Here is a 366,703-nt window from a genome sequence, read left to right on the forward strand (position 1 = left end):
TCATCGTGGTGCCCGCCGAACTGCGCGCCAGTGCCGCAGCAGAAGCTGTGGTGGCGCGCGTCGCGGCACACAGTCGACACTCCGGCCTCGTCGTGCGCGGACCGGCTCCAGGCGGGCTGCGTGGCTCCGATATCGCTGCCGCCCTTGGGGTACCGATCCTCGCGGCGGTCCGGCCCGAACCGCGGCTGGCCGATCTGCTCGAACGGGGCGGTCTGCGGTTGCGCCGCCGGAGCCCGCTGCGCGTCGCCGCTGCGGCCGTGCTCGCAGCGGTGGAAGACCGGACCATTGCGCGAGGTCGGGCCGCATGAGCGCGATCGTTACCGCGGACCTGCTGGATCGCGTTCGCGATCGGCTCGCCGAGACCACGAGTGAGCCTTCGCCTGCCATGGTCGCCGCAGCACTACGTGCCGAAGCTGGCGGCGTGCTCGGCGACACCGATCTGCTCCGTGCTCTGCGGCTGCTGGAGACCGAGTTCACCGGCGTCGGTCCGCTTGATCCGCTGCTCGCCGATCCGGCGGTCGCGGACGTATTGGTGACAGCACCTGACGAGGTATGGGTCGATCGAGGCCGTGGATTACAACGCACCACAACGCGATTCGCAGACGAAGCCGCGGTCCGTCGGCTGGCACAACGGCTCGCGCTCGCCGCAGGCAGACGGTTGGACGATGCGCAGCCCTGGGTGGACGGTCGGTTACCAGGCGTCGGTCACTCTGGGTTCGGCGTCCGGCTTCATGCGGTGCTCGCGCCGATCTCGCAAGGTGGGACGTGTCTGTCGCTACGCGTCCTGCGCCCGGCGACGCAAGGTCTCGACGCGTTGGTCGCCGGGGGAGCAATCGCGCCGGACGCACACGCACTCCTGCTTCGGGTTGTCGCTGCGCGCCTGGCGTTCCTGGTCGTCGGCGGCACCGGCGCAGGCAAGACAACACTCCTTTCCGCGCTGCTCGCACAGGTCGACACCACCGAGCGGATCGTGTGTGTCGAGGATGCGGCCGAGTTGGCACCACCGCATCCACACGTCGTTCGGTTGGTCGCTCGAGCGCCGAATGTCGAGGGAGTCGGCGAGGTGACGGTCCGAGATCTTGTTCGGCAGGCGTTACGAATGCGGCCTGACCGCATCGTGGTGGGCGAGGTCCGTGGGGCCGAGGTCATCGACCTGCTCACTGCTTTGAACACCGGTCACGACGGCGGCGCGGGAACGGTCCATGCCAACTCGCCGGAGGAAGTCCCTGCCCGACTCGAAGCGCTTGCAGCACTGGGCGGAATGGATCGCGCAGCACTGCACAGTCAGCTGGCAGCTGCGGTGCAGGTCGTGCTGCACGTGCATCGCCGCGCCGACGGGACTCGCAGACTCGTCGAAATCGGTCTTGTGCGTAGGGAGGCGAATGGGCTGGTTGGCATTGTTCCCGCCTGGTCTGCCATCGGTGTCGAGCCTGCGGCAGGAGCATTGAATGCACTGCTGGACAGGAGGTCCGGGCTGTGATTGTCGGGTTGGTCCTCACTTCGCTCGCGGTGCTCGTGCTACCGGGGCGAGCGTCCGGTCGCCGGTTCGACGTGTGCTATCCGCAGCCGCGCCCTGCTCGGCGGCGGGTACCCGATTCGTCGGTTTTGGTCGGATTGGTGTGTATCGCTGCACTGTTGGTGAGCGGTCCGCATGCGGTGATTGCGTGCGGGATTGCGTCGATGACAGTGCGGCATCGATACCTCCGCGCTCGGCGTGACCGGATGTACCAACTCGAGCGGCGAAAGTTGTTGGACGGGTTGGAGATACTGATCGGCGAACTCCGAGTCGGTGCCCATCCGTCCGCGGCCTGTGAGGCAGCGGCAGCCGAATGCAGCGGGGCCGCGGCGCAAACCTTCGCGGTCGCCGCTGCGCGAAGTCGGCTGGGTGGCAGCGCTGCTTCCGGTGTCCGCGGCGAATCATCCGTCGTTGCAGCAGAATTTGCTCGCATTGCAGTCGCATGGCGGGTCGCCGAGAAACATGGTCTCGCCCTTGCTGAGCTGCTCGAAGCCGCGCGGTCGGATCTGCTCGGACGCATACGCTTTCGCAGTCGGACCGAGTCGGCTCTGGCCGGCGCTCGAGCGACAGGCGCGGTGCTGGCTGGATTGCCCTTGCTCGGTCTGGTGCTCGGCCACTTGATGGGTGCGTCGCCCCTGCGGGTGCTCCTGGGCGGCGGGTTCGGCGGCGCGTTGTTGATTGCAGGCACCGTGTTCGCCTGCGCCGGTTTGCTGTGGACTGACGCCATCACCGGCCGGGTCGTGGCATGACGACTTTCGCGATCGCCATGGTTTCGGCGGCAATCCTCGCACTGCCGCCACCCACGAGTGCCGCTCGTCGGCTCGGTGGCCTGCAACTGACGGTTGTCGACGATCGCCAGGCTGCACCGAAAGACGATCCGCATGCTGTCGCTTCGACTTTCGACCTGCTCGCCGCATGTCTGCGCGCAGGGCTACCGATGGCCACGGCGGCGGCAACGGTCGCAGAGAGTTCGCCTGCGCCACTGTCGATGTCACTCCGCCGAGCCGCAGATCTGCTTGCGCTCGGAGCCGACGCGGCAACAGCGTGGCAGGACGCTTCGTCGGATCCCGCGACCGAGTCGCTCGCCCGAATGGCCCGCAGATCGGCTCGCTCGGGCTCGTCGCTTGCCGGCGCGATGACGGAGTTGGCACTCCAGAGACGCACAGAGGCAGAGGATGCTGCGGGAGCACAGGCGGAGCGAGCGGGTGTCTTGATCAGTGGTCCGCTCGGGTTGTGCTTTCTACCCGCGTTCATCTGTCTCGGCATCGTCCCGGTAGTGGTCGGTCTCGCGGGCCATGTGCTCGGCGGCGGTGGATTGCTGTGATCACGAAACTTCGGCGCGGACTTGCCGCGCCGGGAAACAAAGGAGGGGAATCCGATGGTGAAGTCGGCTTATCGGGAGTTGCAGACGCGGCTGTTGCTGGCGGTGACAGAGGAAGACGGAATGAGCACCGCCGAATACGCAATCGGCACGATCGCAGCAGCCGCTTTTGGTGCGGTCCTGTACACAGTCGTCACGGGAGACTCCATCGTCAACGCACTGACGAGGATCATCGACAAGGCACTGAGCACGTCGGTCTAGTCCGAGGCGACCGCGGTGCCGTGACCGTGGAGGCGGCGATCGCAATTGCGTCGATCATGGTGGTCGTCGTCATGTGCATCGGGGCGGTGCTTGCCACATCGATGCACATCAGGTGCGTCGACGCTGCTCGGGAAGCGGCGCGGCTGGCAGCGCGGGGTGATGAGACGAATGCGGAGGCATCGGCCCATCGGGTCGCGCCGGACGGAGCTCACGTCTCGGTCCGGACCGAAGGCGACCACGTCGTCGCCACGGTCAGCGTCGAAATGGCTCTCCTGCCGCTGATCGAGATATCCGCCGAGGCGGTGGCGGCCGTGGAACCGGAGGCCGAATGAAGCGACTCGCCGACGACCACGGGGTGGCAACGGTGTTCGCGAGCTTCGTGATGCTGGCGCTGCTCGTGGTCGCCGTCTCGATCGTGCAGGTCGGGTCGTCTGTCGCGGCTCGGCATCGGGCGCAGTCCGCTGCCGACCTCGCGGCACTGGCTGCGGCCGGAGCGCTCGACGATGGTGACGAGTCTGCCTGTAGTGCAGCCGAAACCATCGCGCACCGGATGTCGGTCAGTGTCGCGACCTGCATGGTCGAGGACTGGGATGTGGTGGTGACCGTGACGGCCACGAAGGAACTTGCCGCGTTCGGATCCAAGGAGGTCAGGGCTGTCGCGCGCGCCGGGCCGGTCGAGTAGGTCTCGAAGACGGGACATCGGTGGCAATATGCGAGCGGTGACAACCCCGGTTGAGTCGCGGCTGCGGCATTGGCTGCTCGCGGATATCCACGAGCACGACATTCCCATGAAACGTACGGAGGCCGAGCAGACCGAGAAGAAACATCCGTGGTGGAAGGTCATGTGCCTTACCGGCGTCGACTATTTCTCCACGCTCGGGTACCAACCCGGCATCGCGGCGCTGGCTGCCGGGGTGTTGTCGCCGTTGGCGACTCTGGTGTTGGTTGCGCTGACGCTGTTCGGAGCACTGCCGGTGTATCGGCGCGTGGCGCGGGAGAGTCCACGCGGGGAGGGCTCGATTGCCATGCTCGCGAACCTGTTGCCCAAATGGAGCGGAAAGCTCTTCATCCTGGTCTTACTAGGCTTCGCAGCGACCGACTTCATCATCACGATCACGCTGTCTGCCGCAGACGGTGCCGCGCACCTCATCGAGAATCCGTTCGCGCCGAGCGCGTTTCAGGACCAAAACCTGTGGATCACGTTGGTCCTGCTTGCGTTGCTTGCTGCCGTCTTCTTGCGTGGCTTCAGTGAAGCTATCGGCATCGCAGTAGCGCTCGTCGGTGTATTTCTCGCGCTCAACTTCGTCGTGGTCGTCGTCGGCATGGCCAAAATTCTGTCGGCCGAGTCGCTGGTGACCGACTGGACGCACGCGATGACCGCAGAGCACGGCAGTCCGTGGGCGATGCTCGGTGTCTCGTTGCTCGTGTTCCCGAAACTGGCGCTAGGCCTCTCGGGTTTCGAGACTGGCGTCGCCGTGATGCCGCAGATCAAAGGCGACCCGGGCGATACCGACGAAGTGCCCACCGGGCGGATCCGCGGTGCCCGCCACCTGCTCCTCACGTCAGCGTTGATCATGAGCGGATTCCTCGTCGTCACGAGCTTCATGACGACCGTCTTGATTCCCGAGGACGAATTCAAAGCTGGTGGCGAGGCGAACGGTCGAGCGCTCGCGTACTTGGCGCACAAGCATCTCGGCGAAATATTCGGCACCGCCTACGACGTGAGCACGATCGCGATCCTCTGGTTCGCCGGTGCCTCGGCGATGGCCGGTTTGCTGAATCTGGTTCCGCGTTACCTGCCGCGATTCGGGATGGCGCCCGAGTGGGGCCAGGCGGTGCGGCCGCTGGTGCTGGTGTTCGCCGTCGCGTCGTTCGGGATCACGTGGTATTTCGACGCCGATGTCGACGCGCAGGGTTCGGCGTACGCGACCGGCGTGTTGGTTCTCATCACGTCGGCGTCGGTCGCGGTCGCATTGTCAGCCGCTCGAAAAGGCGAGCACGCCAAGACAGTCGGCTTCGCGCTGGTTGCAGTGGTCTTCGTCTACACGACGATCGCGAACATTTTCGAGCGCCCCGAAGGTTTGCAGATCGCGATCCTGTTCGTCCTCGCAATCGTGACCGTGTCGTTCGTGTCGAGAATCCTTCGGTCGTTCGAGCTGCGCGCGATCGAGGTCACTTTCGACGATGCCGCGCTGGAGTTGCTGGAGGACGCCGCGGAGTACGGCGCCATTCGGATCGTCACGCACGACAACGAGGACGTCAGCGAGGCCGAATACCGCGACAAGGAAGCAACTCAGCGGCGGGAGAGTCGGCTCCCCGGCGCCGAGCCCATCGTGTTTCTCGAGGTGACCATCGTCGACGCATCGGAGTTCAGCACCGACATCCACGTGCGCGGCAGGCATCAGGGCGAGTACCGGATTCTCTGCGTCGACAGTGCTGTCATCCCGAATACGATCGCCGCGATCCTGCTAGCGATCCGCGACCGCTTCGGCACGATTCCGCACGTCTACTTCGAATGGACCGAGGGAAACCCCGTCGTCAACTTGCTGAAATTCCTGTTCGTTGGCGAAGGCGAGGTCGCGCCGGTAACCCGCGAAGTGCTGCGCCGCGCCGAACCTGACATCGAGCGCCGTCCGCACGTTCACGTCGACAGTTAGCCGAGTTCCGCGACGACCGCGCTCAACAGGCGAACAGCGCCATCCTTGTCGAGCGGGTGATTTCCGTTGCCGCACTTGGGGGATTGGATACAGGACGGGCACCCCGCGCCGCATTCGCAGTCTGCGATGGCGTCGCGCGTTGCGGTCAGCCAGGTCAGGATTTCTTCGTGTCCGCGATCGGCAAATCCTGCGCCGCCCTGATGCCCGTCGTAGACGAAGACGCTGGGTAGTCCGGTGTCGGGGTGCAGCGCGGTAGACACACCGCCGATATCGCCGCGGTCGCAGGTCGCGACCAGCGGCAGCAGTCCGATCGCCGCGTGTTCGGCGGCGTGCAATGCGCCAGGAACGCGATCGTCGGGGATTCCCGCAGCTGCCAACAGCTTTGCCGTCACCGTGTACAGGACCGCGCGAGTGTGCAACGTCTGTACCGGCATATCGAGATCGACCGAGTCCAATACTTGACCGGACAACATCTTTCGCAAGTAGCCCACTACTTGGCTGTTCACCTCGACCCGCACCAACGAGACCCGGACCTCGCCGTAGCCGTCTTCGGAAAGGACCTCGTCGATAGCGATGTCGGTGACCTCTCGCGACATCGTCGTCCACGCTGGTTCCTCTGGATGTACCAGGGCGACAGCATGTTCCAGATCGAGATCGTCGACGACGAACGTTTCACCCTGATGGATGTAGACCGCGCCGGTATGCAGCGTGCCAGGAGCGCGCCCGGCCTCGGCGGTACCCAGCATCCGGCCGGATTCGCCGTCGACGATCGCAACCGCCGTGCCGATCCCGCCGCGGATGCTGACAGAACCGTGCGGGCTCACCTCGGATGCCACGAACCAACCATGGTTGCGTCGCCGGATCATGCCTTGCTCGGCGAGTTCGGTCAACACATCCCAGGCGCCGAATTCGTGGACCTCATCGTCGGTCAGCGGCAATTCCAATGCAGCGCACAACATCTGCGGACCGAGTACGTAGGGATTGGTCGGGTCGGTGACGGTCGCCTCGACTGGTTTGCTCAGAAGCGCCTCGGGGTGGTTGACGAGGTAGGTGTCGAGCGGGTCGTCGCGCGCAATCAAGACGACGAGCGAGCCTTGTCCGCGCCGGCCGGACCGCCCGGCCTGCTGCCAGAACGACGCGCGTGTTCCGGGAAACCCCGCTACGACGACAGCGTCGAGTCCGGCGATGTCGACGCCCAATTCCAATGCGTTGGTGGTGGCAACACCGAGCAGCGATCCGTCTGCGAGGGCGGCCTCCAACTTCCGCCGATCCTCCGGCAGGTAGCCCGCGCGATAGGCCGCAATTCGTTGGGCCAGTTCGGGATCCACTTCCGTCAGCAACCGCGCGGTGGTCATCGCAGTCAACTCGGCGCCACGGCGGGAGCGGACGAAGGTCAGCGTTCGCGCACCTTCGACCAGCAGGTCCGCCATGATTCGCGATGCCTCGGACACCACCGACCGGCGCACTGGCGCGCCGTTCTCACCTTTCACATGCTCGAGCAGCGGGGGCTCCCAGAGCGCAACGGTCCGGGGTCCGTGTGGCGAGCCATCATCGGTCACGCCGATGCAGGGCGCGCCGATGAGCCGGGCGGCTGCGGCGGCGGGATTCGCTGTCGTCGCGCTGGCGAGGATGAAGACCGGCTCCGCACCGTAGCGGGCAGCGATGCGGCGGAGTCGTCGCAGCACCAACGCGACGTTCGAGCCGAATACGCCGCGGTAGTAATGGCATTCGTCGACGACCACATAGCGCAACCTGCGAAAGAAATGTGCCCAGCGCGTGTGCGACTGCAGGATCCCGATGTGCAGCATGTCGGGATTTGTGAAGATCCAGCGCGCATTGGTACGTACCCATTGCCTGACCTCGGACGGGGTATCGCCGTCGTAGGCGACCGGGCTGACCCCGCGCAGTTCCGGTTCGGCGGCCGTAAGTTCCTCGACCGCGCGGAGTTGGTCTGCGCCCAATGCCTTGGTCGGCGCGAGATAGAGCGCCGTGGTGAGCGGATCCTGTTGCAGTGTCGTAAGAATCGGCAATTGGTAAGCAAGCGATTTACCCGACGCGGTCCCGGTCGACACGACGACGTTGTGTCCCGCTGCGGCGAGCGACGCGGCCCGGATCTGGTGTGCCCACGGCTCTCGGACGCCGGATTCCGTCATCGCTCGGACCACGGTGGGTGAGGCCCACGTCGGCCATTCGGCTACTTGCGCAATGCGTGCGGGCAGGTCGGCGAAGTGCTTGAGCGGATCCTCGTCAGCGGGCGTGCCTACGAGGACACGATTGAGCAACGATCGGCCGTAGCTGAGGTCGCTCGCATCGCCATGGTCCGACGACCCGAACTGCGTGGTCAATTGTTACTCCGCAAGATGGGCAACGGAAGCGAGGAAATGGTCTCGCGTCCACTCGAGACCAGCACATTCGATGCTATACGCGCGGTCGCTCGACGACGCGTTGCCCGACCTAGCGGCCGTTATCGAATAACAAACAGACCGCTTGTCCAGATTCGCGCGCACTAGCCCTCACCTGCGCTTTCACAAGATCAACTAATTTTCGAAATGTTTGTTGCTCGACTGTCGCGTCCGTCGAACTCATGGTTGACTGACTTCTGGTCGCAGCTTCTGTGTTCGTAGGCTCTCAATGTGCAAGCGCTCGCAGGATCGTTGTTGCGAGCGGTGTGCTTGATGCTTTTTCTCTTCGGGGGAAGTCGGAAGTACAACGGTCGGAACGGGCCCGGTGGGCAGTGAGCGCCGTCCGCCGATTCCGGTTAGAAAGAGAAGGAAAAGCATGGCACAGGGCACTGTGAAGTGGTTCAACGCGGAGAAGGGCTTCGGCTTCATCGCTCCAGAAGACGGTTCGGCTGACGTCTTCGTTCACTACTCCGAGATTCAGGGCAGCGGTTTCCGCACCCTCGAGGAGAACCAGCGCGTCGAGTTCGAGGTCGGTCAGGGCACCAAGGGCCCGCAGGCCACCGGCGTGCGCGCAGTCTAGATCGAGTCGTTCGTATTCGATCTGCATCCAGATGGGTCGGGGATAAGACCTATTAATAGCCCGCCCAGCTCGTCCCTCATCACCTTTCGGTGGTGGGGGACGAGTCGGTTGTAGGCCATGCGTGGGTGCGCTGCCGTGTCGACGGCGGCGGCGGAGCGGCCGTAACCTACTGTCTCGGTGTGGGCCAGCTCTCATTCTTCTCTGCGGAGTCGGTCCCGCCTGCGATAACGGATCTGAGCGGACTGCTGGCGGGGCCCGGGCAAGTCGTCACATCCGGACCGGGTGCGCGCGTGTCGGTGGTTGTCGACGCGGACTGGCGGACGAGGCCGATCGCTGTGCTGATCGAAGAGACCGGTTGCAGCGCGGAGATCACGACGTCGGACGAAGGTCATCCGCTGGTGCGGACCGCCGTCGACGAAGCCTTGGCTCCACTGGCATCGCAGTGGACGCGCGGAGCGATCAAGTCGGTTCCATTGGGCTGGGTACCCGGACCGCGCGAGCTGCGAATCTGGGCTCTGGCCGCGGGTTATGGCGAAAACGGAGGCGAGCGATTCGTGCTCGGACTCGACCCTCGAGCACCCGATACGCACGCGCCGCTCGCGCAAGCGCTCATTCGCGCAGGAATTGCGCCGACTATGATCGGTACCAGAGGCGCCAATCCGGGCTTGCGAATAACCGGCCGAAGACGGCTGACGCGGCTGGCTGAGAACATCGGCGAACCGCCCCCGGATGTGGATCCAGCCATCGGCTGGCCCCTGTGGTAACGGGGCGTAGACGGCTGAACTGCGAGTATGCGCGTACTGTGTGTAACTCTGTAGGTCGCCGGGCTCAGGTGTAACGAGTCTGCGAAGGCGTCCAGCGCATATTTATGCGAAGCGCGGAACGATTGAAAGGTACGGCAGCAGGTGGCTACACGGGAGAAAGGGGCGACGAGCGGAACGTCCGGCACTGGCCGAAATCCGCGTCGCCTCGTGATCGTCGAGTCACCGACGAAGGCTCGAAAAATTGCCCCCTACCTGGGGCGGGATTACGTTGTCGAGGCGTCGGTCGGCCATATTCGTGACCTTCCACGCGGTGCGGCCGACGTGCCTGCCAAATATAAGGGCGAGTCCTGGGCCCGTCTCGGCGTCGACGTCGACCACGATTTCGAGGCGCTCTATGTCGTCAGTCCTGACAAGCGTGCGAAGGTCACCGAACTCAAGTCCTTGCTGAAGGACGCCGACGAACTCTTCCTCGCCACCGACCCTGACCGCGAGGGCGAAGCAATCGCCTGGCACCTGCTCGAAACGCTCAAGCCGAAGGTGCCTGTGCGCCGGATGGTCTTCCACGAGATAACCGAGTCAGCGATTCGCGCCGCAGCGAACGACACCCGCGAACTGGACAACGACCTCGTCGACGCCCAGGAAACCCGCCGCATCCTCGACCGCCTGTACGGCTACGAGGTCAGCCCGGTGTTGTGGAAGAAAGTCATGCCGAAGCTCTCGGCAGGGCGCGTGCAGTCGGTGGCGACGCGTGTCGTCGTCTCTCGTGAGCGCGACCGCATGGCCTTCCGCTCGGCCGAGTACTGGGACATCCTCGCCAAGCTCGATGCAGGAGAAAAGGCCAGCCCGCGGACGTTCGGTGCCCGCCTTGTCAGCGTCGACGGCTCTCGCGTTGCGCAAGGTCGCGATTTCGGCGCGGACGGCCAACTGAAGTCCAGCTCGGTCACTGTTATCGACGAGCCGTATGCGCGCCGCCTCGCCGAAGCGCTCGGCGGCGTCGACCTGGTCGTCTCGTCGGCCGAGTCCAAGCCCTACACGCGCAAGCCGTACCCGCCGTTCATGACGTCGACGCTGCAGCAGGAGGCGGGCCGCAAATTGCGGTTCACGTCCGAGCGGACCATGCGCATCGCGCAGCGTCTGTACGAAAACGGCTACATCACTTACATGCGTACCGACTCGACCACGTTGTCGGAGTCGGCGATCAACGCCGCGCGCGCTCAAGCCACCGATTTGTACGGTGCCGAGTACGTCCACCCGACGCCGCGGCAGTTCACCCGCAAGGTGAAGAACGCGCAGGAGGCGCACGAGGCGATCCGGCCCGCCGGCGACGTATTTGCGACTCCTGGTCAGCTGCACTCGTCGCTCGACACGGACGAGTTCCGGTTGTACGAGCTGATCTGGCAGCGCACGGTCGCGTCGCAGATGGCAGACGCCAGGGGTACGACGCTGACCCTTCGCATCGAAGGCACCGCAGGTACCGGCGAAGTCTGTACGTTCTCGGCGTCCGGCCGCACGATCACGTTTGCCGGCTTCCTCAAGGCATACGTCGAGAGCGTCGACGAACTGGCGGGCGGGCAATCCGACGACGCCGAATCGCGACTGCCCGCACTCGAAGAAGGCCAAGCGGTCACGGCGACGGAGTTGGAACCTGACGGCCACACCACCAACCCGCCGGCGCGATACACCGAAGCCTCGCTGATCAAGGCCCTGGAAGAGATGGGGATCGGTCGACCGTCGACGTATGCGTCGATCATCAAGACCATCCTCGACCGCGGCTACGTCTACAAGCGCGGTAGTGCTCTCGTTCCGGCGTGGGTCGCCTTCGCCGTAGTGGGTTTGTTGGAAGCGCATTTCGGCCGCCTCGTCGACTACGACTTCACGGCAGCCATGGAAGACGATCTCGACAAGATCGCCGAAGGGCAAGCGCAGCGCGGAAACTGGTTGTCCAACTTCTACTTCGGCGGTGACGTCGGTGCCGAGGGCTCGGTCGCACGGTCCGGCGGATTGAAGAAGATGGTCGGTACACGGCTCGAGGACATCGATGCGCGTGAAGTCAACTCGATCAAGTTGTTCAAGGACGACGAAGGCCGTGACGTCTACGTCCGAGTCGGCCGCTTCGGTCCGTATCTGGAACGGGCAGTAAAGGATTCGTCCGACGGTGCCGCTCCTGACGCGGTCGTGTCGCAGCGTGCGAACCTGCCAGACGAGTTACCGCCGGACGAACTGACCGTCGAGTACGCCGAAAAGCTCTTTGCCACACCGCAAGAGGGTCGTGTCCTCGGTGTCGACCCTGCCTCCGGCAACGAAATCGTGGCCAAGGAAGGAAGATTCGGTCCGTACGTGACCGAGATTTTGCCCGAACCTGAAGCCCCGCAAGAGGATCCGGCCAAGCCGCCGGCGAAGAAGGCCGCGAAGAAGGTGGCGGGTCCGAAGCCGCGCACTGGCTCGCTGCTCAAATCGATGAGCCTGGAAACGATTACGCTCGAAGACGCGCTGCGTTTGCTCACACTGCCGCGTGTGGTCGGCAACGACCCGGCGACGGGCGAGGAGATCACCGCGCAGAACGGCCGCTACGGTCCGTACCTGAAGCGCGGCACCGATTCTCGTTCACTCGCGAACGAAGAGCAGATGTTCACCGTCACATTGGACGAAGCGGTGCAGATCTACTCCCAGCCCAAACAGCGCGGTCGCCAGGCGTCCACCGCGCCGCCGTTGCGTGAGCTCGGCAAGGATTCCGCGACGGACAAGCCGATGGTGATCAAGGACGGCCGGTTCGGTCCGTACGTGACCGACGGTGAGACCAACGCCAGCCTGCGCAAGGGCGACGAAGTCGAGTCGATCACCGACGCGCGGGCCTCGGAATTGCTTGCCGATCGTCGGGCGCGGGGTCCGGTCGCCAAGAAGACGACCAAGAAAGCGGCGGCCAAGAAGGCGCCCGCGAAGAAGGCTGCGGCCAAGAAGGCGCCAGCCAAGAAAGTGGCTGCAAAGAAGGCTTGATTGCGGACAGAAGGTGTCCGCAATTGCTCATAACGTAGTGCTCATGACAAACACGAATGAGCGCACAGAGTTGTTGGCCATGCTTGCTGATCAGCGGAATCTGTTCCGGATCACGCTGCGCAAGATCGACGAGAACCAGGCCCGGCAGCGGTCCACGGTGAGCGACCTGACTCTCGGCGGACTGCTCAATCATGTGTCGCATTGCGAAGAACACTGGCTGAATGTGATCGTCGAGCGCGACGAGAATTCGGCGTTCGACCCGGCGGCTGCGGCCGACGAGTATGCGATCACCGATAGCCAGACCGTCGAGGGCTTGCTGCGGAGATGGGACGACATCGCCGCGCGCACCGAGGAATTGGTGCTTGCGCTGCCGAGTCTCGAAGACCTCGTCCCACTGCCGACCGCGCCGTGGGCCCCCGAGCGTGAATGGTGGTCTGTGCGGAAGATTCTCCTGCATGTATTCCGCGAGATCGCCCATCATTCGGGCCATGCCGACATCATCAGGGAATCGCTGGACGGTCAGAACTCGACGTATGCACGCGTCGACGTCGACGAGGAAACCGTGCAGGCGTGGATGAGTGGCGCCGCGTAGGCAGTGCGTCGGTACTCGGCACTAGGGTCTGACGTGTGGCAGGTGTCTTCGATCGACTGGTCGGCCAGGAAGCGGTCGAGTCCGAGCTGACGGCCGCGGCCGTCGCGGCACGCCGCGGCGTCGAGGCGGGCTCGGGCATGACGCATTCGTGGCTCTTCACCGGACCGCCGGGGTCGGGACGGTCCATCGCAGCGCTGTGCTTCGCCGCGGCGCTGCAATGCACCAACGAGGGCACACCAGGGTGCGGGCGGTGCCACGCGTGCACGACAACGATGGCTGGGACGCACGGCGACGTGCGGCGGGTGATCCCCGAGGGTCTCAGCATCAGCGTCAAGGAGATGCGCGGGTATGTGTCGATCGCGGCGCGCAAGCCGAGCACCGGTCGTTGGCAGGTCGTCGTGATCGAGGACGCCGACCGGCTCACCGAAGGTGCCGCCAACGCGCTGCTGAAGGTCGTCGAAGAACCGCCAGTCCGGACGGTGTTTCTGTTGTGCGCGCCGTCCGTCGATCCCGAGGACATTTCGGTCACGCTGCGGTCGCGATGTCGGCACGTCCACCTCGTCACGCCTGGCGTGGAGGCGATCGCGTCGGTGCTGCGCGAACACGATGGACTCGACGAAACGCTGGCTCGGTGGGCAGCGTCTGTGAGTGGTGGGCATGTCGGCCGCGCGCGGCGCCTCGCGACCGACGACGAAGCGCGTAGCCGCCGGATGCGAGCACTCGGAATCGCAGGTGCCGCAGCAGGGTCGGATCGAGGATTCGAGGCTGCTGAAGACCTTGTCAAATCTGCCGAGGCCGAAGCCAACGCAATGAGCGCGGCTCGCGACGAACGTGAGACCGACGAACTCAAGACAGCATTGGGCGCGGGCGGCACAGGCAAAGGAACCGCGGGTGCGTTGCGTGGGTCGGTCGGCGTGATTCGCGATCTCGAGAAGCGGCAGAAGTCGCGCGCGACCAGGACCAGTCGCGACTCCCTCGACCGCGCCCTGATGGACCTCGCTGGGCTCTACCGTGACGCTTTGGCGGCGTCGTTCGGCGCACTGACGACGCCGACTCATCCAGATTTGGCTGACGAAGCAAGGGCGATGGCAAAGCGCGCATCCTCGGAGAAGCTACTTCGCTGCATCGAGGCGATCCTAGAATGCCGCGAGGCCATCGATCTGAACGTGAAGCCCAAATATGCCGTCGCCGCAATGGTCGCGGTCTTGGGTCAGGCGGTGCGGTAGTGGCCGCCGATTTCGACCCGTTTGCGGTCAAACGGCCCGCACCGGAGTTGTTGCGCTATTACCTGATCGTTTCGGTCATGACGGTCGTCGGCTTTCCATTCGTCTTCCTGCCCTTGTACTTCCGGTACCGAACGCTTCGGTACGAGTTCGACGGCGAAGGAATGTCGGTCAAGTGGGGCATCCTCTTCCGGCGGGAGATCAACCTCTCGTACCGCCGCATTCAGGACATTCACCTGACTCGAAACGTCCTGCAGCGCTGGATGGGGCTGGCGACGATCGAGATTCAGAACGCGTCCGGCGGCACGCAGGCAGCGACGAAGATCGACGGGGTCATCCAAGCGGAAGCATTGCGCGACTTTCTCTACAGCAGGATGCGCGGAGCCCACGCCGACGAGGAATCACATCGCGGCGCTGACGGCGACGAGGTGTTGGTGCTGCTGCGCGAAATTCGCGACGAGATGCGGCGCCGCCCATGACCCGCGCGTCCCACGAGGCGGCAGCCTGGGTGTATCAAGGCACGTGGCAAGTGCTGACGCGGCTGTTCCTCGTCCCTGCGCATCCGCCCGACCTGCCCGTTCGGCCGGGCGACGTGGTCGAGCGGTTCGGTCCGGCGCCAGGATTTCTGCGCTACTTGAAATTTCGGTTCTGGGCGCTGAACCTCCTGGACCTGTGGATCGTGTTGCCGTGGATTGCGAGCTTCTTCGTAAACCGTTGGCTCGGTCTCGCTTTGCTCCCCGTGGTGGTCCTGCTCCTGGTCGTACCCGACGTCCTCGCGTACATCGCAATCCATTTGCGTTACGACACAACGTGGTACGTGTTGAGCGAACGCAGTATGCGTATTCGGCGCGGAATCTGGGTGCTTCGGGAAGCGACCATCACGTTCGAAAACGTCCAGGACGTGCGCATTCAGCAAGGACCGCTGCAGCGCTATTGCGGCATCGCCAGCGTGATCGTCGAAACTGCAGGCGGCGGCGCGAAGAAGGACGAAAACCCATTTGCCGGGCATACGGGCCTGATCGAGGGCATCGAGGATGCCGAGCGTATCCGCGACCTGATCATGGCGCGGGTTCGGCAATCGCGCGCCGCGGGGCTCGGCGACGACCATCACGACTCACCGACCGCCGGGTGGAAGCCCGCGCACATCGCCGTGCTGCGTGAAATCCGCGACGAACTCCGCTCCACGTCGTCCACCCCGCCTTCCCAGTGATCACGGCGAAAGTATCGAGATTGCCTCGATTTGGATACTTTTCGTCGTGATCAGCGCAGGTGTTGAACGGGCGTCGTTGCCGTCGCGTTGACCTCCCCAACCAGGAGGCCACCATGTCCGAGCTGCAACCTTTCTACAAGCAAATTCAGCACCACTACGACGTCTCCGACGACTTCTACAAGGTCTTCCTGGACTCGACGTTGACGTACAGCTGCGCCTACTTCGAGCGCGACGAGATGACGCTCGAACAGGCGCAAATCGCGAAAATCGATCTGGCCCTTGGCAAGTTGGACCTGCAACCGGGGATGACGCTGCTCGACGTCGGCTGCGGTTGGGGCGCGACGATGCGGCGGGCCGCGCAGGTATACGGCGCCAAGGTCATCGGACTTACGTTGAGCCGCAATCAATTCGAGCACGTCAAGGCTTCGATCGACGAGCACGAGCTCGCAGGTGTCGAGGTCCGTCTGCAAGGCTGGGAGGAGTTCGACGGCAGCGCCGACCGAATCGTCAGCATCGGTGCGTTCGAGCACTTTCGACGTGAGCGTTACGAGGCCTTCTTCGACCGGACGTATCGGATGCTCCCGCCGGACGGCCGCATGCTGTTGCACACCATCGTCGGTCACACGCTCGCCGACCTGCGACGCATGGGCATCCCCGTGACACGCGAGAACGCTCTGTTCCACATCTTCATCAAGCGGCAGATTTTCCCTGGCGGCCAGTTGCCGCAGCCGGCATTGGTCACGCGGCTGGCCGGTCAGGCGGGCTTCGGGACCGAGCGGATTCAGGCACTGCAGCTCCACTACGCCCGCACGCTGGACTACTGGGCCCAAGCGCTGGAGGAACACCGCGAAGAGGCGATTGCGCTGACCTCCGACGAGGTCTACGAGCGGTATCTGCGCTATCTCACCGGCTGCGCTGCCCACTTCCGTAGCGGCCACATCGACGTCATGCAGTTCACGCTGGTCAAGTGACCTTTTGGGCTCTGCCGACCCAGCCCGTTTTCGTATCTGCGCCAAGAGACGATAGACTCGCCTGCGCCGCAAGGCACGCCGCCTTAGCTCAGTCGGTAGAGCATTTCACTCGTAATGAAAAGGTCAAGAGTTCGATTCTCTTAGGCGGCTCAGACAAAGGCCCCTGTCACGCGCAAGCGTGGCGGGGGCCTTTCGCTGTGATAGTTTCCTGAGTCCACCGCACGTCGCGGCGATTTCGGAGGAGTGTTCTTCAATGTCTCGTCTTTGGTTGGTCGTCGCGGGATTGTCTGCAGCGCTGGTGGTTTCGGGTTGCTCGAGTGACGACACAGCGCCGGCGTCGTCCTCTTCGGCGCCGGGTGCGCCGGCAGAGGAATCGTCGTCCGCCGTCGAGCCGATAGGCACTAGCGACTGCGTTGACCTGACGAGCGCGAACCTGGGGTTGTTGGTCGCGACGACCAAGGAAGACGCGCAAAAAGCTGCCGACACGCTACTGAAGTACAACCCTCCGGCCAAGGCGAAGGCCGGAATCGAACACTTTGTCGGCACCGGCGGCACCCAGCTCACCGACCCGGATTACGACAAGAACAACGAAGCCGTCACCAGCTGGGTCCGCCAGCTCTGCCCGCCGAGCTAACCAGCTGTGGGGGGCTGGTCGACGCACTGAGCCAGGTAGAGCGGCTCGCCCAGCTTCTCCATCAGCTCGAGCTGTGTTTCGAGGTAATCGATGTGGTGTTCCTCGTCGCTCAGAATCTTCTCGAACAAGTTGGCGGTGGTGATGTCCTGCTTCTCGCGGCACAGGGTGATGCCGGGCCGTAGCCGCGCGACCACTTCCAACTCGATCTCGAGGTCTGCTTCGAATTGTTCTTTCAGCGTCTGGCCGATCCGAAGGGGCAGCAGCCGCTGATAGTTGGGCAAGCCTTCGAGGAACAGAATTCGGTCGGTGAGCAGCTCGGCGTGCTGCATCTCTTCGATGGATTCGGCGCGAGTGTGCTGGGCCAATTTGGTGAGACCCCAATTGGCCTGCATCTTGTAGTGCAGAAAGTACTGGTTGATGGCAGTAAGTTCGCTGGTTAGCTGCTCGTTGAGAAGGGCAATAACCTCATCGTCGCCGCGCATCGCAAGACCTCCGGTGAAAGGGGTGGTGTCCGCCAACCCTAGCTTGCGAAGATCAAAATTCAGCGACTCATCGCCGAAGTCGCGTGCGCCCCAGTAGGTGAGTGCTTCGACAGCAGATCGGCGAGCCTGTCGTGGCAGCTGCCGCAACCGCCGCCTGCGCCACATCGATTCACGATGTCTTCGATCGATCGCGCCTCGCCGTGGACGATGCACTCACGCGCTTCCGCCTGACTCACTGCGGCGCAGATGCATACGTACATGACCGAGCTTCCTAACGTCATTGTTCGCGTTAGGTAAGGATACACTACGGAAGGGTAGGCTGGGCTTGGCCAATAAGTGCTGGTCAGGCCTGTTCGAGCCGCTCGACTCGTGCGTTGAGCCCCTGCACCAGCATTTCCACCAGCTTGAGGCCACTGATCAAAGCGCCGACCCCAGTGAGCCCGGCGATCGCGTAGATGCCCTGGTCGTCGCCGCGATGTGAGACGTTTTCCATCGTCGAGACGACCGCCTTGGTGGCGGGAAAGTCGTCGAGCGGACCGGCGTCGATCATCGGCGACATGTTCGGTGGCTCCCGGATCAGTGTTTCCAACGCTGCGATCGCATCGTTGATCGCCGCGAATGATTCGTTCTCGCCGATCTGAGAAAGACGTTCGCGCAGCGTGTTCGCGATCGTGAGGTACTCGGGGTAGGTCACGTGTTCTCCTCAGGGCGCGTCGTCCACGGCGTGATCGGTGGCTTTATCCACATGATCTTCTCGTCGCGGTGGCTGGGTGCGGCGGCGGGATGGTCCGGGTGATCAGCGGCCCACGCGTTCTTTTCGTCGAGCAATTCGGCGACGGTCACCCACGTTTCGTTGGTGCTCGGCGGGTTGGCTCCCGCCGCCCGCGCAAGCTTCCTCAACTGCTCGTCGGGCAACCCGCGAAGCTCAACCGAATCGATGCCGCGATCCCAGATGAAGCGAGCCAGGCTGACTGCCTTCTCGCGACGCATCTTCTGTGCTTGGTCGCTATGCGCGAAGTCGGCATCCGGTGTGTCCACACGTAAACCTTGGCAGAATCACGACAAACGTGTTCCTGTGCGCGCGTCTCACCCCCCGCGGGGTAAAAATCGCGCACGGTTACCGAATCAGGACTGTGTGTGAAATTCACCCGTGGGCGGGTGAGGCGCGCGCACGGCCAACGGATATAGGTACGCCGTCAGTTGCGCGCTGTGACGCCGTCGAACATCAGGCTGACGGCTGCGGCGGTGTAGCGCTCGCGCGCTGCCTTGTCGTCCCCGCGATGACCGACCATCGTGCCGACGACGATGGCGATCACTGTCTCGGCCGTCGCATGCGGGTCTAGGTCTGCGCGGACGAACCCTCGCTGTTGCCCGTTTTCGAGGTAGCCCGCCACGACGAGTGCCGCGGAGCGAATGAAGCCGTTGGTCCGCTCGGCCAGCTCGGGGTCGACGCTGTCGGCTTGGTGCAGCAGCATCCTGATCGCCGGTTCGGTGTCGGACAAGCCCCAGAATGCGGCCGCAAATCGCTCCACTTGTGCGCGATATTCGGAAATGGTGGTCGCAGCGTCGGGCGCATTTCCCAGCATGGCTGTGGCGAGAAAACGACTCGCGAGGTCGTCGATGATGTGGTCGAGAATGTCGCGCTTGTTCTCGAAATACCGATAGACGGTCCCGTGCCCGATCTGGAGCGCTTTGGCGATGTCGGCAATAGCTGTCTGGTGGTAGCCCTTCGATGCGAACAGGCGGCTCGCGGTGTCCAGAATCTCCCGTTTGCGCAGTTCAGCGAGGGCATCTGCTTGCCGGGTGCGCAGGTCCGCGACGGCTGCTGCGTGCGCTTTGGCGAATCTGTTCCCCCCGTCGGTCATGTGAGCTAGGTTACACTGATAGCGGCCTCAGTGGCGCTGACATCCCGTTCCGCGAGAGGTCCAGCCTCCGGATCTCGCAAAGAGATTGGCTCGTAATGCAGTGGTATGAATTCCCGTCGGTAGTGCTGCAATTGGCGAATTTGTCGAAGTTGCGCGACGAACTGCGTGAGAAGAACCTCTTCGAGGCCGAGGGCATTCGCCCTAAAGTCGAAGCCGCAGAGCCGCCTCCGGAAGCATTGCGGGCCCGCACACCCGACGGCACCTGGAACGATCTGTCCGACCCGCAGATGGGTGCCAAAGGAACAGGCTTCGGTCGCAATGTGCCGCTGAGCATGACGAAGCCCGACACCAAGCGTCTTCTGGACCCGCACCCGCGCGACATCAGCGTCAAGCTGATGGCGCGCGATTCGTTCAAGCCTGCGGGCATCATCAACTCGCTCGCTGCTGCCTGGTTGCAGTTCGAGAACCACAACTGGTTCTTCCACGGCACCGGCATCGCGCAGGAACCGATCGAGATTCCACTGCGCGACGACGACGACTTCCCCGAGCACCCGATGGTGATTCGGCGAACCCCGCTGCTGCCGGTGCAGCCGCCGTCGAACGGTCATGCGCCGATCTATCAGAACCAGGAAACCCACTGGTGGGACGCGTCCCAGATTTACGGCTCGGGTCCGGAGAAGCAGGCGGCGGTCCGCACGTTCGTCGACGGCAAGGTGAAGCTCGGTGACGACCTACGCCTGCCGAAGAGCGACGAGCCCGGCATCGACCTGACCGGCATGATGGAGAACTGGTGGGTGGGTGTCGGCCTGCTGCACACTCTCTTCGCTCGGGAGCACAACGCGGTCTGCGATGCGCTGAAGAAGGCGTACCCCGAGTTGACGGACCAGCGACTTTTCGAGATCGCCTGGCTTGTTACCGCGGCTCTCATCGCGAAGATTCACACGGTGGAATGGACAACCTGCGTCCTGCGCCACCCGGCGCTGCAGATCGGCATGAACGCGAACTGGTACGGCGCACTGGGGGAGACGTTCAAAGACAGAATCGGCCGCGTCGGCTCGAACGAGGCGCTGAGCGGAATCATCGGCTCGCCCACCGATCATCACAGCGCGCCGTTCTCGTTGACCGAGGAATTCACGTCGGTTTATCGCATGCACCCGCTGATTCCCGACGATTGGGAATTCCGTTCGCTCGCAAGCGGTGAGCTGATCGAGAAGAAGTACTTCACCGACATTCAGGGCAAGTACACGCGCGACTTCATGGACAAGTACGAGATGGGCGACATGTGGTATACGTTCGGTGTTGCCAGCGCCGGCGCGGTCTGTTTGCACAACTACCCCAACGCATTACGGAATCTGACTCGCGTCGACGGTCAGATCACCGACCTCGCGACCCTCGACATCGTCCGAGATCGTGAGCGTGGTGTCCCGCGCTACAACGATTTCCGCGAAGCGATCCACATGCCGCGGCGCAAATCGTTCGACGACCTCACGCCGAACAAGCAATGGGCCAAAGAGATCGCGGAGCTCTACAAGGGCGACATCGACAGTGTCGATCTGCAGGTCGGAATGTATGCCGAGAAGCCACCGAAGGGATTCGGCTTCTCCGACACGGCATTCCGGATCTTCATCCTGATGGCGTCCCGTCGATTCAAGAGCGACCGATTCTTCACCAAGGATTTCCGTCCGGAGATCTATACGAAGGTCGGCTTCGATTGGGTGAACAACACCTCGATGAAAGATGTTCTCCTGCGGCACTACCCGGAGCTGAGCCCGCAGATCAAGGACGTGGAACGCATTTTCGCACCGTGGGGCGATCCACCTTCGTCGAAGAATCCGGTCACGCGCCTGGCCGACACGGTCAAGGCCTACATGCCATTCGGAGACTGACTCGTGGCGAACAGCTTTCCCGAAGCATCGACGCTGGACGGCATTCGATTCACGGCCCAGGTCGCGGTACCGAATGTCGTTCAGGGTCTGTTTCGACGTCGGCGCAGAGTGACCGGAGCGGCGAAGCTCGTCGATGCGGACAAGCAAGCCGTTCGCTTCTACGAGGGACTCGTCCGTGATCGCGACGAACCGTTCTACATCCGAGTGGGCAAGGACAAGTCCTTGCTCGTGCACCAACCGGAAGACATCAAAGCGGTGCTGGAGGGGTCGCCCGACCCGTTCGCGTCCGATCCCGATGCCAAGAAGAAAGGCATGTCGCATTTTCAACCGGACGCGCTGACGATCTCTCGCGGCGCGCTCTGGGAGAACCGGCGCAAATTCGCCGAGGCGATCCTCGACACCGGAAAACCGTTGCATCACTTGGCGCAAACCTTCCTCGCCGTGGCGAACGAGGAAGCTGACGCGCTGGGCGCCGAGGACATCACGTGGGAACGCATCAACGATGCGTTCCTGCGGATCACTCGGCGGGTGATCTTCGGTGAACCTGCGGCGGACGACACCGAGGTCTCGCAGCTGTTGGCGGACCTGATGGACGAGGCGAACAGTTCGCCCAGTGGCGAGTCGAAGCACTTCAAACCGTTCATGGACAAGGTGCAGCACTACGTCGATGTCGGCGCGCAAGGGAGTCTTTGCAGCCTCGTCGCCGGTGCTCCACAGAACGAGGAGACGAAACCAGCTGGGCAACTTGTGCATTGGCTGTTCGCGATGGGAGACACGCTGCCGGCGAATGTGTTCCGCACGCTTGCTGTGCTGGCCACTCATCGTCCCCAGCTTGCCGTTGTACGCAAGGAACTGACCGGCGCCGATCTCGAGTCCGCGGAAGGTGTTGCACAACTGGACTACCTGGCCGCGTGCCTGCAGGACACAATGCGCCTGTGGCCGACAACGCCGATGTTCGCAAGAGTCACGGCGCGCAAGGCGACACTGCGCGATTCCATCGTTCCGGCCGGCACTCAGGTCTTCATCTACAACTTGGGCAACCACCGCAACCGGGACCGCGTGTCCTTCGCAGACCGGTTCGCTCCGGAAGAATGGGTCTCCGGCAACGCGGCGGAGAATTGGTTGTTCAATTTCTTCAGCAACGGGGCGCAAGGTTGCCCTGGTGCAGGCTTGGCGGTCTTCCTCGGCACGGCTGTGCTCGCTCGTCTGTTGGAAGCCGCCGATCCCCGAATGAGTGGTGCGGACCTGCACGCGGACCGCGCATTACCCCACACGCTCGATATTTTCAGCCTCACTGTCGGCTTCGACAAGCCACCGCTGGTCTGATTTTGCTTTGGGCTCAATCATTTTCGAAAGGTTTGTCATGGCTACCGAGACGTCTGCCGCACCGAATTCCGTCGAGTCGCGAGTCGCCGACCTCCGTGCCCGCGGCGCCAAAGACGAGGCGTGGGAATGGATAACCGGGCTGAAGGAAAAGGCCGGATCCGATCAAGCCGCTGCCGAAGCGGAACTGAACGAGCTGTTTCGGCTCGGCGTGCCGCCGACCGACCTGGACGGTCCGACCGACGGGATCCTCGTCACCACGACGACGAACAGGCTGCTCGACCCGGCGGTCCGTGCGATAACCAGCCTGTGGATGCCCTGGCAGGGCAAGCGCTTCGACTCCGAAGCGGCGACCGGCGATAACAGGATGGCGGGCGGTATCGCAGCCGTCCCGTCGAAGCTGCTCTGGCCGTTGTACAAGATGAAGGATGCAATCGACGGCAAGCTGGCGTTCGATTTCAAGACCTATGTCGAGGCCGGCAAGGCCGACCCCGATGTACAGGTCATGGTGATCGACTACGCCGACGTCGAAGACAATCCCGGACTTGTGATCAGGAGTATTCGCGACGAACTCGTCGAGGTGGTCCCTGGCGCATACCTCGGCAAGATTCTGTACCGGCTGCCCGGTGACAAGTACGAGATGGTCGGCTTCTTCGCGCTGCACACGTAGGACTGAAAATGCCATCCGTCGCACCGGCTTTGGCGAATTCGCCGGAGGCGTTGCAAGCGGACTACGACATCGTGATTGTCGGATCGGGCTACGGCGGTGCCATCACCGCGGCCCGACTCGGCATTGCGAGCGCAGACGCCGGCGGGAAGCTGAAGATCGCGGTTCTCGAGCGGGGCGCCGAGCATCCGACCGGCACGTTTCCTGAAACCCAGGAAGCTGCTGTCAGTTCGGTCCGTTCGGCGGTGAGCCCACTCGGGTTGATCGAGATCGACCGCAATCCGACCGTCGACGTCATACATGCCAACGGACTCGGTGGCACTTCGCTGGTGAACTTCAATGTTGCGATCGTCCCCGATCGCGACGTGTTTCTCGCCTCATGGCCCCGTCCGTTTCGAGAATTGGCCGAACGCGATCGCGGCGGTGCCGGTGGCCTGGACGAGTACTTCGATCGAGCGCGAAAGATGCTCGGCGCGAATCGTTTCCTCGATGGCGAGACGCTCCGGCGAGCGGACGTGTTCGGTCGAATCGCGAAAAATGCCGGGGCCGAGATGGTTCCGCTCGAGATCACCGTCAACAAGGAAGATCGCGTCACCCGATACGGTGTCGAACGCCGCGCGTGCCCGATGCATGGCGGCGATGGCACCGGCGACAACACGGCGTCGAAGAACACGCTGATGACGAACTACCTGCCGATGGCAAAGCATTTCGGCGTCGAACTGTTCACGTGTATCGAGGTGGATCGCGTCGAACAGGCACCCGACGGAAACTGGCGGGTGATCGGGAAACGGCGAAGTGGGACAAGAGGATTGCTCGACGAGCCGGTCGTCGTGTCAGCTCGCCGAGTTGTGGTCGCTGCCGGGACACTTGGCACGAGTGGCATCCTTCTGCGTTCCAGGGCTGCGGGTTTGGAGTTCTCGACCAGATTGGGCAAGAACTTCAGCGGCAACGGCGACAATTTCGGGATTGCCTACAACACTGACCTGAGAACCGACACGCAAGCATGGGCGAGCAGCGATGGTCCGCCGCGGTCCGGGCTGATGTGCGGACCGAGTATCACGATGGCAATGCGATTCGGCGCAGACCAGGCCGATTTGAGGAAGCGATTCACGGTCGAGGATCTGTCGGTTCCGCGTGCCGTACAGGACGTGTTCCGGCTCGGCCTGATGGCGCTAGCCGCGGCGAAGTATCCGGATGTCCGACCGTCGAGGGTCAATCGGTGGCGCAAGGACGCGACCTTCAATGTCGATGGCGCAATGAACCATTCGCTCGGATTCTTGATCATGGTGCACGACAACTCGGACGGCGAACTCGTCCTGCAGAACGATGGCTCGGTCAAGATCGACTGGCCAGGCGCACCGACCGAGCGTATGTACAAGGATGTCGACGACATTCTGAAACCTGCCGTCGAAGCGATCGGCGGCACGTATATCAAGAACCCATGGTGGACGAACGCATTTTTCGGCAATCATCTGATTACTGCGCACCCGATGGGCGGTTGCGCCACGGCCGACAACGTCGATGGTGGTGTTGTCGATCATGCGGGACGAGTCTTTCGTCCGGACGGCGGGACGTACGACGGGTTGTACGTCACGGACGGTTCGATCATTCCGCGCGCCATCGGTGTGAATCCATTTCTCACAATATCGATGTTCACCGAACGAGTGGCTGAACATCTTCGCGCGGAACTCGGGTTGTCCCAGTACGACCCGGCCCGGGAGGCTGACGACAGCTGATCACTGTCACGAGACGCAATTGTTTCCAAACTGATTCCCTGTTTCGAGCTGCCCGAGCGGCGAATTGGTCGGTTTCATGTAAAGATTCCTCCATGGCGGATGGAGAGTGGGTCGAGCTGACCGAAGCGCTCGCAGTGCTCAAGCGACAACTCGTCGACGCGGAGACGACTAGGCCCGACGAACATGGGACCTTCGAGCTCGGCAGGGTCGAGGTCGAGTTTTGCGTCGAGTTGCGAAACCACAGGCCAGGTGACGAGAAACTGGAGTTCGGCGTCGTCGCTGGTGCAGAGGCAGAACACGACTCCGGCGTCGAGCATCGAATCAAGTTGGTGCTGAATCCCAAAGACTTCGAGCGCCCGCTCAAGGGCGCGCGGCACCGGCGGTCATAGGTTCGCCCGACCCACGCCGCAAGGCAATTTGTAACCCACATGCGCAATTGCCTCTGCGGCGAACAAATTGGCTTGCGGGGCAAGGCTCCGCCGGAATTCGACGCCGGTTCTATGGTCCGCCTACCCTGAAAGTGTGACTGCACCTGCCGAGACGCGCGGCCGCCTGCTTGCGCCTTTGGGTGCGGCGGTTGCAGGGGTCGGTGCGCTGACGCTGCTGCATTTCCGCGATCCGCATGTCTCGCATTCGTACGGCGTGTGTCCATTTCATGAGTTGACGGGCTTGTGGTGCCCAGGCTGCGGTGGGCTTCGTGCGATGAACAATCTGACCAACGGTGATGTCGTCGGGTCGCTGTCGAGCAACGTACTCATCGTGCCGGTTCTGCTCCTGGCAGCGCTCGCATGGCTGATGTGGGTCGACCGGCTCTGGCATGATCGCCCGCGCGGCAAGATCGTGTTCACGAAGGTTCATGGGGCGGTGTTGGCCGTGGCTCTTGTCGGATTCACGGTCCTGCGAAACACTCCATGGGGAACTTGGCTAAGCCCCTAGGAGATCTGGGTGACCGATTCGCTCAAGGCCCGCGTGCGCGAGAAATTGTTGCGCCAAATTGCCGAAGACGGTGGTACGGCTGCCGACCTTGCCGAGGCTGACGACCCCCGGCTGATCACGCTCGAATCCGATCTTGCGACGCTCGACGAGGTCGATGACGACGACCCGATCGTCGACGAACTCGCCACTCGCTACTGGGTGCCGTAGTTCACGACCGAGGGGAGAGCTCCGGCAGCGTCTTCTCGTTCAGCCAGGCATCCCACAGCGGGCGTAGCGGAAAACGCGCATAATGCGACGCGAGGTCGGTGAACTCCTCGGTGGTGACCGACGAGTGCCGATGCTTCGCGGTCCAGGTGCGGAGCAAATCGAAGAATTTGGTGTCGCGCAACTCGTTTCGCAGTGCGTGCAGTGTGAGCGCACCACGTTTGTAGACCCGGTCGTCGAACATCAGCTCCGGACCGGGGTCGCCGATCGTGATGTCCTGCGGCAGCCGGGACAGGTTGTGGCGGGCAGCCTTCGCCAACTGCTCTGCAGTCGGACCGCCCGAGTTCTCCGACCACAACCATTCGGCGTAGGTCGCGAAACCCTCGTGCAACCAGATGTCGCGCCACACACGAATCGTCAAGCTGTTGCCGAACCACTGATGGGCGAGCTCATGCGCCACAAGGCGTTCCGCGCCCCGCCTACCATCGCAGTGATTCGCGCCGAAGATCGAGATGCCCTGCGCTTCGATCGGGATCTCGAGCTTGTCGTCGGTCACGACGACCGTGTAATCGGCAAAAGGATACGGCCCGAACAACTTTACGAAGGTCCGAAGCATCTGGGGCTGCCGGGCGAAGTCGTGGTCGAACTCGGCACGGAGTCGGGGCGGCACGACGGCGTTCATCGGAACGTCCTCACGGCCGATCCGCCGCCGCTCGTACTGACCGATCTGAATCGTCGCGAGGTAGCTCGCCATCGGTTCGGACTGCTCGTACACCCACGTCGTTTGGCTCGACTTGACCTGCTTACGCATCAGTGTGCCGTTTGCCAGAGCGTAGAACGGCGAGTCGGTCGTGATCGAAATGCGGTAGCTGGCTTTGGAACTCGGGTGATCGTCGCACGGGAACCACGACGCGGCACCGTTGGGTTGGCTGGCGACGATGACGCCTTCGCTGAGTTCCTCCCAGCCGACCTCACCCCACGGGCCCCTGATCGGCTTCGGCGTTCCGGCGTATTGGACGACGATGGACAGCACTCCGCCCGACGGAATCTTCTCCTGCGGCGTGATGACCAACTTTCCGCGCTGGTGGGCGTACTTCTCGGCGCGCGACCCGTTGACCGTCACCTTCGAGACCGTGAGGCTCTGCGACAAGTCCAGAGCGAACTTGGTGCGGATCGCAGTGGTAACCGCGGTGATAGTCGCTTTGCCTGCGAGCCGGTTGCTGGCGACCTTGTACTGCAGTTCGAGCTCGTATCGCGAAACCCGGTACCCACGATTGCCGTTCTGCGGCAGGTACGGATCGATGGGCTCCTCGTAGAACTTGGCTGTCGGCATCAACAATCACCGGTCCACGGAGCGACGGGATTGCCTTGCCAGCGCGTCGACGGTGGGACCGAATCGCCCCGCATGACCAACGACGCCGGCCCGACGGTTGCGCCGTCGCCGACGCTCGCTGCGGGGAGGGCGACACAATGCGGTCCGAGAGTTGCTCCCGCTCCTAGCGTCACGGTGTCCATAGCCATGATCCGATCATGGAACAGATGAGTCTGCACGACGCACCCCCGCTCCACTGTTGCCCCGTCGCCCAGAGTCACGAGATCTGCCTCTGGGAGCCAATAGGATTCGCACCATACGCCACGGCCGATCTTTGCGCCGAGTGCGCGAAGCCACATGTTGAGAACTGCTGTTCCCGTCGCGGCACGAGCGAACCACGGAGCCGCGACCGTCTCGACGAACGCGTCCGACACCTCGTTGCGCCAGACGAACGAGCTCCACAGTGGGTGCTCGATCTTCTCGATGCGGCCGACCATCAGCCATTTCGCGGCGACCGAAATACCGCCGGCCACAGCGCCTGCGACCAGCATGACCACGCCGCTCAGCGCTGACGCCAGCCACCAGTCGACAGTCGACGCCAGCCACGCGAGGGTGAACAGCACGGCGAGGCCGATGCCGAAGGTGACCATCACGGGTAGCAGGCGGCAGGTTTCGACCAGGGCGCGTGCGACTTTCAATTTCGCGGGCGGGTGGAACGTGCGCTCGACGTCCGCTTCGTTCGCGGAACGCCGCAGCCGGACCGGTGGACTACCCAGCCACGACGACCCTGCTTTCGACTTCGACGGTGCGGCCGAGAGCACCGCCACTAGGCCGTTCTTGGGGACCCGCCGGCCTGGCGCGGTCATGCCCGAGTTGCCGAGGAATGCGCGCTTGCCGACCTTCGCTTCGGCAATGTGCATCCAGCCGCCGCCGAGTTCGTAGCTTGCGACCATCGTGTCGTCGGCCAGGAATGCGCCGTCGGCGACGGTCGTGAACTTCGGCAGAACCAGGGCAGTCGAAATCTCGGTGTCCTTACCGACGTTCGCGCCGAGCAGGCGCAGCCAACCGGGCGTCAACAGGCTCGCGTACAGGGGGAACAGGAAGGTCCGGGCGGCGTCCATCAGTCGCTCGGTGGACCACACCTGCCAACCGACCCGACTGCGGACCGGATAGTGCCCTTCCTTCAGCCCGATGCCGAGCAGTCGCACGGCGATTACCGTCGCGACGGCGAACACGCTGAGGCTGAGTAGCGTCGCAAATGGGAGGACGATCAGCGTCTGCAACGCCGCCGACAACAGCGTTTTCTCGTCCTTGATCCACCACCCGATCAGCGCGATGCCGGCTGCGAGTCCGGCAATCGGCATCGCGCCCAGCGCAATCGATGTGAGACCGAATACGACGACCCAATGGGGTGCGCGGGGCGGCGTTTGCTCCGGCCAGGGATAGGAGGCCTTGCCGACCTTCACGGCAGGCGAGCCCGCCCATTCCTGCCCTGCCTTGACCTTGCCGATGACGCCGGACCCGGCAGCGACGACGGCATTGCGGCCGACCTGGGCGCCCGGCAACAACGTGGACCGCGCGCCGACAACCGCGCCCGGACCGATGGTCACCTTGCCGATGTGCACCACATCGCCGTCGATCCAGTGGCCCGACAGGTCGACCTCGGGCTCGATCGAGCAACCGTCGCCGAGTTCCAGCATGCCGGTGACCGGCGGCAGTGTGTGCAGGTCTACGCCGCGGCCGATCTTCGCGCCGAGTGCGCGAGCGAACGGGACCATCCATGGTGCACCGGAAAGGTTTTCGGCGCCGCTGGCCTCGGACAGACGCAACGCGACCCACAGCCGGATATGGACCGATCCGCCTCGCGGATAGGAACCCGGTGTCAGATCGCGCAGGAGTATTCGCGCACCGACCACGCAGATCGCCATCCTGCCGATCGGTGTGATGAACAGGAAGAAGAAGAGTGCGGTCCACCACCACGACAAGGTTGGAATCAACGGATTGACGTGCGAGAAGATGTTCGCGGCCAGCGCCAGCCACGTGACCCATTGCAGACCGGTGAGGGTCATCAGTGGCACGGTCAGCGCGATCTGCAGCAGTTGGCTCGATCGGGGAGTGGGCTTGACCAGCCGCGGTTCGACATCCTCCTTCGGCGCGAACTCGTCGAGCATGTCGGCAAGCGATCCGAGCCGGGGATGGTCGTACAACTGCGCGACCGTGACTTCGGGGAAGCGCTCCCGCAACGCCGTCACCAACTGTGCCGCTGCGAGCGAGCCACCGCCGACTTCGAAGAAATCCAGGTCAGGGCCGGTGATTTCGGCGCCGAGGACCGATGTCCACAGTCCCGCGACCCACCCCGCCGTTCCCGTCAATCCGTGGTCGACGGCGTCGTCTGCCCCGGGAAGTGGCCAGGGCAATGCTGCGCGGTCGACCTTTCCGGACGTTCGCGTCGGCAGTTCGTCGACGAGCGCCAGCCGCGGGACGAGGGCGGCAGGCAAGTGCTCGGCCAGTTCCTCGCGCGCGGCCTTGACGTCGAAATCCGGATCAGCGCTCGCCACATAGCCGACGAGAATTTGATGGCCGGCAGTCGTGGTCCGAACGGCAGCAGCGCCGCCCGCGACACCGTTCAGATTTTGCAGGGCGACGTCGACCTCGCCGAGTTCGATCCGGCGACCGCCGAGCTTGACCTGGTCGTCTGCGCGTCCGATGAAGATCAGCCCGGACGGCTCCAGCCGGACCAGGTCGCCGCTGCGATAGGCGCGGTCCCAGCCCAAGGTGGCCATCGGTGCGTACTTCTCCGCGTCCTTCGCCGCGTCGAGGTAGCGCGCAAGGCCGACGCCGCCGATCACGAGTTCGCCGGTTTCGCCCACAGGGACCGGTCTGTCGTCGCTGTCGACCACGGCGAGGTCCCAGCCGTCGAGAGGCAGCCCGATGCTGACCGGCACCCCCGGCGTCATCTGCGCCGCGCACGCGACGACTGTCGCCTCGGTCGGTCCGTAGGTGTTCCAGACTTCGCGTCCGACCGCGAGGCGGTCGACGAGGTCGGGCGGGCACGCCTCGCCACCGAAGATCAACAGCCGCACGGCTTCCAGCGCTTCCGCGGGCCACATCGACGCCAGGGTCGGGACTGTCGAGACAACGCTGACTTCGTGGGCGATCAACCATGGTCCGAGGTCCATGCCGCTGCGAACGAGCGCGCGGGGAGCGGGGACCAGGCAAGCGCCGTAGCGCCACGCAAGCCACATCTCCTCGCACGACGCGTCGAAGGCGACCGATAGTCCGGCGAGGACGCGGTCGCCTGGCCCGATCGGTTCTTCCTGGAGGAACAAGCGCGATTCGGCATCGACGAACGCAGCGGCGTTGCGGTGGCTGACGGCAACACCTTTCGGCGTGCCTGTCGAACCGGAGGTGAAGATGACCCACGCGTCGTCCTCGACGGTCGGCGGCCGCGTCGAACCTTCGCGCATCGGAACGGTCGAGTCGACGCCGTCACCGGTGATGATCGCCGTGACCTGAGCTTCGCCGAACACCAACTCGGCTCGCTCCTCGGGGTCGTCGGCGTCGACCGGCACATACGCAGCCCCGGCCTGCAGGATCGACAGGATTGCGACGTAGAGCGAGTACGAGCCGGACGGCATCCGCACGCCGACCCGGTCACCTGCACGCACGCCCGTGCGCTCGAGCCATGCGGCGCCTTCGGCGACCTCGGCAAGCAACTCTTCGTACGACAGTTGAACGTGACCGTCGTCGATTGCGGGCGCATCGGGGAACGCGGCTGCGGTTGCGGCGAGGATGTCGATAAGCGTCCGCGGCGGTGCTGCCAATCCGGAGCGCAGGTACTCCGACGGGACCTGCGCAATCGGATCGACATCGTTCGACTGGACTGCCAAGCTTGCCCACCTTCGCATTTGCGGTCGGATTGAAGCCCCGTTATCTCACGGCTTTCTTACCGTCAGATGAACGACGCTAATTCTGCCTGCTGTGAGTCTTTTTGGAGTCCAGGGACTCCGAAAAGACTCACAGGTGGTCTAGCGTCGGTTGGATGGCGGCATCCGATGTTTACGTCCTCGGTGGTTACCAAACCGACTTCGCCCGAAATTGGCATCGCGACGGGCTGGGCTTCGATGCGCTGTTCGGCGAGGCGGTCCCCAAGACCCTCGACGCATCCGGCGTCGGTCCCGAACACATCGAAGTCATCCACGTCGGCAACGCGTTCGGTCAATTGTTCACTGGGCAAGGACATCTGGGTGGCATGGCGGCCACGGTCGTGCCGGAACTGTGGGGTGTGCCCGCCACCTCGCACGAAGGCGCGTGCGCGTCGGGGAGCCTCGCGGTCCTCGCTGCGATGGCCGACCTTGGGTCCGGCCGCTACGACTGCGCGCTGGTCATCGGCGCGGAACTGGAAAAGACTGTCCCCGGTGAGGTGGGCGCCAAAAACATGGGTGCCGCCGCCTGGGTCGGTCACGAAGCGCAGGACACGAACTTCGTCTGGCCGCGCACCTTCAGCCTGCTCGCCGACGAGTACGACCGCCGCTACGGCATCGACGACGCTCATCTACGCGCGGTCAGCGAACTCAATATCGCCAACGCACGCGCGAATCCGCTGGCACAGACCAGGAAGTGGGCATACGCACCGGGCAGCTTCACCGCCGATGACGAGCTGAACCCTGTGGTCGACGGACGGTTGCGCAGGCAGGATTGCAGTCAGCTCACCGACGGTGCGGCTGGCGTCGTACTCGTGTCGGAGCGATTCCTACAGCAGCATGCACGGAAGCCTGGCGTTCGCATCAGCGGCTGGGGGCACCGGACCGTCGGGTTGCCGCTCGACCGCAAGCTCGAAGCCAGCGCCGACGACCCGTACGTTCTGCCGCACGTACGCCGGACCGTTCTCGACGCACTCGGTAGAGCCGGCGTCGACAGCATCGACCGTATCGACGGCGTCGAGGTGCACGATTGCTTTTCGATGTCGGAGTACCTCGCTATCGACCATCTCGGCGTCACGCCGCCAGGCGAGAGTTGGAAGGCGATCGAATCGGGCGAGATCGCCCGCGATGGGCGGCTGCCGATCAATCCGACCGGCGGCTTGATCGGTGGTGGTCACCCCGTGGGCGCCACCGGTGTTCGGATGCTCGTCGATTCGGCGAAACAGGTCACCGGCACCGCAGGCGATTGCCAGGTCGACGGCGCCGAGAAATTCGCTACTTTGAATATCGGTGGCAGTACCACCACCGTGGTGAGTTTCGTTGTCGAGGGCGGGGATTTGGGAGTGGCGCCGTGAACACGGAATTGGTCGGCAGAATTCTCAGCACGCTGCCCGAAGACGACGATCACCCGTATCGAACCGGAGCATGGCGCCCGCAAACGACCGAGTGGGACGCGCCCGATCTCGAGCTGATCGCCGGCGACATCCCGGCCGACCTGGACGGCGTCTACCTCCGCAACACCGAGAATCCGGTGGCACCGTCGATCGGTCGTTACCACCCGTTCGATGGTGATGCGATGGTGCACGTGGTCGGCTTTCGCGACGGAAAGGCTTTCTACCGCAACAGATTCGTGCGGACGGACGGCCTGACAGCAGAGCAAGAGGCGGGCCACGCACTGTGGCCGGGTATCTCGGAACGTCCGTCGAAGGCGTTGCGCGAGGGCGGGTGGGGCGCACGCGGGCGGATGAAGGATGCATCGAGCACCGATGTCGTCGTCCATGCGGGTGTGGCGATCACCAGCTTCTATCAATGTGGCGACCTGTATCGCTTGGATCCGCTGACGCTCGACGATCTCGGTAAGTCGACCTGGCACGGCCAATTCCCCAGTGCGGTAGGCGTTTCGGCGCATCCTAAGGTAGACGAGCGCACCGGGGAGATGCTCTTCTTCAACTACGGCACCGACGCGCCGTACATGCACTACGGCGTGATCGACGCCGACGACCGACTGGTCCACTTCGTCGACATCGAATTGCCGGGTCCGCGGCTGCCGCACGACATGGCGTACACCGAGAACTACGCGATCCTCAACGACCTGCCGTTGTTCTGGGACGAGGAGATCCTGAAGAAAGGTGGCTACGCTGCACGCTTCCGGCCGGACCTGCCGACCCGGCTCGGAGTAATTCCGCGGCGCGGGCAGTCGCACGAGATCCGCTGGTTCGAGGCAGGCCCGACCTACGTGTTGCATTGGTCCAATGCGTACGAAGACGGGGACGACATCGTCGTCGAGGGCTACTTCCAGGACAATCCAGAACCGCAGGTGCCTGCGGATGCCACGTACTACCAACGGCTTTCGCGGTTCTTGTCGCTCGACGGAATGCAGACGAGGCTGCATCGCTGGCGGCTGAACATGCGGACAGGTCAGGCGACCGAAGAGCGGGTGAGCGAGACGCTCAGCGAGTTCCCGATGATCAACGGCGACTATGTCGGTCGGCGCCATCGCTACACCTACGCGACGACGGGTGTGCCGGGCTTCTTCTTGTTCGACGGCTTGCTCAAGCACGATGGAGAGTCCGGCAAAGAGGAGCACTACTCGTTCGGCGACGGTGTGTTCGGCAGCGAGACGGCGATGGCGCCGCGGGTCGGCTCGACCGCGGAGGACGACGGCTACCTGATCACGTTGACCACTGATGTGAACAAGGATCGCTCGGAATGCCTGGTTTTCGACGCCGCGAACCTGACGATCGGACCCGTCTGTCGACTCCGTTTGCCCGAGCGAATCTCGAGTGGCACGCACAGCACGTGGGCGTCCGGAGACGTCTTGCCGAACTGGCGAACGGCCGACTCGATGGTGGCTGCACTCGGTCTTTGAAACCGCTGATTATGTTTCGAAATTAGAACGCGTTCTCGGCGCGGACTCGCTATATTACGCACGTCGGTCAGCTGACCAGTTCCGCGAGATACAGCGAGGTTTCCGTGGTCGAAATACGCACGCGTGCACAGGATCCGAGCGGGATCGCCAGGCTCTGGAAGCGAGAGCTTTCGAGCTATCCGGATCCGGTCAGACGTTATATGTACCTCGGAATCACAGTGTTCGTGACCATCGTGTCCTACTACGGTCTCTACATCCAGGGTGCCGTCGCGACGAAGATCATCACCGACTATCAGATCACCTTCGCCCAGTTCGTCTCCGTCACCGCGATCGGTAACCTGCTCGGCGCGTTCGCCTCGGTCGCCGCGGGTCTTGCGGACCGGTGGGGTCGCGCGAATCTCGTTGTGGTCGGGCTCTTTCTGAGCGCGTTCCTGGTCGCCTTCGCGTTGCCCCACGCGCCGAACGGAACGTCGTACCTGTACATCTTCGCGTTGCTGAACGTCGTCGAAGGTGTGTTGCTCGTCGCGACCCCGGCATTGATTCGTGATTTCTCGCCCCAGTTGGGCCGCGCGTCGGCGATGGGATTCTGGACGGTCGGTCCGGTGCTGGGCAGTCTCGTCGTGACTGCTGTGTCGAGCAATACCCTCGACCAGCACCCGGACTGGCGGTTCCAGTTCTACATCGCCGGTTCGGTCGGCATCTTCTCGGCGATCGTTGCGCTGTTCGGGCTTCGTGAGCTGTCGCCGCAGCTTCGCGACCAGATGATGGTCAGTGTCAGAGACCGGCAACTCGTCGAAATCCGCGCTGCGGGAATCGATCCCGAGGAGGCTCTACAGGGCAGCTGGAAACAGATGATGCGGGTGTCGATCCTGGGATCGGCACTGGGCATCAGCTTGTTCCTGATGTTCTACTACATCTTCGTCGGGTTCTTCATCGTCTATTTCGGCACCACGTTCGGCTACTCGGAGGCGCGGGCGAACGCGCTCGGCAACTGGTACTGGCTCGCCAACGCCATCACGCTCGTGATCGCAGGCGTGCTCTCGGACAAGTTGCGAGTTCGAAAGCCCTTCATGGCAGTGGGGGCTGTGATCGCACTTATCGGGTCGGGCATCTTCGCCAGCTTGGCGACCAAGGCGGAAACCTCGTATTACACCTTCGCGATCGTGCTGACCGTCATCGCCATCGGCGCTGGTCTGACCTATTGCGCGTGGATGGCGAACTTCACCGAAACGGTCGAGCGAATCAACCCGGCGGCGACCGCGACCGGCCTCGCCGTGTGGGGCGGAACGATCCGAACTGTAGTGACGGTGGCCCTGTTCGGGTTCCTGCTCGCGTTGCCCGCGGCATCGACCCTCGTCGACCACGGACCGCGCCTGCAGACGATCCTCGCGAAATATCCGGACCAGATCGCCACCGCGCAGGCGATCACGCCCGAACATCTCGCGGGCGTCCAGAAGACGCCGCCCGACCTCGCCGCGGCTCAAGGCGCGTTGGACGATCTGAAGAAGGCCGGCCTGGCGAAAACCGACGAGGACGCGATCAAGCGCCTTCAGCAACTAGGCAACGAACCTATCTCGGCGAACGACACCTGGTATTTGAAGAAGTACGCGGAGGACGTCCAACAGGCGCAGCTCGACAACCCTGCTCAGTGGCGGAACTGGTGGTGGGCGTGTTTCGTCGGCCAGGCGTTGTTCGTGCCGTTCATCTTCATCATGGCAGGGCATTGGAACCCGAAGAAGGCACGTGAAGAAGCCGACGAGCACGAGCGGCTGGTCCAGGAAGAACTGGATCGGCTCGCCGCCCAGCGGGGGTAGGTCAGGCGGACGAACCGACCGAGGCGATGGTGCCGAGGCCGAGTGCCGCAAGGATGCCTGCGCTGATCCGGCCAAGCCACGCAGTAACTTTCGGGCGTTGCAGCATCACGACCGCACGCGAAGCTGCGAAAGCCAGTGCCACCATGACCATTCCAGCAATCAGGCATTCGATTGCGCCCAGGCTCAACGTGTTTACGAACGTCACTTCGGTGAGGAACTGCGGCAGCACGGCCAAGTAAAACAGGCCCACTTTCGGGTTGAACATGCACGAGAGGACGCCCGCGATGAAAGCGGAGCGCGTCGACGCCACGACAGGCTCGACGGCTTCGGTCGCCTTGGTCTGTTTGCGGTGCTCGAGCAACGCGCGGACGCCGAGATAGACGAGGTAGATGCCGCCGACCAGCTTCAAGGCGCGGTACGCGGTCGCCGACTGTTCGAGTAGTGCTGCGAGGCCAGCAGCGACGACGACAGCCCAGATGATCCCACCGAGCGCGGACCCGACTGCGGCCGCGACACCCGGGCGGATCCCGACCACGCTGTAGCGCAGCACGAGGAACGAATCGGGTCCGGGAGTGACTGCGAGCAGCAGACACAACCCGACGAAGCTGAGCAGCAGGGTGAGGTTCACCCTGTCGATGAGACCGCAGGTCAGACTCGATTGCAAACAATTTCGAGTTGACAACAAGGCCGAACGCCTGCGAACCTAGGTCTCGGTCACGAGTACCAGCGTTCAGCCCCGGCTTGCTGGTCGGCAACCCTCCACCTACGGCGGGGTGCTCCGGGTGACGACCTGGCTGATGCCCAACCGGGCACGGCAAGCGTGGACTTCGATGGGACGAAACTGATGACTGCCGTATTGGCTCTTTTGGCCGACCAAGAAACAATTGCTCCGCTCGCCCGCGTTTCGGGCTGTGACCTGCAGGTTCCGCTCGTGGGCGGCGGTGCATGCACGTACGCGAACCTCGACTATGCGGCAAGTGCGCCCGCCCTGGCGCAGGTCATCGACCGCGTCCAGTACCAACTGCCGCTGTACGCGAGCGTCCATCGCGGTGCGGGCTACCCCTCCCGCGTGTCGACGGATTGCTATGAGGGAGCACGAGATTCGGTTGCGCGGTTTGTGAACGCGACCGCCGACCAGGTGATCGTATTCACCAGAAACACCACCGATTCGCTCAATCTCCTCGCGTCGTGTGTGCCGGGCGAAACGGTCGTGCTCGATTTGGAGCATCACGCAAATCTGTTGCCCTGGAACAAGAATGGCCGCCGCGTCGTCGTGGCAGCGGACACGATCGACGAAACGATCCGGTGCCTCGTCGCTGAACTCTGCGCTCATCCTGCCGCGCTGCTCGCGGTCACCGGGGCGTCGAACGTCACCGGTGAAGTCCTCCCGATTCGCCGTCTCGCCGATATTGCGCACCAGTGCGGCGCGCGCATCCTCGTCGACGCCGCCCAGCTCGCACCACATCGCCGCATCGACCTCGCCGCCGACGGCATCGACTTCCTGGCCTTTTCCGGACACAAGCTGTATGCACCTTTCGGCGCGGGAGTGCTTGTCGGACGACGTGACTGGCTCGACGCTGCCGAGCCGTACCTCGCCGGTGGCGGCGCGGTCCGCGAGGTCACGACCGACGGCGTGGAATGGGCGTGCGCGCCCGAGCGGCACGAGGCAGGTAGCCCCAATGTCCTCGGTGTCGCGGCACTCGCGCAGGCGTGCGACACGTTGGGCGGACTCGATTGGGCGCGCGTGCAGGAGCATGAGCGCGGTCTTGCCGAGCGGCTACGTGCAGGCCTTGCGGAACTGGAAGGCGTTCGTCCGCTTCGGATTTGGCGCGACAGCACCGAGGTGGTCGGCATTGTGACGTTCACTGTCGACGGTTTCGAGGCAAGGGAGGTCGCTGCGTATCTGTCGGCCGAGCATGGCATCGGCGTGCGGGACGGACGGTTCTGCGCGCATCCCCTGCTCGCACGGCTCGGTGTCGGCAGTGCGGTCCGGGCGTCGATCGGCCTCGGCACCTCGAGCAGCGATATCGACCGTCTCGTCGAGGCGCTGCGCACCCTCCTGAACACCCCACAGTGAGTTTTGCTCGTGAGTCTTTTTGGAGTCCATAGACTCCAAAAAGACTCACGAGGGTGGGTAGTTCGGATCACGGCGAAGTGATGGCTCGGCGGCCTGCCGCGAGCACGGGTAGCCTCGTTTTCATGGCATGGGTTTCGGGCGCGACGCAGCTGGTACTGGTCCAGCGCCGTCATATCGACCTGTGCCGAACCGCGTCCGGGTGGTGTCAGGGCTGACCGATCGAACCAGATCGACCTTTCGATTCGTTATCCCTGTCATGCCCGCCGCGCGTCAAGAGGAATCCTGATGTCACCAGTACTTGCTCCCGTCCGCACTCGCCGCGTTTCACAGAAAACACTTCGTGTTGCCTTGGAGCTCACCGCCAACGGCCATCATCCAGCGGCCAAAAGCCGGCTGAACGTGAAGAACCCACTGGCTCATTCCGATTATTGGATCGAGTTGACCAGCACCACCGAAATCGACGGTCCGTTGGACCTCGTTGCCGACCCGCCGACCGTCGTGCGCGTGCGCGCGGCGGATCTGCGCGATGCGCAGCGGCTTCGAGCCGGAATTCGTGCCGACGCCATTGCTGCCGGTCGTGATCCGGACACCATCTCGGTTTTGCTCGATATCGAAACACTCATCGCGCCAACCGCGTTCGAGGCACGGATCGAGCTCGCGCAACTCGATGCTGTGCAGCCGCACCCGAGCGCAACCGTCACCTACATCGGCACGCCGAACGGTCTGGCTGGTCTCATCGCCGATATCGCAGCCACCGAGGTCGCGGACGGAGTCACGTTGCGTCCGCTCGAGCTGCCTGCGTCACTTGAACACATCGTGCTCGATGTCGTTCCTGCGTTGGCGGAACGCGGCTTGACGATCGAGTCGGCCCGGCTGTCCGATGTCGTCGATCAGTTCGGCGCTCGTCGTTAGTCGCCTAGCGGCGTCGGCTTGTAGTAGCGCCCGTTGTGATAGAGCAACGGGGCTGCCGATAGTTCGGTCCCGGTCTCGTCGTGCACGCGCGCGACGAGACCGATGACCAGCGTGTGATCACCGACGGGGATCAACTGCGAGATCACTACACGCAGCCATAGGGGAGTCCCGTAAAGCACCGGCTCGCCTGTGTCGAGTCGGGTCCACAGAGAACGATCGGTGAATCGTTCGTCTGCCGAGCGGGCAAAGCGCTGCGCAATGTGCTGCTGGTGCTCGCCGAGAAAATGAATGACGACCGATTCGGCGATGTGCAATGCATCGATGCTCGACGACGTGTGCGCAATATTGAACGACACCAGCGGTGGGTCGGCCGAGACCGACGCAAACGACGTGGCCGTGAAGCCGACCGGCTTTTCTTGGGGATGCAATGTGACAACTGTGACGCCCGCCGGATAGTGGCGCATTGCCGCCCGATACTGATCCGCGGTGATGCCACTCGAGTCGTCGACCACCGAATCAATATATGCGACTTCGATTGTGGCTTCAGTACTCCGGGTAGCCGTCTTCCGGTCCAAGCATCTGTTCGATACGGGTCCGTGTGACGCGTGCAAGTTCTTCGACGGAGTTATGAGTGGTCTCACAATGAATGCACGATGCAAATACCCGGTCGAGATCGGTTTGCGAGAAGGCGAGCAATTCGATGTCGGATTTCGCATGGAGATCTTCGTACGTCTCGAACGGCCTGGCGTCGGCGACCTTCTGCGCCCACGTGACGCAACAGCAGCATTCGTACAGTGCGTGTACTGCGCGACCCCTTGGCATTGCATTGAAGCGTTCGAGTCCGATTCCCTTGTGCATCAACATCTTGCGTCTCCTCGAATGCCGCGAGTACATGCCGACTCGTTCATCCTCCGCGTCACCGGTGCGCCATTGCTAGTGCTGGTCGCGGATTTAGCACAGGCTTTACATGACGTAACGACGGTGCGTCCCGCTTTCGCTCGCACGTTCGCGAACAAACGTTGGCGGGAGTTGATCTGAGTCACATTTCTCATCAGTCAGCTGTTCTTTGGGTAGGGGCCCAATGGGGGAACAGTGTGGTAGCGGGCATTCCAACTCGTATTCCTCGAGTTGTCGATTTCTAAACACATCGAACGTGTAGGCAACTCCGATCAGCGTGAGCAAAATTCGAGCGGGGACTGCTCAGGCGGACGTTTTCGTGTTCGGCTCGCTAGATACGCTGACTGCATGACTGACTGGAAAGCGTTCACCGTCGAGACCAAAGATCACGTTGCGCAGGTGACGCTGACCGGACCCGGCAAGGGCAACTCGATGGGTCCGGACTTCTGGGCCGAACTGCCGGAGATCTTCACTGCACTCGACGCAGATCCCGAGGTCCGTGCGGTGGTTCTCGCCGGGTCGGGCAAGCACTTCTCGTTCGGTCTCGACCTGCAGGCGATGGCGCCGCTGTTCGGACCGCTCATGGCAGACAAGGCCCTCGCAGCCCCGCGAACCACGTTTCACGACGAGGTCAAGCGGTTGCAGGCGTCGGTCACCGCAGTCGCCGACTGCCGTAAGCCTGTGATCGCCGCAATCCAGGGCTGGTGCATCGGCGGCGGCGTCGACCTGATCGCCGCCGTCGACGTTCGATACGCCAGCGCTGACGCGAAGTTCAGCATTCGGGAGGCGAAGGTTGCGATTGTGGCCGATATCGGGTCGCTGCATCGGCTGCCCCCGATCATCGGCGAAGGCCACCTCCGCGAGTTGGCATTCACCGGCAAGGACATCGATGCCGCGCGTGCGGAGAAGATCGGCCTGGTCAACGACGTATTCCCCGATGCGGAGGCAACCCTGGCCGCAGCGCACGCCACCGCCGCGGAGATCGCTGCGAATCCGCCGTTGGTCGTGCAAGGCGTCAAAGATGTTCTCGGGCGCGAACGGTCTGCGACGGTGACGGACGGACTGCGCTACGTCGCAGCCTGGAACGCCGCCTTCCTGCCGTCGGAAGACCTCACCGAAGCCATTCAGTCGGTCTTCGAGAAGCGCGCCCCGGAGTTCAAGGGCAGGTAAAGCCTGGTCAATGGGTTGCCCTGCCGAAAGCTGTCGTTACATACTTGCTTTGCGCAACTAGTTGAGCGATACAAGTAAAGGCGGCGATGGATTCCGACACCGAACCGTTTGCGGACCAAATCGGCAGTGTGCTGATTCGGCTGCAACGGATCAGAGACCGCACGGTCAGCCAGATTGCCGCGATGTCGCGACATGAGGTCGATCCGGCGGTCTACACGTGCCTGTTCCGTCTCGTCGCCGACGGACCTATGCGTTCCGGCGCGCTGGCCGAGGCGGTGTACTCCGACCCGTCGACCGTCAGCAGGCAGGTTGCGCACCTGGTGGAGCGTGGCTTCGTCGAGCGCCTCGCAGACCCAGGCGACGGCCGGGCCTCTGTGCTGGCTGTCACGGACGCCGGTCGCGAACATGCCGAACAGTCCCGACGGCGACGCAACGAGAACCTCGGACGCGTCATCGCGGACTGGTCGACAGCCGACCGGAACGACTTCGTCCGATTGCTCGAACGATTCGTCGACGACTACGAACGTCGCCGGCCCGAGATGCTTGCCGCGATGCGGTGTGCGATCACAACCGAAGGGGACAGACGTTGACGACATCGGAAGGTCTACCGGCGACCGAGGAGTCGCCCGCCGGTTTCACCCACCGCGAGATCTTGGTGATCCTCAGCGGCCTCATGCTCGGCATGTTGCTGGCAGCGCTGGACCAGACGATCGTCGCGACCGCTATTCGCACCATCGCCGACGACCTCGACGGTTACTCGTTGCAAGCGTGGGTCACGACGGCGTACCTGATCACCGCCACGTTGGCGACTCCGTTGTACGGCAAGTTGTCCGACATGTACGGCCGCAAGCCGTTCTTCATGTTGGCGATCACGATCTTCGTCATCGGATCGCTGCTGTGCACGATCGCGCAGTCGATGTACATGCTTGCGGCGTTCCGGGCCTTCCAAGGCCTCGGTGCCGGTGGCTTGATGTCGTTGGCGCTGACAATTCTCGGTGACATCGTCGGTCCGCGGGAGCGCGCCAAATACCAGGGCTACTTCCTCGCGGTATTCGGAACGTCGAGCGTCATCGGTCCCGTCATCGGCGGCCTGTTCGCCGGTCAAGAAAGCCTGCTCGGCGTGAGTGGCTGGCGTTGGGTGTTTCTGGTCAACGTGCCGATCGGCCTGTTCGCGCTCGCCGTCGTCTTCCGCGTTCTGCACTTGCCCAAGGTCCACAAGTCCAAGCAGCGCGTCGACTGGTGGGGTGCCGGGGTATTGGCAATCGGCATTGCGCCGCTGCTCGTCGTCGCCGAACAAGGACGCGAATGGGGTTGGGGCAGTGGACGATCCCTGGCCTGCTACGTGGTCGGCGTCGTCGGAGTCCTGGGCTTCGTCCTGGTCGAAGCGAAGCTGAAAGACACCGCACTCATCCCGCTGCGGATGTTCAAGAACACGACCTTCGCACTCGGCGTCATCATTTCGGTCGTCGTCGGTGCAGCAATGTTCGGCGGGATCACCTTGGTGCCGCAGTACCTGCAGGTGGTCCGCGGCGCGAGCCCGACCATGGCAGGTCTGCAGATGTTGCCGTTGGTGCTCGGGCTCATGTCCGGATCGATCGTGTCCGGTCAGTTGATTTCGCGGTCCGGACGGTACCGGGCGTTCCCGATCATCGGCGCCACGATGTTGACCCTCGGGCTGTTTCTTCTCCACTACATCGACGCCGATTCGCCACTGTGGCTCGCAATGGTCTACATGTTCGTGACCGGATTCGGTCTCGGCAATCTCATGCAGCCGATGACGCTCGCGCTACAGAATGCGTTGCCGCCCAAGGATATGGGCGTCTCGACCGCGGCTGCGACGTTCTTCCGGCAGATCGGTGGCACCTTGGGCGTGGCGGTGTTCCTGTCGATTCTGTTCGCGCAAGTCACGCCGAACATCTCCGACGAGCTGCAAGCGGCGGCGAAGCAGCCGGCGTTCCAGCAGGCGATCGCCGAGGGACTTCATTCGACCAACCAGGCCGACGTGACCCTGTCGAATGCCCTTGTCAAGCATGATCTTTCAGCGGCGCAGGGCGTACTCAACGACAGTTCGATCATTCAGCAATTGAGCCCGGCACTCGCACGACCGTTCAAGGTCGGCTTCTCCGAATCGATGTCGGCGGTGTTCCTGTCGGCAACCGGCGTCGCCCTGATCGCCTTGATACTCGTCTTGTTCTGGAAGGAAGTACCGCTGCGCATGGTCAGCGGTATCGAGGCGGCCGCCCAGGCTCGCCGAGATGCTGCGGCCGCCGAACCACCCATGTGAGTCTTTTAGGAGTCCCTGGACTCCTAAAAGACTCACGAGTGGTTAGTGGCCTTGGTCCTTCAGGCGTTGCACCGACGCCTCGACCTCGGCTTCGGCTTCCTTGCGGCCAACCCACTCGGAGCCCTTGACGAACTTGCCGGGCTCGAGGTCCTTGTAGCGCTCGAAGAAGTGCTTGATCGCGGCGAGCTCGAACGGCGGGACATCCTCGAGTTCCTGGATGTGATCCCACCGCTGGTCGCCTGCGGGTACTGCGAGGACCTTGTCGTCGCCACCCTTCTCGTCGACCATCCGGTACATGGCGACGGGGCGGACGTTGATGAGGACGCCGGGGAACACGGGTTCGGGAAGCAGGACGAGGACGTCCAACGGGTCGCCGTCTTCGCCGAGAGTGTTCTCGATGTAGCCGTAGTCGGCGGGGTAGACCATCGACGTGTACAGGAAGCGGTCGAGACGTACGCGGCCGGTTTCGTGATCGATCTCGTACTTGTTGCGCTGGCCTTTAGGGATCTCGATGGTCGCGTCGAACTCCACGGCGTGCCTTTCTCTTCGTCAACTCGGCAATTCGCTCAAAGAAGGTTAGCTGGTTGCAGATAGTGTGAGCGGTCAGGTTAGTCATCTTTGAGTAATGCGACATCAGCGGAGGGACGTTGCCAGGCCAAGGCAAGAAGAACATCGGTGGCCTGGCCGAACGGCGTCGCCGCCACTCCCGGACTCTGCTGGTGATATTCGCGGCGCTCGCTATTGCAGCGGTCGCTATTTTCGCGATCGCCCAGCAGCCGTGGGCCGGTGACCTTTCGAAACAGAAGCTGACGACCAACGCGGCGCCACCACCGATCCTGCCGACACCGAGTGTGGTGCCCGTTCCGGACACGGCTCCCATCCCGACTCCCGCCGCGCTCGCGGCCGCGCTCGGTCCGGTCATCGGTAACCCTGACCTCGGTTCGTTCACCGGGTCGGTGACCGATGCAGATTCTGCGTCCGTGCTCTGGAGCGCTGGCCCCGAGAAGCCGATGACGCCCGCGTCGACCACCAAGGTCCTGACGACGGCGGCTGCGATGCTGGCGCTGCCGCTCGATCATCGCGTGACGACGAAGGTGGTCGCGGGTCAGAATCCGAACGAGTTGGTGCTCGTCGGCGGGGGAGACCCGACGCTGACCGCCCAGCCCATCGGCCAACCAAGCATGTACGAGGGATCGGCGCGTCTCGACGACCTCGTCGAACAGATCAAACGCAGCGGTGTGCAGGCCGACACGATTCTGGTCGACCTCGACGCCTACGCCGGACCGCCGCTGGCTCAGGGCTGGTTCCCCGCAGACATCGGCGGTGGCTTCATTGCGCCGATCGAACCGGTGATGATCGACGGTGGCCGATTGAAGCCGCTGGAGGACGAGTCCCCGCGCACCGCCACTCCTGCGCTGGACGCAGGCCGACTGCTCGCCGCCGAACTCGGCATCGACACCAATCGAGTCCGCCTCGGCAACGCGCAATCCGGTGCGGAACCGATCGCCAGCGTGCAATCGGCACCGTTGCGTGACCGGCTCGGTCAGATGATGGCCCACTCCGACAACGTGTTGGCCGAAGCAATCGGGCGTGAGATCGCGATAAAAGAAGGCAAGGAAGCGTCGTTCAGCGGCGCAGTGACAGCTGTCACCGACACTCTGAAAGACGCCGGATTCGACCTCGCGGGAACCGACCTCCACGACCTGAGCGGGCTCTCGGTCGACGACCGGATACCCGCGCGCTTGCTCGACGGCGTGATGTCGGCCGCCGCGGGCACCAAACACGAAGAACTCCGCCCGATGCTCGACTACCTGCCGGTTGCCGGTGCGACGGGCACGCTGCAGGACCGCTATTCGACAGGCGACAAGGCAGGCGCCGGCTGGATCCGGGCGAAGACGGGCACCTTGTCGCAAGCAAGTGCATTGGTCGGATTCGTCCTCGACGAGAGCGGACGCGTTCTTACGTTTGCGTTGATGTCGGGCGGTCGACCACCCGAGGCGAGCAGGCCAGCCCTCGACGCGATCGCATCGACGTTACGATCGTGTGGGTGTCAGTGACTTCGGAAGATAGCCCAGCGAACGAAACCGTGAAACGCAACGGCTTTGCCGGGGCTGTCGACTGGGACCTTGCTGCCAGGACGGGAGCGCGGCTGTCCCCGGCCGGCCCGAAGACCTCCCGTTACACGGCAGACCAGGTCATCGAAGAGTTGGCGGCCGCGTCGAAACGAGCAGAAGGTCCGGTCCGTGAGGTGACCAGGCTTGCCGACGGACTGCCGATTCCCGAGGCGCAGGTCGTCGACCGCGCGGGTTGGGTCCGCGCCGCGGCGAACTCGATGGCGCACATGACCGGGACCGGTGCGGAAGAGGGCGAGAAGCGGCTGCTGGCGGGAAAGCCTGCAGGCGTTCAAGCAGGCGCGATGCTGGCGTACCTCTCCTCGGCGATCCTCGGCCAGTACGACCCGTTCACCGGCGACAACGGCACGCTGCTGCTGGTCGCGCCGAACGTGGTCCAGGTCGAGCGGGCGCTCAAGGTCTCGCCCAGCGACTTTCGGTTATGGGTCTGCTTGCACGAGGTGACGCACCGCGTGCAGTTCTCGTCGTCGCCGTGGCTCACCGGATACATGCAGGACAACGTCGCTGTGCTCGGTGAGGTGGGCGACGAATCGGTGTCGGATATGGTCGCGCGCCTCGGTGAGGTGTTGCGTGAGCGGCGTCGGACGAACGGGGAAGGCGCGCCGGAAAACCGCGGAATCGTCGGGCTGCTTCGCGCGACCCAGGCGCCGCCGCAGCGCGAGGCGCTCGACCGGTTGCTGATGCTCGGCACGTTGCTGGAAGGTCACGCCGACCACGTCATGGATGCCGTCGGACCAGCCGTCGTGCCGTCTGTGGACCAGATTCGCAAGGCATTCGACAACCGCCGCAAGAGGCCGACGAACCCGCTGCATCGAGTGCTGCGTGCGCTTCTCGGCGTCGACGCGAAGGTCCAGCAATATGTGCGCGGCAAGAAGTTCGTCGACGCCGTCGTGGATCAGGTCGGGATGGAACGGTTCAACACCATCTGGACTGGTCCGGACACTCTTCCGCTGACCGCGGAGATCGAAGCGCCCGACCTATGGATCTCGCGAGTACTGGGTTAGGCATTGCTACCCGAAACGCCCGCGATTCTGCAGGTGCGGCTTGCAGTTCGGGCGTGGTTGGAGCTGCATCGCGGTGACGACGTCGTCGTCGCATTGTCGGGCGGTGCAGATTCGCTCGCACTGACGGCTGCCGCGGCGGCCGAGGCAGATCGGGTGCGCGCCCTCGTCGTCGACCATGGCTTGCAGGACGGATCGGCTGCGGTCGCGCAGCAGGCGGCCGACCGCGCTGTCCAGCTAGGTTGCGCATCGGCCGAGGTGCTGACCGTCCAGGTCGGGACCGAGGGGGGACTCGAGGCAGCCGCGCGGAGAGCGCGCTACGACGCTCTCGACACCGCACGTGCCGGTGCGACCGTGTTGCTCGGTCATACGTTGGACGACCAAGCCGAGACGGTCCTGCTGGGTTTGGCGCGCGGGTCAGGTGCGCGGTCGATCTGGGGGATGCGCGATTACGACCCGCCGTGGGGCCGTCCGCTGCTCGGAACTCATGCTGCGACCACTCGCGCGGCCTGCGTCGAGCTGGGAATCGAGCCGCACGAGGACCCGCACAACGACAGTCCGGACTTCACCAGAGTGCGGCTTCGACGCGAAGTGCTGCCGCTGCTCGAGGACGTGCTCGGCGGAGGTGTCGCTGCTGCGCTGGCTCGCACTGCCGATCAACTTCGCGAGGACGGTGCTGTGCTGGACGCAATCGCTGCCGACCTTTTCGACAGGATCGGCCACGGGTCGGACCTCGACATCGACGCGATCATTGCCGAGCCCGCGGCTGTTCGGCGGCGCGTGGTTCGCCTCTGGCTGCTGAAAGGTGGAGCAAAAGCATTGACAGACAAGCATTTACGAGCTGTGGACGACCTAATGGTGCGTTGGCGCGGACAAGGTGGAGTGGCGGTGGGCGGCGGAATGCCTGGATCGAGGTTGGTAACCTCGCGCCGGCATGGAAAGCTGACCCTGACTCTCGAGAAGGGTCGGGCCGCGAACTGATGAACAGGAGCGCTGTGTACGAAGGCGACATTGCGTCGGTTCTGCTCACTGAAGACGAGATCCAGGCTCGGGTAAAGGAGTTGGCGGTCGAAATCGCCAGCCGCTACCCCGTGGGATCTCCGCAAGGCGACCTTCTGCTGGTCGGTGTGCTCAAGGGCGCAATCTTCTTCATGACCGACTTGTCCCGCGCGCTGCCGATACCGACGCAGATGGAATTCATGGCGGTCAGTTCGTACGGGTCGTCGACCTCGTCGTCCGGCGTGGTCCGCATCCTCAAGGACCTGGACAAAGACATCGCCGGTCGAAACGTCTTGATCGTCGAAGACATTATCGACTCCGGTCTGACGTTGTCGTGGTTGATGCGCAACCTGTCCAGCCGCGACCCCGCATCGCTGCAGGTGGTGACGTTGCTCCGCAAGCCCGACGCCGTACGGACCGACGTCGAGGTCTCGATGATCGGGTTCGACATTCCGAACGAGTTCGTCGTCGGCTACGGCCTCGACTACGCGGAGCGCTACCGCGACCTGCCGTACATCGGCACGCTGGATCCGAAGGTGTACGAGGGCGACGGCGGGATGTAGCCGCGGCGCTCAGTCGCTGGCGGCAACGACTCTGGCCAACGCCTCCAGATCGCCCTCGAGCTGCCGGAAGAGCCAATAGCTACCGACGAACGCGGCAATCGCGCCGATGCAGAGAACTCTGACTGCGACGATGACTGCCGAGATCTCGTCCTGCTGAAGAAGCGTGACGCTGGCGACGCCGAGTAGCGGGACCGATGCCGCAAGCGCAAGGTAGAAGTTCGATCGTCTTGCGAGTCGTCGCAACTGGCGTGCGTCGTTGCGGCTGACCCTGCCGTACGGCAGAAAGATGGGGTAGGCGCAGCGGATCCCATAGAACGACACCAGGAAGAATGGATACGCGACCGCGATTGCGCCGCACACGATCTGCGCCAGCGCGAAGTGGACGAACGCGCGTGCCGGCACCCCGCCTGTGGTGAGCTGCAGACTGATCGGCCACCCGATGCCGGCGATCACCCAGAGGCCGAAAACGACGGCGACGATGCGGTCGCTCAGCAAGATGGCATCGGTCCGAGCGAGCGCCAAGGTCCGGGTGTCGTAGGTGCGGCCTTTCAACAAACCCGCTGACACGGCGAGGAGCCGTCTGCCGAGGTAGATCATCAACACACCGCCGATCGAGAAGAATGCGACGTTGTTGACCAGGACGATACTTTCGAATCGTGCCAGGACCTGCGGGTCCAATTTGCTGACGACGAGCATCTGATTCTGCTGGATGTTGTAAAAGCTCGCCAGGCCGTTCGGTATTGCGATGGCGAGCGCGACCATCGCGACAGCCCACCGCGGCCGCTGCAGGCGCCGCCGCCAGCTGTGTTCCGGGGGATCGACGAGGTCGCGTGCGTGCGGGTCGAGGCAGAGGTCGAACTGTTGGGCCAGTTCCGCGCCGTTCGCCCAGCGGTCGTCGGGGGCGGACGCCATGCAGGTCAGGAGGATTCGACGCAGCGCCGCGGGTGTATCCGGTGGCAGATCGTGCAGTGCATCTTCGGTGACTCCCGCGTGCCGTCGTTCCAGCATTGCGTCGATCACCGTGTCGTCGCCTGAGGCGCTACCGAGCGAGGGCGGGAGATGTTCGCCGAATCGCTTGTCCGGGAAGGGCTTGCGCCCGGTGAGCAGTTCCCAGAGAACGACACCGAGGGAGTAGATATCGCTGCGGGTATCGAGGTCTGCAGCAGTCGCGGACTTGGTCGGCTGGCAGGCTTCGAGTTGCTCGGGGGACATGTAGGACAAGGAACCGCCGAAATAGGCGATCGGACTGGTCCCTCTGATGCGGCCGGAGAAGCTGATGTTGAAATCGGCGAGCTTGGGGATACCTTCGGCGGTGAGCAGGATGTTGGCGGGCTTGATGTCGCGATGCAACACGTCGTGTCTGCCGGCGTAGTCGAGGGCTTCGGCAAGGCGGCGGCCCAGCCAGGCGACGGTTTCCGGCCAGGACAATCGCGCGATTTCGTCACGGATCGACGAGTCGGCCGGACGGATTTCGCCCTTGGCTTCCATGGCATCGTCGATGGAGTCGAGCAGGAGTTGACCGGTGCGGTCGGGCGTCCAGGTGTTCTTGCGGAGCTTGTGCAGGACGCCGAGCAGCGTGCCGCCGGGCAGGTACTGCATGTAGAGCAGGCGCAGGCCCTCGCCTGGCAACAGGCGTTGGTCGAAGACCCGGACGATGTAATCGTGATCGAGCTGAGCCAGCGTCTGCGGCTCCGTGCCACGGTCTTCACTGATTTTGACTGCGACGAGCCGTTGCATGGACCGTTGGCGGGCGAGGAAGACCCGTGCGAACGCACCGCTGCCCAGGGCAGTCAGCAAGTCGAACTCGTCGACGGTTTGCCCGACCTCGATCTGTTCGATCGGTTCGAACCGTTGCGGCCGAGCGACCGTGTTGCTCGTCACTCGCGTCGAGTCGGTGTCTTCCCAAAATGCAGTGTCTTCGGAGACGGCGGTGTCGTCGGCTAATTCCGTCGTGTCCGTATCGAGGAGTCGGGCCAACTCCGCTGCCTGGTCGGGGTAGTTGCGCAAGTAGTCGTTCGGGTCGACAGTGTCGCCGCGCTCGCGGCGAAGCTCGAACTCGGCACAGATCACGTCGGCGGGCAGGTCGCTGCGCTGCAGGTCGGCAAGCTCCGCGAGGTATTCGGCAAGGTGCTTCACCGGCTGTCCACGCAACGAACGCTGTGCCAGATCGATGCGAATCAGGTCGACCAAACCGCTGCGGCGAATAGCGGCTGCGTCGGGTAGAAACTCCGACAGGTTTGGTGGCGCCGGTGCGGTGGTCCAGGCTTTCGTGAACCGCTGGACCGAGTCGGCATCGACGGTCATTCGGTAACGGTCACCCCGGCGCCGCCTGAAACGACCCGCTCCAGGGCGCGCAAGTCCTCTTCGATCTGCCGGAACAGCCAGTAAGCCAACACGAACGCGAAGATGCCGCCTACGCACAGGACGCGCACCGCGAAGATGACCTTCGGAATGTCGGCGGGGTCGAGGAACGTCACGCCTGCCACGCCAAGCAGTGGGATCGACGCGGCGACTGCAAGGTAGAGATTGCTGCGCCGATCGAGACTACGGAGGAGCTTGGCGTCTTCCGCGCTCGTACCGCCATAGGTCAGGAAGATCGGGTAGAGGCAGCGGATGACGAAAAAGTTCATCAGGAAGAACGGGTAGGCGACGGCGATCGCACCACAGACCGCCAGCGACGCGATGAAGTGCACATACGCATCGGCGGGGATGTTCCCCGACACAGCCTGCAAGGTAATCGGGAACGCAATGCCTGCAATCACCCACAGGCCGAACGCCACGATGCAGAGGTAGTCGCCAGCGCGGGTGGAGTCTCGACGAGCGCGAGCCAAGGTTGCCGCGTCGAACGTCTTACCTACGCGAAGACCGTGCGGGACGATCAGCAAATACCGGCACAGATAGGTGATCAGCAGCGCCCCGAGGGGAAAGAACGTCAGGTTGATCACCTGCGTGATCACGGTGAACTGGTGTTGAGCGTCTGCATCGAGCTTGCTGATGATCAAGGTCTGGTTGTGATGGATGTTGTACAGACTGGCCAGCAGGTTCGGGATGCCCATCGCCATCGCAGCGATCAGGAAGCTCACGCGCCGCAGCCGTAACCGCCAGCTATGCGGTGGTGGATCAACGAGATCACGGGCGCGCTGGTCCATGCAGAGGTCGAGCTGCTTGGCCAGTTCGTTTCCGGACGCCCAGCGGTCCTCGCGGTCGGGCGCGAGGCAGGTGGTCAGGACCCGGCGCAACGCTGCCGGGCAATCCGGCGGCAGGAAGTCGTAGGCATTGGCCGCCAGCCCATTGGTGCGACGGTCGATCATCGCGTCCAAGGTGGTCGCGTCGCCGCCTATCGCTCCTTGGTCGTCGAAAGGTTTGCGGCCGGTGAGCAGCTCCCACAGCACGATGCCCAGCGAGTAGATGTCGCTCCGCGTGTCCAGCTCGGCAGCAGTGGTGTCGCGACTGGGATGGCACGCTTCCAATTGCTCGGGCGACATGTACGAAAGCGATCCGCCGAAGTACGCGACCGGGCTTGCGCCGCCGACGTTCCGGCTGAAACTGATGTTGAAATCGGCGAGCTTCGGTACGCCCTCCGAGGTGAGCAGAACATTGGCAGGCTTCACGTCACGATGCAGAACGCCGCGGCCGTCTGCGTATGCGAGCGCCTCGGCAAGTCGACGACCGAGCCAGGCGACAGTCTCCGGCCAGGACAGGCGCGCGATCTCGGCACGCACGCTGGAATCGGTCGGCCGGATCTCGCCCTTCTCCTCCATCGCGGCGTCGACCGCGTCGAGCAGCAGTCGTCCGCTCCGCTTCGCTTGTGGGGTCTCCCTGACCCACTTGAGCACACTCAGCAGAGTCCCGCCGGGCAGGAACTGCATGTAGAGCAACTTCAAGCTCTGCTCGTCGATCAGTCGCTGATCGAAGACCCGGACGATGTAGTCGTGGTCGAGCTGGGCCAACGTCTGCGGCTCGGAACCGTGGTCGGCCGAGATCTTGACGGCAACGAGCCGCTGCATCGACCGTTGTCGCGCGAGAAAAACGCGCGCAAACGCGCCGGCGCCGAGCGTGGTCAGTAGGTCGAAATCGTCGATCGAATCACCGACGGCGATGTCATCGATATCCTTCGGCTTGTCCGGTGTCGCCAGCGACGTCTCCCTGAACGCGCCCGTACCGTGCGGTGTGGCGGTGGCTCGCGTCCCGTCCCTGTCGTAATCGGCATCATCGGCGTATCCGGTCGCTTCATCGCTGAAGGCAGTGGGTTCGTCGCCGAACGCAGTCGGTTCGTCGAGGTAGCCGGTCGGTTCGTCGGCGAAGGCGGTGGGTTCATCGAGGTAGCCGGTTGGTTCGTCGATGTCGGCTGCTGCGACGGTAGATGGGTCGTCGTCGGTGTTCAGCAGCTCGCGAAGCCGATCTGCTTGCGCCGGGTACTCGACGAGGTAGTCACGCGCATCGACTCGCTCGCCACTATGCCGCCGGACCACGAACTCCTCGTAGATGAGGCTTGCAGGCAGTGTTTCGGGGCTGAGTTCGGGAAACTCGTCGCAGTATGCAGCCAACCGTTTGCGTGAACCGGCTCGTAACCAGCGATTACGCAGGTCCACGCTGATCAGATCGACGAGTGCCGCGCGCCGAATTTCCGCTGTCTGAGGCACGAATTTGGACAGGTCGGGGGGCGCGGTCGCGGTTTGCCACGCCGCGAGGAAGTCGTTGACGACGGTCGACTGAACCTCTCGACCGTCGATTGGGTCCGCGCTCATGTGTTGCCTATCGGGTCCTGCTGTCGAGACGTGACGCGCTCCAGGGCGATCAAGTCACCTTCCACTTTACGAAACAGCCAATACGCGCCGATGAACGCCACAACACCGACGATCGACAGCGTGCGAATCGGTCCGATCACCGCACCGATTTCATCGAGTGGAATGAACGTAGCGCCTGCGACGCCCACAAGTGGCACCGCGGCGGCGACAGCTAGGTAACGGACGCTTCGCCGATGCAGCCCCTCCATCAATTCCGAGTCGTGGCCGGACACCTCACCGTGCGGCAGAAATGTCGGATACAGGCAGCGCACGGCGTAGAAGGACACGAGAAAGAACGGGTAGACAACCGCGACAGCTGCACATATGACCGCCGACGCGAACGCGTACACATAGCCCCGGATCGGGACGTCACCCATTCCGATCCACATCGCACCGGCCCAACACACACAGCAGACAATCCAGATCGCGAACAACACGGCGACCACGCGGTCGCCAAGCAACAATGCGTCGGTTCTGGCGCGTGCCAATGTTCTTGGGCTGTATATCTTTCCGCGGCGGAGCCCCTGTGGCACCAGTACCAGGTAGCGCCGCATGTAGAAAATCACGAACGCACCGAGTGGAAACGCAACTCCCATCACGATCAGCCAGACGACGTCGAACCGATGTGGTGGTGCACCCATCAGTTCGTCGACGATGAGAGCCCTGTCGGTGTGATATTTCAGGTAGGCGGCGAGCGCGTTCGGTACGACAACGCCGAGTTCCATGATGAGGATCGACCACGGACGCAGTAACAAGCGCCAGCTGCCGGGAGGTGGGTCGACGAGGTCACGCGCATGTGCGTCGAGGCAGAGGTCGAATTGCGACGCGAGCTCGGCACCGCTGGACCAGCGATCGTTCGGATTCGGCTCCAGGCAGGTCAGCAGAATTCGTCGAAGAGTCTGCGGGGTATCCGGCGGCAACGATGCGAGCGCGTCGGAGCCTATGCCGTGCAGGCGACAACCGAGCATCGAGTCGATCGTCGTGGCGTCGCCCGGCTCGGTTCCGCTCTGCGGCTCCAGATCACCGAACGGACGCCGACCGGTGAGGAGTTCCCACAGGACGACGCCGAGGGAGTAGATGTCGCTTCGAGTGTCGAGATCTGCCGCGCCAGTGCGCTTTCCGGGATGGCAGGCCTCCAACTGTTCGGGGGACATGTAGGAAAGTGAGCCGCCGAAGTACGCGGTTGCGCCCGCGCCTTTGCTGCTGCCGGAGAAGCTGATGTTGAAGTCGGCGAGCTTGGGGACACCTTCGGCGGTGAGCAGAACGTTGGCCGGTTTGATGTCGCGGTGCAGCACGTTATGGCGACCAGCGTAATCGAGCGCTTCGGCGAGGCGCCGCCCGAGCCAAGCGATGGTCTCGGGCCAAGACAGGTTGGCGAGTTCGGTGCGAATCGAGGAGTCGGTCGGGCGCAGCTCACCTTTGGCTTCCATCGCTTCGTCGATCGCGTCGAGGAGGAGTTGGCCGGTGCGTCCGGCAGTCCAGGTGGTCTTGCGGAGTTTGTGCAGGACGCCGAGCAAGGTTCCGCCGGGGAGGTACTGCATGTAGAGCAGACGCAGGCCTTCCTCGGGTAACACTCGCTGGTCGAAGACGCGAACGATGTAATCGTGATCGAGTTGAGCCAGCGTTTGGGGCTCGGTGCCGTGGTCCTCGCTGATCTTCACGGCTACGAGGCGTTGCATGGACCGTTGCCGGGCGAGAAACACCCGGGCGAAGGCCCCGCTGCCGAGGCCGGTGAGCAGATCGAACTCGTCCACCCGCTGACCGACTCCCACGTCGTCGAGCGCATCGGTCCGGCGTGGCTGCACCAGCGGTTCGGTCACTCGAGCCGTCGACGCGTCGTCGTGAATGTCGAGTAGGCGTTTCAGTCGGCCTGCCTGGACTGGGAATTCCTGTAGATACGCTTTCGAGTCCACGTGGTCACCGCTGCGCTTGCGGCACACGAATTCGTGTCTGATCAGATCGGGCGGTAGGCGATCGAGACGTAATTCAGGGAATTCAGCGCAGTATTCCGTGAGCCGTTTCGGTAGGCGCGCGTGCAGCCAGCGGTGTTCGAGATCGACGCGAATCATGTCGATAAGCGCGGACCTGCGGATCGCGTCGGCGTCGGGGAGGAACGTATCGAAATCCGGTGGCAGCCCTGACGATTCCCATTCTGCAGAGAATTGGTCAACGACCTGTTGCGGAACGGCAGCGCTCGTTTCGCTCGCCTGCGCATCGAATTCGACGACAGATTTCGGCATCGCTTCACCGGCGCGCGCCATGGTCAATCAGGCTGACCGGGTGGGGATCGTCGGCGGTTTCCGTAACGCATATCAAATGATAACTTGCGGCAGTCCACAGGCTGTGAGTCTTTTAGGAGTCCAGGGACTCCTAAAAGACTCACGACCCCTAGTGAAGGCATAGTGGAGTTATGGAGATCGATCTCGCTTTCACGGCTGCCCAGATCGCAGCCGATGTGCGATCAGGCCGGCGCAACCCCAGCGATGCGGTGCGAGAAGCGTTGGCGCGCATCGAGAAGCTGGACGGTCAGGTCGGCGCGTTCGTCCACGTCCGTGCTGCGGAGGCCCTCGCCGAAGCCGAAAAGCTTGCTGGCAGAGCAGATCTCGCCACCCTGCCACTTGCGGGTGTGCCGGTGGCGATCAAGGAGAACTTGGCGGTCACCGGTGTGCCGACTCGCTCGGGATCACGTGCGACGTCGGCCGAACCGCCGACCAGCGACCACGAGGTGGTCGCCAGGGTCCGCGCTGCAGGCGCCATCGTGGTCGGCACGACCGCAATGCCTGAGCTGGGGATCTTCGGCACCACGGACTCCAGTACTCAGATCACCCGCAACCCCTGGAACCCGGACCGGTCGGCAGGCGGCTCCTCCGGAGGATCGGCCGCGGCGGTCGCTGCCGGGATGGTGCCGATTGCAGTGGGCAACGACGGTATGGGATCGGTACGGCTCCCTGCCGCGTGCTGCGGAGTGGTCGGATTGAAGCCGGGCGCGGGATTGGTGCCTGCCGGAGTCGGCGTCAACGACTGGTTGGGAATGGCCGAGAACGGACCGCTCGCCACCACGGTCGACGACGTCGCGCTGCTGGCGTCGGTGCTCGCCGACCGTCGGGAGCTCAGCGGAGTGCCGGACATCGGCAAGGTCCGCATCGGGCTTGCCGTCGGTTCACCGATCGCGTTCCTTCGCGTCGATCGGCACTGGCTCGCCGCGGCACGGACGGCGGCCTCGGTCCTCGTATCGGCTGGTCACCTGGTCGAAACGACCCAGTTGCCGTATCCCGCCAACCCACTCGGAATGATCGCCCGCTGGACCGAGTCGGTCGCTGCCGACGCCGAGGGGCTCGACGCAAAGCTGCTGCAGAAGCGCAGCCGGTGGCACGCCGCGCTGGGAAGAATCAGCCGCAAAATTGGCTTGTTCAAGCTCGATCAAGTCGTCGCGCTCAATGCCAAGCTCGAAGAGTTCTTCGCCGACTACGACGTCGTGCTGACGCCTACGCTGCTGCAGTCACCGCCCGCGGCGGAGCGGTGGAGTGAAAAGTCGTGGCTGGCGAACATCTGGAGCAATGCCAAGTACGGCGCATTCGCGCCGTTGTGGAACTTCGTCGGCTTACCCGCAGCCAGTGTCCCGGTGGGAATTCATCCGGTCAGCAAGACGCCGCTCGCGGTGCAGATTGCTGGGCCGCGCGGCGCCGAGGCGAGAATTCTGGCGCTCGCCGCTCAACTCGAACAGCGCAATCCGTGGGTCCGCACCGCACCCTTGTGAGTCTTTTTGGAGTCTATGGACTCCTAAAAGACTCACAAGGGTTGGTCGTCAGGACTTGCCGGAGAACTCCATCACGTCGTCCTGGATAGAGGCGTTCCGCAGATTCTTTCGGTCCGTGAAGAAGTTCATCTTCAACTTCCACGGCGCCTCGGAGCCCTGCTTCGGGAAGTTGTCGACCGAACGCAGCACGTAGTTTGCGGCGAAGTCGAGGAACGGTTCCTCGCCGACGTTCGGGTCACGTCGCGGGACCATGACCGTCTTGCCGTGCTTCTTCATGTGGGTGAGAAGGCGAACGGTGTACTCGCACACCAGGTCTGCCTTCAAGGTCCACGACGCGTTCGTATATCCGACGACGAAAACGAAGTTCGGAATGCCACTGAGCATCATGCCTTTGTAGGCCATCGTTTCCGGCAGCTTGATGTCTTTGCCGTCGACCACCAACTGCAGACCACCGAAGGCGAGCAGGTTGAGGCCGGTGGCGGTGACGATGATGTCGGCTTCGAGTTCCTTGCCTGATTTCAATCGAAGGCCGGTCTTGGTGAAGGTGTCGATGTGGTCGGTCACGATGTCGACGGTGTGCTTGCGCAGCGCCTTGAAGAGGTCGCCGCTCGGGACCAAGCACAACCGCTGATCCCACGGGTCGTACTTGGGTTTGAAATGCGTGTCGAAGTCGACATCTTCGGGCAACTGACGCTCGAGCAGCTTGCGCAGGAAAAGTCGCGCTTCGTTCGGCCGACGGCGGCAGAACTCGTAGAAGCCGATGCTCACCGTCAGGTAGCGCGCGCGCACGGCCTTCGACGCCAGCCGCGACGGGAGCCGCTTGATCATCTGCTCGGCGATCGGATCCGTCGTCGGCTGGCTGATGATGTAGGTCGGCGAGCGCTGCAGCATGGTGACGTGCGCGGCAACTTCGGCGAGGTTCGGAATCAGGGTCACTGCGGTCGCGCCCGAACCGATCACGATGACCCGCTTACCAGTGAAGTCGAGATCCTCCGGCCAGTGCTGCGGATGGACGATCGTGCCTTCGTAGTCGTCGATGCCGGCGAAGTCGGGGGTGAAGCCACCGTCGTAGTTGTAGTAGCCGGAGGTCGACATCAGGAAATTGCAGGTGAGCTGCGACGTCTCGCCGGTGTCGGTGTGCTCGGTGGTGACGGTCCATTGTTCGTCGGTGCTGGACCACTCGGCGCGGATCGCCTTCCGGTGATAGCGGATGTGGTCGGTGACGCCGTTCTCCTCGGCCGCCTCCTCCAAGTAGGCGCGGATGTCGGCACCGTCGGCGATCGCCTTCTTGCCCTTCCAGGGCTTGAAGCGGTAGCCGAGGGTGTACATGTCCGAGTCCGACCGAATTCCGGGGTAGCGGAAGAGGTCCCACGTGCCGCCAAGGGTGTGGCGTGCTTCCAGCACGAGATACGAGCGCTCGGGCAATCCCTTGCTGAGATGGACAGCAGCGCCGATGCCGGAGAGACCGGCGCCGACAATGATGTGATCGAAATGCTCAGTCAACGGGTCTCCTGAAGGTCGGCTACATTGCCCTCGCGAACGTCGCTCAGCATACGGTGTCTGCTTCGAGCACTCGCTTGAGATTCTGCAGAGTGATGTGCAAATTTCTGCGTTGAATCTCCCGACCGTTCAAGCCGTTTGCGGCGAAACGGTCGAGAGCTGGAATGACCGCGTCGGGCCACGGGCCGATCGACCAGGTCTCGGTGACCAGCGTGGCGCCATCGGCAGTGGGTGCCAGCCGATAGGCCCAAGTGGCGATGGGAAATCGCAGGATCGGCTTTCCGGGCGGACCGATGGCGCGGACTTTGAACGCGAAACCCACGCCGGGTTCGGCCGATATCACCTTGCACCGGGTTGTCCAGGTGAGGCGCCCGCGTTTGTTGTGCCCGTCGAATTCCATTCCGACATAGGGGCTGTCGTCGCCGAGGCGCAGTGTCGCACCGGTGTTTTCCGGGCTGACCGAGCCCATATTCTTGACGTCGCTGATTCGCGCGTAGACCGCTTCCGGTGGGGCTGCGATCACTATCTCGTCCGATACCGAAATCGTCTGCGGTCGCGACTTGTCTTTCGACAGGATCGCCCGCAAACCAGCCGGGACCGCGCGGCCGAGAGTGGTCAACGCGAGGTATGGCCGCAGCACCATTTTCTCGGCGGCCAATTCGGCTTCGCGCCAGCTGACGCCGTCCCATTCGTCATTGCCCATGATGTTCTCCTTATAACTGGTAGTCCCACGCGTCGGCGGCGAATCCCCACTCCTGCGCAACACTGTCGCGATCGCGCTGCTCGAGGGGAATAGGTGTTCGCACGGGCATTGTGAACTTCGGCGACTGGGCGACCACGGTAGTCAGCGTCAGTGCTGCATTCATATCCACACTCGTGACGGGGTCGAGCACTGGGCAGTGGCCCAGCTAGAGCAGAGCGTTACGTCCGGTACGAGTGGACGCACAGCCTCGCGTCTGATAGCCATAAGCTATGGAACCTCATCTCCGCGACCTTCGATATTTCGTCGCCGTAGCGGAGGAACTTCATTTCACGCACGCTGCCGAACACCTGCGCATCGCGCAGCCGACACTGTCTCGGCAGATCCGACAACTCGAAGACCAGCTCGGCGTAACCCTGCTCGACCGCGACCAGCGGACCGTTGCGTTGACCGTGGCGGGCAAGGAGTTGCTCGAGTCGGCACGCAAATTGCTGGCGATGTGGGACGAGACGGTCGCGCGGCTGACAGCGGCAGGCGAAACCCTGCGAGTCGGTCTGCAGACGGCGATCGGCCGCGGAATTCTTGCCGAACTCGAGGGCGTCGGCGGCCACAAGCTGGAGTTTCATTCCACGCAATGGAGCGATCCGACGTGCGGACTGGCGTCGCGGGAGTCCGACCTGGCCCTGGTGTGGCTGCCGATGCTGGATGCCGAGAGGTACGAATGGCGGGTGCTGCGTGCTGAGCCGCGCTGGGTCGTTATGCCCGAAGCGCATCCGCTTGCCAAAGCCGAGACTGTCGCGTTCGCGGACCTGCTGGACCAGCCGTTCATCGCGTTGCCGTCCGAAGCAGGTCCGCAGCGAGACTTCTGGCTGGCCGCGGACTCACGTGGCGGCCGTAGGCCGGTGGTCGGTGCCGAGGCTTCGACTGCCGAAGAGAACGTCGAAGAGATCGGCCTCGGTCGCGGGCTGTGCCTGATCGCAGAAGAGAACGTTCCGATGTATCAGTGGCCAGGGATCACCGCACGTAAGACCGATCTGGAGCCGTGCGAACTAGCGATCGCCTGGCGTGCCGACGACGACCGCGCGACGGTTCGTGATTTCGTCGCGCTTGCCGCCGCCGGCTAGCCGCCTAATTCGCTTCGACTCCGCGCGCGCGTTCTTCGTAGGCCTTGCGGGCTTCGACGTCGACGTCGTCGAGGAACACGTGCTCGGCGCCCATCAACCGGCCGAGCATGTCGTAGGCCTGTGGTGGCATGAACCGCGTCATCACCAACGTCATGAACCCCGCCAACTTGGTGACCCGCACTCGACCTTGCGGCTTCGCGATGAGATCGGCGATGGCGTTCGCGATGTCCTCTGGCTCGGCGTTCTTGAGCCCCTTCGCGCCATGCGTCCCTGCCACCAGTTCGGTATTGGTGAAAGTTGGCTCGACAGAAGAGAATTCGACTCCTGTCTTGTGGTATTCGGCGCGCAGGGAATCGGTGAAGCCGAGCACAGCCCACTTGCTTCCGCAGTAGGTGGCCAATCCCGGAACGTGAATTTCGCCGGCCAGCGACGCGATGTTGATGACGTGACCGGAACCGCGTGGCGCCATTCGCCGGGCTGCCAGCTTGCTGCCGAGGATGACGCCGTAGACGTTGATGTCCAAGATGCGCTTGGTCACGGCTTCCGGCTCGTCGACGATCCGGCCGACCGGCATGATGCCTGCGTTGTTGATCAAGACATCGATCGGGCCGAGCTGGCGCTCGACTTGATCGAGGAAGGCCTCGAACGAATCCGGATCGGTGACGTCGAGCTTGCCGTAGACCTCCAGGCCCAGCGCGGCTCCCGCCTCCTTGACCTTGGTCTCGTCGACGTCACCGATCGCGACCTTGCCGCCGAGCCCGGCGAGCTTCGTCGCGGTCGCAAAGCCGATACCGCGTGCTCCACCGGTGATCACGACGACCTTGTCGCGCACTGCGTTGTCAGACATTCTTCTCCTTATTTTCCAAAACCTGTGGGTCAGAGACCGAATCGGCGCTTGCCCTGAGCAGATGCGGCACGCATCACGCCAAGGGCGAACTTCAACTTGAATGGGTTGTATGGGAACCAGATGAGTTCCTTCTTCTGGGTTGGCAGCCGCGGCGAGGTAATGGCCTGCTGCCTGCAGTACTTGCGGATTCCGCTCGGGCCACCCCAGCGCGCGCCGATGCCGGAGTCTTTCCAGCCGCCCATCGGCAACGCGTAGCTGGACATATTGGCGAACGCGTCGTTGATGTTGACTGCGCCTGCCTCCAGCTTGCGTGCGACTCGTTCACCCCGGGCCTTGTCGCCGGTCCACACCGTGGCCGAGAGGCCGTAGGTGGAATCGTTTGCGAGACGGATCGCTTCGGCCTCGTCGGCGACCTTGATCACCGGGATCGTCGGACCGAACGTTTCCTCACGAATGCACGACATCGACTGGTCGACGTCGACCAGCACGGTCGGCTCGAAGAAAGTCCCGACACCGGTGGCCCTGCCGCCGGTCGTCGCGCGGGCACCGCCGGCGATGGCCTCGTCGACGTGCCGCTTGACGATGTCGAGCTGGGCATGGGTCGCGATCGCGCCCTGATCGAACTTGTAACCGCGATCGTCCTGGCCCTGCCGCAACTCGCTGACGTTCTTGGTCAGCCGCTCGACGAACTCGTCGTACACGGGAGCTTCGACATAGACCCGCTCGACCGAGATGCAGACCTGCCCGGAGTTGAACAGCCCACCGAAAGCGATACCGGCAGCCGCACGCTCCACATCGGCGTCGGCAAGGACGAGTGCCGGGTCTTTGCCGCCGAGTTCCAGGCTGTACGGAACGAGTCGCTCTGCGCAGGCCACGGCGATTTTGCGCCCTGTCGCCGTCGACCCGGTGAACTGTACGTAGTCGGAATTCTGGACCACCGCAGCGCCGGTTTCACCGCGCCCGGTGACGACCGCGAAGACCGGCGGAGCGCCGATCGCGGCCCAACCGCGAGCGAGCTCGACCGCAGATAACGGCGTCACTTCGGACGGCTTCAGCAGCACGGCCGCACCGGCGAGCAGCGCGGGTACAACGTCGAGGCCAGGTCCGATGAGCGGGTAGTTCCAAGGCGTGATGACACCGACGACGGCGTACGGACGATACGCCGTGGTGAGGCTCTTGACCTTCGCGAGAGGGCTGTGCGGCGAGGGGTGATCGTCGGCAAGGAACTTCTCGGCGTTGTTGCCGTAGTAGTTGATCAAGTCGGCCCACATCGGGACTTCGAGGCTCGCGTCGGCGCGCGGCTTCGCAGTCTCCGACTGGATGACGTCCGTAACCTCGGCGCTGTTGTCGAGCAGCCACTCCTGCAGCTTGCGCATCCACTTCGCGCGGCCTTTCGCTCCGAGGGCTTCCCACTCGGGCTGCGCATCGCGGAGCCGCTTGACTTCATCCTCGACGGCCGCGGCAGACAGGTTCGGTACCGAACCGACCACCTTGCCGCTTGCGGGATTGCGGACCTCGACAGCATCGAGTTTTGCCTGCGTGGCTGGTTCGGTCAGGGTCACCGTCGACCTCTTTCTTCGTTCTTCGTCGTTCGAACGCGGGCAGGTGTGATCTGCTCCACTCGACTATCATGGTTGCACAACATCTGCCGCATATCTTGGCTAATTTGCTCAACCGAACCCGTCCGATTTGTATCCTCAGTCCAAGAAATGGGGGCGGAATGCTCGAGGACGAGGTCAACAACTGGATTCGCGACTGGGCAACCTCGAACCTGCAGCCGGGTGAGGTGGCCGCGCTCGTCGAGCGACTGGATTCGACGATCGTCGGTCTGGTGCCCGACCTCGCGGATCGTGAACTGCAGCGCGATCTCCACGCCAGCACAGCGGCGCAGATTCGCTCGTTCCTGGTGTCGATGGCAAACGATGCAGAACTGCCGCAACCACCACCGGAGGCTCGGGCATTGGCCCGCTCGCTGGCTCGCCGGGGACTTGAAATGCGCGTTTTGATGAACATCTATCACGCCGGTCAGCGCGCGGCGAATCAATACCTGAGCGAGGTCGTCGCGGAGCAGAACGTCGACCGGGAACTGGAGCGTGCCTTGCTGTTTCGCACGTTCGAACGCTCCACGGACTGGCTCGGTATGTCGCTCGAAATGCTGACGGTCACTTTTGCCGAAGAACGCGAGAGCAGCCTGCGCGACGAGTTCACTCGCCGAGCCGAGACGGTCCGATCGATGTTGAGTGGAGACGATATCGACTCCGACGTCGCGGCCCGTCGGCTCGGCTACCCGCTGTCGGGCAATCACCTCGCGTTCGTGCTCTGGTCCGACGACGGCATCGACGGCGATGTCATCGCCACCCTCGGTCGCCTCGCCAACAAGATCGCGTCCGCGTTCGGCACTGCACGGGCATTGACCGTTCCGTCCGGCGCAACAGGGCTTTGGGCTTGGTTACCTACCGACCGAGCGCCCGGACCTGTGCTTCGCGACGGCTGGATCGGTGCGGTTCCGTCGGTCCGTGCCGCGTTCGGCGCAGCCGGGCGTGGGGTGGCCGGGTTCCGCCGCAGCCATCGCGAGGCGGTTGCCGCCCGGCATCTCGCCGAGCAGAGCGGGAGCACCGATTGGCTCACCGAATACCTCGATGTGGAAATCGTGGCTTGGCGTCGGCGGACGACGAAGGCATGCGTGCGCTGGTCGCCCGTGAGTTGGCTGGGATCGACGGTCTCGACGCGAATTCGCAACGGCTCCGCGAGACGCTGCACGCCTATATCCGAAACCTCAACAGCCCGGATGCCGCCGCGCGGTCACTGGGCGTGCACAAGAACACCGTGCGCTACCGCATCCAACGCATCGAAGAACTATTGGGCCACGACATCGCAAGCCGCAGAGTGCAACTGGAAGTCGCACTGGAGTGCGTGGCTGTCTACGGTCCAGCCGTGTTGTGACGTCAGTGCGTGTGGGTGTGTTCGTGCTCGTGGTCATGGCTGTGACCATGTCCATGACCGTGCAGCCGACGCAGCGGCGGCAGGTTCTTCGGCGGAACCTTGCGTTCGGGCAGGTCCTCCAGCAGGCGCGTCGTGATTGCCGCGATCTCGGCGACCGCCGCCTCGACAGCAGGTCTCGTCGCCGCGGAGATGGAAGACAACCCGCCGACCTTGCGGACGTATTGCAAGGCTGCTGCCTGAATCTCTTCTTGCGTCGCGGCCGGTTCGAGGCCGCGTAGAGCTGTGATGTTTCGGCACATGCCTTCGAGCCTAGCGACCGTTCGGGATCGCTACCGGTGTGCGCGTGCCACGCGGTCGAGAGCGCGGATGTCGTCTTCGAGGAGTCGGAAGATCCAGTACGCGCCGACGAACGCGATTGCGCTGCCGACACAGAGCACCCGAATGGGAACGATTACCTGCGCGATGTCCTCGGGCGCGATGAACGTCGCGCCTGCGACGCCGATCAAGGGGACCGCCGCAGCCATCGCGAGGAAAAAGGTGCAGCGACGGTCGAGGCGGCGAAGTTCGATCGCGTCACCCGCGTCGATCCCGCCGTGCGGAATGAAGATGGGGTAGAGGCAGCGCACCGCGTAGAAATTGACCAAGAACGCGGGATACGCCATTGCGATTGCACCGCATACGATCTGGGTCGCAAGGAAATGGACGTAGGTGCCTGCCCCGACCTCACGTCCGGAGAGCGTCAGCGTGATGGGCACACCGATTCCGGCAATGACCCACAAGCAGAAACACGCGAGCGCGTTGCGATAGCCGAGCCTGAGCGTGTGCCGTCTCGCCTTGGCGAGCTCGGTTGCGTTGTAGGTCTTCCCTTTGCGAAGACCCCACAGCACGCGCCACAGGTACCAGACGAAGACGTTCGTTGTCACGAAGCCGATGAGGAACGCGACCCCGTAGGTCCATGCGGTCAGCGTCTGGAACAGATGCTGATCCTTGGCGTCCAGCTTGTTCACGATCAGCGTCTTGTTGTGGTTGTAGCTGTAGAGAATTGCGAGCAGGTTGGGTATTGCGATCGCGAGCAGCAGCATCGGGTGTGTGAACAGCCGCAGCGTCCGCCGCCAACTGTTCGGTGGTGGATCGACCAGTTCGCGTGCGCGTGGATCGAGGCAGACTTGCAGTTGCTGCGCCATCTCCGCTCCCCGGGCCCAGCGGTCCGCCGGGTCGGGCCGCAGCGATTTCAGCAGCACTCGCCGCAGTGCGCTCGGGCAGTCCGCGGGCAGCTCGCCGGGTGTCGGTTGGTCGGAGCTGCGACGACGGTCCAGCATCGTGTCCAGTGCAGTTCTGTCGCCTGACCGCGCCGACCCGCCGGACGACCCACGCGGTGGAGCGTCGTCGTCGTGGAAAGGCTTTGTGCCGGTCAGCAGTTCCCACAACACGACCGCGAGCGAGTAGAGGTCACTGCGAGTATCGAGGTCGTCGGCGGTCGTCGGACTGTCCGGATGAATCACCGAAAGTTGTTCCGGTGACATGTACGCGAGCGATCCGCCAAAGTAGGCGACCGGGCTTGTTCCGGATACGTTGCCGCTGAAGCTGATGTTGAAGTCGGCCAGCTTGGGGATTCCTTCGGCGGTCAACAGCACGTTCGCGGGCTTGACGTCGCGATGCAGAACCCCTTGTCTACCCGCGTAATCGAGAGCATCGGCGAGGCGGCGCCCGAGCCAGGCGACGGTTTCCGGCCACGAGAGCTCGGCAAGCTCTTCGCGGACACCGGATTCGCTCGGCATGATCTCGCCCTTCTCCGCGAGGGCCTCGTCGACGACATCGATGAGCAGTTGGCCGGACCGCTCTGCGGGCGGGGTGCTTCGAACTCGTTGCAGGACACCGAGAAGGGTTCCGCCCGGCACGTACTGCATATACAGCAGTCGCAGTTTGCGTCCCCGGAGCACTCGTTGGTCGAAGACCCGAACGATGTAGTTGTGGTCGAGCTGCGCGAGCGTTTGTGGCTCGGTACCGTGGTCCTGCGAGATCTTGACCGCGACGAGCCGTTGCATGGACCGTTGTCGAGCGAGAAAGACCTTCGCGAACGCGCCGCGACCGAGCCCCATCATCAAATCGAAGTCGTTGATCCGTTGGCCGACGTCGACGTCGTCGAGCGCGACCGGCTTGCCCGAATGCGAGACGAGCGTCCCTTCGAACTCGCCTGTTTCGAGGATCGACGCCAATTCCTCGGCCTGCTCGGGAAACTCCTCCGTGTATTCGGCCGAATCGACCGACTGGCCACTACGCCGCCGGACCTGAAATTCTTCGTAGATCAGGTCTGGCGGCAGCGCTCGACCGCGAAGTTCGGGAAGCTCTTCGCAATATTGCGCGAGCCGCTTCGGCTCGATGCCTCGTGACCAGCGGTGTTCCAGATCGATCTTGATCAGTTCGATCACGCACGCCCGGCGCACCGCAGGCGAATCGGGAAGGAAATCTGCCAACCGCGGCGCATCGCCGTTGCTCCAAGCCGCGGCGAACCGTTCGACGGTCGCTGCCAGCACCGTCAGGGACGCCTTCGGTGGCGCAGGTGTTCCTGCGGCTGCGGTCGCCTCCAGCTGCGAATCGGCGCTCGGAGGTGGAGCCGCAGCCGTCGCATCGGAACTCACTTCGACTTTGGGCGTCATCAGCTTCGATCATGCTAACGCCGGGCTTCCCCGGAGAAGTGTGGCTTTCCGCCCGGATAGCGAGTGGAATCCCACGGGATTCGGCGTGCGTGATGCCGTTCGAGGTCCGGCCAGGCGTTCGACCAGCCGGATGTCGGTTCGCTGCCGAGGAACTGACTCGCCCGGTGGCGCGTTGACCCTTTGAGTGCAACACTCTGGCGCCCTACATGGACGTCAGCCCCACGCGGTAACCTGGGACATCGGTGAGCACAGCTGGACCGGCGCAGGTGCGACATCCGGAATACGCGAAAGGACGCAGGCCGTCAGGGCCGACGCTGTATGAACCGCAAGACTGTGTTTCGAAACCTGGCCATCGTTGCCGGCATTCTGCTGGTCATCTATGCGTTCAGTTACTTCAGCAACGACACACGCGGATGGAAGAGCGTCGACACATCTGTCGCGTTGTCGCAGATCACCGACAAGAACGTCAAGAGCGTTCAGATGGACGATCGCGAGCAGCAGCTCCGCCTGAAGCTGAAGAACGGTAACGACAAGACCGACGGCGAGACGCAAATCATCGCCAAATACCCGTCCGACGCGTCGGACGACATCTTCAAGCAGATCCAAGCCTCAGGTGCCGAGGACTACAACACGACAGTCACGAAGGAAAGCTGGTTCACCTCGATCCTGCTGTTCGTGCTGCCTATGGTTGTGCTGCTCGGCCTTTTCATCTTCGTCATGGGCCGCATGCAAGGCGGTGGCCGCGGCGGCGTGATGGGCTTCGGCAAGTCGAAGGCGAAGCAGCTGTCGAAGGACATGCCGAAGACGACGTTCGCCGACGTCGCAGGTGCAGACGAGGCCGTCGAAGAGCTGTACGAAATCAAGGATTTCTTGCAGAATCCGGCTCGCTACCAGGCGCTCGGCGCGAAGATCCCGCGCGGCGTCCTGCTGTACGGTCCACCTGGCACAGGTAAGACGTTGCTGGCCCGCGCGGTCGCAGGTGAAGCAGGCGTCCCCTTCTTCACCATCTCTGGCTCTGACTTCGTCGAAATGTTCGTCGGTGTCGGTGCATCCCGAGTTCGCGACCTGTTCGACCAGGCCAAGCAGAATTCCCCGTGCATCATTTTCGTCGACGAGATCGACGCGGTCGGGCGTCAGCGCGGCGCCGGCCTCGGTGGCGGGCACGACGAACGCGAGCAGACGCTCAACCAGTTGCTCGTCGAAATGGACGGCTTCGGTGAGCGCACCGGCGTCATCCTGATCGCCGCGACCAACCGGCCCGACATTCTCGACCCCGCGCTCCTGCGTCCCGGTCGCTTCGACCGGCAGATTCCGGTCGGCAACCCCGACCTCGCCGGTCGCCGCGCGATCTTGAAGGTGCATTCGAAGGGCAAGCCGATCGCTGCGGGTGCAGACCTCGAAGGTCTCGCCAAGCGCACCGTCGGTATGTCCGGAGCCGATCTGGCGAACGTGATCAACGAAGCGGCCCTGCTCACTGCACGTGAAGGCGGAGCCGTGATCACAGGTGAACAGCTCGAGGAGGCGGTCGATCGCGTCATCGGTGGTCCGCGCCGCAAGAGCAGGATCATCAGCGAGCACGAGAAGAAGATCACCGCCTACCACGAAGGCGGGCACACGCTCGCTGCCTGGGCGATGCCCGATATCGAGCCGGTGTACAAGGTCACGATCCTCGCGCGGGGCCGGACCGGTGGTCACGCGATGACGGTGCCCGAGGACGACAAGGGCCTGATGACCAGGTCGGAAATGATCGCGCGCCTCGTGATGGCGATGGGTGGACGGGCCGCTGAGGAACTCGTGTTCCACGAGCCGACCACTGGTGCGTCGTCGGATATCGATCAAGCGACCAAGATCGCGCGCGCAATGGTCACCGAGTACGGCATGAGCGCAAAGCTCGGCGCGGTGCGCTACGGGCAAGAACAGGGTGATCCGTTCCTCGGTCGCTCGATGGGTATGGCGCCCGATTACTCGCACGAGGTTGCCCGCGAGATCGATGAAGAGGTCCGCAATCTGATCGAGGCGGCGCACACGGAAGCGTGGGCAATCCTCAACGACTACCGCGATGTCCTCGACTTGCTGGCGACCGAGCTGCTGGAGCGGGAGACGCTGCACCGCAAGGATCTCGAAGAGATCTTCACCGAAGTCGAGAAGCGTCCTCGGATCACCGCGTTCAACGATTTCGGTGGGCGCACCCCGTCCGACAAACCGCCGGTCAAGACGCCGCGCGAGCTCGCGACGGAACGGGGTGAGCCATGGCCGCCGCACGACGCAGCCGAACTGGCGAAGCCGCAACCGTCGCTGCACGCGCCGGCCAACGGCTACCACGCGCCTGCCGTTCCCGCGACGGGTCCGTTCGGTGCTCCGCAACGGCCGCCGGTGCCGCAAGGCTCACGGCCTGATTACGGCGCACCCGCGGGCTGGTCGGCTCCAGGGTGGCCACCACGTGACGGCGAAGGCGGCGACGCAGGTAACCAGGGTGGTCGTGGGCCTCGAGGGCCGGAGTACGGCTACCCGTCGGGCCAGCACGCACGGCCGGACGACGACGAACTTGATCAACCGTGGGACGGCCAGAACGGTCGGCGCTGAGCCTCCGCTCGTCGGGGTTCGATTGAACTGGAGGGTAGTCGCTTGACGCTGGGTATCGAGGGTGACGGCGAGCTCGCCGAACCCGACCGCACGCCAATCGCTTTGGCGACTGGTGCGAAGTTCGATCAGGCTCGTGCCGAAGCTGCCGTTCGAGAATTGCTGATCGCGGTAGGCGAAGACCCGGACCGTCCAGGTCTGCTCGATACGCCTGCCCGCGTTGCGCGCTCGTATCGCGAGGTCTTCGCCGGTCTCTACGTGGAGCCGGACGCGGTGTTGAACACGACGTTCGACGAGGGCCACTCGGAACTGGTGCTTGTGCGCGACATACCGATGTTCTCGACCTGTGAGCACCACTTGGTCGCGTTTCATGGCGTTGCGCACGTCGGCTACATCCCCGGTGTCGCAGGCCGGGTTACCGGTCTGTCGAAGATTGCCCGGCTGGTGGACTTGTACGCAAAACGTCCGCAGGTCCAGGAGCGGCTCACCAGCCAGATCGCCGACGCGGTGATGAACAAGCTCGATCCCCGTGGCGCGATCGTGGTCATCGAGGCAGAGCACCTGTGCATGGCGATGCGCGGAATTCGCAAGCCGGGGGCGAGTACGACGACCTCCGCGGTCCGAGGGCAACTGCAAACGAGCGCGGCATCGCGGGCCGAGGCACTCGACCTGATTCTGCGCAAGTGAGCGGTCTGCCTCGTGGTGGTCCGCGACACCGCCTGATCGTGATGGGCGTGCTCAACGTCACGAGTGATTCGTTTTCCGATGGTGGGCGGTACCTCGATCACGACGCGGCGATCGCCCATGGCGTCGAGATGCGGCGTCTGGGCGCGAATATTGTCGATGTCGGCGGCGAGTCCACGCGTCCCGGCGCACTGCGTGTCGATCCGAAGATCGAAGCAGCCCGAGTCGCTCCCGTGATCGCAGATCTCGTCGCCGACGGAATTCAGGTCAGTGTCGACACCATGCGCGCAGTAGTTGCCAGCGCCGCGATCGAAGCGGGCGCAACGATCGTGAACGACGTGTCCGGCGGACGTGCCGATCCCGACATGGCGCGAGTGGTTGCGGACGCCAAAGTGCCTTGGATACTGATGCATTGGCGTTCGGCGACCGCCGGTGGCGGTGCTCCGCAATATCTGCACACCGGGGCGGTCGACCATTACGACGATGTGGTGGAAGAGGTTCGAGCAGAGCTGATGGCTCAAGTGGAAGTCGCGGTCGGCGCAGGCGTCGACCCCACGAATCTGGTGTTGGACCCTGGACTCGGGTTCGCGAAGAACGCCGAACACAACTGGGCATTGCTCGCCGCGTTGCCAGAACTCGCCGACCTGGGCTTCCCGGTTCTGATCGGAGCATCACGGAAGCGCTTTCTCGGTTCGTTGCTCGCCGAGAACGGGCAGGTGCGCGCGCCGGACGGCAGAGAGACAGCAACCGCTGTCATTTCGGCGCTGGCCGCTGTCAACGGTGCCTGGGGTGTGCGGGTGCACGACGTTCGCGGCTCGGTCGACGCCCTTGCCGTGACGAATGCGTGGGGATCTGCCCAGCGGCTGCGGGGGAGTAGCAATGTCTGATCGCATCGAAATACTTGGAATCGAAGTCGAAGGCAACCATGGGGTTTTCGACCACGAGCGACGCGACGGCCAGCTCTTCGTCGTCGATATCGCAGTGTGGCTCGATCTGACGACCGCAGCCGTGTCCGACGACCTCGCCGATACACTGGACTACGGCGCCTTGGCACAACGTGCCGCGGCAATCGTCGGCGGGCCGCCGAGAAATCTGATCGAGTCGGTCGCCGCCGAAATCGCCGAGGACGTGATGACGGACCAGCGCGTGCACGCGGTCGAGGTCACCGTCCACAAGCCGAAGGCGCCGATTCCGCTCACCTTTCGCGACGTCAGAGTCGTCGCGCGTCGCTCGCGCAAGGGCGGCCGCCGTAAGTCCGACGATCCGGGGCTGCGGGAATGAGCCGCGCGGTGTTGTCGATCGGATCCAACATCGGTGATCGTCTCGCCAACCTGCAACTCGTGCTCGACACACTCGACGACCGGGTGCGCGCCGTGTCTCCGGTCTACTCGACCGCGCCGTGGGGCGGAGTGGAGCAAGAAGACTTCTTGAATGCGGTTGTGGTGGTGGAAGATTCGAGTGTGGATTGTGTTGGGTGGTTGCGTCGAGGCCAAGAGCTGGAAGCCGCCGCCGACCGCGAACGGACCCAACGCTGGGGCCCCAGGACCCTCGACGTCGATATCATCACCTGTGACGCCGTGCGCAGCGACGATCCCGAGCTGACGTTGCCGCACCCGCGTGCGTACGCTCGCGCGTTCGTTCTCGTGCCGTGGCGAGACGTCGAACCCGACGCAGCCCTCCCCGTCGACGGTGTTGCGGTACCGATCGGCGAACTGCTCGATCGGCTACCTGTCGACGAACGGTCCGGCGTGCACCGCACGACCCTCGAACTGGTCCGAAAGCCGGTGGGATGAAGCCGACTCGAGTGTTGGATCTGCTCGTCTTGTTCGTGTTCGCAGCTGTTGCGGTGTGGTTGTTGGTTCGCGGGTTCTACGGTCAATTGCCTGCCATCCCGATCTATGCCGGTGCGTCGTTGTATCCGATTGCGGCGATCGAGACCATCGCGGCCTTCATGATTCGGGCCCGGATCAACGAACACGAAATTGGCGACGGACCCCGCCAACTGCACCCGCTCACCGCCGCTAAGGCAGTGGCACTCGCGAAGGCGTCTGCGCTGGTCGGCACAGCGAGCGCGGGAGTCTGGCTGGGATTTCTGCTGTACGTGCTTCCGCAGCGATCGACTTTGCGCGCGGCGGTGTCCGATAGCCCAGGGGCCATCGTCGGACTTATCGCGGGCATCGTCCTTGTCGCGTCGGCCTTATGGCTGGAGCATTGCTGCAAGACCCCCGACGACCCACCGGACGAACCGGCTCACTGAGATCATGTGCTCCAAATCGCGGCTCTCTTGCCTGGCACGGGGCATTTCAACGGCTACCCTGACTGCATGACGTCCGCTGCCCGCACGAAGTCGCCGCGCCGCGGCCGACGGAGTGGGCCGCAGTTGATCATCGGAGCAATGGTGACGCTCGGCCTGGTTGCCAGCGTCGCACTAGTCTTCACCGAGAGCGTCCCATTGCTTCGGATCGGCGTGATGGCTGCTGCCTGGGCCGCGATTGCCGGCGCATTCGCGATGACGAAGTATCGACGTGAAGCCGCAATGGACAAGGCCAAGGCCAGAGATCTGCAGACCGTCTACGAGCTGCAGCTCGAGCGCGAAATCGCCGCGCGACGCGAATACGAGATGGGCGTCGAGGCGAAGGTTCGTCGCGAGGTGCGCGCCGATGCCGAGGAATTGGCTGGATTGCGCGCCGAGTTGGTCGCTCTGCGCGCCAACCTCCAGGTGCTGTTCGACGGGCAGTTGCCGGTGGAGCGCGTCGCGTTGCGCGCAGATTCGGTCCGTGTGGGCGAGTTGGCGAGCGGCGCAAACGGTCGGCCGATACCCGATCGACGCACTCCACCGCCTGCCTACGAGTCCGACAATCACCAGCGTCCACAGTTCGCGACACCGTACGACGAGCCGGTCACTGCGGAACTGATCGTGCCGGAGCCTTACCGCCAGCCTTCGCGCCCCGATCCGGAACCAGTGCCATCGCCGGTTCCCGCGCCGCCACCTGTTCCCGAGCCCACGCCGGAACCGGACCCGATCCCCGCACCCGAGCCGCCCAGCGAACCCGAGCCACTGCCGGAGACCGAGCCACCGCCCACCATCGCGGACTTGCCGTCGATTCCCACGTCGCGCCGCCGCCGACGGACCGAATCCGCATCGAACGAGACCGATGGGTCCCATTCGAAGGGTCTTTCGGTCGCGCAGATCATGGCGAACCTGCAGTCCGAGCGCTCGCAATAGTCCGTAACTGAGCGCTAGATCACCCTCCCGAGCCATAGCTTGGCCGTTCCGGCAGCCGTATTCTTTCGTCAGGACGTCTGGTACCCGCATGGAGCGGGACTGGAACGAACGAGAGGACAGCGTTGACCTCATCAGAGTTTTCTGGTGGACCTGCGCCTGCACGATTGACGGTTGGAATCGTCTCGGCGGGACGTGTGGGAACCGCCATCGGTGCTGCACTAGAGCGTGCAGGCCACATCGTCTTCGGAGTTTCCGCAGTATCCGATGCATCTATCCGTCGTGCGCGGACGCGGCTGCCCGAGTCCGAAATTCTTCCCGTCGACCAGGTCGCGGCTCGTAGCGAACTGCTGATTCTCGCTGTTCCCGACTCCGAGCTGGCTTCGATCGTCGCAGGTCTCGCCGCGACGGGCGCGGTCAAGCCCGGCACGCTGGTCGCCCACACCTCCGGAGCCAACGGAATCGGCATTCTCGCCCCACTGATCGAGCGTGGCGTCGTCCCGTTGGCAATTCATCCCGCGATGACGTTCACCGGCCACGACGAAGACACTGCCCGACTGGCGAACGCGTGTTTTGGCATTACCGCCGGCGACGAGATTGGCTATGCCATCGCCCAGGCGTTGGTCATCGAGATCGGTGGCGAGCCGGTCCGCGTGCGCGAAGATCACCGGACCCTCTACCACGCGGCACTCGCGCATGGCAGCAATCACTTGGTCACGCTCGTAGTCGACGCCGTCGCAGCACTTCGTGTCGCGCTCGAAGGTGACGAACTCATGGGCCAGCAGCTTGTCGACGACCAGCCGGGCGGACTCGCCGAGCGCTTGCTCGCACCGCTGCTGTCGGCCGCGCTGGACAATGCGTTGCGACGCGGTCCGTCGGCGCTGACCGGTCCGGTGGCACGCGGCGACGTCGACGCGGTGGCGGCGCATTTGAAGGTCCTCGACGAAGTAGATCCGCAGCTTGCTGCGGGATATCGCGCGATGTCGCTGCGCTCCGCGCAGCGGGCGGGTTCCAAACGCGAACTGATCGAATTGTTGGAGCGACGATGAACAGAGCACTGATCGGCGCCTACAAACCGGGCGAACTCACCGTGCACCACGACCCCGCCGTCATGACGTCGGTGTCGAAAGCGCTGCGCGGCGTTGGCCGTTCGGTCGCGCTGGTACCGACGATGGGCGCGCTGCACGAGGGACACCTCGAGCTGGTCAAGCAGGCGAAGAAGAAGCACGCGATCGTGGTCGTGTCGATCTTCGTGAACCCACTGCAGTTCGGTGCGGGCGAAGATCTCGACGCCTACCCACGCACGTTGGACGAAGATATCGAACTGCTCCGTGGCGAAGGCGTGGAACTTGTTTTCGCACCGTCGGTTTCGGAGATGTATCCCGACGGCCGTCGCACGATGATCCACGCCGGACCGACTGGGGCCGAACTGGAAGGCGCGAGCCGGCCGACGCACTTTGCCGGAATGCTCACTGTCGTCGCGAAATTGCTGCAGATCGTGAGCCCGACGACCGCGTTCTTCGGCGAGAAGGACTACCAGCAGTTGGTGCTCATTCGGCAGATGGTGCGTGACCTCAATTTCGATGTCGGCATCGTCGGTGTGCAGACTGTCCGCGAACGCGATGGGCTCGCGAAGTCGTCGCGTAACCGCTACCTCGATTCCGAGCAACGGGAAACGGCAACAGCGCTTTTCAAGACGCTCCTCGCCGGCGCCCACTCCGGACCGCTCGGCGCCGAGGCCGTACTCGCCGCGGCCAACTCGGTCCTCTCCCATGTCGAGGGAGTCGATGTCGACTATCTCGAACTGCGTGGCGCTGATCTCGGACCTGTTCCACAGGACGGCGGGCAAGCACGCTTGCTGATCGCCGCTCGCGTCGGCAGCACGAGGCTGATCGACAACGTCGGCGTCGCACTCGGTGTGACCGCCGACGAGTACATGAAGAACCATCCACAAGGCGTTTCATCCAACTGAGAGGAATGGGCCAACGATGTTCCGGACCATGATGAAGTCGAAGATTCACCGCGCGACGGTTACCCATGCCGACCTGCACTATGTGGGTTCGGTGACCGTCGACCGCGACCTGATGGAAGCCGCCGACCTGGTCGAAGGCGAGCAGGTCTGCATCGTCGACATCACGAACGGCGCGCGTCTCGAGACGTACGTGATCACGGGCGAGCCCGGTTCGGGTGTCATTGGGATCAACGGTGCCGCAGCGCATCTCGTCGATCCCGGTGATCTCGTGATTCTCATTGCATACGGCGTGATGAACGAGGACGAGGTTCGCGACTACAAGCCGCGCGTCGTGTTCGTCGACGAGGCCAACCGGCCGGTCGAGTTGGGCTCGGACCCGGCGTTCGCGCCCGAGGGCTCCGGCCTGATCACGCCTCGCAAGCTCTCCGTCGTCTAAGCCGGTGCTGCTCACGATCGACGTCCGTAACACGAACATCGTGCTCGGACTGTTCTCCGGTACCGGTACGCATTCGAAGTTGGTGCGGGACTGGCGGATGCACACCGACCCACGCGTCACCGCCGACGAGTTGGCGCTGCACCTGCGCGGTCTGATCGGTGCGCACGCCGACGAGGTCACCGGAGTGGCAGCGCTGTCGACTGTTCCGTCCGTGCTGCGCGAGATACGGTCGATGCTCGCCAAGTACTGGGGCCATGTCCCGCACGTTGTCGTCGAACCCGGTGTGCGGACCGGTGTTCCGCTGCTCGTCGACAATCCCAAAGAGGTCGGCGCGGACCGTATCGTCAACAGCCTTGCCGCACATCACTTCTACGACTGCCCGGTGATCATCGTGGATCTCGGCACCGCGACCTGTGTCGATGTCGTCTCGGCCAAAGGCGAATTTCTCGGTGGCGTCATCGCGCCAGGCCTCGAAATTTCGGTGGAGGCCTTGGTCCATGGTGCGTCGCTGCGCAAGCCCGAACTGCTGCGGCCACGGTCCGTATTGGGCAAGAACACTGTCGAATGCATGCAGTCCGGCGCTGTCTTCGGCTTCGCTGGAATGGTCGACGGCTTGGTCCGTCGGGTGCGGGCCGAAGTTCCCGGTTTCGGCGGGTCCGGCGTGGCTGTCATCGCGACGGGGGACAGCGCTCCGCTGATCGTTCCCGAATCTGCGACCATCGAGCATCACGAGCCCGACCTCGCCCAAGAAGGGTTGCGACTGGTGTACGAGCGCAACCTCGCAAAGGGTCGGCTGCGGCACGCCTGAGCCCCGTGCGCGCGTCTAGCCCCCACAGGGGTGAAAATCACTCACAGTTGTAGAAGCGCGTTGAGCTGCTATAGTCGATCGCGTGTCCATCCGCATGAGCGCCCAGGAGTGTTGTCGAGGCTGAATCCTGCCTTGACCATCGACACTTCCTGGAGATTTTCTCATGCTCTCCGTCATTTCTGCTGACACAGGTCTATCCGAAACTCACGACCTCCCCGAGCGGGCGATCGCGTCGGCGCTGCCGACCAGATTTCGCCCTGCCGATCTGCTGCGCATCACCGATCAAGGTGCAGTCGATGTGCTCAACGGCGTATACGACCACTTGCTCCCCGGAAACGGCGTGTGGCCCAAGGATTCTCGCTGGGCAGTGCGGCTGAGTTCCGACGACGACGTGGATGTCTGGTTGATCAGCTGGGTGCCGGACCAATCGACCGAACTCCACGATCACGCCGGCTCGATCGGTGCGCTGACCGTTCTGAGCGGTGCGCTGTCGGAGTTCCGTTGGGCTGGTGAGGATTTGCGTCATCGCACCCTCGAAGCCGGCGATCAGGCATCGTTCCCGATCGGCTGGGTGCACGACGTGATGCGGGCGCCCTCGACCGAGGCCCTCGACGAAGAGTCGCTGGAGCCGACGCTGAGCGTGCATGCCTACTCGCCGCCGTTGACCGCGATGTCGTACTACGAAGTCACCCCCCATAAGACCCTGCGCCGCACGCGCACAGTTCTCACCGACCTGCCCGAGGGAGATCCGAAATGAACATCGATCAACTGCTGGAGCAGGCGCGGACGCGGCTTTCCAGGATCTACGCCTTCCAGCTCCCGGAAGCCCTTGCGCGAGGAGCGATCCTGGTCGACATCCGACCGCAAGCGCAGCGCGAGCGGGAGGGAACGTTGCAGGGTGCGCTCGCTATCGAGCGCAATGTTCTCGAATGGCGTTGCGATCCCACCAGTTCCGCTCACCTCGCGCTTGCGGTCGACCACGACGTCGAGTGGATCATCGTGTGCTCGGAGGGTTACACCTCGAGCCTTGCAGCAGCGGCCCTGCAAGACCTTGGTCTGCACAGGGCCACTGACCTCGTCGGCGGCTACAAGGCGCTCGAAGCGGCCGGACTGCTCGGCGTCGCTGCGCGTGCGCGCCACGTCGGCCGGTTGTCGGAGACCGTCAACGTTGCGTGAGTGAGGCGAAGAACGCTCGGACGTCTGCTACGAGCAGCTCAGGGACCTCCAGAGCAGCGAAGTGGCCGCCCTCTTCGAAATCGCTCCAGTACACAATGTTGTTGAGCTGCTCCGCATATCGGCGGATTGCGACGTCTTGTTCGAACGCCGCGACGCCGGTCGGAACGGGCGATGGAGTGGGCCACGAACCCCCGTGCCCGGATTCGTAGTAGAAGTTGGCCGTCGATCCGGCCGAACCCGTGAACCAATAGAGCGAGATGTTGGTGAGGATCTCGTCACGTGACACCGCGTCTTCCGGCAGCTTCTTGTCGGAGTTGGTCCATTCCTTGAATTTCTCGACGATCCACGCCAATTGACCTGCGGGAGAATCGTTGAGGCCGTAGGCGAGGGTCTGGGGGCGGGTCGCCTGGATCTTGAAGTAGCCGTCCATTTCGACGACCCAGTGCTCCAGCATGCCAACGCGTTTGCGCTCGAGGTCCGTCATCGTTGCCTGGTCCTCCTCGGACACTGGGCCAAGCGGGATGAACCCGAACGACGCCGCATTCACGTGTACGCCGATGACCTTGTCGGGCGCGACTCTGCCCATGTCGGGCGCGATGAAGGCGCCGTAATCGCCACCTTGGACGCCGTAACGCTCGTAGCCGAGCGCCGCCATCAACTCGGTCATCGCCTTCGCGTTCCGCATGCTGCTCCACCCGGTATCCGACAACGGAGTGGAGAACCCGAAGCCCGCGAGGGATGGAATGACGACGTCGAACGCTGCAGCGGGGTCGCCGCCATGGCTTCGCGGATCGGTGAGGGGACCGATCACGTCCAGGAACTCGACGATGGATCCCGGCCAGCCGTGCAGCAGCATCAGCGGAGTCGCGTTTGCCTCAGGCGATTTGATGTGCAGGAAATGGAAAGTCTGACCGTCGATCTCGGCCAGAAACTGCGGATGCTGGTTGATCCGGTCTTCCTTTGCACGCCAGTCGAATTCGTTCGCCCAATAGTCGGCCAGGCCCTTCAGGTAGTCGACAGGGACGCCGCGCTCCCAATCGGTGCCGGGTAGCTGCGCTGCCCAACGGGTGTTGGCCAACCGACTCTTCAGGTCGTCGATTGCGGCCTCGGGAATCTCGATGCGAAACGGGCGGATGTTGCTGACGGTCATCGGGATGCCTCTCGTTTGATCAGAACGGATCGTTCTGTTCAAGAATAACTGAACGGAACGATCCGTTCAAGAGTAGGATCGAAGAATGTCGGATGAACAACCTGCCGTTTCGCGCCGCGGACGGTTCGCGGAAGCACAGCGCAACGATGGCGCGATCCTCGACGCCGCTCGGGAAGTGTTCGTCGCCGACCCCTCGGCGCCGATGTCGGCGGTCGCAAAACGCGCAGGTGTGGGAATCGGCGCGCTGTACAACCGCTATGCCAGCAAGGAGGACCTGCTCGGCACGTTGTGCGGACGCGGTCAGGACATCTATCTCGAGGTCGTGGAGCGCGCGCTCGCCAGCGATGCCGAGCCCTGGGCGACGTACGTCGAGTGTCTCCAGCAATTGGTGGACGCGGATACGCATTCGCTGACCGTGCATCTTGCCGGCACGTTCACGCCCACCCCGGTGCACTTGGCGAAGGCCGAACGAATGCGTGAGCTGGGCATCGAACTCTTCGAGCGAGCAAAAGCAACAGGAAAGATGCGGGACGACGTCACGTTCCTCGACGTCTCCTATTTACTCGAGCTCATCGCAAAATCGACGCTCGGTAGCCCTGCCAGGACCGCCGAGTTGAAGCGTCGGCAACTCGCGATCGTGACCGATGGGCTCGAACGCACCGACGGCGGACCGCTGCCGGGCTCGCCGCCGACCTGGGCGGAGCAAACCGCTCGCTGGGCCATGGAGTAACAGAAGATAAGCTTTGCGGTCGTGAGTGAACCTGACGCGACCGAGGATACCCCCGAGCAGATTCGAATCCGCCTCGCCAAACGCGATCGATTGCTCGAGCAGGGGCGCGATCCTTATCCCGTTTCGGTCGCTCGCACGCACTCGCTGTCCGAAATTCGCGAAATGTTTCCAGATCTCGAACCCGATTCGAAAACTGGGCGCTCGGTCGGTGTCGCGGGCCGTGTGCTTTTTCGCCGCGATGGTGGCAAGTTGTGTTTTGCCACACTCCAAGAGGGCGACGGCACGACGCTGCAAGTGATGATCAGCCTCGCGGGCGTGGGCGAAGAGGCACTCGCGGCGTGGAAGTCGGACGTCGACCTCGGCGATTTCGTCTTTGTTCATGGCGAGGTCATCAGTTCTCGGCGCGGTGAATTGAGCGTTCTAGCTGATGCCTGGGAGATAGCCGCGAAATCGCTGCGACCGCTGCCGGTTGCGCATAAGGAGATGAGCGAGGAATCGCGCGTTCGGCAACGCTACGTCGATCTCATCCTCCGACCGGAGGCGCGCGAAATGGCACGCAAGCGTATTGCGGTCGTGCGCGCTCTTCGGAACGCTCTCGAGCGTCGCGGCTTTCTCGAAGTAGAGACACCTATGCTGCAAACTTTGCACGGCGGCGCGGCGGCCCGACCGTTCGTTACCCATTCGAACGCACTCGACATCGACTTGTACCTCCGGATCGCGCCGGAGCTCTTTCTGAAACGATGCGTGGTCGGCGGAATCGAGAAGGTCTTCGAGATCAATAGGAACTTCAGAAACGAAGGGTCCGACGCGACCCATTCGCCCGAATTTGCAATGCTCGAAACCTACGAGGCGTATGGCACGTATGACGATTCCGCGAAGATGATCCGGGAATTAGTGCAGGAAGTCGCCCAAGAAGCGCTCGGCACGCAGGTCGTCACTCTTGCGGATGGCACAGAATACGATCTGTCCGGTGAGTGGGCAACGGTCGAGATGTACCCGTCGTTGTCCGATTCGATCGGCGTTGCGGTCACGCCCGATACGACCGTTGCGGAATTGCTCGAACTCGCCGAGCGAGTCGGTCTCGAAGTGCCGGAGGGCAAGGGCTACGGTCACGGCAAACTTGTCGAAGAGCTGTGGGAACACCAGTACGGGGACAAACTCCACGCGCCGACGTTCGTCCGCGATTTCCCTGTAGAGACCTCCCCGCTGACGCGGCAACACAGGTCGAAGCCGGGTGTCACGGAGAAATGGGACCTGTACGTTCGCGGGTTCGAATTGGCAACGGGTTATTCGGAATTGGTAGATCCGGTCGTCCAGCGTGAGCGTTTTGTCGATCAAGCGCGATTGGCGTCTGCCGGAGACGACGAGGCCATGGCGCTCGACGAAGAGTTCCTTACCGCAATGGAACACGGCATGCCGCCGACGACGGGTACTGGCATGGGAATCGATCGTTTGCTAATGGCACTTACTGGACTTGGAATCAGGGAAACCATCTTGTTCCCAATTGTGCGGCCACTCGCTCGCTGATCTTCGCGCGATTCCGTGTATATTACTTTCGATTTGTGTTCCGTGGAATTGGGGTACGCTGACCCCGAGCAGTAGGCCTACGATGTAGGTCACTCCATTCGAGAGGAAAGTCATCCCATGGCAAAGAAGGTCACTGTCACCCTCATCGACGATGTGGATGGGGAGGCTCCTGCCGACGAGACGGTCGAGTTCGGTATCGACGGTGTGTCTTACGAGATCGACCTGTCCTCGGCAAATGCAGCCAAGTTGCGGTCGTTGCTCGACGTTTGGGTTTCCAGCGCTCGCAAGGTGAGTGGCCGTCGTAGGGCAGCGAAGCCCACAATTGTTGCCGCCGGTACAAAGAGCCGGGTCTCGGTTGATCGTGAACAAAGCGCAGCTATTCGTGAATGGGCGCGCCGAAACGGACACAAGGTGTCGGCAAGAGGACGAATCTCCGCAGAAATCACGGAAGCCTACAACAAGGCGAAGAAGTGACCTTGTTCGGCAAAGTTCTGTGCAAGTAGTTAACTAATTTTCACAATTTTGCTCGGGGCGCAGGCGGATTTCTCCCGATGATGATCTTTCCTACCTGACGTTGAGCGTCGCACCTGCCGCAGTCGACTAATCAGCAATCCTTCCCGCCGCACCGGCGGCTGTGTCTACAGTCGCCGCGTAGCGCGACGTCACGCACATTCAGCAGTGCGATTTCACGCCTGCCGCAATCGAATCGGTAGCCCACGCCGGCTCTTCGCCGCAGTCAACCAGCCCATGGGCCCGCCGCGCATAGGTGTTCGGCGCCTATTCGTTAACTCCGCTCCGCTCGTAAGCGCACAGGGGGGTGGATATCTCCCCCCTGGGGTGCCTATTGCGTTCGCTTCGTAACGAAGAGGATCAGTGTTAACAAGCGAACGAAATGACCCGAGGAGCACACGAAATGCCGATCACCGCAGAAGCCCCCACCGCAGCCACCCACGCCGCGGGCGCCGATCTGTCCCAGCGCGAAATCGAAATGCTGCGTGAAGAACTGGACGAGCTCGACGCAGAAATCCTGGCCGCAGTCCGCCGGCGCGTCGAGATCACCCGACGCGCCGGCCTGGCCCGAATCGGTGCGGGACTGCCGCAGGTGACTCAGCACTCCGAGATGCAGGTTCTGCGTCGCTTCGAGAAGGAACTTGGTCGCGACGGTGTCAGCTTGGGCATGTTGCTGCTCCGCCTGGGCCGGACTGGCGCTCCCCGTCAGCACTGAACTGAAAGGCCACTGCCTGCACAAATGGGGCCGTCTTGCTGTAATTCCGGCCACGCGGCACGATTGACCTGTGATAAGAGGTCAATGTGTCAGTTCTTGATGGGCCATGCTTGCGATTTGCAGACGAACTCGGACGACAGCAGGAGTTGATGCTGTCGCCCGAACTCCCTCGTGTGACGGTCGGTCGGTCACCCCAAGCCGACGTGCCGTTGACGTGGGACGACGAGGTATCGCGACTGCACGCGGCTATCGAATGGATGGGAACACACTGGACGATCCTCGACGACGGACTGTCCCGCAACGGAACCTTCGTCAACGGCGAACGGCTCGCCGGACGCCGACGCCTGCGTGCAGGCGATCGCATCCGGATCGGCGCAGCGCTGTTGACGTTCCATGAGTTCGGTTCCGGCATCGACGACGTCACCAGGGTCTCGTCGAACCTCGTTCCGACCTTGCGGTCGCTGACCGAAACTCAGCGGTCCGTGCTTGTGGCGCTGTGCCGTCCGTACAAGCACAGCGCGGCGTTCGCGAGCCCTGCTTCGAATCAGCAGATTGCGGCCGAGTTGTTCTTGAGCGTCGATGCGATCAAAACGCACTTGCGGGCGCTGTTCGCGAAGTTCGGTGTCGAGGACCTCCCGCAGAATCAGAAGCGGGTTCGCCTGGCGGAGTTGGCACTACAGAGCGGCGTCATCTCCGAACGCGACCTCTAACCCCTCGTGAGTCTTTTAGGAGTCCAGGGACTCCTGAAAGACTCACGACCGTTTACGCACCGAGTCGGAATTCGCGCGGGCTGACGCCACGTTCGCGTTTGAAAGCTGTGCTGAGGGCGAATGCGCTGCCATACCCAACCTGTCTGGCCACGGCGTCGACGGTCGCATCGGACTCGACCAGCAAATCGGCTGCCAATGCGAGGCGCCACTCGGTGAGGAATGCCATCGGAGATTCGCCGACCAGGTCGGTGAATCTCCGAGCAAGACCGGCTCTGGACAGTCCGCACTCTGTCGCCAAGCTCGCGACCGTCCATGCATGTGCGGGATTGTTCTGCAGAAGCCGCAGCGCCTTTCCGACGACCGGGTCGCCGTAGGCCTGATACCAGGAGGGCGCTTCGTCGCGGGCGAACCAGGCGCGTAGCGCGGCGATCAGCACCAGATCGAGCAAGCGGTCCAGCACGACGCCTTGGCCGGGCTCGTCCCGCTCGACTTCTCGCCCCAGCAGTGCGACGAGCGGGGTGTCGAGTTCTGTCTCGGGCATGACGACGAATGCTGGCAACGCACGCAACAGCCGCTGACTGACCGCGCCGCATGACTCGTAGGTGCCGGTCACCATCATGTTCGGTCCGGCAGGATTGTTGCCCCACTTGCGCACTCCGAGGCTCATCGTCTCGCAGAGCACTTCACCGTCGGGGGTCATCGTGACTTGGCCCGGCGCGATGATGATGTCCGGAGGCGTGTCTGGACGGTCGGCGACCGTGTACGGCTTCGGACCGCGCACGATGACGATGTCACCCGAGCGGATCTCGATCGGCGCACCAGAGTCGGGAACCACCCACGCAGCGCCTCGCATGTTGGCGATGAGCGTCAGCGGTGCCTCGTCTTGAATGCGGAGCGACCAGGGTGGCTTCAGAATCGACTTCATGAAGAACGCGCCGCGGGCGCGTGGTCCCTCGAGCAGGCTGGCTAGCGCGTCCATGACTGAATCGTAGACGCTCGAACATGGAAATGAGCCTTTCAGCGATGGTTCGTCTCGCCATGACGGACTGTAATTGCTGACATGAACACGTTCCGAGCCATCGTCCTCATCGCATCGACGATCAGCACCGGCTTGCTGGCCGGCGTCTACTACTCCTACGCAGTCTCGGTGATGCCTGCGCTGAACCAAGTCGACGACCGCGCGGCCGTGGATGTGATGCAGCGGATAAACGTCGTGATCGTCAATCCGGTTTTCATGCTCAGCTTTCTGGGCGCACCGGTCGTCACGGCAGTCATCGCAGGAATGCTGTTCGGCAAGGACATGCCGTCCGTGCTGGCGTGGGTCGGAGCGGCCGCGGTACTGAACATCGTCGGCACACTAGTCAGCTTCGCCTTCAACATTCCGCTCAACAACCAGCTGGACGCGGCGGGCAAAGCGGTGTCGATCGCGGACCCCGCGAATGTCTGGTCCGAATTCATCACCTCGTGGGTCCGCTGGAACATCGTCCGCGGTCTCGCGCATACAACCGCATTCGGCTGCTTGATCTGGGCGTTGGTGCAGTACGGCCGGGTACGGACCTAGGCGGCGAGCGCGAGTTGGGCGGCCTCGGCATTGCCGGGGCCGCTCACGCGTGCGAGAAGGCGGGCAAGCGCGTCGGCAACTTCGGCGGGCTGCTCGAGGATGACCGAGTGGCCTGCGCCGTCGACGACAACCAGGTCGGAGAAGGCGACACCGCTCGCCATCGCAACCGAGTGCGACGGAGGAGTCATCAGGTCGGCCGAGCCGCAGAGGACGAGCGTCGGGATCTCCGAGAGGGATTCGAGCGTTGCCGACTCGTCGTAGGTCATGAACGAACGCAGGAACGTCGCCATCGTGACGATCGGCGTCTTGTTGTGCATCGCGTTCGCGAGCGCGAGAACGCGCGGGCTGACTTTGCGGTCACCGAACTCCGCGGACCGAATGACGGGCGCGAAGATCTTGCACGCCATCAGCTTCGCGCGCTGCATGGCGCGGGGTGCGACGCGGACGCTGGCCTGGAACAACGAGACGACGGGGTTGCGGAGCAGGCGGCCGAAGCCGGCTTCGGCGACACCAGACGCGGCGGTCGCGATCAGTGCGATACCGACGATGCGGTTGCCGATCTCCTGCGGGAACTGCCGGGCGTAGGTCAATGCGGTCATGCCGCCCATCGAGTGGCCGACGAGAACGACAGGTCCGGTCGGGGCGACGACACCGAGGACCGTGTGCAGGTCGCGGCCGAGCTGTTCGATCGTGTACGTGGCTGCCGCGGCATCGGAGGAGCTGCCGTGACCGCGGTGGTCGAAGTTGACGATGCGTGCATCGGCGTACTGCTTGGTCAAAGCGCTGCGAACGTAGGTCCAGGACTGCGAGCCCAAGCAGTGACCGTGCAGGAGGACGACGGTCATGGGCGCGTTCATCGGACCGATTTCGCGAACTGCGAGCTTCGCGCCGTCTTGCGTCACGACCGTGGCACGACGTTCCACCTGGGCGGCGATTGTGCTGGTGATCGACATTTCGGGCTCCGGGTCTGCGCGGTGGGTGGGCAACTTCCACTCTGCGCCGAAGAGTTCCGCGTCATAAGCACCCCGAGAGGTTGGTCCGAGCACCCCGGGGGTGCGGGTATGTCCACCTTTGGGGGGCCGGGAGGTCGTTGTTCGCTGCGGGCGTACAAATGCGGAAACGAATGTCGTACCTGCGGCGTTAACTACATAAGCTGGCACGATCGGTCCACCTAAATGGGTGGACGCTCGGCGGGTCGAAACCTCGGCAACTACAGTAGGGACGGGGTACTGGATCCGGAGGCAGTGCCGGGCTGAAGTGAGGGAGAGCGATGTTCGAGAGGTTTACAGACCGCGCGCGACGCGTCGTCGTCCTGGCCCAAGAAGAGGCCCGGATGCTCAACCACAACTACATCGGCACCGAGCACATCCTCCTGGGTCTCATTCATGAGGGCGAGGGCGTTGCTGCGAAGTCGCTGGAGTCGTTGGGGATTTCCCTCGAAGGTGTTCGTAGCCAGGTCGAGGAGATCATCGGTCAGGGCCAGCAGGCTCCGTCCGGCCACATTCCATTCACGCCGCGTGCCAAAAAGGTGCTCGAGCTCAGCCTCCGCGAGGCGCTGCAGCTCGGTCACAACTACATCGGCACCGAGCACATCCTGCTTGGCCTGATCCGTGAGGGTGAGGGCGTTGCAGCGCAGGTCTTGGTCAAGCTCGGTGCAGATCTGAATCGCGTGCGTCAGCAGGTCATTCAGCTGCTCTCGGGTTACCAGGGCAAGGAGCCGTCGGAGTCCGGCAGCAGCCGTGGCGAGACGGGTACACCGTCCACCTCGCTGGTGCTCGACCAGTTCGGTCGCAACCTGACGCAGGCAGCGCTGGAAGGCAAGCTCGACCCTGTCATCGGCCGCTCGAAGGAAATCGAGCGTGTCATGCAGGTGCTGAGCCGCCGTACCAAGAACAACCCGGTTTTGATCGGTGAGCCCGGCGTCGGTAAGACGGCGGTCGTCGAGGGCTTGGCTCAGGCCATCGTCAACGGCGAGGTTCCCGAGACGCTGAAGGACAAGCAGCTCTACACCCTGGACCTCGGTTCCTTGGTTGCAGGCTCGCGCTACCGCGGTGACTTCGAAGAGCGCCTGAAGAAGGTCCTCAAGGAGATCAACACCCGTGGCGACATCATCCTGTTCATCGACGAGCTGCACACGCTGGTCGGTGCAGGCGCGGCCGAGGGCGCGATCGACGCGGCCTCGATCCTGAAGCCGAAGCTGGCCCGTGGCGAACTGCAGACCATCGGCGCAACCACCCTCGACGAGTACCGCAAGTACATCGAGAAGGACGCTGCGCTCGAGCGCCGGTTCCAGCCGGTCCAGGTCGGCGAGCCGACGGTCGAGCACACGATCAGCATCCTCAAGGGGCTGCGCGATCGCTACGAGGCACACCACCGCGTGTCCTTCACCGACAGCGCACTCGTTGCAGCGGCGACCTTGGCCGACCGCTACATCAACGATAGGTTCTTGCCCGACAAGGCGATCGACCTGATCGACGAGGCCGGTGCGCGCATGCGCATCCGTCGCATGACCGCTCCGCCGGACCTGCGCGAATTCGACGACAAGATCGCCGACGCGCGCCGGGAGAAGGAATCCGCGATCGACGCGCAGGACTTCGAGAAGGCCGCGCGGCTACGCGACAAGGAGAAGTCGCTCGTCGCTCAGCGTGCAGAGCGCGAAAAGCAGTGGCGTTCGGGTGATCTCGACGTCATCGCCGAGGTCGACGACAACGAGATCGCCGAAGTGCTCGGTAACTGGACCGGCATTCCGGTGTACAAGCTGACGGAAGAAGAGACAACCCGTCTGCTGCGCATGGAGGACGAGATCCACAAGCGGATCATCGGCCAGGAGGATGCCGTCAGGGCCGTCTCCAAGGCGATTCGCCGGACCCGTGCAGGGCTCAAGGATCCGAAGCGTCCGTCGGGCTCGTTCATCTTCGCCGGTCCGTCCGGTGTCGGTAAGACCGAGCTGTCGAAGGCTTTGGCGAACTTCCTGTTCGGCGACGACGATGCCCTCATCCAGATCGACATGGGCGAGTTCCACGACCGCTTCACCGCGTCGCGGCTCTTCGGTGCTCCTCCCGGATACGTCGGCTACGAAGAGGGTGGCCAGCTCACCGAGAAGGTCCGCCGCAAGCCGTTCAGCGTCGTGCTGTTCGACGAGATCGAGAAGGCGCACCAGGAGATCTACAACACGCTCCTACAGGTGTTGGAGGACGGTCGGCTCACCGACGGTCAGGGTCGAACGGTCGACTTCAAGAACACCGTCCTGATCTTCACCAGCAACCTCGGTACGTCCGACATCTCGAAGGCAGTCGGCCTCGGCTTCACGCAGTCCGCCGAAGGCAGCAACTACGACCGCATGAAGCAGAAGGTCAACGACGAGCTGAAGAAGCACTTCAGGCCGGAGTTCCTCAACCGTATCGACGACGTCATCGTGTTCCACCAGCTCACGACCGACCAGATCGTTCAGATGGTCGACCTGATGATCGCGCGAGTCGGCAGGCAGTTGGCTGGCAAGGACATGACGATGGAGCTGACCGACAAGGCGAAGTCCTTGCTCGCGAAGCGCGGCTTCGACCCGGTACTCGGTGCTCGGCCGCTGCGCAGGACCATCCAGCGCGAGATCGAGGATCAGCTCTCCGAGAAGATCCTGTTCGGCGAGATCAGCCCAGGGCAGGTCGTTCTGGTCGATGTCGAGAACTGGGACGGCGAAGGTGCAGGCGAAGACGCCAAGTTCACCTTCAAGGGCCAGCCGAAGGCATCTCTGGTCAAGGTCGAGGAAAAGCCGGTCGTTGCGCTTGCGGGCGCAGCAGAAGGCATCGCCGAAGGCGAGTAACAACTAGAACAACCGAAAGGGCCCCCAATGTGGGGGCCCTTTCGTCATGCGTTGGCGTGTAGCTGCGCGAGCACAGGAACGAACGCGTCGGCCAGCTCACCTGGCACCAGGAATTCGTCGATGCCGAATCGGTCCCGCAGCTCGGTCAATTCGGCGACGGCTTCCGCTGGATCGCCACTGATGACACCTGCCGCGCCTGCCGCTCGCAATTCGGCGGCAGAGAGACCGAACTTGGACGCGGTGAACTGCGGCAGGCGATCGCCGACTCCCACGATCTGAAAGCCGATCGGCAGGTCGGCGTTCGCTGCGGACCTGATGTTGTCGACCAGCGGAGCGAGATCGGCCACTGTGGCCTGCGGCTGAGCCGCCAGGGAGATCCGGTCTGCGTAACCGACAGCGTCGGCCAACAGGCGCGGACCGGACGCGGCGACGATCACCGGCGGCATCGGGTCCACAGCTTCGCGTACCGCTGCGACGGTTTCCGCAACCTGTCTGCGTCGCTCACCGGGCGTGCCCCACGCCATCCCTAGCTTCGCCGCGTCCAGCTCACCACCTGGACGACCGGCACCGATACCGAGCTCGAACCGCCCGTCCGACAGCAACTGCAACGCGGCAACTTCTCGCGTCGTTGCCCCAGGATGGCGCAGCGGCGCAGCCAACACCCACGGCCTGAGCTTGATCGTCGACGTCACCGCGGCGGCAGCGGCGAGCGCGGGCATCGGTGAGGTGGTGAACGTCGTATCGGGCAGCAGCACGCTCGAGAAGCCCTGCCGCTCAGCTCGCTGGACCGCAGCGGTCCAGTCCGCCGCAGTCCGCGGCACGACGATGATTCCGAAGGAGAACGCGTTAATGTTCATGATTCGAGCTTGCCCGGATCGGGACTGCGAAGCATCGGCCGCGCGTCGTTGTTTGCGCTACGTCCACACACGTACTTGTGAGCGGGCTATTCCTGCCAACCCGGCCGAACCAGGCCGAATTCGTATGCCATGACGACCAATTGGGTGCGGTCTCGAGCACCGAGCTTGAGCAGAATTCGGCTGACGTGCGTGCGAGCGGTGGCGGGGCTCATGAAGAGCCGGGTGCCGATTTCGGCATTCGTGAGACCCTCGGCGACGAGCACCATGACCTCGCGTTCGCGCTCGGTCAGTTCGTCGAGTTGCGTCGTCGGGGGAGCCGCCTTCGCATGCGCAGCGAACTCGGCGACGAGGCGACGGGTGACGCCGGGGGAGAGCAGCGCATCGCCGGCAGCCACAACACGGACCGCACGGACCAAATCCGCCGGCTCGGTGTGTTTGACCAGGAAACCCGTTGCGCCTGAGCGCATTGCTTCGAAGACGTACTCGTCCATTTCGAAGGTCGTCAGAACGACCACCTTCACGTCTGCGAGGTCAGGGTCGTCGGCGATCATACGCGTCGCGCCGAGACCGTCGAGTATCGGCATCCTGATATCCATCAGGACGACGTCGGGGATCAATTTGCGCGCGAGGCGGACCGCTTGTTCGCCATTGTCGGCCTCACCGACGACGTCGATGCCGTCCTGTGCGTCGAGTAGCGCGACGAAGCCAGCGCGTACCAGAGCCTGATCGTCGGCCACGACCACACGAATCGTCATCGATCCTCCTCGCTTCCGATAGGTAGCCGAGCCTCGACCCGAAATCCGCCGCCTCGTCGCGGGCCTGCGGACAGCTCTCCGCCGAGCGCGCGTGCGCGTTCGATCATGCCGCGAATGCCGTTGCCGCCGCTTACTTTCGGGCGTCCGTCACCGGCCGATCCTCCGTTGTCGACCTGGACGACAAGCAATGTTGGCGAATACTGCACTGTCACAACAGCTGCGGCCTCGGTGGAATGGCGGGCAACATTGGTCAACGATTCCTGGATGATTCTGGCTGCGGCGACATCGACAACGCTGGGTAGTCGAAATGCTTTGCCTTCGATCGATGTTCGGACGGCGATCCCTGCGGACCGCGCGCGCTCGACGACGGCATCGAGATCCGCGATGCTCGGCGCGGGTGCGGTCGGCGCGCGGTCTGCACCCGTGCGAATCGCGTTCAGCAAAGAATGGACCTCACCGAGCGCGTCCCGGCTCGCCGTCTTGATCGCGGCCAATGCCGTCGCGGCTTGCTCGGGCTTGCGTTCGAGTAGTTCGAGCGCGACCGACGATTGCACATTGATCAGCGAAAGGCTGTGCGCAAGAACGTCATGCAACTCGCGGGCAATCGCGAGACGTTCTTCACTCGCCCGTCGTAACCGCTCTTCCTCGGCGCTACGCAGCGATGCTTGTTTGCGTTGGCGGCGCGCGAGTAGGACCGCTCGACGTTGGCGAATCCCTTCCGCCGCAGCCACCAAGACCGTCAACCACGCCGCAATGCCAAGGGCGGCCCACCAATTCGGGGTGCGGTCGCTGATCAGCGCCGGCACCGGCCACACGAAGAACAAGTATCCCGCTGGTATCAAAGCGTATGTGGGCCAACGTGATCCTTGGACCGCGGCGGTAAGGAATGCCACGACGAGCGACAGGAAGATCGGTCCGTAGCCGTAACGGGTGACGTATGCCGCCGCTGCCGCGATCGCGATGAAGAGAACCAGCAGCGGTAGCCGTCGACGCAGCAGGAGGGCGGCAGGTCCGATCGCCAACAGGACGTAGCCCCACCAGTCCAGGGGGCTGGCGAGCGTCTGGCTGGCGTTGGCGCCGCGACTGCCGACCAATTGGAGTACCGCCACCACGAGCGCCACGCCCCAGTCGGCTGGGCCGAGTTCGCGAAGTCGCATATCCGCAAGGTAGTCCGCGGGTGCGTCACATGTCGTCGGTCTGCGTACGTAGTCGCAGTGTCGCCTTCAGACGGATGTAGGAAACCTGCCCACGGTCGAGGCTTTGCCTATGAGAAATCGAATCGTGTCGACCGACAAGTTGACCAAACGCTATGGCGAGCACACCGCCGTCGATGCCGTGAGTATGACCGTCGACCGCGGCGAGATCTACGGCTTCCTCGGACCCAACGGCGCGGGCAAGACCACCACGCTGCGCATGCTCGTCGGGCTGATCACGCCGACCAGCGGCGCCGCGACTGTGCTCGGCCACCGGCCGGGCGATCCGGAGGCGACAACGCGGACCGGTGTGCTCATCGAAGGACCGGGGTTCTTTCCCTACCTGTCCGGTCGCGACAATCTGCGCGTCATGGCTCGCTATCGAGGCTTGACCGACCGGCATGTCGACGAAGCGCTGGGCCGAGTCCGGCTGACCGATCGCGGCGGTGACAAATTCCGGACCTATTCGCTCGGTATGAAGCAGCGACTCGGGGTCGGTGCTGCGCTGCTCGGTGAGCCGGACCTGCTGATTCTCGACGAGCCGACGAACGGCCTCGACCCCGCGGGTATGGCGGAGATGCGGGAGCTGATCGTCGAACTCGCCGATTCCGGGCACACCGTGGTGCTGTCGAGTCACATGTTGAGCGAGGTGCAGGAGATCTGCCACCGCGTCGGCGTGATCTCGGGCGGGAAGTTGCTCGTCGAGTCGACCGTCACCGAGTTGCGCGGTGCGACAACCCTTTTCCTTCGAGCGAATCCGCTCGAGGTGGCCTTTCCCGCGGTACAGCGGGTGTCGCGTCGAGCCCTGCTCACCGGCAACGGAATTCGGGTCGATATCGGCGCCGACCACGCGCCTGCAGTGGCGCGGGCGGTCGTCGAATCGGGTGCGGACCTCCTCGAACTGCGTGCAGACGAGAGGTCCCTGGAAGAAGTGTTTTTCGAAATGACAGCTACCGAAAAGGAGATGGTGAAATGAACAGCCTGCTCGCAACCACCAGAGCCGAGGCGTTGCGACTACGCAAATGGCCCGCATTCTGGATCCTGCTCGGCACCTGGATCGTCCTGAACCTGACCTTCGTCTACGTGTTCAACTACATCGCCTACAAGACCGGTGACGCGGGCAAGATGTCGAACGGACTGCCGCGCGATGCCCTCCTCCAGCAGATGCTGCCCACCGCGGTCCCTGAATCGTTCACGCAGGGCATGGCCATGTTCGGCGGCGCCCTCATGCTCATCCTCGGCGCGCTGGCCGTCGGCAGCGGCTACGGCTGGGGAACCTGGAAGACCGTCTTCACACAAGGACCCAAGCGCACCGAGGTGGTCGGTGGAACCCTGGTAGCGCTGGCTGTCACGGTCGCAGCGCTGGTGCTCGCGGCCTTCGTGATCGACGTGTCCGTGGCGAGTGTGATCGCACTGTCGGAGTCGCAATCAGTCGACCTGCCGTCGATCAGCCAGTCGCTGAACGGAATCGGCTCGGGGATCATGATTCTCGGCATGTGGACGCTCGGCGGGGTGCTGATCGGCGCAATCGCGCGGGGACCCGCTTTAGCAGTCGGCCTCGGCCTGGTGTGGGTGCTCGTCGTGGAGAATCTGCTGCGCGGTGTCGCCGCAATCCTCGGACCGCTGCAGACGGTCACCGACTACCTTCCGGGCACGGCGGCCGGATCGCTCGCGGGCGCGATGCGGACCGTTCAAGGCGAGCCGGTGCCGGGAGTGCTCGACATTCTGAGTCGGTCCGAATCGCTTGTGGTGCTTGGTATTTATCTGGTGGCCTTCGCCGCCGGAACGATCCTGTTGATTCGTCGGCGCGACCTTATCTGAGCGACGAGCGGGGAGTAGGTTCGATCGCGAAAGCCAACCCCTCGAAAGGACGCGACATGCCAACTCGCACCGCCAAGACAGCCTGGACCGGAGGATTGCAGGACGGATCAGGGCAGGTCGAACTAGCCAGCTCCGGGCTTGGCTCGTTCGACGTGTCCTTCCCGAAACGAATCGCGGATGCAGCCGACGGGACGACGAGTCCCGAAGAACTGATCGCGGCGGCACATTCGTCCTGCTTCGCGATGGCGTTGTCGGGCGGAATCGCCGCGGCAGGCGGTACGCCACAAAGCCTCTCGGTGACGGCAGACGTGTCTATCGGTCCGGACCCGGCGGGCGGCCTCCGCCTCACCGGGATCAAGCTGACCGTTCGCGGCAAGGTCGATGGCCTCGACGCGGCAGGCTTTGCCAAGGCGGCCGAGGAAACGAAGGTCGGCTGCCCGGTCAGTAAGGCACTGACCGGCGTCGAGATCACGCTGGACGCAGCGCTGGAGTCCTGAAATACCGTCGTGCGTCGCGCTGGTACATCGACACCAGCGCGACGATCACGGCGACCACATGCACGAACCGCGCAACGCCGATAGCTACGGACTGAGCGGTCAGGTCGTCGACAAGTTCGCCGAACCCGTTCGCGGACAACGTCGCCGCCATCGGTTCTGCGAGCAACGATGCGAGGCCGACCGTGCCGAGCCCAATGGCGAGTGCGGTGCGCGCCCAACGGTCGCCGGCTCGCATTCGAATGGCGACAGCGAAGACCGCCGCGTAGACAGCGACCCGGATCCCCAGACCCAGTGACGGCGTAAGCCCCTCTCGCACGGTCGCTTCAGCGACGCCTGCGAGAAGGGCTACGACGATCATGCGGAATGCCCGAACGACGGTCCGGGGCGGCTGGGCTACGAGTGCGGCATCGGGCATGCCCCGATGGTGCGCGGCTCGTAACCCGAGCGGCATCACCCTCCGGTAGCGGCCCTTGCTGGTACTGCGGTATTACGGCGACCAGCGCGCTCGGTGAGGAACGCAAACGCCAACCCGAGGCTGATCCACAACGTCGCCTGCGTTGCCAGCGAGGAGACCCTGAACTGCCAGAGCAGCGACGCGGGGAAGTCTGCGCCGACCTCGTTGATTCCGGGGAGCAACACGTACCCGAGTCCGACGACGACGAGGAACGCCGCAAACGGCGCGATCAGTCGGACCGTGAACTGTTGCGCCGCGACAACCTTCGATACGTAAGCGGCGATAGCCACGGCTGCCAGCCCGAGCACAACAGCGGCAAGCCACAGCAGCGTGCGTTTGTTGATCGTGTCCGGATCGCCGACCGCTGGCGGATTGGCCGGGTATTTGAAGAACGGCACTGCCTCGATCGCCAACCAGCCAGCCGTCGCAAGAGTTATCGCGAGAACCGGTCCGGAGACGTTGATCTGTCTCCGGGCGTAGTGCGCCACAGACGCGAAGATCGCGCCCAGGGCAAGGCCTGCCAAGGCAGTGGCAAGGAACAGGCCACCTCGCTGGCCGTCGCGGCTGACGAGGGGCGCGTCTTCGTCGCCGTGCGAGTGCCCAGCCGGTGCGTCAGCCTCGTGATGTTCGGCAGCAGCGTTCGCTTCTTCGATTGCGATGGCCGCATCGACGCGCGGTTCACCGAGCCCGAAAGCAACACCGCCTGCGAGCAGGCCTGCAATGAGCCCAGCGAGCAACCCGCGGATGAGTAGCTCTTTGAGCGTTCCGGTCAGTGGCACGGTAGCCCCAGCAAATGGCGTCCGTCGTGCATCAACTCGTGCAGGTACAGACCGCTGCGTGAGATGGCGCCCTGGTCGAAGCCGACCAGATACAGCGTCAACAGTGCAAGCAGCACCACGCCGACCGAGATAAGCAACGCCGTCAACGGCTCAGTGGTCCGTGCGGGCGAATGGGCGATTGCCATCGAGTTCCTCCTGGGATTGCGCGTCCCGTTCGTGAGATGTGTTGGCGCGAGGGTCTGGCTCTCCAGCGACTAGCGCCGGTCTCACAGTGGCGCGACCGCTCCGGATTCACACCGGTAATTCCCACATCGCCAACACGGTTTGTCTCGCGAACTTTTGCACCGAAGTTGTCGCCGTGTCAATTGGCAACAACTGCAGGAGTATCGAGCGCGATCCGCTATTTCGCTGCGACGTCGAGCACGACTTCGAATTCGAGCAGCGAGGCACCGGTGGATACCGGCTTTGCTCGCTCGCCCGAATGCGCCTCGCGAGCCGGACCGTTCACCCATGCTTGGAACGACTCTTCCGAATCCCATTGGGTCACAACGAAGTACCGGTTGTCGCCCTTGACCGGCCGAAGCAGCTGAAAGCCGAGGAAGCCGGGCGAGTTTTCCACCGCATGCGCGCGGTGCGCGAAGCGCTTCTCCAGTTCGGGGCCAGCACCCTCGGGAACTTCGATTGCATTGATCTTCACAACGGCCATGGGTTGCAGGTTACTCGCGGGCGCGTCGTCGCTAGCGTGGAGGAGATGACGCTTCACGACGAGGGTGGCTCAGGCCCGCCGATACTGCTGCTGCACGGGCTCATGGGCAGCGCGCGGACCTGGTCGCGGCACGTGCCGTGGCTGCGCGAATTCGGGCATGTCTACACGTTCGACGCCGCTGGGCATGGCAGGCCTGCGCCCGCACAGTTGACCACCGAGGCGTTCGTCGACGACCTCGCTTCGGCAGTCGAGTCGCTCACCGAGCCGATGGTCGTCATCGGGCATTCGATGGGCGCTTTGCACGGGTGGTGCTACGCCGCACGGTATCCGGACAGAATTCGCGGAATCGTCGTCGAAGACATGGCACCCGATTTTCGCGGCGGAACTGCAACCCATTGGGCTGCGATGATTGCCGCATGGCCGCAGCCATTCCCGACCCCCGACTCCGTTCTGGAGTTCTTCGGTCCGGTCGCCGGCCAGTATTTTCTCGATTCGTTCACTCGCCGTGACGACGGCTTTCACCTGCATGGTTCGGTAGCGACATTTCGCGATATTTCCGAAGAATGGGGTACGCGCGAATTCTGGAGTCAATGGCTGACGATTAGTGCGCCTGCTTTGGTGATCGAAGCCGAATACACCATCACTTTGCCGAACCAGATGCGACGAATGGCGAACGAGCATCCCGCCGCCACGTACGTCCGCATCGCCGATGCCGGCCATCTGGTGCACGACGACCAACCCGAGCGATATCGCGACGCCGTCTCGGCCTTCTTGCAAACCCTCTGAGTCAGCCTTCGCCTGCGAGGGCGAACAAACCGTCGTCGGTCTGCTCGATCAGTCCGTCGACGAGCAACGAGTCGAGGGCGCGGTCCCGTTGGGCGGGGTCGGTCAGCCACGCCAGATCGAGCCTCGCGCGTTCGACGGGTGCGTGGCTGTCGCGCAACACGTCCAGCAGCCTGCCCCGCGCCTGCCGGTCCGTTCCTTCGAACTTCTGCGCGCGACGAATCTCGGTGCCCGCCGGCTTACCGGCGGCGACCCATGCGCAGCGTGGCAGGGGACAGTCGTCGCAGCGCGGTGATCGGGCAGTGCACACGGTGGCGCCCAATTCCATCAGCGCGGCTGAGAAGGTCGCGGCCCGACGACGGTCGGTAGGCAGCAGTGCCGAGACGTCGGCGAGATCGGCTGTCGTAGAGGGATTTCCGGCGTTCGCACGGCCGTGGACGGCGCGTGCGACGACTCGTCGCACATTCGTGTCGACGACGGGAACGCGCGCGCCATAAGCGAAACACGCGACCGCTCTAGCCGTATAGGCGCCGACGCCCGGCAACGTCAGCAGCGTGTCGACATCGGCCGGCGCCACATCGCCGAAGTCGTTCGCCAGTACCCCGGCGCACTGATGCAGCCGCAGCGCACGTCGGGGATAGCCGAGCTTGCCCCACGCTCGAAGTACCTCGGCTTGCGACGACGCCGCCATCGCCGACGGCACCGGCCACCGCCGTACCCATTGCTCCCAAATGGGCGCCACGCGGACAACGGGGGTCTGCTGCAGCATGATCTCGCTCATCAAGACCTGCCAGGCCGTCACGCCGGACCGTCGCCACGGCAGGTCGCGCGCATGCGAGTCGAACCACCGAATCAGCGTTCCGGCTTCGATCGTCACGACCTCACAACCTCTTTTCGCGCGTTGTGCAGCAGAGTTGCCGGAGGTTTAACGCGCCATACTCGCTGGTAACGTGCCATCTGTGCAGAATGGCCTTATGCCGAATACGAATCCCATAACCGCGTGGAAAGCCCTCAGAGAAGGCAACGAGCGCTTTGTCAACGGTCGTCAGCTGCATCCTAGCCAGGGGATTCTGCATCGCGCCAAGCTCGTGGAAGGCCAGCACCCGACAGCAGTCATCTTCGGCTGCGGCGATTCTCGGGTCGCGGCCGAGATCATCTTCGACCAAGGTCTCGGCGACATGTTTGTCGTCCGCACCGCAGGTCACGTCGTCGACAGCTCGGTTCTCGGCTCGATCGAATACGCCGTCGAGTACCTGAATGTTCCGCTGATCATCGTGTTCGGACACGACGGTTGCGGCGCGGTGAAGGCCACCATCGACGCGATCGACAACGGCAACATCCCGGTCGGCTTCGTGCGCAGCATCATCGAGCGCGTGACGCCGTCGATCCTTCTGGGGCGTGCCGAAGGCCTGACCACGGTCGACGAGCTCGAAACTCGCCACGTCATCGAGACCGGCAAGTTGCTCATGGAACGCTCCCAGGTCATATCCCGCAAGGTGGCCGCAGGTACCGCCGCAATTGCAGGCGTGACGTACAAACTCGCGGACGGCAGGGTGCAATTGCAGGCGTCCGTCGGCGATATCGGCGAGATTTCCTGATCGAAGTGTGACGCGGAACGATACCGACACGCCGCGTCAGGTCAGACATACCAAGCGTCGCAGCACCTACCGTGTAAACGTGTTGGAACCTATCGGACCGCTGCCACCTGAAATCTATTGGCGACGACGAGCACTCGCGATCGGCGTCGCCGTCGTCGTGGTGGTCTTGTTCGTTTGGTTGATCAGCTCCCTCGGCGGCGGCGATTCGCCGGAAACGGCAAACACCGCGGTCAGCGCCGATGTGACCGTGCCTTCGGCCGCGCCGACATCTGCTGCCATCGACACCGGTGTTCCAGGTCAGAACAACACCGATTCCACCCCGAGCGCCCAGCAGTCGTCGTCTCCGGCGACGACAAACGGGCAGCAGCCGGTGGCGGTGACGCCTGGCCAATGCGCCGACCAATCGTTGGCGGTCAAGGCGACAGTCGAACACCCCACCTATCGCGTCGGTGAGAAGCCGAAATTCGGGCTGGTCATCACCAATATCGGCACCACACAATGCGAGCGCGACCTCGGAGCCGGGCAGCAGCTGTTCGTGTACACGATCGACGGAGCAACACGACTGTGGTCCAACACCGACTGCTACCCGCCCACAGATCCGCTGATCAAGTCCCTCAAGCCGGGCGAGCAAGCGCTGTACTCGGTCGACTGGTCCGGCACGACGTCACAGCCCGAATGCCAGGGTGAACGGGTCGCGGTGGGGCCTGGGGCTTACACCGTCGTCGCGCAGCTCGGGGCGATCAAGAGCACGCCGGAACCGTTCAACATCGGCTAGCTACGAACCTGCCAGGCTCGATTCGATGATTCGCGACAATCCTTCGCGCAGATGGCGCGCGGATTGCTGACCGATACCGTCGACCGCTTCGAGATCCGGCGCAGTCGCGGCAAGAACGCCCTGCAGCGTCCCGAACGAGCCGACGAGCCGGTGCACCTGATGGAAAGCCAGCCGTGGGACGTGAGTCAGCACGCGGTAGCCCCGGGGATTCATCGGCATGTCGAGTGCTTCGATATTCGCCGGGTAGCCGAAAACCTGCGCCAAGGTGGTCAGGTCCAGCAGGTCGACGTCGGTAAGCGCATCGATGGCTTCCAGCGTCTCGTCGATCGTCTGGCCGCTCGGCGGCTCCGGGGCAGCGAGGTAGTCGCGGACCAGCAGTTGCCGAGCGAACTCGTGATCGCCGACCAGTTCCTCCAACTGAAGCGCGAGCTGGCGGCCGTCGGTGCCCAGTTCCAGCACGTCCTGCTCGATTTCGACCGAGATTCGGCGCACCATTTCGAGCCGCTGGACCACGGTGAGTGCGTCGCGCAAGGTGGCGAAATCTTCGATCTCGACGATCGACAGCTGCCGGGTCACGGCGTCCAGGCGCGCCTTGTAGCGCTCCAGCGTCGCAACCGCCTGGTTCGCCCTGGAAAGAATCGTTGCCGACCCGGAGATGACGTGGCGGACACCTGCGACGTACACGCTGACGATGCTCATCGACTGGCTGACGGAGACGACCGGGAAATCGGTTTGGACAGAAGTGCGCTCAGCGGCGCGGTGCCGGGTACCCGATTCGACGGTCGGGATCTTCGGGTCCGGAACCAGCTGCACGTTCGCGCGGACAATCCGCTTTCCGTCGGTGGACAGGACGACAGCACCGTCCATTTTCGACAGTTCACGCAATCGAGTCGGTGCGAATTCGACGTCGAGTTCGAAGCCGCCGTCGCAGATTGCTTCGACCCGTTCGTCGAAACCGAGAACGATGAGTCCACCCGTGCGACCACGCAGAATTCGCTCGAGGCCTTCGCGTAGAACCGTTCCTGGCGCGAGGCGAGAAATGGCATCACGAAGTGCGGCCGACCCGGCTTCCTCCATGTGCCCTCTTTCTCCAACGCCAGGTCTCCGTGACCGTGCTCACTCCCAAGATTACCTATGCCGGGAATGCGCGCGCGCCGGCGGCGGAGAGACTAGCGTGCGAGCGCGCAGAATTCGGCCATTGTTTATGCGGGGCTATTTGTTTTGCAATCCTGATATTGCCAGGGCATCAAGCAGATTCGCGATCGGTATTGCCTTGATCCCGGCTGGTAGCGGCCCAGGATCGGGCGGCACCAAAGCGTGGGTGAACCCGAGTCGAGAAGCCTCGGCGAGACGTCTGCCGATGCCTGAAACCCGCCGGACCTCACCAGCCAGCCCGACCTCGCCGATCACGATGTACCCCTCGCGCAGCGGCCGCTCACACAACGCCGACGCGAGCGCGACGGCAAGCGCCAAGTCTGCTGAAGGCTCGGTCATGCGCATGCCGCCGACCGTCGCCGTGTAGACCTCGTGCTTGGCAAACTTTACGCCGCAACGGCTTTCGAGCACTGCAAGGAGCATTGCGACGCGATTGCTGTCGAGCCCGCTGACCGCGCGGCGTGGCGTTGCCATCGTCGACTCGACGACCAGCGCCTGCACTTCGCCGAGCAATGGCCGTTTGCCGTCCATGGTGACCGTGACCGCCGTGCCGGGGACCGATTCGGTGCGGTGGTGCAGGAACAACCCTGACGGGTCGGTGACGCAGACGATGCCGTCTTCCCGGAGTTCGAAGCATCCGACCTCGTCGGCAGTGCCGAAGCGGTTCTTCACCCCGCGGACCATGCGCAATGTCGAATGCCGGTCGCCTTCGAAGTTGAGCACGACGTCGACCAGATGCTCCAGCGAGCGTGGTCCGGCGATGGCGCCGTCCTTGGTTACGTGGCCGACCAGCAGCACGGCGATGCCGGTCGCTTTCGCGAGTGAGGTGAGTGCCGTGGTGATTGCCCGGACCTGCGTGACGCCGCCGACGACTCCCTCGACGTCGGCCGCTGTCATCGTCTGCACCGAATCGATGACGAGCAGGGTCGGTTGCACCTGCTCGACGTGCCCGAGAATCATCGACAGGTCGGATTCCGCAGCGAGGTACACCCGCTCGTGGACTGCACCTGTGCGGTCCGCCCGCATCCTGACCTGCCCGGCAGATTCCTCTGCGGTGACGTAGAGCGAGCGGTCTTCGGTGGAGCGGCGTGCCCAGTTGTGTACTACCTCCAGCAGCAGAGTCGACTTGCCGACGCCGGGCTCCCCGGCCAGCAGAACGACGGAACCAGCGACGAGACCACCGCCGAGAACACGATCGAATTCGCTGACGCCTGTGCTCTTGGCCTGGGTCGACTTCGCGTCGACCTGGTGAATCGGCGTCGCAGGTGTGGACGGCAGCATCGCCGCACGCTGCTGGCCTCCTACGCCCGCGCGGAACGGGATGGCAGCAAGGATCGGTACTTCGTCCACCGAGCCCCACGCGCCGCAATCAGGGCATCGACCGACCCATTTCGCAACCGTGTGCTGACACGACGAGCAACGGAAGCTCGACTTGGGTTTGGCCACGGTCGGCAGCGTATGCGTACCTACCGACAGATCACCGCAAGTGACGCGGCGAGCCGAAGCTCTCGGGCCTAGTGGCTGCCTTCTGCAGCCTCTTGCGCGGCGCCGGACTTTGCGGACTCTTCACGTGGGGTGACCGGGCCGGCATCGACCGGGACGTTGACGAGGACGTCGCCCGCCTTCTCGAAGTGGAAGGTCATCGCGACCGTGAGGCCTGGGCCGACGTCGTGCGACAAGCTGGTCAGCTCGACCAGAGCATCGACCTGGCGCGACGCTGCCTCGTCTTGCACGGCTTCCTTGAGGGTCTCGCCCTTCGGCGCGGTCGCCACGAGCAACGCCTGCGGCTTGATCTCGGTGCTGTCCGCCGTGATCTCTGCCGGACCCGCGTCGGTGGTGATCTCTTTGAGCTTGTCGGCATAGCGCTCGCTGGTATTGATCGCGACGAACGCGACGGCGGCCTTGCCGCCCTTGAGGTTCGTGTACTCCTTGCCGTCCGGGTAGACGACGTGGACATTGCGCAGCGACATGGCGCCGACGTTGGCCTCGGTACCGTTGATCGCGGCGACCTGCACGGCCATCTGTGAGACCTGCCCCGCGCTGCAGCCGGTCAGAGCCAGCGCCGCGCCTGCGGCAACGGCGAATGCGGCGGTGACTCGACGCTTAGTCCCTACGGTTGTCACGGGTTTCCTCCATCGAATCTTGCGCGTCCAACAGCTGGCTCGAACTCATGCTCCACGATGGAGCGTAGTAGTTAGTGCAAAGCGTAGGCCCATGGGCTCGTCCGGCACGTGAGAACGCGGCCAAATTCCGTTCCGGCGATCCCGTTCTCCCGCAACGCAATGCACGAAACCGGACTCCTGTCAACCCCTTGAATCAGGCCGCAATGCCCCTGACCTGCACCTTCGATCCCATGGGTGCCTCGCGGCATGTTAAACTGGCTACATCGAAAGGGGCACGGGACACATGATTTTCAAGGTCGGAGACACCGTCGTTTACCCCCATCACGGAGCGGCGTTGATCGAGGCAATCGAAACTCGCACCATCAAAGGTGAACAAAAGGAGTATCTCGTTCTCAAGGTCGCCCAAGGCGATCTCACCGTTCGCGTTCCCGCAGACAACGCCGAGTATGTCGGTGTCCGCGATGTAGTGGGTCAAGAGGGTCTCGACAAGGTCTTCCAGGTTCTTCGCGCACCGCACACCGAAGAGCCGACCAACTGGTCCCGCAGATACAAGGCAAATCTCGAGAAGCTTGCATCGGGCGATGTCAACAAGGTCGCCGAAGTTGTTCGTGATCTGTGGCGTCGTGAGCAGGATCGTGGTCTCTCCGCCGGTGAGAAGCGGATGCTCGCGAAGGCTCGCCAGATTCTCGTCGGTGAGCTCGCGCTTGCCGAAGGAACCGACGATGCCAAGGCCGAGATCATTCTCGACGAGGTTCTCGCAGCGGCGTCCTGATCTCTTAATCGATCGCAGATTGTCTTGACAAGCGAAGCGGGCGGCCGAGTGGTCGCTCTGGTTCCAGCGGCTGGACGCGGTGTGCGTCTCGGCGAGTCGGAACCGAAAGCTTTCGTGACGCTGGCGGGCACACCGATGGTGCGCCTGGCTGTCGACGGCCTCCTCTCTTCGGGGGTCGTCGATCACGTCGTTGTTGTGGTTCCACCAGATCTGATCGACAGCGCTTCCGCATGCCTGCCTGACGGTGTCGACATCGTCGAGGGCGGGGCCGAGCGCATCGATTCCGTCCGGGCGGGCATTGCTGCCGCGCCCGATGCAGACATCTACCTTGTGCACGACGCAGCGCGTGCCCTCACTCCGCCGTCGCTGATCAGCCGGGTCGTCGCAGAACTCCGCTGCGGTCGCGCCGCCGTCGTGCCCGCGCTGGATGTCACCGACACGATCAAGTCGGTCGACATCCTCGGCAACGTCACCGGCACGCTGAAACGGTCCGAGTTGCGGGCAATTCAAACTCCGCAAGGCTTCGACGCCGAACTGCTTCGCCGTGCGTATTCGGCGGCGACACCCGCAGACGGTGCCACCGACGATGCCAGTCTGGTCGAGCACCTCGGCGAACGAGTTCGAACAATTCCCGGCGACGCACTCGCCTTCAAGATCACGACCCCGCTCGATCTGGTCCTGGCGCGCGCCGTAATTGCTGCGGCCGAAGCGAAAGTCCAATGACCTTCCGCGTAGGTATCGGCACCGATGTTCACCCGATCGAGCAGGGCAGGCCGTGTTGGATCGCTGGGCTGCTCTTCGAGGGCGAAGACGGATGCGCTGGTCATTCCGATGGCGACGTCGCTGCTCACGCGCTGTGTGACGCGGTCCTTTCGGCCGCGGGTCTCGGTGATCTCGGCTCTGTCTTCGGCACGGGACGTCCCGAATGGGACGGAGTCAGTGGCGTCGTCATGCTCGCGGAAGTAGCCAGGCTCGTCACAGAGGCCGGTTTCGTCGTCGGAAATGGCGCCGTGCAGGTGATCGGCAATCGGCCCAAAATAGGTCCGCGACGCCAGCAGGCGCAGTCTGTTTTGTCCGAAGCTCTCGGTGCTCCGGTGTCGGTTTCTGCAACGACGACCGACGGTTTAGGTCTCACTGGACGCGGCGAAGGTATCGCCGCTGTTGCTACCGCATTGGTTGTAGATTCAACTTCTGCAATCGCGTAATACGCGCCCGACCTGCGTTAACCGTACAAAGGCTTGACTCATCGCCCGAATTGGCGAAGTCGATTTCATGACGTAGCACACTCCGCTCGAGGTGGATCGTTACAAGAAAGATGCGAAGTCGTGATGTTTCCTCTAGAGTTCGCATTGGCCTTCTTTGCCCTACGCGAGTGGGCGGCTAGACCGAAGTACTTACCTTCGCAGGATAGGTTCCTGCACTTTTGACTAGGTGGTATCCATATGGTTGCCAATGGGCCGAACGTCGTCGAACCGTCGCAAACGAGTGCGTCCAAATGGGCGCCAACGGGGTGGCCGCTGCGCTGGAAAGTCGCGGCGATCATGGTCCTGCCAGTTGTTCTCGCCATGACCTTCGGCGCAGTTCGAATCAACGGTGAACTGAGCGACGCTTCCAAGCTGAGCATCGCCGCCAACAACGTCGGCATCGTCGCGCCGGCCGTCGCATTCGTCGACGCCGCGAACGAACTCGCCTATGCAGGCGCAACCGGCAACAGCATCGGGGACGCGTCGTCGAAGTACGACGCGGCAGCCGCCAACTTCGCAGCATTGGTCAAGTCCGGGGACTTCGACGCGACCGTCGCCGGCCGCCTTTCCGCGGCCGAAGCCACCGCGGCAACCCTGCGGAGCGCAATCGGCTCGGGTGACAAAGCCCCGACCAAACTCGCTGAGCAGGCTGAATCGATCAGCTCGAGTGTTTCCGAAGCCATCACGGCGACTATGCGCACCGTCAACGACGACAAGGTTCGCGCTATCGCCGATTCGTTGGTCACCGCCCTGGCGGCGCAGCGTGCACTCGAAACCCAGCGCGTGCTGATCACCTCGCCCGATTTCAGCGACGACGTGGCGCTTCGCGTGCGGGTCGCGTCTGCTGCCGGCCGCGAGGCCGCGGCCGTCGATTTGCTCTCGCAGCAGGTCACATCGACGACGATCGACGCGACATCGCTGCGCTCGGCGGTCGACTTGCGGCGCGATGCATACGGGCGCCCCGGTGCCGAGGGCATCACGACCTCCGCTTTCACCTCGGCGGCGAAGGCAAGCGACGAGGAGTACAGCCAGCTCACCGGCGAGCTTTCGACGTCACTCAGCGATACCGTCACGGCGCGCTCGAACGATCTGCGCTCGGCGGCACTTCGCGACACGGCGATCGTCCTCGGCGCCGTTCTTCTCGCACTTGCCCTTGCGTTGTCGGTCGGTCGTTCTCTTGTCCGGTCGATCAGCCGCCTTCGCCACGGCGCATTGCAGGTTGCTCGTCTCCGCCTGCCGGAGGAGATCGAACGGCTGCGGTCGGGCGAGGGTGTTCCTGAGATCGAGCCGATTCCGGTTCACACGACCGAGGAAATCGGTCAGCTGGCCCGCGCGGTCGACGACATTCACTTCCAGGCCCTCCGGCTCGCAGGCGAGCACGGCCAGCGTCTGCGTATCGGTGACATGTTCGAAACGCTGTCGCGTCGTAGCCGCTCCCTCGTCGAGGAACAGCTCGCCCTCATCGAAACTCTCGAGCGCGACGAAGACGACCCGGAACGCTTGGACCGGCTCTTCCGCCTCGACCACCTCACCACCCGCATGCGCCGTAACGGTGACAACCTGCTGGTGCTTGCCGACACGACGGAGCGTCGTGGCCGACTCGATCCGGTCCCCGTCGCCGATGTGCTCCGTGCGGGCATGTCCGAGGTCGAGGATTACCGCCGAGTCGACATCGGACCGGCTGTCGATGGGTCACTCACCGGCGCTGCAGCGGCCGATATCGGTCACCTCATCGCCGAATTGATCGACAACGCACTGCGCTTCTCGCCGCCGGACACGGCTGTTGCGGTGACCACCGCACGCGCCGTTGATGCGGGCATCCTGATCGAGGTCGCCGACCGCGGTCTCGGCATGTCGAACGACGAGCTTCGCGCAGCCAACGAGCGTCTCGCTCTCGGTGGTGAGGTCACCCCGGAGACCGCTCGTCGAATGGGCTTGTTCGTCGTGGGCAGGTTGGCTCGGCGGCACAACATCACTGTCCGGCTGCGCACTACGGCGGCACTTGCGGGCCAGCCGGGCGTGACGGCGAGCGTGCACATTCCAGGCGTGCTCATCGCACCCGCCGCTGGATTCGGCGGCAACGATCGCGTGCAAGAGCGGCCGTCGCGGCTGAGTGCGTTTGCCGATCAGAACGATTCGACGGCTCCGGCACAGTCGCTCGCTCCGACAGCCAGTGCCGCCCCAGCGGCACCGGCGCCGCTCGGCACACCGAAGCGCAACGACGACTTCGCAACAATCAACGGCAACACCAACGGCCGCAGCCTCCCTGGGTTGCCCCGACGATCGCCAGGCGCCAGCGGTGTTCGCGACGAGACGAAGCTCGGTACGAACGGAAATGCGTTCGAGCCCACTCCGATTCGGGAAAACGGCAACCGGACGGCACCGTCGAACACGTCCGCGTTCTTCAGCGCTCGAAATGGTGCGGACGCAACGGAATCCGCCGAACCTACGAACGGCTGGCCGAAGGCGAACTTCCCGCAGCCGCGTTCGCCAGGTCAACCTGAGCCGGCTGCTCCACCGCAAAAGGCGGCGGCACCGCCTCCACCGGAACCGCCTGTGCGGCCAGAGCCGGTGCGGCCGGCACCGCCCGCCCGGCAGGCGCCGCAACCGCCCCGCCAGCCATCGGTTCTGGCGCCGGTGCAAAACGACGAATCCGATGCGCTGCCGATCTTTGCCCGGCTCACCTCGGAATGGCTGATGGATCCGTCGACCAGCGGACCGTCGAACAAGCCCTGGGTTTCAGCTGCTGACGTGGGCTGGAATGCGGCGCAGCAGGCCAGTGAGAGCAAGGTCGAGCGGCACACGGAATCGGGTCTGCCGGTCCGTGAGCGTGGGGCTCGGCTCGTACCTGGCGTCGCGCTGCCAACAACGGCAACCAACGGCAACGGCAGCAAGCATCGTGACCCGGCGGCAGTTCGCGCCAATCTCAGCAGGCAGTTAGCAGGTGTCCGAAATGGTCGGGCGCGAACCGAAGAAGGCCGTCACAGCAGCCACGAAGGAGACCGATGAACGCGCGTACCCAGTCGTCGACCGATCGCACGCTTGACTGGTTGGTGTCGAATTTCGTTCGAGACGTCGCAGGTGTCTCCCACGCGGTCCTCGTTTCCGCTGACGGATTGCTGCAGGCCTCCAGCGCGCAGCTGCCCCTGGATCGCGCCGAGCAACTCGCGGCGGTGACCTCCGGACTGGCTAGCTTGTCGGCAGGTGCTGCACGGCTGTTCGACGGTGGGCCGGTGCTGCAGTCGGTCGTCGAGATGCAGAACGGCTACCTGCTGTTGATGGGGGTCGGCGACGGATCTCAGCTTGCGGCGCTGGCGTCGACTTCGTGCGATATCGGACAGGTCGGCTACGAGATGGCCGTTCTCGTCGACCGCGTCGGTAAAACTGTCCAGGCGTCCGCACGCGTGCCGCAGGGTGCGCGATGACACTTTCCATCGACCGCCCGGTCGAGGCGGCACAGCCAAGAATTGCACGGCCGTACACGTTGACGGGAGGGCGTACGCGTCCGACGGTCACGCTTCCATTGGAGGCAGCAGTCGAAACGCTCCCGAATGCGTCCGGAACCGAATGGGCGCCGGGCGACGTCCGAGCAGACATTGTCGGTCTGTGCCGCCGTAGCCCCTCGGTGGCGGAGATCGCCGCCATCATCAACTTGCCTCTCGGCGTGGCGAGGGTGCTCGTCAGCGACCTCGTGGCGTCATCCCACGTACGCGTACACGGCACCCTCGGTGCTCGGTCGTCGGTATCCGAGCGGCGCGAACTGATCGAAAGGACGCTCAGTGGTTTACGAGCACTCTGACGGACCTCGCGAGATCGCGTCGACGAAGATCGTCATCGCCGGTGGATTCGGCGTGGGCAAGACGACCTTCGTCGGTACGGTTTCGGAGATCGTGCCGCTGCGAACCGAGGCTTTGGTCACCAACGTCTCGGAGGGAATCGACGACATCGGTTCCATCCCGCAGAAGGAAACCACCACGGTGGCAATGGACTTCGGCCGCATCACCATCGCCGACGATCTCGTGCTCTACCTCTTCGGCACACCGGGTCAGCGCAGGTTCTGGTTCATGTGGGACGACTTGGTCTTGGGCGCGATCGGAGCGATCGTGCTCGTCGATACCCGCCGCCTCGACGACAGCTTCGCTGCGGTCGACTTCTTCGAAGCTCGCCAGCTCCCATTCCTGGTGGCGGTCAACGAGTTCGACGATGCACCGACCTATCCGCTCGAAGACCTTCGTGAGGCTCTCGCCATCTCGCCCGACGTACCGATGATCACCGTCGACGCTCGTCGACGTGAGTCGGCCAAGCACGCACTCATCGCCGTCACCGAATATGCACTGAACCATCTGCCATCGATGGTCCGCTGAATCCGCAAGTCACGTCTCACTTTTGGGAAACCTCATGAATCTGCTCAGCTCCGGCGTATCGGTCCTCGCCGACGCCCACGAACACGTCGCCGGCCATGTGCACCATTTCGGTATGGGCCTGTGGCTGCTGTTACTCTCTTACATCGTCTCGGTGATCGGCTCGGTTGTAGGCCTCGCCTGCACGCGCCGTTCGGCTGACGCGCTGGTCGAGCGTGATCGGCTTCGCTGGCTCGCAATGGCAGCGCTCGCCATCGGTGGCGTCGCCATCTGGCTGATGCACTTCATTGCGATGCTCGGCTTCTCGGTCCCGGGCAGCGTCGTCCGCTACGACCTCGGCTGGACCTTCTTCTCCGCGATCCTCTCCATCGTCGCGACGTTCATCGGCTTGGTTGTCGCCGGCCGAACGGTCGACGTGAAGCGACTTGTCGCAGGCGGCATCATCATGGGACTCGCCGTCAACTTGATGCACTACACGGGCATGTGGGCGGTCAAGATGCAGGGCGAGATCCACTACGACAAGCTGCTCGTTGGGGCATCCATCGCTATCGCTGTCGTCGCCGCGACGGTCGCACTGTGGTTCACGCTCGTCCTGGAGAAGCTGATCCTCCGCATCGCAGCCGGTTTCGTGATGGGTGTCGCCGTCGTCGGCATGCACTTCACCGGTATGGCGGCGGTGAGCGTCAGCCTCGATCAGACCGCACCGGTCCCCGCAGGCCTCGAAGTATTCTCGTTCCTCTTCCCCGTCTTCGTCATCGGCTTGCTTGCTCTCGCCATCCCGATCACGGCCGTGATGATGGCGCCCGACCGCGGCACCGTCGCCTTGGAGGCCGAGGCAGACCAGCTGGCAGCCGAATCCGCTCGGGCGCGTCAGGGCGGCGTCCTGGTGGCGCCGGTCGGTGTGCAGCAGGGCGGCTGAGCGCGCTGGCCCGGCCATCTGATCCGTGCAGGTAGGATGGCCGGTCGTGACCCTGCGGCTTTTCGACACCGGAACGCGGACCCTACGTGACTTCATACCGTTGGTCCCCGGCCATGCGTCGATCTATCTGTGTGGTGCCACGGTCCAAGGCGAGCCGCACATCGGTCACGTCCGCAGCAGCGTCGCATTCGACGTACTACGGCGCTGGTTGCTTGCCCACGATTACGACGTCGCATTCATCCGCAACGTCACCGATATCGACGACAAAATCCTGAACAAGGCCGCCGAAGCTGGTCGGCCATGGTGGGAGTGGGCGGCGACCTACGAGCGCGCGTTCGAATGGGCCTACGACAAACTCGGCGTGCTGCCGCCGTCGTACCTACCGCGGGCAACCGGCGTGGTCACGCAGATGATCGAGATGATGCAGCGACTGATCGACAACGGTCATGCGTACGCGTCCGAAGGCAACGTCTACTTCGACGTGCTCAGCTACCCCGAATACGGTCAGCTGTCCGGGCACAAGCTCGAAGACGTCCACCAGGGCGAAAGCGCTGGTGAAGGCAAGCGCGACGCGCGCGACTTCACGCTGTGGAAGGCCGCAAAGCCCGGCGAACCCTCTTGGCCGACGCCGTGGGGCGCGGGCAGGCCGGGCTGGCACCTGGAGTGCTCGGCGATGGCCGAGACCTACCTCGGTCCGGAGTTCGACATCCATTGCGGCGGTCTGGACCTGGTCTTCCCGCATCACGAGAACGAGATTGCGCAGGCCAAGTGCGCGGGCGATCCCTTCGCCCGGCTCTGGCTGCACAACGGCTGGGTCACCATGGGCGGCGAGAAGATGTCGAAGTCGCTCGGCAACGTGCTCTCCATTCCGAATGTGCTCGAACGGGTCCGGCCGCAAGAGCTTCGCTACTACCTCGGCAGCGCCCATTACCGGTCGATGCTCGAATACTCCGATCATTCGCTGGAGGTCGCGGCGAAGTCGTACCAAGGCATCGAGGCGTTCGTGCTCAAGACCCGCGACCGCGCGGGTGACGTACCGCTCGGCAAGTGGACCGACGCCTTCGCCGAGGCACTCGATGAAGATCTCGGCGTTCCGAAGGCACTCGCTGAGGTCCACGGTTGCGTGCACGAGGGCAACAAGGCGCTCGACGCAGGCGACCTCGCTGCGGCTGTCGAAGTTGCCAGTCGCGTGCGCGGGATGCTGGCGATCCTCGGCATCGACCCCCTCGACCCGCAGTGGGCGCAGGGTTCGGACACTGAAGCGGCGAACGAGGCACTCGATGTCCTCGTTCATGCCGAGCTCGATCGACGCCAGCAGGCGCGCGCGGATAAGAACTGGGCGGTTGCGGACGGGGTTCGCGACCGATTGGCCGCCGCTGGCATCGAAATCACGGATACACCGAACGGACCCGAGTGGTCCCTGAAGGGTCGTTAGATCATGGCCGGCAATTCGAGCAGGCGCGGAGCGATCCGCAAGACAGGAACGAAGAAAGGCCAGGTCGTCGGGTCGGGTGGCAATCGACGCCGCGGACTCGAGGGGCGAGGCGCGACGCCGCCAGCAGTAGAACGCACGAAGCATCCGGCCGCCAAACGTGCCCGTTCAGCAGCCAAGGCGACGGCGCCCGCGCGCGGCGGGCAGCGCCCAGCGGGCCGTAAGGCCGAAGACGGCCCGGAGACAGTGCTCGGTCGTAACCCGGTTCTCGAATGCCTGCGTGCCGGAGTGCCCGCGACGGCGCTCTACGTCGCAGTGGGCACCGAGAGCGACGACCGGCTGAAAGAGAGCGTTCAGCTCGCTGCCGATGCCGGCATCTCGATTCTCGAGGTCCCGCGTACGGACCTGGACCGGTTGAGCGCCAACGGATTACACCAAGGCATCGCGTTGCAGGTGCCGCCGTATCGGTATGCCCATCCCGATGATCTGCTCGGCCGAGCAGCCGCAGCAGGGGAGGGTGCGTTGCTCGTCGCGCTCGACAACATCACCGATCCACGCAACCTCGGCGCGGTCGTGCGCTCGGTTGCCGCGTTCGGTGGCCATGGCGTCGTCATTCCGCAGCGCCGTAGTGCGAGCATCACCGCCGTCGCCTGGCGGACGAGTGCAGGCGCGGCGGCACGGTTGCCTGTCGCACGGGCGACGAATCTGACTCGCACGCTGAAGGATTGGCAGAGCAAGGGTGTACAGATCGTAGGGCTCGACGCCGATGGCGACACGACGCTGGACAACTTCGTCGGCTCCGGTCCGATCTGCGTCGTCGTCGGGTCCGAGGGCAAAGGACTGTCCCGGCTGGTCCGCGAATCGTGCGATGCCGTGTTGAGCATCCCGATGGCCGGACCGGTCGAGTCGCTCAACGCCTCGGTCGCAGCTGGCGTGGTGCTGGCCGAGATCGCGCGGCAACGCCGCTCGCACTGACACCTATTTGCATGATCGCGCCTGCCCCAGGATCATTTCCGCTATGACGTATCCACCGGGGGACCCCAACCAGCCGATCGACCTGAACAAGCAGCACGACCAGCCGTCGTACGGACCGCCGCCCGGACAACCGAATTACGGCCCGCCGCAGGACCCGTACCAGCAGCAGTACCCGAATCCGTACCAGCAGCAGCCTTCTTACGGTGGCTACTTCGTCGCGCCGGACCATCCGCAAACCGGCACCATCCTGGTGCTCGGCATCCTCGGATTGGTCTTCTGCCAGTTCTGTGCACCATTCGCCTGGGTGATGGGCAAGAAGGCACTCAACGAGATCGACTCGTCCGGTGGCACCATCGGCGGACGCAGTCAGATCAACGCAGGCTACATCTGCGGGATCATCGGGTCGATCATCCTGATCGCATATGTGCTGTTCTTCGCTGTGTTCTTGACGATCGGCATTGCCGGCGGGTTCGACAACTAGTCGGGCATCCGGAGGCATCGCCTGACCCCTCGTGAGTCTTTTAGGAGTCCAGGGACTCCTAAAAGACTCACGAGGGTGGGTGGTTGGCACCCACGGTCGCGCGCCTCTCGGTCAATGGGGTGGGGCGTACGTCAGCGCAGGACTTTGCGTCCGATCGCGTACTTGTGGACCTCGGTGGGACCGTCGTAAAGGCGGAATGCGCGCATGTCGCGGAAGATCATCTCTACGACGGTCTCGTCGCTGATGCCGATCCCGCCGAGGATCTGCACGCAGCGGTCGGCGACCTTGAACAGCTCCTCGGAGACGAAGGCTTTGGCCATCGAACTCTCGTGCCGCGCCTTTTCACCCTGATCCATCAACCAACAGGCGTGCAAGATAGACAGACGGCTTTGGTGCAGCGCAATTTCGTTGTCCGCCAACATGAACGACACGCCCTCGTGCTCACCCAGGGTCTTGCCGAATGCTGTACGCGTCTTGGCGTGTTCGATCGCGATGCTCTGCGCGCGCTCGGCAGCGCCCAACCAGCGCATGCAATGCGTCAGGCGGGCAGGCGCGAGACGTTGCTGGGCGTAGCGGAAGGCTTGACCTGCCTCGCCGAGCAGCGCCTCCTTCGGCAGCTGAAGGTTGTCGAAGCGGACGACGCCGTGCCCCTCGACGTAGTTGCGGTCCATCGTGTTCATGATTCGCTCGAGCACGATGCGGGGTGAATCGCCGTCGGCGAGAAACAGTGTCGGCCCGCCCTGCAGGTGATCATTTGTCTCGAGATTCGCCATGATGATCCACGTTTTCGCGCCACGCGCACCCGTGATGAGCCATTTGAGACCGTTGATCGTGAAGGTCTCGCCGTCGAAGGTCGCAGCCGTTGCGAGCTGGCCGGGGTCCGAGCCTGCGCCGCCCGGTTCGGTCATGGCGAACACCGAGCGCTGGTGGCCTTCGATCACGGGACGCAGAAACTGGTCCGCCTGCTCGGGATTGCAGACCTTGCTGAGGATGAACATGTTGCCTTCGTCGGGTGCAGCGCAGTTCATCGCGACCGGTCCCAATGTCGACCAACCGGCAGCCTCGAACAAGACGGCCTGCTCCAGATGCGAAAGCCCCCAGCCGCCGTACTCGGTCGGCGCCTGGATGGTCAGCAGGCCCGCGGCGCGGGCCTTCCCGATCATCTCTTGGCGCAGCTCGTCGGTCGGTCCGTGCTGGGTTAACCGCGGATCTCGTTCGTACGGGACGATCGTGTCTGTGACGAAGGCGCGAATTCGATCACGCTTCGCAATGAGCTCGTCAGGGATGGAAAAGTCGATCATGGGTGCACCCTCTCAACTGCGCTGTCGTCGGGCTAAGTTAACCACGGTTCGCCATATCCGCCGCCGCCCGGTGTCAGAATCTCCAGTACGTCGCCGGCCTCGACGTCGACGGAATCGGACCCTTTCATCGCCACGACGGACCCATCGGATCGTTCGATTCGGTTGACTCCAAGCTCGCCTGGTTGGCCGCCGGCCATGCCGTACGGCGCCACGCGCCGGTGGTTCGACAAGGTGCTCACCGTCATCGCCTCGGTGAATTCCAGCCGCCGGACCGCGCCGTCACCGCCCTTCCACCGCCCGTCGCCGCCGCTGCCGGACCGGATGCTGAATTCCCGGAGCAGCACAGGCAGGCGCCATTCGAGTATTTCCGGATCCGTCAGCCGCGAATTGGTCATGTGCGTCTGCACCACCGGTGTGCCGTCGTACCCGTCGCCCGCACCGGACCCCGAGCTGATCGTCTCGTAGTACTGGTGATTCGCGTTGCCGAACGTGAGGTTGTTCATCGTCCCCGAGCCCTCGGCGGCAATCCCGAGGGCGCCGTAGAGCGCACCGGTAATCGCTTGTGACGTTTCGACATTCCCCGCGACGACGGCCGCTGGGTAGACCGGCGCCAACATCGAGCCGTCCGGTATGACGATCTGCAGTGGCACCAGGCAGCCGTCGTTCAGCGGAATCTCGTCGGCGACGAGAGTCCGAAAGACGTACAGGACAGCGGCATTTGCCACCGAAGACGGAGCGTTGTAGTTGGTCTCCAGTTGATCCGACGTGCCGGCGAAGTCGATGGTTGCGGAGCGGTCGTTCCGGTCGACGGTGATCGACACCGAAATAACTGCGCCGGAATCCATCTCGTATCGGTAGGTCCCGTCCTCGAGGGTCTCGACCACACGGCGCACCGATTCCTCGGCGTTGTCCTGGACATGCTTCATATAGGCGTGCACGACATCGAGACCGAAGCTGTCGATCATCGCGCCGACCTCGTCCACGCCCTTCTGATTCGCGGCGATCTGCGCGCGCAGGTCCGCGATGTTGGTCTGCGGATTGCGGGAGGGGTAGCGAGCCTCGGTCAGCAATTCGACGGTCTCGTTCTCGCGGAGTGTGCCCTCGCTGACGAGCAGCCAGTTGTCGAACAGCACACCTTCCTCATCGATGTGCGTACTACCGGCTGGCATCGATCCTGGCGTGAGACCGCCTATTTCGGCGTGGTGACCACGTGACGCGACGTAGAAGAGGATCTCGTCGGCATTGGCGTCGAAGACGGGGGTGATGACGGTGACGTCAGGTAGGTGCGTGCCGCCGTGGAAGGGGTCGTTGACGGCGTAGACGTCGCCGCGCTTCATCGTTCCTTCGCGTCGCGTGATGACTTCTTTGACGCTGGGTCCCATCGAACCCAGATGCACCGGGATGTGCGGCGCGTTGGCGATCAGATTGCCGTCCGGATCGAAAAGGGCGCACGAAAAGTCCAGGCGTTCTTTGATGTTCACCGACTGCGCGGTCGATTCGAGCCGCGTACCCATCTGCTCGGCGATCGACATGAACAGATTGTTGAAGATCTCCAACAGCACTGGATCTGCCTCGGTTCCGACATCGGCGTGAGACCGGCGCTGAACTCGCTCGACGACGAGGTGGCCCGAATCATTGCGCTCCGCACGCCAGCCCGGTTCGATGACTGTCGTCGAATTGGGCTCAGCGATGATCGCCGGACCGGTCACTGCCTCACCCGGCTGCAGTTCGTCACGTTGCCGGATCGGTGCGTCGTGCCATTCGTCGCCGGCGTACAGCCGGACCGACCCGGATTCGCTCTGGGTTGAATTCGATTGCGGGATCGCCAGATCAGGCTGCTCGGTGATTCCGGTCGCTTCGACGGAGAGCGCTTCGACGACCATCGGCCGGTCCATCAAGAACGAATATGTTGCACGGTGCGAGCTTTCGAAATCCTGGACCATCTGGTCGTAGTCGCCGAGTGTGACGGTCACTGCGGTGTCGGTGCCGTCATAGCGGACCTGTGCGCGCCGAATGATCCGAATCCGTTCTGCGGGAACGCCTTCATCGAGCAATTCGGATCGCGCGGCTTCTTCGAGCCGGTCTGCCTTGTCTTCGATGTCGGTCATCGAATCCGCTGCCAGCGGCACTTCCACAGACTGTTCCCTCATTGCTGTGGTGTCGGCGAGACCGATTCCGAGTGCCGACAGCACGCCTGCCATCGGTGGTACGAGAACTGTGTCGATGCCGAGCGAGTCGGCAACTGCACAGGCGTGCTGGCCGCCCGCGCCGCCGAAAGTGGTGAGCGCGTAGCGGGTTACGTCGTGACCCTTCTGGACCGAGATCTTCTTGACGGCATTCGCCATGTTGGCGACCGCGATCTGCAGAAATCCCGCAGCGACCTGTTCGGCAGTGCGGTCGTCGCCGGTTTTCTGCGTGATCTCGGCCGCGAGGTCAGCGAACTTCTCTGCCACGACGTCGGCGTCGAGCGGCTCGTCGCCGTTCGGTCCGAAGACGTGCGGAAAGTGCTCGGGCTGAATCCGTCCGAGCATCACGTTCGCGTCGGTCACCGTCAACGGACCGCCGTTGCGGTAGCACGCCGGACCCGGATTGGCACCCGCGGAATCCGGACCGACCCGGTACCTGCTGCCATCGAAATGCAGGATCGAGCCACCGCCCGCCGCGACGGTGTGAATGTCGAGCATCGGTGCCCGCAGTCGAACTCCCGCGACCTGGGTGTTGAACACTCGCTCGAGGTGGCCCGCGTAATGCGAGACATCGGTTGATGTTCCGCCCATGTCGAAGCCGATGACCTTGTCGTAACCCGCGATTTCGCTCATGCGAACCATGCCGACGATCCCACCCGCGGGGCCAGACAGGATCGCATCCTTGCCCCGAAAATGTTGTGCCTCAGCCAGTCCGCCATTGGACTGCATGAACATCAACCGCACTGCGTCTTCGCCCTGCCCACCCAATTGATCCGCCACCTCGCTGACATACCGCCGCAGCACAGGGGACAGGTAAGCATCGACCACCGCGGTGTCGCCGCGCGGGACGAGTTTCATGAGCGGGCTGGCTTCTGCGGATCGAGAGATCTGCTCGAACCCGACTTCTTCGGCGAGCCGTGCGATCTCGGCTTCGTGGTCCGGGCACAGGTGGCTGTGCATGCACACGATGGCGACCGCACGGATACCGTCGGCGAAACAGCGCTCCAGATCGGCCTTGATGCGCTCCGGGTCGGGTGCCTGCAGGACCGTACCGTCCGCTGTCACGCGCTCGTCGACCTCGATGACGGTGCTGTACAACGGTTCCGGGAGCACGATGTGGCGATCGAAGATTCGTGGCCGGTTCTGGTATCCGATTCGCAGGGCATCGCGGAAGCCGCGGGTGATGATCAGTGCGGTCGGCTCGCCTTTGCGCTCGAGGAGCGCGTTGGTGGCGACCGTTGTTCCCATGCGGACTGCTTCGACCTGGTCCGCAGGGATGGGTTGCGCATCGTCGATGCCCAAGATTTCGCGGATGCCCGCGGTCGCGGCGTCACGGTAGCGAGCCGGATTCTCGGAGAGCAGCTTGTGACTGAGCAGCTCGCCGTCAGGGCGGCGGGCGACTATGTCGGTGAACGTGCCGCCGCGATCGATCCAGAACTGCCAGCGTCCGTCGGTCACCGGTCGATCATATTCAGTCGACGGTGACGACGACCTTGCGTCTCGCGTCGCGGTTGCGTCGAGGTCCGATCACGCGGCAGACCAGGTAGATGACAAACGAAATCGTGGTCACGAACGTGGAGACCGGTGCACCGGGGGCCAGCGAGAGCAGGATTCCGCCGACAGCAGAGATTTCGGCGAATGCGATCGCGAGCAATGTCGCCGCGAGCGGGTTGGCGGTGACTCGTGCGGCCGCTGCGGCAGGCGTGATGAGCAACGACAGGACGAGCAGCGCGCCGACGATCTGTACACCGAGAGCTGCAGCAACGCCGACCAGCACCGCGAAGACGATCGACAGCGCACGGACCGGAACGCCACGCGCCACCGCGACTTCGGGATCGGCGCTGGCGAACAGCAACGGCCGATAGACGACTGCGAGGACTGCGAGGACAGCGATGGCGCACACCATGAGCAAGGTCAATCCGCTGTTTCCGACGCTCACGATCTGTCCGACGAGCAGCGAGAAGCTGGAACCGGAGCGGCCCGGATAGAGCCACAGAAACAGCACCGACAGCCCGAGGCCGAAGGAGACGATCACGCCGATCACCGAGTCGCGTTCCCGCGCTTTCGTTCCCAGCAACCCGAACAGGACGGCGGCAACGACTGCGCCGAGGATGGCCCCGATCCCGACGCTGACTCCGGCAAGCAACGCCGCTGCCGCGCCGGTCAGCGACAGTTCGCTGGTGCCGTGCACCGAGAACGACATCTGCCTGCTGATGATGAGCGGTCCGATCGCGCCTGCCAGCAGACCGAGGATTGCGGCGGCGAGCAGCGCTTGTTGTACGAAGTCGTAGGACAGTAGGTGCGCTGTCGTGGAGAAGTCGAACAGCTTCGAGAACAGCTCGCTCAGCTTGTCGTTCACCGCCACTCCTCGTGAACGTGATGTCCGCCCGCGGTGCCGAGGGCATCCATGGCGTCACCGGTGCCGACGACGACGAGCCTGCCGCGGACCTCCAGTACATCGACCTCGGTCTTGTACAGGTCGGACAGCACCTTCGACGTCATCACTTCGCGGGGCCGACCGATTCGGAACTGACCGTCGACCAGGTAGAGAACGCGGTCGACGAGGGGGAGGATCGGGTTGATCTCGTGCGTGACGAACAGAACCGCGGTGTTGTGTGTGCGGCGGCGCCGATCGATGAGTTTGGAGACGAGGCGCTGGTTGGCTAGGTCGAGACTCAGGAGCGGTTCGTCGCACAGAAGCACGCTCGGATCGCCTGCCAATGCCTGCGCTACACGGAGCCGTTGTTGCTCGCCGCCCGATAGCGAGCCGAGGGGTGCATTGGCGAACGCCGATGCGCCGACCTGCTCGATGACGTCGGCCACGATGCGGCGACGGCGGGCCAGACCACGGATGCCGAGGCCCCAACGGTGTCCGTCCACGCCGAGACCGACGAGTTCGACGCCACGCAATGGCAGGCCTTCATCGATCGACTTCTGTTGCGGAATGTAGCCGACATCGGAATTGCCTGCGCGCGCAGCTGTTCCGGCGATGTGAGCGGTGCCGGACGTCAGCCCGAGTTGGCCGAGCAAGACTTTGAGCAGTGATGTCTTGCCGGACCCGTTCGGTCCGAGTACGGCGACGAACTCGCCAGGCGCAACGTCGAGATCGAGGTTCTCCCACAGGGTGCGATCGCCGAACGACAGCCGCGCGCCCGCGAGTGACACTGCGGGCGTGCGGCTTTCATCGTTCGGTGAATCAGGCTGTGGCACTGGCGAATCCTGGTCTACCGCGGTCGAGCTCGCGGCATAACTCAATTGAGCGCCTTGGCGAGTGCTTCGGCGTTGCGGGTCTGCCACTGAATGTAGTCGAGGCCCTCGGGAAGTGTCTCCGTAACTTCGACGATCTGAACCCCCGCGGATTCGGCGACCTTGCGAAGATCCTCGGTCACCTTGTCCTCGGTCTGGATGTTGTAGACCAGCGCCCGGACCTTCTTCGAGGTGAGCAGGTCACGCGTGGTGGCGACAGCATTCGCCGACGGATCGTTGCCTTCTTCGATCGCCTCCTCGAATTCCTTCGGGGTCAAATCCTCGACTCCCGCGGAAACGAGAAGGTAGTGCGCGATCGGCTCGGTCTGCGCAACAGGGCTGTTCGGGTGATCGGCTGCGATCTTGCCGCTGATCTGGGCAATGCCGTAGAGCTGGGTTTCGAACGTGGCGGCACGGTCGCCGTAGGTCCGTGCGTTCGGGGGATCGAGCTTGGCGAGTTCGTCTGCGATCTTGTGCGCGACGGCGTCGACGGTGGTGATGTCGTACCAGACATGTTCGTTGCGCTGGCCGGTCACGGACGGATCGGGAGGCAGCAACTCGTACGCGTCGACAGTCGGCTTGTCCTTTTTGCCGTTGAGGATCTTCTCGATGAACTCGTCGTAGCCGCCGCCGTTGAAGACGACCAGGTCCGCATCGGTCACCGTCGCTGCGTCGCTCGGCGTCGATTCGTAGGAGTGCGGGTCCGCGCTGGGATCGCTGATCAGCGACTTCACCGACGCGTTGTCGCCTGCGATCGCCGAGGCGACCGAGCCCCACACGTTGGTCGACGTGACGATCGTCGGCTTGCTCGATGACGAACTGTCGTCCGACGAACCGCATGCGGTGAGAGCGAAGGCGGCCGATAGACCGATCACGGCAATGGCGGTGCGAAGTGGGCGGCGCACAGGAAACTCCCGACTGTTGCTAATGGAAATCATTTCCGTTGTACTTTAGCGCACGCACAGCTCGTGAGTCTTTTTGGAGTCTCTGGACTCCAAAAAGACTCACGAGGGGTGAGGTTAGGCAGAGAGCAGCTGCGCGCAGCGAATCAGACCGAGGTGGCTGTACGCCTGCGGGTGGTTGCCCAGTGATTTCTCGGCGACGGGGTCGTATTCCTCGCTCAGCAGTCCTGTCGGCCCGGCCACCTTCACTAGCTGGTCGAACAGCGCTTCCGCGTCGGACCGCTTGCCTATCAGCAGATACGCCTCGACCAGCCACGCCGCGCACAGGTGGAAGCCGCCTTCGCCGCCGGGCAGTCCGTCGTCGTGGTGATAGCGGTAGACCGTCGATCCGCTGCGCAGTTCAGCCTCGGTCGCGACGACCGTGGCCGCGAAGCGGGAATCTGCCGGATCGATCAGACCGCTCAGGCCGATGTGCAGGGTCGCGGCGTCGAGGTCGGTGCCGTCGTATGCCGCCGTGAACGACTGAACCTCGTCGTTCCAGCCCTTGTTGACGACCTCGTCGGCAATCGTGTTGCGCAACTCGGACCACGCCGGGTCGAGCGGCCGGCCGAACTGCTGGGCCAGCGTCAGGGCCCGGTCGATCGTCACCCAGCCCATGACCTTCGAGTACACGTGGTGGCGCGGTGCGCCGCGAATCTCCCAGATTCCATGGTCGGGTTCACGCCACCGCCGCTGGACCGCGGAAACCATGGCGCACACCAATTCCCAGTCGACGTCGGGAAGCGCTACCGCTGGATCGCTGATCCCGGTCGCTTCGCGGGCGTGGGCGAGCGTCGAGATCAGGTCGACGATCGGACCGAACACGTCCAGTTGCACCTGCATGTTTGCCGCGTTGCCGACCCGGACCGGTCGCGAACCGGCGTAACCGGGCAGCGCGTCGATCACGGCTTCGGGTGGCAAGCCGCTGCCGTAGATCGTGTACAGGGGGTGCAGTCGCTCGGGTCCGGGGAGTGTTTCGAGCACCTCGTGCACCCAGGCCAAGTATTCCTCGGCCTCCTGCAACGATCCGACCGACACCAGCGCGGAAGCGGTGAGGGCCGCATCGCGCAGCCAGCAGTACCGGTAATCCCAGTTGCGCACGCCGCCGACGTCTTCCGGCAGCGACGTGGTGGCGGCGGCAAGGATCGAGCCGGACGGCGCATGGACCAGCCCGCGCAAGGTCAGCGCGGACCGACGCATCAGGTCCGGCTTGATCGGAGGCAGGTTCAGCGACGCGGCCCATTCGCTCCAGTACGCCTCGGCGAGCTTGCGACGGTCCGCCTCGTCGTTCGTCGACGGCGCAAGATCCCAAGTGCCGCAGCGCAGTTCGAGCACAATTGGACCTTCGGACGGATCGACGACCGCTGTCGCGCTCTGGTGCACACCGTCGCTCTTGATCTCCCATTCGACGCCGGGGGAGCGCAGCACTAGTGGATCGTTCGGACCGAACACCCGCAGGCCGAAGGTCTCCTGCTCGAGTTGCACAGGCACCTGCCCGAATTCGGGGCGGGGTGCAAAGCTGACGATCGCCTTGGCGTCGCCGGTGATGATTCGAGTGAGGTCCGTACGGTCGAGGCTGACGTCGTGCGGCAGGTAGTCGGTGACTTGCAAGCTCGCCCAACGAGTCTCGACCGTCATCGTGCCGTCGACGTAACGCTGCGACAGCGGCAACGCGCTTCGCTGCGGTCCGACGGAGAAGTGGCCCGCTTCCGGACCGCCGAGAAGGTGCGCGAAAACCGCACCCGAATCGGGTTCGGGGTGACACATCCAAGTGATGGTGCCGTCCGGGGTGACGAGGGCAACCGAGCGGGGGCTCGCCAGCATGGTCAGTCGTTCGATGGGTGGCGCGCTCGCGCCGGAAAGCCAATTACGTCGCTGATCGAGCAGGAATGCCAGCGCAGTGGAGACGTCCTCGGTGCTGTCGACACGGAATTGTGCGCCGCTGTCGCCCTCGCCGACCTTGATGCCGATATCTGGGCCGTGCAGGCGTGCGAACGCCTTCTCATCGGTGACGTCGTCGCCGAAGAAGATTGCCGCAGAGGCAGATTCCTGATGCCGCAGAATGTCGAGCGCTTCGCCCTTGTCGGTGACGATGACGGCCAGTTCGATGACCGATTTTCCTTCGGTGACCTGAACGCCGACCCAACTCGCCGGACCCTGACGTGCCTTTTTGAGGGCCTGTCGGGCAACTTCCGGCGTGGCATTGCGAACGTGCAGCGCGGCGCTCGCGGGCTTGTGTTCGACGGTGACGCCTTCGTGCGTGGCGGCAATGGCGTGGAACTCGGTCACCAACTCGTCGAGCAGCTGCTTTGCGTCGTTGTCGATCGCGTGCACGAAGCCGACGTCGAACTCGGACCCGTGGCTGCCGACCAACTGCACTTCGACCGGCAGGCGTGACAGCGCAGCCAGATCGCGCAGGGCGCGACCTGAGATGACGGCAGCGGTCGTGCCGGACAGGCCTGCCAATGCGCGCAGCGCAAAGACCGATTCCGCGTGCGGGAACGCTTTGCTCGGGTCGGACACGATCGGCGCGATGGTGCCGTCGTAGTCGGATGCGACCAGCAATCGCGGCGTGCGCGCGATGGTCGACAGGGCACGACGCAACTCGGGAGAAAGGTCGTCAGCGCTCACGTAACAAACCTAGGGGATAGGCCCCGTCAGCACGGCATTGTGGGCCTGGAATTTACTTCAGATCACAACGATTCGTTGCCGAGCAGCAGGTCGACCGTGAGCTCCAAGCGGGCTGTGACGTCCGTCGCTGACGACCGGCGGGTCAACCAGGCGACGAGATTCGACAACCACACGTCGCTGATGACCCGGGCGATCGCGAGTTCGCGCTCGGTCGGCTCGCCGTCGCTCATGGCGCGACCGAACAACTTGTCCATGACCTTGCCGACCCGATCGACCTCGGCGGCAGCCGACGCATCGGCGAACATGAACGCTCGCGTCATCGCCTCGGTGAGCAGGGGATCGCGCTGCATTGCCTTCGTGATCTGACCGAGGATCAGGTGCATCCGCTCTTGGGGCGTGTCGCCCGGTGGAACCTTGCGCTTGCCTTCGATCCGCTCGAATTCGCGAGCGAGCGCAGACACCAGAAGGTGCACCTTCGACGGGAAATAGCGGTACAGGGTGCCGACGGCGACCTCGGCTTTATCGGCCACGGCACGCATCTGAACTGCGTCGTAACCGCCTTTCGACGCCAACGCGAGCGTGGCGTCGAGGATGCGCTTACGGCGCTCGCGCTGGGCGTTCGAGCTCAGATCGTCGTCGCTCAGTGTTGTGACGGTGCCGTTGCCCGCACTACGCGGTCGTGAGGGCGATGCCATCGACACTCCTCGTTCTCGTGGATTGTGCTTGCAAGTTAATCGCTTTGACCAGGTAGTTATCTCGTCGCTTGACTCTAGACTGGTAAACACATTAGAACACGTTCTACGCGTTTGTGTCATTCTGAGAAGGGCGGAACCGGCTGTGACTATCGCCACGACCGATGAACAGAAGGCGGCGCAACACGCCATTCGAGCATGGGCGCGCAGGGCTGAGCCCATTGCAGCGGTCCGTTCGGGTGCCCCCGATTTCTGGCGCGCGAACTGGGAGGGCGTCGCTGAACTCGGTATGTTCTCGGTCGCGTTGCCCGAGGATGTGGGCGGTGTCGGCGGGACCGTCGCAGACCTCGCAGCGATGCTCGAGCAGGCCGCAGGCGGGCTCGTCGGTGGACCGATGCTCTCGACCGCTCTCGCCGGACTGGTCATCGCCAGGCCCGGGTCGACGCTGGCGGCCAAGCGATGGGGTCCGGAGATCGCCGACGGCAGCCTTCCAGTCGCCGTCGCGATCGACGGACCGATTCTCACCGGTACGCGTGACGACGACGGCGGGCTGATCGTCGACGGCGCTGCCGGTTACGCGATCGGCGCAGGCGGTGGCGTCGCCGTGCTCGTGCCGGCGTCGGTCGACGGCAGCCCGGTGTGGTGCCTCATAGACGGCGACGCGGACGGATTGAGCGTCGAATCGGTGCCCGCCCTCGACCACAGCACCCCGCTTGGGCGGGTGACGTGCGCTCACGTCCACGTGAGCGCCGACCGGCTGGTCAGCGACGTTCGTCCCGGCCTTGTGCTGGACCTTGCGGTGACGCTCGCGGCCGCGGAAGCTGCGGGTATTGCCGGGTGGTGTCTGGATACCGCGGTCGAGTACGCCAAAATTCGCGAGCAGTTCGGCAAGAAGATCGGCTCGTTCCAGGCGATCAAACACATCTGCGCCGAAATGCTGTGCCGCGTCGAGCGAACTAGAGCGGTCGCCTGGGATGCCGCCGTCGCTGCAGAAGACGGCGTCGACCTCCCGATCGCTGCCGCCGTTGCGGGCGCAGTCGCGCTCGATGCGGCTGTCGATACGGCCAAGGACTGCATCCAGGTACTCGGCGGCATCGGCTTCACCTGGGAACACGATGCGCACTTCTACCTGCGGCGAGCGACGGCGCTGCGGCACCTGCTCGGTGGGTCTGCCCGCTGGCGCAGCCGCGTGACGGAACTGTCGAGGGCAGGAGCACGGCGCGGCACTGCACTCGATCTGAGCGGTCTCGACGACGAACGCGCAGGGCTGCGCGCCGAGGTAGCCGATATTGCGGCCTTGGCGCCGGAGAGTCGACGTGTGGCATTGGCCGAGAGCGGTTTGCTCGCACCCCATTGGCCCGCGCCGTACGGCCGGGCCGCGAATGCGGCGACGCAATTGTTGATTGCCGAAGAACTCGACAGCGCCGGCGTCGAGGTGCCGGACCTGGTCATCGGGTGGTGGGCCGTCCCCACGATCCTCGAACACGGCACGCCCGAACAGATCGAACGGCACGTCATGGCAACTCTTCGCGGTGAGCTGGCGTGGTGCCAGCTGTTCAGCGAGCCGGGCGCCGGGTCGGACCTGGCAGCGCTTCGCACCGCCGCGACGAAGGTCGAGGGCGGCTGGTCGTTGCAAGGTCAGAAGGTGTGGACGTCGGCGGCGCAGAAGGCCGACTGGGGCATCTGCCTCGCGCGGACGAACAAGGACGCGCCGAAGCATCGGGGCATAGCCTATTTTCTGATAGATATGCGCAGCAAGGGAATTCGGATCTCGCCGTTGCGCGAGATCACCGGCGAAGAGCGCTTCAACGAGGTGTTCTTCGACGACGTCTTCGTCCCGGACGACTGCGTGGTCGGCAAAGTCGACGGTGGCTGGCGGCTCGCGCACACCACGCTCGCCAACGAGCGGGTTGCAATCGGCAAGGGGTCCTCGCTCGACGCCGCGCTGGAGACTTTGCTCGACGCGACCCAGCCGGACGACCCCCTGATTGCGGACCGCTTGGGAGCACTGATCTGCGATTCGACGGTCGGAACGTTGCTGGAACTGCGAACGACGATTCGGCAGTTGGAGGGTCAGGACCCAGGCCCCGAGTCGAGCGTGCGCAAGCTCGTCGGCGTGCGCTACCGCCAGGACGTCGCGGAGTTCGCGCTGGATATCGCGGGGCAGGATGGTGCGCTCGATAATGAGCCGTCGCGCGCGTTCCTTCTCACTCGCTGCCTGTCCATCGCGGGTGGGTCGACGCAGATTCTGCTGACCGTCGCCGCCGAGCGAATCCTTGGGCTTCCTCGGGATTAAGTGATACAACTGAAACACGTTCTACTTCGAGTTGCAGGAGCGCGGGTTGGATTTCAACAGAGATCAGACACAAGACGCGGTCGCGGAAGCGGCCGTCGGCTTGCTCGACCGTGCAGCAAGCCAGTCCGCCGACGCGTTGTGGTCCACCCTGCACTCGGCCGGGCTGGTGTCGCTCGCGCTGCCGGAGCGCTTCGGTGGTGACGGTCTCGGGATCGGTGCGGTCACGACGTTGCTCACTGAGATCGGCCGGCGTGCCGCGGATGCGCCTGCGCTCGCAACCCTGGGCTTCGGCGTGCTCCCACTGTTGGCGATGGCAGACGACGAGGTGCTCGATGCGATGCTCGGGCAGGTCGAGGAAGGTGCGGTCCTGACTGCCGCGCTCAACGAGCCTGGTGCGCCCTTCACGACGTCACCGGCCACAACAGCTGCGGCGGAAGGTGATTCGCTCGTCATCTCCGGTTCCAAAGTCGGCGTGCCCTACGCCGACCAGGCATTTCGAATTCTCGTCCCGACCGATGCGGGTGTCGTGCTCGTCGCGCCCGAAGCGCCAGGCGTGACGTTGACGCGGACGCCGACGTCGTCGGGTGCGCCGGAGTTCGCCGTCCGGTTCGACGGTGTCAGCGTGCCGAAATCGCAACTGTTGCAAGCGGAGTTGCGCGTACTGCACCGACACGCGCTGGCGTGCATGGCTGCTCAGGCAGATGGACTGTTGAGCGGCGCAATGGCCCTCACCGCTGCGCACATCGGCACCCGGCAGCAGTTCGGCAAGCCGCTCGCCACGTTCCAGGCTGTTGCGCAGGAGATCGCCGACGTTTACGTCACGTCCAGAACACTGCACGTTGCGGCGCTCTCGGCAGCATGGCGGCTCGGCGAGGGACTGCCTGCCGACGACGATCTCGACGTGGTCGCCTACTGGCTCGCGACGGAGGTGCCGGCAGCGATGCAGGTGTGCCACCACCTCCACGGCGGATTGGGTGTCGACGTCACCTATCCCATGCACCGCTACTCGTCCCAGGCAAAGGACCTAGCGCGGCTCGTCGGCGGATCCTCTTTGCGACTCGACCTTTTGGGGGCGCGGTGTACATCGAACTGACCGACGAGCAGCGTGCGCTGCAAGCCGAACTGCGCGAATACTTCTCCAGTCTGATTTCCGCGGACGAAGCCGAAATCATGATGACCGAGCGGCACGGTCCGACCTATCGCGAAGTCATTCGACGGATGGGTAAGGACGGCTGGCTCGGGGTCGGCTGGCCGAAGCAGTACGGCGGCCGCGGGTTCGGAGACGTCGAGCAGCAGATCTTCGCCAACGAAGCGGTCCGCGCGGATGTGCCGCTGCCTGCGGTAACCCTGCAAACCGTCGGACCGACGTTGCAGACTTACGGATCCGAAGAGCAGAAGCAGAAGTTCCTGCCCGCGATCCTGGCCGGCGAAGTCCACTTCGCGATCGGCTACTCCGAGCCGGAGGCCGGCACGGACCTTGCAGCCCTGCGATGCTCAGCGGTCCGAGATGCCAACGGCGACTTCGTCGTCAACGGTCAAAAGATCTTCACCACCGGCGGTCACGATGCCGATTACATCTGGCTTGCGGTCCGCACGGGCCCGCCCGATTCCAGGCATCGTGGGATCTCGATTCTGATCGTCGATACCAAGGATCCAGGCTATTCGTGGACGCCGATCATCACTTGCGACGGCGCCCATCACGTCAACGCGACCTATTACTCCGATGTGCATGTTTCCGCCGAAATGCTTGTCGGGCAGGAGAATGCGGGCTGGAAACTGATCACGACCCAGCTCAACCACGAGCGGGTGATGCTCGGTCCTGCGGGGCGGATCGGTGGTTTGTACGACAAGCTGAGGTCTTGGGCGTCGGCTCGTAATCTGCTCGATCGCAGCGATGTTCAGCGCATTCTCGGCGAGATCCATGCGACTTATCGGCTCAACGAACTGCTCAACTGGCAAGTCGCGAGTGTCGAGGGAGCGGTCGACATCGCAGACGCGTCGGCGACCAAAGTCTTTGCTACCGAGCGCATTCAACGCGTCGGGCGCTTGGCGGAGGAGCTGGTCGGTCGACACGGCGATCCGTCGGATCCCGAAACGGCGCAGCTGCAGGACTGGCTCGACAAGCAGGTCAAACGGAATTTGGTGATCACCTTCGGCGGCGGCGTCAACGAGGTGATGCGCGAGCTGATCGCGACAGCCGGGTTGAAACTACCGCGCGTGCCACGTTAGGAGACGGGTGTCCGAGACGATAACCGAAGCGGCCCAACTGATCAGGGCTGCGGGCGCCAGCAAACCGCGGGCCGGGCGCGACCCGGTGAACCAGCCGATGATCAACAACTGGGTCGAGGCGATCGGCGATACGAATCCGATCTACGTCGACGCGGACGCAGCGCGTGCGGCCGGTCACGACGGGATCGTCGCACCGCCCGCGATGGCGCAAGTGTGGACGATGGGTGGGCTGCACTACTCCCGCACGAGCGACGACCCGCTCGGCAAGATCATCGAGATCCTCGATGATGCCGGGTTCACGTCTATCGTCGCGACGAATTGTGAGCAGACCTATCACCGCTATCTGAAACTCGGGGAAGAGGTTTCGCTTTCGGCCACGCTGGAAGAGGTTGTCGGGCCGAAGAAGACGGGCCTCGGCGAGGGTTGGTTCGTCACCGTGAAGAACGTCTGGACCGTCGACGACGAACCGGTCGCGGAAATGTTGTTCCGGGTCCTGAAGTTCGCGCCGCCTGCCCCGGCGGAAAAGCCGGTCGGCATCGATCCCGCGACCGCTATCCGACCGATGATTTCCCAGGACTCCGCATTCTTCTGGGACGGAACGAAAGTCGGTGAACTGCGGATCCAGCAGGTCGCCGATGGCACCTTCCGGCACCCGCCGATTCCTGCGATCTGGAAAGACAAAACCGAGCAGACGGATTATGTCGTTGCCAGCGGGAAGGGCTCGGTGTTCAGCTTCGTCGTTCACCACGCACCCAAGGTTCCGGGGCGCGCACTGCCATTCGTCGTCGCACTGATCGAATTGGAAGAAGGAGTGCGAATGCTCGGTGAGTTACGCGGAATCGAGCCGGCCATGGTCGAAATAGGGCTCGAGGTCGAGGTGGAGTTCGTGCGCATCGACGACGACCTGACCATCCCAGCGTGGCGGCCCAAGTCATGATCACCCCAGCAGTCGGAGATAAACTGCCCGCATTCGCGGTCACCGCCGACCCGACCTTCGTTGTCAGTACTGCCCTGGCCACCAGGGACTTTCAGGATGTGCACCACGATCGCGACAAGGCGCACGCGCGAGGGTCCAAGGACATCTTCGTCAACATCCTCACCGACACCGGACTGGTGCAGCGGTTCATCACCGACTGGGCAGGTCCGCGGGCGGTCGTTCACTCGATCAAGTTGCGTTTGGGCGTCCCGTGGTACGCCTATGACACCGTGACGTTCAGCGGCGAGGTGATTGCCGTCGACGGCGAGAGAGTGACCGTCGACGTGCTTGGCGCCGACAGCCTGGGCGACCACATCACCGCCAAAGTTGTTGTGGGGGTGCCACAGTGACCGGGTTGTCGCGCAAGGCTGCAATCGTCGGAATCGGCGCCACAGAGTACTCGAAGGACTCCGGACGGAGTGAATTGCGTTTGGCGGCAGAGGCAGTCTCTGCAGCAATCGCCGACGCAGGGCTGACACCGGAGGACGTCGACGGACTGACGTCGTTCACGATGGACTCGAATTCGGAATCGGCGGTCGCTCGGTCCGTCGGGATTCCGAGCCTGAAGTTCTTCAGCCGCATCAACTTCGGTGGTGGCGCTGCCTGCGCGACCGTGCAGCAAGCCGCCATGGCGGTGGCGACCGGGGTCGCCGACGTCGTCGTCGCATACCGCGCATTCAACGAGCGGTCTGCGACCCGATTCGGTCAGGTTTCGACCGCGTTGGCCGGTGCTCCGACGTCGTCCGGCGTCGACGCTAGCTGGTCCTACCCGCACGGACTGGGAACGCCCGCCTCGCAGGTAGCGATGGTTGCCCGCCGCTACATGCACGTATATGGCGCTACGAGTGCCGATTTCGGCCGCGTCGCCGTCGCGGATCGCAAACACGCTGCCGTCAACCCGGCCGCGTTCTTCTACGGCAAACCGATCACGCTCGAGGACCATCAGCAGTCGCGCTGGATCGCGGAGCCACTGCACCTGTTGGACTGTTGCCAGGAATCCGACGGCGGCATCGCGATCGTCGTCACCTCGGCCGAACGAGCGAAAGACCTGCCGAACAAGCCTGTGGTCATCGCCGCTGCGGCACAAGGTGCTGGGTCGGACCAATTCATCATGACCAGCTACTACCGCGACGCCATGACGGGACTGCCGGAAATGGGTCTGGTCGGAAAGCAGCTGTGGGAGCAGTCGGGCCTTGGGCCACAAGACATGCAGACAGCAGTGCTCTACGACCACTTCACCCCGTTCGTGTTGATGCAGCTCGAAGAGCTCGGGTTCTGCGGTCGCGGCGAGGCGAAGGATTTCATTTCCGACGGGGCGATCGAGATCGGTGGTCGGCTGCCGATCAATACGCACGGCGGCCAGCTCGGCGAGGCCTATATCCACGGGATGAACGGAATTGCCGAGGGTGTCAGGCAAATTCGAGGCACCTCGGTCAACCAAGTCAAGTCGGTCGAGAATGTCCTCGTCACTGCTGGAACGGGCGTCCCGACGTCAGGCTTGGTCCTCACCCACTAGGTCGTGAGTCTTTTTGGAGTCTATAGACTCCAAAAAGACTCACGAGGGAGATGTGTGCATGACGATTATCGGTCGTGTGAATCACTTGGCCTCGACCCATCTCGCTGGCCGCGCACGCGCGTTTTCGCGATTCCACCAACGTCGGAAGGCGCAGGGCAAAGGCAAACTGCTCGACCGCTTTTTCGGTGCGCCCACCTTCTTGCTCACTGTTCGAGGTCGAAAGAGTGGCGAACTGCGCAGCGTCCCATTGATGCTCACACGACGCGGCGACGACATCGTCGTGTGCGGCTCGAACGGCGGAAGCGCAAAGCCTCCGCCGTGGTACCTGAATCTCCGAGATGCGGGCAAGGCAGCTGTGAATGTCGACGGCGCACAGTGGGAGGTCACCGCGCGTAATGCCGAGGGCGCGGAGCGAGACGAGTGTTGGAAGCTCCTCAATCAGACCTACCCACATTTTGCGACCTATCAGAAGCTCACCGAACGTGTTCTCCCCGTTGTGGTGCTAGAGCGTGTGCCTGTGCAGCACTAGGGCGTAGTGTCTGCCGAATGAGCAACGCGCAGCTCATCACTGCAGCAATTGTTGGTGTTGGCGTCATTATCGCGCTCATCACCTGGTTGAAACTCCATCCCTTTCTGGCGCTTGCCATCGGTGCAATCGGAGTAGGAATTGGCGCCGGCCTCGGCCCCGCCAATTCGGTGAAGTCATTCACCACAGGCTTCGGATCCACCATGGGAAGCGTCGGCCTTCTGATCGGCTTCGGCGCCATGTTCGGCAAGTTGCTTGCCGATTCAGGTGGCGCGGACCGCGTCGTCGACACCCTCGTCAACCGATCCAGTGACGCGGCGTTGCCGTGGACGATGGGTCTGGTCGGCGCAGTGATCGGCCTACCGATGTTCTTCGAAATCGGTGTGGTGCTGCTGATTCCGGTCATCATTCTGGTCGCACGCCGATCCGGCTTGCCCCTGATGAAGATAGCGATCCCGACGCTTGCCGGGCTGTCGGCGATGCACGGGCTCGTTCCGCCACACCCTGGCCCGTTGATTGCGATCGACGCGTTGAAAGCGAATCTCGGTCTGACGCTGGGGCTCGGCGTGCTGATAGCGATCCCGACTGTCGTCATCGCGGGACCGTTGTTCGGCAAGCTCGCCGCCAAGTGGGTTGACGTCCCCGTTCCGGATCTTTTTCAGACCGCCGAAGACGAGACGGACGCCGACGGCAAGGTCATCGTGCAGCAGCGTCCTTCGTTCGCGGTCACGATGGTCGCGATCGCGTTGCCTGTGGTGTTGATGCTCGGCAAGGCACTCGGGGATGTCGTTGCCGAAGACTCGAAGTGGTGGCTCAAGACGGGTCTCGACTTCTTCGGTACACCGGTCATCGCGCTTGGTCTGGCGGTCCTGGTTGGACTGGTCCTGCTCGGTCGCGGCGGCGGCATGGACCGCGCTGCGTTGTCGAAGACCCTCGAGAGTTCGCTGCCACCCATCGCCGGAATTCTGCTGATCGTCGGCGCAGGCGGCGGCTTCAAACAGGTACTCATCGACACCGGGATAGCCAACGTCATCGCCGATGCGATCAAGGACAGCTCGCTCCCTGTGCTGCTCCTCGCCTGGATCGTTGCGGTTCTCATTCGGGTCGCCACAGGGTCGGCCACTGTCGCAACCGTGACCGCATCCGGCATCCTCGCGCCTGTTGCCGTCGACCTCTCGACGACGCACGTCTCGTTGATGGTGCTCGCGATCGGTTCGGGTTCGCTGTTCCTCAGCCACGTCAACGACGCCGGGTTCTGGCTGGTCAAGGAATATCTCGGTGTCACGGTCGTCCAGAACCTGAAGACCTGGACCGCCATGGAATGCATAATCTCCGTCTGTGGATTGGCGGGCGTACTCGCTTTGAGCGTGGTCGTATGACGATTCTCGTGGTGATGGGCGTCGCTGGTTCCGGCAAATCCACCGTCGCAGGGATTCTCGCGAAACGGCTCGGTTGGGATCTGCAAGAAGGCGACGAGCTGCACCCCAAGGCGAACGTCGAGAAGATGGCGTCGGGCCATCCGCTGACCGACGAAGACCGTTGGCCCTGGCTCGAACTCATCGCGAAATGGATAGCGGGACAGATTGATTCGGGTAAGTCGGGCATAGTCACGTGCTCGGCGCTCAAGCACAGTTATCGCGACGTCCTTCGTTGCGACGGTGTGGTGTTCGTGCAGCTGTCGGGGTCGCGCGAGCAGATCAGCGAGCGCCTCGAGCATCGGCAAGGCCATTACATGCCGCCGTCGTTGCTGACATCTCAGCTCGACACGCTCGAGCCTCCCGGCCAGGACGAACATGCGATCGTCGTCGACATCGCCCAAACGCCTGAGCAGATCGCATCGGAGGTCATCGCAGCCCTTCCTCCTACCTGAACACTTAGTAGGATGGGAGAAATGCCCGGTCACGAGTGCCGGGGGTTTGGGGTTACCCGATGCGTGTTGCGGAGAATGGTTTCCGCCGAGCCGCGGCGGTGCTGGCGCTTGTAATCGTCGCGGCGATTGCGCTGCGGGGCTACGTCCCGGGCGCCGACCCCATTCCGAAGCAGCGGTCGACGTCGAGTCCGGCAACAATCATCGCGATCGTGTCGATCATGAGTATCGCGATCGTCGTGACGTTCATCGGTTTGCTCCAATTGCTGCGCCGACGCAAGAGCGCTGCCGTTCTCATCGTTCGAGACAGCGGCGCTGACGGTCCCCGCGGTCTGCGTAAGCGGCTGCTGTACCTGGCTGCTGCCGCAGTACTCGTCTTCGCCATCGCGACTGCGTTATCGACGATGAGCCTCGGCCGATCCCACGAAGACACAGCACCGCCGACACAGGCGAACGAGCAGCAAAGCGACGCCGAGACCCAAGACAAAACACCTCCGCCCGAGGAAGCACCCGCGCCGGAAGAGAATCCGCTTCTCATCCCGCTGCTCGGCGCCCAGGCTCTCCTTTTGGTCGGCTTGATGATCGTGGGCGGAATCATCGTGGTTCGACGATCGGCAGTTTCGGACAACGAACAGTTCCGGATCGCACCGTTCGACGAGTCGACAGAGTCGGTGTCGGACACGCTCGCGCGCGCGGCGGCGTTGGGATTGGCCGAGATTGCCGACCCAGACCGCGAACCTAGAGCAGCGATCATCGCCTGTTACGCAGCAATGGAACGTGCGCTCGCCGAGGCGCCCGATGCTGCGCCTCACGAGTCCGACACCCCGACCGAGGTGCTTGCGCGTGCGGTCGACCATGGTGTGCTGCATTCTGACGCCGCTGCGACACTGGTCGCTTTGTTCACCGAAGCGCGGTTCAGTCCACATCGGATGACCGAGGAACAACGCACAATCGCAATCGACATGCTGCAGTTGGTATCCGCGGACCTGCGCGGTGCGTCGTGAAGATCCTGCTCGGCGGGATCGCGCTCGTCCTTGTCGTCGAAGCGATGGTGCTCGGCGTCGGCGGGCGATCCATCGTGCTCGTCGTGACCGGAGTCGCGGTTGCCTTCGCACTCCTGTCTTTGCGTTGGTGGTTCATCGGGTCTTCCGACGAGCCAGTCAGCGCCACCGACTCGCAAGCGGCCGAATCCCTGGAACGCTGGCGCGCCCGGACCGAGATCATGGTCGCGTGGGCCGACGGCAACCGCGGCGCGTGGGATCGCCACTTGCGCCCGATACTTGCCCGCGAGTTTTCGATGTCGACCGGGCACCGGCCGGCAAAGAATCCAGCCGCGCACGACGCGGCTGGGCGAATGCTCTTCGGTTCCGAATTGTGGGAGTGGGTAGACCCAAGTGCGGCGTCGCATGCCCGCCGCGATGAGCCAGCCCCTGGTCGAGCAGCTCTCGACGAGATACTCGAGCGATTGGAGAGCATATGACGACGACTGCGCAGGTCACGACCGAGCGTGCCGAGGCTGTGCTGAACGAGCTGGAACGAGTGATCGTCGGCAAGCGCAGTGCGCTGACACTGATTCTCATCACGGTCCTCTCCGGTGGACACGTGCTCATCGAGGACCTGCCCGGGCTTGGCAAGACGTTGATCGCCCGCTCGTTCGCCGCCGCACTCGGACTGGACTTCGCGCGCGTCCAGTTCACCCCGGACCTTCTACCCGCCGACCTGCTCGGCTCGACCATCTACGACATGCAGTCCGGGCGGTTCGACTTCCGAGCCGGTCCCGTATTCACCAATCTGTTGATGGCCGACGAGATCAACCGCACGCCACCCAAAACTCAGGCAGCGCTGCTCGAAGCGATGGGGGAGGGCCAGGTCAGCATCGACGGTGAAACCCGCAAACTGCCCTCGCCGTTCGTAGTCCTCGCCACCGACAACCCGATCGAGTACGAAGGCACCTACCCGCTGCCCGAGGCTCAGCTGGACCGTTTCGCCATCCGCCTTCGCATCGGTTACCTGTCCGAGTCCGACGAGAAGGACATGCTGCGCAGGCGGCTCGATCGCGGATCGGCACCACATGTCGTCAACCGAATCGTCGACGCGTCCGATCTCACGGCCATGCGGGAATCGGTCGAAAGCGTGACAGTGCACCCAGACGTTCTGCACTACGTCGTCGCGATCGCCTCCGCGACCCGCAACCATCCGCAGGTCGAGGTGGGTGCGAGCCCCCGCGCCGAACTCGACCTCGTGCAGCTCTCCCGCGCTCGTGCCTTGTTGCTGGGACGCGATTACGTCATCCCCGAAGACGTGAAAGCGCTTGCGGTACCAGCGATTGCGCACCGTATCAGCCTTCGTCCGGAAATGTGGGTCCGGCGCATTCACGGCGAAGACGTGGTCGAGGAGCTGCTGCGCCGGCTGCCCGCACCCCGGGCCTCGGCATGAACCCAGTCGATGACGGAGTCGAACTCCGTTGGGGCCCTTCGCCGATGGCAGCAGCGATCGCGACCTGCGGCGCGGCCGCCCTGGCAGCAGCAGTAATCGCCGGAAGTTGGCAGCTGGTCGTCTTTGCCGCGCCGTTCCTCGGCGTGCTCGTGTCGATCGCGTGGCAGTTGCCCGCCGGAACGGTCAAAGGCGAAGCCAGCCAACCGTTGTCGCGCTGTTTCGAGACCGAAGACGTCGAAGTGACCGTGTCCGTTTCGGTCGACAGCGCCGCGACCGTGACCAAACTTCACGTGCCGCCGATCGCTGGGCTGCAATGCGATGTCACAGCGGACGTGGACCAGGTCGAGCTGCGCTGCTCGGCGAAACGCTGGGGCAGGTACCCGATTCCGGTGCACGTGCATGTGGTGTCGAGCAGCGGGCTATTCAGCGGCACAGCGGTTCTCGACGCGGCCGAGGTGCACGTCTATCCGTTGTCGGCTCCGCAGAACGCCGGCATCCCGCGCACCGAACTCCCGGACCGGCTCGGTACGCATCTGACGCGGCACCACGGTCCTGGAGTCGAATACGCCGACATTCGCGCCTACGTTCCTGGCGATCAACTGCGAACCGTCAACTGGGCGGTCAGCGCCCGGCGCGGCAGGCTGCATGTCACCGAACGACTCACCGACCGCGCGGCTGATGTCGTCGTCCTGATCGACACCTATCCGCAGGCGCCGGGGCCGGCGACCGAGGCGACCGAGCGGTCCGTGCGTGGCGCGACGCAGGTCGTGCAGAGCGCATTGCGGCGAGGCGATCGAGCAGGAATTGCCGGGCTCGGAATGCATCCGCGGTGGCTCGGCGCCGACATCGGCAGGCGACAGTTCTACCGCGTGCTAGACACGGTCCTCGACGTCGGCAGTGACTCGATACCGAGTACCGGAACCTTGGTGCCGCGGGCGGCAATCCCTAACGGAGCCATCGTGATCGCGTTTTCGACGATGCTCGATACCCAATTCGCGCTTGCCCTGATCGACCTCCGTAAGCGTGGTCATACGGTCGTGGCGATCGATGTGCTGGAGGGTGCACCGTTCGAAGGCGAGATCGCGCCGATGATCGCGCGGATGTGGCGGATCGAGCGGTCCGCGATGTATCGCGACATGACGACCGTCGGAGTCGACGTGGTCGCCTGGCCATCGGGAATCACCCTCGACCAGGCGATGCGCCTGGTTCCCGAGCGGCGCAGGCAAGTTCGGAAGCGCGCATGAACGTCTTGGTCGGGCTCATGATGGTCGCCGCGACGGTGCCCGATGCGCCGATGATCGCGTGGATTGTCTCGGGTATTTCCGCCGTCTTGGTCCTCGCGAGTGCCTTCAGCCGAACTGCAGCGACGGGCGCGATCGTTGTCGCGATCGTCGCTCTGGCGCTGAGTAATCCGCCCTTGTTGCTCGCTGCGATCGCCGGCCTGTCGGCAGTCCTGTTCCTGCTGTTGTCGTTTGGGCGAGCCGGGCTGGTATCGCTCACGGGTGCACTGTTGTTCACCGGTGTGGCGATGCTTGTTTCGCTCGCGCCCGTCGAGCTTCCGTGGGTGCCGGTGGTGGCGCCGGTCGTTGTGGTCGCGTTGTTCGCCGTGGCGGTCTGGCCCTATGCGAGCGTCACGACGACGTCGGCGAGGGCAGGTGCGTCGTCACGTTCTGGGACGGTCACGGCGACCAGCAACTGGCTGCCGTCACGCCAGATTCGGCAGCGCAACGACTCACCGGGATAGACGACGCCGGCGAATTTGGCCCGGAAACCTTTGACGCGTGCGGCATCTGCGTCGAGCGCAGCACCCACGACCGTCTTGCACACGATCCCGTAGGTGCACAGTCCGTGCAGGATCGGTGCAGGAAAGCCTGCGGCCTTCGCGAATGCGGGGTCGGAGTGCAGTGGATTGCGGTCGCCACACATTCGGTAGAGCAGCGCCTGTTGCGGCAAAGTCTTTGTGGTGACGTCGAAGTCAGGTTCTCGGTCGGGGAGTGCGACCGACTCCGACGGACCGCGTTCGCCACCGAACCCACCCTCGCCGCGAGCGAATATCGATGATCGAGCACTCCACAACGGGTTCCCGTCGGTGTCGACCGTCGTCGATTCCTGGACGATCACCGCGGCCTTGCCCTTGTCCCACACCTCGGCGATTCGGGTCGACGTCGTTGCCTTGCCGGATGGCGGAATCGGCTGGTGAACAACGATTTCCTGGCTGCCATGGACGATCCGTGCAAGATCGATCTCGACGCCCGGGAACGACACCCGGGGTGCCTCGGTCGCATGGAAGGTCGCCGCGACGGTGGCGAAAGTTGGCAGTACTTGTGGCGCAACGTCGTCGAGGTAGCTCAGGTCGTCCAGTCCTGCACCCAACGCGAGGTGGTACAGCTGCACATCGGAGGTCTCCCAGGCGAATTCGTTCGATCCAAGGTCGGCGCCGATGGCGATTGCGGGATCAATTGGCATTCTTGCGCTCCGCCATATCGAGCACAGCGAGGTAGCCGAAGGTCATGGCTGGTCCGATCGTCGCGCCGGGGCCCGCATACGTGTGCCCCATGACGGGCGCACTCGAGTTTCCGACTGCGTAGAGGCCATCGATCACGGTCCCGTCCTCGCGCAGTACCCTTGCCGCGGTGTCGGTCCGGAGGCCGCCTTTCGTGCCGAGGTCGCCTGGGACCATCTTGATCGCGTAGTACGGCGCCTTCTCCAAAGCCCCGAGGCTCGGGTTCGGCTTGTTGCGCGGATCGCCGTAGTAATGGTCGTAACCGCTCACGCCTCGGCCGAAATCCTCGTCATGACCTTTGTGGGCGAATTCGTTGAACCGCTGGACCGTTCGGGTCAGCTCATCGGCAGGCAAACCGACCTTCTCGGCAAGTTCGGCGATCGATGCGGCCTGGGTGACCACCCCTGCGTCGATCCATCGCTTCGGGAAACGCTGCTTCGGCTGCAACCCGGCGAACATGTAGCGGTCGCGATAGCGCTGGTCGAGGATCATCCATGTGGGGATGTTCTCGCCCGGTCCTTCGCCGATGCCGTACTCGCCGCCGTACATCCGATGCACAGCTTCGACGTATGGTGCGGCTTCGTTGAGGAATCGCTTGCCCCTGCTGTTGACCATGATGCTGCCGGGCAGGTTGCGCTCCGCCAGGCAGAACCACGGTCCGCCGGTCAGTGGAATCGAGGGTCCCCACCATGCATCGTCCATCAAATCGGTTGCGGCACCGAGCTTCAGGCCCGCGAGAATGCCGTCGCCAGTGTTCGCCTTCGCGCCGACCGTCCATTCTGTGCCGATCGGTTCGCGCTGGTATTTGCGTCGCATTTCTTCGTTGTGGTCGAAGCCGCCCGCTGCGATGATCACGCCGCGCCGTGCTCGAATCAGTTCCGGAGACCCGTTTCGCAGGACGTGCACGCCGACAACGCGACCGCCGTCGGTCTCGAGGTCGGTGAGTGGCGTTTCGAGCCAGATCGGCACATTCGCGTCGAGCAAGCCCTTCCGCAACGCGGCCGAGAACGCCTGTCCGCGCCCGAGTAGGTGCTTGCCGGTGAGCTTGGCACCGATCAGCCGAGCGCCGACCCGCATGACCCGCAGCGGTCCGCGTGGGTGGCGTTTCCGGAGGTTGAGCCACTTGTAATCGGCTTGTGTGACAACGACATTGAGCGGTGCCTTGCCGTAATCCGGCTCCAGGTTTTTGAGCTCGGCGCCAAGTTTCTTGCCGTCGAAGGGCTTCGGCTCCATCGTCCGGCCGCCGACCCGGCCGCCCGGTGCCTCGGGGTAGTAGTCCGAGTAGCCCGGCACCCACGCGAACCGCAACGGCGAGTTGCGCAGCACGAAGGAGATCATCTCCGGACCGCGATCGATGTAGGTATCGATGCGGTCGGCGGGCACGACGTCGCCGATGATGTTGTGGAGGTATTTGCGCGCCTCTTCGATGTCGTCGTCCACACCGTCGGCGACCAGCGCCTCGTTGGTCGGTATCCAGACGCCACCTCCCGACCGTGCGGTCGAGCCGCCGTAATGCGGCGCCTTCTCGACGATGACGACGCTCAGGCCCTTGCGCGCGGCAGTGAGCGCGGCGGTCATCCCGCCGGCCCCACTGCCGACCACGACGATGTCGTACTCATGCTTGCTCATGTAGAACACGTTATAGAATGATGGGGCAGCGGGTCCAGAGCGGACATCGAAACGTGTTGCAGTCCCATGGGAGGTTTGTACCGATGACGTGGGATCTTTCCGCTGATGTCGTTGTCGTCGGCTACGGCGCGGCTGGCACGTCGACCGCGCTCGAAGCTGTAGCAGTCGGCGCCGATGTTCTCGCGATCGACCGTTTCAACGGCGGCGGCGCGACCGAATTGTCCGGCGGAATCGTCTACGCGGGTGGCGGAACCTCGGTGCAGCGCGCGGCCGGCGTCGAGGACTCGCCGGAAGAGATGCTCGCGTACCTGAGCCGCGAAGTCGGCGACGCTGTGAGCGCCGAAAGTCTGCGACGGTTCGTGGACGGCAGCCCAGCAATGATCGATTGGTTGATCGGTCACGGTGTGCCGTTCGACTCGACCCTCTGCCCGTACAAGACGTCGTTTCCGAACAACAAGTACTACCTCTACTACTCGGGAAGCGAGTTGGCCGGCGCTTTTCGCTCTGTCGCCAAGCCTGCTCCGCGCGGGCATCGGGCCCATGGGAAAGGCACGTCGGGCAACAAGATCTATGCCGCGCTGTCGAAGTCAGCGCAGGCCGCGGGTGTTCGATTCCAGCCCCACACCCGAGCGGTCAGGCTCTTGACCGACGATGGTCGCGTCGTGGGCGTCGAGGCCACGACCTTGGTCAAAGCGCCGGTCAAGGTCCGAAACCTGTTCGCGCGCTTGGCTCGTACGTCCGCGAAACCGGGGATCTACTATCCACCGTTGCGAACCTTGCTCGACAAGCAGATGCGCAAGATCGAGCGGCGCTACGGCAAAACGGTCCGCATCAGGGCCAATTCCGGAGTGGTCGTGTGCGCTGGTGGCTTCATTGCCAACCGAGAAATGGTCCTCGAGCACGCACCAGCCTTCAGCGGTGGGTTGGCGCTGGGCACGTCCGGCGACGATGGCAGCGGAATCGAAATGGCACGGGCTGTCGGCGCCGCCACGGACCGCCTGGGCAACGTCTCGGTGTGGCGGTTCCTCGTTCCGCCCAGTGCGTTCATGGGAGCAATCCTCGTGGACCAATTCGGGAGCCGCGTCATCGACGAGTCCCGCTACGGCGCGGCGGTCGGCCACGCCCTCGTCGCTGACCACGGCGGCAAAGGCTGGTTGCTCATCGATGCCGATGTAGCTCGGGAGGCGCGGTCGCAGTTGCCGGGCCAATCGCAATGGTTTCAGCGGATGCAGACCGAAGGGCTGTTCCGTTTCGAGGCTAGCAAAGGTGCGACAGTCGAGGACGCAGCCGTGAAGGCCGGTATCGATCCTGTCGGGCTGCGCGCCACCGTCGACGCTCACAACCGCGCGATCGAACTCGGCGCTCCAGACCCGGTGGGCAAGCCCGACGACTTCAGGCGTCCGCTCACAGCAGGGCCGTTCTCGCTGTTGGACGTCTCGATCAAACAGAGCGTGTCGAATCCGTGCCCGATGCTCACGCTCGGTGGAGTCGTTGTGAACGAAGTCACCGGTGCCGTGAAGACGGCGAGCGGCGACGAAATACCTGGTCTGTATGCCGCAGGTCGCACGGCAGTCGGGATCTGCTCGGACTCTTATGTCAGCGGGTTGTCGCTCGCTGACTGCGTTTTCTCGGGCCGACGCGCCGGCCGTGCCGTAGCGAAGGGACTGATTCATGCTGTCGAGTGAGTTACGCATCGAGCTCGCGGATCGGCTGCTCGCAGCCGAGCGCGACCGTGTTCCGATCGACCCATTGACCAACCACTACGCCGACATCGACGTCGTCGACGCGTACGAAATTCAGCTCATCAACATCCGTCGTCGGCTCGATGCGGGCGCTCGGGTCGTCGGTCACAAGGTGGGCCTGTCGTCGAAAGCCATGCAGAACATGATGGGTGTCGACGAGCCCGACTACGGCCATCTCCTCGCGGATATGGCTGTGACAGAAGAAGAGCCGGTGCCTGCAGCGCGCTATTGCTTCCCGCGGGTCGAGGTCGAAGTCGGCTTCGTTCTCGGCGCCGACCTGCCCGGCGAGGATTGCACCGAGGAAGACGTTCTTGCGGCTACGACGGCATTCGCGCCCTCGATCGAACTGATCGACAGCCGCATCTCCGACTGGAAAATCAAGCTCGCAGACACCATCTCGGACAACGCGTCGTCGGCGGGATTCGTTCTCGGCAAGGAGCGAGTGAAGCCGGGCGAAATCGACATCAAAGGCATCGATGCCGTCCTCACTCGCAATGGCGAGCAAATCGCGGAGGGACGCAGTGACGCGGTCCTCGGCGACCCTGTCATCGCGGTCGCGTGGTTGGCCCGCAAAGTCGCGGGGTTCGGCGTAAGGCTGAAGGCAGGCGACATCGTGCTGCCCGGCTCGTGCACACGAGCTATCGATGCCCGACCGGGTGATTCTTTCCATGCAGAGTTCAGCGGGCTGGGTTCTGTTTCGCTGCAGTTCGTTTAGGAGAAGCGCATGACCAAGGCAAGTGTCGCGATCGTCGGATCGGGCAACATCAGCACGGACCTCCTGTACAAACTGCAGCGGTCCGGGGTGCTCGAGCCGCGCTGGATGATCGGCATCGATCCGGAGAGCGAGGGCCTGAAACGTGCCCGTTCGATGGGGCTGGAGACATCGGCAGAAGGTGTCGACTGGCTGCTCGCGCAGGCAGACAAGCCCGACCTGGTCTTCGAAGCCACCTCGGCGTACGTCCACCGCGACGCGGCGCCGAAGTACGCGGAAGCAGGTATTCGCGCGATCGACCTGACCCCCGCTGCGGTTGGCCCCGCCGTTGTGCCGCCGGTCAATCTCGGTGAGCACCTCGACGCACCCAACGTCAACATGATCACCTGTGGCGGCCAGGCCACGATCCCGATGGTCGCCGCGGTGTCGCGTGTGGTCGAGGTGTCTTATGCCGAGATCGTCGCCTCCGTCGCATCGGTCTCCGCGGGTCCGGGCACACGGGCCAACATCGACGAGTTCACGAAGACGACGAGCCGTGGTGTCGAGACGATCGGCGGTGCCGGACGTGGCAAGGCGATCATCGTGCTCAACCCCGCCGACCCGCCGATGATCATGCGCGACACCATCTTCTGTGCGATTCCCGAGGATGCAGATACTGCGGCGATCGCCGAGTCGGTCCATCGGATGGTCGCGAGCATTCAGGAGTACGTGCCGGGCTATCGGCTCTTGAACGAGCCCCAATTCGACAAGCCGTCGGTGATCTCCGGCGGGCTGGCGCGGGTGTCGATCTTCGTCGAAGTCGAAGGCGCGGGCGACTACTTGCCGCCGTATGCCGGCAATCTCGACATCATGACCGCCGCGGCCGCAAAGGTCGGCGAAGAGGTCGCCAAACAAATTCTGAACGTGCGCGTCTGAGGAGTGACAATGCCATTCTCCGATCAACTCGACATCCGCATCACCGATACGTCCTTGCGCGACGGCAGCCACCACAAACGCCATCAGTTCACCGCCGAAGACGTCGAGAACATCGTCGCCGCGCTGGACGGCGCAGGCGTTCCGGTGATCGAGGTGACGCACGGCGACGGTCTCGGCGGGTCGTCGTTCAACTACGGCTTCTCGAAGACTCCCGAACAGGAATTGATCTCGATCGCGGCCAAGACCGCGAAAAATGCGAAGATCGCATTCCTCATGCTGCCGGGGGTCGGGGTGAAGGAAGACATCATCATCGCTCAAGACAACGGCGCGTCGATCTGTCGCATAGCTACGCACTGCACCGAGGCGGATGTCTCGATCCAGCACTTCGGCCTCGCACGCGAGCGCGGACTGGAGACCGTCGGCTTCCTGATGATGTCCCACACTCAGTCGCCCGAGAACCTCGCCAAGCAGGCCCGCATCATGGCCGATGCAGGGTGCCAGTGCGTCTACGTTGTCGATTCAGCCGGTGCGCTGGTGCTGGAGCAGGTCGCCGATCGCGTCGCGGCCATCGTCGACGAGTTGCACGGCGATGCGCAGGTCGGGTTCCACGGTCACGAGAATCTCGACCTCGCCGTGGCCAACTCCGTCTATGCGGTCCGGGCGGGTGCGCTGCAGATCGACGGCAGTACGCGGCGCTTCGGTGCCGGCGCCGGCAACACGCCTGTCGAGGCGTTCGTGGGTGTCTGCGACAAGCTCGGCATCAAGACCGGCATCGACTTCTTCAAGATTGCCGACGCCGCCGAGGACGTCGTACGTCCGGTCATGCCGCACGAATGCCTCCTCGATCGACAAGCCCTGATGATGGGCTACGCAGGCGTCTACTCGAGCTTCCTCAAGCACGCCGAACTGCAAGCAGAGCGCTACGGCGTCTCCGCTGCGGAAATGCTGGTCCGTGCAGGTGCGCGCAAATTGGTCGGCGGGCAAGAAGATCAGCTCATCGATATCGCCTTGGAATTGCAGCGCGAAAACGCCTGATCACCCCTCGTGAGTCTTTTAGGAGTCCATAGACTCCTAAAAGACTCACAACAAATTGTGGGCGCCGCCACATGCGCGGCGTGAGCCAGGCCGCAAAACGGCCATGAGCTGAGTTACATTCTCGATCGTACGGACCGCTAAGTACCGACCTGACCTGGGTAAATAATGCGCCCAGAGTTGGTATGGGAATGCAATAGGGTTACGGAACGATAACGCGGTCATTAAACTTGTGGGCAGTTCGAAATCATCAGCCTGCGGGACTTTATACCGATAGATATTCCCGAGGGTAAAGCGAGAGCGCTTTGTAGCGCCGATCTCGCCGACAATCTCGAAAGGGTTTTACTCGATCATGACTGCATTCACCACGACCATCAAGCGCACCGCCACCTTTGCCATTGCTGCGGGCTCCCTCGCAATCGCCCCGTCGCTGCTGGGCGTCGGGACCGCGCAGGCCGCGACGATGGACGAATGGGACGCCGTCGCCGCATGCGAGTCGGGTGGCAACTGGTCCATCAACACCGGAAACGGCTACTACGGCGGCCTGCAGTTCTCGCAGAGCACGTGGGAAGCCAACGGTGGCTCGGGTTCGGCCAGCAGTGCTTCCAAGGCCGAGCAGATCCGCGTCGGTGAGAACGTCCTGCACTCGCAGGGCAAGGGTGCGTGGCCGGTGTGTGGCAAGGGCTTGAGCACCGGTTCGTCGCCCATCGAAGAGCCGGCTCCGGCGCCGGCCGCCCCGGAATTCCCGAAGCCGTCGGACCCGAACCTCGCTGCGTTGCTGAACGCCGGTGAGCAGGTCGACCAGGCCGCTGCCGACCGTGGCGTCCAGTTGAACCTGTCGGACCTGGTTTCCCCGGTTGCCGTTCGCGGATAACTGATTCCTCGACAAGCCCCGCCCACTCGAATGAGTGCGGCGGGGTTTGTCGTTTCAGGCCTTGGTCCACCCCGGCGCAGGCGTGACGTCGCCTTGCCAGAAGTACCACTTGTAGCCCCACGGATCGGTGACGTCGAACGACCGCGGACCGTATGGCTGCTGCTCGATGTCACTCACTGCGACGTCGGCGTTGGCGACGGTGCGTTCCCGACGAGCGTCGAGGTCGTCGACCGTGACGATCAGCAACGCGCCCGGACCGTCGGACGGGCCAGGGGCCCGCGCCGTCATCGATACTTTCGTGCCGCCGACCATGATGTCGGCTTCCTGTAGCACACCGTCGGGGTCGAGCCAGCGGGTCGACGGACCGAAGCCGAAGACCTTCTCCAGCCAGTCGAGGGCGGCGTCGGCATCGGCGTAGTAGAGGTATGGGGTCAATCCGGTGATGCTCATGGACCCAAGTTTCACGCCACCGGGGTGTTCGTGGCTTGGATAGATGGGAACTCTGTCAGACGCCTTCGCGATCGACGACCTCGAGCAGTCCCTCGGCGACCGCGTGGTCGATGCTGTCGCGCAGCCGCGGGCACGAATCGTGTTGTGCCGTCGAGCCGCCCGCGCTGATGGCCTCCTTGAATACGGGGCAGGTGTCAGCCGGGTCGCTCGTCCATTGAATGCTGGTCTGCTTGAAGCTGTTCTTGCGCGCGAGGACTCGGGTTCCGCACGTTCGGCATTCGACGGACTGCATGCCGAGATCGAGGTACGTCTGTTTGTCCACGACGGTCTGCGCCCGGACCGCCTCGATACGTTCGGGTTGATCGCGGAAGTCGGGAGCCTTAGCCCAAGCCATGGCTACACCCCCGCCTCGGCTTCTTTCTTACGGCGCAGATTCTCGGCCACCTCGGCCTCCCACGCGATGTTCGCCTTCGTTGTGTCGACCTCGAATTCAAATCGCCTGGTCATGGCATCGGTGACATCGGCGACGTCGACGTAGAACTGCTCGTACCAGCGGCGGAGTTGATAGACCGGACCGTCTTCGTCGCACAGCAGCGGATTTTCGATCTTGCTCTTGTTCTTCCAGATCTCGACGTCCTGGAGGAAGCCGAGACTGATGCCTTCGGTGAACTTCGCGGCGATCTTGTCGGCCATCTCGTCGCTGACGCCTTGCGGCTTGTGCACCGACACACCCCATTGCAGGACGAACGAATCCTGCGTGACCGGGTAGTGGCAGTTGATCAGCACGCTTTCCATCTCGTAGCCGCCGTACACGTTGGTGAGCGGGTTGATCATGTAGCTCGGACCGAAATATGACGCCTCGGAGCGCAGCAGCGTATCGCCGCCGTACTGCGAGCCCATTCCGATATCCGGCCGACCCTTGGTGTTCAGATACTGGGTGGCGACCTGGCCTTCGATGACGTTCTTGAAGTACGTCGGGAAGGCGAAATGGATGTAGAAGAAGTGCGCCATGTCGACGACGTTGTCGATGATCTCGCGGCAGTTCGCGCCTTCGATCAACATCGAGTTCCAGGTCCAGTCGGTCCATTCGTCGCTGTAGGCGCCCTCGATCCGAGGGATGGTGACGTCGTCCGGCGGCGGATTGCCCTCATGGTCGTGCCAGACGAACAGTTGGCCGTTGCGCTCCAGCGTTGTCCAGGAGCGAGTGCGGGCCAAAGGCGGCACGCGGCGTGCGTAGGGAATACCGGTGCATTTACCGTTTCCGCCCCAACGCCAATCGTGGAACGGGCAGGCGACGTCGTCGCCCTTGACCTCGCCTTGGGTGAGGTCGCCGCCCATATGCCTGCAGTAGCCGTCGAGTACCCGCAACTCACCCTTGCTGTCTGCCCAAACGACGAGCTTGGTGCCGAACGCGGTGACGGCATGCGGCTTCCCGTCGGTGTACGTCTTGGTCAAACCGAGGCAGTGCCAACCACGGGCATACCTCGTCGGTGTCGTGCCGACATCGATTTCGCGTACCTTCGCCATGTAGAACACGTTATAGAACTTGGGCGAAATCCGCTAGATTTCGGTGCGTCTATCACGGTGTGGCGCACCATCTGACCTGCTAGCCGGGCCGAACCTCGACATCAATGGGAACGTGTTCTAGTCTCAGGTGCAGTGAACCAATCAGCCCAGTTAGAGGAGCGACGCAGTGAGTGACCACAGCAGTCACGAGGTGATGCAGCGAGTCGAGGCACTTCTGCCGATGCTCCGCGAGCGTGCTCAGGATACTGAGGACCTCCGCCGCATCCCGGACGAATCGATCAAAGCAATCCAGGAAACCGGCTTCTTCCGCCTCCTGCAGCCGGCCCAGTGGGGTGGCTACGAATGCGACCCGACGCTGTTCTACGACGTGGTCCGCAAGATCGCGAGCGCCTGCGGTTCGACCGGTTGGGTGTCGTCGATCATCGGCGTCCACAACTGGCATCTCGCCCTCTTCCCGCAGGAGACGCAGGAAGACGTCTGGGGCAAAGACAGCGACGTGCGCATCAGTTCGTCCTACGCCCCGATGGGTGCGGGTGAGGTGGTCGAGGGTGGCTACAAGGTCAACGGCGCGTGGGCATGGTCGTCGGGCTGTGACCACGCGACCTGGGCGGTGCTCGGCGGTCCGGTCATCAAGGACGGTCGGCCGGTCGACTTCGTCAGCTTCCTCATCCCTCGCGAGGACTACCGGATCGACGACGTCTGGAACGTCGTCGGGCTGCGCGGCACCGGCAGCAACACCGTCGTCGTCAAAGACGTCTTCGTACCGCGGCACCACACGCTGAGCTTCAAGGCGATGAGCACGCTCACCGCGCCCGGCCTGGAGCGCAACACCGCGCCGGTCTACAAAATGCCTTGGGGGACAATCCATCCCACCACCATCTCCGCGCCGATCGTCGGAATGGCGTACGGGGCATACGAAGCGCACGTCGAGCATCAGGGCAAGCGCGTCCGCGCTGCGTTCGCGGGGGAGAAGGCCAAGGACGATCCGTTCGCCAAGGTCCGCATCGCGGAAGCATCGAGCGACATCGACGCTGCGTGGCGCCAGTTGTCGGGCAACGTCGCCGACGAGTACGCGTTGTTGAGTGCAGGCAAGGACGTGCCGTTCGAGATGCGCCTTCGTGCTCGACGCGACCAGGTCCGTGCGACGGGCCGCGCTATCTCGTCGATCGACAAGCTCTTCGAGAGCTCGGGCGCGACCGCACTCGCGAACGGGACTCCACTGCAACGGTTCTGGCGCGACGCGCACGCGGGTCGCGTGCATGCCGCCAACGACCCCGAGCGGGCATATGTGATGTTCGGGTCCGGTGAATTCGGCTTGCCGATCTCGGACACGATGGTTTAGGAGATTTGCTGTGACGGCAGTCGACGAGCTCACGTACGAATCCACTTCGCGCTACGCCCAGGTCCGCCCAGACCTGAAGCTGCACTATCACGAGGCCGGCGTTGGCAACGGTCCCACGATCGTGTTGTTGCACGGTGGCGGTCCGGGTGCTTCGTCGTGGTCGAATTTCGCCCGCAACATTCCGGTGCTGGCGCAGAACTTCCATGTTCTGGCAGTCGATCAGCCAGGCTTCGGCAGGTCCGACAAACCCACGGATCATCCGCAATATTTCGTGCACAGTTCGTCCGCGCTGAACGACCTCTTGACCGCGCTGGACATCTCGGGACGCGTTCACCTGCTTGGCAATTCGCTGGGCGGCGGGACAGCTGTGCGGTTTGCGCTCGACTATCCCGACCGCGCTGGACGTCTCGTGCTGATGGGTCCGGGTGGGCTGAGCGTCAATTTATTTGCTCCCGACCCGACCGAAGGGGTGAAGAACCTTGGGAAGTTCGGCGCCTCGCCGACGCGGGAGAAGTTGGAGGCATTCCTGCGGATCATGGTCTTCGACCAATCGTTGATCACACCCGAGTTGATCGACGAACGGTTCGCCGCCGCAAGCACGCCCGAATCGCTCGCCGCGATGCGGGCGATGGGCAAGTCGTTCTCCAGCGCGGACTTCGAAAAGGGGATGCTGTGGCGCGACGCATACAAGTTGCGGCAACGCGTCCTGCTCATCTGGGGGCGTGAAGACAGGGTGAATCCACTCGATGGCGCGTTGGTCGCCTTGAAAATGATTCCGAAGGCACAGCTGCACGTGTTCGGCGGCTGCGGCCACTGGGCGCAGTTGGAGAAGTTCGACGAATTCAACAAGCTCGCATCCGATTTCTTGACCGAAGGTGGACGCTGACATGGGAATCCGGTCGCTCGCGTATATGCGAATCGAAGCAACCGACATGGCGGCGTGGCGGGAGTACGGTCTGAAGATCCTCGGCATGATCGAGGGCAAAGGCACCGACCCCAACTCGCTCTACCTGCGGATGGACGACTTTCCCGCGCGCTTGATCATCTCTCCAGGTGAGAAGGACAGACTCGTTGTCTCCGGCTGGGAGACCGCCAATGCCGCTGAATTGCAAGACATTCGGGACCGGCTGGACGCCGCTGGTGTCCCACACAAGGAAGGCACCGCCGAGCAGATCAAGGACCGTCGGGTCCACGAGTTGATCTCGTTCCAGGACCCGTCCGGCAACACCCTCGAGGCATTTCACGGTGCGGCACTGGAACATCGGCGGATCGTCAGCCCGTACGGCCACAAGTTCGTGACCGGCGAGCAGGGCCTCGGCCATGTCGTCCTTTCCACCGACGACGACGCTGTGGCCTTGCAGTTCTACCGCGATGTGTTGGGCTTCAAGCTGCGCGACTCGATGCGGTTTCCCCCGGAGGCGTTGGGCAGGCCGGCCGACGGGCAGCCTGCCTGGCTGCGTTTCTTCGGCTGCAACCCTCGGCATCACTCTCTGGCCTTCCTCCCCTTCCCGACCTCGAGTGGGATCGTTCACCTGATGATCGAGGTCGAGAACTCCGACGATGTCGGTCTTTGCCTGGACCGCGCGTTGCGACGCAAAGTGAAGATGTCTGCGACCCTCGGCAGGCACGTCAACGACCTGATGTTGTCGTTCTACATGAAGACGCCCGGCGGGTTCGATATCGAATTCGGCTGCGAAGGAAGACAAGTCGACGACGACGATTGGGTCGCGCGCGAGAGCACGGCAGTTAGTCTCTGGGGCCACGACTTCGGCGTCGGGATGCGCGGTGACTGAGTCGGCCGGGATCGACGTCCGGACGTTCCGTCAGGTGCTCGGTCAGTTCTGCACCGGCGTCACGATCATCACGACGATGGACGACGGCGCACCGATCGGCTTTGCCTGCCAGTCGTTCGCGGCGCTGTCCCTCGATCCACCGCTGGTCCTGTTCTGCCCGACCAAGGTTTCGCGGTCGTGGGCGGCGATCGAACGGTCCGGGGTGTTCTGCGTGAATGTCCTTGCCGAGGAGCAGCAATCGACATGCGCTCGCTTCGGCTCACGCGAGCCCGACAAGTTCGCCGGAATACCCTGGACCCCATCGGCATTGGGCTCCCCGATCATCACAGGCGCGCTCGCCCACATCGACTGCACCGTCGAGACAGTGCACGACGGCGGAGACCATTTCGTGGTGTTCGGTCGTGTGTCGTCGCTGTCCGAAGTCAAAGACGAACGGCCGCTGCTGTTCTACCGCGGTCAGTACACGGCGATCGAGCCGGACAAGACCGTCCCAGCGCCGTGGCGCGACGACCTGGAGTCCTTCCTCACGACGACCTCCCTGGACACTTGGCTCTAACCCCGTGCGCGCGTCTCACCCTCCCAGGGGTGAAAATCACTCACAGTTGTTGGGGCTCGTGGAACGTCATCGGGAGCTGCGGAATCACCGAAGTCATCAGCGCGCGCTTCGGCAGGCCGAGGGCTGCTAGTTCCTGTGCCCACGGGTGGCCGCCGAGCTGCAATGTCGCGCCACCCAGCCGGGTCCGGACGCCGGCAGGCTTCATTCGCCAGGACGTCCGCCGGGTGACGCCGTCCAGGTGCGAGAACGCGTCGAGCGCGGCGTTCGGGCTCGGCAGCTTGATGCCGGGCTTGACCTGGAGGTCGACGATCAGTTGACCGTCCTGCCGAATGACACCATGTGTTCCGTCGATGTCGAAGTCGGCGAGTTCCTTGGGGAATCCCCAAATTCCGCGGCCGGCGGCCATCGTGAATTCGCCATCCACCGGCAGCCGATGAATGAGTACGCCACGTCCGCGCACAAGGAACGAAACCCCGAACTCGTTGTACGGACCGAGATCGCCGTCGACATAGGTCACGAAGACGAGCGTGCACATTGCCCGACCTGGTCCGATGCGTTGGACCCGCAGGCCTGAGTAGTCGATCAGCTGCTGCGCCGCCCGAGCGGGGACCGCATACGACGCCGTGAACGCGCTCGCCGATCGAATCTCGATCGGCATCGCGACCTCACGCCCGAGCACATTGTGGCTGGTCATACCCCTCAAGATATAGGAACAAGTTCTAGTATGAGCACCATGTCCGATCTCGATACGCGGCCTCGATTCGACCTGCTCGACGGCCGGTTCTACGCGGGAGAATTCGGTGACCCGCGTGCGGCCTATGCGTGGATGCGCGCACACGAGCCGGTCAGTCGCGACATGCATGGTTACGCCGCTGCCGCGTCCTACGACGCACTCATGGCGGCCGAGCGAGACCCTGGGCTCTTCTCCAACTCCGGTGGCATTCGACCGGAATCAGGTCCACTGCCCCAGATGATCGACATGGACGAGCCGGAGCATGTTGCGCATCGCAAGCTCGTCAACAAGGGCTTCACGCGCAAACGCGTGGAGGGCCAGATCGAGCACATTGCCGGAATCTGCGATCAGTTGATCGACGCGGTCTGTGAGCGTGGGGAATGCGATTTCGTCGCCGACCTCGCCGCGCCCCTGCCGATGGCAGTGATCGGCGACATGCTCGGTGTGCGACCGCGCGACCGCGACATGTTTCTCAAATGGTCCGACGACCTCGTCAAATCATTGGGCACCAATGTCACCGACGACATGGTCATGGCCAGTTTCCAGGCGTACCAAGCATTCGGCGAGTTCACCATGCGCACGATCGCAGCGCGACGGCGCGAGCCGACCGACGACTTGACCAGCATCTTGGTCCACGCCGAGATCGACGGCAAGCGGCTGACCGACGACGAAATCCTCGGCGAGACCTTGCTGATTCTGGTCGGCGGTGACGAAACGACTCGGCATGTGCTGAGCGGCGGGATGGAGCAGTTGATGCGCCATCCCGACCAGCGCGACCGACTGGTAGCCAAACCGGCGGGAATTCGCACAGCGGTCGAGGAGATGCTGCGGTGGGTCACGCCGATCAAGAACATGTGCCGGCTCGTCATGCGCGACACGACCTTCTTCGGCACCGACCTTGTCGCAGGCGAGAAGATGCTCCTGCTTTTCGAGTCCGCCAATTTCGACGAGGCGCATTTCGAGGATGCTGCACGATTCGACTCGACGCGAGACCCCAACCCACACTTGGCCTTCGGCTTCGGCAATCACTTCTGCCTCGGAAATCAGCTGGCGCGCATCGAAGGTCGGCTGATGTTCGAGCGGCTGCTCGCGCGGTTGCCCGATATGGAACTCGCCACGGACGGAACGTTGGAGCGCCGGCCCGCCAACTTCATCTCCGGACTCGAGTCGATGCCGGTTCGGTTCACACCGAGTGCGCGAATCGCCTGACGTACTCTTCCGGTCGACCGAACAATTCGGCGCTCCCGTGTGCGCGTTTGAAGTACAAGTGCGCGTCGTGCTCCCAGGTGATCGCGATCCCGCCGTGTAGCTGAATGGCTTCCGCCGCAACCTGACTGAAGGCGTCCGAACACCAGACTTTCGCGGTCGCGCAGTCTGCCGGGTCGAGCGTCGCGGTCGCGAGGTCGGACGCGGCGCGCGCCGATTCGACGAGCACGTGCAGGTCGGCCATCCGGTGCTTGAGTGCCTGGAAGCTTCCGATCGCGCGTCCGAATTGTTTTCTATCCTTGGCGTACTCGACGGTCATCGCCAGCGCGCGGTCCGCACCGCCGACCTGTTCGGCAGCAAGCGCGGCACACGCGATATTTCGGATTCGATCGAGCGCGGTGGCGGGGTCTGAGGTGTGGAGCAAGCGCCCTTCGACGTTGGTGAACTCGATCTCACTGAGGCGCCTGGTTGGGTCCATTGCTCGGCGTTGCCGTCGGACCACACCGTCTTGGCTTGGGTCCACCTCGAAGAAGGCGATGCCTTCGTCTGTCGACGCGATGACGATCAGCACGTCCGCGATGTGGCCGCCGAGGACGTACGATGCTGTGCCGGAGAGTAATCCGTCTCGGTCGGCTGTGACGGCGGGAACGGTCCAGCCTGATTTACCGGCCCAGCACACGGCGGCGGTAGTGGTGCCTTCAGCGATTCCTGGCAGGAGACGTTCACACGCATCGTGGTCGCCCACTGCGAGGATCGTCTGGCCTCCGAGTACCACCGAGTCGAGCATCGGCGTCGGCACCAGTGTGCGGCCGAGTTCTTCGACGACGATGTGAGATTCGACTAGCCCTGCCCCGATTCCGCCGAACTCTTCCGGAATCGCGAGGCCGGCGACGCCGACTTGGTCGCAGAGCATTCGCCACAAGTTGTCGTCGTAGCCGGTGTCGGATTCGATGGCCTTTCGCAGTGACGCGTGCTTGGCGACCAACGCGCGGACCGTCGAGGCAAGCTCCCGCTGCTCGTCGTTCATGATCCGCTCCGCAGGGCGTCGGCGACACGGCCACGATGTTCGGCAGGGGTACCCCACGCCGTGACCAGCGCACGGATCTTCGTCAGCCACAGCGAAAGGTCGTATTCGGCCGTGTAGCCGATTGCACCGTGTACTTGCAACGCTTTTCGTGCTGCTCGGTAGGCGGCGTCGCCGCAGGCAACCTTCGCCGCCGAGACGTCGCGAGACGCGCTGGAATCGCCGGCGCCGACCGCAATCGCCGCACCATAGAGCAGCGGCGTCGCCATCTCGAGGCCGACGAGGGCGTCGGCAAGATGGTGTTTGATCGCCTGGAACTGACCGATCGGTCGACCGAATTGGACGCGACTCTTCGCGTACTCGGTCGCCATGCTGAGTGCCGCGTGTCCGGCTCCGAGTAGCTGCGCCGAACAAGCAAGGACGCCGAGGTCGTAAGCCTTTGCTGCGGCGACACTTACATCGGACGCCAGGACGCTCGTCGGTTCGACGTCGAAAAGCCTTCGCGCCGCATCCACCGACCGGAGTTGCGTTGTGGGCGTGACTTGTTGGAGGTCAGCGTCGTCGACTTGCAGCACAAGGTCAGCGAGGTCGGCGTCCAATGCTCTTGGTACCGATGGCGGTAGCGCGATCGAGGCCAACGTCGTCCCGTCGGCGATACCTGGGAGCCACCGTTGCGCGAGGGCGTCGTCTGCAAGGGACTCCAGCAACGCGGGAAGGACTGCAGCGGACTCGAGGATCGGGCCGGGAACCCCTGCGCGCCCGATCTCGATGAAGGCGATGGCAAGGTCGACGGGGTGGGCGCCGAGGCCGCCGAACTCTTCTGCGATGCCCAGGCCGGTAACACCGGCGTCGGCGAGTTGCCGATACAGCGCGAGGCCCGGACCGGAATCGCCGTCGGCCCATGCTCGAATGAGTTGCGGGGTTTTCGCGCTCGCCATGAGGTCGCGCAAGCTTGCCGCGAAGTCGGTCTGCTCGGTGGACAGTGCGAATCTCATCGGTCCGCCTTCGGTAGACCCAACAGTCGCTCGGCGACGATGTTGCGTTGAATCTCGTTAGTACCGGCGTAGATCGGGCCGGACAGCGAGAACAGGTAACCGTCTTGCCAACCGCCGGCAAGCTCGGCATCCGGGCCGAGGAGATCCAGCGCCGTCTCGTGCAAAGCCACATCCAGCTCCGACCAGAAAATCTTGTTTATCGACGATTCCGCACCCAGCGAACCGCCGTCGCTCAGCCGGGTCACAGTGCCGAAGGTGTGCAAACGGTAGGCCTCCGCTCCGATCCATGCGTCGACGACGCGGTCGCGCAACGCGGTGTCTGCGGGGTCGGCGTTCGTTCGCCATAGCTCGACCAGTCGCTGAGCTGCGGAGTTGAACCGTCCCGGGCTTCGGAGCGACAGCCCACGTTCGTTGCTCGACGTACTCATCGCGACGCGCCAGCCATTGTGGACCGCACCGATCACGTCTTCGTCGGGGACAAAGACATTCTCGAAGAACAGTTCCGCGAACCCCGGCTCGCCATCCAACTGAGGGATCGGCCGGACCGTGACACCATCGGCAGTCAACGGAAACATGAAGTAGGTCAAGCCTTTATGGCGTTCGGCCGTCGGGTCGCTGCGGAACAACCCGAAGCCCCAATCGGCGAAACTCGCCCGCGAGCACCACGTCTTCTGCCCGCTCAGCAGCCAGCCGCCGTCGGTCCGGCGAGCGATCGACCGGATCCCGGCGAGGTCGCTGCCGGCTTCGGGCTCGGACCACGCCTGTGCCCAGATGTCGTCTGCCCGCGCCATGCGTGGGAGTAGCCGTTGCAGCTGCTCGGGCGAACCGTGCTCGAAAAGTGTGGGCGCCAATAGGAATATGCCGTTCTGGCTGACGCGCCCCGGCGTCGGCGCAGCGTAGTACTCCTGCTCGAAGAGCACCCATTCCAGCAGTGACGCGTCACGACCGCCGAGATCTTCGGGCCACGAGACGACGGACAGCCGTGCCTCGGCAAGCGTGTGCTCCCACTCCCGATGCGCCTCGAATCCGGCCTTGGTGTCCATCGACGGCAGCGGCGTCGACGGGGCATTGGCTGCTAGGAAGTCGCGTACCTCCTCCTGGAAGGCGACAGTCTTGTCGTCGAGATCCAGATCCATTACTTGGCCTTATCTTTCATGGACTTTGCGTTCATCCCGCCGAGCGAATCAGCCCCGACCTCGGCATTGTGAGCATGTGCAAAATGGTGCAGTCCAAATACCGAGTCCATGCCATTGCGCATGCCCATCTGGTCTTCGCACTGGTTCACCGCCTTCTTGGTGAGGGCCAACCCGAATTGCGGCATCGCGGCGATCCGTTCGGCGATCGCGAACGTTTCGGCCTCCAGATCATCGCGTGGGACAACGCGATTCACCATGCCCCACTCGTACGCGCGTTGGGCGCTGAAGCGATCACCGGTGAACAGGATCTCCTTGGCCGCCCGCGGTCCGAGGACCCATGGATGCGCGAAATACTCGACACCGGGGATACCCATGCGGACAACAGGATCGGAGAAGAATGCGTCGTCGGACGCGACAATCATGTCGCACACCCACGCGAGCATCAGACCGCCCGCGATACACGCGCCTTGCACCATCGCGATGGTCGGCTTCGGCAGTTCGCGCCAGCGCCGGCACATCCCGAGGTAGACCTCCATCTCGCGGGCATAGCGCTGGTCGCCGCCTGGCCGGTCGACGTGGTCCCACCACATGACCGCTTTGTTCTCGTAGTGCACATGGTGGTCCCGGCCCGGGGTGCCGATGTCGTGGCCGGCGCTGAAATGCTTTCCGTTGCCTGCCAATACGATGACCGACACGTCCGCATCCTGGACCGCTCGATCGAACGCGGCATCCAGTGCGTAGGTCATCACAGAGTTCTGAGCATTGCGATAGTCAGGCCTGTTCAACGTAATCAGCGCGACCTTGCCGCGCGTTTCATACGTGACGACCTCACCTTCGTCCGGCACGGTCATGAAATTTCCTCCCGCAATTGACGTTTGAGCACCTTGCCACCGGCGTTGCGCGGCAGCACATCCAAAAACTGCACGGACCGTGGCACTTTGAAGTTCGCAAGCTTCTGTTTGGCGAAATCGATGACCTGATCAGCGGTGACGGATTTACCCGGCGCCGCCACCACGAACGCCATACCCACCTCACCCATTCGCTCGTCCGGCACACCGATAACCGCGGATTCGGCGACGCCGTCGAGCCGAGCCAGAGCCTGCTCGACTTCGGCTGGGTAGACGTTGAAACCGCCGGTGATGTACATGTCCTTGAGTCGGTCCGTGATCTTCAGATTGCCGCGTTCGTCGAGGGTTCCGATGTCTCCGGTATGCAACCAGCCGTCGGAATCGATCGTCTTGGCCGTATTTTCGGGATCGTCCAGGTACTCGAGCATGACGTTCGGTCCGCGCAGTAGCACCTCACCTGTGGTGTCGATGCGAAGTTCGAAGTCCGCAATCGGCCGCCCGCAGGTCGTCGCAACGGTGACGGCGTCGTCGTCCGTCGTGCACATCGTGCCGAAGCCGGATGCTTCGGAGAGCCCATATGCGGTGAGCACGATGTCGATATCCAGTTCGTTCTGCATTCGCTCGATGAGCACGACGGGAATCACCGCTGCGCCCGTCACTGCGAAGCGGAGTGAACTGAGATCGAACTCGGCGCGCCGTGGGTGGTCGAGGATCGTTTGATAGATCGTCGGCGGTCCGGGCAGCACGGTGATCCGTTGTGCGTCGACCGTGCGCATCGCCTGCTCGACGTCGTAGACGAGTTGCGGATACATCGATGCCCCGGTCTGCAGGCACGCGAGAATGCCTGCCTTGTACCCGAAGTTGTGGAAGAAGGGGTTGATGACGAGGTACCGGTCCGTGCTGGTGATTCGGCCGCATTCGGCCCAGGCGCGGGAGGTGGCAAGGGATTGGCGATGGGCACAGACCGCGCCCTTGCTGCGACCGGTAGTGCCCGAGGTGAACATGATGTCCGCGACGTCGTCGGGCTGGACAGCGGCCGCGCGTTCGTCGGCGTCCGACGGTGACGCGGCACGGGCGAACTGTTCGAGGTCGTGCCAGCCGAGGTCGGTCGGGGCGTCGTCTGTGCGCTCGTCGTCGATCGGAATGCGTACGTAGGTGTCGATCTCCAGCTCGCCGGGGACCTCGCGGAGGTCGGCGAGACGGTCCTTGCCGAGGAACTGACCGGCAACGAAAAGTGCTCGCGCCCTGGACCGTAGGAGGATGTCGTGTGCTTCCGCGCCGGTGTAGCGGGTGTTGATCGGAACGAGGACTGCGCCGACGTACTGCGAGGCCAGCGCCGCGACGATCCAATGATGCGTATTCGGCGCCCAGATTCCGACGTGGTCGCCATGCTGAATGCCACGGGCGATCAGCGCGCGAGCGACCGTGCGGACTTCCTCCAACAACTGGCCGTAACTGAGGGTGACCGGTCCGTCGACGATCGCCGTTGCGTCGCCGAAAGTCGCGGCAGCGTGCTGCAAGGCAGCGGGCGTCGTGCGTGCGGTCACGTGGCGTCCTTCGAAGGGAGTCGACAAAGCAAGTGCTTGGTAGGTTATCCTACGCCTGTGGGTGAGAGCCAGGACAGGTCCAGCGCGGAGGACGAGCAGTTTGCCGTCGCCATTCGAGAATGGCTAGCGGAGAACCTCGTAGGTGAGTTTGCGCAACTGCGCGGGCTGGGCGGTCCGGGGCGTGAGCACGAGGCCCACGACGAGCGCCTTGCGTGGACCAGGCATCTCGCCGCGGCGGGCTGGACGTGCATCGGCTGGCCGAAGGAATACGGCGGTCGCGACGCATCGTTGCGCCAGCAGGTGATATTCCACGAGGAGTACGCACGCGCCAACGCTCCGCACACCGTGTCGCATTTCGGCGACAACCTACTCGGTCCTACGCTGCTGGCGTTCGGCACCGATGCGCAGAAACAACGCTTCCTACCCGGAATCAAGAACGTGACCGAACTCTGGTGTCAGGGCTACTCGGAACCCGGCGCAGGCAGCGACCTGGCTGCAGTGTCGACCTCGGCGCGGCTGGATGGCGACGGATGGGTCGTGAACGGTCAGAAGGTGTGGACGTCGCAGGCCCATGAAGCCGACTGGTGTTTCGTCGTCGCCCGGACCGAACCGGGATCTGCTCGCCACAAAGGTCTTTCGTACTTGCTCGTCCCGATGAACCAACCTGGCGTTACCATCCGGCCCATCGTTCAACTGACCGGGACCGCGGAGTTCAACGAGGTCTTCTTCGACGACGCGCGGACCGACGCGGACCTCGTGGTCGGCGAGGTCGGTGACGGCTGGCGGATTGCAATGGGCACGCTGACCTTCGAGCGTGGCGTGTCGACGCTGGGTCAACAGGTCGGCTTTGCGCGCGAGTTGGAGCACATCGCGGATCTCGCTCGACGTAACGGCGCCGCCGACGATCCGCTGATTGCCGACAAGCTGACGAGAGCGGCGATCGGCCTGCGAGTGATGCGGGCATACGCGATGCGCACTATGGAAAAGGTCGAAACCGGTGGGAATGGCGGGGAACCGTCGGTGTCGAAACTGTTGTGGGCCAACTGGCATCGCGGTCTAGGTGAGCTCGCCATGGAAGTGGTCGGTGCCTCCGGATTGCTCGCTGATCCGGACCTCACCGACGAGCAACGCCTCTACCTGTTCACTAGAGCTGACACGATTTACGGTGGGTCGAACGAGGTCCAGCGCAACATCATTGCCGAGCGCGTGCTCGGGCTGCCGAGAGAGGTTCGTCCGTGAGTAGTAGCCCATTGTCGGTTGCACCACAAGAGATTCCGGGGCACGGTCTGTTGACGGGTCGCGGGGCCGTCGTCACGGCTGCTGCGGGCACCGGTATCGGGTCCGCGACGGCACGCAGGATGCTCGCCGAGGGTGCCGACGTCGTCGTATCTGATTGGCACGAAAAGCGTTTGGCGGCAACGCAGGCCGAGTTGGCTGCTGCATTTCCGGATCGACGGGTCGCCGCGGTCCCTTGTGACGTCAGCAATTCCGAGCAAGTCGCCGCTCTGTTCGTCGGCGCAGCAGAGGCTTTGGGGAAAGTCGACATCGTCGTCAACAACGCTGGTTTGGGTGGTGAGACGCCGGTCGTCGACATGACCGACGACCAGTGGGACCGCGTCATCGACATCACCCTCAACGGCACCTTCCGCTGTACTCGGGAGGCGCTCAAATACTTTCGTGGCGCCGGCCATGGTGGGGTGATCGTCAACAACGCCAGCGTGCTCGGGTGGCGGGCGCAACACGGTCAAGCGCATTACGCCGCCGCCAAGGCTGGGGTGATGGCGTTGACCCGTTGCAGTGCAATCGAAGCCGCCGAATTCGGGGTTCGGATCAACGCGGTCGCGCCGAGTATCGCCAAGCACGCGTTCCTGGCCAAGGTGACGTCCGAGGAGTTGCTGGACCGACTCTCCGCGGGCGAGGCATTCGGCCGCGCCGCCGAACCGTGGGAAGTCGCTGCGACGATCGCCATGCTCGCCAGCGATTATTCGACCTACCTCACCGGCGAGGTCGTGTCGGTCAGTAGCCAACGCGCCTAACCAACCGTGCGCGCGTCTCACCCCCAGAGGGGTAAAAATCACGCACAGTTGTGCTCCGCCCAACCGTGCGCGAATTTCACCCCTGGGAGGGTGAGACGCGCGCACGGGTGACCTAGCAAGCGCTTGGTTGCTATGATGGCAGCGTGACTCAGCCTTCCGGACGACGCGACGAACTGTTGGCCCTTGCGGCGCGGCTTTTCGCCGAGCGAGGTCTGCGTGCCACGACGGTGCGGGATATCGCCGATGCAGCGGGAATTCTGTCCGGCAGTTTGTACCACCATTTCGATTCGAAGGAATCGATGGTGGACGAAATTCTGCGCGGCTTTCTCGACGAACTGTTCGGGCGTTATCAGGAGATCCGCGAGACCGGGCTGTCGTCGCGCGACACTCTCGAAGCGCTGGTCATCGCGTCGTTCGAGGCGATCGACGCCAGCCATTCCGCAGTCGCTATCTATCAGGCCGAAGCGAAACATCTGCGCGGCAGCGAACGGTTCGCCTACATCGACGCCAGAAATACCGAATTCCGCGAACTCTGGATCGGTGTCCTCGAAGCGGGTGCCGCGGACGGGAGTTTCACGCCCGATATCGACGTGGAACTCGTCTACAGATTCATGCGGGATACTGTGTGGGTAGCAGTCCGGTGGTACCGGCCCGGCGGTTCGATGACAGCGGCGACCGTCGCGAAGCAATATCTCGCGATCGTTTTGGACGGACTGTCCAATCCCGCACTGCGTCACGCTAACTCGAAGTAGGAGAAAACATGCCAGAGGCATTCATTGTCGATGCCGTACGGACCGCGGTCGGCAAACGTGGGGGAGCGCTGTCGGAGACACATCCCGCAGACCTCGGAGCGTCGGTGATTCGGCAGGTCCTCGAGCGCAACGGCGTCGATCCGAACAAAGTCGACGACGTCGTCTTCGGGTGCGTCGACAACGTGGGTCCGCAGGCGGGCAACATCGCCCGGACCGCTTGGCTCGCGGCGGGACTGCCGGAGGCGGTTCCAGGCGTCACCGTCGACCGGCAATGCGGCTCCAGCCAGCAGGCAATTCACTTTGCCGCACAGGCGATCATGAGCGGAACTGCCGAACTCATGGTCGCAGGCGGCGTGCAGAACATGAGCAAGATCCCGATCTCCGCCGCAATGCTCGCAGGTCAGCAGTACGGATTCGAGACCCCGACAAGCGGCTCCAAGGGCTGGTTCGAACGCTACGGCGACCAAGAAGTTTCGCAGTTCCGCGGCGCCGAGCTGATCGCTGACAAGTGGGATATCAGCCGCGAAGACATGGAGCGCTGGGCTCTACGCAGCCACGAGCGTGCGCGCGCAGCCATCGATGCAGGCAAGTTTGCGAAAGAGATCGTCCCGATCGACGGCTTCACCGTCGACGAGGGTCCGCGCGATACCAGCCTCGAGAAGATGGCGTCGCTGAAGACGCTCGTCGAGGGAGGGCGGTTGACGGCCGCCGTCGCGAGCCAGATCTCCGACGGCGCGAGCGCGACTCTGCTCGCGTCTGGCCAAGCGGTCAAGGACTACGGACTCACCCCGCGTGCCCGCATCCATCACCTGAGCGCGCGCGGCGCCGACCCGATCTTCATGTTGAGCGCACCCATTCCGGCGACGCAGTACGCGTTGGCGAAGTCGGGGTTGTCGATCGACGACATGGACGTCATCGAGATCAACGAGGCATTCGCGCCCGTCGTGCTCGCGTGGATCAAGGAGACCGGCGCGGACCCTGATCGCGTGAATGTCAACGGCGGCGCAATCGCACTGGGTCATCCGCTCGGCGCAACCGGCGCCAAGCTGTTCGCCAGCCTGCTGAACGAGCTCGAGCGGGTCGGCGGCCGATACGGCCTGCTGACGATCTGCGAAGGCGGTGGCACGGCGAACGCGACGATCATCGAACGCGTCGGCGGTGCGAAGGCTCCCGTCGTCTACGGACCTAGCTTCTCCGCAGCAGGCATGTAACCAGCTCGTGAGTCTTTTCGGAGTCTATGGACTCCGAAAAGACTCACGAGGTGCTTGTGTTTGCGAGGTCAGCCCCGCAGCTTCCCCATCGCTTCGATCCGTTCGACGGCGTCGGCGATGATGCCGTCGATCAGTTCTTTGCAACTCGGCAGATCGTCGAGCATGCCGACGACCTGGCCCGAGGCCAAAACCCCTGCATGGGTGTTGCCTTCGACCAACCCGGCGCGCAACAACATCGGCGTGTTCGCTGCCATGATTACCTGAGACCAGGTGAGCTCCTTACCTTTTCGCATCGTGAGGCCGTCGCGAACCAACGTCGACCACTTCATGCCTGTCATCTTCTTGAATTTCGCGGCATTGCCGACGGCAGCGGCAAGACCGCGTGCGTTACCCGAATGTTCGAGTCGTTCGACGAGTTCGGTGTTGAGCACACGGTGCGGCATGCCGTCGACCTTGAACGACACGGTCGTGTCGTTGAGTCCGCGGCTCAGGTACTCCTGCTTGACCGAGTCTGGGACCGTCGACTCCTTGGTGAGCAGAAAACGGGTGCCCATTGCGACGCCGGCAGCGCCGTACGCCAACGCCGCCGCCAAACCACGCCCGTCGAAGAAGCCACCCGCCGCGACCACCGGGATTTCGACTGCATCGAGTACCGACGGCAGCAGCAGCGTGGTCGCGACCGGACCGGTATGGCCGCCGCCTTCACCGCCTTGCACGATGACCGCGTCGGCGCCCCACGCTGCGACCTTCTTTGCGTGCTTTGCCGCGCCGATGGATGGAATTACCACCACGCCAGCGGCTTTGAGCTTCTCGATCAAATCTTGCTTCGGCGCGAGCGCAAACGACGCCACCCGGACCTGCTCGCGAATCAGAAGGTCGATGCGCTGCGGTGCGTCCGTTGCGTCGGCCCTGATGTTGACGCCGAATGGGTTGGCGGTCAACGTTTTCGTCTTTGCAATAGCGGTTTCGAGTTCGGCGTAGGTCATCGTGGCCGAAGCCAAGATTCCGAGGCCGCCCGCTTCGGCGGTCGCGGCGACGAGGCGAGGCCCGGCGACCCAGCCCATTCCGGTCTGTACGACGGGATGTCGCACGCCGACCAACTCGGTCAGCGGGGTGACAAGCGCACTCATGCCGCCACCTCGCGGTTGCGAAGTCCACGCGGATCGATGACCTCGCGGATCAGACGCAGTTCTTCCGACGACGGGAGTCGCGTCTCGCCTGCGTCCGCCAATCCGGCGATCTCGAAGGAGGTTTCGCGAGCGACATCGTCCGCGCCGACGCCTGGATGCAGGGTCAGCGCGCGCATCGTATGGTCCGGTCCACCGAAGTCGAAGACTCCGAGGTTACTGACGACACGATGCAGATGCAGGAACTTGAAAGCGGGATTGGCGGGATCGACTTTGTCGTAACCGACACCCGAGACCACATCGACCTTCGTGCAGAAGACGCGGGCGGAGTGTTTCGGAATCCAGTAACTCGTCGCGTGATTGATCGTATTGCCGGGTGCACCCCGCGAACCGAACATCTGCCGCGTCGGGTGTTGCAGCGGGCCGAACGACGCGAGATTCTGATTGCCGAATCGGTCGATCTGGTTGGCGCCCATCACGACATGCCTGCGACCCGACGCGACCACGTCGAAGACCTTGCGGAATGGGATCCAGCCTTCGATCGACGACTTTGCCCCGAGGGCAGGGGTTTCCGCCATCAGTAGCGCTTCACCATCGGACAAGAGCAGGTCTGGCTCGGTGGTCAGACGCGCGAGACGCGCGCCGATGCTCGGCAGCGTCGCCATCGGACTCACCATGGTTTCGCCTGCACCGGTGAAGATGTCGGCGCAAGCGACCGCGCAGATCTCGGCTCGTGTGACGTCGTCGGTCATTGCTGCTCCTCGCCGAATCGCCGGACAGCGGCTTGGTAATCGTCCTCGGAGCCTGACAGATAGGTGTCGGTGAATTGTTGCCATGCCGCAGCGTCTTTCGCCGATTCGGCATAGTGGCGTTGGAACTTCTCGTCACGTCCGTAGCTATCGCCCGCCAGCGTGAAATGCGCACCGTTGGGAGCTTCGACGACCCCGTCGACCATCATTCTGTTCAGCAGAAGCGCCTGTAGTGGAACGGCTTTCACCAATTCCTCGGTCTCGGTAATGCGCTCGACCGAAACGAAACGCCGCTGCGCCGCCATGCAGTACAAGTCGTCGAAATACGGGTCGACGCCGGTATATGCGGCATTGCCGTGTTTGTCACCGATATTCAAATGCACCAGCGCCGCATCGAGTTTCAGTGCCGGCATTGCGATCAGCGTTTCGGCAGAACCTGATTCATCGACGTATGGCGAGGTGACTGTCTTCAACTCGTCGCCCCAGAAATTCGGAACATCGGACCCCAAGCCTGCGCGAATCGGCAGGAAAGGAAGCCGAGCCGCCGCTGCTTCGAGCCCGCATTTCAACATGCCCTCGTCCATTTCGCGCACCTCTATCGACCCCGACGTCCGGGCCTTCGCAAACCACGGGTCGTAGAACGGCGCCGAATCGAGTGAGACGAAGCCGTAATACGCCTTTCGGACTTTGCCCGCCGAGCAGAGTAGGCCGAGATCTGGTCCGCCATAGGTGACGATCGTCAAATCGGTGATGTCCGAACGCAATATGGCGCGGACCATGGCCATCGGCTTGCGGCGAGAACCCCAGCCGCCGATGCCGATGGTCATGCCGCTGCGCAATTGCGCGACCACGTCGTCGAGCGACATTCGCTTGTCACGCATTGGAGCCGGCCTCCTGACTGGCAGCAGCACGCTTACGAGCAAGGTCGTCCTCGAACCGGTCACGGATCTCGTCGGCTACGCCGGCAAGATTGAGTTCAAAGGTGAATCCCTGCTCATAGCGGTAGCTGCGGTGGACGTTCTGCACGTCGATGCCATTGAGCGCCTCCTTGGCGGCGCGGATGACCCGGCCGTCCTTTGCGGCGATCTCCTCGGCAACTTTCAGTGCGGCGGCATCGAGTTCGGACCGTGGGACCACCTGAAAGACCGACCCGTAGTGGTGCAACTCGCTCGCGGTGATCGTCCTGGCGGTGAAGAACAGGGCTCGCATGAGGTGCTGCGGAACCAGCCGGGACAAGTGCGTTGCCGCACCGAGCGCGCCGCGATCGACTTCGGGAAGCCCGAAAGTCGCGTCGTCCGAAGCTATGACGATGTCGGAGTTGCCGACAATCCCGATGCCGCCGCCGAGGCAGAAGCCCTGCACCGCGGTCACTACAGGGACCTGGCAGTCGTAGACCGCCGAAAAGACATCGGCACAGCCACGGTTGGCGTCGATGAGACTCTGGTGGCCGGGATTCGCCTGGATCTCTTTGATATCGACGCCGGCGCAGAATCCGCGATTTTCGGCGCGGATGACGACAGCGCGATTGCTCTGCAACCGTCCGGCTGTCCGCACTGCATCGGCAAGTTCGAACCAGCCTGCGGTGGGAAATGCATTCACAGGTGGGTAGTCGATCGTGAGGATCGCTACGCCTGATCCGTTCGATGTGGAGGTAATTCCCATGTGTTTCCTCGGGGGTTTGTGGAGCCGGTCGCCAAACCAAGCGATTGCTTGGTAGGTTAGCACGGTGAGCATTGCCCTCGCCCTCGAAGATTCGGTCGTCCTGGTTACCGGGGGAGTCCGCGGAGTCGGCGCGGGGATTTCCCGGGCCTTTCTCGAGGCGGGTGCGACGGTCGTCGCGTGCGCGCGTCGGCCCCCTGAGCAAGAGATTGCCGCCGGTGGTCGCACACTCGAGTTCGCGAGCTGCGATGTGCGGGATCCCGACGCGGTCGCTCAGCTCATCGGATCGATCGTCGAGCGGCACGGACGGCTGGACACGGTGGTGAACAACGCCGGTGGCGCGCCTTTCGCCTTGGCCGCCACGGCGAGTCCGAAGTTCCACGCCAAGGTCGTCGAGCTCAATCTGCTTGCGCCCCTGCTGGTATCCCAGGCAGCAAATGCCGTGATGCAGGAGCAGCAGGATGGCGGCTCGATCATCATGATCTCGAGCGTCAGCGGTTCGCGTCCATCACCCGGTACCGCGGCGTACGGCGCGGCAAAGGCGGGAGTCGACAGTCTGTCGTCGAGCCTCGCGGTCGAGTGGGCGCCGAAGGTTCGGGTCAATTCGATAGTCGTCGGTCTGGTGGAGACCGAGCAGAGTCATCTGCACTACGGGGGATCGGACGGTCTCGCCGCTGTCGCAGACACCGTGCCGATCGGTCGCATGGCTGGCCCGATCGACGTCGGCAACTGTGCGGTGTTTCTGGCGTCACCACTCGCGTCCTACATCAGCGGCACAGCAATCACGGTGCACGGCGGCGGCGAACGGCCGGCATTTCTCGCCGCAGCAGCATCCCCACACAACGCAGCACAACAGAGCAAGGAGTAATTCATTTGAGCGGGTTATGCGAAAACCGGGTAGTCATCGTGACCGGCGCAGGTCGCGGAATCGGGCGCGCGCACGCGCTTGCGTTCGCGGCGGAGGGTGCGAGGGTCGTCGTCAACGATCTCGGTGCCGGACTCGACGGATCGGCCTCGGCCGAGGATCCAGCGCAACAAGTCGTCGCAGAGATCCGCGACTCGGGCGGTACTGCCGTCGTCAACGGTGACGATGTCGCGGATTGGCAGGGCGCACAACGACTGATCGGCACTGCGCTCGATACCTTCGGCGGGCTCGATGTGCTCGTCAACAACGCTGGATTTCTGCGCGACCGGATGCTGGCGAATCTCGGCGAGGATGAGTGGGATGCCGTTATTCGCGTCCACCTCAAGGGTCATTTCGCGCCCATGCGCCATGCGATCGAATTCTGGCGCTCGGAATCGAAGGCGGGTCGTCCTGTCGATGCGCGAATTATCAACACCAGTTCTGGCGCAGGATTACAGGGCAGCGTCGGCCAGGGAAATTACGCCGCGGCGAAAGCCGGGATCGCGGCGCTAACCTTGAATGCGGCGGCCGAATTCGGTCGCTATGGCGTCACAGTCAATGCGATTGCGCCTGCGGCGCGAACCCGAATGACCGAGGCAGCGTTCGCGGCCACGATGGCCAAACCTGATTCGGGCTTCGACGTCATGGCCCCCGAAAATGTCTCACCACTCGTCGTGTGGCTCGGTAGTCCAGAATCTCGCGACGTGACGGGCAGGGTGTTCGAAGTCGAGGGTGGAAAGGTCGCGCTTGCCGACGGATGGCGGCACGGCGATCCGATCGACAAAGGCGATCGTTGGGATCCGGCGGAATTGGGTGTCGTAGTGCAGAAACTCATCGCCGCAGCGGATCCGCCGGTTCCGGTTTACGGCGCGAAGTAACGAGATCGGCGCAAACCCTGAAATACGGTGGGATATGTACCGGTTCTGTGTGACGGTTAATATCGCCTTAATATGTGTTGGCGCCTGTTTCTCGACGGCGTAGCGCTTTCGTCCGCTGATAGGGGTTGTCGTGATGGTCGGTGATCGTGCCGCGCGGGTGGCGGCAACGATCGGTGTTGCCATCGGTCTCGCGTTGTTCGCACCCGTCACAGCCGCCGCAACTCCGGGTGGCCACGGCGGTCCGTCGCCGCACGGACCCGGAAACAACAACAACAACCATGGCAACAACAACAACCATGGGAACAACAACAATCACGGCAACAACAACCCCGGCAGCAATAACCACGGAAACAACAACGGACCGGGCAACAATCACGGCAACAACAATCACGGCAACGACGACTGTGACGACGACGATCCGCCACCCACGGTTTCCCCGCCGCCGCCGCCCGCGCCGGCATCGTCGAATAGGGTCGGCGGGGCGTCGGATTCAGCGCAGAGCGGGTCGACTCCGCCACCGAGTCCTGCGGTCGTCGGCAAAACGATCACCGTGGCGCCACCGCCGCCGCCGGCCGTTGTCTCGGTTCCTGAACCCGTCTTCGTCGTACCGCGTGCAGCGGATGTCGTCCCCCCCGTCGTCGTCCTTCCCTCCATCGTCCTTCCGGTCATCGAGGCCCTGCCTGCGCCGATAGAGGCAGAGCCACCTCCGCCACCGCCGCCCCCGCCGCCGGCGGCACCCGTGAACACGCCCGTGGCAGTGGACACCACGCAACCCGACGTGACCAACACCAACGCACTCGGCCCGCTGCCGCCTCCGCACAACCCGCTCGGTGTGCTCGGCGGACTCATCGCACTCTTGTTCGCCGGCGGAGCAGCCGCAGTGATCAGCTACAACGGTGCACGCTTGTCGCAAGCGAGGGTGGAGTCGGCGCACGCCGAGTTCTTCGGCCCTGGTGCGGGGTGACGTGCCATGACAACTGACTCTGATAAGAGCAAGGCCCGGTCGCATCGACGAGTTGCGGGCGCCGTCGACGCCGTTTGTGCGCTCGCTGCCGACTCGGACTCGGTGACGCTGGATCAGGTCGTTGCGGCCGTAGCGCACGAGCGAGGCCGCGAGATAGAGATTGCGACCGCTGACCTCGGTCCCGGGGTGTGCGGTCAACGACGCGCCTACCCCGACCGCGATGTCATCGTGCTTGCGTCGGCGCTGCCGAGCAGAGAACGCACTCTCGCACACGAATTGGGACACATCGTATTTCGCCACCCAGGCGCGCCCGCGAGCGATGTCACCCTGGAGGCGAGCGCCGAGCTGATCGCCTACATGCTCAGCCAGCGCGCGTACCAGCAAGTTGTGGAAGACGGTGACGACGAGCTCGCCGAATGGGAGGCCGAGACCTTCGCCGGCATGCTGCTCACCCGATTGCGCGTCTTCACCAACCGTGGCACGGGTGTTTCTGTGCTGAGATTCGACGAGGCTCTGGGGTGAGCTTCTGGTTGGTCGCGCTGGCAGTGTGGATTGCAGCCGGCGGCAGGGTCGGTCGCGTTCTGGTGCGTCCAGCCACGACAGTCCGAGTGGCGATCGTCGCGGCAGTCGCCAGCGTCGCCGCGGCGGTCACGATCGGGATCCCCGAAGTGGCAGACAGCGTGGATCGGTTGCTGCCCAACGGAGTCCGTGCAGGTGAACGGCTCGTTCCGCTGCTCATCATCGCGCTGTGGGTTGCTTTCACTGCGGCAACTGCGGTGGTCGCTGCCGCGGCCTGGCCGATAACATCCCGCGAGAACTTGCGTCGGGTCGCGGCAGCAATCTATGCAATCGGTGCCGTGTTCGTCGCGATCACGATCTTCTGGTCGGCGAAGATCGGCTGGGCTGCCATCGTCGTCGGCTGTCTGGTCATCGTTGTGACTGCGGTACGGAACTTCGACTGGACTCCGCTCGGCAGAGGCGTCGGAATATTCGCGATCGGCACCGCCATGGTGGGGGTCCTGGCCGGCGTGCACTTCCGTGAACTGATGACCAAATCGGTGCCAGCCACGCGTCCAACTCCGACGTGGGCGTGGTTGACGGCGAGCCTGTTGATCTCGATCGGCGCTGTCTGGATCCTCGTCGAGATGTGGGTCCGCGCACGGCTGTTGATGCGGCAGGTGAAGGTGCTCCACAACGCACTGATCACGCGTTTTCCCGAAGTGACGCAGGACGACTCCAGCAACACGACGACCGTGCTGCGCGCATCAGATCAGGTCGCGCATGTCATGGATGCGCTGTACCTGCTCGCAGGCGGCGGTGGAGCGGCGTCCAAATCGTCGGAGACACCGCCCGCGGGGCGCGCCGAACGAGCGCACGCCGTCGCGGTATGGGTGCGGGATCCACTGAACTCGACGCCCCTGGATACGCGGTGGATTGCGCCACCAGACGGCACGTCGACGCGCCGATGGGTGAGCACGATCGCGCAGGCTTACACCAACGGCGCGGCGAGCTGACCGAGTTCTATTCGGTGCCGTCCGGCGGAATCTCGGGCAGGCCCTCGCTCGCCCGGAGCTTCTCCGCCATCGATGTCAACAGATTCTGCGATTCTTCCGACAGGTCGAATGCACGGCTGGAAAGCCGACGGAGCCCGTAGCCCTGTAGTTGCGACAGGAGTTCGAGGTCGTGATCGATCTTGGCAGCGTAAATGTCGTTGAAGAAGTAGTCCGGCTTCACCTTGAAGAACTTGGCGAGGGCGGCGACAGTCTCGTCGGACGGGTTGGTGCGCTGGCCGGACCTTAGCTGTGACAGGTAGGGCTTCGAAATCGGATGGCCGCTCTCGGTCAGAGCGGCCGCAACTTCGGCATTGGTGTGAGGCTTACGCCCTGGTGGGTGCACGGTCTCGAACAGCTTGTTCAGCCGCGCAGCGAAATCAGCCATAGTCAGCCGTCCATATCCCTTCGCCGGAGCAGATTCAATTCGCTCATATTCATTCGCCTCGATATTAGCGGCTCAGTAACTGAAATCCTACGGTTGGGGTCGTATTCGTGCTACAAGTCGCAATAGCCGTGTCGCGTCGTCGCAGATAACGGCAGTGTTTGCCGGACACCGCGACGGTCGACTGGTCGTGTGTCCACTCCCTCAAACGGGCCAGTCGAGGCGCTCCGACCTCGAATTTTGAGGGTTGCTTAGAAGTAGCTCGGCGTGTCGTGGGCGAATAACCAGGCGGCACCAAGTCGAGTAAGACGTGTCGGTGGCGCCGTTGCGTACCTGGTTGTCGTTCGTGCGCGCGCCAAGAGTCGTGTGATCCGCCCGCAAACCTCACGCTCGCTCGCTGTGCGGGGCTAATCAAATCCACCGGTTTTTTTAGTTTCGCAATCTCCAAAACGCGCTTCGATTTTGTGTCCGGGGGTATGCGAACTTGGCGAAAGATTGTGCTCGACCACTGCAAGCGAGCCGGTGACGCCCAGCCTTGGGCCTGTGACCTTATGCCCTGGCTGGCATCACGGTGAGGCGGTCTGCTTGCGGTGGGGTCCGGTGACGACCGTCACGAGATCCTGCGATACTGCCGTATCGCCCGACCGAATTGGGAGTTCGCGAATTGCAGGGACAGTAAGGAATATTGGTAGTACTCAACGAAAATTCGAAGAGCTTTCGCAGGCCGCCATCCGCGCGCGCAGAGTGGACCGACGCACTCGCCGCGGGGCGAGCGCTGCCGGACTTGCAGATCGGGGCGGTCGGTATTCGTGCATCAGGAGTCTTCGCTCATCGTGACGAAACCCGTTGCGGCAACCCTTTCGAGCGCTTCGGCTCACGCCAATGATCGCTGACATTCCGGGTTTGGTCGCGGCTGTCGCCGAGCGTGAGCCGGAGCGGGCGGTGGTGGTTTTCGACGGTGTGACGGTGACGTATCGCGCTTTGGCCGAGCAGCTGCAGGCGATGGATGCGGCGATGGGTGGGGCGTTGCCGGCCGAGGCGTTGGTGCCGGTGGTGTTGGGTGATGTGGTTCCGGGGTTTGTGGAGTCGGTGTCGGGTGGGCTCGACGGGGTGGTCGAGGCGATCGTGTCGGATGCGGTGTCGGTCACCGATATCGGCGGCGGTGCGTCGGCGGCCGTCGATGTGGTGGAGACGTTGGTCGCGGCGTTCGACCGGCAGGTGATCGCGTCGCCGGATGCGGTGGCGTTGGTGTTCGGTGACACGTCGTTGTCGTATGCGGAGTTCGATGCGCGGGCGAACCGGTTGGCGCGGCATTTGATCGGTCTGGGGGTGGGTCCGGAGACGCGGGTGGGGTTGGCGGTCCGGCGGTCGGTGGAGTTGTTGGTCGGGATGTACGCGATCCTCAAAGCCGGCGGTGCGTATGTGCCGATCGATCCGGATCATCCGGCGGAGCGGATCGAGTATGTGCTCGACACCAGCCACCCGGTGGTGGTGCTGAGCACCGCCCGTGACGAATTCGCATCGTCCTCGACGGTGCCGGTGGTACGGCTCGACCAGGTTGACGTGTCTGCATTGTCGGCGGATCCGGTGACCGATGCGGACCGTGTTGCTCCGTTGCGGCCGGAGTCTGCGGCGTATGTGATTTTCACGTCCGGGTCGACGGGTCGCCCGAAGGGTGTGGTGGTCTCGCACCGGTCGGTGCTGAACTATCTGACCTGGCGTCAAACCGAGTATGGGTTGACGTCGGCGGATGTGGTGTTGCAGAAGACGCCGTTCACCTTCGATGTGTCGGTGTGGGAGTTGTTCTGGCCGTTGCAGGTCGGCGCCACGTTGGTGATTGCGGAGCCGGACGGTCATCGGGATCCGGCGTATTTGGCGGCGACGATGATCGAACACGGTGTGACGGCGGTGCATTTCGTGCCGTCGATGTTGTCGGTGTATGTCGGAGAACCCCTTGCGGCGCGGGTGTCGTCGTTGCGGTACGTGTTCGCGTCGGGGGAGGCGTTGCCGGCGCAGGTGGCGGCCCGGTTGCGCGAGATCAGTGCCGCGGAGTTGCACAACTTGTACGGGCCGACCGAGGCGGCGGTGGAGGTCAGCTACTACCAGGTCACCGACAAGGATGTGGCGTCGATCCCGATCGGGTTGCCGGTGGCGAACACGGAGTTGCTGGTTCTCGATGACGGGTTGCGCCCGTCGCCGACCGGGGTGGCGGGGGAGTTGTATCTGGCCGGAGTCCAGTTGGCGCGGGGTTATATCGCGCGCCCGGATTTGACGGCGGATCGGTTCGTGGCGAACCCGTTCACCGCGGGGCAGCGGATGTATCGGACCGGGGATCTGGTCCGTCGCCGCGGCGACGGGATCATCGAGTATTTGGGGCGGACCGATTTTCAGGTCAAGATCCGCGGTTTGCGCATCGAACTCGGCGAGATCGAGGGGGTGTTGCGCGGCGCAGACGGGGTCGTCGACGTCGTCGCCGCCGTGCACGTGGATCCGGTCGCGGGGGATCAGCTCATCGCGTACGTGGTGCCCGACGCGGGTATCGAACTCGACAACGACGCGCTCGCTTCCGCTGCCCGGCAACAGCTTCCGGACTATATGATTCCGGCGTTGTTCGTTTCGTTGGATGCGCTGCCGTTGAATGCGAGCGGCAAACTTGATCGAAAGGCGCTTCCCGCAGCGGACTTCGCGGTTCTGGCAAAGCAGTATCGCGCACCAGAAACTCCGAGCGAAGAGATCCTCGTCAAGCTGTTCGCGGATCTGCTTGGCCTCGAGCGGATCGGCGTAGACGACGACTTCTTCGCCCTGGGCGGCAACTCGTTGATCGCGACCCGGGCGATCGCGCGGATCAACACCGACTTCGGTGTCCGCATCGACGTCCGTGATTTCTTCGACGCTCCCACAGTCGGGGAACTGGGTGCGTTGATCGAACAGACGCTGGCAACCGCCGGTGCGGGCCAGCCGTCGCTCGTCGCCTTGGAACGGCCGGAGCGGCTGCCGCTATCGCTTGCGCAGCAACGGATGTGGTTCCTCAACCGGTTCGACACCACCTCGGCGGTGAACAACATTCCGGTTGCCGTTCGTTTGTCGGGCGAGTTGGATGTGGCTGCGCTGCAAGAGGCCGTGACCGATGTCGTCGGTCGGCATGAGGTTCTCCGGACCGTCTATCCGGCGATCGAGGGCATCGGCTATCAGCTTGTACTCACGGCCGATGATGCCGCTATCGACCTTGCGCCGATATCGGTATCGGACGACGACTTGGTCGGACGGATCATTGCGGATGCATCCGCGGGTTTCGATGTGACAGTGGAGGTTCCGGTCCGGGCCCGGCTCTACCAAATCTCCAGTGCCGTGGACGAGTACGTCCTTGTCTTCGTGGTGCATCACATCAGTGCCGACGGTTTCTCGATGGGCCCGCTGACCCGGGATGTGATGGTGGCTTACGCCGCGCGGGTGCAGGGGGATGCGCCGGGGTGGGCGCCGTTGGAGGTGCAGTACGCCGATTACGCGTTGTGGCAACGCCAAGTCCTCGGTAGTGAGGACGATCCGACTTCGATCATTGCTCGCCAGGAGGCGTACTGGTCGACGGTGTTGGCTGATCTGCCCGATCAGTTGGACTTGCCGCGGGATCGGCCGCGGCCGGCGGTGGCGTCCAATCGTGGTGCCGACTACGAGTTCGACCTCGACCCCGCTTTGCGGGCCGGTCTCAATAGCTTGGCGCAGGCGCATGGTGCGACGTTGTTCATGGTCGTGCACTCAGCGTTGTCGGTGCTTCTGTCGAGGTTGTCGGGGTCCGACGACATCGCGATCGGCACTCCGGTCGCCGGGCGTGGCGACGCGGCGCTCGACGACTTGATCGGGATGTTCGTCAACACGTTGGTGTTGCGGACGCGCGTTGATGGCGCGGCGACTTTCGCGGAAACGCTTGCCGGAGTGCGGGAGCGGGACCTGGGGGCATTCGGCCACGCGGATGTGCCGTTCGAGCGACTGGTGGAGGTGCTCGACCCGGCCCGCTCGCAAGCGCGGCATCCGCTGTTTCAGGTGATGCTGACGTTGCAGAACCTGGGTGAGACCTCGTTCGAGTTGCCGGGGCTGACGGTGTCCGCGGTCGATGTCGCGGTGGATACGGCGAAGTTCGATCTGGCGTTGACGTTGGTCGAGGTCGGTGACGGGCTGCACGCGCATCTGGCGTATGCGACGGACCTGTTCGACCGGTCGACCGTAGCCGGGTTGGCAGATCGTTTCATCGGCCTGCTGCGGACGGTGGTCGCCGACCCCGCCGTCGTCGTCGGTGACGTCGATCTGCTCGACAGCGTGGAACGCAGTCTCGTTGTCGACGAATGGAATTCGACCGACCATCCGGTGGACGCGGCAACTCTGCCCGAGTTGTTCGAGGCGGCGGTCGCACGCACTCCTGATGCGACTGCGGTCGTGTTCGAAGATGAGCATCTCTCCTACGCCGAGTTCTCGGCGCGCGTGCATCGGCTTGCCCGGTACCTGATCTCGGTCGGGGTCGGTCCGGAGTCGTTGGTGGGGGTGTCGATTCGCCGGTCCACCGATCTCCTCATCGCAATGTATGCGGTCCTGGAAGCGGGCGGTGCCTATGTGCCGCTCGACCCCGATCACCCGGCGGAGCGGACCGCGCACGTGCTCGCGACTGCGGCGCCGGTCTGTGTGTTGACCATGGTGAGTGACGATTTCGCTGCTGCCGATGTTGCGGTGCATCGGATCGATGAGCTCGACCTCTCCGGTGTGGATGCGGTACCGATCACGCCGGACGAGCGACGGGCGCCGTTGCGGCCGGAGAACACGGCGTACGTGATTTTCACCTCGGGGTCGACGGGACGGCCGAAGGGGGTGGCGGTCAGCCACCGCGCGATCGTGAACCAGCTGCTGTGGATGCAGGCGGAGTATCGGCTCGATTCCACCGACACGGTGTTGTTCAAGACCCCGGCGACGTTCGACGCGTCGGTGTGGGAAGTGTTGTGGCCGTTGCAGGTTGGTGCCCGGCTGGTCGTGGCACGTCACGACGGTCATCGGGATCCGGGATACCTGCTCGACGTCATTGCTGCCGAGCAGGTCACCACCGTCCAGTTCGTCCCCTCGCTGCTCGCGGTGTTGCAGGACAGCATCGGCGACACCGGCATCCCCGGACTACGTCGCGTCTTCGCTGGTGGTGAAGTGTTGCCGGCAGGGTTGGCGACCCGGTTCGCCGAGTCGACCGGCACCGCCGTCCACAACCTCTACGGGCCGACCGAGACCACGGTGCAGGTCACCCGCCGACAAAGCCGGGCCGATGATGTGGTGGCGGTGCCGATCGGCGCTCCGGTCTTCAACACCCACGTGTTCGTGCTCGACGCCCGGCTGCGCCCGGTGCCCGTCGGTGTGGCAGGCGAGCTGTATGTCGCCGGAACCCAATTGGCGCGCGGGTATGTCGGCAGCGGCAGTTTGACCGCCGACCGGTTCGTCGCCAACCCCTTCACCGAGGGTGCCCGGTTGTATCGCACCGGTGACCTGGTCCGCTGGACCAGTGCCGGGGAACTGGTTTATGTGGGGCGCACCGATTTCCAGGTGAAACTGCGTGGGTTGCGGATCGAGCTGGGTGAGGTCGAGACCGCGCTGCTCGCGCACGAGTCGGTCGCCCAAGCGGTCGCGGTGGTCCGGACCGACGAACGCCTCGGGGACCGTCTCGTCGGCTACGTCGTCCCACCCGTCGGCGTCGACGTCGACGTGCCCGCCCTGCTGGAGTTCGTGGGCCGGGCGGTGCCGTCCTACATGGTGCCCGACGCCATCGTCGTCCTCCCCGAACTCCCCTTGAACGCCAACGGCAAACTGGATCGTAAAGCGTTGCCGGAACCGGTGTTCGAGGCGCGCGAGTTCCGGGCACCGGTGACTCCGACCGAGCAGGTGGTGGCGGCGGTCTACGCCGAGGTCCTCGGTATCGACCGGGTCGGGCTCGACGACGACTTCTTCGATCTGGGTGGCAACTCGTTGATCGCGACCCAGGTGGTGGTGCGGATCGGATCCGCGCTGGACGTGCAGCTCGGGGTCCGTGAGTTGTTCGAAGCGTCCACCGTGGCCGCCCTCGCCGCTCGTGCGGAGCACGCGGCCGGGGCACCGGCGCGTCCCCCGCTGGTCGCCAAGGAGCGTCCGGCGCGGGTGCCGTTGTCGTTGGCACAGCAACGGATGTGGTTCCTCAATCAGTTCGACACCACCTCGGCGGTGGACAACATCCCCCTCGCCGTGCGGTTGACCGGGGACCTCGACGTCGCCGCCATGGGTGCGGCAGTGACCGATTTGATCGCCCGGCACGAGGTGCTACGCACGGTCTACCCGAACACTCCGCAGGGTCCGCATCAGGTGATTCTGCCGGTGTCGCAGGCGGTTCCAGACCTCACGCCAATCGATATCAGTGAGAATTACCTTGTCGCAAGGGTTCTCGAGCTCGCCACGGCCGAGTTCGACGTGACCGTCGAGGTGCCGTTGCGGGCAACGCTGTTCGCGCTGGGTGACCACGATTTCGTGATCGTGTTCGTCGCGCACCATGTGGCGGCGGATGGGTCGTCGATGGCGCCGTTGGCCAGGGATCTGATGACGGCCTATGCGGCGCGTGCCCATGGGGAGGCGCCGGGGTGGGCGCCGTTGCCGGTGCAGTACGCCGATTACGCGATCTGGCAACGGGAACTACTCGGTAGCGAGGACGATCCGGATTCGGTTGCTGCCCAGCAGGTGTCGTACTGGAAGTCGAAGCTGGCGGGGTTGCCGGACCAGTTGGATCTGCCGAGTGATCGGCCACGGCCGGCGGTGCAGTCGTTTGTCGGGAAGTCGGTGCCGTTCAGCATCGACGCCGAGACCCATCGGGCGTTGTCGGCGTTGGCGCGCAGCCGGAATGCGTCGATGTTCATGCTCATGCACACCGCGTTGGCGGTGCTGCTCGCCAGGCTCAGTGGCACCGAGGACATTGCGGTCGGGTCGCCGATCGCGCGGCGTGCGGAGCGGGCCCTCGACGACCTGATCGGGATGTTCGTCAACACGTTGATCCTGCGCACCGAGGTGGCCGGGGCCACCAGTTTCGACGAGTTGTTGTCGACGTCGCGGGAGTCGGATTTCGAGGCGTTCGCCCATGCGGATGTGCCGTTCGAGCGGCTTGTGGAGGTGCTGAATCCGGCGCGGTCGACGGCACGGAATCCGTTGTTCCAGGTCGGGTTGTCGTTCCAGAACGTGGCGCAGGCCTCCCTCGAACTGCCCGGGCTCCACATCAGTGGGGTGGAGTTCGACACCCAGTTGGCCAAGACCGACCTGCAGTTGACGTTGGTGGAGCAGTACGACGACACCGGCGCCGCCGCTGGCATTCACGCTGAGTTCAGTTACGCCACAGACCTGTTCGATCCCTCCACTGTCGAGGAGTTCGCCGACCGGTTCGCACGGGTCCTGGCCGCGGTGCTGGCCGATCCCTCGATCCCGGTCGGGGATATCGAACTGCTCGACGACACCGAACGCACCACCGTGCTGCAGGTGTGGAACAACACTGCGGCGGTGATCGAGTCGTCCCCGACGTTGCTGGGTGCGTTCGACGCCCAAGTGTCGCGCACACCGGACGCGCTCGCGTTGGTGTTCGGTGAACAGCAGTTCACCTACGCAGAGTTCGATGCACGAGTCAATCGACTTGCCCGGCACCTGATATCGCTGGGAGTTGGCCCGGAATCGCTGGTGGGCATCGCGATTCGCCGTTCCGCAGATCTGCTTGTCGCGTTGTACGCGGTGGTCAAGGCAGGCGGTGCATATGTGCCGCTGGATCCGGATCATCCGGTGGAACGCAACGTATTTGTGTTGCAGACGGCCGCACCTGTATGCGTATTGACCACTGTCGCTGACGGATTCGGCGAGGCAGGGACGATCCCAGTTCTGACGATCGATACCCTCGAGCTCTCCGGTCTGGACGACGATTCACCTGTCTCGGATCAGGAACGCCGGACGCCCCTCCATTCGGAGAACACGGCGTACGTGATCTTCACGTCGGGGTCGACCGGACGCCCGAAAGGTGTTGCGGTCACTCATGAGGCGATCGTCAACCAACTCGAGTGGATGCAGGCCGAGTACGGTCTCACCGCCGACGATGTGTATCTGCAGAAGACGGCGACGACGTTCGACGTCTCGCTGTGGGGTTACTTCCTGCCCCTACGCGTCGGGGCAACGCTGGTTCTGGCGACCCCGGACGGGCACCGCGACCCGGGCTATCTTGCAGAGACGATCGCCGAACACGCGGTGACGGTGACCGACTTCGTGCCGTCGATGCTGGCGGTGTTCGCCGCGTACGTCGACGCCGACCGCGTCGGGTCGTTGCGGCAGGTGTTCGTCATCGGTGAAGCGCTGCCGCCGGAGACTGTGGCCGCGTTCCAGCGACTGAGCCCGGCGACCGTGCACAACCTGTACGGACCGACCGAGGCGGCGGTGTCGATCACCTATTGGCCCGCGACCGGTAGTGGTACGACCGTTCCGATCGGTCGTCCGGAGTGGAACAGTCAGGTCTACGTCCTCGACACCCGACTGCGCCCGGTCCCGGCCGGGGTGGCGGGTGAGCTGTATCTGGCCGGAACCCAGTTGGCGCGTGGGTATGTGGCCCGCCCGGACTTGTCGGCGGACCGGTTCGTCGCCAACCCGTTCAGCGCCACCGGTGAGCGGATGTATCGCACCGGTGACCTGGTGTCCTGGCGCGGTGACGGGGTGTTGCACTACATCGGGCGCACCGACTTCCAGGTGAAGTTCCGTGGCCAGCGCATCGAACTCGGCGAGATCGAATCGGCGTTACTCAGTGCCGAGACCGTTGCGCAGGTCGTTGTCGTTGTGCGAACCGATGAGCGCTTGGGTGATCGCCTAGTCGGGTATGTCGTGCCCGCCGCCGGCGTCGAGGTAGCTGTCGATGCGTTGAAGGCTGTTGTGGCGCAGTCATTGCCCGCGTATATGGTGCCGGACGTAGTGCTGGTGCTCGACGAGTTCCCGCTCAACACCAGCGGCAAGTTGGACCGTAAAGCGTTGCCCGAGCCGGTGTTCGAGGTGCGGGAGTTCCGGGCACCGACCACGCCGATCGAGGAGATCGTGGCCGGGGTGTTCGCCGATGTGCTCGGCGTCGCCCGCGTCGGTGTCGACGACGACTTCTTCGCCTTGGGTGGCAACTCGCTGATCGCGACGCAAGTCGCCTCGCGACTCGGCGCGGCGCTCGACACCCGAGTCCCCGTGCGGGTGATTTTCGAGGCCCCGACCATGGGTGCGTTGGCCGTGCGGGTCGAGGAACACGCCGGTGCGGGTGGACGCCCCGCCCTGGTGGCGAAGCCACGTCCGGATCGGGTGCCGTTGTCGCTGGCGCAGCAGCGGATGTGGTTCTTGAACCGGTTCGATCCGGAGTCTTCGGCCTACAACCTTCCGGTCGCGATCCGGTTGGTCGGCAACCTCGATGTCGACGCATTGCAGTCCGCCGTGACCGACCTGATCGCACGCCATGAAGTCCTACGAACGAAGTACTCCGAGTTCGATGGTGTTCCGTCGCAGGTGATCCTGCCGCCAGGCGAGGTGGCGGTCGACCTGACTCCTATCCCCGTGGGCGAAAACGAGCTTGGGGCAGCGGTTTACGCGTTCGCAGCGGCTGGGTTCGATGTCAGTAGTCACGTTCCCGTGCGGGCCAAGCTGTTTGCCGTCGGTGGTGATGAGTTCGTTTTAGCGATCGTGGTGCACCACATCAGTGCGGATGGTTCGTCGGTGGCTCCGATGGCCAGAGATGTGATGGTCGCGTATTCGGCGCGGGTGCAGGGCGAGGCGCCGACTTGGGCACCGCTGGCAGTGCAGTACGCGGACTACGCACTGTGGCAACGGGAGCTGTTGGGCTCCGACGACGATCCGACATCGTTGGCGTCCCGTCAGGTGGCGTACTGGCGGTCGACGCTCGACGGCTTGCCGGACCAGCTGGATCTGCCGAGTGATCGCCCGCGATCGATCGCGCAGTCATTGGCTGGCCGGTCAGTGCGATTCTCGGTCGACGCGGACACGCACGCAGCCTTGTCCGTGTTGGCGCGGAACCATGGTGCGTCGTTGTTCATGGTGCTGCACACAGCATTCGCCGTGTTGTTGGCGCGTTTGTCCGGAACTGAAGATATCGCGATCGGTTCACCGATCGCAGGCCGTGGCGAGCGGGCACTCGACGACCTCATCGGAATGTTCGTCAATACGTTGGTCTTCCGCACACAGGTCGATGGTTCGATGCCCTTCGTCGAGCTGCTGCGCGCGACGCGGGAAGCGGACCTGGAGGCGTTTGCGAACGCGGATGTGCCGTTCGAACGTCTCGTGGAGGTTCTGAATCCGGCGCGGTCGACGGCGCGGCATCCGTTGTTCCAGGTGGGTTTGTCGTTCCAGAACTTGGCGCAGACCATCTTGGAATTGCCGGGGCTGCAGGTCAGCAGTGTCGATATTGATCAGGCCATCTCCCAGTTCGATCTGCATTTGATCGTGAACGATCTACGGGATGCGGCCGGTGGACCGGCGGGGATATCTGGAATCATCACGTACGCAACGGATTTGTTCGACGAGTCGACGGTGGTCAAGTTTGCCGATCGATTGAATCGGGTGTTGGCCGCGGTTGTGGCAGATCCCGTTGTGACGGTTGGCGATATCGAATTGCTCGATGTTGCGGAGCGAAGTGCGGTCCTCGAGAAGTGGAACGACACCGTTCATGAGTTGGCATCGGGTGCGACGTTGGTGTCGTTGTTCGATGCGCAGGTTGCTCGTGATCCGGATGCGTTGGCGGTGGTGTTCGAGGGTGAGTCGCTGACGTATGGGCAGTTCGATGCTCGGGTGAACCGGCTGGCGCGGCATCTGATTTCGGTGGGGGTGGGTCCGGAGTCGTTGGTGGGGTTGGCGATTCGCCGGTCCACCGACTTGCTGGTCGGGATGTATGCGATCGTCAAGGCTGGTGGGGCTTATGTGCCGATCGATCTCGATCATCCGGCCGACCGGGTCGCCCACATCCTCGACACTGCGGCACCGGTCTGTGTGGTGAGCACTGCGCGTGACGGATTCGACGTCGACGGGGACCGGGCTGTCGTCCGGATCGACACCCTCGATCTCGGTGCTGTCGATGCGTCTGTGGTGACGGATGCGGAGCGGCGTGGTCCGGTGCGGCCGGACACGACGGCGTATGTGATTTTCACGTCCGGGTCGACCGGTGTGCCCAAGGGTGTCGCAGTCAGCCACGGTGCGGTGGCGAATCAGTTGCAGTGGAAGCAGTCGGCCTATGGGTTGGGTGCTGGGGATGCGGTGTTGCTGAAAACCGCGGCGACGTTCGACTTGTCGGTGTGGGAGTTCTGGTCCGCGCTGGTCTCCGGTGCGACCGTGGTGGTGGCGCGGGCGGACGGGCATCAGGACCCGCAGTATTTGAACGAGCTGATCCGCGCGCATGCGGTGTCGGTGTTGCAAGTGGTGCCGTCGATGTTGCAGGCGTTGCTGATCGAGTCGGGCGGGGTGCTGGGGTCCTCGCTTCGGGCTGTGTTGGCGATCGGGGAGGCGTTGCCCCCGGCGACCGCGCAGCGGTTCCGCAACCACAACCAGGGGCGGTTGGACAACTTGTACGGCCCGACGGAGGCGGCGGTGTCGGTCACCGCCCACGTCGTCACCGAGGCGGATGTGGTGTCGGTGCCGATCGGGTCACCGGAGTGGAACACCCAGGTCTATGTGTTGGATGGTCGGTTGGGGCCGGTGCCGGTCGGGGTGGCCGGTGAGTTGTATCTGGCCGGGGCGCAGTTGGCGCGCGGGTATCACGGAAGACCCGACCTGACCGCGGACCGGTTCGTGGCGAACCCGTTCGGAGCACCGGGTGCCCGGTTGTATCGCACCGGTGACCTGGTCTCCTGGGACGCCTCGGGAAGTTTGCAGTATGTGGGGCGCACCGATTTCCAGGTGAAGGTCCGGGGTTTCCGGATCGAGTTGGGTGAGATCGAGTCGGTCCTGGCGGCTCAGCCGGGGGTGGCGCAGGTCGCTGTGGTGTCGCGCCGGGATTCCCGGACCGGGGATCAGCTGGTCGCCTATCTGGTCGGCGACACCGCGAACAGTGTGGACGTCGATGTGGTGCGGGCGGCGGCGGTGCGGGAGTTGCCGTCCTACATGGTCCCGGCGGCAGTGGTGGTGTTGGAGGCGTTGCCGCTGACGGTGAACGGCAAACTGGATCGTAAGGCGTTGCCGGCGCCGGTGTTCGAGGCCGGCGAGTTCCGGGCCCCGGTGACCCCGGTGGAGCAGATCGTGGCGCAGACGTTTGCCGAGGTGTTGGGGGTGGATCGGGTCGGGCTCGACGACGATTTCTTCGCGTTGGGTGGGAATTCGTTGATCGCGACGCAGGTGGCGGCGCGGTTGGGTGCGGCGTTGGAGACCCGGATTGCGGTGCGGGTGTTGTTCGAGGCGCCGACGGTGGGGGCGTTGGCAGTGCGGGTGGAACAACACGCCGGTGTGGATGGTCGGGCACCGTTGGTGGCCGGGCCACGTCCATCGGTGGTGCCGTTGTCGATTGCGCAGAAGCGGATGTGGTTCCTCAACCGGTTCGATCCGGAGTCGGCGGCCTACAACATCCCGATCGCAATCCGACTGACCGGATCCCTCGACGTACACGCGATGCGTGCAGCGGTTACGGACGTCATTGCCCGGCACGAAGTTCTGCGCACCGTCTACACCGAAACCGACGGACTTCCGTCGCAAGTGATGCTGCCTGCAGCGGACGTGGACTTGCCTGTCGAGTCTGTCAGGGAAGACGACGTGATCGCCCGCGTGTCGGAGCTGACGTCTCACGGCTTCGACGTGACTACCGAAGTGCCGGTCCGGCTGAACCTTCTCCAAATCGCCGATAACGAGCATGTCTTGGTGGTTGTGGTGCACCATGTTTCGGCCGACGGCTGGTCGATGGGCCCGCTCGCGCGGGACTTGATGATCGCCTACGCCGCACGCGCACAAGGCGAAGCCCCCGGTTGGACACCCCTCGAGGTGCAGTACGCGGATTATGCGTTGTGGCAGCATGACGTACTCGGCGACGAATACGATCCGAATTCGCTTATCTCGCAGCAGGAAACGTACTGGAAGACGGCGTTGGCAGGGCTGCCCGACCAGCTGAACTTGCCTAGCGATCGCCCGCGTCCGGCAACTGCATCGAACCGCGGCGCCTCGTTCGACTTCGCAATCGACGCCGAAACGCATCAGGCATTGTCCGCCATCGCCCGCGCGAACAATGCGACGCTCTTCATCGCCGTCCATGCCGCACTCGCGGTGCTGCTGGCCCGACTCTCCGGAACCGACGACATCGTCATCGGTACACCGATAGCGGGCCGCGGCGAGCAGGCACTCGACGACCTTGTCGGCATGTTCGTCAACACCCTCGTCCTTCGAGCAGACGTGCGCCCGGACGAGTCCTTCGACGAACTGGTATCGCAACTGCAGCGCACCGACTTGCAGGCATTCGGACACGCGGATGTGCCGTTCGAGCGCTTGGTGGAAGTTCTTGCCCCGCAACGTTCGACCGCACGACATCCGCTGTTCCAGGTCATGCTGACGTTCCATAATCTCGCGGCGACAGAATTCTCCCTACCCGAGTTGACTGTCGCCGCAGTCGATTTCGACGCCGCCGTCGCAAAGTTCGACTTGCAATTGACAATGGCCGCGAACGTCGACGGTGCTGGCATATCGGCGTCGTTTACCTACGCCACCGACTTGTTCGACGAATCGACGATTTCGTCGTTCGCGCAGCGCTTCGTGCGCCTGCTGGAGGCGTTCGCCGCCGATCCTGCGACTGCGGTCGGCGATGTCGAGTTGCTCGCCGCCGGCGAGCGGGAGTTGTTGGTGTCGTCGTGGGCGCTGACTCCCGGCGCGGTGGTGGACCCGAGCGTGACGTTGGTGTCGTTGTTCGACGCGCAGGTCGCGGCCGCCCCGGATGCGGTGGCGGTGACGGTCGAGGATGTGTCGCTGACGTATGCCGCGCTCGACGGTCGTGCGAATGCGCTTGCGCGGTATTTGATTTCGGTGGGGGTGGGTCCGGAGTCGTTGGTCGGTGTGGTGTTGGGACGATCGCTGGATGTGGTGGTCGCGATCCTGGCGGTGCTCAAGGCTGGCGGTGGGTATGTGCCGGTGGATCCGTCCTACCCGGCCGAACGCGTCGCCTACACGCTGACCGATAGCGCACCGGTCTGTGTGCTCACCGATTCCGAATCGGCGTCGGCGGTGCCGGAGTCGGTGACGGCCCTGCGAGTGTTGATCGATGAGGTGTCGGAATTCTCCGCCGCACCGGTCACGGACGCAGATCGACTGTCCCCGTTGCGATCACAAGACGTGGCGTACGTGATCTACACCTCCGGGTCGACAGGTCGGCCGAAGGGTGTCGCCGTCGCGCACTGCAATGTGGTCGAGTTGATGGCGAACGCTGGGCCGAAGTTCGGGTTCGATTCCAGCGATGTGTGGACGATGTTCCATTCGCCGGCGTTCGACTTCTCGGTCTGGGAGTTGTGGGGTCCGTTGCTGTTCGGTGGGCGGTTGGTGGTGGTGGATTACTTCACCTCCCGCTCGCCACAGGACTTTGTGGAACTGGTGCGCCGTGAAGGCGTGACGGTGCTCAACCAGACCCCGTCGGCGTTCTATCAATTCGCCGAGGCCGAACGGGTTGCGGGTGCGGGTCGGTTGTCGTTGCGCCACGTGATCTTCGGTGGTGAAGCGCTCGATCTGACCCGGTTGTCGGGTTGGTATGCCCGCCATGGTGATTCCGAACCGCGTTTGGTGAACATGTACGGGATTACCGAGACCACCGTGCATGTGTCGTTTGCGGAACTGACGAGCGAGTCGGCGCGCTCGGGTGCAGCGAGTGTGATCGGGCGTGGCTTGCCGGGGTTGAGTGTGTATGTGCTGGATGCGCGGTTGCGTCCGGTGCCGGTGGGTGTGCCTGGTGAGTTGTATGTGGCGGGTCGGCAGTTGGCGCGCAGTTATTTCCGGCGGCCCGGGTTGAGTGCGGGTCGGTTCGTTGCCGATCCGTTCGGGAACCCGGGTTCTCGGTTGTACCGGACCGGAGACGTGGCTGCATGGAATGCCAAGGGCCAGTTGGAATATGCCGGTCGCTCGGACGCCCAGGTGCAGTTGCGTGGGTTCCGGATCGAGTTGGGCGAGATCGAGTCGGTGTTGGCGTCGTTTGCCGGCGTGGCCTCGGCAGTGGCGGTCGTACGGACCGATGAGGTCACCGGGGAGCGGTTGATCGGTTATGTCGTACCGCAGGCCGATGTTTCGGTGAATCCGGTGGATGTGACGGAGTTCGTCTCCGCGTTCTTGCCGACGTTCATGGTGCCGGATGTGGTGATGGTGCTCGACGACCTGCCGCTGACCGTCAATGGAAAGTTGGACCGCAACGCGTTGCCCGCGCCGGAGTTCCTCTCCGACAAGGTGTTCCGAGCAGCGGAATCTCCCGTTGAGCAGATGATCAGCGAAGTGTTCGCTGAGGTGCTCGGCCTCGAGCGGGTGGGAGTCGATGATTCCTTCTTCGCGCTGGGTGGGGATTCGATTGTGTCGATTCAATTGGTTTCCCGCGCAAGGCAACGCGGCGTCGTGTTTTCGCCACGGGACGTGTTCGAACGCAAGTCGGTCGCAGGCTTGGCTGAAATCGCCCGGCTTGCCCACGACTCCGATTCGGTTGTGCTCGAAGAGCTTCCCGGTGCCGGCGTGGGCTGGCGGCCGTTGACCGCGATCGAGCGGTCGGTGATCGAGGGTCCGGGCGGGTTCACTCGTAATTCGCAGACGATGATGTTGGAGTTGCCGGTCGGGATCGACCGTGCGGGTGTGGTCTCGACGATCGCGGCGGTGCTCGATCGCCACGACATGTGGCGCTCACAGTTGGTGCACGACCCCGAAACCGGTTGGGGTATAACAACTTTGCCGGTAGGGTCGGTGGATGCCGACACCCTGGTCACGGTCGTGGACATCGATCCTGCGGCCGACGAATCGACGACCGAGGCGGTGGGGTCGGCGGCGTTGGACGCGGCGATGGGGTGGTTGGACCCGGTCACGGGCCGGATGGTGCGGTTCGTCTGGTTCGACCGCGGCCCCACGCTGACGGGTCGGTTGCTGATCGTGGCCCACCACCTGATCGTCGACGGGGTGTCGTGGCGAATCCTGGTGCCCGACTTCGTGACCGCCTGGGCCCAACTCTCCGCCGGACAAACACCCGCCCTCACGCAGGTGGGGACATCGATGCGGCGCTGGGCCCACGCCCTCGTCGACGAAGCCTCCACCCCGGCACGCGTCGCGGAACTGGGCTGGTGGCAATCGATCCTGCACGGTCCGGACCCGGTACTCGGGTCACGGCCGTTCGACCCGACCCGCGACGTCGTCGCCACCGTGCAACGACTGCAGGTCCGGGTCCCGACCGACGTCACCGCCGCGGTGCTGAAAACCATCCCCGGGTTGTTGCGCGGCGGCGTCAACGACGGACTACTGACTGCGTTGGCAATGGCGGTCGCGGCGTGGCGCGCCGAGCACGGGGTGACCCAATCGTCGACGTTGTTGCAGTTGGAAGGCCACGGCCGCGAGGAAGAGGTGATCGCCGGGGCGGACCTGTCCCGCACGGTCGGCTGGTTCACCACCGCCTTCCCGGTCCGACTCGACCTCACCGGTCTCGACATCGCCGACGCCCTGTCGGGTGGCCCAGCAGCGGGGGCCGCGCTCAAACGAGTGAAGGAAGCATTGCTGGCGATCCCGGACAAGGGACTCGGGTACGGGTTGCTGCGGCATCTCAACCCCGACACCGCACCGGTACTGACCGCACTGCCGGACGGGCAACTCAGTTTCAACTACCTCGGCCAGGTCTCGCTCGACGGTGTGCCCGACGAGGTCGCCGGGCTTGGCTGGACCCCCGCCGGTGGGTTGGGTGAGCTCACCGCTGCGGGTGATGCGGATATGCCAGCGAACAAGGTGATCGACATCAACGCCATCGTCACCGACGAGGACGGTGAGGGGCAGTCGTTGGGTGCCTCGTTCGCCTACGCCTCGCAGGTGATCTCGGGTGACGCGGTGGCACGGTTGGCGCAGTTGTGGGTGGAGGCGTTGACCGCGCTCGCGGCCTATGCGTCCTCACCGGGGGCGGGTGGGTTGACGCCGTCGGATCTGAGTTTGGTGTCGCTGGGACAGAACGAGATCGAGGAGTTCGAGTCCCGCTTCGACGGTGTGGTCGATGTCTGGCCGTTGGCGCCGTTGCAGTCGGGGTTGATGTTCCACGCCATGCTCGCCGGTGCCTCGGTGGACATGTACTCGATCCAGGTGGTGCTCGATCTGTCCGGTGCACTCGACGCCGGCCGGTTGCACGCGGCGGCGCAGGCGGTGCTGGATCGGTACCCGAACTTGCGGACCGCGTTCCTCACCGACGCCGACGGGACTCCGATCCAGGTGGTCCTCGACCACCTCGACGTGCCGTGGCGTGAGGTGGATCTGACCACCCTGTCGGAAGGGGAGCGGGAAGCGGCGCTGGCAGCGTTGTTGGCCACCGATCAGGCCACCAACTTCGACCTCGCCAGCCCGCCGTTGCTGCGGTTCTTGTTGGTCACGGTCGGTGAGGGTGTGTTCAAGCTGGTGATGGCCAATCATCACATCCTGCTGGATGGGTGGTCGATGCCGTTGCTGATGAAGGACCTGCTGGTCCTGTATGCCACGCACGCCGATCCGGCGCTGTTGGGCCGCGCGCGCCCGTATCGGTCCTACCTGGCGTGGCTGGGTGAGCAAGACCCCGCCAAGTCACTGCAGGTCTGGGCCAACGCGCTCGACGGAGTCGACGAGCCGACGCTGCTTGCGCGCTCCGGAGCGGGCCTGGCGACCACGCAACGAACAGGCGAAGTCGTTGCCATCGTCGACGAGCAGATCGCAGGGGGGCTGACGGCACTCGGCGCCCGTCTGGGCATCACGGTCAACACCATCGTGCAGACCGCGTGGGGTCTTCTCCTCGGAAGGCTCACCGGCCGCACCGATGTCGTGTTCGGCGCGACGGTGTCGGGTCGACCACCGCAACTCGCGGGTGTCGAGTCGATGATCGGTCTGTTCATCAACACCGTGCCGGTCCGGATCCAAATCAAGCCGTCGGAATCCCTCGAGGACCTACTCGTCCGCGTGCAGCGTGAGCAGGCCGACCTACTCGAGCACCATTACATCCAGCTTGCTGATATTCAGCGAGTCACCGGCACAGGATCGTTGTTCGACACCCTGACCGTGTTCGAGTCCTACCCGGTCGACACTGCCGGGCTGGCCGAGCAAGCCGGCGCCATCGAGGGCCTGAGCGTCGACGGCGTCCGCTCCAACGATGCCCCGCACTATCCGTTGTCGATGGTCATCACGGCAGCCGCCGAGATCCGCGTGACGTTCGAATACTTGCAGGCACTGCTCGACGAGCAGACCGTCAGCACGATCGCGAACAGGCTGATGCGCGTCGTGACGGCGTTCGTCACTGATCCGTCGAGCGCGGTGGGTGATGTCGACGTGCTCCTCGCGGGGGAGCGAGAGTTGGTGTCGTCGAGGGCGCTGACCCCCGGCGCGGTGGTGGACCCGAACGTAACGTTGGTGTCGTTATTCGACGCGCAGGTCACGGCGGCCCCGGATGCGGTGGCGGTGACGTTCGAGGATGCGTCGTTGACCTATGCCGAGCTCGACGCGCGGGCGAATGCGCTTGCGCGGTATCTGATTTCGGTGGGTGTGGGTCCGGAGTCGTTGGTCGGTGTGGTGCTGGGACGATCACTGGATGTGGTGGTCGCGATCCTGGCGGTGCTCAAGGCCGGTGGTGGGTATGTGCCGGTGGATCCGTCCTACCCGGCCGAACGCATCGCTTACACGCTGACCGATAGCGCACCGGTCTGTGTGCTCACCGATTCCGAATCGGTGTCGGCAGTACCGGAGTCGGTGTCGGCCCTGCGGGTGTTGATCGACGAGGTCGAGGTGTCGGAGTTCTCCGCTGCACCGGTGACGGATGCAGATCGACTGTGCCCGTTGCGATCTGCGGATGTGGCGTATGTGATCTACACGTCGGGGTCGACGGGTCGGCCGAAGGGTGTGGCGGTCACCCATCGCAATGTGGTCGAGTTGATGGCCAATGCTGCGCCGAAGTTCGGGTTCGATTCCACCGATGTGTGGACGATGTTCCATTCGCCGGCGTTCGACTTCTCGGTGTGGGAGCTGTGGGGCCCGTTGCTGTTCGGCGGACGTTTGGTGGTGGTGGATTACTTCACCTCCCGCTCGCCACAAGATTTTGTGGAACTGGTGCGCCGTGAAGGCGTGACGGTGCTCAACCAGACCCCGTCGGCGTTCTATCAATTCGCGGAAGCGGAGCGGGTGGCGGCCGACACGGACGCAGACCGGTTGTCGTTGCGCCACATCGTGTTCGGTGGTGAGGCGTTGGATCTGGGTCGGTTGTCGGGGTGGGTGGCCCGCCATGATGCCGGTCCGCGGTTGGTGAACATGTACGGCATCACCGAGACGACGGTGCACGTGTCGTTCGTGGCGGTGACAGCCGAGATGGTGGCTGCGGGCGGTGGCTCGGTGATCGGTCGTGGCCTGCCCGGGTTGGGTGTGTTCGTGCTGGACGCGCGGTTGGCGCCGGTGCCGGTGGGTGCTGCGGGTGAGGTGTACGTCTCGGGGGAGCAGCTCTCGCGCGGGTATGTCGGTCGGGCAGCGTTGAGCGCGGGCCGGTTCGTGGCGAATCCGTTCGGGGAGGACGGTTCTCGGCTGTACCGCACTGGCGACGTGGCTGCATGGAACGCCCAGGGGCAGTTGGAATACGCCGGTCGCTCAGACGCCCAGGTGCAGTTGCGTGGGTTCCGGATCGAATTGGGCGAGATCGAGTCGGCGTTGATCCGGTGCGCGGGTGTCGCGGATGCGGTGGCCATCGTGCGGACCGACGAGCGCACCGGTGATCGCCTGGTGGGGTATGTCGTTCCCGAGGCGGGCGCCACGCTGGAACCAGCACAGATTTCGGAGACCGTGGCGGGGTTCTTGACCTCCTACATGGTGCCGGATGCGGTGATGGTGCTCGAGGCGTTGCCGTTGACGGGCAACGGGAAGTTGGATCGTAAGGCGTTGCCGGCGCCGGAGTTTGTGTCCGACAAGGTGTTCCGGGCGGCTGAGACCGAGGTCGAGCAGATCATCGGTGAGGTGTTCGCGCAGGTGCTCGGGGTGGACCGGGTCGGTGTGGATGATTCGTTCTTCGCGTTGGGTGGCGACAGCATCGTCTCGATTCAGTTGGTGTCGCGGGCGAAGGCGCGGGGTGTGGTGTTCTCCCCGCGAGATGTGTTCGAACGCAAGACCGTTGCCGGTTTGGCCGAGGTCGCGCAGCTCGCGCACGACTCGGATTCGGCTGTGCTCGAAGAACTCTCCGGTGCCGGCGTCGGTTGGCGGCCACTGACGCCTGTCGAGACTGCTCTCGTCGAGGGTCCGGGCCATTTCGACCGCAACAGCCAGACGATGGTGGTGGAGTTGCCGACCGGGATCGAGCGGTCCGGTCTGATGGAAACGCTTGCAGCGGTTGTCGATAGACACGACATGTTGCGGTCGCGATTGGTGCGAGACGGCACCGGCCGGTGGGGTCTCGAGACGACCGATCCTGGAACTGTGGCAGTCGACGCGCTGCTGCGTCACGTGCCGATCGTCATCGACGACGTTTCTGGATTGGCCTCCGCTGAATTGGACGCCGCGCTGGGCCGCTTGAATCCGGCTGCGGGCGTGATGGTGCAGTTAGTGTGGTTCGACCGCGGCGAGACGGAGTCGGGCCAGCTGCTGATCGTCGCGCATCACCTGGTCGTCGACGGAGTGTCGTGGCGAATTCTGCTGCCGGACTTGGCAGCTGCGTGGATGCAGGTGGCGGACGGTCGGGTCCCGGCATTGGCACCGGTCGGGACGTCGATGCGACGGTGGGCGCACGCGTTGATCGACGCCGCGTCGTCGGAGTCCAGGGTTGCCGAACTTCCACTGTGGCGATCCATCCTGGCGGGCCCGGATCCCCTGCTCGGTGCCCGTGCTTTCGATCCCACTCGCGACACAGTCGCCACCGTCGAGCGTTTCGATGTACGGCTCCCGGCCGATGTGACAACAGCCCTCGTGAAAACCATTCCGGGGTTGTTCCGGGGCGGGGTCAACGATGGGTTGTTGGCGGGTCTCGCACTGGCACTTGTGAAGTGGCGAGCCCTTCGCGGGGTGGTCGAACCCACCGCGTTGATTCAACTCGAGGGCCACGGCCGTGAGGAACAGGCGGTTCCGGGTGCGGACCTGTCGCGGACGGTGGGGTGGTTCACCAGTGTGTTCCCGGTTCGGCTAAACACGTCTGGTCTCGATGTCGACGACGCCTTGGCCGGTGGTACTGCGGCGGGCAACTCGATCAAGACGGTCAAGGAAGCATTGCTCCGGATTCCGGACAAAGGTTTGGGCTATGGACTGCTGCGGCACCTGAATGCCGATACCGCCGAAGCCCTTTCAGGCATTTCGGACGGACAAATCAGTTTCAACTACCTCGGTCAGGTGTCGTTGGCGGGTCCGGACGGTGCCGGCGAGGCGCAGATTCCATGGGCGCCTTCGGCCCGGCTGGGGCAATTGTCCGCGTCGGGCGATCTCGACATGCCCGCGAACAAGATCATCGATATCAACGCTGTCGTCGTCGACGGACCTGACGGTCCGAGCTTGCGTGCCTCCTTCGCGTTCGCCACAGAAGTTCTGTCCGAGAACGATGTTCGGCAGTTTGCGGACCTGTGGGTCGATGCGCTGACCGGGTTGGCCGCTCATGTCCGCACGCCTGGTGCAGGTGGTTTGACACCGTCGGATGTGCCCTTGGTGTCGGTGGCACAAAGCGACCTCGAGCTGTTCGAAACACGATATCCAGCAGCGATCGACGTGTGGCCGTTGGCGCCGTTGCAGTCGGGCTTGTTGTTCCACGCGCTGTTGGCACAATCGTCGGTGGATGCGTACTCGGTGCAGGTGACGTTGACCCTGTCCGGGGCGGTCGATTCGGCGCGGCTGCACGCGGCGGCACAAGGAGTGCTCGACCGGTATACGAACCTACGCACCGCATTCGTAACCGACCAGCAGGGCAATGCGGTGCAGGTGGTCCTCGACTCGGTAGCCGTGCCGTGGCGTGCGGTGGATCTGTCGCGAATGTCCGCGGCTGAACGTGATTCGGCGGTACTGAACTTGTTGGCCGAGGATCGGCTGACCCACTTCGATGTGACACAGCCACCGTTGATCCGATTCGCGCTTCTGACGCTGGCGGACGACGAGTTCATGCTGGTGGTCACGAACCATCACATCCTGCTCGACGGCTGGTCGATGCCCCTGGTGCTCAGGGACTTGCTGGTGTTGTACGCCGCTCGTGGTGACGATTCAGCGTTGGGGCGGGTGCGTCCGTATCGGTCATACCTCGCGTGGTTGGCCGAGCAGGACCGTCAGGCTTCGGCACAGTTGTGGGCCGAGGCACTGGCGGGGGTCGAGCGGCCGACGTTGCTGGCGCCCGCGGATCCGGGCCGTGAGCTGAGTTCGATGTCCGAGCAAGTCACGATGGATCTTGACGCGCACATGTCGGCGATGCTATCGACACGCGCTGCGGATCTCGGCGTGACGCTCAATACGATCGTCCAGGTTGTTTGGGGAATTCTCTTGGGGCGCTTGCTCGGTCGTGACGATGTGGTCTTCGGTGCCACAGTGTCCGGTCGCCCGGCGCAACTGCCTGGGGTGGAGTCGATGGTCGGGTTGTTCATCAACACCCTCCCAGTGCGGGTGCGGATCGACCCCGACGAGTCGCTCGACAAGTTGCTGCAACGGGTGCAGTCCGAACAGGCGGCGCTGCTCGATCACCACTACCTTGGTTTGGGCGATATCGCGCAGGACCTCGGCGAGGCGGTGGTGTTCGACACGTTGACGGTGTTCGAGTCCTACCCGATCGATGAGAAAGGCTTGACCGAACAAGCCAGTTCGATCGACGGCATGGCGCTTACCGCGATCGCAGTGCAGGACGCAACCCACTACCCGCTGACGTTGGTTACGACCGTCGATACCACTGTGCACCATCAGCTCCGGTATGACAGCGATCTGTTCGACCGGTCCGCGATCACAACTCTCGGCGAACGGCTTGCGCGTATCGTCTCCGCATTGATTTCGCCCGCCGCGACAACGGCTGGCGACATAGACATACTCTCTCCGGACGAGAGGACCTCCCTCACGCGCGTTTCCGGCGCAGTCGGTCCGGAACCTGTGCCGCTGCCAGTGCTGCTCGCGCAGGCGGTTGCCGCGAATCCGGATGGAGTTGCACTGCGCTTCGAGGGTCGCGAGCTCTCCTATCGAGAGTTGGATCGTCGATCGAATCTGATAGCAAGAGAACTGATTTCGCTTGGCATCGGACCCGAATCGTTTGTCGCGTCCGGAATCGAGCGTTCTATCGAATCAGTTGTCGCGTTGTGGGCGATTGCGAAGTCCGGTGCTGCGTTCGTGCCTGTGGACCCGCTGTATCCACGCGACCGAATCGTGCATATGCTGTCGGACTCCGACTGCACAGTGGGCCTCACGATCGGCAAGCACCGCAATACTTTTCCCGCCACAGTGGACTGGTTGGAAATCGATTCGCCCGAGTTCAGCAGGCGCATCGCGGCGCATTCGCCACACGAGATCTCCGACGACGATCGAACGGTCCCGCTACGAATTCACCACGCGGCGTACTCGATCTACACCTCGGGCTCGACAGGAGTGCCGAAGGGTGTCGTCGTCACACACGTCGGCCTGGCGAACTTCAGCGCAGAGCAGAAGCACCGGTATGGGATCTCTGCCGAGTCGGTAACTCTCCATTTCGCGTCACCGAGTTTCGACGCGTCGGTGCTCGAACTGCTCTTGGCTGTACCGAGCGGTGCCACGATGGTCATTGCGCCACAGCGTATTTACGGTGGCGAGGAAGTCGCCACTCTGCTGGCGCAAGAGAAGGTGACGCACGCGTTCTTCACTCCGGCAGCGTTGGCCACGATCGATCCGGCCGGACTTGTCGACCTGCGTGTTGTCGTCGCGGGCGGCGAGGCATGCCCGCCCGAACTCGTTTCACAGTGGGCAGGCGCCAACCCGGACGGTTTACCCCGGCTGTACAACGGCTACGGCCCCACCGAGACGTCGATCATGACGAACATCAGCGATCCTCTGGTGCCGGGACATGGCGTAACCATCGGCGGTCCGATCAGGGGAATGCGCTCGCTGGTGCTCGATCGCCGGCTGCGTCCCGTACCTGTGGGCGCGGCGGGCGAACTCTATCTGAGCGGACCGCAGCTCGCGCGCGGCTACTATCGGCGGCCCGGGCTCAGCGCCGCGCGATTCATCGCTGATCCCTTTGGGGAGAACGGTTCTCGGTTGTACCGGACCGGGGACGTCGTTCGTTGGACACCGGATTGGGCTCTCGAATATCTGGGTCGGTCGGATGCCCAGGTGCAGGTCCGTGGCTTCCGGATCGAGCTCGGCGAAATCGAGTCCGCGCTGGCGCGGTTCGACGACGTGGCGAACGCGGTGGCGGTGGTGCTCACCGACGAAAACACCGGTGATCGATTGATCGGGTATGTGGTGCCCCGAGCGGGGGCCGTGGTCGATCCGCTCGCCGTGACGAGTTACGTGTCGGAGTTCTTACCTCGTCACATGGTGCCGGACCTGGTGATCGTGTTGGACGCCCTGCCATTGACACCGAACGGCAAGCTGGATCGAAAGGCATTGCCGTCGCCGGAGTTTGTCAGTACGACCGATTTCCGGGCGCCGCAGACCTACGCCGAATTGGTCATCAGTGAGCTGTTCGCAGAGGTGCTCGGGGTGGATCGAGTCGGGCTCGATGATTCGTTCTTCGCCCTCGGTGGCGATTCGATCGTCTCCATTCAGTTTGTCTCGCGCGCCAAGTTGCGTGGGGTGGTGCTCACGCCTCGGGATGTGTTCGAGCGCAAGACTGTAGCAGGGTTGGCCGAAGTCGCGACTCTGACCGATGAGTCGGATGCTGTTGTACTGCAAGAGCTGTCGGGTGCGGGTGTCGGTTGGATGCCGTTGACGCCGGTCGAAGCTGCGTTGGTCGAAGGGCCCGGCGCGTTCGACCGGAGCAGCCAGTCGATGGTGGTCGAGTTGCCGGCCGGGATAGACCGGTCGGGCCTCACGGCGACCCTGGCAGCAATCGTGGATCGCCACGACATGCTGCGGTCCCGGCTCGTGCACGACAACGCTCGCGGTTGGGGCCTGGTGACCTCGGCTCCGGGCAGCGTGGACGTCGATGGTTTGGTGCTAAGGATTCCGATCGATCCGGGCAGGGCGCAGCAGGACGTGACTCGGGCGGCATCGGTGGCGTTGGCGGGGGCACTGGATCGCCTCGATCCGTCGGCTGGGTCGATGTTGCAGATCGTGTGGTTCGACCAGGGAGCCGACCGACCGGGTCAGTTGTTGATCGTCGCTCATCACCTGGTCGTCGACGGAGTGTCGTGGCGTATCTTGTTGCCTGACCTGGCATCTGCGTGGAGTCAGGTATCCGTCGGCAGTGTTCCCGCGTTGGCTCCAGTGGGCACGTCGATGCGCCGCTGGGCGCACTCCTTAGCCGAAGAAGCCAGTGCCCCAATGCGAATTGCGGAATTGGCGCTGTGGCGCTCACTGTTGGCCGGCCCAGATCCGTTGGTGGGCAACCGGGGATTCGACCCGGCCGTAGATGTGGTGGCGACAGTCGAGCGAGTGCAGGTGCGGGTTCCCGCGGATGTCACGTCGGCGCTAGTGAAGACGATTCCCGGGTTGTTCCGCGGCGGCGTCAACGACGGGTTGCTCGCCGGGTTGACGCTCGCGTTGGTGCAGTGGCGGCGGGAACGCGGTGTCGTCGAGTCGTCGGTACTGGTGCAGCTCGAGGGCCACGGCCGTGAGGAGCAGGTAGTTCCCGGTGCCGACCTCTCACGGACTGTCGGCTGGTTCACCAGCGTGTTCCCGGTACGTCTCGATCTCGCGGGTATCGATGTCGACGATGCGGTTCGTGGTGGGCGCGCGGCAGGTAGCGCCGTCAAGGCCGTGAAGGAAGCGCTGCTGAGTGTTCCGGACAAGGGGCTGGGCTACGGACTACTGCGGTACCTGAATGCCGAGACCAGCGGCGTGCTGTCGCCGCTACCCGACGGGCAGATCAGCTTCAACTATCTGGGTCAGGTGGCGCTGGACACCGACGCCACCGGTGGCCCGGGAGTGCCGTGGGCGCCGACAGCCGGCTTGGGCGAGTTGTCTGCACCGAGTGATGCCGACCGGCCGGCGAACAAGATCATCGACATCAATGCCATCGTCACTTCGGGAGTCGACGGTCCGAGTCTCGGTGCGTCGTTCGCATTTGCAGGAAAAATCCTGTCCCAGAGCGACGTTCAGCGGCTCGCTGATCTGTGGGTCGAGGCGTTGGGCGGGTTGGCTGCGCATGCGAATTCGCAGGGCGCGGGCGGCCTGACGCCGTCGGACGTGCCACTGGTGTCGCTGACGCAGCGTGAACTGGAGGCATTCGAGGCCAGGTATCCCAACGTGACCGATGTGTGGCCGTTGGCGCCGTTGCAGTCGGGGTTGTTCTTCCACGCGTTGCTCGCCGAATCGTCGGTCGACGCGTATTCGGTGCAGGTGGTGCTCACTCTGTCCGGATTCGTGGACCGGCTGCGGCTCCAGGCCGCGGCCCAGGGAGTGCTAAACCGATATGCGAACTTGCGGTCGGCATTCGTGACCGACGAGCGGGGCAACACGGTCCAGGTGGTACTCGACTCTGTGCAGGCGCCGTGGCGAGAGCTCGACCTGTCGGAAATGCTTCCAGACGAACGTGATTCGGCGATGGCGGCATTCCTCGCACAGGATCGGTTGACGCACTTCGATGTTGCTGCGCCGCCGTTGATCAGGTTCGCGTTGCTCGACCTCGGCGGTACCGAGTCCGCGCTCGTCGTGACCAACCACCACATCTTGCTGGACGGCTGGTCGATGCCGTTGCTGCTCCGGGATCTGTTGGCGCTGTACGCCACTGATGGTGACAGCACGATTTTGGGGCGGCCGCGCTCGTACCGCTCCTACCTGGCGTGGCTGGCACAGCAGGACCGACAGCTTTCGGCGCACGCATGGTCGGACGCATTGGCGGGCGTCGAACCGACGTTGATCGCCCCGGCCGACCCGGGTCGTGAGCTGAGTTCGTTGTCCGAGCAGGTCACGATAGATCTCGACGAGCACGTTGCAGCGAAATTGTCGGTCCGCGCGGCCGAATGGGGGGTCACGCTCAACACAATCGTGCAGACCTCATGGGGAATTCTGTTGGGCAGGTTGCTCGGTCGCGACGATGTGGTCTTCGGGGCGACGGTTTCCGGCCGCCCGGCGGCATTGCCCGGCGTGGAGTCGATGGTCGGACTGTTCATCAACACGCTGCCAGTGCGGGTGCGGATGAATCCCGCGGAGTCGGTCGAGGCGCTTGTGCGTCGGGTGCAGACCGCGCAGGCCGAATTGCTCGATCACCACTACGTCGGGTTGAGCGAGATCGCGCAGGGCGTCGGCGCGGGTGCGGTGTTCGACACGTTGTCGGTGTTCGAGTCCTACCCCATCGACGAGAAGGGGTTGATCGAGCAGGCGAGCGCGATCGATGCGTTGACGATCACCGATGTGTCGCTGCACGACGCGACGCATTACCCACTGACGTTGGTCACGACGACCGATACCGGCATACATCTGCACCTGCGGTACCTGCGCGACCTCTTCGACAATGCCGCGATCAGCACGCTCGGACGGCGACTGACCCGGATCCTGTCTGCTGTGGCAGTCGATGCTGCGGCCCCGGTTGGAAGTATCGACATCCTCACCGCACATGAGCGGCATGAGTTGTCGGTGGCGCGCAACGCAACTCAGCACCCGGTGGCCGATGGCGACGTGTTGGCGGCGTTCGATGCGCAGGTCGCACGAACTCCGCATGCCGTGGCGTTGGTGAGCGGCGACGTGGCGTGGACCTTCGCAGAGGTTGCTGCTGGCGTCGATCGGTTGGCGGGATATCTGGTTTCGCTGGGGGTCGCTCCCGAGGTGCTGGTCGGGTTGGCCATGCGGCGCTCGATCGATCTGGTCATCGGGATGTATGCCGTGTTACGTGCCGGTGGTGCCTTCGTGCCGGTGGATCCGGATCACCCGGCCTCCCGAAATGCCGACATCTTCGAGACAGCAAGGCCGGCATGCGTGTTGACGCATGCAGGCAGTGGAGTGGTCGTTCCACCCGAAGTGCGGGTCGTTGAGGTCGACGACCTGGACTTGACGGACTACTCCGCAGCAGCTGTGCAGGGTGGAGTGCCCGCCGCGCGGCCTGGCAATCCTGCTTACGCGATTTTCACGTCGGGTTCGACGGGGCGCCCCAAGGGCGTCGTGATCTCGCGTGCGGCGTTCCTCAATCAGTTGGAGTGGATGACCGACAATTACGAGTTGTCGGCGGCGGACTCGTACTTGCAGAAGACCGCGTCGACGTTCGATGTGTCGTTGTGGGGATATTTCGTGCCCTGGCGCGCGGGGGCGCGACTCGTGCTTGCGTCCCCGGACGGGCACCGTGACGTCGACTACTTGGTCGATTTGATTGCTGCGCAACGAATTACGGTCACCGATTTCGTGCCGTCGATGCTCGCAGTGTTCGCTGCGCAGGCGGAGCGCACGCGGATTGCGACGCTGCGTCGAGTGTTCGTTGCCGGCGAAGCGTTACCGGCGGCGACGGTGACCGCATTCGGTCGGGTCAGCGCTGCGGAGCTACACAATCTGTACGGTCCGACCGAGGCCGCGGTGGTGGTGACCTCGGCGCGAGTCGTGGCCGGCCGCCGCATGGTGTCGATCGGTGTACCGAACTGGAATACGCAGGTTTACGTGCTGGATTCGTGGCTGCAGCCGGTGCCGGCCGGTGTGACCGGCGAATTGTATTTGGCGGGAGCGCAACTGGCGCGTGGCTATGTCGGTCGCGCGGATCTGTCGGCTGACCGGTTTGTGGCCAATCCGTTCAGTGCTGCGGGTGTTCGGATGTACCGGACCGGGGATCTGGTGTCGTGGAACAACTCCGGCGAACTCGAGTACGTAGGGCGGGTCGATTTCCAAGTCAAGCTGCGCGGGCAACGGATAGAGCTCGGCGAGATCGAGACCGCGTTGCTCCGGGTAGCGGGAGTCGCGCAGTCGGCAACGACCGTGGTGGACACCGGTGCGGGAGACCAGTTGGTCGGCTACGTCGTGGCCGAGTCCGGCGTGGCACTGCAGTCCGACGACGTGTTGTCCGACGCGCGGGATCGGTTGCCCGGCTACATGGTTCCTTCAGTCTTGATCGTGCTGGACGCGTTGCCGCTGAATACCAGCGGGAAGCTGGACAGGTCCGCGTTGCCGAAGCCGGTGTTCGAGGTTCGCGAATTCCGGGCACCGACGACCGTGATCGAGGAGATTGTCGCGGGCGCATTCGCCGAGGTGCTCGGTGTTGCGCGGGTCGGTCTGGACGACGACTTCTTCGCGCTGGGTGGGAACAGCGTCATCGCGACTCAGGTGGTCTCGCGGATCGGTGCCGAGCTGGGAACAAGAGTCCCGGTGCGGGTCGTGTTCGAGGCGCCGACAGTGGCTGGGTTGGCCGTCTGTGTCGAATCGAGAGCGGAGTGGGGCGAAGGGAAGGCATTGGTTGCCGGGCCTCGTCCAGCTCGGGTTCCCTTATCGTTTGCCCAGCAACGGATGTGGTTCCTCAATCAGTTCGAGGCCGATAGTGCGCCATACAACGTTCCGCTGATCGTCCGACTCACTGGAGTGTTGGACGTCGATGCGCTCGGGTTGGCTGTGTCGGATGTTCTGCGCCGCCACGAATCACTGCGGACGAGGTACCCCCTCGTCGATGATGTCCCCGTTCAGGAAGTCTTGGACGACATCCCAGAGCTCGACCTGACCCCGGTGGTAGCGAGTGCCGCCAGCCTGAGCACGAAGCTATCGGCCCTGGGGGGTGCGAGTTTCGACGTGTCCGTCGAGGTCCCGATTCGGGCCAGGCTGTATGCGGTCGGGCCGGACGATCATGTGCTCGCCGTCGTTGTCCACCACATCGCCTGTGACGGTTCGTCTTTGCGCCCGCTCGCGCGAGACGTCATGTTCGCGTACGGTGCCCGTTCCTCCGGCGCGACTCCGTCGTGGGCACAGCTGAATGTGCAGTACGCTGATTACGCCATATGGCAGCGGGAGATCCTCGGCTCGGCCGAAGACCCGACGTCGGTGAGCGCGCAGCAACTCGGCTTCTGGCGTAACGAACTAGCCGAGTTGCCCGAACTTCTCGACCTGCCCACAGATCGCCCACGACCGCCGGTGCAATCCTTTGTCGGGGGACGAACTGAATTCTCGATCGACGAAGACACCAGCCGCGCGTTGAATTCGGCAGCCTGCGAACACAACACCACGGTCTTCATGGTTGTCCATGCAGCGGTCGCACTGTTGCTGGGACGCCTGTCTGGAACCAACGACATCGCGGTGGGCACCCCGGTGGCGGGTCGCACTCACCCCGAATTCGAGCCGTTGATCGGCATGTTCGTGAACACCGTGGTGCTGCGGACAAGGATCGATCCGGACTCGACTTTCGAGGATTTCTTGGCAGAGATCCGACGGACCGATATCGCCGCACTCGACCACGCCGACTTGCCGTTCGAATGGCTGGTCGACGATCTTTCGCCCGCCCGATCGACTGCGCACGGTCCGCTGTTCCAAACACTGCTCGTGTTCCAGAACTATGCTGCGACGCAATTCCACCTTCCCGGGCTGACCGTCAGCGGCGTCGACGCCGAGGTCGACACCGCAAAGTTCGATCTGCAGATCACTTTCGAGGAGCGATTCGACGACGCCGGTCTGTCTGCGGGAATGTATGGCTCGTTCCTGTACGCGGCGGACCTGTTCGACAGAAGCACCGTCGAAGCCTTCGCGCGGCGGCTTCTTCGTATCATGAACTCGATCGTGGAAGACACGAGCATCGCACTCGACCGCATCGACATGCTCGGTCCGGTCGAGTTCGATCACGTTGTGCGCGAGCTGAATCGAACGTCGCACGGCACGCCGGACGTGACGTTGGTCGATATGTTCGACGCGCAGGTCGCTCGAGATCGAGCTGCCCCCGCAGTGTCCTTCGAAGGCGAGACGGTCACGTACGGGCAGTTCGCTGCGAGGGTCAATCAATTGGCGCGCAAGCTGATTGCCGAGGGCGTCGGTCCCGAGACCGTTGTCGGCGTCGCAATTCGCCGGTCGGTCGATCTGGTCGTCGCCGTGCACGCGGTACTCGCTGCTGGTGGGGTGTACCTTCCCCTCGATCCGGATCTCCCCGTCGAACGCGGGCGCTACGTCCTCGAATCCGCGACGCCACGTGCTGTTCTCACTACCAGCCGCGAGGGGGTCGACTTGCCGTCGGAGGTGCACGTCCTCGAGGTTGATCGTCTCGACCTCTCGGTGTACCCCGATGGACCGATTTCGCCCGACGAGCGCGTTGCGGAGCTTCGGCCGCAGAACACCGCGTACTTGATCTTCACCTCCGGCTCGACGGGCCGCCCGAAAGGCGTGATGTTGACCCACGAGGCGACGGCGAGCCAGTTGTGCTGGGCGCAGGCGTTGTACCCGCTCGATGAGTCCGACGTTGTGCTGAACAAGACACCGATCAGCTTCGACATTTCCATCTGGGAAATGCTGTGGACCTTGCAGACTGGCGCACAGCTCGTTGTCGCCGCACCCGACGGACATCGCGACCCCGACTACTTGGCGGAGCTGATCGCATCCTCGAACATCACGACGGTGCATTTCGTGCCGTCCATGCTCGATGCATACATGAACGCTGTCGCGGGAATCAGCGACACCGTTCGTCGAGTGTTTGTCGCTGGGGAAGCGTTGAACCCCGACACCGTGTCGCGATTCATGAAATGCAGCACGGCCGAATTGCACAACTGGTATGGACCTGCCGAGGCCGAGGTTGTTACGTCGTGGGCGGCCCGAGAACCCGGCGCCGTAGTGCCGATCGGTGCGCCGGTGTGGAATATGCAAGCGTTGGTACTGGATTCGCGGCTGCGGCCGGTACCGGTCGGTGTGACGGGCGAGTTGTATTTGGCGGGTACACAACTGGCGCGCGGGTATGTCGGACGTGCGGACTTGTCGGCCGATCGGTTCGTGGCCAATCCGTTCGGGACCGCGGGAGACCGCATGTACCGGACCGGGGATTTGGTGTCGTGGAACACGTCCGGCGAACTCGAGTACGTCGGTCGCAGTGATTTCCAGGTCAAACTACGCGGGCAGCGGATCGAACTGGGGGAGATCGAGGCCGCACTGACCGCCCAACCCTCGATCGCGCAAGCCGTGGTGGTTCTGCGTACGGATCCCCGATCCGGCGACCAGCTCGTTGGCTATGTCGTTGGAGCTCCCGACTCCGTTGTCGATGTCGGTGAATTGCGGTCGGCGTTGGCAGATCGGTTGCCGTCGTACATGGTTCCGACTGCAGTGGTCGTACTGGACGTCTTCCCCCTCAACGCGTCCGGGAAGCTGGATCGTGCAGCGCTGCCCGATCCGGTGTTCGAGGCCAAGGTGTTTCGGGCGGCGTCGACTCCGGTCGAGGAGATCGTGGCGGATGTATTCGCCGATGTGCTCGGTGTCGAGCGGGTCGGAGCGGACGACGACTTCTTCGCCTTGGGTGGCAACAGTCTGAACGCTACTCGAGTGGTGTCGCGTATCGGTGCGGCGTTGGGTGCGCGGGTTCCGGTTCGGGTCGTGTTCGAGGCACCGACGGTGGCGGAGTTGGCAGTTCGCGTCGAGGAGCGCACAGGCTGGGGTGCTCGGCCGGCCTTGGTGGCCTGGGAGCGTCCGTCGCGGGTGCCGTTGTCGCTGGCGCAGCAGCGGATGTGGTTCTTGAACCGGTTCGATCCGGACTCGGCTGCGTACAACTTGCCGGTGGCGATCCGGTTGACCGGTGCGCTCGATGTGGGTGCGCTTGCGGCGGCAGTAGACGACGTGATCGATAGGCACGAAGTGCTGCGCACGGTTTACACCGAGGTCGATGGGGTGCCGTCGCAGGTTGTCGTCCCAGGCCCGGGGTCGTACGCGAACTTGGTGCCGACCGTGGTGTCGGATGCCGAATTGGCCGAGCGGGTCGGCGATTTGGTGTCGGCGGGCTTCGACGTGACAAGCGAGGTCCCGATCCGGATTGCATTGCTGCAGATCACCGATCGCGAATTCGTATTGGTATTCGTGATCCATCACATTGCGGCTGACGGATGGTCCATGGGTCCGCTGGCGCGCGATGTGATGGCGGCGTTCGCAGCGCGGTCGATGGGCGAGGTGCCGCAATGGGCGCCGTTGCCGGTGCAGTACGCGGATTTCTCGTTGTGGCAGCGGGCGCTGCTGGGTGACGAAGATGATCCCAGTTCGTTGTTGACTCAACAGCAGGCGTACTGGACCGAGCAATTGTTCGGCCTGCCAGATCGGCTGGAACTGCCGTTCGATCGGCCGCGTCCGAGTGTTGCCTCCCATCGTGGTGGATCGATCGGGTTCGAGATCGACGCGGCGACGCATGCGGCGCTCGTCGAGTTGGCGAGGACGAACAATGCGACGTTGTTCATCGTCGTGCACGTGGGGTTGGCGGTGTTGCTGGCGCGGTTGAGCGGGTCGCAGGACATCGTCATCGGTACCCCGGTAGCCGGTCGCGGGGAGAAGGAACTCGACGATCTAGTGGGGATGTTCGTCAACACGCTGGTGCTGCGGACCGAGGTGTCAGGTGCACGCTCGTTCGCAGACTTGTTGGCGCAGTTCACCGAGACCGATCTACAGGCGTTCAGCAACGCCGACGTTCCGTTCGAGCGGTTGGTCGAGGTACTTCAACCACAGCGGTCCGCGGCCTGGCATCCGTTGTTCCAGGTGATGTTGACGCTGCGGAATCTGGCGGCGCCGGAACTGGAATTTGCGGGCCTGGAGATGGGGCTCGTCGAATTCGATACTGCTGTATCAAAATTCGATCTGCAGCTGAGCCTGGCGGAAACCTTCGACCCCGACGGAAAACCTTCCGGGTTGTCGGCGTCGTTCGACTACGCGGCCGACCTGTTCGATCCATCCACCGTAATCACTCTCGGACAGCGACTGACCCGGATCTTGACTACCCTGGTCGCCGATGTGACGACCCCAGTGGGCAGTGTCGACATCCTCACCGAGTCGGAGCGGCACGAGTTATTGCTGGCGCGCAATGCAACTGAGCATCGAATTGTCGATGGCGATGTGCTCACCGCCTTCGACGAGCAGGTTCGGCGAGCGCCGGATGCCGTGGCATTGGTGTTCGACGGCGCACAGTGGACCTATCGAGATGTTGCTGACGGTGTCGATCGATTGGCGCGGTACTTGACGTCTGTGGGTGTCGGTCCGGAGAAGTTGGTTGGACTGGCGATGCGGCGGTCCGTCGATCTGGTGATCGGCATGTACGCGGTGCTCCGGGCCGGCGGTGCGTTCGTGCCGGTGGATCCGGATCACCCGGTCGCACGGAATGCCGATATTTTCGATGCGGCCCGGCCGGTCTGCGTGTTGTCCAACAGCGAACTCGGCCTTGTTGTTCCGGCAGGTGTGCCGGTGATTAGAGTCGACGAGCTCGATCTGTCGAACTCTGCGGGCCCGGTGTCGGGAGCGCAACATGTCCGCCCGGAGAATCCGGCGTACGTGATCTTCACATCGGGGTCGACGGGGCGCCCGAAGGGTGTGGTGGTCTCGCGGAGCGCATTCGTCAATCACCTGGAGTGGATGACCCACACGTATGCGCTCTCTGCCGACGACGCATACCTGCAGAAGACGGCAACGACGTTCGACGTGTCGATGTGGGGCTACTTCGTGCCGTGGCAGTCCGGGTCACGGTTGATCCTTGCGTCTCCGGACGGACATCGAGATGTCGACTACATGGTCGATTTGATTGCGGAGCACCGGGTTACGGTCACCGATTTCGTCCCGTCGATGTTGGCCGTTTTCGTCGCTCATGCGGATCGAGCACGAATTGCCAGCTTGCGCTGCGTGTTCGTCATCGGTGAGGCATTGGGGGCGGCGACCGTCGATGCCTTCGGTCGGATCACCGACGCACAGCTGCACAACCTGTACGGTCCGACAGAAGCTGCGGTGGCGGTCACTGCGGCACAGGCAGTCCCAGGTGGACCCACGGTATCGATCGGCGCGCCGAATTGGAATACGCAAGTCTTCGTGCTGGATTCGCGATTGCAGCCGGTGCCGTCGGGCGTGACTGGTGAGCTGTATTTGGCGGGAGCGCAATTGGCGCGTGGGTACGTCGCACGTCCGGATCTGTCTGCCGATCGATTTGTCGCAAATCCGTTCGGCGAGAGCGGTTCTCAGATGTACCGGACCGGCGATCTGGTGTCGTGGGACAAGTCCGGCGTATTGCAGTACATCGGTAGGTCCGATTTCCAAGTCAAGTTCCGGGGTCAGCGGATCGAGTTGGGTGAGATCGAGGTTGCGCTGAACGCTGTGCCGGACGTGCGGCAGTCGGCGTCGGCGGTGGTGCACTCGGACGCCGGTGAGCAGTTGGTGGGTTATGTCGTCGCGATGCCGGGGGTCGTGCTGGATCCCGCCCGCGTGCGGTCGAGCGTCACCGATCGTCTGCCGTCGTACATGGTGCCGTCGGTCGTGTTGGTGCTCGACGCGTTCCCGTTGAACGTCAGTGGCAAGTTGGATCGAAAAGCGTTGCCGGTGCCGGTGTTCGAGGCGCGTGCGTTCCGTGCGCCGTCGACACCTGTCGAGGAGATCGTCGCCGGGGTGTTCGCCGATGTTCTCGGTGTCGCACGGGCTGGTCTTGATGACGACTTCTTTGCTTTGGGCGGCAACTCGTTGACGGCAACGCAGGTGGTGTCGCGGATCGGCTCCGCGCTGCGTATCCGGGTACCGGTACGCGCGATCTTCGACGCGCCGACAGTCGCGGCGTTGGCGGTCCGCGCCGAGGAGGGCGTGGGTTGGGGAGAGCGGCCGATGCTGGTCGCGCGGTCGCGACCTGAGCGGGTGCCGTTGTCGTTGGCGCAACAGCGCATGTGGTTCTTGAACCGTTTCGATCCCGATTCGGGTGCCTACAACATTCCGATTGCGATGCGGCTGACCGGTGACCTCGATGTTGCCGCCCTCGCTGCAGCGGTTGGTGATGTGATCGGTCGGCACGAGGTGTTGCGCACCAAGTACCCCGAGTTCGAAGGAGTGCCAGCACAGATTGTCCTGCCGAGCCTCGATGCAGGCGTAACTATCGTTCAGCAGGCGGTATCCCAAACTGAGGTGACGAAGCACGTTGCCGAGCTCGCAGCAGCCGGCTTCGACGTCACCCGCGAGGTACCGGTCCGGATTGCCTTGCTGGAGATCACCGATCACGAATTCGTGCTCGTGTTCGTGATTCATCACATCGCCGCTGACGGATGGTCGCTGGGACCGCTCGCCCGAGATGTGATGGTCGCGTTCGCCGCCCGTTCGGAAGGTCAGGAACCACAATGGTCGCCGTTGGCTGTGCAGTACGCCGATTACGCGCTGTGGCAGCGGGAACTGCTTGGTAGCGAGGATGATCCCGGTTCGCTGATATCGCAGCAACTCGCGTACTGGACGACAAAACTGGCTGGGCTGCCGGACCAGTTGGATCTGCCCGCTGACCGTCCGCGCCCGGCGGTTGCGTCCCAACGGGGCAGCTCGTTCGCGTTCACCGTCGATGCCGAGACGCACCGGGCGTTGGTCGATGTGGCGCGGACCAACAACGCAACGTTGTTCATCGTTGTGCACGTGGGTCTGGCGGTGTTGCTCGCGCGGTTGAGCGGGACCACTGACATCGCGATCGGCACTCCGATAGCCGGGCGCGGTGAGCAGGCGTTGGACGACCTCGTCGGCATGTTCGTCAATACCTTGGTGTTGCGCACGAATGTCGATGGCGCGCAGCCGTTCACGAACTTGCTCGCAGGAGCTGTCGACACCGATCTGGAGGCGTTCGGTAATTCCGACCTTCCATTCGAACGGCTGGTAGAAGTACTCGATCCGCAGCGGTCGACCGCTCGGCATCCGTTGTTCCGGGTGATGCTTGCGTTCCAGAGTCTGTCGCAGACGGACTTGCATTTCGCAGGCCTCGAGATCGGTGTCGTCGACGTCGAATTCACGGTTGCGAAATTCGATCTGCAGCTGAGTGTGGCCGAAACATTCGATCCCGAGGGCAATCCGGCTGGATTGGCGGCGTCGTTCGAGTACGCGACAGACTTGTTCGACCGATCTACAGTGGAAGGATTCGCTACCGCGCTTTCCCGCATTCTGGCTGCGGTGGTGACTGATTCGTCGATCCCGGTCGGCGATATCGAGATCCTCGGAGCGGACGAGCGTGCGTTGGTGATCGAGGGTTGGAACAGCGTCGGGGGAGTCGTCGACGCGGGTGCGACCTTGGTGTCGTTGTTCGATGCGCAAGTGGCGCGGACGCCGGATGCGGTGGCGGTGGTGTTCGGCGATGTGTCGTTGACCTTTGCGGAGTTGGATGCTCGCGCGAATCGTTTTGCGAGGATGTTGATTTCGCTGGGCGTCGGGCCGGAGTCGTTGGTCGCAATGCTGTTGGGTCGGTCCGTGGATCTGGTGGTGGCGTTGCTTGCCGTCGTCAAGGCTGGTGGTGCGTATGTGCCGGTGGACCCGACGTATCCCGTGGAGCGGATCGGTTACACCTTGGCTGATGCGGCGCCGGTGTGTGTGATCGCCAGTGCTGATGTGGGCGTGCCGGTTTCGGTCACGGCGCCGGTGGTGCAGATCGATTCGGTGGATGTGTCGGGATTCTCCGATGCGGCAATCTTCGATGCGGATCGACTGTCTCCATTGCGATCTGAGAACACGGCCTATGTGATCTATACGTCGGGGTCGACGGGTCGGCCGAAGGGCGTGGCGGTCAGTCATCGCAACGTGGTCGAGTTGTTTGCCAATGCTGTGCCGAAGTTCGGATTCGATTCCTCCGATGTGTGGACCCTGTTTCATTCGGCGGCGTTCGACTTCTCGGTCTGGGAGTTGTGGGGTCCGATGTTGTCGGGCGGCCGGGTCGTGGTGGTCGACTACTTCACATCACGCTCGCCGCAGGATTTCGTGCAGTTGTGCCGCCACGAGGGTGTGACGGTGCTCAACCAGACGCCGTCGGCTTTCTATCAGTTCGCGGAGGCGGAGCGGGTGGCGGCCGAGGCCGGTGCGGGTCGGTTGTCATTGCGGCAAGTGATCTTCGGTGGTGAGGAGCTGGATCTGGGTCGGTTGTCGGGGTGGTTCGACCGGCACGGCGCCAGCGGTCCGCAATTGATCAATGGCTACGGGATCACCGAAACAACCGTGTTCGTGTCGTTTGTCGACGCATCACTGGACGCAACGCATTCGGCTTCGGCGAGTGTGATCGGGCGCGCCTTGCCGGGGCTGAGTGTGTATGTGCTGGACGCTCGGATGCGTCCGGTGCCGGTGGGTGTGCCGGGTGAGTTGTATGTAGCCGGTCGGCAGTTGGCGCGCAGTTATTTCCGGCGTCCCGGGTTGAGTGCGGGTCGGTTCGTTGCCGATCCGTTCGGTGAACCGGGTTCTCGGTTGTATCGGTCCGGCGATGTGGCGCGGTGGAATGCGCAAGGGCAGTTGGAGTATCTGGGTCGGTCGGATTCGCAGGTGCAGTTGCGCGGGTTCCGGATCGAGTTGGGCGAGATCGAGTCGGCGTTGGCCCGGTTCGACGGGGTCGCGCATGCAGTGGCGGTGGTCCGGACCGATGAGTTCACCGGGGAGCGGTTGATCGGTTATGTCGTGCCGCAGGCCGGTGTGTCGGTGAATCCGGAGGATGTGACGGACTTCGTCTCGGGGTTCTTGCCACGGTTCATGGTGCCGGACGTGGTGATGGTGCTCGACGAGTTGCCGCTGACCGTGAACGGCAAACTCGATCGCGGGGCCTTGCCCACCCCGACGCAGGCCACTGCGGCGGTGTACGAAGCGCCACGAACACCCCTTGAACACGCTGTCGCCGAAGCGTTCGCCGAGTTGCTGGGTGTCGACCGAGTCGGTCGGGCCGACGACTTCTTCGCACTGGGTGGCAACTCGTTGATCGCGGCGAGCGTGGCCGCCAGAATCAAGCTGGCCACGACGCTCGACATGCCGTTGCGGTGGCTGTTCACCTACCGCACGGTGAGCGAACTTGCCGATCGGCTGGCTCGCCCGGATGTCGGTGCCGATGACGTGGCCGGCCTCGATGTGCTGCTACCGATTCGTGCGGCGGGCGAGGGTGCACCGCTGTTCTGCATTCACCCGAACGGGGGGCTCGCGTGGCAGTATCTCGGCTTGACCCGCTACGTCGATCCGCGATTGCGGCTGTACGGGGTGCAGTCGCCCAACATCATTCGACCCGACTCGACTTTGACGTCGATCGAGGAAATCGCCCGACGCTACGTCGCCGAGATTCGTCGCATCCAGCCCGAAGGGCCGTATCGCCTGTTCGGCTGGTCGCTGGGCGGTTCGCTGGCGCACGAGATGGCAGTCGTATTGCAGGCTGAAGGGGCGGAGGTTTCGGCGCTGGCGATGGCAGACAGCCGCCACGACATCGACCTCGGTCTCCTCGCGGACGGACTGCGATCCCTGTTCGTCTCGGCCGGTATCGAAGTTACCGACGACCTCGACCTCACCGAGATCTCGACAACGCAGGCCGAGCAGTTCGTCGTGGCGACCCAAGCAGACAAAGCGGGTTTCACAGTCGACCAGGTTCAGCGCATCTTCGCCGATGCGGCGCGCGCACCGATGCTCGTAAACGATTACACGCCAGGAGTATTCGAGGGCGACGTGTTGTTCTTCGGTGCGCGCCCCGATGGCCCGTCGAGTGTGAACGCGGCTTCCACGTGGCAGCCGTTCGTGACGGGCCGGATCGAGGACCATGCAATCGACGCAGACCACTCGGACCTGATGTCTCCCGAGTCGCTGCAGATCATCGGACCGCAACTCAGCGAGTGGCTACGAGAGCGGTAGGTCCGCTCGTCAGATGCGTTCGATGATCGTGCCCGTGGACAACGCGCCGCCGGCACACATCGCGATCAGCGCCGTCGAGCCGTCGCGGCGCTCCAGTTCGTGCAGGGCGGTCGTGATGAGCCGTGAGCCGGTGCTGCCCACTGGGTGGCCGAGGGCCAACGCGCCCCCGTTGACGTTCACGTTGTCCATGTCGGGCTTGTGTACCGCAGCCCAGGACAGCAGCACCGATGCGAACGCCTCGTTCACCTCGAACAGGTCCAGGTCGCCGATCTTCATCCCGCTGCGCTCCAGCAGACGGGTCGTCGCCTGAACGGGTCCGTCGAGGTGGAACTCGGGTTCGGAGCCGACCAGGCATTGCGTCACGATTCGCGCACGCGGTCGCAAGCCGAGATCGCGCGCTTTCGCCTCGTCCATCAGCAGCACGCCCGCGGCGCCATCGGAAATCTGCGACGACGTTCCCGCGGTATGGATACCGCCCTCGAGCACGGGCTTCAATCTCGCGAGGGATTCGAGCGTCGTATCGCGCAGACCTTGGTCGCGCCGGACCTCCTGCTTCTCACCCGTGGGATTGCCGTCCGAATCCAGCACAGGAGCCGTGACGGGCAGGACCTCGCGGTCGAACCGCCCTCCCTCCCACGCCTGTTTCGCCAGGGTCTGCGATCGCACGCCCAGCGCCTCTACGTCGGCCCGCGACAGCCCGCGGCGCTTGGCGATTCGTTCGGCAGCCTCGAACTGATTCGGCAGGTCGATATCCCAGGATTCGGGGCGGCGCGGTCCGGCGTCGACGCCGACGTTCGCGCCGAGTGGCACCCGGCTCATCGCCTCGACGCCACATGCGATCCCGATGTCGATCGCGCCCGTCGCAATCAATCCCGCAATCAAATGATTGGCCTGCTGAGCCGAGCCGCACTGACAGTCGATCGTCGTGCACCCTGCTTGCCATGGCAGCCCGGCATGGAGCCAAGCGGTCCGCGTGATGTTGTTGGATTGCTCGCCCGCCTGGGTCACGCAACCGCCGATGACTTGCTCGACGACCAGCGGATCGAGACCTGAGCGCTCGACGATGCCGCGTTGGACCGCGCCGAGAATCTCGGCAGCGTGTAGTCCCGACAGCCAGCCGCGGCGCTTGCCGATCGGGGTTCGGAGAGCATCGACAATGACCGGATCACCCACGGTGGGCTCCTTCCTCGTACCCCGAAAGTAGAACACGTTCCTGCTTTAGGCAAGCGGCTACCAGCGGTTTCTTCCACACCTCGGCCACCTGTGCTTCAATGCATATAGAACGTGTTACAGATCACGTCGCTAAGACGACAGCAGATGCAGGAGACAACGGTGTCACAACCTCACCTTCCCGCTGGATTCGATTTCACCGACCCGGACGTCTATGCCGAGCGGGTGCCCTTCGAGGAGTACGCCGAGCTTCGGCGGACCGCTCCGGTCTGGTGGAATGCGCAATCGCTCGATGTAGGCGGATTCCACGACGGGGGATTTTGGGTCGTCTCCAAGCACGCAGATGTACGCGATGTGTCGCGGCGTGCGGTGTTCTCGACGCACGAAAACACGGCGATCCCGCGCTTCAACGACGACATCCCGCGCGAGAACATCGATCAGCAGCGCTTCATCCTGATCAACAAGGACGCGCCCGAGCACACCAAGCTGCGCAAGCTGGTGTCGCGCGGCTTCACCCCTCGCGCGATCAACAGTCTGCGCGACGAACTCGCGAGCCGAGCCGAAAAGATCGTGACTGCGGCAGCCCAGTCGGGTGCGGGTGATTTCGTCACGCAGGTGGCATGCGAACTGCCATTGCAGGCCATCGCCGAGCTGATCGGCATCCCGCAAGAAGACCGCATGAAGGTCTTCGATTGGTCCAACCAGATGACGTCGTACGACGATCCCGATTGCGATGTCGATCCGCGCATGGCGTCGATGGAGATCCTCGGTTATGCGTATCAAATGGCCGCCGAGCGAAAGAAGTGCCCGGCCGACGACATCCTCACCAGGCTGATCGAGGCCGATGTCGACGGTGACGAACTGAGCCCGGAGGAGTTCGGCTTCTTCGTCATCCTGCTCGCCGTCGCGGGCAACGAGACGACCCGCAACGCGATAACGCATGGCATGGCTGCGTTCATCGAGAACCCAGATCAGTGGGAGCTCTACAAGCGTGAGCGGCCGGCTACGGCGGCCGACGAGATCATCCGGTGGGCGACGCCGGTGACGTCGTTCCAACGAACTGCATTGGAGGACACCGAGATCTCGGGTGTCCAGATCAAAAAGGGTCAGCGCGTCGTCATGCTCTACAGCTCGGCCAACTTCGACGAAGACGTGTTCGAGAACCCGACGAAGTTCGACATCAAGCGCGACCCGAACCCGCATGTGTCGTTCGGTGGCACGGGTGCGCACTTCTGCCTCGGCGCCAACCTCGCGCGGCTCGAGATCGATCTGATCTTCAACGCGATCGCCGACCATCTCCCAGACATCACCAAGGCCGGTCCTGAGCGTCGGCTACGGTCCGGTTGGCTCAACGGGATCAAGGAATTCCAGGTCGATTACCAGACCTGCCCGGTCCCGCATTAACCACAGCTCGTGAGTCTTTTCGGAGTCCCTGGACTCCGAAAAGACTCACGAGGGTTAGACGGGCTTGGCGGTCCGCATTGCGCGGTCGACCTCCCAAAAGGCGCGCAGCGCTAGGATTTTGCCCGCTGAATCGACACGGTAGGTGAAAACACCTTCGGCGTCGATCTGCATACCGCCGATCACCGAGCGAATCTTGCCGGTGAAGACCACCTCGCTGCCGCAGGCGAACGAATCGTCGAAGAGGAACTCGATCGAGTCCGTCTTGGCGATGGCCATGTCCCAGAACGCGGCAATCGCCTCGCGGCCATGGTGGCCCTTGCCCTCTGGATCGAAACCTGATGGACCGACGGGGTCTTCGACCCAGCCGTCGGCCGCGAACAGGTCCAGCCAGGCGTCCTTGTCCTTGGCGCGCACCGCCGCCTGCGAGGCGGAACCGGCAACTCGAGCGGGGTGGTCTGGCATGGTGGCCCTTCGTCTTAGGTGATGTTCTCCGCAGCGAACTTGCGCAACGAATCCTGCTTCGCTTCGAGAGGACCGTCGAACGGAACGCCGTCGAAGAGCCACGGCACGACGATGGCGTCGGTGATGCCGGCCTGCCCCATCTCCTCGTAGCCGTTCTTGCCCCAGCGGTCGATGCAGACGGCCTGAATCTCGAACGGCACGTCGGCCCTGCCGTATTCGGCTCTGAGCGTGTCCAGCCGCGCCATCGTCGCGACCAGCTCGTCGAACTTCATCATCGCCGAACACCAGCCGTCGCCAACTCGTGCGGCTCGTCGCAGTGCCGGTTCGGTATGACCGCCGACGTAGAACGGAACTGGTTGAGCCGGTGCAGGACTCATCTGCAACTTGTCGAATTCGTAGAATTTGCCGTGGAATTCGACCATACCGCCGCCGAGAACGAGCTTGAGCACCTCGATCATCTCGTCGACTCGGGCGCCCTTGTGGTCCATCGGGGCGCCGCACCACTCGAACTCCTCGGGTGCCCAGCCGATTCCGACACCCAACCCGAATCGGTTGCCAGTCATCGCCGCGACGGACCCGACCTGCCGTGCGAGCAGCAACGGGTTGCGAGAGCCCAGCTTGAGCACGTTCGAGTAGAAGCGGATCGTCGAGGTCACCGCTGCCATCGCTGTTGCGCCGATGAGCGGATCGACCCAAGGCGTCTCGGCGTTCCACATGCGAGAACCGTCGGGCGTGTAGGGGTACTTCGCCGCAGCGGTTTCCATGAAGAAGAGCGAATCCGGCAATGCGATCGATGAGAAACCGCACTCTTCAGCGGTTTTCGCAAGTTCGGGCAACTGTTCGAGCGGACTCATGGCGATGCCGAGCGTGAACTTCACTGTGAACTCCCGTTGCTGTTCGGACGGTCCGCGCCGACGACCCACATCGAGAAGTACTGGGAACCACCGCCGTACGCATGGCCGAGGGCCTTTCGGGCGCCCGCCACCTGGTGGTCACCAGCGCGACCCATCACCTGCATCGCCGCCTCGGCGAACCTGATCAGTCCGGACGCGCCGATCGGGTTGGACGACAGCACCCCGCCCGACGGGTTGACCGGCAGTTGCCCGCCGATCGCCGTCTCGCCTGCCTCCGTCAGCTTCCAGCCGTCGCCTTCCGGTGTGAAGCCGAGGTTTTCCAGCCACATCGGTTCGAACCACGAGAAGGGAACGTAGATTTCTGCGGCGTCGATCTCGTTGAGCGGGTCGGTGATTCCGGCAGCACGCCACAAGGCCGCCGCTGCATCACGCCCTGCTTGCGGGTTCACCTGATCTCGCCCAGCGAAGGTGGTGGGTTCCGTGCGCATTGCGGTCGCATGGACCCAGGCAACCCCGCGTCCCTCGGCTTCGACCTTTCGCGCGGCCTCTTCGTCCCCGATCACGATCGCGCAAGCGCCGTCGGACGACGGGCAGGTCTCGTCGTAGCGGATCGGGTCCCACAACATCTGCGACGCCTGGACCGACTCGAGGGAGATGTCAGGTTGCTTGAGGTGTGCGTAGGGATTTCGGCTGCCGTTCTGCCGGTCCTTGACCGCGACCATGGCGCCGACATGGGTCGGTGCGCCGGACCGCCTGATGTAGGACCGTACGTGCGGTGCGAAGTATCCACCTGCGCCTGCACCGACCGGCATGTTGAACGGCACCGGAATCGACAAGGCCCACATGGCATTCGACTCAGATTGCTTTTCCCACGCGACCGCGAGTACCCGCTTGTGCACGCCTGCTTGCACGAGGCTCGCCGCGACGCACCCGGTCGACCCGCCGACGGACCCCGCGGTGTGGACTCTGATCAGCGGCTTGCCGGTCGCGCCGAGTGCGTCGGCCATGAACAGTTCGGGCATCATGACGCCCTCGAACAGGTCGGGCGCTTTGCCGACGACTACCGCGTCGATGTCCTTCAGCGTGAGACCCGCGTCGACAAGGGCACGGTCGATCGCTTCGCGGCACAGGCCAGACATCGTGACGTCGTGTCGCTTGGCGACGTAGTGGGTCTGGCCGGTGCCGAGCACTGCGGCGAGTTGCTTGGTCATCCGCGCCCCTCCATGACGGCTACCAGATTCTGTTGCAGCACTGGACCACTCGTGGCGTGCGCGAGAACTCGACCCGCGCTGCCGCTCATGATCTGCTTGGCCGCGAAACCGATCCGTTCCAGGCCCGCAGCGAACATCGGGTTCGCGGCGAGTGGACCACCGGAAGGGTTGATCACGGTGCGTGAGTCCATCCCCATCGCTTCTTCGAGAATCAGTTGCTGATGTGTGAACGGTGCATACAACTCGGCGACGTCCAACGAGTTGTCGCCTTTGGTCGCGGCCTTCGCCGCCGCGGTTGTCGATGGTGACACCGTGAGGTCCCGCGCGCCGAGGTTCGGCGAATCGATGCGGTGCTCCAGGCCGGTGATCCAGGCGGGGTTTTCGCACAGTTCGCGAGCACGGTCACCGGAGGCGAGGATGATTGCGGCGGCGCCGTCGGTGATCGGCGCGCAATCATGCTTACGCAACGGATCTGCGACGAACGGGGTGGCGAGCAGGGCGTCGATGTCGACAGGTCCGCTCCGAAGGCCTTGCGCTGCGGCGCGACTGGCGATGGCCACCTCGGCCATCGAACGCTCGGTCCACTTGCCCGCGTCGAGACCGGCTCGCGCCTGCAACCCTGCCAGGGCAAGGGAATCAGGCCACAGCGGTGCGACGACGTACGGATCGAGCTGCATCGCAAGAACTTTGCGTAGGTTTCCGGCCGACGACTTGCCGAAGCCGTAGACCAACGCTGTATCGACCTCGCCGGTAAGCAATTTGATCCACGCCTCATAGAAGGCCCACGCCGCGTCCATCTCGACGTGCGACTCGTTGACCGGCGGCACAGCGCCGACCGCATCGATTGCCGAAATGAACGAGAAGGCACGTCCGGCCAGGTAGTCCGACGATCCGGAGCACCAGAAACCGATGTCTTCCTTGGTGATTCCCAGTTCGGCGTAGAGCGATTGGAAACACGGCACGAGCATTTCGACGCCGTTCGTTGTGCCGTCGGTCGCGCGCACATGCGGTGCGTGGGCGAATCCGACGACTGCTACGTCAGTCACCAGGTCACTCCTCAGAGATGTTGCTTGTAGGTGTCGTACTCGGCATCCGGTTCGCCCGACGGCCGGAAGTAGTCGATGTTTTCGAGCGTGAAACCCCACTCCGACTGCGGCTTCCAGACCGCTTCGACTCGCATACCCATCCGTACTTCGGCGGGATCGCATTCGAGAATCAGATGTAGGAAGGCGATGTCGGCACCGTCGAGCAGCACGTACGCCGCAATGTAGGGCGGTTTGATGCGCTGACCGAGGAACGGCACGTTGACGACGCAGAACGTGGTGACCGTGCCTTTGTCCGGCAGTTCGACCTGCTCGTTGGTCGGTAGTCCGTCGGTGGGACACGCACCACGTGGCGGGATGTAGACCTTCGCGCCTGGACCGGTCCGGCCGCCGATGAGCTTGCCTTCGGCGAGCCCTCGCAGGTAGAAGCTCTCCTCGTACGACGCTGAATGCTGGTACGCGAGTCGGATAGGTGTGGTGAGCATCGTGACGGGCGGCGAATCTGCTTCGGTGCCAACCGGTTCGGCCTCGTCGCCGGGAACGAAGCATGCGATGTCGCGGATGCTCCCGATGGTCTCGTCGGCCCAGTGGACGTGCACGCGCATTCCGGTCTGCATGTTCTCCGGGGAGCCGGCGTCGACGGCATGCAAGATCGCGGTATCGGCGCCGTCGAGCGTGACGAACGCCCAGGCGAACGGGTGATCCAGCGGTTGGCCTTCGATCGGCTCCGCTGCCCACGACCAACTCGTGACAGTGCCGACGGGGGAGACGTCGACGAAGTCGGTGAGCGGTTCGTAGGTCACAGGGTCGTATTCGGGTGGGGGCACGCAGACACGTCCGTCCGATCCCCGTGCGCCGACGATCCTGCGGTCTCGCAGGCCGGTGAGGAACGCGCCAATCGTCGGCCCGACGGATCGGGTGTAGTCGAATGCCGCGTTCAGGGGAGCGCTCAATGGAAGTTCGACTGCCGTACTGTTCACAACGGTCACAAGTTCGAGTAGAACAGGTTCTTATTCTGGTGGCAAGAGCGCAGGTCTGAGCGACCTCGACAGTGGAGGCAGGAATGAAGCTCGGTTTGCAACTCGGGTATTGGGGTGCGCAGGTTCCGCACAACCACGGGGAGTTGGTGACTGCCGCCGAAGAGCACGGCTTCGACGCTGTCTTCGCTGCTGAATCGTGGGGTTCGGATGCGTTCACCCCGTTGGCGTGGTGGGGTTCGCGGACCGAGCGGGTCCGGCTGGGGACGTCTGTCGCGCAGCTGTCCGGCCGCACGCCGACCAACTGCGCAATGCATGCGCTGACGCTCGACCACCTGACCGGCGGGCGTGCAATTCTGGGGCTCGGCGTGTCCGGTCCGCAGGTTGTCGAGGGCTGGTACGGCGAGCCGTTCGGCAAGCCGCTGGCGCGCACCCGCGAGTACGTCTCGATCGTCCGACAGGTGCTCGCTCGCGAAGCTCCGGTGCGCAACCCAGGTCCGCACTACCCCTTGCCCTACGACGGTCCGGGCGCGACGGGGCTGGGTAAGCCGCTCAAGCCGATCACGCATCCGCTGCGCGCCGACTTGCCGATCTGGCTTGGGTCGGAGGGGCCCAAGAACGTCGCGCTGACAGCGGAGATCGCCGACGGCTGGCTGGCGATCTACTACTCGCCCAGGCTCGCGCCGATGTACAACGAATGGCTCGACGAAGGCTTTGCTCGCGCAGGTGCGCGCCGGACCCGCGAAGACTTCGAGATCGCCGCGTCGTGCCAGGTCATCGTGACCGATGATCGGGCGGCCGCGATCGCCAACGTCAAGCCGATTCTCGCGCTCTACATCGGTGGGATGGGCGCACCCGAGCTGAATTTCCATGCGCAGGTGTACCGGCGGATGGGCTACGAAGAGCAAGTCGAGGCGATCGGCCAACTGTTCCGTGCGGGTCGCAAAGCCGAAGCGGCAGCGGTCGTTCCGGACGCGATGGTGACCGAGACGATGATCATCGGCAACGCGGCTCAGGTCCGGGCAGAACTCGACGTGTGGGAGGCAGCGGGGGTCACGATGCTGCTGGTGACGTGTGGCGATGTCGAGCAGGTCCGTCTGCTGTCCGAGATCGCCAACGGCGCGACTACTGAACTCGCTGGATGAGCAACGTGCTGCTCGCCGTCGCCACGAGGCGGTCGTCGGCGTCGCGGATGTCGGCCTCCGCGAAGCTCACTCGCGATCCCGGCTTTGTCACCCAACCATGGGCGAGCAGCACCTGACCTGCATGTACCGGGCGCATGAAGCTGACTTTCAGCTCCAAGGTGGTGAACGCGACGCCGGCGTCGAGGGTGGAATGGACCGCGCTCGCGGTCGCCGAGTCGAGCAGCGTGCTGATCAAGCCGCCGTGAATCAACCCGACCGGGTTGTAGGCGGATTCGTCTGGAACGCAGCGGAATACGACATCGCCGCGGCTGACCGACACGCCCTCGATACCCACCAGGCGCCCGATCGGCGACGCAGGTAGCCGGCCGTCGAGCATGGCGGTCAGATAGTCGAGCCCGGACATTGTGAGCCCGGCTGCGATGGTCGGCATCGGGTCGTTCCAGGTGACGGTGCGTGAGCGCTCTGCGCCCCAAGTTTCGAGGCTTGGTGAGGTGGTCATGCCGAAATCGTATCAACGTTTCGGAACAATGGCACGAAAGGTTTTCGAGCACGCTAGAGTTAGCGTGTGCCGAGGGCCAAGCAGCGAACACCCGAGCTTCGCGATCGCGTGGTAGCCGTCGCGGTCGAGCTGCTGGAGGGCGAAGGGGTCGCCGGATTCACGACGAGAACCGTTGCTGCGCGAGCGGAGACGTCGCCGCCCGCGGTGTACGAGTTCTTCGGCGACAAGGCGGGGCTGCTGCGCGAGGTGTTCTTCGAAGGCTTCCGGATGTTGCGGCGCGAGTTCGACTCGCTGACCGAAACCGACGATCCGCGCGCGGACCTCATTGCTCTGGCGCAGTGCTACCGCGGCTTCGTGCGTTCGCATCCGACGCTGGCCGCGCTCATGTTCGAGCGTCCGTTCAGCGACTTCGATCCGGGTCTGCCGGAAATGCGAGCGGGGAGCTCGGTGCGCGCGTTCATCGTCGGCCGGGTGCGGCGTTGCCTCGATGCGGGCATCATCGCGGGCGACCCGACGGACGTATCGCTTGCACTCCTGGCATTGATCCAAGGTCTGGCGGGATCGGAAAATGCGCGGCGGTTGGGCACCACTGCGGCAGCGGTCGATCGGCGTTGGAACCTCGCGATAAACGCATTGTTGAACGGCCTCGCCGGATAGGACATTGCTCTTTCGGTAGAACACGTTCTAGATTTGAAGCATGAGCGACACCGCGACGGCAACACCTGGCCTCTGGAACATCGCAGCACACGACCCTGACCGAATCGCGCTGGTCGAGGCGGCAGGCCGCGAAGTCACCTATGGCGAACTGGCCTCGACTGCCGACCGCTACGGACGCGGCTTGCAGGCGCTCGGTCTTCAGACCGGCGATTCGGTCGTGATGCTGCTGCACAACACGGCGGACCTTGTCGCCTTTTATTTCGCGGCGTTCGAAACCGGGCTCTACATCGTCGCGGTGAACAATCACCTGACCGGTCCTGAGATCGCCTACATCTTGAAAGACAGTGAGGCCAAGGCCTTCGTCGCCGCCGACCGCTTCGCTGCGGCAGCGCAACTCGCTGCCGACGAAGCGGAATTACCTGCAACAGCGCGATTCTCGGTGGGCGACATCGAGGGTTTTGCTCCACTCGAAGAACTTGGCAAGGGTGAGGTCGGACGCCCGGACCAACGGACCACAGGCGCTCCGATGCTCTACACCTCCGGAACTACGGGCCGCCCCAAGGGAGTTCGCCGACCGTTGACCGGCGCGGACCCCGACGAGGTGCCGCTGGCAGCACGCTGGTTCTTCGGGATCTTCGGGATCGGCGCATTCGACGACCATGTACACATCTGCGGTTCGCCGCTCTATCACACCGCTGTGCTGAACTTCGTCGTCATCTCGATTCAACTGGGGCACAAGGTAGTTCTGATGGACCGCTGGGATCCCGAAGACATGCTGCGACTCATCGAGCAAGAGCGCGTGACGCACAGCCACATGGTTCCGACCCAGTTCCATCGGCTGCTCGCACTTCCGGACGACGTCCGAGCGAAGTACGACGTCTCGTCGTTGCGGGTGATGATTCATGGCGCGGCGCCATGCCCGCAGGAAACGAAGCGCAAGATGCTCGACTGGTGGGGGCCGGTGGTCACCGAGTACTACGCAGCGACTGAGGGTGGCGGCACCGCCATCAACGGAACCGACTGGCTACGCAAACCCGGCTCGGTCGGGTTGCCGTGGCCGAACTCGGTGATCAAGGTGCTCGGCGACGACGGCGCCGAGTTGCCGACCGGAACGCCTGGCCAGGTCTACATGCGTATGGGCGGGTCGAGTTTCGAATACCACCACGACCGCGCGAAGACCGAAGCCTCGCGAGTAGGCGACCTCTTCACGCTCGGGGATATCGGCTATCTCGACGAAGACGGCTATCTCTACCTCTGCGATCGCAAGTCCGACATGATCATTTCCGGTGGGGTGAACATCTATCCCGCCGAGATCGAGGGACAGCTGGCGGTGCATCCGAAGGTCGCCGATGTGGCGGTCTTCGGTGTGCCGCATCCGGATTGGGGCGAGGAGATCAAGGCCGTCGTCCAACCCGTCGACGGCGTGGTCGGTGACGATGCCCTGACTGCCGAACTGCTCGCGTTCGCGGGGGAGCGCCTTGCGCGGTTCAAGCTCCCGCGGTCGGTCGATTACGTCGACGAGCTACCACGCGACCCGAACGGCAAGTTGCCCAAGCGCAAGCTTCGTGATCCTTACTGGGTGAATCAGGAGCGCGCGATCTAGGTGCGAACATGGTGCCGTGAGCACCTTGTCGATCATCACGCCGGCCTACCGGCCGTCGGAGGAACATCTGCTGGCCGCCTACGAGTCGATTCGCGAACAGGTGCTGCCGGTCGGCTGGTCCTGGGAATGGATCGTGCAAGAGGACGGCGACACCGGCGTGCTGGAGTCGCTGCTGCCTGCCGATCCTCGGATCAGCATCGGGTCGGGTCGGCGCGGCGGCGCGGGGGTGGCACGCACGCTCGCGTTGGGCAGGGCATCGGGTGAACTGACGAAGGCTTTGGACGCAGACGACCTGCTGGCTCCGGGCGCACTGGCAAGAGACATCGAGGCACTCGACGCGAGCCCCGATATCGGCTGGTCGACGTGCCGTGCTCTCGACCTGTTGCCAGACGGGACGACGGTGGATTTCGACGGCGCCCCTGCGGATGGCCGTGTGCCGAGCGGAACGTTGTTCGAGTACTGGCACCAGAACTCGTACCGGCTCCAGGTCGTCCCAGGCACGCTGTGCATTCGGACCGACCTCGCGTTGGCGTTGGGCGGGTGGATGGCCCTGCCTGCGTCCGAAGACACCGGCTTGCTCCTTGCCGCCGATGCGGTCTGCGATGGCTGGTTCAGCACGGAAGTGGGGTTGCTGTACCGGCAATGGCCGGGGCAATCCACCGCGCAAGCCGCGCACACCGACGACGACGACAAGCTGGCGCGCAGTCGGGTCATCGAACGGCGGGTCCAGGCGCTCGCGGCGATGCGCTCGTTCAGCTATTCGCAGGGCGGATCGTAAGGCAACTGCCCCAAGTGCTCGTCCCACAGTTGCACCGTCCACTGCCCTTTGGTGACGGTGCAGATCCTGTCGATCACACGCTGCTCGTCGAGGTCCCACAGTCGCAGCGCACCCTGGGCGCCGATGCTGGCCAAAAAGCCACCCGCGGGGTCGAACTCCACGTCCTGACGCGACCCGGTTTGGGCGGTGATCGATTGCCCGATCGGTTTCGGACGCGACCGGTCGCTGATGTCCCAAAGCCGGACGGTCCCGTCGTCGCCACCTGATGCCAGCACGTCGCCGCTTCGGTCGATGGTGAGCGACCGCACCGTCGACATATGACCGATCATCGGATAGCCGATTGCCGAGGGTTTCGACGGATCGCTGATATCCCACAGCCGAATCGTCTGGTCGTCGCTGGTGCTGGCGAGGGTCTGCTGATCCGGACTGAACGTCACCGCAGTGGCTCGCTTGGAATGACCTTCGAGGGTGTGGCCGAGCTGGCGCGGACCCGCCGGGTCCGAGACGTCCCACAGCTTGACGGATTTGTCCTCGTCAGACGTCGCAAGCAGCCGACCGTCCGGGCTGAAAGCGACGTCGGTGATGAATGCGGTCGAGACGTGCGCAGAACTGCCGCGCAGCACCGGTTTAGCGCGGTCCCGGACGTCCCAGATCTCGATCGAATGGTCGTCGTGGCCGGTGGCGAGTAACTGCGAGTCGGGGCTGAAGACGAGCTGGTAGGTGTACCGAATATCGAGTGCGATCGCCGCGATTTCGCGCATCCCAGCAGGGTCGGCGACGTCGAACAACCGCGCAAAGGGCTCCGCACCGCCCTCGGCTGCCACTGTCTTGCCGTCGGGGCTGATCACGACCAAGTTGATGGGTCGTCCGGTCGCCACCTTGCCCAACAGCGTCGGCGATCGCGGGTCCGAGGTGTCCCAGAGCTGAATGACACCAGCAGCCGTCCCGGTGGCCATTCGCGAACCGTCGCGGCTGAACGATGGAACGCCAAGCGTGTCTGTATCGGCGTGCAGGATCGCGCTGGGCAGCGACCAGAGCCGGACGACGCCCTCCTGGCTGCCCGCTGCCAGGGTGTGGCCGTCGGGGCTGAAGGCGACGGTGATGACGCCGCCGGTGCTCCCGGTGATCGGCTGGCCGAGCGGTCGTGGCTGCGCCGGGTTGGATAGGTTCCACAATCGCGCGCTGCCGTCCCAGCTGCCGGTAGCCAGAGTCGTCCCGTCGGGGCTGAACGCGACGGTCCAGAGTGGACCGGAATGAACGGCAAGCGGCCGACCCAACACAGTCGGTCGGGCAGGATCAGCGATATCCCACAGCTGCGCCGTCGCGTCGTCACTGGCAGCGGCCAGATGCCGGTTATCCGGGCTGAAGGCAACCGAGTGCGCGGCGCGGGAGAATCCGCCGAGCGCCGGACCCCATGGCACGGCAGCGGACGGGTCGGTCACGTTCCAGAGCTGAACGGTCGTGTCGTCGCTGCCGGTTGCCAGTGTTCGACCGTCTGCGCTGAATGCAACGGTCCGGACGGGGCCGTTCTGTGCGCGCAGTGGTTGGCCGCGCAGCGTCGGACGTTCGGGATTCGATACGTCCCACAGCGAGGTCGAATGGTCGTCGTTCGGCGCAGCCAGGGTTTTGCCGTCAGGGCTGAACACGACGACGTAGACGGTTCCTTGGCCCTGTTCCAGCGGCTGGCCCAAGGGTCGTGGGTTGGTGGGGTCGGAGACGTCCCAGAGCCGCACCGTGTGATCACCGCTCGCCGACGCAAGAACCTTGCCGTCCGGGCTGAACGCAACGGAGGTCAAGAAGTTCGTATGACCGGTCAGCGGTTCGCCGATCGGGTGCGGGTTCGTTGGGTCGGCCACGTCCCACAACCGAACGGTCCGGTCGTTGCTTGCCGAAGCGAGGACCTTCCCGTCCGGCCGATACGCGACCGTGTACACCGCGCCGGTGTGGCCGACCATCGGCGTCGCCAGTGGTGCGGCTTGGGACGCGAGCAAGCGCGAACGGACCGATCCGTCGTCGGGTCGCAAGCCATGGGCGACGAGACTCAGCTGCGCCGACAATGACGGATTAGATTCCTGGAGGCGATCGGACTCGGCGAGAACGCTGGCGAAGACCGCATCGTCGCGCTGCCGTGTCGCGGTCTGGGTCTGGCTATACGCCACGAGCGCCAAGACGAGGACGATGACGCCGAGTGCGCTCAGCCCCACCTTCGTGGCAGTGGAGCGACGTTGGGCTCGCCTGTGCAGCGCTTGCGATGCCGCGATGAAGGCCGTTGTCGTCGGATTCGTCGCGACCGCGGCGGAATGGTCGAGTGCGGACACCAGTCGGGTCCCGCGATACAACGCCGACGGATCACGTCCGGTCGCGTGCCAGTCCGAGGCGTCGGCTTCCAGTCGCTGCCGGACCAGCGATCCTGCGCGGTCCTCGTTGATCCAGCCGCGCAGTCGCGGCCAGGCGTCGAGGACGATTTCGTGGGTCAGGTAGACCGACTCGGCGTCGAGCGTGACCAGTCGCGCGACCGAGAGTGTTTCGAGCGCGGCCTCCGCGGCGACGGTGTCGACCGTCCGGCGGAGAAGTTCCCCGCGTGGAACGCGGCGTCGGGTATCGCGTGCGTCCTGGCCGACGGTGACCAGCGCGAGCAGCAGTTCCTTGGCTGCCGCCTGCTGAGCACCGGCGAGCTCGCTCCATGCGCGCTCGGCGGTCGCCGCGACCGACCCGACGACGCCACCCGCCTGCCGATATCCGGCCACGGTCAGCCGACCACCCTCGCGTCGCTGCCAGGTCGCTTCGAGCACGTGAGAGACGAGCGGCAGCGCGCCCGGGTCGTAGCTGTTGCGATTTTCGTGGCCACCGATGCCGCACAACTCGGTGATGACCAGGTCGGCCAGCCCGGCCTCGAGTTTGGCGCCGGCTGCCTCCGCCGGACCGGTGATGGCTTCGGCGAGCTCGTCGAGCCGCATCGGCCCGAGCAGGTAGCTGCGGTGTTTGAGTGCGCTTTCGAGCGCGGGGTAGTCGAGGCAGCGGGCATAGAAATCGGCCCGGATTCCGATGACGACGGGCAACTGTTCCAAGACCGCGAGGAATTCACCCCGAGCGTGCTCTTCGGTGCAGATCGTGAACAGTTCTTCGAATTGGTCGACGATCAGCAGCAACTGCCTGCTGCCCGACCAGTCCCGCACGGCTGCGACGAGACCATCGACGCCGTCGATTTCGTCGTTTGCGCGGCCGATCGCGCTGCGGACGGAGCCGAGCGGGTCGGCTCCTGGTGTGAGGGTCGCGATCGCCCACTCGTCCGCCGGGACGCCGACCGCGGGAATCAGGCCGGCATCGAGCAACGAGGATTTTCCCGCCCCGGACGCGCCGACCAGGGCAATGATTCCGCCTTCTCCGCCCGGCGCAATCGCCGTCCTGACCAAGTCGGCGAACTCGGCCGTCGGCCTACCACGGCCGAAGAACAGCACCGCGTTGTCGCGTCGGTAGGACGCCAGACCGAGGTAGGGGCAGTCGGCTTCGGCGATGTCCTGGGCTGGGTTCCACGAGTCGGACGCGGTCCAGAGTCGCTTCCATTCCTGCAGGTCGAGCAGCGCGGGGTCGTACTGGTTTCCGCTTCGCCGGGTCTGGTCTATCAGGGTGAGGAGAACGGGGCGCAATGTCTCGAAGCGAGCAGGGACGTTTCGGCCGGCTTTCCAATCACTGATTCGTTGGGCGGATGCCGCAGGGACTTTCGTCTGCGTCGCGCGCATGCGTTCCTCGGCGGCAGCGGCAACACGGCGCAGGACGGGGTTTCCCGCCGCCTCGTACAGAGCGGCGAACCGCTCCGCGAACACCCGCCGCGGCGATCCGCTCCGAGTGCCCTGCTCCCATGTCCGGTTACTGCCGCTCGACAACTGCACATCCCCCTGTTTCGCCCGGAGAATGACTCTAGTCGAACCCGCGGAATTGCCCGTTTGTCCGGTCAGGACAACCGGTGCGGTGGATCTACCTGCGCTTTTGCGGGGAATGGGCGACGGTGCGGTTGAAGACTCCGACAACGCGGAGCAGAGTTCCGTGCCAGGGGATGGTGGGTTGCATCGTCTGAGGGGAACGACTGCAACCCACCATCAGCAGGGGCAAATTCACTCGCCGACGAACGTTGGCTGCCGCTTTGCGGCGAACGCGCGCGGACCTTCCTTTGCGTCCGCGGACTTGAACACTTCGACGCCGAGTCGCGCATCGATCTGGAACGCGTCGTTCTCGGGCATTCCTTCGGTCTCTCGAATCGTGCGCAGGATCGCCTGCACCGCTAGCGGACCGTTGGCGGCGATCAGCTCAGCGAGCTCGAGCGCCTTGGTCAGCGCCTCGCCATCCGGTACGACGTGGCCGATCAGCCCGATCTCCTTGGCTTCGGCGGCCTTGATGTGGCGACCGGTGAGCAGGATGTCGGCGGCGATCGTATAGGGAATCTGCCGCACCAGTCGGACCGCTGAACCGCCGAGGGGGAACAGTCCCCACCGTGCTTCGGACACTCCGAACTTCGCGCTTTCGCCTGCGACGCGGATGTCGGTGCCTTGCAGGATCTCGGTGCCGCCTGCAATCGCTGGACCCTCGACCGCCGCGATCAACGGCTTGGTCAGCCGCCGTCCTTTGAGGAGCGCGTCGATTCGCGACATGTCCCACTTGCTGCTCGAGAACGAGTCGCCGGGGTGTGTCGACGTCATCGCCTTGAGGTCCGCACCTGCGCAGAACGCGCCGCCTGCGCCAGTGAGGATGGCGACCCGGATCTCCGGATCGGAGTCGACGCGGTCCCACGCGTCGCGCATGATCGCCATCATCTCGCCCGACAGGGCGTTACGAGCCTGTGGTCGATTCATCGTCACGATCAAAACGTGGCCGCGTTGCTCGACGAGGCAATGTGGAATGCCCGATTCGTCCATCTCGATCCCATCCGGTAGGTCTTGCCTAAAACGGTAACACGTTCTAATTTTGTGGCGTGGCCTATAACATCGCCGACTTGGTCGAGCACGCGGTCGACCTCATGCCGGAACGCATCGCACTGCTGGACGACAGCCGAGAGGAGACGTATGCCCAGATGGAGGAGCGCGCCAATCGGCTCGCGCATTACCTTCACGACCAAGGCGTCCGAGAGGGCGACAAGGTAGGCATCTACTCCCGCAACACGATCGAAGCCGTCGAGTCGATGGTCGCGATCTTCAAGTTGCGCGCGGTGATGGTCAACGTGAATTACCGCTACATCGAGAACGAGTTGCGGTACATCTTCGACAACTCCGACATGGTCGCCTTGGTGCACGAGCGGCGCTACTCGGACAAGGTCCGCGCCGTAGCCGCGCAGTCCGAGAAGCTGAAGACGCTCATCGTCGTCGAAGACGGCACGGACCTCGACTACTCGGGCGTCGAATACGAGGCCGCCCTCGCGCAATCGTCGCCAGAACGCGACTTCCCGGAGCGCAGCGGCGACGATCTGTACATCCTGTACACCGGCGGCACCACCGGCAGCCCCAAGGGCGTGATGTGGCGCCAGGAAGACGTCTGGCGAGTGCTCGGCGGCGGCATCAACTTCATGACCGGCGAGTACGTGAAAGACGAGTGGGAACTCGCCAACGCCGGCGCGGCGTCAGGTCCGATGACGCGGTTTCCGATTCCGCCGATGATTCACGGTGGCTCGCAGTGGGCGACCCTGCAGAGCCTCTTCGGTGGCGGCAGGACCGTGATGTATCCCGAGTTCAGCGGACACGGCGTGTGGCAGCTGATCGAAAAGCTGGGGATCAACCTCATGTTCATCACAGGCGACGCGATGGCTCGCCCGATGATGGATGCGCTGGTCGAAGGCAATCCGGAAACCGGCAAACCCTACGATCCGTCGACGCTGTGGGTGATCGCGAGTAGCGCCGCGCTGTTCTCGCCGAGTCTCAAAGACAAGTTCTGCGAACTGCTGCCGAACCGCATGATCAGTGACTCGATCGGTTCGTCGGAGACGGGCTTCGGCGGGCTGAGCCTGGTCACGAAGGGGGCCGAGCACGCAGGCGGACCGCGGGTGAAGATCGACGCGTCGACCTCCGTTATCGACGAAAACGGCAAGCCCGTCGAACCCGGCTCGGGACAGATCGGGCTCATTGCCCGCAAGGGGCACATCCCGATCGGGTACTACAAAGACGAGGCCAAGTCGAAGGCGACCTTCGTCGAATACGACGGCGTCCGCTACTCGATCCCGGGCGACTACGCGCGGGTCGAAGCAGACGGAACGGTCACGATGCTCGGACGCGGGTCGATGTCGATCAACTCGGGCGGCGAGAAGGTGTTCCCAGAAGAGGTCGAGGGTGCGCTCAAATCGCATCCGGACGTGTTCGACGCCCTCGTCGTCGGCGTTCCCGACGAGCGGTTCGGCCAGCGGGTCGCTGCCGTCGTCCAACTGCGCGAGGGAGCATCGCCGAGTCTGCGCGAGCTGTCGGATGCGTGTCGCCTGGAGATCGCCTCGTACAAAGTCCCGCGCAGCGTCTGGTTCGTCGACGAGATCAAACGATCTCCGGCAGGCAAGCCCGACTATCGGTGGGCGAAGACACAGACCGAATCGCGGACCGCCGACGACGACCTGAAGGTCGCCGAGACAAGCAAGTCCAGCTGATGCGCACCGACATTTGCGAGCGGTTCGGCATCGAGTACCCGATCTTCGGCTTCACGCCGTCCGAGCACGTCGCGGCTGCAATAACGCGAGCAGGCGGGATGGGTGTGCTCGGGTGCGTGCGCTTCAACGAAGCGGACGAACTCGAAGAAGTGCTCAACTGGATGGACGAGAACACCGACGGCAAGCCGTACGGCGTCGACATCGTGATGCCGGCGAAGATCCCGACCGAGGGCACCACGATGGACCTCGATGCCTTGATTCCGGCTGAGCACCGCGCCTTCGTGGACCGCACGCTCAACGATCTCGGTGTGCCGCCGCTCGCGACCGGCCACGCGCACGCCGTCGGCGTGCTGGGCTGGTTGCATTCGGTCGCGCGGTCACATGTGGACGTGGCGCTCAAGCATCCGATCAAGTTGATCGCGAATGCACTCGGCTCGCCGCCGAAAGACATCATCGACCAGTCGCACGAGCACGGCGTCCCGGTTGCTGCGCTGGCAGGTGCGGTGTCGCACGCGCGTCATCACGTCGAGAACGGCGTCGACATCGTCATCGCCCAGGGCTACGAAGCCGGTGGGCACACGGGGGAAATTGCCTCGATGGTGTTGGTCCCCGAGATCGTCGATGCGGTCGGTGACGACACCGTCGTGCTCGCCGCCGGCGGTATCGGCAGCGGACGCCAGATCGCCGCGGCACTGGCGCTGGGCGCGCAAGGCGTCTGGATGGGGTCCTACTGGCTGACCTGCTCGGAGTACAAACTCGGCAGTGCGGCAGGCGGACTCTCGGCAACGCAGCGGGCACTGCTCGCGGCCACGTCGTCGGATACGGTCCGTACGCGGATCTTCTCCGGCAAGCCGGCTCGCCTGCTCAAGACGAAGTGGACCGAGGCATGGTCGAAACCCGATGCGCCGTCACCACTTCCGATGCCGCTGCAGAACATCCTGGTCGGTGAGGCACATGCACGGATCGCCGCGTCGGCCGATCCCGAGGTCGTCGCTATGCCGGTCGGCCAGATTGTGGGTCGGATGAACGAGATTCGTTCGGTCGCCGATGTGATGACCGGTTTGATTGCCGAATTCGATGCGGCTGCAACACGAATCACCAAGGCCGCCAACTAACCCTTGTGAGTCTTTTAGGAGTCTATGGACTCCTAAAAGACTCACAAGCAGTTAGGCGGGGGTTGCTGCTAGAACGGCACCGAGGCGGCGAAGTTGTTCGGTCGCCGAGCCGCCGGCGAACTCGTTGTGCTTGGCCGCGAGGAAGTAGCGGTGGACCGGGTGATCGGTATCCAGGCCGACGCCGCCATGCACGTGAATGACGCTGTGTGCCACCCGATGCCCGGCATCGGCGGCCCAGAATTTTGCGGTCCGGACCTCGGCCTCGCTGGGGAGATCCTCGTGCAGGCGCCACGCCGCCTGAGTCAGTGCGAGCCGGACTCCCTTGACGTCTATGTACGCGTCGGCGAGGCGTTGTGCCACGGCCTGGAAACTGCCGATGGGACGGTCGAATTGGGTTCGTTCTCTCGCATAGTCGCTGACCATCTCCAGCGCGCGTTCCAGGGTGCCGAGTTGCAGCGCAGTCGAGCCGACGGCGGACCTGGTCAGCAGGCGGTCGAGGATGCGCGGACCCGCTTCGACGGTCCCGACGACGCTGGAGTCGTCGAGCGCAACTTGGGCGAATTCGACGATCGCCTCCGACCCCAGGTCGACGACGAGCTGAGGTGTGACGGTCACGCCGGGCGCGTTCGGGTCGACGAGGAACACGGCCACACCGTCGGGCGTCGCTGCGGGAACGAGAATTCGAACGGCCCGAGTGGCTACCGGGACGGTCACCTTGGCTCCGGTCAGCAACCATCCGCCCGTCGTGGGCTCGGCGCGAGTGATCGGTTGCGACGGTTCGTAGTTGACGTCTTCGGCGAGGGCGACCGTGAGGATGACGTCGCCCGTGCCGGCGCGCTGCGCCCACTCTTGCTGTGCTGGATCGCCGAACTCGGCCAAGGTGTCCGCTGCCAACGCGATCGACGGCAAGTACGGCACGGCGCCGAGTGTACGACCGAGTTCCCGCAGGACTGCGGTGTGTTCGAGGATGCCGAAACCGCCACCGCCGACGGACTCGGGCAGGGTCGCTGCCAGGACGCCGGCGGTCGCAAGCGCCTGCCACAGGGTGTCGTCGAAACGGTCGGCGGATTTGTCGAGCTCGCGCTGCCGTTCGGGCGTCACGAGCTTTTCGGCGATGCCGCGGGTCAGCGCCGCGAGGTCGCTCTGCGCTTCGGTTGGAGTGAAGTCCATGCGTGTGTTCCCTTATCGCTTCGCTGGTGGCTGTTGCAGCGCGGTCATGGCGATGATGTCGCGCTGGACCTCGTTGGTGCCGCCGCCGAACGTGAGAATCAGCGACGAGCGATGCAGCCGTTCGATTCGGCCGCGCAGCGCATTTCCGGTCGAGTCCTGCCGGAGATACGCGGCCGGACCCAGGACCTCCATCATCAGCCGGTAGGCCTCGGTGGCGAGTTCGGTGCCGTAGACCTTGCAGGCGGAGGCATCCCACTTACTGGGTGCATGCGCAGCCGACCAGGAGATTTCCCAGTTCATCAGCTTCAAGTACTCGACCTTGGCGTGGACGCGAGCGAGATTGATCTGCACCCATTCCCGGTCGATCACCCGCGAACCGTCGGCTGCCTTGGTGTTCTGCGCCCATTCGAGGACCTGACGCAGCGAGTTCTGTAGCGGCGCAGCAGAGGTGAGTGCGACGCGTTCGTGATTGAGCTGATTGGTCATCAGCGGCCAACCACCGTTGACCTCGCCGACGCGGGCGGTGTCGGGCACGCGAACGTCCTGGTAATAGGTCGCACTCGTATCGACGCCCGCCATCGTGTGCACAGGTGTCCACGAGAAGCCTTCGGCGGTCGTCGGCATGATGAACATCGAAATGCCCTTGTGCTTCTTCGCCGTCGGGTCCGTACGGCAGGCGAGCCATACATAGTCCGCGTAGGCGATGAGGCTGGTCCACATCTTCTGGCCGTTGATGATCCAGTCGCTGCCGTCACGGACCGCGCTCGTGCGCAGACTGGCTAGATCGGTGCCCGCTCCAGGCTCGGAATAGCCGATCGAGAAATGCAATTCACCTGCCGAGATCTTCGGGAGGAAGAACTGCTTCTGCTCTTCGGATCCGTAATGCATGATCGTCGGCGCCACTGAATTGATCGTCAGAAATGGGACTGGCGCACCCGCGATCGCGGCCTCGTCGGTGAAGATCAACTGGTCGATCATCGACCGTTCCTGGCCGCCGTATTCCTTCGGCCAACCAAGGGTCAGCCAGCCGTCGTGTCCCATTTCGCGGACGATGTCGCGGTAGACCGTTCCGGACCCGACTTCGCCGGTTCGTGAGTCCAGCGCCTCTCGCCGTTCAGGTGTGATGAGTGCGGCGAAATACGCACGCAACTCCTCCCGCAGTGCTTGTTGCTGCGCTGTATAGCTGATTCGCATGCGTGACCTCTCGTATGCCCTCTTCGCATCATCGCACAAAAGTTGTAACACGTTCTAGTCAAAGTTCGTACCGTTCCGGTGCGGTTTCGGGACTACAGTGGTGGCCATGGAGATCGGAGTTCACTGGGATCAGTGCGAGGCCAACGGAATCTGTGTCGGAATTGCGCCGGACATCTTCGACTTGGACGACAACGATGATCTGATCGTTGCGGAGGGGCCGGTCCCCGCGCAGCTCGAGGGCGATGTGCGCGATGCGATCGCTCAGTGCCCGAAGGCGGCGTTGTTCGCCAAGGATTGAGCCCTGTTGCCCGAAACCTAGAACACGTTCTATGGTCTTGCGGTGGGTGAAATCGATACGGGCATCGACGGCAAAGTCGCGATCGTCACGGGTGCAGGCGCTGGACTGGGTCGATCGGAAGCGGTCGCGCTCGCACGGTCGGGCGCATCGGTCGTCGTCAACGACCTGCAGCCCAGCGCGGCGGTCGACGAGACGCTCGACGTCATTCGTTCACTGGGCGCCCGCGCGGAGTTCGTCGGCGGCGACGTGGGGGAGCGCTCGACGGCAGACGCGCTGATGCAGACCGCGACCGAGCGGTTCGGCGGTGTCGACATCATCGTCAACAACGCTGGCGTGACCCGTGATCGCATGTTGTTCAACATGTCCGACGAGGAATGGGATCTCGTAGTTCGCGTTCATTTGCGCGGCCATTTCCTGCTGTCGAGAAATGCGGCGGCCTACTGGCGGGCAAAGTCGAAGGACGTGGGCGGTCCGATCTACGGCCGACTGATCAACACGTCGTCCGAGGCCGGTCTGATGGGTCCGGAAGGTCAGGCCAATTACGGGGCGGCGAAGGCGGGGATCACTGCGTTGACGCTGACGGCCGCGCGTGGACTGTCGCGCTACGGCGTTCGTGCGAACGCGATCTGTCCGCGGGCTCGGACGTCGATGACCGAGGGTGTGTTCGGCGCCGGACCTTCCGACGGGGTCGATCCGCTGTCGCCCGAGCATGTCGCTACGTTGGTCGGTTTCCTGGCATCACCTGCGGCCGACTCGGTCAACGGGCAGGTGTTCGTCGTCTACGGACCGATGGTCGCGTTGATGGCGGCACCAGTCGTCGAGGAGCGTTTCGACGCGCTCGGCGAGCAGTGGGCACCCGACGATCTGGCGGTCCGGCTGGGGGAGTACTTCGCCGACCGTGACCCAGCGCGCACGTTCTCCGCGGCGCAGGCCTTGAAGCTCGAATGACACCGGCCTTCCGACTCTGAACTCCTGACTGTATAGTCGTTCGGACAAGTGTCTAGTTGGGTGGAACGAGCGATGCACGACTTTGGCGAGGCAGCAGATCTCGAATCACGTAGCGCCACTTATGTTGCGGCGTTACTGCCGCTACTTCGGCTGGCCGTCAAGGGCTGGTTCCGCTCGGAAGTAACCGGAATCGATGCAATCCCGGCCGGCGGGGCGCTCCTGGTATCGAACCACTCCGGCGGCCTTCTGGCTATGGATGTACCGATCATCGCCGTTGCGTTCTTCGATCACTTCGGGACCGATCGCCCGCTGTACATCTTGGCCCATGACATGTTGTTCATCGGGTTCGGCAAACAACTCCTGGGTCGCGCGGGTTTTGTGCGAGCCAACCGGACGAACGCTGCCACGGTCCTGAAGTCCGGCGCGGTGACGGTCGTATTTCCCGGCGGAGATTACGACGCGTTCCGGCCGACGTCGGAAGCAAACCGGATCGATTTCGCAGGCCACACGGGCTATGTCCGAACAGCCGTCGAGGCTGGCGTGCCGATCGTGCCGATCGTCAGCATCGGTGGCCAAGAAGCGCAGCTGTTCCTCTCGCGTGGGGAGTCGCTTGCGAAGCTCTTGAAGCTGGACGGGCTGATGCGCAGCAAGATCGCGCCGCTGACGTTCGGCTTCCCGTTCGGGTTCTCACTCGGCATTCCGCCCAACTTCCCGCTTCCCGCAAAGATCCGAACGCGCGTGCTCGAGCCGATCGACCTTCGAGCTGAGTTCGGGCCCGAACCTGATATCGCCGAAATCGATCGCGTCGTTCGCGAGCGGATGCAAACGGCACTCGACGAGCTGGCGCAACAACGCCGTTTCCCCATCCTCGGCTGATCTGAAGGACGGCTTGTGAAGGTCTTCGTACACCGGTTGAACAGGCTTGTGTGGATCGTCCGCGTCCTGGTCAGCAGCCGAATGCTCGCGCCGCTACGACCGGACAAGTACTTGCGGATGGGGATGGCCATCCGACGTCAGGGCGTGACACCGATGACCGGCATCAGCCTCTCGGCGGCGCGCAGACCCGATGGGGTCGCCTTGATCGACGAACGCGGCGACCTGACCTGGCGCGCGCTCGATCAGCATTGCGACGCGCTCGCTGTCGGGTTGACCCAGCTCGGCATCGGCGTTCCCCGGACCATCGGCATTCTGTGCCGCAACCATCGCGGGCTCGTCGAGGCGCTCGGCGCGACTACCAGGCTCGGCGCCGATGCCCTCTTGCTGAACACCGGCTTCGGCGGATCGCAGCTGACAGACGTGCTCATCCGTGAGCACGCAACGGTTCTCGTGTTCGACGAGGAGTTCTCGGAGCTCGTCGACCACGTCAGGACGCGGATCGCCGACCTTGTCTACGTAGGTGCGTGGTCCGACGGAGATCGGGAAGGACCGACCGTCGACGGACTGATCGAGCAGAACCTCGGTGCGCGTCCCACCAGACCGAAGTCTGCTGGGCGAATCACCCTCCTCACATCGGGAACGACAGGTTCACCCAAAGGCGCGCGACGCTCCGGCAGCGGTGGTGCGGCCGCCCTGGCCTCGATGTTCGACCGCATTCCCTGGCGCGCCGAAGATCCGGTTGTCGTGGCGGCGCCCATGTTTCATGCTTGGGGGTTCGGCCAACTCGCAATTTCGGCGACCATGGCGTGCCCCGTCGTGATGCGCAGGCGGTTCGACCCGGAGGCAACGCTCGCTCTGGTAGACGCACATCGAGCGAGTGGCCTTGCGCTCGTCCCGGTCATGCTCGAACGAATCATGAGCCTGCCCGACGCTGTGCTCGACAAATACACGCTGCAGACGTTGCGCTTCGTCACCGCGAGCGGATCGCGAATGCGGTCCGATGCCGTTACAGCATTCATGGACCGGTATGGCGACATCGTCTACAACAACTACAACGCGACCGAGGCCGGTCTGATCAGTACGGCGACGCCGGCTGACCTGCGTGCCGCGCCGAACAGTGCAGGCCGTCCGCTGGCGGGTACGGACGTACGAATTCTCGACGACGACCTACGCGAGGTGACGGACGGTGCGGTCGGAAAGATTGTGGTGCTGAGCAATTCGCAATTCGAAGGCTATACGTCCGGGGATACCAAGACTTTTCACGAGAACTACATGGTGTCCGGTGATATCGGACGATTCGACGAAGACGGCAGACTCCATGTTGTCGGACGCGACGACGAGATGATCGTGTCGGGCGGCGAAAACGTCTATCCACTCGAAGTGGAGGAGGCCCTGCACTCGCATCCGGCAGTGCGCGAAGCCGCAGTCATCGGCGTGAGCGACGACGAATTCGGCCAGCGCCTAGCAGCATTCGTCGTTCTCGAGCCGGGCGGCAGCGCCACGATCGACGAACTCAAACAGCACGTCAAGACTGGACTGGCGGGGTACAAGGTGCCCCGCGTGATCGAGTTCCTACCCGAGCTGCCGCGCAACGCATCGGGAAAAGTCGTGAAACGCGAACTGGGCGAACGAGTAACGTGACGGGCGCTACCGTTCGGGACCTCCTGCTTGCGCGCTGCGCGCAGGATACGACCGCGCTCGCATTCGAAGACCGAACCTGGTCGTGGCGCGAGTACGTCGCCGATGCCACTCTGCGCGCCCATCTGGTGCTGTCGATGTTGGATATGAACGCTTCGCGCCATGTCGGACTGCTACTCGAGAACACGCCTGAAATGGCCATGGGCCTCGCTGCCGGTGCTCTCGGTGGTTACGTCAGTGTGGGAATCAATGCGACGCGACGCGGCAGCGCACTGGCTGACGACATTAGAAGGGCCGATTGCCAGTTGGTCCTCACCGACTCCAGTCTCTCTGGCCTGGTTGCGGATCTGGACCTCGGCGGCATTCGAGTGATCGACACCGACGGTGCGCAATGGCGGCATGCACTCGAAGAGCTGGGTCGGCCCGTCGAGGCGATCGAGAACGACCCGGGCGACATCTTCATGCTCATTTTCACCTCGGGTACCGGTGGTAGCCCGAAGGCTGTGATGATGGCCGACTCGACGGTTGTCACCGCGGGTTCCATGTTGGCGGAACGCTTCTCGTTGACACCGGCGGACGTCTGCTACGTGTCGATGCCGCTGTTCCACTCGAACGCCGTGATCAGTGGCTTCGCCGTTGCATCGGCGAGTGGTGCAACGCTGGCGCTTGCGCGAAAGTTCAGCGCCACCGCGTTTCTCAGCGACATCCGAAGGTTCGGTGCGACGTACATGAACTACGTCGGCAAACCGCTCGCATATATTCTTGCGACGCCGCGCCTGCCTGATGATGCAGACAATTCGCTGCGGATTGCGTTCGGCAACGAGGCGCCCGAACGTGATGTCATCGAGTTCGCTGAGCGTTTCGGGTGCGAAGTACGAGATGGATTCGGCTCGACCGAAATGGCGATAGTCGTTCGACGGACGACCGAGACGCCGCATGGCTCGATCGGCATCCCGGGTCCGGACGTTGCGATTTTCAGCCGCGAGACCCTGATGGAATGTCCGCGAGCCACGTACGACGCAACCGGTCGGGTGGTGAACCTGGACGAGGCAGTCGGGGAGCTGGTCAATGTCCGCGGTGCTGGTGAGTTCCGCGGGTACTACAACGATGCTGCTGCGACGCAGGAGCGTCTGCTCGGTGGAATCTTCTGGTCGGGTGATCTCGCTTATCGCGATGCGAATGGCTTCTTGTATCTCGTTGGGCGATCCGGTGATTGGCTCCGCGTGGACGGCGAGAACCTAGCGGCCAATCCGATCGAACGGATCTTGATGCGGCATTACGCGATCGATCAGGTCGCCGTCTACGGCGTTCCCGATCCCGACTGCGGTGACCAACTGATGGCGACGGTGGTTCTCGACACGGACCGGACGCTGACGCCCGCCGATTTCGAAGAATTTCTCCGTGCCCAGTCGGACCTCTCGCCCAAAGCATGGCCGCGCTATGTGCGAATCACGGATGCACTGCCGACGACCGCGACGAACAAGATTCTCAAGCGTGTCTTGGTATCGCAGGGGGCGAGCACCAGTGACGAGACCTGGGTCCGTGCGGCGCGGGGCACCGCATACGAGCTAGCAAGACAGCTGTCTGGACGGTAGTATGGCTACGATGGAACGCTTCACCGGCCAAGAGTCACTGATGTGGCATCTCGAAGGCCCGGATACACCGATGCACACGTTGAAAGTCGCTGTCCTGGACACCTCATTGTTCGGCCGGGCGCTGACTCTCGATGATGTGCGGCGGACCGTTCCGAACTATCTCGGTGTCGTGCCGCGAACAACCCAGCGGGCGGTAGCGGTTCCTGGCTTTCGGGGCCGACCGTTCTGGGTCGACGACTTGGAGTTCGACCTCGACGCGCATCTCGACGAAATGACACTGGCGGACGAAAGTCGGGCAACGCTCGACGATGCGTTTGCCAAGCTCGCTGAAAGGAAGCTCGACAGATCACGACCCCTGTGGGCGATCACCCTCGTGCACGGTGTGGCCGGTGGGCGGCAGGCAGTGGTCGTCCGCCTCCATCACGCCGTATCGGACGGGCTGGCTGCCTTGAATACCCTGCTCGCGGTGACGACGTCGACTCCAGGCCGGTCTGCGCCGGGATGCAGACCGCACGAGCCGCGAAATGTCGGTCGACAAGAATTACGGCAGCATGCCCGCCGGGACACTGCGCGGCTGGCGAAGGGGATGCTGGCGCTCGGTCGTGAGCTGGCGACGATCCGGCGCCGAGCAGGAGCGTCCGAGAACCGATCGGCACTGCCGGGACGATTGAAGGCCCGCCGCAGCAGTTTCAACACCCCCAGCGGCAAACATCGGGTATGTGCGAGCTACAGCCTGGACCTCGCTGAACTCCGAAAGATTGCACAGCTCAACGGAGTAACGGTCAACGGCGTACTGCACGGTGTGCTTGCCAGCGCGATGCGGGCCGAGTTGCAGTCGCGAGGCGAAGCCGTCGACCGGCCTGCCGTCGCCACCTTCGGCGTGTCCGCCGATCCGAAATCCAAGCGCCGCTGGGGAAATGCCGTGGCGCCGTCGAGTGTGTATCTGCATATCGAAATGGCCGATGCGCGTCGAAGGCTGCTTGCGACCGCACTCAGTTGCGCGGCGGCCGTCAAGTATCGACGACACGTCGGATTCGCTATGGCAGAACGTCTTCCGAAGTACACAGCACGGCTGGCGGGCACACTGCGTGCGCTACTTGCACATCGGATGCCGCGAATCGTCAACAACATCACTACCGCCAATGTTGCAGGCCCCGATCATCGACGATGGCTCGGCGACATTGCTGTCGTCGAATGGATTTCGTTCGCGGTCGCAATCGCGCCGGCGGATGTGAACCTGACTGCCTACAGCTACGACGGCCGGTTGTCGATCGGACTTGTGGCGACACCCGAGTCGATGCCCGATCCAGCGAGCTTCCTCGCACGCCTCGGTCCGGCGACAGCCGAGCTCGCGGCCATTGCCGACGAAGGTCGCCTGCATGCCTGATCCGGGCCGGGGGCCGGTGCTGACTCGGCTGTCACTGCTCGGGGGCATCCTGCCGCGCTCGGTCACGAGTGCTGTTCGGGCGAGCAAGCGGTACGACGGTGACGAGCTACCCGCGTGCCCGCTGGGTCCGCGTCAGGTGGGCGAGGCGATTCTCGACGAGTTCTTTCTCGCCGCGAGTGCGGTGGTGCGGTCAGTCCCGGACGAAGCTGTGGTCGCCGCCGCGGTGCAGAGATGCCAGGAAGAGGCCGATGAGCTAGCTGGTCTCGGTGTAGTGGGATGCAATGTTGCGCCACGGCCTCTCGAACCACTCAGGTCGATTCCGCGCCGGTTCGGAGCAACACAGTTCGAGCGCTTGGACTACGTGAGTACACCCGAGCTACCCCCATCGTTGGCGGCGATGGGATTAGGTCGACCTGAGGTTGCGAGCGTCCGAACCATGCGTCACGTTGGCGCCCCGCGACCTTGGGTTGTCTGGATTCATGGTGCAGGACAAGGGCGTTCGGACGATCTCATTTCCTTGCGCGCCAGGCACATGCACGAAGTGCTCGGGCTGAACGTCGCCTTTCCCGTGCTGCCCCTGCATGGGTTGCGCCGAAGACGGCGCGAGGTGTTCCCGAGCTTCGACCCCCTCGTGAACGTCGCCGTCACCTTGCGCGCGGTGTCCGAGGTCCGCGCGGTAGTCGGCTGGATTGCTCGCCAGGAATCGACCTCGATCGCCGTCGTTGGGCTGTCACTCGGCGGTCCCATCGCCGCGTTGGTCGCAGAACTCGAGCCGGCAGTCGACTCGGTCGGGGTTGTTATTCCGATGCTCGACCTGCACGCCACACTCGCGCACCATCTGGACCGAGGAGGCGAGCACGGTAGGCGACTCGCGGCTCTGTTGCGGTCCGAACCTGTCCGGCGCGTGAGCTCGGTTATCGATCCGATGATTCTCGAGCCTTTTCCGCCCACGAGTCGCCGCGTGGTCTTGGCTGCCTCGAACGATCGGCTGACGTCGATCAGGGCAGCGCAGCGGCTCCACGAGCGGTGGCAAGGCACGGTGGCGTGGCATGACGGCGGGCACATCGGGCACCTGATGTCGTCGGGTGCGCGTTCGTTCGTGGACGACTTCCTGCTCAGTGACAACGAGATTCCATTCCCGGAGGTGCCGTGATGTCGGTGAGCCCGCAGTCCGATGGACGCGAGATTCGTTTGGTGCCAAACGTTCCCGTCGGCACCAAACTCGTCGCGGATCGAGTGCGTGACGTGATCGACGCGTGCATACATACGGACTCGCCCGCCGCCGACCTAGAAGCGGCTGCACAGCTGATCGAACAGGCGACCCAACTTCTGCGGAAGCGCAGTCGAGACACAAGCCTGCAGGTGACCCGCAGCAATGGCGGTATCAGCATCAACAACGCCATCGAGGGGCCGTGCAATCCGGTAGCGCCGCCGCTGACCGACTTGGCGTACGTCGACGGCGAAACGAGTGGCTGCGTAACCTTTCCCACTGCTGCCGAGGGCCCACCAGGTCGCGCGCACGGCGGTCTCGTCGCCGCTGTTCTGGATCACGCTCTGGGTCGAGCAGTGGCGTGGACAGTTGCTGCGGCCATGACTGTGTCGATCACCGTGGACTATCGCGCAGCCACGCCGCTGCACCAACCGCTGTGTGTCACCGCGCGAGTCGTCTCGGTCGACGGCCGAAAAGTGTTCGCGGAAGCCGAAATCAGGTACGACGGCCAGATCACGGCAGTCGCCAAAGCGATCATGATCGTGGTCGCGGGGTTGCCCTCGATCGCGCCGACCGCCGTGTCACTCGACTAGCAGGCGGGCGGACTTCTCGAGACGATCGGCGATCTCGGCGTACGACGCGTGACCCATGCCCGCGCGAACCAACGCTCCGGCGTACAGCGATTCGAGAAGTTCGACCATGTCCGGATCAGCGTTGGGTCCCAATGCGGCGATGATTCGATTGCGAATATCGAGGCCGATGCGAAGGCGTAGATGCTCGACGTCCGGGTCGCGGCCGAGAAGCGCGCTCGTTACTGCTCCAGCGAGTTCAGGTTCGTCCGCAACGAGCAGCGCAATGTGGCGCAACACCGCGCCGATCCGATTCCTGCGAACGGGATCATCGTTAGGCGGCGGGGGAGTCGCCGCCAGTCGCCGCCAGAAGATCTCCGCGAAAAGGTGTTCCTTCGAGGAAAAATACGTGTACGCGGTCGCTGCGCCCACGCCTGCCTCCGCGGCCACCATGCGGATCGTCAATCCCGCGAAGCCTTCTCGGCTGAGCACATCCAACGCGGCTTTCGTCAGGCGGTCGACCGTGTCGGCCTGCTTCTCGGTCAGCCGTCGCCGAGTGGCCTCCACGATCACGTTATCAGACACGTGTCCAGACGCTACTACGGCTTGCGCGGGGGAGCAACTTCAACACCTCACCCTCGCTTCGCTGCCGCTATTCCGGCGCGACGTCCGTAGAAGCTGCCGTCGCCGAGGGATGCGCCGCTGACGTAGCCGCCGGCGCACAGACCAGAGGTGCACCGACCGGCCGCGAAGAGGCCTTCGATCGGCTGGCCCGACACATGGAGGACTCTGGCGTCGAGGTCGGTCCGTAACCCGCCGAGCGTGAAACCCGCTGTGTGACCGCGGTGGTCGAAGGCTGCGATCGGTGTGCCGATGGGTTTCACCCATTCCGGCTTCTTTCCGAGGATCGGGTCGGCGCCTTGTGCCGCGTGCAGGTTGTACGTGGCGATCGTCGACTGCAAAGCCGATTCTGGTAGCCCCATCTCGGCTTCGAGCTCTTCGACGGTCTCCGCGACCCACTTCGGTGTCACTCGGAAGAACGGAGTCGATGTCTCGGTCTCGAGGGCCGCTTCATAGGACTCTTCGTCGATCACCAGGAATGCCTTGTTGTCCTGCTGAATCAGCGTCGCCTGGCCGATTCGGCCTGGGTACGTGTCCTCGGGAACGTAGCGCTGGCCGCGGCCGTTCACCAGAATTCCGCGCGCGAGCAGCTGCGGATCGCCGAAGAAGGCAACCTCTGTCGCGTCCATATGGGCGAGGTCGGCGCCGAGGGCCTGCGCCAGCCGGATCGCTCGACCGTCATGTTCCTCGATGGCAGCACCAGGGCGACCGATCAAGCGTGGCGCGTAGGTCTCGATCATGTCTACGTTGTACGCAAAACTGCCGGTCGCGAGGACGACACCGCGGTTCGCCTTGATCGCGATCTCTTTGCCGTAGCGCTTCGCGACGACCCCGACGACTTGCCGCCTTGCATCGACGACGAGTCTTTCGATACGGATGTCGTACTCGGCCCGAATGCCGAGTTCCTCGGCCGTGTCGATGAGCGGCTTCATCAACATGAAGCCGCCGCCCTTTTCGCCGGTGCGCTTGTTTTCCATCTGGGGGACATGTCCGCGCGGCGCGGGCGTCGCGATCTTGTTGAAGGGTGCGGCATTCTCGCCACCCGAGTACATCAGACCTTCGTCGTGCGGTGGCTCCCAGCCGGGCTCACCCCAAAAGGCTTCGCGGAAAGGGACTCCGCAAGAAACGAGCCACTCATAATGCTCGACGGACCCGTTGCAGTAGTCGTCGATCTTGGCGGCATCCGCGCCAGGGCCGACAGCCGCCTTGAGGAACCGCGCCATGTTCTCCGGTGTGTCCTCGAAGCCGAGTGCCTTCTGCAACGGCGTGCCACCGCCGAGATAGATGAATCCGCCTGCCAGGGCCGCTGCGCCGCCCCAACCGCTCGTGCGCTCGAGGACGAGTACGTCGGCTCCACCACGGGCCGCTTCGATGGCTGCGGAGACGCCTGCAATTCCATAACCGGCGACGACGACGTCCGCCTCCAGGTCCCACGCTGCAATGTCGGCCGCATCCACGGGAGTCACGTTCGATGTGTCAGTCATCGGTTGCTCGCTTCTTCTTGGCTTCGGCAAGGACTGCCCCGACCGCTTGGTCGAGCTTGGTGCCATTCGGCCAGCCGACGTAATGGGTCAAGAACAAGGCTATTTCGCGGAGCTGAGTGGCATCGAACTCCTCGTTGTGCAGCGCCGCGGTCAGCTGAATCTTGGCTATGTCCACATTGCCCTGGGCGGCCACGGCGCCGAGGAGAAGTAGGCGTCGTTCGCGGATCGTCAGAGCGGGGCGAGTCCAGATTTCGGCGAAGAGATGGTCGATGGTGACGGCGAAGAAGTCACCGGGTACGTCGGCCGGCAGGTCCCACCCATAGACCTGTTTCATCATGTCCAGGCCGCGTTGGCGGACTTCGTCTGTCATGTGTGCTCCTGTCCTGTTGCCGCATTGGTTCCTACGCCGAGGCCGGTGCCGAGTCTGTCCAGCGCTATTCGAGCCAGCGGTAGATCGATACCGAGTCTGTCGCCGAGGCCGAGAGCGAGGGAGAGATCCTTCTCGCCGAGGTTGCGCACATGAGTCATGATCGGGTACCAGAAGTCATCGGGTGCGATTTCGGATGTTGTGTTGCGCAACATGATCGAACCCGCCCCGCCGGTGACCGCGTCGGAATGCCGCACCACCTTGCCCAGTGCCGTGATGTCCAGACCCGCTGCTTCGGCGAGGCGTTGTGCCTCGGCTGCAGCCGTGAACGAGACGAAGTGAAGTAGGTTGCGGGCCAGCTTCATTCGCGTCCCAGAGCCGACGTCGCCGGCATGAATCACCAAGTTTGCCCAACAGCCGAACGGTTCGCGCACAGCTTCGTACGCGGTCGCGCTACCGCCGACCATGACTGCGAGGGCGCCCTTGGCCGCACCCGGCGCGCCGCCACTCACCGGTGCGTCGACGAATTCGACACCCTGCCGCGCACATTCAGCGCCGAGTTCGACGGCAGTTTCGTCGCTGATCGTCGAATGAACAGCGATGACCGTGCCAGGTCCGGCCGTCTGCAAAATTCCGTCCGGTCCCGCAATCACGTCTCGCACTTGAGCATCGTCGAGCACGGTTATCGAGATCACACGTGCCGTTGCTGCGACGTCCTTGCTCGAATCCGCAACGGCCGCACCGGCTTCACGAAAAGGTTGAGTGGCTTCCTGGCGCATGTCGCAGACGACGAGACCACCCGGCCAGTCCACGAGCCGTTTGGCCATCGGCCCACCCATGTTGCCCAACCCGATGAATCCGACGGGTTCGTGCGCAATGCCCGAATTCATGACCGGAAGATCTGTCCGCCGTCGACGTTGAGAATATGGCCGGTCACCCACGCGGAATCATCGGACAGGAGATACAGGCAGGCACCGACCAGATCGTCGGGAGTGCCGATTCGGTGCAGAGGAAGCCGCTTCACCATGTCTTCGACGATGTTGCCCGGCGTCACGGTCCGCGTCGCCTCGGTGTCGATCGGGCCAGGAGCGATGGCGTTGATTCGAATATTCGAACCGCCGAGCTCGAGCGCAAGCTGCTGAGTCAGGCCGTTGATACCGACCTTCGCAAGGCCGTAGAAACCCGAGTAAACCCACGCCGCCGTCGACGACTGGTTGACGATCGATCCGCCACCGCCCTTGCGCATCGGCTTGTAGACGGCCCGCGTCACGTTCAGCGCGCCGTCCATGTTCACGCTCATGAACTTCTTGTAGTAGTCCCACGGGACAGTGAGCAGGAGGTCCAGTTTCATGCCGCCGTAGATCGCGGCGTTGTTGACGAGGTGGTTGATCCCGCCGAACTCGTTCACCGTGAATTCGGCAAGGGCGCGAGCCGAGTCGACGTCGGCGACGTCGACCTCCTGGAACACTGCGGTGCCGCCGTTGGCGCTGATCTGCGCAGCAGTTTCCTTGCCTGCGTCGACGTTCAGGTCCGCGACGACGACGTTGGCTCCTTCCTTTGCCAACGCGGAGGCATAGACGGCGCCGATACCTTGCGCGGCGCCAGTGACAATCGCGGTTTTACCAGTGAATCGGGCCATTCGATCTGCTCCTAGCGGTGATGGTGGTTGAAGTTCGCTAGCCGGCGGAGGCGATCAGTTTGGTTTCGAGGTACTCCTCGAATCCGGCGACGCCCATTTCGCGGCCGATTCCCGATTGCTTGTAGCCGCCGAAAGGCGCGTCGGCGGAATACCAGACACCGCCGTTGACGCTGAGTGTGCCGGTCCGTACGCCGTCGACGACCTTCTTCACGCGCTGCGGATCGGTGCCCCAGACGGCTCCGGAAAGGCCGTATGGCGAGTCGTTCGCGATGGCGATCGCGTCGTCGTCACTGTCATAGGGGATGAGCACCAGCACGGGACCGAAGATTTCCTCCTGGGCGACAGTGGAATTGTTCGACACGTCCGTGATGAGCGTCGGCTCTACGAAGTAGCCGGCCTCCTTTCCTGCCGGTCTTCCTCCGCCGCAGGCGATGGTTCCGCCCTCGGCCTTTGCCACGGCGATGTATCGCTCCACCCGCTCGCGCTGCGCGGCCGAAATCACCGGGCCGCACACAGTTCCGGGCTTGTTGGGGTCGCCGGGGCGCATGCCTGTGAGCGTTCGGACGGTCGCCTCGAGCGCCGCCTGGTAGTGCGAACGGGGGACCAGCAAGCGAGTCGAGAGCGCGCAGCCTTGGCCCGCGTGCACGCACACCGAGAACGCGGCGACACTGCAGGCGCTCGCGACGTCGGCGTCGTCGAGCACGATGAAGGCGGACTTGCCGCCGAGTTCGAGGAACACCTTCTTGAGACTGGCTGCCGCGGCGACCATTACAGCCTTGCCCGTCCGCGTCGAGCCGGTGAACGAGATGATGTCGACGCGCGGATCCTCGGCGAGTTGCGCTCCGATCCTGTGATCGTCGGAAGTGATCACATTGACGACACCAGGGGGGATATCGGTTTCCTCCGCGATGACTTTGCCGACGAGCGCGGCGCACCACGGCGTATCGGGCGCGGGTTTGAGCACGACGGTGTTGCCGGCAGCAAGTGCGGGCGCGAGTTTCGCGAGGTTGATCTGATGCGGGAAATTCCACGGGGTGATTGCACCGACGACGCCTACCGCTTCACGTCGCAGCGTTCGGTTGGTCTTGATTCCCATGGGCGTCGCGGTGCCCAGATCGGTTTCCCACTCGTAGCTTTCGGCGAGGTCCGCCGCGAAGCCCATGTCTGCGATCGGACCCTCGAGTTGCGGACCGGCCGTGAGCATTCTGGGTGCCCCGACTTCTGCGATGGTGATCTCTCGTAACTCATCGACGTGTGACATGAGCGCGTCGCGCAGCTGCCGGATGCACTGTGCGCGGAAGCTGTGGTTGCGCGACCAATCCGTGTTGTCGAATGCGCGCCGCGCGGCAGCGATCGCGGAGTCCATATCGGCCGCGTCCGCGTTGGCCGCATACCCGAGTAGTTCTTCGGTTGCTGGGTTGTACGTCGCGAAAACGCCTCCCGCACCTGGCACCAATTTTCCGTCGATCAGCAGCGGTGTGGCCTCGGACTCGGTCGGTCGCAGGTTGCTCATGCATCGCTCCGAACTGTGCTGGACATGTGTCTGGACTATAGTTCGGCTCCTGCCTCCGCGCAATGGTCGCGGGGGCGTTTCGTGGGACGAATCTGGAACAGGTTCTAGTATGCCCTGCCTGTAAAGGTTCAGCCCTTGGGCTCGGGATTGTCCGGATCTTCGCAGGCAGGGGTGCACGGCTCGAACTTTCGACGGCGCGGCAGCGGTGACGTTAGATTTGCAAAACAGCCACATTCCGCCGCGATTGGTTCCATGATGAACAACAGCGGTTCAGTCCCCGGATCCATCGACCCGAGCCCAGGGAGTCGCTGCAAAGGAGTGCCGAGGATTCCAATGGCGAGTACGTGTTCTAATACCGTCGGGCACGCGGCTGACGAGAACGCGCGCGGAATCGATGCCGGCAAGATTTGGCAGGACGGTTACGGCTGCGATCATGGTAGGAAATGCGGTACCGTCACTGCGCTTTGCAGCGCGGACTACCGAGTCCTGGCCAATCAGCGCGGTTGCGTTCGTTCAGGCGACAGCAGCATCCATCGAGATAGGCTATGTTTTTGACCTAGTGAACGTGTTCTAGTTACGATGACGCGGGTGGACGCTCGAACGCCCCTGGAGGAGGTGGAATGAACGACCTATTTGCGGTCCCTCTGCAGGCTGTCGGCGGATACTTCGACCTCGTCGCGGATACCGCTCGGGCGACGTTTCGGCGGCCCTTTCAGCGTCGAGAGTTCATCGACCAGGCGTGGTTCATCGCGCGCGTTTCCATCGTCCCGACCGTTCTCGTTGCAATACCGTTCACGGTTCTGGTCAGTTTCACGATCAACATTCTGCTGCGCGAGATCGGTGCGGCCGACCTCAGTGGTGCAGGCGCCGCTCTCGGTTCGATCACACAGGTCGGGCCGATTGTCACGGTCCTCATCGTTGCCGGTGCAGGAGCGACCGCAATTTGCGCCGATCTTGCCGCCCGAACAATCCGCGAAGAGATCGACGCGATGCGTGTGCTCGGCATCGATCCGATTCAGCGGCTCGTAGTACCGCGCGTTCTCGCTTCGACAATTGTCGCGCTGCTGCTCAACGGCTTGGTGTGCACGATCGGAATTCTCGGTGGTTTCCTGTTTTCGGTATTCTTGCAAGATGTCAATCCAGGGGCGTTCGTCAACGGATTGACGCTGCTGACCGGATTCGGCGAATTGATGATTTCGCAAGTGAAGGCCGGCCTCTTCGGGATGATCGCCGGTTTGATGGCTTGCTACCTCGGTCTCAAAGTGAAGGGCGGGCCGAAGAGTGTCGGCGACGCCGTCAATCAGACCGTCGTCTTCGCGTTCATGGCGTTGTTCGTTGTCAACGTTGTGGTCACCGCAGCCGGTATCAAACTCACGGCGCGGTGAGCATGAACAAAGTCGTTCTGTCGCAACGTTTTCCGCGCACCAAGATGCGATATCGCCGGGCCCTTGGCTCGGTGGACTCGATCGGTGATCACGCAATCTTCTATGCGCGAGCCATCGGCTCGATGCCCAGAGCCATTTTCCACTATCCGCGGGAGACAGTCCGGCTGATAGCAGAGATCAGCATGGGGTCGGGCGCGCTCGCTGTTATCGGCGGCACCGTCGTCATCGTCGGATTCCTGACGTTGTTCACCGGTGGCACGATTGCCGTTCAGGGTTACAGCTCGCTCGGAAATATCGGTGTCGAATCCTTGACGGGATTCTTTGCGGCATTCATCAACGTTCGTATCGCTGCGCCCGTAATCGCGGGGATCGGTCTTGCGGCGACGATCGGAGCCGGCGCCACTGCTCAACTGGGCGCGATGCGCGTTTCCGAGGAAATCGACGCGTTGGAGGTCATGGCAATATCGTCGGTGCCGTATCTGGTCAGTACGCGCGTGGTCGCCGGAATGATCTCGATCATTCCGTTGTACGCCCTAGCGGTGATCGCATCATTCCTTGCGAGTCGGTTCGCTACCGTCTTGATCTACGGCCAATCGCCAGGTTTGTACGACCACTATTTCTCGACATTTCTCATACCCACCGACATTCTGTGGTCGTTCGTACAAGCGATATTCATGGCAATCGCCGTCATGATGATTCACACCTATTACGGCTACACCGCGACGGGCGGCCCAGTCGGCGTCGGCGTCGCAGTCGGAAACGCTGTGCGCGCCTCGCTGATCGCGGTAGTCAGCGTCACGCTCTTCATCTCGCTCGCTGTCTACGGGGCGTCCGGCAACTTCAACCTGTCAGGCTAGGTGAACGGGTTGACTGAAAAGGGATGGTTCAAAAGGCTTGCGGCCCTCGGACTCGTGGGCGGGCTCGTCGCGATCGTCGTCGTTGCGCTGACCATGTTCGCGGGAGGGTTCACCGAGACGGTTCCGGTCATGATCACCGCGCCGCGGTCGGGCTTGGTGATGGATCCCGACGCGAAAGTGAAGATGCGCGGGGTCGAGGTCGGTCGGGTCAAATCGATCGAAGAGACGCCGGACGGTGCGACCATCACGCTGGACATGCAACCTGACATGCTGAAGAACATTCCCGCGAACTCCAAGGTCGACATCAAGTCGACGACCGTCTTCGGCGCGAAATACGTCAATTTCGTCTTTCCCTCCGACCCGTCTCCCGAACATTTGACCGCGGGTTCGACCGTGGCGGCACCACGAGTGACCGTCGAGTTCAACACCCTGTTCCAGCATTTGTCGGACGTGCTGCAGACGCTGGAACCAGAGAAGATCAACGCAACGTTGGGCGCCCTCTCCGAGGCGTTGCGTGGCAGGGGAAAGCAGGTCGGTGAGTTGCTGACCGACGCTGACGCCTACCTCACCGATATCAACCCGAGCCTTCCTGCGCTACAACAAGACTTCAAGTCCGCCGCTGAGGTGACCAATCTGTACGCCGATGTCGCACCAGATCTGGTCCGACTGCTCGACGATGCAACGGCGATCGGCGGGACCCTCGTCGATGAAAGGGACAACCTCGAGTCGCTGCTGCTCAGCTTGATCGGCGTTGCAAACACTGGTGAAACAGTGCTCGGCGAGAACGAGCAGAACCTGACCACCGCGCTGGACCTCCTGCGCCCGACCACGGCACTGCTCGACCGGTACTCGCCAGTGTTGAGCTGCCTGATTCTCGGGCTCGACAAGGCTCGGCCGATCGCAGAGGCCGTCGAGGGTGGTTTGCAGGAAGGCATCGCGCTGAATGCCGGCTTCACCTACAGCCAGAAGCCGTACATGTATCCAGACAGCTTGCCGAAGGTCAACGCGACCGGCGGTCCGAACTGCGTCGGTCTACCGGATCGAGTGCCGTCCGACCCGCACGCGCCCTACATCGTGACAGATACGGCAAACGTGCCGTACGTCCCGAATACGCAACTTACGTTCAACGCGCCCAAGGTATTTCAGATCTTGTTCGCGGATCTGTTCGCAGGGTTGGCGCAGCGATGAAAAATACTGCAAACACCGTCAAGTTCTCGATCTTTGCGATCGTGATGGCTCTGATCTTCGCCGGGTTGGTCATCGTCTTCAGCCAGGTGCGGTTCGCAGGCACGAAGAGCTACCACGCAACATTCTCGAACTCGTCCGGACTGCGGGAGGGAAACAAAGTCCGGATTGCGGGTGTGCCGGTCGGAACCGTCCAGGGCGTGTCGGTCGGTAAGGACAATCTCGCGCACATCGATTTCGACGTCGAATCGAAGTATCCGTTACTGACGAGCACGAAGGCGACGATCCGGTACGAGAATCTGGTGGGCGACCGCTACATGGAACTCCTCGAAGGCCCCGGTTCGATGGAACCGCTGGGGGACGACGGGTCGATCCCGATGACGCAGACGTCTCCTGCCCTCGACCTCGATCAATTGCTCGGCGGATTCAAGCCGCTGCTCCAGGGGTTGGATCCAAAGGAGATCAACAACCTCACCGAAGCTCTCATCCAGGTTTTCCAAGGCCAGGGCGACACTCTCGTTTCCCTGTTGAGCAGCACTGGATCGTTTTCGAAAACGCTTGCCGATCGCAATGATTTGATCGGAAGTGTCATCGACAATCTCAATACCGTGCTGAAGACCATCGACGAGCGCGGCGACCAATTCTCGACCACGATCGACCAGTTGCAGCAGTTGATCAGCGGATTGGCGGCGAATCGCGACCCGATCGCCGATTCGATACCGAAGATAGCCGGGGCTACCTCTCGCCTCGAGGAATTGTTGTCCGCCTCGCGTCCCGATATTCAGGGGACGATCGCCGAGACCGGTCGGCTCGCAACAAATCTCGATGCCGGCAGCGCAACGATCGACGACGTGCTCGGCAAGTTGCCGGAAACCTTCCGTCGCCTGATTCGACTCGGTGGCTATGGATCGTTCTTTCAGTTCTACGTCTGCGCCACGAAAGCCAAGTTCACTGGGCCCGACAACCGTGAGATCGTGCTCGCTTTGCCGGGAATTCAGCAGACGGGGAGGTGCGCGCCGTCATGAAAGAGACAGTCGATCGACGAATACGGGCCGGAATCGTCGGAATCGTCGTTGCAGCGGCGGTTGTCGTTGCAACGCTCAACTACAACAAGTTGCAGTTCCTCCGCGATGGCATCGAGTATTCGGCGAACTTCACCGATGCGGGCGGCTTGGTACCCGGTGACCGGGTACAGGTCGCAGGCATCGAGGTGGGCAACGTCGAACACGTGAAGTTGGATGGCAAGCAGGTTCTCGTAACCTTCACCGTCAAAGAAGGTATCCAACTCGGAGATGAGACGTCGGCTGCGATCAAGACCAACACCGTCCTAGGTCGGCGATCACTCGCCTTGACTCCCTCCGGTTCCGGCAAGCTGACAAAAGATGAGCCGATTCCGGTGGACCGGACGACGGCGCCGTATTCGTTGAACGATGCACTCGGCGACTTGAGTAATGAAGTGCACGACCTCAAGACCGATCAGGTGAACGACGCACTCAATGTCATGAGCACGGCGCTGAAAGATACACCCGCGCCTTTGCGGGAGACCCTCGACGGCGTGACGCGCTTGTCCAAGGCTCTGAACGACCGCGACCAGACCCTTCGCGAATTACTCACCAAGGCCCAGGGGGTTACCAAGGTTCTTGCCGACCGTGGCGACCAGATCAACGCGCTACTGCTGGACGGTAACGACCTGCTCGGCGCGCTGGAATTGCGCCGGTCGGCCATCTCGGAACTCATCACGAACATTTCCTCGGTCTCGCAACAGCTTTCGGGATTGGTTCATGACAACGAGGAACAAATCGGTCCGACGCTCGAGAAGCTGAACAGTGTGACTGCCCTGCTGATCCGGAACAGGGACAATCTCTCCCGTGCACTCGATGGGTTGGGTCCGTACGCGACGGCCCTCGGTGAGGCAGTGGCGAGCGGCCCGTACTTCCAGGCCTTTGTGCAGAACTACGGTTCCGGCAAGATGCTGCAGGGTCTCGTCGACGCCTTCGTCGACCCCGGGCACCTGCCAGCGGATTTGTACAACTATCTCCTCAATCCGCCTCCGTCGATACAACTGCGGGAGCCGCGATGACGAGCACGGTGTTCGGGCGCAACAGAAAACGCATACTGATCGCCGTCGCGTGCGTCCTCGCTCTCGTCGCCGCAACGGTGGCGTATTTCGTCTACGAACGCATCACCACGCATCGGCTCACTGCGTACTTCACGTCGGCGACCGGGCTGTACCCGGGCGACGATGTGCGCGTCCTGGGTGTGAAAGTCGGCACGGTGGACAGCGTCGAGCCACAGCCGGAATCGGTGAAGGTTGAGATGTCGGTCGATTCCGACGTCGAAATTCCCTCCGACGCGGACGCGGTCATCATCGCGCAGTCTCTGGTGTCTGGGCGGTTCGTGCAGCTCACACCGGTTTACGACGGCGGTGCAGCGCTTGCCGACAATGCGGAGATCCCCATCGGTCGAACGGCAGTGCCGGTCGAATGGGATGACATCAAGCGGGAACTGACACGGCTGTCGACAGCGCTCGGACCAGTCGGGGACGACGCGCAAGGTAGCTTCGGACGGTTTCTCAATACGGCTGCGGCAAATCTCGACGGCAACGGCGACGCGCTCAAGTCGACCCTCCACGAGTTGTCGAACGCCTTGGGCATCCTCTCCGACGGCCGCACGGATCTGTTCGCGACGATCCGGAACCTGCAGGTATTCGTCTCGGCATTGAGCAACAGCAACACGCAGATCGTCTCGTTCGGAAACAGGCTCGCGACGGTATCGCAGGTGCTCGGGGACAGCTCTGACGCACTCGGGCAGGGGCTCGTAGACCTGGACGCCGCGCTAGGCGATGTCCAGCGCTTCGTCGCCGACAACCGGGACAAGCTCGCCACAGGCGTTGCCCAACTCGCGGACGCGACGAAGGTCCTGGCGGACAAGAGGCCTGAACTCGAGCAAGTGCTGCACATCGCCCCGAACGCGCTGGCGAACTTCTACCAGATCTACAAGCCGGCCCAGGGATCGTTGACTGGTGTGGTCGGGCTGAACGAAGTCGCGAGTCCGCTTACGTTCTTGTGCGGGTCGGTCGAGGGGTTGGGGAATAACGATTCGCAGCGGTCCGCGGACTTGTGCAGGCAGTTCTTCGCTCCCGTCTTCAACTCGCTCGTTGTGAATTACCCGCCGATTCTTGTCAACCCGGCTAGTGGAGTTGCCGCGTTCCCAAATCAGATCGAGTACAGCCCTGAGGATTTGCGTGCCTCGGTGCCGCCGCAAAGTCCGATCGCCCAACCGCTTCCGCAACCGAACGGTCTCCTCTCTCTACTGTTGCCGGGAGGTGGCCGATGACGGTCCGAAAGCTCCTCGCTCGACGGTTGCTGCGGTTGGCTCCCGTCTTCGTCGCCTTGGTCGTCGTGACGAGCGGCTGCACGTGGAGCGGCCTAAATTCGTTGCCGCTGCCCGGCGCCGAGGGAACAGGTCCGGATTCATACAAGGTCTACATTCAGATGCCGAATGTGACGACGCTGACCCGGAATTCCCCAGTGCGCGTGAACGACGTGACGGTGGGGTCGGTGCAAGGAATCGAAGTACAGGATTGGCATGCGCTAGTTACTGTTTCGATCAAGCACGGCGTCAAGTTGCCGGCCAACGCGACCGCGAAGGTCGGGCAAACCAGTTTGCTCGGTTCGAATCACATCGAACTCGCACCGCCGACCAAGGTGAAACCCGAAGGCGAACTGCGCGACGGTGACACCATCCCGCTCGAAAGAGCCGGGGCGTATCCGACCACCGAGCAGACCTTGTCTTCACTGTCCGTGGTCCTCAACGGTGGTGGTTTCGCGCAATTACAGGACGTCACGCGCGAACTCAACGCTGCGCTCGACGGGCGCGAAGCCACGGTGCACGACCTGCTGCCGAGGCTGAACGAGTTGGTCGGTCAGCTCGATGAGCAGCGCGGCGACATCGTTTCTGCGCTGGACGGATTGGACCGCGTTACAGGGACGCTCGCCAGCGAGAAGGACAAACTGGCCCGCGCGCTAGAGGGCGTCCCGCCTGCGCTCGAGGTCCTCAACGGTCAGCGCGACAATCTCACCGACGCCTTGGTTTCGCTCGGTCGTTTCAGCGATGTCGCGAATCGCATCATCGACCAGAGCGGCGACGACCTGAAGGCCAACCTGCACAGTCTCGTTCCGGTTCTGCGCTCGCTTGCGGACACGGGCAACCACCTCACCGATGTGCTGAGCCTGCTCCTGACGTTCCCGTTCTCGATGAAGAACATGGATCACTGGTTGAAGGGCGACTACGCCAACCTGATGATGATGTTGGACCTCACCGGGTCCCGGCTCGACTCGAACTTCCTGACTGGAACGCCGCTCGGCGGCACGTTCGGTGGTGTCGAGGGTCTGCTCGGCAGCGTGGCCGGCGTCGCCGGCGATACGGGCAATCCGTTGGCGGTGCCGTCCGTCCCGTCGCAACCAGTGGTTCCGGGGCTGCCGTCGATACCGGGGCTGCCCTCGATACCTGGAATCAATGCTCCGCTGCCGGGGGTGCCTACCCCATGATGCTATCCAGGTTCGTTCGTACGCAGCTGATCATCTTCTCGATCCTGACCGTGGTCGGCGTCGTCGTCATGGGTGTGGTGTACATCAACGTGCCTGCCATGTTCGGTATCGGCACCTACGAGGTCACGGTCGATCTCGAGGCCACGGGCGGTCTCTACCAGCATTCGAACGTCACCTATCGCGGTACGAATGTCGGCAAGGTCGAAGAGGTTCGCCTGACCCCGACGGGTGTCGTAGCCAAGTTGTCGATCGATTCCGACTACAAGATCCCGGCCGACTCGGTGGCGTGGGTCAAGAGCGTATCGGCGGTCGGGGAACAGTACGTAGACCTCGTCCCGAACACCGCCGACGGACCCGACCTTGCCGATGGCGACGTGATTCCGGTCGATCGAACCAAGTTGCCGCAAGACGTTGGGCCGATGCTGGATCAAGCCGATCGCCTTCTTGCGAGCATCTCCGACACACGCCTACGCACCGTCGTAGACGAAGCGTTCAAGGCTTTCAACGGCACGGGTCCCGACCTGCAGAAACTGCTCGATTCGGCACGACTCCTCGTGCAAGAGGCAAAGGCAAATGTCGACCCGACCAAGATTCTGATCGATCAGATCGGACCACTGCTCGACACGCAGATCGAATCCAGCGACGCCGTCCGTGGTTGGACGAGGGATCTCACGCGATTCGCTGATCAGCTACGCGCCAGTGATCCTCAGCTGCGGTCGATCCTCGAAAACGGGCCTGCTGCCGCCAACGAAGCGACCGCGCTCTTCCAGGATCTGCGGCCGACGTTGCCGCTGTTGCTCGCGAACCTGGTGAGTGTCGGCGAAGTCGGCGTCACCTACAACAAATCCATCGAGCAAGTGTTGGTCGTTTTCCCGCCGCTGGTCGCGGCACTACTCACTGCGGTGCGCGGTCCGATGGAAGACGGTGCGATCGTGGACTTCCTGATCTCGGTCGAAGATCCGCCTTCTTGCACAACGGGATTCATCCCGCCTACGCAGTGGCGCTCGCCTGCGGACATGTCGATACCGGATACACCGTCGAACACCTTCTGCAAGGTTCCGCAGGACAGCAAAATTGCGGTGAGAGGTGCGCGGAACTCTCCGTGCATGGACGCACCGGGCCGCCGTGCGCCCACGGTCGAGATGTGCAAGAGCGGAGAACCTTATGTGCCGGAGGGCATCAATCCGCCTGTGACCCTGCCGGGCCAGGTGACGCCGAGCTCCTATGACAATGGCGGGACGGTCGCTAAGCCGAGAACGGCAGCTCGACAATACGATCCGGCGACAGGGACATTCATCGGTCCGGACGGCAAGGTGTACAGCCAGCCGCAGTTGAAAAATGGATCCGAATCCGAAGTTTCTTGGCAGACGATGATGGTGGAACAGCAAGGATGAGCGAAGAGAAGAAGGACAGCGAAGCGATAGACGCTGTGCAAGACCGCGGTACGGGTGTTCAGCGGCGGCGCAAAGCGGTTCGGCGAGCGGGCCCACCAGTCGGCGATGCGCCGGTCGCACCGATCACGTTGCGCAAATCGAGCACCGAAAGTGCGTCCGCTCGGCCCGCTGCGCCAAAGCCGGTCGAGAAGAACGTGGATTCGAAAACGGCTGTGGCCGTGGATAAGCCAGTGCGTAAGCCGAATATGCGGCTGCGCGCCTTGGCTGCGGCGGCGGCGGTAGTTGTTGTCGCGCTAGCGGCGGCGGTCGTCTTCCTCACCCACGCGAACGATCAGACAGACCAACGCGACGCACAGCGACAGGAGTACATACAGGCGGCGCGACAGGTCGTCCTGGACCTGACCACCATCACTCCGGATAACGCGAAGGCTGTCGTCGATCGGATACTCGAGAACGCGACCGGCGAATTCAAGACGGAGTTCGACGGCCGTATCGACCCGTTCGTGAGCATCGTCCGGGAGGCGAAGGTCTCGACGAACGGCGAGATCATCGACGCCGGGTTGGAGAGCGAAAGCGGCGACGGTGGTGTCGTTCTCGTTGCGGCCAAGACGATGGTCACCAACGCTGGGTCGGACACGCCGCAACCGCGGAACTTCCGCCTACGCGTCAGCATCACAGACGTCGACGGGCGTTTGGCAACATCTAAGGTGGAATTCGTTCCGTGACAACTGCAACCGTCGAGAAATTGCGCGAGGACCACGAAATGCCCGAACCATCAGCGGTTTCCGGCAAACGCAACTTCCGCATATCGCCCGCGGTGCGACTTTGGGCCAAAATCGCATCGATAGCGCTGCTGTGCGTGCTTTTCGTCGTCGTACTTGTCGTGGGTTGGTTCCAGCTGTCGACCTACTTGGACGACCGACACACAGCCGACGCGCGCACTGCTGCCGTGGACGCGGCGTCCGTGCAGGTCGTCGACATGCTGAGCTACGACTACGAAAACGTCGACACCACACTGCCGAAAGCCGCTGACGGACTGACGGGCGACTTTCGAGACGAGTATCTGAAGCTCGTTAAGGACGCGATCGTCCCAGGTGCGAAAGAGAAGAAGCTCACCGTCAAGGTCAGCGTGCAAGGCGCGGCGGTCATTTCCGCGTCGCCGGACTCGGTGGACACCCTGATGTTCGTCAATCAGGTCACGACGAGCAGCGAGAACCCGCAAGCTGTGACGTCGGGGAGTCGCCTTCGCGTCAGCATGCACAAGGTCGATGGTCGCTGGCTCGTTTCTCAGCTGACGCCGATCTGAGTCGGGCGAAGGAAATTGGCGATGCGCGCTGCCGTAACGGGTGCTGCTGGCTTTCTCGGGTTCAACCTCGTCGAGGCGCTTGCGTCGCTCGGGCACGAGGTCGTGGCGATCGATCGAGTGGTGCCACCTGCCCACATCGATGGCAATATCACCTGGCTGCGGGCAGACATCCTGGACCTCGACGACATGGTTCGGGCGCTGGCCGATGTCGAGGTTGTCTACCACTTGGTTGCGATGGTGACGCTCGCGCAGCACGACCCGATTGCGTGGCGCGTCAACACCGAAGGCGCACGGATTGTGGCGGAAGCTGCGCTGAAGGTGGGCGCGCGAAAGTTTGTGCATTGCAGTTCATTGCACGCGTACGACCAGTATCACCTCGCCGGGCCGCTCGATGAGGAGTCGCCGCGATCGACCCGCGAAGATCTGCCGGTCTACGACCGGTCCAAATGGTTCGGCGAGGTTGCGGTTCGGTCCGTCGTCGACCGCGGGCTGGATGCGGTTATTTGCAATCCGACGGGAATATTCGGTCCTGTGGATTGGGGGCCGTCACGGCTCAACAGCATGCTGCGCATGGCTGCGAATGGTCGGATGCCGGTCGGGATCGCCGGACACTTCGACCTCATCGACGTCCGCGACGTTGCCGCCGGAATGATCGCTGCGGCCGAGAAGGGCCGGACCGGTGAGAACTACATACTCGCCGGGCATTCAGCCGATCTCATCGACGTGTTCCGCATCGCTGCTCGCGCGGTAGGACGACGCGGACCGTTGTTCGCGATACCGCTCGGCGTTGTCGACTTCATCGTGCCGGTCGCCGAGCCGATCGGAGCGCGGTTCGGTTCGGATCTGATCTCGCGCGGCGCGATCGACACGGTGCTGACGTCACCGACCGTCGACGGATCCAAGGCGATCCGAGAACTCGGTCACGCTCCCCGCCCGACCGACGAGAGCGTGCGCGACCTGATTGCATTCTTCGTCAGCGCAAGTCGTTTCACCAGCTGACCAGATCGGGCTGCGCCTCCGCGAGCAGTTCGGCACGGTCGTCGGCGAGCACGAAGCCGGCCGCGATAGCAGCGTCGACGGCGGCGCGGTAGCGGGCAAGATACGCTGCCGCGCTTGCGTAGAGCGCTCGCAATCGTGCCTCGGGTAGCGGCGTGGTTGTGCCGAACAGTGCGCAGATCGGGGATGCGCCGGGTGCAGGCGCACCCGACAGGATCGTCGTCGGAGCATCGACTGCCGGCGTCCGAACGCCGCCCACAACATTTCCGTTGTCGTCCAGCGCAAACTCGGTCTCACCGGCGACGACCTGCATCCGTGGTGCTGAGGGCGGGCGCTGCCCATCGCTCGCCCACCTGTCGAGCGCGCGCAGGGCAGCGCGGACAACGAAACTCTGCTGTCCGCGATTCACTGGCAGCGGACATTCCAAGATGCTTTCGAACGGGCCTATCTGGAACTTGTCAGCGTGTGCTGCCCCGGCGATCTCCCACAATCGGAAGTAGTCCGAATCTTCTTGCCGCGCCGGGTAATAGGCGAGGTGACCGAAGAGATCCGTCTCGGTCTGTACGACGATCGCCGGGACCGCTACGTCGTCGCGTAAGCGAGTGGGCGTGCCTTCGCGGAGGGCAGCGCGCAGGGCAATCCCAGTTCCGGCGGTGCCGAGCGGTGCCACGGCGCCGCCGCGGCTGTGGATCAGAAACCCGTCGAACGTGTTCGACAGAGGCTGAATTCCGTTGTAGTACATGGATAGTGCGATCGCTGCCTGCGATTCGCCCACCGCGAGCTTGCGTACGACGGTGAGTCCGGCTAGCGCAGGGGACGTTTCGAGTCCGTGCGCGACCTGGCCGAAAATGTCATAGCAGAACGCATCGCCGGGATGGTGCAAGTCGCCGTATCTCTTCGGATCGATTCCCGCGAGGCCGGTGAGTGCTCGGTCTGCGCTGTTGGGCACTGCAATCGTCGGGTTGCCGCCCTCCACGCCGGCCCACTGCGCTGACACGCCTGCCCACGCATATCCGCTACGGATAAGTTCACGTGCGAGGTAGGTGTAGTCGGGTGCAGCGTCGCGCCCACTGCTGACATTGAGCCATTCGACGACGAGTGTGCCGTTGAACGCGTCCGGATCGATCGGCCGTCGCACCACCACCCTTGTAGCGAATTCCGCTGTTTCGCCGCTGAGTTCGAGGTCGAAGCGACCTTCTGCGGTCAGCGGTCCAGCTGCGCGAAACGACGTTGCTGTGCCGGTGGCCAGGTACTCCTCTTCGGAGTATCCGTTCGCTGCGAGGTCTGGACCGGATACAGCGGCGAGTAGCAAGACGCCGCGTCCGCCGCGAAGCGGGGTGAGCGTCGCCGCGGTGGACTCGACCGATGACTGCTGACGGTTGTTCGGCACGCCGTTCCTCGATTCAAATGGCTGCAACCCGTTCTAGACTGGAACACGTTCTAGAAACTCATCCTAGCGAACGGAGCGGTGCATGGACCATGGCAGGCCTTGTCTCCAGCTAGGTGCTGTAGTAACGTCCAGACACGTGTCCAGCTATATGTCTTTAAGACCGGAGGGCGCGCAGTGACCGCAGCTTCGATAGAGCCCCTTGTGTTCAATCCGTACGACTACGAGTTCCATGAGGATCCCTATCCGACGTACCGTCGCCTGCGCGAGGAAGAGCCCATCTATCGCAACGACGAGCTGGGGTTCTGGGCATTGTCACGGCACCTCGACGTCAATGCCGCATTTCGCGACGCCAAGCGCTTGTCCAGCGCGAACGGCGTATCGCTCGACCCCGCTGCGTACGGTCCGCATGCCCACAAGGTGATGTCGTTCCTTGCGATGGACGACCCACGACATCTGCGGATGCGCCAACTGGTCTCCAAGGGGTTCACTCCGCGTCGAGTCAACGAAATGCAGGGCCGAATAACCGAATTGACGACGCAGCACCTCGAGCCCGCGCTTGCGTCGCGCAAGTTCGACTGGATCACCGAAGTCGCCGGAAAACTGCCTATGGATGTGGTCTCCGAGTTGATGGGTGTTCCGCAGGAAGATCGCGCTGAGTTGCGGCGGCTGGCTGACCTGGTCGTGCATCGCGAGGAAGGTGTGCTCGACGTTCCGATCCCGGCGATGGAGGCGTCGATCCACCTCTTCACCTACTACGCGGACATGCTCGCCAAGCGGCGCAAGAGCCCAGGTGCGGACCTCGTCTCAGCGTTGCTCGACGCCGAGATCGACGGTGATCGCCTGAGCGACAACGAGATCATCGGTTTCATGTTCTTGATGGTTGTCGCCGGCAACGAGACAACCACGAAACTCCTTGGCAACGCGCTCTTCTGGGCTGCCCGCAACCCCGTTGAATACGCGAAGGTGGTGGCGAATCCCGACCTCGTACCCGAATGGGTCGAGGAGACGTTGCGATACGACACCTCGAGCCAGATAGTGGCTCGCACCGCCGCCGAAGACATCGACTACTACGGCCGGACAATCAGCTCCGGTGACAAGGTGCTCATTCTGATCGGATCCGCCAATCGCGACGACGCAGTCTTCGATAACGGGGACGAGTACACGATCGGACGAACAGGAACGAATGCATTGATCAGTTTCGGTTCGGGACCGCACTTCTGCCTCGGGGCCCACCTCGCTCGACTCGAAGCCATTATCGCGTTGCGCGAGTTCGTATCCCAGGTCCCGGAGTACAGCCTCGACGAGGCCGGAATCGTGCGGGTGCACTCGACCAATGTTCGCGGATTCGCAAACCTGCCGATCGAAGTGGAGAGCCGCTGATGCCGCGTTTCGAGCCGAATCCTGTTCGCAGACATGCCATTGTCAGCGGCGCGTCGTCGGGCATCGGTACCGCGACCGCGATCGCTCTCGCCGAACTCGGGCACCCGGTATCGCTCGGTGCGCGCAGAGTTGACGAATGCGAAGCAATTGCCGAGAAGATCCGCGCCAACGGCGGTAGCGCATATGCGCACTTTCTCGATGTGACACAGTCGGATTCGGTCGACGAGTTCGTCACAGCCGCAGAAAACGAGTTCGGCCCGACCGAGATCGTCGTATCCGGTGCAGGCGACCTCGAGTTTTCGCAGGTGCACGACATGGATCCAGATCGGTTCTCGGCTCAGGTGCAGGTGCACTTGGTCGGCGCACAGCGGCTCGTGCACCGCATTCTGCCGGGGATGCTGGAACGGCAGCGCGGTGACTTCGTGGTGATCGGTTCGGATTGTGCCGACTCGCCCCGGCCACGAATGGGTGCCTACAACGCAGCGAAGACCGGCCTGGAGGCAATGGCCAGGCAGATGCGAATGGAACTGGAAGGCACAGGAATTCGGGCCTCCGTTGTCCGGCCCGGACCAACGCAGACCGCCATGGGTTGGAACGCTCCCCAGGAGGATGTCGGTGCCCTGCTGGCGGACTGGGCGAAGTGGGGATTCGCGAGGCACCCGTATTTTCTCCGCGCCTCCAACATTGCCGCAGCCGTCGTCGCCGTGGTCTCTGCGCCACGGGGTGCGCATCTTGTGCTCGTCGAGGTTCAGCCCGAAGCCCCGCTCCGAAAGGATGACGAATGACCATCGTGAAACCGTCGATGGTCTCGCGAGGCGAGCACGAACACGGCCACCTCGAGGAACTGCGCACCGACCCGATTGCACTCATGCAGCGCGTCCGCGATGAATGCGGTGACGTCGGCACATTCCGGCTGGCCGACAAGCAGGTCGTGTTCCTGTCCGGAGCCGAGGCCAACGAGTTCTTCTTTCGGTCCTCCGACGACGAACTCGACCAGGCGGCGGCGTATCCGTTCATGACGCCGATCTTCGGTGAGGGAGTGGTGTTCGATACCGACCCGGAACGTCGCAAGGAGATGCTGCACAACGCGGCACTGCGCGGCGAGCAGATGAAGGGTCATGCCGCCACCATCGAGCACGAAGTCCGCCGAATGGTCGAATCTTGGAGCGACGAAGGCGAAATCGATCTGCTGGACTTCTTCGCTGAGTTGACTATCTACACGTCCTCGGCATGCCTCATAGGCAAGAGGTTTCGCGAGCAACTCGATGGGCGGTTCGCGCACCTGTACCACGAACTGGAGCGAGGAACCGACCCGCTTTGCTACGTCGACCCCTACCTGGACATCGAGAGCTTCCGTGTGCGCGATCGAGCCCGTGTGGGCCTGGTAGACCTGGTTCAGGAAATCATGAACAGCCGCATCGCAGCGGGACGGCCGGACAAGGCCGACCGCGACATGCTCGACATCCTGATCACAATCAAGGACGAAGAGGGCAATCTTCGGTTTTCCGCCAACGAGATCACCGGCATGTTCATCTCGATGATGTTCGCCGGTCACCACACCAGTTCGGGGACCGCATCGTGGACGCTCATCGAGATGCTGCGGCACCCGGATGTGCTGGCGGCGGTCACGCAGGAACTCGACGACCTCTACGCAGACGGCGAGGAGGTGAGCTTCCATGCGTTGCGCCAGATCCCGAAGCTCGAGAACGTGCTCAAGGAGACGTTGCGGCTACATCCGCCGCTGATCATCCTCATGCGGGTCGCCAAAGACGAGTTCGAGGTAGCCGGTCATCGGATCGAACGAGGCGAAATGGTCGCCGCGTCGCCCGCGATCTCCAACCGTATCGCCGAGGACTTCCCCGATCCGGACAGCTTCGTGCCTGACCGCTACAACAAGCCGCGGCAGGAAGACATGGTCAACCGCTGGACGTGGATCCCGTTCGGTGCAGGCAGGCACCGCTGCGTGGGTGCGGCGTTCGCAACGATGCAGATCAAGGCGATTTTCTCGGTTCTGTTGCGCGACTGGGAATTCGAGCTTGCGCAGCCGTCGGACAGTTATCGAAACGACCACAGCAAGATGGTGGTTCAACTGCAACAGCCTTGCAAGGTCAGGTATCGGCGAAGGAGTGGACGATGAGAATCGTCGTCGATCTCGATCTGTGTCAGGGCCATGCGATGTGCGAACTCGAAGCTCCCGACGTCTTCGCCGTACCGAAGCGCGGAAAGGTCGAGATCCTCGATCCGACACCACCGCCCGAACTGCACGCGGACGTCGAAAACGCCGTTCGTTTCTGCCCGACCCAAGCGCTGGCATTCGTCGAAGACAGCGCCGGAACAAATTCGAAGGGTGTATGAGGATGACCGGCTACGAACGCGCGGAGCTCGACGAAATGGTTCAGCGCTGGGTCGACGAGAACAAGCGTTGTGAGAAGCTCGGTGACTGGAAGCCGTTGGCCGACATGTACACCGAGGACGCGACATACGGCTGGAACTACGGCCCCACGCAGGAATTCATGGCGGTCGGCCGTGAAGAGATCCGGGAACTCGCACTCGGACAAGAAATGATGGGCCTCGAGGGCTGGGAGTACCCCTACCAGCAGTTCGTGATCGACGAACGTAGTGGCGACGTCATCGGGTTCTGGAAGCAGACGAACGAGCGCACGCGCGAAGACGGCAGCCACTTCCAGGTAGAGGGGATCGGTGGCAGCTGGTTCCGATACGGCGGAGACTTTCAGTGGTCTTGGCAGCGAGACTTTTTCGACTTCGGCAATGTCTCTGCCTTGTTCCTGGAGATGATTCAGAAGAATGCGTTGTCCGACGGAATGCAAAAACGGATCCAGCGATCGATGTCCGGTAAGCGACTGCCCGGCTGGTACAAGACCGGTGGCTCGCCAGTGAGTTTGTGGTGACCGGACACGATTCGTTCGCGCGACTGTCCCGGGAAGAACTGGCAGTTCTCCTCCCGGAACTACTGCTGTGTGGGCATTTGATCGACCGATCGGGGATGGCCCACTCGATCGGCGCGTTCGGCCGCGAAGGAATGACCCAGGTTGCGATCGAGGAATGGCAGGTCGCCAGTCCCGTCTACACCAAGCGGATGCAGAAGGCGCTGGGCTTCGAGGGCGACAGCGTCGAAACGATCTTCAAGGGCCTGCAATTCGATATCGGCGCGCCGCCTCAGTTCATGGACTTCCGCTTCCGCGTCGACGATCACGACAGCGGTGAGTTCTGGCTCGATCACTGCGGTGCGTTGATGGACGTCGAACCGATGGGGGAGGAGTTCGTCGTGGCGATGTGCCACGACATCGAAGACCCGACCTTCGATGCCACGGCCTTGGCGACGAACAAGTTCGCTCAGGTCCGCCCGATCCACCGCCCGCCGCGGCTGCCTTCGGCACAGGGACCGCATTGCGCCTGGACCGTGAAGATCGACCCCAGCCATATCCCGCCGGACGTTCCGCCGAACTTCGACCGTGTGCTCGAATCTGCCGCTGCCACAGTCGAACTGCAACCGATCGATCCAGCGGACGAGGGCAACTCGAATTACTCGGGCACGCTGCTCAGCGACATCCGGTTCGCGGACTTCTCGCGGTCGACGCTGATCCGGCTGGCAGAGGAAGTGTGCCTGCAGCAGCATCTGCTCACGATCGGGTTCTTGATCGCAGTGCGATCCCGGACCGACGAGAAGGCAACCCTCGCGATAGGTCGCAAGCAGTTCGCCGGCATCGCGGGTTTGACGTCGGAACGGATTCGAAAGGCTTTAAGGCTCGGCGACGACCTCGAAGCGCTGGCGACCGTTCTCGAACTGCACCCGGCGTTGAACCCGCGGGCCTATGTCGCCGTGAGCATCGAAAAGTCGAGTGTCCTGACATTGCGGATCGGTCGGGACTGTGGCGCATTCACCGACGGAACCTGGCCGACGATGATTTCGGGCGAAGACTTAGCTCCGCTGAATGCGCTTGTACGAGGGGTGAATCCGCAATTCGACACCCGGGTAGCCCAATCGGACAGTTCAGGAACGACCTTCGAGATTGCGCTCGCGGACAAGCCCTTCCGCGAGGCCGTCGAGGTTGCGATAACGCGATTCAGCACGGGGGCCGATTTCTCGTTCGTCGACAGAGGCAAGCCGCTACCGCTCATCGTGCTCTGAGAACAGCCCTGGAGGGAACGAAACATAGTGGCGCACAACTTCGCCGACCTTTACGAACACTCCGTCGACGCGATGCCCGACCGGGTCGCGTTGATTGCAGGTGGACGTCAGACCACCTACCTCGAACTCGAGCGGCGAGCGAACCGCCTTGCTCACCACCTCGAGTCGGTGGGATTCGGAAAGAATTCCCACATCGGCTTTCACATGCACAACTCGATCGAGACGATCGAAACTTTGATCGCCTGCTACAAGATTCGCGCGGTCCCGGTGAACATCAACTATCGGTACACCCGTGACGAGTTGCGGTATGTCTACGACAATGCGGACCTCGAAGGACTCGTCCATCATCGCAAGTACGCAGAGGCGATCGCCGAGGTGTTGCCGTTCGTACCGAAGCTGCGACATTGCATCGTGGTCGAGGACGATCTCGGCGGTGCGGGGCGGTTCAGCGATTCGGTTCCGTACGAGGAAGCGCTTCGCGCTAGTGACGAGAGCCGCGACTTCGGGCCGCGCGCCGCCGAGGACCTGTTCATCATGTACACCGGCGGCACCACAGGTCGCCCGAAAGGTGTGATGTGGCGACAGGAAGACATGTGGCGCGTCCTCGGCGGTGGCATCGACTTCTATACCAACGAGCCTGTCGCAGACGAGTATCAGCAGTCTCGCGTCGGAGCGGCCGGTGAGCCGACTCGTTGGTTCGCGCTACCCCCGCTCATGCACGCGTCGGCGATGATGCCAACCTTCACCGCGCTGTGGTCGGGCAACACCGTGATCTTCGATTCGAAGTTCGATCCCCATCGCGTGTGGCAGATCGTCGAGCGCCATGGTGCGCAGATCATGATCATCACCGGGGACGCGATGGCGCGACCGCTGATCGACGCCTACCGGGAACGGCCGGTGAACAGGAGCAGCTTGTTCGTGATCGCCTCTGGCGCTGCGCTCTTCTCGCAACCGGTCAAGGAACTTCTGTTGGAGACACTGCCCAATCTGATGGTGTCGGATTCGATCGGATCGTCCGAAACGGGCTTCGGTGGAATAGGTTTCGCGCAAAAGGGTGCAGAGCCTGGGCGCGGCCCCCGAGTACAGACCGGGCGCGGTGCGGTCGTTGTCGACGACGATGGCCACCTGGTCGGCGTTGGGGATGAGGGCTGGATCGCAAAGACCGGATCGGTACCCATTGGCTACTACAAGGATGAAGCGAAGTCGGCAAAGCTGTTTCGAACAGTCGACGGCGTGCGAATGGTGATTACCGATGATCGCGCGAGGGTTGAAGAGGGCGGCGCACTGACCCTCCTCGGCCGCGGAAACATGGTGATCAACACCGGCGGTGAGAAGGTGTACGCCGAAGAGGTCGAGAGCATCGTCAAGGCACACCGCGACGTGTACGACGTGATAGTCATTGGAACCAAGCACGAGCGTTGGGGCGAGCAGGTCGGCGCTGTCATCGAATCTGCCGGTTCGGCAGTCGATTTCGATGACCTCGAGCGACATGTCAGGGAGCATCTCGCCGGCTACAAAATCCCGCGTCGAATCTGGATCGCGGACCACGTATCGCGAACGCCGAGTGGTAAGCCTGACTATCGGTGGGCGAAAGAGTTTGCCGTAGACCATGACCCAGTCTGGGGAGCCAATTCGGGCGCTCGCTCAGCTCAGCGTGCGAACAGCGCGGAACGATTCGATGACGGGCGCGACCCACTTGCGCAGGAACGTTCGTAACTCGTCCGGTGTCCGCGCTGGATCGCCTGGATCGAGGATGAGTGACTGCAGCGTTCTCAAGAGAATCTCGACGATCTCGTCGAGATCCGAATCGGTGAAACCGGCTCCCGCCCAATCGACATCGAGGCGCGTGAGCATGGAACGGCCGAAATGTCGCCCTGTCGGCGATGTGACTCGGACGGCGAAAGAACTCGTCGGATGCGTACGTAACAGGAGTCCGAGGTAGTGCTCATGCGGCAACCGCTCGAAGACGGTGACGATTCCCTCGACGATCGCCTCGGCAGGGTCGGTGATCGCCCGCAGGTCGTCGGCCAAGGAATCGAGGAAGGGTTCGGTCGATTGCAATGCAGCCGCCGAGAGCAGGTCCTCGGTGTTGCGAAAGTAGCGGTAGATCGTCTGCCGGGTGACGCCGAGCTGCCGTGCGACGTCGGCGATCCCCGCCTGTTCGCCTTTGCTGTCGATCGTCTGCCGGGTGGCTTCGAGGATCCGCAACACAGCCTCTTCGTCGTCGGCGGGAACGTCACCGCCCCACCCATGCGTGCGCATCATCGAAACATTACTCAGGATTGTCGGCGAGTGTGGTCATACAGATATCGATAGCTGTATGGTCGGAGTAATTGGAACGTGTTCAGCCGTTCGATCGAAAGGTTGCCACCCATGACTGCCAGCACCGTATGCCCCTTCGGTGAGGGGTTCGACTTCACAAGCCCTGATCTCCTGGAGCACGGCATGCCGATCGCGGAGTTCGCGGAACTACGAAGGACCGCACCGGTGTGGTGGAACGCGCAGCCGATCGGTACGTCGGGATTCACCGACGGTGGATTCTGGGTGATCACGAAACACGAACACATCAAGGCGATCTCGAAAGACGGCGAGTTGTGGTCGACCAATGCGAACGGCGTGGTGATTCGCTTCTTCGATGGGATGGACGCGGAAAAGATCGAGCTGACAAAGGCTCTGTTGATCAATCACGATGCGCCCGAGCACACTCGGCTGCGCAGGGTGGTGTCGAAGTTGTTCACCCCGCGCGCCATCGCGGGAATGCGTGAGAAGTTGGCGGCGTCGGCGCGTGAGATCGTCGCAAATGCAGCCGAACGGAAGTCAGGCGACTTCGTCGACGACGTTGCGATGCGACTTCCGCTCCTCGCAATTGCCGATTTGATCGGTGTACCGGAAGTCGACCGCGAAAGATTGTTCCACTGGACCAACTCGATGATGAACACCGATGATCCCGAATACGCCGCTGACAATCCCGAGACCGCGAACGCAGAATTACTCGGCTACGCGTACAAGATGGCCGAAGACCGCAGGAAATGTCCGGCGGGAGATATCGTCACCACGTTGGTCCAGGCCGACGTCGACGGCCACAAACTCGACGACATCGAATTCGGCTTCTTCGTGATTTTGCTTGCCGTCGCGGGCAACGAGACGACGCGAAACGCAATCTCGCACGGCATCAACGCTTTTCTCGACAATCCTGAGCAGTGGGACCTGTACAAGCGGACGCGGCCGATCACTGCGGTCGACGAGATCGTGCGGATGGCCACACCCGTCCACTGCTTCCAGCGCACGGCCACCATGGACACCGAACTCGGCGGTGTTGCAATCGCCCAGGGCCAGCGAGTCGGTCTGTTCTACAGTTCCGCAAATTTCGACGAGGACGTATTCGACCGGCCGTTCGAGTTCGACATCATGCGCGACCCGAACCCGCATCTGAGTTTCGGCGGCAGCGGTGCGCACTTCTGCATCGGGGCGAACCTGGCTCGAATGGAGATCGACCTCATGTTCAACGCGATCGCCGATGTGATGCCCGACATCTCGAAACTCGCTGAGCCCAAACGATTACGCTCGGGCTGGATCAACGGCATCAAACACCTGCCGGTGCGCTACAGCTGATTTCTAACTCGTTTCGGCCTCGTCGTCGGCGATCAACGCCGAGCCGGCGACGCCGCCCCCGCTCAACGCCGCGAGGAATGATTTCGCCCAGCGTTCGACGTCGTGGGTGAGGACTTGCCGTCGAAGGGCACGCATCCTCTTGCGGCCTTCGTCGCGGTCCTGTTCGAGCGCGGCGACGATCGAATCCTTGACGCCTTCGAGGTCGTGCGGATTGCACAGGTAGGCCTGCCGCAATTCGGCTGCCGCACCGGTGAATTCGCTCAGCACGAGTGCGCCACCGAGGTCGCTGCGGCACGCCACGTACTCCTTGGCGACGAGATTCATTCCGTCCCTGAACGGGGTGACGAGCATGACGTCGGCCGCGACGAAATAGGCGATCAGTTCGTCACGCGGAACCGGTCGATGCAAGTAGTTGACGACCGGATGCGCCATCTCCCCGTATTCGCCATTGATTCGGCCGACCTGGCGCTCGACCTGGCTGCGCAACTGCACGTAGCTGTCGACACGTTCGCGGCTGGGCGTTGCGAGTTGCAGCATCGCGACCGATGCCGGGTCGACGCGCTTCTCCTCCAACAGCTCGAGCAAAGCGTTGAGCCGAACGTCGATGCCCTTCGTGTAATCGAGGCGGTCGACGCCGAGCATGATGTGCTTCGGATTGCCGAGGTCCTTGCGGATTTGCTTCGCGCGGTCGCGGATGCTTTTCAGCTTGGACCGCTCGTCGAGGTTGCCCGAGTCGATCGAAATCGGGAACGCACCTACGCGGACGGATCGGAAACCGACCTGCACAACGCCGAGTTTCGACCGCACGCCGATGCTGCCTCGCGACGTCGGCTGGCCGGCGAGTCGACGAGCGAGGTACAGGAAATTCTGCGCACCACCCGGCAGGTGAAAGCCGATCAGGTCCGCGCCGAGCAATCCCTCGATGATTTCGGTCCGCCACGGCATCTGCATGAACAGCTCGATCGGCGGGAACGGAATGTGTAGGAAGAACCCGATCGTGAGGTCCGGGCGCAACATCCGCAGCATCTTCGGCACCAGTTGGAGCTGGTAGTCCTGAATCCACACCGTTGCACCCTGGGCAGCAACCTTCGCTGCTGACTCGGCGAATCGCCTGTTGACCTCGACGTATGCACTCCACCACTTGCGGTCGTACACCGGCTTCACGATGACGTCGTGATAAAGCGGCCACAGAGTCGCGTTCGAAAAACCCTCGTAATAGTCTTCGACTTCAGCCGCGCTGAGCGGAACGGAGTGGAGTTCGACGCCATCTTCGATCAACGGATCGGGATCTGCGTCGGCGACGCCGGGCCAACCGACCCATGCGCCCTTGTTGCCACGCAGGATCGGCTCCAGCGCAGTAACCAGGCCGCCGGGGCTTCGTTTCCAGCGCGTTCCGCCGTCGGGTGCTGTGACGAGGTCGACGGGCAAGCGGTTGGCAACGACGACGAAATCGGACCCTTTGGTACTTGGACCCACTTCGTCTGCTGCGTTCTTGCCGTTCCGGTCACCCACGCTGATCCTTAATGAATCGTTGTCGTTTTCGTCCCTTTACTAAGTCGGATTATGCGCTGTCGGCGTCAGTCCAGACGGTTGTTCGGGGCAATACCCAGCATCGACAGCAACATTCGGCACTCGTCGGCATCTGCGGCATACGCTGCGACGACTCGCTGAGCTTGCCGTGCAGTTTCGTCGGCCAACGGCTCGAGGTCTTCGTCTGCGATATCGGTCGTGCTCGGCGTCTTGGTGGCCATGGTCTTCCTCCCGCTCAGCTGTTCGTCGTCGAACAGGCCTTTTCTATTGCTCGACTCTAGGAGAACCGGTTGCCCCGACGCCACTTACGACTTGATTGCATTAACGTTGCCGTCGGCGACCACGCTTGCGTGGCGCGTGATCGACAGGAGGGGCAAGGATGCCGTTAGCAGCGGTCAACGGGATTTCGCTGAACTACGACGTGAAGGGCTCCGGCCAGCTCGTCGTGCTCATCATGGGTACGGGAAGTCCAGGTCGAGTGTGGGCATTGCACCAGGTGCCTGCTCTCGTGAAGGCGGGCTATCGGGTCTGCACGTTCGATAATCGCGGCATCGCTCCCTCGTCGGAGAGCGCCGCAGGCATGCAGATCGACGACCTCGTCGCCGACACTGCTGGACTGATCGAACTGCTCGGCGAAGGCCCTGTAATCGTGGTCGGCACATCGATGGGATCTCGTGTCGCCCAGGAACTGTGCTTGAAGCGCCCAGACCTGGTGCGAAAGGCCGTGTTCATGGCCGGTCATGGCCGTCTCGACCAGTTTCAGAAAACGCTGTCGGCAGGCGAGCACGACTTGGACGCGAGCGGCGTCCAGTTGCCTGCCAAGTACGAAGCCGCCGTCACCGCCGTGATGAACCTGTCGCCCGCCACCCTCGCCGACCCCAATTCCGCCCGCGACTGGCTCGACCTCTTCGAGTTCACCGGCGGACCGGTTACCCCTGGTATTCGTGCGCAACGCAAGATGGACCACGATTTCGATCGCGTGCAGGCCTATCGCCAGATCAAGGTGCCGTGTCTGTCGATCGGATTCGCCGACGATCGGATGATCCCGCCCTATCTGTCCCGCGAGATCGCCGACGCGATTCCCGGCGCCGTTTACCGCCAGATCCCGGACGCAGGTCATTTCGGCTACCTCGAACGGCCCGAAGTGGTCAACAAAGCATTGCTCGATTTCTTCGCGAGCTGACGCTTGCTAGGGTCGACGTCGCGGGGTGAATCAATTTCCGACTGTGCAGCTTCAACCAGAGAGGTCAGATGAGCACCAATCCTTTCGACGACGAGGACGGCCGCTTCTACGTATTGGTCAACGACGAGGAGCAGCACTCTCTCTGGCCGACGTTCGCGGAGGTTCCTGCCGGCTGGCGCGTCGTATTCGGTGAAGAGAGTCGAGCAGCCTGCGTCGAATACGTCGAGCAGAACTGGACCGACATGCGACCGAAGAGCCTTCGCGACGCGATGGCAGCCGACGAAGCAGCCCGCGCGGCGAAGTCCTCCGAGAGCTGATCTTTTCGAACCAACGCTTGACGTGACCTGGTCGTCTCGACGACCAGGTCACTTGTCATGAATCCTGGGCGCTGCCGGTATGATTGCACCGCCCTAACGCCTCCTTAGCTCAGTGGTAGAGCACTCGCCTTGTAAGCGAAAGGTCGTCAGTTCAATCCTGACAGGAGGCTCCACAAAGGTTCTCGTGAGTCTTTTAGGAGTCCCTGGACTCCTAAAAGACTCACGAGCTGGTGGTGGTGGTCGTGGTGAAGCGGCGTTTGTATTCGGTCGGGGTGAGGCCGAGGTGGCGGGCGAAGGCGCGGCGCAGGGATTCGTCGCTGCCGAGTCCGCTGCGACTGGCGGCCGCAGTGATGGTGTGCCCGTTGAGGATCAGTTGTTGAGCCTGGTCGAGGCGGACGCGTTCGATCCATCGTCCGGGGGTGGTGCCGAGTTCGCTGTTGAACAGTCGAGTGACCTGGCGGGTGCTCAGAGCGGCAGCAGCAGCGAGCGATTCGGCGTTGTGGTTGCCAGCGGGGTCGGCGTGAACGGCGTCGATGATGGTGCGCAGGGCCAGATTTCGAGTTGGCGGAGTGCGCAGTGCGGCGGAGAACTGGGATTGTCCGCCGGGCCGTTGCATGTAGACGACCAGTTCGCGGGCGACCGCACGGGCGGCGTCGGGTCCGTCATCGTGCTCGACCAGCGCCAAGGCCATGTCGATGCCGGCACTGATACCTGCCGAGGTGAGGTAGCGGCCGTCGCTGACGTGCAGTGCGTCGGGCACGACGTCGATGCGTGGATAGCGGTGGGCGAGCGTGCGGGTGCGTCGCCAATGGGTGGTGGCGCGGTGGCCGTCGAGCAAGCCGAGCTCGGCCAGCACGAATGCGCCCGTGCACACCGAGGCGACCCGAGTGGCATTGGCAGCCAATGTGTTTGCGGCGCCGAGTAGCGAGTCGTCGACGCCGTGGTCGACTAGATAGTCGCTGCCCGGGACGACGACGGTGTCGAACGGTCCGGCATCCGCTGCGGCAGTCGTGTCGAGGGTGATCTTCGACGAGGTCGTGATCGGGCCGCCGTGGGGTGAGACCAGCACCGATTCGTACGTGCCTGCGGTGTGGAGGACTTCGATCGGTCCGGTGACATCGAGGAGTGTGACGTCCTCGAAGGCGAGGACTCCGACCCGACGAGTCATGTCTGAATCTGTGGTTTGTTTGTCGATAAAGACATGGTGTGAGCGTAGCCGATGTCGGCACAGTGGACGGTATGGAAACGATTGCAGGGGTCGAGATCCCCGACAGCGTGTTGGCCCGAGAGGCGACCGAGCTGGTCCGGGAGGTGGCGTCGCCGTTGCTGTTTCACCATTCGCGGCGGGTGTTCGTCTTCGGGGCTTTGCGGGGCCGCGCAGCCGGCCTCGATTTCGACCCGGAACTGCTATACGTGGGGGCAATGTTCCACGACCTGGGGTTGACCGAGAAGTTCCGAACAACCGACCAGCGCTTCGAGATCGACGGTGCCGACGAAGCCCGCCGGTTTCTCCGCTCGCACGGCGTCGACGGCGACGCGGCGGACCGAGTGTGGACTGCGATCGCGTTGCACACCACACCAGAGATCCCGCTGCACATGGCGGCGGAAATCGCCTTGGTGACGCGCGGTGTCGAGTTGGACGTGCTGGGCATCGGCTACGACGCAATCACTGACGACCAGCGGGCACAGGTCGTCGCCGCGCATCCGCGACCGAACTTCAAAGCCGAGATCCTCGCAGCGTTCACCGACGGGATCCGGCATCGTCCGCAGACGACGTTCGGCAACGTCAAAGCGGACGTCCTCGCCCATTTCGTGCCTGGTTTCGTGCGCGGAGATTTCGTGGACGTCATCGAGAACTCGCCGTGGCCGGCATGAATACACCAGATACGGCCACCGCACGGACCGCGCTCGAGGTCGCGCGTCGATACCTTTCGCCCGCACTCTTCAATCACTCGGTGCGTTCGTACTACTGGGCTGAGGCGCTGGCACGCGAGGAAGCGGTCACAATCGATAGCGAGTTGCTCTATGTCGCGGCGATCTTCCACGACATCGGGCTGGTCCCCGAATTCGACGCGCACGCCATCGATTTCGAATATGCGGGCGGTCATGTGGCGGCGGTATTCGCCGCAGGTGCGGGCTGGTCTCCAGAACGAGGACAGCGCCTCAACGACATCATCGTCCGGCATATGTGGGCGGACGTCGACGTCGAGACCGATCCCGAAGGGCACCTTCTCGAACGAGCCACCGGCATCGACATCTCCGGACGTGGCGTCGATCTCGTCCCCGCCGCCACCCGCAGGCAGGTGCTTTCGGCATGGCCACGCCTGGGTCTGGCCGAGGAGTTCAACAGCTGTTTCGAGAATCAAGCTGCCCGCAAACCTGGCAGCACGGCCGCCCGAGCAGTGCAGAACGGGGTTGCAGACAAACTCCGCAACAACCCCCTCGAACACCCACCCTTGTGAGTCTTTTAGGAGTCTCTGGACTCCTAAAAGACTCACAAGGGTGGGGAAGTCGAGTAGTGAACTACTCGCGCGGCTGCGCCGTGAACTCTCTAGCGTCGATGTGTATCGAGTATCAGCTAGGTCAGGAGATCGGCATGAATGCGACTGCCTTCCCTGAATCGGAAGAGCGACTGGTCACCAATGCGGGTGAAATCGATCGGCTCCTGCGATGCGGGACAGATTCACGACCGAACCGCGGCGGAGAGGACACGACCTCGAACGAGAACCGGTCCGACCTGGACTGATCGACTCGAACTCACACCTTGGGTTGGTGTTCTTCACCCTCGGGTACCTACTGTGCAGCGCGCGTGAACCCAACACTGTGTCTGGGCATGTTCAGGCGTGGGGTGAAAGCAGGTAGGTGTGAGCGTTGTGGTCTTGAGCGTGCTCGTCGTGGTCGGCGCCGCCGTCGGGGCAGTGACGGTCGGTAGTTACAACGGGCTCGTCAGGAAACGCAACGCTGTCGACAACTCGTGGACCCGGTTGGACCTGCAGCTGAGGAAGCGGCACAACCTCGTCCACAATCTGGTCCACGCCGTCCGCGCGCACGCGGGTACGGACCGCATTCAGGCCTTCGACGAGGTCAGCGCCGCCGCCGATGTTGCGATCGAGTCGTCGACTCCACCTGAGAAGGCGAAGGCAGAGGACGCGCTCACCGTCGCTGTTCGTGGCGTCCTTGCGTCGGTGGGTCGGAATCCAAAGCTGAAGCGGAGCAGGCGATTCTTCGATCTCGAACTGGACCTGAATGACAGCGAGAATCGCATCGCCTACGCACGGCAATACTTCAATCTCGCAGTGCGCGACTACAACAAGGCAGTTCAGCGGATGCCCGTGTCGCTGCTCGCCGGAGTTCTGCGCTTCAGCCCACAGGAACCGTTCAACCACTCGGAGTCTGCGATGCCGTTTACCGCATGCCGGTCGTCACCGTCTAGCGCAGAGAAGCTACATTCCTGAGTTGTGGCCGACATCGAAGTCGAAACAGCGAAAGACCGTATCGAGGCGCGCCTCGAAATCCCCACAGGGGACGGACCGTGGCCTGGTGTCGTCGTCGTTCATGACATGACGGCGTTCAACCAGGACATCAAAAACATCACTCGCAAGATCGCGGACAACGGGTATATCGCGCTTGCGCCGAACCTGTATTCACGCGGTGGACCTGTGCTGTGTGTGCGGCGCGTGATTACCGACCTGTTCGCCCACAAAGGCCGGGCGATCGACGACATCGTCGCCGCGCGCGAGACTCTTGCCGCGCGCGAGGACTGCACCGGATCGATCGGCATCGTCGGCTTCTGCATGGGCGGCGGCTTCGCGCTGGTCATGGCATCCCAGGGCTTCGACGCCTCGGCGCCGTTCTACCCTTCGCTCTTGCAGGACTACAACAAAGTCGTCGACGACGACGCATGCCCGATCGTCGCCAGCTTCGGCAAGCGCGACCCGATCCTGCAGGGTAGAGGTCCGAAGCTCGAAAAGACGCTGGAGCGTAAGGGAATTCCCCACGACGTCAAGGTCTACGACGGCGTGGGGCACAGCTTCGCGAATGAGCTCCCCGCCCAACCCCTGCTACGGATCACCGGATTCGGCTACGGAGCCGAACAATCGGACGACGCATGGCGGCGGGTATTCGGCTTCTTCGACACCCACCTCACTCCTCAGACCTGAGGTTCTGACGGCGACCGTCGCAACCAGCGTCCTGGCGGGAATCGAGCCGCCAGTTCGGTGAGTCGGGCGGTCTGTTCCTGCAGCGCGTCGACACTTCGGTTGAATCGATCGAGGTTCGGCGCCAGTGACGCCATCACGTTTGTCAGGCTCACCACTTGATCGGCGACCCCGACGACCCGCTCGATCGCGCCCTGCTCGGCGACCAAGGTCTCGATAATGCCGCCGCGAGCGGTGAGCCGCTCGAGTGTGCCGTTCGGCGCAACCAGTCGGTCGACGAATCCGCCCGGTTCGAGCGAACGGTCGACGATGCCGCCCGGCTCGAAGAGCCGCTCGATCGGACCGTCCGGCGCGAGCAAGCGATCCAACGGTCCGTCCCTGGCTGTCAGCCGGTCGGCGACCCCGCCGCGCTGGAGAAATCTATCCAGGGGCCCGCCTGGGCGCAGTGATTGGCCCAGCGCGCGGTCCTCCGCCATCAGGGTCGACATGCGACCGGCGAACCCGATCTGCGCGCCGACCGAGGTATCGGTGTTCACCTTCAACAGCGCCGCCTGAGCGCTGATCACCGATCGCGTCATCGCGAGGGAGCCCTCGGCGACCATCAACGCAGAATCAGCGGTCACGAACGCAGCCCTCACTGGAAACAGCACCACAGTCGTTACGTCCACCCCGAAACTGTATGTGGCACTCCGCGTAACTGGGTTGCGTGATCGCTCACAGGAAACTTCCAGGAATTGCCCAGCTGATGCATAGCCGGTTGCGCAATGCTGTAGTCCGTGACCGTGTCGACTCCAGAAGCCCGCATCCTCGTGATCGATGACGAGGCGATGATCGTCGAGCTCCTAGCAGTCAGTTTGCGCTTCCAAGGCTTCGAAGTGTCGACCGCCAGCAACGGCGCCGAAGGCTTGGACAGGGCGCGAAACTTCCGCCCCGACGCGATGATCGTCGATGTGATGATGCCGGGAATGGACGGATTCGGCCTGCTGCGACGGCTTCGCGCGGACGGTGTGGATGCACCTGTGTTGTTTCTCACCGCCCGCGACGAGATCGAGGACAAGATCACAGGCTTGACACTCGGCGCAGACGACTACGTCACCAAGCCGTTCAGCCTCGAGGAAGTCGTCGCACGGCTGCGCGTCATCCTGCGTCGTTCCGGCAAAGTCGGCGAAGAGGTGCGCTCGCCGCGGCTCTCGTTCGCCGACATCGAGCTCGACGACGACACCCACGAAGTGTGGAAAGCCGGCGAAGCGGTTGCGCTCTCACCGACCGAATTCACGTTGTTGCGCTACTTCATGGTCAACGCGGGCACTGTCTTGTCCAAACCGAGGATTCTGGACCACGTGTGGCGCTACGACTTCGGCGGCGAAGTGGGTGTGGTCGAGTCCTACGTCTCGTATCTGCGACGCAAGGTCGATACCGGCGACAAGCGGCTCATCCACACGCTGCGCGGAGTCGGGTACGTCATGCGTGAGCCTCGGTGAGGAGGCTGCAGGCTGTTCCATTGCGGGTGACGCTCGTCGCCGCCCTCGTATTGATGGCAGCGCTCGGCCTCGTCGCGTCGGGGGTCGCGGTGAAGTCGGTGTTCGAGCGGTCGTTGCTGCAAAGGACCGATCAACAACTCGTCGAGGCCGTGCACACCTGGGCGAAGCCCCGAATGAATCGGCCGCCGCCGGTGCGGGCACCCGGTCCGGACAACCCGCCGACCGACTTCTATGTGCGGATGGAGAATTCCAACGGCCAATTGGTCCTTGCATCCAGCAGGACCGATGCTGTGCCGGACTTCCCGGCGTCCATCGGCGACTCACCTGTCACCATCGGATCTCAAGGCGATTCCGGTGTGGAATGGCGTGCGCTCAAAACCACGACGTCGGACGGAAAGACCGAGATCGCCATCAACCTGGGCGAGAACCAGGAAACTGTCGACCGTTTGGTTGCGCTGCAATTGGGGATCGGTCTAGTGGTGTTGTCCGTGCTCGGCTTGGCCGCCTACTTCGTCATTCGGCGCAGTCTTCGTCCGCTCGTCGAAGTCGAAGGCACTGCCGCAGCCATTGCGGCGGGCGATTTGAAACGTCGAGTTCCCGTGCGGGGTAACAAGACCGAGATCGATCGCCTATCGATGGCGCTCAACGGCATGCTCTCGCAGATTCAGCGCGCGTTCGCGGCATCCGAGGACTCGGAGGCGGCAGCAAAGCGTTCCGAGCAGAAAATGCGTCGATTCGTTGCCGACGCGAGCCATGAATTACGGACGCCTTTGACGACGATCCGTGGATTCGCCGAACTGTATCGACAGGGTGCGGCGACCGATGTGTCGACGGTGATGAAACGCATCGAAGGCGAGGCGTCGCGGATGGGGCTGCTCGTCGAGGACCTGCTCATGCTTGCGCGACTCGACGCGCAACGGCCGTTGGAACGAAAACCCGTCGACCTGCTGGGCTTGGCGAGCGACGCGGTCCACGGCGCGCGTGCTGTTGCACCGGAGCGAAAAGTCGATCTGGAAGTCGTCGACGGACCGGGAACGATGGAGGTCCTCGGGGACGAAGCGCGGCTGCGCCAAGTGCTGTCGAACCTGGTGGGCAATGCCTTGACGCACACACCGCCCGACGCAAACGTCTGTATCCGGCTGTCGACGACAACCGAGAATGTCCTGGTCCAGGTCATCGACACGGGCCCTGGGCTGCCCGAACACGATGCGGCGAAGGTGTTCGAACGCTTCTACCGAACCGACACGTCCCGAACCCGGGAGAGCGGTGGCACCGGGCTCGGCCTGTCGATCGTGTCGGCCATCGTTGCATCCCACGACGGCACGGTGACCGTCGAAAGTGTCCCTGGGAAGGGCTCGACCTTCACGGTCGCCCTACCGCATCAGTCGGGGACAGTCTCGCCGTAGCCGAGGTCGCGCAACGCCGTCTTCAGCGTCGCCGCGGCCTCGTCGAGCGACTCCGCCGATGCGTCCGGGCTGGCGGTGGAGATGTCGAAGTTGACAAGCTCCCAGGCGGGGAACACGTGCAGGTGCAGATGGGGGACCTCGAGGCCCGCGATCAGCAGCCCTGCGCGCGGCGCGTCCCAGCCTTTACGGACCGCTTGGCCGATGGCCTGCGCCACCGCGGTCAGTTTGCCGAACGTCGCACCGTCGACGTCCTGCCATTGGTCGATTTCCTTGCGCGGCACCACAAGTGTGTGCCCGGGGGTGATGGGAGCGATGGTGAGGAAAGCGACGACATCGTCGTCGCTCCAGACGAACCGGCCCGGAATCTGACCGGCGATGATCGCGCTGAAGACGGAAGGCATGGTCCCAACATATGCCGTCGCACACGGCGGCGCGGCACTGCCAGCCAACTGTCAGCTTTGGCCCAGGATCGCCGGAGGTTGCCACAGCAAAGTCGACCCCATGATCAAAGCAGCGACGGCGCCCGAGCGCGGGGGAGTCGGCATCGTGTCCGGCCCGACCCTCGACATTGTCATTCCCGTCTACAACGAGGAAGCCGATCTTGACGAGTGCGTGCGCAGACTGCACCGCTTTCTCAGCTCCGAGGTGCCCTACTCTGCCCGAATCACCATCGCGGACAACGCGAGTACGGACGCGACGCTCGCGGTAGCGTACAAGGTCGCATTGGAGCTCGATGGGATTCGGGTGCTCCACCTCGACGAGAAAGGCCGAGGGCGGGCGTTGCGGTCGGCGTGGTGCGCATCCGACGCGGCCGTCGTCGCCTACATGGACGTCGACCTGTCGACGGACCTCAATGCCCTGATGCCGTTGGTCGCACCGTTGGTTTCCGGGCACTCCGACGTTGCGATCGGTTCGCGATTGAGCCGGACCTCTCGTGTCGTCCGCGGTCCGAAGCGCGAATTCATCTCGCGCAGTTACAACCTCATCCTCCACGCGTCGTTGCAGACCAAGTTCTCCGACGCGCAGTGCGGCTTCAAAGCGATGCGGACGTCCGTCGCACGTCAACTGCTTCCCGTCGTCGAAGACAGCGAGTGGTTCTTCGACACCGAGATGCTCGTGCTCGCCGAGCGGATCGGGTTGCGAATTCACGAGGTGCCTGTCGACTGGATCGACGACCCCGACTCACGGGTCGACATCGTCGACACCGTCCGTAAGGACTTGCTCGGCGTGTGGCGGTTGGGCCGCGCGCTGGCGCTCGGCACGTTGCCGCTCGACGAACTGCGGCGCAGCCTCGGACGTGAGCCGCTGGTTCCCGGTGTGCCGCGAGGAATGATCGGGCAGCTGGTCCGGTTCGGAATCGTCGGCGTGGCAAGCACACTCGCATACGCGCTGCTCTATCTCACCCTGCACGCGGCGATCGGTGCACAGGCTGCGAACTTCGTCGCACTGCTGGTCACGGCGATCCTGAATACTGCGGCCAACCGCGCGTTTACCTTCGGAGTCCGCGGATCCGCGCATGCTGCCAAGCATCAGATGCAGGGACTGCTGATCTTCGGTGTCGGGTTGGCCCTGACGAGTGGATCGCTGCTGGTGTTGCACCAATGGGCACCGTCGACGACGAAGCATGTGGAGTTGGCGGTCCTGGTTACGGCGAACCTGGTCGCGACGATCATTCGATTCGTCGGACTGCGTTGGGTGTTCCGCAACAACGAGTCGGTGGTCCGATGAGTGCGACGATGACCGCGCCGCTGCCCGTAGCCGCACCGGAACCGAGGCACCGCCGAAGACAGTGGGAGCGTTACGCTCTCGCGGCCCTACTCATCGCCACGGCTGTGGCGTACGTGTGGGGCCTCGGTGCTGCGGGATGGGCAAACTCGTTCTATTCGGCCGCAGCACAAGCTGGTTCGGTCTCGTGGAAAGCCTTCCTGTTCGGCTCCTCGGATGCGGCGAACTCCATCACCGTCGACAAACCACCTGCGTCGCTGTGGCTCATGGCCCTGTCGGTCCGGGTGTTCGGTCTGAGCAGTTGGAGCATTCTGATTCCCCAAGCGTTGCTCGGCGTCGGCTCAGTTGCGTTGCTGTGGGCGACTGTGCGCCGGTACTTCGGCGCTGCGGCCGGTCTGCTGTCCGGCTTGGTCCTCGCGTTGACGCCCGTCGCGGTCTTGATGTTCCGTTTCAACAATCCCGATGCGCTGCTTGTGTTTCTGATGATCGGCGCGGCGTGGGCGATGCTCCGCGGCGTCGAGGACGGTCGCACGAGGTGGCTGGTCGTCACCGGCGTCTTCGTCGGCTTCGGTTTCCTCACCAAGCAGCTGGCGGTGATGCTTGTGGTCCCGCCGCTCGCGCTGACGTACCTGCTCGCAGGTCCGCCGAAACTCGGCAAGCGAGTGCTGCAGCTGTTGGCCGCCGGCGTCGCGATGGCGGTGTCTGCGGGATGGTGGCTCCTCATGGTCGAGCTCTGGCCGACGTCGTCGCGACCGTGGATCGGTGGCTCGCAACATAATTCGATTCTGGAACTCACCATCGGTTACAACGGGCTCGGCCGCCTCGACGGCAACGAGCGTGGCAGTGTGGTGCCGAGCGGTGGCGAAATGCCAGCGGCATTCGCAGATTTTGGCAACCGAGGCAACAGCATGTGGGGCTCGTCGGGAATCACGCGAATGTTCGACCCTGCGCAAGGCGGTCAGATCGCGTGGTTGATTCCAGCTGCGCTCGTCCTGATGCTGGTCGGAATTACTCTGCGTGGCAGGGCGTCTCGCACGGACCTGCGTCGCGCCTCGTTCGTGCTGTGGGGCGGCTGGCTGCTCGTCACCGGGCTTGTCTTCAGCTTCATGGCGGGAATCTTCCACTCGTACTACACAGTTGCGCTCGCGCCTGCGGTCGCCGCACTCGTCGGATCCGGGTCCGTGCTGGCATGGCAACGGCGCGAACAGATCTGGGTGCGCGTCGTCTTCGCCGCGACCCTGGTGCTCACTGGTGTGACGTCGTGGATTCTGCTGAACCGCAGCCCCGATTTCGTGCCCTGGCTTCGCTGGGTCGTCGCAGGGTTTACCTTGGTCGGCGTCATCCTCATTGCTTGTGAGTCTTTTTGGAGTCTATGGACTCCAAAAAGACTCACGACGGCAGTTGTTCTGGCGGCGCTGTTCGTCGGCCTCGCTGGCCCAACCGCGTACGCCGCGGAGACCGTCGGACGGGCACGGCAAGGCGCCATCGTGTCGGCGGGACCCAACGTCGATTCCGGCTTCGGCTTCCCAGGCGGTCGCGATCTGCCGGGTATGCCAGGTGATGGGGCGCCGAGGCCGAACGGGCGGGCGGGAATGCCGGAAATGATGGAGCAAATGTTCGGGGGAGCAGGCAACTTGCTGATGGGCAGTAAGCCGAGCGACCGCATGATCGAGCTGCTCGAACAGAACAGCGGCGCCTATACGTGGGTCGCGGCGACGGTGGGCGCAAACAGTGCGGCCGGGTACCAACTGGCGACTGAACTGCCCGTGATGCCGATCGGCGGCTTCAACGGAACCGATCCGTCGCCCACGCTCGACCAGTTCAAGCAGTACGTTTCGGAAGGCAAGGTGCACTACTTCATCGCCAGCGGGATGGGTCGAATGGGCGGAGACGAGGCCCGCGGATCGTCGACGATCACGCGATGGGTCGAAGCCAACTTCACCGTGACGGACGTCGACGGCGTGCAGCTCTATGACCTCACGGCTCCGAAATGAGCGACACGCCCTAGGCTCGACGGCGTGCGCGTACTCGTGATCGGCTCTGGAGCCCGTGAACATGCTCTCGTCCTGGCGTTGACCCGCGACCCCGCGGTCTCGGCCGCGTTGTGCGCTCCCGGCAACGCCGGAATCGCCAACCTGGTGGAGACGCACTCGGTCGACCCGTCGTCGAGCGACCAGGTCGTCGCGCTGGCGAAGAAGGTCGGCGCCGATCTCGTCGTCATCGGTCCAGAGGTGCCGCTGGTGCTCGGTGTCGCCGACGCTGTGCGTGCTGCGGGCATCGATTGCTTCGGTCCGTCGGCGGCGGCCGCGCGAATCGAAGGCTCGAAGGCGTTCGCCAAGGACGTGATGGCTGCGGCCGGTGTACGGACCGCACGGACCGAAATCGTCGACAGTCCAGCGCAACTCGACGCGGCGCTGGACCGGTTCGGTCCGACGTGGGTGGTCAAGGACGACGGTCTCGCGGCCGGCAAGGGCGTCGTCGTGACGCCTGATCGCTCCGCAGCACGCGATCATGCCGCCGACCTGCTGGAGCGTGGTCATCCGGTTCTCATCGAGTCGTTCCTGGACGGACCCGAGGTGTCGCTGTTCTGCCTGGTCGACGGCGACACTGTCGTCCCGCTGCTGCCCGCGCAGGACCACAAGCGAGTGGGCGACGGTGACAGCGGTCCGAACACCGGCGGCATGGGTGCGTACACACCGCTGTCGTGGCTGCCCGACGATGCCGTCGAGCGGATCGTCGAAGACACCGTGCGACCGGTCGCTGCGGAACTTGTCGCGCGCGGCTGTCCGTTCTCGGGGTTGCTGTACGCGGGCCTGGCCATGGGCGCCGACGGACCTGCGGTCGTCGAGTTCAACTGCCGTTTCGGTGATCCGGAGACCCAAGCGGTCCTCGCTTTGCTGGACAGTCCATTCGCCGAACTCCTGCGCGCGACCGCTACCGGCACCCTTGCGTCCGTTCCTGCGCTTCGGTGGCGCGACGGCGCTGCTGTCACGGTCGTGCTGGCTGCCGAGAACTATCCGGGACGCCCACGCACGGGCGACGTGATCACGGGCGCGGATGCCGAAGGTGTTCTCCATGCAGGCACGGAACGGCGTCCGGACGGCGCGGTCGTATCCGCAGGCGGGCGCGTGTTGAGCGTTGTGGGCGTCGGCGCAGACCTCGGCAGCGCACGGACCGACGCCTACGCGAAGCTCGGCAAGGTCAAACTCGCAGGCGGCCATTTCCGGACCGATATCGGTCTGGCCGCTGCCGAGGGGCGCATCCAACTTCCGTAGCTCCGGACGCGTTGCGCCGACGCCTGGTCAGCCGACCTGTATGCCGTGCAGGGCGAGCCAGCTTTGTGGGTCCACATGCTGGCCCGCCAAAATGACCTCGAAATGCAGGTGCGGGCCCGTCGAATCGCCTCGGTTGCCCATCCGGGCGATTTGCAATCCTGCTGGGACTCGCTCGCCGACCGACACGAAGAAGTCGTAGAGATGGCCGTAGACGGTGATCGCGCCGTCGTCGTGCTTGATTCGGACCCACAGCCCGAATCCGCTGGCGGGACCCGCGTCGATGACCGTGCCGCTCGACACTGCATAGATCGGTGTGCCGATCGGCCCCGCGATATCGATGCCCGCGTGCAAGACGCCCCAGCGCTGACCGAACCCCGACGTGAATGCGCCTTTGGCCGGCAGCGAGTAGCCGCCGATTCCCGCAAGTGTCCCGTTTGCACCCGCGCCGGCGAGCCACGGCTGCCATTCCCCGGCAATCGCGGCCGCAGCCTCGGCCTTTGCGCGGGCAAGGGTCGCCCGTGCCGCAGCTTCGACGACCTTCTGCTCGCGCATTCGCTCGCCCTTGTCGATCTGCTTCAAGTACGAGTGATTCGACCTCGGCTGAATATGGACCTGTAAGTCGTGGTCGAGGTCGAGAGGCTCGACGTCGGCGGAGCGCGCGAATGCAGCCGGTGCGACGCCGGGCACGGTCGCGGTCGCGGGACCGGTCCGGATGTGTGAGGTGTCGGAGGCAGCGAGGACTGCCGCGGCAGCGATTACCACGAGCATTACTCGGGTTCGGCCTAGCAAGCCATGCCCTTCGATCGAAACGTGCCTGCCTGCAGGCATACGTTGCCGACGATAACAGGACCCAAATGACAGGAACGTCATACTGCCGAACTGATACACGGTTGCTACCCGACGGGTGCGCAGCCGCTAGCGTCGCAGTGTGCGCTCAGAATCCATTCGATCCCAAGTCGAACCGTTCCACGTCATGGACGTGTGGAAGGCGGCGACCGAACGCGCACGAACGCATGGCGACCTGTTGTCGCTGGCAGCCGGTCAGCCGTCTACGCCAGCTCCGGCTCCGGTATTGCGCGCAACCAGGGAGGCACTCGACCACGAACTGCTCGGCTATACCGAGACGTTCGGGATCGAACCGCTACGGGCCGCGATCGCCGAACACCACCGTTCGGTGTCCGGCGTGGTTGTCGATGCCGACGACGTCGTCGTCACCACCGGATCGTCGGGCGCCTTCACGCTGATCTTTCTCGCGGCGTTCGATGTGGGCGACACGGTGGTCGTCGCGCGCCCGGGATACCCGGCCTATCGCAATACCCTTGCCGCACTTGGGTGCAACGTGATCGAGATCGATTGCGGTGCGGAGACCAGGTTCCAGCCGACCGTCGCGATGCTCGACAATCTGCCCGCGCCGCCCGCAGGGCTCGTCGTCGCCAGTCCGGCAAACCCGACGGGCACCGTCATCGACCCGGCCGAGCTCGCCGCGATTGCTCGATGGTGCGACGACCATGGGACCCTTCTTATTTCGGACGAGATCTACCACGGCATCACCTACAACGATGCGGCGACGACGTCGTGTGCCTGGGAAACATCGCGCGAATCCGTCGTCATCGGTTCGGTTTCCAAGTACTTCTCCATGACCGGCTGGCGGCTCGGCTGGATGTTGGTGCCGACCGGACTCCGGCGTGCGCTGCAGCGGTTGGCGTCGAACATGACGGTGTGTCCGCCTGCAATCTCGCAGCATGCCGCGATCGCGGCTTTCACCGCAGAATCGAAAGCCGAACTGGATTCGCACGTTCGGCGGTACGCGACGAACCGGGCCCTGTTGCTGAACGGGCTGCCCGAATTGGGAATTTCGGAGCTGGCACCCGCAGACGGCGCGTTCTACGTCTACGCCGATATCGGCCACCTCACCGCCGACTCGACCGGTTGGTGTCGCCAGGTCCTCGCCGACACCGGCATTGCGCTCGCCCCGGGCGTGGACTTCGACACGGCGAGAGGTTCACGGACCGTTCGGTTTTCGTTTGCCGGCGCGACCGTCGAGATCGAAGAAGCGCTGGAAAGATTGCAACACGTTCGGTCATAAGCGGGGCCGATTCTTCGATCGCTTTACAAAGTCGGTGTGGCCTTCGCCATTCCACCCAGGTAGTCCCGGTTCGACTGGCACCATTGCTGGGTGACCACAGCGACGACCCCCAAGGGCGAACGGCGTCGTCAAGCGTTGGTTGCAGCGGCGGCCGAACTCTTGCTCGAAGGTGGATTCGATGCGATCCGGCATCGATCGGTAGCTACTCGCGCGGAATTGCCCCTGGCGTCGACGACCTATTACTTCGAGTCGCTCGACGACTTGATCGCTCGCGCAGTCGAGTTCACCGGTACCGCGGAGTTGGAGCTGATGCGCGACCGCATCAGCGTCGTCAGTCACCGCCGTCGAGGCGCCGAAGCGACAGTCGACCTCATCGTCGACCTGTTGGTCGGACCAAACGGCGCCGATGTGAACTCACGCGAGCAACTGATCGTCCGATACGAGCGATTTGTCGCGTCTGCCCGTCATCCGGAGCTACGCGACGTCCAACTCAGGATGCGCGCCCAACTCGACGACCTCCTCGCGGATGTTTTGCGCCGGTCCGGACGCGCAGTCCGGCAGGAGCAACTTCGTCGGCTCGTCGCGATCGTGGACGGTGCGGTGGTCGGCGCGCTCAGCGAAGTGGATCCGGACCCGCGCCGTATCGCCAAAGGCGCGCTGCTCGAGGTAATCGACATCGTCGCCCCGCAGGTAAGCCGGTAGCCGCAAGCAGGGCAAAATAGCTCTGTGCCTGTTCCTAATGTTCTTGCTACCCGCTACGCCAGCCCCGAGTTGGTGGCCCTGTGGTCTCCCGAATACAAGATCGTGCTCGAGCGGCAGCTGTGGCTCGAGGTGTTGCGGGCGCAGAGCGAACTCGGTGTCGCGGTGCCCGCCGAGGCGGTGGCGGATTACGAGCGTGTGCTCGAACAGGTCGACCTCGCGTCGATCGCCGAACGCGAACGCGTCACGCGCCACGATGTGAAGGCCCGGATCGAGGAGTTCAACGCTCTCGCCGGTCATGAACACGTTCACAAGGGCATGACCAGCCGCGACCTCACCGAGAACGTCGAGCAGCTGCAGATCAAGCGCTCGCTCGAGCATGTTCATGCGCACGGCGTTGCTATCGCGGCGCGCTTGGCCGAGCGGGCGACCGAGTATCAGATGCTCGTCATGGCCGGGCGGTCACACAACGTCGCAGCTCAGGCGACGACCCTCGGCAAGCGCTTCGCGTCGGCCGCTGACGAACTGCTCGTGGCGCTGACGCGGGTGCGGGAGCTGATCGACCGCTACCCACTGCGTGGCATCAAGGGGCCGATGGGGACGGCGCAAGACATGCTCGACCTGCTCGACGGCGACCCCGCGAAGCTCGATGCCCTGGAGCGCAAGGTCGCTACCCATCTCGGGTTTGCGAACGTGCTGACCAGTGTCGGCCAGGTCTATCCACGTTCGCTCGACCACGAGGTCGTCTCGGCACTCGTGCAAGTTGCGGCTGGTCCGTCGTCGTTTGCGCACACGGTCCGGCTGATGGCAGGCCACGAACTCGTCACCGAGGGCTTCCAGCCAGGCCAGGTCGGTTCTTCCGCGATGCCGCACAAGATGAATACGCGCTCGTGTGAGCGGGTGAACGGTCTGCAGGTGGTGCTGCGCGGTTATGGCTCGATGGCAGCCGAACTTGCAGGCGCGCAGTGGAACGAAGGTGATGTCTTCTGCTCCGTTGTGCGTCGAGTTGCCTTGCCGGACGCCTTCTTTGCCATCGACGGTTTGATGGAGACGTTCCTCACGGTCCTCGCCGAATTCGGGGCATACCCGGCCGTCATCGCCCGCGAGTTGGACCGCTACTTGCCGTTCCTCGCCACCACCCGGATGTTGATTGCTGCAGTACGGGCAGGCGTCGGACGTGAAACGGCGCACGAGGTCATCAAGGAGCACGCGGTCGCGGTCGCCTTGGCGATGCGCGAGCAAGGTCGCGAGCCCGACCTGCTGGACCGGCTCGCTGCCGACGATCGCTTCCCGCTCGACCGCGCCCAGCTCGACGCGGCGCTTGCCGATCGGTCCGCGTTCATCGGCGCCGCGGAGGCGCAGGTGACGGCTGTCGTCGCAGCTGTGCAAAAGCTTGCCGACGAATACCCCGACGCAGCCCGCTACGTCCCCTCGCCGATTCTTTAGCTCATACCCTTGTGAGTCTTTTTGGAGTCCCTGGACTCCAAAAAGACTCACAATGACCGGAGGTCCGTTGTGACGATTTTCGCTGAGATCATCGCCGGTCGCGCGCCGGCGAGCCGGGTGTACGAGGACGACGACGTCCTGGCTTTCATGGATATCCGGCCGTTCACGCCGGGCCACCTCCTCGTGATTCCGAAGGTCCCGGCGAGCAGCCTCGCCGAGCTCGACCCGGCGATCGGCGGCAGGCTGTTCCAAGTCGGTCAGCTGCTCGCCGCGGCCTTGCGTGAGAGCGAGGTCGGCTGTGACGGGGTCAACTTCTTCCTGGCCGACGGCGTCACGGCCGGTCAAGAGGTTTTTCACGTCCATTTGCACGTGATTCCGCGGAAAGCTGGCGACGGCTTCGGGCTCCGCGGGCGACCGACGAGCCCGCGCCGACCGGACCTCGATTACCTGGCGTCGTCGATCAAGCGCGCTCTGCCCGGCGACTCCTCCCGCGCCTGATCACCCACGAGAGCACGAACAGGTCGACAAGGACGAACAGTGCAACGCCGGTCAGGAACGGTCCGGCCATGATGCCGAGGATGCGGACTTCGTGCCGCACGTATGTCACTTGCTGGTAGTCGTCACCATTCTTCGCGGGGCCGAGCAAGAAGTCGGACGTGATCTTCGACGGTTCGCCGATGTAGGTGGTGAACGAGGTGAGGTAGGTGCCGTCGCCGACCAGCGCGGCGAGGTCGGGGTCCTCGACGTGTGCGATCGGGCCGGCGAACGTGGTCCGTACCTGCTGGTTCTGTGCGTCGACGTCACGGCGCTCGACTCGGCGATCCGCCAGTGCGTAGATCCGCACCGACTGGGGTTTCGTTGCCGCTGCCGACATCCGCATCGGGTAGACGAAGTGGTCCGACGCAAAAGTGAGCTGGACCGGATCCAGGTCACCGTTCAGCGGTTTCGTGCTGGTCAGCCGCATCGCCACGAATGCCCAGCCCTCGGAGACGTATGGCGCGAGCGATTGCGTGACCTCGGGCTTCATTGCATAGCCGTTGGTCGACAGCCAGGTCTGCAATCCGGTGAGGTCGCCGCCGGCCAGCGTGGTCGCCTCCAGAGGTCCGAGCTGGACCTGCGCGAGCACGTGGGGTGCACTTCCCAGGGGTGCGGCTGCCGTGGCGCCGTCCGAATCCGGGGACGACGTCCCGATGGCTTCCCACCATTCGTTCTTCGTCTCGACCCGCGGAGCAGTGAGTCGTTGTAGTTCGTCGAAGGTGGCGGTCTTGCCTGCCGCAACCCGCGCCGGTGTCGGCGTCGGCACGACCAACGCTGCGTTGTCGGCGTCGGATTCGAGCCCGAGCTTCAGCACAATCGTTTCTTCGTAACCGTTCCACCGAACCAACGCGGTTTCGTCCGCGACGCTCGCGCTGGCATCGGGGCTGACCACACCACCGCACGCGCACGCCTGAGCGGGCGATGCAAGCCCGATCATGGGAGCGGCGGCGAGCGCGGCAACGACGAGGACATGTCTGATGCGCGAGGACATGAGCAGACATTACTTCGGCCACGCCCGCGACCCGCACGCCGCGACTCACCGGCATTGCGCTGCGGATGTGATGACAATTGCGCGTCGCCGACCCCGGACCGATAGGGTGCCTTGAGTGCGCCCCACTTTGTCTTCGTACCCGTACCTCGCCGGTGGAAAGATCCGTGATCTGTACGCGATCGACGACGAACACATGCTGCTCGTCGCGAGCGACCGCATTTCTGCGTACGACCACGTCTTGAGCACCCCGATCCCTGACAAGGGTCGAGTCTTGACCGCGATGAGCTTTTTCTTCTTCGACGTCCTCGGTGGGACGAACCATCTTGCTGGCGAACCTGACGACGCCCGCATCCCGGACGAGGTCCGCGGCCGAGCGATGGTGGTCAAGCGCCTCAAGATGATCCCCATCGAATGCGTCGCGCGTGGCTACCTCGTCGGGTCCGGGCTGCGCGATTACCAGAAGACCGGCGCGGTGTGCGGCATCAAACTGCCCGCCGGCCTGGTCGAGGGCAGCAAACTGGTCGATCCGATCTTTACGCCCGCGACCAAGGCGGATATCGGCGAACACGATCTGAACATCGACTTTCAGGCGGTCGTCGACCAACTCGGCCCGGAACTGGCGGTCAAGCTTCGCGAGGACACTCTCGACATCTACTTCCGTGCGTCGAGTTACGCCGAGGCGCGGGGTGTCATTCTGGCGGACACGAAGTTCGAATTCGGTCTCGACAAGAACAACAACCTCGTTCTCGCCGACGAGGTGTTGACGCCGGACTCGTCGCGCTACTGGCCCGCCGACAGCTACAAGGTCGGAGCGCCGCAGCCCAGCTTCGACAAGCAGTACGTTCGCGACTGGCTCACCGGACCCGATTCGGGCTGGGACCGTGATGCCGACGGACCGCCACCGCCGTTGCCGGACGAGGTCGTCGCTGCGACGCGTGCTCGCTACATCGAGGCGTACGAGACAATCTCAGGACTGTCGTTCGCCGACTGGGTGCGTTAGGCCCGTCCGCTACGGTGGACGGCATGTCTGCTGACGCTCCGATCGCGAAGAAGGTTCCATTCGCCCGTACGCACCATGGCGATACCTTCGTCGACGAGTACGAGTGGCTTCGCGACAAGGACGATGCCGAGGTCGTCGCCTATCTGGAGGCTGAGAACGCCTACACCGACGAGCAGACGAAGCATTTGCAGCCGCTGCGCGAGCAGATCTTCGCCGAGATCAAGGCGCGCACGCAGGAAACCGATCTGTCGGTGCCGACCCGGATGGGCGAGTTCTGGTACTACTCCCGTAGTTTCGAGGGCAAGCAATACGGTGTGCATTGCCGGTGCCCGATCAGCGGTCCGGAGGACTGGACGCCACCGGAACTGACCGCTTCGCTGGCGGTACCGAACGAGCAAATTCTGCTCGACAGCAATGTGCTGGCCGACGGTCACGAATTCTTCGCACTCGGCGCTTTCTCGCTGAGCCATGACGGCACGATGCTCGCGTACTCGGTCGACGTCGTCGGCGACGAGCGCTATACGTTGCGATTCAAGGATCTGCGGACGGGGGAGTTGCTCCCGGACGAAGTTGCGGGGACATCCGCCGGTGTCACTTGGTCGCTCGATGGGTCGCACGTCTTCTATCTGACGGTCGACGACTCCTGGCGGCCCGACACTGTGTGGCGGCACAAGCTCGGCACTGCCAAGGACGACGACGTCAAGGTGTTCTACGAGCCGGACGAGCGGTACTGGGTGGGCGTCGGCTCCACGCGCAGCGAGAAGTACCTCATGATCTGGATCGGCTCCAAGATCACGACCGAGGGACGGATGCTCGAAAGCTCCGATCCCGAAGGCGAATTCAGGGTGATCCTCCCGCGCCGCGAAGGTGTCGAATACAGCGTCGAACATGCGGTCGTCGGTGGTGAGGATCGGTTTCTGATCCTGCACAACGACGTCGTCGACGGTGTGAAAGCCGAGAACTTCGTGCTCGCCGACGCGCCTGTTTCCGATCCGTCGAACACGACGACGCTCATCGAGCACCGCGACGATGTGCGAATCGAGGAGGTCGACGCGTTCGCGACCCACCTGGTACTGAGCTACCGACGGGAAGCGCTGACGCGATTGGCAATCTGGCCGCTGACCGAGACCGGTTACGGCGAGCGGGCCGAACTGGACTTCGACCTGGAGCTGTACTCGGTCGGGATGTCGGCGAACCCCGAATGGGAGCAGCGAACGGTCCGTATCGGTCTGACGTCGTTCATCACGCCGACCCAGGTGTTCGATTACGTGCTCGATACCGGTGAACTCCTGCTTCGCAAGCAGCAGCCGGTGCTCGGTGGATACGACGCGAAAGACTACGAGCAGCAACGTGATTGGGCGACGGCGTCGGATGGCACCAAGATCCCGGTCTCTCTGGTCGCGCGCAAGGGCGTGTTGGGCGGCGGACCCGCGCCGGTGATTCTCAGCGGCTACGGCTCGTACGAGGCGAGCCAGGATCCGGGTTTCTCGGTTGCCCGGCTCTCGCTGTTGGACCGCGGCATGATCTTGGCTGTCGCTCACGTTCGCGGCGGCGGCGAAATGGGCCGCCTCTGGTACGAGCACGGCAAGACGCTGACGAAGAAGAACACGTTTACCGACTTCGTCGATGTCGCCCGCCACCTCGTCGACGCCGGAATCACAACCCCGGAACACATGGTCGCCTCAGGTGGCAGTGCCGGTGGTCTGCTGATGGGTGCGGTCGCCAACATTGCGCCGGAGATGTTTGCGGGCATCATCGCGAACGTGCCCTTCGTCGACCCGCTGACGTCGATTCTCGATCCGTCGCTACCCCTCACCGTCATCGAATGGGACGAGTGGGGTAATCCCTTGGCGGACAAGGAAGTCTACGAATACATGAAGTCCTACTCGCCGTACGAGAACGTCGCGGCGATGGACTATCCGGCGATTCTGGCGATCACCAGCATCAACGACACGCGCGTGCTCTACGTCGAGCCTGCGAAATGGGTGGCGAAGCTGCGTGCCACGAAGACCGGCGACTCGCCGCTGCTGCTCAAGACCGAGATGACTGCCGGGCATGGTGGCGTGAGCGGACGCTACGCGCGGTGGAAGGAAGCCGCATTCGAATTCGCTTGGGTGCTCACAACGTCCGGCGCCGTCACAGGGGATTGACTATCCGGGGGAGCCTGGCCGCCACCGCGGCCGCGTTCTCGCCGGAAAGCAACAGCCGGACGATCATGCTGGAGCCGATGATCAGGACCATCGTCGCCTGCGCGTCCAGCGCGGCCTCGGAACCAGCGCCTTCGCCCTGCAACGTCTCGCCGAGCATGTCGATCCCCGGTGCGCCGAACTCGCGCCACAGGCTCGACTGCAGGTCCGGGTTGTCGTGCAGGGCGGCGAGTAGTCCTGGTAGCGCTGCTTGGACCTCAGGGCGTGCGAACAGGTCCAGGGTGTAGGCGAACGATCGTTGGATCCACTCCGTGGAGTCCGGGGCGTCGGCGACGGCTACCGGTTCCGTCATCCAGTTGAAGACCGCCTCGAAGATCAGTTGCGTTTTCGAAGGCCACCTGCGATACAACGCGGGCTTACCTACTCCCGCCCGCTCGGCGATGGCGACCATAGTCGTTTGCTCCCAACCGACTTCGGCGAGGAGTTCCCGGGCAGCGGCCAGCGCGGCATCGTCGATGCCGGGGTCTCGCGGTCTACCGGGCAGTTTTTCGGTCATCGGCAAAATCGTAACGCGGCGTAACGTTGAATAAATCGTTACGCCGCGTTACGTTATGAAAATGGCAAAGTTGCTCGACGGGAAGACCGTCGTCGTATCAGGCGTCGGCACCGGGTTGGGTCGCGAGGTGGCGTTGGCTGCCAGTCGAGACGGCGCGAACGTCGTGCTCGGTGCTCGGAGCGAATCGAACTTGCAGAAGGTGGCCGACGAGATCGACCCGTCGGGGGAGCGAGTCGCTTACGCCGTTACCGATATCGTCGACAAGACGTCTTGCACAGGGTTGATCGCCACTGCAGCAACAAAATTCGGTCAGGTCGATGCATTGGTCAACGTCGCTGCCAAGGAAGACGTGTTCGGTGGGCTGGCTGGTGGCGATCTCGAACAATGGCGAGCGATGTTGGATACCAACGTCATCGGCACGCTGCAGTTGACCCAGGCGGCGCTGCCCGAACTCGAGAAACAGGGCGGGTCTGTGGTGTTCATCGGCACCCAGTCGTCGTTCCACCCGCAGTTGCCGCAAGCGGCGTACTCGACGTCGAAAGGCGCATTGCACTCGGCGATGTTCTCCCTTGCGCGCGAGCTGGGCCCGAAGAAGATTCGCGTCAATATGGTTGTGCCGACGTGGATGTGGGGACCGAACGTCGAGCTGTACGTATCAATGACCGCGAAGCAGCGCAACGTGCCGGAGGACGCGATCAAAGCCAAGATCACGCGGAACATGCCACTCGGCGAGATTCCCGAGGACGGCGATGTCGCGAACGCCGTCGTTTTCTTCTCCTCCGACTATGCCCGGATGCTCACTGGGCAAACACTTTTCGTAAATGCCGGTGAATACTTCCGCTGAGAGGGTGTAAAAGCGTGTCGCACAAGGTGATCGTGTGGGGAACCGGCGTGGTCGGGAAGCTTGTCATCCGTGAGTTGCTCGATCACCCGACGTTCGAGCTGGCCGGGGTGATCGTCCACGATCCGGAAAAGGACGGCCGCGATGTCGGCGACCTCGTGGGTGGTGAGCCGGTCGGTCTGGCGGCGACGACAGACGTCGACGCAGCATTGGCAGTCGATGCCGACGCGGTCGCATACTTCGGCCCCACCGCGGCGTATGCCGACGTGAACATCGCGAACATGTCGAAGGCGCTGCGCGCGGGAAAGCATGTCGTGTCGACGGCCATGACGCCGTTCGTCTATCCGAAAGCGTGCATACCTGCGCTGATCGAGCCACTGGAACAGGCCTGCCGAGATGGCGGAAAGTCGTGCTTCACAACGGGTATCGACCCGGGCTTCGCCAACGACCTCTTCCCGATGACGCTGCTCGGGCTGTGCGGACGCGTCGACAGCGTGCGCGTCCAAGAACTGCTGGACTACGCGACTTACGCAGGTGATTACAGCTCGACGATGGGCTTCGGTGTCCCCGTCGACAAGAAGGCCATTCTCGAAGTTCCGGAGATTCTGGTGTTCGCGTGGGGCCATACGATTCCGATGATCGCGGACGCGGTCGGCGTCGAGTTGGACCGCATCGACACCGTGTACGAGAAATGGCCTGCAACCGAGCCGATCGTCTATCCGTTCGGCGTCATAGAACCGGGCCAGTGCGCGGCGGTCCGTTTCGAGATCCGCGGGTGGGTCGGCGACGAGGCGAAGATCATCATCGAACACGTCAACCGCATCACGAATGCTGCGGCGCCACATTGGCCGACGGCGACTTCGGTCGAGAACGACGCCTACCGCGTCGAGATCAAGGGCAGCCCGAACATCACACAGGAGACCGTGTTTCGCGGCGAACTCGACGGCGACCCGATCACCGGTGGCTGCCTTGCGACCGGTATGCGAGCGGTCAACGCGATCCCCGCACTCGACGACCTAGCGCCCGGAGTGGTGTCCGCACTGGACATTCCGTTGGTTGCCGGGCGCGGCACGATCCGCCAGCACAAGTGAAGCTTCTCCTCACCGGCGCCTTTGGCAACATCGGTTCGCACACGCTGACCGAGTTGCTTCGGCGCGGTCACGACGTGCGGTGCTTCTCGTTGGAAACACCGACAGAGGTCCGGCGGGCACGAGAATTTCGGTCCGTACGCGATATTCGTTGGGCGGATATCCGCGATCCGGTTGCGGTCAACCGCGCAGTGGCCGGCGTCGAGGTGGTGCTGCACTTTGCCGCCATGATTCCGCCCGGGAGCGAGGAACGCCCCGCGGTCGCGAAGCAGGTGAACGTCGACGGCACGGCGAATGTGATTGCGGCATGCGAAATGCAACCCATCCCGCCAAAGTTGGTCTTCGCGTCGACCTTCGATGTCCACGGCAACACTCTCGACAAGCCGCCGCCCCGGCACGTCGACGATCCGTTGGCTGCGATCGACCATTACAGCCAGCACAAGATCGATGGCGAGGCGATGGTCCGCAAGTCCGCGCTGACGTGGTTCATTCCGCGTTTCGCCGACGTGCCGATCATGGGGGCGCGTCGCGCCGAGCCGATCATGTTCGAGATCGGCCTCGACAACCGGATCGAGGTGCTTCATCCCGACGACGCGGCCGTGGCGATGGCGAATGCCCTCGAAACCGACGAGATCTGGGGTAAGACGCTGTTCATCGGCGGTGGCGACGGTTGCCAGGTGACCTACCGGGAGTTCATGACGAAGATGCTCGGCGCGCTCGGGCTCCGACCGCTACCGGACTCCGCGTTCAGCGAAAAGCCCTATGCCACAGACTGGGTCGACACCGCAGAAAGCCAGCGGCTGCTGCGCTACCAGCGCTACGACTTCGACAAGATCACCGCCGACATCGCAGCGACCTTGGGATGGAAGCGCCACGCGATGCCGTTGCTCGGTCCGTTGGTGGCACGGTCGATGCTGCGGCTGTCGCCCTACTACCGTGCGTGAATTTCACCCCGGGGTGGGTGAGACGCGCGCACAGGGTTAGCGCCAGACGTACAGGACCTGCGGCCGACCAGCCTTCCCGTATTCGGTCCGTCGCTGGAGGATTCCGTCGTCAGCCAATTTCTCCAGATAGCGCCACGCCGTCACGCGTGAAACGCCGACCGACTTGCCGACTTCTGTTGCGCCCAAACCATTCGGGGCGGCGCGCACTACCCGCGCGATCTCGTCCGACGTCTGCGGCGCAATGCCTTTCGGGGAAGCAGTGCGTTCTTCCGGGGTGCGAAGCACGCCCATCGCACGGTCGATATCGCGCTGGCTGACCGCTGATTCCCCTTCGGGCAACGCATTTCGAAATTCGAGGTAGCGCTCGAGCTTGTCGCGGAAGGCGGCGAAGGTGAAGGGCTTCAGCAGATAGAGCATCACTCCGTGCGCCACCGCGGACCGCACCATGGCGAGATCGCGCGCCGAGGTGATCGCGATGACGTCCGGACTTGGGCGAACGCCCCCGAGCGCCGCCGCGACGTCGAGACCGCTGGCGTCTGGTAGCCCGATGTCCATGAGTACCAAGTCGATCGGCGTACCCGCTGCGGCGGCCGTGGTCGCTGCGCGCATCGCGTCGCGCCCGGTGTGCACCACGGCGGCGACCTCGAACCCCGACATCCGCTCGACGTAGGTCTGATGCGCCGTCGCGATGAGCTTCTCGTCTTCGACGATCATCACCCGGATCATGATGCGGTCCGGGGGATCGTCACGACCACTTCCGCAGCGGGTTTTCTTTCCGCAGTGATGGTTCCGCGATAGCGGGCGACGAGTTGGCTGACCAGGGCAAGGCCGAGCCCGCGATGATTGTCTTTCGTCGAATAGCCGCGACTCCTCGCCCGTGCGAGGTCGTCGGCCGACATCCCAGGACCGCTGTCGGCCACCTTGACGACGAGCTGTGAATCGACCTCTTGCACAGTCACTTCGACCCACGCATCGGGTGAGGATAACGCCGCGTCGATGGCGTTGTCAGCAAGGTTGCCGATCAGCGTGACAGCCTCGTGCGTGGTGAGCGGGGCAGGGGAGTCGAGTGCGGTGTCGTCGCTGATGGTCAGCTCGACACCGCGTTCCGACGCCTGCCCGACCTTGCCGAGCAGCAGTGCCGCCAACGCCGGTTCCTGGACCGATCCCATCAAGCGGTCGATCAGATGCTGGGAGAGTTCGAGTTCGGCGGTGGCGAATTGGACTGCCTCGTCGTATCGGCCGAGTTCGACCATCGTGATCACTGTGTGCAGCCGATTCGCGGACTCGTGGGCCTGCGATCGTAGCGACTCCGCGAAGCCGCGGACCGAGTCGAGTTCACCGATGACGCCTTCCAGTTCGGTGTGATCGCGGATCGTCAGCACCGTTCCGATGGTGCGGCCCTCCCATTCGACGGGGTCTCGGTTGACCACCAACACCCGATTCGGTGTCACATGCATCTCGTCCCGCACGACGACCGGCGTCAGGACCTGCATCGATTCGGGTAGGTCCGTACGCCGGACCGCTCCCTCGGGCAGATCGAGGAGCCTTCTGGCTTCGTCGTTGACGACTTCGGCGACGTCGGGTGAGCGCGAAGGAAACACCAACAGGCCTTCCCGGATCGAATGCAGTACTGCGTCGTGGTGCTCGTACATGGTCCGCAGCTCGGCGGGGGCCATGCCGAGGGTCTGGCGGCGAAGCCGTCGACTGAGGAGGACGGATCCGATCGTTGCCAAAGCAAGTCCGGCGGCGGTGATTCCGAGGATGACGGGAATTCCGTGCTTGACCTGTTCGCTGATCTTGGCTCGCGTCACGCCGGCTGACACGAGGCCGATGATGGCGCCGTTGTCGTAGATCGGTGTGACCGACCGGATCGACGGACCGAGCGATCCCGTATATGTCTCGGTGAAGGTTTCACCCCGCAGTGCTCGGTCGATGTTGCCGCTGAACGGTTTTCCGATCTGGTCGACGTTCGTATGGGTGAAGCGGGTCCGGTCCGGTGCCATCACGACGATGAAATCCATGCCGGTCGCGATCCGGATTCGTTCGGTCTGTGGTTGCAGAATCGCAGTGGGATCGGGCGAGTGCAGCGCCTCGGCGGTCGATTTGGCCTGCGCGAGGCTGACGGCGATGCCGAGCACCTCCTGGCGGGTGGCGTCGTCGCTGTCGCGGCGGGCGTCGAACACGGCCAGTATCGCGCCCGCGGCGATAACGACCGTCAGGACGGCTAGCTGCAGGATCAGGACTTGCCGCGCGAGCGATACCCGACCCCTGGCCACGTCGCCTCCTTGAAAGTAATGAACGCAATCGTGACTAGCGTCACGTCCCACGGGGAACATTCTCCTCATGAGGCGAAGTGATTCACCTCACTTCGTACCCGGCTCGCGAGAGGAAACGCAATGAGCGCCCCGACCACCCCGAAAGAACAAGGTCAAAAGAAGCATGACCGCACACACTGGCTCTACATGTCGGTGATCGTTGCGGTGTTCGCCGGGATACTCGTCGGCTGGCTCGCGCCAGGCGTCGGCAAGTCGGTGGGCGTGCTCGGCACGATGTTCATCAGCTTGATCAAGATGATGATCAGCCCCGTCATCTTCTGCACGATCGTGCTCGGCATCGGCTCGGTGAAAGCCGCCGCGAGCGTCGGCAAGGTCGGTGGCATCGCACTCGCCTACTTCGTGTCGATGTCGACTGTCGCATTGGGAATCGGCCTGGTGGTCGGCAACATCATCCAACCGGGCAGTGGCCTCGACATCTCGGCGCATGCCAGCGCAGGCGAGAAATATGCCGAAACGGCGCATGGCGCAGGCGGCACGATGGAGTTCCTCCAGAGCATCATCCCAACGTCGCTGCTGTCGTCGCTGACCGCAGGAAGCGTGCTGCAGACGTTGTTCGTCGCGCTTCTCGTCGGGTTCGGGATCCAAGCGCTCGGCAAGACCGGTGAACCGATCCTTCGGGGTATCGGTTCGATCCAGAAACTCGTCTTCCGAATCCTGTCGATGATTCTGTGGCTCGCCCCGATCGGCGCATTCGGCGCCATCGCGAACGTGGTCGGACAGACCGGCCTCAACGCGGTCGTCCAGCTCGGCACCCTGATGCTGGCCTTCTACCTGACCTGCGCAATCTTCGTCTTCGGCGTCCTCGGCCTCATCCTCAAGTGGGTCTCCGGATTCTCGATCTTCCGCCTGGTCCGCTACTTGGCCAGGGAGTACCTGCTCATCGTCGCGACGTCGTCGTCCGAGTCGGCCCTGCCGCGGTTGATCGCAAAGATGGAGCACCTCGGCGTCCAGCGGACCACCGTCGGAGTCGTTGTACCGACCGGCTACTCGTTCAACCTCGACGGCACCGCGATCTACCTGACCATGGCATCGATCTTCATCGCCGACGCGATGGGCCAGCCGCTCGCTCTCGCCGAGCAGTTCTCGCTGCTCGCCTTCATGATCATCGCCTCCAAGGGCGCAGCAGGAGTCAGCGGTGCAGGCCTGGCAACGCTGGCAGGCGGACTGCAGAGCCACCGGCCCGAACTGCTCGACGGAGTCGGCTTGATCGTCGGCATCGACCGGTTCATGTCCGAAGCCCGCGCGGTCACCAACTTCTCCGGCAATGCCGTCGCCACCGTCCTCGTCGGTACCTGGACCAAGACGATCGACAACGCTCAGGTGAAGGCTGTCCTCGCAGGCAAGTTGCCCTTCGACGAGGAACTGATGGTCGACGACCATCTCCCCGAAGACAAGGCTCCCGCCGAAAAGAAGGAGCTCGTCAGCGCCTAGCGGAGCGGTAGAAGAGGGAGTCGCATGCGAATGCGGCTCCCTTTTCGCATGCGCGCTAGCCTGAATTCATGGACCTGACCAATATTGCAGTAAACACACTCGGCGGCGTGCCGACCTCGCTCGGCGAATACAGCGGTCGGGCTGTCCTTCTCGTGAACGTTGCGTCGAAATGTGGCCTCACGCCACAGTATTCGGCGTTGGAGAAGCTCGCGACCGAGTATGCCGACCGCGGCCTCACCGTGATCGGAGCGCCGTGCAATCAGTTCATGGGGCAGGAACCTGGTACGGCAGAAGAGATTCAGACGTTCTGCTCGTCCACCTACGGGGTGACGTTTCCGTTGCTGGAGAAGCTCGAAGTCAACGGTGCCCAGCGCCACCCGATCTACGCCGAGCTCACACAAACGCCTGATGCAGACGGCAAGAGCGGCGACATCCAGTGGAACTTCGAAAAGTTCTTGATCGCACCTGACGGGACCGTGGCGAATCGCTTCCGCCCGCGGACGACACCCGATTCGCCCGAGGTGATCGCAGCGATCGAAGCAATCCTGCCGAACTGAGCGGTTTTCCACCGAATTCGTCCGACAGTCACGCTGCAGGAACTGCGTGTACACCTGCGGATGCGACTGTGAAACCCATGAGCGGTGAACTGATCGTTTCGATTTCGGGGATCAGGGACGAGACCCTTGGGGCAGCGAAGAAATTTGCCGGCGAGATGGATCGGCGCGGCGTACCGCTGTCGCTGCTCGTCGCGCCCCGGCTGAAGGACAAGTACCGCCTCGTCCGCGACGAGCCGACGCAGGAATGGCTGCGCCGACGGCGTGACGACGGCGACTCGATCGTCCTGCACGGCTACGACCAGGCAGCGACGGGCAGGCGAAAGGCGGAGTTCGCCGGCCTGCCCGAGCACGAGGCCAGGTTGCGACTGACTGCGGCCGACCGCGTGATGGAGCAGACCGGCTTGCGGACCAGGCTCTTTGCGGCTCCGCAATGGTCTGCATCGGACGGCGCCATGGCTGTTCTCCCCGACCTCGGCTTCCGGCTCGTCGCCGGGCTGACCGCAGTCCACGACCTCGAACGGTCCACCTCGGTCCGCGCGCGGGTGATCGGCATCGGCGAAGGTTTCCGCGCCGAACCGTGGTGGTGTCGGGCATTGGTCATGGGCTCGGGCCGCATCGCCCGCCGCGGTGGCACATTGCGGCTCGCCGTTTCGGCGAAGCAACTTGGCAGGTCCGGACCGCGCCAAGCGATGCTCGACGCGGTCGACCTCGCGCTGTATCACGGTGCTCACCCGAGCATTTACCGTTGGAGCCCGCTGGCAGCGACCCGCGCTGCGTAAGCCTCACGACGGATGTTCAGCTCAGCGGAGCTGGAGCGATTCCTCTTCTGGCAGCACCTTGAATTCGGTTCCCTCAGGCGCCATTTCGGCTAGCCGCGCGTAGTAGATCCCGCGCCCCGCATCCGAGACCACCTCTTGGTGGATCGGAAAGGCGAAGCGTGGCTTGACCGCTCGTAGATAGTCGACGGTCTCACTGAGCTTCATCCACGGCGCTGCAGCGGGGAGCGCGAGGATGTCGACCGGATACGACGGCACGAACAGCGAGTCGCCGGGATGAAGTAGTTGAGCGGGCTCCTCGGCGGTGCCCACCAGGTAGACGGTGTTGTCGATCACTGGAAGGTCTGGGTGGATGACCGCGTGCCGCCCACCGGCGCCTGTGATTCGCGTCTGCCCGAGTTCGACGACCTGTCCGGAGGCCACGGGGGTCCAGGCGTCACCGAACTGCGCGGCCGACTGCGGATCGGCGAACAGCTTCGCACCGGGATTCGCCTCTATCAATGCAGGTAGGCGTGCTGGGTCGGCATGGTCCGGGTGCTGATGGGTGATGAAGATTGCGTCGAGCCCGTCGATTCCCTCGAAGCCGTGGGAGAAGTTGCCGGGGTCGAAAAGGATCTTCGAATCGTTGGTCTCGACCAGGATGCAGGAGTGTCTGAAATGGCTGACGCGCATGTCTCCACCTTAGGGCCGGTAAACTGCCCGCGTCGGGAGTCTCCACAGCAAAACAACGAGGAGCAGCACGTGGCGCGTGTCGTGGTCGATGTCATGCCGAAGGCCGAGATCTTGGATCCGCAGGGGCAGGCCATCGTCGGCGCGCTACCGCGCCTGGGGTTCGCCGGTGTCTCGGACGTACGGCAGGGAAAGCGGTTCGAGCTCGAGGTCGACGATGCAGTCGACGATGCCGAGCTGGCGAAGATCGCTGAATCACTGCTGTGCAACACGGTGATCGAAGAGTGGAAAGTGACCCGCCTGTCATGACTGCCCGGGTAGGGGTCATCACGTTCCCAGGGACGCTCGATGACGTCGATGCAGCACGTGCGGTCCGGCTCTCGGGCGCCGAGGCGGTCAGCTTGTGGCATGCCGACGCGGATCTCAAAGGCGTCGACGCCGTCATCGTCCCGGGCGGATTCTCGTACGGCGACTACTTGCGGGCCGGCGCGATCGCCCGCTTCGCACCCGTGATGGGCGAAGTGATTCGCGGCGCGCAAGGCGGTTTGCCGGTCCTCGGAATCTGCAACGGCTTCCAGGTGCTGTGCGAATCCGGTTTGCTGCCGGGCGCTTTGACCCGCAACGAAAATCTGCACTTCATCTGCCGTGATCAGTGGCTGACGGTCGCGTCCAACGCGACAGCGTGGTCGTCGCGGTACGAGCCGAATGCGGAGATCCTTGTGCCGCTGAAGTCCGGCGAGGGCCGTTTCCAGGCGCCACAGAAAGTGTTGGACGAACTCGAAGGCGAAGGCCGCGTGGTGTTCCGCTACTCGGGTGAGAATCCGAACGGCTCGCAAAACAGCATCGCCGGAATCACCTCCGCGAACGGCCGTGTCGTGGGGCTGATGCCGCATCCCGAGCACGCGACCGAGGCACTGACCGGGCCGAGCGACGACGGTCTCGGCATGTTCCTCTCGTTGCTCGATTCGCTGGTGTCGGCTTAATCCACGAATGAGTCGGCGTCGCTCACTGCTTCGCCGTAGTGCTCGGTTTCGCATCCTATGGACGTCGCGCGCGACCTCCTACCTCGGCGAATCGCTGGGCTTGGTGGCGTTGCTGGTCCACCTCCAAGGTGCGGCGGCGGCTGCGATCGCCGCAGCGATGCTGTTGTTCGCTGTCGATTTCGTGCCGGGATTGTTCGGTCCGCTCGCAGGCGCGATCGCTGACCGGTTCGACCTGCGCAAGGTGCTGATCGGCTGCGAACTGACCCAAGCCGCGTTCACCGCGATCATCGCCGCCACGCTGCCGCCGCTACCTGTGCTCCTAGTGCTCGTTGTGGTCCGGGGCTTGGCGGCCCAGATCTATCTGCCCGCGTCGCGCAGCGCCGTCCCGTCGATCGTCGACGACAGTGACGTCGAGGCTGCGAATTCGACCCTCGGCGCCGGGACCTACGGAATGGAAGCCGCCGGACCGCTCGGTGCCGCGGCGCTGTTCACCTTTCTCGGAGTGCAGGGACTACTCGTTCTCACCAGCGTCAGCTTCGCGATTGCAGCGTTGGTCCTGCTGGGATTACCTGCACTCGAGCCGGCCGTCGCCGGCCCACACGAGGGGATCATTTCCGCCACCCGCGCGGGCATCGGGTTCTTGTGGTCGACGCCGACGGTCCGAGTTGTCGCGATCGGCTTCTTCGTGGTCGTTGCGCTGACCGGCGTCGACGACGTCGCGCTCGTCTTCTTGGCGAAGGACGCCCTACACAGCTCCGACGCTGCTGCTGCCGCGCTGTACGCGGGTGTCGGAATCGGGCTCGCCATCGGATATCCGTTGCTGGCTCGATACGCCTCGCGCACGTCTGCGCTGGTCCTGCTGATCGTCGGGTTCGCAGTCAGCAGCGCAGGCAACCTGTTGACCGGGCTAGCCGGCGCGGTGGTCGCGGCGCTGCTGATTCAGGTGATCCGCGGGCTCGGGCTCGCCGCGCTCGACGTCGGCGTCAACACCTACCTACAACGGACCGTGCCGAGAGAAGTACTCGGCCGCGTGTTCGGCACCGTCTACGGCCTCGTCGGCGTCGCGGCAGGCGCGTCGTATCTGCTGGGTGGAGTGCTGCTGTCGCTCACCGACGCGCCGACGACTCTCGTCGTATCCGGAGCCAGCGCGTTGCTCGCGACCGCGATCACGGCACTCGCGCTGCGGCGCGTCACGCAGCCGTCTTGAACGGATCGTGATCGGCCAGAAGCTTTTCCAGTCGCGCCTCGTCGATTCGCTCACGCACCGTGTCGCGCTCGGTCTGGTCGCGAATCACCTTGGCGAGGGTGAAGCAGCTCGTCACGAGGAACAATGCGGACATGATGAGGAAGCTCTTCTGCCACGCGTCGATCGGCAGGTAATAGATCCCACCGATGGTGCCGGTGAGGCTGACTCCGAACGCGAGAATGGCTTGTAGATAAAAGGCAGCGGTGTTGGTGGACTTCGGTTTCGGTGTGGTCATGCGCGAATTCTGCCGATCGCCGATGAGGGACAACTGAGTACGACTACTCGAGTGGCCCTGGGTACTTTGCTCCTATTGCCTAGGATCGCAGTCATGCCAGCCACGCTCGCCAGTGCAAATGGATTGTGCGCGTTCGTCGACGCGTCCCCGTCGCCGTTCCACGTCTGCGAAACCGCCGCCGCCGAGTTGGTGCGTCACGACTTCGTCGAACTCGCGGAAGCCGACGCCTGGCCGACCGAGGCAGGCCGCTACTACGTCATCCGCGGCGGATCGTTGGTCGCGTGGAGCACCGACAGCTCCGCGCAGGGATTTCGGATCGTCGGCGGCCATACCGACAGCCCCAATCTGCGCGTCAAGCAGCATCCCGACCTGACGTCCGCGGGATGGCAGCTCGTCGGACTGGAGCCGTACGGCGGCGCGTGGCTCAACTCGTGGCTCGATCGCGAACTCGGGTTGTCCGGACGATTGGCAGTACGGACGGGCAATGGCGTCGAGCAGAAACTCGTCCGCATCGACCGCGCGGTCCTGCGGGTGCCGCAGCTCGCCATTCACCTCAGCGAGGACCGCAAGGGCGTGCACCTCGACCCACAACGCCACCTCAACGGGATCTGGGGGACCGGCAGCTCGCCTTCCCTGATCGAGTTCGTCAGTGCCGAAGCCGGCGTGGCGGCCGACTCGGTACTGGGGTGGGAGTTGATGACGCACGATCTGGCGCCCAGTTGCGTGACCGGTGTCGAATCGGAGCTGGTCAGCGCGCCACGGCTGGACAATCAGGGAACCTGCTACGCCGGACTGCATGCGCTGCTGGCCGCGGCCGACAATCCTGGTCCGTCGACGCCGGTGCTCGCGTTGTTCGACCACGAGGAGGTCGGCAGTGGTTCGGACCGAGGCGCCCAGTCGGACCTGCTCGGCACCGTTCTCGAGCGCATCGTGCTGAATCGTGGCGGCGATCGCCAAGACTTCATGCGGGCGATGGCGGCGTCGATCTGTGCCTCCGGCGACATGGCCCATGCAACACATCCGAACTACCCGGAGCGCCACGAGCCTGCACACCGGATATCGATCAACGGCGGTCCGGTGCTGAAGGTGAATCAGAACCTGCGGTACGCGACGGACGCGGTCGGGGCCGGCGCTTTCGCCCTCGCGTGCGAGCAAGCCGGGGTGCCGTTGCAGCGGTACGTCCATCGCGCGGATCTGCCGTGCGGCTCCACGATCGGACCGATCACGGCTGCGCGGACCGGACTGTCCACGGTCGACGTCGGTGCAGCTCAGCTCGCCATGCACAGCGCCCGCGAGCTGATGGGCGCCGACGACGTCAAGGCCTACTCCGACGCGCTGGGGGCGTTTCTGGCGCCTGGGTAGTGGTCGGTGGTGCGTGGAAGCCCTCACGGCCCGGTGACCTGGAAAGTGGCCGACTAGACTCTCTTCGAGGCTCCACGCCCGCAGGACCGAAAGGACGCCACTCTCCGTGACTACGCAGGTCGATACCGTCAGCGCAGCCGCAGCATCTCCCGACAACCCGCAGCCGTACAAAGAGCTCGGTCTCAAGGACGACGAGTATGTGCGGATCAAGGAGATCCTCGGTCGCCGGCCGACTGATGCCGAGCTCGCGATGTACTCGGTGATGTGGAGCGAGCACTGCTCGTACAAGTCGTCGAAGGTGCATCTGCGCTACTTCGGTGAAACCACGACCGACGAGATGCGGGCCTCGATGCTCGCGGGCATCGGCGAGAACGCGGGCGTCGTCGACGTCGGCGACGGCTGGGCAGTCACGTTCAAGGTCGAAAGCCACAATCACCCGTCCTATGTCGAGCCCTATCAGGGTGCGGCGACCGGAGTCGGCGGCATCGTGCGCGACATCATGGCGATGGGCGCGCGGCCGATCGCGGTCATGGATCAGCTTCGCTTCGGTGCCGCGGATGCTCCCGATACCCGTCGCGTGGTCGACGGTGTCGTGCGCGGTGTCGGCGGCTACGGCAACTCGCTCGGGCTGCCGAATGTCGGCGGCGAGACCGTCTTCGACGAATCCTATGCAGGAAACCCGCTGGTGAATGCGCTGTGCGCAGGCGTCATGCGAGTCGAGGACCTGCATCTTGCATTCGCGTCCGGAGCGGGCAACAAGATCATTCTGTTCGGCGCGCGGACTGGCCTCGACGGAATCGGTGGCGTATCGGTCCTGGCGAGCGACACGTTCTCCGGTGACGAGTCCGGCACAGGTCGCAAGAAGCTGCCTGCGGTTCAGGTCGGCGACCCGTTCACCGAGAAGGTGCTGATCGAGTGTTGCCTCGATCTGTATGCCGCCAAGCTGGTCGTCGGTATTCAGGATCTCGGTGGCGCTGGATTGTCTTGCGCCACTTCTGAACTGGCTGCTGCTGGTGACGGTGGTATGCATATCGATCTGGACAAGGTGCCGCTGCGGGCGACGAATATGACGCCGGCCGAGGTGCTGTCGAGCGAGTCGCAAGAGCGCATGTGCGCCGTCGTCACACCGGAGAACGTGGATGCGTTCATGGCGGTCTGCAAGAAGTGGGACGTGCTGGCCACGGTCATCGGCGAGGTCACCGACGGCGACCATCTTGTCATTTCCTGGAATGGCGAGACCGTCGTGGACGTGCCGCCGCGCACGGTCGCGCACGAGGGTCCCGTCTACACCCGGCCCGTCGAACGGCCGGCCGATCAGGACGATCTGATTGCCGCATCGCCGGATTCGCTGCCCCGCCCGTCAACTCCTGACGAACTGCGCGCGACCCTGCTGCAGATGCTCGGCAGTCCGCAATTATGCAGTCGCCGTTGGATAGTCGAGCAGTACGACCGCTACGTCCGGGGTAACACGGTCCTCGCCGAGCACGCCGATGCGGGCGTGATCCGGATCGACGAGGAAACCGGTCGGGGTATTGCCTTGGCAACGGATGCGTCCGGCCGCTATACGAAGCTCGACCCGTACACCGGTGCGCAGTTGGCGCTGGCCGAGGCGTTCCGCAACGTCGCCACCACAGGCGCCACCCCGAAAGCAGTGACCAACTGCCTCAACTTCGGCTCGCCCGAAGATCCCGGCGTGATGTGGCAGTTCCAGCAAGCTGTGCGTGGTCTCGCGGATGGCTGTGCGACGCTTGGCATTCCGGTGACGGGCGGCAACGTCAGTTTCTACAACCAGACCGGTCGGACGCCGATCCTGCCGACGCCAGTCGTCGGTGTGCTCGGTGTCATCGACGACGTGCACCGGCGCATTCCGACCGGCATCGGCCACGAGTTGGGGGAGACCCTGATTCTGCTCGGCGATACCCACGACGAATTCGGCGGATCGATCTGGGCCCAGGTCGCGCACGATCACCTCGGTGGCGTACCGCCGAAGGTCGACTTCGCTCGTGAGCAACTGCTCGCCGAGATTCTGCTTGCGGGTTCGCGCGACGGCATGATCAGCGCTGCGCACGACCTGTCGGAAGGTGGTCTCGCGCAGACCGTCGTCGAAGCAGCCCTCGCGGGCGAAACTGGTTGCCGGATAATCCTTCCCGAGGGTGCCGACCCATTTGTCGCGTTGTTCTCCGAATCGGCTGGCCGCGTGTTGGTCGCCGTTCCGCGCACGGAGGAAACGCGGTTCACGAAGATGTGTGACGCACGGTCGATGCCGTGGGTGCGCATCGGCGTGGTCGACCAAGGCTCCGACTCCGTGGAGGTCCAGGGCGTGTTCGACGTGCCCCTCACCGAATTGCGCACGACGTTCGAGGCAACGCTGCCCGCGTTGTTCGGGACGCACGCGGATTGACCATCGCTACCGTCGAACAGAGCCCCGCGCGCCGCGTCGCGCGGCGGCTCTCGCGGGTCGGGCGTGCGATAGATCTGAACTTCGTCGGACTTGTCGTTGCCGGCATCTTCTTCGCGTGGTCGGTGACTCCATCACTGCTGCCGCGGGATTGGATGTTTCAAGGGCTGATCAGCGGGATCAACGCTGCGCTGGGTTATGGCCTCGGGTGTGTGTTGGAATGGCTGTTCCGCAGGCTGATTCGGCCGCGATTGCGCATATCGGCGCCGCCGCAATGGGTTTCGTTCAGTCTGAAGGTAGCGATCCTGGTGACCGTGCTCGGCGGCGCTGCCTACATGCTGGTGCTGGCTGCGCAATGGCAACGGCACCAATCGACGCTCATGGGCATGGTCGGCACGACGACACCTGCGTACTTTCGTACGGGCGCACTGAGTTTCGTCGTCATCACTGCTATTGTCGCGGCGTTTCGCATGGTCCGCAGGATTGTGCGGTGGAATGCGAAGCTGTTGAATCGATGGATTCGCATTCCGAGATCGGTTGCGCCGACCGTAGGTTCGTTCGTCGTCGTCGTAGTTGCCGTGACGTTGTTCAACGGTGTTCTCGCGCGCGGGTTCTTCGCCGCAGCCAACTCGTTGTTCAGCATTCGCAACGATCAGACGTCGCCTGCCGCTGTGCAGCCCCAAGGGCCTGAGCGGTCCGGGAGTCCGTCTTCGCTGATTCCGTGGAAGACGCTCGGTTCCGAAGGTCGCTGGTTCGTATCGCAGGGCCTGGACGCAGGGCTGATCGGACTCACGACAGGTAAGGCAGCGAAGGAGCCGATTCGGGTGTACTCGGGCCTCGAGTCCGCGAATGGCCCAGCGGCACAGGCGGATCTCGCGGTCGCCGAGCTGGAGCGGACGCACGCCTTCGACCGAAAAGTGCTCGTCGTCATCACAACGACGGGTACCGGGTGGGTGAACTCGACGGCGGCGTCGGCGATAGAGCTGATGTACGGCGGCGACACGGCGATTGTCGCGACGCAGTATTCGTATCTGCCGAGCGTGCTGTCGTTTCTTGCCGACCGCACGAAGGTTGCAGAGGCAGGCGCGATCTTGTTCGACAAGGTCTACGAACACTGGGCGCAACGCCCGGAGGAACTTCGGCCGAAGTTGCTCGTGTACGGGGAGAGCCTCGGGTCGCAGGGTTCCGAGGCTGCGTTCGACGGGATCGGGGAATTGCGGTCCAAGGTCGACGGTGCGCTGTGGGTGGGCCCGCCGAACTCGAATCGTATTTGGGGGCAATTCGTTTCGCGCCGCGACCCAGGAAGTCCCGAGGTCGAGCCGGTCTACGCCGACGGCTTGGTCGTGCGATTCGGCGGCGATGAGGAAGACCTGGAACAGCCGCCGAGACCGTGGCTGATGCCACGCGTGGCGTATCTGCAGCATCCGTCGGATCCGATTGTGTGGTGGTCGCCGGACCTGCTGTTCTCGCGCCCGGACTGGTTGTCCGAGCCACGCGGCGCCGACGTGACCAACGAGGTCACCTGGCGGCCCGTCGTCACCTTCTGGCAGGTGGCTGCCGACCTGACCAATGCAACCTCGGTGCCCGCCGGTCACGGTCACCGGTACGGGACGTTGGTACTCGACGCGTGGGTCGCGTTGTTGCCGCCGCCGGATTGGACGCAGGCCGACACCGAACGAGTCCGCGCCGTGCTCGATGCGTTGGACGAGCAAGAGCAAGAAGCGAAATGACTGGTCGCGTCGTGGCGTGTGCAGCAATCGCCGTTCCGCTGCTGTGGAGCAACTGGGCCTTGCCCGCCGCCGGGCTCGGTCCGCGCGGCCGCACGTTCGCGAACGCCTGCTTCGCCACGGGCTACGGGCTCGCGCTGGGCAGGCGGGTGCCGTGGCTGACGCGGGACGGCCTGGTCGTCGGGGCTGCAGCGGCCGTAGCGCCGCTGGCGGGCTATGGGGTCGTCGCATCGCTGCCTGCTGCTCGGGCGGCCGTCGGCGAGGCGCCGCGTGACGACCTTGCCGAGTGGACGCTGGTGCACATTCCGATCGGCACGGTCTATGCCGAGGAGCTGATCTTCCGTGGCACCTTGGATCCATTGCTGGAGAACGTGTTCGGGCCGCAGGTCGGTGGTGTGCTCGGTGCGGCGACGTTCGGCCTGTGGCACATCCAGCCTGCGCGGGTAGCGGAGCAGAATGTGGTCGGGACCGTTGTCGCCACCAGCCTCGCGGGCCTGGTGTTCGGCTGGCTGCGGCATCGAGGTGGCAGCGTCGTCGCACCGGCTTTGCTCCATTTCGCCCTCAATGTGGGTGGGGCAGTGCTGGCGTCGAAGGTCCAGTCGTGAGCGATCTTCGCGCTGACCTTCTCGCCGTGGCGGAGTGGCTGCGCGACGAAGCGACCCCCGCCCCGGACCGGAAAGTGCTGGCAGCTGCTGTACGCACCAGCGCCCGTGCGTTGGCAAAAGACGCGCCGGGCAAGTCGGTGGAGGTCCGAGTCCCGCCTTTCGTTGCAGTGCAATGCATTTCCGGACCGCGGCACACCAGAGGAACGCCACCCAATGTTGTCGAGACCGACGCCCGGACCTGGTTGCTCCTCGCCACCGGTCTCCTGACCTTCGAGAAAGCAGTCGAGGAAACCAGGGTCATGGCATCGGGGAGCCGGGCGAGCGAGGTCGCGCAGTGGCTCCCGCTCCTACCCTTGTGAGTCTTTTTGGAGTCCAGGGACTCCTAAAAGACTCACGAGGGTTGGTTTAGGGGTTCGCCGGTCGTGCCGCGGTGGAAGCCTTTGCGGTCGTAGATGCGGGTGGCGATAATTCCGATGGCCATGCCGAAGATCAGGCCTGCCAATGTTTTCCAGAAGGCGTTCAGCAAGCCGGAGTCGTAGCGCGCGTCGTAGAACAGAATTGCTCGCGTGCCGATGAACACCTGATGCAGCGGTTCGAAGTTCGCGAGCCAACCGAAGAACGGTGGTTGGCCCTCCAGCGGGACCGTACCGCCCGACGACGGGACGCCGAGAATGATGAACACGATCAGGTTGACGATCAGCCCTGCGGAGCCCAGAGCGGCCATGACGGCGGTCGCCGAAATTCCGACCGCGGTGATCGCGAAGGCCCCATAAGCGAACAGGGCTCCAGGCCGCGACATCGGCATGTCGAGCAGAGCGCCGATGCCGACGTAGATACCTGAGACCACGATCCCGAGCACAAGCATGAGCGCCCACTTCACCATCAAGGTGTGGAAGCGCGACACTCGGACCGACGGGTTGTAGATGTACCAGGGACCCATCTCGGCGGGTGCGAAGCCCAGCTGGGCATCGACCAGTTGGCTGACGATCATCGACCCGGTGAAACCGGCCAAGAGCAGCAGCAACGCGTAGTAGAACGGCGCGAGCCCGTTGCCGGTGCCATCGGGTAGAGCGTTGTAAGCGACGGTGTCGACCGCGATGGGCTCGGTCAACACCAGCTTGCTTGCACCGGAGATCGGGGTGCCCTTCAGCTCGGCCAGCACCGACTCGGTCAATTGCTTGCCGACGGTCTCGTTCACCTTGGTCGTCGCCTGGTCGAAGATCTGGGTGACGATTCCAACGGCGAACGGGCCTGCACGGGGATTGGTATTGATCGTCACGGCCGGTTTCTGAATGTCTTCGCCCGGCGCAACGCTCGTGATTCCGAGGATGTGCAGTCGCTTGCTGAAGTCGCTCGGAATGATCAGTGCGCCGTAGACCTCACCCTTGCGCATCAAGGACTGGGCTTCGCCGATCCCGACATGGCGAATATCGATCTGATTTTTGTCGACGCCGTTGACGAGCGCGTCGGTGATCTGGTCGCCGAAGTTCTCGCGTTTGTCGCCCGCAACGGAGGTGAACGTCTCGCCGTCGTCCTGGTTGACGACCGCGATCGGAAAGTCGTGCAGGTTCTTCTTCGGGTCCAGGATGCTGTCCAGATAGAGCACGCCGAGCAGCGCCATCACGAAGCTGACCACCAATATTGGGGCCAACCACAGCTTGGGTTCGCGCAATGCTCGAAGAGTCTCGGACCCCGCCGTATCCTCGCTCGTCACAGTGCGAGACGGTAGCAAGGAATCCGACGCGGACGCCGATCTTCGGCAACACGCCGCAGGAACGTGATTTGCCTGACATTCGCTCGGCAAACCCGCAGGTGCCGCACGTTGAGCAGGCGTGCTTGGCTGGCGGAGATACAGATCACCCGTAGACTCGCTGGTGCCCCCCTCGTCCAGCCGCCAAAGGGAGCGCAAGGTGACTTCAGCCGATCCATCGGTCAACAGTCCAGCCCGCCAACTCGATCAGCCTGAAAATGAGCCGCGCGAAGAATGCGGAGTTTTCGGCGTCTGGGCGCCTGGCGAGGACGTCGCAAAGCTCACGTACTACGGCCTCTACGCGCTGCAGCACCGTGGGCAGGAGGCTGCTGGAATCGCGGTCGCCGACGGCTCACAAGTGCTGGTGTTCAAGGATCTGGGCCTGGTCAGTCAGGTCTTCGATGAGCAGACGCTCGCCGCAATGCCCGGGCACGTCGCGATCGGCCACTGCAGGTACTCGACGACGGGCTCCACGAACTGGGAGAACGCGCAGCCGGTCTTCAGGACGACGGCGGTCGGCACCGGTTTGGCGCTCGGCCACAACGGAAACCTCGTCAACACTGCTGAGCTGGCGAGCAAGGCGCGCGAAGCGGGCCTCATCAACGAACGTCGAGCGATCGCCGCCTCGTCCGACTCGGACATCATGGGTGCGCTGCTGGCGTTCGCCGCCGCTGACAGCACCATCGAGCAGGCCGCGCTGCAGCTGCTCCCCACATTCCGTGGTGCTTTCTGTTTGACCTTCATGGACGAAAACACCTTGTATGCCGCACGCGATCCTTACGGCGTGCGGCCTTTGTGTCTCGGGCGGCTGGACCGTGGTTGGGTCGTCGCCAGCGAGACCGCAGCGCTGGACATCGTCGGAGCCTCGTTCGTCCGCGAGATCGAGCCGGGTGAGCTGCTGGCGATCGACGCAGACGGCGTGCGCTCCTCACGGTTCGCCAACCCGGAGCCCAAGGGTTGCGTCTTCGAATACGTCTACCTCGCGCGTCCCGACAGCGTGATCGCGGGACGGTCCGTGCATGGCGCCCGCGTCGACATCGGTCGTCGCCTCGCCAAAGAGCATCCTGCCGACGGCGACCTGGTCATCCCCGTTCCGGAGTCCGGCACCCCGGCCGCCGTTGGGTACGCGCAAGCTTCGGGCATTCCGTACGGCCAAGGTTTGATGAAGAACGCCTATGTCGGGCGCACGTTCATTCAGCCGTCGCAGACCATCCGTCAGCTCGGCATCAGGCTCAAGCTCAACCCGCTCAAGGAAGTGATCCGCGGTAAGCGCTTGGTTGTCGTCGACGACTCCATCGTTCGCGGCAACACCCAACGTGCGTTGATCCGCATGCTGCGGGAGGCCGGCGCACTGGAGATCCACGTGCGGATTGCGTCGCCGCCGGTGAAATGGCCCTGCTTCTACGGGATCGACTTCGCCTCGCCGGCCGAATTGATTGCCAACAGCGCGGACACGATGGCTGAAATGCTCGAAGGCGTCCGCCGCTCCATCGGCGCGGACACCCTCGGCTACATCTCGATCGACGGGATGATCGCCGCCACCGAGCAGCCGAAGAGCCGGTTGTGCTCGGCGTGCTTCGACGGCGAGTACCCGATCGCCCTTCCGAAGGAAATGATCAGCAAGAATCTGCTCGAAGGCATCGGCGCAGGGACCACCGACGCGAACGTGAGCGCACTGAGCAGGCCCTGAGCTGAAGCCGTGGAATTGCCGTCGGATACCGACGGATAATCCACACAAACGGGCGTACCGTCGCCTGTCATGCGAACGACAACTCTCGAAGCGGTCGGCCTCATCGCGAGCTTGACCCTGTTCTCGGCTGCCTGTGGCAGCGGCCGGACCGACGAAGACGCGTCCGGTCCGGCGCCGATGGTGGTGGGAACGACCGACAAGATCGTCACCCTCGACCCCGCGGGCGCGTACGACAACGGATCGTTCACGCCGATGAACCAGATCTACCCGTACTTGATGAATTCCGTTCCGGGAGATGCGGGTCTCAAGCCTGACGTCGCGGAGAAATGCGAGTTCACGCAGCCCGTCGTCTACACCTGCACACTCAAACCGGGGTTGAAGTTCGCCAACGGTCATCCGTTGACCGCCGCGAGCGTGAAGCACTCCTACGACCGGATCGTGAAGATCAACGACCCCAACGGCCCGATTTCGCTGCTCACCCAGCTCGACCACACCGACGCCGTCAACGAGACGACCGTGGCGTTCACCCTGAAGAACCCCAACGATCAGACGTTCCCACAAGTCCTCGCCACGAATGCGGGTCCGATCGTCGACGAGCAGGTTTTTCCCGCCGACAAATTGCTCGACGACAACGAGATCGTGAAGGCCAAGCCGTTCGCCGGTCCGTTCACGATCGAGACGTACAAGAAGAATCAGCTCGTCGACTACAAGGCCAACCCGGACTACGCGGGCGTACTCGGTAAGCCCAGGTCCGAGAACGTCATCGCCAAGTACTACGCGAGCGCGCAGTCTCTGAAAGAGGATGTGCAGAAGAACACGGTCGACGTCGGATTCCGGTCGTTCACGCCGACCGACATCGACTCCCTGCGGGGGAGCGACAAGGTCACTGTGTACGAGGGCCCCGGTGGCGAGCTGCGCTACATCGTGTTCAACCTCAACACGATGCCCGGCGCCACCCCGGAACAGAAGTTGGCCGTTCGCAAAGCGATCGCGTCGTCGGTCGACCGAGATGCGTTGTCGCGCAACGTCTACAAGGGCACGTACACGCCGGCGTACTCGTCGGTTCCGCCCGGCGTTCCAGGCTCCGTCGAGTCGTACAAAGACGTCTACGGAGCAACGCCGAACAAGGATGCCGCGGCGAAGTTCCTGGCCGATGCCGGTATGCCGTTGCCGGTCGAGATCAATCTGCAGTACAACATGGATCACTACGGCAGCAGCAGCGACGAGGAGTACGCCGCGGTCAAGTCGCAGCTCGAGGGCACTGGACTGTTCAAGGTCAATCTGCAGCAGACGGAATGGGTGACCTACCAGAAGGAGCGGACCCAGGACGCCTACCCCGTGTACCAACTCGGGTGGTTCCCCGACTTCCCGGATGCGGACAACTATCTGACGCCGTTCTTCGCGCCGAACAACTTCCTGCAATCGCATTTCGACGACAAGTTCATCGCCGATCTGATCGTGAAAGAAACGACCGAGCCGGATTTCGCGAAGCGCACGGACCTGCTGCGGCAAATTCAGGACGTGCTCGCCCGAGACCACATTCCGATGCTTCCCCTGTTGTCCGGCAAGCAGATTGCAGTCGCGGCCAAGAATGTCGAAGGAGTCCCCGAGACGTTGGACGCGTCGTTCAAGTTCCGGTACACGGTGCTGTCCAAGCACTGACCCGTCGTCGTGACTACTCGCGTCGGTGAGCGCTCGCGCAGGGCGGCGCTCGCTCGCTATCTTGCGGTGCGGTTCTGCTTGATCATTCCGACCGCGTGGATCCTCGTGACCGTTGTGTTCTTCCTCATGCGCGTCGTCGGTGACCCGATCAGCGCCAGCATGGGTGGGCGCCTCACGGCCGAGCAGATCAACGAGCGCAAGGAAGCAGCCGGACTCAATCGTCCACTGCTGTCTCAGTATTGGGAATATCTGGCCGGCCTGTTGCGTGGTGATTTCGGCCGGTCGGCGGACAACCGCGAGATCAGCGACGTGATTCGGGTCGACGGCGCAGCCACCTTGGAACTGGTCTTCTGGGCGCTGCTCGTCGCGTTCGCGGTCGGGATTCCGTTGGGGCGCTACGCAGCAAGTCACCGTGACAAAGCCGCCGACGTGGCGCTGCGGCTCTTCGCGATTCTGGCGTATGTAGCGCCGGTGTTCTTCGTCGGCCTGTTGCTGAAATTGCTGTTTGCGGTCGAGCTGGGTTGGCTCCCTGCCGGGGGGCGGGCGAGCGCACCGGTCGAACTTGCGCTGCAACATGTTTCGCCGAAAACCAACATTATGATCGTCGACGCCATCCTGTACGGCAACCTCGATTACATCGGCGACGTCTTGAAACATGCGGTCCTGCCTGCGCTTGCGCTCGGTCTGCTCACAGCGGGCGTGTTCCTGCGGCTGGTGCGCGTGAACCTGCTGCAGACTCTGCGAAGCGGCTACGTCGAAGCTGCGCGGGCGCGCGGCCTGTCGCAGCGCGTGGTCACCGGTCGCCATGCGTTCAGGAACGCGATGATTCCCGTCGTGACCGTCATGGGTCTCTACATCGCCATGCACCTGGGTGGGGCGGTGCTGACCGAGACGACCTTCGAATGGAAGGGCCTCGGTTATCAGCTTGCCGAGTATTTGAAAGCCCGCGATTTCATTGCTGTGCAAGGGATTGTCGCGTTCATCGCGCTAGTGGTGGCATTCATGAGCTTCTTCGTCGATGTTGTGGTTGCCCTGATCGATCCGCGGGTGCGGTTCTGATGCAAGCGCGCGGGCTGCGGCTGTTCTCGATGACCTCCGGTCTGCAGCGGGTGACGCTGCTCGTCGGCCTTGGCCTGATCGCTCTCTTCGTGTTGTCCGCAGTGTTCGCCCCGCTCCTGGCACCGTACGGACTGTCGCAAAATTCCTCCGACGGTGTGGATTTCGTCCGGCAACAGGCTCCGTCGGCCGAGCATTGGTTCGGGACCTCGGTGCGCGGGGAGGACGTGTTCTCGCGAGTTCTCTTCGGCGCTCGGACCGCCTTGCTCGTCATCGCGCTCTCGCTCGTCCTGTCGATCGTCGTCGGCGTGCCTTTGGGTTTGGCGTCGGGCTACATCGGGCGCTGGCCTGATCGGGTGTTGTCGCTGTTCATGGATGCGATGTACGCCTTTCCGTCGTTGTTGCTCGCGATCGTGGTGTCGATCGTCGTCGCGGGAGGCAATTCGAGTGCGTTCGGCGGCGTGCTCTCCGCGGCAATAGCGGTCACCGCAGTCTTTGTCCCGCAATACTTTCGGGTTGTTCGAAATGCAACGGTCGCGGTCAAGCAGGAACCGTTCGTCGATGCGGCGCGAGTGATCGGCGCATCGAACAGCCGAATCATGTTCCGCCACATCCTCGCCAACGTGACCCAGTCGCTTCCGGTTGTCGCCACGCTCAACGGCGCGGAGGCGATCCTGACTCTGGCCGGCCTTGGCTTCCTCGGCTTCGGGATCGAGCCGACCGCTGCGGCAGAGTGGGGCTACGACTTGAACAAGGCGCTGGCCGACGTATCCAACGGAATCTGGTGGACAGGAGTGTTTCCCGGCGTGGCCATCGTCCTGGTAGGGCTCGGTATGACGATGGTGGGGGAGAGCCTCGACGAAGGCTTCAATCCGATGCTGCGCACGAGGCGGCAGGTGCAATGACCGAGCCTGCGCTGACCGTTCAGTCCTTGACGGTCGTCTTCGCCACCGACGCCGGACCTGTCGATGCGGTGACCGATGTGTCTTTCGACGTACAGCCGGGCGAGGTCCTGGCGATCGTCGGTGAATCGGGCTCGGGGAAGTCGGTCAGCTCACGGTCCGCGATCGGCCTCCTGCCGCCGACCGCGCACGTCGACGGTCTGGTTCGTGTTGGCACGCACACGATTACCGCGATGTCCGAACGCGAACTGACCGCGATTCGTGGCGGTGACGTGTCGATGGTCTTTCAAGAGCCCGGTCTCGCTCTCGATCCGTTGTTCACTGTCGGCTACCAGATCGGCGAGGCGGTCCGGGCGCATTCGTCGGTGGGACGAAAAGCCGCAAAGGCGAGGGCTGTCGAACTGCTGGAGCTGGTCGGCTTGCCGGATCCGGAGCATCGCGTGGATTTCTATCCGCATGAATTGTCGGGCGGGCAGAAGCAGCGGGTGATGATCGCGATCGCGATTGCGTGTGAGCCCAAAGTGATCATCGCCGACGAACCGACGACGGCGCTCGACGTCACGGTCGCGGCCGAAATCCTCGTTCTGCTCCGTGAGCTGCGCGACCGAACCGGCTGCGCACTCGTGTTGATCACCCACAACATGGGTGTCGTCGCCGACCTCGCCGACCGCGTCGTGGTGATGAAAGACGGGCGCATCGTCGAGCAGGCGCCGGTCGAGCAACTGTTCGCCCGACCAGCGAACGACTACACGAGAGCGCTACTCGTTGCGGTCCCGCACTTGGGTTCTCGATCGGACGAGGTCGAGGACCATTCGAGCGCCGAGACAGTGCTCGACGTCGAGCACCTGACCGTTCGGTTCCCGGGAGCGCTCGGCCGACCGGCTTTCACGGCGGTCGATGACGTGAGTTTCACCATCGCGCGGGGCGAGACGCTGGGGTTGGTCGGTGAGTCCGGCTCCGGCAAGACCACCATCGGGCGCTGCGTCGTCGGACTGCAGCGGCCGACGGCGGGAGCGATCAAGGTCCTCGGCGCGAACATCGCGGGGCTCAGGGAGCGGGATCTTCGACCCGTGCGGCGCCGGTTGGGCGTCGTCTTCCAAGATCCTGCAACGTCGTTGAACCCCCGCCTCACGGTCGGCGAGGCCATTGCGGAACCGCTGATCGTGCACAAGGTCGGGCGAGCTGCTGTGCGCGCCAAGGTCACCCAGCTCATCGACGACGTGCAACTGCCCAAGGACATCAGCGGACGCTATCCACACGAACTCTCCGGCGGTCAGCGTCAACGCGTCAGCTTGGCGAGGGCGTTGGCATTGCAGCCGGACCTGTTGATCGCTGACGAACCGACGAGCGCGCTCGATGTGTCTGTCCAAGCCAAGATTCTCGAGCTGTTCGAGCAGCTGCAAGCCGAATGCCAGTTCGCCTGCCTCTTCATCAGCCACGACCTCGCCGTTGTCGATCTGCTCGCCGATCGCGTCGTCGTCTGCAAGAGCGGCACGATCGTCGAGGAAGGGACCCGGACGGCCGTGTTGGGTCACCCGACGCACGACTACACCCGGCGCCTCGTCGCCGCTGTGCCCGTGCCCGATCCCGTCGAGCAGCGCCGCCGTCGGATGGCTAATGCCCACCTTTCCGGCGGTGCTCAGGCATAGCCGGCGTCGATTGCACGGCCGCTTCGAGTAGCGCTTTCGAGGTCCACAGCAGCGTCTCCGCCGCTTCGGCGCGGGGCATGCCTGCGATGTCGACCAGCCACAGAAACGCCTCGATACCGGTCGCGGAGCGAATTGCGCAGGCGAGGCGATGCGGGTCGACGTGAGGTGTGGTTGCGCGGAGGGGCTCGAGCGCTTCTTCGATCCAGCCGATCGCGCGACCTCGTCGAAGGAGCGGCCGCTCGGACTGGTCGGGTTCGAGGGAGAGCCGCAATGAGGTGCGCAACGCAGGCTCCCACTCGACCGTGATCCTGATTGCCTGGCGCATCACGAGGTCGAGGCGCTCGCGGACGTCGGTTGGCGCGTCCGGCGGGAGGAGCGATGCCATGTCGATCTCGGGGTGCGCGGCGACCAGAAGGCCGCGCTGGTTGGGGAAATATCGATATGCCGTGGTGCGGGAGATCCCCGCAGCCGCCGCGGCTTGCTCGACGGTCGGGGTCAGCCCGTCCGCGAGCAAGGTCTGCGCTGCGGTGACCAGCGCCTTACGGGTCCGCGACTTCTGCCGCGTTCGGCCTTCGCGCTCATATGGTACTTCGGTGTCCATTACGGTATCTTAGTACCATATCCGGCGGAACAGGTCGTACCGGTCGAGCGAGGGTCCCACCATGAGCGACGATCCGATTGTCACCAACCCAGATCTCTACACCGTGATCTTCGAGAACGAGCGGGTCCGTGTGCTCGAATATCGCGACAAACCAGGCAATCGCACAGCGCCGCACGGGCATCCGGATTCGGTGATGTATCCCCTCGGTTCCTTTCGTCGCCGCATCACGTCAGGGGGTCGGAGCGTCGAAGTCGAACTGACTGCCGGCCAAGCCCGATGGGTGGCGGCGCAAGAGCATTGGGGCGAGAACATCGGGGAGTCCGATTCGCATGCATTGTTCATCGAATTGAAGGAACCCGATCCAGGAAGAAATCGGCAGAGTGTCCAACCGATCGGCCCCTCCGAGTGACTCTGTACAGCGGATAGGTCGCACCGACGCCCGAACTGTCATCGAACTCCGGTAGCGTGACCTCGCACCTTTCGCCAACAATTCGGAGCACTCGCTGATGAATCCCCAGACCCCTCGCCGCCCCGGTGCTTCATACGCAGCAGCAGGCGTGGACATAGAGGCGGGCGATCGGGCGGTGGAGCTTTTCGGCCCGCTCGCGAAGAAGGCGAGTCGTCCTGAGGTGCAGGGCGGTCTGGGTGGATTCGCCGGATTGTTCGCGCTCAAGTCTGGTTACCGCGAGCCTCTGCTTGCTGCCTCGACCGACGGCGTCGGGACGAAAATCGCCGTCGCGCAGGCGATGGACCGCCACGACACCGTCGGGCTGGACCTCGTTGCCATGGTCGTGGACGACCTGGTCGTCTGTGGTGCAGAACCGCTGTTCCTGCAGGACTACATCGCGGTGGGTCGAGTTGTCCCTGAGCGCGTCGCTGAGCTCGTCGGTGGCATCGCCGAGGGTTGTATCCGCGCCGGCTGCGCTTTGCTCGGTGGCGAGACCGCCGAACACCCGGGATTGATGGCTGATGGTGACTACGACCTGTCGGCGACAGGTATCGGCGTGGTCGAAGCCGATTCGGTCCTCGGCGCCGACCGGGTGCGCCCTGGCGATGTCGTCATAGCGATGGGGTCTTCGGGTCTGCACTCCAATGGCTACAGTCTGGCGCGCAAAGTGCTCCTCGAGATCGACCGCATGTCGCTGAGCAGTCATGTCGAGGAATTCGGCCGGACGTTGGGTGAGGAACTCCTCGAGCCGACGAAGATTTACGCCAAGGATTGCCTTGCGCTGATTGCCGAGACAGAGGTCCGGACGTTCGCTCACGTGACCGGTGGCGGGCTTGCGAACAACCTTGCACGGGTAATGCCGCGTGGCCTGGTTGCCGAGCTCGACCGCGGAACGTGGAACCCGGCGCCGGTGTTCAAGATGATCGCCCAGCGCGGCCGCGTGGAGCGCGCCGAGATGGAGAAGACGTTCAACATGGGCGTCGGGATGGTCGCGGTCGTGGCGCCCGAAGACGTCGACCGTGCATTGGCCATCCTGACTGCCAGGCACATCAAATGTTGGACGCTCGGCACTGTGAAGAAGGCCGGCGCCAAGAACGAGAAGGGTGAGCCGGACCGTGCCTTCATGGTCGGCGACCACCCGCGGTTCTGAAGGGGTTCAGGCGCGAACGAGGGGGAAACCGGCTGCGGCCGGTTTCCCCCTCGTTCTACCTAAGTGTCAGCGACGCCACTCTTCGTATTCGAACTCGTCTTCGTCCCAGCGAGAGCGTTTGTCCTGATCGTCAGACGATCCGGCGCTGCTTCGTTGCGAGATGGGTGTACCTCCTCCGGCGAGCTCTCGCTGCAAGCTGTCGAAGTCGGTGGATGGCGAGCTGTACTTGAGCTCGCGTGCAACCTTGGTCTGCTTTGCCTTAGCCCGGCCACGGCCCATGGCTAACCCCCTCGCGCTTTTAAGGGGCGGCCTGGGTATTTTGGCGGCCCCGTTCGAATGTGTATTTTTTCCTGACACACACTCTAGCGTGCGAATCGCGCTCGCGCTTCTAGGACCACCACTAGCGCCTCAGGATTCGACGCGTCGCCCGAACACGCCGGGAATTGCGCGGATCACACCGACCCGCGCGCCGCCTCCGTTGACGGGCTGCGCACCGATTTCGGTCACGGCACCGCCCGAATCGACGCCGATCCAGTCCAGCAGACCGGCTGTCAGCGGCATCCTCGCTCGGTCGGCTCCGTCGTCGATCTTCAAAGCGAACCCTGTGCCGTCCGGCAGGGCCCCTACGTGGACGCCTTCCGCACCCGCCTTGCACAGCAATCCGGGGACCGCTGTCATGAGCTGCAGGTCGTCTGCGCCTGTGCCGGACATCACGTATGGCTGAGCCCGAATTGCGTCCGCTACGCGCCGCTCCGGCGACTCGGCCGGTGCGGTGACGAATGCCGCGACGGCGCGGGCGAGGTTCGTGAGCGACACCGGAACGATCGGCAGGCCGCAGCCGTCGATCCCGAATTCGCTTTCCGGCTCTCCGGTCAATTCGGCGATCGTGTCGATCACCGCCAGCTGCATGGGGTGCGTCGGGTCCAGGTAGTTCTCCGTAGGCCAATCGTTGGCCACACATGTCGCCAGCATGGCCGCATGCTTGCCTGAGCAGTTCATGTACGCGCGCCGCGCCCTCGCCCCGTTCGTGAGTACCTCCGCGCGTGCTTGGTCGTCAGAGGGGAAGTCCGGCGGGCAGAGCAGTTGGTCCTCGGTCAGCCCGTGGGCGTCGAGCAAGCGACGCACGAGTGCGACGTGCCGGCGCTCGCCCAAGTGCGATGCCGTGGCGATCGCAAGTTCGTCGACGTCGACCGGCTCGAACCCGTTGCGAAGCATCGCGACGGCTTGCATCGGCTTGTTCGCCGACCGTGGATAGATCGGGATGTGCACCTCGCCGAGCTCGAGTATCGACTCGCCGTCGGGCGCGACGACGGCCACCGACCCGCGATGGACGCTCTCCCGAAACCCCGAACGAACTAGCTCGACCAGTTCAACGCTCATCGTTTTCCTGCACGTTCGAGAATGTGCGAGATCTTGCCGCGAACCTTGGCAGACAACGACGGCTCCGTTTCGAGTCGAATGAGCCGGTCGAGGTCCGTACCGACGAAGAGATCGCGGACTGTGACGCCGTGCTCCGGGGTGTAACCGATATCGATCGTGTCACCAGCACCGATGGTGCCGGGCTCGACAACACGAAGATAAGCGCCGACGTCACTGCGCAGGGTGAAACGGCGCACCCAGTGCTCCTCGTCGGTCCAGCGCTGGAACGTCGCACACGGAATGCGCGGGGCGGTGACCTCCAGCACGACGTTGTCGAGGTGCCAGCGCTGGCCGATCACGGCATCGGTGACGGCGATACCGCTCACCCGCAGGTTCTCGCCGAACCACCCAGCCGGGACCGGCTTCTCGATCTCGCTGGACCACCGGGCGGCTTCTTCCTCGGCGTATGCGTAGACCGCTTGATCAACGCCACCGTGGTGGTCGGTGTCGCAGACGTGGTCGTCGACGAGACCCATCGGGTCGACCGCGTGCCGCCCAGGCCGCGGGCGCTTGTCGATCGAGGTCACCCCAACGGGGCGCGGACTGGGCAGATCAGCGTGAACGATGCAGACGGCGTCGACGCGCCCGCTCATCGACCACGCAACCGCTCGATCGCCGCCCGTCCGGCTTGGACCTCGTCGCCGACAGGCAGCGAATCGGGATCGATCGATGCTGCGCATGGCCCGGCGTCGAGTGTGGTGTCTGCCGGAATATTGCGTTTGACCAGCGCCAATGCGATCGGTCCGAGCTCGTAGTGGTCGATGACCGTGCCGACCCGGCCGACTGCGCGGCCTCCCGCGTTGACGGCGTCGCCGGTCTCGGGGCGCCCTTCTGCCGAGCCGTCGAGGTGCAACAGCACCAGATTTCGGGGCGGTTTGCCGAGGTTGTGCACGCGAGCAACGGTTTCCTGACCGCGATAGCAGCCCTTGTCCAGGTGCACCGCGCCGGCTTGGTCGATCCCGCCGATCCAGCGGACCTCGTGCGGAATCGTGCGGTCGTCGGTGTCGATTCCGATTCGTGGCCGCAGCGTTGCCACCCGCAATGCCTCGAACGCCCACATCCCGGCGGGTGTCGCTCCCGCCTTCGTCAGGCGAGTCCACCAGTGCGCGAGTTGATCTCGGGGGACTATCAGGTCGTACGAGTCGTCCGTCGGCCACGGCATCTTCCGAACGAAGCCCCCGCCTGGCAGCGATTCTGCGCGGTCGGTGCCGGCGGGCAGCCCGTCGAGAACGTCGTGTGCCTGCCTGCCGAGCAGGCTGATGACCGCGTAGTCGTTGGCGTCGCGGGGTTCGGCTTTCGCCCAGAAGACCATCTTCTTCAGGAAGGCGAGCAGATCGGGCCCGTTGGCGGCTTCGGTGTCGATCCACAGCGTGCCGTCGATATCGGTCATGACGAAGTGGTGCTCGACGCGGCCGTTGAGGTCCAGGCTCAGGTTTTCGCCGGACGCGCGGTCGGGCAGCGCGGCGATGTGCTGGCTCGAGATCGTGTGGAGCCACGTGAGGCGCTCGGCACCCTCGATCGCGATGACGAATCGGTGTGAGCGGTCGATGACCGCTGCCGCTTCGACAGCGGCTCGTTGTTCAGCGAACGGATCGCCGTAGTGCCATGCGACTGCTTCATCGGATGATCCCGGCACGCCTGCAACGGCGCCTGGTGTTTCGATCGGGGATTGATCCACACCGCCCATAGTAGGAGCGCGCTCGAAGTCCGATGGCGCCGATACGCTGGCAGCATGGCTGATCGAGTGCTTGTAACCCTGGATGGCGTCGTGCGCGACGCGGACCAGCCGCTGTTGTGTGCTGACGACCTTGCCGCGCTGCGAGGCGACGGCGCCTTCGAAACAATCCTCGTTCGCGGTGGCCGCGCCCGAATCGTCGACATGCACCTTGCCCGGCTGAGCAAGTCCGCGGAAGCGCTCGACCTCCCCGCACCCGACCTCGCAGCATGGCGATCCGTCATCGATACAGCGGCGGAGGAGTGGGGCGAGGAGGCCGAAGGCGCGATGCGCGTCGTTTACAGCCGCGGCCGCGAAGGCGGTGGTGATCCGACCGGCTACGTGCTTATCGGCCCAGTTCAGGACCGGGTAAGGGCCGTCCGCACCGACGGAGTGTCGGTGATGACCATGCCGCGCGGCCAGTCGGTCGACCTCGGGCAGATCGCGCCGTGGCAGCTCGTCGGAGCGAAGACGCTCTCGTATGCGACGAACATGGCGGCGCTGCGATTCGCGGCGAGATACGGCGCCGACGACGTGATCTTCGTGAGCAGTGAAGGACGGGTGCTGGAAGGTCCGCGGTCGACGGTTGTCATTGCGCGCGACAAGAGCCTCATCACGCCCCCTGCGAGTCAGGGCGTGCTCGCAGGAACCACGCAGCGGGCCCTTTTTCAGGTCGCCGAGGACAAGGGCTACTCGTGTGAGTACGCGCCACTTTTCCCCGCAGATCTGATCACAGCGGACGGTGTGTGGCTGTTGTCGAGTGTGACTTTGGCCGCTCGCGTGCACACGATCGACGGCCTCGAGCTGCCGGAACCGGAGAATTCCGGGGCAATTCCGTCACTTGTCGATCTTGCTGTGGAGTCGGTCACCTAGCAGGGCTTGACTCGTCTACTACAGTCAGTAGTACGTAATCTGTAGTAGACGATGGCAGGAGCTAAGGCATGGACGCCTTGGACATCTCCCGATGGCAGTTCGGCATCACGACGGTCTATCACTTCGTGTTCGTGCCGCTGACGATCGGTTTGGCGCCGCTCGTCGCAGTCATGCAAACGCTCTGGTTCATCACGGGCCACGATCGCTGGTACCGGCTCACCAAATTCTTCGGCAAGCTTTTCCTGATCAACTTCGCCCTCGGTGTCGCGACAGGGATCGTCCAGGAATTCCAGTTCGGAATGAACTGGAGCGAATACTCGCGATTCGTCGGGGATGTCTTCGGGGCGCCGCTCGCGCTCGAGGGTCTCGTCGCGTTCTTCCTCGAGTCGACCTTCCTCGGCCTCTGGATCTTCGGCTGGGAGCGACTGCCGAAGGCCGTCCACCTCGCGACCATCTGGATCGTCGCCATCGGCGTGAACGCCTCGGCGTACTTCATCATCGCTGCGAACTCGTTCATGCAGCACCCGGTCGGAGCGCGGTTCAATCCCGACACGGGGCGCGCAGAACTGACCGACATCTGGGCCCTCCTCACCAACAACACAGCGTTGGCAGCCTTTCCGCACGCTGTTGCGGGCGCATTCCTGACGGCGGGAACGTTCGTCGCCGGGATCGCCGGATGGTGGATGGTTCGGGGGCTGAAAGGTCCTGACGGTGACGGCGCACAGCTGTTCCGGCCCGTCGCTCGGCTCGCGATGGCCGTCATCATCGTTTCGGGTGGCGCATTGGTGCTGACCGGAGACGCGCAGGGCAAGTTGATGTTCCAGCAACAGCCCATGAAGATGGCGTCTGCGGAATCGCTGTGCCACGGTGGCACGGACCCCGCCTTCTCGGTCCTCACGGTCGGCACCCACAACAACTGCGACAGCGTCTCGCACCTGATCGAAGTTCCCGGCGTGCTGTCCTGGCTTGCCGAGGGCAAGTTCTCGGGCGTCGATCTGAAAGGCGTCGTCGACCTGCAGAACGAGTACGTCGAGAAATACGGACCCGGTGACTACCGGCCGAATCTCTTTGTCACGTATTGGGCTTTCCGGTTGATGATCACGCTTGCGGTGGGTTCGGCTTTGCTCGCTGTGGCCGGGTTGTGGGTCACCCGGGGCGGCCGGGTACCGCACCAACGGTGGTTCGCGTGGCTGAGCTTGCTGGCCATTCCAACGCCATTCCTCGCGAACAGTGCTGGCTGGGTGTTCACCGAAATGGGCCGCCAGCCGTGGGTCATCGCACCCAATCCCACTGGTGTCGATCAGATTCGACTCACGGTGGCACAAGCCGTCTCGGGACACTCGTCGGCGACGGTTGTGGTGTCGCTCGCGACCTTCACCCTGCTCTACGCCGCGCTGGCCTGCGTCTGGTTGAAGTTGATGAGCCGGTACGTGATTGCAGGTCCGTCGACGCACGGACCGTCCGACCCGGTGTCGGATGACGAAGCACCCAAACAGCTTTCGTTCGCGTACTAGAGGGAGGCGTGATGACTTTGCCGCAGCTATGGTTCGGCGCCGTCGCCGTGCTGTTCATCGGGTACTTCGTGCTGGAAGGATTCGACTTCGGGGTGGGCATGTTGTTCCCGATCCTGGGCCGGACAGAGAACCGCCGACGCGTGTTGCTGAACACGATCGGTCCGGTGTGGGATGGCAACGAGGTATGGCTGATCACCGCCGTCGGAGCGATGTTCGCTGCCTTTCCTGACTGGTACGCAACGCTTTTGGCGGGCATGTATTTGCCGATACTGCTGATCCTGGTCTCGCTGATCGTCCGTGTGTGTGCCATCGAGTGGCGCGGCAAGATCGACGATCCGGTGTGGCGGTCTCGGTGTGACGCCGCCATCATGTTCGGCTCGTGGGTACCTGCGGTCCTGTGGGGCATCGTGTTCGCCAACATCGTCGGCGGCGTCGCCATCGGCGCGGACAAGCGGATGACGTCCGGTGTGTTCGGTTTGCTTGGTCCGTATGCGTTGCTGGGTGGCGCCGCGTTCGCGTTGCTGTTCGTCCTGCACGGCTGTGTGTTCGTCGCCTTGAAATCTGCTGACGAGGTCCGTGCCGATGCGGTGAAACTCGCTGCACGGCTGGCCGTTCCAGCGGCTGTCGTGTGTGGGGTGTTCGTGCTGTGGACGCAGTTGTCGAGCGGTCGGGGCTGGACGTGGTTGCTGGCCGGCCTCGTCGTTGCACTGCTCGCGGCCACCCTGGTGCTCACGAACGCCGAACGCGAGGGGTGGGCGTTCGTGAGCACTGCACTGGCTGTGATCGCAATGATGACGTTGCTTTTCGCATCGCTCTTTCCGAATGTGTTGCCATCGACGACGAACGAGTTGTACAGCCTGACTGTCGCGAACGCGTCCTCGTCGCCTTACACATTGAAGATCCTGAGTTGGTGTGCGGCGTTCGCGGCGCCGGTGGTCCTGCTGTATCAGGGCTGGACGTACTGGGTATTCCGGCAACGGATCTCGGTCGACCACATCCCGCCGTCGATCGGTCTACCGGCCAGGCGGCCGCGATGACCACCGTCGTCGAACCTCGTCGCGGACCGGTCGACCCGAGACTGTGGCGATTCTCGCGCTCTGCGCGTGGGTACCTGGTGCTGTCGGTCGTGCTGTCCGTGGTGACAACTGCGGCAATCATCTTGTCGGCGTTGGTGATCGGTAGCGTTGTTGCCGGTGTGATCACCGACCCGTCGCGGCGTAGCTTGTCGGATTGGGCTGGGCTGCTCGGGGTTCTGGCGGTCGTCGTTGCGGTACGCGTCGCCTCGGCCTGGTTGCAGGCGCGCTTCGGGCATCGAGCGGCTACCGATGTGATTGCGGAGTTGGAGGGTGATGTTCTCGAAGCAGCGGCCGAGCTGCCGCCCCGCGAACTCGATTCGCGCCGAGCCGAACTGGCTGTCGTTCTCACGCACGGACTCGCTGATCTCCGGCCCTACCTAGCGGGCTATTTGCCCTCGCTGATCTTGGCGATCATCGTCCCACCGGCGGTCATCGCCGTCATCTGGACGCAGGATCCGACGTCGGCCCTGATCGTCGGCGGCACACTGCCGCTGATCCCGATTTTCATGGTTCTCATCGGGTTGCTCACCCGGAACAAGTCGAACAAGACGCTAGCCACGATGACCACACTGTCGGGCCAGCTGCTCGACCTGCTCGCCGGCTTGCCGACGTTGCGGGCGTTGGGTCGTGAGCGTGGTCCGGAGGCTCGCGTCCGGGAACTGGGCGATGCGCATCGGCGTACCGCGATGTCAGCACTTCGGATCGCATTCCTGTCGTCCATGGTGCTGGAACTGCTTGCCACCCTGTGTGTCGCGCTCGTCGCGGTCAGTATCGGCCTACGGCTCGTTTTCGGCGATATGGCACTGCAGGCAGGGCTTGTCGCGCTCATCCTTGCCCCCGAGGTCTACGCCCCGATCCGGGCGGTCGGGGAGCGTTTTCATGCAGCCGAGGACGGAATGGCTGCTGCGAGAAAGGCGTTCGAGGTGCTCGAAATCTCTGGAGGGGCTCGCGTGATCGACGGGCTGCGACCCGCGCGGTTGAACGGGATCATCGACGTCACGTCGCTCAGTGTTGCGGCGCGTGACGGCATGGCGCCCGCCGGGTTCAACGGCGTGTTCCGGCCGGGCATGGTCACCGTGTTGACCGGACTGAACGGGTCCGGCAAATCGACCGTGCTGCAAGCAATTCTCGGTCTCGCAGCGCCCGACCAGGGCCGCGTAACCGTGGACGGCATCGAGGTTGCGCACCTCGATCCCCAGTGGTGGTGGGATCACATCGCCTGGCTGCCGCAGCGGCCGGTGTTGTTGCCGGGCACGCTGCGCGAGAACTTGGCGCTGACCGGCGTCATTCCTGGCTGCGCTGGACCGGCCTGTGCAGCAACTGGATTCGACGAAGTGCTGTCCTCGATGCCCAATGGCTGGGACAGCGTCGTCGGCGTCGGCGGAGCGGGCCTTTCACTCGGGCAACGGCAAAGGTTGGCGTTGACAAGGGTTTTGGCATCGAATCGGCCGATTCTGCTGCTCGACGAGCCGACTGCTCACCTCGATGCCGACAGCGAGGCGGCCGTGCTGGATGCACTGGTTCGCTGCGCTGAGGGCGGCGCGACTGTCGTGGTCGTCGGCCACCGTCCTGCCGTTCTCGCCGCTGCGGACCTCATCGTGGAGGTGCGTGGCGATGTTCGATGACCCGCTGGTCCGTGCGCTGGGACTGTTGGAGGTCCGGCCGCGTCGGCTCGCACTCGCCGTGGCCGCGGGCGTCGCCTCGCTGGGCAGCGCGTTGGCGCTCGCGGGCGTCGCCGCGTGGCTGATCGCGCGCGCCTGGCAGATGCCGCCGATCCTTGACCTCAGCGTCGCGGTGGTTGCGGTCCGGGCGTTGGGGATCTCGCGCGGCGTCTTCCGGTATCTGGAACGCTTGGCCAGTCACGACACGGCGTTTCGTGGCGCGGTCGGCGCTCGGTCCGCCATCTACCGCCAGCTCGCGGCGGGTGAACCGGCTGCCGTCACCGGCATGCGCCGCGGAATGCTCCTGACGCGCACCGGCGACGACGTGGAGACTGTTGCGGCCGTCGTCGTTCGGGCTGTAGTGCCGATCGCGGTCGCTGTGGTGCTCTCCGTCGCCGCTGTCGGATTGATGGCATCGATATCCGGGCTTGCCGCCGTCATTTTGGCTGGGGCGCTGGCGCTTTCGGGAATCGTTGCGCCGGTATTGGCCTCGCGTGCCGCTCGGTCCGCGGAGGAAGGTTCGATGGCCTCGGCCGCCGATTACGCCGTCCATGCGGTCACCACGCTCGACCACGCCGCCGAACTGCGCGTTGCCGGGCACTTGGGCGAGGTCGTCGGGGCAGCGCGGTCGGCAAGCGTGCGTGCCGCTGCGGCTGCGGACCGTGCGGCACGAGGCAATGCGGTCGCCGCGGCGGCAACACCATTCGCGATCGGAGCGAGCGTCCTCGGGGCGTTGCTGATCGGTGTCGCGTTGTACGGTCCGGGCGGGGGCGGTCAGGGCGGGATGACGCCGATGGCCCTGGCGGTGCTCGTGCTGGTTCCGTTGGCGGCGTTCGAGGCCGTCGCACTGCTCCCCGCTGCAGCGCAAGCGTTGACCCGGGCCCGGATCGCCGCTCGCCGGGTGGTCAGTTTGGTCGACGGTGCGGGCGTTGCGGCTGCGCCGGGTCGCCAGGATGCGACCGACTGGGTGGTCCGTGCTCGACGATTGCGGTCCGGGTGGCCGGATTCTGCAGTCACGCCACCGATCGATCTGGACCTCGCGCGTGGCGCGCGGGTGGCCGTCGTCGGTGCAAGTGGGGTGGGCAAGACCACGCTGCTGATGACACTGGCCGGCCTGCTGGAGCCCGTCGAGGGACGAATTACGCTGGGCGGCAAAGATTTGCACGACATCGATCCTGGGTCGGTCCGGCGGCGGGTGACCTTCTTCGCCGAAGACGCGCATCTGTTCGACACCACGCTGCTGGAGAACCTGCGGGTCGCGCGGGGTTCGTTGACCACTAGCGAGGCCGAGGACGTATTGCGTTCGGTCGGGCTGGGGGAGTGGCTCGACGGCTTGGTCGACGGTGTCGACACGGTCCTTGTCGGTGGCGACCGCGCGGTCTCGGGCGGTCAGCGGCGCCGCATCTTGCTCGCCCGCGCCATCGTCTCGCCCGCCGACGTCCTGCTCCTGGACGAGCCGACCGAACACCTCGATGCACGCGAAGGCGCCGAACTCCTGCGACGCCTGCTCGACCGTGGGTCAGGCCTAGTGGTACGTCGCCGCACGGTCGTGGTGGTGACTCACCAGCTGCCGAACGATAGCCGCCCTGACCAGGTCATTTCCCTCGATTCAGCGCAGCGAGAAAATGCGTTGCCGATCGCTGCGGGTCCACGTACTTTCGTTAGTACACGAGAGAGGAGGTGGTCTGAAGTTGGTTATACGAAGGACATGTGAGGTGGCTGTCCGCTAGCCGCTACCGCTGAGGGGTTCTCGACCGCGCGAGCGGCTGGTGAATCCAAGGCAGCTACCCGGCCCCCGAGCCCCCGGTCCGTCCGACCGGGATCTGCGAACGCGCAGAAGGCTCGGGGGCTGTTCGCGTTCTGTGCGCGCGTCTCACCCCGTCAGGGGTAAATTTCGCGCACAGTTCGGACAGGGATTTCGCCCGGCCCATCCTGAGCGTTCCAGCACAAATCGCACTTCCGCCGCGACTTCGCACGCGTCGCGGTGTACCTCCTCCCAGCCGTAGACAAGGCTGGACTTTCCGGCGACTTCCGCCGCGTTATCTCGGCGACGATCTCGAAAAGGTATGCCGCGCATCGTATGTGTGGCCCGACCGTCGAGCCTGACGATGAGGTCCGTGCCGGGCGTCGAATAGACGACATCTTCATAGAGGGTTTGACCGTCGACGACGACAGGTCCCTGCCGGCGGGCCTGCGGGAGTCCATGAGCCTGCTCGACGTCGATCGCATAGTGGAATTCGAGTACGGACTGGACGCCGTCGGCGAGGAGGCGCAATGCATCGGCGATTGCGACGTTGTGCCGCCTCGGTTTGCGCTGCTCGACGCGCGTCTCGAGGTCTGCGAGGCGAATGCCGCCATTGGTGGCAAGCGCGACCAGGGTTGTAAATGCCGCTTCCGCAGTCTGTTCCGAAACCGCGACGTCGATCGCCGTATCGACTTTGGATGTTCGAGGGCGGGTCGATCCGATTCGTATGTGTTCCATCGCGCGAGATCGATGGACGATGACACCTGGATGGACGACGCCGTCGCCGCGTACAGCAAGGCGATTCGTGGGGCGGTGCGGCGTCGGCGGGACGCTGACGGCCGAGGACCCATAGGGGACCGTGATGTGCACCGGCGCGGAGTCGTCGATTGGCAACATGAACCAATCCTCTGCTGCCGTTCGATAGCTGAGGATCGACGAGCCGCCGCCGTAGAGGAGTGCCGAAGTCAGTCGCGCGTCGCGCGTCAACGGACCGCTGACGACTGAATACACGCCGAACAGGACCTGCTGCCAATGCCCGGCCTCGATGGCGTGCTGAACCCGCTTGCGGCTGTAGCCATGAGGGCGAAGCTGCGGGTAGGTCACGACACCGTGTTGGTCGTCGATGAGGCGTTGGAGTTCGTCATTTTCCATGAACGGAGGCTTGGGGATGCCACCGACAGATTTCGGTTGGAATCCAGGTCCAGCGGTCGATCTGTGGATAAACCGGCGCTTGTGGACAACTCGAACTGTGCGTGATTTTCACCCCTGGAGAGGTGAGACGCGCGCACGGGTCAGCCTATGTAGCGCGACAACCTTGCCGAAAGACGTGGTTCCAACGGACCGTCGGCGAGAACACGTTCTTCGACGTATGCCAAGTCGCCGCCTTCGACGATGCCGTACAACCGCTTCGCGCCACCGACCACGGCGGCGGATTGGCTACGAATGACCACGTCGGTGGCGAGTTCCCAGGATGCTTGGGTGAGCGCCTGACCGTAGAACAGTTCGATGACGCCGGAGCTGTGGGTGAGCAGCAGTTCGACGACCTCGTTGTCCTTGGTGCCGTCGCCGCTCACTCGCCAGAAGCCGGTCTCGCGGAGGTCGGGACGCACGTAATCGCCGGAAGCGTCGAGCACCCAGGACCGCGATTCCCACGTCAGGTAGTCGCCGCCGTCGTGGCTGACCACGATCTGCTGACCGAATCGGTAATCGCCCGACTCGTCGTTGCCCTCACCCTCGCCGCGCCACACACCGACCATCGGGAGGAGGGCGAGCAGAGCTTTGTTGAGGTCCGGACCGAGGCGGAGGTTCGCGGTGTCCTCAGGCAAGGGCAGATCAGGAAGGATCGGAATGTTGCGAGCACCAGTCGATTTCGCGCGCTCTGCGGCGAGCGCTACTGCCTCGTCGGTACTGGGCGCCTGGGCCTGCTCGGAACTTGGTGTCGCGTCCTGGCTCACGACTCGTCGGTGACCAGGCGATAGACGACATACAGGCCGAACCAGGTGATCAGCAACGATGCCAGACCAAGGAGAACCTCGAAGAATAGGACCACGTCGGTCAGTCTAAACGGGACTGCGGCGACACGCCGAATGGGTGAACAATCGCACTCAACTGTGCGCGAATTTCACCCCTTGGCGGGTGAGACGCGCGCACGGGGTCCGGAAACAACTGTGCGCGCGTTTCACCCTTGGAGGGGTGAGACGCGCGCACAGTGGGATGAAGCAGGGACTAAGCCGCGCCGACCGTCACGTCCACGTTGTGGATGCCGTTGGCCTCGGGGCGGATGGCGGCGGTGCCGTTGCCCGAAGGCGACAGTGCCCGGACCGTCCAGTCGCCGGGAGCTGCGAAGAAGCGGAAGTCGCCGGTGCCCGATGCGACGACCTCGGCGGTGAATTCACCGCTTCGATCGAGCAGTCGGACGAACGCGCCGCCGACCGGCTGGCCGTCACCGGCGAGCACGCGACCCGTGATGACGGTTTCTTTCTCTACGTCGACACCGGCCGGGATGGCCTGGCCCTGCGTTGGTGCTGCACACATATTTACTCTCCCAGTTCGATCGGTACACCGACGAGTGAGCCGTACTCGGTCCAGCTCCCGTCGTAATTCTTGACATTCTCGTGGCCGAGCAGCTCCTTGAGCACGAACCAGGTGTGGCTGGAGCGCTCGCCGATGCGGCAGTAGGCGATGGTGTCCTTCGATCCGTCCAAGCCGGCTTCGCCGTAGATCTCGGTCAGTTCTTCGTCGGACTTGAACGTGCCGTCCTCGTTCGCGGCCTTGCTCCACGGGACGCTCAATGCGCCGGGGATGTGGCCGGGACGCTGGCTCTGCTCCTGCGGGAGGTGTGCCGGCGCGAGGATCTTACCGGAGAACTCGTCTGGGGAGCGGACGTCGACCAGGTTCTTCACGCCGATGGCGGCGACGGCTTCGTCACGGAATGCGCGGATCGACAGATCCGGCTCGGCGGCCTTGTACGTGGTCTGTTCCCGCTTGACTGCGTCACGCGAGAGCGGACGACCATCGAGTTCCCACTTCTTGCGACCACCGTCGAGCAGCTTGACGTTGTCGTGCCCGTACAGCTTGAAGTACCAGTAGGCGTATGCCGCGAACCAGTTGTTGTTGCCGCCGTAGAGGATGACCTCGTCGTCGTTGCTGATGCCGCGGGCAGAGAGCAGGTCGGAGAACTGCTCGCGGTTGACGAAGTCGCGCCGGACCTGGTCTTGCAGGTCCTGCTTCCAGTCGAGCTTGACCGCGCCCTCGATGTGGCCACCCTCGTAGGCGGAGGTGTCTTCGTCGACCTCGACGAATACCTTTCCGGGGGCGTTCAGGTTCTGCTCGGCCCAGTCAGTGGAGACCAGGACGTCGGAGCGAGCCATTGTGTTCCTTTCGATGTACTTCAGATAGATGTGCGAATTACGTTGGGACGGTTAGCTGTTGGCGGGCCGAAGGCGCGCGACGAGCGGGTAGATCTGGCAGCCGAGGCAGATGCCGAAGGCGGCGTTGAGGAACGCGGCGAACAACGCGAAGCCTGTGAAGATCAGACCGAGCAAGGGGAGGCCGACGGCGAAGCCGATGACCCCGACGAACGCGAAGACGAAGCCCAGCAGCTGCGCGAAGCGCAACGGCGGGGTTGGTTCACGTTCGGTTGTCGGTGAGATGCGGGGTGCGACGAATTTCGCGAACAGTGCACCGTATGGGCTGCGACGCGGACCCACCGCTGCGCCGATCGCGAAGACGACGGCTTGGATCGCGAGAATCACCCCTGCTGCGACTGTCGAAAAGATCGCCGCGACCAGCACGACTACCAAGACTGTTGTGGTGATCCACGCTGCGAACCGTGGTCCGCGGACGTCGACCTGAGGTGCTGCACCGGGCGCGGCTACGTCGGTTGCGACCGAGCCCGATCCGGTGATGGATTGTGATGTTGTGGACATGTGACGTGCTCCTGCGCGCAGATATTTTGGGCAAAGGTTGGCCGAGGACGCGGGTGACCGCGCGATCAGACGATTACCTCGGCGGCACGGGTGTCGGCGAATTGCACAAAATCAGAGCAAAACGGACCGGCCGGGGGCGATCAGCGGCAAGTGCGACAACAACAGCCCGCGAGGCGGCACAGGTCTACTGCGCGGCGTCGGGTGAGCATAAGCTCCTGGCTGGTCTGCACGTGGCGCAGTTTACCCGCTTCTGGGGAAACGTGAACCATCGCCTGGTCAGCGACCTGAAGCGGACCCGGAAAACTAGCCGCTGAGCTGCACGAGCGCGGTCCGCAGATCGGCGCTCGTCGGGACCCCCGAGATGCGAAACCGCTCGGTCGCGACGCCGTCGAAGATGAAGGTCGTGGGCAGTGACATGACGCCGAGCTTCTTGGCCAGGCGAGGATGCTCGTCGATGTCCACCTCGACCTCGGCTGGCGGGTTGGGGGTTCGCGCCAAGTCGGCGACAACCTGACCGACGACGCGCCGGACCGCCGCGCACGGACCGCACCAGTCTGCAGAGAAATGAAGCACTGTCGGAACGGCGGACTGCACACCGACCGACGCGAGGAGTTCCGCAGTGTCGTTATCGCCGGAACTCGCGGTGTGCCGGACTTTGCCTGCGCGCGCCCGGAAGGCGAGGCCGACTGCTGTCGCGAGCGCCAGCACGGCGAGGAGGACTGTGATCTGCGTCATGATTTCTTCAAGTCGTCGAGGTTGATAGTCACATTCTGCCCCGTACCTTCGATCACGATCTGCGATCCGATCGCCGATACCTTCGTCGGGAGTACCCCGAACGGCAATTGCCTGGTGTCGATCGTCTGATTGAAGAGGCCCAGTACACCGTTGCGGTCGGGAATCGGGATGTCGATTTTGAAGCCGGCGCCGGGGTCGATGTAGAAATCGCTGGCCACGATGCGGAGTTGCCCGTTCTCGAGGATGAGATTGGCCTTGACGCTGAGCTTGGTCTTGACCGGTCCGACCGGAACGGTGCCGGTGAAGACGACACCGCCGGTGGTGGTCAGTCCGGAGCCACCCGAACCGAACGTGCCGTCGGACTTGTCGGCGGGCGGAGCGGAAACCTGCAGGTCAGGGATGGCGAGGAGCCGTCCCAGCTCGGTGGCGTCGATGCGGATTCGGCCGTCGACGCGGTCGACCGGGACTGTGTCGACGGTGCCGTCGATCATGTCGGCCAGCGGGACCGATACCCCGGTCAGCGTCGCTTCGATCGTGGTTTTGCCGATGACGTCGGCCCGAACGCCGTGCGCACTGATCTCGACCGTTTTGTATTTGCCGTCGATCGCGTGGGAAAGAAACGGGAATCCGTGGATGGTGACTTCGGGGTCGGAGGTGAGGTCGGCTCCCTGGCGAATCGCGCGCGACACCCGGTACTCGGCGTAGGCAGCGGCGCCGAAGTCGATGACGACGGCGAGGCCTACGAGGCAGACGAGCCCGATGATCAGTTTGCGCACGTTCACCATTGTTACTGAATCCTCAGCGCCCGGCCGCCGCCGCTGTGCCCTCATCCGAACGTAAATGTTGCTCGGCGCGCTAGTCTGTCACCCAAAGTACAAGTGTCTGTCACATCGGCGCAGCTGCGTACGGCACTGCCATGGCTATTTGGGAGGGTCCGTGGAGCTGCTCCTTCTTACCTCCGACCCCAATCCCGAGTCGGTGCTGCCCTCGCTGGCGTTGCTTGCACATACCGTGCGCCCCGCGCCGACCGAGGTGTCGTCACTGCTCGAGGCCGGGACGGCCGACATTGCCCTCGTGGATGCGCGCATCGATCTGGCCGCCGCACGGGGTTTGTGTCGCCTGTTGGGAACCACCGGATCGGCGGTTCCTGTCGTCGCAGTCCTGACCGAAGGCGGCCTCGTCGCCGTGAACGCGGATTGGGGGCTCGACGACATCTTGTTGCCGGGTACCGGTCCGGCCGAGCTGGATGCGCGGTTACGTCTGTTGGTCGGGCGCAACGGCGGAATCGCGAGCCCCGAGAACACGGGCAAGATCACGCTCGGTGAGCTGGTCATCGACGAAGGCACCTATACCGCCAGGTTGCGGGGTCGCCCGCTCGACCTCACGTACAAGGAATTCGAGCTGCTCAAGTACCTCGCGCAGCATGCCGGTCGCGTGTTCACACGTGCGCAGTTGCTGCAGGAAGTCTGGGGATACGACTTCTTCGGCGGCACCCGGACCGTCGACGTCCACGTTCGGCGACTTCGCGCGAAGCTGGGCCCGGAGTACGAGGCGCTGATCGGTACGGTCCGCAACGTGGGTTATAAGGCAGTGCGTCCGAGTCGTAGCGCAGGCAAGGCCGATCCTGTTGTCGCGAACGACGATTACGACGACATCGACGACCAGGACGGCCACGAATATGCACCCGCGAACGGCTCGGCCGTCTAGGTGTCCAACGCCACCTGGGTTGCCGGGCTCGATGCCGAGTCTGCAGACCGTATCGACGAAATCATCAGTGCGGCAACGGCGGTAGACGAGACGGCGCCCGTTTCGGAGCAGGTCGTCTTGTCGCTGCGCGAGAATTCTGTTGCGCGACACGCTGTCGTCGAAGCGGATTCCCGAATCGTCGCCTATGCCAACCTGGTCGACGGGACGGACACTCACCCGCCGATGGCAGAGATCGTGGTCGAACCGGAGTACCGGGGCCGGGGAATCGGAACCGACCTCGTCTCGGCTGCATTGTCGGAAGGTGGTGCGGGAGCGCGTGTCTGGGCCCACGGCAACCTCCCGGCTGCCCGCGCCGTCGCCGAGCGGCAAGGTCTCGTCGTCGCACGAGAGCTACTGCAGATGCGCCGGTCCCTGGCCGACCCACTCCCTGAAATCAGTGTTGCCGAAGGTATTTCGATTCGCACCTACAACGGTCCGGACGACGACGCCGAGCTGCTCCGGGTCAACAATGCGGCATTCGATTGGCACCCCGAGCAGGGCGGCTGGACCGAGGCCGATGTTGCCTCCCGGCGCGCCGCCGCGTGGTTCGACCCGAACGGCCTTTTCATCGCGGTCGATGCCGACGGCCGAATGGTCGGCTTCCACTGGACCAAGGTGCACACCGAGACCGCCCAGCCCATCGGAGAGGTCTACGTCGTCGCGATCGACCCGTCGACACAGGGGATGGGGCTCGGTAGGGCATTGACCCTGGCAGGCTTGCATTATCTGCATGGCCGGTCGCTCGATGAGGTGCTCCTCTATACCGAGGCGGACAACACGGCGGCCGTGCACACGTATCGCCGCCTCGGATTCGATACTTTTCACGTCGACGTGGCTTACGGGCGTAGCGCGGAGTAGTTTTTCTCCGACGATGGATTCATCTTCCGTTCATTCTCTTTGGGCCGCGCGTTCATAACGGCTCCCTAGGTTCAACCCCCGAGCGGCTAACGGTTGCTCGGCGGAAACTCTCCGCTACTCGGTCTCACAGGTGGAGCGTTCGCGTGAACCACCTCGATTTTCGAAGGAGCTACGTGAAGCTCAAACGATCCAGCACGGCGTTCAGCCTGCTGGCTGCGAGTGCCCTCTTGCTTTCTGCGTGTGGCAGTGACGACAACTCATCCTCTTCCGACTCGACCGCGAACGCGCCCACGACCAAGGTGGACTGCGGCGGCAAGGACTCCCTGAAGGCCAGCGGTTCGTCCGCCCAGGCCAACGCGATGACCCGCTTCATCAAGGCGTACGAAGACGCTTGCAGCGGCAAGACTTTGAACTACACGTCGAACGGCTCGGGCGCAGGTGTCACCGAGTTCATCGGCAAGCAGACCGACATCGGCGGCACCGACTCCCCGCTGAACGCCGAAAAGGGCGAGGTCGAGAAGGCCAAGGAGCGTTGCGCCAGCGAGGCGTGGAACCTCCCGACGGTGTTCGGCCCCATCGCAGTCACCTACAACGTCGACGGCGTGAAGAGCCTGGTCCTCGACGGACCGACCCTGGGCAAGATCTTCAACGGTGGCATCACCAAGTGGGACGACCCCGCGATCAAGGCGCTGAACAAGGACGCATCGCTGCCGGGTGACGACATCCGCGTCATCTACCGCAACGACGAGTCGGGCACCACCGACAACTTCCAGAAGTACCTCGACAAGGCGTCGGACGGTTCCTGGGGCAAGGGCGCGGGCAAGGTCTTCAACGGCGGCGTCGGCGAAGGCGCGAAGGGCAACGAAGGCACCTCAGCTGCCATCAAGTCCACGAAGGGCGCCATCACGTACAACGAGTGGTCCTTCGCGAAGTCGCAAAGCCTCGCGATCGCCAAGATCGTGACCTCCGCAGGTCCGGATCCCGTCGAGATCAGCGTCGACACGGTCGGTAAGGCCATCGCCACGGCGAAGATCAAGGGCACCGGCAACGACCTCGTGCTCGACACCTCGTCGTTCTACAAGCCTTCCGAGCCGGGCGCGTACCCGATCGTGCTCCCGACCTATGAGGTCGTGTGCTCGAAGTACCCGGACGCAGAGGTCGGTAAGGCCGTCAAGGCGTTCCTGCAGTCGACCATCGGTGCAGGCCAGAACGGACTGGAAGGCAACGGATACATCCCGATCCCCGCAGCGTTCAAAGACAAGCTGACCACAGCCGTCAACGCGATTTCCTGATCGAACGCACATGTCCGTTCAACCCCCCGAGGTAACCCGCACCGCGGGTCCGTCTGACAAGACGGACCCGCGGTCGGGCGGAGATACTTCTCGTATGGCTACTGATACCGGGTCGATTCGCTCGTCGAAGCTCAGTGACCGGAGTACGGGCCGCGTCGGCGACAAGATCTTCAAGTCGTTGTCGACGGCGGCCGGTGCGACGATCGTCGCAGCAATTGCGCTGATCGCGCTCTTCCTCTTCGTGCGCGCATGGCCGTCCATTCGGGCGAACAACGCGAACTTCTTCACCAGCCACGAATTCATTGCCAAGGACGACAATCTCAATTTCGGAATTGCCGACCTGTTCCAAGTGACGGTTTTGAGTTCGCTGTTCGCGTTGGCGATCGCGGTGCCGATTGCATTGGGAATCGCAATCTTTCTCACGCATTACGCTCCGGCCCGGTTGTCGAAGCCGTTCAGCGCCATCATCGACTTGCTGGCAGCGGTTCCGTCGATCGTCTACGGGTTGTGGGGAATCTTCATCCTCGCTCCGCAACTCGAGCCGATTGCGACGTTCCTCAACACCAAACTCGGGTGGCTGTTTCTGTTCTCCGACGGAAACGTCTCACCGGAAGGTGGCGGCACCACGTTCACCGCGGGCATCGTGCTCGCCGTGATGATCCTGCCGATCATCACCTCGGTGACTCGTGAAGTGTTCCGCCAAACTCCCGTTTCCCAGATCGAGGCCGCCCAAGCTCTGGGCGCCACGAAGTGGGAAGTAGTGCGGATGACTGTGCTGCCGTTCGGGCGCAGCGGCATCATCGCTGCCTCGATGCTGGGACTCGGCCGAGCACTCGGTGAGACTATTGCGATCCTCATCATCCTGCGGTCCGCGGCGAAGGCCGGTCACTGGTCGCTGTTCGACGGTGGCTACACGTTCGCTTCGAAGATCGCTTCGGCTGCCTCCGAGTTCACCTCGCCGCTCCCGACCGGTGCCTACATTGCGGCCGGCTTCGTGTTGTTTGCGCTGACGTTCGTGGTCAACGCGCTGGCTCGCACGATCGCGGGCGGGAAGGTCAATTCATGAGCACATTGTTGGATCAGCCGGTCAAGGCGCCCACGTTCAAGAACGTGAGCACCAGCCGTCGGATCAAGAACAACATCGCGTCATCGCTGTTCGTGACGTCGTTCCTCATCGCCTTGGTGCCGCTGCTGTGGCTGCTCTACACCGTGATCGAAAAGGGCTTCGAGGCTGTCACTTCCAGCGGCTGGTGGACCAAGTCGTTGAAGGGCATCCTCCCCGAGCAATTCGCCGGCGGTATCTATCACGCGCTGTACGGCACCTTGGTCCAGGCGGGAATGGCGGCAATCATCGCTGTGCCACTAGGCATCATGGCCGCGATCTACCTCGTCGAATACGGTCGCGGACCACTGGCGAAGACGACAACCTTCATGGTCGACGTCCTGGCGGGCGTGCCGTCCATCGTCGCCGCGTTGTTCGTGTTTGCGCTGTGGATTGCGACCTTCGGGATGCCGCAGAGTGCCTTCGCGGTATCGCTCGCCCTGGTGCTCTTGATGCTGCCGGTCGTCATTCGCAGCACCGAGGAAATGCTCAAGCTGGTGCCGGACGAGTTGCGCGAAGCGTCGTACGCGTTGGGCATTCCCAAATGGAAGACGATTGTGCGAGTGGTGCTCCCGACGGCGATGCCTGGAATCATCAGCGGCATCCTGTTGGCGCTCGCCCGGATCATGGGCGAGACCGCCCCTGTGCTCGTCCTGGTCGGGAACAGCCGATCGATCAACTACGACCTTTTCGACGGCAACATGGCGTCGTTGCCGCTGATGATCTACAGCGAATTGGGCAACCCCGAACATGCCGGACAGATGCGCGTGTGGGGCGCTGCTCTCACTTTGATCATCGTGATCGCGTTTCTCAATATCCTTGCCGCCGTTGCTACGCGCCTTCTCTCGGCGAAGCGTTGATACCGAACAGGAACTGACATGGTCAAAAGAATCGATATCAAAGATCTCGACATCTTCTACGGCAATTTCCACGCCGTCGAGTCGGTCAGCCTTTCGGTGCAACCTCGCAGCGTCATGGCACTCATCGGACCGTCCGGCTGCGGCAAGTCCACTGTCCTGCGGTCGATCAACCGCATGCACGAGGTGACCCCGGGCGCGCGCGTTCAGGGCTCGATCATGCTCGACGGTGAAGACATCTACGGCTCTTCTGTCGATCCCGTCGGTGTCCGCCGAACCATCGGCATGGTGTTTCAGCGGCCGAACCCTTTCCCCACCATGTCGATTCGCGACAACGTCATCGCAGGGCTGAAACTGCTCGGTGAGCGCAACAAGAAGCGTCTCAACGAGGTTGCCGAGCGGTCGCTGCGCGGCGCGAACCTCTGGAACGAGGTCAAGGACCGACTGGACAAGCCGGGCGGTGGTTTGTCCGGCGGTCAGCAGCAGCGGCTGTGCATCGCACGCGCGATCGCCGTATCGCCGGATGTGTTGCTGATGGACGAGCCGTGCTCCGCGCTCGATCCGATCTCGACGCTGGCGATCGAGGATCTGATCACCGAGTTGAAGAAGGACTACACGATCGTCATCGTCACCCACAACATGCAGCAGGCTGCCCGAGTGAGTGACCAGACCGCGTTCTTCAACCTCGCGGCGACGGGAAAGCCCGGCAAGCTGATCGAAACTGGCGACACCGAGAAGATCTTCTCGAATCCGACCGAGAAGGCCACCGAGGACTACATTTCCGGCCGCTTTGGCTAAAACTGTGACCAGCGCGGGCAGGGTGCTTCTCGCCGACTCGAACGCCGATATCGCGGCCGCTGCCACCTCGGCGGCGGCGCGCAAGGGCATCCGTCTCGATTGGTGCCTCGACGGCGCTCGTGTCTTGATTGCCGTCGGTGCGGAACCGCCGTCGGTTCTCGTGCTCTCGGCTCGGCTGGGTGTGGTAGACCCGCCGAATATCGTGTCCACGGTGCGAGACCAGTCCGATGTGCCGATTCTCATCGGTGTGGGACCGCACGACGAGGACCTTGCCCGGGTCGCCGTCGAAGCAGGCGCGACCGCAATGATCGAACGGCCGTACGACATCGGCCAGATAACCTCGTTCGTCGAGGCGGGACGGCAGTCGCGGGGCGAAACACATTCTGCCACAGAACTTCTCGTTGCCGGACCGATCAGCGTGGACCGCCGTGGTCATCGCGTGCATGTCCGTGGTCGTGAGGTGTCGCTGACCAACCGCGAGCTAGCGCTACTGGCCTTCCTCGTCGAACGGCGAGGTCGCGTCGCCGACCAGGACGAAATCAGTCACGCGGTCTGGGGACACCTCACCGACACGAATACTGTCGCCGTGCACGTCAAACGGTTGCGCGTGAAGTTGGGCGAGGATCCTGAACTCGGGCAGTTCATTACGACAATCAGAGGCGTCGGCTATCGCCTGGCTCCTTCGCTATGCGCATAAGGCTGTTGCGGCATAACATTGCCTCTGGCTGATCTTGAGCCACCTTCGCTTCGGTGTGAGGAGTGGACCGATGACAAACGCTGGACCGCGGCCGATGGCCCTGGGTGATGACGCCGCCCGGGCCCTGGCGAATGCGACCAAAACCGTTCCGCAGATGGAGTCGATCAGCCCTCGGTGGCTGGTTCACCTGCTGAATTGGGTGCCGGTCGAAGCGGGCATCTACCGCGTCAACAAGGTGAGTCATCCCGAATCCGTCGATATTCAATGCGACAACTTCGACGAATCGCCGTTGCCCGAAACGTTCGTCGACTACGAGAAGTCGCCGCGCGAGTACCGGCTCAAGGCCGTGCACACCATCCTCGATGTGCACACCAGAGTGTCGGACCTCTACTCGAGCCCGCACGACCAGATCGCGCAGCAGTTGCGGCTCACCATCGAGGCCATCAAAGAGCATCAAGAGGGCGAGCTCATCAACAGCCCCGATTACGGGTTGATCGCCAATGTTGCTGACAAACAGAAGGTTACGACGCTTGGCGGTCCGCCGACGCCAGACGATCTCGACAACATGATCGCGAAGGCATGGAAAGAGCCAGGCTTCTTTCTGACCCATCCCGAAGGCATTGCGGCGTTCGGCAGAGAGTGCACGCGACGTGGTGTTCCGCCGCCGACGGTGAGCCTCTTCGGCTCGCAGTTCCTCACCTGGCGTGGCATTCCGATCATCCCGTCGGACAAGGTGCCGGTCGAGGATGGGAAGACGAAGTTCCTTCTCATCCGGACGGGGGAGTCACGTCAGGGTGTCGTCGGCCTGTTCCAGCCGGGTCTTGCCGGTGAGCAGAGTCCGGGCCTGTCTGTGAAGTTCATGGGTATCGATCGGAGCGCGATCGCCTCCTACCTCGTTTCCCTCTATTGCTCGCTGGCCATTCTGACCGACGACGCCGTCGCACTGCTCGAAGGTGCGGAGGTCGACAAGTTCCATGACTACGATCCCAAGTACCGGAAGTGACGGCGGCGGCCTGCCGAGTTGGCTTCCAGACGAAGCGACGCTGAACAAGCTTGCAGGCCAGTTCTTTTCCGCGCTGCCGGGCTCGCCTGGGGTGACGGGAGCGGCGACGCCCGGGGTTGCCCAGCCAGGGGTTGCGGAGCCGACCCTGCCGACGAGTCAGCCCAGCGTGCCGAACGCGCCGCCGCCACCGGGCGGCGGGTATGCACCGCTTGATTCACCACCGCTCGCGGTGCCGGTGAGTCCACCGAACGGTCCGCCGTCGGCGACGGCCGGCACGTCCCACGCGACAACTGGAGCGGGCCTCGGTGTGCCGTTCGTTCCCGAACTCCCGTCGCTGGCAGCGATTCTGCCGCCGGAGCGCGATATCGCCCCCGCATCGCCGTACTACTTCATCAGTGGAACGCCTGGTCCCGACAACGTGCCGAATCCGCCGGTGCAGAACAGCCCGCCGAGCGGTCCGTTGTCGTCGGTGCAGTACGGCTTGCCGTTCACCCCAGAGATCCCCGCATTGGCCGGGGTCCTCCCGGCGCAGCCCGATGCTCGACCCTCGTCCGATTTCTACTTCCTGTCCGACCTGCCCGACGTCGACGCGCCCGACCTGGGCACCAGCTCGGATCCTCCGCTCGACGTCGACTTCCTCGATCCGCACCCCGGTATCGATGTCAACGCGGTCCGTCGGAACTTCCCGATCCTGTCCGAGCGAGTCAACGGCTATCCACTCGTATGGTTCGACAACGCTGCGACGACGCAGAAACCGCAGGTCGTGATCGACCGCGTGAGCTACTTCTACGAACACGAGAACAGCAACATTCACCGTGCTGCGCACACCCTTGCCGCGCGGTCCACGGATGCATACGAGCGAGCCAGGGACATCGTCGCGCGTTTCATCGGAGCATCGTCGGCCGAAGACATCATCTTCGTTCGCGGTGCGACCGAGGCGATCAACTTGGTTGCACAAACGTGGGGGCGCAAGAACATTCGCGAAGGCGACGAGATCGTCCTCTCCCATCTCGAGCACCACGCCAACATCGTGCCGTGGCAGATGCTCGCGTCCGAGACCGGCGCCGTCATCAAGGTGATCCCGGTCGACGATTCGGGGCAATTGCTGATGGGGGAGTACACGAAGCTCCTCTCGGACCGCACCAAACTTGTGTCCGTCACCCATGTGTCGAATGCGCTCGGGACCGTCACGCCGGTGCACGCCATCGTCGAAGAAGGTCACCGCGCGGGAGCCCGCATCCTGATCGACGGCGCGCAGTCGGTTCCGCACACCAAGGTCGACATGCAGTCTCTCGGCGCTGACTTCTTCGTCTTCTCCGGGCACAAGATATTCGGTCCCACCGGCATCGGTGTCGTCTACGGCACCGAAGAAGTGCTCGCGGACATGCCGCCGTGGCAAGGCGGCGGCAACATGATCACCGACGTCACCTTCGAGCGTTCGCTGTATCAACCGCCGCCGGGGCGGTTCGAGGCCGGGACCGGCAACATCGCCGACGCCGTTGGATTGGGTGCTGCGCTCGAATACGTCGAGCGAATCGGAATCGACAACATCTCCCGCTACGAGCATTTCCTCGTCGAGTATGCGACGGCGGCGATGAAGAAGGTTCCTGGCCTGCACCTTGTCGGCACCGCCGCGCAGAAGGCGAGCGTCGTCTCGTTCGTCCTCGACGGATACGAACCGCTCGAAGTGGGAAAGGCCCTCAACGAGAAGGGCATAGCAGTGCGCGCGGGGCATCATTGCGCGCAGCCGATCCTGCGGAGGTTCGGTCTCGAAGCGACGGTCCGGCCGTCGTTCGCGTTCTACAACACGTGCGAAGAGATCGACCGGATGGTCGCGGCGCTGCACCAGCTCTCAGCTGATGCGGGGCGCCGCTGACCGGCGTTTACCTGCCGTGGGCGAGGTCGATTTCGTGGTCTTCGTCGGACGGCAGGGTTCCGGTGACGAGGAAAACCACACGGCGACCCACCTCAACGGCGTGGTCGGCGAAACGCTCGTAGAACCGGCCGAGCAGCGTCACGTCGACTGCAGCCGCGACGCCGTGGCTCCAGTTGCGGTCCATGAGCACCGTGAACAGGTGGCGATGCAGGTCGTCCATGGCTTCGTCTTCTTCGCGCAAACGCAGCGCGCGCTCAGGATCTCGGCTGATGAGCACCTCTTGCGCGGCGGCACCCAGCGCGACCGCGATGCGACCCATCTCGGCGAAGTAGCCGTTGACCTCTTCGGGCAGCGCGTGGTTCGGGTGACGGCGACGCGCAATCTTGGCAACGTGCAGCGCAAGTGCTCCCATGCGGTCGACGTCCGCGACGATCTGGATGCCGCTGACCACCGACCGCAGGTCACCCGCTACCGGCGCCTGCAGCGCGAGCAACGCAAATGCCCGCTCCTCGGCTTGGTGGCTGAGCGCTGCAATCTGGTCGTACTCGGTGATGACGGACTCAGCGAGGCTCAGATCGGCTTGCAGCAGCGACTGCGTGGCACGCTCCATGGCTGACCCGGCAAGGCCCGCCATCTCGCCGAGGATCTTCGAGAGTGCGTTCATTTGTTCGTTATAGGCAACGCGCATGATACGGAACCTTACTTCCAGGCCTGTGCCAAGTCACGGACGAGCGGTGAACGGAGAGTGAATCCCGAACCACATCGTTTCGTCGGCTTAAGAACAGGAATCGTCGCCGGCGTTGGTGACGTCCAGGTCCGACGGAATTGCAGCCGTCGTCGTCGATGTATTCGAACTGCCAGACGTGGATGAGGTCGACCCGCTGGAATTCAAGGGCGTCCCAGCAGCCTTAGGTGCCTTGACCGTCCCGGCGAAATCGCTCCCGACGACCAATTCGACGATGCTGCCGAGCCCGGTCGTCTCTTCGATCGTCGCTTCCGGGATGGAGGAAGCGACGGTCTCAGCCTCGCGCTTGTGGCCGGACGAATAGCGGACGACAGTCGATGAACTCTCGCCCGAGTAGTTGTCGACCTGGTAGATGCCGAAACCGTAGGCGCCGAGCGTCGACGCGGTCGACGCGGCCAGCCCCGGAACACCCGACGCGTTCGATACCTGCAACGTCACGTTGCTCGGAGCCATCGCCAGGTCTTCGGTCGTGGGAGCTGCGGTGGTCGGAGAGGTCGATGTCGAGGGATTCGATGTGGTCGAGGGCTCGACGGATCGCTCCTCGCCGGGCAACGGATCATCGCTGATGATCGCGTGGAAGATTGCTTTGATGTCGTCGGTCCGGGGGATCTCGTTGCCCCACTCGGTGGTGCCTGCGGTAGGCACGGTCAGGAACGTGACCGCTCCGGCGTCGACCTTCTGCAGCGACCGTCCGAGCGTGACAAGGTCCTTCGTGTTGACGTTCTGTACGAAGGTCTCGCGGGTGAACGCGCTGATGAACCCGTTGAGCTTGCCTGGATCCAGCAGCACCTTGTTCGACAGCGCCGAGCGCAGCAGCGACGAGATGAAGCGCTGCTGGCGTTTGATGCGGCCGTAGTCGCCGTTGCCCTCGGACTCGATGTTTCGGGCGCGGACGTAGCTCAAGGCGGTCTTGCCGCTGATCGTCTGCCGGCCCGCTTTCTCGAGTATCGGTCCGAGTTCGTCGTCGACCAGCGGTTGTGTTGTGCAGACCTCGACCCCGCCCACTTCGTCGACCATCGACTCGAACCCGGAGAAATCCATTCCGACGAAGTGGCCGATCTTCAGGCCGGACATCTTCTGAATCACTTTCACCAGGCACTTCGGTCCACCGAGCGCGTAGGTGGCGTTCAGCTTGTCGTCCGGCGCCGATTCGAATGTCTCGTTGGTATAGGTGCCGGTGCGGTTGTCCCAGCCTTGGCACACTGGCCGGTCGACGTTCAGGTCGCGCGGGAAGGAGACTGCGACCACACGCTGGCGATTGGCGGGGATGTTCACGAGCATGACCGTGTCGGAGCGTGCGGTGCCCTCGAATTGATCGTCGGTTCCAGCGCCGAGTTCGCCGTTCTGACCGGCACGAGTATCGGTGCCGACGATGAGGTAGGTCTCGTCACCCGTTTGACCAACTGCGTCGACGACGTCGGGGGAGTCGGGGTCCAACGCCGCGACCTGGGAAAACTTGCTGTCGGTCCACTTGATCGAGTACCAGACGTAGCCGGTCAAGGTCAGCGACATGATGGCGACGAGCGCGATGATCGAACGGCCTGCAATACGAACCCGGCGTTTTCGGCGCAAGCGGCTCATTGCCAGCCGCGTCAACTGTGGTCGAGCGACGTCCGGATTGGTCGGCGGAATCACGACCGGGGTCGCGGGCGCTTCCTGGACGGTCTGGGTCGGCTCGGGTGGTATAGGCGGGACCGGAGTTGCGGAGCGCTGACGTGTCGGCGGCGGCTTCGGGGCGGGTTCCGTCGAAGGGGCCAGCTTCTTCATCGCCACGGGCGGTGTCGGCGGCGCAGGCGCCCGGTGCATTCCCGAGCGATCGGCCGACGGGTTCGCCGCCATCTTCGCGATGACGTCGTCGGTGATTCTGGGGAGCTTCGCGGTATCTGCGTCGGTCTCGTCGGCGGGGCGATGTTCGCGCTTGCCGAACTTGGTCACAAGATCGGAAACCGATACGGAGCGATCTCGCGCTGGATGAAGCAGCTTCGTCAGCAGGCTTTCATGCGTCGCCGCATGCGACCGGGGTTCGTTCGATGACGACTCCGGGGGATCGACGAAATACCGCTCCCACGGGGCGCGATTGTCAGCCGGTGGCTGGCCCGGCGTCCGATCGTCACCCACCGAAGCAACCCTGCCTTTCGAATTCCATCAAGTCGCGTTCAGCGATTCCAGCAATGATAGTGATTCGGCGTCTGCGGTCCACCCTCATGCGGTGACCTCGGCCGGTAGGTCATCCAATCGGACGACGTAGCTAATTTCCGGTTATCCTCCGCTGTGCATGAGGTCGGCGCCTGCGGGAACCAGACAATCCTCGGGATCGTCGAGCCAGCCTTCAGGCAGCGCCACGGTGCCCGGTGAACCCTGCCGGCCACGCGGACCCTCGGCGTCCTTGGGGAACGGAATCGATGGGTCGAGCTGGACCAACAGGTCGTCCAACTCGGCCAAAGTCGACACGAGCGCGAGTGCTACCCGCAGCTCGGATCCAGCGGGGAATCCGCGCAGGTACCAGGACACATGCTTGCGGAATTCGCGAAGACCTTTGTCGGGTCCGTGATGGGCGGCGAGCAGCTCGGCGTGCCTGCGCATGATCACGACGACCTCACCGAGATTCGGCGGTGTCGGTTGGGCGGTCCCGTTCAGGGCCGCACTGAGTTCCGCGAACAGCCACGGCCGGCCGAGACAACCACGGCCGACGACTACGCCGTCACAGCCCGTATCGGCCATCATTCGCACTGCATCCTCGGCCGCGAAGATGTCTCCGTTACCGAGCACAGGGATATCGGTCACATGCGCCTTCAACGCGGCGATTTGTGACCAATCGGCAGTTCCGGAGTATCGCTGTGCGGCGGTCCGGGCATGCAACGCCACTGCGGCGGCGCCTTCCGCGGCGGCGATTCGACCTGCGTCGAGATGAGTGTGGTTGTTGTCGTCGATTCCGACTCGAAACTTGACGGTCACCGGTACTCGCGTGCCTTCGGTTGCCTTCACAGCAGCGGCCACGATCCGGCCGAAGAGCGTCCGTTTGTACGGCAGCGCCGCTCCGCCGCCCTTGCGGGTGACTTTGGGGACGGGACAGCCGAAGTTCATGTCGATGTGATCGGCCATGTTCTCGTCGACGATCATTTTTGCGGCGTCGTAGGTGGTGTCCGGGTTCACTGTGTAGAGCTGCAACGAGCGCGGCGTCTCGGTGGGGCCGAACGTCGTCATGTGCAACGTCGCAGGCTGACGTTCGACGAGTGCACGTGCGGTGACCATCTCGCACACGTAAAGGCCGGAGACGCTGCCCGCGCGGTCGATCTCGAGTTCGCGGCACAACGTCCGAAAAGCGACGTTGGTGATGCCTGCCATCGGCGCCAGCACGACCGGGCTGGCGAGCTCGATCTGGCCGATGCGTAGGGGATTCACATGCTTCTCCTCGCAAATGCAACTGTGCCCGGCACCGATGACGGTGCCGGGCACAATCTTTCGATCTAGGTTTTCAGGATGCTCGCTGCTCGCGGAGCTTGGCTTCACGAGCAAGCAGGCGGTCGCGCTGCTCTTCGAACTTCACGACGTTGGCTTCCATCTTTTCGAGGAACTTTGCGAGGTCCTCGCGGATGTTCTCGCCATGCGCACTGAAATCGTTGCGCTCGAAGATGCTCCACTTGCGCAGGACCGGCCACAACACCTCGTCGAGGTGCTGACGCAGGTCGTAGATTCCGTGCTTGGCCATGAGGACGCCGTTGCGACGGAAGTTCGGCATACCCGCGCCGGGCATCTGGAAGTTCTGCACGATCAGGTTGATCGCGTTCAGCGTCTGATCCGGCGAGAGCTCCAGAGCCGCTTCACAGAGGTTGCGGTAGAAGATCATGTGCAGGTTCTCGTCGGTGGCGATCCGCTGCAACATGCGGTCGGCGATCGGGTCGTTGCAGACCTTGCCGGTGTTGCGGTGCGACACGCGCGTGGCCAGCTCCTGGAACGTCACGTATGCGACCGAGTGCAGGACACCGGGGGCGAGCTCGGCCGGTGTGGCGAACCCGTTCGTCATGTGCTCCATGCGAGCCTGCTCGAGCGCGACCGGATCGACACCACGGGTGACGACCAGGTAGTCGCGGATCACGATGCCGTGGCGGTTTTCCTCAGCGGTCCAGCGACCGACCCAGGTTCCCCACGCGCCGTCCATCGAGAAGTTCTCGGCGATTTCGCGGTGGTACGACGGCAGATTGTCCTCCGTGAGGAGGTTGGTGATCATGGCTGCCCGAGCGACCTCGTCGAGCTTCGATTGCCCGAGCTCCCAATCCTCGCCACCCATGGCGGCAAAGTTGCGGCCCTCGTCCCACGGCACATAGTCGTGCGGATGCCATTCCTTGGCCATGGAGATATGACGATTGACGTTTTCTTCCGCGACCGGTTGTAGCTCGGTCAGCAGCTCGAGCTGGGATAGATCCCTCGCCATTGCGTGCCCCTCGATCGATTGCAAATACGTGTGTACTGAGTACGTGTTTCGGCCCAAGGTGGGCTTGTGGTATTTAGGTCAGCCTACGCGACCGTAGGTGTTCTGTGAAACGGCGATGCTGACTAACGCTTGCCGCCGCCGAGCAAACCACCCAATACATCGCCGAGCGCGCCGCCGGCGTTTCCGCCCAACAATCCACCCAGTACGCCGCCGAGACCGCCTGCGCTGGAGTTGCTGGTCGCGCTACGGAGCAGCCCGCCGAGGATGTCGCCGATCGCGCCGCCGGACGATTGCTGCTGCGCGGGTTGTGCGGGTGTCGCGTTGTTGCCGCCGGTCAGTTGCTTCGCGAGGTAGGCGAGCACGATCGGTGCAAGGATCGGCAGCAGTTGCTTGATGAGCTGGCTGCCTGCGGAGCCAGCGGTGTCGCCCACTGTGTTACCCAGTGCGCTGACGACCTCGTTCTGGGCGCCACCGAAGATGTTGCTGACGATTTTCGCGCCGTCCGCGGCATCGATCTGATTGACGTCCACGCCGCCGTCGAGCAAGCTTCCGTGCTGGCCCAGGGCATTTTCGAGGGACGCGGCGCCGTCGGCATCCGCTGCGTTCGCCTGCAATCCGCCGACCAGTGTCGGAAGTGCCGTCTTGACGGCGTCGGTCGCAGTGCTTTCGTCTACGCCGAGCTGTTGCGCGATCTGCGCGATCGGAATCTGGGAAAAAAGATCATCGAATGATGCCATCTGGCCCGCCTTCTCATGGGCATCCATCTGCGAAATGCCCGCCGGGGCCTGACAATAGTTAACGGACCGGCTCGACGGGAGTGTTTGTCTCATCGCTGCGGGCTACGATTTCTTTCGTACGTTCACCGTCGAACAGGAGTGCCATGTCGGAGCTCGATGATGCTTTTGCCTTCGCCCAAGAAGACGTGAAGAAGCTCACTGCAAAGCCGAGCAATGACGATCTGCTCAAGCTGTACGGGTTGTTCAAACAGGCATCGAAAGGCGACGTCGAAGGAAAGAAGCCCGGGCGTTTCGACATGATCAACCGCGCAAAGTACGAAGGCTGGGAAAAGCTGAAGGGTACGAGCAGCGACGACGCGAAGCAGGCTTACATCGATCTGGTCGCCAAGCTGAGGAGCTGACCGACGCCACATGCCCAGCAACATGGAACGCCTCGAGCAGATCGCGGCAGAACTCCCCGAAGCCGAGCGTGTGGACATCGAAGAATGGGGCGGTCACCCCACGTTCCGCGTACGCGGCAAGAATTTCGTGTTCAGCGACCTCGACGCGACCGGCATCTCGCTGAAATTGAGCAAAGACGAGGCTGCTGCCGTCGTCGCGACGGATTCGGCAGTCACGCCGGCCAGCTACGGACTTGGTCGGCACGGTTGGGTCGGCATTTCGATCGATGTTTCCGCCGACGCACAGCGGTGGGTGCAATTGCGCGAATGGATCCGCACGTCGTACACCTTGGTCGCGCCTCGCAAGCTCGCACGAATCGTGGAGGAGCAGGACGCTTAGTGCCCCCTCTCGGGCTCGAACCGAGGACCTGCGGATTAAAAGTCCGTAGCTCTACCAACTGAGCTAAAGGGGCGCGGTCGGACAGTCTAATGCGCGGCCGATCGAGGCGAGAACCGCACCCGGGTTACAACATTCCGCTGCCGGGCGATGCGGGCTACTGTGACGAACGTCTCCCTACTCCCGCTACCGGATGGGATCAACGACGATGAATCCGTTCAAGACTGTCGGCTCCGCGGTCACTCGCCCTGTCGCTCTCGTCAACAAGGCGCTCACGCGCCCCAGCTCGCGAACTACGCCCGGTGGTATCGCGCGGCTGTTGAGTCCCAAGCCGAGTCTCGCTGAGGCGCTGGAGGGGCGGATCGTGATGATCACCGGAGCATCTTCCGGGATCGGCAAGGCCGCCGCGCTCGAGATCGGCCGGGCAGGCGGCACGATCGTTCTGGTGGCAAGGGGCGAAGACAAGCTTCGCGAGACCGCAGAGGAGATCCAAGCCAGCGGCGGCACTGCTCACGTGCATCCGTGCGATCTCACAGATCTCGAGGCTATTGATGCATTGGTTGCCTCGGTACTCGATAATTACGGCAAGATCGACATCCTAGTGAACAATGCCGGCCGATCAATTCGCCGATCTTTGACATTGTCGTACGACCGCTTTCACGATTTCGAACGCACAATGCAATTGAATTACTTCGCGCCTCTTCGGTTGATGCTGGGACTGTTACCTGGAATGCGTGAGCGCCGATTCGGCCAAGTGATCAACATCTCGTCGATCGGAGTGCAGACGCGGGCCCCGCGATTCGCTGCTTACATCGCGTCGAAGTCCGCGCTGGACACTGCGTCCGATGCCTTCCAGGCCGAGACCGAGGACGAGGGTGTCCGGTTCACGACGATCCACATGCCCTTGGTGCGGACGCCGATGATCGCGCCCACGACCCTCTACGACAACTTCCCAACCTTGAGCCCCGAAGAAGCCGGTCATGTGATCTGCGACGCCATCGTCGAGCGTCCCCGCAGGTACAGCCCAGCGTTCGGACGAGTGGCAGCGTTCGCCGATTCGATCACGCCAGAGATCATGGACATCGTCCGAAACCGAGGTTTCAAGATGTTTGCTGACTCGCCCGCGGCCACGGCGACCGCCGGTACGCCCGTCGCCGAGGAACGGAAGGATTCCTCCAGGCAACGGCTGTTCGTTGACATTACGCCGGGTACGCACTGGTAGCCGAAGTCGGCTTTTTTTGCGTACAACTGGGAATTAGCCGGACAGTTCAGTTTCTCAGCCGCGCCTTTTGCAGATATTGTGCGGTCAATATCGTTCGAGCGCCGCAGGAGGCAGCAGTTCGGCTCGGTACCGATTTGACACGAATCGCTCGGGTGCGCACCCCCTGCAGCGCACCCGAGCAGTCAAAACTATACCACCCGGTGTGTTTTATGGTTTCTTCGTCATTCCCCGACCACCTGTCGGGAAGGTCGAAGAAAGCCTGATTCGTATCCGGATTTCATTTTCATACTGCGTCTACAGATCGGTTTCCGAGGGGCCGTCATCCGTAGACGCAACCGAGGTCCGGAGGCGATTGGCGCATGGCACGGCAGCAAGAGCGGGCACGCCGCACGCGGTCCGCGATCATCGGCTCGGCTGCGGTCGAGTTCGGTAAGAGTGGGTACACGGCTGCGTCGCTCAATCGAATTCTCGAAGGCTCGCACGCGACAAAAGGCGCGATGTACTTCCATTTCGATTCGAAGGAAGATCTCGCGCGCGCGGTAATGGATACCGCACTCGAACGTTATGCCGCGACCACCGAAAGGTGGATGGCACGCACAGAGCTGAATCCGCTGGAAATCTTGCACGGAATGATCGACGAGATTGCATTGCGGTTCGAAACCGACGTCATCGTCCAAGCCGAATTCAGACTCATCATCGAGCCGGATTTCTACCCGGACGTCCAGCACGGCGGTGGGCAGGTCTGGGGCAAAGCGGCGTTCGTCCTTGCGTCGCGTGCGAAGGACGCGGGCCTGCTCCGCGACAACGTCGATCCGGCCAAGTTCACCCGCAATCTTGCTGCCGTCCTGGCCGGCCAGCGCTACATGGCCGACCTGCTCTCCGAACGCGCCGACATTCGGGATCGGTTCGAAGAGGCCTATGAGCTCGTCCTCGAAGCGATGGCATCGCCAGAGTGGTTGGCGACGTGGCGAGAGTCCGGCTGGCAGACGAAAGCGAGTCCCGAAGATCTCGGTTAAGGGCCTTACGCAGCCGGTTTGGGGTTTTGAGCGGTTCTGTCCTAAGCTAACTCAGCTCCCAACGGTCAGCCGTTGGGGACTGGTTCGCAGTGTGGAGAGTTCGAAATGCTGCGGCGCGCCCCCTTCGTCTAGCGGCCTAGGACGCCGCCCTTTCAAGGCGGTAGCGCGGGTTCGAATCCCGTAGGGGGTACGTTCGACCAGAGTTGTACAAGTGACACGCAGTAAAAGCAGTAAGCAGGAAAGCAAGGCCCTGTGGCGCAGTTGGTTAGCGCGCCGCCCTGTCACGGCGGAGGTCGCGGGTTCGAGTCCCGTCAGGGTCGCAGTAAAAGGCGATTGGCACCAGAATCCTGGCGCCTATCCGGCCAGGTAGCTCAGTTGGTACGAGCGTCCGCCTGAAAAGCGGAAGGTCGCCGGTTCGATCCCGGCCCTGGCCACCACAAGTACCTACATGCCCGGCATCTGCATCGGCGGCATCACGCCCATACTGTGCAGCCACATCATCAGTTGGTGGCACGCCCACATAATTTGTTGCGACATCGCGATCAGCCCCTCGGCTCGTTCTTCGGATTTCTTGAGCTAAGCGTTCACCGAAGGACTCGAGGCGGGTAAGCGCTGTTGTGCCCGAACGAGAGGGGCAATAGTCCCTTCTCCACACATCCAGTGCATCTGAACGTTCGTGCGTTGCACAGAGCGGAATAGCGACCAGCCGCGAGGAGTTCGCTCGAAGGACAACACCTTCGAGAGGATTCCGGAATGCCGATTGCCACAGCCCGATTCGACGGCAAGATCGCCCTGGTTACCGGCGGCAGCAGCGGAATGGGGTTGGCCACGGCCCGCCGATTGCTCGATGAGGGCGCCCAGGTGGTGATCGCCGCGCGCGGCAAACCCGGTCTGGATGCTGCGGTCGAAGAGTTGAACGCGGGGGACCGGGTACACGCTGTCTCCGCTGACGTTGCCGATTCGTCGGACCTCGATGGCCTGGTCGACGTGATCGCTGCCCAGCACGGCCGCCTCGACGTTGTGTTCGCCAACGCGGGTGTCGGCGCCTTTGCCCCGATCACCGATATCACCGAGGCGGAACTCGACCGCGTGATCTCGACCAACTTCAAGGGAGTCTTTCTGACGATCCAGAAGACACTTCCTCTGCTCGCCGACGGCGGCGCTATCGTCGTCAATTCGTCCTGGGCGGTCCACCGTGGTGTCCCGGCTGCCTCGCTCTACTCGGCCACGAAGGCCGCTGTCCTCAGCCTCGCGCAATCGCTTGCTGCGGAACTTGCCCCACGGAAGATCCGCGTCAACTCCATCAGCCCCGGCTACATCGAGACACCGTCCTACCGGGCCAACGTCTCCGATGCGGCCAAGGCTGCTGCGGTCCAGGCGGTTGCGGCAGGCCGGCTCGGCACGTCGGAGGACATCGCCGCAGCGGTGGCCTTCTTGGCCTCCGACGAGGCTTCCTACCTCAACGGTCAGGACCTGCTTATCGACGGCGGCCTCATCGCTGCCATCCCTGCCACCATGTTGTGAGTCTTTTTGGAGTCCCTGGACTCCAAAAAGACTCACGAGGTTAGGTGATTACCGGACCGACGAGCGCGGCCTCCCAAGCCGCCCACAAGGGCGCCGCGGCGGCACCGTGGCAGGGGTCGATGCCGATGATGCGGCCGCCGCGAAGGGTCGTAACCTCGTGCCGAGCAATCGGATTCGTGATGGTGTTGGCCTTGACCTCGTCGGACCCGCGCGGCAATCCTGTGTCCCAATCGGTGACGGTGCAGTGACCGTGAACTTGACTGAACGGCATTTGCGCCTGGAACCAACTGGGCACGAGTTCGTCGGCTGCGTCGGCCCACACCGGACCGGCCGAGCCGGATCGGCGCCGACCGAGCATGGCGCCTGGCCGGAATACCTTTCGAGCCCCGCCTGCGCCGAGCCGATTGAGCGCGGTCGCCGCGTTTGCGGCGGATGTCGGCATGTCGAGAGCGGCGCGCCAGAAGCCTGCGGTGAGACCGGCATGGGTGACGAGGTAGTCACCGACCGTGGTCGGTAGCGCCGCTGCCACATGCATGGACCCTTCCGCCCACCATCGCTGGACGGTGGTGGCGGTGTCGCCGTCGACGCGGTCCGTCCACACAAACGAGCGGTCGCCGAGATAGAACGCCTCGTGATTGCCGACGAGCTGAATCCACCGGCCGGGTTGCTCGCGCAGGTAGCGGTCGATGAGCATGACTACGCCACCCGAGTGCGGCCCGCGGTGGACGATGTCACCGACCTGAACGACCGTGAGGTCGTCCGGCAGGTCTCCGGTGTGTGGGTCCGCGCCGAGCCGGACCAGCTCGTACCGCAACGCGGCGAGCTGACCGTGGACATCGCCGATCACTGCTACCCGTGGTGTCACGCCGATCCCGAACCGGACCATTCCTCGGCGCTGACGTAGGCGGAAACATTCGCCATCCGACGTTGCGTCGCCGCGATTTCGCGGACCGCCTGGCCGATGACCGACCGGTCGATCGGCGACATCAAAGTCATGGTCAGCGTGTCGGAAGGCTTGTCGCCATCGGCGTGCTGGAGGAGTTGGTAGCGCAACCGCAGCCGTTGCAGAGCCTGGAACACATCGATCAGTGTGCGCGCTCGCGACTCAGGGAGCATCTGCGAACCTGCCGCGGCTTGCAGTCGAGAAATCGTGTCGAGTTCGGCGGAACCGACACTCAGGGCAGCCCAGCGGCCGATGTTGACGACCGGCAGAATTGCTTGGGTCTTGATGTCGAATCCACTCCGGCGCAGGAGTGAGGTGCGCATCGTCCGCAGCCGCGCCCGGCGGGCGAGAGCGTCTTCCAACAGCAGGCGCAGCGTTGCGGGCTGGGTGCGAAGTTCGCCGAATACCGCAGTGGCAGCGGGTAATCCGGGATCGCCATAGATGGGACGACCGTCGACGAGCAGCGAGATCATGATCGCCCCCTCGTTGCGGTCGGGCGCTGCGATCCATCCGCGGGCGGCTTCGCGCCATTGCTGGTTGGTGCGTGCGAACGGAGGACGGCTCGCAGTTGCCCCGTGTTCGTCCGTGCAGAGGCCCGCATTCGCCAAGGTCGCCGTGACTTCGGCGAACGCTGCCCGGCACGAATCGATGACCGAGGGGGGAGTGCCGTCGATGAAGGCCGCGGCGGAATCGAGATCCGAGGTGAGGACCGCTTCGTGGCGGCCGTTGCTGCCCATCGACAACCAGGTGAAGTCGTCGGTCGAGAGATCGGGATGCCCGGCGAAAACGAGTTCGATTGCGCGTCGGACGATCGCGTCCCGGATCGTCGAATTCACACCGATGACCTTGCTCGACGCCAGACCGCTGGAGAGGAGGTGGCCGAGCAGGTCGGGCAGCCGTCGCGCTCGTTCGGCGAGCGAGACGAGATCAGGTGCATGCCGAAGTTGCTCGTGTAGCGAGATGTCGACCGCCAGCGGGGTGAGGCCGACGTCGCGCATCGACACCACACCACGCAGTTGCCCGGCGCGGTCGACGACGATGACGAAATTCGAGCCGCGGTCGAGCATGGTGAGCAGCAGTTCGGCCGCGCTATCGCCGACCACCGACGTCGGCGGGGTGGGGTCGAAAACCTCGGTCACGGGGACGTCGGACGACATACCATCGACGATGATCCGTTGTCGCAGTGAGGCATCGGTGACCAGATGATAGGTGCCATCGTCGAGTCGGACTGCCGCATAACCGCGACCATGGGCCCCGATTGCGCGTGCAGCATCCGCCGCTGTCGCGGTCGCGTCGAGCACGCGCGGTGGCGCCCGCAACAAGTCCTCGACACCGCTCGACATGCCTGCGGCCGGCGGCGGCGGGTTGTGTCGCGAAGTCAGCATCTCGGCGAGAAAGCGAGCCCCTTGTCTGGAGACGAATATGCGCGCCGCAGCATCGCCCGGTATGCGCGCGACCTCGGTAGCGCTCGCCGCCACGGCACGCGGCCCGATCGATCGTTCGGTGAGCATTGCCGAGTAGCCGAACACACCGCCCGGGCTGAGGCTGTCGTCGGGCGCTTCGTACAGCCGCGCCGGGTCGTGCCACAACTCGACCGTGCCGCTCAGGACCACCAGAACGTCGGTCGAATGTTCGGCGAAGGCGTCGAGGATCAGGTCCGTCGCCTCGTATGACTCGGCGCGCGCGGCAGCTGCGACAACAGCCAGCTCGTGCGCGCCGAGTGCATCGAACGGCGGGTAGCGCCGCAGCTTGTCGGCGAGCGAATCAGCCAATGTTCGGCGGGCTCGGCAGCTTGTACCCGGACGGTGCGACCCAGGTGTCCAGCGACCTCTTCCACGCGCCCGAGTCGATGTACTCCTTCAATGCCGCGTTCACCTTGTCGACAGTTGCGGTGTCGCCCTTCTTGATTCCGATGCCGTACGTCTCGTCGTTGAATCCTTTGCCGATCACCCGCAGGACTCCGTTGTATTTCGGGTCGGCTGCGAATCCGGCGAGAATCAGGTCGTCGGTAGAGACCGCGTCGACGTCACCGTTGGCGAGGCTGCGCACGCACTCCGACCACGTCGGAGCCTCACGCAGCGTGATCTTGCCCTTGTAGTTCGCAGTCACGTAGTCGGCCGAGGTTGTCCCGCTTGCGGCGCAGAGGGTCTTACCGTCGAGCGTTTGCGGCGAGACAATCGTGTCGTCGTTGCGGCGGATCAACAGATCCTGGTGCGCAACGAAATACGGCTTCGAGAAGGAGACCTTCTGCTCCCGGTCCGGCGTGATCGAGAACGTCGAGACGACCAGGTCGACCTCACCCTTTTCCAGCGCAGTCACCCGCTCTGCCTGGTCCAACGGCTTCCAGGTGATGTTCTTGGTGGGAACACCGAGCTTGCCCGCCACGAACGCGGCCGTGTCGACGTCGAAGCCCTGATAGCCCCCATCGACCTTCTCGCTGACGCCCGGTTCGTCCGAGGCGACACCGATCGTGATCTTGGCGTCACCGGTCGCCCCGTTGTCTCCGGGTGGGGAACCGTCGGCACCGGACGAGCATGCGGCCAGGCCCGCGACCACGGCGGCGGCGAAGAAGGCGGACAGAGTGCGGCGAATCGTTGAGCTGGCCATGTCAGTTGTCCTCCCCAGCTGGGTCCGGAACCTCTGTGGTTCCGTATCGCGGACCTTTGTCGGTCCAGACGCTGCCGATCTTTCCTCCGGTGTGTTCGATGACGCGCGACTTACACAGGAGCCAGCCGACTTCGAAGATCACGTAGAGAAGCGGGATGCCGATGATGACGACGATGAAGTTGGTCTTGTGCCAGAAGTACGGCGACGCTTGCCAGCCGGACACCGCCATGCCTACGACGACAAGTCCGATGAAGGCAAGCCCGATGTAGCTGGTCCACGGCGAGCCAGGCGCTTGGAACGAACTCGGTGGTACGACGCCCTTGTCCGACAACTGTCGCAACCGGATCTGGCACAGGAAGATCGTCGCCCAGGTGAACAGCACGCCGATCGCGGCGGCCTCGATGGCGATCTCGAATGCATCAGGAGTCAGAGCGTTGAGCACCGCGCCGAGTACGAAGACCACCGACGTCAGCACGATGCCTGCCCACGGCACGCCGGAGCCACTCATCTTCAGCGTCAACTTCGGCGCCTGCTTGGCCATGCCGAGGCTACGCAGCACCCGACCGGTGGAGTAGAGGCCCGAGTTCAACGAGGACATCGCGGCGATGATCAGCACGACCTGGATGAGATTGCTCATCCAGTCCAGCCCCATCCTGCCGAAGACCGTGACGAACGGACTGATGCCCGCCTTGTACTCGGAGGTCGGCAGCATCGAGACGAGCAGCAAGATCGAACCGCAGTAGAAGATCGCGATACGCGCGATCACGGCGTTCACTGCCTTCGGTACCTCTTTGCGCGAGTCCTGCATCTCGCCTGCGGCGATGCCCACCATTTCGATTGCGGCGTAGGCGAAGACGACGCCCGACATGACGAGGATCGGTCCGTACCAGGCGAAGGGCGACTCGGTCGGCCAGAAGCCACCGAGGTTGTTCCACAGATTTCCCAGTCCCGCCTGGTGTTCGCCGACATGCAGCCGCAGGCCGACGACGACGATGCCGACGAGCAGGAAGACCACGATCGCACCGACCTTGGCGATCGCCGCCCAGAACTCGAACTCGCCGAACGCGCGCGCTGACAACAAATTGATGGTGAGAACGACTGCGAGCGCGATGAGTACGGTTGCCCAAGTCGGCATCAGAGGCCACCAGTACTGGATGTAGAGGCCGACCGCAGACAACTCCGCAATACCGGTCAGCGCCCAGTTGAACCAATACATCCAGCCCGTGTAATACGCGGCCTTCTCGCCGAAGAACTCGCGCATGTAGGACACGAAGGCGCCCGAGGTCGCGCGGTGCAGCACCAGCTCGCCGAGTGAGCGCATCAAGAAGTACGCAATGACACCGACAACCGCGTAGCTGATCAGCAGCGCAGGTCCAGTGCTGTGCAATCGCGATGCGCTGCCGAGGAACAAGCCCGTTCCGATAGCGCCGCCGAGCGCGATCATTTGGACGTGCCGGCGCCCTAGTGACTGTTTGTAGCCAACCTGCTCGGCGTCGAGACTGCTTCCGCCGCTCGTGCCGCCGTGTTCGGCGATTGTCGTGTCCGCCATCAGAACCACCCTTCGGTTGTCACCAGAATTACGTCCGTGACTCCAGCGTGCTCTTAGTCAAACCTTTGATCTTGTAGCACTTTCGGTGACGCTAGACCTGGTTGCCCGGCAAAGGAAGAGAAGTCGCGTAAACAATGAAATCGGTTGCGCAACCTGTGACCAGGGCAAGATCATCAGGACGTTTTGTGAGCAAATGCTCATTGGATGGCACCAAAACAACGTGTTGATAATGAAACTCGATGACCTGACGCGAGTTGTGCCTGCGCTGGGAAAGTCAGCACCCCGCTGTGCACCGAGCGAGGCCAATCAGGCTGCGTCGTAGCGTATTCCGTGGCAATGTCCGATCCGGTGCTAGTCGCTTGCACCGACGGTGTGAGTCTCCGGCCTGACCGGCTGGTCAGCACCGCCGACCAGCATGCGCAAGCCTGGCTTTCAGGTCGCTGAAGTGGGAACAAAGACTGTCCGGTCAGCGGGTCCACATCACACGCGCCGGTACTTATGCTGCAAGTATGCCGTTCGATCTGGATCCGCGAACCGCCGCGCAACGCGAGCGCAGCGGCCACCAGGTCGACGATTGGGACGAGATCAAGCAGTGGTCGGACGAGGTGTACATGCCTTACGTCGTGCGACCAGTCGGGCGCGCTCTGACGCCGGCGTCGAGCATGTTCTCGGCAAAGATCGCCGACATCACGGTGACCCGGTTCTGCTACGGAATTCCCGTGACGATCGGCGAGTTCGCTCCCGAGGCAGGCAACGTGATCGTCTTGACGACGATCCAGGGCTGGACTCGGCATTCGCTCACCCCGAAGTCGACTCTCGACATCAGCACCGGCGGCACGTTCGTTGCGGACTGCAGTCGCGTCGACTATCGACTCGATACCGATGCCGACCATCTCCAACTCAACCTGACGATTCCGCACCGGCTCCTCGCTGACCTGGCCCTGCGCTGGTGGGGCCGCATTCCCGACGATCGGTTGTGGCGACACAAGTGCGCGATCGGTGGTCCGGGAAGTGCCTGGCTTGCATTGCTGGAGTACGCAGTTCGTACGCTGTCGGCCGCGCCGGAGCAGGTTGCGAACGGACGGGTCGGGGCCAACTTGCAGGAAATGATCGCGTCGCACCTGCTCACCGATTGGGCCGCGAGCGCGGCCGTCGACCTCGAACCGACGACAATCGAAGCTCCCGGTTACGTGCGTCGTGCAGTGCGATACATCGATGAGAATGCAGGCAATCTTCCTACGGTCGGCGATATCGCCGAAGCCGCAGGCGTCAGCGTTCGCGCACTGTCGGGTGCGTTCCGTCGGTATATGTCGGTGAGCCCGCGAGACTACTTGCGGGAACAGCGGTTACAGGGCGTTCGGCGCGAGCTGCTGTCGTCGTCGGCGACAACGGTCGTCGACGCTGCCGGTGCGTGGGGCTACGTCAACATGGGCATCTTCGCTGCTTCGTATCGGCAACGATTCGGCGAGAACCCCGCTGACACTCTCCGTCGAACCCCGCGGTGACCTGTCCCACAACACGGTGCCGATCCCAGACGGACCATGCCGATTGCAGACGTGCTGCCCTCTCGATCTTGCCTAACGTCCCCTCCTGCAATGACTTCTATGTCGACGGGAGAACTTCTGATGAACCAGCTCGATGCACAGCTCGGCCCAGTACTCGACGCGGTCGCCCACGCAGAATCCGCTTCGGAGCGGGTTCCCGGCGTGGTCGCGATGGTGACCGACCGAACGGGCACACGCTACGAGGGTGCCGCTGGGCAACGATCCGTCGGCGGGGCCGATCCGATGACCGTCGACTCCGTCTTCGCGATGTTCTCGACCACCAAGGCCATCACTGGGACCGCTGTTCTGCAGTGTGTGGAAGAAGGTCTGCTGGACCTGGACGCGCCTGCCGCCAACTACCTCCCTGAGATCGGAAAGCTTCAAGTGATCGAGGGGTTCGATGCTTCGGGCGAACAGATCCTGCGAACACCCAAGCGCGACATCACGACTCGAATGTTGCTGCTGCATACAGCAGGTTTCGGCTACTCGTTCTTCGACGAGACCTACAAGCGGCTGGCGGAAGGCGGTTGCCCCAGTGTCATCACCGCGACCAGGGAATCCTTGCAGACGCCACTGCTTTTCGATCCCGGTGACAAATGGCAATACGGGTCCAACATGGATTGGGCGGGGCTCGTCGTCGAGTCGATCCGAGGGCAGCGGCTAGGCACCGTCATGGCAGAGCGGATCTTCGAGCCGTTGGGAATGTCGGAAACGTCGTTCGTGCTTGATGATTCGATGAGCGCACGGCGCGCGACGATTCACCAACGCGAAGCCGATGGCACGTTGACGCCGACCGCTCTTGTGTTGCCGCAGCAACCCGAAGTACACATGGGTGGCCATGGGCTGTACTCGACCGTCGGCGACTACACGAAGTTTCTCCGGATGTGGCTTCGGGACGGCGTGGGGGACAACGGTCGCGTACTGGCCGAAGATACCGTCGCGAAAGCGGTCCGCAACGGACTGCAAAGCCAAACGGTGACCGAGTTGAAGGGCGTCGTACCCGCGCTCTCGCACGACGCGGAATTCTTTCCAGGACAACGTAAATCGTGGGCATACAGCTTTATGGTCAACGAAGAGCAGGCGCCGACCGGTCGACCGGCCGGCTCCCTCGGCTGGGCAGGGCTGGCCAACCTGTACTACTGGATCGACCGCCGCAACGGCATCGCCGGACTCTGGGCGACGCAGATTCTGCCGTTCGCCGATCCCGCATCGTTCGGCGGCTACCTCGACTTCGAGACCGCGACGTACCGGTCACTCACGACCCGCTAGCCGAACGTGAAGGAGAAGGCCTGCATGCCGGGGTCGAGGGCGACCTTGAGATTGCCGGACTGGTTGGAGTCGCCGTCGTGAATCTTGTAGAGCGTCGGCGCGCCCGAGACGGCGATCGTGCGGGTCAGACCGTTGTCGTTCACGCGCAGATTGCCTTCTCCACCGACCACGATGAAGACCTGGTTGGCGTGATAGTTCAATGAAATCTCGGCAGCTGGGTCCAAGGCGGTCAGACCCTGATCGTCGGCGGTGAAGCGGCCTCGTAGCGCAAATGTGTCGGCAGGTTGCGTTGTCGGGTAACTGAATTGGCCTTCGCCCTGCTTCAGTGGGCCGTCGCCGCTGTAGTTCGACTGCTTGTCGACGCTGAGATAGGTCTCCTGTGTGGTCCCCGTTGTCGGGGTGGCGTCGGTGTTGGCCGTAGCGGCCGGAAGGCTGCGGTCGCTGTCGGCGTCCATCAGTAGCTCGCGAATCAGCTTCTCGGTGACGTCGTAGTCGCCTTCGCCGAACTTGATGTGCCGCACGACCCCTTGCGCATCGATCAGATAATGCGCGGGCCAGTACTGGTTCCGGTAGTTCGACCACGTCGCCAGATTGTTGTCCTGCGCAATCGGATAGGTGATGTCCAGATCACGCGCACCGGCGACGACGTTGCGGGTGACCTTCTCGAACGCGTACTCCGGGGTGTGGACGCCGATCACGTCGAAGCCGTCGTCCTTGTAGGTGTTGTACCAATCGACGACGTGCGGGATCGATCGCTGGCAATTGATGCACGAGTAGGCCCAGAAATCGATCAGGACCACCTTGCCGCGGAGGCTCCCCAGGTCGATGCTCTTCCCGTCGGGGGTGTTCAGCCAGGCAGTGATTCCCTTGATATCTGGCGCAGTGCCACAGCTTTCGAGCTCGGTGGCACCCGCGGTGCATTTGTCGAGATCCTTGTTCTGGTCGTTGATCAAGTCGGTCAGGTCGAGCTTCTCCCTGATCTCGGACGAGTTCGCGACCTTGTCCTGCAACGCATTCGTGTAATCCGGAATCGTGCGCTGCAACACCGCGGGCAGGTCCAGCACCAAGGCGATCGCCAACAAGATCATCACCACACCGCCCGCGATGCGAACACCACGCTGGTGCTCACGGAATGCCCGGACCCGCTCGGCAATGCGCTGTCCCGCCAGCGCGAAGAAGAGCAACGGGACCGCTGCGCCGATCGAGAACGAGACGGTGAGGACGATGGTGTCGACTCCGATTTCGCCCGTCGACCCGGCCACCGCGATCGCAGCCAGGACCGGTCCGGCGCACGGCACATAGACCGCGCCGAGTGCCAGGCCCAAAATGAAACCGCCGCGCTCCGAATTGACTTGGCGTTGCGGAATCCAGGAGAACGGCTTCTCGAGAATGTGCTCGAACCACGGGAAGATCAGGCCGATGCCGATGAGGACCAACACGATCAACCCGGCCCATCGCAACACGTCCTGTGGCAGGCCGAGCGCCGCGAGCAAGGCTGAACCCAGCAACGTGAAGGTCGCGAAACTGGTCACGAGTCCGGCGATCACCAAGTACGGCCGCCAACGTGAGACGCGCTCGGCTGTCGAGTCCGCTGACGGGGCGGAGCCGGAGAAGAAGATCACTGGCAGGACCGGCAAGATGCATGGCGATATCCCGGTGATCAAGCCGCCGACCAATCCGATCAGCGCGAGAGTTCCCATGCCACATCCTCGCCACTAAACGTCGTCCATTGTGCTGGAAGTGGTCATCGTCAGAGATACGTCACAGTCGCGTCCGATTTTCGGACCTATGCTCGGGGAGTGGTGATTACGCGACGTGGCTTCCTTGCGGGGGCAGGGTTGTGCGTGGTGACCGTGGCCTGCAGCAGGACCGAACGGTCCGCGCCGGCGGCCGCTCAGCAGGGCACGTTTCCGTTTCAGTTGACGACCGAGCAGTGGCGCGAGCGCCTGACGCCAGAGCAATTCGCGGTCCTCCGCAACGCCAGCACCGAATTGCCGCGCTCGAGCCCACTCGACGACGAACACCGGACGGGCATCTTCTCGTGCGCCGGATGCAACCAGAACCTGTTCGACTCGGCGACCAAGTTCGACAGCGGCACCGGCTGGCCGAGTTTCTACCAGCCACTCGCCAACGCGGTCGGCGAACATGTCGACAACTCGTACGGCAAGCGAACCGAAGTCCACTGCAGCAAGTGCGGCGGGCACCTCGGGCACGTCTTCACCGACGGGCCGAAGCCGACCGGACTGCGCTACTGCATGAACGGTGTCGCCATGAATTTCACTGCGACACAACCACAATGACAGCTGGAGGTCTCCGAATGGCCATGCGAATCCTTGTTCGGCTGTTGTCCGCGCTGGCGTTGTGTGCGGCGGTCGCCGCGTGCGGTTCCGAGGTCGCTCCTGTGTCCGAGCACACGACGTCGCCGGGAGGGGTCGTTCCCGCGCCCGCGGTCGACGTGCCTGCGGGCACGGCTCGAACTGCCACCGCAGTTTTTGCCGGCGGCTGCTTCTGGGGCGTTCAAGCGGTGTATCAGCACGTCGACGGAGTGCTCGGCGCAGTCTCCGGATATGCGGGTGGCACGAAGGACACTGCCGACTACAAAACGGTCAGCGCAGGAAAAACCGGTCATGCGGAATCGGTCGAGGTCACCTTCGATCCGAGCGTCGTCAGTTACGGCAAGCTCCTGCAGATCTTCTTCACCGTCGTCGCCGATCCGACGACCCTCAACGCCCAGGGCCCCGACCGCGGCACGCAGTATCGAACCGAAATCTTCACGACCAGCGCCGAACAAGCCGACGTTGCGAACGCCTACATCGCGCAACTAGGCAGCGCACATGCCTTCTCGGAACCGATCGTGACCAAGGTCAGCACGCTCGATGGCTTCTACCGCGCCGAGGATTACCACCAGAACTTCCTCGCCATGAACCCCGACAACCCCTACATCGTCGCCAACGACATGCCGAAACTCGACGCATTGCAGAAGTTGTTCCCCGCCGAATACCGACCCCAACCCTCGTGAGTCTTTTAGGAGTCCCTGGACTCTGTGCTGTCTACATACATGTGGCACAGATATGTCTACATACATGCGGGACACATTCTAGGCCGCGAGGTGGAGTTGGCCTTGGTATCGCTTGGTCGGATCGAGCATCAGGTGGCCGA

At 63.7% G+C, this 366,703-nt stretch carries 319 protein-coding genes, 6 tRNA genes, 1 pseudogene and 2 riboswitches (1 of these 328 running past the window's edge); of the genes and pseudogenes, 211 read left to right on the top strand and 115 right to left on the bottom strand.

All coding sequences use genetic code 11. The features are described from left to right. The 8 genes in view from ssd to FGL95_RS17700 are tightly spaced (at most 56 nt apart) and all read left to right on the top strand, a layout consistent with a single transcriptional unit that may run on beyond the window. Positions 1-308, top strand: partial view of a septum site-determining protein Ssd gene (gene ssd / locus FGL95_RS17665; RefSeq protein ID WP_169589230.1) — the 3' end only. The gene continues 802 nt to the left of window position 1, outside the view; the window shows 308 of its 1,110 coding nt (coding positions 803-1,110); its start codon lies off the left edge, out of view; it ends in the stop codon at positions 306-308. Continuing rightward, positions 305-1,480, top strand: a complete 1,176-nt coding sequence (locus tag FGL95_RS17670; protein ID WP_169589232.1) for a TadA family conjugal transfer-associated ATPase — start codon at positions 305-307, stop codon at positions 1,478-1,480. Before ssd ends, FGL95_RS17670 begins: the two co-directional genes overlap by 4 nt. Continuing rightward, complete coding sequence (locus tag FGL95_RS17675) at positions 1,477-2,265, top strand: type II secretion system F family protein (RefSeq protein ID WP_169589234.1); 789 nt, start codon at positions 1,477-1,479, stop codon at positions 2,263-2,265. Before FGL95_RS17670 ends, FGL95_RS17675 begins: the two co-directional genes overlap by 4 nt. Continuing rightward, a complete protein-coding gene (locus FGL95_RS17680; RefSeq protein WP_169589236.1) occupies positions 2,262-2,840 on the top strand; it encodes a type II secretion system F family protein in 579 nt (192 codons plus the stop codon). The genes FGL95_RS17675 and FGL95_RS17680 overlap by 4 nt, the downstream gene beginning before the upstream one ends. A gap of 54 nt (positions 2,841-2,894) precedes the next feature. Beyond that, positions 2,895-3,098 (top strand): DUF4244 domain-containing protein, encoded by a 204-nt coding sequence (locus FGL95_RS17685; RefSeq protein ID WP_169589238.1) that lies wholly within the window; start codon positions 2,895-2,897, stop codon positions 3,096-3,098. A 56-nt stretch (positions 3,099-3,154) separates the two neighbouring features. Beyond that, the gene (locus FGL95_RS17690; RefSeq protein WP_240963136.1) at positions 3,155-3,430 is read left to right on the top strand and encodes a TadE family type IV pilus minor pilin; all 276 of its coding nucleotides are present in this window, start codon (positions 3,155-3,157) and stop codon (positions 3,428-3,430) included. Continuing rightward, complete coding sequence (locus tag FGL95_RS17695; protein WP_169589242.1) at positions 3,427-3,780, top strand: Rv3654c family TadE-like protein; 354 nt, start codon at positions 3,427-3,429, stop codon at positions 3,778-3,780. Before FGL95_RS17690 ends, FGL95_RS17695 begins: the two co-directional genes overlap by 4 nt. Before the next feature lie 28 nt (positions 3,781-3,808). Next, positions 3,809-5,755: an APC family permease gene (locus FGL95_RS17700; protein ID WP_420838059.1), complete on the top strand. Its 1,947-nt coding sequence runs from the start codon at positions 3,809-3,811 to the stop codon at positions 5,753-5,755. Here FGL95_RS17700 and FGL95_RS17705 read toward each other — a convergent pair. After that, a complete protein-coding gene (locus tag FGL95_RS17705) occupies positions 5,752-8,100 on the bottom strand; it encodes a DEAD/DEAH box helicase (RefSeq protein ID WP_169589244.1) in 2,349 nt (782 codons plus the stop codon). The genes FGL95_RS17700 and FGL95_RS17705 overlap by 4 nt on opposite strands. A gap of 433 nt (positions 8,101-8,533) precedes the next feature. On the opposite strand from FGL95_RS17705, the gene FGL95_RS17710 reads away from it, so the two are divergent. The 10 genes from FGL95_RS17710 (at position 8,534) to FGL95_RS17755 (ending at position 17,125) form a co-directional block, all read left to right on the top strand. Continuing rightward, positions 8,534-8,737: a cold-shock protein gene (locus FGL95_RS17710; protein ID WP_005248460.1), complete on the top strand. Its 204-nt coding sequence runs from the start codon at positions 8,534-8,536 to the stop codon at positions 8,735-8,737. Between the two features lie 179 nt (positions 8,738-8,916). Continuing rightward, on the top strand, positions 8,917-9,501 hold the full coding sequence (locus FGL95_RS17715) for a hypothetical protein (protein ID WP_169589246.1): 585 nt from the start codon (positions 8,917-8,919) through the stop codon (positions 9,499-9,501). 141 nt (positions 9,502-9,642) lie between these two features. After that, positions 9,643-12,495, top strand: coding sequence for a type I DNA topoisomerase (gene topA, locus FGL95_RS17720; protein ID WP_169589248.1), 2,853 nt, complete (start codon positions 9,643-9,645; stop codon positions 12,493-12,495). Positions 12,496-12,538: 43 nt separating this feature from the next. Next, on the top strand, positions 12,539-13,087 hold the full coding sequence (locus FGL95_RS17725; protein WP_169589250.1) for a DinB family protein: 549 nt from the start codon (positions 12,539-12,541) through the stop codon (positions 13,085-13,087). Between the two features lie 35 nt (positions 13,088-13,122). Beyond that, positions 13,123-14,313 carry a DNA polymerase III subunit delta' gene (locus tag FGL95_RS17730; RefSeq protein WP_169589252.1) on the top strand — a complete coding sequence of 397 codons (1,191 nt, stop codon included), beginning with the start codon at positions 13,123-13,125 and terminating at the stop codon, positions 14,311-14,313. Next, positions 14,313-14,789 carry a PH domain-containing protein gene (locus FGL95_RS17735; RefSeq protein ID WP_206072024.1) on the top strand — a complete coding sequence of 159 codons (477 nt, stop codon included), beginning with the start codon at positions 14,313-14,315 and terminating at the stop codon, positions 14,787-14,789. The genes FGL95_RS17730 and FGL95_RS17735 overlap by 1 nt, the downstream gene beginning before the upstream one ends. Continuing rightward, complete coding sequence (locus FGL95_RS17740) at positions 14,786-15,520, top strand: PH domain-containing protein (protein ID WP_169589254.1); 735 nt, start codon at positions 14,786-14,788, stop codon at positions 15,518-15,520. The genes FGL95_RS17735 and FGL95_RS17740 overlap by 4 nt, the downstream gene beginning before the upstream one ends. Before the next feature lie 113 nt (positions 15,521-15,633). Next, positions 15,634-16,491, top strand: a complete 858-nt coding sequence (locus FGL95_RS17745; RefSeq protein ID WP_169589256.1) for a cyclopropane mycolic acid synthase family methyltransferase — start codon at positions 15,634-15,636, stop codon at positions 16,489-16,491. 77 nt (positions 16,492-16,568) lie between these two features. Beyond that, positions 16,569-16,641, top strand: a tRNA-Thr gene (locus FGL95_RS17750). Between the two features lie 103 nt (positions 16,642-16,744). Then, complete coding sequence (locus FGL95_RS17755; RefSeq protein WP_169589258.1) at positions 16,745-17,125, top strand: hypothetical protein; 381 nt, start codon at positions 16,745-16,747, stop codon at positions 17,123-17,125. On the opposite strand, the gene bfr is transcribed toward FGL95_RS17755, so the two are convergent. The 5 genes from bfr to FGL95_RS17780 form a co-directional block, all read right to left on the bottom strand. Further along, entirely contained in the window at positions 17,122-17,607 is a 486-nt protein-coding gene (gene bfr / locus FGL95_RS17760) for a bacterioferritin (RefSeq protein ID WP_169589260.1), read from the bottom strand. The genes FGL95_RS17755 and bfr overlap by 4 nt on opposite strands. 59 nt (positions 17,608-17,666) lie before the next feature. Next, entirely contained in the window at positions 17,667-17,888 is a 222-nt protein-coding gene (locus tag FGL95_RS17765; protein ID WP_240963121.1) for a (2Fe-2S)-binding protein, read from the bottom strand. A gap of 62 nt (positions 17,889-17,950) precedes the next feature. Further along, positions 17,951-18,301, bottom strand: coding sequence for a hypothetical protein (locus FGL95_RS17770; RefSeq protein ID WP_169589262.1), 351 nt, complete (start codon positions 18,299-18,301; stop codon positions 17,951-17,953). Next, positions 18,298-18,645, bottom strand: a complete 348-nt coding sequence (locus FGL95_RS17775; protein WP_169589264.1) for a hypothetical protein — start codon at positions 18,643-18,645, stop codon at positions 18,298-18,300. Before FGL95_RS17775 ends, FGL95_RS17770 begins: the two co-directional genes overlap by 4 nt. A gap of 158 nt (positions 18,646-18,803) precedes the next feature. Continuing rightward, positions 18,804-19,472 (bottom strand): TetR/AcrR family transcriptional regulator, encoded by a 669-nt coding sequence (locus FGL95_RS17780; RefSeq protein WP_169589266.1) that lies wholly within the window; start codon positions 19,470-19,472, stop codon positions 18,804-18,806. Between the two features lie 95 nt (positions 19,473-19,567). On the opposite strand from FGL95_RS17780, the gene FGL95_RS17785 reads away from it, so the two are divergent. The 7 genes from FGL95_RS17785 to FGL95_RS17815 all read left to right on the top strand — a co-directional run bounded on the left by FGL95_RS17785 (position 19,568) and on the right by FGL95_RS17815 (position 26,227). Continuing rightward, positions 19,568-21,358, top strand: a complete 1,791-nt coding sequence (locus FGL95_RS17785) for a peroxidase family protein (protein ID WP_169589268.1) — start codon at positions 19,568-19,570, stop codon at positions 21,356-21,358. A 3-nt stretch (positions 21,359-21,361) separates the two neighbouring features. After that, positions 21,362-22,684: a cytochrome P450 gene (locus FGL95_RS17790; protein WP_169589270.1), complete on the top strand. Its 1,323-nt coding sequence runs from the start codon at positions 21,362-21,364 to the stop codon at positions 22,682-22,684. A gap of 37 nt (positions 22,685-22,721) precedes the next feature. Next, on the top strand, positions 22,722-23,351 hold the full coding sequence (locus FGL95_RS17795) for a hypothetical protein (RefSeq protein WP_169589272.1): 630 nt from the start codon (positions 22,722-22,724) through the stop codon (positions 23,349-23,351). A gap of 8 nt (positions 23,352-23,359) precedes the next feature. Beyond that, complete coding sequence (locus FGL95_RS17800; RefSeq protein WP_169589274.1) at positions 23,360-25,084, top strand: GMC oxidoreductase; 1,725 nt, start codon at positions 23,360-23,362, stop codon at positions 25,082-25,084. Between the two features lie 92 nt (positions 25,085-25,176). Then, entirely contained in the window at positions 25,177-25,473 is a 297-nt protein-coding gene (locus tag FGL95_RS17805) for a trypco2 family protein (protein ID WP_169589276.1), read from the top strand. Positions 25,474-25,606: 133 nt separating this feature from the next. After that, a complete protein-coding gene (locus tag FGL95_RS17810) occupies positions 25,607-26,020 on the top strand; it encodes a DUF2752 domain-containing protein (protein ID WP_169589278.1) in 414 nt (137 codons plus the stop codon). A gap of 9 nt (positions 26,021-26,029) precedes the next feature. Next, positions 26,030-26,227 carry a hypothetical protein gene (locus tag FGL95_RS17815; protein WP_169589281.1) on the top strand — a complete coding sequence of 66 codons (198 nt, stop codon included), beginning with the start codon at positions 26,030-26,032 and terminating at the stop codon, positions 26,225-26,227. Between the two features lies 1 nt (position 26,228). Here the strand turns inward: FGL95_RS17815 and FGL95_RS17820 are convergent, their stop codons facing one another. Further along, the gene (locus tag FGL95_RS17820; RefSeq protein WP_169589283.1) at positions 26,229-27,557 is read right to left on the bottom strand and encodes a M1 family metallopeptidase; all 1,329 of its coding nucleotides are present in this window, start codon (positions 27,555-27,557) and stop codon (positions 26,229-26,231) included. Next, positions 27,557-31,444 (bottom strand): Pls/PosA family non-ribosomal peptide synthetase, encoded by a 3,888-nt coding sequence (locus FGL95_RS17825; RefSeq protein ID WP_420838060.1) that lies wholly within the window; start codon positions 31,442-31,444, stop codon positions 27,557-27,559. Before FGL95_RS17825 ends, FGL95_RS17820 begins: the two co-directional genes overlap by 1 nt. Positions 31,445-31,578: 134 nt before the next feature. On the opposite strand from FGL95_RS17825, the gene FGL95_RS17830 reads away from it, so the two are divergent. From FGL95_RS17830 to FGL95_RS17840, 3 genes are all read left to right on the top strand, one after another. Further along, complete coding sequence (locus FGL95_RS17830) at positions 31,579-32,814, top strand: acetyl-CoA acetyltransferase (RefSeq protein WP_169589287.1); 1,236 nt, start codon at positions 31,579-31,581, stop codon at positions 32,812-32,814. Then, entirely contained in the window at positions 32,811-34,328 is a 1,518-nt protein-coding gene (locus FGL95_RS17835) for a carotenoid oxygenase family protein (protein WP_169589289.1), read from the top strand. Before FGL95_RS17830 ends, FGL95_RS17835 begins: the two co-directional genes overlap by 4 nt. Positions 34,329-34,432: 104 nt before the next feature. Beyond that, positions 34,433-36,142, top strand: a complete 1,710-nt coding sequence (locus FGL95_RS17840; protein WP_338079910.1) for an MFS transporter — start codon at positions 34,433-34,435, stop codon at positions 36,140-36,142. Position 36,143: 1 nt separating this feature from the next. Here FGL95_RS17840 and FGL95_RS17845 read toward each other — a convergent pair whose 3' ends face one another. Continuing rightward, the gene (locus FGL95_RS17845; protein ID WP_169589291.1) at positions 36,144-36,770 is read right to left on the bottom strand and encodes a LysE family transporter; all 627 of its coding nucleotides are present in this window, start codon (positions 36,768-36,770) and stop codon (positions 36,144-36,146) included. Positions 36,771-36,854: 84 nt separating this feature from the next. Next, positions 36,855-36,969: riboswitch (SAM riboswitch) on the top strand. A 17-nt stretch (positions 36,970-36,986) separates the two neighbouring features. Between FGL95_RS17845 and FGL95_RS17850 the strand changes: the two genes are divergently transcribed. The 3 genes from FGL95_RS17850 to FGL95_RS17855 all read left to right on the top strand — a co-directional run bounded on the left by FGL95_RS17850 (position 36,987) and on the right by FGL95_RS17855 (position 39,131). Further along, positions 36,987-38,219 (top strand): aminotransferase class V-fold PLP-dependent enzyme, encoded by a 1,233-nt coding sequence (locus FGL95_RS17850; RefSeq protein ID WP_169589293.1) that lies wholly within the window; start codon positions 36,987-36,989, stop codon positions 38,217-38,219. A 122-nt stretch (positions 38,220-38,341) separates the two neighbouring features. Continuing rightward, positions 38,342-38,434 carry a putative leader peptide gene (locus FGL95_RS33155; RefSeq protein ID WP_420838061.1) on the top strand — a complete coding sequence of 31 codons (93 nt, stop codon included), beginning with the start codon at positions 38,342-38,344 and terminating at the stop codon, positions 38,432-38,434. Positions 38,435-38,504: 70 nt separating this feature from the next. Continuing rightward, on the top strand, positions 38,505-39,131 hold the full coding sequence (locus tag FGL95_RS17855) for an LLM class oxidoreductase (protein ID WP_169589295.1): 627 nt from the start codon (positions 38,505-38,507) through the stop codon (positions 39,129-39,131). Here FGL95_RS17855 and FGL95_RS17860 read toward each other — a convergent pair. Further along, on the bottom strand, positions 39,128-39,595 hold the full coding sequence (locus tag FGL95_RS17860) for a flavin reductase family protein (protein ID WP_169589798.1): 468 nt from the start codon (positions 39,593-39,595) through the stop codon (positions 39,128-39,130). The two genes, FGL95_RS17855 and FGL95_RS17860, sit on opposite strands and share 4 nt — an antisense overlap. A 79-nt stretch (positions 39,596-39,674) precedes the next feature. Beyond that, the gene (locus tag FGL95_RS17865) at positions 39,675-39,995 is read right to left on the bottom strand and encodes a 2-oxo-4-hydroxy-4-carboxy-5-ureidoimidazoline decarboxylase (RefSeq protein WP_169589297.1); all 321 of its coding nucleotides are present in this window, start codon (positions 39,993-39,995) and stop codon (positions 39,675-39,677) included. A 381-nt stretch (positions 39,996-40,376) separates the two neighbouring features. On the opposite strand from FGL95_RS17865, the gene FGL95_RS17870 reads away from it, so the two are divergent. The 3 genes from FGL95_RS17870 (at position 40,377) to FGL95_RS17880 (ending at position 43,482) form a co-directional block, all read left to right on the top strand. Further along, complete coding sequence (locus FGL95_RS17870; protein WP_169589299.1) at positions 40,377-41,198, top strand: crotonase/enoyl-CoA hydratase family protein; 822 nt, start codon at positions 40,377-40,379, stop codon at positions 41,196-41,198. An 86-nt stretch (positions 41,199-41,284) separates the two neighbouring features. After that, positions 41,285-41,788, top strand: a complete 504-nt coding sequence (locus FGL95_RS17875) for a MarR family winged helix-turn-helix transcriptional regulator (RefSeq protein ID WP_169589301.1) — start codon at positions 41,285-41,287, stop codon at positions 41,786-41,788. Then, entirely contained in the window at positions 41,785-43,482 is a 1,698-nt protein-coding gene (locus FGL95_RS17880) for an MDR family MFS transporter (RefSeq protein WP_240963122.1), read from the top strand. The genes FGL95_RS17875 and FGL95_RS17880 overlap by 4 nt, the downstream gene beginning before the upstream one ends. A gap of 42 nt (positions 43,483-43,524) precedes the next feature. On the opposite strand, the gene FGL95_RS17885 is transcribed toward FGL95_RS17880, so the two are convergent. Further along, a complete protein-coding gene (locus FGL95_RS17885) occupies positions 43,525-44,013 on the bottom strand; it encodes an inorganic diphosphatase (RefSeq protein WP_169589305.1) in 489 nt (162 codons plus the stop codon). 116 nt (positions 44,014-44,129) lie between these two features. Between FGL95_RS17885 and dacB the strand changes: the two genes are divergently transcribed. The 4 genes from dacB to hpt are packed head-to-tail and all read left to right on the top strand — an operon-like array spanning position 44,130 to position 48,177. Further along, the gene (dacB, locus tag FGL95_RS17890; RefSeq protein WP_169589307.1) at positions 44,130-45,539 is read left to right on the top strand and encodes a D-alanyl-D-alanine carboxypeptidase/D-alanyl-D-alanine endopeptidase; all 1,410 of its coding nucleotides are present in this window, start codon (positions 44,130-44,132) and stop codon (positions 45,537-45,539) included. After that, the gene (locus tag FGL95_RS17895; RefSeq protein WP_420838064.1) at positions 45,536-46,618 is read left to right on the top strand and encodes a zinc-dependent metalloprotease; all 1,083 of its coding nucleotides are present in this window, start codon (positions 45,536-45,538) and stop codon (positions 46,616-46,618) included. Before dacB ends, FGL95_RS17895 begins: the two co-directional genes overlap by 4 nt. A gap of 3 nt (positions 46,619-46,621) precedes the next feature. Further along, positions 46,622-47,596, top strand: coding sequence for a tRNA lysidine(34) synthetase TilS (gene tilS / locus FGL95_RS17900; RefSeq protein WP_169589309.1), 975 nt, complete (start codon positions 46,622-46,624; stop codon positions 47,594-47,596). 14 nt (positions 47,597-47,610) lie between these two features. After that, positions 47,611-48,177: a hypoxanthine phosphoribosyltransferase gene (gene hpt / locus FGL95_RS17905; RefSeq protein ID WP_169589802.1), complete on the top strand. Its 567-nt coding sequence runs from the start codon at positions 47,611-47,613 to the stop codon at positions 48,175-48,177. 9 nt (positions 48,178-48,186) lie between these two features. Here hpt and FGL95_RS17910 read toward each other — a convergent pair whose 3' ends face one another. Genes FGL95_RS17910 through FGL95_RS17920 form a run of 3 tightly spaced genes read right to left on the bottom strand, consistent with a single transcriptional unit; the run spans position 48,187 to position 55,225 of the window. Further along, positions 48,187-50,481 (bottom strand): serine/threonine-protein kinase, encoded by a 2,295-nt coding sequence (locus tag FGL95_RS17910; protein WP_169589311.1) that lies wholly within the window; start codon positions 50,479-50,481, stop codon positions 48,187-48,189. Further along, positions 50,478-52,925, bottom strand: a complete 2,448-nt coding sequence (locus FGL95_RS17915) for a serine/threonine-protein kinase (RefSeq protein ID WP_169589313.1) — start codon at positions 52,923-52,925, stop codon at positions 50,478-50,480. Before FGL95_RS17915 ends, FGL95_RS17910 begins: the two co-directional genes overlap by 4 nt. Beyond that, positions 52,922-55,225 (bottom strand): serine/threonine-protein kinase, encoded by a 2,304-nt coding sequence (locus FGL95_RS17920; protein WP_240963123.1) that lies wholly within the window; start codon positions 55,223-55,225, stop codon positions 52,922-52,924. The genes FGL95_RS17915 and FGL95_RS17920 overlap by 4 nt, the downstream gene beginning before the upstream one ends. Positions 55,226-55,374: 149 nt before the next feature. Here FGL95_RS17920 and FGL95_RS17925 point away from each other — a divergent pair, with 149 nt between their 5' ends. Further along, the gene (locus FGL95_RS17925; RefSeq protein ID WP_169589315.1) at positions 55,375-56,721 is read left to right on the top strand and encodes an amidase; all 1,347 of its coding nucleotides are present in this window, start codon (positions 55,375-55,377) and stop codon (positions 56,719-56,721) included. 48 nt (positions 56,722-56,769) lie between these two features. On the opposite strand, the gene FGL95_RS17930 is transcribed toward FGL95_RS17925, so the two are convergent. The 3 genes from FGL95_RS17930 to FGL95_RS17940 are packed head-to-tail and all read right to left on the bottom strand — an operon-like array spanning position 56,770 to position 59,087. After that, the gene (locus FGL95_RS17930; protein ID WP_169589317.1) at positions 56,770-58,224 is read right to left on the bottom strand and encodes a flavin-containing monooxygenase; all 1,455 of its coding nucleotides are present in this window, start codon (positions 58,222-58,224) and stop codon (positions 56,770-56,772) included. Between the two features lie 43 nt (positions 58,225-58,267). Continuing rightward, complete coding sequence (locus FGL95_RS17935) at positions 58,268-58,924, bottom strand: SRPBCC family protein (RefSeq protein ID WP_240963124.1); 657 nt, start codon at positions 58,922-58,924, stop codon at positions 58,268-58,270. Positions 58,925-58,934: 10 nt separating this feature from the next. Further along, positions 58,935-59,087, bottom strand: a complete 153-nt coding sequence (locus FGL95_RS17940) for a hypothetical protein (protein WP_169589319.1) — start codon at positions 59,085-59,087, stop codon at positions 58,935-58,937. Positions 59,088-59,193: 106 nt separating this feature from the next. Here FGL95_RS17940 and FGL95_RS17945 point away from each other — a divergent pair, with 106 nt between their 5' ends. Further along, on the top strand, positions 59,194-60,045 hold the full coding sequence (locus FGL95_RS17945) for a LysR family transcriptional regulator (RefSeq protein ID WP_169589321.1): 852 nt from the start codon (positions 59,194-59,196) through the stop codon (positions 60,043-60,045). 4 nt (positions 60,046-60,049) lie between these two features. Here FGL95_RS17945 and FGL95_RS17950 read toward each other — a convergent pair whose 3' ends face one another. Both FGL95_RS17950 and FGL95_RS17955 read right to left on the bottom strand, forming a co-directional pair. After that, positions 60,050-60,892, bottom strand: coding sequence for an SDR family oxidoreductase (locus tag FGL95_RS17950; RefSeq protein ID WP_169589323.1), 843 nt, complete (start codon positions 60,890-60,892; stop codon positions 60,050-60,052). A 29-nt stretch (positions 60,893-60,921) separates the two neighbouring features. Beyond that, positions 60,922-62,454, bottom strand: coding sequence for an aldehyde dehydrogenase family protein (locus FGL95_RS17955; RefSeq protein WP_338079912.1), 1,533 nt, complete (start codon positions 62,452-62,454; stop codon positions 60,922-60,924). Positions 62,455-62,612: 158 nt separating this feature from the next. Between FGL95_RS17955 and FGL95_RS33265 the strand changes: the two are divergent. Next, positions 62,613-63,473, top strand: a pseudogene (locus FGL95_RS33265) (RsbRD N-terminal domain-containing protein); the annotation flags it as partial. A 98-nt stretch (positions 63,474-63,571) separates the two neighbouring features. Beyond that, complete coding sequence (locus tag FGL95_RS33160; RefSeq protein WP_169589808.1) at positions 63,572-63,835, top strand: helix-turn-helix domain-containing protein; 264 nt, start codon at positions 63,572-63,574, stop codon at positions 63,833-63,835. A 2-nt stretch (positions 63,836-63,837) separates the two neighbouring features. Here FGL95_RS33160 and FGL95_RS17965 read toward each other — a convergent pair whose 3' ends face one another. Next, complete coding sequence (locus FGL95_RS17965) at positions 63,838-64,134, bottom strand: DUF2277 domain-containing protein (RefSeq protein ID WP_169589325.1); 297 nt, start codon at positions 64,132-64,134, stop codon at positions 63,838-63,840. Between the two features lie 30 nt (positions 64,135-64,164). Next, positions 64,165-66,492 carry a serine/threonine-protein kinase gene (locus tag FGL95_RS17970; protein ID WP_169589327.1) on the bottom strand — a complete coding sequence of 776 codons (2,328 nt, stop codon included), beginning with the start codon at positions 66,490-66,492 and terminating at the stop codon, positions 64,165-64,167. 318 nt (positions 66,493-66,810) lie between these two features. Between FGL95_RS17970 and ftsH the strand changes: the two genes are divergently transcribed. The 13 genes from ftsH to FGL95_RS18035 all read left to right on the top strand — a co-directional run bounded on the left by ftsH (position 66,811) and on the right by FGL95_RS18035 (position 77,371). Further along, positions 66,811-69,075, top strand: a complete 2,265-nt coding sequence (gene ftsH, locus FGL95_RS17975) for an ATP-dependent zinc metalloprotease FtsH (RefSeq protein ID WP_169589329.1) — start codon at positions 66,811-66,813, stop codon at positions 69,073-69,075. A gap of 54 nt (positions 69,076-69,129) precedes the next feature. Then, the gene (gene folE / locus FGL95_RS17980; protein WP_420838065.1) at positions 69,130-69,759 is read left to right on the top strand and encodes a GTP cyclohydrolase I FolE; all 630 of its coding nucleotides are present in this window, start codon (positions 69,130-69,132) and stop codon (positions 69,757-69,759) included. Positions 69,760-69,800: 41 nt separating this feature from the next. Then, the gene (gene folP / locus FGL95_RS17985; RefSeq protein ID WP_169589812.1) at positions 69,801-70,643 is read left to right on the top strand and encodes a dihydropteroate synthase; all 843 of its coding nucleotides are present in this window, start codon (positions 69,801-69,803) and stop codon (positions 70,641-70,643) included. Next, on the top strand, positions 70,636-71,037 hold the full coding sequence (gene folB / locus FGL95_RS17990) for a dihydroneopterin aldolase (RefSeq protein ID WP_169589331.1): 402 nt from the start codon (positions 70,636-70,638) through the stop codon (positions 71,035-71,037). Before folP ends, folB begins: the two co-directional genes overlap by 8 nt. Beyond that, positions 71,034-71,549, top strand: coding sequence for a 2-amino-4-hydroxy-6-hydroxymethyldihydropteridine diphosphokinase (gene folK, locus FGL95_RS17995; protein WP_169589333.1), 516 nt, complete (start codon positions 71,034-71,036; stop codon positions 71,547-71,549). The genes folB and folK overlap by 4 nt, the downstream gene beginning before the upstream one ends. Next, positions 71,546-72,013 carry a DUF3180 domain-containing protein gene (locus FGL95_RS18000; RefSeq protein WP_169589335.1) on the top strand — a complete coding sequence of 156 codons (468 nt, stop codon included), beginning with the start codon at positions 71,546-71,548 and terminating at the stop codon, positions 72,011-72,013. Before folK ends, FGL95_RS18000 begins: the two co-directional genes overlap by 4 nt. Before the next feature lie 66 nt (positions 72,014-72,079). Beyond that, entirely contained in the window at positions 72,080-72,982 is a 903-nt protein-coding gene (locus FGL95_RS18005; protein WP_169589337.1) for a DUF6779 domain-containing protein, read from the top strand. A 122-nt stretch (positions 72,983-73,104) separates the two neighbouring features. After that, a complete protein-coding gene (locus FGL95_RS18010; RefSeq protein ID WP_169589339.1) occupies positions 73,105-74,028 on the top strand; it encodes a Rossmann-like and DUF2520 domain-containing protein in 924 nt (307 codons plus the stop codon). Continuing rightward, positions 74,025-74,951: a pantoate--beta-alanine ligase gene (gene panC, locus FGL95_RS18015; protein ID WP_169589341.1), complete on the top strand. Its 927-nt coding sequence runs from the start codon at positions 74,025-74,027 to the stop codon at positions 74,949-74,951. Before FGL95_RS18010 ends, panC begins: the two co-directional genes overlap by 4 nt. A gap of 16 nt (positions 74,952-74,967) precedes the next feature. After that, positions 74,968-75,387: an aspartate 1-decarboxylase gene (gene panD / locus FGL95_RS18020; RefSeq protein WP_169589343.1), complete on the top strand. Its 420-nt coding sequence runs from the start codon at positions 74,968-74,970 to the stop codon at positions 75,385-75,387. Between the two features lie 4 nt (positions 75,388-75,391). Beyond that, entirely contained in the window at positions 75,392-76,195 is an 804-nt protein-coding gene (locus FGL95_RS18025) for a type III pantothenate kinase (protein ID WP_169589345.1), read from the top strand. A 163-nt stretch (positions 76,196-76,358) separates the two neighbouring features. Next, positions 76,359-76,952: a cysteine dioxygenase gene (locus FGL95_RS18030; RefSeq protein WP_169589347.1), complete on the top strand. Its 594-nt coding sequence runs from the start codon at positions 76,359-76,361 to the stop codon at positions 76,950-76,952. Further along, entirely contained in the window at positions 76,949-77,371 is a 423-nt protein-coding gene (locus tag FGL95_RS18035) for a rhodanese-like domain-containing protein (RefSeq protein WP_169589350.1), read from the top strand. The genes FGL95_RS18030 and FGL95_RS18035 overlap by 4 nt, the downstream gene beginning before the upstream one ends. Here the strand turns inward: FGL95_RS18035 and FGL95_RS18040 are convergent. Further along, positions 77,358-78,521, bottom strand: coding sequence for an epoxide hydrolase family protein (locus FGL95_RS18040; protein ID WP_169589352.1), 1,164 nt, complete (start codon positions 78,519-78,521; stop codon positions 77,358-77,360). The two genes, FGL95_RS18035 and FGL95_RS18040, sit on opposite strands and share 14 nt — an antisense overlap. Before the next feature lie 85 nt (positions 78,522-78,606). Here FGL95_RS18040 and FGL95_RS18045 point away from each other — a divergent pair, with 85 nt between their 5' ends. The 5 genes from FGL95_RS18045 to FGL95_RS18065 all read left to right on the top strand — a co-directional run bounded on the left by FGL95_RS18045 (position 78,607) and on the right by FGL95_RS18065 (position 82,713). Next, the gene (locus FGL95_RS18045; RefSeq protein ID WP_169589353.1) at positions 78,607-79,251 is read left to right on the top strand and encodes a TetR/AcrR family transcriptional regulator; all 645 of its coding nucleotides are present in this window, start codon (positions 78,607-78,609) and stop codon (positions 79,249-79,251) included. A 21-nt stretch (positions 79,252-79,272) separates the two neighbouring features. Next, on the top strand, positions 79,273-80,778 hold the full coding sequence (gene lysS / locus FGL95_RS18050) for a lysine--tRNA ligase (RefSeq protein ID WP_169589355.1): 1,506 nt from the start codon (positions 79,273-79,275) through the stop codon (positions 80,776-80,778). Positions 80,779-80,895: 117 nt separating this feature from the next. Beyond that, entirely contained in the window at positions 80,896-81,252 is a 357-nt protein-coding gene (locus FGL95_RS18055; protein ID WP_169589357.1) for a histone-like nucleoid-structuring protein Lsr2, read from the top strand. 439 nt (positions 81,253-81,691) lie between these two features. Beyond that, a complete protein-coding gene (locus tag FGL95_RS18060; RefSeq protein WP_169589359.1) occupies positions 81,692-82,003 on the top strand; it encodes a chorismate mutase in 312 nt (103 codons plus the stop codon). Between the two features lie 149 nt (positions 82,004-82,152). Further along, positions 82,153-82,713, top strand: coding sequence for an FHA domain-containing protein (locus tag FGL95_RS18065; protein ID WP_206072067.1), 561 nt, complete (start codon positions 82,153-82,155; stop codon positions 82,711-82,713). 52 nt (positions 82,714-82,765) lie between these two features. On the opposite strand, the gene FGL95_RS18070 is transcribed toward FGL95_RS18065, so the two are convergent. Then, positions 82,766-83,692 (bottom strand): AraC family transcriptional regulator, encoded by a 927-nt coding sequence (locus FGL95_RS18070; protein WP_169589363.1) that lies wholly within the window; start codon positions 83,690-83,692, stop codon positions 82,766-82,768. An 81-nt stretch (positions 83,693-83,773) separates the two neighbouring features. On the opposite strand from FGL95_RS18070, the gene FGL95_RS18075 reads away from it, so the two are divergent. Further along, positions 83,774-84,274, top strand: coding sequence for an anthrone oxygenase family protein (locus tag FGL95_RS18075; protein ID WP_169589365.1), 501 nt, complete (start codon positions 83,774-83,776; stop codon positions 84,272-84,274). Here the strand turns inward: FGL95_RS18075 and FGL95_RS18080 are convergent. After that, positions 84,271-85,227, bottom strand: a complete 957-nt coding sequence (locus tag FGL95_RS18080) for an alpha/beta fold hydrolase (protein ID WP_169589367.1) — start codon at positions 85,225-85,227, stop codon at positions 84,271-84,273. The two genes, FGL95_RS18075 and FGL95_RS18080, sit on opposite strands and share 4 nt — an antisense overlap. Positions 85,228-85,544: 317 nt before the next feature. Between FGL95_RS18080 and FGL95_RS18085 the strand changes: the two genes are divergently transcribed. After that, entirely contained in the window at positions 85,545-88,091 is a 2,547-nt protein-coding gene (locus tag FGL95_RS18085; protein WP_169589369.1) for an ATP-dependent Clp protease ATP-binding subunit, read from the top strand. A 44-nt stretch (positions 88,092-88,135) separates the two neighbouring features. On the opposite strand, the gene FGL95_RS18090 is transcribed toward FGL95_RS18085, so the two are convergent. The 3 genes from FGL95_RS18090 to FGL95_RS18100 form a co-directional block, all read right to left on the bottom strand. Then, entirely contained in the window at positions 88,136-88,948 is an 813-nt protein-coding gene (locus FGL95_RS18090; protein WP_169589371.1) for an LLM class flavin-dependent oxidoreductase, read from the bottom strand. An 86-nt stretch (positions 88,949-89,034) separates the two neighbouring features. Next, on the bottom strand, positions 89,035-89,703 hold the full coding sequence (locus FGL95_RS18095) for a response regulator transcription factor (RefSeq protein WP_169589374.1): 669 nt from the start codon (positions 89,701-89,703) through the stop codon (positions 89,035-89,037). Next, the gene (locus tag FGL95_RS18100; protein ID WP_169589376.1) at positions 89,700-90,860 is read right to left on the bottom strand and encodes a sensor histidine kinase; all 1,161 of its coding nucleotides are present in this window, start codon (positions 90,858-90,860) and stop codon (positions 89,700-89,702) included. Before FGL95_RS18100 ends, FGL95_RS18095 begins: the two co-directional genes overlap by 4 nt. Positions 90,861-90,969: 109 nt before the next feature. Here FGL95_RS18100 and FGL95_RS18105 point away from each other — a divergent pair, with 109 nt between their 5' ends. Genes FGL95_RS18105 through FGL95_RS18115 form a run of 3 tightly spaced genes read left to right on the top strand, consistent with a single transcriptional unit; the run spans position 90,970 to position 93,214 of the window. Further along, on the top strand, positions 90,970-91,872 hold the full coding sequence (locus FGL95_RS18105) for an ABC transporter ATP-binding protein (protein WP_169589379.1): 903 nt from the start codon (positions 90,970-90,972) through the stop codon (positions 91,870-91,872). Further along, positions 91,869-92,717 (top strand): ABC-2 transporter permease, encoded by an 849-nt coding sequence (locus FGL95_RS18110; protein ID WP_169589381.1) that lies wholly within the window; start codon positions 91,869-91,871, stop codon positions 92,715-92,717. Before FGL95_RS18105 ends, FGL95_RS18110 begins: the two co-directional genes overlap by 4 nt. 56 nt (positions 92,718-92,773) lie before the next feature. Next, a complete protein-coding gene (locus tag FGL95_RS18115; protein WP_169589383.1) occupies positions 92,774-93,214 on the top strand; it encodes an OsmC family peroxiredoxin in 441 nt (146 codons plus the stop codon). Here FGL95_RS18115 and FGL95_RS18120 read toward each other — a convergent pair. The 4 genes from FGL95_RS18120 to mhuD all read right to left on the bottom strand — a co-directional run bounded on the left by FGL95_RS18120 (position 93,186) and on the right by mhuD (position 95,153). Further along, entirely contained in the window at positions 93,186-93,629 is a 444-nt protein-coding gene (locus FGL95_RS18120) for a hypothetical protein (RefSeq protein ID WP_169589385.1), read from the bottom strand. The two genes, FGL95_RS18115 and FGL95_RS18120, sit on opposite strands and share 29 nt — an antisense overlap. Before the next feature lie 35 nt (positions 93,630-93,664). Next, entirely contained in the window at positions 93,665-94,447 is a 783-nt protein-coding gene (locus FGL95_RS18125; protein ID WP_169589387.1) for a CbtA family protein, read from the bottom strand. Then, a complete protein-coding gene (locus FGL95_RS18130; RefSeq protein WP_169589389.1) occupies positions 94,438-94,632 on the bottom strand; it encodes a CbtB domain-containing protein in 195 nt (64 codons plus the stop codon). Before FGL95_RS18130 ends, FGL95_RS18125 begins: the two co-directional genes overlap by 10 nt. A gap of 35 nt (positions 94,633-94,667) precedes the next feature. Next, a riboswitch (cobalamin riboswitch) is annotated at positions 94,668-94,802 on the bottom strand. Positions 94,803-94,847: 45 nt separating this feature from the next. Continuing rightward, the gene (mhuD, locus tag FGL95_RS18135; protein WP_169589391.1) at positions 94,848-95,153 is read right to left on the bottom strand and encodes a mycobilin-forming heme oxygenase MhuD; all 306 of its coding nucleotides are present in this window, start codon (positions 95,151-95,153) and stop codon (positions 94,848-94,850) included. A 45-nt stretch (positions 95,154-95,198) separates the two neighbouring features. On the opposite strand from mhuD, the gene FGL95_RS18140 reads away from it, so the two are divergent. Further along, on the top strand, positions 95,199-95,939 hold the full coding sequence (locus tag FGL95_RS18140; RefSeq protein ID WP_169589393.1) for an alpha/beta fold hydrolase: 741 nt from the start codon (positions 95,199-95,201) through the stop codon (positions 95,937-95,939). A 1-nt stretch (position 95,940) separates the two neighbouring features. Here FGL95_RS18140 and FGL95_RS18145 read toward each other — a convergent pair whose 3' ends face one another. Continuing rightward, positions 95,941-96,813, bottom strand: a complete 873-nt coding sequence (locus FGL95_RS18145) for an HhH-GPD family protein (protein ID WP_169589395.1) — start codon at positions 96,811-96,813, stop codon at positions 95,941-95,943. Positions 96,814-96,910: 97 nt separating this feature from the next. Here FGL95_RS18145 and FGL95_RS18150 point away from each other — a divergent pair, with 97 nt between their 5' ends. Both FGL95_RS18150 and FGL95_RS18155 read left to right on the top strand, forming a co-directional pair. Next, positions 96,911-97,534, top strand: a complete 624-nt coding sequence (locus FGL95_RS18150) for a carbonic anhydrase (RefSeq protein WP_169589397.1) — start codon at positions 96,911-96,913, stop codon at positions 97,532-97,534. A 79-nt stretch (positions 97,535-97,613) separates the two neighbouring features. Further along, the gene (locus FGL95_RS18155; RefSeq protein WP_169589399.1) at positions 97,614-98,309 is read left to right on the top strand and encodes a hypothetical protein; all 696 of its coding nucleotides are present in this window, start codon (positions 97,614-97,616) and stop codon (positions 98,307-98,309) included. Here FGL95_RS18155 and disA read toward each other — a convergent pair whose 3' ends face one another. The 3 genes from disA to FGL95_RS18170 form a co-directional block, all read right to left on the bottom strand. Continuing rightward, complete coding sequence (gene disA, locus FGL95_RS18160) at positions 98,310-99,386, bottom strand: DNA integrity scanning diadenylate cyclase DisA (RefSeq protein ID WP_169589401.1); 1,077 nt, start codon at positions 99,384-99,386, stop codon at positions 98,310-98,312. A 135-nt stretch (positions 99,387-99,521) separates the two neighbouring features. Then, complete coding sequence (gene radA, locus FGL95_RS18165) at positions 99,522-100,910, bottom strand: DNA repair protein RadA (protein ID WP_169589403.1); 1,389 nt, start codon at positions 100,908-100,910, stop codon at positions 99,522-99,524. Between the two features lie 68 nt (positions 100,911-100,978). Continuing rightward, positions 100,979-101,587: a copper chaperone PCu(A)C domain-containing protein gene (locus FGL95_RS18170; protein WP_169589405.1), complete on the bottom strand. Its 609-nt coding sequence runs from the start codon at positions 101,585-101,587 to the stop codon at positions 100,979-100,981. 283 nt (positions 101,588-101,870) lie between these two features. On the opposite strand from FGL95_RS18170, the gene carD reads away from it, so the two are divergent. From carD to FGL95_RS32405, 11 genes are all read left to right on the top strand, one after another. Beyond that, complete coding sequence (gene carD, locus FGL95_RS18175) at positions 101,871-102,359, top strand: RNA polymerase-binding transcription factor CarD (protein WP_007528440.1); 489 nt, start codon at positions 101,871-101,873, stop codon at positions 102,357-102,359. A gap of 24 nt (positions 102,360-102,383) precedes the next feature. Next, on the top strand, positions 102,384-103,082 hold the full coding sequence (gene ispD / locus FGL95_RS18180) for a 2-C-methyl-D-erythritol 4-phosphate cytidylyltransferase (RefSeq protein WP_169589406.1): 699 nt from the start codon (positions 102,384-102,386) through the stop codon (positions 103,080-103,082). Continuing rightward, positions 103,079-103,564, top strand: coding sequence for a 2-C-methyl-D-erythritol 2,4-cyclodiphosphate synthase (ispF, locus tag FGL95_RS18185; RefSeq protein ID WP_169589408.1), 486 nt, complete (start codon positions 103,079-103,081; stop codon positions 103,562-103,564). Before ispD ends, ispF begins: the two co-directional genes overlap by 4 nt. A gap of 237 nt (positions 103,565-103,801) precedes the next feature. Beyond that, positions 103,802-106,612, top strand: a complete 2,811-nt coding sequence (locus tag FGL95_RS18190; RefSeq protein ID WP_169589410.1) for a sensor histidine kinase — start codon at positions 103,802-103,804, stop codon at positions 106,610-106,612. Beyond that, entirely contained in the window at positions 106,609-107,028 is a 420-nt protein-coding gene (locus tag FGL95_RS18195; protein WP_169589412.1) for a roadblock/LC7 domain-containing protein, read from the top strand. The genes FGL95_RS18190 and FGL95_RS18195 overlap by 4 nt, the downstream gene beginning before the upstream one ends. Next, a complete protein-coding gene (locus FGL95_RS18200) occupies positions 107,025-107,402 on the top strand; it encodes a DUF742 domain-containing protein (RefSeq protein WP_169589414.1) in 378 nt (125 codons plus the stop codon). The genes FGL95_RS18195 and FGL95_RS18200 overlap by 4 nt, the downstream gene beginning before the upstream one ends. 13 nt (positions 107,403-107,415) lie before the next feature. Further along, a complete protein-coding gene (locus FGL95_RS18205) occupies positions 107,416-107,967 on the top strand; it encodes an ATP/GTP-binding protein (RefSeq protein WP_169589813.1) in 552 nt (183 codons plus the stop codon). Positions 107,968-108,001: 34 nt separating this feature from the next. Next, complete coding sequence (locus FGL95_RS18210) at positions 108,002-108,883, top strand: MHYT domain-containing protein (protein WP_169589416.1); 882 nt, start codon at positions 108,002-108,004, stop codon at positions 108,881-108,883. A gap of 46 nt (positions 108,884-108,929) precedes the next feature. Continuing rightward, the gene (gene cysS / locus FGL95_RS18215; RefSeq protein ID WP_169589417.1) at positions 108,930-110,318 is read left to right on the top strand and encodes a cysteine--tRNA ligase; all 1,389 of its coding nucleotides are present in this window, start codon (positions 108,930-108,932) and stop codon (positions 110,316-110,318) included. Between the two features lie 3 nt (positions 110,319-110,321). Then, the gene (gene rlmB / locus FGL95_RS18220; protein ID WP_169589419.1) at positions 110,322-111,290 is read left to right on the top strand and encodes a 23S rRNA (guanosine(2251)-2'-O)-methyltransferase RlmB; all 969 of its coding nucleotides are present in this window, start codon (positions 110,322-110,324) and stop codon (positions 111,288-111,290) included. A gap of 43 nt (positions 111,291-111,333) precedes the next feature. Next, positions 111,334-111,771 (top strand): DUF4190 domain-containing protein, encoded by a 438-nt coding sequence (locus FGL95_RS32405; protein WP_240963125.1) that lies wholly within the window; start codon positions 111,334-111,336, stop codon positions 111,769-111,771. Positions 111,772-111,902: 131 nt separating this feature from the next. Here FGL95_RS32405 and FGL95_RS18230 read toward each other — a convergent pair whose 3' ends face one another. From FGL95_RS18230 to kstR, 7 genes are all read right to left on the bottom strand, one after another. Continuing rightward, positions 111,903-113,072, bottom strand: a complete 1,170-nt coding sequence (locus FGL95_RS18230; protein WP_169589421.1) for an acyl-CoA dehydrogenase family protein — start codon at positions 113,070-113,072, stop codon at positions 111,903-111,905. Between the two features lie 32 nt (positions 113,073-113,104). Continuing rightward, on the bottom strand, positions 113,105-116,716 hold the full coding sequence (locus FGL95_RS18235; protein ID WP_169589423.1) for a hydantoinase B/oxoprolinase family protein: 3,612 nt from the start codon (positions 116,714-116,716) through the stop codon (positions 113,105-113,107). Between the two features lie 13 nt (positions 116,717-116,729). Next, positions 116,730-117,617: a metal ABC transporter permease gene (locus FGL95_RS18240; RefSeq protein WP_169589425.1), complete on the bottom strand. Its 888-nt coding sequence runs from the start codon at positions 117,615-117,617 to the stop codon at positions 116,730-116,732. After that, a complete protein-coding gene (locus FGL95_RS18245) occupies positions 117,614-118,468 on the bottom strand; it encodes a metal ABC transporter ATP-binding protein (RefSeq protein WP_338079914.1) in 855 nt (284 codons plus the stop codon). Before FGL95_RS18245 ends, FGL95_RS18240 begins: the two co-directional genes overlap by 4 nt. 41 nt (positions 118,469-118,509) lie before the next feature. Beyond that, complete coding sequence (locus FGL95_RS18250) at positions 118,510-119,442, bottom strand: metal ABC transporter solute-binding protein, Zn/Mn family (RefSeq protein ID WP_169589427.1); 933 nt, start codon at positions 119,440-119,442, stop codon at positions 118,510-118,512. 81 nt (positions 119,443-119,523) lie between these two features. Then, the gene (otsB, locus tag FGL95_RS18255; protein WP_169589429.1) at positions 119,524-122,076 is read right to left on the bottom strand and encodes a trehalose-phosphatase; all 2,553 of its coding nucleotides are present in this window, start codon (positions 122,074-122,076) and stop codon (positions 119,524-119,526) included. Positions 122,077-122,138: 62 nt separating this feature from the next. Further along, positions 122,139-122,771 carry a cholesterol catabolism transcriptional regulator KstR gene (kstR, locus tag FGL95_RS18260; protein WP_169589431.1) on the bottom strand — a complete coding sequence of 211 codons (633 nt, stop codon included), beginning with the start codon at positions 122,769-122,771 and terminating at the stop codon, positions 122,139-122,141. A gap of 142 nt (positions 122,772-122,913) precedes the next feature. Here kstR and FGL95_RS18265 point away from each other — a divergent pair, with 142 nt between their 5' ends. Genes FGL95_RS18265 through FGL95_RS18325 form a run of 13 tightly spaced genes read left to right on the top strand, consistent with a single transcriptional unit; the run spans position 122,914 to position 135,858 of the window. Then, positions 122,914-125,064 (top strand): acyl-CoA dehydrogenase family protein, encoded by a 2,151-nt coding sequence (locus FGL95_RS18265; protein WP_169589433.1) that lies wholly within the window; start codon positions 122,914-122,916, stop codon positions 125,062-125,064. Between the two features lie 46 nt (positions 125,065-125,110). Further along, entirely contained in the window at positions 125,111-126,157 is a 1,047-nt protein-coding gene (locus tag FGL95_RS18270; protein ID WP_169589434.1) for an acyl-CoA dehydrogenase family protein, read from the top strand. Beyond that, positions 126,142-127,293 (top strand): acyl-CoA dehydrogenase family protein, encoded by a 1,152-nt coding sequence (locus tag FGL95_RS18275; RefSeq protein ID WP_169589436.1) that lies wholly within the window; start codon positions 126,142-126,144, stop codon positions 127,291-127,293. The genes FGL95_RS18270 and FGL95_RS18275 overlap by 16 nt, the downstream gene beginning before the upstream one ends. A gap of 7 nt (positions 127,294-127,300) precedes the next feature. Next, complete coding sequence (locus FGL95_RS18280) at positions 127,301-128,230, top strand: FAS1-like dehydratase domain-containing protein (RefSeq protein WP_169589438.1); 930 nt, start codon at positions 127,301-127,303, stop codon at positions 128,228-128,230. Then, the gene (locus tag FGL95_RS18285) at positions 128,227-128,619 is read left to right on the top strand and encodes a MaoC family dehydratase (RefSeq protein WP_169589819.1); all 393 of its coding nucleotides are present in this window, start codon (positions 128,227-128,229) and stop codon (positions 128,617-128,619) included. The genes FGL95_RS18280 and FGL95_RS18285 overlap by 4 nt, the downstream gene beginning before the upstream one ends. Continuing rightward, entirely contained in the window at positions 128,616-129,785 is a 1,170-nt protein-coding gene (locus FGL95_RS18290) for a thiolase C-terminal domain-containing protein (protein ID WP_169589440.1), read from the top strand. The genes FGL95_RS18285 and FGL95_RS18290 overlap by 4 nt, the downstream gene beginning before the upstream one ends. A 58-nt stretch (positions 129,786-129,843) precedes the next feature. Beyond that, a complete protein-coding gene (locus FGL95_RS18295) occupies positions 129,844-130,314 on the top strand; it encodes a nitroreductase/quinone reductase family protein (protein ID WP_169589442.1) in 471 nt (156 codons plus the stop codon). Between the two features lie 17 nt (positions 130,315-130,331). After that, positions 130,332-131,690, top strand: coding sequence for a GntP family permease (locus FGL95_RS18300; RefSeq protein ID WP_169589444.1), 1,359 nt, complete (start codon positions 130,332-130,334; stop codon positions 131,688-131,690). Next, positions 131,687-132,181 (top strand): gluconokinase, encoded by a 495-nt coding sequence (locus tag FGL95_RS18305; RefSeq protein WP_169589446.1) that lies wholly within the window; start codon positions 131,687-131,689, stop codon positions 132,179-132,181. Before FGL95_RS18300 ends, FGL95_RS18305 begins: the two co-directional genes overlap by 4 nt. A 59-nt stretch (positions 132,182-132,240) precedes the next feature. Then, a complete protein-coding gene (locus FGL95_RS18310; protein WP_169589448.1) occupies positions 132,241-133,182 on the top strand; it encodes a DUF4129 domain-containing protein in 942 nt (313 codons plus the stop codon). Then, the gene (locus tag FGL95_RS18315) at positions 133,179-133,658 is read left to right on the top strand and encodes a hypothetical protein (protein ID WP_338079917.1); all 480 of its coding nucleotides are present in this window, start codon (positions 133,179-133,181) and stop codon (positions 133,656-133,658) included. The genes FGL95_RS18310 and FGL95_RS18315 overlap by 4 nt, the downstream gene beginning before the upstream one ends. After that, positions 133,655-134,614, top strand: coding sequence for an AAA family ATPase (locus FGL95_RS18320; protein WP_169589450.1), 960 nt, complete (start codon positions 133,655-133,657; stop codon positions 134,612-134,614). Before FGL95_RS18315 ends, FGL95_RS18320 begins: the two co-directional genes overlap by 4 nt. Continuing rightward, complete coding sequence (locus FGL95_RS18325) at positions 134,611-135,858, top strand: DUF58 domain-containing protein (protein WP_169589452.1); 1,248 nt, start codon at positions 134,611-134,613, stop codon at positions 135,856-135,858. The genes FGL95_RS18320 and FGL95_RS18325 overlap by 4 nt, the downstream gene beginning before the upstream one ends. A gap of 376 nt (positions 135,859-136,234) precedes the next feature. On the opposite strand, the gene FGL95_RS18330 is transcribed toward FGL95_RS18325, so the two are convergent. After that, positions 136,235-137,080, bottom strand: a complete 846-nt coding sequence (locus tag FGL95_RS18330) for a MaoC family dehydratase (RefSeq protein WP_169589454.1) — start codon at positions 137,078-137,080, stop codon at positions 136,235-136,237. Continuing rightward, positions 137,070-138,746, bottom strand: a complete 1,677-nt coding sequence (gene kstD / locus FGL95_RS18335) for a 3-oxosteroid 1-dehydrogenase (RefSeq protein ID WP_206072028.1) — start codon at positions 138,744-138,746, stop codon at positions 137,070-137,072. Before kstD ends, FGL95_RS18330 begins: the two co-directional genes overlap by 11 nt. 83 nt (positions 138,747-138,829) lie before the next feature. Here kstD and FGL95_RS18340 point away from each other — a divergent pair, with 83 nt between their 5' ends. The 5 genes from FGL95_RS18340 (at position 138,830) to FGL95_RS18360 (ending at position 144,021) form a co-directional block, all read left to right on the top strand. Beyond that, a complete protein-coding gene (locus tag FGL95_RS18340; RefSeq protein ID WP_169589457.1) occupies positions 138,830-140,431 on the top strand; it encodes an FAD-binding protein in 1,602 nt (533 codons plus the stop codon). Then, positions 140,418-141,203 (top strand): 2-keto-4-pentenoate hydratase, encoded by a 786-nt coding sequence (locus FGL95_RS18345; RefSeq protein WP_169589460.1) that lies wholly within the window; start codon positions 140,418-140,420, stop codon positions 141,201-141,203. Before FGL95_RS18340 ends, FGL95_RS18345 begins: the two co-directional genes overlap by 14 nt. Positions 141,204-141,212: 9 nt before the next feature. Next, positions 141,213-142,115, top strand: a complete 903-nt coding sequence (locus tag FGL95_RS18350) for an acetaldehyde dehydrogenase (acetylating) (RefSeq protein WP_169589462.1) — start codon at positions 141,213-141,215, stop codon at positions 142,113-142,115. 9 nt (positions 142,116-142,124) lie between these two features. Next, positions 142,125-143,150: a 4-hydroxy-2-oxovalerate aldolase gene (dmpG, locus tag FGL95_RS18355; protein ID WP_169589464.1), complete on the top strand. Its 1,026-nt coding sequence runs from the start codon at positions 142,125-142,127 to the stop codon at positions 143,148-143,150. A 349-nt stretch (positions 143,151-143,499) separates the two neighbouring features. Then, complete coding sequence (locus FGL95_RS18360; RefSeq protein WP_169589466.1) at positions 143,500-144,021, top strand: transglycosylase family protein; 522 nt, start codon at positions 143,500-143,502, stop codon at positions 144,019-144,021. 54 nt (positions 144,022-144,075) lie between these two features. Here the strand turns inward: FGL95_RS18360 and FGL95_RS18365 are convergent, their stop codons facing one another. The 3 genes from FGL95_RS18365 to FGL95_RS18375 are packed head-to-tail and all read right to left on the bottom strand — an operon-like array spanning position 144,076 to position 145,998. Then, positions 144,076-144,471, bottom strand: a complete 396-nt coding sequence (locus FGL95_RS18365) for a VOC family protein (protein ID WP_169589467.1) — start codon at positions 144,469-144,471, stop codon at positions 144,076-144,078. A gap of 55 nt (positions 144,472-144,526) precedes the next feature. Then, positions 144,527-144,865, bottom strand: a complete 339-nt coding sequence (locus FGL95_RS18370) for a hypothetical protein (protein ID WP_169589469.1) — start codon at positions 144,863-144,865, stop codon at positions 144,527-144,529. A gap of 2 nt (positions 144,866-144,867) precedes the next feature. Continuing rightward, complete coding sequence (locus FGL95_RS18375; RefSeq protein ID WP_169589471.1) at positions 144,868-145,998, bottom strand: 3-ketosteroid-9-alpha-monooxygenase, oxygenase component; 1,131 nt, start codon at positions 145,996-145,998, stop codon at positions 144,868-144,870. A 193-nt stretch (positions 145,999-146,191) separates the two neighbouring features. On the opposite strand from FGL95_RS18375, the gene hsaA reads away from it, so the two are divergent. From hsaA to hsaB, 4 genes are read left to right on the top strand one after another with little or no spacing between them, the layout of a single operon-like run. Beyond that, on the top strand, positions 146,192-147,340 hold the full coding sequence (hsaA, locus tag FGL95_RS18380; protein ID WP_206072080.1) for a 3-hydroxy-9,10-secoandrosta-1,3,5(10)-triene-9,17-dione monooxygenase oxygenase subunit: 1,149 nt from the start codon (positions 146,192-146,194) through the stop codon (positions 147,338-147,340). A gap of 10 nt (positions 147,341-147,350) precedes the next feature. Further along, complete coding sequence (gene hsaD / locus FGL95_RS18385) at positions 147,351-148,226, top strand: 4,5:9,10-diseco-3-hydroxy-5,9,17-trioxoandrosta-1(10),2-diene-4-oate hydrolase (RefSeq protein ID WP_169589475.1); 876 nt, start codon at positions 147,351-147,353, stop codon at positions 148,224-148,226. A gap of 1 nt (position 148,227) precedes the next feature. Continuing rightward, complete coding sequence (gene hsaC / locus FGL95_RS18390; protein WP_169589477.1) at positions 148,228-149,133, top strand: iron-dependent extradiol dioxygenase HsaC; 906 nt, start codon at positions 148,228-148,230, stop codon at positions 149,131-149,133. After that, on the top strand, positions 149,126-149,689 hold the full coding sequence (gene hsaB, locus FGL95_RS18395; RefSeq protein ID WP_169589478.1) for a 3-hydroxy-9,10-secoandrosta-1,3,5(10)-triene-9,17-dione monooxygenase reductase subunit: 564 nt from the start codon (positions 149,126-149,128) through the stop codon (positions 149,687-149,689). Before hsaC ends, hsaB begins: the two co-directional genes overlap by 8 nt. A gap of 40 nt (positions 149,690-149,729) precedes the next feature. Here the strand turns inward: hsaB and FGL95_RS18400 are convergent, their stop codons facing one another. Further along, positions 149,730-150,383, bottom strand: coding sequence for an acetoacetate decarboxylase family protein (locus tag FGL95_RS18400; RefSeq protein ID WP_169589480.1), 654 nt, complete (start codon positions 150,381-150,383; stop codon positions 149,730-149,732). Between the two features lie 39 nt (positions 150,384-150,422). On the opposite strand from FGL95_RS18400, the gene FGL95_RS18405 reads away from it, so the two are divergent. Further along, positions 150,423-151,631, top strand: coding sequence for a cytochrome P450 (locus FGL95_RS18405; protein ID WP_169589482.1), 1,209 nt, complete (start codon positions 150,423-150,425; stop codon positions 151,629-151,631). On the opposite strand, the gene FGL95_RS18410 is transcribed toward FGL95_RS18405, so the two are convergent. Genes FGL95_RS18410 through FGL95_RS18430 form a run of 5 tightly spaced genes read right to left on the bottom strand, consistent with a single transcriptional unit; the run spans position 151,606 to position 157,178 of the window. After that, a complete protein-coding gene (locus FGL95_RS18410) occupies positions 151,606-152,655 on the bottom strand; it encodes an acyl-CoA dehydrogenase family protein (protein ID WP_169589484.1) in 1,050 nt (349 codons plus the stop codon). The genes FGL95_RS18405 and FGL95_RS18410 overlap by 26 nt on opposite strands. Beyond that, positions 152,652-153,647, bottom strand: coding sequence for an acyl-CoA dehydrogenase family protein (locus tag FGL95_RS18415; protein ID WP_169589486.1), 996 nt, complete (start codon positions 153,645-153,647; stop codon positions 152,652-152,654). Before FGL95_RS18415 ends, FGL95_RS18410 begins: the two co-directional genes overlap by 4 nt. Continuing rightward, positions 153,644-154,783: an acyl-CoA dehydrogenase family protein gene (locus FGL95_RS18420; protein WP_169589488.1), complete on the bottom strand. Its 1,140-nt coding sequence runs from the start codon at positions 154,781-154,783 to the stop codon at positions 153,644-153,646. The genes FGL95_RS18415 and FGL95_RS18420 overlap by 4 nt, the downstream gene beginning before the upstream one ends. Next, entirely contained in the window at positions 154,783-155,634 is an 852-nt protein-coding gene (locus tag FGL95_RS18425; RefSeq protein ID WP_169589490.1) for an enoyl-CoA hydratase, read from the bottom strand. Before FGL95_RS18425 ends, FGL95_RS18420 begins: the two co-directional genes overlap by 1 nt. Beyond that, positions 155,631-157,178 (bottom strand): FadD3 family acyl-CoA ligase, encoded by a 1,548-nt coding sequence (locus FGL95_RS18430; protein ID WP_169589492.1) that lies wholly within the window; start codon positions 157,176-157,178, stop codon positions 155,631-155,633. Before FGL95_RS18430 ends, FGL95_RS18425 begins: the two co-directional genes overlap by 4 nt. Positions 157,179-157,235: 57 nt before the next feature. Between FGL95_RS18430 and FGL95_RS18435 the strand changes: the two genes are divergently transcribed. The 4 genes from FGL95_RS18435 to FGL95_RS18450 all read left to right on the top strand — a co-directional run bounded on the left by FGL95_RS18435 (position 157,236) and on the right by FGL95_RS18450 (position 161,177). Then, entirely contained in the window at positions 157,236-158,417 is a 1,182-nt protein-coding gene (locus tag FGL95_RS18435; protein WP_169589494.1) for an acyl-CoA dehydrogenase family protein, read from the top strand. Then, positions 158,414-159,214, top strand: coding sequence for an SDR family oxidoreductase (locus FGL95_RS18440; RefSeq protein ID WP_169589496.1), 801 nt, complete (start codon positions 158,414-158,416; stop codon positions 159,212-159,214). The genes FGL95_RS18435 and FGL95_RS18440 overlap by 4 nt, the downstream gene beginning before the upstream one ends. Positions 159,215-159,357: 143 nt before the next feature. Next, a complete protein-coding gene (locus tag FGL95_RS18445; RefSeq protein ID WP_169589499.1) occupies positions 159,358-159,966 on the top strand; it encodes a TetR-type transcription factor C-terminal domain-containing protein in 609 nt (202 codons plus the stop codon). A gap of 8 nt (positions 159,967-159,974) precedes the next feature. Further along, entirely contained in the window at positions 159,975-161,177 is a 1,203-nt protein-coding gene (locus tag FGL95_RS18450; protein WP_169589501.1) for an acetyl-CoA C-acetyltransferase, read from the top strand. Between the two features lie 68 nt (positions 161,178-161,245). Here the strand turns inward: FGL95_RS18450 and ipdC are convergent, their stop codons facing one another. The 4 genes from ipdC to FGL95_RS18470 are packed head-to-tail and all read right to left on the bottom strand — an operon-like array spanning position 161,246 to position 164,715. Continuing rightward, on the bottom strand, positions 161,246-162,307 hold the full coding sequence (gene ipdC / locus FGL95_RS18455) for a (3aS,4S,5R,7aS)-5-hydroxy-7a-methyl-1-oxo-octahydro-1H-indene-4-carboxyl-CoA dehydrogenase (RefSeq protein ID WP_169589503.1): 1,062 nt from the start codon (positions 162,305-162,307) through the stop codon (positions 161,246-161,248). Then, entirely contained in the window at positions 162,304-163,056 is a 753-nt protein-coding gene (locus tag FGL95_RS18460; protein ID WP_169589505.1) for a CoA-transferase subunit beta, read from the bottom strand. The genes ipdC and FGL95_RS18460 overlap by 4 nt, the downstream gene beginning before the upstream one ends. Then, positions 163,053-163,934, bottom strand: coding sequence for a cholesterol ring-cleaving hydrolase subunit IpdA (gene ipdA / locus FGL95_RS18465; protein WP_206072031.1), 882 nt, complete (start codon positions 163,932-163,934; stop codon positions 163,053-163,055). The genes FGL95_RS18460 and ipdA overlap by 4 nt, the downstream gene beginning before the upstream one ends. After that, positions 163,927-164,715: an enoyl-CoA hydratase family protein gene (locus FGL95_RS18470; protein ID WP_169589507.1), complete on the bottom strand. Its 789-nt coding sequence runs from the start codon at positions 164,713-164,715 to the stop codon at positions 163,927-163,929. The genes ipdA and FGL95_RS18470 overlap by 8 nt, the downstream gene beginning before the upstream one ends. Before the next feature lie 70 nt (positions 164,716-164,785). On the opposite strand from FGL95_RS18470, the gene FGL95_RS18475 reads away from it, so the two are divergent. The 5 genes from FGL95_RS18475 to FGL95_RS18495 all read left to right on the top strand — a co-directional run bounded on the left by FGL95_RS18475 (position 164,786) and on the right by FGL95_RS18495 (position 168,972). Then, complete coding sequence (locus FGL95_RS18475) at positions 164,786-165,580, top strand: SDR family oxidoreductase (RefSeq protein ID WP_169589825.1); 795 nt, start codon at positions 164,786-164,788, stop codon at positions 165,578-165,580. 5 nt (positions 165,581-165,585) lie between these two features. Further along, entirely contained in the window at positions 165,586-166,494 is a 909-nt protein-coding gene (locus FGL95_RS18480; protein ID WP_169589509.1) for an SDR family oxidoreductase, read from the top strand. A 133-nt stretch (positions 166,495-166,627) separates the two neighbouring features. Next, positions 166,628-167,458 (top strand): hypothetical protein, encoded by an 831-nt coding sequence (locus FGL95_RS32410; RefSeq protein ID WP_240963126.1) that lies wholly within the window; start codon positions 166,628-166,630, stop codon positions 167,456-167,458. Positions 167,459-167,464: 6 nt separating this feature from the next. Further along, entirely contained in the window at positions 167,465-167,980 is a 516-nt protein-coding gene (locus FGL95_RS18490) for an ImmA/IrrE family metallo-endopeptidase (protein ID WP_169589511.1), read from the top strand. After that, on the top strand, positions 167,977-168,972 hold the full coding sequence (locus FGL95_RS18495; protein WP_169589513.1) for a hypothetical protein: 996 nt from the start codon (positions 167,977-167,979) through the stop codon (positions 168,970-168,972). Before FGL95_RS18490 ends, FGL95_RS18495 begins: the two co-directional genes overlap by 4 nt. A gap of 7 nt (positions 168,973-168,979) precedes the next feature. Here the strand turns inward: FGL95_RS18495 and FGL95_RS18500 are convergent, their stop codons facing one another. Beyond that, positions 168,980-169,396, bottom strand: a complete 417-nt coding sequence (locus FGL95_RS18500) for a helix-turn-helix domain-containing protein (protein ID WP_169589515.1) — start codon at positions 169,394-169,396, stop codon at positions 168,980-168,982. Positions 169,397-170,275: 879 nt separating this feature from the next. Here FGL95_RS18500 and FGL95_RS18505 point away from each other — a divergent pair. Beyond that, positions 170,276-209,395, top strand: coding sequence for a non-ribosomal peptide synthase/polyketide synthase (locus tag FGL95_RS18505; protein WP_169589517.1), 39,120 nt, complete (start codon positions 170,276-170,278; stop codon positions 209,393-209,395). A 9-nt stretch (positions 209,396-209,404) separates the two neighbouring features. Here the strand turns inward: FGL95_RS18505 and FGL95_RS18510 are convergent, their stop codons facing one another. Next, entirely contained in the window at positions 209,405-210,568 is a 1,164-nt protein-coding gene (locus FGL95_RS18510) for a steroid 3-ketoacyl-CoA thiolase (protein WP_169589519.1), read from the bottom strand. A 159-nt stretch (positions 210,569-210,727) separates the two neighbouring features. Here FGL95_RS18510 and FGL95_RS18515 point away from each other — a divergent pair, with 159 nt between their 5' ends. Further along, positions 210,728-211,969 (top strand): cytochrome P450, encoded by a 1,242-nt coding sequence (locus FGL95_RS18515; protein WP_169589521.1) that lies wholly within the window; start codon positions 210,728-210,730, stop codon positions 211,967-211,969. Positions 211,970-212,023: 54 nt separating this feature from the next. Here FGL95_RS18515 and FGL95_RS18520 read toward each other — a convergent pair whose 3' ends face one another. From FGL95_RS18520 to FGL95_RS18540, 5 genes are read right to left on the bottom strand one after another with little or no spacing between them, the layout of a single operon-like run. After that, positions 212,024-212,431, bottom strand: coding sequence for a nuclear transport factor 2 family protein (locus tag FGL95_RS18520; RefSeq protein ID WP_169589523.1), 408 nt, complete (start codon positions 212,429-212,431; stop codon positions 212,024-212,026). Positions 212,432-212,445: 14 nt separating this feature from the next. Then, positions 212,446-213,309: a TIGR03619 family F420-dependent LLM class oxidoreductase gene (locus FGL95_RS18525; protein ID WP_169589525.1), complete on the bottom strand. Its 864-nt coding sequence runs from the start codon at positions 213,307-213,309 to the stop codon at positions 212,446-212,448. After that, positions 213,306-214,496: a thiolase domain-containing protein gene (locus FGL95_RS18530; protein WP_169589527.1), complete on the bottom strand. Its 1,191-nt coding sequence runs from the start codon at positions 214,494-214,496 to the stop codon at positions 213,306-213,308. The genes FGL95_RS18525 and FGL95_RS18530 overlap by 4 nt, the downstream gene beginning before the upstream one ends. Then, positions 214,493-215,542, bottom strand: a complete 1,050-nt coding sequence (locus FGL95_RS18535) for a thiolase domain-containing protein (RefSeq protein WP_169589529.1) — start codon at positions 215,540-215,542, stop codon at positions 214,493-214,495. Before FGL95_RS18535 ends, FGL95_RS18530 begins: the two co-directional genes overlap by 4 nt. Positions 215,543-215,553: 11 nt before the next feature. After that, on the bottom strand, positions 215,554-216,528 hold the full coding sequence (locus tag FGL95_RS18540; RefSeq protein ID WP_169589531.1) for an OB-fold domain-containing protein: 975 nt from the start codon (positions 216,526-216,528) through the stop codon (positions 215,554-215,556). 74 nt (positions 216,529-216,602) lie between these two features. Here FGL95_RS18540 and FGL95_RS18545 point away from each other — a divergent pair, with 74 nt between their 5' ends. After that, the gene (locus FGL95_RS18545; RefSeq protein WP_169589533.1) at positions 216,603-217,661 is read left to right on the top strand and encodes an LLM class F420-dependent oxidoreductase; all 1,059 of its coding nucleotides are present in this window, start codon (positions 216,603-216,605) and stop codon (positions 217,659-217,661) included. On the opposite strand, the gene FGL95_RS18550 is transcribed toward FGL95_RS18545, so the two are convergent. After that, positions 217,642-218,160, bottom strand: a complete 519-nt coding sequence (locus tag FGL95_RS18550; RefSeq protein ID WP_169589535.1) for a PaaI family thioesterase — start codon at positions 218,158-218,160, stop codon at positions 217,642-217,644. The two genes, FGL95_RS18545 and FGL95_RS18550, sit on opposite strands and share 20 nt — an antisense overlap. A 66-nt stretch (positions 218,161-218,226) precedes the next feature. On the opposite strand from FGL95_RS18550, the gene FGL95_RS18555 reads away from it, so the two are divergent. Genes FGL95_RS18555 through FGL95_RS18565 form a run of 3 tightly spaced genes read left to right on the top strand, consistent with a single transcriptional unit; the run spans position 218,227 to position 221,198 of the window. Beyond that, a complete protein-coding gene (locus FGL95_RS18555; RefSeq protein WP_169589537.1) occupies positions 218,227-218,817 on the top strand; it encodes a WHG domain-containing protein in 591 nt (196 codons plus the stop codon). A gap of 40 nt (positions 218,818-218,857) precedes the next feature. Further along, the gene (locus FGL95_RS18560) at positions 218,858-220,420 is read left to right on the top strand and encodes an acyl-CoA synthetase (protein WP_169589539.1); all 1,563 of its coding nucleotides are present in this window, start codon (positions 218,858-218,860) and stop codon (positions 220,418-220,420) included. A gap of 16 nt (positions 220,421-220,436) precedes the next feature. Beyond that, entirely contained in the window at positions 220,437-221,198 is a 762-nt protein-coding gene (locus FGL95_RS18565; RefSeq protein WP_169589540.1) for a glycosyltransferase, read from the top strand. Here the strand turns inward: FGL95_RS18565 and FGL95_RS18570 are convergent. Continuing rightward, positions 221,177-225,088, bottom strand: a complete 3,912-nt coding sequence (locus FGL95_RS18570) for an nSTAND1 domain-containing NTPase (RefSeq protein ID WP_169589542.1) — start codon at positions 225,086-225,088, stop codon at positions 221,177-221,179. The genes FGL95_RS18565 and FGL95_RS18570 overlap by 22 nt on opposite strands. A 222-nt stretch (positions 225,089-225,310) precedes the next feature. Next, entirely contained in the window at positions 225,311-226,108 is a 798-nt protein-coding gene (locus FGL95_RS18575; protein ID WP_169589544.1) for a crotonase/enoyl-CoA hydratase family protein, read from the bottom strand. A 56-nt stretch (positions 226,109-226,164) separates the two neighbouring features. Between FGL95_RS18575 and FGL95_RS18580 the strand changes: the two genes are divergently transcribed. Together FGL95_RS18580 and FGL95_RS18585 are read left to right on the top strand one after the other, a co-directional pair. Further along, a complete protein-coding gene (locus tag FGL95_RS18580; protein ID WP_169589546.1) occupies positions 226,165-227,814 on the top strand; it encodes an AMP-binding protein in 1,650 nt (549 codons plus the stop codon). Next, complete coding sequence (locus tag FGL95_RS18585) at positions 227,814-228,929, top strand: NAD(P)H-dependent flavin oxidoreductase (RefSeq protein ID WP_169589548.1); 1,116 nt, start codon at positions 227,814-227,816, stop codon at positions 228,927-228,929. The genes FGL95_RS18580 and FGL95_RS18585 overlap by 1 nt, the downstream gene beginning before the upstream one ends. Positions 228,930-228,980: 51 nt before the next feature. Here FGL95_RS18585 and FGL95_RS18590 read toward each other — a convergent pair whose 3' ends face one another. Then, positions 228,981-230,099: an acyl-CoA dehydrogenase family protein gene (locus FGL95_RS18590; RefSeq protein ID WP_169589550.1), complete on the bottom strand. Its 1,119-nt coding sequence runs from the start codon at positions 230,097-230,099 to the stop codon at positions 228,981-228,983. A gap of 12 nt (positions 230,100-230,111) precedes the next feature. Then, the gene (locus FGL95_RS18595) at positions 230,112-231,293 is read right to left on the bottom strand and encodes an acyl-CoA dehydrogenase family protein (protein ID WP_169589552.1); all 1,182 of its coding nucleotides are present in this window, start codon (positions 231,291-231,293) and stop codon (positions 230,112-230,114) included. 106 nt (positions 231,294-231,399) lie between these two features. Here FGL95_RS18595 and FGL95_RS18600 point away from each other — a divergent pair, with 106 nt between their 5' ends. The 8 genes from FGL95_RS18600 (at position 231,400) to FGL95_RS18635 (ending at position 239,838) form a co-directional block, all read left to right on the top strand. Then, a complete protein-coding gene (locus tag FGL95_RS18600; RefSeq protein ID WP_169589554.1) occupies positions 231,400-231,591 on the top strand; it encodes a ferredoxin in 192 nt (63 codons plus the stop codon). A gap of 42 nt (positions 231,592-231,633) precedes the next feature. Then, positions 231,634-232,539, top strand: a complete 906-nt coding sequence (locus FGL95_RS18605; RefSeq protein WP_169589556.1) for a 3-oxoacyl-ACP reductase — start codon at positions 231,634-231,636, stop codon at positions 232,537-232,539. A gap of 72 nt (positions 232,540-232,611) precedes the next feature. Then, complete coding sequence (locus tag FGL95_RS18610; protein ID WP_169589558.1) at positions 232,612-233,415, top strand: lysophospholipid acyltransferase family protein; 804 nt, start codon at positions 232,612-232,614, stop codon at positions 233,413-233,415. A gap of 81 nt (positions 233,416-233,496) precedes the next feature. Next, positions 233,497-235,056, top strand: coding sequence for an AMP-binding protein (locus FGL95_RS18615; RefSeq protein ID WP_240963151.1), 1,560 nt, complete (start codon positions 233,497-233,499; stop codon positions 235,054-235,056). Beyond that, the gene (locus tag FGL95_RS18620; RefSeq protein ID WP_169589560.1) at positions 235,053-236,648 is read left to right on the top strand and encodes an AMP-binding protein; all 1,596 of its coding nucleotides are present in this window, start codon (positions 235,053-235,055) and stop codon (positions 236,646-236,648) included. Before FGL95_RS18615 ends, FGL95_RS18620 begins: the two co-directional genes overlap by 4 nt. A 10-nt stretch (positions 236,649-236,658) precedes the next feature. Beyond that, positions 236,659-238,035: a wax ester/triacylglycerol synthase domain-containing protein gene (locus FGL95_RS18625; RefSeq protein WP_169589562.1), complete on the top strand. Its 1,377-nt coding sequence runs from the start codon at positions 236,659-236,661 to the stop codon at positions 238,033-238,035. After that, positions 238,028-239,188, top strand: a complete 1,161-nt coding sequence (locus FGL95_RS18630) for an alpha/beta hydrolase (RefSeq protein WP_169589564.1) — start codon at positions 238,028-238,030, stop codon at positions 239,186-239,188. The genes FGL95_RS18625 and FGL95_RS18630 overlap by 8 nt, the downstream gene beginning before the upstream one ends. After that, the gene (locus tag FGL95_RS18635) at positions 239,188-239,838 is read left to right on the top strand and encodes a PaaI family thioesterase (RefSeq protein WP_169589566.1); all 651 of its coding nucleotides are present in this window, start codon (positions 239,188-239,190) and stop codon (positions 239,836-239,838) included. The genes FGL95_RS18630 and FGL95_RS18635 overlap by 1 nt, the downstream gene beginning before the upstream one ends. Here FGL95_RS18635 and FGL95_RS18640 read toward each other — a convergent pair. Genes FGL95_RS18640 through FGL95_RS18665 form a run of 6 tightly spaced genes read right to left on the bottom strand, consistent with a single transcriptional unit; the run spans position 239,827 to position 245,438 of the window. Further along, complete coding sequence (locus FGL95_RS18640; protein ID WP_169589830.1) at positions 239,827-240,387, bottom strand: TetR family transcriptional regulator; 561 nt, start codon at positions 240,385-240,387, stop codon at positions 239,827-239,829. The two genes, FGL95_RS18635 and FGL95_RS18640, sit on opposite strands and share 12 nt — an antisense overlap. A 59-nt stretch (positions 240,388-240,446) precedes the next feature. Next, positions 240,447-241,919 (bottom strand): FAD-dependent oxidoreductase, encoded by a 1,473-nt coding sequence (locus FGL95_RS18645; protein WP_169589568.1) that lies wholly within the window; start codon positions 241,917-241,919, stop codon positions 240,447-240,449. After that, positions 241,912-242,289 (bottom strand): carboxymuconolactone decarboxylase family protein, encoded by a 378-nt coding sequence (locus tag FGL95_RS18650; protein WP_169589569.1) that lies wholly within the window; start codon positions 242,287-242,289, stop codon positions 241,912-241,914. Before FGL95_RS18650 ends, FGL95_RS18645 begins: the two co-directional genes overlap by 8 nt. Beyond that, on the bottom strand, positions 242,286-243,176 hold the full coding sequence (locus tag FGL95_RS18655) for an NAD(P)-dependent oxidoreductase (RefSeq protein ID WP_169589571.1): 891 nt from the start codon (positions 243,174-243,176) through the stop codon (positions 242,286-242,288). The genes FGL95_RS18650 and FGL95_RS18655 overlap by 4 nt, the downstream gene beginning before the upstream one ends. Continuing rightward, a complete protein-coding gene (locus tag FGL95_RS18660; RefSeq protein ID WP_169589573.1) occupies positions 243,173-243,925 on the bottom strand; it encodes an SDR family oxidoreductase in 753 nt (250 codons plus the stop codon). Before FGL95_RS18660 ends, FGL95_RS18655 begins: the two co-directional genes overlap by 4 nt. 37 nt (positions 243,926-243,962) lie before the next feature. Further along, positions 243,963-245,438 carry an aldehyde dehydrogenase gene (locus FGL95_RS18665; RefSeq protein WP_169589575.1) on the bottom strand — a complete coding sequence of 492 codons (1,476 nt, stop codon included), beginning with the start codon at positions 245,436-245,438 and terminating at the stop codon, positions 243,963-243,965. A 620-nt stretch (positions 245,439-246,058) separates the two neighbouring features. Here FGL95_RS18665 and FGL95_RS18670 point away from each other — a divergent pair. The 11 genes from FGL95_RS18670 to FGL95_RS18720 are packed head-to-tail and all read left to right on the top strand — an operon-like array spanning position 246,059 to position 257,114. After that, the gene (locus FGL95_RS18670; RefSeq protein ID WP_169589578.1) at positions 246,059-246,823 is read left to right on the top strand and encodes an MlaE family ABC transporter permease; all 765 of its coding nucleotides are present in this window, start codon (positions 246,059-246,061) and stop codon (positions 246,821-246,823) included. Between the two features lie 2 nt (positions 246,824-246,825). Then, positions 246,826-247,680, top strand: a complete 855-nt coding sequence (locus FGL95_RS18675) for an MlaE family ABC transporter permease (RefSeq protein ID WP_169589580.1) — start codon at positions 246,826-246,828, stop codon at positions 247,678-247,680. A 9-nt stretch (positions 247,681-247,689) separates the two neighbouring features. After that, positions 247,690-248,868 (top strand): MCE family protein, encoded by a 1,179-nt coding sequence (locus tag FGL95_RS18680; protein WP_169589582.1) that lies wholly within the window; start codon positions 247,690-247,692, stop codon positions 248,866-248,868. Beyond that, a complete protein-coding gene (locus FGL95_RS18685; RefSeq protein ID WP_169589584.1) occupies positions 248,865-249,890 on the top strand; it encodes an MCE family protein in 1,026 nt (341 codons plus the stop codon). Before FGL95_RS18680 ends, FGL95_RS18685 begins: the two co-directional genes overlap by 4 nt. After that, positions 249,887-250,945, top strand: a complete 1,059-nt coding sequence (locus tag FGL95_RS18690) for an MCE family protein (RefSeq protein ID WP_169589586.1) — start codon at positions 249,887-249,889, stop codon at positions 250,943-250,945. Before FGL95_RS18685 ends, FGL95_RS18690 begins: the two co-directional genes overlap by 4 nt. Continuing rightward, the gene (locus FGL95_RS18695) at positions 250,942-252,201 is read left to right on the top strand and encodes an MCE family protein (protein WP_169589588.1); all 1,260 of its coding nucleotides are present in this window, start codon (positions 250,942-250,944) and stop codon (positions 252,199-252,201) included. The genes FGL95_RS18690 and FGL95_RS18695 overlap by 4 nt, the downstream gene beginning before the upstream one ends. Further along, complete coding sequence (locus tag FGL95_RS18700) at positions 252,198-253,415, top strand: MCE family protein (protein WP_169589590.1); 1,218 nt, start codon at positions 252,198-252,200, stop codon at positions 253,413-253,415. Before FGL95_RS18695 ends, FGL95_RS18700 begins: the two co-directional genes overlap by 4 nt. Further along, the gene (locus FGL95_RS18705; protein ID WP_169589593.1) at positions 253,412-254,809 is read left to right on the top strand and encodes an MCE family protein; all 1,398 of its coding nucleotides are present in this window, start codon (positions 253,412-253,414) and stop codon (positions 254,807-254,809) included. The genes FGL95_RS18700 and FGL95_RS18705 overlap by 4 nt, the downstream gene beginning before the upstream one ends. Continuing rightward, positions 254,806-255,534, top strand: a complete 729-nt coding sequence (locus FGL95_RS18710; RefSeq protein WP_240963127.1) for a hypothetical protein — start codon at positions 254,806-254,808, stop codon at positions 255,532-255,534. The genes FGL95_RS18705 and FGL95_RS18710 overlap by 4 nt, the downstream gene beginning before the upstream one ends. Next, a complete protein-coding gene (locus tag FGL95_RS18715; RefSeq protein ID WP_338079918.1) occupies positions 255,531-256,115 on the top strand; it encodes a h domain protein in 585 nt (194 codons plus the stop codon). The genes FGL95_RS18710 and FGL95_RS18715 overlap by 4 nt, the downstream gene beginning before the upstream one ends. 21 nt (positions 256,116-256,136) lie before the next feature. After that, positions 256,137-257,114, top strand: a complete 978-nt coding sequence (locus tag FGL95_RS18720) for an NAD-dependent epimerase/dehydratase family protein (RefSeq protein WP_169589595.1) — start codon at positions 256,137-256,139, stop codon at positions 257,112-257,114. On the opposite strand, the gene FGL95_RS18725 is transcribed toward FGL95_RS18720, so the two are convergent. Next, a complete protein-coding gene (locus FGL95_RS18725) occupies positions 257,104-258,501 on the bottom strand; it encodes an alpha/beta hydrolase domain-containing protein (protein WP_338079919.1) in 1,398 nt (465 codons plus the stop codon). The two genes, FGL95_RS18720 and FGL95_RS18725, sit on opposite strands and share 11 nt — an antisense overlap. A gap of 174 nt (positions 258,502-258,675) precedes the next feature. Between FGL95_RS18725 and FGL95_RS18730 the strand changes: the two genes are divergently transcribed. The 7 genes from FGL95_RS18730 to FGL95_RS18760 are packed head-to-tail and all read left to right on the top strand — an operon-like array spanning position 258,676 to position 265,747. Beyond that, a complete protein-coding gene (locus FGL95_RS18730; RefSeq protein WP_169589597.1) occupies positions 258,676-259,881 on the top strand; it encodes a cytochrome P450 in 1,206 nt (401 codons plus the stop codon). After that, positions 259,881-260,666, top strand: a complete 786-nt coding sequence (locus tag FGL95_RS18735) for an SDR family oxidoreductase (protein WP_169589599.1) — start codon at positions 259,881-259,883, stop codon at positions 260,664-260,666. The genes FGL95_RS18730 and FGL95_RS18735 overlap by 1 nt, the downstream gene beginning before the upstream one ends. Beyond that, positions 260,663-262,018: a cytochrome P450 gene (locus tag FGL95_RS18740; RefSeq protein ID WP_169589601.1), complete on the top strand. Its 1,356-nt coding sequence runs from the start codon at positions 260,663-260,665 to the stop codon at positions 262,016-262,018. Before FGL95_RS18735 ends, FGL95_RS18740 begins: the two co-directional genes overlap by 4 nt. Then, positions 262,015-262,236: a ferredoxin gene (locus tag FGL95_RS18745; protein WP_169589603.1), complete on the top strand. Its 222-nt coding sequence runs from the start codon at positions 262,015-262,017 to the stop codon at positions 262,234-262,236. The genes FGL95_RS18740 and FGL95_RS18745 overlap by 4 nt, the downstream gene beginning before the upstream one ends. A gap of 2 nt (positions 262,237-262,238) precedes the next feature. Next, complete coding sequence (locus tag FGL95_RS18750; protein WP_169589605.1) at positions 262,239-262,790, top strand: Cif family virulence factor; 552 nt, start codon at positions 262,239-262,241, stop codon at positions 262,788-262,790. Next, positions 262,787-264,031, top strand: a complete 1,245-nt coding sequence (locus FGL95_RS18755; protein ID WP_169589607.1) for a hypothetical protein — start codon at positions 262,787-262,789, stop codon at positions 264,029-264,031. Before FGL95_RS18750 ends, FGL95_RS18755 begins: the two co-directional genes overlap by 4 nt. A 27-nt stretch (positions 264,032-264,058) precedes the next feature. Then, positions 264,059-265,747, top strand: a complete 1,689-nt coding sequence (locus FGL95_RS18760) for an AMP-binding protein (protein ID WP_169589609.1) — start codon at positions 264,059-264,061, stop codon at positions 265,745-265,747. On the opposite strand, the gene FGL95_RS18765 is transcribed toward FGL95_RS18760, so the two are convergent. Further along, complete coding sequence (locus tag FGL95_RS18765; protein ID WP_169589611.1) at positions 265,676-266,293, bottom strand: TetR/AcrR family transcriptional regulator; 618 nt, start codon at positions 266,291-266,293, stop codon at positions 265,676-265,678. The two genes, FGL95_RS18760 and FGL95_RS18765, sit on opposite strands and share 72 nt — an antisense overlap. A 111-nt stretch (positions 266,294-266,404) precedes the next feature. On the opposite strand from FGL95_RS18765, the gene FGL95_RS18770 reads away from it, so the two are divergent. After that, entirely contained in the window at positions 266,405-267,643 is a 1,239-nt protein-coding gene (locus tag FGL95_RS18770; protein WP_169589613.1) for a cytochrome P450, read from the top strand. 3 nt (positions 267,644-267,646) lie between these two features. Here FGL95_RS18770 and FGL95_RS18775 read toward each other — a convergent pair whose 3' ends face one another. Next, on the bottom strand, positions 267,647-269,155 hold the full coding sequence (locus tag FGL95_RS18775; protein WP_169589615.1) for a trehalose-6-phosphate synthase: 1,509 nt from the start codon (positions 269,153-269,155) through the stop codon (positions 267,647-267,649). A gap of 65 nt (positions 269,156-269,220) precedes the next feature. Further along, the gene (locus tag FGL95_RS18780; protein ID WP_169589617.1) at positions 269,221-269,394 is read right to left on the bottom strand and encodes a hypothetical protein; all 174 of its coding nucleotides are present in this window, start codon (positions 269,392-269,394) and stop codon (positions 269,221-269,223) included. A 158-nt stretch (positions 269,395-269,552) separates the two neighbouring features. Between FGL95_RS18780 and FGL95_RS18785 the strand changes: the two genes are divergently transcribed. From FGL95_RS18785 to FGL95_RS18795, 3 genes are all read left to right on the top strand, one after another. Then, positions 269,553-270,356, top strand: a complete 804-nt coding sequence (locus tag FGL95_RS18785) for an alpha/beta fold hydrolase (RefSeq protein WP_169589619.1) — start codon at positions 269,553-269,555, stop codon at positions 270,354-270,356. 68 nt (positions 270,357-270,424) lie between these two features. Next, the gene (locus tag FGL95_RS18790; protein ID WP_169589621.1) at positions 270,425-270,673 is read left to right on the top strand and encodes an MbtH family protein; all 249 of its coding nucleotides are present in this window, start codon (positions 270,425-270,427) and stop codon (positions 270,671-270,673) included. A 98-nt stretch (positions 270,674-270,771) separates the two neighbouring features. Continuing rightward, positions 270,772-270,846, top strand: a tRNA-Thr gene (locus FGL95_RS18795). 47 nt (positions 270,847-270,893) lie between these two features. On the opposite strand, the gene FGL95_RS18800 is transcribed toward FGL95_RS18795, so the two are convergent. Next, complete coding sequence (locus tag FGL95_RS18800) at positions 270,894-271,841, bottom strand: GlxA family transcriptional regulator (protein ID WP_169589623.1); 948 nt, start codon at positions 271,839-271,841, stop codon at positions 270,894-270,896. A gap of 71 nt (positions 271,842-271,912) precedes the next feature. Between FGL95_RS18800 and FGL95_RS18805 the strand changes: the two genes are divergently transcribed. From FGL95_RS18805 to FGL95_RS18820, 4 genes are all read left to right on the top strand, one after another. Then, a complete protein-coding gene (locus FGL95_RS18805) occupies positions 271,913-272,548 on the top strand; it encodes an HD domain-containing protein (protein ID WP_169589837.1) in 636 nt (211 codons plus the stop codon). Then, a complete protein-coding gene (locus FGL95_RS18810; protein WP_169589625.1) occupies positions 272,545-273,135 on the top strand; it encodes an HD domain-containing protein in 591 nt (196 codons plus the stop codon). Before FGL95_RS18805 ends, FGL95_RS18810 begins: the two co-directional genes overlap by 4 nt. 402 nt (positions 273,136-273,537) lie before the next feature. After that, positions 273,538-274,128, top strand: a complete 591-nt coding sequence (locus FGL95_RS18815; RefSeq protein ID WP_169589627.1) for a LemA family protein — start codon at positions 273,538-273,540, stop codon at positions 274,126-274,128. A 3-nt stretch (positions 274,129-274,131) separates the two neighbouring features. Continuing rightward, on the top strand, positions 274,132-274,833 hold the full coding sequence (locus FGL95_RS18820; RefSeq protein ID WP_169589629.1) for a dienelactone hydrolase family protein: 702 nt from the start codon (positions 274,132-274,134) through the stop codon (positions 274,831-274,833). Here FGL95_RS18820 and FGL95_RS18825 read toward each other — a convergent pair. Then, positions 274,824-275,498: an ABC transporter gene (locus FGL95_RS18825; RefSeq protein ID WP_169589631.1), complete on the bottom strand. Its 675-nt coding sequence runs from the start codon at positions 275,496-275,498 to the stop codon at positions 274,824-274,826. The two genes, FGL95_RS18820 and FGL95_RS18825, sit on opposite strands and share 10 nt — an antisense overlap. A gap of 108 nt (positions 275,499-275,606) precedes the next feature. Here FGL95_RS18825 and FGL95_RS18830 point away from each other — a divergent pair, with 108 nt between their 5' ends. Further along, positions 275,607-276,311, top strand: a complete 705-nt coding sequence (locus tag FGL95_RS18830; protein ID WP_169589633.1) for a response regulator — start codon at positions 275,607-275,609, stop codon at positions 276,309-276,311. Continuing rightward, a complete protein-coding gene (locus FGL95_RS18835) occupies positions 276,308-277,717 on the top strand; it encodes a sensor histidine kinase (protein ID WP_338079920.1) in 1,410 nt (469 codons plus the stop codon). Before FGL95_RS18830 ends, FGL95_RS18835 begins: the two co-directional genes overlap by 4 nt. Here FGL95_RS18835 and FGL95_RS18840 read toward each other — a convergent pair. Then, on the bottom strand, positions 277,693-278,118 hold the full coding sequence (locus FGL95_RS18840; RefSeq protein WP_169589635.1) for an HIT family protein: 426 nt from the start codon (positions 278,116-278,118) through the stop codon (positions 277,693-277,695). The genes FGL95_RS18835 and FGL95_RS18840 overlap by 25 nt on opposite strands. 100 nt (positions 278,119-278,218) lie before the next feature. On the opposite strand from FGL95_RS18840, the gene FGL95_RS18845 reads away from it, so the two are divergent. Genes FGL95_RS18845 through purD form a run of 3 tightly spaced genes read left to right on the top strand, consistent with a single transcriptional unit; the run spans position 278,219 to position 282,717 of the window. Continuing rightward, the gene (locus FGL95_RS18845) at positions 278,219-279,445 is read left to right on the top strand and encodes a bifunctional glycosyltransferase family 2/GtrA family protein (RefSeq protein ID WP_169589637.1); all 1,227 of its coding nucleotides are present in this window, start codon (positions 278,219-278,221) and stop codon (positions 279,443-279,445) included. Next, a complete protein-coding gene (locus tag FGL95_RS18850; RefSeq protein WP_169589639.1) occupies positions 279,442-281,436 on the top strand; it encodes a glycosyltransferase family 39 protein in 1,995 nt (664 codons plus the stop codon). The genes FGL95_RS18845 and FGL95_RS18850 overlap by 4 nt, the downstream gene beginning before the upstream one ends. 24 nt (positions 281,437-281,460) lie before the next feature. Next, positions 281,461-282,717: a phosphoribosylamine--glycine ligase gene (gene purD / locus FGL95_RS18855; RefSeq protein ID WP_169589641.1), complete on the top strand. Its 1,257-nt coding sequence runs from the start codon at positions 281,461-281,463 to the stop codon at positions 282,715-282,717. Between the two features lie 27 nt (positions 282,718-282,744). Here the strand turns inward: purD and FGL95_RS32970 are convergent, their stop codons facing one another. After that, the gene (locus FGL95_RS32970; protein ID WP_420838062.1) at positions 282,745-283,545 is read right to left on the bottom strand and encodes a M23 family metallopeptidase; all 801 of its coding nucleotides are present in this window, start codon (positions 283,543-283,545) and stop codon (positions 282,745-282,747) included. 100 nt (positions 283,546-283,645) lie between these two features. Between FGL95_RS32970 and FGL95_RS18865 the strand changes: the two genes are divergently transcribed. The 4 genes from FGL95_RS18865 to FGL95_RS18880 all read left to right on the top strand — a co-directional run bounded on the left by FGL95_RS18865 (position 283,646) and on the right by FGL95_RS18880 (position 287,446). Beyond that, entirely contained in the window at positions 283,646-284,803 is a 1,158-nt protein-coding gene (locus FGL95_RS18865) for an aminotransferase class I/II-fold pyridoxal phosphate-dependent enzyme (RefSeq protein ID WP_169589645.1), read from the top strand. Positions 284,804-284,893: 90 nt separating this feature from the next. Then, positions 284,894-285,505, top strand: coding sequence for a TetR/AcrR family transcriptional regulator (locus FGL95_RS18870; RefSeq protein ID WP_169589647.1), 612 nt, complete (start codon positions 284,894-284,896; stop codon positions 285,503-285,505). A gap of 24 nt (positions 285,506-285,529) precedes the next feature. Beyond that, a complete protein-coding gene (purB, locus tag FGL95_RS18875) occupies positions 285,530-286,948 on the top strand; it encodes an adenylosuccinate lyase (protein WP_169589649.1) in 1,419 nt (472 codons plus the stop codon). Between the two features lie 75 nt (positions 286,949-287,023). Then, positions 287,024-287,446, top strand: a complete 423-nt coding sequence (locus FGL95_RS18880) for an HIT family protein (protein ID WP_338079928.1) — start codon at positions 287,024-287,026, stop codon at positions 287,444-287,446. Here FGL95_RS18880 and FGL95_RS18885 read toward each other — a convergent pair. Beyond that, the gene (locus tag FGL95_RS18885; RefSeq protein WP_206072034.1) at positions 287,409-288,476 is read right to left on the bottom strand and encodes a DUF2330 domain-containing protein; all 1,068 of its coding nucleotides are present in this window, start codon (positions 288,474-288,476) and stop codon (positions 287,409-287,411) included. The genes FGL95_RS18880 and FGL95_RS18885 overlap by 38 nt on opposite strands. 115 nt (positions 288,477-288,591) lie before the next feature. Here FGL95_RS18885 and FGL95_RS18890 point away from each other — a divergent pair, with 115 nt between their 5' ends. Together FGL95_RS18890 and FGL95_RS18895 are read left to right on the top strand one after the other, a co-directional pair. Next, the gene (locus tag FGL95_RS18890; protein ID WP_169589653.1) at positions 288,592-289,476 is read left to right on the top strand and encodes a phosphoribosylaminoimidazolesuccinocarboxamide synthase; all 885 of its coding nucleotides are present in this window, start codon (positions 288,592-288,594) and stop codon (positions 289,474-289,476) included. Between the two features lie 23 nt (positions 289,477-289,499). Beyond that, positions 289,500-291,626: a S9 family peptidase gene (locus FGL95_RS18895; protein ID WP_169589655.1), complete on the top strand. Its 2,127-nt coding sequence runs from the start codon at positions 289,500-289,502 to the stop codon at positions 291,624-291,626. On the opposite strand, the gene FGL95_RS18900 is transcribed toward FGL95_RS18895, so the two are convergent. After that, positions 291,613-292,179: a TetR/AcrR family transcriptional regulator gene (locus FGL95_RS18900; RefSeq protein WP_169589657.1), complete on the bottom strand. Its 567-nt coding sequence runs from the start codon at positions 292,177-292,179 to the stop codon at positions 291,613-291,615. The genes FGL95_RS18895 and FGL95_RS18900 overlap by 14 nt on opposite strands. A 61-nt stretch (positions 292,180-292,240) precedes the next feature. On the opposite strand from FGL95_RS18900, the gene FGL95_RS18905 reads away from it, so the two are divergent. Genes FGL95_RS18905 through FGL95_RS18915 form a run of 3 tightly spaced genes read left to right on the top strand, consistent with a single transcriptional unit; the run spans position 292,241 to position 295,052 of the window. After that, positions 292,241-293,023, top strand: a complete 783-nt coding sequence (locus FGL95_RS18905) for an SDR family oxidoreductase (protein WP_169589659.1) — start codon at positions 292,241-292,243, stop codon at positions 293,021-293,023. Then, positions 293,011-294,111 carry an NAD(P)H-dependent amine dehydrogenase family protein gene (locus FGL95_RS18910; protein WP_420838066.1) on the top strand — a complete coding sequence of 367 codons (1,101 nt, stop codon included), beginning with the start codon at positions 293,011-293,013 and terminating at the stop codon, positions 294,109-294,111. Before FGL95_RS18905 ends, FGL95_RS18910 begins: the two co-directional genes overlap by 13 nt. Further along, positions 294,108-295,052, top strand: a complete 945-nt coding sequence (locus tag FGL95_RS18915) for an NAD-dependent epimerase/dehydratase family protein (protein WP_169589663.1) — start codon at positions 294,108-294,110, stop codon at positions 295,050-295,052. The genes FGL95_RS18910 and FGL95_RS18915 overlap by 4 nt, the downstream gene beginning before the upstream one ends. A gap of 36 nt (positions 295,053-295,088) precedes the next feature. Here FGL95_RS18915 and FGL95_RS18920 read toward each other — a convergent pair whose 3' ends face one another. Then, a complete protein-coding gene (locus FGL95_RS18920; protein WP_169589665.1) occupies positions 295,089-295,778 on the bottom strand; it encodes a response regulator in 690 nt (229 codons plus the stop codon). Next, the gene (locus FGL95_RS18925; RefSeq protein ID WP_338079922.1) at positions 295,775-297,328 is read right to left on the bottom strand and encodes an ATP-binding protein; all 1,554 of its coding nucleotides are present in this window, start codon (positions 297,326-297,328) and stop codon (positions 295,775-295,777) included. The genes FGL95_RS18920 and FGL95_RS18925 overlap by 4 nt, the downstream gene beginning before the upstream one ends. A gap of 120 nt (positions 297,329-297,448) precedes the next feature. On the opposite strand from FGL95_RS18925, the gene FGL95_RS18930 reads away from it, so the two are divergent. From FGL95_RS18930 to FGL95_RS18940, 3 genes are all read left to right on the top strand, one after another. Beyond that, on the top strand, positions 297,449-298,819 hold the full coding sequence (locus tag FGL95_RS18930) for a cation:dicarboxylate symporter family transporter (protein WP_169589668.1): 1,371 nt from the start codon (positions 297,449-297,451) through the stop codon (positions 298,817-298,819). A 68-nt stretch (positions 298,820-298,887) separates the two neighbouring features. After that, positions 298,888-299,376 (top strand): glutathione peroxidase, encoded by a 489-nt coding sequence (locus FGL95_RS18935; RefSeq protein WP_169589670.1) that lies wholly within the window; start codon positions 298,888-298,890, stop codon positions 299,374-299,376. Positions 299,377-299,453: 77 nt separating this feature from the next. After that, the gene (locus FGL95_RS18940; RefSeq protein ID WP_169589673.1) at positions 299,454-300,155 is read left to right on the top strand and encodes a DUF2334 domain-containing protein; all 702 of its coding nucleotides are present in this window, start codon (positions 299,454-299,456) and stop codon (positions 300,153-300,155) included. A 21-nt stretch (positions 300,156-300,176) separates the two neighbouring features. Here the strand turns inward: FGL95_RS18940 and FGL95_RS18945 are convergent, their stop codons facing one another. Continuing rightward, entirely contained in the window at positions 300,177-300,824 is a 648-nt protein-coding gene (locus tag FGL95_RS18945) for an MBL fold metallo-hydrolase (RefSeq protein WP_169589675.1), read from the bottom strand. A 69-nt stretch (positions 300,825-300,893) separates the two neighbouring features. Here FGL95_RS18945 and purS point away from each other — a divergent pair, with 69 nt between their 5' ends. From purS to FGL95_RS18960, 3 genes are read left to right on the top strand one after another with little or no spacing between them, the layout of a single operon-like run. After that, a complete protein-coding gene (gene purS, locus FGL95_RS18950) occupies positions 300,894-301,130 on the top strand; it encodes a phosphoribosylformylglycinamidine synthase subunit PurS (protein ID WP_169589678.1) in 237 nt (78 codons plus the stop codon). After that, positions 301,127-301,804, top strand: a complete 678-nt coding sequence (gene purQ, locus FGL95_RS18955; protein WP_169589680.1) for a phosphoribosylformylglycinamidine synthase subunit PurQ — start codon at positions 301,127-301,129, stop codon at positions 301,802-301,804. The genes purS and purQ overlap by 4 nt, the downstream gene beginning before the upstream one ends. 7 nt (positions 301,805-301,811) lie before the next feature. Then, the gene (locus tag FGL95_RS18960) at positions 301,812-303,011 is read left to right on the top strand and encodes an MFS transporter (protein ID WP_169589682.1); all 1,200 of its coding nucleotides are present in this window, start codon (positions 301,812-301,814) and stop codon (positions 303,009-303,011) included. Here FGL95_RS18960 and FGL95_RS18965 read toward each other — a convergent pair. Further along, positions 302,995-303,285, bottom strand: a complete 291-nt coding sequence (locus FGL95_RS18965) for a YiaA/YiaB family inner membrane protein (RefSeq protein ID WP_169589684.1) — start codon at positions 303,283-303,285, stop codon at positions 302,995-302,997. The genes FGL95_RS18960 and FGL95_RS18965 overlap by 17 nt on opposite strands. A gap of 93 nt (positions 303,286-303,378) precedes the next feature. On the opposite strand from FGL95_RS18965, the gene FGL95_RS18970 reads away from it, so the two are divergent. The 5 genes from FGL95_RS18970 (at position 303,379) to FGL95_RS18990 (ending at position 309,736) form a co-directional block, all read left to right on the top strand. Further along, positions 303,379-304,647 (top strand): M18 family aminopeptidase, encoded by a 1,269-nt coding sequence (locus FGL95_RS18970; protein WP_169589686.1) that lies wholly within the window; start codon positions 303,379-303,381, stop codon positions 304,645-304,647. A gap of 106 nt (positions 304,648-304,753) precedes the next feature. Further along, positions 304,754-307,048, top strand: coding sequence for a phosphoribosylformylglycinamidine synthase subunit PurL (gene purL, locus FGL95_RS18975; protein WP_169589688.1), 2,295 nt, complete (start codon positions 304,754-304,756; stop codon positions 307,046-307,048). Continuing rightward, complete coding sequence (locus FGL95_RS18980) at positions 307,045-308,775, top strand: alpha/beta hydrolase (protein WP_206072036.1); 1,731 nt, start codon at positions 307,045-307,047, stop codon at positions 308,773-308,775. The genes purL and FGL95_RS18980 overlap by 4 nt, the downstream gene beginning before the upstream one ends. Then, the gene (locus tag FGL95_RS18985; protein WP_169589690.1) at positions 308,772-309,377 is read left to right on the top strand and encodes a CPBP family intramembrane glutamic endopeptidase; all 606 of its coding nucleotides are present in this window, start codon (positions 308,772-308,774) and stop codon (positions 309,375-309,377) included. The genes FGL95_RS18980 and FGL95_RS18985 overlap by 4 nt, the downstream gene beginning before the upstream one ends. Then, positions 309,374-309,736, top strand: a complete 363-nt coding sequence (locus FGL95_RS18990) for a sterol carrier family protein (RefSeq protein WP_338079923.1) — start codon at positions 309,374-309,376, stop codon at positions 309,734-309,736. The genes FGL95_RS18985 and FGL95_RS18990 overlap by 4 nt, the downstream gene beginning before the upstream one ends. Positions 309,737-309,768: 32 nt before the next feature. Here the strand turns inward: FGL95_RS18990 and FGL95_RS18995 are convergent, their stop codons facing one another. Then, positions 309,769-311,091 carry a YhgE/Pip domain-containing protein gene (locus FGL95_RS18995; RefSeq protein ID WP_338079924.1) on the bottom strand — a complete coding sequence of 441 codons (1,323 nt, stop codon included), beginning with the start codon at positions 311,089-311,091 and terminating at the stop codon, positions 309,769-309,771. A gap of 196 nt (positions 311,092-311,287) precedes the next feature. On the opposite strand from FGL95_RS18995, the gene purF reads away from it, so the two are divergent. From purF to FGL95_RS19020, 5 genes are all read left to right on the top strand, one after another. After that, complete coding sequence (purF, locus tag FGL95_RS19000; RefSeq protein ID WP_169589692.1) at positions 311,288-312,817, top strand: amidophosphoribosyltransferase; 1,530 nt, start codon at positions 311,288-311,290, stop codon at positions 312,815-312,817. Positions 312,818-312,994: 177 nt separating this feature from the next. Beyond that, entirely contained in the window at positions 312,995-314,479 is a 1,485-nt protein-coding gene (locus FGL95_RS19005) for an ABC transporter substrate-binding protein (RefSeq protein WP_240963162.1), read from the top strand. Positions 314,480-314,488: 9 nt separating this feature from the next. Beyond that, complete coding sequence (locus tag FGL95_RS19010) at positions 314,489-315,538, top strand: ABC transporter permease (RefSeq protein ID WP_338079925.1); 1,050 nt, start codon at positions 314,489-314,491, stop codon at positions 315,536-315,538. Beyond that, the gene (locus tag FGL95_RS19015) at positions 315,538-316,440 is read left to right on the top strand and encodes an ABC transporter permease (protein ID WP_169589696.1); all 903 of its coding nucleotides are present in this window, start codon (positions 315,538-315,540) and stop codon (positions 316,438-316,440) included. Before FGL95_RS19010 ends, FGL95_RS19015 begins: the two co-directional genes overlap by 1 nt. Then, positions 316,437-318,086: an ABC transporter ATP-binding protein gene (locus tag FGL95_RS19020; RefSeq protein WP_169589698.1), complete on the top strand. Its 1,650-nt coding sequence runs from the start codon at positions 316,437-316,439 to the stop codon at positions 318,084-318,086. Before FGL95_RS19015 ends, FGL95_RS19020 begins: the two co-directional genes overlap by 4 nt. Here the strand turns inward: FGL95_RS19020 and FGL95_RS19025 are convergent. Continuing rightward, the gene (locus FGL95_RS19025; protein WP_169589700.1) at positions 318,052-318,687 is read right to left on the bottom strand and encodes a TetR/AcrR family transcriptional regulator; all 636 of its coding nucleotides are present in this window, start codon (positions 318,685-318,687) and stop codon (positions 318,052-318,054) included. The two genes, FGL95_RS19020 and FGL95_RS19025, sit on opposite strands and share 35 nt — an antisense overlap. A 61-nt stretch (positions 318,688-318,748) precedes the next feature. On the opposite strand from FGL95_RS19025, the gene FGL95_RS19030 reads away from it, so the two are divergent. Next, on the top strand, positions 318,749-319,096 hold the full coding sequence (locus FGL95_RS19030) for a cupin domain-containing protein (RefSeq protein WP_169589702.1): 348 nt from the start codon (positions 318,749-318,751) through the stop codon (positions 319,094-319,096). A gap of 97 nt (positions 319,097-319,193) precedes the next feature. Beyond that, a complete protein-coding gene (gene purM / locus FGL95_RS19035) occupies positions 319,194-320,285 on the top strand; it encodes a phosphoribosylformylglycinamidine cyclo-ligase (protein ID WP_169589704.1) in 1,092 nt (363 codons plus the stop codon). A gap of 66 nt (positions 320,286-320,351) precedes the next feature. Here purM and FGL95_RS19040 read toward each other — a convergent pair whose 3' ends face one another. The 4 genes from FGL95_RS19040 to ygfZ form a co-directional block, all read right to left on the bottom strand. Continuing rightward, positions 320,352-320,564, bottom strand: coding sequence for a DUF3073 domain-containing protein (locus tag FGL95_RS19040; protein WP_169589705.1), 213 nt, complete (start codon positions 320,562-320,564; stop codon positions 320,352-320,354). A 129-nt stretch (positions 320,565-320,693) separates the two neighbouring features. Continuing rightward, positions 320,694-321,665, bottom strand: a complete 972-nt coding sequence (locus FGL95_RS19045; protein ID WP_169589706.1) for an asparaginase — start codon at positions 321,663-321,665, stop codon at positions 320,694-320,696. Continuing rightward, on the bottom strand, positions 321,662-322,297 hold the full coding sequence (locus FGL95_RS19050; RefSeq protein WP_169589707.1) for an MOSC domain-containing protein: 636 nt from the start codon (positions 322,295-322,297) through the stop codon (positions 321,662-321,664). Before FGL95_RS19050 ends, FGL95_RS19045 begins: the two co-directional genes overlap by 4 nt. Further along, positions 322,294-323,391: a CAF17-like 4Fe-4S cluster assembly/insertion protein YgfZ gene (gene ygfZ, locus FGL95_RS19055; RefSeq protein ID WP_169589708.1), complete on the bottom strand. Its 1,098-nt coding sequence runs from the start codon at positions 323,389-323,391 to the stop codon at positions 322,294-322,296. Before ygfZ ends, FGL95_RS19050 begins: the two co-directional genes overlap by 4 nt. Positions 323,392-323,436: 45 nt before the next feature. On the opposite strand from ygfZ, the gene FGL95_RS19060 reads away from it, so the two are divergent. The 5 genes from FGL95_RS19060 to cydC all read left to right on the top strand — a co-directional run bounded on the left by FGL95_RS19060 (position 323,437) and on the right by cydC (position 330,256). Further along, on the top strand, positions 323,437-324,291 hold the full coding sequence (locus FGL95_RS19060) for an aminodeoxychorismate lyase (RefSeq protein WP_169589710.1): 855 nt from the start codon (positions 323,437-323,439) through the stop codon (positions 324,289-324,291). A gap of 68 nt (positions 324,292-324,359) precedes the next feature. Further along, complete coding sequence (locus FGL95_RS19065; RefSeq protein WP_169589712.1) at positions 324,360-325,805, top strand: cytochrome ubiquinol oxidase subunit I; 1,446 nt, start codon at positions 324,360-324,362, stop codon at positions 325,803-325,805. A gap of 11 nt (positions 325,806-325,816) precedes the next feature. Beyond that, positions 325,817-326,842 (top strand): cytochrome d ubiquinol oxidase subunit II, encoded by a 1,026-nt coding sequence (cydB, locus tag FGL95_RS19070; protein WP_169589714.1) that lies wholly within the window; start codon positions 325,817-325,819, stop codon positions 326,840-326,842. Continuing rightward, positions 326,839-328,506, top strand: coding sequence for a thiol reductant ABC exporter subunit CydD (gene cydD / locus FGL95_RS19075; protein ID WP_169589716.1), 1,668 nt, complete (start codon positions 326,839-326,841; stop codon positions 328,504-328,506). Before cydB ends, cydD begins: the two co-directional genes overlap by 4 nt. After that, positions 328,496-330,256 carry a thiol reductant ABC exporter subunit CydC gene (gene cydC, locus FGL95_RS19080; protein ID WP_169589718.1) on the top strand — a complete coding sequence of 587 codons (1,761 nt, stop codon included), beginning with the start codon at positions 328,496-328,498 and terminating at the stop codon, positions 330,254-330,256. The genes cydD and cydC overlap by 11 nt, the downstream gene beginning before the upstream one ends. Positions 330,257-330,415: 159 nt before the next feature. Here the strand turns inward: cydC and FGL95_RS19085 are convergent, their stop codons facing one another. The 8 genes from FGL95_RS19085 to FGL95_RS19115 form a co-directional block, all read right to left on the bottom strand. Next, positions 330,416-331,438 carry a type IV toxin-antitoxin system AbiEi family antitoxin domain-containing protein gene (locus tag FGL95_RS19085; protein WP_169589720.1) on the bottom strand — a complete coding sequence of 341 codons (1,023 nt, stop codon included), beginning with the start codon at positions 331,436-331,438 and terminating at the stop codon, positions 330,416-330,418. A 140-nt stretch (positions 331,439-331,578) separates the two neighbouring features. Beyond that, positions 331,579-332,241 (bottom strand): heme-binding beta-barrel domain-containing protein, encoded by a 663-nt coding sequence (locus tag FGL95_RS19090; protein ID WP_169589722.1) that lies wholly within the window; start codon positions 332,239-332,241, stop codon positions 331,579-331,581. Between the two features lie 271 nt (positions 332,242-332,512). Further along, positions 332,513-332,821 (bottom strand): DUF1416 domain-containing protein, encoded by a 309-nt coding sequence (locus FGL95_RS19095; protein WP_169589724.1) that lies wholly within the window; start codon positions 332,819-332,821, stop codon positions 332,513-332,515. 2 nt (positions 332,822-332,823) lie between these two features. Beyond that, positions 332,824-333,657, bottom strand: coding sequence for a sulfurtransferase (locus tag FGL95_RS19100; RefSeq protein WP_169589726.1), 834 nt, complete (start codon positions 333,655-333,657; stop codon positions 332,824-332,826). 51 nt (positions 333,658-333,708) lie between these two features. Continuing rightward, positions 333,709-334,215 carry a DUF4395 domain-containing protein gene (locus tag FGL95_RS19105; protein ID WP_169589728.1) on the bottom strand — a complete coding sequence of 169 codons (507 nt, stop codon included), beginning with the start codon at positions 334,213-334,215 and terminating at the stop codon, positions 333,709-333,711. A gap of 140 nt (positions 334,216-334,355) precedes the next feature. Next, positions 334,356-334,484 carry an Ms5788A family Cys-rich leader peptide gene (locus FGL95_RS33165; protein ID WP_420838063.1) on the bottom strand — a complete coding sequence of 43 codons (129 nt, stop codon included), beginning with the start codon at positions 334,482-334,484 and terminating at the stop codon, positions 334,356-334,358. A gap of 34 nt (positions 334,485-334,518) precedes the next feature. Next, on the bottom strand, positions 334,519-334,950 hold the full coding sequence (locus tag FGL95_RS19110; protein WP_169589730.1) for a thioredoxin family protein: 432 nt from the start codon (positions 334,948-334,950) through the stop codon (positions 334,519-334,521). Further along, complete coding sequence (locus FGL95_RS19115) at positions 334,947-335,726, bottom strand: LmeA family phospholipid-binding protein (RefSeq protein WP_338079926.1); 780 nt, start codon at positions 335,724-335,726, stop codon at positions 334,947-334,949. Before FGL95_RS19115 ends, FGL95_RS19110 begins: the two co-directional genes overlap by 4 nt. Positions 335,727-335,886: 160 nt before the next feature. On the opposite strand from FGL95_RS19115, the gene FGL95_RS19120 reads away from it, so the two are divergent. From FGL95_RS19120 to FGL95_RS19160, 9 genes are all read left to right on the top strand, one after another. Continuing rightward, the gene (locus tag FGL95_RS19120) at positions 335,887-336,657 is read left to right on the top strand and encodes a winged helix-turn-helix domain-containing protein (protein ID WP_169589733.1); all 771 of its coding nucleotides are present in this window, start codon (positions 335,887-335,889) and stop codon (positions 336,655-336,657) included. Further along, the gene (gene mshD, locus FGL95_RS19125) at positions 336,658-337,554 is read left to right on the top strand and encodes a mycothiol synthase (protein WP_169589735.1); all 897 of its coding nucleotides are present in this window, start codon (positions 336,658-336,660) and stop codon (positions 337,552-337,554) included. A 173-nt stretch (positions 337,555-337,727) separates the two neighbouring features. Then, positions 337,728-338,846: a phosphate ABC transporter substrate-binding protein PstS gene (gene pstS / locus FGL95_RS19130; protein ID WP_169589737.1), complete on the top strand. Its 1,119-nt coding sequence runs from the start codon at positions 337,728-337,730 to the stop codon at positions 338,844-338,846. 94 nt (positions 338,847-338,940) lie between these two features. Continuing rightward, positions 338,941-339,912 (top strand): phosphate ABC transporter permease subunit PstC, encoded by a 972-nt coding sequence (gene pstC, locus FGL95_RS19135; RefSeq protein WP_169589739.1) that lies wholly within the window; start codon positions 338,941-338,943, stop codon positions 339,910-339,912. Next, entirely contained in the window at positions 339,909-340,808 is a 900-nt protein-coding gene (gene pstA, locus FGL95_RS19140; RefSeq protein ID WP_169589741.1) for a phosphate ABC transporter permease PstA, read from the top strand. Before pstC ends, pstA begins: the two co-directional genes overlap by 4 nt. Before the next feature lie 18 nt (positions 340,809-340,826). Next, positions 340,827-341,603 carry a phosphate ABC transporter ATP-binding protein PstB gene (gene pstB, locus FGL95_RS19145; RefSeq protein WP_169589742.1) on the top strand — a complete coding sequence of 259 codons (777 nt, stop codon included), beginning with the start codon at positions 340,827-340,829 and terminating at the stop codon, positions 341,601-341,603. Between the two features lie 4 nt (positions 341,604-341,607). Then, the gene (locus FGL95_RS32975; protein WP_169589744.1) at positions 341,608-342,300 is read left to right on the top strand and encodes a winged helix-turn-helix domain-containing protein; all 693 of its coding nucleotides are present in this window, start codon (positions 341,608-341,610) and stop codon (positions 342,298-342,300) included. Between the two features lie 70 nt (positions 342,301-342,370). After that, a complete protein-coding gene (locus FGL95_RS19155; RefSeq protein WP_169589746.1) occupies positions 342,371-343,303 on the top strand; it encodes a family 2A encapsulin nanocompartment shell protein in 933 nt (310 codons plus the stop codon). Beyond that, entirely contained in the window at positions 343,275-345,179 is a 1,905-nt protein-coding gene (locus FGL95_RS19160; RefSeq protein WP_169589748.1) for a family 2A encapsulin nanocompartment cargo protein cysteine desulfurase, read from the top strand. The genes FGL95_RS19155 and FGL95_RS19160 overlap by 29 nt, the downstream gene beginning before the upstream one ends. Positions 345,180-345,186: 7 nt before the next feature. Here FGL95_RS19160 and phoU read toward each other — a convergent pair whose 3' ends face one another. The 5 genes from phoU to FGL95_RS19185 all read right to left on the bottom strand — a co-directional run bounded on the left by phoU (position 345,187) and on the right by FGL95_RS19185 (position 351,093). Next, positions 345,187-345,867, bottom strand: coding sequence for a phosphate signaling complex protein PhoU (gene phoU, locus FGL95_RS19165; protein WP_169589750.1), 681 nt, complete (start codon positions 345,865-345,867; stop codon positions 345,187-345,189). An 87-nt stretch (positions 345,868-345,954) separates the two neighbouring features. Further along, positions 345,955-348,042 (bottom strand): LCP family glycopolymer transferase, encoded by a 2,088-nt coding sequence (locus tag FGL95_RS19170; RefSeq protein WP_169589751.1) that lies wholly within the window; start codon positions 348,040-348,042, stop codon positions 345,955-345,957. Between the two features lie 141 nt (positions 348,043-348,183). Then, on the bottom strand, positions 348,184-349,326 hold the full coding sequence (dusB, locus tag FGL95_RS19175; protein WP_169589753.1) for a tRNA dihydrouridine synthase DusB: 1,143 nt from the start codon (positions 349,324-349,326) through the stop codon (positions 348,184-348,186). A gap of 73 nt (positions 349,327-349,399) precedes the next feature. After that, positions 349,400-350,356 (bottom strand): acyl-ACP desaturase, encoded by a 957-nt coding sequence (locus FGL95_RS19180; protein WP_169589755.1) that lies wholly within the window; start codon positions 350,354-350,356, stop codon positions 349,400-349,402. A 122-nt stretch (positions 350,357-350,478) separates the two neighbouring features. Beyond that, entirely contained in the window at positions 350,479-351,093 is a 615-nt protein-coding gene (locus FGL95_RS19185; protein ID WP_169589756.1) for a DUF937 domain-containing protein, read from the bottom strand. A 143-nt stretch (positions 351,094-351,236) separates the two neighbouring features. On the opposite strand from FGL95_RS19185, the gene FGL95_RS19190 reads away from it, so the two are divergent. Continuing rightward, on the top strand, positions 351,237-351,494 hold the full coding sequence (locus FGL95_RS19190) for an acyl-CoA-binding protein (protein ID WP_169589758.1): 258 nt from the start codon (positions 351,237-351,239) through the stop codon (positions 351,492-351,494). A 10-nt stretch (positions 351,495-351,504) separates the two neighbouring features. Continuing rightward, on the top strand, positions 351,505-351,873 hold the full coding sequence (locus tag FGL95_RS19195; protein ID WP_169589760.1) for an MmcQ/YjbR family DNA-binding protein: 369 nt from the start codon (positions 351,505-351,507) through the stop codon (positions 351,871-351,873). On the opposite strand, the gene FGL95_RS19200 is transcribed toward FGL95_RS19195, so the two are convergent. Further along, positions 351,874-351,946 (bottom strand) — tRNA-Lys (locus FGL95_RS19200). 132 nt (positions 351,947-352,078) lie between these two features. Here FGL95_RS19200 and FGL95_RS19205 point away from each other — a divergent pair. The 6 genes from FGL95_RS19205 (at position 352,079) to FGL95_RS19230 (ending at position 355,632) form a co-directional block, all read left to right on the top strand. Further along, positions 352,079-353,092 carry an SDR family NAD(P)-dependent oxidoreductase gene (locus FGL95_RS19205; RefSeq protein WP_169589762.1) on the top strand — a complete coding sequence of 338 codons (1,014 nt, stop codon included), beginning with the start codon at positions 352,079-352,081 and terminating at the stop codon, positions 353,090-353,092. 359 nt (positions 353,093-353,451) lie between these two features. Next, a complete protein-coding gene (locus FGL95_RS19210; RefSeq protein WP_169589764.1) occupies positions 353,452-354,108 on the top strand; it encodes a TetR/AcrR family transcriptional regulator in 657 nt (218 codons plus the stop codon). Between the two features lie 117 nt (positions 354,109-354,225). Continuing rightward, positions 354,226-354,298, top strand: a tRNA-Glu gene (locus FGL95_RS19215). Between the two features lie 56 nt (positions 354,299-354,354). Beyond that, a tRNA-Asp gene (locus tag FGL95_RS19220) sits at positions 354,355-354,428 on the top strand. Positions 354,429-354,468: 40 nt separating this feature from the next. Then, positions 354,469-354,545, top strand: a tRNA-Phe gene (locus FGL95_RS19225). A gap of 316 nt (positions 354,546-354,861) precedes the next feature. Then, a complete protein-coding gene (locus tag FGL95_RS19230) occupies positions 354,862-355,632 on the top strand; it encodes an SDR family NAD(P)-dependent oxidoreductase (protein WP_169589766.1) in 771 nt (256 codons plus the stop codon). Positions 355,633-355,672: 40 nt separating this feature from the next. Here FGL95_RS19230 and FGL95_RS19235 read toward each other — a convergent pair whose 3' ends face one another. Genes FGL95_RS19235 through FGL95_RS19250 form a run of 4 tightly spaced genes read right to left on the bottom strand, consistent with a single transcriptional unit; the run spans position 355,673 to position 360,731 of the window. Next, a complete protein-coding gene (locus FGL95_RS19235) occupies positions 355,673-356,497 on the bottom strand; it encodes a metallophosphoesterase (RefSeq protein WP_169589768.1) in 825 nt (274 codons plus the stop codon). Further along, positions 356,494-358,347, bottom strand: coding sequence for a DUF294 nucleotidyltransferase-like domain-containing protein (locus tag FGL95_RS19240; protein WP_169589770.1), 1,854 nt, complete (start codon positions 358,345-358,347; stop codon positions 356,494-356,496). The genes FGL95_RS19235 and FGL95_RS19240 overlap by 4 nt, the downstream gene beginning before the upstream one ends. Then, positions 358,340-359,182 (bottom strand): glutamate ABC transporter substrate-binding protein, encoded by an 843-nt coding sequence (locus FGL95_RS19245; protein ID WP_169589771.1) that lies wholly within the window; start codon positions 359,180-359,182, stop codon positions 358,340-358,342. Before FGL95_RS19245 ends, FGL95_RS19240 begins: the two co-directional genes overlap by 8 nt. 1 nt (position 359,183) lies before the next feature. Further along, positions 359,184-360,731, bottom strand: coding sequence for an amino acid permease (locus FGL95_RS19250; protein WP_240963129.1), 1,548 nt, complete (start codon positions 360,729-360,731; stop codon positions 359,184-359,186). A 509-nt stretch (positions 360,732-361,240) separates the two neighbouring features. Here FGL95_RS19250 and FGL95_RS19255 point away from each other — a divergent pair. Continuing rightward, complete coding sequence (locus tag FGL95_RS19255; RefSeq protein WP_169589773.1) at positions 361,241-362,236, top strand: AraC family transcriptional regulator; 996 nt, start codon at positions 361,241-361,243, stop codon at positions 362,234-362,236. Between the two features lie 120 nt (positions 362,237-362,356). After that, positions 362,357-363,544 (top strand): methyl acetate hydrolase AcmB, encoded by a 1,188-nt coding sequence (gene acmB / locus FGL95_RS19260; protein ID WP_169589774.1) that lies wholly within the window; start codon positions 362,357-362,359, stop codon positions 363,542-363,544. On the opposite strand, the gene FGL95_RS19265 is transcribed toward acmB, so the two are convergent. Beyond that, positions 363,541-365,244, bottom strand: coding sequence for a cytochrome c biogenesis protein DipZ (locus FGL95_RS19265; protein ID WP_169589776.1), 1,704 nt, complete (start codon positions 365,242-365,244; stop codon positions 363,541-363,543). The two genes, acmB and FGL95_RS19265, sit on opposite strands and share 4 nt — an antisense overlap. Positions 365,245-365,343: 99 nt before the next feature. Between FGL95_RS19265 and msrB the strand changes: the two genes are divergently transcribed. Beyond that, on the top strand, positions 365,344-365,844 hold the full coding sequence (gene msrB, locus FGL95_RS19270) for a peptide-methionine (R)-S-oxide reductase MsrB (RefSeq protein WP_169589778.1): 501 nt from the start codon (positions 365,344-365,346) through the stop codon (positions 365,842-365,844). Between the two features lie 17 nt (positions 365,845-365,861). Beyond that, positions 365,862-366,563: a peptide-methionine (S)-S-oxide reductase MsrA gene (msrA, locus tag FGL95_RS19275; protein ID WP_169589779.1), complete on the top strand. Its 702-nt coding sequence runs from the start codon at positions 365,862-365,864 to the stop codon at positions 366,561-366,563. Positions 366,564-366,703 lie beyond the last annotated feature (140 nt).

Origin of the sequence: Antrihabitans stalactiti (genome assembly GCF_012932915.1) — a bacterium.
In the GTDB taxonomy this organism is placed as follows: domain Bacteria; phylum Actinomycetota; class Actinomycetes; order Mycobacteriales; family Mycobacteriaceae; genus Antrihabitans; species Antrihabitans stalactiti.

Coding starts and splice junctions, on each gene's coding strand:
- FGL95_RS17670 (WP_169589232.1), top strand. CDS start 305: ATGAGCGCGATCGTTACCGCGGACCTGCTGGATCGCGTTCGCGATCGG.
- FGL95_RS17680 (WP_169589236.1), top strand. CDS start 2,262: ATGACGACTTTCGCGATCGCCATGGTTTCGGCGGCAATCCTCGCACTG.
- FGL95_RS17685 (WP_169589238.1), top strand. CDS start 2,895: ATGGTGAAGTCGGCTTATCGGGAGTTGCAGACGCGGCTGTTGCTGGCG.
- FGL95_RS17690 (WP_240963136.1), top strand. CDS start 3,155: ATGGTGGTCGTCGTCATGTGCATCGGGGCGGTGCTTGCCACATCGATG.
- FGL95_RS17695 (WP_169589242.1), top strand. CDS start 3,427: ATGAAGCGACTCGCCGACGACCACGGGGTGGCAACGGTGTTCGCGAGC.
- FGL95_RS17700 (WP_420838059.1), top strand. CDS start 3,809: ATGCGAGCGGTGACAACCCCGGTTGAGTCGCGGCTGCGGCATTGGCTG.
- FGL95_RS17710 (WP_005248460.1), top strand. CDS start 8,534: ATGGCACAGGGCACTGTGAAGTGGTTCAACGCGGAGAAGGGCTTCGGC.
- FGL95_RS17725 (WP_169589250.1), top strand. CDS start 12,539: ATGACAAACACGAATGAGCGCACAGAGTTGTTGGCCATGCTTGCTGAT.
- FGL95_RS17740 (WP_169589254.1), top strand. CDS start 14,786: ATGACCCGCGCGTCCCACGAGGCGGCAGCCTGGGTGTATCAAGGCACG.
- FGL95_RS17745 (WP_169589256.1), top strand. CDS start 15,634: ATGTCCGAGCTGCAACCTTTCTACAAGCAAATTCAGCACCACTACGAC.
- FGL95_RS17755 (WP_169589258.1), top strand. CDS start 16,745: ATGTCTCGTCTTTGGTTGGTCGTCGCGGGATTGTCTGCAGCGCTGGTG.
- bfr (WP_169589260.1), bottom strand. CDS start 17,607: ATGCGCGGCGACGATGAGGTTATTGCCCTTCTCAACGAGCAGCTAACC.
- FGL95_RS17765 (WP_240963121.1), bottom strand. CDS start 17,888: ATGACGTTAGGAAGCTCGGTCATGTACGTATGCATCTGCGCCGCAGTG.
- FGL95_RS17780 (WP_169589266.1), bottom strand. CDS start 19,472: ATGACCGACGGGGGGAACAGATTCGCCAAAGCGCACGCAGCAGCCGTC.
- FGL95_RS17785 (WP_169589268.1), top strand. CDS start 19,568: ATGCAGTGGTATGAATTCCCGTCGGTAGTGCTGCAATTGGCGAATTTG.
- FGL95_RS17795 (WP_169589272.1), top strand. CDS start 22,722: ATGGCTACCGAGACGTCTGCCGCACCGAATTCCGTCGAGTCGCGAGTC.
- FGL95_RS17800 (WP_169589274.1), top strand. CDS start 23,360: ATGCCATCCGTCGCACCGGCTTTGGCGAATTCGCCGGAGGCGTTGCAA.
- FGL95_RS17805 (WP_169589276.1), top strand. CDS start 25,177: ATGGCGGATGGAGAGTGGGTCGAGCTGACCGAAGCGCTCGCAGTGCTC.
- FGL95_RS17820 (WP_169589283.1), bottom strand. CDS start 27,557: ATGCCGACAGCCAAGTTCTACGAGGAGCCCATCGATCCGTACCTGCCG.
- FGL95_RS17825 (WP_420838060.1), bottom strand. CDS start 31,444: ATGCGAAGGTGGGCAAGCTTGGCAGTCCAGTCGAACGATGTCGATCCG.
- FGL95_RS17830 (WP_169589287.1), top strand. CDS start 31,579: ATGGCGGCATCCGATGTTTACGTCCTCGGTGGTTACCAAACCGACTTC.
- FGL95_RS17850 (WP_169589293.1), top strand. CDS start 36,987: ATGACTGCCGTATTGGCTCTTTTGGCCGACCAAGAAACAATTGCTCCG.
- FGL95_RS33155 (WP_420838061.1), top strand. CDS start 38,342: ATGGCATGGGTTTCGGGCGCGACGCAGCTGGTACTGGTCCAGCGCCGT.
- FGL95_RS17855 (WP_169589295.1), top strand. CDS start 38,505: ATGTCACCAGTACTTGCTCCCGTCCGCACTCGCCGCGTTTCACAGAAA.
- FGL95_RS17860 (WP_169589798.1), bottom strand. CDS start 39,595: ATGCGCCACTATCCGGCGGGCGTCACAGTTGTCACATTGCATCCCCAA.
- FGL95_RS17865 (WP_169589297.1), bottom strand. CDS start 39,995: ATGTTGATGCACAAGGGAATCGGACTCGAACGCTTCAATGCAATGCCA.
- FGL95_RS17870 (WP_169589299.1), top strand. CDS start 40,377: ATGACTGACTGGAAAGCGTTCACCGTCGAGACCAAAGATCACGTTGCG.
- FGL95_RS17875 (WP_169589301.1), top strand. CDS start 41,285: ATGGATTCCGACACCGAACCGTTTGCGGACCAAATCGGCAGTGTGCTG.
- FGL95_RS17910 (WP_169589311.1), bottom strand. CDS start 50,481: ATGACCGTCGATGCCGACTCGGTCCAGCGGTTCACGAAAGCCTGGACC.
- FGL95_RS17915 (WP_169589313.1), bottom strand. CDS start 52,925: ATGAGCGCGGACCCAATCGACGGTCGAGAGGTTCAGTCGACCGTCGTC.
- FGL95_RS17920 (WP_240963123.1), bottom strand. CDS start 55,225: ATGGCGCGCGCCGGTGAAGCGATGCCGAAATCTGTCGTCGAATTCGAT.
- FGL95_RS17925 (WP_169589315.1), top strand. CDS start 55,375: ATGGAGATCGATCTCGCTTTCACGGCTGCCCAGATCGCAGCCGATGTG.
- FGL95_RS17935 (WP_240963124.1), bottom strand. CDS start 58,924: ATGGGCAATGACGAATGGGACGGCGTCAGCTGGCGCGAAGCCGAATTG.
- FGL95_RS17940 (WP_169589319.1), bottom strand. CDS start 59,087: ATGAATGCAGCACTGACGCTGACTACCGTGGTCGCCCAGTCGCCGAAG.
- FGL95_RS17945 (WP_169589321.1), top strand. CDS start 59,194: ATGGAACCTCATCTCCGCGACCTTCGATATTTCGTCGCCGTAGCGGAG.
- FGL95_RS17950 (WP_169589323.1), bottom strand. CDS start 60,892: ATGTCTGACAACGCAGTGCGCGACAAGGTCGTCGTGATCACCGGTGGA.
- FGL95_RS33160 (WP_169589808.1), top strand. CDS start 63,572: ATGCGTGCGCTGGTCGCCCGTGAGTTGGCTGGGATCGACGGTCTCGAC.
- FGL95_RS17965 (WP_169589325.1), bottom strand. CDS start 64,134: ATGTGCCGAAACATCACAGCTCTACGCGGCCTCGAACCGGCCGCGACG.
- FGL95_RS17970 (WP_169589327.1), bottom strand. CDS start 66,492: ATGACGCCCAAAGTCGAAGTGAGTTCCGATGCGACGGCTGCGGCTCCA.
- ftsH (WP_169589329.1), top strand. CDS start 66,811: ATGAACCGCAAGACTGTGTTTCGAAACCTGGCCATCGTTGCCGGCATT.
- folP (WP_169589812.1), top strand. CDS start 69,801: ATGGGCGTGCTCAACGTCACGAGTGATTCGTTTTCCGATGGTGGGCGG.
- folB (WP_169589331.1), top strand. CDS start 70,636: ATGTCTGATCGCATCGAAATACTTGGAATCGAAGTCGAAGGCAACCAT.
- folK (WP_169589333.1), top strand. CDS start 71,034: ATGAGCCGCGCGGTGTTGTCGATCGGATCCAACATCGGTGATCGTCTC.
- FGL95_RS18000 (WP_169589335.1), top strand. CDS start 71,546: ATGAAGCCGACTCGAGTGTTGGATCTGCTCGTCTTGTTCGTGTTCGCA.
- FGL95_RS18005 (WP_169589337.1), top strand. CDS start 72,080: ATGACGTCCGCTGCCCGCACGAAGTCGCCGCGCCGCGGCCGACGGAGT.
- panC (WP_169589341.1), top strand. CDS start 74,025: ATGAACAGAGCACTGATCGGCGCCTACAAACCGGGCGAACTCACCGTG.
- panD (WP_169589343.1), top strand. CDS start 74,968: ATGTTCCGGACCATGATGAAGTCGAAGATTCACCGCGCGACGGTTACC.
- FGL95_RS18030 (WP_169589347.1), top strand. CDS start 76,359: ATGCTCTCCGTCATTTCTGCTGACACAGGTCTATCCGAAACTCACGAC.
- FGL95_RS18035 (WP_169589350.1), top strand. CDS start 76,949: ATGAACATCGATCAACTGCTGGAGCAGGCGCGGACGCGGCTTTCCAGG.
- FGL95_RS18040 (WP_169589352.1), bottom strand. CDS start 78,521: ATGACCGTCAGCAACATCCGCCCGTTTCGCATCGAGATTCCCGAGGCC.
- FGL95_RS18045 (WP_169589353.1), top strand. CDS start 78,607: ATGTCGGATGAACAACCTGCCGTTTCGCGCCGCGGACGGTTCGCGGAA.
- FGL95_RS18055 (WP_169589357.1), top strand. CDS start 80,896: ATGGCAAAGAAGGTCACTGTCACCCTCATCGACGATGTGGATGGGGAG.
- FGL95_RS18060 (WP_169589359.1), top strand. CDS start 81,692: ATGCCGATCACCGCAGAAGCCCCCACCGCAGCCACCCACGCCGCGGGC.
- FGL95_RS18065 (WP_206072067.1), top strand. CDS start 82,153: ATGCTGTCGCCCGAACTCCCTCGTGTGACGGTCGGTCGGTCACCCCAA.
- FGL95_RS18070 (WP_169589363.1), bottom strand. CDS start 83,692: ATGGACGCGCTAGCCAGCCTGCTCGAGGGACCACGCGCCCGCGGCGCG.
- FGL95_RS18075 (WP_169589365.1), top strand. CDS start 83,774: ATGAACACGTTCCGAGCCATCGTCCTCATCGCATCGACGATCAGCACC.
- FGL95_RS18080 (WP_169589367.1), bottom strand. CDS start 85,227: ATGTCGATCACCAGCACAATCGCCGCCCAGGTGGAACGTCGTGCCACG.
- FGL95_RS18085 (WP_169589369.1), top strand. CDS start 85,545: ATGTTCGAGAGGTTTACAGACCGCGCGCGACGCGTCGTCGTCCTGGCC.
- FGL95_RS18090 (WP_169589371.1), bottom strand. CDS start 88,948: ATGAACATTAACGCGTTCTCCTTCGGAATCATCGTCGTGCCGCGGACT.
- FGL95_RS18095 (WP_169589374.1), bottom strand. CDS start 89,703: ATGACGATTCGTGTGGTCGTGGCCGACGATCAGGCTCTGGTACGCGCT.
- FGL95_RS18100 (WP_169589376.1), bottom strand. CDS start 90,860: ATGCGACTTCGCGAACTCGGCCCAGCCGACTGGGGCGTGGCGCTCGTG.
- FGL95_RS18105 (WP_169589379.1), top strand. CDS start 90,970: ATGAGAAATCGAATCGTGTCGACCGACAAGTTGACCAAACGCTATGGC.
- FGL95_RS18110 (WP_169589381.1), top strand. CDS start 91,869: ATGAACAGCCTGCTCGCAACCACCAGAGCCGAGGCGTTGCGACTACGC.
- FGL95_RS18115 (WP_169589383.1), top strand. CDS start 92,774: ATGCCAACTCGCACCGCCAAGACAGCCTGGACCGGAGGATTGCAGGAC.
- FGL95_RS18120 (WP_169589385.1), bottom strand. CDS start 93,629: ATGCCCGATGCCGCACTCGTAGCCCAGCCGCCCCGGACCGTCGTTCGG.
- FGL95_RS18130 (WP_169589389.1), bottom strand. CDS start 94,632: ATGGCAATCGCCCATTCGCCCGCACGGACCACTGAGCCGTTGACGGCG.
- mhuD (WP_169589391.1), bottom strand. CDS start 95,153: ATGGCCGTTGTGAAGATCAATGCAATCGAAGTTCCCGAGGGTGCTGGC.
- FGL95_RS18140 (WP_169589393.1), top strand. CDS start 95,199: ATGACGCTTCACGACGAGGGTGGCTCAGGCCCGCCGATACTGCTGCTG.
- FGL95_RS18150 (WP_169589397.1), top strand. CDS start 96,911: ATGCCGAATACGAATCCCATAACCGCGTGGAAAGCCCTCAGAGAAGGC.
- disA (WP_169589401.1), bottom strand. CDS start 99,386: ATGGAGGAAGCCGGGTCGGCCGCACTTCGTGATGCCATTTCTCGCCTC.
- carD (WP_007528440.1), top strand. CDS start 101,871: ATGATTTTCAAGGTCGGAGACACCGTCGTTTACCCCCATCACGGAGCG.
- ispF (WP_169589408.1), top strand. CDS start 103,079: ATGACCTTCCGCGTAGGTATCGGCACCGATGTTCACCCGATCGAGCAG.
- FGL95_RS18190 (WP_169589410.1), top strand. CDS start 103,802: ATGGTTGCCAATGGGCCGAACGTCGTCGAACCGTCGCAAACGAGTGCG.
- FGL95_RS18195 (WP_169589412.1), top strand. CDS start 106,609: ATGAACGCGCGTACCCAGTCGTCGACCGATCGCACGCTTGACTGGTTG.
- FGL95_RS18200 (WP_169589414.1), top strand. CDS start 107,025: ATGACACTTTCCATCGACCGCCCGGTCGAGGCGGCACAGCCAAGAATT.
- FGL95_RS18210 (WP_169589416.1), top strand. CDS start 108,002: ATGAATCTGCTCAGCTCCGGCGTATCGGTCCTCGCCGACGCCCACGAA.
- rlmB (WP_169589419.1), top strand. CDS start 110,322: ATGGCCGGCAATTCGAGCAGGCGCGGAGCGATCCGCAAGACAGGAACG.
- FGL95_RS32405 (WP_240963125.1), top strand. CDS start 111,334: ATGACGTATCCACCGGGGGACCCCAACCAGCCGATCGACCTGAACAAG.
- FGL95_RS18230 (WP_169589421.1), bottom strand. CDS start 113,072: ATGATCGACTTTTCCATCCCTGACGAGCTCATTGCGAAGCGTGATCGA.
- FGL95_RS18250 (WP_169589427.1), bottom strand. CDS start 119,442: ATGATTTCCATTAGCAACAGTCGGGAGTTTCCTGTGCGCCGCCCACTT.
- kstR (WP_169589431.1), bottom strand. CDS start 122,771: ATGGCATCGCCCTCACGACCGCGTAGTGCGGGCAACGGCACCGTCACA.
- FGL95_RS18285 (WP_169589819.1), top strand. CDS start 128,227: ATGATCACCCCAGCAGTCGGAGATAAACTGCCCGCATTCGCGGTCACC.
- FGL95_RS18295 (WP_169589442.1), top strand. CDS start 129,844: ATGACGATTATCGGTCGTGTGAATCACTTGGCCTCGACCCATCTCGCT.
- FGL95_RS18300 (WP_169589444.1), top strand. CDS start 130,332: ATGAGCAACGCGCAGCTCATCACTGCAGCAATTGTTGGTGTTGGCGTC.
- FGL95_RS18305 (WP_169589446.1), top strand. CDS start 131,687: ATGACGATTCTCGTGGTGATGGGCGTCGCTGGTTCCGGCAAATCCACC.
- FGL95_RS18310 (WP_169589448.1), top strand. CDS start 132,241: ATGCGTGTTGCGGAGAATGGTTTCCGCCGAGCCGCGGCGGTGCTGGCG.
- FGL95_RS18320 (WP_169589450.1), top strand. CDS start 133,655: ATGACGACGACTGCGCAGGTCACGACCGAGCGTGCCGAGGCTGTGCTG.
- FGL95_RS18325 (WP_169589452.1), top strand. CDS start 134,611: ATGAACCCAGTCGATGACGGAGTCGAACTCCGTTGGGGCCCTTCGCCG.
- FGL95_RS18330 (WP_169589454.1), bottom strand. CDS start 137,080: ATGCCAATTGATCCCGCAATCGCCATCGGCGCCGACCTTGGATCGAAC.
- kstD (WP_206072028.1), bottom strand. CDS start 138,746: ATGAGCAAGCATGAGTACGACATCGTCGTGGTCGGCAGTGGGGCCGGC.
- FGL95_RS18340 (WP_169589457.1), top strand. CDS start 138,830: ATGACGTGGGATCTTTCCGCTGATGTCGTTGTCGTCGGCTACGGCGCG.
- FGL95_RS18345 (WP_169589460.1), top strand. CDS start 140,418: ATGCTGTCGAGTGAGTTACGCATCGAGCTCGCGGATCGGCTGCTCGCA.
- FGL95_RS18350 (WP_169589462.1), top strand. CDS start 141,213: ATGACCAAGGCAAGTGTCGCGATCGTCGGATCGGGCAACATCAGCACG.
- dmpG (WP_169589464.1), top strand. CDS start 142,125: ATGCCATTCTCCGATCAACTCGACATCCGCATCACCGATACGTCCTTG.
- FGL95_RS18360 (WP_169589466.1), top strand. CDS start 143,500: ATGACTGCATTCACCACGACCATCAAGCGCACCGCCACCTTTGCCATT.
- FGL95_RS18365 (WP_169589467.1), bottom strand. CDS start 144,471: ATGAGCATCACCGGATTGACCCCATACCTCTACTACGCCGATGCCGAC.
- FGL95_RS18370 (WP_169589469.1), bottom strand. CDS start 144,865: ATGGCTTGGGCTAAGGCTCCCGACTTCCGCGATCAACCCGAACGTATC.
- FGL95_RS18375 (WP_169589471.1), bottom strand. CDS start 145,998: ATGGCGAAGGTACGCGAAATCGATGTCGGCACGACACCGACGAGGTAT.
- hsaA (WP_206072080.1), top strand. CDS start 146,192: ATGCAGCGAGTCGAGGCACTTCTGCCGATGCTCCGCGAGCGTGCTCAG.
- hsaC (WP_169589477.1), top strand. CDS start 148,228: ATGGGAATCCGGTCGCTCGCGTATATGCGAATCGAAGCAACCGACATG.
- FGL95_RS18400 (WP_169589480.1), bottom strand. CDS start 150,383: ATGACCAGCCACAATGTGCTCGGGCGTGAGGTCGCGATGCCGATCGAG.
- FGL95_RS18405 (WP_169589482.1), top strand. CDS start 150,423: ATGTCCGATCTCGATACGCGGCCTCGATTCGACCTGCTCGACGGCCGG.
- FGL95_RS18410 (WP_169589484.1), bottom strand. CDS start 152,655: ATGAACGACGAGCAGCGGGAGCTTGCCTCGACGGTCCGCGCGTTGGTC.
- FGL95_RS18415 (WP_169589486.1), bottom strand. CDS start 153,647: ATGAGATTCGCACTGTCCACCGAGCAGACCGACTTCGCGGCAAGCTTG.
- FGL95_RS18420 (WP_169589488.1), bottom strand. CDS start 154,783: ATGGATCTGGATCTCGACGACAAGACTGTCGCCTTCCAGGAGGAGGTA.
- FGL95_RS18425 (WP_169589490.1), bottom strand. CDS start 155,634: ATGACCGTGCCGGACGAAGGTGAGGTCGTCACGTATGAAACGCGCGGC.
- FGL95_RS18450 (WP_169589501.1), top strand. CDS start 159,975: ATGCCAGAGGCATTCATTGTCGATGCCGTACGGACCGCGGTCGGCAAA.
- ipdC (WP_169589503.1), bottom strand. CDS start 162,307: ATGAGTGCGCTTGTCACCCCGCTGACCGAGTTGGTCGGCGTGCGACAT.
- FGL95_RS18460 (WP_169589505.1), bottom strand. CDS start 163,056: ATGACCGACGACGTCACACGAGCCGAGATCTGCGCGGTCGCTTGCGCC.
- ipdA (WP_206072031.1), bottom strand. CDS start 163,934: ATGCGTGACAAGCGAATGTCGCTCGACGACGTGGTCGCGCAATTGCGC.
- FGL95_RS18470 (WP_169589507.1), bottom strand. CDS start 164,715: ATGGGAATTACCTCCACATCGAACGGATCAGGCGTAGCGATCCTCACG.
- FGL95_RS32410 (WP_240963126.1), top strand. CDS start 166,628: ATGGTCGGTGATCGTGCCGCGCGGGTGGCGGCAACGATCGGTGTTGCC.
- FGL95_RS18490 (WP_169589511.1), top strand. CDS start 167,465: ATGACAACTGACTCTGATAAGAGCAAGGCCCGGTCGCATCGACGAGTT.
- FGL95_RS18500 (WP_169589515.1), bottom strand. CDS start 169,396: ATGGCTGATTTCGCTGCGCGGCTGAACAAGCTGTTCGAGACCGTGCAC.
- FGL95_RS18505 (WP_169589517.1), top strand. CDS start 170,276: ATGATCGCTGACATTCCGGGTTTGGTCGCGGCTGTCGCCGAGCGTGAG.
- FGL95_RS18520 (WP_169589523.1), bottom strand. CDS start 212,431: ATGCCAGACCACCCCGCTCGAGTTGCCGGTTCCGCCTCGCAGGCGGCG.
- FGL95_RS18530 (WP_169589527.1), bottom strand. CDS start 214,496: ATGACCAAGCAACTCGCCGCAGTGCTCGGCACCGGCCAGACCCACTAC.
- FGL95_RS18545 (WP_169589533.1), top strand. CDS start 216,603: ATGAAGCTCGGTTTGCAACTCGGGTATTGGGGTGCGCAGGTTCCGCAC.
- FGL95_RS18550 (WP_169589535.1), bottom strand. CDS start 218,160: ATGACCACCTCACCAAGCCTCGAAACTTGGGGCGCAGAGCGCTCACGC.
- FGL95_RS18560 (WP_169589539.1), top strand. CDS start 218,858: ATGAGCGACACCGCGACGGCAACACCTGGCCTCTGGAACATCGCAGCA.
- FGL95_RS18575 (WP_169589544.1), bottom strand. CDS start 226,108: ATGGACGAATCGGGCATTCCACATTGCCTCGTCGAGCAACGCGGCCAC.
- FGL95_RS18585 (WP_169589548.1), top strand. CDS start 227,814: ATGCGCACCGACATTTGCGAGCGGTTCGGCATCGAGTACCCGATCTTC.
- FGL95_RS18590 (WP_169589550.1), bottom strand. CDS start 230,099: ATGGACTTCACTCCAACCGAAGCGCAGAGCGACCTCGCGGCGCTGACC.
- FGL95_RS18595 (WP_169589552.1), bottom strand. CDS start 231,293: ATGCGAATCAGCTATACAGCGCAGCAACAAGCACTGCGGGAGGAGTTG.
- FGL95_RS18600 (WP_169589554.1), top strand. CDS start 231,400: ATGGAGATCGGAGTTCACTGGGATCAGTGCGAGGCCAACGGAATCTGT.
- FGL95_RS18610 (WP_169589558.1), top strand. CDS start 232,612: ATGCACGACTTTGGCGAGGCAGCAGATCTCGAATCACGTAGCGCCACT.
- FGL95_RS18615 (WP_240963151.1), top strand. CDS start 233,497: ATGCTCGCGCCGCTACGACCGGACAAGTACTTGCGGATGGGGATGGCC.
- FGL95_RS18625 (WP_169589562.1), top strand. CDS start 236,659: ATGGAACGCTTCACCGGCCAAGAGTCACTGATGTGGCATCTCGAAGGC.
- FGL95_RS18630 (WP_169589564.1), top strand. CDS start 238,028: ATGCCTGATCCGGGCCGGGGGCCGGTGCTGACTCGGCTGTCACTGCTC.
- FGL95_RS18635 (WP_169589566.1), top strand. CDS start 239,188: ATGTCGGTGAGCCCGCAGTCCGATGGACGCGAGATTCGTTTGGTGCCA.
- FGL95_RS18645 (WP_169589568.1), bottom strand. CDS start 241,919: ATGACTGACACATCGAACGTGACTCCCGTGGATGCGGCCGACATTGCA.
- FGL95_RS18650 (WP_169589569.1), bottom strand. CDS start 242,289: ATGACAGACGAAGTCCGCCAACGCGGCCTGGACATGATGAAACAGGTC.
- FGL95_RS18655 (WP_169589571.1), bottom strand. CDS start 243,176: ATGAATTCGGGCATTGCGCACGAACCCGTCGGATTCATCGGGTTGGGC.
- FGL95_RS18660 (WP_169589573.1), bottom strand. CDS start 243,925: ATGGCCCGATTCACTGGTAAAACCGCGATTGTCACTGGCGCCGCGCAA.
- FGL95_RS18665 (WP_169589575.1), bottom strand. CDS start 245,438: ATGAGCAACCTGCGACCGACCGAGTCCGAGGCCACACCGCTGCTGATC.
- FGL95_RS18670 (WP_169589578.1), top strand. CDS start 246,059: ATGAACGACCTATTTGCGGTCCCTCTGCAGGCTGTCGGCGGATACTTC.
- FGL95_RS18675 (WP_169589580.1), top strand. CDS start 246,826: ATGAACAAAGTCGTTCTGTCGCAACGTTTTCCGCGCACCAAGATGCGA.
- FGL95_RS18685 (WP_169589584.1), top strand. CDS start 248,865: ATGAAAAATACTGCAAACACCGTCAAGTTCTCGATCTTTGCGATCGTG.
- FGL95_RS18690 (WP_169589586.1), top strand. CDS start 249,887: ATGAAAGAGACAGTCGATCGACGAATACGGGCCGGAATCGTCGGAATC.
- FGL95_RS18695 (WP_169589588.1), top strand. CDS start 250,942: ATGACGAGCACGGTGTTCGGGCGCAACAGAAAACGCATACTGATCGCC.
- FGL95_RS18700 (WP_169589590.1), top strand. CDS start 252,198: ATGACGGTCCGAAAGCTCCTCGCTCGACGGTTGCTGCGGTTGGCTCCC.
- FGL95_RS18705 (WP_169589593.1), top strand. CDS start 253,412: ATGATGCTATCCAGGTTCGTTCGTACGCAGCTGATCATCTTCTCGATC.
- FGL95_RS18710 (WP_240963127.1), top strand. CDS start 254,806: ATGAGCGAAGAGAAGAAGGACAGCGAAGCGATAGACGCTGTGCAAGAC.
- FGL95_RS18720 (WP_169589595.1), top strand. CDS start 256,137: ATGCGCGCTGCCGTAACGGGTGCTGCTGGCTTTCTCGGGTTCAACCTC.
- FGL95_RS18735 (WP_169589599.1), top strand. CDS start 259,881: ATGCCGCGTTTCGAGCCGAATCCTGTTCGCAGACATGCCATTGTCAGC.
- FGL95_RS18740 (WP_169589601.1), top strand. CDS start 260,663: ATGACCATCGTGAAACCGTCGATGGTCTCGCGAGGCGAGCACGAACAC.
- FGL95_RS18745 (WP_169589603.1), top strand. CDS start 262,015: ATGAGAATCGTCGTCGATCTCGATCTGTGTCAGGGCCATGCGATGTGC.
- FGL95_RS18750 (WP_169589605.1), top strand. CDS start 262,239: ATGACCGGCTACGAACGCGCGGAGCTCGACGAAATGGTTCAGCGCTGG.
- FGL95_RS18765 (WP_169589611.1), bottom strand. CDS start 266,293: ATGCGCACGCATGGGTGGGGCGGTGACGTTCCCGCCGACGACGAAGAG.
- FGL95_RS18770 (WP_169589613.1), top strand. CDS start 266,405: ATGACTGCCAGCACCGTATGCCCCTTCGGTGAGGGGTTCGACTTCACA.
- FGL95_RS18780 (WP_169589617.1), bottom strand. CDS start 269,394: ATGGCCACCAAGACGCCGAGCACGACCGATATCGCAGACGAAGACCTC.
- FGL95_RS18785 (WP_169589619.1), top strand. CDS start 269,553: ATGCCGTTAGCAGCGGTCAACGGGATTTCGCTGAACTACGACGTGAAG.
- FGL95_RS18790 (WP_169589621.1), top strand. CDS start 270,425: ATGAGCACCAATCCTTTCGACGACGAGGACGGCCGCTTCTACGTATTG.
- FGL95_RS18800 (WP_169589623.1), bottom strand. CDS start 271,841: ATGACTCGTCGGGTCGGAGTCCTCGCCTTCGAGGACGTCACACTCCTC.
- FGL95_RS18805 (WP_169589837.1), top strand. CDS start 271,913: ATGGAAACGATTGCAGGGGTCGAGATCCCCGACAGCGTGTTGGCCCGA.
- FGL95_RS18810 (WP_169589625.1), top strand. CDS start 272,545: ATGAATACACCAGATACGGCCACCGCACGGACCGCGCTCGAGGTCGCG.
- FGL95_RS18840 (WP_169589635.1), bottom strand. CDS start 278,118: ATGCCTTCCGTCTTCAGCGCGATCATCGCCGGTCAGATTCCGGGCCGG.
- FGL95_RS18845 (WP_169589637.1), top strand. CDS start 278,219: ATGATCAAAGCAGCGACGGCGCCCGAGCGCGGGGGAGTCGGCATCGTG.
- FGL95_RS18850 (WP_169589639.1), top strand. CDS start 279,442: ATGAGTGCGACGATGACCGCGCCGCTGCCCGTAGCCGCACCGGAACCG.
- FGL95_RS32970 (WP_420838062.1), bottom strand. CDS start 283,545: ATGCCTGCAGGCAGGCACGTTTCGATCGAAGGGCATGGCTTGCTAGGC.
- FGL95_RS18885 (WP_206072034.1), bottom strand. CDS start 288,476: ATGTCCTCGCGCATCAGACATGTCCTCGTCGTTGCCGCGCTCGCCGCC.
- FGL95_RS18895 (WP_169589655.1), top strand. CDS start 289,500: ATGTCTGCTGACGCTCCGATCGCGAAGAAGGTTCCATTCGCCCGTACG.
- FGL95_RS18900 (WP_169589657.1), bottom strand. CDS start 292,179: ATGACCGAAAAACTGCCCGGTAGACCGCGAGACCCCGGCATCGACGAT.
- FGL95_RS18905 (WP_169589659.1), top strand. CDS start 292,241: ATGGCAAAGTTGCTCGACGGGAAGACCGTCGTCGTATCAGGCGTCGGC.
- FGL95_RS18920 (WP_169589665.1), bottom strand. CDS start 295,778: ATGATCCGGGTGATGATCGTCGAAGACGAGAAGCTCATCGCGACGGCG.
- FGL95_RS18930 (WP_169589668.1), top strand. CDS start 297,449: ATGAGCGCCCCGACCACCCCGAAAGAACAAGGTCAAAAGAAGCATGAC.
- FGL95_RS18935 (WP_169589670.1), top strand. CDS start 298,888: ATGGACCTGACCAATATTGCAGTAAACACACTCGGCGGCGTGCCGACC.
- FGL95_RS18940 (WP_169589673.1), top strand. CDS start 299,454: ATGAGCGGTGAACTGATCGTTTCGATTTCGGGGATCAGGGACGAGACC.
- FGL95_RS18945 (WP_169589675.1), bottom strand. CDS start 300,824: ATGCGCGTCAGCCATTTCAGACACTCCTGCATCCTGGTCGAGACCAAC.
- purQ (WP_169589680.1), top strand. CDS start 301,127: ATGACTGCCCGGGTAGGGGTCATCACGTTCCCAGGGACGCTCGATGAC.
- FGL95_RS18960 (WP_169589682.1), top strand. CDS start 301,812: ATGAGTCGGCGTCGCTCACTGCTTCGCCGTAGTGCTCGGTTTCGCATC.
- FGL95_RS18965 (WP_169589684.1), bottom strand. CDS start 303,285: ATGACCACACCGAAACCGAAGTCCACCAACACCGCTGCCTTTTATCTA.
- FGL95_RS18970 (WP_169589686.1), top strand. CDS start 303,379: ATGCCAGCCACGCTCGCCAGTGCAAATGGATTGTGCGCGTTCGTCGAC.
- FGL95_RS18985 (WP_169589690.1), top strand. CDS start 308,772: ATGACTGGTCGCGTCGTGGCGTGTGCAGCAATCGCCGTTCCGCTGCTG.
- FGL95_RS19005 (WP_240963162.1), top strand. CDS start 312,995: ATGGTGGTGGGAACGACCGACAAGATCGTCACCCTCGACCCCGCGGGC.
- FGL95_RS19015 (WP_169589696.1), top strand. CDS start 315,538: ATGCAAGCGCGCGGGCTGCGGCTGTTCTCGATGACCTCCGGTCTGCAG.
- FGL95_RS19020 (WP_169589698.1), top strand. CDS start 316,437: ATGACCGAGCCTGCGCTGACCGTTCAGTCCTTGACGGTCGTCTTCGCC.
- FGL95_RS19025 (WP_169589700.1), bottom strand. CDS start 318,687: ATGGACACCGAAGTACCATATGAGCGCGAAGGCCGAACGCGGCAGAAG.
- FGL95_RS19030 (WP_169589702.1), top strand. CDS start 318,749: ATGAGCGACGATCCGATTGTCACCAACCCAGATCTCTACACCGTGATC.
- purM (WP_169589704.1), top strand. CDS start 319,194: ATGAATCCCCAGACCCCTCGCCGCCCCGGTGCTTCATACGCAGCAGCA.
- FGL95_RS19040 (WP_169589705.1), bottom strand. CDS start 320,564: ATGGGCCGTGGCCGGGCTAAGGCAAAGCAGACCAAGGTTGCACGCGAG.
- FGL95_RS19045 (WP_169589706.1), bottom strand. CDS start 321,665: ATGAGCGTTGAACTGGTCGAGCTAGTTCGTTCGGGGTTTCGGGAGAGC.
- FGL95_RS19050 (WP_169589707.1), bottom strand. CDS start 322,297: ATGAGCGGGCGCGTCGACGCCGTCTGCATCGTTCACGCTGATCTGCCC.
- ygfZ (WP_169589708.1), bottom strand. CDS start 323,391: ATGGGCGGTGTGGATCAATCCCCGATCGAAACACCAGGCGCCGTTGCA.
- FGL95_RS19060 (WP_169589710.1), top strand. CDS start 323,437: ATGGCTGATCGAGTGCTTGTAACCCTGGATGGCGTCGTGCGCGACGCG.
- FGL95_RS19065 (WP_169589712.1), top strand. CDS start 324,360: ATGGACGCCTTGGACATCTCCCGATGGCAGTTCGGCATCACGACGGTC.
- cydB (WP_169589714.1), top strand. CDS start 325,817: ATGACTTTGCCGCAGCTATGGTTCGGCGCCGTCGCCGTGCTGTTCATC.
- cydD (WP_169589716.1), top strand. CDS start 326,839: ATGACCACCGTCGTCGAACCTCGTCGCGGACCGGTCGACCCGAGACTG.
- cydC (WP_169589718.1), top strand. CDS start 328,496: ATGTTCGATGACCCGCTGGTCCGTGCGCTGGGACTGTTGGAGGTCCGG.
- FGL95_RS19085 (WP_169589720.1), bottom strand. CDS start 331,438: ATGGAAAATGACGAACTCCAACGCCTCATCGACGACCAACACGGTGTC.
- FGL95_RS19095 (WP_169589724.1), bottom strand. CDS start 332,821: ATGTGTGCAGCACCAACGCAGGGCCAGGCCATCCCGGCCGGTGTCGAC.
- FGL95_RS19100 (WP_169589726.1), bottom strand. CDS start 333,657: ATGGCTCGCTCCGACGTCCTGGTCTCCACTGACTGGGCCGAGCAGAAC.
- FGL95_RS19105 (WP_169589728.1), bottom strand. CDS start 334,215: ATGTCCACAACATCACAATCCATCACCGGATCGGGCTCGGTCGCAACC.
- FGL95_RS33165 (WP_420838063.1), bottom strand. CDS start 334,484: ATGGTTCACGTTTCCCCAGAAGCGGGTAAACTGCGCCACGTGCAGACC.
- FGL95_RS19110 (WP_169589730.1), bottom strand. CDS start 334,950: ATGACGCAGATCACAGTCCTCCTCGCCGTGCTGGCGCTCGCGACAGCA.
- pstC (WP_169589739.1), top strand. CDS start 338,941: ATGGCTACTGATACCGGGTCGATTCGCTCGTCGAAGCTCAGTGACCGG.
- pstA (WP_169589741.1), top strand. CDS start 339,909: ATGAGCACATTGTTGGATCAGCCGGTCAAGGCGCCCACGTTCAAGAAC.
- pstB (WP_169589742.1), top strand. CDS start 340,827: ATGGTCAAAAGAATCGATATCAAAGATCTCGACATCTTCTACGGCAAT.
- FGL95_RS19155 (WP_169589746.1), top strand. CDS start 342,371: ATGACAAACGCTGGACCGCGGCCGATGGCCCTGGGTGATGACGCCGCC.
- FGL95_RS19160 (WP_169589748.1), top strand. CDS start 343,275: ATGACTACGATCCCAAGTACCGGAAGTGACGGCGGCGGCCTGCCGAGT.
- phoU (WP_169589750.1), bottom strand. CDS start 345,867: ATGCGCGTTGCCTATAACGAACAAATGAACGCACTCTCGAAGATCCTC.
- FGL95_RS19180 (WP_169589755.1), bottom strand. CDS start 350,356: ATGGCGAGGGATCTATCCCAGCTCGAGCTGCTGACCGAGCTACAACCG.
- FGL95_RS19185 (WP_169589756.1), bottom strand. CDS start 351,093: ATGGCATCATTCGATGATCTTTTTTCCCAGATTCCGATCGCGCAGATC.
- FGL95_RS19190 (WP_169589758.1), top strand. CDS start 351,237: ATGTCGGAGCTCGATGATGCTTTTGCCTTCGCCCAAGAAGACGTGAAG.
- FGL95_RS19195 (WP_169589760.1), top strand. CDS start 351,505: ATGCCCAGCAACATGGAACGCCTCGAGCAGATCGCGGCAGAACTCCCC.
- FGL95_RS19205 (WP_169589762.1), top strand. CDS start 352,079: ATGAATCCGTTCAAGACTGTCGGCTCCGCGGTCACTCGCCCTGTCGCT.
- FGL95_RS19210 (WP_169589764.1), top strand. CDS start 353,452: ATGGCACGGCAGCAAGAGCGGGCACGCCGCACGCGGTCCGCGATCATC.
- FGL95_RS19230 (WP_169589766.1), top strand. CDS start 354,862: ATGCCGATTGCCACAGCCCGATTCGACGGCAAGATCGCCCTGGTTACC.
- FGL95_RS19245 (WP_169589771.1), bottom strand. CDS start 359,182: ATGGCCAGCTCAACGATTCGCCGCACTCTGTCCGCCTTCTTCGCCGCC.
- FGL95_RS19250 (WP_240963129.1), bottom strand. CDS start 360,731: ATGGCGGACACGACAATCGCCGAACACGGCGGCACGAGCGGCGGAAGC.
- FGL95_RS19255 (WP_169589773.1), top strand. CDS start 361,241: ATGCCGTTCGATCTGGATCCGCGAACCGCCGCGCAACGCGAGCGCAGC.
- acmB (WP_169589774.1), top strand. CDS start 362,357: ATGAACCAGCTCGATGCACAGCTCGGCCCAGTACTCGACGCGGTCGCC.
- FGL95_RS19265 (WP_169589776.1), bottom strand. CDS start 365,244: ATGGGAACTCTCGCGCTGATCGGATTGGTCGGCGGCTTGATCACCGGG.
- msrA (WP_169589779.1), top strand. CDS start 365,862: ATGGCCATGCGAATCCTTGTTCGGCTGTTGTCCGCGCTGGCGTTGTGT.